The organism is Burkholderia pulmonis (assembly GCF_984667975.1).
On sequence record NZ_OZ480188.1, the window covers coordinates 742,136 to 1,199,830 of the forward strand.

Here is a 457,695-nt window from a genome sequence, read left to right on the forward strand (position 1 = left end):
TCCAGTCGAGCACACCGTCGGCATTGCGAAACGCGTCGAGCAGGGTGTTGCCGACCGGCCAGAACACGAACGTTGCAATCAGCGCGACGACGATCCCGATCGCGCCCGTCACGAACAGGTCGCCCCGGCACGCGCCGGCCAGCGCCGCGCCGCTGGTCGCGATCACGAGAAACGCAAGCGCCGCGAGACAGGCGCCGGCGCCGAGCCCGGTCGGCAACGCGACGCCCCAGGCGAGCCAGCCGATCGCCAGCAGGCCGACAACGCCCGATCCGATCCACGCCGCGCCGAGCACGCGGCGCCGGCGAATCGCCGCCAGCGCGATGCCGGCGGCAGCCAGGCACGCGACCAGCACCCACACCGCGGCCATCCCGCCGTGCCACGCCTGCCAGAACGCGGGGGCGGCGGCTGGCGAGCCGAGCAGCGCGCCGCCGATCCAGCGGAATGCGAACACGCCCGAATCCTGTTGATACCAGGGCAGCGCGACGAGCGCAAACGCCCCCGCCGCCAACCAACTCGACAAGATCTTGTTCATCTTCGCGTCAGTTGCCATGGTTGTAGATTTCGGTCGTCCAGCGCTGCAGCAGGTGCTTGCGAACCTGAGGCGAACCGTACTTCGCAAAGTCGTAATTGACGAGCTTGATCGATGCGACGTTCGGCGCCTGCGGCGGGACCTTCGCATCGCGGTTGGCCGGAATCTGATACGCCTTCGCATCGACGGCGGCGGTCTCGGTATCCGCGCGCAGGGCGAAGTCGTAGAAGCGCTTCGCTTCGGCCAGATGCTTCGCGCCCGCGACGATGCTCATGCCGCCGATCTCGAAGCCGGTGCCTTCGCACGCCGGCACGACGGCAATCGGAAACCCCGCGACTTTCTGCTTGATCAGGTCGTGCATGAACTCGATCGCGACGGTCGATTCGCCGCGCGACGCGGCTTCTCCCGGCGCCACGCCGGTGTCGGTGTACTGGCTGATGTTGGCGTTCAGCGCACGCAGGTACTTGAATGCATCGTCCTCGCCGAACAACTGGACCAGCGTCGCGAGCGCAACGTACGACGTACCCGACGAATTCGGATTCGCGATCTGGATCTCGCCCTTGTAAGCGGGATTCAGCAGATCTTTCCAGCACTTCGGCGCCGGCAGCTTGCGCGACTTGATTTCCGTCTCGTTGTAGCCGATGCCGAGCACGCCCTGATAGATGCCGACCGACCGAGCGTCGGCCACTTTCGCGAACGTCTGCGCCCACGGCTGCAGTTGCGCCGCGAGCGGCGACTGATAAGGTTGCGTCAGCTTTTCGAACGCCGCCTGAAGGTGCGCATCACCGGATCCCGCCCACCAGACGTCGACCTGCGGATTCTTCGCCTGCGCCTGGATCTGCGCGAAGCTTTCCCCCGCGCTCTTGCGGATCATCGACACGTCGATGCCGGTTTCCTTTTCGAACCGCGTCTTCATCAGCTGGCACCACTCGAGATCCGCGGAACACAGCACGTTCAGGTTGCCGGCCGCATGCGCGGTGGTCGTCAGGCACGCTGCCGCCAGCATCGTGGCGACGGCGCTTCGCAACGGGAATTTCATCGGTTGTCTCCATGTTTTGATTGCCCGCGCCGCCCTCGCATCGTCAGTGGCCGGCACTTCGTCCGGGGTGTCGCCCCGAATTTTGCACACGAGTGCAATGTAGCACCAACGAAATCCCGATTCAACCTGGGAAAATCTGGAAATGGAGTTCCAGCGTCGGGACTTACCCGGAGACCGGACCGACGGAATCGCGCTCGACGAGAGAAACCCCCACCACCCGAATGCGGGTCGGCAACGTGAAATCGGTCATCCGCTCGACCAGTACATCGACCGTTTCCCGCGCCAGCGCGTCCACGTTCTGCGCGATCGTCGTCAGGCGATAGCTACCCATGCGCGCGTGCGGGATGTCGTCGAACCCGATCACCAGAAGGTCCTCCGGCACGCGCTTGCCGAATCGCTGTCGTGCGGCATCGATGAAACCGAGCGCAATCATGTCGGTGGCGCAAAATATCGCGTCCGGCACGCCGCGCGAACGGTCCAGCAACACTTTCGCGGCTTGCTGGCCGCTCTCGTAGCTGTCGGTCGACGTGTTGCACAACTCGACTTCGCCCCGTCGCCCCGGCAGCGTCCGCAACGTCTGCACGAACGATTCGCAACGTGCCTTGCCGTTGAAGTTCGACAGATGCGGGCCGATGAACGCAAACCGCTTTCCGCCAGCCTGCACGAGACGCTGCGCGGCCAGCCGGCCGCCGGTCTCGTTGTCGCTGTTGACGACGTCGACGCCGTCTAGCTCGGCCGCACGGTTGAGCATGGCGACCGGCACGCGGCGAGCAACGTACTCGCGGGCAAGCGCGAGCGGCGGCGTGCCCGACGTCATGATCACGCCCGCGATCCGGTAGCTCAGCAGGATCTGCAACGAGTGGGCGATCTGGTCGGCGTCGTCGGCATCCATCAGGATCGGCAGGAAGCCCTGCTCGCCCAGATAGTGGGCGAGCGGCGACAGCAGCTTCACACGAAACGGATTCTCCAGTCCCGACGTAATCACGCCGACAAAGCTGCTGCGGCCCTGAATCATGTTGCGCGCGTTGTAGTCGACCTGATAGCCGAGTTGCTCGGCCGCACGCATGATCCGCTCACGCGTCTTGTCGGACACGCTCGCACCCGGCGTGAATGCTCGCGATACCGCCGAGCGCGAGACGCCGGCCAGTCGCGCGACATCGCTCGCCGTCGCCCAGCTCTTTTCTTTCTCTTTGTCCGTCATGGATATCTCGTGCGTCGCCCATCTGCATCTGTTGTGGAGACTGCTAGCTTATCAAAACAGACGAAAACGCCACGGAATTCGCCGTCCGGGCCGGGCGTCAAGTGAACGAGCCCGTCGGACATGCCCTTGCCCACATGACATCCGACGGTGCAGCAGCCCTCCTGCCGTGCAACAACGCGCGGTCGGGACGCCGGCGGCGGTGTGCTTCGCCCTACGGCAAGCTAGGGTAAGTCCCGCCCCTTCGAACGTCATTTCCATGCGGCTCGCACGTTGTGCAATCGAGACTGCAGTGATAAATTGCACACGAGTGCAAATTCGTGCCGATCATCCGGTGACGCGACCCGGATGGCAGCCGGAAAGCGGCATTCGAACGTTGCAACACCAGTCGGCGTCGCCAGTTTGCCGGCCCGGTCACGCATCGTTCGACGGGCATCCGTCATGGAATGCCCGGGATCGGCGACTCGCCTGGCGCATATCGCGCCCGGTGTCTGATTTAACTACCGTATCGACTACCGTAGGAAAAGGAGCAGCCCATGTCGTCACCCCCACCCGTGAATCCGTTTCGTCGGCAGTTTCTTCAGGTCACCGCGAGCGCAAGCTTGTGCGGAACGCTGGGCATACCTGCTCTGTCATCGGAGGCGGCAACCACCCCACGCGGCAATACGGCCCACGAGCCACGTCCAGGGTCGATTCCGCTGGACGAGTGCCTGAGCCTTTCTCCGCAGCAAATGGCACAGCGATCCCCGATTGCGCAGCGGTCGTTCGCCTATATCAACGAATGCATGTCGCAAATCCAGGATGGCGCGCTGAAACGCACGACGCGATCGATGGTCGACCATCCCGCACCGACGCTGATGGCCTACTATCTTGGACAACCGGACCGACAGGACGCGTTGTTCAGGAACCTCAAAGACAAGAACCTGCTTGCAGCAGACGTCACCCGCGAACAGCTGTTTCCGCCGTGCAGTTCGGCCGACGTTCCCGCGCAATCGATGTTGAGCGCGCCAGGCAGCGACTACAACAGCCACCACTCCTATCCGGGCGGCCTATGTGCGCACACGGCGACGAACCTGCGCCATGCGATCGACTACAAGCACACTTACGAGCAACTCTTTCGCTACTCGCTGTCGCTCGATGTGCTGTTCGCCTCGCAGACCTTGCATGACCTGCAGAAGACCTGGGTATTCCAGTGGCGAGACGACGGTTCGTGCCTGAAAGAACTCACGATCGGCGACACCGGGGCGCACCATATATTCGGCCTTGCGCAATGCATGGTCCATGACCTGCCTGCCGACGTGATCCTCGCGCAGGCGTGCGCGCACACGAATCCCGGCGTGCTCGACGGCGAAAAGAAAATTGTCGGGTGGCTGACGGCGGCGGCAATGATCGCGCGGGTCGATCCCGTCGCCAAGGGCTATGTGACGGACCAGCAAGCGCTGCCGAAGCCGCACAAGCAGGAGTGGTTCGTATCGCATATCTGCGATTACGATTTTGTCTTCGCGAATCCCGCTGCGAAAGACGCGATCTCCGTGCTCAAGGACATCGCGAAACAGGACTACGGCATGACCGAACAACAACTCGACGGACGCGACTTCAACCGTTTCCGCAACTATCTCGGGTCGCAGATCTCCTGGCTTCGCACCAACTTCGAAAACTCGAACGACGTGCACGCGCTCAGGCAGTTGATCCATGCGACCGTCGTGAAAACCTGACCGCCCCCGAAGGCGCCGGCGAGCGATGCCGGCTGGTCATCCGACGCCTGTCGCGTGGCGGGCATTTTCGCGCAAACCGGTGTTCAAGCCCGCTGGAACACGCCGCTGGATGCGCATTTCGGAAAGGCTCACGCCGCGACGAGGTAGCCACGATCGAGCTTCCGGCAAGCCGCCCGGTCCGGACACGGTGCGATTCATCAATGAAATGCCGACTTTTTTGTGATTCGGCGCATCGGGTGGCAACTGCCTGATCAACCCGCCGCCCCCGGCCATTCGATTTTTGAAAGCATGATTTTTTTGTTTTTCAATCCATAAACTCAGGAGTCCGATAAAAATCATCAAGCTACATGAAATTTGGATCCCATCAATATTGAATCATTCCAACAGGATTATGAATCGATGAAAAATAGCGTCGCAATTGCCATGACCGCTGCCGGCCTGGCCGCCGCAGCGGCGGCCCACGCCCAGAGCAGCGTGACCCTGTACGGTATCGTCGACAACGGTATCGCCTGGCAGAACAACTCGTCAGGCACGGGCGCGACCTCGGGCGGTCACTCGAAAGTGCAGATGTCCACCGGCGTGTGGGCAGGCAGCCGCTTCGGCCTGAAGGGCAGCGAAGATCTCGGCGGCGGCACAAAGGCGATTTTCCAGCTGGAAGCCGGCGTCAGCACGGCTAACGGCTCGTCGCAGTGGACCAACGGCATCTTCACGCGTCAGGCATGGGTCGGAATGACCAACGCCACGTACGGTACGCTGACGGCCGGCCGCCAGTACACCGCGTACTACACGCTGCTGTCGCCGTACAGCCCGACGACCTGGCTGACCGGCTATTACGGCGCGCACCCGGGCGATATCGATTCGCTGGATACCAGCTACCGCGCGAACAACTCGCTCGTCTACATGTCGCCGAAGTTCTACGGCTTCACGGTCGGCGGTTCGTACTCGTTCGGCGGCGTGGCAGGCGCGACGAACCGCGGCTCGACGTGGAGCGCGGCGATCCAGTACCTGAACGGCCCGGCAGGCATCGCGGTCGGCTACCAGAAGGTCAACAACTCGACGCTCGGCGGCGGCGTGTGGGGCGCGAACTCGACGGTCCAGAACGGCCTGAACGCGGCGGGTACCAACGGCGTCGAGCCGGCGGTGTCGTCGATCAACAATGGTTACCAGTACGCGCAGTCGCAACAGCGTATCGCCGTGACGGCGGGCTACCAGTTCACGCCATCGTGGGACATTTCGGCGTCGTACTCGAACGTTCAGTACATTCCGGGCACGGGTTCGGGCTTCACGAACACGGCGATCTTCAACACGGCAGGCGCCGTGCTGCACTGGAAAGCCTCGGCTCAGTGGGACTTTGCTGCGGGTTACTCGTTCACGGCGGCAACGCAGTCGAACGGCATCTCGAGTTCGGCCAAGTACCACCAGGTCACGGTGTCGCAGTACTACAGCCTGTCGAAGCGCACGGGCCTGTACGCAGTTGAGGCTTACCAGCACGCCAGCGGCAATACGCTGACCCCGACGGGCGGCATCGTCGCCGCAACGACGTCGATCGGCGACGGCGTGGGCGCAGGTTCGAAGCAGAACCAGATCGGCCTCGGCATCGGCCTGATCCACCGCTTCTGAGGTTCAGTGGCGTGCACGCACCGCATTCGGCCGCCACGGAAGCCCGTCTTCGGGACTGAAGAGCCGTTGAATCCCGGAACGGTGTAACGGGTATGGCCATGCGGTGCGTCAAAGGTAGCAAGCTCGCGGACTTTGCCCGTCGAGAGCGATCCGCGGAAACCAGAACCATCGTCACCACGTTGAAGCCGGGCGACTTCGAGAACCTGGAGCGTCCCCCGAGTGCAACGCGCCTGAAGGATATGGAAGCGGGTCGAAGTCAGCCAGTCGCAACCGGGTAACCGTCGTCGGTTTCAAGCGCGATCACCGGGATCATCATCAGAAACAGAAAATATCAGCGGCATTGTCGATGCGGAAACGGCACGCAATAATCGACACAATCAAAATAATTATTTAATACGGCAAATTCCAATCGCCCGTTTAACCCGGCGCCACGCCGCCGCCCTCCCTTCGCTCGCATCGCCCCTTGCCGTGAGGCTCCGCAGCCGCATGCCATCGATGCGACGTTACCCATCCCGCCAATCCAGCCGACGAGATCATTTCATGTTTCTCACCAAATCACGACTTGATTAACGTCGATGACATGAAAAATTAATATCTCAGAAAATATCTTGTAATTATAAAAATGGCCTCCTAGCATGCCTCTGCTGTACGCGACATGCCTTATATCAAAGTCATAACTTGATGCATTCCTCGAACAAACCCACTCATAACCTGGGGAATTACATGAAGAAATTGTCTCGTCTGCTGCCCATCACCGCGATTACCGTTGCGAGTCTCAGCGCTTTTGCACAGGCCGGCGACCAGCCGGCCGCGGTCGACAAAGCCCTGCAACTGATCCAGCAGAACCCGTCCGCCTTCAGCCTCGCCACCGGCGGTACGACGCGTGCGTTGAAGTTCTCGGGCCCGCAAGCCAGCGCGCCGACGGACGGCGATCAGTTCCAGGTACGCGATGTGATCGTCGATCCCGACGGCACCGAGCACGTGCGCTTCGACCGCTTCTATGCGGGCCTGCCCGTGATCGGTGGTGACGTCGTCGTCCATTCGAGCAAGGGGCAGTTGAAACAGGCGAGCCTGACCCAGCTCGCGCCGATCACGCTCTCCGGCACGATCGGCAAGGTCGGAAACCGCTCGGTGGTACGCAACGCACCCGACGTCGGCGCGACCCGGGCCAGGAACGTCGCGGCCGCGCGCTTCAACTCGGACGTGCGCCGCGTCGATGACGCGGAACTCGTCGTGTTCGCACGCGACGTCACGCCGACGCTGGCCTACGCGGTGCGCGTCTACGGCAAGTCGACCGATGCGCATGGCGACGCCGTGCTGTACTACGTCGACGCGCGCACGGGCAACGTGCTCGACGCACAGGACCTGATCAAGACCGCCGCCGCGACCGGCACCGGCCGCTCGCTGTACTACGGCAACCTGACGCTCACGACGGACCAGACCGGCACGAACGCATACCGGATGCTCGATCCGAGCCGTGGCGGCGGCTCGGTCTACGATGGCCGCGGCCTGAGCTCGGACGACGTCGAGCAGGCGACCGACCTGCCGATCTTCACGAGCAGCACGAACGTGTGGGGCAACAACGCGACGACCGACCGGCAGACCGTTGCCGCCGACATCGACTATGGTCTCGCATTGACTTGGGACTACTACAAGACCACGCACAACCGCAACGGCATCTTCAACGACGGCCGCGGCGTGAAGAGCTATGCGCACGTGGTGTTCAACACCGGTAGCGGCATGAGCGGCGCGAACGCGGCATGGCTGTCGTCGCGCGTGATGGCGTACGGCGACGGCGATCCCGGCACCCGCCTGCCGAAACCCGTCGTGTCGGTCGATGTCGCCGGGCACGAAATGAGCCACGGCGTGACCGAGGCCACCGCCAACCTGAACTACTCGGGCGACGCGGGCGGCCTGAACGAATCGACGTCCGACATTTTCGGCACGCTCGTGAAGTTCTACGCGAACAACCCGAACGATCCCGGCAACTACGTGATCGGCGCACGCATCGTGAGCGGCGGCCTGCGCAAGATGTACAAGCAGGATCTCGACGGCCGGTCGTTTGCCTGCTACCCGTCCGGCGGCTTCTCGTGGTCGAATCCGCGCCACGATCCGCATTTCACGTCCGGCGTCGGCAACCGCTTCTTCTACCTGCTGTCGGAAGGCCCGGCGGTGCCGTCGACCGACACCAGCCTGTCGAGGACGCAGCTGGTCTGCAACGGCGACACGACCTTCAGCGGCCTGGGCCGCGACAAGGCCGGCAAGATCTGGTACCGGACGCTGACCGTGTACCTGAACGCCAACTCGAGCTATCCGAACGCACGGCGCGCGTCGATCCAGGCGGCAAACGACCTGTATGGCGCGAACTCGGCCGAAAGCGCCACGGTCGCTCGTGCGTGGAGTGCGGTCGGGGTGAACTGACGGCCCGTCTGCGCGTGCGTTGAATGCCCGCATAGTGCGTGGCCGTGCTCCGCTTCGGCGAATGCGATGCTCACGCGAATGACGGGCAGATGCCGATCGACCGCTTGCGATGGCAGGCGGTCGATCGGCGGATACCCGCACGAACAGTCCCGGCCGACACCGGGCGCATCATCGAACGCGGCCCATCCCGATGCGCATCCGGTTCCGCGCCGGTGCGCGACCGGCGTCGTTCATCGAAGTGCTTGCGCCGCCCGCTTCACCGCATCGTAGCGATCCATCCTCATCTGCCCCAGTTGCGCGGTCACCGCCTCCAGGAGATCGGGCGCCGCGCGCTCCGGCCGTCCGCAGTCGAACGGCGGCGCGGGCGCATATTCGATGGACAGCTGTACCGACTGCGCATGCCCGGCCCCCGCAATTTCCGCCATCACCGTCAGCGCCATGTCGATGCCTGCCGTGATGCCGCCACCGGTGATCAGGTTCCCGTCACGCACCACGCGTGCGCGATCGACGGTTGCACCGAACGCCGGCACCAGGTCGAGCCACGACCAGTGACACGTCGCCCGTTTGCCGCGCAGCAACCCTGCCGCCCCCAGCAACAGCGAGCCGGTGCACACCGACGTGACATGACCCGCCCCGTCGGCCAGCCGGCGCAGCTCGCGCACGTATTCCGCGTCGCCCATCGCCTCGATCACGCCGAGGCCGCCCGGCACGCACACGAGGTCCGCATGCGGAATATCGGCCAGGCGCCGGACGTTCGCGATCGTGAGGCCGCCGTCGGCCTCGATCGTCCCGCCTGCGGATGAAGCCATCACGCATTGCGCACCGGGCAGGCGCAGGAAAACTTCGTAAGGCCCGGCGAAATCGAGTTGCGTCACGTTCTCGAACAACGCGAAGACGACGACGTACGGTGCAGCGGTCATTGTGCGAATCTCCTTGCAGTGAATTGACACCTCGCATGGTCGCGCTCTATCGTGATGGCCGCAATGTCGCCATCCCCACTTTTACTGCCATGCCCCATCGCGTCGCCGTGCTCGTCTACCCGGACTTCCAGCTGCTCGATGCGGCCGGCCCCATCGCCGCCTTCGAAATCGCCGGCCGCTATCGCAACGGTCACTACTCGCTGCGGACGATCGCCGCGGAAGCCGGCCTCGTGCGCAGCTCGTCCGGCGTCAGGTGGGCCGCCGAAGCGCTTCCGGCGGCCAGTACGATCGACACGCTGCTCGTCGCCGGCAGCGACGACATGGATTCCCCGATGTCCGATCCGCGCGTGCTGCGCTTCCTGCAGCGCTGCGCGCGACGCGGCGTGCGCGTGACGAGCGTGTGTTCGGGCAGCCTGCTGCTGGCCGCGGCGGGGTTGCTCGACAATCGGCGCGCGACCACGCACTGGTCCTGCAGCGAACGATTCGTCCGCCAGTTTCCGCAGGTGCGCCTGGAACCCGATCTCATCTACGTGGAGGACGGCCCGTTCTGGACCAGCGCCGGCATCAGCGCCGGCATCGATCTCGCGCTCGCGCTGGTCGGCAACGACCTGGGCGAGCACGTCGCGCGCCTCGTGGCGCGCCAGCTGGTCGTCTACTACCGGCGGCCCGGCGGACAATCGCAGTTTTCCGCGCTGATTGAGATGAACTGCGCGCGCGGCCGCTTCAAGCCGCTGCTCGATCACGTGCGCGGCAACCTCGCCATGCGTCACCGCGTCGGCGATCTGGCCGAACGCGCATGCATGAGCCCGCGGCACTTCGCGCGCGCGTTTCAGGCTGAAACGGGGCTCACTCCCGCGAAAGCGGTCGAGAAGCTGCGTGTGGAAGCCGCGCGTGCCGCGCTCGAAAGTGGAGCGGCGTCGTTGCAGCGCGTGGCGCTGGAATGCGGCTTCGGCGATACCGAGAACCTGCGCCGCAGCTTTCAGCGCCTGCTGGGCGTACCGCCATCGACCCTGCGGGTGCGCTGAAGCATTCGGGATCGCGCGGCTACGGTGCCAGCTGCCCCTCCGACTCCCGACCGAACACGCGCTGCGCGATTCGCTGGCTTGCACGCTGGCGATTTTTCCGACGATCGGGCAATGACGCCGACACGACAGGTTGGCGGCCCGTGTGCGCATCGTCGCCCCCTCTGCTCCCACCCGCCTATTCCACCTCGCCGCCGTCGCCTGGCGGCGTGTCCGGCGTCCACGCCCGAACGATCGAACATGGCGGCCGGCGTCGGCGTCACCGCTTGAGCCCCTTCTCCTCCCACCAGTCCCAGGACTTCAGTGCCTGCCGCGCGACCCTGCCGCCGAGATACGAGAGCGTGTCGCTCGTCATCGACAGCGACTTCCGGTTCACGATCCAGAAATCCGTCAGCTCGGATGGGTTCCCCGCAAGCAAATCGGCGATGGTGCGGCCATTGAGGTGGGTCAACGCGACACCATGGCCGAAGCATCCGCCCGAATAGATGATGCGTTCATCGTCGATGAAGCTGATCTCGGGGGCCATGTCGATGGTGACCGAGACAGGGCCGCCCCACCGATAGTCGATGCGCGTGTTCTTCAGTTGCGGGTAGATCCACTTGAGATGATCCTCGCAATGCTGCCACGCCGCCGGTGCGGAAACCTCGTCCATGGCCCCCGTGCGGTACGTGATCACGTCGCCGCCGCCCATGATGATCCGGCCGTCGGCCGTCGGCCTGAAATAGTGCAGCATCTGCCGGTTGTCCCCGAACGACTGCCGCTCGCGCCAGCCGATGCTTTCCCATTGCGCGGCGGTCAGCGGCTCGGTGACGACCTGATAGGTCCAGAGGGGATACTGGCGGGAACGCAGCCGCTCCGGGCCCGGGACATCACGGGAGTATGCGTTCGTCGCGACGACCAGCTTGTCCGCCGTGATCTTTCCATTCGGTGTGCTGACAGTAATCGCGGACGACGTCCGTTCGATATTCGTCACCTGGGTCGTCTCGTAGACGGTAACACCGGCGGATTCCGCCAGGGTCTTGAGCGAGCGCACCTGCTTGCAGGGATCGAGGTAACCGGTTTCCGATTCGTAGATGCCGCCGGCAAAGCGCTCCGAATGGAAGTCCTGCTGAAACTGCTCGGCGCTCCGCCACACCATGTCCTCGTCGATGCCCAACTGCTGGAACAACTCGTAGGTCTTCTGCATGCGGCCCAGTTGCTGCTTCGTGTAAGTGGCACGAACCAGCCCGCAGTGCCGATAGTCCGACTGAAAATTGTTTTCCTCGATCAGGCGCCTGGTATGCGCGACCGCGAGCTGCAAATAGCGATGGGCGTCGACCATCTTCTGCTTGCCCCAGCGCAGCAGGACCATTTCCGGTTCGAGACCGAACATCTTCGTGCTGAAGCCTGCGTTGCGACCGCTCGAGCCGAAACCGACTATCGCGGCCTCCAGCACGACGACGCGGGCGTTGGGGTTGTCCTTCTTGAACTGCCACGCCGTATTCAGCCCCGTGAAGCCGCCGCCGACAATCGCAACGTCGACCTTGAGATCTTCCGTCAAGGATGGATTGGGCGAGTACGCGCCATAGGCGTGCTGCCAGAACGATCTGCTTTGAAGCAGGGAGGCTTGATCAAGTGACATGGTGGTGTTTTCGCGTAACGGGATCGGATGCCGAGGCAGCAAGGTATGGCTGCGTCGGCAGCAGAGCGACCTGGTTGCCGGAGGAACCGGCCGGCGCACGCGCAATGCCTTCACGCTCGCGTGCCTTCGGCAGGCCCGCGGGCGCCGGAGCCGTTGCCGTGTCGTCACGGCCATGCCCCAATCACCTGTCCCGCAGCCAGGTCGCTTTGAAGCTATTCACTTTTCATCCATATTTCTGGGCCACGAATTTTCCGTCGTACTTCTGGATGAAGGAATCGATCTTCCGGGCCAGGACGGCATCCTGGCCGTCGAGCGAAAGCCGCATCATCTCGATCTGGAAATCCTCCTGGTCGACCATGTAATCCAGGAAGATGCGTGAATCCGACGGCCCGATGTTTCTCAGCTTGCGCAACTCGTCGCAATAGACGACGGTCTTGGCGTGCACGAACTTCAGGAACGGCCTCAAAAGAAATTTCGGAACCGATCCGATCACCCACGCCTTGATCCGCGTTCCCGCTTCGGGTGTCGCGCCGATCCCCCATCGAGCCGCCGCCTGACGATAAACGGGCGCGTTGAACTCTTCCAGCTTCAGATAGGCCGCCCAGAGCGGCTGGCGCGGATCGCCGTCGAGACGATTGGCCAGGCGCCCGATGGCGCGCAGCGCAAAGGCCCGATTCTGGACCTCGCCCTTGAATCCTTTGGCAAATTTAATGGAAGGCATCAAGATAATTACCTCGCGTAACGCATGTCCGGCCAACGCTCACCGCGTCGGGTGACACTGGAGCGCTGCCCGATCCGGATCCGGCAATTGGCAAACGGGGCAGGCACGCCATCGGCCACAGCCGCGATGGCGGAAGGCCGACCCGCGATGAATGAGAAACGTGTGCCGCGACGCGACGTCGCGACACGTTCGACTTACGTTGCGTCGGGCAGCCTGGCCTCGAATGCCTTGATGGCGGCCGCGATGGCGCCGTCGAGATAGCCTTGCATCTGCTCCGACACCAACGGGCGACCCACCAGCGGATTGGCAACGCCGTCAGGACGGGTCGTCACGGCCACCGCGCGACGATGCGTGAACGTATCGAATCCCGTCTTGCCGTGATAGGCGCCCGAACCGGAATGGCCGATTCCACCGAACGGCGCCCCGGGGAGCAGTGCATGCAGCAACCCGTCATTGCGCGTGACCCCGCCGCTCGTCGTGCGATCGAGGAAGCGCAGGAACGCGTCCCCGTCGTCGCCGTACCAGTACGCGGCAAGCGGTGCGGGGCGCGCCGTGATGTATTCGATGGCCTCCTGGACGTCGTCGTATCCGTACACGACCAGCACCGGCCCGAATACCTCCTCGTCGGCGATCTCCGCCGACGCAGGCACATCGACCAGGATGGTCGGCGCAATCCTGCGCGATGCACGATCGGGGAGCCGCCCGGCCTCGCCTGCCGGCGCCGCCACGTACTTTTTCGCGCCCTTCTCGACCGCGTCATCCACGAGGCCGACGATCCGGTCGAAATTGCGCACGTTGACGATGGAAACGACGGCCGGATTGTCGAGATAGGTATCGAATATGGAGTTGTACTGAGCAATCAGCTTGTCGACGAACGCCGTCACGATGCCCCTGGGTACCCAGACATAATCCGGGCACAGACAAACCTGCCCGCCGTTCACGACACGCGTGGCCGCAATTCGGCTGACGGCCAGATCCAGATCGGCATCGGGCGCGACGACGACCGGGTTCTTTCCGCCGAGCTCGGTCGTCACGGGCACGAGATTCTTCGCGGCCTCCTGCGCGACGATCGCCCCGATCTTCGGCGAGCCGGTGAAAAACAGGTGATCGAACAGCAACCCCGAGAAGCACTGCGACGTCGACAGATCGCCGTGAATGAAGGCCACTTCCGCCTCGTCGAACGTGTCCGCAATGATTTTCGCCAGCACGCGCCCGGTTTCGACTTGATACTCCGGGAAATTCATCATGACGCGATTGCCCGCCGCGAGCGCGCTCAGGGCCGGCTCGAACGTGAGCGTCACCGGAAAATTCCAGGCCCCCATGACACCCACGACCCCCTTGGGCTTGTGCTGGATGAAGCCACCCGGGATCGCTTCCGGCTCCATCCACTTATCGAGGTTGTCGAGCATGTGGAGGATGTCTTCGGACCACGGCAGCGCTTCGAGCGCCTTGGTCAGTTCGGGCGGGCGGTTGCCGTAGTCGGCGCTCAGCGCCGCCGCAATCGCGTCGAAGTTCGAAAGAAGCGCAATCGCGAGCCGCGCCACCCGCGACTTTCGTACCGCCGCAGAAGCGCCGCCCTCGGCGAGGAATGCCGCACGCTGAACATCGAGAATGCGTTCCAGCGCGGCCTTTTCATACGTCATGGTAGTTCCCTTTCAAATTGAGGCGCCGGATGCGCACCCCATGGACATCCACTGCCCGACTTCGGGCCGAGGCCATGCGCGAACCCGATGGCGGACACGTTCCGCCCGTTGCCCAATCAGTGCTCCATCTGGCCTCGCCGACACAAATTATGTCATTCGACCTAATTTGCGTTATACAACACAATCCTGGACAGTGCAACGCCAAACCATGCTGCGGCGCATGAAACCGGATCGAAGTTCAAGACGGCGACGACCGGCACGTCATCGCCAGAGACGCGTAACGACGGTATATTCCACATAAATCTAGACACAATCCAATCATCAGATGATACGGAGACCGGATTCAGCGCCTCGATATACTGGCCGGAGCCGCTGCGTCAGGAACCGGCCGTATGCCACTTCCGCCGGTCGCCCACCTGTTGCAACGTGATCATCAGACTTGCATAATTTGGTCGTACGACCTATAACGGTGCATCCTGCATCTCAAATCCCCGCCGGGGGCATTGCGCCACGCGCACCGTCGCATCGACAACGAGATGAGGGAGTTTTTTGAAGCCGGCTGCGTCAGGCGACACGGGTGCGTCGTGACGAATCGCGGCAGAAACGTGACCAGGAGAGGAAAACCATGGCAGCGATCGATCATTCGGCCAGCCACGAATCAGATGTACTAATCATTGGCGCGGGCCTCTCGGGGATGAAAGCCGCACTCGAACTCAGGAATGCCGGAAAGCGGGTCGTGATTCTCGAAGCGCGCGACAGGGTCGGCGGACGGTCGATGCCGGGGGAAGTGGGCGGTCAAACGGTCGACTTCGGGGGCCAATGGGTCGGCGCGTCGCAAAAGCTGCTGCGCGAACAGGCGACGGAGCTCGGCGTGCCGATGTACAGCCAATATACGAAGGGCAACAGCCTCATCAATATCGACGGGAAAGTGCATGCGTATTCCAGCACGCCGAAGCTCCCGTTCCTGTCGACCCTGGAGCTGGGTCTGACCTTGCATCGGTGGAAGCGCGACATGCAGACCCTCCCCGTCGGAGCGCCGTGGCTAGCGGAGAACGCACTCCAGTGGGATGCGATGTCGATCGAGGTATGGATCGACCGGCACGTGGACACCGCCGCTGCCCGCGACTTTGCCCGCCTTGTCGTCGGCGCGATCGCCTGCACCGAGACCCTGCACATCTCCTATCTGTTCTTCCTGGAATGCCTGCGGCAGGGGGGCGGCCTGGAAACGATGATGGGCGTCGAGGGCGGTGCTCAGCAGGACAAGTTCCTCGGGGGCGCCTGGCAGATTCCGAAACGCATGGCGGACAGGCTGGATGGGTGCATCGTGCTCGACGCGCCCGTGAGCACGATCGAACAGGATGCCGACGGCGTTCGAGCGATATGCGCGCAAGGCACGTATTCGGCGAAGTATGCAATCGTCACCGCCCCGCCCGCGCTCGCATCCCGCATTCGTTTCTCGCCTCCGCTCCCCGTCAAGCGCGCGGGACTGCTGCAGAGAATGCAGATGGGTGCCGTCATCAAGATGCACGTGGCCTATCCCGCCCCGTTCTGGCGCCGCCGCGGACTCAATGGCTCGGTGGCCAGCGTCGGCCGTCATCTGGGTTTCGTGTTCGATCAGTCGCCGGCTGACGAAAGCGTCGGCGTGCTGGTCGGGCTGATCGAAGGGAATCACGCGCTCGAGCTGAGCGAGCTGAGCCGGGAAGCGCGCCGCGAGCATGTCATCGCCGATCTCGTGCATTACTTCGGCGACGAAGCGGCGGCCCCGCTCGACTATGCAGACTACGACTGGACGACGGACGAATGGGCGCTCGGCGGGTACGCATCCCATATGCCGCCCGGCGTGCTGACCTCGTATGGCGCGAGCATTCGCGAGCCGTCCGGCCGCATTCATTGGGCCGGCACCGAGACGGCGACGGAATGCACCGGCTATTTCGAGGGGGCATTGGAGTCCGGGATCCGGGCAGCCGGCGAGGTACTCGGCCGACTGCGCTGATCCGTTGCCGGTTGGCCTTCGCTTCCGGAGGCCGGTCTACCCGCAAAGGTTCCGGCCGGGCGCCGCACGCGATACGGACGATCCGGCTGGAGACCGCCTCATCGCGTCGACGCCGCCGCCGGGGAGCCGGCTTCCGGAGCGCGTCGACACCGCGTGATATTCTCGTCCGAAGCAGGACGACGCGCCCGCATTCGCGGCAGTCTCCCCGCCCTCGCCGCACTCCCCGGCGCGCATCCTCACCCAGCGAGAACGACAACAATGGACCACGCGCAGTACTTCAGCCAGAGCTCGATCCAGGCCGCGAATCTTCGTCTGCACTACCTGTCGCAGCTGCTGCGCGAGCAAACGGGCTCGATCGTCCAGTACGGCATCCTGCGCGGGTTTCCGATCGGCTTCAGTCACTGGGCGGAAGTCGCGGTCGGCGGCTACCTGCTCGGCACGTACGAGATCGCCGTTTGCGCGATCCTCGAAGCGCTCGGCGCCCCCGACAAGGTGCTGGTCGACCTCGGGGCCGCCGACGGGATCTTCGGCATCGGCCTCGTCAGGAACAACGTCTTTGCCCGCAGCCTGTGCTTCGAGATGGACGATCAGCGCCGCCAGGCGATCGAGCACCGCGCCGCGGAGATGGGGCTGGCCGACCGCGTCGCCGTCCACGGCAAGGCCGATCGCAACCTGCCTGCGATCCTGTCCGAGCACGGTGGGGATCCGGCCGGCCGGGTCATCCTGTGCGATATCGAAGGCGCAGAGTTCGACCTGTTCGACGACGCGCTGCTGGAACAGCTGTCGGGCAGCCACGTCATCATCGAAATTCACGACTTTCTGCTTTCCGACCCGGAGCAGGCCGCGCGCGCGTTCGACGAACTGAGCCGGCGCGCCGGCCAGCATTTCCACGTGTACGAGATTCGTGACGGGTTGCGGGACATACGCAATATCCCGTTGCTGCGCCACTGGTCTGACTGGGACGCATGGCTGATGTGCGTCGAGGCGCGTTACCGGATGATGCGATGGCTCTGGCTCGAGCCGAAGAGCCAGCCGCGGCGGGCCGACCACGACATCGATCGGCTGATTCTCGACTATCAACGCCGGATCTTCGCGGCCTGACGAATCCGCGCGGTGCATCCGGCGAATGCGACGAGTCCGGCGCGCGCTGCGACAACGGGGAGTCCGGGTTTCACTTCAATCCGGCGACATGATTTGCGGGTACAATCAATTACCAGGAAGCAATCGAGCCCACCTCACCGAATTTCGATAGCATGTCGAATTAATTTATCGGCCTCCGCACGCATGCACCTGCTCGTTGCGAAGGTGACACTCGATTGCAACTCAACGCCTTGCCCGTCAATCGGCTCCACGCAGGACACCGCGCTGCGATTCCAGCGCGTCGCGCACAGCTTCGGTGACGGTTCGCCAGTTGCCGGGTGTCGCCTGACGAAAGACGCGAACTTGCGGATACCAGGGTCCCGTGTCGCCGCGCGCGCCCCAGCGCCACTCCGGCGCGCCGAGCATGACCCACGCCGGCAACCCTAGCGCGCCGGCCAGGTGCACGGGCGCCGAGCAGATCGAGATGGTGAGGTCCAGCGATGCCGCAAATACAGCCGTATCGTAAAGATCGTTCCATTCATCAGATCGATTCAGGATCGACAGTCCGCTGCGAGCCGCGAAATCCGGCTCGAGCGGATGCTTCTGAAGCACGAACCAGTCGACGTTTTCAATCCCGGCCAACGGCTGGAGATCTTCCGGTGCAAGACTGCGAGCGCGCCCCGCAAAATAGTTCGGCGACGTGTCCCAGCACAAACCGATTCGCAGCCGATCGGATGCGCTTCGGCGGTCGGCCCGTGCCTTGGCCACATCCGGATCCTTCAGCTTGATATAGCCATCCCGATAAGTCGGCACCTCGCCTTCGATCGCGCCCAGTCTCGCGGGCAGCAAGTTCTCGAATATCCAGAAATCGTAGTTGCCCCAGGTCTCGACGGGCCAGGCGCTCAACAGCTCGTCGACACCGTCGAGATCGTGCAGGAGCTGCATCAGTTCCGGCTTGACGCAGAGTGTGACATGCGCGCCCGCTGCCTTCAGGGTGCGAGCGTAGCGTGCGTACATCAGGCAATCGCCGAGGCCGAGATGGCTGATCACCAGCAGGCGCTTGCCCTCGAGAGGCTGCCCGCGCCACAAACGATCGTGATAGGTGGTCAATACGTCAGGGCCGCTGCCGAGCGGCGCAAGATCCGCGAGCATTTCGTAGCGCCGCCAGCCCGCTTTCGCGTCACCCAGCAACAAGAGCAGATTCGCCAGCGGAAAAAGGACATCGCCCCGGTAGGGATCCTGTTCGGCGGCCCGATACAGATAGCCCAGGCTTTCCTCCTGGCGGCCCAACAGGTAGAGCGAGATACCGCATTGCGCCAGCGTGCCGAGATCGGTCGGGTACTGCGCGAGGATGGCACGGGCGATCTGGACGGCACCTTCGTGATCCTCGAGGAATCGATGCCGCGCCCTCAAAACGATCCCCGGATCGCCGAATTCGGCCGCCTTCGCGCCATGCCGGCGCGCGGCATCGAAGTCGAGCACCTGAAAACTCGCGTCGGCCAGCATCAGATGCAACTCGGCATTCGATGGAAACGCGTCAACTCCCGCTTTCAAACTGGCGATGGCGGCGGCGCGGTCGTTCAGGTGATTGAACAGATCAGCGCCCTTTCTCGCCATGGGATGGTCGACGCAGGCGTCGCAGCGATGGCGCGATCGCAGGCTTCGAGCGCTTTTCCGGTGTGCCCCAAGCGCAGCAGCGCATCCACGTAGGGTCGAAAAACGGTATCGCTATCGGGATATTTTTCGAAGAGAACCCGGAAAAGATCAGCGACCCGGTCGAGCTGTCCGACAGCCTCTGCTTCGCTCGCCTGCGAGGCGACGTTATTGAATTCTTCTTCAAACGACATTCGCGCTCCGGTCGCAAATCATGTAATTAGACAGTCCCAATCTGTCGATCATTTTTCTTGGGCTACGAAGGGTTGGCAACGTCGACGACCCGACGCACAGCGTGGCCGGATACTACACCGTCTACCAGATCGAATCGTTGCCATTTCCGATACCTGTCTGCTCCAGTGCCTCGTCGACATGGCCGAAACCGTTGAGCGACTGTGCCCGATAGCCCAACAGGTAGGCTCGAACAAACGGATCCACTGCGGTGGAGAGTACGGCATCATAAAATGCGACGGCCTCGGCCAGACGACGCTGCTGAAACAGCTGCAGACCCTGCATGAAATGCCGATCCAGTTCTTCCTGAGGTACCGCGGATACGTGCAATGCATCCCGTTAGGCGCGAAAGTGCTCGAGCGCCCTCGCCACACGCTCGACCACGTCACTCCACCGCCCCGGCTCCGACTGCCGGAACAGCCGTGCCTGCGGATACCACGGCGAATCGTCGCGATCCGCCAGCCAGCGCCAGCAACCATCGAAGCGCGACAGGATCCAGACCGGCTTGCCCAATGCGCCCGCCACGTGCGCCACCGACGTATCGACGGTAATCACGAGATCCAGATGGGCGATGATCGCCGCCGTATCCGCGAAGTCGCGCACGTGCTCCATCGGATCGACCGGACGAAGCGACGACGGAATCGTGTCGATCTGCCGACGAGTCGTTTCGCCCTTCTGCAAGCTCACGAAGCTCACCCCCGGGATCGCCAGGAGCGGCAGATACGCGCTTGCCGGAAGCGAACGCCGGCGGTCCGTTGCATGTGCCTGCGCCTGATCGGGGCGCGGATCGCCGGCCCAGACCAGCCCGACCTTCAAGCCGCCTGCCGGGACGCAGCACCGCCAGTGCTCGACGAGCGGCGCGGGCAGGTGCAGATAGGGCATCGCCGCGGGTATCGTGTCGAGCGTCGTTCCGCACCGCAGCGGAAGACTCATGATCGGGACGGCATAGTCGTGCGCCGGCAGTGCCGATACCTCGTCAAGCCCGATACAACGATCCACGCCGTCGACCGTGGCGATCAGGCGCATCAACGCTGGTGGACACACCACGGTCAGCCATGACACGCCTCGCTGCTTCAGCAGCGGTGCATAGCGCGCGAATTGCACGACATCGCCGAGCCCCTGCTCCGGCCAGACGACGAGCGATTTCCCGTCGAGCGACTCGCCCTGCCAGAGCGGCGCGGGCAGATCCGGCAGAACGTGATCCGACGCGTTGTCGCTCCAATCCGGAGACGGCTGGTAGCGTGCCTCGTAGCGCCGCCACCCCTCTTCGTATTGCCCCATCGCCAGCAGCACCAGGCTCAGGTTGAACGCGGTCACCACGCGAGCGGGATCGAGCGTCAGCGCATGCCTCAGCGCATCGGTGGCCTCGTTCAGGCGACCGGCGTCGTGCAGCAGGCGCCCGAGGTTGTTCCACCCCTGAGCAAACGACGGATCGTACGCGAGCATTTCGCGGTAACACGCTTCGGCTTCGCCATATCGCTGCTGGGCAAACAGCAGGTTACCGAGATTGCCCCGCGCATCGCGGTGGTCGGGTTTCAGCGAGAGCGCTCGCCGAAAGCCGGTTTCGGCCTCCGATGATTGTCCGAGCTTGTGAAGCAACAGGCCGAAATTGTTCAGCACCGCCGCGTCGTCTGGCTCGATTCCGAGCGATTCCAGGTAATGGCGCTCCGCCTCTTCGTGTCGCCCGCTCTCCTGAAGCAGTGCCGCCAGATTGGCATGGACCGCCGCATCACCCGGACGGATGGCAATGGCCTCGCGAAATACGCGTTCGGCTTCGGTACGCCGGCCGGTGAACTGCAGCAGCAACCCAAGCCTGCGGAGCACCGTGCCATGGCCGGGATGGGATGCCAGCACATGGCGATAGCACGCTTCGGCTTCATCGAGGCGGTTGTCGTCGTGAAGCAGCAGACCGAGATTGCAGCGGGCATCGCCATAGTCGTCGCGGATCTCGATAGCCCGTCGGTAGCAGTGCTCGGCCTCGCGAGTGTTGCCTTCGGCTTCGAGCAGGATTCCCAGATTGCTCAACGCCTCCGCGTGCTCAGGGTGCAGTGCAATCGCAGCCCGGTAATGTCGTGCGGCATCGCCCGCCTGCCCGGCGTGATGCGCGGCGACCCCCGCGGAAAATTCCACGTGGGCCGCATTGACGCTGTGTGGATCGCTGCTCGTCACGTTGAGTTCGTTCATGCTCGGCTTGATGGATGACGCTTGCAGGCGCCGCCGGATCATTCGACCTGGCGACCTGCTTCGAAAATTCGGTGATACGGGCAACCCGACTACCACCCCTTTGTACGCGGATACGGTGTTGCGGCTGTCTCCCGGTCGGGCGCACCGCCTCAGGCCACCACCTCGACGACAAGATGTGCGATTTTTACCCGCTACGATATCCCTGTGTGACGTAAACAGGCGGTGCGATTAAGGACATTTGTTAAATAACTCAAATTCCCGCAGTTTTTCCATCGGAAGTTCGACCTGGACACCGATTTCATCCGAACGCCGGGATCGGTCGCGTTCCGGTCTCCGGGGATCCGTTCGCCAGCGGTTCGTTGCTCCGCCCGTGCGCCGTGCTCGTTGCGCGTGTCATGTGCGATGCCGCTGGCCCGCCGGATCTCATCCCGGCGCCGTGTGGAAGCAAAATCGCCCGCCTTCCGGACGCGGGAAGCCCCCTCGTTCACGCAGCCTCACCGCGCCGCGACATTGGCCTGCCCATCCTGCACGCCGATCCTCGCGAGCCCATCCTCAACCTGCGTCAAAACCGGATATGCCACACCACAGTCGTGACGATTTCATATCAGCCATCACCTTAAATAGCAGAACAACATAAAACCAACCCAAATAACATTTGTTGAATTTTTTTCAAAACAGACTCACATTAAATCAATCACGATTCCAAAAAATATTTACACCATACAGCCGCAACGCAACCCATAACCACCACCAAGCATTAAAGAAATATTCTACGAATTCACCTCCTGACAGGCCATCTCCGGCAATCCAGATGGATCCCGAGTACGCGCCCTGGCGGCACCTCATCGTCCTCCCGCACAATTTCCCGGCAAATTTCAGCGATTACTTCGTTTACATAAAACACATTTCTGTTTAGTTTTCCGCACCGGGGAAACCCGGGTATTTGTTAAGGTTTTCTATACGCGGCGCGAAGAAAAACTCGTTAGCGACTCGCTTTTTTTCTTCTTACCCTTCGTCCGTGTGCCGAACTCACCGGCACATGTCATTCATTCTTTTTAGCCGGTCATAGCCAGACTTTACTCAACATAAATTAGCAATCAACGAGGCGGGAGGTCATTTTGAAACGAACATTGATAATGTCTGCACTGGTCGCTTTGAGCACGACGGCCGTTGCTCAATACCAGGGCGCGTACTACCAGTGGCGTGACGGAAGCGACGTGAAGTGTGCGGCCAACGCGCCGAACGCCGCGTGGAAATTGATCAGTGGTCCATATTTTGACGGCGAGTGCAGCCAACTGCTGCCGAAGCGCTCCGATCTGCCCGCCCCGCCGGCTTCACCTGCGAGTGGAGGGACGTCAAATTGAAGCGCACCCGACTCGCTACCCTGCTTGGGACGATCGTGCTGGGGCTGGCCGGTTGCGGCGGCGATACCCGCTCCGACACGGCCGCGTCGCCCCCCGTGGCCGGCCAGACGGCGTCCCCGTCCACGCCGGCGACCGGGCCCGCCGATCCGTCGCCCTCGCTGATCCCGCCGAACGGCGCCACCAACCCGCCGCCTGCCGTCCAGTACGCCGGCTGCATGAACACCGGCGTCACCCCCTCGTATGAAGAACAGCGGCTCGTGAACGTGCTGCCCGGCGTCACCACGCCGTTCGCCGACCAGTTGCTCGCCGCGTCCGGCTTCGACCAGTTCGGGCCGAACTTCGTCAGCCAGCTCTGCACCGACGGTGCGATCAAATCGTTTGCCGACGCGGTACGCACGGTCAAGATTGCCGGGCAGGCGCTGTGGCAGGCAACGGTCGACCGCGTCCAGGGCAGGCAGGTGGTCGGCTCATTGCCGCAAGGCGACGACCGCATGCTCTACTGGGCGCGCCTGAAAATGACGCTGGCGCTGCGTCAATGGGTGCCGCAGGCAGCGTTGACGACCGAGCAGCGGGCTCAGCTTCAATGGGTGCTGGAACGGGCATCGCGCGGCCAGTATGCGATGAGCTTCCCGTCGGGCTCCGGCATCAAGCGGATCATCATCAGCGGGTTCGATCCGTTCACGCTGGGCACGCCGGGAGCGAACCATCCGTCCACCAACATCCGGACGGGCAATCCGTCAGGCGCTGTTGCGCTCGCGCTCAACAACCGGCAGATCAAGCTGGCCGACGGCTCGACCGCCGTGATTCAGACCTACCTGCTGCCGGTCGACTACGACCCGTTCCGCAAGGGCATGCAGGAACATACGCTCGCCCCCCTCTTCACCGGCGCCGGGCGGGTGAATGCGTCGATCACGATGAGCCAGGGCGGAGAGGGGGAATTCTGGATCGAGAACTGGCACGGCCGTTATCATGCGGCCGCCTATCCCGACAACCTCGGTACGACGATCGGCACCCCGTGGGCGGCCCCGCTGTTGCCCGGCATGCAGGACGCGGACATCTATCCGCCGGACGACGTCCTCGGCTTCGACCCGCAACCGTGGCAGGCCTATCTGCCCAAGCAGTTCACGACGACCACGCTGCCGTTCGATGCGATGATCGCGGCGAATTCCGGGGCGGCCGTCACCCTGCCGGGCGCGTCGAAACCCGGCGGGTATACGGTGATCTGGCATACGGACCATTCCGAATTCGCCGACTGCGGCGATGCGGCGAGCGTGGCGAGCTTCACCGGCTCGGACACGTATCCGCCGCCCGCCGCACCGACCGCGCCCGCGGCGCTTTCGTGCGCGCAGAACGGCGGCGGCGGAAACTACCTGTCGAACGAGAGCGGCTATCGGAATACGTTGCTGCGCGACACGCTCGCCCCCGACGGGAAGATCTTCGCGGGCCACCTGCATACCCCCGTGATGACGCACTTCTCGAACGGCGACGACGCGAAGCTGACCGATCCGATGTTCGAGTCGTATCGGGACACCATCGTCCAGCAGTCGAGCAATCTCGTCATGGCCATGGCGAAGGCCATCCCGTAGACGCCGCGACGCCCGCTTGCCGGCGCGTGCCGGGCGCCATCCGCCACGCGGCCGGCCGGGCCGTTTGTCAAATTACTTGAAGGAGCGACAACCGGCCGGCACTTTGCCGTACCATCCGCCCGTCAACCCGAGCCACGACCGTCCCGCACGGTTGTGACACCTATTTTCAGGGGCCCGAACCGGGCGCCGGCTTCATTCGAACGCGACGACCCGATCATGTTCCAGACCCCCGGAGATTCCTTCGTCAACGGCTCGCTGCTCGGCCTGTGCGTCGAGGTGCCGCTTGCCGCCCTGGTTTCTCTGGCCATGCACGGCGTCGACTGGAACGGCCCGCGCATCGCGATGCTCGTCGCCACGCCCGTGCTGATCGCGTGCATTGCACTGCTGACCCGCCCAGTCGCATTCAGCACGGTGTGGAAGCACAAGCGTTCGCCGTTCGTACTCGACGACAACGTTCGCGCGTCGATTTACGGCCGACTCAGCGGCATCGCGCTCGGCGTGGTCTTCGGCATCATGGTCGCGACGACGTTCGCCTGACCCGCGCGTGCCGGATTTCCCGGCAAAGCCCGCATCCAATCCCGTAGACGGGCACTTCGCCCCTCATCGCATCACCCCGCCGCTACCAGCGCATTGAACGACGTATCCCACAATGGCGCGACCCGGGCCGGCCCGTCGAGCACGCCGATGCGGGCAAATACGTCCGCGACCTGCTGGTGCTGCGCGACCACGTCGGGCGTCACCGGCAGCAGCGCGTAGTCTTCGCTGCGCTGGTCGAACATCGCGACGAGATCGGCAGCCGGCACGCGCGTCTCGCGGTTCTGCGCAAGCGCATAGTCGCGGAAATGCCCGTTCGCCCACGCATACGCATGCCGGAACCGCAGCAGCAGATCGCCCGTCGCCGCGCGGCGGCGCGCATCGTCGAGCGTGCGGGGATTCGCGTACACCGGAAAATTGCCCGACAGGTAGCCCTTCCCCGTCTTCAGCACCCGGGCGCCATAGCGATTGCGCGCGAGCTGGCCGTTGTAGCCGTAGATCGCCCACGCGTCGATGTCGCCGCGGTCGTATGCGGAGAGCCCGTCGGTCGGCGACAGGTTAACCGGCTGGATGTCGTCGAAGGTCAGGCCGGCTTCGGCAAGCTGGCGATACAGGAAATAGTGCGACGTCGTCGCTCGCACATAGCCGACGCGCTTGCCCTTCAGGTCCGCGATGCCGCGAATCGGCGTGTCCTTGCGCGCGAGCGTGACCTGGTTGTTCAGGTCTTCGCGCACCCGCGAGATGAACCGGACGTTGGCCTTCTGGCGGGCGGCGAACACGGCCGGAATTTCGCTGCCCGAACCGATATCGAGCGCATCCGCGTTGAGCGCCTCGATATGCAGCACGCCGTTGTTCAGCTCGCGCCAGTCGATCCGGTAAGGCGTGTCGCCGAGCCCGGCCGCCTGCAGCAGCGCGCGCCAGCCGCCCTTGTAGGTCGCGACGCGCAACGTCGTCCCGGCGAGATCGGCGGAAGCGGCCTGCGCGGCGAACGCGGCAACCGGGTTCGCCGCGACCGCGACGCCGGCCAGCAGCAGGCGGCGGCGGGCCGCCGAAATTGACGCCATCGGATGCTCCTGTCGATCAGATAGGGAATGGAACGCGAAACGGCGCGTCAATGCAGCACCGGAAACCCGTGGCGCTCGGCCAGCAGTTCGAGGATGCGGCGCGCATCGGTGACGAAACGCACGTCGCCGAGCGCCTGTGCGTCGTCCGGCGCGGGCTGGTCGCGCCCGAGCACGAGAACCGGCAGGCCCTGGTGCGCGTCGTCGAGCGCGTCGATTACCGCGGGCCGTGGCCGCTCGAAGCCAACGCGCTTCACGTCGAGGCGGCCGGCGCGGTCAGGCGCGCTCGCCAGCAGCCCTTCGATCGACAGCCCATGCGGGCAGACGAAGCGCCGGCCCGGATGCTTCGGGTCGGCAAAGCCCGGCTCCAGCAGAAACAGTACGTCGCGACTCATGTCGAATGGCTCCCGTGTGGATGGTTCGGCCGGGACGAGCGCGCGTGCGCCGGGTCCCGGCACACGCCGGCCCGCGACCGGATGCCCGACTCTACCGTTACGCATGGCACGGCCCTACCAACGTTTTACGGAATCGATATGCTCACGCGCATAGCGTATCGGCCGGCCGTCGCCTAGCGCGCCGTTGCGTAAATGCATCGCAACACGAACGGCAACTATTGCGGACATCGAACTATTTCATCGATCGATATGACGGTGCGCGTGCGTTTCCCGCGCTCGACGTTCGCGGTCCGCGCGATGCGGTCGCCGCAGCATGCGTGCCGGACGCGATCGCGGCGCAGCTGCCGGGCGGACGGCAATGCACATTACAAATCGACGGCGCAGCGAATTACAAACCACGGATCGGCCGTTCGCCGGCGTACCCGTCGTCAATAGCATCGTGATCCTCACAGACGTACCCATAAAAACAGAGGATAGTCATGATCAAAAAATCGGTAGTCCTGGGTTTGGTTTCGATCGGTTCGGTCAGTGCGTACGCGCAGAGTTCGGTCACGCTGTACGGTGTCGTCGACGCCGGCATCGCATATACGAACAATCAGGGCGGCGCGAGCAACATCCAGCAGACGAGCGGCAAGCTGAGCGGCAGCCGCTGGGGCCTGAAAGGTGCGGAGGATCTCGGCGGCGGCCTGCAGGCGGTCTTTACGCTGGAAAGCGGGTTCCGGCCGAGCGACGGCGGGCTCGGCCAGGGCGGCCGCCTGTTCGGCCGGTCCGCCTACGTGGGCCTCGCCAAGCAGGGCCTCGGCACGCTGACGTTCGGCCGTCAGTACGAGCCGATCACCGATCTCGTCGCGCAGTATTCCGGCGCGGGTTTCTGGTCGCCGGCCACGCACGTGGGCGACAACGACAACATGAACCAGAGCTTCCGGCTGAACAACGCGGTGAAGTTCCGCAGCGACACGATCGCCGGCTTCACGGCCGACCTGCTCTATGCGTTCAGCAACCAGGCCAACGGCGGCGCGGGCACGGGATTCTCGAACAACAATGCGTGGGGTGCATCGGCGAACTACGTGAACGGCCCGCTGTCGGTCGGCGGCGGCTATGTGCGGTTCAATCATCCGAATGCGACGTCGAACACGAGCGGCGCGGTGGGCGGTGCGACCTCGACCACCGGCAACGACTACAGCGGCGCGTTCTTCTACGGGCTGAACGGCGGCGTGCTCAAGCAGCAGATCGGCGCACTGGGCGCGAACTACGCGCTCGGCCGCACGACGCTCGGCGTCGCATGGAGCCACACGCAGCTCGACTATCTCGACGGCTCGTCGCGCAAGTTCAACAACTACGACGTCAACGCGCGCTACCAGATCACGCCGGCGGCCACGCTGATCGGCGTCTACACGTTCACCGACGGGCGCGCGAGCGGCCTGCCGGGCACCAGCGGCCAGACGCTGAAGCCGCGCTGGCACCAGTTCACGCTCGGGTTCGACTATGCGTTGTCGAAGCGCACCGATATCTACGTGTCAGGCATCTACCAGCTCGCGGCCGGCGATGCGAGCACGGCGACGCCGGGCGGCTACCGCAAGATCGCGGCGATCTCGAACATCGGCAGCGCGTCGTCGACGAACCGCCAGCTCGCATTCGTCAGCGGGCTGCGCGTGAAGTTCTGACGGCACGCACGTCGGGCGCGGCGCGATAAGCAAAGCGGGAATCGTTGTTTGCCGCGCGGCGCCCGGCTGTCGAGAATGGGCGTTTCCCTGCGCGCGAGCGAATGGGCGAACGGGCGGCCTTTGCAGATATCGAACAACCGCGCGGGCATCCCGACCGTCGTCATCGCCCGGCGCGCGTACCCCGCAAGGACCCCGTCATGAGCGATGCCTTCGTCGCCGCCCCGATCGCGCCGTCCCCGTTCGTCGATGTCCGCGCGCCGGCGGATTTCCCCGACAGCCCCGTCTCGCGCACCTTCGCGCAGCCGCTGATGCTCGGGCTGTTCCTGCCGATCCAGGCCGGCGGATGGAGCGCGTCGACGCTGCCGCGCTCGACCGACTGGACGTTCGACTACAACGCCGACCTGGTCGCACGCGCCGAAGCGCTCGGCTTCGATCTCGTGTTCGCGCTGTCGCAGTGGCTGCCGAAAGGCGGCTACGGCGGCGTGTTCGACGGCCAGGCGCTCGACTCGTTCATGACGCTGGCCGCGCTGACCGCACGCACCGAACGGATCATCCTCGTCGCGACGAGCCACGTGCTCTACGGGCCGTGGCATCCGCTGCATTTCGCGAAATTCACCGCGACGCTCGATCACATCTCGCGCGGGCGCTGGGGCATCAACGTCGTGACCGGCCATCGTGCGATCGAGCACGAGATGTTCGGCTGGAACAGGATCGAGCACGACCGGCGCTACGAGATGGCCGCCGAATTCCTCGACGCGGTCCAGCAGTTGTGGGCGCAACCGGACAATTTCAGCTACACGCCCGACCTGTCGAGCTGGCGGCTGGGCGGCGCATTCGTGACGCCGAAGCCGCGCTACGGGCGCCCGCTGCTGATCAACGCGACCGGTTCGGAAGCCGGCATCGCATTCGCCGCGCGCTATTCGGACATCGTGTTCGTCACGAGCCCGGCCGGCCCCGATGCCGAACGCGCGATCGACGCGCTGCCCGCACATACGGCACGCGTGAAGGCCGCCGCCGCCGCGCACGGCCGCACGATCCGCACGCTGCTCAATCCGCTCGTCATCTGCCGCGAAACGGCGGCCGAAGCGCGTGCGTACCGCGACGCGATCGTCGCGCATGCCGACGAAGGCAGCTTCCACCGCTTCGACAGCGACGCGCATGCGTGGCGCGGCGGCTTGGAGCAGCGCTCGCAGGCCGCCGCGCGCGCGATCGGCGGCAATATCTCGATCACCGGCTCGCCCGACGAAGTCGCCGAGACCATCGTGCGGCTGCACCGCGCGGGCATCGACGGCATCCAGTTGAGCTTCTACGACTTCAGGCCCGACCTCGACTTCTTCGGCGAGCGCGTGCTGCCGCTGCTGCGCGAAGCCGGCTTGCGGCGCTGACGCCGGCGCGGAAGCCTGGCGCCCCGCCGCATCGCGGCGCACGGGTATCCGCAAGCGCCGGCAACCGCCGTCAGAACACGCGCCCTTCGGTCAGGTGCGTCGTCACGCCGTTCAGTTCGTAATCGCCGATCACGCGCGCCTTGTGCAGCAGCGGGTTGTGGCTGAAGATCGTGCGCAGGTTGCGCCAGTGGCGATCGAAGTTGTGTTCGCGCGCGGTGGCCGACGCGCCGCCCACTTCGAACAGCCGCTCGGCCGCATGCAGCGCGAGCTTGCTGACGATCAGCTGCGTGCGCGCGGTCGCGAGCGCGCTGTCGAGCACGAGCGCATGCGCATCGGCGTCGCCCGCTTCGATCGCGTCGGCGGAGCGGTCGAGCGCCCGCGCGTTCTCGCGCACCAGCGCGTCGATCGCGTGACTGTGCGCGGACAGCTCGCCGACGATCTGCTGGATGAAATGATCGTCGCGCGCGGTCGGCGCCGGGCTGTGCAGCGCCGGGCGGCCGTGTGCGAGCACGTAGCGGCGCGCGTCGGCCACCACGTTGCGCACGATGCCCGCGCCCGTCGCGACCAGATGCAGCTGCCGCAAGGCGCCGCAATGACGACCGACGAGCGTCGAACCGTCGCGCGCGGCCACTTCGTCCGCGAAGACCTGCACGTCGTTCAGCAGCAGGCTGCCGCTCGCGGTCATGCGCTGGCCCATGCCGTCCCAGTCGTCGAGTACCTGCAGGCCGTCGCGCGCAACGGGCACGATCACGGCGAGTGCATCGCCCTGCTCGTCCTCCACGTTGATGCGCGCGAAATCGGCAAACGCGGTGCCCGTCGAATAGTATTTCCGGCCCGTCACGCGGTGGTGATCGCCGTCCCGGCGCAGCACGGTCGTGTTCTCGCCCGGTCGCGAGGTTCCGCGCTCGGTCGACGCGCCGCCGAAGATCGCGCCCGCCAGCACGCGCTCGAGCTGCACGTCGTTGAACGATGAGCGCGGCGACAGCCGCAGCGTCTCGGTCTGGTCGTAGTGGATGCGCAGCGCGTGCGCGAGATTCGAATCGGCGGCAGCCAGCGTCGCGATCGTGTCGAACAGGTCGACCAGCGTACCGCCCAGGCCGCCGCGCGCCGCCGGAATCCGCAGCGCGCCCAGCGCCGAGCGCCGGAAGATCGCGAAGCCTTCGAACGGCAGCTCGCGACGCGCTTCGCGCCGGGCGGCATCCTGCCCGATCGCATCCGCAAGATCGGGGAGCGCGGCAAGCGCGTCGCGCAATGCGTCGCGCGGATCGACGGCATCACGGGCAGTCATTCGGCAAGTCCTCGTTCGGAAAGGTCGGGCGCGTCGCGGCAGCGCGCGATCACGGTATCCGCAAAGTATAGGGACGCGCCCGGCGCGCGTGAAAAGCCGATTTCAGCTTACGTTATGCATGCGTCGGGATTGATCGCGCACGGCCGCTTCAGTGCTGGATGCCCCAGCGCCGCACGGTCGCGCGCTCGAGCGTGTCGAACACGAGGTTCTCGACGAGCAGACCGATCACGATGACGGCCGCCAGGCCGGCGAACACGCGATCCGTATACAGCTCGTTGCGGTTCTGGAAGATGTACCAGCCGAGCCCGCCCTGCCCCGCGCTCGCGCCAAACACGAGTTCGGCCGCGATCAGCGTGCGCCACGCAAAGGCCCAGCCGACGCGCAGCCCCGACAGGATCGACGGCAGCGCGGCCGGCACGAGGATCAGCGCGATCTGGCGCAGGCCCGTGAGGCCGTAGTTGCGCCCGGCCATCTTCAGCGTGGCCGGCACGCCCGCGAAGCCCGTGTACATGTTGAGCGCGAGCGGCCACAGCACCGCATGCACGAGCACGAACAGCAGGCTGCCCGTGCCGAGCCCGAACCACAGCAGCGCGATCGGCAGCAACGCGATCGACGGCAGCGGGTTGAACATCGACGTGAGCATCGTCAGCAGATCCCGGCCGATACGCGTCGATACCGCGAGCGACGTCAGCGCGAACGCAAGGAACACGCCGAGCGCATAGCCGCGCAACAGCACCGACATCGAGATGCCGGTCTTCACGAGCAGCTCGCCCGACTCGATGCCCTGCACGAACGCGGCCAGCGTCGCGCCGAAGGTCGGGACGAGCAGATCGTTCGCGACGACGCGCGCGACGATCTCCCATGCGGCGATCAACACGAGCGCGATGATGCTGCGGCGGAACCACCCGGCGCCGACGATGCGGCGCAGCAGCGACGCCGGCGCCGCGCGTTCGGCATCGGGCAGCGCGTCGAGCGTACGCTCGTATTCGGCGCGAACGGGCGGCAGCGGCTGCAGTGCCGGATCGAGGGTGCTCATGATGCGGCGTCCTCCGTCGTCGGTACGTTCGTTGCATCGGTATCGAACAGCAGGCGATGAATCCGCGCGACGTTGTCGCGGAAGTCGCCCGTGTCGACGTCGTCGAGCGAATGCTCGTGACTGTTCAGCTCCGCACGCACGCGGCCCGGATGCGGCGACAGCAGCAGGATCCGGTTGCCGACGACGAGCGCCTCCTCGATCGAATGCGTGACGAACAGCAGCGTGAAGCGGAATTCGTCCCACAGCCGCAGCAGTTCTTCCTGCATCTTGCGGCGCGTGAGCGCATCGAGCGCGGCGAACGGTTCGTCCATCAGCAGCACGCGCGGCTGCATCGCCAGTGCGCGTGCAATCGCGACGCGCTGTTTCATCCCGCCCGACAGCGTATGCGGATAGGCGTCGGCGAATGCGCCGAGGCCAACCTTGTCGAGATAGTGCAGCGCCCGCTCGCGCGCTTCGGCACGCGACAGCTTCGCGGCGGCACGCAACGGAAACGCGACGTTCTCGACCACCGTCTTCCACGGCGGCAACTGGTCGAATTCCTGGAACACCACGACGCGGTCGGGCCCCGGCCCGCGCACGGGCCGGCCGTCGAGCGCGATCGAACCCGAGACCGGCTCGATGAAGCCGGCGATCGCCTTCAGCAGCGTCGACTTCCCGCACCCCGACGGGCCGAGCAGCACGAAGCGGTCGCTGCCGTACACGTCGAAGCTCACCTGGTGCGTCGCGCGAACGATCCGTGCGCCGCTGCGGTATTCGAGGCTGACGCGGTCGATCGCGAGCAGGCGCTCGCTGTGTGCGCCGGCCTGCGCGGCATTCGCGGCGGGCCGGCCGGCAGCACGCGTGTCGGGCGCGGCCGGCGATGCGCCGCCGCGCGCCGCATACGGCGGCAACCAGGTTCGGAGGGAAGTGGCGTTCACGATCGAATCTCTTGCGGGGAAAGCATCAACATACGGCCCGGCATCGTACGGACCAACCATCGATTGCACATATCGAAACCGCGCCGGCGCATAAGCGTCGATCGCGGCGTCGCAACGCCGGCGCCGCTCAACTGCCGCCGGCCGTCGCCGGATCGTCGAAGAAGTAGTCGCGCCACGACTTCGGTTCGGTGCGGATCGCCCCGGTGCGATACATGAACTGCGCGAGCGGCAGCGTGTTCTGCGGCGCGGTCTTGAACTGCACCTGCGGATTGCGCAGGATCTTCAGCAGCAGCGCGCGATCGATCTTCGACGCGTTCACGCGGATATACGTGTCGGCCGCGCGCTCGGGATCGGCCGTGATCTGCCGCGCGGCATCGGCCAGCGCCGCGACGAATGCGCGGTAGGTCTTCGGATTGTCGTTGCGGAATTTCTCGGTCGCGTACAGCACCGTCGCGGAGCTCGGGCCGCCGAGCACGTCATAGGAATTCAGCACGATGTGCGCGTTCGGGTTGCCGGCAAGCTCCTGCTCCTGGAACGGCGGATTGCCGAAGTGCCCGGTGATCACGTTGCTGTTCGCGAGCATCGCGGCCGTCGCGTCCGGATGCGGGATCGCCTGCGTGAACGCGTCGAGCTTGTCGAACTGCTTGTCGCCCCACTGTTTCGCGGCCGCGTACTGCAGCACGCGCGACTGCACCGATACGCCGACCGCCGGCACCGCGATGCGATCCTTCGCGCTCAGGTCGGCAATCGTCTTCACGTTCGGGTTGCTGCTGACGAGGTAGTACGGGAAATTGCCGAGCGACGCGACGCCCTTCACGTTCTGCCGGCCCCGCGTGCGGTCCCACACGGTCAGCAGCGGCCCGACACCCGCGCCGGCGACATCGACCGCGCCGGACAGCAGCGCGTCGTTCACGGCCGCGCCGCCCGACAGCCGTACCCAGTCGACCTTGATGTCGAGGCCGGCCTTGCGTCCTTCCTTTTCGATCAGTTGCTGGTCGCGCGCGACGTTCAGCATCAGGTAGACGACGCCGAACTGCTCGGCGATGCGGATGCGGCCCTCCGCGTGCGCGGCTTGCGGGACGACTGCGCCGGCAAGCGCGAGCGCGGCGGTGAGCGTGGCCGCCAGCGCGCGGCGCGCCGGCAAGAACGAAAACGACATCGGAACTCCGGGGACGAAGAGGAGGAAAAGGCGGAGGAATGACGCGGCGCGCGGCTCAGAAAGGCGCGTCGCCTTCGATCGTCGTGCGGTACAGCTTGCGGCGCAGGTGGTCGGGCGTGCCGGCGGCGAGATGCATCAGCGAGCGGTTGTCCCAGAACACGAGATCGTGGGCACGCCACTCGTGCCGGTACTGATGTTCGGCGCGGACGCTGTGCGCGAACAGTTCGTCGAGCAGCGCGCGGCTTTCGTCGTCGGGCAGACCGACGATGCGCGTCGTGAAATGCTCGCTGACGAACAGCGCGTCGCGGCCGGTTTCCGGGTGCTTGCGCACGACCGGGTGGACGACCGCGGCCACCTGCGCGATCTGTTCGGGCGACAGGTTCGGCCGCCACGGGCTGCGCGCCTGCAGCTCCGCATAGCGCGCGAGATACGTGTGCTCGGCACGCCGCCCTGCGATCGCCCGGCGCAGGTGAGCCGGCAGCGTGTCCCATGCAAGATGCATGTTCGCGAACAGCGTGTCGCCGCCTTCCGCCGGCAGCTCCTGCGCGTGCAGCAGCGAGCCGAGGCTCGGCTTTTCCTTGTACGACAGGTCGGAGTGCCAGAAATGGCCGGCGTCGCCGAGCCCGACCGGCTTGCCGTTCTCGACGATGTTCGACACGATCAGCACCTCCGGGTGGCCGGCCAGTGCGAACTGGTGCAACACGTGAATCTGCAGCGGGCCGAAGCGGCGGCTGAACGCGATGTGCTCGTCCGGCGTGATGCGCTGGTCGCGAAACACCACCACGTGATGATCGAGATGCGCGCGATGGATGCGCGCGAAACCGTCGGCGTCGAACGGCTGCGACAGGTCGAGGCCGATCACTTCGGCGCCGAGCGGCCCGTCGAACGGCACGATGTCGAAGCGTTGCGCCGCATGGCCCGGCCGCAATGCGGGCGAAAGCCCGGCGGAACGCGATGCGGCATCGCGGATGGCGGTAATCGTCACGGCACGGCCCCTGATTCGGTCAAAACGCGAATCTACGAGTGCGTGCCGGACGGCGTCAACGAAGCGATTCCGATACGTTTATCTGCTGCAGCGATAAAGATCACTGCTCGCGCATACGGCCCGGCGGTGTGCGGTTCGCCGCGCGCGAGACGCTTCGCCCGAGACCGTCAGGATTCCGTCGGCGAATCCGGCACCCGTGCAATGCCGTCCGGATAGCAGAGCGCGATCGCCCCGTGCCGGTCGCGGATGCCCATTGGCGGTGCGGCCTCCACACTCGCGCGATCAACGCCTTCGCATACGGCCAGGTTCATGCTGGTGCGGTAGTAGACACGCCGGTCGTCGACCGCGAACGACCAGTTCAGGAAGCGCAGGCTGGCGGCATCGATCCCCGGCAACGGCTTGCGGTAGTTCTTCCCCCACAGCACGTGACCGTCCGCATCGATCAGCACGTCGTGAAAGACGCCACGCGCGGTTTCGACATCGACGCGCCCCGGCTTGGTCACGAGCTTGCCTTCGTAAAGAATCTGCGCGCCGAGCCGCGCATACCGGTAGCCGAGGCCGACCACGCCGGCCGGATCGTCGATGCCGCGCTTGCGCACGCCCGCGCAGAACAGGTGTTTCGCATCCCGCGCATACGCGCCGCCGATATGCGTGAGGCTGGCCACATCGGCCTTGACCACGATCAGATGGCTCTGCCCGTGATCGGGATAGTGAATGTCGCGCTCGACGTAGTAAGCCTGGCGTGCATCGCGATACCAGTCGCCGCCGAGCGATTCCAGCGTGGCGGCATCGCCGTCGGCGACGAGCCCTTCGCGTGCGTCGTCGTAGCGGGACAACGCACCGGCCGCGTAATGGCGCAGCCCCGACGCGTCGACCGCGAAGTTGTCGATCAGATGCCGGAAACTGCCGAGATCGAAATGGTTCAGCGCGTGATAGCGATGCCCGCTGCCGACGCGCGCCCACACGCGTTCGCCATCGGTATGGAACGGCCCGCCAAGCGGCTCAAGCGGCCCGGTTCGCGTATCACGCTGCTGCTGCGCTTCATATTCCTGCCGGCGTTGCGCCTCCTCGGCGTCGTAGATCGCCTGCTGCTCCGGCGTGACCGCGGACGCGTCCAGATACTTCTGCATGTGCAGGGTATGCAACGACTGTACGGTCGCGAGGCAGTACACCGAGTTCGGGACCGCGCGCAGATACAGCGCCCAGTCCTCGGCATCGTTCCGGTAGAACCAGTGCACCGACTCGCCGTCCCATCCGGCCGGGTCCGTGCGGGGCAGCAACGCGGCCTTGACGTCCCGGACCTTGCCGGGCACGACGAACGACAGGCTGTAGTCGCTCTTGCCGAAATCGTCGAGGCTCTCATCCTCGAACAGGCTTCGCATCAGGTTTTCGAGTTCTTGTAGTGTCATCGGGTCGTGTCGATCGGGTGACGTGCAGCAGGAAGGACAGATGTACCGCCGGCATTCTAACCATGTCGGCGTGGGTGGTCGCCCGCCGCACGGCGGCGTTGACGTGAACACGATCGTGTTGCACGACGCGCTCAAGCACCTCGGTGCCCCGGAAGCGCGTATCCACGACGAGGTGTTCGGCCGGACCTGTTTGCCGAATGACGTGGCGCGTCAGCCATATTCGTATCCGTATGGGTACGAGCCACTCGTCGGTCCTGATTTCACCTGCCCCCGTTCCCGATCGGGATCGAAATGATTGCTCTGTCGGCCCATTTGGCATTTTCGTTTCCATACGGATACGAATGAATGCCTCCTCCGCAAAGTTATGCAATACTGTTCCCGCTCAGATACGAAGCACGGAGAACGTCATGCCGGAGACCCTGTCCGTCAACACGATCGGCGCACTCGCCAACCTGATTCGCGCGGCGCGGCTCCAGCAGGGGTTCACGCGCGACGCGCTCGCGAACGCCACGGGACTCTCGCCGAAGTTCATCAGCCAGGTGGAAGCCGGGAAACCGACCGCACAGATCGGCAAGGTGCTGCTGCTGCTCGGCGAGCTGGGCGTCAGCCTGCTCGCGCAATCGTCGATCGAGATTTCGGCCGAAAACGTGCTCAAGGCCGCGCAACGCCGCAGGAGCCGACATGGCGACTAGAACGCTGATCGCCTCCGCGAACGGGCTGCGCATGGGCAGGCTGACCGACGACCGCGGCGTCTGGTCGTTTACCTACGATGCGCAGTGGCTCGCATCGCCCCTGGCGTACCCGCTGTCGCCCGCATTCGCATTACGCGCAGACACCTTCACCGACGACTCGACCGATCGCCCGGTCCAGTGGTTCTTCGACAACCTGCTGCCGGAAGAAGGCATGCGTACCTCGCTTGCGCGCGAGGCGAAAGTCGACGCCGCCGATGCATGGGGCCTGCTCGCCTACTTCGGGCGCGAATCGGCCGGTGCGCTTACGCTGCTGGCCGACGGCGAACAGGAAGCAGCAGGCAACACGCAGCCGCTTCCGCTCGACGAACTCGAGCGCCGCATCCAGGCGATGCCCGAACGCGCGCTGACGGCCACGGCCCCCAAGCGCATGTCGGCGGCCGGCGCGCAACAAAAGCTGCTGCTGATCCTGCGCGGCGATGCGCCGGACTACACGCTGCTCGAACCGGTCGGCAGCGAGCCGTCAATGCATCTGCTGAAGCCGGACATGCGCGCCGCCGGCTACCCGCATTCGGCGATCAACGAATTTTTCTGCATGAAGCTCGCGAAGCGGATGGGCCTCGACGTTCCGGACGTCCATTTCCTGCGCGCGCCGTCCGCGTGCTACGTGATCGACCGCTTCGACCGCGATACCGCGTCGGAGCCGGCCGGACGCCTGCACACGATCGATGCGATGCAGTTGCTGAACTACGATCGCGGCTTCAAGTACCAGCGCGCGAACGCGCACGAGCTCGGCCGTGCAATCGGGCGAACCAGCACGCGCGCACTCGCGCGCCTGTCGGTATTCCGCTGGACGATCTTCAATGTGGTGGTCGGCAACGGCGACGCACACCTGAAGAACCTGTCGTTCTTCGTCGATGCGCGCGGCTACCGGCTCGCGCCGTTCTACGACATCGTCAGCACGGTCGTCTATCACACGCCCACGCACCGCCCCGACCATCGCGGCGATCACTGGCCCCACTGCGAGCTGACGATGCCGCTCGGCGCCGCGACACGGTTCGCCGACATCGACACGAACGCGCTGGTTGCGTTCGGCGGCGCGCTCGGGTTCAGGGCAAAGGCGGCCGAAAGCGAGCTGCAGCGCTTTCTCGAACCGCTCGAGCGCAGCGTCGCGCAAACGCTCGATGAAGTGCGCAAGATCGCCCGCCCCGACGCCGGGGAAATCCGGCTGCTGAACTCGATCGTCGCGATGCCGATCGCGGAGATGGGCGCCGCGCTTCGAAAGGCAGCTACGCGCGAGTAGCGCGTCGCCTCCGATATCCGCACCTTCCCCGGTGCTCGCCCCGGCCTCAGCGCCGCGCCGCGAAGGCGTCGAGCCCCGTCAACGCCGCGGACCACGCCCACAGACGCGCCGCCGCCTCCGGATCGATCGCATGCGGCCGCACGCCCGATTCCTCGCTGCCGCGCGTCACCGTCGCGATGTCGCAATCCTCGCAGTAGACGCCGCCGAGATCGGCGAGGCGCGGCGACGTGGCCGCCCAGACCTGGGTGGCCGCGCCCTGCGCCGGCGTCTTGAAGGTCGGATCGACGGGCACGCCGTGCTCGTCCACCCAGCCCTGCGCCATCATTTCCTCGCGCGTCAGATGGCGCTGCAGCGGCGTCGCGATCTTGCCCGGATGCAGCGAATACGCACGGACGCCGAAGGGGGCGCCAAGCGCATCGAGCTGCACCGCGAACAGCGCGTTGGCGGTCTTCGACTGCGCGTACGCCAGCCATTTGTCGTAACCGTGCGCGAACTGAACGTCGTCCCATCGGATCGGCGACAGCCGGTGCCCGAGCGACGACACGGCGACCACGCGGGCGCCGTCGCCGTGCGCGAGCGCGGGCCACAGCAGGTTGACGAGCGCGTAGTGGCCGACGTGATTGACGGCCATCTGCGCTTCCCAGCCGGCGCCGACGCGCGTCTCGGGGCACGCCATGATGCCCGCGCTGTTGATGACGACATGCACGTTGCGTCGCGCATCGACGAACCGCGCCGCGAATGCGGCGACGCTCGCGGCGTCGGCGAGTTCGAGCGCCGCGATCTCCACGCCGGCGATGCCGCGCGTCGCGTCGCGCGCGGCATCGGCGCTCCGTGCGCCGACGACGACGTGCGCGCCGGCCTGCGCCAGCGCACGCGTCGTTTCGAGGCCAAGCCCCGAATGGCCGCCCGTGACGATGGCGGTCTTGCCGCGCAGGTCGAGGCCGGCCAGTACGTCGCTCGCCGTCGATGCGGCGTCGAATCCGGAATGAAGGGGGTGTTGCCTGCTCGTCATTGAAGGCTCCAGGAACGATGCGTGCAGTACGCGGCCGCCCATCGGTCGCGTCACGGCACGCAGTCATTCTCCGGCGGCGCACCCGGACCGTGAATGCAATAGAATCCGGTTTTTCGTCGAGATCGTCCGGAGATTGCCCGTGGACCCGCTATCGGAAGTGCTGTCGCTGCTGGAAACGCGCGACTCGTTTTTCACGGGCCTGCGGGCAGGCGGCGAGTGGGCGGTCGACATTCCGCCACCCGACGGGATCAAGTTCAACGCGGTGGTCGAAGGCAGCTGCTGGCTGACCGTCGACGGTGCGGGACCGCCCGTCCGGCTGCGCACGGGAGACTGTTTCCTGCTCGCCGCGCCGCGGGCGTTTTCGCTGGCGAGCGATCCATCCGTCACGCCCGTCCCTGCCGCCGACGTGTATCGGAATATCGAACGCGGTATCGCGCACTATGGCGAGCCGGCCGACTGCTTTCTGATCGGCGGCCGCTTCGCGTATGAAGAGGGCATGCCGCTGCTGCTCGGCAGCCTGCCGCCCGTCGTCATCGTGAGCGGCGACTCCGTACAGGCGGCGGTCCTGCGCTGGTCGCTGCAGCAGCTCGCGCAGGAATTCGGCGCGTCGTCGCCGGGCGGGTCGCTGATGGTGCGGCATCTCGGGCACATGATGCTGGTGCAGATCCTGCGGCGCTACGTGGACGACGGCGCGAACGGCGATGTCGGCTGGCTTGCCGGGTTTGCCGACTCGCGGGTCAGCGCGGCGCTGGCCGCCATTCACGCGGCGCCCGCGCAGCGCTGGACCGTCGACGCACTGGCGGCCTGCTGCCATGTATCGCGCTCGACGTTCGCACTGCACTTCAAGCGGCGGCTGGGATTCGGGCCGCTCGAATACGTGTTGCGGTGGCGGATACAGCTCGCGATGCGGGCGTTACGACGTTCGAACGCGTCGATATCGGCCGTCGCGCAAATGCTCGGCTACGACTCGGATAGCGCGTTCGGCCATGCGTTCAAGCGCATCGTGGGCTGCTCGCCGCGTGCGTATCGCCATGACGTGACGAACGCGCCCGGCAGCTAGCGCCGCGCCGCGCTTCTTCGCACGCACCATGCGGCAAACCGATCGACGCCATTCGTTCGCATCAATGGTATCGGGATAAGTATTCTTATCACAACACCACTATTTATGATCAAAACTCGCATTTACGAAAACGCCCCGCAACCCGCGGGGCGTGTCCCGCTCACCGCCCGATCGGCAACCCCGTCGGCTCGATCCAGCCGAGCTTGTACGCGATCAGCAACGACAGGAACAGCGTCACCGACAGCCCGACGCGCGCCGCGAGCGACCACGCCATCCGCTTGGATTTGCCGCGGTCGTGATTCATGAAATACAGCGCGAAGATCAAGCTCGCGATGATCATCGCGAATGCCACAGAAACCAGCAGGGTTTTCATTGCTGTTGCCTTTGAAGATCCGAATCGGCCTGAATCAGTTCGGCCAGTTTTTGCCGCTCGTCGGCGACACCGCCGACGCCCGACGCCGGCCAGTCCAGCGCGACGCCATTGCCCAGCGAATCGCGCACGAGTGCCTGGTAGCGCCGGTCGTTGATGCGGCCGTGGTCCATCGTTGCCGAGATCTCGCGCCGGAACGGCAGCGGGAAACTCGCATACGCGCGCGACAGCGCCGCATATTGTCTCGCATCGATCTCCTTCGACGATGGTATGACAGTCCAGATCACCACGGCCACGATGGCCGTGAACGGAATCGCAGTGTAGCGAAGGATGAACTTGATCGGGGTCATGAAGCGGTGGGCAGAAGGGATCGCAAGCGAGCGCCGCGCGGCAACCAGACAGCGAGCCGGCAGCACCGGACACCATTGTACTGAAAGGCCAATTCGGCCAACAGATTATGATAATGGCATTATCATCTTCATCACATGATTCGACAGACCCGGTATCCGGCGCAAGCGGCGTGCCCGCTCGCCGTCCGGCACCGGTTTTCCGTCCGTGCCCGCGATCCCGGGCGATTGACCGAAGCTCCCATGCCAGCGCAGTACTTTCGAGACCTGACAGGAAAACACCGCAGCGCGACCGCGAACCGCCAGCTCGGGTTTTCGCTCGCGTTCGTGGCCGGCGGCGCCAATGCCGGCGGCTTTCTCGCAGTCAGGCAATACACGTCGCACATGAGCGGGATCGTGTCGGCGATCGCCGACCAGACGGCGCTCGGCGACGTGCGGCTCGCGCTCGCCGGGATCAGCTCGCTGGGGTCGTTCCTAATCGGCGCCGGCTGCTCGGCGATCCTCGTCAACTGGGGGCGCCGCCGCGGCCTGCAGAGCCAGTTCATGCTGCCGCTGCTGGTCGAAGCCGCGCTGCTGCTCCTGTTCGGGCTGCTCGGCAGCCACCTCGCGCTGTGGGAAACGTTCTTCGTGCCCGTGACCGTGACGCTGCTGTGCTTCATCATGGGGCTGCAGAACGCAACGATCACGAAGCTGTCGGGCACGGAAATCCGCACGACGCACGTGACGGGCATCGTGACCGACCTCGGGATCGAGCTCGGCAAGCTGTTCTACTGGAACCGGTCGGCCATCGACGTCGACGCGCACGCGGTGATTGCCAACCGCTCGAAACTGAGGATTCACGCGACGATGCTCGCATCGTTCTTCGTCGGCGGCCTGGCCGGTGCGATCGGCTTCAAGCATGTCGGCTACGTGTCGACCGTGCCGCTCGCCGCGGTGCTCGTCGTGCTCGCCGTCGTGCCGGTGATCGACGATCTGCTCGCGCTGCTGCGCAGCAAACGCTGATCGCGCGCCTGGGCGGCGCTTTCGCGCGGCAACGCCGAAAGCGGATCGATTATAATTTGATTAACATACCGACCACCCCGCCCCGTCATGGAAACGAAAACCGCCCGCCTGACCGTCCTGATCGATCCCGCGAAGAAGGAAGCCTTCGAGATGCTCTGCTCGGAACAGGATCTTACGCCGTCGCAGGTCGTGCGGCAGTTGATCCGCGAATATCTCGACCGGCACGGCGTCACCTACAAGACCAAGAGCGCGCTCGGCAAGCGCGTGAAGTAAGCGCGGCGGCCCAGGCCGCAGCCGCTGCTCCGGTTACCCCCTCTCACGCAACGACTACGCAAGGATTACGCGCCGATCCCCCATCGTCCGTGCGACTGCGCGCGCCAGACCAGCCGCCGCGGATCGATGCCCTCCCCGTGCTTCATGCGCCTCGCGGTGGCCGCCAGTTTCAGCTCGCCGGCCTGCGTGCAGGCAAGCGCACGCTCCAGCAGGATGCGCAGCGACGGCAGCCGGCTGGCATCCTTCCAGGCGAATGCAACGAAGTTGTTGTCGTCGCCGCACGGCACCAGCGCGTACGACGAACCGAATACCGATCGCACCTGCTCGAGGTGCTGCGGCAACGCCGGATCGTCGTCCATGAAGTTGATCGCGAGCACGCCGGATGCGCTCAGGCGCTCGCGACATGCACCGAGGAATGCGGCGCCCGTACAGCGACCCCGCATGCCGTCGGCGACAAACGCATCGTGCAGGATCACGTCCGTCGTGACATCCGCCCGCGCCAGATGATCCGCGCCGTCGGCGCATACCACCCTGAATCGTGCGTCATCGGCAGGAATCCTGAACACGTCTCGTAGCGCGATCACGTCCGGATTGATCTCGACCGCGTCGATCGCCGCACCGGACAGGTGCCGGTAGCAGTACTTTGCGAGCGAGCCGCCGCCGAGCCCGAGCATGCAGATGTGCGCGGGCGCGGCCTGCAGCAGCAGAAAACCCATCATCACGCGCGTGTAGCCGAGCTCGAGCCGCAGCGGATCGCGGAGCGACATGAAGCTCTGCGTGCCGAAATGATCGAAATGCAGCGATACCGCGTGCTGCGTCTCCAGCACGAACGGCCGGCCGTCGTTCAGCGGCGTCGCCAGGAACCTGACGAACGCGTCGTAGGAAATTCGATCCTCGGCCATCTGCGGGCAACCGGGCGGGATCCGTCGCGCGTGGCGTGCGCTCAGACCTTCTTCAGGTAGCACGCCTTCAGCATGAAGCCGCCCATGTCGGTCTTGCAGTCGACTTCGTGATCGCCGCCGACGAGCCGGATGCTCTTGACCTTGGTGCCCATCTTCAGCGTGATCGACGAGCCCTTCACGCGCAAGTCCTTGATCAGCACGACGGAATCGCCGTCCGACAGCACGTTGCCGTTCGCGTCCTTGACGACGTCGCCCGCCGGTTCGTCGCCGGCTTCGGCGCCAGCGTCGGCCGACCACTCATGGCCGCAGTCGGCGCAGACGGTCAGTGCGCCGTCCGGGTAGGTGTTTTCCATCGCGCATTGCGGGCAGGCGGGGGCGTTCATTGCGGCTTCCATTCGGGGGAGTTCGGGTCGATCGAAACGATGCCGGACGCGCAGGTTGCGTGCCCGGATGCGCCGGCATTCGCCCGCCGGCAGCGCCGCGGGCCGGCATCGGCGCACACAACATTATAATGCCATTCACATGATTTGACCGATGCATTATAATCACCGCTTCGCGACAATCCGCGAACTTGAACGCGCCTTCGCCGCGGATGCCGGCATGTTCGCGCCGAATCGCATGTTCAATGCACCCGACCGGCGCGCCGCGACCCTGCGGGAAACCGCGAAACGCCGGTCGCCCGGTGTCCGCCACGCGTGCGCCGATCCTGCATTTCGCGCATTCCCGGTGCGCCGCCGGCCCGGCGCCACGCACCGATCGCAACCCCACCTGTCCGGAGGCTTTCCAGCATCGTGGCAACCGTTGTGTACGTTCAAATCGGCCCCGCCTGGAACCGCAATCGCGGCCGCACCGCGCGCGACGCGACCGTCGACGCGGCACGCCGTTTCGACAGCGACATCCAGCTGATCGCGAACGGGCACAGCAGCAACGCAAAAGACAGCGGCGCGATCGCGTCGCTGCAGGTACACGGCGGCACGTCGGCCCAGGTGCTCGCCACCGGCCCCGACGAGGAAGCGGCGCTTCAGGCGCTGCTGCCGTTGTTGCAAGCAGGTTGACGCCTGCGCCGCCGATCCCGCGGCCTCGCGCCGTCCATCCCGAAACGCCATTTCCGAGGAAGCGATGAACGACAATCTGACGTCCAACACCCCCAACCTGTCGGCCTCCGCCATCTGGGCGCTCGAACGCCTCGCCGACGTTCGCTACGGCCGCGATGCGCCGGCGCTCGGCTGGTCGATCGCGCGCGAACTCGTCAGCGCAGGGTTCGTCAGCCATCCCGCGCACGGCCGCTCCGGTGCGTCGATCACGGCCGAGGGGCGCACCTTCCTGAAAAGCCGGAAGTAACACACAGGCGGCCCGCCGGGCTCAGAACCGGTGCCGGATGCCGACGATCGCGAGCAGTTGCGAATTCGTACCGGCATCGACGTTGTACGACCCGATCACGGCCTGGGCCGCCCCGTTCCCGTTGAAGCCGTCGGCATGCTGATAGCCGACGGTCGTATAGAGATCGGTGCGCTTGCTCAGCAGATAGTCGACGCCGACGTTGACCTGGTGATAGCGCGCGGACGAATCGCCGTCCGACCATGTGAAGTTGTAGCCGACGATGGCCAGCAACGAAGGCAGCGCCTGCCATTGCGCGAATGCGGAACCGTTCCGGTAGCGCTCCGACCGCACGAACGTCGACGACGCATCGGGAAGATACTGGCTGAGGCTGAACGCCGCGCCGATCGTCACGTCGCCGATCGCATATTGCGCACCGGCGCGCGCGATCCGGATCGAACGGGCCGACGCATACGCGCGACTGGCGGCGCTTTTGAAGAACCCATCGGCCGACGACACGCCGCGTGTCGAGCGAATCGCATTGCCGTTGTCGACGTGCAGATAGCCGGCCGCGGCGCTCAGCGGACCGTCGGCATAACCGACCGCACCGGCATACACGAGGCCCGACCCCGACGCGCCGGCCACGCCGCCCGGCGAGACCATCGCCGCGACCGTCACGCCGCGCCACGTCGCACTCGTCCACTTGACCGCGTTGCTGAACGTCACGCTGCTGTCGTAGTTGTCGACGTCGCCGGGCGGCGCGAAGAGCCCGCTGAACGAGTCGGCCGTGATCGGCTGCACGAGATCCGTCACGGGATCGTTCTGCCGGCCGAGCGTCAGCTTGCCCCACCGGTCGGATGCGATACCGACGAACGCTTTCGCACCGAACAGCCGCCCTTCGTCGAGCTGGCCGGTCGCGACGTCGAAATTGTTCTCGAGCGTGAAGATCGCGTTCATCCCGCCGCCGAGATCCTCGCTGCCGGTCAATCCCCATTCGTTCGACGACAGCGCGCCCGACGACATCGACACGCGCGACTTCCCCCCTTCCGCGTGGTTCAGGTAAGCCATCCCCGTATCGATCGTGCCGTACAGCGTGACCGAACTTTCCGCGCGCGCGGCGACGGAAAGCGTGGCCGCGACGGCAGCGCCTGCAATCAGCATGCAATTTTTCATCGTGATCATGATTAAGTACTACGAATCTATTTGACCGGATGCGGGCGCGACATCGGCCGTACGCTGCGCCGGATCGCGGCATCGCGACGCTCGCGGCGCACACGCCTGGGCACGTGGCGTGTGCGCGCGAGCATCGGTCACACAGGTGCGCCCGTTACGACGGGCGCGGCTCGATCAGGATGCGTCGCAGCTGAACCGGTAACTGTCGTCGAGCTTCTTCGCCAGCACGAGCGTGCGCATGTTGAGCGCGCGCGCCGCATCGCACAGTGCGCGCTGCCCGCTTTGCGTGCGGTATTTGCCTGCGTACTCGGCGTTCAGCACCGGCTTGTTCTTCGACGTGAACACCTGGTAGCCCGGGCACTCCTTCTGCTCGTTGCATTCCTCGTTCACCGCGAAATCGAACGACGGCTCGAGCGCCGCGAGCTGATCGACATCGTTCTTCAGCCCGACCGCCAGGTTGCGCTTGTGCGCCTCGTTCGCGATGAACACGTTGAACGCATACTGATCGGTGTCCTGCAGCGGGAAGCCGGTGTCGTTGGCGTAACCGTCGACGTTGTCGGGCTCGACACCGTCGCACCCTTTCGCCACCGCACGATCGAGGCGCGCCGTCATGATGTCGCGCACGTTGCCCGAGCGGATGTCGAGCCAGCGCTCGCCTTCCCAGTCGTCGAGCTTGTTGCCCTGGTCGGATTCCTTGAACTTCGAGAAATCGGGCCGCCAGTTCTCCGAACTCCCCGCCGAGAAATAGCAGACGACCTTGCGCCCCGCCTGCTTGAGCGCCGCGATCGTCGCCGGATCGGTATCGAACAGGTCGATGTCGTAGATCGCGACGTTGTACGACGTATTGAGCTTGCCCTTGAGCTGCCATTGCCACGTATCGGACGCGGCGGGTGTCCAGTGCGACGCCGCGCGCGCGGGCGCCGCGGCCGGCAACGGTGCGGCAAAGGCCTGGGCCGACAGCGGGTCGGACGACCCGTCGCCGCAGGCCTGCAGGATCGATGCACACAGCGCGAGCGCCGCGACACAGGAAAGGTTGCGTACGGTCTTTTTCATCGAAGCATCTCCAGTGGAGGGATCGGATTGACGAAGGAACTGCGCGTTGCGGAACTGCCGGTGGCCCGGCGATGCAGGCTGCCGGGCGGTGATACGCGGTGATGCCGGGTGACACTCACGCGTCGAGCGGCTCGGCGCGCAGCAGCGCCGCATGCTCGAAGCGCAACGGGATCGCGTCGCGCCCGGGCGCGATGCGGCCGACCTCGCGATGGCCGTTCGCGTAATCGACGATCCGGTACGACCGGCCGGGCTGCAGGCCGCGCAGCGCGACCGGGCCGCTCCAGCGGTCGGCATAGAACGCGTAATGCAGCACGCCGTCCTTTTCCACGACGTGCGCCTCGGGCTTGTCGAACGCGATGTCGTACAGCTCGCCGCGGTAGCGGCCCTCGGCGAGCCGGTGCGCGTCGTAGACCTCGACCCAGTGCCGCCATGCCTGCTCGTGCTCGGGCGTCAGCAGGAACGAATCCTTCGGCTTCGGATCGACGGGCCACGTGAACTTCGTCGAGATCACGGCGCCGACGCCCACCGCCGACGCGAAATCGCGGCCGCCGTCGCTCAGTTCGACGTGGTCGCCCGCATACGCGGACGACGCGCCCATCAACGCCTTCAGCGTCTTGCCCTTGTGGCGCACCTGCCAGCTCGACAGCGGATCGGACGCGGGCGCCTGGTCGATGTAGCGCATGTTGTGGAACGCGTACGCGGTGCCGCACGGGCACACTTCGACCACCGCGTCCGGCTTGACCGCGTGCGCGGCGTCGTAGAAGGTGCGGTAGAAATCCGCGAGATGCTCGACCGACTCGTCGGGCCGCGCATGGCGGTGCGCGGGGTTGTAGCACGGCGCGACACCGTTCAGGTGCTGGCCGTCGATCTTCATCCCGTCGAAGCCCCACTCGCCGATCACCTTCTTCACGAGCGCGGCGACATGCGCCTGCGTCTTCTCGTAGGCCGGGCACAGGTAGAAGCTGTTCCACCACGTGATCGCCTGCGGCGCGCCGTCCGCGTCGAGCAGCAGCATGTCGGTGTGGTCGTGCAGCTCGTCGCTGCCCGGCGCGACCGCGAGCGGCGCGATCCAGAGCCGCGCCTTCTGCCCGCTCGCATGGATGTCGTCGACGAGCGCCTTCATGTCCGCGTCGCCGGCCGGGAATTTCGCGCGATCGGGCACCCAGTCGCCGGTCCGCCGTTGCCAGCCGTCGTCGAGCACGGCCCACTTGAAGCCGAGTTCACGCACTTTCGGCAACGTGGCGCGCACGTAGTCGACGCTGAACTGGCGCTCGTAGCCCCACGCGCACCAGATCGGCTCGTATGCGCTTGCCGGCGGCTGCGGCGAATGGAAGCCCTGCGTACCCATCATCTGCCGGTACGTGTCGAGCGCGACGAAATAGTCGCCGTCGTGCAGCATCACGAACGCGGTCGGCGTGTCGAGCGTCGCGCCCGGCGCGAGCGTGACCGTCTTCTCGCCGCGCAGGCCGAGCGCGACCTCGTTGCGCACCGCCTTCACCGGCAGCGACACCAGCCGCGGCACGGTGTCGAGATGACCGAGCGCGATGCCCTGGTCGCGCCGCCACACGTCGACGACCGGCGTGCCGCCGCCGTAGTCCGATGCGTTCATGCCCATGAAATTGCGCTGGTCGAAGCCGGCCTTCACCGGCTGCACCCAGTCGCGCCGGTCCGCATGGCTCGCGCCCGAATAGGTCCAGTAGCCGCCCGCGCCGGCGGCGGCCGGCAGCAGCCGGTGCGCGCCGACATTCCATGCGCGGATGTCGGCCGCCTGCGGGCCGACGTTGCGGAACTGCGTGTCGATCAGCGCGACGCCCGGCCGCGCTTCGAGCAGCGTGACGCGCACCGTCTTCTCGAAACCGTTCGCCGAACGCCCGACCAGCCGCAGCTGTCGCCCTGCGCCGAACACGGTCGAGACGTCGGCATGCGCGGCGTCGACGAGCGCGAAGCGATCGATCGCGCGCACCGGCCGCGTATCGGGCGCGGGGCCGTCCGAGGTCGGCGCCGGCGCGGGACCGATCAGTTGCTCGAGCGTTTCGCTCGCATCGAACCGGGTCAGCGCACGCGTGCCGCCATCGCGGCGCACGGCCAGCCGGCTGCGCATCGCCGGGTCGAACTCGATCAAGAGCCGGTCGTCACGCAGTGCGACGCGCTGCGGCTCGCCGCCGTGGGCGTCGCGCACGCCGACGCCGACCAGGATCGGGCTCGCCGCGCCGGCCGCCAGCCACTGCACGAATGCGCGCCGGGTGGTCATTGGCGCACCTCGCGACGAAGCGGCACACGCCGCGCCGGCCTGCCGGCAAGCCGGACAGGCCCGGAAAATCGAAAGGAAAAGCAAGCGTTCATACGGAATTCCTCGTGAAGAAGGGCCCTGCGCCGACGCATCCGCCTCGCGCAGATCGGCAATCTAGTTCATCTTTCGATTTCTTTCGTTTGTGGTTTACACTAATAACGAAAGAAATCGAAAGTTCGTAGATTGGCGGCTCACGACGCGTGATTCTGATATTTTTCCGTGACACGTCGTCGGAACGGCCCGCCGAACGCCTCCGGTTTTGGCTCATACGGCACAAAACGAAAGCATTCGACGGATTTGAACCCACTTCGAAAGACTGGACCGATGCAAAACAACTGGCTCGTTCACGCGCTCGTCACGACCCTGCTGTGGGGTGTGTGGGGCGCATTCACCGGCTTGCCCGCCGAGCAGGGCTTCCCCGATACGCTGATCTACGTGGTCTGGGCGTTCACGATGATTCCGCCCGCGCTGGTCGCACTCGGACGCGCCGGGTGGCGCGTGCGGCACGACCGCCGGTCGCTCGCGCTCGGGCTCGCCATCGGGCTGCTCGGCGCGGGCGGGCAGATGCTGCTGTTCCGCGCGGTCGAATCGGGGCCGCCGTATCTCGTGTTCCCGATCGTGTCGCTGTCGCCGGCGCTGACGATCGCGCTGTCGTTCCTGCTGTTGCGCGAACGCACGGGCAAGCTTGGCGTGGCCGGCATCCTGCTCGCGCTGTGCTCGCTGCCGCTGTTCGATTTCCAGTCGGGCCAGGGGCCCGCCCGGTTTGGGCTGTGGTTCGCGCTCGCGCTGCTGGTGCTCGTCGCATGGGGGCTGCAGGCGTATTTCATCAAGATCGCGAACGCGACGATGGACGCGGAATCGATCTTCTTCTACATGGCGCTGACGGGCCTGCTCTGCGTGCCGTTCGCGCTGTGGATGACCGACTTCGGCCACACGATCAACTACGGGCTCAACGGCCCGGGCCTCGCGGCCGTGATCCAGGTGCTGAATGCGATCGGCGCGCTGACGCTCGTGTATGCGTTCCGGTTCGGCAAGGCGATCGTCGTGTCGCCGCTCGTCAACGCGGGCGCGCCGCTGCTGACGTCGGTGATCTCGCTGGCCGTCACCGGCACGACGCCCACCGGCAGCAAGCTGACGGGCATCGCGCTGGCGCTGCTGGCCGCGCTGCTGCTCGCGCTGCAGCCGGAAGGCGCGGCTGCGACCCAGGCGGCGGGGGAATCGGCATGAACTATCTGCTCGATCTCGTCCGTCGTCACAAGCAGGCACCGCGTCATGCGCCGCACGGCGTACCCGCGATCGGCATCCCGTCCGTGTGCTCCGCGCATCCGGTCGCGATCGCCGCGGCGCTGCGCGAATGCGCGGCGCGCGAGCGCCCTGCGCTGATCGAAGCGACCTGCAACCAGGTCAACCAGGACGGCGGCTACACGGGCATGACGCCGCACGACTTCCGCCGCTACGTCCTCGACATCGCCGCACGCGAGGGCGTCAGCCCCGATGCGATCCTGCTCGGCGGCGACCATCTCGGCCCGAACGCATGGCGCCGGCTGCCGGCCGCGCTCGCGATGGACAAGGCCGAGACGATGGTCGCGCAATACGTGGCGGCAGGCTTCCGCAAGCTGCATCTCGATTGCTCGATGTCGTGCGCGGACGATCCGTCGCCGTTGCCCGAAACCGAGATCGCCGCGCGCGCCGTGCGCCTGTGCCGCGCCGCCGAGGCCGCGTGGGCGGCCGGTTCGGCGCGCGGCGAGGCGCCCGTCTACGTGATCGGCACCGAGGTGCCGGTACCGGGCGGTGCGCACGAGACGCTCGACACACTGGCGGTGACCGCGCCCGACGCGGCCGGCTCGACGCTCGCGCTGCATCGCGACGCGTTCGCGCGCGCCGGCCTCGACGAAGCCTGGTCGCGCGTGATCGCGATGGTCGTGCAGCCCGGCGTCGAGTTCGACCATCACAAGGTCATCGACTACGACGCCGGCAGCGCGCGTGCGCTGAGCGCGTTCATCGAGCGCGAACCCGCGCTCGTGTTCGAAGCGCATTCGACCGATTACCAGACGCCCGACAACCTCGCGCAACTCGCGCGCGATCACTTCGCGATCCTGAAGGTGGGCCCCGGCGTGACCTTCGCGATGCGCGAAACGCTGTGGGCGCTCGCCGCGATCGAGCGCGAATGGCTCGGCGGCGACGACGGCTTCATCGCGACCGTGCTCGGCGTGATGCGCAGCGAACCCGCGCACTGGCGCGACTACTACGCGGCCGGCGCGCAGCTCGAACTCGACCTCGCATACAGCCTGAGCGACCGGATCCGCTACTACTGGACCCACCCGGTCGTACAGCGCGCGTGCGCCGACCTGCTCGCGCGCCTCGATGCGTCGCCGCCGCCGCTCACGCTGGTCAGCCAGCACCTGCCGCGCCAGTACGAGGCCGTCCGCGAAGGCCGGCTCGACCTGCGCGCGAGCGCCCTGTTGCAAGACGGCACGGCCGCGGCCGTCCGTCCGTATCTTCACGCGTGTGCCGCGTGACCGACTCTCCTCAGATCTGCTCATGGAATTCTTCGACCTCGATCCCGCCGACCTCACCCGCCGCCATGCCGCCCACACGGCCCGCGAAATCGCCCAGCAACCCGACGTCTGGCCCGACGTGCATGCCGTCGTCGACGCGCAGCGCGCGGCGCTCGACGCGTTTCTCGCGCCGCTGCTCGCCGATCCCCGCCTGCGCATCGTCCTGACGGGCGCCGGCAGCTCGGCGTTCATCGGGCAATGCCTCGTGCCCGCGCTGCGGCACCGCTTCGGCGGCCGCGTCGAAGCGGTGGCCACCACCGACATCGTCGCGAACCCCGGCGACACGCTGCAGCCCGGCGTGCCGACGCTGCTGGTCTCGTTCGCGCGCTCCGGCAACAGCCCCGAAAGCGTCGCGGCCGTCGATCTCGCGGACCGCTTCGTCGACGACTGCCGCCACCTCGTGTTCACGTGCGCGGCCGACGGCTTGCTGAATCGCCGCCTCGGCGCGCATCCGCGCGCGCATGTGGTGCTGCTGCCGGAAGCGACGCACGACCAGGCGTTCGCGATGACGTCCAGTTTCAGCGGCATGCTGCTCGGCGCGGCCTGGACGTTCGGCGTAGCCGGCATGCCGGTCGGGCCGCTGGCCGACGCCGCGCGCACGTTGCTGCGCGAACAGGCGTCGCGCATCGCCGCGCACGTGCGGCAGTTGCCCGAGCGCGTCGTGTATCTCGGTAGCGGCGCGCTGCTCGGGCTCGCACGCGAAGCCGCGCTGAAGCTGCTGGAGCTGACCGACGGGCTGATCGTCGCGATGGCCGAATCGCCGCTCGGCTTCCGGCACGGCCCGAAGACGTTCCTCGACGAACGCACGCTCGTCATCGTGCTGCTGTCCGGCGATCCGCATACACGCCGCTACGATCTCGACCTGCTGCGCGAACTGCGGCGCGAAAACCGTGCGGCCGGCATACTGTCGGTCGGCGTCGCGCCGGCCGCCGGCGCGGGCATCGACGGGACGCTGCCGCCGTCCGGCGACGACCTGACCGTGCCGCTGCCGCCCGGCCTGCCCGATCTCGCCCTCGCGCCCGTCGCGCTGATCCTCGCGCAGTGCTTCGCGCTGCTCGCGTCGCTGCGGCTCGGGCTCACGCCCGACAATCCGAGCGCGTCCGGCACGGTCAATCGCGTCGTGGCCGGCGTCACCATTCATCCGTATGCGGGGCAGCCCACATGACTCCACTCTTTCTCGGCATCGACGGCGGCGGCACGAAAACCGCGTTCATGGTGATCGACCTGCAAGGCCGCGTGCGTGCGCGCCATGAAACGACCACCAGCTACTACCTCGAGATCGGCATGGACGCGCTGCGCACGCTGCTCGCCGACGGCGTGCACGCGGTGCTGGCCGCGGCGGACGTCGCGCACGACGAGATCGCGTATGCATTCGCCGGCTTGCCGGCGTACGGCGAGGACAGCCGCCTGCTGCCCGAGCTCGACGGCCTGCTCGCGCCGCTGTTCGGCCACGCGCGCTACCGGATCGGCAACGACATGGTGTGCAGCTGGGCCGGCACACTGGCCGGCGGCGACGGCATCAGCATCGTCGCCGGCACCGGGTCGATCGCGTACGGGCAGCTCGAAGGCCGTGCCGCGCGCTGCGGCGGCTGGGGCGAGATCTTCGGCGACGAGGGCTCGGCGTACTGGCTCGCCCGCGAAGGGCTTGCCGCGTTCTCGCGGATGGCCGACGGCCGCGCCGCGCGCGGGCCGCTATTCGACATCGTGCGCGCGCACTTCTCGCTCGATCACGATCTCGACCTGTGCGCGGCCGTGAATTCGGGCGCGGTGCGCAGCCGCTTCGCGCAGCTGTCGCGGCTCGTGATCGACGCGGCGCGCGCGGGCGACGCCGACGCGCACGCGCTGATCGAGCGCGCGGCGGACGAACTCGCGCAACTCGCGGCCGGTGTCGCGCACGCGCTCGACTGGCCGGCCGGCCAGCCGCTGCCCGTGTCGTATTCGGGCGGCGTGTTCAACGCGGGCGCGCTCGTGCTCGATCCGCTGCGCGATGCGCTCGCCCGCCGCGTGCCGCATGCGGTGCTCACCGCGCCGCGGCTCGGCCCGCATGTCGGCGCGGCCGTCCACGCGGCCCGGCTGGCGGGCCGGCCGCTCGATCCGTCGGCGTTGCGTGCGCTCCAGCCCGGGCAGGGGTTTTGATATCATTTCGGCTCCCTGTCTTGCCGAAATGGACATGCCCGCTCACAGAGTGCCTCCGCCGCCTGCCGTCGATCACGCGCCGTTGCTCGTCGAGGAACGCCGCCGCCTGATCTGCGAGCTGGTGCGCGAACGGGAGAAAGTCACCGTCGAGGAGCTGGCCGAGCGGTTCGGCATTTCGCTCGTCACGGTGCGCAGCGACCTGAACGCGCTCGCAGCGGCCGGCGCGGTACTGCGCACGCACGGCGGCGCGCTCGTGCTGCGCGAAAGCGACGAAGTGCCGATCGCGGTCAAGCAGAAGCTCCGTCACGCGGAGAAGGTGCGGATCGCGACGGCCGCCGCGGCGCTGATCGGCGACGGCGAAACGATCCTGCTCGACTCGGGCAGCACGACCGAGGAAATCGCGAAGCAGATCGTCACGATGAAGCTGCAGTCGCTGAACGTGATCACGAATGCGCTGAATGTGGCCGTGCTGCTCGCGGCCGCGCCGCACATCAACCTGATCATGCCCGGCGGCCAGCTCCGGCCGAACTCCTATTCGCTGTCGGGGCCGCAGGCCGTCGTCGCGCTGCAGGGGCTGTACGCGGACCGGCTGTTCCTCGGCGTCGACAGCCTCGATCCCGAGATCGGCCTGATGACGCCGCACCTGCTCGAAGCGCAACTCAATGCACAGATGCTGAAGATCTCGCGCCAGGTGATCGCGGTGGCCGATTCGTCGAAGCTGATGAAGCGCAACCTGTCGGTGATCGCGAGCGTCGAGCAGCTCGACATGCTGATCACCGACACGGGCGCCGACGCGGCCGTGGTCGACGACCTGCGCCAGCGCGGCATCGACGTGCTGACGGTCTAGCCGCCCGACGTTCACCCTCCTTTTCCGGACACCCCGATGCCGCCCGTCTCGTCCCCGCCCGTACTCGACACGCCGCGCCTCGTGCTCGAAGGCCATCCGCTCGGCGACTTCGACGCACTCGCGGCGATGTGGGCCGAGCCGGACGTCGTCGCGCACATCTTCAACGGCCAGCCGTCCGCGCCGCGCGATTCGTGGATGCGCATGCTCGCGTATCGCGGGCTGTGGCCGCTGCTCGGCTACGGTTACTGGGCAATCCGCGAAAAGGCGACGGGCCGCTACGTCGGCGATCTCGGTTTCGCGGATTTCCACCGCAACCTCGCGCCGCCGATTCGCGGCGTGCCGGAAGCCGGCTGGGCGCTCTCGACGTGGGCACACGGCAAGGGCTATGCGACCGAGGCGCTGGCAGCCGCGCTGGCGTGGCTCGATGCGCAGCAGCGATTCGAGCGCAGCGTGTGCCTGATCGCACCGACCAACGTCGCGTCGATCCGCGTCGCGGAGAAGGCCGGTTATGGCGAACCGCAGCCCATCCGCTTCAACGACGCCGATTCGTTGCTGTTCTCGCGCCCGTGCCGCTAGGCGCCGGCATGCGGCCGCGTTACTCCACGGCCGGTTCGTAGAAACGCTCGAAGAGGGCGTGGTCCATCGACCAGCAGTGTCCGCATGCGTCGAGCAGGATCCAGTCGCCCGGCTTCACCGCGCGCCAGCCCTCCGGCGTCGCGACCGCCCACGCGCCCTGATGGCGCTCCACCCGGTCATGGTCGCCCTCGACGAACCACCGTGTGGCATCGACATAGCTGGTGCGTTTTCTAAATTTCATCCCGCCACCCAAAAAAGCAAATTTCAGTGCCGTGTTGCCGGACGGGACGCGAACCGGATGCCCGTGCGGGACGGACATCGCACCGCGGCCCCATCCGCGCCGGGCGACCGCTGCGCCGCCTTCGACGGGCTCGTCGCCTGCCGCGTTTCATGCAACGCCGTCAGGCCCTCGGCGACGAGCGCCTGAAGGGTTTCGCGCGCGACGGTGGAAATCCGGACATCGAGCGCCTGCATGCGCCTGAGCGCCGACATGACCTCGTCCGGTTGATCGGCGCCAAGCGCCACCACGAACCTCGACCGTCTCTCGGCAGCGCGGACGGCCTCGCTCCAGTCGGCCTGCGCCACCGCAACTTCGATCGCGCGCGTGAGCGCATCGAGACTCCGGACGACTTGCAACGGCGTCATTTCGCCTCCCCGTCGGTCATGTTGTACGGTCCCGCCGGCCAGCCCGTCTGGAGCCGGCGCGACGCCTATCCAACCTGCACGCACGCGACGCCGTACACGCGCGACATGGCCCGACGCCGCGTCGAAGCCGGCAGCCGATGCAATCGGGAAACGGACGAAGTCACGGCGCGTCGTGCGCGCGTGTCAGGTGCGGAGGATTGTAGGGAGCAGTACGCGGCGATGATGGTAATATTTTGTAATGATATGTCGAGTAACCTTGTGTGGCCTGAGATCCGCCCGGGCGAGCGACATTCGCGACAACCCATTTCCGCAAACGTTTTCGCCTGAACGACACCCGCGCGCGCACCGTCGCCGGCACCGCGCCGGATCTCGCGTTGAACCGTTTCGACCACGGGCGCGGCCCCCTGCCGCCTGCGATGCGCTTTCCGTCCGGCGGCGGCGGTTTCCCCGTAGATCAGCTCACCGAACGATTCATATTTCATCACATTCCGTCGGAATGTTGCGCAGTATCATCCACGTCGCTTCAGCCATGACGCGTCCGGACTGGGCCTGACCGCTCGCCACTTTCCCGTTTTGCCCCCTCGTTCAGCGATGCCCATCCGAATCCTGCTCGTCGAAGACGACGCCCCTTTGTCCGCGCTGATCGCCGACTATCTGCGCAAGCATCACTACCAGGTGGACACGCTGTTCGACGGCGCCGGTGCCGTCTCCACGATCATCACGAGCCGCCCCGACCTGGTGCTGCTCGACATCAACCTGCCGGGCAAGGACGGCTTCGAGATTTGCCGCGAGGTGCGCGTGCAGTACGACGGCGTCGTCATCATGGTGACGGGCCGCGACGAGCCGTTCGACGAGCTGCTCGGCCTGGAACTGGGCGCGGACGACTTTCTGCGCAAGCCGGTCGAGCCGCGCATCCTGCTCGCACGGATCAAGGCGCAGCTGCGGCGAATCCGCCCGCCGTCGGGCGAACGCGTGCCGGATTCGCCGCAGCGATTCGTATTCGGCAAGTTCTCGATCGACCGGGCCGATCGTCGCGTGCACCTGCCCGACGGCAGCATGCCGCGCCTGACGTCGACCGAATTCGACCTGCTGTGGGCCCTCGTCTGCCGCGCCGGCGAAGTGGTCAGCCGGGAAGACCTGACGCTGCTGCTGCGCGGCATCGCGTTCGACGGGCTCGATCGTTCGATCGACGGCCGCATCTCGAAGCTGCGCCGCAAGCTGCGCGACGACGCGACCGAACCGAAGCGGATCAAGACCATCCGCTCCAGGGGCTATCAGTTCAGCAAGCACGCGTGGGAATGACGCAGCGCGCCGGCAATGGCGCCCGGCTTCGCCGCCGGGCGCGGCGCATCACGCGCCGGCAGTCTTCTCGCCTGCCGAGGTAACGGGCGACTGCGGATCGCGCGCAAGGCCTTGCGCGAACACCTTCAGGCCCTCGAGCAACGGCGTCAGCGCATCCCACAGCGCTTCGTCGTGCAGCAGCCGGTATGCGCCGCGTACGCCGGGCGCAACGTGTTCGTGCTGCGCCGGCTGCCACGCGCCGACGTGATGCAGTGCGTCGGCCGCCGCGAACACCGCCTTGCCGAACTGCTCGGGCGGAATGCGCGACAGCGCCATCAGCAGCACCGCAAGATTCTGCATGCCGCTTTGCATTCCGGGCTTGTCGAGCGCCTCGACGAACGTGTCGGCCAGCCGTGCGTTCGCGCTGACGACTTCGTTCGCAAAATGCAGAAAGCCATGCTGGTGCAGGCTGCCGAGCAGGTGTTCGAGCGCGTCGTGCGCGCTGGGCCCCGCGTGCGGAGACGTCATCTCGGGGGAAGTGCGTTCGGTCATCGGTTTTCTCCGGATGGGACGCTGCGCGGCTGTCAGGGTGGCAGCCACGCGCGCCGGATGCATGTCGTTCGTCCGTCGCCTCGGCGCCGGCAACGGCTGCCCCGGGCGCCCGGATCGCGCAGCAATCCGCGTGCCGCATCCGGACACCCGTCATCGTTGCGACGCGACACGGGCGGCGTCGACGCGTACCGCCCGCGTACCCGGCTTCGTCGGTACACGACCCGATCAGCGTACTCTCATCCGGCTTGACTTCGTCGACGCGCCGGCCGTAAATACCGTCGATGACTGGCGCCGGAAATCGGTACCCGCGGCCTGCCCGGCCCGTCGCCCCGCTTCCGCCCGCGGGCGGACAGCGCCGCATCCGCCAAGACGCCAACGACAACCGCCACCGTCCCGTGACGAGACCACCGATGCAACACCAACTCCTCCGATCCCGCGTCGGCCGGCTGGTCATGCCGATGCTGCCGCTTGCGCTGTTTCCGTCGGTGAGCCACGCCGAAGCCGGTGAACTGGGCGGCATCGCAATGGCCGCGTTCGCTTTCTCGTCGACGGTGTGGGTCGTGCTGACCCTGGTGGTGGGCGGGTGGTTCCTGCGCCGGCTGTCGCTGCTGAAGCGGCTTGCGTGCACCGTGCTGTTTTTCTGCTTGCCCGCGCTGTTCGTCGGCGGCATGGCCGCCATCTATTCCGTGCGTGACGAGTACGCCAACCGGCCCGAGATCACAACCCAACCGCTGGTGGTGCTCGGTGTCACCTTCCCGCCCGGGAGTCAGGCCGACTACGACGGATCGGGCGGCTTCCTGGGCTGGGGCCCGAAAGGCACGCTGCAGTCGATTCACAGCCCGCACCCCGTCCTGCTCGGCAAGGTACCGATCGACGGCCTGATCTTCATCCCCGAGAACTGTTGCGACCGGGCCCGGGCGGAAGTCAGCGCCGGCACGATCGTCGACGGCCTGCCTTGCGGCGATGCGGTTTTCGACCTCACGCCCGCCGGGCCCGTACTGAAGTCATGCTTCGTGGCCGCGCCGGTCTTCTGGCGCGGCAACCAGCTGGCCGCCGGATCCTTCGTCGACCTGACGGCCCCGCCGAGCATGCAGGGATTGCAGGACACGAAATAGCTGCGTGCCGCGAAACCGGATGCACACGGCCTGCCCCACCGTGCGCCTCCGGTCGCCCGCCGTTACCTGCACGAATAGTTCGCCGCGTCCCGGATCGATCCCGAACCGTTGTACGTCGCCTTCGCCGGATACATGCAGACGGGCTGGCTCGCGCTGCCGTCCGCCGACGTCAGCTCGATGCGGGTCGGCGCATTCCCGTTCTCGACCCAGTTGACCAGCTGCGCATACAGGTCCTGGCGGTCGGCATGCGGCAACGGCACCGTACCGGCCGCTTGCGCAGGGCCCGCCGTCCCGTTCACGCCGCCATAGCCGCTGCAGTGGCCCATCCCCGGCACCAGGAACAACCGGTCGAACTGCTGTACGGCCGGAATGCCGCCCATCCGGCTCGCCACGCGCTCGTAGTAGTTGATGCTGCCCGACGGCGTGATCAACGGGTCGGCCAGGCCGTGATAGTGCAGCACCTTCGCACCGGACTTCACCAGCCCGGACAGGTCCGGGTTGTCGGTATTGATGTTGCCGAACGACGGCTGCAGTGCGATACCCTGGTCGTACGCATTCGCGAGGCCCGCGTAGCCCAGGCTCATCCACTTGTTCGCGCCGTTTCCGGTCGCGTTCGTGAAATCGGTACCCGCGACGGCCGGATTCTGCAGTTCCAGCGCGACCAGGTCGGTCGAGATGCTGAACGGCGACGCGCCGGCCAGCGCACCGGTCGCGGTGCCGCGCATCAGCCCGAACCACAGCTGGTTGCTCGCGAGCGACGTGCCCGTGCCGATGTCTGTGGCCGGAGCCGGCACCGAGCCGTCGCGCGTCATCCCGTACCAGGTCTTGTTCATCGCCGTCGCCTGCGCGGCCGTCACGCACGCGGCCGTCGCGTTCGTGCCGGTCACCGCGCCGATCTTCACGCCCGCGCACAGCACGTTCGCATCCTGCGTTGGATCGTAGCGGCACTGCGCCGGGTCCGTCAGGTAGCCGAGATGCTGGCCGCCAACCGAATCGCATGCGCTGACGGCCGCGCCCGACAGCAGCGACTGCTGCGCGTCGGTCAGCGTGACGCCGCCGAGATCGCTTTGCGCGACGACCTGCGGATAAAGCTCGCCCGTAATGAACTTCGACCAGTTGAAAGCCGGCGCGCCGTTCAGATAGCCGTCGTAATCGGACGGGTTGTTCTGCACCTCGTTGTAGCCCTGCCGGCCGCCCGTCGAACAGCCGTCCCAGTACGCATACTTCTGCGGCGCCGCGTAGTACGCGGCGACCAGCGCCTTCGTCTTCAGCGCCAGCTCGTGCAGGCTGCGCTGCGCGAAATCGCCCCACAGCGTCGTGTTGATCGTGCCGTCGGGATTCATCGCGAACGACCCGTTCGGGACGGCATGCCCGGTATCCGTCGTGCCGACCGCCGCGCCCTCGGTGGCCGCGATCGTCGCGGCGCCCGGCACGCCGCCTGCGCTCGCGATCTGCGTCGGGTCGTCGTACGCGCCGCCCTGCCAGCCGCCGCCGCCGAGGTTGTGGATCCGGTGATTCCAGTTCGCCGGCGCAGGCAGCCAGATTTCCATGCCGATGCCGGCCGACGTCGACGGAGCGCCCGCCGGCCCCGCGTTGCCCGGGCCAACGTTCAGCTTGACGAGACACAGGTCGCTGCCCGCGACGGGTGTCGCCGGCGTGGCGGCCGATGCCGTCAGGACGAGCGGATCGCCGGCCTTGAACGCCTTCACCGCGATCACGGTGGTGTTCGCGTCCGGCGCGAACCGCGTTTTCATCGTGTCATTGCATTCCAGCGCGGTGGACGCCGTGCTGCCTGCCGCTGCATCCACGTCGTGGTCGTTACAGCCGGATAACGCCAGGATGCCCGTCGCGGATGCCACCGTCGCCGCCACCACCCCCAGACGCCATGCACGGCGCTCGCCGTTGCCGCCGATAGTCGATTTCATGCTGCCCCTCCGTCTTCTCTCGCGTTATGTTCGTTCTTGAAGGCGAACCGGCGCACGCCGGTTCGCCCGATACAGGTTCGAAGCGATTCGCTCAGAACATGTGGCGGATGCCTGCCATCACGCCGACCTGGTTCTGCCCCGGCGCGGGCGTCGTGCCGCCACCGCCGGCGCTGACCGTGAAGGCCGCATGCGCGCTGTTGGCGAGGTAGGCGCCTTGCAGATAGACAGCCGTCTGCTTCGACAGGAAGTAGGTGCCGCGCAGCGCGCCGAGCGTCGCACGCGCATCCTGGCCCGACACGTCGACGTGATAGATGCCGCCGTCGATCAGGAACGCGGGCGTCACGTAGTAGTTCGCGGTGAGATAGAACAGGTTCGAGTGGACGTTCGGGCCGCCCGACGAATCGGTGTCGACCCAGCGGCCGATCCAGCCACCGCCGATCTTCACGCCGAACGCGTTGACGTAGCCGTTGAGCTGCGCGCGATCGTCCTTGTCGCCGTTCGACGTCAGCGGCATCGGCTTGACGCCGTCGAAGAAGTTCGCGGCGGCCGTCGCACCGCCGCCGCGCTGCTCCTCATACGACGCGGCCGCGCCGAACGACGTCGAATCGTATTTGAGCATCGCGGACCACAGCCGGCACACGGTCGTTTCGCCGGGCGTCGGGCCTGCGCACGTGCCTTGCCCCGGCGAATTGCCGGTGCCGGCCGAATCGCGGCCGAACGAATACATCGCGCCCGCCGTCAGCCCGCCAAACTTGCCGCGCCACGCAACCGCATTGTCGGCACGGCCGTTCGGGATGTATGCGTCGAGCGACGGCAAGCCGTAGATGTTCGGGCCGAGCAGGTCGGCATCGAGCACCGCGTAATACGTCATCGTGTACTGGCGGCCGAACGACAGCGTGCCGTACGGGCTTTCGATGCCGACCCAGCTTTGCCGGCCGAACAGCCGCCCGCCCTGCCCCATCGTGCCGCTGCCGACGTTGAACCCGCTCTCGAGCGCGAACACGGCCTTGTAGCCGCCGCCGAGATCCTCCGATCCGCGCAGCCCCCAGCGCGACGGCAACTCGCCGGTGATCGAGGGCATGCGCACGATGCCCTTGCCGTCGGCATTGGCGTGCGACACGTATTCGACGCCGGTGTCGATGACGCCGTACAGCGTCACGCTGCTTTGCGCCGAAGCGGCCGTCGCGAATCCGAGCAAGGCTCCGCCTGCGAGATGCTGAAATCTCATTCCGTCTCCAAACATTGATATGGGGTATGTCTTGTTGATTCGATGTACTGATCAGTCATCCGGAATTTCCGGATCGAACGACCGGGCAGATCGATACGTCACGCGAATCGAACGCCGGTCAAAAGGGAAGGTGATCGGGGGCGTCTCCTTGTTGCATGGTTCCGTTCGGGCTTGCAACCTGTTTGCGGCGATAGTAGCGACCGCAAAATGACGAGTCCAACACCGAATGGGTATCAGTTCATATCTGCGAGGTATGCACCGGCTCGCCGCCCTCCTTTGGTGCGCGACATTTTCGATGCATCACAAATCGCTCTGCAAGCCGAACTAATTTTTACGAAAAACCGGTCACGCTCGCGTCTCAGCTGCCATAGAATGGCGATACCCTTTCACGCCTTACACCCTTTCTCCCCATTCGACGCCAACGAACATGGAGCTACGCCATCTGCGCTATTTCGTTGCGGTCGCCGAGGAGCGCAGCTTCACGCGCGCCGCGCAAAGGCTGCATATCGCCCAGCCGCCGTTGAGCCGGCAGATCCAGCAGCTCGAACAGCTGCTCGGCGCGCTGCTGTTCGAGCGCGAATCGCGCCCGCTGAAACTCACCGAGACCGGCCGCTTCTTTCATCAGCATGCCGTGCAGTTGCTCGCGCAAACGGCCGAGCTCGAATCGATGACGCGCCGCGTCGGCAAGATCGAGCGCAGCCTGTCGGTGGGTTTCGTCGGCTCGACGCTGTACGGGATGCTGCCGAAGGTGATTCGCCGTTATCGTCAGCTGCATGCGGAGGTCGAGCTGAGCCTGCACGAGATGTCGACGATGGACCAGATCAAGGCGCTCAAGGAAGGCCGCATCGACGTGGGCTTCGGGCGCATCCGGCTCAACGACCCGAGCGTGCGCCGCGTCGTGCTGCGCGAGGAGCCGCTGATCGCGGCACTGCCGCTCGGCCACCGGCTGTGCGCCGCGCATGCCGCGCTGTCGCTGCACGACCTGCTCGACGAAACGCTGATCGTGTTTCCGAACGCGCCGCGACCGAGCTACGCGGACCAGGTGCTCGCCGCGTTCCACGATCGTGCGCTCAAGCCGGCGCGCGTGCTGGAGACGCGCGAGCTGCAGATCGCGCTCGGGCTCGTCGCGGCGGGCGAAGGCGTGTCGATCGTGCCGACGAGCGTGTACGGGCTCAAGCGCGACGACGTGTCCTATCACGAACTGGACGATGCGAGGCTCGTGTCGCCGATCATCATGAGCATGCGCATGCTCGACGAATCCGACGACATCGAACGCATGCTGCGGCTCATCTACGACCTGTACGACGAACACGGGATGACATACCTGCCGCCCGCGGACCGCGACGATCCGGCCTCGCGCGCCTGAGCGGGCGCCAGGCCGCGAGGCAGCGCCGCGCTCAGTCCGCCAGCACGGCCACCGCCTTGACCTCGACGATATAGCCGGGCGAACCGCCCAGCATGTGCGCGCCGACGGCCGTCCAGGCCGGCCTCGGATGCGCGCTGAAATAGCGGTCGCGCACCTGCATGAACAGCGGCAGGTCGCGCATGTCGGTATGGAACGTCGTCAGGTCGACCACGTCATCGAACGATGCGCCGGCCGCCTCCAGCACACGCTTCAGGTTCTCGAACGCCTGCACGATCTGCGCTTCGCGCCCCTCGACGAGCTGCATCGCCGCATCGCGGCCGATCTGGCCGGATACGTACAGCGTATCGCCGATCTTCAGGCCCGGCGCATAGCCGATTTTCTCGTACACTGCTTCCATTCCCGCCGGAACGATGGCTTTGCGTTCACGCATGGATGTCTCCGTGGCCGGCCGATTCGCGCCGGCCGTCTGGTTGTCGATGAAGGGGGTCGATGAGCAACGGCATGCCGTTCAGCCCGTATCGCCGCCCGCGACCGGCAGCACCGTGCCGGTGATGTAGCTCGCTTCGTCGGACGCGAGGAACAGGATCGGCGCGATCTGCTCGTCGAGGCTGCCGTAGCGCTTGAAGTACGTCGATGCCGTCACCTGCCGCACCGCCTCGCCCATCCACGCCTGTTCCTGTTCGGTGTCGCCGGCCGCATTGCGCGGCACGCGGCGCGGCGGCGCGCTGGTGCCGCCCGGCGCGGTGGCCACGACGCGGATGTTGTGTTCCGCATACTCCATCGCGAGCGCCGAGGTCAGCGCGTTGACGCCGCCTTTCGCCGCCGAATACGGCACGCGGCGGATACCGCGCGTCGCATTCGACGAGACGTTGACGATCGTGCCGCCGCCGCGCGCGATCAGGTGCGGCAGCACCGCGTGGCACGTATAGAGCGTCGGCATCAGCGAGCGGCGGATTTCCGCGTCGATCTGGGCCGGCTCGAACTCGGCGAACGGACGCATGCGGATCGCGCCGCCGACGCCGTTGATCAGGATGTCGATGCCGCCGAACCTCTGCACCGCGCAGGCAATCGCCGCGTGCGCGCCTTCGTACGTTTCGAGATCGGCGACGAAGCCCGCCGTCTCCGCCTGAGGCGCTTCGGCCGCCACGTCGGCGACAAAATCCGCGCGATCGACGAACAGCACCCTGCCGCCCTCGGCCGCCGCGCGCAGCGCGACGCCGCGACCGATGCCCTGTGCCGCGCCCGTGACGACGACGACCTTGCCGGAGAATCGTTGCATGGTCATGCCGCCTTTGCCGTGACGTTGGGGGTGAACTTCTCGTAGTGGAAGCTGTTCGGCTTCACGCCTTCGTCGTCGAAGTACTTGCGCACCGCGTCGACCATCGGCGGCGGCCCGCACAGATACACGTCGACGTCGCCGTCGTTCAGCGCATCGGCCGGAATGTGCTGCGTGACCCAGCCCTTGCGCGGATGATTCGATCCGGTATCCGCAATGACCGTCGCGAAGCTGAAATTCGGCAGCTTCGCCGCGTAGGCCTCGATCGCATCGACCAGCACGAGATCGAGGTCGCGCGTCACGCCGTAGATCAGGTGCACCTTCTGCTGCGACCCGCTGCGCGCCAGCGCCTCCAGCATCGACAGGAACGGCGCGAGGCCCGTGCCGCCGGCGAGGAACAGCAGCGGCCGCTGCACGTCGCGCAGGTAGAAGCTGCCGAGCGGGCCGTGCAGCTCCAGCGTGTCGCCCGGCTGCGCCGATTCGAGCCACGTGCTCATCACGCCGCCGGGAATCTTCTTGATCAGGAAGCTGACCTTCGCGTCGGCCGGCGCCGACGAGAACGAATAGGAGCGGTGCTGGCCGCTCGCCGGCACGTCGATGTTCACGTACTGGCCCGGCAGGAACACGGGCGCGGCCGCGCCGACGTCGAGTTCGAGCACGACGGCCGCATCGTTGTGCTGCTCGACCTTCGTGACCGTCGCGGCGAAGCCGCTCTGCCCCGTCTTGCACGCGACCGACGACGTCGGCACCGCGATCACGCAATCGCTTTGCGGCACCATCTGGCACGTCAGCACGAGGCCGCCGTCCTTTTCGTCCTCGGTGAGCGCGTCGTCGATGTAGTCGTCGCCGAGGTCGTAGCGGCCGCTTTCGGCGCGGCACTTGCAGGTGCCGCACACGCCGTCGGAGCAATCCATCGGCAGGTTGATCTTCGCGCGGAAGGCCGCGTCGAGAACCTTCTCGCCGGCCTTGCAATCGATGAAGCGGGTTACCCCGTCCTCGAAATTCAGTGCAATCTTGTAGCTGGACATGGCGTCACCTCCACTTCCTTTCATGACAAAGCAACGGGCGTCAGACGTGATAGACGTCGAGCACCTGCCGGATGTAGTCGTTCTTCAGCACGATCTTCTTGTGCGAAATCAGCAGCGCATCGCCCGCCCGGCGCAACGTGACGAACATCGTGCCGAAGAAGTGATCGGTCACGCGGTAGCGGTGGTTCAGCGTGTGAAAGTTGTAGCGCACGTCGACTTCGTCGTCGCGCTCGGCCAGCACCTCGACGTTCGTCACGTTGTGGCTGGTGCGCGGCTCGGGCGTCGACGCGCCGCTGCGCTCGGTCTTGATCCGGAACACGCGATCTTCGAGGCCGCCGCGGTCCGGGTAGTACATCAGCGAGATCTGGCGCTGGTGATCGTCGGTCGGCCGGTCGTCGTCGTCCCACGCAGGCATCCAGTACGTGACGTCCTCCGTGTAGCAGGTCAGCCATTCGTCCCACTCGCGATCGTCGAGCAGGCGCGCTTCGCGATACAGCGCCGCGCAAAGGGTCCGGTAATCGAAGCTCATGCCGCCACCTCCCCGCGTTCCTTCTTCAGCGCATCGCGCATCACGTGCACCCAGTGCTCGTGCTGGCACACGAACAGTCCTTCGTCCTCGCTGCGCTCGCCGGAAATGCGCGGGTTCAGCCCCATCTTCGTCGCGTTCTCGTCCGGCCCGTCGACCCACAGCGGCGCGCCGCGCGACAGGTCGTTCCACATCGCCGTGATGCCCGCATAGCCGGCCTGGCACGCGCGGAACTCCTCGAGGTCGTCGGCGGTGCCCATGCCCGTCACGTTGAAGAAATCCTCGTACTGGCGGATGCGGACCGTGCGGTCGGCTTCGCTCTCGCCCTTCGGCGCGAAGCAGAAGATCGTGACTTCGGTCTTGTCGACGCCGAGCGGCCGCACCACGCGGATCTGCGTGCTGAACTGGTCCATCAGGAACACGTTCGGGTACACGCACAGGTTGCGCGTCTGGTTCACGATGAAATCGGCCTGCACGTCGCCGACGCGCGCGCGGATCTCGTCGCGGTGCTGATACACGGGCCGCACTTCGGGGTTCATCGTCTGCGTCCACAGCAGGATGTGGCCGTTGTCGAAGCCGTACACGCCCGCGACCGACTTGCTCCAGCTGTTCGCGTCGACGGCCTTGGTGCCTTCTTCCTTGCGGCGGCCCATCGTCGCCGCGTAGTTCCAGTGCACGGTGCTGACGTGGTAGCCGTCGCAGCCGTTCTCCATCTGCATCTTCCAGTTGCCTTCGTAGATGTAGGACGAGTTGCCGCGCAACACCTCGAGCCCGTCCGGCGCCTGGTCGACGATCTGGTCGATGATCACGCGCGCTTCGCCGAGGTAGTCCTCGAGCGGCTGCACGTCGGCGCTGAGGCTGCCGAACAGGAAGCCGCGATAGTTCGCGAAGCGCGCGACCTTCTTCAGGTCGTGCGAGCCGTGCGTGTTGAACTGCACGGGGTACTCGGTCGTCTTCTCGTCCTTCACCTTCAGCAGCTTGCCGGTGTTCGAGAAGGTCCAGCCGTGGAACGGGCACGTGAAGCTGCCCTTGTTGCCGTGCTTGCGACGGCACAGCATCGCGCCCTTGTGGGCGCACGCATTGATGACCGCGTGCAGTTCGCCCGTCTTGTCGCGCGTGATCACGATCGGCTGGCGGCCGATCCATGTCGTGTAGTAGTCGTTGTTGGCCGGAATCTGGCTTTCGTGCGCCAGGTACACCCAGTTGCCCTCGAAGATGTGCTTCATCTCGAGCTCGTACAGTTCCTCGTTCGTGAAGATGTCGCGGCGGCAGCGGAAGACGCCGGCTTCCCTGTCGTCCTGCACCGCGGTGGCGAGCAGGTGATCCAGTTCGTTGGGGTGGTCGATCGTGGCGGACATGATGGCTCCTTCCATGCGCGTGCCGCGTCCTGCAAGCACGCTCGCATCGGTATCGGTTGAATCTCGCGGGAACCCTTCCGGCGGCGGCGCCTGCGCGCCGCGCCGGCGGGCGGTTATGCGTTCGCGGCGGCGCGCAGGCGGTGGACGACCTGGTTGTCCTTGCCCTGCACCCGCGGCGTCAGCACGAAGTTGAACTCGATGTCCTGGTAAGCATCGGCCTTCATGCCGAGCGCCGTGCCGCCGGTCTTGTCGACCACGGGCGGAATCAGCTCCTCGCGCGTCGCATACGCGAAGTCATCCCAGATCAGCGGATCGCCGTCGATGTTGAACTGCGTCGTCAGCTTGCGGTGATCGTCGCTGGCGACGAAGAAGTGCACGTGCGCGGGACGGTTGCCGTGGCGGCCGAGGCCGTCCAGCAGCAGCTGCGTCGCGCCTTGCGGCGGGCAGCCGTAGCCGACCGGCATCAGCGTGTGGAATGCGTACTTGCCGTCGGCGCCCGTCTTCACCGCGCCGCGCAGGTTGAAGTCGGTCTGCGCGCCGGTCGGGTCGAAGTGCGAGTAGAAGCCCTTCGAATTCGCGTGCCAGCATTCGACCACCGCGCCCGCAACCGGCTTGCCGTCGAGGCCCGTGACCGTGCCGTGGATCACGAGCGGGCCCGCGCCTTCGTCCGCGTCGAGGTCGATCTTCGACACGCCGTCGCGCACCGGTGCGCCGGCCACATACAGCGGCCCTTCGATCGTGCGCGGCGTGCCGCCGTCGAGGCCGACGGCCTTGTCCTCGGCGTCCATCCGGATGTCGAGAAACTTCTCGAGGCCGAGGCCGGCCGCGAGCAGCGCCGCTTCGCCATCCTGACCGAGCTTGTTCAGGTAGTTGACGCCGGCCCACACTTCGTCGGGCGTGATGTCGAGATCGTCGATCGCCTTGAACAGGTCGCCGAGCAGGCGCAGCACGACCTGCTGCGTGCGCGCGTTGCCGCCCTTCGTGCCGCTCTCGCCTGCGTTCGACGCGGCCTTCAGCAGATCCTGCACTTCCCGGGTTTCGAAAACTTTGACGCTCATGATGGTGTCTCCACGTGTATTGGGGGGAATGACGGCCTTGCCTGACTCGGGCTACCGCGTGGCTCTCGTGAGCCCATCGCGGGTGAATCGCCTGACTTTGTCTTCGTCGAGTTCAATGCCGAGACCGGGGCCGTCCGGCACGGTCAGTGCGAAGTCGCTGTAATCCAGCGGCTGCGTCAGGATTTCTTCGGTGATCAGCAGCGGCCCGAACAGTTCGGTGCCCCACTGCAGGTTCGCGAAACTCGCGAACAGGTGCGCGGACGCCACCGTGCTGAACGCGCCTTCGAGCATCGTGCCGCCGTACAGCTCGATGCCGGCGGCATCGGCGATCGCGGCCACGCGCTGCGCGGCGAAGAGGCCGCCGCTCTGCTCGATCTTGATCGCGAACACGTCCGCGCCGTGATGCTTCGCGATGTCGAATGCGCTGTCGGGGCCCTGCAGGATTTCGTCGGCCATCAGCGCGACCGGGAAGCGGCGCATCAGGCGCGCCAGCGCCGCGGCCGACGCAACCGGCTGTTCGACCAGTTCGCAGCCCGCATCGGCCAGCGCGGGAATCGCACGTGCGGCCTGCGTTTCGCTCCACGCCATGTTCACGTCGACGCGTACCGACGCGCGATCGCCGACGGCCTGCTTGATCTCGGCCACGTGCCGGATATCCGCCTCCGGCGATTTCGCGCCGATCTTCAGCTTGAATACGTTGTGGCGGCGCAGCTCGAGCATCCGCTCGGCTTCGGCGATGTCGGTGGACGTGTCGCCCGACGCGAGCGTCCATGCCACGGGCAGGCGATCGCGCCGGCGGCCGCCGAGCAGCTCGCTGACCGGCACGCCGAGCCGCTTGCCATGCGCGTCGAGCAGCGCGGTTTCGAGCGCGCTCTTCGCGAAGTGGTTGACCTTCGCGAGCTTGCCGAGGAAGGCCATCAGCGTCTGGATGCGTGTTGCGTCGCGGCCGACGATCGCCGGGGCAAGGTACGCGTCGATCGCGAGTTTCATCGCTTCGGGGCTTTCCGGGCCGTAGGCCATGCCGGCAATCGTCGTGCCTTCGCCGAGACCCGCCACGCCGTCGCTGCAGAACACCTTCACGAGCATCAGCGTCTGGCCGTGCATCGTCGCCACCGACAGCTTGTGCGGGCGGATCGTCGGCAGATCGACGAGGCGGGTTTCGATGCGTTCGATGGTGACGGTGGACATGGGGCACGCTGCGTGGGGGCTGTTCATGGAACGGATTTATACGCGGCGGAGAAATGGAGCGTCCAATACTTTTGGGCTGAACTTTTGATACCTGGTCGGTATTGAAATCGCGCTCAGCACGCGGAATACTGCGGTGCACCATACCTGTTTTGGCTAGGTATGCGGGCTGAGAGGCTTGATGGAGCGCGGTTGGGCGGATTCGAGGTGTCGCTTGGGCGGGGGCGCGCGGCGGCGGCTTGTGGCAGCGGGAAAACCGGCCGAAACCGGCGGCCCGCCGAGTCGATCAGGGTTTTCCTGAGGGGGAAAATGGTGGGGCTGGCCGTCCGGCTTTCGGCTTTCGGCTTCGGCTTCGGTTTCTGCGAACAACCGGAAGGAATCGGGGAGGCGGATGTCGACGTTCGGTGTCGATGCCTGTCGTTCGTCAGCAACTGACGGGCGATATCGGCCAATAGCGGACACTCTGCAGGCGCTTCCCCATTACGTCCGCTCCGACATGTATCGCGCGGGTGGAGAGCCCAATTTTTTACGGAACATCGAGACGAAGCTGCTTGCGCTCTCGTAGCCGAGGTCATCGGAGACTTGCTGCACCGATGCGCCGGCACCCAGCCACTGTACGGCCAACATGAGGTGAAGCTGCTGTCGCCATCGACCGAAACTCATGCCCGTTTGACTGCTGAGTGCACGCGCCATCGTGCGTTCACTCATGCCGACTCGTCGCGCCCACGTCGCCATCGTACTCCGGTCGGCGGGATTGGCCGTGATCATATCGACCATTCCACGCAGTCGCCTGTCCGTCGGCATCGGCAGATGAAGGTTGCCGAGCGGCGCGATGGCGATTTCATCCAGAAGCAGCGTGACAAGATGGGTTTCAATGCCGCCGCTCTCATACATCGTTGGCAGGCTGGCAGAGCGGATAAGCAGTTCACGCAATAGCGGTGTTGCGGTAAGGGCGCAACACGTCGACGGCAGGTCCGATGCGACACTCGGGTCGATGAAGGCGACATAGCACTCGAGCGTGCCGGCGGCGACGAACTTATGCACGACGCCACCCGGCACCCAGATCGCGCTGTGTGGCGGCACGATCCACAAACCGCCATCCACTTCACACGTTAGCACTCCTTGCATCGCAAGCAACAGTTCGCCCTTGCGATGGTGATGAAAGCCCATTTCCTTCCGTTCGGGATATAAGGCGACTGCCTTTTCATCGAGCGCTTTCATGTCGAAACCGGTCGCACCCACTGTCACCACTGGACGAGGCACATCGTCGGGGTCCAACCATTCGGCCGGATCTGACAACTGGCTAAGGACTGGCATGGAATTGAGCCGTATTTTTGATTGGCAAGAATTCCACATATTTTGGCCATATTTCCTGATGCCGCCAAGGGCAAGGCTCTTTAGCATCGCCCTTGGACAGTGACGGACTGCTTGAACGGGAATAGCCCCGTCATCGTCCGTCAAAAATCTCCGAACCTTTTCCACCCATGCCAAGCCATGAACTCACTCAACACCGAACGCGTCGCTCAGACCTTGCAGCACATGTTTGTACAAGCCAAACAAGCCGATCGTGAGCTGGCCGCACAGTTCAGCGAGGCCGACCAGCCGGAGCAAATGTTGGCCGACGCCATCGCAAAACATTTCACCGAAGAACGTCGGGACGTGCGTGGCTTCTACCACGGCTATGTCGACAACTTCCTGAACGTAACACCGGAATATGGGCACTTTCTTTACCAGTGCGCACGCGCGAGCAAGGCAACGCGGATTGTCGAGTTTGGGACATCGATGGGCGTATCCACCGTGTATCTGGCAGCAGCATTGCGTGACAACGGCGGTGGTCATTTGATCGGGAGTGAACTGGAGCCCAGCAAAGCGGAACGCGCGCGTGCCCACCTCGCAGCGGCAGGCCTCGTCGAGATGGTCGACATCCGCGTGGGTGATGCTCGTCAAACGCTCGCCGATGTGCATGGCGAGGTCGATCTGTTGTTGCTGGACGGGGCGTTTAGCCTCTATCTGCCGGTGTTGAAGTTGATCGAACCACATTTGAAAAACGGTGCGCTGATTCTGGCGGAGAACGCGCTCGATCACGAGAACCCTTACCTCGAATACGTCCGCGATCCCGCGAACGGCTATCTGTCGCAACCCATCCCGATCAACCCAGGTCGGGGCAACGAATTCACCGTCGTCACACGATGAGTCGGCACGTATTCGACTTCAGCGCGCGACATCACGATTACCGGCACGGGCCGAATGACAGGTCCGTCGCGCGCTGAACGTCCGTTTTGAAGAAATGCAAAGGGCTGCTCAGCGTCGGTCACTGCACCTCGCGGACGTCGGCAAGCGGCCAGGAAGGGACAGTCGACGCACATGGCCAGATCGTCGACAATCCTCACGGCTAGACGCTAGGTAGCGCTTTACAGCGCTCGCGCCCATTCATTCCCCGGGTGGAGTACATCGAGGCAATCTTTCAGCCAGGCGCGTTCGATAACCGGCAGTTTGTGCAACGCTCTCTGGAAATCTTGCTGGTCTTTTGGGCGCCGATCCCTAGCCTTGAAAAGAAGTACGGCGGAAGGGTTCAGATAAGGGATGTCGTCAGCGGTTCTCATCACCATTTCGGCGCGAGGTCGCTTGAACGATGGATCTCTCTTGTAGGCCCAGAATTCGTTGGTTCCCGGCTCGATCATCATATCGATTCGCCAACATTCCAAAGCGCGGTCAAAACCCCAGAATTGCATAACCTCTGCTGGCGGATGCTGGTCTGCCGGCAGACTTGCGACCACGCCAGCGTGGGCAGTGTAGAACTCCAAATCACTGAACGCCCGACGAAAGCTGCTGAAATTCTCTCGCAATATTGTGAATTCCAGATCGCCATGTTCGCGAGTCTGCGCGCCGTGCCAAAGATCGAGGGCCCATCCACCTGCGATGCACCAAGGCAAACCTATACCGCTCAACCGTTGAGCCAGTTCAGCCGGTTGCCACGCATTCCATGCTTCCTGGTCCGGTATGTCCGCTTGAGTGTTCATCGTTTCGGAGCGCCCTTTTGCTTCGGAGCTTCGGATTTTCTCACAAGGCAATCGGCGCGCATGGTTCACAAATGCAGGCGGCTTATGCCTGTCGCATGAGACCGTGAGCGGCCAATATGCGACGTTCGACAGCCAGTCGTAGATTGGCGACAATTGGCAGACGCTCGTACCGAACAGACGCATAAACATGACCCGCCCGCCCCGTTCGCCTGACCTGATCGTAAACTTTGCCCTGACAGCGCTCAGAACAGATGGCTCGCCGAAGTACGTGATTTCTGGTTACAGACCAATCTACAAGGTAAAGCCCGATTTCTGGTCGTCTGCCCACCACGAATTCATAGATGCTTCCCGCGTTGAGACAGGACAGCAGGCTCACGCGGAGGTGTGGCTTCTCTCACCACAAGCTTACCCCCACACCTTTTGGATTGGTCGACGCATCGAAGTAGCGGAGGGTGCAAGGCTTATCGGAACAACTGATGTTCTACAAGTCCTCAATCCCTTGCTTGAATCGAGCAGCCCTTCCACCATGGATCGTGAGATAGAGATCCCTGGTGGAATTACGAATGAAGAGCGTTGGCGCAAGAATTGTCGAATGATTCACGCTAGCGCGTCAGATTTTCTCGAAGGTCGTCTGGGTGTCATTGAAACAGCGAGGGCCATGCTGCCATTAGCAAGATGGACCAAGGTCGAAGAAGAACCAGTATTTCAATTATTCAATGCGATCGCGTCGGAGACCGACGACCTGCCTGTTGGCGAAGTTAGAGCCTACTGGGCGCCTGAAGCTTTAGCGCGAGAGGATGTCCGTATCCGGGCGGCTGAAGCGCAGTGGAACGATAGAGTGCGATCCGTAGCCGAGCAACTGGTCGAGCGATACCATTGGACCATCGTCCCGGCGGACTCTTCTCGGTGTGAAGAATGAAAGACGCGGTGTAGTGCAATAGAGCCACATCAGGCGGGTTCCGGCCACTTACGGTCGTTCAATAACCCGGAAATATAGCGACAATATCTGCATAAAAGTCCGAGAGAGACGACTGTTCATGGCATGCCCCTTCGGTGCGCACCGACGCGTCGATTTCACTTGCACCTGACGCTACGTCAGCTTCTATGGTTGACACCGACGACTGAGAAAGCAATGCGACTAAAAATCGGCGAACTGGCGAAGAAGGCGGGGGTGAGCGTCCGGGCTTTGCATCACTACGACGCAATCGGGCTACTGTCGCCCTCGCAGCGCACCGACGGTGGCGCGCGCCTGTATGGGCGGGACGATCTCACGCGGCTGCATCGTATCGAGGCGCTGAAACGGTTCGGGTATTCGCTTCCGGACATCAAAGCCAGCCTCGATGGTCAACTGGCCGGCGTACCGCTAGAGCTTTTGCAGCGCCAGATCAAGGAGCTCAACGCGCAGGCATTGCGTGCGCAGCGCCTCAGTCGTCACTTGCAACACATCGTGGACATGATCGCCGCCGGCAGCGAGACCACGGCGGTCGACTGGCTGAACGCTCTGGAGCTGATGAACATGTACCAAAAGCACCTAGATGACGACGAACTCGACGCGCTGATGGCATCCGGGCCGAATACGGTGCCGCCAATGGATCCATCATGGACCGGGCTCATCGACGAGGTCCGCGTTGCCGTGCAGCAGGCCCTACCGACGGAAAGCGATGCTGCCCAGGCATTAGCCTGGCGCTGGATCCGGCTGGTGATCCGAATGACCCGCAATGACCCGGCGCTTGCGACCAAGTTGATGATGATGCAACTGGGCGAGCCGCGCGCCCGGGATATCGTCGGAATTACGGTGGAGATGCTGGAATGGATCGACGAAGCGTTCACGCACGCGCGCTGTTCGCTGTTCGCGAGGTACCTCGATCCGGGGCAGATCGACGAGGTGCGGACTCGGCAGTTCGCGACGACGAAAAGTCGGGCCTGGCCGGCGCTGGTGGTCGAATTGCGGGCACAAATGGAGGCAGGCGTCAGCGCCAACGCCGCACCGGTGCAGGCGATCGTCACGCGCTGGCAGCAGCTGTTTCGCGACAGCTTCTGCGGGGATGACGCAGTCCTGGAAGCGCGCGTGCGCGATGTTTTGATGCGTGAACCGGATCTGCAACTCGGAGTCGGCCTCGATGATGCTCTGTTGGCCTATCTGCACAAGGCGCATATCGTTGGCCAAGACATGACACCGCTCAACGCCGGACCGAAGCCGAGCGCGTTGATGGTGGCGTCGCAGCGGGCCGCGCATCAGCTGCTTGAGCGGCCGTTGGTGCTTGACGATCCCGTTGCACTGACCATCCTCGGCACCTCCGAAGCGCAGGCTTTGCGTGACAACATCGACAAGTTCCGCCATCCGACGGCGGTGGGACTGCGCAGTTCGGTGGTTGTACGCAGCCGGCTTGCCGACGACGCATGGGCCGACGCAATCGAACGCGGGATTCGCCAGTATGTGGTCCTCGGCGCGGGACTCGATACCAGCGCGTACCGGCATCCCGATGCACCGGGTCGTATCTTCGAGGTCGACCTGCCGACGACGCAGGTGTGGAAGCGATCGCGCCTGCGGGAAGTTGGCATTGCAGTGCCACCGTCGCTGCATTTCGTGCCAGTCGACTTCGAGCACGTCGGTCTTGCAGAGGGTCTCGCGCGGGCCGGTTTCGATGCGGGAGCGCCGGCCATGTTCAGTTGGCTCGGCGTGGCGATGTATCTCGACGAGTCCGCCGTCAATGAGACCTTGCGCTTTATTGCCCGCTGTGCCAAAGGAAGCGCGGTCCTGTTCGAATATGCGATGCCGCTGTCCAGTTTGCCGCCAATCATGCGTATCGCGATGGAGCAGTTGACGGCGCAGTTCGCCGAACGCGGCGAGCCGTGGAAGAGCTTCTTTGAACCGGCCGCCCTGGTCGAGATGTTGATTGCGTTGGGCTTCAGCCATAGCAACACCTGGACTCCGGACGAGTTGAACCAGCGCTATCTCGCGAACCGCACCGACGGACTGCATATCGGCGTGGCACCCACGCGTCTGGTTCTGGCAACCGTTTGAAAGTGCTCCCAGGTCGCACAACTCATTCCTCGATCCAGATAAGCCCGCCTTTTGCCTCGACCACGTGCCGGTCTCCAACGTCTGCTTCGGGGAACATTGAAGGACCGCTGTGGGTCGAGTTCTGCCGGACGCGGACCGATCAAGGGCGGCCTACTCCGCAAGGTTGACGTCGGACCGGGATCGGCCAGGAACCGTCGTTCATTCGCACCGTCGGTCAGACACTCAGGCGTCGGTTTCTCTCCGGACCAGGTCATTCAATGCGCAATCGCGAAGTGCTGCTCGCTGGCCTTCGCGAACATTGAGGGAACTGAGTCAATGAGGCAACTACAGGGCGTTTTCCAGGCATTCGCACTACCGCGGCGGCAAAAGGCAGGGATCACCGCCAGAGGATCCGTATTTTCAACCCGTAGCTGCAAGCCGGGTCAGCAAACTGTCCGGTTGCCCGCGGGTGACATAACGCGCGATTGCCTCAACTCCGCGCAGCCTTTGCCGCTTCACTCAAGCAGGCGCGAAACAGCGCGGTGGCCGGCGTGTCGTCGGCATCGGCACGCCATGTGGTGCTGACCGGGCCGAGCGCGGCACCGAGGCGCAATGGCAGGATCTTCAGCGCACCGGCCTCCTCGTGATGCCGCGCCAGCGAGCGCGGCAGCAGACCCAGCACCGGATACGTCTGCAGCATGCCCACGTTGGCGTCGATCACCACCGACTCGATGGTGTTGAGCGGCGTTCCCACGCCATGCATCTCCAGCACCGACAGCAGGTGCCGATGCATCGGCGCGCCGGCGCTCGGCAGGATCCACGCCAGCCCGGCCAGGTCGGCCCACTTGATGCGTTTGCGGCCCGCCAGCGGGTGCGTGCGCGCCACCACGATAACCGTCGGGTCGTCGAACAGCGGCTCGCTGGTGAATTCCGGCGCGGCGAGTCCACGCGCCAGGCGACCCACGATCATGTCGATCTGACCCGCACGCAGCGCCGGCACGAGTTGATCGAGCGTGCCTTCGTGCAAGCACACCGTAGCGGTCGGTGAGCGCTGCTTGAACAGCGCCACGGCCGTCGGCAGCAGGATCGGCGCAGCCACCGACAGCACACCCACCTCAACGCGACCGCCGATGCCGCTGGTCATCGCGTGCAGTTCCTCGCTGGCACGCTGCGCGTGCAGCAACAGTTCGCGCGCGTGGCGGATCAGACACTCGCCGTAGGCCGTGGGCCGGATGCGGCGGCCATCACGCTCGAACAGCGGCACGCCGATACCCTTTTCCATTTCGTTGAGCATCTTCGAGACGGCCGGCTGCGTCACGTGCAGCGCGTCGGCGACCTTGCCGACCGTCTGGCGATCGGCCAGTGCCACGAGCAACTGCAGGTGCCGCAGCTTCAACTGGCGGGAAAAATAGCTCTCGATCGCGCTGCGTTCGAGCGACGCGCCGGACGATGCGGAGTCCATCGATTCATAACCTTTATTTCATGATTTGAAGGCAATATCTCATTGGACGGTAACGATGTAAATCCACACAATCATCATCGCTTGCCCCTGGACAGCCCTGAGCGCCCAGACGGCAACGACAACAACTCAGACACGAGACATAGCAGGCGCCCACCCAGGAGTCCGGCCGCCGACAGGAGGATTCCACCATGCCAGCCAGCCACGCCCTGCCCCGCGCCAACCGCCGAGCGATCGTCGCCGCCACCATCGGCAACGCATTCGAGTGGTACGACTTCATCGTCTTCGGCTTCCTGTCGGTGATCATCGCGCGGCAGTTCTTTCCATCGTCGAACCCGACGGTATCGATGCTGCTGTCCACCGCGACGTTCGGCAGTGCGTTCCTGATGCGACCGATCGGCGGCATCCTGCTGGGCATCTACGCCGACCGTGCCGGGCGCAAGGCCGCGCTGTCGCTGGTGATCCTGCTGATGACACTGTCCTCGGCGATGATGGCGCTCACACCTGGTTACGCGACGCTCGGCATCGCCGCGCCCATCATCGTGGTGCTGGCGCGACTGCTGCAGGGCCTGTCGGCCGGCGGCGAGTTCGGCAGTGCCACAGCGATGCTGATCGAATACGCGCCACCTCATCGGCGCGGCTTCTACGGAAGCTGGCAGAACTTCGGCCAGTTCGTCGCCGCGGTGACAGCCGCGCTGATGGGTGCCCTGGTCACGCGCGGGCTGAGCGCCAGCGCACTCGATGCGTGGGGTTGGCGCGTGCCGTTCCTGTTCGGCATGCTAATCGGTCCGGTCGGTTTCTATATCCGCACCCGGCTGCACGAGCCGCCGGCCTGTCAGGACGCCAACGACGACGTGCGCGCCGCCGTGCCTGGCAAGCCTAGCTCGACGCTCGCCACGGTCTGGCGCGAACATCAGGCGGCGCTATGGATCGCGTTCGGGCTGGTCATCGCCAGTTCGGTCGCCCAATATGTGCTCAACGTGTACCTGCCGATGTATGCGGTGAGCCAGCTGAAGCTGCCGGTGTCCGTACCGTTCATCGTGCTGATGGTCACCGGCACGCTGCGCATGATCCTGATTCCGCTGTTCGGGCTGCTGTCTGATCGCATCGGGCGCAAACCAGTGATGGGCGCCTCGATGGCACTGTACGTGCTGACCATCTACCCGCTGTTCCTTTGGCTCGTCGCCGCGCCGAGCCTGCCGAGATTGCTCGCGGCCGAGGTAGTGTTCGCAGTGCTGATGGCTGCAGCGCTGGGCCCTGCGTCGACTGCGCTGGCCGAACTGTTCCCCGCGCAGGTGCGCGCCACGGGCCTGTCAATTTCCTACAACGTGGCCACCACGCTGTTCGGCGGCTTCTCGCCGTTTCTCGTCACCTGGCTGATCAGCTCAACCGGCGACAAAATGATGCCGGCCTACTTCGTGACGGTGGCGATGCTTATCGGTCTCATCGCATTGTGGCCGATGCCCGACCTGACGCGTCGCGCGACCGGCATACGGTTCGGCGCCAGCAATGGCCCGTCGTCGGGCTGAATGTCGCCGCCTCATTTCAATTCGGATACCTACGATGTCATCGATCCGCAACGTGCTTTTCGTAATGTGTGACCAGCTGCGGGCGGACCACCTGTCGTGCTATGGGCATCCCTACCTGGCCACCCCCAATATCGACGGTCTGGCCCGGCGTGGCGTGAAATTCGAGCGCGCGTTCGTCCAGTCCGGTGTGTGCGGTCCGTCGCGAATGTCGTTCTACACAGGACGCTATGTTGCCAGCCATGGCGCGACGTGGAACCGCGTGCCACTGTCGATCGACGAAATCACACTGGGCGAATACCTTGCCGCGCGCGACATGAAGCTGGCGCTGGTTGGCAAGACGCACATGATGCCGGACAACCACGGCCTGAAGCGCTTGCACCTGGACGGCGGCAATGCGCTTGGCGCGCTGCTGCGCGAGGGCCATTTCACGCTGGTCGACCGCTACGACGGCCACCACGCCGAACCTGCCGGCGGCTACGCTGAATATCTTCGCCAACACGGCTACGCAAGCGACGATCCGTGGACAGACTTTGTGATCTCGGCCGAAGACGAACAGGGCCGCATCGTCAGCGGCTGGCACATGCGCAATGCGCACCTGCCCGCACGCGTGCGCGAAGCCGACTCCGAAACAGCCTATACCACCGACCAGGCGATTCGTTTCATCGAACGCCAGGGCGATACGCCGTGGGCGATGCACCTGTCGTATGTCAAGCCTCACTGGCCGTACATGGCACCAGCGCCGTACCACAACAAGTACACACTCGAACAATGCCTGCCGGTGCGGCGCGCTGTGCGTGAGCGCGAAGCGCCACACCCGGTGACGGGAGCCTACTTCCAGCAGGAGGAATGCGCCAATTTCATGCGCGACGAGGTCATCGCCAAGGTGCGGCCGGCTTACCAGGGCCTGATAAGCCAGCTCGACGATCATCTTGGGCGACTGTGGGAAACGCTCGACAGGCTTGGACGCTGGAAGGACACGCTCATCGTCTTCACCGCCGACCACGGCGACTTCCTCGGCGATCACTGGCTTGGCGAGAAGGAATTGTTCTACGACACCGTGCAGCGCGTGCCGTATATCGTCTACGATCCGTCACCCGAGGCCGACGCCACGCGCGGCCGCAGCGACGCACGCTTCGTCGAGGCCATCGACACCGTGCCGACGCTCCTGGACGCGCTGGGTATACCCATTCCCGATCATCGCATTGAAGGTCGCTCGCTGCTTGCGCTTACGCGCAACGCCGGAACGCAAGCGCCTTGGCGAGATGCGGTCTACTCCGAGCTTGATTACGCCTATCGGCAGGCTCGCCAGATCCTCGGCCGCCGCCCCGACGCATGCCGCGGTTGGATGGTTCGCACCGACGCGTGGAAATACATTCACTGGGACGGCTTCGCGCCGCAACTCTTTGACCTGTGCAACGACCCCGACGAATTCGTCGACCTCGGCACCGACCCGACGTTTGACAACGTGCGACAAGCCATGCGCGAGCGCCTGCTGGCTTGGTCCATCGGACTGCGCAATCGCACCACCGTCATGCATGATGACGTCGAGCGCGGCACACATCAGTACAAGAACGCTGGGGTGTTCTATGGGGTGTGGTAGACGGCCGAGGCGAAGTCCGGTTCGCGCGGCGAAGCAGACAATCCGGCGGAGATAGGCGAGCGGCAACTTCGACCGAGTGGACTCCTTGCCCCAAGACGCCGGCGTGAGTGGCCGGACCACATCGTTAGCTGCCCTTGCACGCCCAACCGCGCGACCGGCGGCAGTGGGTCGGTCACTACCGCTCCGACAAAGCGTGAGCGCAGGATTGCGCGCCGAGCCGTCAGATACGACACACGTCGCACAACACCAGCCATAACCTGCCGTGTCACCAAACAGCGTGCGGCAACAACCCGCACACCCCGCACGCCGACTGTTCAGTTTCCGCACACAACCTCGCAGACACCCCCCACCCCACGCGCCCTCCACGGCTGGGAAGAAACCCGGATAGCCCCGCTTCGCCGCGCCCGCCTAACCTCGCGCGCATGCCGGTCGACGCCCAGGCAAGCACCCCGATCCGGCTGATCCGAATTCCTCAGGAGCGTACATGGATAGCAGCAGCAACACCGCACTCTTCGACACCGACATCTGGCGCGGCAAGACCTTCAACGGACGCTGGCACGCAAGCGCGCACGCGGCCGACGTGATCGAACCCGCGACCGGCACCACGCTCGGCCGCATCGGCGTCGCCGACAGCGCGGCCATCGCCGAAGCCGCCGCGGCCGCACATCACGCACAGCCCGCGTGGTTCGCGCTGCCCTACGACGAGCGCGCGGCGGTGCTGCGTCGCGCGGCAGCCGCCGCCGAAGTGCATTTCGACGCGATCGTCGACTGGCTCGTGCGCGAAAGCGGCTCGACGCGCGCGAAAGCGTCGTTCGAAACGTCGATCACGATCAAGGCGCTGCACGAAGCCGCCGGGTTGCCGTCGCGCGCGGCCGGCGAAGTGCTGCCGTCGGCAGCCGGCCGGCTGTCGCTCGCGCGGCGCCGCCCGCGCGGCGTGGTCGGCGTGATCTCGCCGTTCAACTTCCCGCTGTATCTCGCGATACGCGCGGTCGCGCCGGCGCTCGCGCTCGGCAACGCAGTCGTGCTGAAGCCCGATCCGCGCACCGCCGTGTGCGGCGGCGTCGCGATCGCGCGCATGTTCGAACTTGCCGGCTTGCCGGAAGGCGTGCTGCACGTGCTGCCCGGCGACGGCGCGGCCGGCGCGGCGCTGGTCGCCGATCCGCACATCGCGATGATCCAGTTCACCGGCTCCACCGCGGCCGGGCGCAAGGTCGGCGAAGCGGCGGGCCGCCATCTGAAAAAGGTGTCGCTCGAGCTCGGCGGCAAGAATTCGATGATCGTGCTCGACGACGCCGACCTCGATCGCGCCGTTGCCAACACCGCATGGGGCGCGTATCTGCATCAAGGCCAGATCTGCATGGCGACCGGCCGCGTGCTCGTGCAACGCGCCATTCACGACCGCTTCGTCGCGAAGCTCGTCGAGAAGGCACGAAGCCTGCGCGTCGGCGACCCGGCCACCGGCGATGTCGGCCTCGGCCCGCTGATCGACGCCGCGCAACGCGACCATGCGGCGAGCGTGGTCGACGCGGCCCGACGCGCGGGCGCCCGCGTCGAGACGGGCGGCGACCATCACGGCCTGTTTTTCGAGCCGACCGTGCTGAGCGGCGTCGCGCCGGGCAATCCGGCGTTCGAAGAGGAAATCTTCGGGCCGGTCGCGATCGTCGTGCCGTTCGATACCGACGAAGACGCGATCGCACTCGCGAACCGGACCGAATACGGGCTGTCGATGGCGATCCTGTCCGCCGACGTCGGCCGCGCGCTGAGGATCGGCGAGCGCTTGAACACGGGGCTGCTGCACATCAATGACCAGACGGTCAACGACGAAGTGATCAACCCGTTCGGCGGCGTCGGCGCCTCGGGCAATGGCTCGAGCATCGGCGGGGCGGCAAACTGGGAGGAATTCACCCAGTGGCAGTGGCTGACGATCAAGGGCGAAGCGCCGCTGTACCCGATCTGACGAGGAGACCGACCATGTACACCGAAAACGATACACGCGCCGTCACCGCGGCCGTCGCGCGCGCCGCCGGCGCGCCCTTCTCGATCGAACCGGCGCGGATCCGCGCGCCGCGCGGCGACGAAGTGCTGGTGCGCGTCGTCGCGACCGGCTTGTGCCATACCGACCTGATCGTGCGCGACCAGTACTACCCGGTACCGCTACCGGCCGTGCTCGGTCACGAAGGCGCCGGCGTGGTGGAGGCGGTCGGCCCGAATGTGAAAACGCTCGCCGCCGGCGATCACGTCGTGCTGACCTACGGCGCGTGCGGCCACTGCGCATCGTGCGCCGGCGGTCACGGCGCGTATTGCCGGCAGTTCTTCGCGCTGAACTTCGGCGGCGCCGATGGCGACGGGCAGACGGCCATCCGCGACGCGGCCGGACAACCGCTGCACGATCATTTCTTCGCGCAGTCGTCGTTCGCGAGCTACGCGCTCGCACGCGAGAACAACGCCATCAAGGTGCCGAAGGAAGCGCCGCTCGAACTGCTCGGCCCGCTCGGCTGCGGAATCCAGACCGGCGCGGGCGCCGTCATCCATTCGCTCGCGGTGCGCACCGGCAGCAGCTTCGCGAGCTTCGGCGCGGGCGCGGTCGGCATGAGCGCCGTGATGGCCGCGCGCATCGCCGGCGCCACCACCATCATCGCCGTCGACATCGTGCCGTCGCGGCTCGCGCTCGCGCTGGAGTTGGGCGCAACGCACGCGATCAACAGCCGGGAAGTCGACGTCGTCGGCACGATCCGCGAGATCACCGGCGGCGGCGTCGACTACGCGCTCGAATCGACCGGGCTGCCGGCCGTGCTGTCGCAAGGGATCGACGCGCTCGGCTCGCGCGGCGCGATGGGCGTGGTCGGCGCGCCGAAGCTCGGCACGAAGGCCGAATTCGACGTGAACAGCCTGCTGCTCGGGGGCCATACGATCCGCGGCATCGTCGAAGGCGACAGCGTGCCGCAGACGTTCATTCCGCAACTCGTGCAGTTGCACCTGCAAGGCCGGTTTCCGTTCGACCGGCTGGTGAAGTTCTATCCGCTCGAGCAGATCAACCAGGCCGCCGAGGACAGCAACAAAGGCATCACGCTCAAGCCGATCCTGCGGTTGCCGCACTAGACGCGGGCGCGGGCGCCGCCGGCCGCCCGCCGATGCCAGGCGGCGCCACGCGATGGGCACGACAATACCCGGCTTCGGGCACCGGGCTATATTACGCATTCGCGCGACACGCCGGGCCGGCACGCCCGGCCCGACCATTCGACCTCACCTGGAGCGCAGCGTGAATACGGCCCCTGAATCCCCTGCACGACCGGTCGATCTCGACCGGCTCCGCGCCCGCTTTGCCGCGGGCGAGCCGCTGCCGGAAACAGCGTTGCCGGCCACCGTCGCGCGCTCGTGGCTGCGCTCGCGCGACGCCGGGCTCGGACCATGGCAAACCGCTCGCTATGAAATGCAGCGCGAGCGCGACGAATCGCGCGCGGACCGGCTGCTCATCCGCTGCGTCGCGCAGGAGATCGAGCCGCTGTGGGCCGCATTCGGCGGTACCGACTGGACGATCATGTGCGTCAATCCGCACGGCACGATCGTCCATGCGCGGCGCAGCCCGCAATGCGACGACGCGCTGCTGACGCCGATCGTCGCCGGACGCCGGATTGTCGAGCCGAACATCGGCACGACCGCGCCGAGCTGCGTGATTCACGATGGCGCCGAGACCATCGTCACGGGCGCGCAGCATTATCTCCACGAGCTGTCCCGGGTGTTCTGTCTCGCGGTGCCGCTGGTGGGTTTCGACGGAGAAGTGATCGGCGCGCTCGACATCACCGGAGTCGGCAGGCGCAACGTCGTGCAGTTGCGCGAACAGTTTCGTCACGCGGCGCTGTCCGCCGAGCAGCGCCTGTATGCGCTGCTGCGCGACTGCCATCTGCTGCAGGTCCAGCATGACGCGCGCTGGCTCGGCACCCCACTCGCCGGCGTCATTGCGCTCGACGAAGCGGGCCGCGTACGTGCGGTGAGCCGGCTGGCGCGCCGGATGCTCGACCTCCCGGCCGCCGGGCCGGTGGCCCCGTACGATCTCCGGCGACTGTTTCCCGGCGCGACGCCCGTGCAGCAGCGCCGTTTGCTGATACCGGCACGCACGCCGCAGCGGATCGCGCGCGACGATGGCAGCCATGTGTGGGTGCGCACCCTGCGTGCGCCGCTCGACCGGGCGACGATCGCGCGCCATGCCGATGTGCTGGAAGACGCAGCCGACGTGTGCCGCACGGCACCGGCCGCCGCCGCTCAGGCGAGCCTGCACGAACAGTCGCTCGACGCGATCCGGCGCGCGCTCGACGAGCACGACGGCAATGTGTCGGCGGCCGCGCGGCGGCTCGGCATTTCACGCACGACGCTGTATGCGAAACTTCGCCAGCTCGATGCGGCAGGGATCAGGCACGACGGACCGCATTGACGATTCCCGATGAAGCGCGAGCCGTGTGGCGATGGCGCCCGGACCTGTTCACGCCAATGAGGGGCTTGCGCTGATCCTGAGCCGCTGCCCGCCGCTCATGAAGCCGCCACGCGATTGACACCCTTGACCGTTACGACGCGCCGCCGGCACCCGGGAAGCCGGCCAGCCGGCCTTCCACCCCGTACCCGTCGTCCGGCGCCGGCAGCCGCCCGAGCACCCGTTCGACCTCCAGCGCGACCGCGATGAGTTCTCGATCGGTGCCGGCCGCGCCATCCAGCGCCAGGCCGACCGGCAGACCGGCCGCCGTCAGGCCGGCCGGCACGGTCATGCCCGGTACGCCCGCATTGCTGCCGGGCTCGGTATTCCTGATGTAGGTCTGGAACACCGACACGGTCCCGCCGTTGAGGATCATCGCGTCGCCCGACGGGATCGGGCACGCGGTCGCGATCGTGGTCGGAAACGCCAGCGCGTCGGCGCCGCTGTCGGCGAGGCACTGCCGGTACGCGGCGCGCGACCGCGTCCGCCGGTCGAGCGCGGTGCGGTAAGCGGTTTCGGCAATGCCGTCGGGGCCGGTGACATGGCGGGCGATCCGCGCGACGTCCGGGCTCCCCACGTTCGCGACGATGTCGTCGACCGACAGGTCGTAGCCGTTCTCGACCAGATACGCGTGCATCGACGCCCGGAACTCGTACATCGCGATGACGGCCGGCTCGTCGTCGAAGAAGCCCGGGTAGTCGTTCAGGTCGATATCGACGCACTCGAATCCCGCCTGCTCCAGCTTCGCCACCGCGGCCTGCGCGACCGCATCGACATCCGGCGCGAGGCCGCGCCAGAACGTCGTGCGCGGAAGCGCGAGACGCACGGGACGCGCCGCGCTGCGCGCCGGGGTCGACAGCGCCGCCGCGTCGCCGGCCAGGATCGCGTCGAGCAGCGCGATGTCCTCGACCGACCGGGCCATCGGGCCGACGGTGTCGCGCGTGCGGGAAATCGGCGCGACGCCGCCCTGCGGGTAACGCCCCACCGTCGGCCGAAGGCCGACCGCACCGCACAGCGCGGCCGGAATCCGGACCGACCCGCCGGTGTCCGTGCCGAGCGCGGCTGGGACCACGCCTGCGCCGACCAGCGCGCCCGAGCCGCTGCTGCTGCCGCCCGGAATCCGGTCGAAATCGTACGGGTTGCGCACCGCGCCCGTCACACGGTTGTTGCCCGACACGCCGAACGCGAGCTCGTGCAGGTTCGCCTTGCCCGCGATCAGCGCGCCCTGCGCCAGCAGCCGCGCGACGACCGGAGCATGCTGCGGCGGCACGCGATTGTGCAGCGCCAGCGTGCCGTTGCCGGTCGGCAGGCAGGCGGTGTCGATGTTGTCCTTGATCGCGATCGGCAGGCCGAGCAGCATGCGCGGCGCGGCCGACCTCGCGAGATCGCGGTCGCAGCGGGCGGCTTCGGCGAGCAGCCGCGCGTCGTCGACGCACGTGAAGCCGTTCAGGTAACGCCAGCGCGCGTGCCGCTCGATCAGTGCATACGCGTATTCGACACAGGAAAACGCCCGGCGCAGGATCGCGTGCCGGGCTTCGGTGAGCGTCAGGGAACCCAGGGTGGTCATGGTCGGCCTACCTCGTAACAGGAGATCGTCACAAGGTAGGCCGCGCCGATTTTGACGGCCATCATCACAATGGATGACCCCGGGCCGCCCGCGGCACGACGCTCACGCCATCGCGGCCGCCAGGCTCGCGCGGTTGGCGACGCCTTTCTTCGCCATCACGCGCCGCAGGTGCGTGCGGACCGTCGACAGCCCGATCCCCAGCGTGCGCGCGACGTCCTTGTCGGTGTAGCCGGCCGCGACGAGCCGCGCGACGTCGCTCTCGCGTCCGGTCAGCCCCGCGCACGCATGCCGCCGCCTCAGCAGCGCACGCCGGAAAAACGGCTCGATGCCGTTCAGCAGCAGCTTGTCGCGCTCGGCGAAGTCGGGCCGCCCCTGCGCGCGCCAGATGCGCAGGTCGCCGACGTGCGTCGCGCCGTCGAACGCATAGACGTTGATCCCGTGGTGCATGCCGCCACGGCTCAGGAAATCGCTGTAGAACGCGGTGCGCTCCAGGTCGCGCCGGCTCATCACCTCGTCGACGCAGGTCGCCACACGGCGTGCGCACAGTGGCGGCGTGACCGGGTCGATGTGCTGGAACCACGCTTCGTACCGTACGATCTGCGACGGATCGAGGTTGTACGAGCAACCGTTGCGCCAGAGCCCGGTCTGCTCGTCGCACTCGAACGACGCCGCGAAATCCGCGCGGATCAGTTGCGTGATCTCGGGCAGTACGACGGTCCTCACGTCGACAATCGGCGCCAGCGCTTCCAGGCGGGCCACGATGTCGCCGAACAGCCGGAGTTCGGCCGGCGTGATATCGGCCGCGGAAAGGTTCATGACGCCGCCGCGACCGATGCCTGCCATTGCGCGGCCACGCCCGCATGATCCTTGATCCTGAAGGCGGAACCGTCCTGCACGTGGACCCAGCCGAGCGTGCGCTCGGCCGGCGGCCTGCCGTCGTCGTCCGTCGCGATCTTGACGATCGCCTGCGCACGGATATGCACGAGCCCGTCCGGATAGTCGGACGACGGGTTCGCGAGCGTCACCGTCACGAACGGCCCGAGATCGCGCAGGAGCCGGGCCACCGGCGGGGCGTCGGCCACCAGCAGCGAGCCGCCCTTCACGCGGTCGTCCACACGGATGGCCGTGCTGTCCGGCCGCCGCTGCGCGGCGGTCGGCTGCGACATCCACAGCACGTGCACCGGGTTGAGATAGACCACATCGGGGTCGCCCATTGCGTCGCGGGTTTCGATCCGGGGTATCGGCATGCAGGGTCTCCAGTCGGACATCAGGCATCGCTCGCGGGTGCGGCGGCACCGTGATGATGCCGCAATATGCCGGCATTCGGCCCGTCATTCCGACGAATGACGCGACCGCCCGTGGCCAGGCAGCCGCGCCACGCGCCCGTTACTGCTTGACGGGTGCCGCGATGCCGTCGATATCGGGCGCCCAGCCCGTCGGATTGGAGAACATCAGCGTGTTGGCGCTGCCCTGCCTGAACGCACCCGTCACGGTCAGCGTCGACACGTTCCCCCACCCGCCCGTCGACGGGAACGACACGGAAACCGGCGCCGCCCCGTCGAAACTGAGCTGCGCGCTGCGCGGCGCCGAATCGCCGTTCACGTAAGCGATCGGGACGCTGTACGTCCCGTCGGCCGCGACCGAGATGCCGTTGATCGTCAGCGTGCCGTTGCTGGTCCCGTCGCCGTTGCCGATGTAGCCGACGTCCTGCCCGCCCGAGCACGCGCCGCACGACGACACGCGCGCCGCCCCGCCGAGCGTGTTGACGGCCGCCTCGGCCTCGTACGCCAGCGGCGGCGGCGGCGGGACTTTCACCGGCCCGGCCACCACGGCGATCGACGTGACCTCCGGCGCCGGCGTCGTGCCGTCGACGCTCGACAGCGTCAGCGTGTTCTGCCCGGCCGTGAGGTTGACGAACGCCGTAACCGTGCCGACCGCGTTGCCCGTGGGCGGAAACGCGAGCGTCGTGCCGTTGCCGCCGTTCGCGCCCAGTTGCGCCTTGACGGTTTCCGTACCGGCATTGAGGTACGCGATCTGGATGTAGCCACCGGCCGTTTGCGACGTCACGTTGTCGAACGTCACCGTACCCAGCCCCGTCACCTTCTTTCCGCTTGCACACGCCGCGCAGTCCGCCACAGTCGCGCCGCCCGACAGCGTGCCCGGCAGGAACGTCGTCGACGCGAGGTCGGTGCCGCTCAACACGAGCATCGCGGTACCGCCCGCCGGCACGGCCGCGACCGTGTACGAACCGGTGGCCGCGCCGAGATCCTTGTGCGCCCAGACATCGCGAACGGTGGCCGACGTGCCCGCGGCGAAACCCAGTTGCTGCCACGTGACCGTCATGTCGCTTGCCGCGGTACCGTTGTTGAACAGCAGCACCGCGCGTTTGCCTGCGCCGGCCAGCAATTTCGCCCACACCTGCTGCCCGTTGGCGTCCGCGACCTTCAAGCCTTGCAGGCCCAGCGTGTCCTGGTCGATCGCGATCAGCTCGGGATTGGTCAGCAGGCTCACCGTATCGCCCGACAGCGACTTCGACAGGTCGTTGCCGAGGATCATCGGCGCGCCGGCAATGGCCCACAGATTCACGTGCGCAAGATCGTTCGCGGCCGTCATGCCCATGCCGGCCACCATCATGTCCGGATCGTTGTAGTAGCCGGTGTGCTGCCCTTCAGGGTGATAGTTGCCGTTGAAATTGCCGAGCACGGAACTGAATTTGGGCACGCCGCTTCCCGGCCCGTAGATGTCGCCCGTGGTCCGCCACGACGTCGCGATGCCCGCGCCCCAGTCCCACGGCCCCAGGTTGTTGTCGGGGTATCCGCTCTTGCCGAGCGTGCCCCAGTCGCACATGTTCAGCACCAGCAGTTTTCCGGTGGCCGCGTAGGCTTTCTGGATCGCCTGCGAGATCGCCGTATACGCCTGCTGCGGATCGTATCCGGCCGCACTGCCGCCGCACCAGTCGACCTTGACGAAGTCGTAGCCCCATTGCGCGAACTGCAGGAAATCGTGGTCGTAGTGCGCGTAGTCGCTGCCGACGAAATGCGTGCCGTTCGTGTTGCCGCAGCCCTGCGGCCCGGAATCGATATAGATGCCGGCCTTCAGCCCCTTGCCGTGAATGTAGTCGGCCATCGCCTTCATCCCGCCCGGCCACTGGTTGGTCGGATTGCCGTTCATGTCGACGTTGAGAATGAAATTGCCGTTCGCATCGCGCTTCCTGGACGTCCACCAGCCTTCGTCGATATTCACGTACTGGTACTTGTTGCCCGTCGCGAGGTTCGCATTCAGCGCGGCCAGCCCGTCGGCCTGCGCCTTGATTGTGTCGAAGCTGACGTTTTCCTCGAGGCTGTTCCACGACGACCAGCCCATCGGCGGCGGATTCACCGCGATCTGCTGCAATGCCGTCGGCGACGTGGCCGGGGTGCCGGTGCCGCCGGGCGTCGACGTCGTGCCGCTGGGCGACGTCGCGCCAGTCGCCGACGTGGCCGGCGACGAACCGACGTCGTCGCCGCCGCATGCCGACAGCCCGATTGCTGCCGCAACGAAGCACATCATCAATAATCCTAAATGATTTCTGCCCTTCATCTCCGTCTCCCGATTGTTGTGAATGACGCACGTCAGTCCGCTTCGTACGCGTACGCAGATTAATGACGTTCGTTTCCCTGTTTCAATCTTTGCAGCATGCGATCAAATATTGGGAGACAACGCTTTTCCGCCCGGGAATCCCGCGATTTTTTAATGATTTAAATAATTGGCGGCGAAAACCCACTCTTTGGCAATCAGGCCGACGATACGGAAACAATCCGGACGGTTATTGCAGGTTTACCGTGAAACCGGTGGTGGACGCCGCTTCGCGGCGAGACTTACTGCGCCGCGGCCGCCACGTCCCGTTTCGCGTGAAGCCGCAACGCGATCCACGCGACCCCGACCGCGAACGCGCCGACCACGCCGCCGAACGTGCCGATCCACGGCAGCCCGTAGCCGCTCGCGATATGGTTGCCGAGCAGCGCACCGGCGCCGATGCCGACGTTGTACAGCCCGGAATAGATCGACACGGCCAGGTCGGTCGCCTCCGGCGCCAGCTTCAGCACCCATGCCTGCATCGCCAGCCCGAAGCAGACGATCGCGCCGCCCCACACCAGCGTATGCACGGACAGCGTGACGATGTTCAGCGCGCACGGGAACAGGATCAGCAGGCAGCCCGACAGCGCGACGATCGACGCCAGCAGGAAATCGTCCGGCCGGTGCGGATAGATGCGATTGAAGCAGATCGCGGCCGGCAGGCCGGCCACGCCGAACAGGATCAGCACGTACGTGATCCGGCTGCTGCTCGCGTGATTGACGCTCTGGACGAACGGTTCGATGTACGTGTACGACGTGAAGTGCGCGGACACGACGAGCACGGTGATCGCATACAGCGCGACCAGCGCCGGCTTGCGCAGGAACATGCCGATGCTGCTCAGCGATCCGGCGCCCTGGCTCGGCAGGACCGGCAACGTGGCGCGCAGCACCAGCGCCGCACCGCCTGCGGCGCCCGCGATGATCAGGAACGTGATGCGCCAGCCGAACGCCTCGCCGATCACGCGCCCGAGCGGTATGCCGGCGACCATCGCGACCGCCGAGCCCATCGCGATCAGGCTGAGCGCACGGCTCTTGCGGTCGCTTGGCGCGAGCCGCACGGCGAGCGGAACGGAAATCGACCAGAACACCGCATGCGCGCATGCGATGCCGAGCCGTCCGATCATCAGCACCGTGAAATTCCACGCGACGCCGGTCACGATGTGGCTGCCGATGAACACCAGCAGCGCGCCGACCAGCAGCTTGCGGCGCTCGACGTGACGCGTGACGAACGTCAGCGGCAGCGACACGACGGCGACGGCCCATGCGTAGATCGTCAGCATCAGGCCGACGGCGGTCGGCTCCATGTGCAGGCTGTCGCCGATCGCGCTGAGCAGCGCGACGGGCACGAATTCGGTGGTGTTGAAGATGAAGGCCGTGAGGGCGAGGGCCAGTACGCCCCACCACGAGTGCCTGGAACTGACGGCGTCCGGTGTTGCCATGCGTGGAATCGACGAGACGAGGGTTGGGGGCGCGTGCGACGCGGACACGGCTCGACCAGCCCGGCCCCGCGCATCGGCGCGATTGTACCAGCGGCACATGACACGTCGCCGCGCGGCGCGGCGTCGGGACATGGCGATGACACGGCGGTGCGCCGATAATGTGTCGTCCAGGGTTTTCGCGGACTTTTCGCGGGCGATACACCCGACCGTCGTCGGGCCAGGAGGATTCACATGCGCATTGAAACGTCATTTCTGTTCGATCTCGACGGCACGCTCGTCGACAGCGTCTATCAGCACGTGCTCGCGTGGAAGGAAGCACTCGATGCCGAAGGCATCGAACTGTCGGTGTGGCGCATCCACCGCAAGATCGGGATGAGCGGCGGCCTGTTCCTGAACCAGTTGCTGCGCGAGACGGCGGGCGACATCGACGCCGAGCGCGTCGAGCGGCTCGCGCGGCTGCATGCGGCCACCTACCAGCGGCTGCGCGCGCAGGTCCGGCCGCTGCCGGGCGCGCGCGAGCTGCTGGCCGCGCTGTCGAACGCCGGCATCCGCTGGGCGATCGCCACCAGCGGGCGGATGGAAACGGCCGCCATCAATCTCGAGGCGCTCGGCGTCGATCCGGCCAAAAACGTCGTCGTCACGCGCGACCAGGTGAAGTATGCGAAGCCGGACCCCGACCTGTTCCTGACCGCCGCCGCGCAGCTGAACGTGCCGATCGAACACACGGTGGTGGTCGGCGACAGCATCTGGGACATGCTCGCCGCGGCCCGTTGCCGCGCGCTCGGCGTCGGGCTGCTGGCGGGCGGGTACGGCAGCGACGAGCTGGAGCGCGCCGGTGCGCTGCGCGTGTACGACGATCCGGCCGACCTGCTGTGGCATCTCGACGAGATCGCGGCGCGGCCCTGAATCGTTCGGGTTGCCGCAAGCGCCGTGGCCGGATCCGCGTCGACGTCGTCGCACCGGGCGCCCACGCAACGCGTCACCGGCACGCCGGCGTGACGCCGGTCAGTCGTCGTCCACGCGCTTGTCGATCAGGTAGCGCCCGCGCTCGACGCCCGCGAGCAGGGCCTCGTTCTCGGTGAGCCAGTCGGGGCCGTCGGCGGCCGGCGCGGCCAGCTCGATGCGTGCGCCGTCCACGTACACCTGCACCTCGTCACGCCAGGTCCCGCCGTCGTTGCGCCATGCCCACACGCGAATCTCGTGGCCGCGATACGGGTCTCGGACCTGTGCATCCTGTCGATGCTGCACGGTGGCCTCCTGTCCTTATCTGCGATGACGATGCAAAAAATGCGCGCCGCATGATCGCCGCGCACCCCGTCGGCCCTGCACGCACGTGCCGTGCCCGATACCGGCCGGCCGGCACACGGCTTGCGCCCCGCGATCGCGTCGAACCGCTGCCGGCTCCCGCCGCCTGCCCGTGAAGCACCGTGTCGTCCGGCAATTCGTACACCGATGCGCCGCCCGGACCGCACCCGCGAACCGGCTGGCCGACCTGCCGACCCTTCGTCAAGGAGCGCGTGTGAATCAAAGGACCGACCTGCTCTCATACCTCGTGACGACCCAGCTGGCCGCGCGCATGCGGTCGGGCGCATGGCTCACGACCGGTCAACTCGTCGCCGCGCAGCGCGCGTGGCTCGCGTGCCATTCCACCGAATGCGGCTGGTTGGCCCGGATCAGGATCGCGAACGCCGCCGCCACGATCGCGCAAGGAATCTATGACGTCGCGGTCGCGAACCGCGGCGCCGGCAGCAGCAAGCACGCGCGGCTCGATGCCGACTCGCCGGAACTGCACGCCCTGCGCGCACGTTGCGATGCGCTGCTGCAGCGCATCGACGGGAACGGGACCGGCGGCGGGGAATGAGCACACGACCCTCGACCGTGTAAAAACGACAGGCCGTATCGACCGGCTTTCCGTTCGCCCCTTGCCCCGCGGGGCGCCCCATGGCAGGCACGCGCGTTGCGGCGCATCGACATCACCGATCGCCGCCACCCGCGCCACGCCATGGACTCCACGCCGACCTTCGCTCCACACATTCATTTCTGCGACGCCCGCCTCGTCGGGCCGCTCGACGCGTGGCCGCAGACGTTCGCGCATATCGCGGGCATGGGTTTCGATCACGTGCTCGTCGGCGCGTTCTGGGCCGCGAGCGTCGCCGGCTTTCCGCGCCACGTCGCCGATTTCCGGCGGCCGGCCCAATCGTTCGCGACGCGCGCAAGCGCACTCGAAACCTTGTCGCGGCTCGCACAGCTCGCGCACGGCCACGGGCTGCGCCTGCTGCTCGAAGTCGTGCCCGATCGCATCGCGCGCGAGAACCCGCTGCTTACCGAGCATCCGGACTGGTATGTCGAACGCACGCACGACGACGCGCTGATCGACCCGCGCGGTACCGCGCATGCGCTGGACATCGCCCACGCGAACATTGGCAACGACGCGGCGCTCGACGCGCTGTCGGCATGGTGGTGCACGCACCTCGCGACCTTCGCCGACGCAGGCGCAGCCGGTTTCCTGATCGACGCGCCGCATCATCTGCCGGCCGACTGGTGGCCGGGCTGGCGCGCGACGTTGCGCCGCGCACGCCCGGACGTCGCGGTGCTCGCGGCCGTGCCCGGGCATGCGCGCGACGCGCTCGCGCAGCTCGACACCGCCGGGTTCGACGCGGTGTTTTCATCGGTGCGCTGGTGGGACCTGCGCGCACCGTGGTTCGCCGACGAACACCGGCTGCTGCGGCGTATCGGCTCGCCGATTGCGTTTCCCGATGCGCCCGACGGCCCGCGTCTCGCGGACGACTGGCCCGATGCACCGGACGAGCTCGTCGCCCGCGCCTATCGCCGCGCACTGTGGACGGCTGCGGCCGTCGGCACCGGCTGGCTCGTGCCGATGGGTTTCGAGCGCGGCGTCGCGGTGCCGTTGATGGCGCGCGACGCGGATGCCGCACGCTACCGTGCGGCGTTCGACGCTGCGCGTTTCGACCTGTCCGGCGCGATCGCCGACGCGAATGCGTGGCGCCGCGCGACGCCCGTCGCGGCGGCACGCGGCGAAATCGCGCAACTGAGCGCGCCGGGCGCCGCCGCGGCCACACTGCTGCGCGGCACGGGGCCATCGCTCGAACACGACGAGGCGGCACTGCTGATCGCACTGAATCCCGACCTCGACGCGCCGGCGACGGTCGATCCCGCGACGATCCTGCCCGGCGTGCCGGGCGGCTTCACGCGCGTCGTCACGCAGGACGGCGCGCAAACGCATCCGCCGGCCGCGCTCGAAGCCTTCACGCTCGAACCCGGCGCCTACGCGCTGCTGCACGCGTGGCAGGCGCCGCCCGTCACGACGCGCCCCGACGCCGCACGCGAGCGCGGCGCGCTGTCCGCCGCGCTTGCTGCCGACCGGATCGCGATCGAGCGCGTCGAACCGTCGGTCGACGGCGGCCGCTTTGCCGTCAAGCGCGTGATCGGCGAGCCGCTCGCCGTGCAGGCGTCGATCTTCACGGACGGGCACGCGCATCTCGCGGCCGCGCTCCAGTGGCGTGCCGACGGCGACGACACGTGGCGCGAGGTGCCGTTCAAAGCCGGGCCGAACGATCGCTGGCACGCCCACGTGATGCTCGACCAGCTCGGCCGGCACGCGTTTCGCGTGATCGCGTGGCGCGACGACTGGGCGTCGCTCGTCGACGACGTCGCGAAAAAGCACGCGGCCGGCCAGGACGTGACACTCGAACTGCGCGAGGCGCAGCTGCTGCTCGCGACCGCGCTCAAGCTCGCCGATCCGGCCGATCCGCGCGCGGTCACGCAAATGAAACGCCTCGTCGCCGAATTCAAGGAAGCGCCGGCCGACGCGCGACGCGCGCTGCTCGCCGCGCCGCCGCTCGCCGACGCGTTCGCGGCCCTGCGCTACCGTCCGTTCGTCACGCACGACGAAACGACCTACCCGGTCGACGTCGAGCGCCGCGCGGCACGCTTTTCAAGCTGGTACGAAATGTTTCCGCGCTCGGCGAGCGACGATTTGCACCGGCACGGCACGTTCGACGACGTGATCGCGCACCTGCCGCGTATTCGCGACATGGGGTTCGACGTGCTGTATTTCCCGCCGATCCACCCGATCGGCACGGCCGCGCGCAAGGGACGCAACAACAGCCTCATCGCCGGCCCCGACGATGTCGGCAGCCCGTACGCGATCGGCTCGCCCGACGGTGGCCACACGGCCGTGCATCCGCAGCTCGGCACGCTCGAATCGTTTCGCGCGCTGGTCGTGGCCGCGCGGGGCCAGGGGCTCGAGATCGCGCTCGATTTCGCGATCCAGTGTTCGCCCGATCACCCGTGGCTCGCCGCGCATCCGGGCTGGTTCGCGTGGCGGCCCGACGGCTCGCTGCGCTTCGCGGAAAATCCGCCCAAGCGCTACCAGGACATCGTGAACCCCGATTTCTACGCGCCGGATGCGCTACCCGACCTGTGGGTCGCGCTGCGCGACGCGGTGCTGTTCTGGGTCGACGCGGGCGTGCGGATCTTCCGCGTCGACAACCCGCACACGAAGCCGCTGCCGTTCTGGGCATGGATGATCGCGGACGTGCGCGGCCGGCATCCGGACGTCGTGTTCCTGTCCGAAGCGTTTACGCGGCCGGGCATGATGTACCGGCTTGCCAAGGTCGGCTTCTCGCAGTCGTACACGTACTTCACGTGGCGCGAGTCGAAGCGCGAATTCATCGACTACCTGACCGAGCTGACGGCCGGCCCCGCACGCGAATTCTTCCGGCCGAACTTCTTCGTCAACACGCCCGACATCAACCCGCACCACCTGCAGAACGCGCCGCGCTCGCAGTTCGTGATCCGCGCGGCGCTCGCGGCGACGCTGGCCGGTTCGTGGGGCCTGTACTCGGGTTTCGAGCTCGGCGAATCGGCGCCGCTGCCGGACAGCGAGGAATACGCGAATGCGGAGAAATACGAACTGCGCGCGCGCGACTGGAGCAAGGCCTCGCATATCGGCACCGACGTCGCGCGGCTGAACCGCGCACGGCGCGATCACCGGGCGCTGCAGACGCATCTCGGCCTCGCGTTCGTCGACGCGGACAACGACAGCGTGCTCGTGTTCGTGAAGGCGACGCCCGCGTTCGACAGCGTGGTGGTCGTCGCGATCAGCCTCGATCCGTGGCATCCGCAGGCCGCGAATTTCACGCTCGACGCGGCGCTGTGGCACGGCTTCGGGCTGGCCGACGGCGAACCGCTCGATGCGCTGGAACAGGACGCCGCGCACGCGGAAACCTGGCGCGGCCATCGCCAGTACGTCTCGCTCGATCCGCACGTGCGGCCGTACGCAATCTGGCGGCTCGCGCCGTCGCCGGGCGCCACGCGGGCGGCAGCGCCCGCACCGGACGACGCCCGCCCCTCTTCGGGAGCCCACGGATGATGAAACGCGAAGATTCCCTCGACGACGTGCGCCGCGCGCAATTCCCGTCGCTCGCGCCGGCCGGCACGCCGCGCCGGCGCCGCGCGCGCCGCCGTGCCCCCGCACTCTGCGCGGACGATCCGCTGTGGTACAAGGACGCGATCATCTACCAGGTGCACGTGAAGTCGTTCTACGACTCGAACAACGACGGCATCGGCGATTTCCCCGGCCTGATCGCGAAGCTCGACTACATCGCCGAACTCGGCGTCGACACGATCTGGCTGCTGCCGTTCTACCCGTCGCCGCGCCGCGACGACGGGTACGACATCGCCGACTACCGCGACGTGCACCCCGACTACGGCACGCTGGCCGACGTGCGGCGCTTCATCCGCGAAGCGCATGCGCGCGGCATCCGCGTGATCGCGGAACTCGTGATCAACCACACGTCCGACCAGCACCCGTGGTTCCAGCGCGCGCGCCGCGCGAAACCGGGCTCCGCGCATCGCGACTATTACATGTGGTCGGACACCGACACGAAATACGCGGGCACGCGGATCATCTTCCTCGACACCGAGACGTCGAACTGGACCCACGACCCGGTGGCCGGTCAGTACTACTGGCACCGCTTCTACTCGCACCAGCCCGACCTGAACTTCGACAATCCGGCGGTCGTGCGCGAAGTGATCCAGGTAATGCGCTTCTGGCTCGACCTCGGCATCGACGGGCTGCGGCTCGATGCGGTGCCGTACCTGGTCGCGCGCGAAGGCACGAACAACGAGAACCTGCCCGAGACGCACGCGATCCTGAAACGGATCCGCGCGACGATCGACGCCGAGTACCCGAACCGGATGCTGCTCGCGGAAGCGAACCAGTGGCCGGAAGACGTGCAGGAGTACTTCGGCGACGAGGACGAATGCCACATGGCGTTTCACTTCCCGCTGATGCCGCGCATCTACATGTCGATCGCGAGCGAGGATCGCTTCCCGATCGTCGACATCATGCGGCAGACGCCGGCGCTCGCGCCGAGCAACCAGTGGGCCGTGTTCCTGCGCAACCACGACGAGCTGACGCTCGAGATGGTGACCGATTCGGAACGCGACCTGCTGTGGCAAACCTATGCGAGCGACCGGCGCGCGCGGCTGAACCTCGGCATCCGGCGCCGGCTCGCGCCGCTGATGGAGCGCGACCGGCGCCGCATCGAGCTGATCAACTCGCTGCTGCTGTCGATGCCCGGCACGCCGGTGATCTACTACGGCGACGAGCTCGGAATGGGCGACAACATCCACCTCGGCGATCGCGACGGCGTGCGCACGCCGATGCAGTGGTCGTCGGACCGCAACGGCGGCTTCTCGCGCGCCGACCCGGAACTGCTCGTGCTGCCGCCGGTGATGGGCTCGCTGTACGGCTATGACGCGATCAACGTCGAGGCGCAGACGCGCGATCCGCATTCGCTGCTGAACTGGACGCGGCGCATCCTCGCGACCCGCCGCGCGTCGCAGGCGTTCGGGCGCGGCACGATCCGCTTCCTGCGCCCGGAGAACCGCAAGGTGCTCGCGTACCTGCGCGAACTGGACGGCCAGGACCCCGTGCTGTGCGTCGCGAACCTGTCGCGCGCATCGCAGGCGGTCGAGCTCGACCTGTCCGGATTCGCGGGCCGCGTGCCGATCGAGATGACCTCCGATTCGCCGTTTCCGCCGATCGGCCAGCTCCCGTATCTCCTCACCTTTCCGCCTTACGGGTTCCTGTGGTTCGTGCTCGCCGAGCACGGGCGCGAGCCGTCGTGGCGGCAGCCGCATGCGGAGCCGCTGCCCGAATACGTGACGCTCGTGATGCGGCGCGGCGATGCGCGGCCCGACATCGCGCAGCTGCATGCGCTCGCGCACGACGCGCTCGCGTCGTGGCTCGCGCGGCGGCGCTGGTTCGCGTCGAAGGATCGCGCAATCGGCGACGCGTGGCTGAACGTCGTCACACCGATGCCCGACGAGCCGTTCCAGTATGCGGAGGCGTGGGTGTCGGCAAGCGACGGCGGCGTCGAGCGCTACGTCGTGCCGCTGGCGGTCGCCTGGGGCGGCGAGACCTCCCATCCGCTGTTCGCGCAGCTCGCGCTCGCGCGTGTGCGGCGCGGCCATACGGTCGGCTACCTGACCGATGCGTTCGCGCTGCCGGCGTTCGCGCGCGGGATGCTGCGCAAGCTGCGCGGCGGCGCAACGGTGCCCACGTCCGACGGCGGCCGGCTCACCTTCCTGCCGGAAGACGCGCTCGCCGCGCTCGATCCGGGCGACGATGCGGACGTGCGCTGGCTCGCGGCCGAGCAAAGCAACAGCTCGCTCGTGATCGGCGACGCGATCGTGCTGAAGCTGGTGCGCAAGGTCGCGCACGGCATCCACCCGGAAGCGGAAATGAGCCGGCACCTGACGCGCATCGGCTATGCGAACACCGCGACGCTCGCCGGCGAAGTCGTACACGTCGATCCGGACGGCACGCCGCACACGGTCGCGATCCTGCAGCGCTATGTCGACAACCAGGGCGACGCATGGACGCGCTCGTTCGATTTCCTGCGGCGCGCGATCGACGAGCTCGCGCTGCCCGCCGCGGACGACGACGATCCGGCCGAAGCGGACGACGAGCCCGATGCGCTGCTCGGCTATGCGGCGTTCGCGGGCATCGTCGGCACGCGGCTCGGCCAGTTGCACGTCGCGCTCGCGCAGCCGTCCGACGATCCCGCGTTCGCGCCGGAGCACGCGACGCCCGACCACGTCGACGGCTGGTGCATGGATGCGATCGCGTCGTTCGAGCGCGCGCTCGACGTATTGCGCACGCGGCTCGACGGCCTCGATCCGGCCACACGCGCGTCGGCCGACGCATTGCTCGCGTCGCGCGACGCGGCCGTGCAGGCGCTCGGCGAGCTCGTGCCGCGCACGCTCGACGCGCACTGCACGCGGATTCACGGCGATTTCCATCTCGGCCAGGTGCTCGACGTGCAGGGCGACGCGCTGCTGATCGACTTCGAAGGCGAACCGGCCCGCCCGCTCGCCCGGCGGCGCGCGAAATCGCATCCGCTGCGCGACGTGGCCGGCCTGCTGCGCTCGCTGTCGTACGTCAGCGCGACCGCGCAGTTCGCGATCGAAAAGGCGCCGCCGCAGGCGGCCGGCCGCAAGCGCGCGCTGTTCGACCGCTTCGGGCAGGCCGCCGCCGACCGCTTCGTCGAATGCTATCGCGCGGCGGCCGACCTCGCGCCCGTGCGCTTCGTCGATCCGCGCTATGCCGATCGCCTGCTCGCGCTGTTCCTGATCGACAAGGCGTCGTACGAGCTGTGCTACGAAGCGGCGAACCGGCCCGACTGGCTGAGCGTGCCGGTCGGCGGCCTCGCGGCGCTGGTCGACCGCCTGCTCGGCGACGGCGTGCTGCCCGACGACGGAGGAACCCCATGACCGACACGCTGTTCGAACGCGCCGATATCGACGCACTGCTCGCCGGCCGCCATCCCGACCCGTTCGCGTGCCTCGGCCCGCACGAGCAGGCCGACCGGCTCGTCGTGCGGGCGCTGCTGCCCGGCGCCGAACGCGTGCGCGCGCTGTCGCCGGACGGCAACGAACTCGGCGCGCTCGCGTGTATCGATCGCGCCGGCTGCTTCGCGGGCACGATCGCGCACGACGGCGGCGCGCCCCACTACCTGCTCGCGATCGACTGGCCGGACGCGCGGCAGGTGGCCGACGATGCGTACGCGTTCGGCACGCTGCTCGACGACGCGGCGCTCGCGCGTTTCTCGGCCGGCGACCCGGCCGCCGTGCTCGACTGCCTCGGCGCAACGCCCGCGCACATCGACGACACCGACGGCGTGCGGTTCGCGGTCTGGGCGCCGAACGCGCAGCGCGTGTCGGTGGTCGGCGATTTCAACGCATGGGACGGCCGCCGCCACCCGATGCGGCTGCGGCGCCCGTCCGGCGTGTGGGAGCTGTTCGTGCCGGGTATCGGCGCGGGCGAGTCCTACAAGTACGAGCTGCGCGCAGCCGACGGGCGCGTGCTGCCGCACAAGGCCGATCCGTGCGCGCGCGCAACGGAAGCGCCGCCGCGCACCGCGTCGGTGGTCGCCGACGTCGCGACGCTCGACGCGTTCGCGTGGCACGACGACGGCTGGATGCACGCGCGGCCGCACGCCGACCGCTACCGCGTGCCGTGGTCGATTTACGAGGTGCATGCGGAGTCGTGGCAGCGCATGCCGGAGGAGATGAACCGCAGCGCGACCTGGGACGAACTGGCCGAGCGGCTGATTCCGTACGTGCAGGGCATGGGCTTCACGCACGTCGAATTCATGCCGATCGCCGAATACCCGTTCGGCGGCTCGTGGGGCTACCAGCCGCTCGCGCAGTTCGCGCCGTCCGCCCGCTTCGGGCCGGTCGACGGCTTCGCGCGGTTCGTAGACCGCGCGCATGCGGCCGGCATCGGCGTGATCGTCGACTGGGTGCCTGCGCATTTCCCGGACGATCCGCACGGCCTCGCGCAATTCGACGGCAGCGCGCTGTACGAGCACGCCGATCCGCGCGAAGGCATGCATCCCGACTGGCACACGTGCGTGTTCAATCTCGGGCGCACCGAAGTCGGTGCGTTCCTCGTCGCGTCGGCGCTCGCGTGGGCGCGCCGCTATCACGTCGACGGCATCCGCGTCGACGCGGTCGCGTCGATGCTGTACCGCGACTATTCGCGCAAGGAAGGCGAATGGGTGCCGAACGTGCACGGCGGGCGCGAGAACCTCGAATCGGTCGCGTTCCTGCGCGTGCTGAACGACACGCTGCACGGTGCGGCCGCGCCCGCCGGCGTCGTCACCGTAGCGGAGGAATCGACCGCGTGGCCGGGCGTTACCGCGCCGACCGGCGACGGCGGGCTCGGCTTCGACTTCAAGTGGAACATGGGGTGGATGCACGACACGCTCGCGTACCTGCACGAAGACCCGATCCACCGCCGCTATCACCACGACCGGATGACGTTCGGGCTCGTGTACGCGTTCTCGGAGCGCTTCGTGCTGCCGCTGTCGCACGACGAGGTCGTGCACGGCAAGGGCTCGCTCGTCGCGAAGATGCCGGGCGATGCGTGGCAGCGGCTCGCGACGCTGCGGGCGTACTTCGGCTTCATGTGGGCGCACCCGGGCAAGAAGCTGCTGTTCATGGGCAGCGAATTCGCGCAATGGGCCGAGTTCGCGCACGATGCGACGCCGCACTGGGACCTGCTCGACGCGCCCGCGCATCGCGGCGTGCAGCGGCTCGTGCGCGACCTGAACCGCGCGTACGCGGCCGAGCCCGCGCTGCATGCGCTCGACTGCCACGCGGCCGGCTTTTCCTGGCTGATCGGCGACGATCGCGACAACAGCGTGTTCGCGTTCGCGCGCCGCGACGACACCGGGCGCCTCGTCGTCGCCGTCTGCAACTTCACGCCCGTGCCGCGCGCCGGCTACCGCCTCGGGCTGCCCGCGCCCGGCCAGTGGCGCGAACTGATGAACACCGACGCCGCGCCGTACGGCGGCACCAACGCCGGCAACGACGGCGCCGTGTGGGCGGAGCCCCTGCCCGCGCACGGCGAAGCGTGGTCGGCCCTGCTGCGCCTGCCGCCGCTTGCGACGCTGTGGCTGACGCCCGCCTGATTTCCTGTGCCCTCGACACGGAGATTCGCCCCATGCCGACCGCCCTGCCCGCCCGTCTCGAATCCGGCCGATGCTATCCGCTCGGCGCGACCTGGGACGGCCTCGGGACCAATTTCGCGGTGTTTTCCGCGCATGCGCAGCGCATCCAGCTGTGCGTGTTCGATCCGACCGGCCGCAAGGAACTCGCGCGCCTCGACCTGCCCGAGTGCACCGACGAGGTGTGGCACGGCTACCTGCCCAACGCGCATCCGGGCACCGTGTACGGGTTTCGCGCGGACGGCCCGTACCAGCCGCAGAACGGTCACCGCTTCAATCCGACCAAGCTGCTGCTCGACCCGTACGCGCGCAAGCTGGTCGGCCAGTTCCGCTGGTCCGACGCGCTGTTCGGCTATCGCCTCCATTCGAATCGTGCGGACCTGTCGATGGACCGCCGCGACTCGGCGCCCGCGATGCCGAAGTGCGTGGTGGTGGACGAGGCGTTCGACTGGAGCACCGACCGGCGCCCGCGCGTCGCATGGCGCAACACGGTGATCTACGAGACGCACGTGCGCGGCGCGTCGATGCGGCGCGCCGGATTGCGCGTGCCCGAGCGCGGCACGTTCGCGGCGTTCGCGCATCCAGCGTTCATCGATCACCTGCTGTCGATCGGCGTGACGACGGTCGAATTGCTGCCGATCCACGCGTTCCTGCAGCAGCGCGCGCTCGTGAACCGCGGGCTGCGCAACTACTGGGGCTACGACACGGCCGCGTTCTTCGCGCCGGAGCCCGCGTATCTCGCGACGCGGCGGCTCGACGAAATGCGCATCGCGATCCGCCAGCTGCATGCGGCCGGCATCGAGGTCGTGCTCGACGTCGTCTACAACCACACGTGCGAAGGCAACCAGCTCGGCCCCACGCTGTCGTGGCGCGGCCTCGACAACGCGAGCTACTACCGGCTCGTGCCGGGCGACCACCGCTTTCATGTCGACGAGACGGGCTGCGGCAACACGCTGAACCTGTCACACCCGCGCGTCGTGCAGATGGTGATGGATTCGCTGCGCTACTGGGCCACCGCGTTCAACGTCGACGGGTTCCGCTTCGATCTCGGCGTCACGCTCGGCCGCGAGGAGCACGGTTTCGATCCCGGCGCGGGTTTTTTCGACGCGTTGCGGCAGGACCCGGTGCTCTCGCAGCGCAAGCTGATCACCGAGCCGTGGGATCTCGGCCCCGGCGGTTACCAGCTGGGCCGCCATCCACCCGGCTTCGCCGAATGGAACGACCGGTTTCGCGACACCGTCCGCTGCTTCTGGCGCGGCGACGCGGGCCAGCGGCCGGAGCTCGCCGCGCGGCTCGCGGGCTCGGCCGACCTGTTCAACCATCACCGGCGGCATACGTGGGCGTCGGTCAATTTCGTTACCGCGCACGACGGCTTCACGCTCGCCGATCTCGTGTCGTACTCGGCCAAGCACAACGAAGCGAACGGCGAGGACAACCGCGACGGCCGCGACGACAACTGCAGTGCGAACTGGGGCGTCGAAGGGCCGACCGGCGAGGCATCGATCCGCGACGTGCGCGCACGCGTCGCCCGCTCGATGCTCGCGACGCTGTTCACCGCGCTCGGCACGCCGATGCTCGTGGCCGGCGACGAATTCGGCCGCACGCAGCACGGCAACAACAACGCGTACTGCCAGGATAACGAACTGTCGTGGCTCGACTGGGACCTGGCGCGCGGCGACGAAGCCGTGACGCTGATGCGCTTCGTGTCGCGGCTGGCCGCGCTGCGGCGCATGTATCCGGTGATGTCGTCGCCGCGCTATCCGTCGGGCGACCGTGACGGCGCGCCGGGCATGGCCGAGATCGACTGGTTCGACGAACGCGGCGACGCGCTGACCGTGCCCGCGTGGCAGGACCGCGAGCGCCGTGCGCTGACGATGCGCCGCGTCGGCACGGGCCGCACCGGGCGCACCGAGGCGCTGCTCGTGATGCTGAACGCGTCGTCCGAGACGGTCGTGTTCGTGCCGCCCGCGCCCGTGCTCGAGTATCGCGTGCTGGTCGATACGGCCACGCCGGACGCCGGCCCGCGCACCTGGCCGGCCGACGGCCTCGATGTCGCCGCGCACGCGGCCGCGATCGCGGTCGCGGCCGTGCCGGCCGACCCATCCTGACGAGGACCGCGATGACATCCCGTTCCGACCACCCACCCCGCACGCATGCGTTCGAATCGTCGTTCGGCGCGACCTGCATCGACATCGACCGTACCCGCTTCCGGCTATGGGCGCCCGCCAGCCGCACGGCCGCCGTCGAACTGCACGACGAAAGCGAACACGCGATCCCGATGACAGCGGTCGGCGACGGCTGGTTCGAAACCGTCGCCGCATGCGGCCCCGGAGCGCTGTACCGCTACCGGCTCGACGACGGCCTCGTCGTGCCCGACCCGGCGTCGCGCTTTCAGCCCGGCGGCGTGGACGGGCCGAGCCAGGTCGTCGACCCGCATGCGTATCGCTGGCGCCACGACGCATGGCGCGGCCGCCCGTGGCACGAGACAGTGCTGTACGAGTTGCACGTCGGTGCGTGCGGCGGCTACGCGAGCGTCGAGCGGCGGCTGCCGGCGATCGCCGCGCTCGGCGTGACCGCGCTCGAGCTGATGCCCGTCAACGCGTTTCCCGGCACGCGCAACTGGGGCTACGACGGCGTGCTGCCGTTCGCGCCCGACACGTCGTACGGACGGCCCGAAGAGTTGAAGGTGCTCGTCGACACCGCGCACGGGCTCGGGCTGCAGGTGTTCCTCGACGTCGTCTACAACCACTTCGGCCCCGAAGGCAACCTGTTGCCGCGCTACGCGCCCACGTTCTTCCGAGCGGACCGGCAGACCGCCTGGGGGCCGGCGATCGACTTCTCGCGGCCGCAGACGAGCGCGTTCTTCATCGACAATGCGCTGTACTGGCTCGACGAATTCCGCTTCGACGGGCTGCGCATCGACGCCGCGCACGCGATCGACGACGACGCGTGGCTGCGCGAACTCGCGCGCCGCGTGCGCACGTACGCGGGCGACACACGCTATATCCACCTCGTGCTCGAGAACGAGCGCAATGCGGCGAGCCTGCTCGGCCCCGGCGGCTTCGACGCGCAGTGGAACGACGATTTCCACAACAGTGCACACGTGCTGCTGACCGGCGAACGGGACGGCTACTACCGCGCGTACGCCGACGCGCCGCTGCGTCATTTCGCGCGCACGCTCGGCGAGGGATTCGCGTATCAGGGCGAACCATCGCCGCTGCACGACGGCGCCGCGCGCGGCGAGCCGAGCGCCCACCTGCCGCCGACCGCGTTCGTCACGTTCCTGCAGAACCACGACCAGATCGGCAACCGCGCGTTCGGCGAACGGCTGCGTGCGCTTGCGAACGACGACGCGGTGCGCGCGGCCACCGCGCTGATGCTGCTCGCGCCGTCGATCCCGCTGCTGTTCATGGGCGAGGAAGGCGGCAGCACGCAGCCGTTCCAGTTCTTCACCGACTATCGCGGCGCGCTCGCCGATGCCGTGCGCGACGGCCGGCGCCGCGAGTTCGCGGCGTTTCCCGCATTTGCCGACGCGGCGCATCGCGACATGATTCCCGACCCCAACGATATCTCGACGTTCATCCGCTCGTCGTCGAACCATCCGCCCGACAACACCTGGCCCGACGACACCTGGCCCGACGCCACCGCATGGCAGCGCTTCTACCGCGGCGCGCTGGCCGTGCGCGCGGCGCTCGTGACGCCGCATCTGCCGGGCGTGCACGCGCTCGGCGTTGACCTGCTCGCGGGCGACGCCGACCCGCAGGCGCTCGTCGCGCGCTGGCGCCTCGGCGACGGCAGCACGCTGACGATCGCGCTGAACCTCGGTTCGCACGACGCGGCGCTGCCGGCGCTGCCGGTCGGCAAGATCGTGTTCGAGACGCCGCCGCGCGCACGCGACCGGCTGCCCGACCTGCAGCTGCCCCCGCGCGCGTGCGTCGCGTGGCGTGACGGTGCGGTCAACCACGATGCGCGGTATCACCGCGTGAACGGGCAGAGCCGATCATGACGACCGACGTCCCGATCGCAACCCTCGCGCACGCGGCCGGACTGGAAACCGACTGGACCGATGCGGGCGGCGTCGCGCGGCGGGTGAGCGACGACGCACTCGTCGCGCTCGTCGATGCGCTCGGCTGGCCGTGTGGCACGGCGATCCAGCGGGTCGACAGCGCGGCGGCGCTCGCCGACGCGACCGCATCGCCGCCGCGCATGGTGACGGGCGACGCCGGCCTGCCGCTCACGCTGCCCGCGACGATCGCACCGCCGGGCGCGCGCTTCCGGATCTCGCTCGAAACCGGCGGCCACGTGGACGGCCGCGTCGTCGGCGCGGGCGAACACGGCACGCTTCCACCGCTTTCGATGCCCGGCTATCACGCGCTCGACATCGGCGGGCAGCACATCGGGCTCGCGATCGCGCCGCCGCGTGCGCGCCCGTTCGACGCGGCCGCGCACGCACGCGACGCGGGCAACCGCTGGGGCATCGCGGCCCAGCTCTACAGCCTGCGCCGCGCCGGCGACGACGGCGCAGGCGACTACACGGCGCTCGCGCGGCTGGCCGCACAGGCCGCGCGGCACGGCGCGCAGGCCGTTGCGATCAGCCCGACGCACGCCGGCTATCCAGCCCTGCCCGCGCATGACAGCCCGTATTCGCCGTCGTCGCGGTGCTGGCACAACGTCGCCTATCTCGACTGCGACGCCGTGCCGGGCGCCGGCGCCGCGCGCGACGCACCGGCCGCGATGGCTGCGATGGCCGACGCGTCGCTGGTCGACTGGCCGCGCGTGTTGCCGATGAAGCTGCGCCGTCTGCGCGCCTGCTTCGATGCGTGGCGCGCCGGCGACGACCCGTCGCGCGATACGTACCAGCGTTTTCGCGCGGCAGGCGGCACCGCGCTCGACGCGCATGCGCGCTTTGATGCGCTGCAGGCATTCTGCATCGAGCACGGGATCGGGGCGGACTGGCGGCAGTGGCCGGCGCCGTGGCGCGTGCCGGGATCGGCGGAAGTCGATGCGTTCGCGCACGCGCATGCCGACACGATCGCGTTCCACACGTTCCTGCAATGGTGCGCGTCGCGCTCGCTCGGCGATGCGCAGCACGCGGCACGCGGCGCGGGCATGGCAACCGGGCTGATCGCCGATCTCGCGGTCGGCTCCGATCGCACGGGCAGCGACGCGTGGGCACACGGCGACACGCTGTTGCGCGGCGTGTCGCTCGGCGCGCCGCCCGACCTGTTCAACGCGGCCGGCCAGGCGTGGGGCGTGACGACCTGGACGCCCGCCGCGCTGCGCACGGACGGCTTCGTGCCGTTCGTCGAACTGCTGCGCGCCGCGTTCGCGCACGCGGGCGGCATCCGCATCGATCACGTGCTCGGCTTCGCGCGGATGTGGATCGTGCCGGACGGCGGCTCGCCGCGCGACGGCGCGTACCTGCGTTACCCGCTCGACGACCTCGTGCGGCTCGTCTCGCTCGAGGCGGCCCGCCATCGCGCGATCGCGATCGGCGAGGACCTCGGCACCGTGCCGGCCGGGTTGCGTGAACGGCTGGGCGTACAGGGGGTCGCCGGCATGCGCGTGCTGTGGTTCGAGCGCGACGCAGACGGCGGTTTCAGAGCGCCATCGGCATGGGATCGCGATGCGATCGCGATGACGTCGACGCATGACTTGCCGACCGTGTCCGGCTGGTGGCGCGGCGTCGACCTGAAGTGGCGACAGGTTGCGGCCGACGCCGCGAAGCAGCACGACGCAACCGATCCGCACGATGTGGCCGCCCCGGCGCCGGACGACGCGGGCGCGCACGATTCCGACGAAATCGTGTCAAGCGCGGGGGTCGGACACGACACCGTGCGGCGCGCGGACGCAGGCGACGCCACGCAGCCGCCCGCCCTGCCTCCCGACCTCGCCGCCGCTTACGCGGCACGCGCGACCGAACGCTCGGCGCTGTGGCGGGCGCTGCAACAGGCAGGCTGCGCCCGGGCCGGCTCGGCCATGCCGCCGGCCGATGCGCCACCGGTGAGCGCGATGCTAGCCTACGTCGCACACAGCCCGTCGCCGCTCGCGATCCTGCCGCTCGAGGATCTGCTCGCGCTCGACGCGCAGCCGAACCTGCCGGGGCCGCCATGCGGCCATCCGAACTGGCGGCAGCGGCTGCCACGCGCGATCGACACGCTGTTCGACGCGGACGTCCGCGCACGCATCGCGGCCGTCGTGCACGCGCGCCGCGCGCCGGGACGCGGGACATGACACCGCGTGCGACGCTGCGACTCCAGCTTCATGCAGGCTTCACGTTCGACGACGCGGCCGCGCACGCCGACTACTTCGCGCGGCTCGGCGTGAGCCACCTGTACCTGTCGCCGGTCGCGACGGCCGAACCCGGCTCGCTGCACGGCTACGACACCGTCGACTACGGCGTGCTCGGCGCAGAACTCGGCGGCGAAGCCGGGTTCATCCGGCTCGTCGATGCGCTGCGCGCCCGCGGCCTCGGCGTGATCGTCGACATCGTGCCGAACCACATGGGCGTCGGCGGATCGTCGAACGCCTGGTGGAACGACGTGCTCGAATGGGGGCCGGCGAGCCCGTACGCGCGCTACTTCGACATCGACTGGCATCCGCCGGATCCGGCCCTCGACGGCAAGGTGCTGCTGCCGTGCCTCGGCACGCCATACGGCGATGCGCTCGCGAGCGGCGACATCGCGCTCGGCGTCGATCCGGCCGCCGGCCGCTTCTTCGTCACGTGCCCCGGGCGGCAGTTGCCGGTCGCGCCCGCCACCTACGCCGAAATCCTGCGCATCGCGAACCGTACGGACCTGAACGCGCTTGCCGAGCGCTTCGAAGCCGCGCCGGCACGCGACAGCGCACGGCTGGCCGCCGCGCATGCGGCGCTGCGCGACCATGCGGCCGCGCACGGCCCGCATGCGCTCGACGCGGTGCTGCGTGGCGCCGATCCGCGCCACGCGCGCTCGCGCGCGCGCCTGCACCGGCTGCTCGACCGCCAGCATTACCGGCTCGCGTGGTGGCGCACGGCCGCCGACGAACTGAACTGGCGGCGCTTCTTCGACATCGCGACGCTCGCGGCCGTCCGCATCGACGACGACGCCGTGTTCGACGCCGTTCACGCGCTGCCGCTGCGCCTGCATGCGACCGGGCTCGTCGACGGCGTACGCGTCGATCACGTCGACGGCCTCGCCGATCCGCGCGCGTACTGCCGGCGGCTGGATGACCGGCTGGCCGTGCAGCGCGACACGCGACCGTACGTCGTCGTCGAGAAGATCCTCGCGCCCGGCGAAACGCTGCGCGACGACTGGGCCGTCGCCGGCACGACCGGCTACGACTTCATGAACGACGTCGGCGCGCTGCTGCACGATCCGGCCGGCGCCGAACCGCTCGCCGCGCACTGGGCGGCCGTGTCGGGCTCGTCGCGCACGTTCGCGCAGGAAGCGCTCGACGGCAAGCGGCGCGTGCTGATGCGCCAGCTCGCCGTCGAACATGCGCGCGTTGCGCGGCGGCTGCACGCGATTGCGCGTGCGTCGCCCGCGACGCGCGACGTCAGCCGGATCGCGATTCAGCGCGTACTCGGTGAACTCGCGGTGCGGCTGCCCGTGTACCGGATGTACCCGTCACCGAACGACGAACCGGCCGACGCCGACCGCCGCGTGCTCGCGCAGGCGTACGAAGGCGCACGCGCGGCCGTCGATCCGGCCGACCGGTTCGCGCTCGAGCGCGTGACCGCGTGGCTCGGCTTGCCGGTCGCGCGCGTGCCGCACGCGGATCCCGCCGCGCTGTATGCGGCGCGTGTCGCGTTCGCACAGCTCACCGCGCCGCTGGCCGCGAAGGGCGTCGAGGATACGGCCCACTATCGCTACGGCCGGCTGCTGTCGCGCAACGAGGTCGGCGCCGACGCCGGCGACTTCAGCCTGTCGCGCGGCGCATTCCATGCGCGCAACCGGCGCCGCGCGCGCACCGTGCCGCACGGGCTCGTCGCGACGGCCACGCACGATCACAAGCGCGGCGAGGACGCACGTGCGCGGCTCGCGGTGCTCAGCGAGCTGCCCGACGCGTGGCGCGCGGCGTCGCTCGACTGGTCCGCGCTGAACCTGCCCCATCGCGGCGGTGCACATCGCGACCTTGCATGGGCGCCGGGGCCGGCCGCTGAGGCGATGCTGTACCAGACGCTCGTCGGTTGCTGGCCGCCGGCGCTCGCGCCCGACGATGCGGCCGGGCTCGCCGCGCTCGCCACCCGCGTGGCGCAGTGGCAGGCGAAGGCGTTGCGCGAAGCAAAACAGCACACCGACTGGCTGGCGCCCGAGCCGGACTACGAGCACGACTGCGAAGCATTCGTCCGCGCGATCCTGACACCGCACGGCGCCGGCGATTTCGCACACCGGCTGCACGCGTTCGTCGCGCGGATCGCGCCGGCCGGCGTCGTCAACAGCCTGACGCAGACGGCGCTGCGGATCGCGTCGCCCGGCGTGCCGGATCTGTATCAGGGGACCGAATCATGGGATCACTCGCTCGTCGATCCGGACAACCGGCGTGACGTGTCGTTCGCGGCGCTGGCCGCAGAACGGGTCGACGAGCCGGTCGCGTCGTACCTGTCGACGTGGCCCGATGCGCGCGTGAAGCGGGCGCTGGTCGAGCGGATGCTCGCACTGCGTGCACGGTGGCCGGCGACGTTCGCGGATGGCGCGTACGTTCCGCTGCGCGTGAGCGGTCGGCTCGCGCGTCATGTGGTGGCGTTCGCGCGATGCGACGATACAGTGACTGTGGTGGTCGTGGCGACGCGGCTCGCGTGCCGGTTGCTGGGTGACGCGCCCGGGTTGCCGCGCGTGGAAGCTGCGCAGTGGGGCGAAACGGCGGTCGTGCTGCCGGGCGGGATCAAGGGGCGGTGGACGGACGAGTTGAATCCCGGGGAGGCGATCGATGCGCCGGAGGGTGTGCTGGCGCTTGATCGCTGTCTGGCCGAGTTGCCGGTTGCCGTGCTCGTGGCGGCGCGTGCCGGCAGTTGAATGCGACGGTGGCATTGCCGTGCCATCATCCTCCCATGGCGGCTTGCGCTTTTCGTCGCGATCGTGCGATAAGCGCCGCCCGTGTCGCCACGCGTCACGCATCACGCGTCGGTTACGTCGTTCAGGTCGATCGCATCGGATTCGGCAGCGTCATGACGCTGCACGCACTGCAAGACCGACAGTCCGTCGGCGGTCAATGCCGGCCGGTGCGCGCCCGACACGTCGTCATGCTGCATCACGATCAGGTGTTGTTCAACGAGTGCGACGACGTCGTCGCGGTCGATCTGGATCTGTTCCGGTGCATGATGCACCAGGAACAGTGCGGCAAATTCATGGGCGGTCAGCATGCTCGTTCCCCCGTTGGCGGCTGCGTGCGACGCGAATCGTGCACCGGCAACATGACAGACATGCAGGGACCATGCCAGCCGGCGTAACGCGATCGGCTTCCGCGCGCTCGGCGCCTCGCGCGATGTGGCACCGCGCGACACTGGCGAAGCGCTGCAAAGTTTTCAACGGGATGTAATGCCGGATTGCCAAGTGCGCCGATGAATCGCGACCGGATCAGGGCCGCTTCGACCGGAGCAACCCGGCCGGCGCACGGAAATAACCGCTATGCAGCACCACATCGCCGCCATTGCCGTTGGCCAGCACGTCCGCGCATGCGGCCTCGATGCGTGCGCGTCCGCGTTCGAACGCATCGCGCAGGTCGGCTTCCAGCGCAGACGGTGCGCCGAAATGATCTTCCAGCGCCTCGACCGTGATCGCGCAGGTTTGCGGCGTGCCGTCGACATCGACGATGAAGCGCAACTGCAGCGCCGCGCCGTCGAATACCGGCGGCGCATTGGCCAACGTCACGCGACGCATGGATTCGGCCGGCACCGGCGTCATGCCCCGTGCGATGCGAGGCGATCGACCAGCGCGCCGGTGAACGCGGGCAGATCGGCCGGCTTGCGGCTCGTGATCAGGTTGCCGTCGCGCACGACCTCTTCGTCCACCCACTTGCCGCCCGCGTGACGGATGTCGTCCTGCAGGCTCGGCCAGCTCGTCATCGTGCGCCCTTCGACGAGCCCCGCCGACACGAGCAGCCAGCCGCCGTGGCAGATCGCCGCGATCGGCTTGCCGGCGCCGACGGCCGCCGTCACGAATTCGCGCGCGGCCGGCAGCATCCGGATCGCATCGCCGTTCACGACGCCGCCGGGCAATACGACCGCGTCGTAGTCGCCTTCGCGCGCATCGTCGAACGTGCGGTCGACCTTCACGCGCCCGCCCTTGTCGACATGCCTGAAACCCTGGATCTCGCCGCGCTTCTGCGAAATCACGTCGACCTGCGCGCCTTCGGCCGCGAGCGCGCGTTGCGGCTCGACGAGTTCGGCCTCCTCGAAGCCGTCGACCGCGAGGATCGCTACCTTGCAATGCTCCAGCCTGCCGCTCATGAATGCCTCCGTGGGAATGGCGACACGTGTCGTGCCGTGCCGGTCGCGCAGCAATCCGCGTGCCGGGCCAATCGGCGCGATCACTGCAGACGACACGCCGCGTCGAGCATCGAGTCGGTCAGCTCGATCGTCAGCGTCGCGTTCTCGTCGGTGTCGGGAAGGCGGTCGAGCATCGCCTGCACTGTATCGTGCAGGATCGCATGCACACGCGTCCGCGTACGCTCGTCGAGATCCGCGTAGCGCTCCATGGTGTCGCAATCGAGCGCGAGCACGACCGCATGCCGCGCGATCTCCGGCGGCGGATCGGCCGCCTGCGCCCACGCCGCATGAAACATGATCCTGCCCGTCTCGACGTCGACCTGAACCGTCGTATCAAGATCGTCCGTATCGATCGACTCGCCGTCGACCTCGTCGTTCTCCAGCCAGATCCGGGAATTCGATTGCATGATGTCCTCCTCCGTGGTGGCGGAATCGCATGTCCTGCCCGCTTCCTTCAGCAAGGCCCATGCCGTCGTCGCCACCGGTTCACCCCGCATGCGATGCATGCGCCGCGGCACGCAGTTTGCGCCGCCGTTGCCCGTACTACGTCCCGATGACCCCACACGGAGCCCGCACGATGTCTACCGCTTCCGCATCCCCTCCGCACGGCAAGCGTCTCACGCGACGCGCCGGCCGCGCCCGCAGCGTCGATCCTCGACACCGCACACGCTGGTCCGGCGACGTCACGCAAACAAGCAACGCGCTCGACATCGAACCCGACATCTTCAAATCCGACGATCCTGTTGCAATCGCCGCGTCACTGAAGCATTCGGCCGAACACGGTCGCCGCCGCAAGGCGTCACCGTTCCAGTCGGCGATGTCCATGCTCAACTTCTACATGAACCGCGCTGGCCGCAATCTGCCGAAAACGCGTCGCACGACGCTCGAGCGCGCAAAACAGAAACTGCGCGAGGCATTCGGGCGCAAGCCGTGACGGCACGCGTACCCGCCGTATCGCCCCGTTTCGACCACGCACATGCATGAAACGCTTTGGTACCTGATCGTCGGCGCGGTGCTGATGACCATGGGCATCGCGACGTCCGCGCTGCGGCACCTGCCGTGCAGTGCCGCGATGATCTATCTGGCGCTCGGCGCCGCGCTCGGCCCGTCCGGTGCGGGCCTGCTGCAGCTCGACCTCGCCCGCGACGCGCGGCTGCTGCGCGAGATCGTCGAAATCGCACTGCTGGTGTCGCTGTTCGCGATCGGGTTGCGGCTGCGCGTGCCGCTGTCCGACCGGTTGTGGCTCGTGCCCTGCCGGCTCGGGCTGCTCGCGATGTGCATCACCGTCCCGCTGCTTGCCGCATGCGCGATGCTCGCGCTGGGACTCGGCTGGGCGCCCGCGTTGCTGCTTGCAGCGATCCTCGCGCCGACCGATCCCGTACTCGCGCACGACGTGCAGGTACACGATCCCGGCGATCGCGATCTCGTACGCTTCGCACTGTCGGGCGAAGGCGGGATGAACGACGGGATCGCGCTGCCGTTCGCGCTGGCCGGCCTCGCACTGTGCGGCGCGCACGACGCGACACACGAGCCGTCGCCGCTGTCCGGCGCGTTCGCGCTCGTCGCGCTGTGGGGCATCGCAGGCGCGGCCGCGATCGGCGGCGGCCTCGGTTGGGCGACGGCGAAGACGATCGGCTGGCTGCGCACGCGCCATGCAACGGCGCTCGGGCTCGAAGGCTTCTTCGCGCTTGCGCTGATCGTGCTGTCGTTCGGCGCCGCGCAGCTCGCGCACACATTCGGGTTCATTGCGGCGTTCGCGGCCGGTGTCGCGATGCGCCGCGTCGAACATCGCGCGAGCGGCGACCGTCATCCGCGCGAGGTCATCGGCCAGATCGATTCGGCGGACGTCGTCGCGACCGAGAAGCATCCCGAAAAGGCACACGCGTACATGGCCGAATCGGTACTCGGCTTCACGATCGAGCTCGAACGGATCGCGGAAGCCGTCGTGATGACGATGATCGGTAGCGTGCTCGCCACGCTGCCGGGCCCGCTGCTCACCTGGGGCATCGCCGCGCTGGCCGCCGTGCTGTTCGTCGTCGTGCGCCCGCTTGCCGTGCTGCTCGCACTTGCCGGCTCGGCCGCGTCGCCTGCGCAGCGACGGCTGATGGCGTGGTTCGGCATCCGCGGAATCGGCTCGTTCTACTACCTGCTGTTCGCGCTCGAGTACGGGCCTTCCGGCACGGTACGCTCGCTCGCGGCGCCCGTGCTGGCCGTCGTGTCGGCCTCGGTGATCGCCCACGGGATTTCCGCGACACCGTTGATGAACTGGTATCACCGGCTGCAGCAGCATCGACGGTAACGCGTTCACGATTTGCCAGGCAGCGCAGTCAGGGCGTGCGCAGCGCAGCGTCGAAGTCGGCACGCGTCACATCGAGCGCGACGGTGCATTCGATCGCCGCCTCCTCGACGCGCGGCTTGTGCTCGTCCACCGCGCGCCGCGCGCGGTCGCACAGCTGCGTGCGCACGCGCAGCCGGTCGGCCGCGTCGAGCGATGCGTAGCGCGTGATCACGTCCGGATCGAACCGCAGGTCGACCGTGCAACGCCAGTCGCGCGCGCTGGCTTCGGCCGGCACGCGCACCCACGACACCTGGATCGTCAGCCGGCCGGAGGCATCGTCCGCATGCACGACGACGGTCGACTGCGACGGAAAGCCGATCGCGAGCGCGTGTTCGAGTTCCGCGACGCGCTGCGACCGGTCGGGCGCGCCGCTCATCGTCGCACGACGCCCAGCAGCAGCGTGACCAGGAAGATCACGACGAAGATGTAGAACAGGATCTTCGCGATCTCGGCCGCGCCGGCCGCGATGCCGCCGAAGCCGAACACGGCGGCAACGATCGCGATGATGAAGAAGATGATGGCGTATCGAAGCATGGAACCCTCCTGGAGGACAGCGGTCGTCATCAAACGTCGTCGTCGGTCACGCATCGTGCTGGTGCTTCGGTTTGTCGTGCACGGGCGTGGAAGCCATTTTCTCGAGTTCTTTCTCGCTCATCGATTCGGCCATCGACTTCGCCGGCGGCTTGAGGTCCTTCATTTTCGTCCCGCCGCGCCTGGCCGACAGCGCGGCCCCCGCGGCACGCTGCTGGGCCTGGGATTTTGCTGGCATGGTGAGGCTCCTGTCGTTGGCGCGTGGGTCGACACGAGCGGCGGCACGCGCGCGGTTGAATCACTCGGGCCGTCACGCGGCGTCGCGGCGCCGCAGGTCGGCCGGCGGAATCTTCATCCCCTGGCGATACTTCGTCACCGTACGACGCGCAAGCAGGATGCCGCGGCCCGCGAGGTTTTCGGCGAGCGCGACGTCGGACAGCGGAGCGGTATGCCGCTCGGCCGCGATCATGTCGCGGATCAGCACCTTCGCGGCCGAGGCCGAGCACACCCCCTTGCCGGCCGCCTCGAGCTTGCGCGGGAAGAAGTGCTTGAACTCGAACGTGCCGTGCGGCGTCGACATGTACTTGTTGCCCGTCGCGCGCGACACGGTCGATTCGTGCAGGTCGAGTTCTTCCGCGATGTCGCGCAGCACGAGCGGCTTCATCGCGATCTCGCCGTAGCGGAAGAAATCGCGCTGCCGCGCGACGATGCATTCACCCACGCGCTGGATCGTGTCGAAGCGCTTCTGCACGTTGCGGATCAGCCAGCGCGCCTCCTGCAACTGCTGGCCGAGCGGCGAATCGCGCTCGCCGCTCGATTGCGCGAACAGCGTCGCATAGCGTTCGTGCAGGCGTGCACGCGGCAGCACGGCCGGGTTGATCGTCACGATCCACTCGTCGCGCACCTGGCGCACGATCACGTCGGGTATCACGTAATCGCCGCGCGTGCTGCCGTAGTGGTTGCCGGGGCGCGGGTCGAGCCCGCGCACCACCGCGCAGGCCGCCTGCATCGTCTGCTGGTTGCAGCCGACGCGCCGCTGGATCTCGGCCGTCTCGCGGCGCGCGAGCCGTTCGAGATGCTCGCGCGCGATCGCTTTCGCCTCCGCCAGCGCCGGCGTGCCGGCCGGAATCGCGTCGAGCTGCAGCATCAGGCATTCGGACAGCGAACGGGCGGCGATCCCCGGCCGGTCGAGCATCTGCACGAGCCGCAGCGCGACCAGGAGATCCTGCTCCGACAGCAGCAGCGCCGGGTCGGCCGCGACCAGCAGCTCGACCAGTTCCTGGCGCAGATAGCCGTCGTCGTCGAGCGCGTCAATCACGATGCGCGCGGCTTCGCGGTCGCGCCGGTTCAGCGGATAGAGCCTGAGCGCATCGTGCAGTTGCTGATGGAGCGACGGCTCGGCGGCGATCCATTCGCCGGGCGACAGGCCGCCTGCGTCGTCGCCCTGGCGGCTCGTGCCGCGCGGTGCGGGCGCGGCCGTAAAGGGCACTTCGCCGTCCGGCGGGCGGATTTCTTCGGGTGCGGGCGCCGCTTCGGGCGCGGCCGCTTCAGCCGGTTGCTCCGCCGCGTCGGCAGCGGGCTCGTCGTCGCCCTGGCCGTCTTCGAGAAACGGATTCATGTCGAGCGCCTGCCGCAACTCCTGTTGAAATTCGAGCGAGGACAACTGCAGCAGCCGCAGCGACTGCTGAAGCCTCGGCGTAAGTGCGAGATGCTGTCGCATCTGCAGCGCAAGCGAGACGGGCATCGAAAGCCTCCTGACGGTTCGGTTCGCGGTAGGTCGTATACAGGACTTACGCAGCTTTCATGCCAGTCCGGCGCAGCGCGCAGCGCCGCGGCCCTCGCGGGTTCGTACCCCGTGCCGCCGCGGCCCGGGGGCGCTTTTTTACAAGCCGGCGGCAAGTTTGGGGCACGCAATTCGCTCGCGGGAACGCGCGCCGTCGCTCGACGACTACCGGTTCGCATCGATGCAATCGGCGGCCGAGCGATGGAGAAACGCCGTGGTCAGGTCCGGCAGGTGACACAGCAGCCATGCGGCCTTGTCGCGCTCCTGCTGCAGGAGCCGCTCGCAGCAGGCGACGATCTCGGCCTCGCCGGCCGCCTGCGCGGTCGAGACGAGCGCCGTATACGCGGCGATCTCGACCTGGACGAACGCATAGCCCGCCAGCGCGCCCTTCATCACCTCGTCGACCGCCATCATGTTGCTCGCCACCTGCCCATAGCCGGCGATCTGCGCGGTCACATCCCTGAGCGCCGACGGCGCCGCGCCGAGCCGCTGGAGACACGCCTTGACGAGTGTCTGCTGGTCGCGCGTGTCGTCGAGATGCAGGCGCAGGCGATCCTGCAGGTTCGGATAGTGATCGACCCGTTTCAGTTGCGCGTGGAGCAGCGTTTCAGCCTGCCGCTCCATCGCATATGCATCGCGCAGCCAGTCTTCCAGGTGTTCGCGCGGGCTCGCCATGGCGTTCCTCCCGCCGCATCACGGTGCGGCATGCCGTACACCGCGGGGCGCGGCGCGCATGCCACCTCGCAACGCGCGTGCCGTGCGCCGGCTGCGCCGCGCTCAGTACTGCATCAGCGGCGGCGTACCCGGCAGCGGCTTGTCGTCCTGCACACCGTTCGGGCCTGGCGGCGGCACGTCGACCGGTTCGCCGCCGGCCGCGCCCTGCGGCATCATGTTGCCCGGCGACCGGCGCGTGTCGTCACGCGTATTCGCGTCCGGCATCGTCGTGGTCGACTGTGCACCGCGGCCGTCAGGCGGCGCCGGCGGGGCCGCGCGCGCACCATAGCTACCGTTCGTCGGTTGCGTGCATGCGCCCAGTGCGCATGCGGCGGCAAGCGCACACGCGCCCGCGCGTATCGTCTGGATCGTGTTCATCGACATCCTCCCTCGGATCGACGGCTCAGAGCCGGTTGAAATGAAAATCGCCCGCATACGCGGGCGGTGTGCGACGCGCCGTCATCAGGTCGACTCGCGCCGCGACGCGCACGAACGTGCCGCGCTGCCGCTCGATGTCGACGTGTTCGAACGCCGTGGATCAATGCGCATGCCGTCCGTTCGCGCTGCCCGCATGCAGGCATCGACGCAAACACGTGCGGCCTCTCGAGTTGCGCCGTGCCTTCGCTACACCGCTCGCTGCAAATCTTGCAAGCGCGCGGCTATGCGTCGTATGCGGCCATCACGAGCCACAGCTCGCGGCCGTCGTCCCTCACGCATGCGGCGAGCGCATACGGGTCCGACGGCTCGCAGGCGCGCTGCAGCGCGAAGCGCGCCGGCTCAGTCGAGCCGAACGTCTCGTCGCCGAGCGGCCGCACGTCGGCCTTGCCCTCGAACATCCGGCGCTCGGGCCGATAGATCAGCGGTTCGTGCTTCCACGTATCGAAATGGCTCTTCACCGAATCGAATCCACCGCCGCATACGTTGACCTCGTAGCGCACGCCGGGTCGCCGTTTCGGAATCGTCATCGTGCCTCCGCTGGAAGTGCGCATGCCAGGCACCGGTCGGGCCGCGCGTCATCGTCGTCGCCGTCGATATGGCAAATCGCGTGCCGCGTGCGCGCGCCGGGCACGGCCGTTGCGACACAGGCCGCTCATCGCCACCGAAACGGAGCCTCGCCATGAAGGATTCGACCCGGTCCGGCCACGACACGCCGCCGCGCGAGCGACGCACCGATCCGTCGCCGCCGCTGAAGCATCAGGACCGCACGCACACGCACCATTCGGAACGCCACATCGACCAGCAGCTCGAGGACACGTTTCCGGCGAGCGACCCGCCCGCGACCGGCGGCGTCACGCGCATCGAGCCGGATACGCCGCCCGGCACGCACGACGACGGGCCGTGGCAGGACAAGCGCGAACGCGACGACACGTAGCCGGCCGTGCGCCGGACGGCATGCGCGTTGCTGCCTTCGTCCGGCGCGTGCCGAGCCATCCGCTCCACCCAACCCGCAAGGAGAACGTCATGCATCGCGTCAACGAAATCATGTCGCAGGACGTCGTGCGTATCGCACCGACCGACTCGATCCGTCATGCCGCACAACTGATGGAGCGCTACGACATCGGCGCGCTGCCCGTATGCGACAACAACCGGCTGATCGGGATGGTGACGGACCGCGACCTCGCGGTGCGCGCGATCTCGGCCGGCAAGCCGCCGGAGACGCGGATCCACGAAGTCGCGTCGGGCCCGATCGAATGGTGCTTCGACGACGATTCGCTGGACGAGATCCAGCACTACATGGCCGACGCGCAGTTGCGCCGCCTGCCGGTCGTCGATCACGACAAGCGGCTGGTCGGCATGCTGTCGCTCGCGGACATCGCGACGCGCACGGCCGGCCCGGAGCGCGACGACGTCGCGAACACGCTCGAAGGCGTGTCGCAACCGAAGCAGACGTGACGGCGCGATCCTCGCCCGTCCCGACCACCCGCGCGACCCGCAGGGCCCGCCCCGGGCACGGTCGCGCCCCACGCAGCCTGGAGGACACCATGCAGACTTCCGATCAAGGTCAGACCCGCATCATCGGCAAGGGCGCCGCAACGGCGGCCGGCCCCGGCCCCGACGTGATGGCGGCCGATACGCTGGAAGGCGACAAGGTCTATACGACCGACGGCGACGATGTCGGCAAGATCAAGGACATCATGCTCGACGTGCGCTCCGGCCGCGTCGCCTATGCGGTGCTGTCGAGCGGCGGCATCCTCGGCATCGGCGACAAGCTGCACGCGATTCCGTGGAGCGCGCTCACGCTCGACACCGAGCGCAAGTGCTTCCTGCTGTCGGTATCGTCCGAGCGGATCCGCAACGCACCGGGGTTCGACAAGGACCACTGGCCGGCGATGGCCGATCCGCAATGGGCCGAGCCGCTGCACGATTTTTACGGCAGCGCGCCGTACTGGCGCGCCGGAGACGAGCTGGGGCTGACCGACCCGACCGAGGAACTGAACGATCCGCGCACGCGCGGCCGTCACTGATCGCCCGGTGACGCGGCGCCGGTTCGCCGGTGCCTCCGTATCGAACGCCCCGCCCGCGCGGGGCGTTTTTCGTCGTGTGGCGGTGCGTCACGCGCTTTTACAAGGTCGTGTCGATCCGATCAAGGCGTTGTCCTGGAACGCGGTGCTCGACGGCGTAGCGGCAGTGCGGATGCTCGTGATGCTGCTGTCGCAACGGCGCGACGCTGCCGGGCCGCCGGGCCGCCGGGCTGCCGGCCCGCCGCCGTCACATCATCTTGCCGCGCGAGCGCTCGGCGCGCGCCGCCTCGGCCGCCGATTCGACCTTCTTCACTTCCTCCGGCGGCGGCAGCACCGCCTTGAAACCCATCGACTCGATCCACATCTCGCGCGCCCAGCCACGCGTGTGGTACAGGTGATGATCCTCGTCGGCCTCGACCTCGTCGTGCGCGTCCTTCAGCGCCTTTGCAGCATCGCCGGCCGGCAACTGGTCGGCCGCGTAGCCGATCAGTTCCCAGTTCAGGTGGTCCTTGGTCTCGGCGAGCACCACGCATTCGGCCGCGACGATCTGCGCGACCGCCGGATCGGCCTGCTTCTGCGCCTGCTCGATCAGGTGGACCAGCGACTTCGCCGTCGCCGCGACCGCGCTGCGTCCGGGCGACTGTGCATCGGGGTCCATGCCGATCGCCTCGAACACCTTGCGCAGCACCGCCTGGTGATGCAGCGTCTCGCGATGGTATTTTTCCCATTCCCTGTGCAGGTCCTCGTCGGTCGCGCACTGCAGCGCGGCCTCGTAGATCTTCGCGCCGCCAAGCTCGGTTTCGTATGCCTGGCAGAGCAATTCGCGGATGCCTTCGTGCTTCGGTTGCCGATGGGCCATGACTGACTCTCCAAAAAAAACGGGCCGCGCACGCGGCCCGGGGTTGAACGGGCACGCGTTACCGCGCGCCCACCTTGCGTTCGAGCGCCTGCGCCATGCTCAGGTGATGCCGGAGCGTCGGCAGTGTGGCGTTCGCGAACGCGCGCAACTGCGGATCCTTGCCATCGCGCGCCTCGCCTTCGAACAGCGCGATCGCCTTGCGGTGCGCGTCGGGACCGACCGCCGCGACGTACGCGGCGTCGAAGTCGTGACCGCTCTTGCCGCGCAGCGCCTCGACGTCGGGGTCCGAGATCTGTTCGACCTGCGGCTTCATGCCCTTGCGCGCGGCAATCTCGTCGAGCTGCCTGTTCGCCTTGCCGTGATCGGTCACCATCCGCTTCGCGAAGGCGCGCACGTCCGGCGACTGCGCCTGCTTCAGCGCGAGCTGGCTCGCCTGCACTTCGGCCTTGCCGGCCATCGCGGCCTTGTCGATGAACTCCGCGTCGCCGCCCTACGGCGCCTTCGCAATCCGCGCGTCGCCCGCGCCCGGCATCGGATTGATCACGCCGTCCGGCACATGTGAATTCGATGCCGGCGGCTCGCTCGGCATCTGCGCGCGGGCGAGCCCCGACACGGCCAGCACGCCTGCGGCGAGCGCCGCGATCGTCCAGTTGGGTTGTTTCATCGGGTTCCTCCTTGCATTTGCGTGGAAGCGGCCGTTCGCGATCGTCAACCGCCAGGATCGGGCCGCCGTTCGGATGCAGCGTCCGGCCGTTCAGTTCGCCGGCCCGCCCGGCGTGGCTTCGTCAGGCCGCCGCACCGGATCGAAGTCGCGCCATTCGCCGTCCTGCCAGTCGCCTTCGACGCGCTCGATCGATGTCGCACCGGTCGCACGCAGCACGTCTTCCGCAGTCGTCACGGTATCGGGCGTGACGCGCGTCGCAAGGATCACGCCAGTCTCGGTCTGCGCGAGCGTGCCCCTGCCTTCGGCCGGCTCGCCGCGCATCCGGCCGAGCGCGCCGCCGAATGCGCCGAGATACGCGCCGGCCAGCGCACCGGCGACCGGCACGAACCAGTAGCGCAGCCCGAGCGCATAGACGATCAGCCCGACGACAATGCCGATCAGCAGCCCGCGGATCACACCGAGCACCGCGCCGCGGCCGCCTGGCTTCGCCGCGGTATCGGCATAGACGTCGCCGCCGATCGGAAAGCGCGCATGCTGGCCGCCCGGATTCAGGAAGAAGATCGACACGTCGTCCGGGCCGAACGCACGCTCGTAAAGGTGGCGCGCCCCACCTTCCGCTTCATCGAACGTCGTGAAGCGGCCTGCGACGATCATCGTCATGCTCGTCCTCCTCGTGACGGGTCGGGCGCCGCACGCAGCGACGCGCGGCGCAACGGGACGGCACTTGCATCAGCCGCCCGGGTTCCTTCGAAACCGATGCCGCCGGGCCGTACTGCGATCGGGGATCTTGCGGAGCGTGTCGAGCACGTCGCGGGCCGCGTGCGAGCATTCCGCGCACTGGCCCCCTCCGACTTGCTCGCCGGGTGGTCCATGCCCTTCGGTGCCTTCCGCTCGCCGACCGGCTCGAGCACGCCGTTCATCACCGGGCTCCTTGAGCAAAGCCCTCGATTACTCGGCCCGGATGGTCAGCTGGTCGCGCACGCCCTGCACGCCAGCGACCTGCTTCACGACGCCGACGGCCTGCGTGCGCTGCTGCTCGTCGGGCACGCTGCCGGTGAGCGTCACGGTGCCGTGCCGCGTCCTCACGTGCACGTCGCCGGACGACAGCCCGTTCGCACCGACGAGTTCGGCCTTCGCCTTCGCCGTGATCGTCGCATCGCGGATCTTCATGCCGGTAGTCGAGGTCGTCGAATGCGCGGGCGACGCCGTCGACGCAGCAGCGCTGTCGTCGCCGGCGGCGAGCACGTTCGGCGCGACGACCGCGCACGCGGTGGCGGCGGCGATCGCGACCGCCATGCCGGTGCGCGTCGCGCGATCGCGGCGGATTCGCAGGGAGCGGGCTTGCAGCTGGAACACCTTCATCGTGACCTCCTCTCGTGTGGCCGGCACGGCCGGCAAGTACACATCGACGGCGCAAGCGGCGTGCCGCGGCATCGATGCCACGGCCACGCGCCTGGCGGCGACCGGAGGCTCTTTCATCCAACGCGTTGTAATTTTGTCGATGGTCGCTTGCGCACGCGCACACGCGCGCCACCAGGCATACCGATTGCCCGGCCGGTCGAGGCGAAAAGGGACAACGGGGTGAATGCCGCGTTGCCGCCGGCAGCGGCAGGGCTGTTGCGTCAGGTGTTGCGCTTCGTCACGTGCGCGATCTTGTCCGCCAGTTCGCGCACGTCGACCGGCTTGCACAGATAGCCGTCGAACCCGGCCTCCAGCGCGCGGCGTTCATCGGCAAGGCCAGCGTGGGCGGTGACGGCCAGCACGCGCACGTCGGGCGGGCCGCTGTCGCCGTTCATCGATCCGTGCCGCAGCGCGTCCAGCAGCCAGAAGCCGTCGCCGTCGGGCATCGCGAGATCGGACAGCACGACGGTTGGCCGCATGTCGGCGGCCACCGCGAGTGCTTCGCGGCCCGACGACGCGATCGCGACGGCGGCGCCGAACGTGGTCAGCGCCGCCGTCAGGCTCGCGCGCGTGGTCGCATCGTCGTCGACGATCAGGATCCGCTGCGTATCGAGCGCGAGCCGTTCGTGATGGCCGCCCGCCTGCGCGATCCCCCATGCCATCGCGCCGGCCGGCTGCCAGCCGGCCGGCAGCGTCACCGTGAACGTCGCGCCTCGATTGCGACCCGCGCTCTCGACGGCCACGCGGCCGCCGTGCAGTTCCGCGATATGCCGCACGATCGACAGGCCGAGGCCGAGCCCGCGCCGCGACGATGCGGGCGAATCGTCCGCGCGGCGGAACATGTCGAACACGTACGGCACGAACGCCGGCGCGATCCCCTGCCCGGTGTCGGACACGGTCAGCACCACGCGCACGTCGTCGCGCGCGAGCCCGACCGTCACGCTGCCGCCGCCCGGCGTGAACTTCAGCGCGTTCGACACGAGATTCGACAGCATCTGCCGCAGCCGCTCGGCATCGCCCGACACGACACAGGTGGCCACCGTGCAATCGAATTCGAGCACGATGCCGGTCGACGACGCTGCCGTCTGGAACGCGCCGACCGAATCGGAGAACAGCCGCACGAGATCCACCGGCATCGCGTCGAGCCGAAGCTTGCCGGTGGCGAGCGAAGATGCGTCGAGGATGTCGCCGACCATTCTCGTCAGCGAACGCGCACTGCGGTCGATCGCGTCGATCGCCTGCTGCTGCAGCGCGTTGTCGCCCGAGTTGCGCAGCACCTCCACCCAGCCGTAGATCACGTTCAGCGGCGTGCGCAGTTCGTGCGATACCGTCGCAAGCAGCTCGTCCTTCAGTCGGTTCGACGTATCGGCCTGGTCGCGCGCATCGCGCGCGCCCTGCAGCGAACGCTGCGCGCGCAGATCGCGACGGCGCTGCGCGCCGGCTTCGCGCAGCGTCAGCGACAATGCAACGTACGCACGCGCCTCGCCGCGCACCGGGCACGCCGACACGGTCGCGCGAAAACGCCGGCCGTCGCGCCGCACGCACAGCAGATCGACCGGACCGACCGCATCGCGCATGTCGTCGAACGCTTCGGCAAACGGCTTGCGTTTCAGCCAGCGCATCGCGATCAGCGATTCGAACGCGCGCCCGCGCGCATCGCTTTCGGCGTAGCCGAACATGCGTTGCGCGGCCGGATTCCAGCTGACGACGCGGCCGTCGGCGTCGATGCCGACGATCGCGTCAGGCGACGCGTCGACGACGGCGCGTTGCAAGCGCGACGCATCGGCCCGCGAGCGATCGACGCCGGCATCGCGCAACAGCAGGACGGCGCCGTCGATGTTGCCGTCCGCATCGCCGAGCGGGGACGCCACCTCGACCACCGGCACCGGCTCGCCGCCGCCCGTCTGCAACCAGTGACGATCCGACACGACGCCTGCGCCGCCGAGCGCCAGGTCGAGCGGGGTCGCGGCAACGCGCCGGCCGTCGCGATCGACGATCCGCAGCACGTCGCGCGCGGCACGGCCGGTCGCCTCGTCCGGCCGGCAGCCGACGAGCGTGGCCGCCGCCTCGTTGAGGTAGGTCAGCCGTCCGTTCGTATCGGTCGCAATGACGCCGTGCGGCAGCGCCTGCAGCACGGCTTCGAGCCGCCGGCGCGCGGCCGCCTCGCGCCGGCGCGCATCGTCGTTGGTGAGCCGCGCGGCACGCAGCATCGATGCAACCGCACACACGAGCGCGCACACCAGCACGAAGGTGCCGAGCCGCACGAGCCGCCCGGGCAGCGGCTCCGGATAAGCCGCCGGATCGGACAGGAACAGCGTCCAGACGAGCATGCCGCTGACCACGGTCGAGGCCATGCCGAACAGGAACGACGTCGCCCACGCAGCGCCCGCGAGCAGCGGGTAGTACAGGACGAGCGGCAGGTTCACGCCGCCGAAACGGATCGCGAGCGCCTGCAGCACGGTCGCGATCGCGACCAGCATCACGGCCGTCGCGTAATTGCCGGCTCGCGCCCGCCAAATATCGCTCATCGATCGTGCTCCTGCCGGCCGGTTCGATCGCGGCGGCATCAGGAATCCGGCTTGTCCGCTTCGTCTTCCAGTTGCGCGAGACGGTTGTAGATCGTCTTCAGGCTGACGTCGAGCACCTCGGCCGCCTGCGCCTTCACGCCGCCGCATTGCGCGATCGTGCCGAGGATCAGCTTGCGATCGACCTCCTCGAGCGGCGTGCCGAACGGCACGGTGACGCGCTCCTCGTGCGAATCGACCATGTTCGACAGTTCGTCCATGATCGGCGGCGGCAGCGTGTCGATCACGTCGGCGTCGCTGAAGATGCTCGCGCGCTGCACGAAGTTGCGCAGCTCGCGCACGTTGCCGGGCCACCCATAGGTCTTCAGCGCATCACGCGCGGCCGGCGCGAAGCGCAGGCTCCGGCCGCTTTCTTCGTTGAACTGCTGCAGGAACGCATCGGCGAGCATCGGGATGTCGTCGTCGCGCTCACGCAGCGACGGCAGCGGAATCGGGAACACGTTGATCCGGTGAAACAGGTCGGGCCGCAGCTTGCCTTCCGCCATCGCGGCTTCCGGGTCGCGGTTCGTCGCGGCGACGATGCGCACGTCGACGTCGATCTCGCGCGTCGAGCCGAGCCGCGTCAGGCGCCCCGTTTCCAGCACGCGCAGCAGTTTGACCTGCGACTCGAGCGGCATCTCGGTGATCTCGTCGAGAAACAGCGTGCCGCCGTCCGCGCGTTCGAAGAAGCCCTTGTGCTGACGCTCCGCGCCGGTGAAGCTGCCGCGGTCGTGGCCGAACATCTCGCTCTCGACGAGGTTCGCGGCGATCGCGCCGCAGTTCACCGCGAGGAACGGGCCGCGGCGGCGCAGGCTCAGGTCGTGCACGGTCTGCGCGGCGAGCTCCTTGCCCGTGCCCGATTCGCCGGTCAGCAGCACCGACGCCTCGGTACGTGCGACGCGGCCAATCGCATCGTAGACGGCCTGCATCGCGGGCGAGCTGCCGAGCATGCGGCCGAAACGGCCAAGGCGCTTCAGTTCCGAGCGCAGCTCGGCGATTTCCTCATGCAGCGCGGTCGTGCGCGGCACGCGTGCAAAGATGCTGTTCAGCCGCTGCATGTTGAGCGGTTTCACGAGATAGTCGGTCGCGCCGCGCCGCAATGCGTCGATCGCGGTTTCGAGGCTCGCATGGCCGGTGGTCAACACCATTTCGCAATGCGAACGCTTCGGCAATGCATCGAACAGATCCATCCCGTTGCCGTCCGGCAGCACGAGATCGCACAGCACGAGATCGGGCGTGTTCGTCGTGACGAGCGTGCGCGCCTCTTCCAGCGTCGCCGCCGTATCGCAGGCAAGCTGCTGCGTGTGCGCGAGCGCCGCGAGCATCGAACGCGTATCCGCATCGTCTTCGACGATCAGGACATAGGGCATCGTGGCTCCTGGTGACGCGGCCCGGCGCGTGTGCCTGCCCGGGCCGCTGCGGAGAGCGGCGTAGTTCGGCCGCCGTTCGCACGGCGACACTTCACGACCGATGCGCTGGTTCGGACTGGCGCTCTCCGTTGAAAAGCGATCCTCATCAGTATAGAAGAGCCATGTCGCGCATTCGCTTCTCATCGAATAAATCTATCCATGCAGGCAGCCTGCATTGCCAGATTCAATGCGTGACAATCGGTAAGAACGTTATCCTCTTTCCACGGATCATGCGGTGCACTGCGGTCGTTTTTGCACCCTGCCCCGACGTATCCGGTCAAACTTCCCTGCTCGTCTTCTCGCATGTCGAAATCCAACGGCGACGGCACGCGGCTGTTCGGTCGCTCGCGATCGATCCAGACCCTGTTGCAGAAGGTCTCGCGCGTGGCGGTCACGCGCGCGAGCGTCCTGATCGTCGGTGAAAGCGGCGCGGGCAAGGATCTCGTCGCACGGCTGCTGCACGACATGAGCCCGCGACGGCGCGCGCCGTTCGTCCCCGTCAACTGCGGCGCCATTCCGCGCGACATCGCGGAGTCGCATCTGTTCGGTCACGAGAAGGGCAGCTTCACCGGTGCGATTGCCCAGCATGTGGGCATGTTCGAAGCCGCGCGCGGCGGCACGCTGTTTCTCGACGAGATCGCCGAAATGCCGGCCGAGCTGCAGGTCAAGTTGCTGCGCACGCTCGAATCGAACACGATCGTACGGGTCGGCGGCCACGAATCGATTCCGCTCGACGTCCGGATCGTCGCGGCGACCCACCATGATCCCGTCGAGGCCGTGCGCAGCGGCCGCCTGCGCGAAGACCTGTTCTACCGGATCGCGACGGTCGCGCTGCACGTGCCCGCGCTCAGGCAGCGCGAGGACGATGTCGGCGACATCGCGCTGCAGATCGTCGAGCGGCTGAATGCACGGCACCGTACGAGAAAGCGGCTGTCGACCCAGGCGATGAAGGCGCTGCGCTCCCATACGTGGCCCGGCAACGTCCGTGAACTGCGCAATGCGCTCGAGCGCGCGTTCATCCTCGCGGACGAGCAGATCGAACTGCAGTTGCCGCGCCGGCAGCCGCCGCGCGACGAAGTCCGCGACGACACGATGACGCTGCCGGTCGGCACGACGCTCGCGCACACGCAGCAACGCTTCATCGTCGCGTCGCTGCGGCATTTCAAGGGGGACAAGCCGCGCACCGCGAAAGCGCTCGGCATCAGCCTGAAGACGCTGTACAACCGCCTCGCGCTGCTGCCCGAGCACGAGCGCAATACCGCAAGCGACACCGGCAAGACGATCCCGCCCGGTCCGAAGGATTACTGAATGTACCGGACGCGGCTCGGCACGCGGCTCGGCACGCGTGGTCGGTAACGGGATGGGAGGCCCGCGTCGGTCGGGTCAGTGCAAATCACCTGCCACCGTTGCCGACTCGCGTGGCGTCTGCGTCCGCCGCCGGCCGGCCCCTATCTGCAACTTCATTGCAGTTTTTTCGCGTACGACTCCCACAGGCTGTACCGCGCTATGCGTCGGTGCCCCCCCGAGCCGCCGGGGTCCTCCGATTCGTCCGCGCGGTCCGGCCCGCTCAGCCGCTCGGTACGGTCCGGTTCGATATCGGCGCTTTCGTGGAGCGTCGAATCGCCGTCCGCCGATGCGCGCTCACCGGTGCCCGTCCGGTCCGTATCGCTGTCGAGCGGCGAGTCGATGTCGAACGGATGACGCCCCGCGCCGGCCGTATCGCTGCCGCTGTCGGACGAGTCGCCCGGCCCCAGCGCGCAGCCATCGCGCCCGCGCCGTGCGTTGTCCTCGTCCGGGCCAACCGGTTCGTTGTCGGGGTTCAGCGTGCTGTTCATGTCGGCCTCCTTGCCTGGAATGCCGCGCCGCGGGCGGCCGGCGGTCACGGCGCGGCGGACGGCCTGCCGGATGGCCCGCGCAATCGGCATGCCGCATCGCGGCCGTCCGCCGGTACGCGGGCCGGCAATCGCCCTTATCCGGTCACGCGGCACGGCCGATGCGCACCCGTTGATCAGCCGGATCGAGTTCCCTTATGCTTCCGGGGTGCCAATCCGATTTGTGTTGCTGCGGCGGGACAGGGTTCGCCCGCCCGCCTTCGACCAGCCGCTCCGATGACGAAAGACGACGCCGATCCTCGCTCGCAACCGCCGCCACACGGGTCCCCCGAGGCGCGCGACCTGCTGCACCGCTTCGCCGAGTTCCGTTTCCAGACCGTGGTCGAATCGATCACCGACTACGCGGTGTTCATGCTCGATCCGTACGGTAACGTCGCGACCTGGAATGCGGGCGCGCAGCGCATCAAGGGCTATCGCGCGACCGAGATCGTCGGCCATCACTTCTCGCGCTTCTATCCGCCCGAAGCGATCGCGGCAGGCCGGCCGTCGCACGGGCTTCGCGAGGCCGCCACGCACGGCCATTTCGAGGACGAAGGCTGGCGCGTACGCCAGGACGGCTCGCAGTTCTGGGCGAGCGTGACGATCACGGCGGTACACGATCACGCGGACCAGCTGTGCGGCTTCATCAAGATCACGCGCGACATGACCGAGCGCAAGCGGCTCGAGGAGCTCGAAGCGTCGACGCACCGGCTCAGCGTGTTCATCGCGATGCTCGCGCACGAGCTGCGCAACCACCTCGCACCGCTGCGCCATTCGGTCAGTGTCCTGCAGAGCCTGCCCGATCCGGCGCCCGCACTCGTACAGTGCCGCGATGCCGTGGATCGTCAGATCGGTCAACTGACGCGGCTCGTCGACGACCTGCTCGACGTCGGGCGCATCACGGCCGGCAAGGTCGAACTCGACGACCGCCCCGTCACCGTGCGCGACATCGTGTGTCGCGGCGTCGAAAGCATCCAGCCGAAGCTCGCCGCGCGCGGGCAGCACATCCGCGTCGATCTGCCGGCCGATTCCGTGGTGCTGCACGGCGACGATGCGCGGCTCGTCCAGGTGTTGCACAACCTGCTCGACAATGCGTCGAAATTCTCGCCGCCCGGTGGACGAATCGACATCGGCGCACGCACGGAAGGGCCGCTCGTCGCGATCCAGGTCGCCGATCACGGTGTCGGCATCGCATCCGACGCGCTGGAAACGATCTTCGACCTGTTCGAACAGGAACGCGTGCCGGGCCGGCGGCCGTCCGACGGCTTCGGGCTCGGACTCGCGATCTGTCGATCGTTCGTCGAACTGCATGGCGGGCGGATTGCCGCGGAAAGCCGCGGGCCGGGCCACGGTGCGACGTTCACGGTGCGGCTGCCGGTCGCGCACGCGGCCCGCCAGGAGCCTGCCGCCGTGCCCAGGCCAGCCGCAACAGCAGTCGCCGCGCCGCCGGACGCCATACCGCTGCGCATCGTCATCGTCGACGACAACCGGGATTCGGCCGACACGCTTGCCGTGCTGCTGCAGGTGAAGGGGCACGCGCCGCGTGTCGCGTACCACGCCGGCGACGCACTGGCGCTCGCACGCGACTACGTCCCGCACCTGATGATCCTCGACCTGTCGATGCCCGACGTCGACGGTTTCACGCTGCTGCATGAACTGCGTGCGATCGATACGCTGGGCGCGACGACCTGCGTCGCGCTATCCGGTCATGCCAGCGCGGCCGACCTCGCGCGCACCGGACGCGAGGGCTTCGACGATCACCTCGTGAAGCCGGTGGAGATGACCGTGCTCGATGCCCTGCTGCAGCGTGTCGCACGCAAGGCCCGCCTCGATCCGTGACCGCCCGCCCGCATGCCGTCGCACGACATGCGGGCGGGTGGACGCGCGCGCGACAATTCTGTAAGCTTCGGCCCGTCGCCGGCCGCTGCGCTGCGCGACGTTTCCCCGCGTTTCCCCCGAATTCCCCGAGATCCCTATGTAGCGCCTCGCGAACCGCCCATCGTCATCCAGCCTGACCGACAGGGGGTTCGCGTACCCGCTGTGCGGGCCCGCGCGTTCGCGCGCCGGCCGTACATCGCCTTTTCGTTTTCGAAGCCGCCGCTATTGCAACCGTTGCCGCCGCGCCCGCCGTCGGGCCGCGCGCGGCCGTGCAGTGCGCCGCCTTCGCATCGAACCGCGTCCCCGGCGGCCGACTGTTCCGTCATCTGCTTCCTAGCGCCATCGCCATGCAAACCCGCTCCTTACGCAACGAATGGTTTTCCAATATCCGCGCCGATCTTCTCGCCGGCACGGTCGTTGCGCTCGCACTCATCCCCGAAGCGCTCGCGTTCTCGATCATCGCGGGCGTCGATCCGAAGGTCGGCCTCTACGCCGCGTTCAGCATCGCCGTCGTATCCGCGATCGCGGGCGGCCGCCCTGGCATGATCTCGGCCGCCACCGGCGCCGTCGCGCTCGTCATCGCGTCGCTCGTCAAAAACCACGGCGTCGAATACGTGCTCGCCACCGGCATACTCGCGGGGCTGCTGCAGATCGCCGCCGGCCTGCTGAGGCTCGGCACGCTGATGCGCTTCGTGTCGCGCTCGGTGATCACCGGCTTCGTCAATGCGCTCGCGATCCTGATCTTCCTCGCGCAACTGCCGCAACTGCACGACGTGCCTTCCTATGTGTACGCCATGGTCGCAGGCGGGCTCGCGATCATCTACCTGCTGCCGCGCGTGACGCGCGCGGTGCCGTCGCCGCTCGTGTGCATCGTAGTACTGACGGCCATCTCGATGGCGCTGCACCTGAAGCTGCCGACCGTCGGCGACATGGGGGCGTTCCCCGACCAGTTGCCGTCGTTTGCGCTGCCGCACGTACCGTTCACGCTCGACACGTTGCGCATCATCTTCCCGTATGCGGCGGGCGTCGCCGTGGTCGGCCTGCTCGAATCGCTGATGACGGCCGCGATCGTCGACGACTTCACCGACACGCCGAGCGACAAGAACCGCGAATGCCGCGGCCAGGGCGTCGCGAACATCGCGGCGGGGTTTCTCGGCGGGATGCCCGGCTGCGCGATGATCGGGCAGACCGTCATCAACATCAGATCGGGCGGGCGCGGCCGGCTGTCGACCTTCGTCGCGGGCGCGTTCCTGCTCGTGCTGGTGGTATTCCTCGGCCCGTGGGTGCGGCAGATTCCGATGGCCGCGCTCGTCGCGGTGATGATCATGGTGTCGATCAGCACGTTCAGCTGGCGCTCGCTCGCGAACCTGCGCACGCATCCGAAGAGCTCGTCGTTCGTGATGGTGGCGACCGTCGCCGCCGTGGTCGCGACCGGCAACCTCGCGATCGGCGTCGGCATCGGCGTGCTGTTGAGCGCGCTGTTCTTCGCGTCGAAAGTACAGCGCGTGCTGCGCGTCGAATCGACGCTTGATGCCGCGCGCAGCGAGCGCCGTTACGGGGTGCGCGGGCAGGTGTTCTTCGCGTCGTCGGAAGCGTTCGTGTCGGCGTTCGACTTCAAGGAGCCGGTGAAGCGGGTGCAGCTCGACCTGTCGCATGCGCACTTCTGGGACATCACCGCGATCGATGCGCTCGACCGGATCGTCCACAAGTTCCGGCGCAACGGGATCGACGTCGAGGTCGGCGGGCTGAATCGCGCGAGCGCGACGATGATCGACCGGTATGCGACGCACGACAAGGCCGGCGCGCCGGCGGACGCCGCCGCGCACTGAACCCGCAATCTCGGCCGGCGCGGGGCGAGGCGTCAGTCCGTCGCTGCCCCGATGCCGCTGCCGCCGTCGCGCGCGTTCGAAATCGCTTCGACGAGCTTCAGTTCGTCGTCGATCGACAGCGTCGTGTCGATCACGTCGCCGCCGAACGGCGCGAGCGCCGCGCTCAGCGCGTAGATGTCGAGCTGCGTCGCGGCGAGCCCGAGCGACACGGTGCCAGGGCGAGCCTTGCGCGCGACGCGATCGGTCAGCGCATCGTCCACCGGCCGCTCGCGCCATGCATCGAGCGACGATTCGATGTGCGCGACCACGCTGTCGAGCAGCGATCCGGACGACACGCGCCCGGGATCGACCGAATGCGTGCGCAACTGTCCGTCGCTCGTACACTCGACGATCACGACCCCGGCCAGCGCGACGACGTGCCGGTCGCGCAACGTTCCGAGCGCCGCCAGCGCGCGATGCACGGCCAGCAGATCGGGATAGGACAACGCAATCAGCGTATTCATCGGCGACTCCATGCAATCAAATGGCCCGGGCCCGCACGCCGCACTCAATGCGGCAGCCCGAACGCGGCCTTCAGGCTCGCGACGATCATCTGCATCGCGATCGCCGCGAGAATCATCCCCATCAGCCGCTGCGTGACCGCCGTCACGCGCGGCGACAGGTAATGGCCGATCAGCGGCGCGGACAGCAGCGAGACGGCCAGCAGCACCAGAAACGCGGCCAGCCCGAGCGCGAATGCCAGCTCCTGCCCGGTCGAGAACGCGCTGTGCCCGAGCACGATCATCGTCGCGATCGTGCCGGGGCCGACCAGCAACGGGATCGTCAGCGGATAGATCGCGACGCTGTCGGCCGTCGCCGGATCGGCGCCTTCGTCGTCGCCCGGCGCATGCTGGCGGCTCGGCGAGCCGTGCAGCATCGACAGCGCGATCAGCAGCACCAGCAGCCCGCCCGCAAGGCGGAAATCGTCGATCGTCAGGCCGAACACGTGCAGGATCGCGCCGCCCGCGACAGCCGACACGATGCAGCCGACCGTCACGCCGATCGCGGCCGTCAGCGCAACCTTGCGGCGCACGCCGTCCGCCGCACCTTCGGTCAGCGACAGGAACACCGGGATGTTCGCGATCGGGTTCATGATCGCGAACAGCGCCGCGAACACCTTGATGGAGAAAGTCAGGTCGAAGGCCACAGGGTTGCTCCCGTTTCGCGCGGCAATGCGCAGGCAGAGTCCGGCTGGTTTCCGGTGCACGGCGCGGGCCATGCTGATACGATCGACGCACCGCGTTCACGCACGATGGAGGGCCCCGACCGATGCAAGCCACCGACACCTTCATGGATCACGAGATTCGCGTCGAGGCGACGCGCAACGCGAACGGCGCATGGCTCGCGCACGTGCGGATCTTCCGCGACGGTGCGCCGGTCGACCTGCCCGCGCCCGAACTCGTCACGCCCGAATGGCTCACGTGCGACGAAGCGCTGCGCGGCGGGATCGACCAGGGGCGCGTGATCATCAGGACGCGCGACCGGTAACGGCGCACGGCGAATCGGCGGCCGGCATCGCGCAACGCGCGTCATGCTTCACGCGTCGAAATCGAGGTCGCCGATCAGGATCTCGCGGTCGCGCTGGGTCCGCGAGCTGAAATCGACCGGTAGTTCCATCTGCCATCGTTCGATCGTGACCGGCAGCGCAGCGAGATAGCGGTCGAAGCGGCTGCGGTCGGGCTCCGCCAGCAGGCCGGCGATCGCGTCGTCGCGCCACGCGAGCCGCGCATTCAGCCGGTTCGGCAGGCCCGCCGTCGACGTGAGGCCGACGACCTCGACGCAGGTCGGGCTGCCCTGCCCGTCGTGCGGCACGACGTCGACCTTCACTTCGCCGGGCCGGTACAGGCCGAGCAGGCGCGTCGCGACGCGCGACGCGAACTCGGTTTCGAAACGTGCACGGACATCGGGATTCATCTCGCCTCCACTCCAGGTTCGGATCGTGTCGTCACGCCGCTGTCACGCGGCTGCAATCTGCCGCTCGAGTGCCGCTTCCGCCTTCAGGCTGTCGAGATCGCGGCCGATCGTGACGACCGCGAGCCGCGTGTTGCCACGCCAGTACGCGATCGAGCAGTCGTGCGCGCCGAGATCGCCGTCGATCTCGACGCGATCCCATTGCTCCGCGTGCCCGACGTAGTTGATCGTCAGGTCGTAGTGCTGGCTCCAGAAAAACGGTACCGCATCGAACGGACGCTGCTGACCGAGCATGTTGCGCGCCGCGACGATGCCCTGCCGCTCGGCGACCACCCAGTGCTCGACGCGAATCCGCTCGCCCGTGAGCGGATCGGGCCAGCGCGCGATGTCGCCGGCCGCGTAGATGCCGGGCGCACTCGTCTGAAGGAAGCGGTCGACCGTCACGCCGCGCTCGACGGCCAGCCCCGCGTCCTGCGCGAGCCCGACGTTCGGATGCACACCGATGCCGACCACCACCACGTCGGCCGGCAGCACGTCGCCGGTCGACAGCGTCACGCTGTCGGGCCCGATCTGCGCGGGGGTCGCCCCGAGATGGAACACAACGCCGTGCGCTTCGTGCAGCGCCTCGACGGTGTCGCCCAGCGCGTCGCCGAGCACGCGCGCCATCGGGTGCGCATCGGGCGCGACGACCTGCACGTCGAGCCCGCGCGTGCGCAACGCAGCGGCCGCTTCGAGCCCGATGAAACTCGCGCCGACCACCACGCAGCGGCGCGCCGTTTTCAGCTTGCCGATCAGTGCATCGCAATCGGCGCTCGAGCGCAGCACCCACACGTGCGGCAGGTCGGCGCCGGGCACGCTCAGCCGGTTCGGTTCGGCGCCCGTTGCGAGCAGCAGCGCACCGTAGCCGACACGGCTGCCGTCGGCCAGCTCGACCGCCTGCTGCGCGGGATCGATCCGCACGACGCGTGCGCCGCACCGCACGTCGATCCGCTGGTCGGTATAGAACGACGGCGCACGCAATGGCAGCCAGTCGGCGTCGGCCGTGCCGGCGAGGTAATCCTTCGACAGGTTCGGCCGGTCGTAAGGCGGATGGGCATCGGCGCTCAGCAGCGTGACCGGATGCGGATAGCCTTCCTGCCGCAGCGTCACGGCCGCCGCAATCGCGGCAGCGCCGCCGCCGACGATCACGACCGACGCCGGCAGCCCCGCCGCGTTCAGTACCGGCGGCACGGCGGCCGGCCGCGCATCGACCACGACGGCGCGGCCGTCGCGGCGCTCGACGCGCCAGCACGGCAGCCCGTCGAGCGCCGGCGCGCGCTGCATCTCGCCCGTGCGCAGGCAGAACGCCGCGTGATGCCACGGACAACGAAGCGTGTCGCCGACCAGCAGGCCGTCGGCCAGCGGCGCGCCGTAGTGCGGGCAATGCGCGCCCACGGCGAACAGTTCGTCGGCGCGGCGCACGAGCAGCACCGCCGCATCGCCGACATGGCCCTCGATCATCGCGCCGTCGGCGATAGCGTCGAGCGCGATGCCTGCCGCGAGATCGGGGCGTGAAGATGAAGCATCGCTTCCAGTCATGACGTGGCTCCCGGAAAGTCAGGTAACGATCCCATTATCGACATCCCTCCTGAAAAGAACAGGTACAGACGCCCCGCAGCGCACGCAAACACGGACTGTAGCTTGTACACGATCCATGACGGGCGTAGAACGTCATCAACGTTGCGGCGCAACACGCCGGCCGCCTGCGGGGTACGTCGCGCCTCCTGCGCAATCCGCGTGCCGCCTTTCCCCTGTCGCGAGGAGTGCTGTTCGATGGCCACCGTCCTGTGCGTGCTCTACCCCGATCCCGTCGACGGCTATCCGCCGCGCTACGTGCGCGACACGATTCCGGTCATCACGCATTACGCGGACGGCCAGACCGCGCCGACGCCATCCGGCCCGCCCGGCTTCCGGCCCGGCGAACTCGTCGGCTCGGTGTCCGGCGCGCTCGGGTTGCGCGGCTATCTGGAAGCGCACGGCCACACGCTGATCGTCACGAGCGACAAGGACGGCCCCGACTCCGAATTCGAGCGCCGGTTGCCCGACGCGGACGTGGTGATCTCGCAGCCGTTCTGGCCCGCGTACCTGACGGTCGACCGGATCGCCCGCGCGCCGAAGCTGAAGCTCGCGCTGACGGCCGGGATCGGCTCCGATCACGTCGATCTGGACGCCGCCGCGCGGGCGCACGTCACTGTCGCCGAAGTCACCGGCTCGAACAGCATCAGCGTGGCCGAGCACGTGGTGATGACGACGCTCGCGCTGTTGCGCAACTACCTGCCGTCGCATGCGATCGCGCAGCAAGGCGGCTGGAACATCGCCGACTGCGTGTCGCGCAGCTACGACGTCGAAGGGATGCATTTCGGCACGGTCGGCGCGGGGCGCATCGGGCTCGCCGTGCTGCGCCGGCTGAAGCCGTTCGGCCTGTCTCTGCACTACACGCAGCGTCACCGGCTCGATGCATCGGTCGAGCAGGAACTCGGGCTCACCTATCATGCCGACGCCGCGTCGCTCGCGGGCGCCGTCGACATCGTCAACCTGCAGATCCCGCTGTATCCGTCGACCGAGCACCTGTTCAACGCGGCGATGATCGCGCGGATGAAGCGCGGCGCGTACCTGATCAACACCGCGCGTGCGAAGCTGGTCGACCGCGACGCGGTCGTGAATGCCGTCACGTCCGGGCATCTCGCCGGCTACGGCGGCGACGTGTGGTATCCGCAGCCGGCGCCGGCCGATCACCCGTGGCGCACGATGCCGTTCAACGGGATGACGCCGCACATCTCCGGCACGTCGCTGTCCGCGCAGGCGCGCTATGCGGCCGGCACGCTGGAGATCCTGCAATGCTGGTTCGACGGCACGCCGATCCGCAACGAATACCTGATCGTCGACGGCGGCACGCTCGCGGGAACGGGCGCGCAGTCGTACCGGCTGACGTGACGCTACGCACAACACGCGATGCGCGGCGGTACGTTCAGTCGACGCAGCAACCGGCGACTGCACGAGACCCCGGTCATGCGCGGGGCCCGCGTGCACTCACGCGTCGTCGACGTTGTCCGCGTAGTGGTCGATGGCAACCTTGCATTCGTCGAACACCACCGTCAGCAACGCAATGTCGTTCGATTCGACCCACTTGCGGATCTGCAGGAATTGCCCAGTGCCGAGATCGGCGATACGGGCCGGATCGTCGGTCGTCACGTCGACGATCGCGATCGCGCGGTGGCCGTTGCCGGGCAGCGGCGACAGCGTCGCCGCGATGTCGAAGCGCCGGTACGATTGATCGATGCGCATGCGGTTCTCCCGATTCGGTTGGAACGATGACGCGCTCAGCCGAGCGCCTGGCGGAACACCTTGCCGCCGAATCCCGTCACGACGTTGTCAACCGAGAACGGCGTGTCCTCCTTCGCTTCGAGGATGATCGCGACGCTGCCGGGCCCGAGCCGTGCCGCAACCGTCTCGACGAACGTGCCGTCGAGCAGCGCGTTGCCGGCCGCTTCCGCGAGAATGCCGGCGCCCGCGCCGGCCGCCATGCCGGTGACCACGCCGAGCGGCCCGGCGAGCAGGCCCAGCAGCCCGCCCGCGATCGCGCCGATCACGCCGCCCTTGAACGGCCGCGATTCGGCGTCGAGCACCGCGAGCTTGCCGTTCGCGTCCTTCTCGACGACGACGCCGTTCTCGATGTGGAATCCTTCGTTCTTCTGCGACAGCGCCTCGAAATCGTTCGCGGCCTGACGGGCCGTGTCGACGCTGGCGAACACGGCGACGATCAGTTGCTTGGTCATTCGACACCTCGCTCGGTTGGATGGCCCATTGCAGCCGGCGCACCGCATGCGGCGCGCCGGGGTTCGATTCAGATGCCGGTGGCCTCGACACGTGCGCGAGCCGCCTCGGCATACGCGTGCGCAGCCGCCTGCTGCAGCGCAGCGACGGACGGCGCGCGAGTCGGATCCGCATCATGCGCGTCGCGCGCCAGCCGGTAGGCATCCGACGCCGCATGCTGCAGTTCGATCGCCCGTTTCGTTTCGACGGAATGCATACTCATCCGGCACCCTCCTTGCAAAAACATTGCGGGCGCAACCGGTACGCCGCCCGCGCTTCACCTGCGCGCATGCGCATCGTCCTCGACATCGTCGACGTCCGCCGGAAAGCGATGCTGGCCGAAACTCAGGATCAGCACGCCGACCGCGAGCAGCACGATTCCGAAGGTCGTCATCAGCATCCGTTCGGGGCTGTCGGTCGCGCCGCGCAGGATCAGGTCGCGCGCGAGCGACGTCATCGCAATGAACAGCGGAAACCGCACGGGCAGCCGGCCGAGCCGCAGGTAGCGCACGTTCATCGCGAGCACTTCCAGATACAGGAACATCAGCAGCAGGTCGGTCAGCGACACCTCGCCCGCGAGCACGACCTTCCACGCTTCCTGCGCCATCGCGAACGCGGTCGCCAGGCCGATCACGATCAGCCCGGCCAGCTCGGCCGCGTGAAGGAAATGACCGAACCGGCGACGGACGCGCTCGGCCGGCGAGCAGGAAACGGCAGACGTATTCAAGGTGACAACCGGTGTGAAGATGCGTGGGCGGCGCCGGGCGGCGGGAAATCAGCGCAATGCGCGGGGCGATACGCGGAGCCACGCGCGGCATCGCATGCTTCCGGCCCGGGCATGCGCGCCGCGCCGGTCGCCGTGCTCGACCACCGCGACAAAAGCACGCATCGCTTCCAGCAGGTTCATCGTGACGCTCCTCGTCGGCGGCGCAGCGGAACCTAATCTACTGCACGCGGCACGCACGCTCAAGAGCACAGCGCCGCAGGCGTCAGGAGTACAGCCGGGCGGGCGCCGCGCAAAATCCGGCCCTGTTTGACGCAATCGAATGACAGATTGACGATACGTGTTCCAAAGACCCGCCGAAGCTGCTAGATTGCATGCTCGGCGACGTTACGCGGTGCGGGCAGGTCACGCGCCGGGCGGCCGGCCGCCGCTGCTGCGGCCCGTTGCGCGATGCCCGCGCAACGTCCTTCATCCGCATGTCACAAAGAGAACAGTCGCATGACACAGTTCAACCGTTCGCCTTCGCGCGCCGCGGCAACCGCGGCCCGTCCGTCCCGACATGACTGACCGGCAGGCCGCGATGCAGACAACCCCTCCCCCGCTCTCCCAGGCCGTTCACAGCACGATCACGCGCAGCGCGATCTTCCTCGTGGCGACGGTCAACCCCGGCGCCGATCACGCCGACACGATCCGGTCCTGGTGCGGCGACATCGCCGCGCTCGTGCGCTCGGTCGGCAAGCGCGTGCCGGGCGGCAACCTCACGTGCGTGTGCGGCTTCGGCGCCGATGCATGGGATGCGCTGTTCGGCGCTCCGCGCCCCGCGTCGCTGCACCCGTTCCGCGAATTCGGCGCCGGCCAGCGCGTCGCGGTCGCGACGCCCGGCGACATCCTGCTGCACATCCGCGCCGGCGCGATGGACCTGTGCTTCGAACTCGCGACGCAACTGCTCGGCGCGCTCGGCGATGCGGTGACCGTCGTCGACGAGGTGCACGGCTTCCGCAATTTCGACCAGCGCGCGATGATCGGCTTCGTCGACGGCACCGAGAACCCGGAAGGCCGCGAGGCGGTCGACTTCACGGTGATCGGCGACGAAGATGCCGAATTCACGGGCGGCAGCTACGTGATCGTGCAGAAGTACCTGCACGACATGGCCGGCTGGAACGCGCTCGCGGTCGAGACGCAGGAGCGCATCATCGGCCGCACCAAATTGTCCGACATCGAGCTCGCGCCGGACGTGAAGCCGTCGTGCTCGCACAGCTCGCTGACCACGCTCGACGAGAACGGCCAGGAAGTGAAGATCCTGCGCGACAACATGCCGTTCGGGCGCCCGGGCGCCGGCGAATTCGGCACCTATTTCATCGGCTATGCGCGCTCGCCGGCGCCGATCGAGCAGATGCTCGAGAACATGTTCGTCGGCCGCCCGCCCGGCAACTACGACCGCCTGCTCGACTACAGCCGCGCGGTCACCGGCTCGCTGTTCTTCGTGCCGTCGGCCGACCTGCTCGAAGCGCTCGCCGACCGCGCGGCGCCGGCCGCCGACGCCGCCCAACCGGAATCCACGCCGTCCGCGCCGCAGCGTGACGGCTCGCTGAACATCGGCTCGCTGAAAGGAACCCCGACTTATGAATAACCTGCACCGCGAACTCGCCCCGATCGCATCGTCCGCCTGGGAACAAATCGAGGAGGAAGTGGCGCGCACCTTCAAGCGCTCGGTGGCCGGCCGCCGCGTCGTCGACGTCGACGGCCCGGAAGGCCCCGAGCTGTCGGCCGTCGGCACCGGACACCTGCTGGAAGTCGCCGCGCCGCGCGAGCACGTGAACGCGCGGCTGCGCGAAGTGCGTACGATCGTCGAGCTCACCGTGCCGTTCGAACTGAGCCGCGCCGCGATCGACAGCGTCGAGCGCGGTGCGCGCGACGCCGACTGGCAACCGGCGAAGGAAGCCGCGCAGCGGCTCGCGTTCGCCGAAGACAACGCGATTTTCGACGGCTACCAGGCGGCCGGCATCGTCGGCATCCGCGAAGGCACGTCGAACCGCAAGCTCACGCTGCCGACCGACGTCAGCGCGTATCCGGACGCGATCAGCGATGCGCTCGAGGCACTGCGCCTCGCCGGCGTCGACGGCCCGTACTCGGTCGTGCTCGGTTCGGACGCCTACACCGCGCTCAGCGAAGCGCGCGACCAGGGCTATCCGGTCCTCGGCCATATCAAACGCATCGTCAGCGGCGAGATCATCTGGGCGCCGGCGATCAGCGGCGGCTGCGTGCTGTCCATGCGCGGCGGCGATTACGAGCTGCACCTCGGGGAAGACGTGTCGATCGGCTACACGAGCCACACCGACAAGGCTGTCCGCCTGTACCTGCGCGAAACCTTCACGTTCCTGATGCTGACGAGCGAAGCATCGGTGGCCGTGGCGCCGCAGGGCAACACGGCAGCCTGACCGCGGTTGCCTGCGCGCGCTGCCCGCCCGGGCGTCGCGCGCGACCGCCGCACTGCCGGCCGCAGGTTCGTCGCCGACCCAGCCCATCCTGCATGGAGTGTGTCATGAGCGAATCGAATGAGGCATTGCAGGCGCTGCAAGCGTCCGCCGCCACCCTGAAGCAGACGGTCGACGCGAACGCGGGCAGCCAGGCCGGCGATACCGCCGTGCTGTTTACCGTCATGTCGCTGATGCTGGCCGAGTTGCCGCCCGACACGCGCAACCTGATCGAGGATTCGTTCTCCGTCTGGGCCAATGGTCTGCCGAATGCGGCACTGTTGACCGACATGAAACAGATTGCGCGGCAGCGGCTCGCGATGACACTCGCCGGCTGATCGCGGCTCGCCGCGGTTGCGCCATGTCCGGCCCGGCCCGTGCAACCCGCCCTCGCCTTCGGCCCCCACGCACGCATCGGCTGCGGCGTGCGCGTGGCCGGTCGTGACCGGTTCGCGCCCGTTCGCCTCGCCGCTCACACGCCGCACGCCACCTTCCGCCTCGCCGGCTGCTTGCCGGCCACCGGCGCCCTGCGCGCCGATGTCGCAGCACGCGCCGCACGTGCGGCACGCCTCCCTGCCGCCAGCCATCGCGCACCGCACCCGCCGCGCACGCCCGTGCCGCCGCGCGGGCGCCCGTCTGTACTCCTTGCCACCGATTTGCATCGCCATGTGAGGGTGCAATTCACGGCCGGTCCGGCATGGAACTGTGTCTTGGATGGCCGCCTCCGATTCGCTATTTTGAACGCAGTCGAAGCGATGCCGTGGGCTCCTCGCAGCACTCGCGCTTCCTGCCCCGGCCATGCGTCACGCCGGCGCGCGCTGCGCGACCGCGCGGGCGCGGCACGCGCGCCGCCGTGCCGCACGTCGTGTGGACGCGGTCGGGACGCGCGAGCGCCGCACCGCATCGGGATTTCACCCTTCGACCCACCTTCACCGACAGGAGCCAGACCACCATGCCCGCACTTTGCGATATCTGCCACGCCCGGCCGGCCGTCGCGCGCGCAACCGTGATGCAGGACGGCGAGCGCAAGACGATCTCGATCTGCGATTACCACTTCCGTCAACTGATGCGGCATCAGAGCATGCTGAACCCGTTCGATTCGCTGCTGGGCGGCGGCGGCTCGTCGTCGCTGTTCGGCGGCGCATCCGGCGACGAATCGCCGCTCGCCGCGGAGATTCCGCGCGAATCGGTCGACCCGACCGACGCGTTCAGCGAACAGACGCTCGAACTGCTGCAGCGCGCGGCCGAGAAGGCACACGAGCTGCGCCGCAGCGAGCTCGATTCCGAACACCTGCTGTACGCGCTCGCGGACACCGACGTGTGCGCCGCGCTGCTGAAGGAACTGAAGCTGTCGCCGCAGGACATCAAGTCGTACATCGACGCGCATGCGCATACCGGCACGGCGTCCCCCGACGCACCGCTCGACAAGCTGTCGATCTCGCCGCGCGTGAAGAAGGCCGTGCAGTACGCGTTCCAGGCGTCGCGCGATCTCGGCCACTCGTACATCGGCCCCGAGCACCTGCTGATCGGGCTCGCGTCGGTGCCGGACAGCATCGCCGGCACGCTGCTGAAGAAATACGGCGTGACACCCGAGGCGCTGCGCCAGAAAGTCGTGAAAGTGGTCGGCAAGGGCGCCGAGGACGGCCGCGTCGATGCGCCGACCGGCACGCCGAACCTCGACAAGTTCGGCCGCGACCTCACCGCGATCGCACGCCAGGGCAAGCTCGACCCGGTGCTCGGCCGCGCGCAGGAGATCGAGAGCACGATCGAGGTGCTCGCGCGCCGCAAGAAGAACAACCCGGTGCTGATCGGCGAGCCGGGCGTCGGCAAGACGGCGATCGTCGAAGGGCTCGCGCAACGGATCGTCAACGGCGACGTGCCCGAAGTGCTGCGCGACAAGCGGCTCGTCGAAGTCAACATCAACTCGATGGTGGCCGGCGCGAAGTATCGCGGCGAATTCGAGGAGCGCGCGAAGCAGCTGATCGACGAAGTGACTGCCAAGCAGGACGAACTGATCCTGTTCATCGACGAGCTGCACACGATCGTCGGTGCCGGCCAGGGTGGCGGCGAAGGCGGCCTCGACATCGCGAACGTGCTGAAGCCCGCGCTCGCGCGCGGCGAGCTGAGCCTGATCGGCGCGACGACGCTCAACGAATACCAGAAGTACATCGAGAAGGATGCGGCGCTCGAACGGCGCTTCCAGCCCGTGTTCGTGCCGGAGCCGAGCGTCGAGCAGACGATCGTGATCCTGCGCGGGCTGCGCGACAGCCTCGAGGCGCACCACCAGGTGACGTTCGCCGACGACGCATTCGTCGCGGCCGCCGAATTCGCCGACCGCTACATCACGTCGCGCTTCCTGCCCGACAAGGCGATCGACCTGATCGACCAGGCCGCCGCGCGCGTGCGGATCGGTGCGACGTCGCGCCCGGTCGCCATTCAGGAAGGCGAAGCGCAGATCGCGCAACTGAAGCGCGAGCAGGACTACGCGACATCGCGCAAGCGCTTCGACGAAGCGAAGCAGTTCGAAGAGCAGATCAACGCGAAGCAGAAAGACGTCGACGAGATGATGGAGGCGTGGCAGCGCAAGACCGGCTCCGAAACGCTCGAAGTCACCGTCGAATCCGTGGCCGAGGTCGTGTCAAGACTGACCGGCATCCCGGTCTCCGAACTCACGCAGGAAGAACGCCAGAAGCTGCTGCAGATGGAAGAGCAGCTGCGCGAGCGCGTGGTCGGCCAGAGCGATGCGGTGGTCGCGGTCAGCGATGCCGTGCGGCTGTCGCGTGCAGGGCTCGGCCAGACGCACCGGCCGATCGCGACGTTCCTGTTCCTCGGGCCGACGGGCGTCGGCAAGACCGAGCTCGCGAAGGCGCTGGCGGAGACCGTGTTCGGCGACGAGCAGGCGATCATCCGCATCGACATGTCCGAGTACATGGAGCGGCACGCGGTCGCGCGGCTGATCGGCGCGCCGCCCGGCTACGTCGGCTACGACGAAGGCGGCCAGCTCACCGAGCGCGTGCGGCGCCGCCCGTACAGCGTGATCCTGCTCGACGAGATCGAGAAAGCGCATCCGGACGTCTACAACGTGCTGCTGCAGGTGTTCGACGACGGCCGGCTGACCGACGGCAAGGGCCGCGTGGTCGACTTCAGCAACACGATCATCATCGCGACGAGCAACCTCGGCGCGGCGATCATCATGGACAACCTCACGCAGCCGGAAGCCGCGCGCAAGACCGACAAGGCGATCCGCGGGGAGCTGATGCAGGTGCTGAAGGGGCATTTCCGTCCCGAGTTCCTGAACCGGATCGACGAGGTGATCGTCTTCCACGCGCTGTCGAAGGACAACATCCGCTCGATCGTGAAGATCCAGCTCGACCGCGTGGTGCGCACGGCGGCCGCGCAGGACATCACGCTCGTGATGGGCGACGCGCTCGTCGATCACCTGACCGAAGCCGGCTACCAGCCGGAGTTCGGCGCGCGCGAGCTGAAGCGCCAGATCCGCCAGACCATCGAGACACGCCTCGCGAAGGAGATCCTGGCCGACCGGCTGAAATCGGGCGACACGTGCGAGGTCGACTTCGACAAGGACAGCGACGAAGTGACGTTCAACACGCTCGCCGCGCCTGACACGAAGGGCGCGAAAGACGCGAAGAAGGACGCCGACGGCAAGGCCAAGCCGAACGGCAAGGCTGCCAAGGCATCCGGCGACGCCAAGGTGGGCGACACACCCGCCGACGCACCGCCGCCGGCCAAGGCCGGCAAGAAGTCGTCCGGCGCGAAGAAGGACGCGTCCTGAAACAACGCGTGCCTTGCAACCCCGGGCACGCATGACCGGCTCCGTCCGCGGGACGGAGCCGCCCCACGCCGCGACACGGCGCAACCGAGCCGCCCGCACCGGGTCCGGCAATTGGAGATTCACATGACAAATCGACGCGAAGTGCCAGGCATCAGGAAGTACGACGGGCCCGCCGGCGGTTGGGGCGCGCTTCGCGCGACAGCCGACGCGGTGCGCACGCAGATGGAAACCATCGAGGCGCCGATCGTGCTGATGCAAACCAACCAGCCCGACGGCTTCGACTGCCCCGGTTGCGCATGGCCCGACAAGGAACACAAGTCGACGTTCCAGTTCTGCGAGAACGGCGCGAAGGCCGTCACGTGGGAAGCAACGACCAAGCGCGTGACGCCCGGGTTCTTCGCGGCGAATACCGTGTCGTCGCTGCTGCGCCTGTCGGACTACGAACTGGAGAACATGGGCCGGCTCACGCACCCGCTCGTCTACGACCGCGCGAGCGACACGTTCCGCGCGATCGAATGGGACGACGCATTCGCGCGCATCGGCGAAGTGCTGCGCGCGTTGCCGCCCGAGCAGGTCGAGTTCTACACGTCGGGCCGTGCGTCGAACGAAGCCGCGTACCTGTACCAGCTGTTCGCACGCGAGCTCGGCACCAACAACTTCCCCGACTGCTCGAACATGTGCCACGAGCCGACCAGCGTCGGCCTGCCGCAGTCGATCGGCATCGGCAAGGGCACGGTGTCGCTGGAGGATTTCGACCACTGCGAGCTGATCATCTCGATCGGCCACAACCCCGGCACGAACCACCCGCGGATGATGGGCACGCTGCACGAGTGCTCGCGCCGCAACGTGCCGATCATCGTGTTCAACCCGCTGCGCGAGCGCGCGCTCGAGCGCTTCGCCGATCCGCAGGACATGATCGAGATGGCGTCGTTCGGCTCCACGCGCATTGCATCGACGTACTACCAGGTCGACGCGGGGGGCGACGCGGCCGCGCTGAAGGGCATCATGAAGGCGCTGCTGCAGCTCGAAGCCGAGCGCGGCGACGTGCTCGACCGCGACTTCATCGCGCAGCACACCAACGGCTTCGACGCGTTCTCGGCCGATCTCGAAGCCACGTCGTGGGACGACATCGAACGCGCGAGCGGGCTCAGCCAGGCACAGCTCGAACAGGTCGCGCTCGCGTACGCGAAGTCGAACGCGACCATCGTCACGTACGGGATGGGCGTCACGCAGCACAACAAGGGCACCGCCACCGTGCGCCTGATCGCCGACCTGCTGCTGATGCGCGGCAACATCGGCAAGCCGGGCGCCGGCGTATGCCCGCTACGCGGCCATTCAAACGTGCAGGGCAACCGCACGGTCGGCATCACCGAGAAGCCGTCGGCCGAATTCCTGAAGAAGATCGAGGATGTGTGCGGCTTCACGCCGCCCGCGCATCACGGGCACGACGCCGTGCAGGCAATGCAGGCGATGATCGACGGCACCGCGAAGGCGCTGCTGTGCCTCGGCGGCAATTTCGCGGTGGCGCTGCCCGATCCCGAACTGTCGTTCCCGGCGATGGCGAAGCTCGACCTGAGCGTGCATCTCGGCACGAAGCTGAACCGTTCGCACCTGCTGGTCGGCAAGGAAACCTTCATCCTGCCGGTGCTCGGCCGCACCGAGCTCGACATGCAGGCCACCGGCCGGCAGTCGATCACCGTCGAGGATTCGATGTCGATGGTCCACGCGTCGGCCGGCAAGCTCAAGCCGGCGTCCGACCAGTTGCGCTCGGAGCCCGCGATCGTCGCGGGGATCGCGCACGCGACGCTGCCGGACAGCAAGGTCGCGTGGCTCGACCTGGTTGCCGACTACGACCGCATCCGCGACCTGATCGACCGCACGGTGTCCGGCTTCGAGGCGTTCAACGCACGCATCCGCACGCCGGGCGGCTTCCGCCTGCCGCTGCCGCCTACCGAGCGCGTGTGGCCGACGCCGACGGGCAAGGCGATGTTCTCGGTCTACAAGGGGGTGAAGGAAGACGCGGACGTGCTCGGCGCCGAGCAGGTGCTGCGCCTGATCACGCTGCGCAGCCACGACCAGTACAACACGACGATCTACGGGCTCGACGACCGCTATCGCGGCGTGTTCGGGCGGCGTGACGTGCTGTTCATGAACACGGCCGATCTCGCGAAGTACGGGCTCGAACACGGCGACCTCGTCGACATCGAGACCATCACCGCGTCGGGCCGCACGCTGCGCCTCGAGAAGATCACCGCGATCGAGTACGACATCGCGCCGGGGTCGGTCGGTGCTTACTATCCGGAAGCGAATGTGCTCGTGCCGCTCGACTACATCGACAAGGAAAGCGGCACGCCGTCGTACAAGTCGGTGCCGGTGCGCGTCGCGCGCTCGGCGCTCGTCTGATGCCATGGCAGTCTCGCGCCGGGTAGTCGACCGCGAGCCTGCTCCCTTCCTTCCATCGGTCGCCGCCACGTCGACATCGACGCGGCGGCCCGCCCTTCTTACTGCACCGCCGTCGGCGGCAGATGCGCGCCGCCCTGCCGGCGCCGATACGCGCTGTCGCGCGTCGCGAGCCAGTAGTACAGCGGCGACGTCAGCAGCAAACCCACGACCCACGACAGGTCCGCGCCGCCCAGATGCGCGGGAATCGGGCCCGCGTACATCGGCGTGTTCATGAACGGAATCTGCACGAGGATGCCGATCGCGTACGCGAGCAGCGCCTGCGGATTGAAGCGGCCGTAGATCCCGCCGTCCGCCATGAAGATCGACTGGATGTCGTACTTGCCCTTGTGGATCACGTAGAAGTCGATCAGGTTGATCGCCGTCCACGGCACCAGCACGACGAGCAGCGCGAGCACGAGATCCACGAGATTGCCGATGAAGTTCGTCGACGCGCCGATCGCCGCGTAGCAGCACCCGACGAAGATCACGACCGACACCACCGCACGCGCCTTCGCGGTCGGAATCCACTTGTACGCGAACGTCTGCACCGACGTGATCACCGCGAGCACCGCGCCGTACAGGTTCAGCGCGTTGTGGCTGATCACGCTCAGCAGGAACAGCACGAGCATCAGCGGGCCGAGCGGTCCCGTCGCCTGCTTGACCGCGTCCATCGTGTCCGCGCCGGCCGGCACCGCGAGCACCGCGACCGCGCCGAAGATGAACGCGAGCGTCGAGCCGATCGTGCAGCCGAGATAGGTCGCCCAGAACGTCGACGCGACGCCGACGTTTTCCGGCAGGTAGCGCGAATAGTCCGACACGTACGGCGCGAACGCGATCTGCCACAGCGCCGACAGCGACACGGTCGCGAGCCAGCCGGCGAAATCGAAGCCGCCGCGCGTCAGGAAATCGTCGGTCGTCACGTGCGTGAGGATCATCCAGAAGCCGACGACGATGCCGATGCCGAGCACCCACGTGCCGATGCGGTTCAGGATGTGGATGAACCGGTAGCCGACGATGCCGATCAGCCCGGAACCCACCGCGCCGATCACGATGCCGACGGGCACCGGCACCGACGACGCGATGCCGTGCACCGACTTGCCGGCGAGCACGATGTTCGACGCGAAAAAGCCGACGTACATCACCGCCGCGATCACCGTGACGAGCAGCGCGCCCCACGAGCCGAACTGCGCGCGGCTCTGGATCATCTGCGGGATGCCCATCTGCGGCCCCTGCGCCGAATGCAGCGCCATCAGCACGCCGCCGACCGCCTGGCCGACGATGATCGCGACGATGCCCCACATCAGGTTCAGGTGGAAAATCTGCACGCCGAGCGCGCCGGTCACGATCGGCAGCGGCGCGATGTTGCCGCCGAACCAGAGCGTGAACAGGTCGCGCACCTTGCCGTGGCGTTCCGCGGGCGGCACGTAGCCGATCGTGTGCTTCTCTATCATCGGGGACGCATTGCGTTCCGCGTTCGTCATGGTGATGTCTCCTGTCCTGCGCGGCGATGCGCGCTTGCCGTTTCCGCCGGCGCGCGTCGGGGTGCGCACCGGCAATCGGGTCCGGATACGCGAGCGACGACGCGCCGCGTGCACGCGCGGCGGTGTCGAACGAAGCGGCGCATGCGCGGCATCCGGGGACGGATGAAATGTCCCGCCGGCGCATGCGCGGCCTCGCCGCGATCCAGGTTGGAGACGATGGTGCGCCACGTGCACGGGGGCCGGAAAATACTAAAAATATTTCCGGGACATACGAAAAAGCTCTGCAGCGGAAATGCCGGCGCCGAGCGACTTCAGGTAAGGTTCCAGGGTCTGTTTCCATATGAAAACAGACCCTGACCATGGACGGATTGCGCGCCGCGGCGGCCCGCCGGCGCGCGTATCAGAGGTGCTTGTGGCTCACTACACTTTGCGGCAACTGAAATACTTCATCACGACGGTCGAATCCGGCAGCGTCGCCGAGGCATCGCGCCAGCTCTTCATCGCTCAGCCGTCGATCTCCAGCGCGATCAAGGGGCTGGAGGAAAGCTTCGGCGTGAAGCTGTTCATCCGCCATCACGCGCAGGGCGTGTCGCTGACGCCGAGCGGCACGCGCTTCTACCGGAAGGCGCAGGAGCTGCTGCGCATCGCGCACGAATTCGAACAGAACGCACTCGCCGACAACGACGTGATCACCGGGCAGATCGACATCGGCTGCTTCGAGACGGTCGCGCCGCTCTACCTGCCGCAACTGATCGCCGGCTTTCGCGAGCGCTACCCGGGCGTGAACATCCGGCTGCGCGACGGCGACCAGCAGGAACTCGTGCAGGGCCTGACGTCCGGCACCTTCGATCTCGCGCTCATGTACGACCACGATCTCGACGGCACGATCGAAACCGAACCGCTGATGCCGCCGCAACAGCCGTACGTGCTGTTGCCGGAAAACCACCGCTTCGCAGGCCAGACACACGTGTCGCTGCGCGACCTGTGCGTCGAGCCGATGATCCTGCTCGACGTGCAGCCGAGCCGCACGTACTTCGTCAGCCTGTTCCATGAGCTCGGGCTCACACCGAACATCGTGTTCGGCTCGCCGTCGATCGAGATGGTGCGCGGGATGGTCGGACAGGGGTTCGGCTTCTCGCTGCTCGTCACGCGCCCGCACTCGGAATACACGTACGACGGCCAGCGCGTCGTGACGATCGGCCTCAGCGAAACCGTGAGCCCGTCGGGGCTCGTGAGCGCACGGCTGAAGCGCGGCCAGCTCACGAAGCAGGCGCAGTCGTTCGTCGATTTCTGCCGCGAGCGGCTCGCGCAGATCGTCGCGGAATCGGCACGTTAAGAAAAGGAAAACGCACGCGCCGCGGGAGCCGGTGCGTGCGTATTGGCCGCCCGTTCAGGCGGCTGAAGACAGATAGGCAACCAGACGAGACAGCATCGCGTCGCAACCATGCAGCTGTTCGAGCGTGACGAATTCGTCGGGCTTGTGCCCCTGGTCCATGCTGCCGGGCCCGCACACCACGGTCGGAATGCCGGCCTGACCGAACAGCCCGCCCTCGGTGCCGAATGCCACCGTGCCGAACGCATCCGAGCCGCTCAGCATCGCGAGCAGGCGCGCAGCCTCGCTGTCCGGCGCGGTCGCCAGCCCCGGATAGGCGCCCAGTGGCTCCAGCTGAATGTCGGTATCGGGCTGCACCGCGCGCATCCTCGGCAACAGTTCGGATTCCGCATAGTCCTGCAGCTTCCTCGGCACGTCGTGCGCATCGAAATCCGGCAGCGCGCGCACCTCGAAATCGAACTCGCATTCGGCCGGCACGATGTTCAGCGCGCGGCCACCCTTGATCAGCCCCGTCTGCACGGTCGAGAACGGCGGGTCGAAACGGCTGTCGTGCCGTTCGGGCCGCGCGAGCGCCGCGCCGATCTCGCCGAGCCGGCCGATCAGCTTCGCCGCGTAGTCGATTGCGTTGACGCCCGACGGCGCGTACGCCGAGTGGCACGCCGCGCCCTTCACGTGGCAGCGCATCGCGAGCTTGCCCTTGTGGCCAAGCACCGGTTTCAGTTCGGTCGGCTCGCCGATCACGCACAGCCGCGGACGGTGCTCGCGCGCGGCCAGTTGTTCGAGCATCGGCCGCACGCCGAGGCAACCGACTTCCTCGTCGTACGAGAACGCCAGGTGCACCGGCAGGCCCAGCGGCCGCGAGACGAACGCCGGAACGGCCGCGAGCACCGACGCGATGAAGCCCTTCATGTCGGCCGTGCCGCGCCCGTACAGGCGGCCGTCGCGCTCGGTCAGCCGGAACGGCTCGATCGTCCACGCCTGCCCGTCGACCGGCACCACGTCGGTATGGCCCGACAACGCGATGCCGCCGCGATCGCGCGGGCCGATCGTCGCGTAAAGGCTCGCCTTCGTGCGTTCCGCGTTGTAGAACAGTTCGCTCGCCACGCCGAAGCCTTCGAGATAGTCGCGGATGAAGCCGATCATCTCGAGGTTCGAATCGCGGCTGACCGTCGCGAAACCGATCAGCCGTTCGAGCAGCACACGGCTCGACGTATCACTCATCGCCCGGCACTCCGTAGCTCGGCGCGGCGGTCGGGTTCAGCGCGCGCGTCTGGTAATCCTGCATCTGCGGCCGATACGCGCGCCAGAGCGCATCGAGCTGCCCGACCGGATCCGTATCGGCCCAGTCGACGCGCAGGTCGACGATCGGCCAGGTCACGTCGCCGGCCACCTTCAGCGCGGCCGAATGCACCGGCCCGGCCTCGCCGCCGGCCGCCATCGCCGCGTGCATCGCGGCCAGCAGGCGATCGGCGAGCAGGCCCGGCGCCTGTTCGAAGGCCCGCACCATCGCGTCGATCACGGCCGGCGCGGCGAGCAGGTTGCCGGCTGCCACGCATTGTTCGCCCTGCACCGCGTGGTGCGTGCCGAGCGCTTCCTTGCCGGTGAAGCACGCCGTGTGTCCCTGCCCGTCGATCACCGTGACCTGCCGGTACTGGCTCCAGCCGTTCGCGTTCAACGCCCGGTCGAGCGCCGCGGCCGGTGCAAGCTGGTCGTGCTCGATCAGGTCGAGGATCTGCGGGCCGAGCGCCGGCAGCGTGATGTTCTGCGTCGCGACCGCGCCGACGCCCGCGCGCACCCAGGGGCAGCGCGCGCCGACCGCGATGCTCGACGAGCTGATCGCGATCCCGAGCTGGCCCGTCTCCGGGCAGCGCCCGACGATGGAGAAAGTCATGTCGCCTCCTATACGCGGTTCGGTTGCCAGTTGTCCGGGATCACCGCGATCACGTCGATCTCCATCAGCCACTGCGGCTGACCGAGCGCGGACACGACGAGCCCCGTCGAGATCGGAAACACGCCCTTCAGCCACTTGCCGACCTCCTGGTACACGGGCTCGCGATAGCGCGGGTCGGTCAGGTAGGTCGTCGTCTTCACGATATGCGTGATGTCGCTGCCGGCTTCCGCGAGCAGTTGCGTGACGTTCTTCATTGCCTGCTCGGCCTGCGCGCGCGGATCGCCGAGGCCGATCAGGTTGCCGTCGAAATCGGTGCCGACCTGGCCGCGTACGTAGACGGTGTTGCCGGCCCGCACGGCCTGGCACAGGTCGTTGTCGAGCGTCTGGTTCGGGTAGGTATCCTTCGTGTTGAACATGCGGATACGCGTATGGGTAGGCTGGCTCATCGAAATCCTTCGAGTGTCGGTGGGTTCGCCCGCTGCGCCGGAAGCCGTCGCGGCGCAGCGGGTCGTGTCTGTTCGTCAGCGGGTCAGTTCGTCGCTTCCGCGAGCGGGCGTGTATCGGCCGATACCTGCGGTGCGGCCGCGCGGTGCTGCGACGCATCGTGGTACGCGAGGTACTTGCGCTGCGTGACGATGTGATCGGCGATGTGCTTCGCGTCGTGCCACACGCCCCAGATGAAGCTGGAGCCGCGCCGCGACAGCCACGGCAGCCCGAGGAAATAGATGCCGGGCTCCTTCGACACGCCGCGCTGGTGTTGCGGCTTGCCGTTCGGCGCGAACGCGTCGACGTTCAGCCAGCCGTAGTCGACTGCATAGCCCGTCGCCCACACGATCGACGTGACGCCTGCGCCGGCGAGATCGAGCGCGAGGATCAGATGCGCGACGCACTCGGGGTTCGGCAGGATGCGCCGTGCTTCCGGTTCTTCCGGCAGGTCGAGGCCGTTGCGTGTCGCATAGGCGTCGGCCGCGTCGAGCAGCGACAGGTAGTTCTCGTCGCCACGGGCGAGATTGACCGCGAGATCGCGCTCGAACACGGCCACGCCGCCGTCGAACGACTTCGTCAGCCCGACGAGCGTCACGCCCTGGTTCGCGAGCGCACGGAAATCGACCGTGTGGCCGCCGCGCGCGCCGCTCACCGCGATCGTCACGTGTTCGCGGCCGGGCGTCGCGACTTCCTTGTCCCATTCGCCAAGCACGCCGAGCCACCAGCAGAAGTCGCGGCCGCGATACGCACGCGGCGGCCGATCGTGCGGCCCGACCGACAGGTAGACCTGCCGGCCCGCGCGCTGCAGCTCGTCGGCGATCTGCACGCCCGACGAGCCGGCGCCGACCACCAGCACCGCGCCTTCGGGAAGCTGGGCCGGATTGCGATAGTCGGCGGAGTGGAGCTGCACGAGGCGCGCGTCGTCCGGCGCGATCGGCGGAATCACCGGGCGCTGGAACGGCCCCGTCGCGACGACCACGCGGTTCGCCTCGATCGTGCCGTCGGAGGTTTCCACGACGAAGCCCGGCTTGCCCGCGTTGCGCACGACGTTCTTCACGTCGACGCCCGTGCGGATCGGCGCGTCGAACTTGCGCGCATACGCTTCGAAGTAGTCCGCCACCTGGTCTTTCGATGCGAACGCATCGGGATCGAGACCGTCGAATTCGAGCCCCGGGAAACGGTCGTGCCACGCCGGGCCGTTCGCGACCAGCGAATCCCAGCGCCCCGTGCGCCAGCGTTCGGCGATGCGGCTGCGCTCCAGCACGAGATGGGGCACGCCCAGCTTGCCCAGGTGCTCGCTCATGGCCACGCCGGCCTGCCCGGCGCCGACGACGAGCGTATCGATTGAGGTTGTTTCGACTGCCACGGCTGTCTCCTTCTGAAGTGCGGCTCGGCGCGACGCTCGTGCTGTCGCGTGAGTGGGAATGGAGACATTCTGCTGACAGGCCGCCGGGGGCGAAATGATGATTTTTGTTGGTGTTGATGAACAAAAAGCTGGGGCGGGCGGAGTGACTGGCGGCGCCGGCCGGCTACCCGGGCGGGCGCTCGCCCTCCCCGCTGCCCGGAGTGGCAAGCCCCGCCCGCTGGCGCCGCGCGAACGATCCGCGCCGTGCGTCGCGCCTACGCCGCCGGATTCACGTTACGGAAGCGCGGGCCGTAAAACACCGGCTTCGACAGGTCCGTATAGCTTCGCAGGTACGCGAACTCGTCCGGATACAGCGTATCCAGCCGCGCGAGCGCGGCCGGCGGCACCGGGTGGCGCAGGATGTTGAAGCACGACAGCACCCGCAGATCCACCATCCCGTGCACCGCCGCGCCGAGCGACTTCCACGAGCCGCCTGGAGGGCCGTTCCACACGACGTCGAGCGTCGCGAGAATCGTCGAGAACCCGGTATCGAATGCCTGGAGGTCGGTGCTCACCGCGGCCTGGTTCGGATCGAGCGCGAGCAGTGCCGCGTAGCCGTCGCGCGGCACCGCGAGCGTGTTGACGACCACCGGCGCGGCGATCGCGGTGCCGGAAAAGAATTGCGGCTCGGTCTGCCGGTCGAATGGCACCGGCGGCACCGGCACCTGATAGCACGCGCCGTAATACAGCTCGGCGAAGCGCGCGTAGTGCGACTTTTCTCCTTCGAACGCGCCGGGCGTCAGCACGTCGCCCTTGCCCGCCCCTTCGCCCTGCGCGAGGATCTCGTCGATGCCCGCATGGAACGCGTCGACGGGATCGGTATCGGGCGAGCACGTCACCGTCGTGAAGCCGATATCGTCGCCGACCTGGTTCGACGTGCCGCCCGCCTTCACGGCAGCCCGCACCGCGTCGGCGTTGCGGGTGATCGCCGCACGGATGCCCGCGTAGAACGCCGCGATCGTCGGATAGGTTTCGGCCCGCCCAAGCAGCTTCAGCAGGAATGCCGGCATCTCGATCCGCATGAAATTCTTCAGCTGCGGCTTCGAATACTGCGCGAGTCCGACCTTCAGGTCGGGCTCCGTGCCGCCCGGCAGGCCATGCACCGGATAGTCGATACGGATGCCGCGAAACTGCGGCGTACCGCCCAGCGCGGCGAGCAGGTTGGACACGATGGCCATGTGCACCATCTCTTCCATCACGACGCTGCGGATCGCGTTGTACGCCGAATAGTTCTGCACTTCGAGCGAGAACATCGCGGACAGATAGAGCGGCAAGGTCGCGTATTCGAGCTCGATGGCGCTCTGCAGCGCGGTCTTGATCCAGGCCAGATCGCGATCCGCCGGCGATACGGTGCTCGGGTTCATGGCGTTTCTCCTGTCGGTCGGCGTCAATGGAACAGCACGTAGGAGGTGTCGCCGAGTCGGTACGGCACGACCCGGGCCGCGCCCGACGGTGTCGTGGTCGAGCCCGCCGGCGTCCAGCCGAGGCAGTCGGCGTGGATCCGGTAGACGGCCGTCGTGCCGTCCTGCGCGATGTACGTGATCAGGTACGGCTCGCCATGCGCCCACGGCACGCAGGCCGCGCTGCTGATGCGCAGCGCGTCGGGCAGCTGGTTCTGCAGATAGCTGCCGACCTCGACGGTGCCGAGGGCGGGATTGTCCTGGATGTGGTCGATGTTGACGTTGAGCTTCGCCGTATTGATCTTGAAGAAAAAATTGGCGCCGCCGAGCTGGAAGAACGAGAACTGCGTCCAGCCTTTCGCCCACTGGTGATACCAGACGTTGAGCGCGAGCAGCGGCGGCACGCCGCCCGTCGACGCCGGCGTCACGGTCACACTGAAGTTGGCGACCTGCCCGGTGTTCACGTCGTAGCCGAGCAGGTACTGCTGGCCGAGCGACGTGTACGGCACGACGTCGGTGAAGTTGTGCGTGGGCGTGTTGCGCGGCAGTGCGAACGTATACGGCGGCGAGGTCGCGAGCCCGTCCCTGACCGTGAAGAAACCGAACGTGCCGGTATCCGCACGGTACGTGAGCAGGTAGTGAACGTTACCCAGCACGAAGGTATCGACACTGTCCCACGGCCCACCCGACAGGTCGAGCTTCGCGTCGACCGCGCTCACCCACGGCGCCTGCCCGGTCAACGCGTAGGCGTCCGTCTTCTGCGTGGCCTTGTCGTACGCGACCAGATGGGTCCGCTCGCCGGTCCGCAGCACCGTGAAGCTGCTGTAGCCGGCGGGCAGCTGCGCACCGCTCCATACCTGTTCCAGCGCCACCTGGTCCGATCCGTTGACCGGACTGATCGAATAGATGCTGCTCATATGCATGCGCTCCTCTGGCAATGAACGATCGAACGAGCGGCGCCGTGCCGGCTCAGGTGATCGATTCGACGTAAATCGGAATCGGCGCGGGATTCGCGCCGTCGACCTGGAAATAACCGAGCCGGGCCGGCTGCCCGGCCCCCCTCAGTTCGAGCAGCTGGAAGCCGCGGTTGTACCAGCCGTCCGTCAGGCCGAGCGTCAGGTCCGGCCGCTGCAGCGGAACCGGGAATTTCTGCGCGTAAGGCGCTTCGCTTTCCTGAACGGGGATCGCGCTGTGTCCCGCGCAGCGCCCCTTGGGCAGCGGCTTGAAGATCTGCGCGGCATCGCCGTCGCCCGTCGGCCAGTCGGCCGGCCGGTAGCCGTCCGCGAAAATGCCGAGATTGTGCTCGTGGCCCCAGATCCACGCGGCCACCCGGTCGCCGAACGTCGCGCCGAACTGCCGCCAGAGCGCGGTGTCCACCCACGCGCGGTTGAAGTCGGCCGGATCCGGCGCATCCGATCCCGCCAGCGGCCGCTGCGCGATACCGCAGACGTCGAGCGCCGAATACAGCTGGTGATGCGACAGCAGGATCGAGCGGCCGGGAAACTGCGCGAGCTTGTCGAGATGCCACGCGAGTTCGTCGGGGCGCACGAACACCTGGTCGACCGGCGCGGTCGGGTCGCGGCGCGGCAGGTCGGCGAGCGACGCGTGACGGAAATACGGGTTGACGTCGGCGGGCCAGTGCGCGCTCGCCGCCGCGCCGGCGGTGTCGACCGGGCCGATGTGCAGCCGCTCGAGCGTCGCCTGCTGCGCCGACGCCGCGACATTCATGTAGTGCCCGTGATAACCGGTGTCGAGCCCGAGAAACTGCCAGCCGTCGTCGGCGCTGCGCAGACAGAAATAGCTGGCGGCCTGCCGCTGCGACGGCTGGTCGATCAGCGCGCCGGAATCGAGCGCCTGCAGGTATGCGACTGCGCCGGTGAAATACTCGTGGTTGCCCGGCACCGTGAAGAACGGCACGCGCTGCTTTTCGCTGCGCATCACCGCGCGCACCAGGCCAACCAGCCGGTGCTCGGTCTCGAAGTGCGTGCCGGAGAAATAGACATCGCCGAGATGCAGGATCGCGTCGGGCTCGAACTTCAGTGCGGCGACCAGCACCGCGGCGGCCACGTCCGTCCCGGTGCCGATGTCGCCGACGATCGCGATCCGCGCGCGCGCCGGCAGCCGCCACTCGATCACGCCGTAGCCGAGGTCGCCGTTGCCGGGGCCGGGCGCCTGCCATGACCGGTACTGCGGCTCGCCCCCTTTGTGGAACGGGTACTGCCAGTAGTACTTGTAGTACTGCACATACATCTGCTGCCACAGCGGATTGCCGAATTTGTACGCCTGCGTCTGCCGTTCCAGGTCGCGCTCGATGTCGGCCGCGCCGGCAATGTGCGCATGCGCGCGCCGGTGGTGCAGGTACGACAGATAGGCTTGCACCGCTGCCTCGTCGTCGCTGTCCGCCGCCGGCGGGTCGAGCGGCAGGTTGTCGTGCATCGCGCGGCAATAGCGGTCGGTGGCGTCGACGAGCGGATGCCCGCAATCGATCGCGGCGGCGGGATCGTGCTCCGCGCCGAGCGCGTGCGCGAGCACCTCGGCCACGCACGACTTCCACAACGCGAGATGCGGTGCCTCGAAATGCTCGATCGGCTTCATCACGCCTCCGGCTCGCGCGGCGCGGCGCGCGATGCGCGGGGCCGCGCAAACTGCAGGTTGAGGCTGCTGTCCTGCGTCAGATCGAGGCCCGGCCAGTCGTCCCACAGCCCCGCCGGCAGCGCGAGCGGTCGCGGAGCCGCCTGCAGCACCGGCGTCGTCAGCGCGGCGAGCCCGTCGAGCGCGGCATCGAGCGGCACGTCCGCATCCGTGCCGTGCACCCATGCAACCGCGTAATCGTTGCCGCAGCACACCAGCGCGCCGTCGATGCCTGCCGGCGGTCGCGCGTGCAGCGCCGCCGCCCACGCATGCGCCGCCGCGAGGAAATCCGCGGCGTTCAGATCCGCGCGGCGCGCCCCCACCAGATGCCGGACGCTCCCGAGCATCCAGTCTGCCGGCCGGTCGAGCAGGAAGTACGGCTGCTCGGCCTGCAATGCACCGCTCGCGGCGCTCAACGCGACCGGCACCTCGGGCAGCTTGCTGCGCGCCATGTCGTACACGTCGCCGTGCAGGTTCTGGTAGATCCGCACCGCGATCGCCTTGGTCGCGCGATCGTGCGATTGCGGCGTGGCCCAGAACATCAGCGCGGTCTGGTCGGGCACGGCGGGCGGTTTGCCGGCTTGCGGCACCATCGTCGGCAGGTACGCGCGCAGGCCGACCGGCGGTTGCAGCAGCGCGCATGCGGGCACGAACACGCTCCCGAGAAATTGCGCGAACTGCGCGTAGCCGAGCGTGGGCGACCGGAACCCCCGCCACACATACACCGCGTCCGGCGCGACCGGAAAGGATTCCTCGGGCGAGTTCATCCGCGCGCCTCCCGCTCGAACTGAAGGTTGAAACTGCTGCCGGCGCGCACGTCCATGCCCGCCCATTCGTCCCACAACCCGATCGGCAGGAAGGTCGGCGCCGGTGCGAACGTCTCGTTCCAGCCGGTCAGCAACGGCTGCAGCAGCGGGATGCCGGAGGCCCCCTGCGCGGCCCCCACCGCCACCGGCCCCAGCTCCCAATACACGAGATAGTCGGTGCCGATGCACGCGATCGCCCCGTCGAGCGGCACGCGCTTGCCGATCTCGGCCAGCACGTTCGCGACCGACGCACGGAACGACGCGGGATCGACCGCAGCCGGGCGCGCCGCCACCACGTGCCGGACCGCGCCATGCATCCAGTCGGCCGGCTGGTCGAACAGAAAGACCGGCTGGTCGACCGTGAGCGTGCCGGCGAACCGCACCGGGAAATCGGCGCGGCTCTGGTTGTCCTGCGTCAGGTACACCCCGCCGTGCGTGAGCGTGTAGGTCCGCACCGCGAGCCGGGTGAAGCCGTTCCAGTAGGTCGACTGCGATTCCCAGAACAGGATCGCGGTCTCGTCGGGCGCCGTATCGGGCTTGCCCGGCAGCCCGGCCGGCACGGTCGGCGTGTACGAATACAGGCCCGCGTCGATCTGCATCTTCACGGTAGCCGGCACGAACACCGTGCCGAGCTTGTTCATGAACTGGTCGAGTGCCAGCGACGGCAGCCGGAAGCCGCGCCAGACCCGCACCGCGTCGGGTGGGACGAGCCGGCGGGCGGCAAGATCCTGTTCGCTCATTGCGGTTCTCCCGATGCGGAAACAGTGGCGGGCCCGTCCGGGCGCAGCGCGGCGACGGCGAATGGCACCGCCGGCTTGCCGGTCCTGACGACCGAGTCGGCGACCTTCGCGAGCCAGCCGGCCGGCGGCGGCGTCTCGCTCGTCTTGCCGTAGCGGCATTCGTTCGGGAACTGCCAGTGCCGGTTGACGCAGAACTGACACGAGCCTTGCGTGCGGCCGAGATAGCCGCCGGTCGCGGTGTCCTGCCACGCTAGCTGGCCGTGCGCGTACATATCCTCCAGCACCGAAGCCATCAACGCATGCGGTTCGACGTAGTACGGCTCGAGCGTGCGACTGGCCTCCGGATACTGATGTGCGAGCCAGGCCCGCGCCGCGGCCGCCGCATCGGCGTTGGACGGCAACTGGATCGCAGTGTAGTCGCCGGGGTAACGCGAATCGGGCGGAACGACCGTGAAGCCGTTGGCCGGCACCAGCGCCGCGACGCAGGCCGGCTGCGCCTGCGCGAACGACGCCCAGGCGTCCGGGCTCAGCCGGTACTGCGCGAGGAAATTGCTGTTGTACGAGAAATGCGGTGTGATGACGAGGCGCGTGCGGCTCTGGTAACGCTGGCCATCGATCGTCACGTCGAGATCGATATAGGCCGGATGCGCAGGATCAGTCGTTTCACGCAGCAGCGTGTAATCCTTGTCGGCCGGATGCGTCGAGATCGGCGGATCGCGCTTCACATGCGCGCCGAACGCCGAGTAGAACATGTTCCAGCTCGACTGGCTGACCACATAGAGCACCGCAGGCCGCGTCTGCACCATCTGCTTGATCGCCCACGCATTGCGGCTCACGCAGTTGTCGACGATGGTCGCGATGCTCGCCGCGCTGCCGCCGAGAAAGCCGGCGTTCCAGTGTGGCGACGCGCACGCGACCATGTCCAGCTGGCACACGTCCTCGCCCACGCGCAGCGACGCGGTCGGATGCCCCTTCCGCAGCACGCCCTCGAACTGATCGAGCACCGGGACGAACTGCATGTAATAGCCCTGGGGCTGCTGCAGCACTTCGACCTGGATGCCTTCGGGCACCGACACCTGCGCGACGAGCACATCACCTTTCTCGAAGCGGTTGCGCGGCGGATACGGATCGAACAGCAGCACGTACGGAAACTCGCCCTGCTTGCCCGGCACGGCGACCACCGTATCGGTCGCGTCGCCGTCGTAGCGCACCGTGATGGTCCAGGCCGCGCTCGAATTGGCGCGGGTCGCCGCCGTCACCACCCCGCCGCGCGGCGCGACGACCTGCCCTTCCGGCAACATGAAGCGCCGCACGAAATCGAGATCCAGCTTTTCCTGGTAGACGCTTCGGTAGCGGTAGTACCACGCATACTTCGCCCACGCATTGGTGTCGTCGTCGGACGAGAAATCCGGATAGCACCATGCCGCCCCCGTCTGGCCCGGCAGGAACGCGGTCAGGTTCGGATTGATGCCGATCGTCATGATCGGCGCCTTGCGGCATCCGTCGATCACCTCGCCGTTCGGAAACGCGGGCGGCCGCGTGCGCCCCAGCACCCACGGCGACGCACCGTTGTAGCCGGCGCTCGCCGCGTACGGCACGTTGACGTCGAAGTCGAACGCCGTATACGGGCCGTAGGTGCGTTGCTTCAGATCCTCGGGCCAGAAGAACGAGCAGGTGCCGCACGCCCGCACCTGGAACGCCAGCTGGACTTCGAGCGGATCCTGCGCATCGTGCGGGACATGGCCGCGGCTCGGGTTGTAGACCGCCGAGCCTTCGCCCGCGATCGTCGCCCACGTGGCCAGCGCCCCGTTGTAACTGGTCAGCATGCCGAACGTGGTATAGATCAGCCCAGACCAGTCGGCGCGGGTCGCATCGGCGATCGTCTTGCCCTGCCGGGTGTGTTTCGGCACGACCGGATCCGAGATGTTGCGGACGCATGCAAAGCGCACGCCGAGCCGGTTCGCTTCCTGCGCGATGATGGCGTCGTCCATTTCCAGGCACGAGTACGCGTCCGCGCGCCGGCCCTCCGCGATGTAGTAGAAGTCCGTCGTAAGCAGCGGCGTGTCCTTGAGCGGCAGGACCGCCGGCTTATTCAGGCACGCCGGTCGCAACGCGTCGTTGAGCAGATCGTCGAGCGTCAGTTCGCTCAGGCCCGGATCGTTCGGATGCTGTGCCTTCAACTGGTCGAACAGGCTCTGCAGCGACTGCTCCGTCACGACCTGGTCCATCCGGAACAGCAATTCGCGCTCCACGTCGCCGAGCAGTGCCGTCGACGGGTACCAGGTCGGGCAGCGCGCCATGTTGCCGCCGTCGGGGCTCGCCGTGTTCTGCGGCCGTTGCAACTCGAGCAGCGTCGCGTTGGCGACGACCGTATCGCCGAGCCGCTGATCGGTGCGCGCGCCGCCGGCCGTGCCGATCGTGTAGATCCGGTCCGGCTGCGCATCCTCGACGATGCAGCGGATCATCGCCGCGAGGCCATCCAGCCACGGCGCATGCGCCAGATGCGCATTCGACTTGAACAGCAGCACGTTCCAGGGACGCCCCGACCGGTCGACAATCCGCACCATCTGGAACTGCCCCCACAGCGTGCCCGACTGCGTGTCGGCGGAATAGCCGGACGCCCCGCGACTGTACGGCAGCCAGCCATCGCGCCAGCCGTATTGCGACGGATCGCCGACGGTGTCGCTGTTTACGAACACGTGATCGAGCGCGAACCATTCGGCGCTCGTCCACGTCAGGATCACGATGTCGGCGCGCGGCAGCGGATCGTACGGTGTGCGAGCGCCCGATGCGATGCGCACCGGCGCCGACTGGCCGATCTTCTGCCAGTCGACGGGCGGCAGCTTCGGACTCGCGCGCGACACGAATTCCGGCGCGATGTCGGTGAGGCGGGTCAGGGTCGAAGCGAGTGTGTCCGGCAAGATATTCGCATTCATGGCGAGACTCCGGGAAGAAAGGGGACAGCAGGTTTTTTTAAGTTGAACCATCAGCGGTGATGGTGCGCACGGGCGTCACGACGCCGGCGCGGTGTGCGTCGCCTGGATCATCGCGAGCGCCTGTGCGCTGGTCTTGCCGGGCGGCGGAATGATCAGGTCCGTCTGCGACAGCGCTTTCCACAGCACCGGATCCTGGAGCGCGATCGTGCCGCCGCCGCGCTTCTCCTGCGACACCATCCGGTTGATGTCGCCGACGCACACCCAGTTGTCGGTCGTCGTGATGCCCCACTTCGCGTGGTCCTGGGTTTCCGGCCAGGCCCACGGCGCGCCGAGCTTGCGCAGGTCGATGTACTTGATGTCGAAGGTCTTGTGTACGCCGTCGCTGTCGAGGATCGGCGGGATCTTGCCGCGGATCCAGGTCTCGACGTCCATGTCGGCGCCGAGCGTGGGGCCGACGAGATCGTTCCAGAAATCCTTGCCCCACTTGCGGTTCTTCGCGATCACCTTGAACGGCGCACCGCCGCGCGTGCTCAGCGGCACCACGCTGGAATCGCCGGGCGTCGTCACGCTGAGCGGCTTGGTCAGCAGGACCAGCGGATGATTGGCCGGCAGGTTCGCGGTGCGCGGCAGGTACACCTGCGGCTGCTGGTTCAGCGCCATCTGCGCGGCCAGCTTGCCGGCCGTGTCGAGATCGAGGCTCAGGCACATGAACGTCTGCCCGTACAACGGCGTCGGCACGCCGGGTTCGGCCGGGCTCGCATACTTCGGCCACGAATGCAGCAGCCAGAAGGCGGAATCAGAAGCCGTGTCGAACGCGATGATGCCCTTCGTATGGCCGAGCGTATCGTTGTTGCTGCGATCGGCGTCAGCCGGCATCTCGTCGTTGTAGAGCACCCAGCCGAACGTCCCGGCCGGATTGCCGAACACCGCATCGAGCGTGTTGAACAGTGCGCCCTGCTTGTCGTTCATCAGGTTCGGTGATTGGGTGAACTTGCCCACCGTGCGGTCGTAATACGCGTATTCGTAGCCGGTGGCGCCCGAGCTGTTCGGGCCGCCGACGAGTTTCGGTACCTTGTACGCAAACCATGCATCGACCGGTTGATTCTGTTCGTCGCGCGCTGAAATGCTCATGGTGTTCCCCGTTGCTTCAAGATGCCGTCCGTGCGGCAATCGGCGTCCGGTACGACGGCGCGCCGTTCCTTTCAAGTCCACGCTCGTTGCCCCGAGCCGGCGCGAACGCCCTGCCGTGCGTCGCGCAACGCCCGATGCGGCCATCCGCGGGCAAGCAGTTGCCCCGCGCACGCCGGCCCATGCCGTTGCGCTCCATTCGCTCGTCGCCGGATGCGGGGTCCTTCTTGCTGAAGTTGACTCACGCCACGATCATGTTTCGTCGAATACGGCCTCCGGTTTATTTTTTGTCATCCTAAGTAATATGGCTGTTCCTGTTGTGTAAGCAGTCTTTCAACGACACCTCTCCGAGTACGGCGCGATCGCTCAGTGCGTAGAGCGCCAGCATGCTGACCAGCATCGCAACCGCCACGCCGCTCGCGTCCCAGCACAGCCCGATACCGAACGCCAATGCCTTGATCGCGGTCATACCGAGTGCCATGACGAGCAACATCGCCGTACATTCAAGCGCGACCCGAACCGGAGCCGGAACCAGCATGCGTACCGTGCCGCGTCGATGCCCGCCCTTGCGGTCGGTATCGCGCCGGATCAACAGCGCCGGCATGGTCAGCATCGACATCGGAAAACATTGAAGACGGAACACGAGCGTATTTCACATGGCACCGGCATCGAGCGCTCCTTCGCAGATGTCGGGGATCGCCTCGGGCCGGGCGCGCAGCGCATCGAGCGTCGATCCCGCGCAGATCGCGGCCGTGCACCAGCGCATCGACCGCTGCGCACACCTGCCGGGTGACCCGCTTCCCGTCGCGTCGCCGGCGATGCCGCAGGCCGCCGCGCCGATGCCGTTCCATATCCCGCTGGAAGGGGCGCCGGGCAGCCTGATCGGCAAGTCGCAGGTCAGGAAACCGAGGAACGCGAACGCCAGCCCGCCGCGCACGCGTTCGGACCTCGAAGGCATGGCGATGCGCAGGCCCGATCCCGGCACCTGCGCGGATCGCGTCCGTCACCGTTGCCGGACGCCTGGCCGGGTCGGCCGGCGATGCAGTCGGAGCTGTCATGGCCGTTCAGGCAGGATCTCGCATGGCCGCATACCACGAGCACACCACCCCGGCCGGCGAGACGCCGCTGTCGCCGCGGAACGGTTCGCCGTGCAAGCCGCCGATCTTGAAGAACGAGTTCGGATCGTCGGGCGGCAATTCCTTGATGCCTTTCCACGCGCGCATCACGTCTTCCAGCGGCTTTTTGTTGCCTTTGCGATATTCGGCTTGCAGCGATTCGATCGACGGACGAACTCTGACTCCAGGTCCGTTATTCATGATGTGCCCGGTCTCCTTCGTGGGTGGCGTTACGATTTGGCCGCCAGGTCTTGAACGTAAGCAGGTAATTAATAAAGAAATCCAAGCTCGCTTTCAATTGAATTGGATTGATTAAAATATCGCGCGGCATTTTGAAAGTATTAATCGGCGGGCCATGGGCAGGCCCGCGTGGTCACCTGATCGCCTCCATGGGTGGCGTGGACACGCGCAACAGGCACAACGCGCCTGCTGAAAGGGGGCTGCGCCTTCAGATCGTAGGGATGCCGTGGTGAATCGATGCCGATTCGGCAGGCACGAATGCCTGGCAAAGTAGCCGAGATACCCCGATAGCGTTTTATCCTGATTTGGTATGAGTAAATAAAGCAGATGGAATTGTTTTTATCAAGAACAAGGCGAGCGGAATTATCAAAAAAAATCCGCGCAATGAAGTGGATTCCGGCCCGTTTAATTTTGAGAAATAATCTCGATCATCTACGACGAGATCGTAAAGAACCGACACCGGATAATCACTGGTACGTAACGACGTTTATTGATGCAATCGGCCGACGGGATCCTTACGATCGTCCGCTGTCGCTCGGCTGTTGCAATCGATTCCGGCCGGGAAAGCGTCGTGAGTCGAACTGCGTGACGGTGCGGGTGCCGTGAACGTGCGTCTCCGGCGAGCTCGGTTCGCGTCGCGGGAGCGGATGAAAACGCGCGGGCGACACGGAAGGCGGGATCGCGACATGGGGTCGACGGGATCCCGGGCAAGCAGCATCCCGGCCATTCGACTGCGGCCTGACGCCCCATCCCCGACCATTCCTGCCCGTGCCGTTCGAACCGGCGCCCGCGCGCGCAGCGGGCACCGGTTTCAACGGATCATGCCGACTTCACGTTGGTCCATGCGTCGGTGCCCTTCTGATACTGCATCACGCCCCCGTGAATTCGCACCCGCAGGTTGCCATCCGGCACCTGCACCCAGTCCATCATGTCGAGGCTCATCATCAGCCCGGCGAAGAAATCCTGCAGCTCTTGCGACTGGCTGCCCTGCCAGAGGTCGATGCGCCCGAGGCATGCTCGCATGTCACCGCTCTGCTGCATGATCGTCTCGACCTGTCCGGCGACATTCGCCGTCGAATCGTAGACCTTCGTACCGTCGGCGCTGACGATCGACAGATGGATCGCTCGCACCATCGTCGGCTGGCCCGGCGTCTGCTCGACGAGCGCGATGCAGCTCGTCATCGGGCCGAAATCGATTTCCGTCGCATCGCCCCAGGTGCGCTCGCCAACCACCAGCGGCGCGGGACCTTGTACGTCGTGAATGATGTAGGACATGGGTTTCTCACTTGATTGGACAGGACTGCCGGTAGCGGGCCGCGACGTGTTCGAGAGAATGAACGTGCGCCGGTCCCGCCGCTCACATCCCGCATCGGGCCTGACGGCCCGGCGGGTCGTGTCGATTGATGCTTTGTCGCTGTACGCCCGGAAGGCCATCGCACGGCGTTCACGCGGCATGATTGCCCGCGACGTTCGTCCTCGCTGCAATCCTCCCGTCGCGAGGACGATGGCGCGCGCATCGATTCAATGCGGATCGCTTCGCGTCGCGCCGCCGGCGCCGCGCTACGCGCCCTTCTTGTCCAGCAGCGCCTGATACTTCTGCAGGCTGTCGTCGATCCTGTCGAGTGCGACACTCGCGGCCTCCCCTTCGATCGCTTCCGCGGCACCCGCGACGATCGCCGCGGTCGCGACGAACAGGTCCGTCAACAGCAGGCCCACCGCATCCATCGCCATGCCGGTCACGTTCTCGTCGACGGTCTTCTGCGCCAGATCCTTCATCAGCACGCTCTTCCCCGCGATCGCCAGCGACGTCGTCGCCTCGAAGTAGTTGGCCGCCGCCTGCGCGACCATGCCGCCCGCCTGCGTGATCATCATGTTCGGGCCGACGGCGATCTGCGTCGTCGCGTACGAGGCCGCCTCCGCGTTGATCGCCTGCACGGTCTGCAGCGCCGGGTCCCCGGGCCCGGTCGCGATCTGGTTCGGCGCCTTCAGCGCATCGGTGAACCTGCGCAGCCGGTTGATCGGCCACGCGCGCGCGCCGCGCGGCGACGCCATGCTGTGCGGCACGACATCTTCCGGCGTCGCTGCTTCGTCTGCGGCGCCTGCGACATCGTCCGGCGCCTGCGTCGTGCCGTCACCGCGTCCGCCCAAAAGTCCTTTCATGTTCATGATTCAGGTATCCCGAGAGTCATCGCGTCCTAATGCGTGGAACCCGTTTGCGGCCCGGCCGCTGGAACATGCGGCGTGCCGCCCGACGCGCCGCCCGATGCCCCCTTCGGCGAGGCCTCGACGGACAGGATCATCGCCACCGCCTTCGACACGACGGCGTTCGAAATCTGGTTCAGCGCTGCCTGCTGCTGCGTCATGTTCTGCGCCGAGATGCCCACGGCCTGGCTGAACATCTGGTAAAGCGTGCCCAGCGCCTGGGCCGGCGATCCCGCGACGACGCTGACGTTGGTCTGCGTCAGCGCGTCGGTAATCTGCTCATTGACTTTGTCTGCCACGAGGCCTCCTCGGATCTCGGCTCCGGCATGCGATTGAAGAAACGGGCGGGCCGGCAGGCCATCGACGCCGCGCATGCCGTTAGGAACGCTGCATGCGTACGTTCGTGAACGCGCTCACGCGAGTTCCTCGCGCAACTTCTTGCGCAGCAGTTCGACGCGCTTTCGGGCAAGCGGCTCGTTGATCCCGAGCGTCGCCGCGATGTGCAGATAGGGCCGGTCCTCCTCGAACTTCAGCGTGAACAGCATCTGCTGCTGGGCGGGGAGCGTGGACAGCGCCTGCTCGAGACGCAGCAACTGCTGCCGGAGCAGCAGCTGCTGCTCCACCGACGGCGCATGGCCGGCCAGCTCGACGGTGTGATCGTCGTCCCAGCCCGGGTCGAATTCGAGCATGCCGCTTTCGCGGATACGGCGGCGCGCGCCATCGAGGAACGCGTGATTCAGCGCCAGAAAGAGAAAGCCGGACAGGTTCCGGACGCGCTCGGGCGAGCGCAGCAGGTATATGTGGACCTTGAGCGCGGTATCGGAGAGCAGTTCGTCGGCACGGTGGATATCGCCCTTGCACAACAGGCGCGCGCGGCGCCGCAACTTCCCCTGCATTTCCCGCCACGTGCGATCGAGCTGCTGCGCCGGAGACTCGGGCGTCGGGGCAGCGTGCTGGTTCGAGGTTGTCATCCCGTGCCTTCCTTTTTTATGGAAAACACAGAATCGATTCGATGCCGAGAACGACGCTGTTACCCGCGTAACACCGTTATAACGATAATCGGTTTCGGTAAATTTTCTTGATTATTATGAACGGAAATTTAAATCTCCCGGCATAGCCCGACCCATCGTTTCACGCGCGTTGCCGGGCCTGAATAACGGCATTGCGATGAAAAACAACGACTGCCGCCACGACGCATCCGTGCGCCGGCATGCTGCTGTCCGTGTCGATCGGCCAGGCACGCGCGCTACCAGAATGCCGCCCTGTCCGGACAGCGCGCCGATTATCCCGATATTTTCATTATTCAATTTTCACGCCATGCCAAAGGCAGCGTTTTTCGCTAGGTGGCTGCATCGTCAAACAACCTCGCGCGGAAAACATGCCTGCCCTTGCTAACGCTCCAACGCTGCGCAATATACCGATACTGACCGATCTCCCGGAAAGCCTGCTCGCGCACATCGAGCGCCATGTCACACCCTGGCCCGAACACGGTAATCGCCTGCTGTTCTTCAAGGGGGATCCGGGCGATTTCGTTGCGTTCGTGCACCGTGGCAGCGTCTACAAGACGCTGCACGAACCCGGCGGGCGCGAGATCATTCTCGGCCACTCGATGCCGGGCGAACTCATCGGCGAAAACACGCTGATTCGCGCACACCGACGCAATTTCACCGCGCAGTTAAGCCCCGATTGCCGCATTTCGCTGCTGTATCGCCAGTACTTCGCCCCGTTGCTGGCCAATGCGGAATTCATGGGGCGCATCCACGAGCAGCTGTGCCGGCACCTCCAGCAGCTGAGCGACTTCGTCGAATCGGCGTGCCTGTACCGGCTCGACGCCAGGCTCGCGCGCCATCTGCTGAACCGCATGCAAGGAAACGATCTCGAGGTGCCGCTGCCGGAGAACCAGAGCATCCTTGCCGCGATGCTCAATGTCAGCCGGCCGCGACTGAACAGCAGCCTGCAGAAGATGCAGCGCGACGGCCTGATCCGGCTGCACGAGCACGGTGTGACGATCAAGAAGCCGGAGCAGCTCCGCTACATCGTCGACGCCAATTGACGCGCCGGCAAACACGGCGTCGTGCCGCGGCGCGGGGAGATTGCGCGCGCCGGGTGGCGGCGCGCGTCGACGGTCAGCCGCGCCAGTGGCCGATGGCGTTCATCAACTGTGCGACGGCGGCCAGCTGGGCCGTAAAGCTGTCGTTCGACGCCCGCGCCGCGCTGGCCTGCGCCACCGGCGAACCGGCATAGAGCTGCATGATGCCGACGGTCGTGGCGGCGAGGTTGGACGCCGCCTGGTTCGCCTGCATCTGCACCGCGTTGTGAAGCAGGATCGCGGACGCGTGGCTGTTCGACTGCATGAGCGTGCCCAAGGCCACGGCGGGCGCTTCGCCCACCACCTTGACGTTGGCTTGCGTGACTGCATCGGTGATCGCGGGGGAGACCTGTTCCGGCATGTCTTTGCTCCTGGTTGGCTCGCCGCCGCGGCGCAGTCACGGCGAAAGCATGAGTGAGTGGATCGGTCGACGAGGCGGGCTGCACGGCGTCGTCGATGTACCGCGAGGCGCCCGCCGTCGCGCGCGTCGACACGACGTCAAGCGCCGGGCGGCGGCCACCGCGATCGGGGCCGCCGCCCGGCGTCGACGCCGCGTTACGCGTCAGGCAGCGAGCGCCTTGCTGAGCGCGAGCACATCGGCCAGCACGGACAGCACGCCGTTCGAGCCGATTTCCGTGGCGGCCGCGCCGGCGCTCGCCGGTCCGAGCGTGTACAGCTGCATCGTGCCGACGTTCGTCGAGGTCGGCAGCTGCACCGCCGACTGCGACTGCTGCTGCACGGCGTTCTCGAACAGCACGCTGAGCGAATGGCTCTGGGCCTGGTACAGCGAGCCCGTTGCCATCGCGGGCGCTTCGCCGACCACCTTGACGTTGGTCTGCGTGACCGCGTCGGTGATCGCGGCGTTGACCGCGCAGGTCTTGCAATTGCAGGGATCTTTCGGGTCTGCCGGATCTTTCGGGTCAGTCGGATCTTTCGTGTCGCCAGCCATCGTATTTCTCCTGGTTCACGAACGGGCGCCGCATCGAATCGGCCCTGCCCGTTCTGTCGGTTGCTCCGGAACACCGCGCGGCACCACTGTTCAGGCACCGGCGGTCATGCTGCGGATCCGCGGCACGGCGGCGGCATTGGCGGCGCGTGCCGCTTGCGCCGCCGCTCAACCACGGCGTTGCGATCCCGCGTTACGGCCGCACTGCCTTCCCGATCGCGATCACGTCGGCCAGAATGGAAATGATCCCGTTCGCGCCGATTTCCGTGGCGGCCGCGCCCGCGCTTTCCGGCCCGATCGTGTAGAGCTGCATCGTCCCCACGTTCGTCGACGTTTGCGACTGGATCGCGGCCTGCGACTGCTGCTGCACCGCGTTCTCGAACAGGATGCTGAGCGAATGGCTCTGGGCCTGGTACAGCGAGCCCATCGCCATTGCCGGCGCTTCCGCGACCACCTTGACGTTGACCTGTGTGACCGCATCGGTAATCGCGGGATTGACCTGGCACACTTGACACGTATCAGCCATTTGTTGCTCCTTGGTTCACGTAGTTGAGAGGTCGCACATCGGGGCCGGCCGGTTTCGCGTTCGGCCGCATGACCCGCGTGCTACTCCATGGACGCTGCACCGGGCGTATCGTGAACGGCGGCGGTGGCGGCCGCGGTCGATTCGGCCGATTCGGCCGGACCGGCGCCGAGGCCATGCAACCGTTCCTCCATCGCGTCGAGCCTGATCGCGAGCCGTTCGGCGAGCGAATCGACGTATTGCCGGAAGCATGCTTCGATTTCCTGACGGATGAGGCCCGTCAGCTGTTCGCCGATCATCGCCAGCGCCTCGCGGGTGCTGTCCTGGATCTCGGGCGCGCCGGATGCCTGCGCATCGCCCTGCGGCTCGTGTGCGTCGAGTACGCCCGACACTTTCCGCTGTTCCGACGCCAGCATGCCGAGGGTCGTCTCGTTCTGCGTGTCGATCGTCTGCAGGATGCCGCGCATCTTCTCGTACGCCTTCTGCTGGTTGAGCTGCATGAAATGCTTGACCTGCTCGCGTGCCTCCCGCCGGGTTTTCAGCTGCGGCAACGGCGCATTCGCGGCGCTCGCCTGCGGGGCCGGGCCGGCGGCAGCGGCCGGCTGGTTCCCCTGCCGGCTCGGCAGCCGCTCCAGAAGTGCCTGTTCCTCGCCCGGCGCGAGGGGCCGGCCCAGCCGCTTCTCCGCGAACTGCCGCAGCAGCGGGTCGAGTGCTTCTTGGCTCATGGCTCAGCCCTCCTCGATATCGGCTCGCGGCGCCAGTGTGTGCGGTTCGGGTTCGGACGGACGCAGGACCACGGCGCCCTGGTCGACGTGCGGCAATGGATATCGCATGGTGTTCTCCGGGAATGGGATGCGTGACGGCCGTGCCGGAAATTTCGGCAGGACCGCTGCAAGGACGCACCGTGCGACGTGGCCGTGAAGTCAGTCGTCGTCGCGCGCAGGCGGCGTGGGTCGTGGGTCCGATTTCGCCGACGCTCGGGCCGCGCGTGAAAACGCTCGTCGGCCGGACTACGCGCTGTTCGGGGGGAAGAGCAGCGTGCCTGCGGCCACGACCATTCCCGACAATTCTTGACTGTGTCCAGGCCACCGAACTGATAGGATGCCGGTCGCCTCGACACGAACGCCCGGCACCGGACATTCAACCGTCCCCTTTTTCAAGGCCTCGCGACTGCTAAACTTTCGTCCGCGCCCGGACAACCCCGCGCACCGAATCACCCCGCAGCCCCCGTCAAGCCCGTCACACCTCGGCGTCGCCAAGACCGACCCGTTGCAGCAACCGTTGGAGTGGCGCACCCCGCGCCTGCAAGCATGAAGAAACCTGAGCAGCCTATCCCCCACTCGCGCGACAAAGACCGAACGCCTTTGGTCCGCGCCGGCGCGTTGCTGCTGATGGCCGGCCTGCTTTACCTGCTGTGGCCGTCCGCCGAAACCGCCTACCTCGCGATGGAGTCGGTGATCCGCTGACGCACACGGCCGGCCGCGCACTTGCGCTATACTGGCGCGATGGAAATCCAACCTGCCTCGCCGATCGTGCATTGCTGGTGGCGCGCCTGACCCAGGCGGCCCGTTTCCTTTTGCATGTCCCAAACGTGATGCCGCCAGCCATGGCGGCATTTGCGTTTCTGCACTGACCTCATGGCTGGCGGCTTCGATAACCCGGAACCCATGTCCACCATGACCCACCCGACCCGCCCGATCATCCTCACCGGCGACCGCACGACCGGCCCGCTGCATCTCGGCCACTACATCGGCTCGCTGCGCGCACGCGTGCAGATGCAGCACGAAGCGAAGCAATTCCTGCTGCTCGCCGATACGCAGGCGCTGACCGACAACATGGGTCGCCGTCAGCGCGTCACCGAAAACGTGATCGAGGTCGCGCTCGACTATCTCGCGGTCGGCATCGACCCGGCGATCTCGACCATCGTCGTGCAGTCGCAGGTGCCCGAGCTTGCCGAGCTGTCGCAATACCTGCTCAACCTCGTCACGGTCGCGCGCCTCGAACGCAATCCGACCATCAAGGAAGAGATCCGCCTGCGCGGGTTCGAACGCGACATCCCCGCCGGCTTCCTGACCTACCCGGTGAGCCAGGCAGCCGACATCACCGCGTTCAAGGCGACGCACGTGCCCGTCGGCGACGATCAGCTCCCGATGATCGAACAGACCAACGAACTCGTGCGCCGCTTCAACGCGACCGTCGATCGAAGCGTGCTGGTGGAATGCGAGGCCGTGCTGTCGTCGGTCACGCGGCTGCCGGGGATCGACGGCAAGGCGAAGATGAGCAAGTCGCTCGGCAATGCGATCACGCTCGGCTCGACGCCGGACGAGATCACGCAGGCCGTGAAGGACATGTACACCGATCCGAACCACCTGCGCGTGAGCGACCCCGGACAGGTCGAGGGCAATGTCGTGTTCACGTTCCTCGATGCATTCGAGCCGGACGTGGCGAAGGTCGACGAGTTGAAGGCGCACTATCGCCGCGGCGGGCTCGGCGACAGCGTCGTCAAGCGCGTGCTGAACGAGCGGCTGCAGGCGCTGATCGAGCCGATCCGCACGCGCCGTCGCGAGTTCGAAGCCGACAAGGCCGAGGTGATGGCGATCCTGAAGCGCGGCACGCTGCACGCGCGGGAAGTGGCCGGTGCGACGATCGCCGAGGTGAAGGGTGCGATGGGGCTCACGTATTTCGATTGAGCGGCACCGTCATGGCCGCTCGCGCTCCGGCGGAGCGGCATGACACACGGCGTCGATCCGGTTGCCGGCCGGGTCGATCAAAGCAACGATCGTCACGCGCCTTCGCGCTCGTCATAGGCTTGCCGCGCCTGTTCGATCTCGTCCAGATGGTTGATCGACCAATCGTAGACGGCACCGAATGGCACCTGCAGCGTGCGCCCCAATCCGGTAATCGAATATTCGACCGCAACCGGCGAAGCGTTGATCACTTCGCGCGCAATCAGGCCATTACGTTCGAGACGCCGCAACGCCTGCGTGAGCGCCTTGTGCGTGACACCCTCCAGACGCCGCTTGATCTCGTTGAAGCGCGTGGGCTTCTCCGACAGCAGCGTGAGAATCATCACCGACCACTTATTGGCCACCTGATCGAAAAACGATCGCGCGGCGCAGTCCGCAAAGAATACTGCGTCAACTTCACAGGCCATCCCGGTATCCTCCAGTATATCTACGCACTTCGTGGTGCGTAATTGACCGCAGATATCCGACGTATACCATAGGTGTCACCTCAATAGCGCCGAGCCCTGGATCGCAAATGCGCTGCCGGCATGCACGCCGGATTGCCTGGCTCGACACCTCGGAGAATGCGGAATGGAAGCAAACCTGGACAATCCGTTGGCAGTCGATGGAGCCGGTTTCGCCGGCACGGCGATTGAATCCGCGGCACGTCTTTATTCAACGGATATCGGCAGCGGCAGGAACGTGATGCTCCTGCACGGCTGGACCTGCGACGCCGACGACTGGCGCGGGCAAGTACCCTGCTTCGCGCAAAAGTATCACACCGTGACCGTCGAACTGCGCGGACATGGAAGGTCCGAGGTGATGCCCTCCGGCGCGTATTCACCGGAGGATTATGTCGCCGACATCGAGTCGCTGATCACGACGCGCTACTCGGGCGAACCCTTCATTCTGGTCGCGCATTCGATGGGCGGCCAGATTGCGGCCCGCCTCGCGGCGCGCCGGCCCGAGCTGGTCCGCGCCATCGTCTCCATTGACGGCGCACTCGGATTCTCGAACGAAGCCGCCGAAGTTTTTGCAACCATCGCAAACGACATGAACGGGGAAGATGCTCGCGGCGTGGTCGCGGCGTTTTTCGAACACGCCTACGGCCCCCGCACCGATCCGGCGCACAAGCGCCTGCACGCCAACCGGCTTCAGTCGGTGCCGTTGCACGTCATTCGCGAATCCTTTGCGCCTTTGTTCTTCGGCGCAGGTCAGGTCGGGATTGGCGAAGCAAGCGCAACGTTATGCACGGGCCTGACGGTACCCGTCTACCACCTGTGCATCGATCCCGCGCAGGCCGACCGCATGCGGCCATGGTTCTCTCACCCGAAGTCGAAGGTGCAGGTGTGGTCCGACGCGGGTCACTGGATCATGCAGGATCGCCAGGACGACGTGAACGCCGCCGTGACTTCGTGGATCGATTCGCTGTAGACCACGCCCCCATCCAAGCTCGGGAATGCCCATGTCGAATCTTGACGTCCTGTTCAGCCCCTGTCGTCTGCACACGCTTGATCTGCCGAATCGCGTGGTAATGGCACCGATGACGCGATCGATGTCGCCCGGCGGCGTGCCCACCGCCGACATGGCTGCTTACTATCGTCGCCGCGCCGAACACGGCGTGGGTCTCATCATCACGGAAGCCACCGGAATCGACCGCCCGGCTGCGTTGAACGAGCCGGACATGCCTCGCTTTCATGGCGAAACGGCGCTCGCCGGCTGGAAAACGATCGTGGACGAAGTCCACGCAGCAGGCGGGCGGATCGCACCGCAACTCATGCATGTAGGCCAGAAGCGCTCGAATGCGGCGTCCGGCTGGATACCGCCCGCGCCCTGCGAGAGTCCTTCGGGTCTTGCCTTGACGGGACAGCCGGCCGGTCGGCCGATGACCGATGCGGACATCGCGCACACCATCGACGCCTTCGCACGGGCGGCGGCCGACGCCGAACGAATCGGATTCGACGGAATCGAGTTGCACGGTGCGCACAACTACCTCATCAACCAGTTCTTCTCCGAGGATTTGAATCTGCGCAGCGCCCCGTATGGCGGCCCGACACTTCTCGCGCGCTCGCGCTTTGCGATTGAAGTGCTGAAGTCGATCCGCGCCGTCGTGAGCCGCGACTTCCCGGTCATTCTCCGCCTGTCGCAATGGAAGCCGAAGGATTTCAACGCACGTCTCGCGGCAACGCCGCAGGTACTGGAGCAGTGGCTGGGCGCGCTCGTCGACGCAGGCGCTGACGCCTTCCATCTCTCTCAGCAGCAGTTCTGGCAGGCGGCTTTCCCCGAAGTTCATCCGGAGCTGAATCTGGCGGCCTGGGCGAAGAAGCTCACGGGCGTGACCGCCATTACGGTGGGCTCGGTTGGATTGACGAGCGACGTCTATGCATCGTTCGCCGGCAAGCACGCGCAAACGGCATCGCTCGACGGCCTGCTGGAACGGCTGGCGCGTGAGGAGTTCGATCTCGTCGCGGTCGGACGCCCGTTGCTTCAGGACGCAGCCTGGCTCGACAAGGTTCGCGAGAACCGTCTCGAGGCCATTGCCGACTTCACGCCCGCGGCCTTCGCCACGCTGAGCTAGCTATTGCACGAACGCGCCGGCAGCGTCCTGTCGATGTCGCACCGGCTTCCTAGTCCACTCCGCCGATGTCGCCCCCCCCCCGCGCACCCGCTATCGTTCTCCCGTCCTCCACACAGTCACGACACCATGACGCCACAGGAAACGATCGACCGGCTGGAAATCCAGGATCTGCTCACGCGCTACTGCCACGCGGTCGACCGCCGCGACTGGCCGGAATTCGAGCGCCTCTTTGCGAGCAACGCGCGGCTCGACTACGCGGCATTCGGCGGCCCCGTCGGCAGCCGCACGGAAATCGCGGCCTATCTGGAACGGATGACCTCGGCGATGCGCGGCACGCAGCACACGATCTCGACGTCGCTGCCGATCGTCGACGGCGACGCCGCCACCGCGCGAACGGCCGGCCAGGTGATGATGGTGTCGGCCGACGAAGCCGGCGCCGATCGCGTGTGCTTCGTCGGGCTGTGGTATCGCGACTTGCTGGTGCGAACCGAATGCGGGTGGCGCATCCGGAGCCGCATGCAGGAGCGCAGCTGGATGCACAACGCGCCGCCGGAGGCGGCGCGCTGAACAGGGCCGCGCGGCGCGTTACTTCATCTGCATCAGCTGAATCAGGTTTCCGCACGTGTCGTCGATGATCGCGACGCGCACGGGCCCCGCGTCCATCGGCGCCAGCGTGAACCGTACGCCGTGCGCCGTGAGCCGCGCGAACTCGCCGTCGAGATCGTCGACCTGGAACGATGCGGCCGGAATGCCGTCCTCGTACAACGCCTGCTTGTAGGGCCCCACCGCACGATGGTTGCTCGGCTCGAGCAGCAGCTCGGTGCCGTCCGGCTGATCCGCCGACACCACGGTCAGCCAGCGGAACTCGCCCACCGGCACGTTGTTCTTCAGCCTGAACCCGAGCTTGTCGGTATAGAACGTCAACGCCTTGTCCTGGTCGTCGACAAAGATACTCGTCACGTAGATTCGCATGTCATGCTCTCCTGAAGCGGCGGCCGGCGCCTGCCGCTATTCTTCGTCGAAATCGATGACAAACGCATAACCGTCGTCGATCAGCTTGCGCAGGTAGCCGTCGAAATCGTCGGCGATCACCGCATAGCTGTCGGGGTCATGCAGGAAACGCACGACCTGCCCGACCTTGCCGCCGGGCGCCGGCTCGAAATCGACATAAAGCTGCGACGTGCCGCCGTTGTTCATGCAATGCGAGAAGCACAGCCGCCGGCTCATCGGCAATGCGATGTCGATGCGCGGATCGACGAGTTCGCCGTCGTCGTTCGCGTCGTCGCCGTAGATCTCCGCGATGCTGTCGCGGTACTTCGCACCTTCCTCGAGCATCTGTGCGGCCGACAGCAGGTAGTAAGGATATTCGTGGACGTCCGAGCCCAGCGCGTACACGTTGATCGTCGTGCCGCCGTAGTCGCGCCAGTAGGTGCCGTCGAGCTTGCCGAGCAGTTCGAGCAGGCTGGCCGGGCACTGCGGATACGCCGTGCGCAGCGCGTCGAGCTGCGCGGGCGGCGCGCCCGTGGCGACGGCAAGCGCCGTGTTGTCGGCATCGGGCAGCGCGGCGCGCAGGCCGGCGAGATAGGTATCGACGAGGGTCATCGCGAAGTATCCGGGAAACGGGCAAGCGCCATTCTAGCGCCCGCCGCCGCCCTGCATGACCGCTTTGCGTCGCCGGCCTACGTGATCTGGTACGTCGACACCGGCACGAATTCCTCCGGCACCGGCCGGTCGCCAAGTTCGAGCACCGACCGCTCGATCGTGCGCGTCATCGCATCGAGCGCGAGCGCATTCGGCGCAAGACCGAACGGCTCGGCCACTTCGTTCGCGATCGCTTCGAGCGCGATCAGCGTGTACGAGATGAACACGCAGATCAGCGGCGTGAAGAACTCCGTCGAATCGACGAGCCCGAACGGCAGCAGCACGCAATACGCATAGACGGTGCGATGCAGCAGCACGCTGTACGAGAACGGGATCGGCGTCGACAGGATGCGCTCGCAACCGCCGACCGACTTGCCGAGCTCGTCAAGCTGCGTCTCGAACATCCAGCAGGTCGCGTCGCTGCCGGGTACGCGGCCCAGCGCGCGGACGATGCCGCCGCGCAGTTCGTCGAGAATCGCGACCGGCTTGAAGCATTTGCCGCCCAGCGCGGCCGTGCGCTCCGCGCCGAGAATGCGCCGCAGGTCGTCGGTCGGATCGGTATGGCGCAGCTGATGCTTCAGCGCATACGTGAACGCGATCAGCAGATCGGCGAGCCGGTTGCGCTCGGCGCCGCCGACGCTGTCGGGCAGGTAGCGGTTCAGTTGCGACGTCACGGTGCGCGCGGCGATCAGCAGGTTGCCCCACAGATGCCGCGCCTCCTTGAAGCGCTCGAAGCTCGCATTGTTGCGAAACGCGAGGAAGATCGCGAGCGCGAGCCCGAACAGCGTGAACGGCGCGGTGTTGAGCGGAATCTTCTCGCCGAAGATGCGCCCGTTCGTGAACACCGCCAGCGTGCTGACGATCGCCATGAACACGAGCTGCGGAATGATCGATTGCAGCACGGAGCCATTCCATACGAACAGCATCCTGAGCCAGTTTTGTCGTGGTCTGACGATCATGGTGTTTTCTCGACTGCCGAAGGAATACGCGACAAGGCGCGCCCGATGCGCAGCGGCCCGCGCGTGGCGGGCCGCATTCGGACGAGTACCGTGCCGGGCGCCGCGCTGCGCGTGATGATACGCCCGCGCACGCCGCGCCCCGTCACATCGCTTGCCGCTCAGTGATAGCCGATGTCGCCCTCGCGCACCTTGCCGCGGAACACGCGGTACTGCATCGCGTTGTACACGAGGATGATCGGCAACACGACCACGGTGCCGACGAGCGCGAACAGCTGGCTCGAATGGCTCGACGACGCATCCCAGATCGTCAGCGACGGCGGCACGATGTTCGGCCAGATGCTGATCACGAGCCCGGTGTAGCCGAGGAACACGAGCGCGAGCGTCAGCAGGAACGGCGTGGCCTCGTGCTCACGCTTCACCGTGTGGAAGATGCCCCCCACGCATGCGACGACGAGGATCGGCACCGGCAGGAACCAGCCGAGGTTGCCGCTGCCGAACCAGCGGTGCGCGACGGCCGGCAGCCCGATCACGGTCCACAGGCTCACGACGCCCATCACCGCGAGCAGCACGCCCGCGAGCGGCTTCATCAGCAGCCGCATCTTGCGCTGCAGCTCGCCGTCGACCTTCAGGATCAGCCAGCCGCAGCCGAGCGTCGCGTACGTGACGAGCACGCCGATCCCGCAGAGCAGGCTGAACGGCGACAGCCAGTCGAACGGCCCGCCCGCGAACTGGTGGTTCTCGATTTTGATCCCCTGCAGCAGCGAACCGAGCACGATTCCCTGGCAGAACGCGGCGAGCGCCGAGCCGCCGATGAACGCGAGATCCCACATGTGTTGCGTGCGGGTGGCCTTCGCGCGCAGCTCGAACGCCGCGCCCCGGAAGATCAGGCCGACCAGCATCAGCACCAGCGGCAGGTAGTTCGCGGGCAGCAGCGTCGAGTACACGACCGGGAACGCGCCATAGAGGCCCGCGCCGCCGAGCACGAGGAATGTCTCGTTGCCGTCCCATACCGGCGCGACGGTGTCGAGCATCACCTGGCGCTCGGCCTTCGCATCGAAGAACGGAAACAGCAGGCCGATGCCGAGATCGAAGCCGTCCAGCATCACGTAGATGAACACGCCGAGGCCGATGATCGCGGCCCATACGACAGGAAGATCGATGTGCATGGCTTACTCCGCTTCGGTGACGTTCAGCGGCGTGGACAGCGCGCTCTTGCGCAGCCCCGGATGCCGGTGCAGCTCGATGTAGCCGGCCTGCGCAGCCGGCCCGCGCTTCATCAGTTTCATCATGTAGTAAATACCCGTCCCGAATACCAGGAAGTAGACGACCACGAAGATCAGCAGCGACACGCCGACCTGCTGCGCGCTCAGCGGCGAGACCGAATCGATGGTGCGCAGCACGCCGTACACGGTCCACGGCTGCCGCCCGACCTCGGTCGTGATCCAGCCGGCCAGCAGCGCGACGATGCCCGACGGCCCCATCGCCACCACGAACCACTGGAACCAGCGCGTCTCGTACAGGCGTCCGCCCTTTCTCAGCAGCAGCCCGAGCAGCGCGGTCAGCAGCATCAGCATCCCGAGGCCGGCCATGATCCGGAACGTCCAGAAGATGATCGGCGAATACGGGCGATCCTGCGGCGGGAATTCCTTCAGCCCGCGAATCTCGCCGTCCCAGCTGTGCGTGAGGATCAGGCTGCCGAGGTGCGGCACCTGGATCGCATAGCGGGTGGTTTCGGCCTGCATGTCGGGCAGCCCGACGAGGTTCAGCGCGGTGCCGCCCTTCTCGGTTTCCCACAGCCCTTCGATCGCCGCGATCTTCGCCGGCTGGTATTCGCGCGTGTTCAGGCCGTGCGCATCGCCGACGACGATCTGCACCGGCGCGAGCACCAGCAGCATCCACAGCGCCATCGAGAAGCTGCGCTTCACCGGCTCGTCGCGACGGCCCTTCAGCAGGTGCCATGCGCCGCACGCGGCGACGATGAAGCCCGCGACGATGAACGCCGCGATCGTCATGTGCGCGAGACGGTACGGGAACGACGGATTGAAGACGATCTTGAACCAGTCGACCGGCACGACGAGGCCGTTCTCGATCTTGTAGCCCTGCGGGGTCTGCATGAAGCTGTTCGACGCGAGGATCCAGAACGTCGAGATCAGCGTGCCGACCGCGACCATCAGCGTCGCGAAGAAATGCGCGCGCGGGCTGACGCGTTGCCAGCCGAACAGCATCACGCCGAGGAAGCCGGCTTCCAGGAAGAACGCCGTCAATACTTCATACGTCAGCAGCGGCCCGGTGATGTTGCCCGCGACGCGCGAGAAGCCGGCCCAGTTGGTGCCGAACTCGTACGCCATCACGACGCCGGAGACCACCCCCATCCCGAAGCCGATCGCGAAGATCTTCGACCAGAACTGGAACATGGATTTGTAGGCGGCATCGCCGGTGACGAGATAGCGCCATTCCAGCACCGCCAGGAAGCTCGCCATGCCGATGCTGATCGCGGGGAACACGATGTGGAACGACACCGTGAAGGCGAATTGCAGGCGTGCGAGATGGAACGCATCGAAGATTTCCATGACCGTAATTTGCTCGTGGTTGTGAGGACGACCGCCCGAAGCAGGAAATCGCGCGACGGCTTGGCGACAACACATGCGAACACAACCGGTCACTCGCATGGCATCGAAGCGTGAATGACGATATCGCGTTTGCCACGATACTCGCAATCGCTCGAACGTGCGCCGAAACTGTGCTGCTGCCGCTGCCGAAGATGTGTGCACGGAAAACACATTTCGTGCCTGCGGGATGGTCAGCTGTACTGCTTTCCACGTTGCGGCGCTGTGCCTCCGGCGCGCTGTTCACCTCCCTTAACATGTTATGCAACGCCTGCCCGCAGCGGTAGGGCGCCCTCGGGCGCCCGCCCGGCAGCATCGAATCCCGTCGTTCGGCGCATGCGCCGGACCCGGCCGGCCCGCCGGCCGCCCCGCCTGGAGAACACCGCATGGAGCCCTGCACCCGCCGCGACGATCCGACCGGCAGCACCGCGTGTCATGTGACACGCCATCGTGCCGGCGACGCGCGCGACACCGTCGACCGCGTCGTCGACGAAACCCCGGTTGCACTCGTATTCAACGGCATCTCGCACACGGTCATGATGGCCACGCCGATCGACCTCGATGCGTTCGGCCTCGGCTTCGCGCTGAGCGAAGGCATCGTCGAGCGCGCGTCCGACGTGTTCGACATCGAAAGCGAATGCCGGCCCAGCAGCGCCGAAGTGCGGCTCACCGTGTCGCAGCAGGCGTTCATGGCGCTGAAGGCGCACCGCCGCGCGCTGGCCGGCCGCACGGGCTGCGGCGTATGCGGCATCGAAAGCATCGCGCAGCTCGACCTGCACCCGCCGCGCATCGCGGCCGCCGGCGCGGCGGCCGGCATCGGCGCCGACGCGATTGCACACGCCGCGCGCACGCTGCCGGCCCACCAGACACTGATGCGCGAGACGGGCGGCATCCACGCGGCCGCCTGGTGCGACCACGACGGCGCCGTGCTCGACGTGTTCGAGGACGTCGGCCGCCACAACGCGCTCGACAAGCTGATCGGCCGGCTCGCACGACGCCGTACCGACCTGCACGCGGGCTTCGTGTTCCTGTCGAGCCGCGCGAGCTACGAGCTGGTGCGCAAGGCCGCGCGGGTCGGCATCCCGATGATCGCGACGATCTCGGCACCGACATCGCTCGCGATCGACGTCGCCCGCGAAGCCGGCGTGCGGCTCGTCGGCTTCTGCCGCAACGACGGTTTCGTCGAATACGTGTCGCCCGCCGCCGCCCACCCTGACCAACCGGCGCCTGCACCCGCGCAACCGGCCTTCTCGTCATGAAACACCTGTTCGATTTCGATACCGCGCAGCAGCAATTCGCCGGTGCGTTCGCGCGATCCGGCGCCACCGCCACCCTGCCGATCGAGGAAGCAGCCGGCCACGTGCTGGCCGCACCGCTGACGGCCGTGCTCGACCAGCCGCCGGTCGATCAGAGCGCGATGGACGGCTACGCAGTGCGTCACGCGGATCTTGCACACGGCGAGCCGCTGCACGTCGCGCAGCGCTGCTATGCGGGCGACACGCCGGCGCCGCTGGCCGCGCGCACGGCCGCGCGCATCTTCACCGGCAGCCTGATCCCGCCCGGCGCCGACACCGTCGTGATGCAGGAGCACGCACGCGAACAGGACGGCTGGGTTGCGTTCGATGCGCCGCAGCGCAACGGGTCGCATATCCGCCGCCGCGGCGAGGAAGTGCGGGCGGGCGATCTGCTGATGCCGGCCGGCGTGCGGATGGGCGCGATGCACATCGGCGTCGCCGCGGCGCAGGGGTTCGCGCGCATCGACGTGCGCCCGGCGCTGCGTGTCGGCATCCTGACGACCGGCGACGAGCTCGTCGCGTGCGGCCAGCCGCGCGCGCCGCAGCAGATCTACAACAGCAACGGGCCGATGCTCGCCGCACTGGTTGAAGGCACCGGCGCCGCCGTCGCGATGCGCCTGCACGCGGCCGATACGGCGCCGGCCGTCGATCGTGCGCTGCGCGATCTGCACGCGCACTGCGACCTGGTGATCTGCGTGGGCGGCGCATCGGTCGGCGACAAGGATCTGCTGCGCCCCGCGCTGACCGCGCTCGGCGCGTCGTTCATCGTCGCCGGCGTGCGGATGAAGCCCGGCAAGCCGGTCGCGCTCGCACGGCTCGATGCGCGGCCCGTGGCGCTGCTGCCCGGCAATCCGGGCGCCGCGATGACGGCGTTCGCGCTGTTCGTCGCGCCGCTGATCCGCTGCCTGCAGGGGCGCGGCGCGTGCCTGCCGGTCGTGCCGTCGTTGCCGATCGACAGCCAGTTCGAACCCGATGCGCAGCGCGAACGCTTCGTGCGCGTGCGGTGCACGATCGGTGTAGATGGCGCGCCCGTGCTCGACACGCTGCGCCAGCAAGGCGCCGGCACGCTGCAGTCGCTCGTGCAGGCGAGCGGGCTCGCGCGGCTGCCGGCCGGGCGGCACATCGCGCGCGGCGACGCGGTTCCGTATTACGAATTCGCGCACTGGCTCGCATGAGCACGCCGCCGGATACCCGCCCGATGCCGCGCACTCGCTCCCTTCACCGCAGATGTCGCGCGCTCCGTCCGGCGAACTGTATTCCTGCCATTCGGGCGCGATTGTGTCTCTGCCGGACAAACCCGGCGGACTATGCTCACGATGAGGCTCGTCACGACCTGTGCGCCGATACGTCGGCACACGCACGGCCGGCCGGCGACGCCCCTCCGCTTACTTCATGCAGGCCGACGACCCGATCGTGAATGCCATCGTTTCCGCCGCGCCGGCCGCCGCCGTTTCATCCGGCGGCGCAGCGCCCGGCGCCTTTACCCGCACGTCCGACACGCTCGGCCGCCCGTTGCGCGACCTGCGCCTGTCCGTCATCGACCAGTGCAATTTCCGCTGCGGCTACTGCATGCCGCGCGAAAGTTTCGGCGCCGATTACGCATTCATGCCGTCGTCCGAACGCTTGTCGTTCGCACAACTGGAAAAGATCGCGCGCGCCTTCACGTCGCTCGGCGTCGAGAAGATCCGCATCACCGGCGGCGAGCCGCTGCTGCGCCGCAACCTCGAAGCGCTGATCGAACGGCTTGCCGCACTGACGACCGTCAACGGCAAACCGGTCGAGATCGCATTGACGACCAACGGTTCGCTGCTCGCCGCGAAAGCGCGCACGTTGCGCGATGCCGGGCTGTCGCGCGTGACCGTGAGCCTCGATGCGCTCGACGACGCGGTATTCCGCCGGATGAGCGACGCCGACGTGCCCGTGTCGCGCGTGCTGGCCGGCATCGAGGCCGCGCACGCGGCCGGGCTCGCGCCGGTCAAGGTCAACGCGGTGATCGAGCGCGGCGTGAACGACGACCAGATCCTGCCGCTCGTGCGCCACTTCCGGCGGTCGGGCGTGGCCGTGCGCTTCATCGAATACATGGATGTCGGCGGCGCGAGCTTCTGGTCCGGCGACAAGGTCGTGCCGGCCGCGCGGATGCGCGAGCTGATCGACGCGCACTATCCGCTCGTGCTCGTCGGCGAACCGGGGCACGACGCCACCGCGATCCGTTGCGCGCACATCGACGGCGCGGGCGAAGTCGGCTTCATCGCGAGCGTGTCGCATCCGTTCTGCGGCACCTGTTCCCGCGCACGCGTGTCGGCCGACGGCCGGCTTTATACGTGCCTGTTCGCGATGCAAGGCACCGACCTGCGGCCGTGGCTCGGCGACGCGGCGTCGACCGGCGACCTTGCCGCCGCCGTGCGCGAGCGCTGGGCGCAGCGCGACGACCGTTATTCCGAGCGCCGGGCCGCACGGCCGGCCCGCGCATCGGGCAAGACCTATCCGACCGTGCGCATGTCGCTGGTCGGCGGCTGACGGCCCGCCGCGCGACACAGGATGCGCCGCCTACTGGAGAACCTGTCATGACGACTTTCACCGAATCCCGCGCCGGGCTGCCGGACGATCCGCTGCGTGCCGGCAGCCATCTTCCTCCTGTCGACGCATCCGATCATCACCCCGTACCGGCCCCGTCGATTTCGGCCGGCTTCGAAGTGCGCGTGCAGTACGCGCCGATCGACGCAGGCGCGGAGCTCGCGCCGATCGTTCGCAATCCGAATGTCGGAGCGGTCGTGAACTTCCTCGGCGTCGTGCGCAAGGAAGGCGACGTCGACGACGTCGTCGCGCTGGAAGTCGAGCACTACCCGACGATGACCGAACAGGCGCTCTGGAGCATCGTCGAGGAAGCCAGCGCGCGCTGGCGGCTCGAAGCGGTCAAGATCGTGCATCGCGTCGGCCGCATCCCGCTCGGCCAGGCCGTCGTGCTGGTCGCGGTCGCCGCCGCGCATCGCGCGTGCGCGTTCGATGCGTGCGAATTCCTGATGGATTTCCTGAAAACCCACGCGCCGTTCTGGAAGAAGGAGATCCGTCACGACGGCGAATCCGGCTGGGTCGAGGCGAAGGCACACGACGACCAGGCGATGCGGCGCTGGGGCTGACCGCATCCGCTTCGCATTCTCCGATTCCACCGATCCTGCTCAAGACTTCGCCATGAAACTGACGATCAAATACTTCGCGAGCATTCGCGAACAGCTCGATCTCGACGAGGAAACCGTCGAGTTCGATGCACGCGAGCTCACCGTCGACGCACTGCGCAGCACGCTGGCCGCGCGCGACGCGCGCAGCGCGGATGCGCTGCGGTTGGACCGCCCCGTGCGGGCCGCCGTCAACCTCGAGATGGTGACCGGGGCATTCGTCGTGCGGGAGGATAGCGAAGTCGCGTTCTTTCCGCCGGTGACGGGCGGCTGACGCCACGGACATCGGGCGCTGTTGCGTACCGACTTCGACGCGCCGGTCCGCCCCGACGGGTTCGTGCTGCGCCGCTCGGACGAGCCGTCGCGCGACTGACGGCGGTCGATGCGCCAGCCGTCGACCGCCCAAAAGACGAAGCCGGCACCAGGCCGGCTTCGTCGTTCGAGCCTGTTCGCGCGCCCGGTCAGCGTGCGCCGCCCGACACGTCGAACACCACCTTGCTCGTCGTCTGCCCCGCTTCCAGCGCGCGCTCGGCATCGGCCACGCGCGCCAACGGCCAGGTATCGACGTCGATCAGCGGCTCATTGGCCAGCCATTCGTCGATGAACCCTTCGGCAGCCTTGAGTTCCGGCGTTCCCCACCACGCAAGGGTCGAAAACGGCAGGATCGAGATGCCGTCGTACGTGATCGACGCCGTGTCGACGATGGGCATCTGGTCACTGCCCTGGTAGCCGAAGAGCACCCAGCGCCCGCGCTTGCGGATCACCCGCATGTCGGCCTCGATGGTCGCACCCGCGACGCCATTGAACGAAACGTCGACCCCGCCGCCCTGCTGCCCCATCACCGCGAACCCGGTCGCTTTCGGCCCGCAGATGCGGTTGATCTCTTTGACATAGTCATGCGTCTTTCGGTTGATGACATGGTCGCATCCATTCGCGTGCAGCAGTTCGGCCTTCTCCTCCGAACTGCAGATGCCGATGACCCGCACGTTCCGGAAGCGCCGCTTGAGGATCTGGAGCACGAGCAGGCCGACGCCGCCGGCCGCGCTGTGCAGCAGGACCGTTTCGTTCTCCTGCACCTTGGCCCAGACGTACACCATCAGGTAGGCCGCACGCATGTTCACCGGGTACGCGAGGGCCCGGTCGAGCGGAACGGCGTCCGGGATCGGCTGTACCGCCGCGGCATCCGCCAGCACGTACTCGGCAAAGCCCCCCTCCGACACCATGCTGAACACCTTTTGACCCGCGCGGATACCCTCGACGCCGTCGCCGACCTGGTCGATTTCGCCCGTTACCTCCTGCCCCGCGATGAACGGCGGTTGGCGATGCCGGGACGGACGCCCGTTGCGCTGCATGATGTCACCCCACCGCAGGCCGGCATAGGCAACCTTGATTCGCACCTGCCCGGGCCCGGCGGTCGGTGCAGGGACATCGACGAGTTCGAAGTTGTCGACCGATCCGTAGTCGTTCAAATGAATGGCTCGCACTGCTTGTTCTCCTTAAAAGTCATCGCGCGCATCAACTTGCGCACACTCGGGCGTCAAGACGCCCTCCCGAATACCGATTCATTGCAAGGCTTTGCTGAACGCCACGAACACCCGGGTCATCGACAGGGTGTTCCGCGAATAAACCGGAAAATTCACCTTCAATTTCACGCTCGCCTTCCATTCGGGAATGTCGAACGCGACGATCGGGCCGACAGCCGCCGCGACCAGACGCTTTCCCGTTCCGGTGGCGGGCAAGCCGTTCTGCATGTCATCCGCCCATTGGCGTGCGTAGTACCCGGCCACCCCGTATTGCCACCGCCCCGTCCGCTCGGTGATCGCACCGTCGAAATCGAAAACCGGACCCGTTTGATAGTTGGTGGCATGGTTGTATGAGCAAAAATCGAAGAACACATGCCCACTGAACTCGAGGCCATCGCCGAGAAAATTCGGCCCGGTCAGATAGGTCGCAGCCGCATTGGGGATGTAGAAAAAGACGTTGTGCCCCGGCGTTGCGAGCTGCGTCGTGTTGTATTTTCCTGTCGGGAACATCATCGAATACGACAGTTTCACCGTCAGCCCATAAGGCAGCTTCGGCAACGGCCGATCGACTGCCGCCGATTCGCCGAACGTCCCCAGATATTTGCTCCATGAAAACAGTTCCACATACGTATCCGAAATGCCCCGGAAATATTCGTGGCGGTGGTTGAGTGACATATACGAGTCATTCGCCGCCATTTGCACGCCTGACGCCACCGTTCCACCGAGCAGCTTGAACGGATAGACGTAAAGCAGGCCGATACCGCCGAGCGCCGCGGTAGCGTGAGCCTGCACGGGACTGGCATTGGCGTTGTTGTCGTTGAGCTGCGACGCCGAGCCGACACCCGCCACCACACCGAAATAAAACCCGGGAACCGGCGGCAAATAGGCATTTCTGATATCCGTTCCACCAACGGGCCCTCCGAAAAACTGCCCTTCCGCGCCAAACGTCGGATTGGACAATGCCGCTGCGCACAATGCGCCTATGCTAAAAATCCTCCTCATCACATCTGTCTCCAATTTTATTTAATATGACAAAACTCACCGTTGCGAAATATCCCGGCTCAAAACGACCGGGTAATAGCGCCACGTCTTTCTCACACTTCAAAAATCAGAAAAGCATCCGATCCATTTCATCGGATTACTAGTCGCCAATTACCGATTCGATAGATTGACGGACCAGGCAGTCAATGAAGATCCTGGTCTCGCCACCGACTTTGAATTAGTCATCCAGAATATCTGGCTGCGAAGCCCTCAAAGACTTGCCGTCTTGCACACTCCGGAATCGCTACCTGTGCCCTCAGACCTGAAGCATGCCGCCGTCGTACAGGATCGACTGCCCCGTCATCCCGCGGGATCCTGGCGATGCGAGCCACGCGACCATGCTGCCGATCTCGTCCGGCGAGATCATCCTGCCGATCGGAATCCGGGATTCCACGTCACGCGACATCGCGTCGCGGGTCACGCCCTTCATGCGGGCATGGTCGTCGAACAGATGTTCCGCCATCTCGGTATCCACGAGGCCCGGGCAGACCGCATTGACCCGGACGCCGCCCCGCGCCACTTCGAGCGCCACACAACGGGTCAGGCCGACCAACGCGTGCTTGCTGACGTTGTAGGCGCTCTGGTTGACGGACCCCCACTTCCCCGCCGTCGATGCGATGTTGACGATGCACCCCGTTTGCCGTGCCAGCATCCCGGGCAGCGCAGCCTGCATGAGATTGACGCAACCGGTCACGTTGGTGCGGAACAGGGCTTCGAAATCGAGCGCCTCGTACTCGAGGAACGGCGCTGCCTTGTAGATGCCCGCGCTGTTCACCAGGACATCCAGATGCCCCCACCGGGCGCACAGATCATCGACGAGTACCTGACATCCTTCGCGGTCCGTGACATCCAGCCGTTGCACATGAACGTCTCCGGCCGCCGCCCGCAATTCCGATTGCGCGTGATGAAGGCGGTCGACGTTGCGGCCCGCGATGCACACGATGGCGCCCTCGCCGACGAGTGCGCGGGCGGCGGCAAGCCCGATTCCGCTCGCCCCGCCTGAGATCAGCGCTGTCGTTCCCTGAAGCGAACCCATGTCAGATCCTCCTGCCGCTGGCTTGCCAGTAGCGCGTCCGGATGTCCCTTTTCAGCACCTTTCCGTTCGGACTGCGCGGCAGTTCCGGCCAGACCTCGACCGTCTTGGGCGCCTTGACGCTGCCGAGACGCGCACGACACACGGCGAGAATGGCTTCGGGATCGAGGACACTGCCGGGCTTGGGTTGCACGACGCACTTGACGGCTTCCCCCCATTTCTCGTCCGGCACACCGATGACCGCGCAATCCTGGACACCGTCGAGCGCCCACACGACCTGCTCGACCTCCGACGGATAGATGTTGAAGCCGCCTGAAATGATCATGTCCTTCAGGCGGTCGACGATATAGACGTATCCGTCGGCGTCCATGTAGCCCACGTCACCGGTTCGAAGCCATCCATCGCACCATGCCTGGCGCGTAGCCTCGTCGTTCTTGTAGTAGGCGTCCATCAGCAACGGCCCGCGAACCTGGATCTCTCCCGTCTGATGCGGGCCCAGATCCTGCCCGTCGTCCGACGCGATCCGGATGTCCGCCAGCAGCGCTGGCCGGCCGCAACTGCGCATGCGGTTGCGCAGGCCCGGATCGGCAGGCACGTGATCGTCGGGTGCAAGAAACGTGCAGGCGGTCGGCGCCTCGGTCTGTCCGTATGCCTGCGTCATCACCGGACCGAAGACATCGATGGCCTCTTCGATCTTCTCGACCGAGGCCGGCGCCGCGCCGTACAGGAAGTACGCCAGCGAGCTGTAGTCGTACTGGCGCACGTCAGGGTGCGCCAGCATCATGTAGAGCGCCGTCGGCGGCAGGAACAGATGGGTGACCCGATGGTGCTCGATGCTGCGCATCACGGTTTGCGCGTCGAATCCGTCGAGAATCACATGGGTCGCCCCTTGCGCCGTGAGGATGATGGACAGTGCGCCGGCCGAGTGCGTGAGCGGCGCGACGACGAGGTGAACGACGGGCTTGCGGGCCGGAAGCGCGGCGGTGACATTGGCGATCTGGGTGATCCAGCTGAGGTTGCTGTGCATCACGCCCTTCGGTTTTCCCGTCGTTCCGCCCGTCGGAAAAATGGACACCAGCTGCCGCGCGTCGTATCGCTCCGCCTGATCGCATGCCGGCACCTCATCCATCGGCTCGCCCGGCGAATCGATTCCTTCGTCGCCCATCGCGATGAAATGCTTCACGCGCGTTGCGCGTCGCCGGTACTCGTCGGCGACGTCTTTCAGGCGATCGTGATACAGGACCACATCCACATCGAAGTGCTCGAGGATGTACATGTTCTCCTCGACACCGTTGCGCGGATTCAGCGGAACCCAGACCGCACCGACACGGTTGATCGCATACATGCACACGAGCGCCACTGCGCAATTTGGCGCATAGAAGGACACCTTCGTCCCGGCCCGCACGCCCATTTTCATCAGCGTCGAGCCCATCGCCAGGCTTCTGTCGCGCGCCTGGGCATACGTGACGACCCCGGCGCCATCGATACAGAAGGCCCGCTGCGGATGAATCCGCGCACCTCGATCAAGAAAATCAACGATTCTCATTTCTCTTGCCTATAAGTACAACTAAGAGTCGATTCGTTCAAAAATCGATACCACGGCAACCCCCTCCTCGATTCCCAGCCAGCCGCCGCCGTTTTCCTGAAGGGCGATGCGTGCACCCGCCACCTGCCGCTCGCCGGCCGCGCCCCTCAACTGCCGGGTCAGCTCGAAGATCTGGGCGAGCCCGGTTGCACCGATCGGGTGACCGCGGCTCTCGAGCCCGCCCGACGGGTTCACGGGAATACGCCCGCCCAGCCGCGTCGCCCCCGATTCGGCGAGGATGCCCCCTTCGCCGAACCGGCAGAGCCCGAGTTGCTCGGTCACGGCAAGCTCGCCGAACGCGGTGGCGTCGTGGACTTCCGCAACGTCGATGTCCTCCGGGCCGATACCCGCCGACTCGTATGCCTGCCTCGACGCGCGGCGTACCGCACTGTTCTCGAAGTCGTGCCAGTCACGCTCGATCCCGGACACCAGCTCGGACGCACGGACTTTGACACGCGGCCCGCGCAGACCCAATCGGGCCGCTCCCCGCTCGGTACACAGCACCGCCGCGGCGGCGCCGTCCGACAGCGGCGAGCACATGGGCACCGTCAGCGGATAGCTCAGTGCGCGGCCGTTCAGCACCTCGTCGACGGTGAACGGCTTGCGGAATTGCGAACGCGCGTTGTGCACCGAATGTTCGTGATTCTTCGCCGCGATCACCGCCATTTGCCGCTGCGTCGATCCGAACGTCTTCATGTGCGCGCGGCACATCATCGAATACAGATCCATGAACGCCGTCCGCCGCCCGAGCACCTCGCCTGGAGGCGGGGGCGTTCCCAGGGCCTCGAGACGAGCGACCGTGGCCTCGATGTCGTGGATGTCCATCCCGCCCCTGAACGCCCCCATCACGCGCTCGTTGAGTGCATCGTCGTCGTAGATCATTTTCTCGACACCCACCGCGAGCACGATGTCCGCGGCACCGGAGCGAAGAAAGTTCACGGCCAGCCAGAACGCGGTCGATGCCGAAGCGCACGCATTCTCGACGTTGACAATCGGGATACCCTCCAGGCCGGCTGCCCGCAGCGCAATCTGCCCGGGGATATTGGCCTGCCCTTCGACCACGTCCTGAACCGCATTCGAGAAAAACGCCGCGCGAACATGTTCCGCACCCGCGCCGGCATCCGACATCGCTTCGCGAACCGCCTCCGTGGTCAACTGCTTCACGGTGCTGGACGGACGACGCGAGAAAGGCGTCATGCCGACACCGGCAATCAATATGGATTCCATACCGTTAATCCTGTTCGTCGAGAAATGCGACCACGCGGGCGGGCGCCGCGCTCGTCCCAACCAGCTTGATCGGGAAGAATCCGACCATGAAACCCGCAGAAGGCAGCGCGCCCAGGTTGTGCATCTGCTGCACGATGAAGGCCTCCTTTTCCTGGATCGCGAAGTGCCCGTCCCAGATTGCGGAGCCGTCACCCGTTGCCTGAAACAGCTTTTTCATCGCTGGAAACGGACGGTCCCAGCCCGGCGCATCGGTCCCTAGCACTTTGGCACCGGCGTTCGCGAGGAACAGCGTGCCCTCGCGGGACATGCCCGGGTATGACCACCAGTCGGGATCGGCAGGGGAATACGCCTCCTGCCCGGTGCGGAGGATCACCGCATCGCCGGCCTGAATGGGCCGCCCGACGGCATCGATCGCGCGCTGCAGTTCATCGACCGTGTAGGCGTCGTTTCTTCGCGGGTAGGGGCGCATGTCGAGCACGATCCCGGGGCAGAACAGCTCGTCCAGATCGATCTCGTGGATCTTCCGGGCCGGCCGTCCTTCCACGATGTTTCCGCTGTGATACGGCGCATCGACGTGCGTGCCGCAATGCGAGTTCATGTCGGTCATGAACTCTTCGCCCCAGCCCTCGCCGGACGGCAGGTCGTGCTGCGCGCAGCAGAAGATGGACATCATCCGCTCGCGGCCTTTTCCCTCTGGCCGGTTGAACTGGATCTCCGGGGCAATGACGTTGGCCATTGCGCGCAGCTCCGGAGGAATCAGCTCCCTCAATTGCGGATCGATAGGACGGGTCAGACAAACCAAGCGTGGCATGACTTCACTCCCAGGCGTGACAGGTGCGGAGATTCGCGACATCGTTCGACGCGTGCCGCGCAAACACAAAGCGCCCGGATTCCCGGAAGCACCCCGCAGGCGGCTATCCCCAACGATGTTTGGTACCATTAATGACTGAACGGTACCATTACAGCACACGCATGGTACCAAGTAAACACATTTGGTACCGACAGGCGCCAGGATATTCCCCGATGAAGAAAGTGACCCAAGACGACGCATTTCTCCGTGAGCTGTTGAATCTCTTCCTGGACGAGGGGTACAGCCAGCTCACCGTCGGGGAAATCGCCGCACGGCTTCGTTGTTCGCGGCGAAGGCTGTATGACGTGGCAGATACCAAGGAAGCACTCTTCTGCGTGGTGATGCAGCAGTTCTTCTCCAGCAAGCTCGAAGAGGGACAGACGGCAGGCGCCGGCGAGACCGACCTGACCAGGGTCCTCGTCGACTATGTGAACGTGGGGGTTCGGGCGGCCGGCCGGATGGGCGCCGCGTGTCAGCGCGATCTCGAGGCGCTGGAACAGGGAAGAGCCTTGTTCGACCAGTATCGGGAAGCACGCTCGGTTCGCATGCGCCAGTTGATCGAGGATGGCGTGGCGCAACGCATCTTCGTGCCCTGCCATGCGGAAGTCGTGACCCAGGCGCTCAGCGGCGCCGCGGCGTATGTCCGCCAACCCGAATTCCTGGCCAAAGCCGGGCTGAGCGTCGACGAGGCACTCGAGGAATGCTGTCGCGTTCTGCTGGGCGGGCTGCTCAACACCCGGGGCGCCGGGCTGCCGGGCCCTGCGTCCGCGAACTGAATATCGCGGACGACGAACCGGGATGCCGCTGCATCCCGGCGGCTATCGCCGCTTGAACCGACGCGCGCCGCCGAGCATCCCGTCGGCGATGAATGCCGCGAGCATTCTGGTTTTTCTGGTGACGTCGATGTTTCGAAACTTCCCGCCGGAAAGACGTTCGACGCGCCGGTCGAACACGCTCATGACGAGCGCCCCGACAGCGAAGTGATAGCTCCAGTGCAGGTACTCGTCCGGCACGCCGGGCAGCGCCTGCTTCACCGCCGCGATGAACGCCCGCGCGACCGGGTCGTAGTATTCCTCGATGATGCCGCGCGCTTCTTCCTGGGGATCGGACACCTCTCGCACCACCAGCAACGCATAGTTGCGGCCTTCGGGCGTTGCGTAACTCTTCACGACCGGCGACACGAAAGCCGTGGCAATTTTCAGCAGCGCATCGGGATCGTCGAAATCGACGACCTTGTCGAGCAGTCGTCGCCGTTCGTCGAACAGCGTCCGCCGGTATTCGAATATCGACTGGTACAGGCCCAGTTTGGTCTCGAAGTGATACACGATCAGCGGGAGGCCGACATCGGCCTCCTTCGCGATGTCCCGCATCGACACGCCGTGATAGCCGTCAGCCGCAAACAGCCGCTCCGCGGTCAACAGAATCCGTTCGCGCTTTTCGATCTCCGGCTTCGCCGCCGCCTTCCTGCCCGGACGCTTTCCGTCACTCGGTGCCACCTTGCTCATGAGCCTCTTCCTCGTTCTGCATGAGCGCGATTCTATCCCAGGCCGGATAGCCTGACTGTTCGTACGATCAGTCATTCATCACCGATCACGTCGTAACGAATTCCGGAATCCGTCACGCACCGCTGACAGGACGGCGACATCCGTTCCTCGTTTACCACGGTAAAAATTGACTGTACGATCGTACAGTCAGTGTGTAGCATTGGTTGCCCGGAACGCGTCTCGACAGCATCCCTTCGATACCGCGCCGCGTCGATCCCGGTTCCCGATCGCCTGATGGAACGCCCCGTCGCAAGCCCATGTGCCGTGTCGACTGCGTCGCATCCGGCTGATTCACCTATCGATCGCAGCCATCGCGACCGCTTCCGATACAACCGAACGAGCCGACTCGCCCCACCGGCGCCACTGACCACCAAGAGGTATCCGAACATGACCCGACGCTTCGTCGATCTCTCGATCTATCTGGAAAACGACGTCATTTCCGACCCGCCCGGGTATGGCCCGAAGATTCAGTACCTGGCCCACCAGGAAACGGCCAGGGACGTGACGGCGTTCTTTCCCGGGATGCAGACCGCCGACCTGCCCGACAGCGAAGGATGGGCGATCGAACACGTTCAGCTCAGCACGCACAACGGCACCCATCTCGACGCGCCCTACCACTTCCACAGCACGATGAACCGGTCGACAGGCCAGCATGAGCCGTCGATCACGATCGACGAAGTGCCGCTGGAATGGTGTTTCCAGCCTGGCGTGAAGCTCGACTTCACCGGCTTCGACGATGGCTACGTCGTCACGGCCGACGATGTCGAAGCGGAACTTCGTCGCATCGATCACGCGCTCGAGCCGCTGGAGATCGTTGTCATCAACACGCGCGCAGGCAAGCGCTACGGTCAGCCGGACTACGTTTCCTCCGGGTGCGGGATGGGCCTCGACGCAACGATGTACCTCCTCGAGCGCGGCGTGCGCCTCACGGGGACGGACGGCTGGAGCTGGGACGCTCCGTTCGTGCATACGGCCAGGAAATATGCCGACACGCGCGACCCTTCGCTGATCTGGGAGGGCCACAAGGCCGGCCGCAACATCGGCTACTGCCACCTGGAGAAACTGCACAACCTGGAAGTCCTCCCGCCGCACGGCTTCTTCATCTCCTGCTTCCCGCACAAGATCCGCGGCGCGTCCGCAGGGTGGACGCGGGCAGTGGCCATTTTTGACGACTCACTCTCGGCCGCAGGCTGATCCGTCCACCCATCCCCTTTCCTGAAGGTGTCCATGGAACTGAATCACACACACGACGCGTCTCGCCGGAGCTGGCTCGCGCAGGCCAATACGGCCGATACCGACTTCCCGTTGCAGAACCTGCCGCTCTGCGTCTTCCGACGGGCCGGCAGCGACCACGCGTGGCGCGGCGGCGTGGGAATCGGCGATCAGATCGTCGATCTCGTCGCCGTGGGGCAACTGATCGGGCTCGAAGGTCTGGCGGCGGAGGCGATACACGCAGCGTCCGGGCCGACACTCAATGCGCTGCTGGACATGGGCCCCGACGCCTGGCAAGCACTGCGCCATACGCTGTTCCGGCTGCTCGAGGCGGGCAGCAGCGTCGAGACGCTCATGCGCGAAACCCTCGTCCCGCAAATCGACGCTGAATATGCGGTGCCCGTGCGAATCGGCGACTACACCGATTTCTACACGTCGCTCGATCACGCACTGAATGTCAGCCGCCCGCTCGGCATGACCGTCGGCGAAAATTTCGACTGGCTGCCCATTGCCTACCACGGCCGGGTCTCGTCGATCGGCGTGAGCGGCCAGCACGTCTACCGGCCGACCGGGCAGTATCGCGACGGGCAATCCGCTTCGCCGGTCTATGGCCCCTGTCGCAAGCTGGACTATGAACTCGAGATCGGCGCGGTGATCGGCACCGGCAACGCTCGGGGCCGGTCCATCCCGCTGACACACGCCCAGCAGCACATCTTCGGGCTGTGCCTGCTCAACGACTGGTCGGCACGCGATATCCAGTCATGGGAGATGCAACCGCTCGGGCCGTTCCTCGCCAAGAATTTCGCCACCACGATTTCACCGTGGCTGGTGACCCTGGAAGCGCTGCTGCCGTATCGTACGACCTGGTCGCGTGCGCCCGACCGGCCTCAGCCGATGGAATACCTGAGTGCGAAAGGCAATGCCGACAGCGGCGCATTCGACATCCAGCTCGAGGCGTCAATCCTCAGCGCGAGCCAGCTCGCGAATGGCGCCCGGCCCCGGACGCTGACGCGAACCAGCTTCCGGCACCAGCACTGGACGCTCGGGCAAATGATCGCCCACCACACGGTCGGCGGATGCAATCTGCAAAGCGGCGACCTGCTGGGAAGCGGCACCATTTCAGGGCCGTCGGCAAGCGAAGCCGGCGCGTTGCTCGAGTTGACGGTCGCGGGAACGAAGCGCGTCGACATCGGCAACGGCGAACATCGCTTCTATCTCGAGGACGGCGATACGGTCGTATTCCGCGGCTGGTGCGAGCGGGAGGGCTATGCCCGCATCGGGCTCGGCGTGAACTACGGCACCGTCCTGCCGATGCCCGGCACCGAATAGACACGCACCGCGCGGGAGAGCCGGTAGCGGCCCGGTCGATACCGGACCCGATGCCAGAAGCGGCGTGTCGACGCCGCTTCTGGCACGTGCTGCGCGATGCAGGCCGGCCACCTGCGGGGCCGGTCGGCCACGGCCGTGCGACCCGTGCGTCAATGCAGCCACTTCATCACGATCGTCGCCAGCACGACCATCGCCGCGCCGCCGATGCGCGTCGAGATCTGCGCGAACGGCATCAGCCCCATCCGGTTCGACGACGACAGGATCGCGACGTCACCCGTGCCGCCCAGCCCGCTGTGGCACGCGGTGATGATCGCGGATTCCACCGGATACATCTTCAGCGCGGCGCCGACGAAGAACCCGGACACCACCATCGCGATCACGATCGACGCGCAGATCACGAAATAGCCCGGCGAGAACGCGCCGACGAGCTTGTCCCACGACACGAACAGCGTGCCGAGCCCGACGAGGATCGCGAACGTCAGGTTCGTCGACATGAACTTGTACATCTGGTACGCGCCGGTTTCCATCGACTCGGGAATCGCGCGGCACACCTTCAGCACGGCCGCCGCGACGATCATCAGCACGGGGCCCGGGATGCCGGTGAGCGGCGCCAGCAACCCGCCGAGGATGAACAGCGTGCACGCGAGCAGCAGGCCGAACCCCATCAGCCGCAGGTCGAGATCGGCCTCGGCCTTTTGCGCGGCAAGCAGTTCACGGTCTTCGCCGGTCTTCACCAGCAGGCCGTCGCCGCTGTAGCCGCGGTGCTTTTCGCCGAAACGCTTCAGTACGCCGCTCGCGAGGATCGCGACGACGTTGCCGATCAGCGCGGCCGGCACCATCATCGCGATCAGGTGCCCCTGTGCGGCACCGGTGATCTCCGAATAACCGATCGACAGCGGCAGGATGCCTTCGCCGATGCCGCCGCCGAGGATCGGCATCACGATGTAGAAGAACGTGTGCTGCGGGTCGTAGCCGAACGCGAGACCGACGGCGATCCCCGCCGCGATCGCGGCCACGGTGCCGACGAGGAGCGGCACGAACATCTTGAGGAAGCCCTGGATCAGGATCTTCCGGTTCATCCCGAGCATGCTCCCGGCCACCAGGCACGCGATGTACAGATACTGAAGGTTCGCCGTCTTCATCGTGACCGTGATCGCCTTGAGGGTCGCGTCGTCCATCAGCTTGTAACCGAGCAGCGCCGACGGTACGAACAGGCACAGGATCGCGGGGCCGCCGATATGCCGGAACACCGGAATCCGGCGGCCGATCTCGCCGAGCAGCAGCCCGGACAGCATCAGCACCGCGAAGCCGCCGATCATGTCGTTCGGCAGCCGTTTCGTGACGGCTGCCAGGATCGTGACGAGCGCGATCGCGACGAACATCGGCAGCGGCATCCCGCCGATCTTCAGGTTCAGCAGCGACGATAGTCGCGTCGCTTGCGGCAGGTTCGCCGGTACGGGGGAAGCGTCCATTTCATGTCTCCAATTTTGTGTTTGTCGGGTGCCACTTCATCGGGGGCCGCCGGCGTTGCAGCGCGCGCAGCCGGCCCCGTGTTGCGAGCGTCAACGCATCACTTTCAAACTTCGCGCTGCTGCTTCGGCAAATCGATCTTCATCCACGGGTGGGCTGCGTGATGGCGTGCCTCGAACGCATCGATCGCGGCGCCGTCGGCGAGCGTCATGCCGATCATGTCGAGTCCTTCGACGAACATGCGCTTTTGCCGCTCGGGCAGATCGAACGGGTACTCGACCCCGTCTGCAGTCCTGACGACCTGGCGCAGCACGTCGATCGTCAGCGTGCTCGTGGCCGGCTCGCCGGCCTGGTCGACGAGCTTGGCCACCACGGCCGGATCGAGCATCACCAGCAACAGCCGGTTGTTCAGCGCGTTGAAGTAGAAGATTTCGCCGAAGCTCGGGGCGATCACCGCGTCGAAGCCCGCCTGCTGCAGGCCCCACACCGCATGTTCGCGGCTGGACCCGCACCCGAAGTTGGTGCCGGCCACGAGGATGCGCGCCCCCCGATACGCGGGGCGGTTCAGCACGAAGTCCGGCCGCGGCGTGCCCGAACCGTCGTGACGCAGGTCGTACAGCACGCCGCGTGCGAGCCCCGACTTGTCGATGCCGAACAGGAACTGCTTCGGCATGATCTGGTCGGTGTCGAGATTGTTCAGCGGCAGCGGTGCCGCGATGCCGGTCACGAAAGCATGCTCACGCATGGTCGAACTCCTTGCGTACGTCGACGATGCGGCCGGCCAGCGCGGCGGCGGCGGCCATCGCCGGACTCATCAGGTGGGTGCGGGCGCCGCGACCCTGGCGGCCCTCGAAATTGCGGTTCGTCGTCGATGCGCAGCGCTGGCCGGGCGCGAGGATGTCGTCGTTCATCGCGAGGCACATCGAGCAGCCGGGCTGGCGCCATTCGAAGCCGGCGTCGATCAGCGTGCGCGCGATCCCTTCGCGCTCGGCCTGCTCGCGCACCGCGACCGAACCCGGCACGACCATCGCCCGCACCGTCCGTGCCACCGTGCGGCCGCGCACGACGTCCGCGACGGCACGCAAGTCTTCGATCCGCGCATTCGTGCACGAGCCGATGAATACGTGGTCGACGGCCAGGCCGTCGATCGGCTGCCCGGCGTCGAGCCCCATGTAGTCGAGCGCCTTGCGTGCGTTGTCGCGTTCGAGCGGGTCGGCCGACAGCGCCGGAATGCGCGCGGTGATCGCGATCGCCTGGTCGGGGCTCGTGCCCCAGGTCACGAACGGCGCGACATCCGCGGCATCGAAGCGATGCGTGACGTCGAATGGTGCATCGGCGTCGGATTTCAGCTGCATCCACTGTGTCGCGGCTGCGTCGATCTGCGCCGCCGACAGGTCGCGAATCCGCTCCCGGACGTAGGCGACCGTCGTATCGTCGGGCGCGATCAGCGCGCCGCGCGCGCCGGCTTCCACCGTCATGTTGCACAGGGTCATCCGCGCTTCGGCGCTCAGCGCGTCGATCGCGGGCCCGTCGTATTCGACGACGAAACCGCGGGCGCCCTGCGCGCCGATCTTCGAGATGATGTAGAGAACGAGATCCTTCGACGTGGTGCCGGCGGGCAGCGTGCCGTCCACGTGAATGCGCATGTCGCGCGCGACGCGGTACACGAGCGTCTGCGTCGCGAGCACATGCTCGACCTCCGACGTGCCGATGCCGAAACCGAGCGCGCCCAGCGCGCCGTACGTCGTCGTGTGGCTGTCGCCGCACAGCACGACCATGCCCGGCCGGATCAGGCCGATCTCGGGCGCGACCACGTGCTCGATGCCCTGTTCGGCGTCCTGCACGTCGAACAGGTGAATGCCGTGCCGGCGGCAGTTGCGCGTGAAGTTGGCGGCCTGGCCGGCCGCCGCGTCGATGACGATCGTACGCTTGTCCAGCGGAACGGGATGCGTCGGGATCACGTGATCGACGATGCCCATCTGCTTTTCCGGGCAGCGCACCGGCAGGTTCTTTTCCGCGAGCCCCGCGAACGCCTGCGGGCTCGTGTACTCGTTCATGATGTGCAGGTCGGCGTACAGCACGACATGCTGTGCATCGACGCGGAACACCGTGTGGCTCGCCACGATCTTCCGGTAAAGCGTCTGTCCCATCGTTCCTCCGTCTTGCTTGCGAAAACGCCCTGGTCCGGACGTTTCCGAAAGTGTAATTTGGAGGGTGACGCCTTAAAATGAGGCGCAGCTTAACCCATTATTAAATGAAACTTTAAGATGGACCCGATCGCAGACCTCGAATTCTTCGCGCGACTCGTCACGCACGGCAGCCTGTCGGCGCTCGCGCGCGACCTCGGCGTGACGCCGCCGGCCGTCAGCGCGCGGCTCAACCAGATCGAGCGGCGCCTCGGCGTGAAGCTGCTGAACCGCACCACGCGGCGGCTGGCGATGACCAACGAAGGCGAGGTGTACCTCGCGACGGGCTCGAAGCTGCTGGAACAGGTGCACGAACTCGAGCGCACGGTGTCGAGCAGCCGCAACCAGCCGCAGGGCCTGTTGAAGGTCAATGCGACGTTCGGCTTCGGGCGCCGCCACATCGTGCCCGCGCTGTCGGCATTCCGCGCTCGCCACCCGGACGTCGAGATCCAGCTCGAACTCACCGACCGCCCGATGAACCTCGGCGAGTTCGCGTACGACGTGGGCATCCGGTTCGGCGAACTGCCCGATCAGCGCGTGGTGGGGCGCCGGCTCGCGGCAAACCGGCGTTTCGTCTGCGCATCGCCCGGCTACCTGAAGGCGAACGGCGTGCCGATGGTGCCCGGCGACCTGCGCGGCCACCGCTGCATCGTGCTGCGCGAGAACGACACTGCGTATGGCACGTGGCACTTCACGAAGGGCAAGCGCCATGAGCTCGTCAAGGTGCATGGCGCGATGAGCAGCAACGACGGCGAAGCGACGCTGCGCTGGGCGATCGACGAGCACGGCGTGCTCGTGCGGTCCGAGTGGGATGCGCAGCCGTTCATCGACTCGGGCGCACTGACGCGCGTGCTCGCGGACTGGTCGTTGCCGCCGTCGGATATCTACGCGGTGTATCCGGAGCGGCTCAACCTGTCGGCGAAGGTGCGTGTGTTCATCGATTTCCTCATCGAGTATCTCGGGCGACAAGCGTGACGGAGGCCGTGCCGGCCGTCCCGCAAAAAAACCAAGCCGGCACCAGGCCGGCTTCGTCGTCGACGCACCGCGTACCGCGTCGTTCCGCTCACCGCATGCATGAAGCGGCCAGCTTGCCGACCGTGATCACGGCCTGCTCGATCGCCGGCGACCACGGGCTGCTGTAGTTCAGGCGGATGAAATTCCGGTAGTTGTCGGTGATCGAGAACATGTAGCCGGGCCCGATCGTGATCCCTTCCTCCAGCGCGAGCTGGTACAGCCGCATCGCGTCGACCTGCGCGGGCAACTCGACCCACAGCACGTAGCCGCCCGCCGGGCTCGAAATGCGCGTGCCCTCCGGGAAGAAGCGCGACACCATCGCGCGCATCAGGTTCGCCTGCTGCGCATACGCCTTGCGCAGGCGCCGCAGGTGATGCTCGTAGCCGTCGCGCTCGAGGAACTCCGCGATCGCGAGCTGCGGCAGCGACGGCGTCGCGAGCGTGTTCAGGAACTTCAGTTTCTCGACCTGATCGCGATAACGGCCCGGCAGCGCCCAGCCGATCCGGTACGCGGCCGTCAGGCTCTTCGAGAACGACGAGCAATGCAGCACGATTCCGGTCCGGTCGTAGGACTTCAGCGAGCTCGGATGCGAATCGCCGAAATACAGTTCGTTATACACACCGTTCTCGATCAGCGGCATGCCGGCCTTCGTCGCGAATTCGACCAGTTCGCGCTTGCGCTCGTCGGGCATCTGGAAGCCGAGCGGATTCTGGAAGTTCGGCATCACCATGCACGCGGCGATCGGCTGCGACTTCGCGATCGCGGCCAGCGCCGCGATGTCGATCCCGTATTCCGGATGCGTCGCGACCTCGATCGCCTTCATTCCCATCCGCTCGATCGCGTGCAGCATCGCGTAGAACGTCGGCGATTCCACCGCGATCGTGTCGCCCGGCTTCGCCACCGCCTGCAGGCACAGGTTGATCGCCTCCGTCGCGCCGACCGTCACGATGATCTCGTTCGGGTCCACCGGCATCCCGTTTTCCAGGTAGCGGCGTGCGATCTGCCGGATCAGCCGCGGATGGCCGGGTGGCAGCCCGTCCGTCACGCCCCACAGCGATTTGTCGCGGCCGGCCGCATACGCGTAGCGGTTCAGCTTCTCGAACGGGAACAGGCTCGGGTCCGGGTACGGCGAGCCGAGCGGCACCGCGTCGTCCGTGCCGATCGAGCGCAGCGTGGACAGCACGAGCCGGCTCACGTCGACCGACGACGAGATCGCGATCGGCTTCGACGGCCGCAGCTCGCGCACCGGCGCGTGGCTGTCGTCGCGGCGCAGGTTCACGAAATAGCCCGATTGCGGCCGGCTTTCGAGCAGCCCGCGGCTTTCCAGCAGCAGGTACGCATGCAGCACGGTCGTGATGCTGATCCGGTGCTGCTGGCTCGCCTGCCGCACCGACGGAATCCGGTCGCCGTGCCGGTACACGCCCTGGCGGATCAGGCGCTCGATGTCGTCCGCGAGTTTTTCATACAGTTTCATCGTGCGTCTCCCGCCGGCATGCGCAACCGCGCCGCCATGCCTCGCGCGTCCGATACGCACGTGTTCCGCCCGCCGACCGGGCCGTCGTGATTCCTGATCTTTCCCTCCGGTTTTGCCTTTTCCATCGCACTGGCTCTCTCTTGAAAATGCGCCGACAGGGTTCCGGTACAGCTGGATCTGCGGCACTGTGCACTTGATGATTAAATCTTAAGAGCAGAACAGTTGGCGGCGAGTACACACATCGATCTTGCGAACAAGAGTACAGTTCGGCGCGATTCGCGCATGGCGGGAAAACTGTACGTCTTATGAAATGGCCGGACGGCGGGAAACCTTGCGCAACGCGGCCGAACCGGCCTGAAATGCCCGCCGCGCGGGCATTCGTCCGACTGTCCCGATCGGGGTGCAATACTGTGCGACCGCACGGTTTTCATTGCCGGAGTCCAACCATGCCGCACACGATCGAACGAACAGCCGGCCTCGGCGGCCCGATCCGCGCCGCCCGACAAGTACAGATCAAATGGCGCCAGAACGAATCCGCCGGTCACGCCGACGTCCGCGCCTCGCACGCGCACGCCGTCGGCAAGGAACCCCTACATGACTGATCGCGATCTCCCCGCGCGGCTCGTCGCGCGCCTGACCGGCACGACCGACCATCCGCGCTTCACCGGCGCACCGATCGACCTGTCGGCGCTCGACCCGCACACGCTCGGTGCGGCGTGGCCGGCACTGCGTCGCGCCGAGCACGAGATCATGCTGCGCGACCACGCATACGACGACCCGCGCGCCGAATTCGCGCGCTGGCTGCGCGGGCAGATCGACGCGCTCGGCCTCGTGCCGCTCGTCGACGCCGATGCGGCGCTCGAGCTGTTCCGCGACATTCCGCCCGGCGGATGGAAACGCGCGCTGGAGGACCTGCCCTGCCTCAACACGCTGCCGTCGCCTGCGCTGCAGGCCGAACTCGCCCGCATCGCGGGCGAACCGGAAGACGGCGAGATCCGCACGAAATCCGCGTATGGCGCGTATGCGCTCGACTGGTTCGCCGGCCGCCGCGACTTCTCGGCCCGGCACGACACGTATGCACAGGCGCTGGCGGATTCACCGTTTCGCGTGAGTGAACTGAACGTACTGCCCGAACTCGGCCCGGCGTCGCTGCTCGCACTCGCCGTGACGGACAACGGCTATTTCGCACCGAAGCGGCTGTGGCTCGACGCCAGCGATCCGGCCGTCACGCTCGCGGAAGACGCCGCGTATGTCGCCTTCGCGCACGACACGCTGGCCGAGGCAGCCAGACAGATCGCGGCCCTTCATGCCGGTGCCGTGCCGTACGAAGCCGACGGCGCGTTCACGATCGACGACGCGCAGGTCGTCGCGCGCGCCGTGCGCGTGGCCGCCTATCGCGACGAAGCGTGGTTGCGCCCGCTGATCGGGCCGTTGCTGGCGGGCGTCTGCGTCGCGCCGACGGCCGCGAAGACAGCGCCGTCGCAATCGCTCGCGATCGCGCTCGGCCATGCGATCGAGACGATCCCGACACCCGAGAGCGTGCGTGCGCTGCGCGACGCGCTGGCCGCGGTGCGTCATGCGGGCGTGCAGAAAAAGCTGGCGCGCAACCTGAAACCGGCCGAGCGCGCACTGGGCGAGCGGCCGCATACCGCGCTGCGGATGACGCTCGACGCGAAGCCCGACAAGAAGCAGCTCGCGATGCTCGCCACCTGCATGGAGGCCGGCTTCTGGCAGCCGATGACGCTCGGTCACGCCGAATGGCGCGAGCGGCTCGTCGATGCGCCGGCCGGCGCCGCATTCTCCGCGCGGATGATCTGGCAAGCGCTCGGCCGCGATGGCGCGGTGCAGTCGTTCATGCCCGACATCGCGAAAGGCAAGGTCGTGCTCCGCGATGCGGCCGGGCACGCATGCGAGATCGCCGAAGACAGCGACATCCGGCTATGGCATCCGCTGCTGGCCGACGCGGACGAACGGCTCGCGTGGCAGCGCGCGATCGTCGGCCGGTCGCTGCGGCAACCGGTCAGACAGGCATTCCGCGAGTACTACGTACCGGCCGATGACGACGCGTCGGCCAGCGATTCCGCGATGTTCGAAGGTCATGTGCTGTCGAGCCGGCCGCTGCTCGGCGTCGCGCGCCGCGAAGGCTGGTCGATCCGCGCGTACGACGACGGGCTCGTCCGCGAATTCGGCGACGTACGCGCGACCTTCCTCGTCGATGCGCGGCTCTATCCCGGTTCGGAAAGCCACGGCACGTCGCGGCGATTGCATGTCGAGCGCCGGCGCGAGCGACGCTGGGTGCCGCTGCCGATCGGCGAAATCGACCCCGTCGTGTTCTCGGAAGTGGCGCGCGCGGTCGACCTGCTCGTCAGCGTGGCCGCGTTCGCGCTCGACGACGACGCGACGCGCGCGGCCACCGCCGCGCTCACGACGGACCCGGTCCGCCAGCGCGACCTCGAAACCGAACGCCGGCACCACCTGAACCGGTTGTCGGATCTGCCGCTGGGCGTGATGGCGCGGCATCGCAAACACGTGCTGTCGCTCGTGTTCGCGGAACCGGTTGCGCAGGGGAAGATTACGATCGACGATCGCCACGTGCGCGTCGGCGCGTGGTCGGTGCATTGCGCGACCGGCCGCGTGACGCGCGACGGCGAGCCCGTCGACGCGACGATCGCGCCGCCGCCGTCGCCGCTGCGGGCAGTGCCGTGGCTGCCCTACGACGAGGCGCTGCTGCAGCGGATCGTTGACGTCGTCGCGGATCTGCTCGACTGAGCGGCGATTCGACAGCAGACGGCAGCCTACCGCGCCGCCTGCTGCCGCTGCACCTCCTGCGCTTTCATCTGCAGATAGGCACCGCGCTCGACTTCGTGCAGTTGCTGCGGATACTGCTCGGTCGCATCGAACCAGCGCGCGAGGCGCTGGTCGAGCGGTTTGTCGAGCGTCGCGAGATACGTGTCGATCGCAAGGTAGTAGCGCATCGTGTTGCGCTCCAGCAGCCCGCGCACGCCGCCGATGTACTGCGGCTGCGCGGCCGATGCGCCGATGTTCGTGAACCCGACCTTGTCGCTGCCGACCGTCGCGAGGTAGGTCTTCATCGCCATCCGGCCGACCGTACCGAAGCCATACGAATACGTGAAGTGCAGGAACGTGCGCGACCCGCCCACCGGCACGGCCTCCAGCGCAATCCGGTAATCCTTCGTGCCCATCGGGCCGCTGTCGGCGGTCAGGTCGACCTGGAAATAGTCGGGCGTCGCGGCCGCCACGCGATAGCGGAACTGCACGCGATAGGTGTCCGACAGCTTCTGCTGGATCTTGCGGCCGAGGTTCACGTCGAGCACCGGGCCGTTGCTGCCGCTCGACGCATGACAGTACTTCGTGTTCAGGTGCAGGATCAGCACCGCGCACCAGTTCGCCGGGCCCTGCGCGGGATCGTCGAGCTGGCCGCTCACCACCGCGAACGGATAATCGACCACCGCGTAGATGTCGCCCTTCAGCGAAGACGACGCCTCGGCCGATTCGATGTAAAGCGGCCGGTGAAACGCGTTGTCCTTCAGTTGCGCGCCGAGGCTGTGATAACGATCGAGCAGCGCGGCCGCGCCGTTCGCGCCATCGGCGCCGAACGACAGCGCGCTCCAGCCGATACACAGGGCCGCGACGAGCGCGTGCCACGCGCGGCGGGCACGCCACGTGCCGCGCTGATGCTCGGATGTCTCCATTCTTGTGCTCCCTGGCGCGCGATGGCCGCGCGCATGTGTCACAGAATACGCCTGCGTGTCGCGCATCGCCGCTATCGGTTGCGCTTGACCGGCAGCGGCAGTTGCGCGGCGGTGATCCGGATCAGCGCCGACAGCCATTCGCGGTCGTCCCAGCGATCGCCGGTGATGACAAGGTGCGGCTTCGCGGCCGGATACGGCGGAGCCTCGTCGCAAGCGCCGAGATACGCGCGCCCTTCGGGCGTCGGCTTGACGAACAGCCGATCGTCGCAGACAAGCGCCACCATCCTGCCGTCGCAATAGATGCCGTATTCGCCGAACATCTTGCGGGCCGAGACCGTGCCGGCCGCCGCGATCTGCTCGACGATGAAATCGACCGTGCCCTGGCTCGATGCCATCCGCTGCTCCTTGTAAAAAAATTTATGACCGCCGGGTGCGCCGACCGTTCCGCTTCCTCGGCGGATACACTACGTCAACCCCCGCACGTGACGCATTCATCGGCGGAAAACGCATGCCGGCGCGAATGCACGGCCCCTCCCTGCCAACAATTTCCTGACACACCTGACAGTTACATCGCGGCGCGATGAATCGTCCAATAACGCTTCACAAAAATTCGGCTTCGATCACGCGCCAGGAGAGCGGCGCCGGCCGCCAGGCCGGGCATGGGTGTACCCCGAAGCATCACCACGAGGAATTCGATGAGCGTATCCGCCCGCAGTCCCGCATGGCTCAGGCAAGCCTATGAACCATGCCGGCGTCTCGTTCCCGGCGCGATGCTGAGCGAGTCGATCCCGATCGACGAAGCGGCGTTGCGCGTCACGGCGGAGGACATCCTCGCCCCGGACGACGTTCCGTCCGTTCCGCTGGCCGCCTGCGACGGCTACGCGCTGCGTGCGGCCGATACGGCAACCGCCTCTCGCCGCGAACCCGTCGAGCTCGCTTGCGACCTCAGGCTGGGCCCGCTGGCGTCGCGCACGGCAAGCCCGGCCGCCCGCGCGCTCGGCGAACGGCAAGCGGTCAACATTCCGGCATACGTCGCGATGCCGGATCACGCCGACACGGTTGCGCCGAATGCCGAGCATCGGTGGCTCGACTCGAACACGGGCGCACGCCTGCGGTTTCACGCGCCGCTGGCGGAAGGACAGCACGTGATCGCCATCGGCAGTGAATTCCGGAAAGGACAGGTGCTGCTCGCGAAAGGGATGCGGATCACGCCCGCACGGCAGGCCGCGCTGATAGCGGCAGGTGTACGCGACGTTGCCGTCACGAGGCGGCCGCGTGTCGGCGTCGTGATCGCCGGTTACGATGTAGCGCCGCCGGGCCACGCGCGCGAACCGTGGCAGCGATTCGACTCGATGGGCCCCTATCTGCGCGCGGTGCTGCGGCAATGGGGTTACGACGTCCCGACCGTCGACTATCTGCCGTTGCCTTCGGCAGATTCGTCGTCGCCCGAGAGTCAGCACGACGAACGGGCCTTCAAGCAGCAGCTGGTCGCGCTTTCCAGCCGCTACGACCTGATCGTCGGCGCCGGGTTGCCGGCCGGTGCGCCATTCGGGATTCGCGGCCTGAATGCGCAGATGATGTACCCGAACGACCGGGCGACGGTCCAGGTCAAGCAGTCTCCCGGCGAACGCTTCAATGTCGGACGCAGCGAAAACCGCTCGCCCCCGACGAAGTGGACCGTCGAATCCACGAGGCCGGACGGCTTCGTCTACCGGACCGAGTTGCGCACCAGCTACGACCAGGCCGTGCTGGTCAACCTGCCGGGCCACACGAGCGGCGTCGCCGTGCTGCTGCATGCGATCGTCCCGCACGTGCTCGACTTGCTGGAGCACGTGGCGACGCCGGGGCCGCATTGGGAAACCGCGCTGACCACGCATGACATCGAGCCCGATGCCGAATCCAACGGGATGCGATGGGGCAACCTGTCCGGCACCGAACGCGGCGAATCGCGGGTCGGCCTGCTGCCGTTCCAGGGTGACGGCCCCGTTCGCGGCGTGGCCGAAGCCGATGTGCTCGTCGCGATCCCGGCGGGCGTCGATGTGCTGCCGGCCGGTACGTCGGTGCTGTTCCTGCGGCTGGACGGCACGGGGGCACGCACATCACGCATCGACGTGACGGCGAACGATACCGCGCAGGTCCCTCCGCAGTCGCCGCAGCCCGAACCCGCACCCTGCGAATCCGTTGCCGACGCAACCATGGCCGACGTTCGCGAAGCATGGAAACGTATCGAACACGCGATCGCCATCCATCCCGCCAGCTTGCCGGGCGGCCTGAACGGGCCGGCCGGCGATCCTGCGATTGCCGAACTGCAAACCGCTCTGCGTGCGACGCTGCCGGACGACCTGATCGCCAGCCTCCGGTTGCACGACGGACAGGCGGATCCCGACGCCGTGTTCGCCGAGAGCGATGCGTTGCTGAGCGCGCAGCAGATCGTCGCGCAATGGTCGATCTGGCAGAAACTGGTTTCCGCCGGCGACTTCGACGACATGACGTCGGAACCCGACGCCGGCATCCGCGACGACTGGTACAACCTCAAGTGGATTCCGTTCACGCACGACGGCAGCGGCAACCATCTGTGCGTCGACCTCGATCCCGCGGCAGGCGGCGTGGCCGGCCAGGTGATCCGCGTGTGGCACGACGACGAGCTGCGCGAACGCGTCGCGTCCAGCTATGCGGAATGGCTCGCGGGCGTGGCCGCGGAGCGCGGCGGCCGGTCAGGCGCCTGAACGGCCGGAGAAAATGGGCCCGGGCGTCTTACCGAAGCCAGCGCTCGCCGCTCGACCGCTCCGCGCACATGCGTTTGTCGAAGCGCTCGGCCCGGATGATGGACATCCCGCGCTTTCGCCTTCGATGAGCGTCGGCGCCATTCGGCGCATCGGCTCTCGAAGGTGTTTTCTCCCGCGCCGCATGACCGGGTTCGAACGTCATGCCGGCGTGCCTCTCACGGTACGGCCTGACGAGTCGGCGGCGCCGTCAGCGATGCGGCCCGGCCATGCCCGAACGACCAGTCTTCGGCACCGGTCGTGCCGATGACCACCATCACGTCCGCGGGCCGGATACCGGGGCTGTCCGCGAGCCGCTCGACGAGTCTCGCGTAGAACGCCGCTTTAACCGCAGGACTGCGCACTCGCCCCGCCGTGATGTGGAACATGACGAAATCATCGGTACGCGGCCCGCCACCGTAGTCCCGGTCATAGACCAGTTCACCCGGCCGGCACTGCTGAAAGATCTGGAAGCAATCCCCGGCCGGCACCTCGAACGTTTGCTCGAGCGCCTCCTGCAAGCTCCTCGAAATCGCCGCCAACCAGTCGGCGGGCTTACCGTCCAGCAACGCAATGCGTGCGTAAGGCATCGGACACCTCTCCGTTATTCGGGCAGCGCGGCGAGCGCATTGATCGCGGATGCCGCGGCGGGCCATCCGGCGTAGAACGCGAGGTGGGTAATCAGTTCTCCCAGCTCGTCTTTCGTGACGCCGTTGGCGATGGCTCTCTGCAGGTGTCCGGGCAGTTGCTCGGGACGATAGAGGGCCGTGAGCGCGGCAACGGTGGCAATGCTGCGCTCCCGTGGCGAAAGCTCGGGGCGCTGCCAGACATCGCCAAAGAGCACGTCTTCGCTCAGCTGAGCGAGCTTTGGAGCGAATCGAGTGATTTTTTCCAGATCGGAGGCGGGTTTGGCCATCAGTGCACCTGTGGTGGGGATTGATGGTGTTCAGTCTAGCCAGCCACGCGCATGCTGAATATTTGAAATATCTGAATCGACGATCCGGTTTTTTCGAACGATCGACATTCGCCCGATATCGGTGGATCTCGACGTGCGCCGTCGTTTCGCAACCGGTGTCGAACCCGGAGCGTGCAACCGAAAAAGCACGATGAACAGGCTGGTCAGGACGTTCGAAAGCGCCCACGGTACGCGCCCGGGCTCAGCCCGACCCGCTCCTTGAACAACCTGCAGAACGAACTCACGTCGCGATAGCCGACCTTCACTGCGACCTCCTCGATACTCAGGTCGCTCGCCTCGAACAGCCCACGCGCCGCCTCGATTCTCAGGCTCTGCAAATAACGCAGCGGTGTCTGGTCCAGCGCGGCCTGGAAGCGCCGGATGAGGGTCCGCTCGCTCACGTCGAGTTCGCTCGCGAGCGCGGACATCCGGATCTCCTTCGCCATGCTCTTCTGCAACCGGTGCTGCGCGCGATGAACCAGCGAATCGCCATGAACCTTGTCGGCAAGCAACGGGAGATACGGCGTTTGCCGCGTCTGGCTGACGTCGATGAGCATGGTTTTCGCGCAGAGCGACGCAATCGTCGGCCCCGACAGACGCTCGATGATGTGAATGGTCTGCAGCAGATAGGATGCCGATGCACCGGCGCAAATCAGGCGATCGACTTCGGTCAGCACGGGTTCGACCTGAAGCTTCACGCGGGGAAACCTCGCGCGAAACTGGTCGGCGAGCCACCACGTCGTCGTCGCCGATCGTCCGTCCAGGAGGCCGGTCTTCGCCAGGATGAAGGTGCCGGTGCAGTTTGCCGCGACGCAGGCGCCGGCGTTCCATTGCGTGATCAGCCAGTCGCACGCCATCGATTGACTCGCCAGCAGCCTGTCGAACGCCTTGTGCCCCGCATAGTGCGCACTCGGGACGAAGACCAGGTCGAAGCGCTGCCGCGGGCGGATCGGTTGCGTATTGATCTCCAGACCATTGCTGGTCCTGACCGGACCGCCATGTTGCGACACGAAATGCCACTCGTAGCGCGCGCCTGCTTCCCCGTGCTGCCGCCTCAGGTGCGAGTTCGCCACCTGAAGGATGTCGGCGAAGCCCCCCAGGCTGAAGGCATAGCAATTTTCGTAGGCGAGGATGGCTGCGCGGTGCATGTCGGATTTCGCAAAGTATTTGTCACTTCCGCCAATTTACAGCAGCGCGCGGCGCGACGAAACTTTCGATACGAAGTCGCGCTTTACGCCCGACACCGTTGTTCCAGCCGGTATCCATTACCCTCTCGCCACGAGGCCCGCTTCCATGAAAGTCCTGATCGTCCACGCGCATCCCGAACCGCAGTCATTCTGCACGGCACTCAAAACCACGGCAGTCGATGTGCTCAAGGATGCCGGGCACGAAGTAGACGTGTCGGATCTCTACGCGATGGGCTTCAATCCCGTCGCATCGGCGGACGACTTCGGCACGCGCGCCAATCCCGACTACTGCGTCTATGCACTCGAGCAGCGGCATGGCGTGTCCAGCGGCACTATCGCTTCGGACATCAAGGACGAGCTCGAGAAGCTCATGCGATGCGACTTGCTCATCCTGAACTTCCCGCTGTTCTGGTTCTCGACCCCGGCGATACTGAAGGGATGGATCGATCGGGTGCTCGTCTCCGGTCCCGTTTATGGCGGCATGCGCTTCTACAATCGCGGCGGCCTGCGCGGCAAGCGTGCCGTCGTGAGTGTCACGCTGGGCGGACAGGCCCACATGTTCGCCGACGATGGCGTGCACGGGCCACTCGAGGACATGCTGCGACCGTTGCTGCAGGGCACCCTCGGCTATACCGGGCTCGATGTGCTCGCGCCGTTCGTGGCCTGGCACGTGCCGTATGTCACGCACGACGTGCGACTCGACTACCTGGCCGCCTGGCGAAGCCGCCTGTCGTCGCTCGCGACGGAAGCGCCGCTTGCATTCCCGAGTCTCGACGACTTCGACGAACGTCTGCATCCGGTCGACGGCACAACCCCGGCGATCGAAACACGCTAGATAACGCGCGCACATGGCAGAAAGTGCGGGAGAAATGACCTTGCGACGGCGCGTGCGCGGCGCGATGCTACAGGCCGCTCATGCCTTCGAGGGATCGTGATGGCCACCCCGCCGTTCATCGTCGTATTCGCCTTGTTCGATCACGTCACGCAGCTCGATTTCACTGGGCCGGATGAAGTGTTCTGGCGCCTTCCGGGTGCACGGATTCACCGCGCTTCCGTTCGCGGCGGATCGATCCGCGCGGACAGCGGCCTCGCCATTGCGGAGGTCGGGCGGCTGGCCGACATCGCGCACGCGGACCTCGTCTGCGTGCCAGGCGGGCTCGGCGTGATCGATGCGATCGCCGACGATGCGTTCGTTCGCGAGGTGCGCCGGCTCGCACAGGGTGCCCGCTATGTGACGTCCGTGTGCAGCGGGTCGCTGGTGCTCGGCGCGGCCGGGTTGCTGCAAGGCCGACGCGCTGCGTGCCACTGGGCGTGGCGCAACCTGCTGCCGCCGTTCGGTGCGATCGTCGACGAAGGGCGCGTGGTGCGCGACGGCCGGATCGTCACGGGTGGCGGCGTGACTGCCGGCATCGACATGGCGCTCGCGGTGATGGCCGACGTTGCCGGCGCGGAATATGCGCAGGCGGTGCAGCTCGGCATCGAATATGCACCGGAGCCGCCGTTCGACTGCGGGCGCCCCGAACTCGCCGCGCCGGACGTGCTCGCGTCGGTCTCCGCGCTGTTCGAGCGCGTGCGGCCCGATCGTCATGCGGTCGTCGCGCATGCGGCGCGGCAACTCGCGCAACGGGACGACAGCGCACGCTAGGGCAGCCGCTGCCCGCCACACGCAACGCCGCTACTTGTCCGCTGCAAACGCACTCGACATCTGCCGTGCGCGCTTCACGTCGTCGCCGTGCAGGTAAATCGACGTCGTCGAGATCGACGCATGCCGCAGGTTGTCGCGCACGGTCGTCAACTCGGCCCCGCGCGCCAGCGCATGCGTCGCATGCGTATGCCGCATCCAGTGCGGGCTCGCCTGTCGCAGCTTCTGCGCGAGCGCCGGGTTGTCGGCATCGACGGCATCGGCCGTCTGTGCGAAAAACCGCTGCATCACCTTCCACAGCCGCACGCTCGTGATCGCAGCACCATCATCCTCCGCGAGGCTCGCAATCAGCGGCGTATCCGGCCGCCAGCGCGCGGGCGTGACCGGCAACCGCCTGGCGACCAGGTAGCGATCGAGCGCGGTGCGCGCAAGCGGCGGCAGCGCGACACGTGCGGCCTTGCCGCCCTTGCCGATCACCTTCAGCCACGCGTCGCCGTGTGCGTCCGTCTCGATGCCGCCAAGCGTCGCGCCGACCAGCTCGCTCGCGCGCAGCCCGGTCGCATAGCCGAAATCGAGAATGAAGCGCAGCCGTTGCGCGGCGGCCGGCGTCCAGCCCGACTGCGGCGCGCCGGTAGCCGTGCGCTTGTGGAATTCGAGCCCGTCGGCGATCGTGCGGACCAGCAGCCACTCGCCTTCGGTGAACGCATGCGACGTGTCGAGTGCGCTCGCGCCGCGCGTATCGCGCACCTTCACGCCCGCGAACGGATTCGCGAGCAGGTAGCGCTGCTCGATCAGCCAGCGGAACAGCGCACCGAGCACCGACAGCGTGTACGCCGCCGACCGCGCGGACAGCGCGCCCGAGAACGGCCGCCAGTCGGGCGCGCCGCGCGGCCGCACGGGCCCGACCCAGCGTTCGTGCGGCGTCGGGCGCCGGATGAATGCGCGATACGCGACCGCATCCTCGGTCGTCAGCGACGACAGCGCGCGCCCGCGCTCGACGATCGCCCACAGGATCAGCCGCTCGGCCTCCTTGCGGTACGCACGCCGCGTCGCGGCCGATTCATGCAGCGACAGCCACGCGTGCACGGCCGCGTAGTCGTTGTCCGCATCGAGCGTGCTGGTCGCGCGCGGTGCGCGGAACGTGCCGGCCGAGCCGTCGACCTCGTGCGGCAGCTTCAGGTGCTCCCACGGCACGATGCTGCCGCGCGGCGTCGCGGCGATCAGCGCGCGCGCCCGCTCCGTCAGCTCCGGATGCGCGGCAAAGAACGCCTCGATGCGCCGCGCGCCGGCCACGCCGAGGCCCGCGATCGCGCTCCACCATTGACGCCGGCGCGGAATCCGCACCGTCAGATCGGCGAGTGTCGCGATCCCGTGCGCACGCAATGCGACGACCGCACGCGCCGGCAGCCACAGACCGACGTCGTCGCTGATCTGCGGAAGCGGCGCGCGCGCATGACGCAGCAGGCCGATTGCATCGGTTGCCGCTTTCGCGTCCCGTAAACGCTCACCGTCGGCATGATCGAGCCGTTCCGCGAGATCGGGCCGGCCGGCCTGCCGCGCGACGCGCACGAGGCGGCGCCGAAGCGCGCCGATCACGCCGCGCGCCGACCGCCCGTCGCCGAGCCGGTCGGGCAGGTAGCGCTCGACGGCCTGGCGTACGGTCATGCCCGCGTACCACGCACGCAGCGCGGCCAGTTCGTCGGCATCGGGAAAGCCTGCCGGCGCAGGCGCGGAATCAGGGGAAGGCGGTGAGGCGAGGCGCGGTTTCATGGGCGCCAGTGTGACAGAAGCGTGCGCGGCCGGATACGCCGGGCGCGCCCTGCCGACCGGGACGACGTGCCGGCGCGATACCGATTCCTCCCGGCATCGCGCCAGCGCATCGATCGACGCCCGTCAGCCCGTGACCGGCGTGCGCCGCACTTCCGACAGATAGATGAGGATCAGCGACACCCACACGATCCCGTACAGGAACATGAAGCAGGTCGTGCGCACGCGCAGCAGGTCGAGCAGCACGCCGAACAGGATCGGCAGCAGGAAGCCGCCGAGCCCGCCCGCGAGCCCGACGATGCCCGTGACGACGCCCATGTTGTCCGCGAAATCGTCGGCCACGTACTTGAAGGTCGACGCCATCCCGAGCGCGAACACCGCGCCGAGCACGAAGGTGATCGCGACGAAGCCGGCCACCGGCATCGACACGTTCAGCGTCGCGGTGCCGTCGATCGTGTGGATCACGAAGTCGGTCGCCGGATACGACAGCAGGAACAGCGCGATCCACGCGACCCACAGCCCCCACCACGTGACCGCATGCGCGCCGAAGCGGTCGGACAGCGCGCCGCCGAGCGCGCGCAGCACCGAGCCCGGCAGCGAGAAGCCGGCCGCGAACGCGGACGCCATCACGAGCGACATCCCGTACTCGCTTTTCAGGTACTGCGGAATCCACAGCGACAGCGCGGTGAAGCCGCCGAACGTGATCGAGTAGTACTGGCAGAGCCGCCACACGCGCGGGTCGCGCAGCACCTTGAACGCGTCGAGCATCGACCCGCCGCGCTTGCCCGCGCCCGGATCGGGCGCCGACGCGAACCAGAAGATCAGCGCCGTGACGAGCAGCGCGACCGCGTAGATGCGCGGCACGACGCGCCAGCCGTACGCATCGAGCAGCAGCGGCGTGACGAACAGGTTGACGGCCGCGCCGACCGTGCCCGCGCCGAACACGCCCATCGCGAGCCCGCGCCGCTGCGGCGGGAAGAAGCGCGCGACGTACGGCGTGCCGACCGCGAACGACGCGCCGACGCAGCCGAGGAACAGGCCGATCAGCAGGAACTGCCACAGCTGGGTCGCGTAGCTGACGATATAGACGGGCACCGCGCACACGACGAGCAGCACCGTCATCACGATGCGGCCGCCGAAGCGGTCGGTCCACGTGCCGAGCGGCAAGCGCATCAGCGCGCCGGTCAGCACCGGCGTCGACGTGAGCAGCCCGAACTCCGTGCTGTTCAGCCCGAGGTCGGTGCGCAGCTGCACGCCGAGCACGCCGAACATCATCCACACGACGAAACACACCATGAACGCGAGCGTGCTCGCCGCCAGCACCGACCACGCACGCAGCGGGATGGCCGGCACGTCCGCGACCGCCGCGGCATTACCTTGTTGAGTTGCCATACGCAAGACTCCGTTACTGGACCAGCGGCCCGTTCGCGCCGTCGAATGCGACGCCTTCGACACGCGCGTCGCCCGCGAGAATCGCCACGTACTGCCGCATCGCCCGCTGCCGCACCCGTTCCGACAGGTACGCCGCGATCTGGCCGGCGGCTTCGTCGAACGGCACCGCGTCGCCCTCCACGCGGCGCTCGATGCGCACGATGTGGAAGCCGAAGCGCGTGTTGACGAGTTTCGGCAGCACGCCGATCCCGTCGGTATCGAACAGCGCCGCCTCGAATTCCGGCACCGTGTCGCCGCGCAGCAGCTGCCCGAGGCTGCCGCCGACCTCCGCCGACGGGCAGTTCGACGACGCCCGTGCGACCGCTTCGAACGTATCGGGCGCGGCCACGACTTCGGCGAGCGCCCGTTCCGCGCGCTGCCGCAGCGGCGCGAGCGGCACGCGGTCGGTCATCGCGAACAGCACGTGGCTCGCATAGACGATGTCGTTGCGGCGAAAGCGCGCCGGGTGCTGCGCGTAATAGCGCTCGCAATCCGCGCGATCGGGTTCGGGCACGTGCGTGAGCTCGCGTTCGAGCAACGCGTCGACGGCCGCGTCGTCGAGCGGCGCACCTTCGTCGAGCAGCGCGAGCGATACCGCGCGCTGCCGCAGCAGCTCGCGCACCGCGAGCGAACGCCGCGCCGCGTCGAGCGGATCGGAGGCCTCGCCGTGGTGGGCGGCCTCGGCCGCGATCGCATCGTCGCCGATCGCGACACCGTTGATGCGCAGGGCGACCGGCGCATCGGAGAGAACGTCGTTCATGCGGCCTCCTCAGCGCTTGCGCACGAGCTGGTACGGACGGATCAGGTACGCGACCGACGCGATCCCGCTCCAGATATGCACCATCCGCGTGAACGGCGACACGAGGAAGATCGTGAAGCCGAGCAGGATGTGCAGCCGGTACGTCAGCGGCACGCCGACGAGCAGGCTCGCGATGTCCGGCCGGAACGTGACGACGCCCTTCACGTAATCGGTGAGCTGCTCGAACATCGCGCCGTCCATGTGGCGCGTCGACAGCACGACGGTGCCGAGCCCGAGCGCGAGCTGCACCCACAGCATCAGCACGATCAGGATGTCCGACTTGCGGCTGTTGCGGCGGATGCGCGGGTCGCCCAGGCGCCGCCAGATCAGGATCGTGAGCCCGATGATCGCCGCGACGCCGGCCGCGCCACCCGCCACCATCGCGACGAGCTGGTGCCCGGACGCCGACAGGAACGGCGACACGAGCCAGTGCGGCGCGAGGAAGCCGCCGAAATGCCCGAGCACGACGACCAGCACGCCCCAGTGGAACAGGTTGCTGCCGAGCCGCAGCATGCCGTGGCGCAGCAGCTGCGACGAATCGCTTTTCCACGTGTACTGCTCGCGGTCGAAGCGGATCAGGCTGCCGACCAGCAACACGGCCAGGCAGATGTACGGGTAGATCCCGAACAGGAACTGATGCAAGTAAGCGTTCATGTCTTTCCCCAGTTGGGCCCGCGCTTACGCGCCGCGGGCCGGCCGCTTGTCGTGGAACCGCACCGTCTGCTCCGCCGGCGTCGCCGCGCCGACGAAGCGCACGGCCTCGTCCGCATACGACGCGTCGAGCGCGCGGTAGTCGTCGGCGCTCGGCCGCTCGGCGGCCACGTCGTCGGCGGCCGCATCCGGCGCGTCGGCCGGCGAGAGGCCGGCCATCGGCAGCAGCGCACCGACGACGAAGCTGTAATGGCTGCCGCGCTGCGAAAGCTGCCCGGCCAGCGCGCGCAGGATCTCGCCGGTTTCGGCGAGCAGCTTGCGGGCGTCGGGCGCCGGCAGCCGCGACAGGTATTCGAGGAACACCGGCAGGTAGTCGGGCAGTTCGCCCTGGTTCAGGAACAGCCCGTGCCGCTCGTACATCTGCAGCAGGTCGACCATCGCCTGCCCGCGGTCGCGCGATTCGCCGTGCACGTGCTCGAACAGGTACAGCGACGTCGCGCGGCCACGATCGAACAGGCCGACGTAGTTCTCCTGCAGCGTCAGCAGGTCGCGCTCGCGCACATACGCAAAGAACCGATCGAGACCCGCGCGCACCGGCTTCGGCACGCGCGCGCGGTCGCGCAGGTGCGCGTCGATCGAGTCGAGCGAGGCGACGAGCGAGGCGTCGGGATAGTCGAGCAGCGCCGCGAGCGCCGCATAGGTCGGATCGGATGCGGTGCTCGTCATCGGGAAGCCTCGTGGATCGGGATCGTCTTGTTGCCCTTCTTCGGGCTGAACAGGCTCGCTTCGGAGCGGCCGTCCGAGCAGCCGTTGCCGAACGAGAAGCCGCACGACGCGCGCAGGTCGTAGGCGTTCTCCGCGTACTCGCGATGCGTGGTCGGGATCACGAAGCGATCCTCGTAGTTCGCGATCGCGAGATAGCGGTACATCTCCTCGACCTGTGCGAGCGACAGCCCGACCTGGTCGAGCACGCCGCGCGCGTCGATGCCGTCCACGTGGCGCGCCCGCATGAACGCGCGCATCGCGAGCAGCCGTTCGAGCGCGAGCTTCACGGGCGCCTCGTCGCCGGCCGTCAGCAGGTTCGCGAGATAGCGCAGCGGAATGCGCAGCGATTCGACGTCCGGCAGATAGCCGTTCATCCCGAGCGCACCGCTGTTCGCGGCCGAGTTGATCGGCGACAGCGGCGGCACGTACCACACCATCGGCAGCGTCCGGTACTCCGGATGCAGCGGGAACGCGATCTTCCAGTCGATCGCCATCTTGTAGGTCGGCGAACGCCGCGCGGCATCGATCCACGCAGCCGGCACGCCGTCGCGCTCGGCCTGCGCGATCACGGCCGGATCGTCCGGGTCGAGGAACAGCGACAGTTGCGCCTCGTACAGGTCCTGCTCGTTCTCCACGCTGGCCGCCTCGCTGATCCGGTCGGCGTCGTACAGCAGCACGCCGAGATAGCGGATGCGGCCCACGCAGGTTTCCGAGCACACGGTGGGCTGGCCGGCCTCGATGCGCGGATAGCAGAAGATGCACTTCTCGGCCTTGCCGCTCTGCCAGTTGTAGTAGATCTTCTTGTACGGGCAGCCCGACACGCACATGCGCCAGCCGCGGCACTTGTCCTGGTCGATCAGCACGATGCCGTCTTCCTCGCGCTTGTAGATCGAGCCCGACGGGCACGCCGCGACGCACGCCGGGTTCAGGCAGTGCTCGCACAGGCGCGGCAGGTACATCATGAAGGTGTTCTCGAACTGCCCGTAGATGTCCTTCTGCACGTTCTCGAAGTTGTAGTCCTTCGCGCGCTTCTCGAATTCGCCGCCGAGGATTTCCTCCCAGTTCGGCCCCCACTCGATCTTCTCGAGCCGCTGGCCGCTGATCACCGAACGCGGCCGCGCAACCGGCATCGCGCGCGTGTTGCCGGCTTCCTGCAGGTGCGCGTAGTCGAACGTGAACGGCTCGTAGTAATCGTCGATCTCGGGCAGATGCGGGTTCGCGAAGATCTGCGCGAGCAGTCGCCACTTGCCGCCGAGGCGCGGTTCGATCTTGCCGTCCGCGCGCCGCTGCCAGCCGCCGCGCCAGCGGTCCTGGTTCTCCCAGTCCTTCGGATAGCCGATGCCCGGTTTCGTCTCGACGTTGTTGAACCACGCGTATTCCATCCCTTCGCGGCTCGTCCACACGTTCTTGCAGGTCACCGAGCAGGTATGACACCCGATGCACTTGTCGAGGTTCAGCACCATCGCGATCTGTGCGCGTACCTTCATGACGTTTCTCCTTCGCGGGCACCCTGTGTCACCGTTGCGGCGTCTTCACCGTCGAGCCAGTCGATCTTGTTCATCTTGCGCACGATCAGGAATTCGTCGCGATTCGAGCCCACCGTGCCGTAGTAGTTGAAGCCGTACGCGAGCTGCGCGTAGCCGCCGATCATGTGCGTCGGCTTCAGCGCGATGCGCGTGACCGAGTTGTGGATGCCGCCGCGCGTGCCGGTGATCTCGGAGCCCGGCGTGTTCACGATCTTCTCCTGCGCGTGGTACATCATCACCATCCCGGACGGGATCCGCTGGCTGACGACGGCCCGCGCGCACAACGCGCCGTTCGAGTTGTAGCACTCGATCCAGTCGTTATCGACCGCGCCGATCGCCTTCGCGTCGTCCTCCGACATCCACACGATCGGACCGCCGCGCGACAGCGTCAGCATCAGCAGGTTGTCCGTGTACGTGCTGTGGATCCCCCACTTCTGGTGCGGCGTCAGGAAGTTCAGCACGCGCTCGGGGTTGCCGTTCGAACGCGTACCGAGCATGTGCGCGTAACTGCCCGTATCGACCGGCGGCTTGTACGCGCACAGCGATTCGCCGAAGGCGCGCATCCACGCATGATCCTGGTAGAGCTGCTGGCGGCCCGTCATCGTGCGCCACGGCACCAGTTCGTGCACGTTCACATAGCCGGCGTTGTACGACACGTGCTCGGATTCGATCCCGCTCCACGTCGGCGACGAGATGATCTTGCGCGGCTGCGCCTGGATGTCGCGGAAGCGGATCTTCTCGTCGGCACGCGCGGCGGCGAGGTGCGTGTGATCGATGCCCGTGATGCCGGACAGCGCGCGCCACGCCTTCACCGCCACTTCGCCATTGGTCTCGGGCGCAAGCGCGAGGATCACCTCGGCCGCGTCGAGCGCCGTATCGATGCGCGGGCGCCCTTGCGCGGCGCCGTCGGCCACCTTGTAGTTCAGCTCGCCGAGCAGCTTCACTTCGTCCTTCGTATCCCAGCCGATGCCCTTGCCGCCGTTGCCAAGCGTGTCCATCAGCGGCCCGAGCGACGTGAAGCGCGCATACGTACTCGGATAGTCGCGCTCGACGACGGTCACGGTCGGCATCGTGCGGCCCGGCACCGGCTCGCATTCGCCAAGCTTCCAGTCCTGCACGTCGAACGGCTGCGCAAGCTCGCCCGGCGTGTCGTGCGCGATCGGCGCGAGCACGACGTCGCGTTCGATGCCGAGATGCCCGTCGCACAATTCGGAGAAGCGCTTCGCGATCCCCTTGAAGATCTCCCAGTCGCTCTTCGATTCCCATGCGGGATCGACGGCCGCCGACAGCGGGTGGATGAACGGGTGCATGTCGGACGTGTTCATGTCGTCCTTCTCGTACCACGTCGCAGTCGGCAGCACGACGTCCGAATACATGCAGGTCGTCGACATCCGGAAATCGAGCGTCACGAGCAGGTCGAGCTTGCCGCGCGGCGCTTCGTCGTGCCACGTCACTTCCTCGGGCCGCGTGCCGCCGGTCGCGCCGAGATCCTCGCCCTGCACACCGTTGGTCGTGCCGAGCAGGTGCTTCAGAAAATACTCGTGGCCCTTGCCCGACGAGCCGAGCAGGTTCGAGCGCCACACGAACAGGTTGCGCGGGAAGTTGCCGGGCGCATCGGGATCCTCGCTCGCCAGCTTCAGCGTGCCGGCCTTCAGCTGCTGCGCGATGTCGGCGCCCGCGTGCGCGGGATCGGCGAGCGCCGCACCGACCTTCAGCGGGTTCACCGCGAGCTGCGGCGCGGACGGCAGCCAGCCCATCCGTTCGGCACGCACGTTGTAGTCGATCGGCGCGCCGTGGAACTTCGACTTGTCCGCGAGCGGCGACAGCAGCGTGGCCGGGTCCATCGGGTCGTAGCGCCACTGGTCGGTGTGCGCATAGAAGAACGACGTCGCGTTCATCTGGCGCGGCGGGCGGCTCCAGTCGAGCGCGCCCGACAGCGCCGTCCAGCCCGTCTGCGGCCGCAGCTTCTCCTGGCCCACGTAGTGCGACCAGCCGCCGCCCGGCTTGCCGATGCAGCCGCACATGATCAGCATGTTCATGATCGCGCGGTACGACATGTCCATGTGGAACCAGTGATTGATCCCGGCGCCGATGATCACCATCGACTTGCCCTGCGTCTTGTGCGCGTTCTCCGCGAACTGCCGCGCGACCGAGATCACGTCCGCGCGCTTCACGCCGGTGATCGTTTCCTGCCAGGCCGGCGTGTACGGCAGGTCGTCGTCGTAGCTCGCGGCCACGTCGCGGCCGCCGAGCCCCTGGTCGAGCCCGTAGTTCGCGACGAACAGGTCGTAGACGGTCGCGACCAGCATGTCGCCGTTGCGCGTCGCGATGCGCCGCACGCCGATCCGGCGCGACAGCTCGGACGCGTGCTGCGTCGAGTTGAAGTGCGCGTGCGGCTGGTTGCCGAAGTACGGGAACAGCACGTCGACCACGTCGTCGTGCTCGGCCGTGCACGACAGCCGCGGCGACAGCGCCGCGCCCTTCGACGTCTCGCCGCGCAGGTTCCACTTGCCCTTGTCGGCGTCGTCCTGCTGCCCCCAGCGGAACCCGATCGAGCCGACCGGCACGACGAACTCGCCGTTCGCGTCGTCGATCATCACGGTCTTCCAGTCGGGATGCGCGGCTTCGTCGAGCGCGTCGTCGAAGTCCGACGCGCGCACGAGGCGCTCGGGCACGTAGCCGTCGCCGTGCGGCACGAGGCGCACGAGGCACGGCATGTCGGTGTAGCGCTTGCAGTAGTCGACGAAGTAGCCGCTCTGTCCGGCCAGATGGAATTCCTTCAGGATCACGTGGCCCATCGCGAGCGCGAGCGCCGCGTCGGTGCCCTGCTTCGGGTGCAGCCACAGATCGCCGAACTTCGCGCCTTCCGAGTAATCGGGAAACACCGACACGACCTTGGTGCCGCGATAACGCGCCTCGACGAGGAAGTGCGCATCCGGCGTGCGCGTCTGCGGGACATTGGAGCCCCACATCATGATGAACGTCGAGTTGTACCAGTCGGCCGATTCCGGCACGTCGGTCTGCTCGCCCCAGGTCTGCGGCGACGCGGGCGGCAGGTCGCAATACCAGTCGTAGAAGCTCAGGCACACGCCGCCGATCAGCGACAGGTAGCGGGAGCCCGCCGCGTACGACACCATCGACATCGCGGGAATCGGCGAGAAGCCGACCACGCGATCGGGGCCGTGCCGCTCGACCGTGTGCACGTTGGCCGCCGCGACGATCTCGTTGACCTCGTCCCAGCTCGCGCGCACGAAGCCGCCGAGCCCGCGCCGGCTCTGGTACGAACGGCGCGCTTCATCGTCGTCGACGATCGAGCGCCATGCCTCGACGGGGCCGAGCGTGCGGCGACGTTCGCGCCACAGCTTCACGAGCGCGCTGCGCACGAGCGGATGCTTGAGGCGGTTCGCGCTGTACAGGTACCAGGAATAGGACGCGCCGCGCGAACAGCCGCGCGGTTCGTGGTTCGGCATGTCGGGACGCGTGCGCGGATAGTCGGTCTGCTGGGTTTCCCACGTGACGATCCCGCCTTTCACGTAGACCTTCCACGAGCACGAACCCGTGCAGTTCACGCCGTGGGTCGAGCGGACGATCTTGTCGTGCTGCCAGCGCATCCGGTAACCGTCTTCCCATTTGCGGTCTTCGTCGGTGACGGCGCCGTGTCCGTCGGAAAAGCGTGGCCTCGTGGTGGAGAAATAACGCAATCTATCCAGGAAATGGCTCATGGGGATCTCGTTTTTCCGGTCTTTTGGCAGACCCTGATTATTTAAGGAGGTGAAATACCGGTTGTAAAGGACGATCGAATTTCGATCATTCCGTCCTTCTCACCGTGGTCGAACCCATTGTCGGATCGATCGGCATATCACCTCTTGATACAAATCACGGTATCGTTCATCAATCCGCAACAATCAAACCAAATGGGGATCGATCGCCCCGCGCGGCCTGTTATGCTGCGCACTGCATTCCCGCGTCGCCCTCCCGTGTCCGTCATGCATCCCGTGACGACGGGCGGGCGCCGCATCGAATTGCACTGGACGATCCGATCCGCCGCATCGGGATTCGCCAACCGCAGCCGGCCGTTTATCAAAGACTGCGCGGTTCGTTCAGTGCATTTCCGGCCGTCGGACCATCGCACCATCACATACAAGAACCGCAATTTCATGACATCCCGCCTTCTCGCCGCGCTCGTTGCCGCGGCCTTGAGTTGCATCGCCCTGCCCGCCGCCCACGCGCGCACCTACCTCGCGCCGACGGTGTCGCTCGGCAAGGGGGCTTACGTTCACCAGTTCGTGCTGCGCGACCCCGTCACGCAACAGCCGCTGCCGAACGCGCGCTACCGGCTGTTCCTGCCCGGCCAGGTCATCGCGGGGCTGCCCGTCAAGCCGGACGAGCACGACAGCGTGATCTTCGGCACCACCGACGCGGCCGGCCGCACGGTCAGGATCCGGCTGCCGAAACTGCATCCGCAGAAGCAGTGGGTGTTCAATCCGATCGTCGGCAACGGCGACCTGGGCGAATCGTTCCGGCTGGTCGACCCGGGCGGCAAGGCATCGCTCGGCCGCTTCCCGTACGTGCTGGACGTGGAGAACGAATATCTGGCGTGCGGCCATTCGGATGCGAACGGCTACACCTACTACGCGCAGTCGCGCACGCCGCGGAACGTCAATCTTTACGTCGGCATGCTGGAAGGGTCGGCCGACACCGACTGGTGCGCGGGCCCGGGGCTGGCCATCGCGAACAGCGCGAACGAGCCCGGCATGCCGGACCTGTACACGCAGTATCTCGGCACGCTGGTCGCCAACGGCGACCGGATCAGCAGCGAATTGCGGCAGCAGATCGCCGCCAAGCTGCTGTCGCTCGCGATCGCCGAACGCGACGCGGGCCGCGTGGCCGCCGTGCTCGATCTCGACAGGATTCCGGACGATCGCCTGAACGACATCGGCTATCGGCTCGTCGACGCGGGCGTCGAGGTCGATCGCGGGCTCGCGATGATCGACGCGCATCTCGCGAAGTCGCCGGGCGATGCGTATGCGCTCGACAGCAAGGGCTGGGCGCTGTATCGCCTCGGTCGCAACGACGAGGCGCTCACGTGGTTCGACCGCTCGATCGCGATCTTCGCGAAGGACAGTGACGACGACGTGCGCGAAGCCCATGCAACCGGGCTGACGCACAAGGGTGAGGTGCTGTGGAAGCTGGGGCGCCAGGATGAAGCGCGCGACGCATTCGCGCAGGCGCGGAAGATTCAGCCGAAGAACGCGGAGCTGGCGGAAACGGTGAAGCGGCTGAACGTCCCGAGCGGACAGGACGACGCGAAGGCGCCGGGTACGGCAAGCGACTAGGTGAAATCAACGCCCGGCAACGGCTGTTGCCGGTCTTTCGCGAAACGGTGGCCGGACACGGCCGACGTCGCCGGCGGTGCGCGTCCGTGTCACGACTCGCCTTTCGCGCCCGGATTGAGCATCACGACGAAGCCGGCCACCCCGACGATCAGCGCGATCGCGCCGCCGCGCAGCGCCATCGCTTCGTCGAACAGGAGCCCCGTCACGACGGCCATCATTCCGGCGAGCGATACGAACACGGCGATCGCCGCGACGACGATGCGGTACTGGCGGCGTATCATCACGCGCCCGCCGCGTCAGGCTGCCGCGGCCGGCTCGTCGGCGTCGTCGCCGCGAATCAGCAGCACCGGGCACCTCGAGCCGCGCACGAAGCGCTCGGCGACGCTGCCGAGCAGCACGCGCCGGATGCCGCGCCGCCCGTGCGTGCCGACCACCGCGAGATCGATCCCGCGCTCCTTCACGTAGCGCTGCAGGCGCTCCGAGATGTCCTCGCCGATGCTCTCGGTCTCGACGAGCTCGGCTTCGCCGTTCGCGCCGGCCAGCGCGATGACCTGCTCGGCTTCGCGCAGCACCTTGCGCCCGTCGTCGCGGATCTCCTCGACGAGCGCATGCGGATCGAAACGCCCCGCGTACGTGAACAGCACCGACTTGTCGACCACATACACGGCGCTGACGTGCGTGTCGCCCGCCAGCGCCACCTTCACGGCCTCGGCAAGCGCCTGTTTCGACGACGCGCTGCCGTCGACGGCCACCATGATCTTCTTGTACATGCGAACCTCGCTGGGGTGAGCTGCCGCGCGCTCCAGCGCGCGCGGCCATGTCACCATCATCGGCCGACGGCCGGTCCGGATGTTGACGACGATCAAGGCGGCGGACGTCCGGCCTGCGACCGGACGACGCGGGCGCCGCGCATCGACGCCCGCGCCCGGGCCGTCATCGCACGTGCGGCGCGCGGTATTTGTGCTGGTCGAACCCGCTGTCGCGCAACCACGCGCCGGCGACCGCGTCCACGTCCTGCCCGGCGAACGGCAAGACCGTGTCGGGCTCGGCGCCGTGATGATAGTTCGGCCCGGTGAACTCCGGATCCGCCGCATAACCGAAGTACGCGTTGCCGCTCCACACGATGTTCGCGTAGCTGCCTTGCGCGTTCTTCGTCCGGTAGATCGCGCCGCTGTCCGATGCGTTGTAGAAGCGGTTGTCCGTCACCTGGAATGCGTTCGCATAACTGAGGTTCTCGACGATCGGCGTCACCAGCCCCGGCGTGCGCGTGATCACGACGTTGTCGCGCACGACGGAATCGGCCGACCCCGCAGCGGAGACGATCCGCCGCTTGTCGTTCAGGCTCAGGTTGTGCTCGACGATCGCACCCGTCTCCTGCGCGACGTGGCCGAGCCCGTCGGAACCGCATCCGCAGAACAGCATCAGTCCGCCGTCGTTGTCGTGGCTGAAGTTCGCGGCCACGCGCGTATTGCGCGTACCGAGATCGGCGTCGAACGCCATCCCGTCGCCGGCCTCGATGTTGTTCTGCAGCCGCACGCCGTTGACTTCGTTGTACCGGAACAGCGCATCGTCGGTGTTGATCGCCCATGCGCCGGCGCTGTTGCCCGGTGCGCGCATCCAGACGTCGTACAGGTGGTTCGCCTCGACCTTCGGCGCGGTCGCGGTACGCACGATGATGCCGTCGCCGCCGATGTTGTGGATCAGGTTGTTGCGGAACACCACGCGCGTCATCGGGAAATACTCCGATGCGGCCTGCGTGGCCGGGTTCGTCAGGTAGGCCGGATTGCCCTTGTACGGCGGATAGTCGCCGCACGGCGCGCCGCCCTCGCGGCACATCCATGCGGAACGGGTCGACAGCGCGACCGCGTCGACGTTGTAGATTTCGCTGTTCTCGACCGCGATGTCGTCGAAACCGGTCGGCTTCTCCTTCGTGCCGACGACCTCGTTGTCGCGCGTCACCTCGAACAGCATCCCGCCGGTCGTCTTGTACGAGCCGACCGTATTGCTCGCGACGTCCTTCAGATAACCGCGCACGTGATGCACGTAGACGTCGTCGACGTGATAGTGGCTGCCCGTGCCGTAATCCTCGAGCCGCACATACAGCCCGAGACGGCCGCCGACGGTCGTCGCATCGTTGGTCAGCTCGAGCGACCGGATATCCCAGTACTGCGTGTTGTACAGATAGATCGCCGCGCGATTCACGGTCGGGTTGTCCGACTTGCACAGCGAGTAATAGCCGCTGAATCCGCTCGGGGTCTTGTGCTGCTCGGTGATCGACTGGTCGGGGTCGGCCGTCGCATCCGCGCAGCCGGCCGCGATGACGGGGCGCTGCGCCTTCGGGTCGCCGTACGCGTCGACGACGATGGGCGCGCCGGCCGCGCCGGTGCTGCCCGCCGCGGGCGTGAAGCTGCCGTTGCAGGTCGTGCCGCGCTTGAACAGCACGTGCGTGCCGGGCGCGAGCACGATCCGGTTCAGCGTCGCGAGATCGTGGATCGGATTCGCCGGGGTGCCGAGCGTCGCGGGCGATCCCGTTCCGGCCGCGCCGAGCGAACAGTCGACGTGCAGCGTGCCAGGCGTCGCGCCGGCCGCCTGCCCGTCAACCGATGCAGCGGCAAGCTGCTGCCCCGCCACGCCGTCCGGCGATTCTCCGCCGCCGCATGCTGCAAGCGCGCCGATCAGCGGCGCCGCGACAATCTTCCAGTGTTTCAACGTCAGTCTCCCGAAATATTGCATTCATTGGCCGGCACCGGATCGACCGCGGGTCGATTCATGCGCCGTCCGCCCATTCCGGCAGCCGGCTCGTCGAGACGAACCGGCGCCCCCTCGCTTGCCGCGGGCAGCAACCCCGCCCGCTCGGCCAGCACCCACAGGCCGGCTGCCGCCGCGCCGTCGATCGTGTCGACGGGCGGCCAGCCGAACAGCGATGCCGCATGCCGGTAACGCGCGCACAGCGCACCATCGCCGATCAGCATCGGTCGCGGGGCGCCTGCGCTTGCCTCGGCGGCCGGCCCGTCGCCTTCCGCGGCCAGCCCTGCCAGTTCATGCCCGATCAGCACGCCGGACAGGTAGTCGGCCTGCTCGTCGGGCGCCAGTTCGCCGGCCAGCAGCCGCGCACGACTGCCGAAGATCGTCGCAAGCAGCCCCGTCGCATGGCCGGCCTGCGCGGCACGCACGCCGCGCTCGAATGCGTCGCGCGCGAACGCGGCCGACGGCCACATCGTGCGGCCGAGCAGGCTGTGCGCGCACAGCAGCGCATACAGCTCGCCCGTCATGAACGTGCGGAAGCACTCGATGCGCGAGCCGCGCACGGCCACCCACTTCGAATGCGTGCCCGGCAGCCCGATCCACCGCGCAGGCGCCGCCGCGTGCGCCGTGCCGCCCGCGTGCAGCGCGCCGACGATCTGCGTTTCCTCACCGCGCATCACGTTCGCGAGTTCGCCGCGCTGGATCAGCCCCGGCACGATGTGCACGGCCGTGCCGCGCCGCGCGCGCACCGCCTGCAGCGACGCGCCGAGCCGCGCCGCATCGATCGGCACGTCCGCATACGGCGCCTCGCGCCAGCCCTGCGCGCTGCCGACCATGCCGGCCGCGACGACCGGCAACACCGGCCACGCATCCAGCCACGCGCCGCACACGTCCTCGAATGCGCCGTCGCACGCGTCGGCCATCGCGACACCCGCGCCGCCGATCTGCATCACGCCCTTCGGCGCCGCGCGTTCGTCGAGCACCGTGCGCGCATCCGCCATCAGGTACGCGCGCAGCGACGTGGTGCCCCAGTCGAGCGCGATCAGGCGCGGCAGCGGTGCCGGCCCGCCGGAACGTGGTATTGCCTCTTGCATAGGATTCCTCTGTTTGACGATTGCGGCTCGTGGCTTCGATCGGCTTCGATCAGAAGAGCGTCTCGATCCCCGCGTAGACGCCCGTCTGTCCGTGCCCCGGCATCGGCGATGCGCCCAGCCCGCTGCCGTTGCCGAGCCCCGGCGACTGCGGATTCACGCCCAGGTTCGCGTTCGCGCTGTTGAACACGTGCGCGGCCGTCGCATACAGGAACGTGCGCTTGGACAGGTCGTACATCGTGCCGAGGCCGAGGATCGTCGAGCGCCCTTCGCCGCTGTGATCGGCGGTCCATTGGCCCGCGTCGATCTTCATCGAATAGACGGCGCCCTGCAGATGCAGGAACGGCGTCGCGTCGTACGTCACGCCGCCCCAGTAGTAGTTCGCGGTGCGCGACAGGCCGGCCGGCGTGTCGGGCGCGCTGTAGCGCGTATAGCCGAGCTGCACCAGCGCGGGACCGAAGCGCTGGCGCACGCCGATGAACGCTTCCTGCGATGCGGTGAACAGGTTGTCCTCGCGGCCGTACTGGTTGCGGATCTCGTTCCAGATGGCGCGCACCTCGAAGTCGCCCTGCGTATAGGCCACCGTCGCGCCGTCGGACAGGCCCGTCGCGCCCACGTTGTTCGGCGAGCCGCGCAGCCAGCCGTTCGAGCTGTTGCCGAGGTTCGCCTGCAGCCCGAACGAGAAGCCGCCGAACTTCGGCGATTCGTAGCGGATCCCGTTCGACAGCTTCGGACCATTGCGATACGACGTCAGCGACTCGACCGAATAGTTTTCCTCGAGCAGCGGGTCGTACGACCAGATGTAGCTGTTGATGAACGAACCCTGCCCGAGCCGCAGGAAACCGTAGCGCTCGTTCTTCAGCCCGATCCACGCGCCGCGCTGGAACAGCACGCCGCCGCCGTAGTTGCCGTTCGCCGCGTTGATCGACGACTCGAGCCAGAACACCGCCTGGTTGCCGCCGCCGAGATCCTCCTTGCCGGTGATGCCGAGGATGCTCGTCCCCCAGTCGTTGCCCTCCGAGAAGCGCGAACCCGTCGAATGCGGGCCGTTCTGCACGCCGCTCAGGTACTGCACGTCGCCGCCGACCCGCCCCCACACGGTGACGCTCGATTGAGCCTGCGCCACGGCCGGCACCGCCAGGGCCAGCGCCGCGATCCACCCATACTGTCGCATCAAGATCTCCTCCTGCTTTTCGTCTGATTTGGGAAAACGATTTCCCTCGACAGCAAAAAAATTTCGCGGCGGTTGTCGTGCGTGGTTTTCCGCTACGTTTCGAACGGAAGGCGCGCGTGCTATGCTCGCGAAAAGGGAAAGCGTTTTCATTGTCGGCGCACGATTGCGCTTTTTCAAGAAAATTCTGGCCCTCCAAGGGATACTACCGAGTCCGGCCGTCCGGCACGCCACCCACGCTGCCGCATGGCCGCCGCCGCCGGTGCGCATGCTATGCTCGCCGGCAAATTGCACTGACATTCACTTTCATCGTGGCCAAGATCAACGAAGTCGCCGCCGCTGCCGGCGTCTCCATCGGAACCGTCTCGAAGTTCATCAACAAGACGAAGCGCTTCTCGCCGGACGTCGAGCGGCGCATCGCCGAGGCGATCGAGCAGCTCGGCTACGAGTCGAATCCGCTCGCGCGCTCGATGGCCACCGGCCAGACCGGCGCGGTCGGCGTCGTGATCCAGGACATCCTCAACCCGTACTTCACCGCGATGGTCAAGGGCGTGAACCGCATCGCCCAGCGCAACGATTTCGTCGTCCTGATCGTCGATGCCGACGAGAACCGCAAGGGCGAACGGCCGGCGCTGACGAAGCTGAGCCGGCGCGTCGACGGGCTGATCCTGAACACCAGCATGCCCGACGACGACCTGCGCTGGACCGCGAGCCTCGGCAAGCCGGTCGTCGCGGTCGGCTCCGCACCGCGCGACGGCCTGCTCACGCTGTACTCCGATGCGCTCCGCGCGGGCGAGATGCTCGCGCAGCACCTGCTGATGGAGAAATACCAGCGCTTCGCGTACATCAGCCTGCCGAACGCACGCGGCGACGACGAGCGCCGCGCCGGCGCCGAGCAGGTGCTCGCGCGTGCCGGCCTGCCATTGCGCACGTTCAGCGTGCCGCGTGCAACGGTGGCCGACGGCGAGCGCGTGTGCGCGTCGGTGATGCTGTCGTCCGAGCCGCCCGACGCGGTGATCTGCTACAACGACATGATCGCGGCCGGTTTCATCAAGGAAGCCGAACGGCTCGGCATCGCGATCCCGCACGACGTCGCCGTGTGCGGCTTCGACAACCTCGAACTCGGCAAGCTCACGTCGCCCACGCTGACGTCGATCGACACCGAAACCGAGCGCGCCGGCGAAATCGCGATGACGACACTGCTCGACGCGCTCGCGGGCAAGTCGCCCGATCCGCACACGATGCTCGAGGCGCGGCTCGTCGTGCGCGAATCGACGGTGCGGCCGCGCGACGCGCGCCGCCGCTGACCGGCGGTTTCGCCCGCGCCCCCTTCCGGTCAACGCGGCGTAACCACCGCCGCTTCCCCGAGCCAGGCACGCGCGACGCAGTGCTGTTCGAGCCCGGCGACACCCGGGCGCGTCTCGAACAGGCTGCCCGCGAGCGGCCCGCGCAGCAGCCCGTCCGCGCTCACGTTGACCGACGCCGACGTGACGAACAGCGTCGCGCGATCGGCCCCGCCGAACGCGACGCTCGTCGGCCGCTGCACCGGTATCTCGACGACCCGGTCGAGCGCGCCGTCCGGCGCGTAGCGATGCAGCCGCCAGCCGTCCCAGATCGCCGACCACACGCCGCCTTCCGCATCGACCGCGAGCCCGTCCGGCACCCCGCGCGCGTCGCCGAACGTCGCAAACGGCCGCGCGCTCGACAACTGCCCGGCGGCGACGTCGAAGTCGTACGCGAAGATCGTGCGGCGGCCGGAATCGGTCACGTACATCGTCGCACCGTCCGGGCTCCAGCCCATTCCGTTCGCACAGGCGAAGCCGGCAACCGCGACGCGCGACGCGCGTGCGTGCTCGAAACAATGCAGATCGCCGGGGCCGTCGCCGTCGTCAGCCATCGTGCCGACCCAGAAGCGGCCGCGTGCGTCGACCGCGCCGTCGTTGTAGCGGAGCGACGGCCGCGCGTGCGCGGCGTCGGCCAGCCGCTCGAGCGTGCCGTGCTCGGGGTCGAACAGGTGCAGGCCGCTCTTCAGCGCGACGAGCAGCCGCCCGTCGTCGACGCCGGCGACGCAGCCGGCCAGCTCCGGGAGCAGCCAGAAGCCCGTCTGCCCGTGGCCGGGCGTGTAGCGGTAGAGCGCGGTGCGCTTGATGTCGATCCAGTAGAGCGACGCCGAGCGTTCGCACCAGAGCGGGCCCTCACCCAGGATCGCATTCGCGCCCTGTACCAGTTTTACTGTCGTCATCGAAATTCTGTTTTATGCATGCGTTCGGCCGCCCGCCGGTGCGGCGGGCGGAACCTGCAGGGAGCCGGTCTTACAGCGCGCGGCCCGCGTCGTCGAAGAAGTGCGCGTGCCGCATGTCGACGCGCACGCCGACCGGCTGCCCCGACGCGACCGTGTAGGCATCGCGGTTCTGCCGCACCGACAGCAGCCGGTCGTGGCCCGCGAGTTCGACATAGACGATGGTCGCGTCGCCCAGGTGCTCGGCGTGCGTGACGCGGCCGTCGAGCCCCGTGCCGGGCGCACCGACCGTGAGGTTCTCCGGCCGGATGCCGAGCTGCAGCGAGCCCGCCGGCCACGTGCGCGACGCGTCCGGCGTCGCCGCGAGCGAGCCGCCCGGTACGTCGAAGCGCGGCGCGTCGGCGCCGCCTTGTGCGCGGCACGGCAGGAAGTTCATCGACGGCGAGCCGAGGAACGACGCGACGAAATGGTTCGCCGGCTGCTCGTACAGCGACAGCGGCGAGCCGACCTGCTCGATGCGTCCGCCGTTGAACACCGCGATCCGGTCGCCGAGCGTCATCGCCTCGACCTGGTCGTGCGTGACGTAGATCATCGTGCTGCCGAGCTCGCGATGCAGCCGCGCGAGTTCGAGCCGCATCCCGCCGCGCAGCGCCGCATCGAGGTTCGACAGCGGTTCGTCGAACAGGAACACGCCCGGCTTGCGCACGATCGCGCGGCCGATCGCGACGCGCTGCCGCTGGCCGCCCGACAGCGCCTTCGGCTTGCGGTCGAGCAGCGCGGACAGCCGCAACGCTTCGGCCGCCTGCCCGACGCGCGTGCGCGTCTCGGCCGCGTCGACGCCCGCGAGCTTCAGCCCGAACGCCATGTTCTCGAACACCGTCATGTGCGGATACAGCGCGTAGTTCTGGAACACCATCGCGAGCCCGCGCTTCGCGGCCGGCACGTCGTTGACGCGGCGGCCGTCGATCAGCAGGTCGCCCGACGTGATCTCCTCGAGCCCCGCGAGCATCCGCAACATCGTCGACTTGCCGCAGCCCGACGGGCCGACGAACACCATGAATTCGCCGTCCTCGATGTCGAGGCTGACGTCCTTGATCACATCCGCGCCGTCGTCGTAACGCTTGCGGATCTGTTTGAGCGACACACTTGCCATGATTGCGTTTCTCCTCGTCCGTTCGTTGCGCTCACCATTCGGCGACCGAACCATCCTCGCGGCGCCACACCGGGTTGCGCCAGCGGTGCCCGATCGCGGCGGCTTCCCTCACCTTCTCCTCATCGATCTCGACGCCGAGCCCCGGCGCATCCGGACGCGCGACGTAGCCCGCGTCGAACGCGAACGGGATGCCGCGCGTGTACGCATACATCGCGTTGTCGTCGTGATAGGCCACATTGGTCGACTGCTCCTGGATGAACGCGTTCGGCGTGCAGAAATCGATCTGCAGCGACGCCGCGAGCGTCAGCGGGCCGAGCGGGCAATGCGGCGCAACCGCGACGTCGTACGCCTCCGCCATCGCCGCGATCTTGCGCAGCTCCCAGATGCCGCCGGTATGGCTCACGTCGGGCTGCACGATGTCGACGACACCTTCCTGCAGCAGCTCCTTGAACTGCCAGCGCGTGAATAGCCGTTCGCCCGTCGCGAGCGGCACCGCACAGTCGCGCGCGACTTCGCGCAGCGCGTCGTTGTGCTCGGGCAGCAGCAATTCCTCGTAGAACATCGGGTCGAACGGCGCGAGCGCTTTCGCCAATGCCTTCGCGACCGGGCGGCGCACGCGGCCGTGGAAATCGATGCCGAGCCCCACTTCCTTGCCGATCGCGTCGCGCACCGTGCCGAAACGCGCGACCGCGCGATCGATCGCCGCCGGCGATTCGATCCAGTCGGTCGCGTTGACGACGCCCATCTTCAGCGCGGTGTAGCCGGCCTCGACGAGCTGCCGCGCGTTCGCGGCCATCTCTTCGGGCGTGTCGCCCTTCACGTGTGCATAGACCCGTGCCTTGTCGCGCACCGGGCCACCGAGCAGGTCGTAGACGGGCACGCCGAGCGCACGCGCCTTGATGTCCCACAGTGCCTGCTCGATGCCCGAGATCGCGCTCGTCAGGATCGGGCCGCCGCGATAGAAGCCGCCGCGATACATGACCTGGAACAAATCTTCGATGTGGCGCGGATCGCGGCCGATCAGATAGTCTGCGAGTTCGTGCACGGCGGCCGCGGTCGTGGCCGCGCGCCCTTCGACGATCGGCTCGCCCCAGCCGGCCAGCCCTTCGTCGGTGCTGACCTTCACGAACTGCCAGCGCGGCGCGACCGCGAATGTTTCGATTTCGGTGATCTTCATGAGGAGGAACGGGTACGGTTGAACAGCAATGCCGACATGCCGTTGTCGGCAACGAGATCCGCGCCGGCGATGCCGGTCGCCGCGTCCGACAGCAGGAACGCGGCGATCCGGCCGATATCCGTCGGCTCGTTGATGCGCTGCGCGGGATGCAGCGCGCGATAGGCGTCGAGCAGCGCGGGATCGCGCTCGAGCGCCGCGCCGATCGGCGCATTCAGCGTGAAGCCGGGGCTCAGCGTGTTGACGCGGATGCGCTGCGGCGCGAGGCTCGTCGCCATCGCACGCGACATCGCGACGATGCCGCCCTTGGTCGCCGCGTACATCTCGAAGCCCGGCACGCTCGCGCCCGCATGGTTCGACGCGATGTTGACGATCGCGCCGCCGCCGGCCCGCGCGATGCGCGGCGCCGCGAGCTGCGCGCACTGGAACATCGAGCGCAGGTTGGTGCGGTACAGGCGGTCGCAGTCGTCGAGCGAGAACGCATCGAACGGGCCGTGCAGCGTGACGCCCGCGTTGTTCACGAGCCCGTCGAGGCGGCCGTGATGCGCATCGACGCGCTCGAACAGCGCGACGACGCTCGCCGGGTCCGCGACGTCGGTCTCGACGAACAGCGCGTCGCGGCCGCCGAGCCGTTCGCGCACCGCATCGGCGCGCGCGGCATTCTTCTCCGCGACGACCACCTGCGCGCCGCATTGCGCAAGCACTTCGACGATGCCGAGGCCGATGCCGTCGCCGCCGCCGGTGACGACGACCACGCGGCCGTCGAGCGATTCGAATGGATTCATGGTGTCACCCCTTGACCGCGCCAGCCGTGATGCCCGCGACGATCCTGCGCTGGAGAATGAAGAACAGCACGAGCAGCGGCAGCGTGCCCATCACGGCCGCCGGGAACAGCTTGGTCGGGTCGATGTCGTTGGTGCCGATGAAACGGAACACCGCGACCGTGATCGTGAACTTCGACGAGTCGGTCAGGAACAGCAGCGGATAGACGAGGTCGTTCCACACCGACAGCGTGACGAACATCGCGAGCGTGCCCGTGATCGGCCGCAGCAGCGGCAGCACGATGTACCAGTACACCTGCAGCGGGCTGCAGCCGTCCATCACCGCCGCTTCCTCCAGTTCGAGCGGAATCCGCTTCAGGAAGCTCGTGTAGAAGAACACGCCGAGCGGAAGGCTCTGCACGGTGTACGCGAGCACGACGCCGAGGTACGTGTTGAGCAGGTGCAGGTCGCGGAACAGCACGTAGAGCGGCGTCAGGCTGACGAACATCGGGATCGTCAGGCCGAGCGTCAGCACGATGTAGACGGCGGTCGACAGCCGTCCCTTCACGCGGGCCAGCGGATAGGCGGCGAGCGACGACAGCAGCGCGACGAGGAACGTGACCGCGAGCGTGATGCCGATCGTGTTCGCGACGCTGCGCCAGTAGTTCATCTGCGTGAACACGGCCGCGTAGTTGCCGAAGAACACGTGGTCGGGCAGCCCGAGCGGGCGCGCAATGATGTCGTCGCCGGTGCGCAGCGACATCAGCACCATGTAGATCGTCGGCAGCAGCACGATCGCGACGATCGCGATCGCGGCGACGAGCCGCGCGAAGCCCGGCACGCGGCGCAGCAGCGCGCCCGCGCGCAGCCCGCCGCCCGACGTGCCGGCGGGGGGATGGTCCGCATGAAAGCGTTGACGGATGACGTTCACAGGTTGTCCTCCCGGCGGCGCAGGATCGTGTTCTGGGTGGTTGCGACCACCACGACGATCGCGAGCATGATCATCGACAGCGCGCTCGCGAAGCCGAACTTGTAGTCGTTGAACAGGCTGTGGAAGATCTGCAGCCCGAGCGTCGTCGTCGCGCCGTCCGGCCCGCCGTTGGTCAGCACCAGCGGCAGCTCGAAGGTCTTCAGCGTGCCGATCGTGCTCAGCGTGATGTTCACGGTGAACGCCGGCGCGAGCAGCGGCAGGTCGATGCGCGTGAAGCGCACCCACGCGTTCGCGCCGTCGAGCTTCGCCGCGTCGTGCAGTTCCGACGGAATGTTCAGGTAGCCGGCCAGGAAGATCGCCGTCGAATAGCCGACGTACATCCACACGTGCACGGCCGTGACGGCCGGCAGCGTGACCGACGGATCGCCGAGCCATACCTGCTGCAGCGCGTCCAGATGCACGAGATGCAGCAGCTCGTTGATGCCGCCGCCGAGCGGCGAGTACAGGTATTCCCACACGAACCCGGCGATCACCGCCGAGAACATGCTCGGCACGAGCAGCCCGACCCGCAGCGCGCCGCGCAGCCGCGGCAGCGAGAACAGCAGCGCCGCGAACAGCAGCCCGAGCCCGTTCTGCACGATCACGACGATCGCCGCATACGCGAACGTGACGACGAGCGTATGCAGGCTCGCGGGATCGCGAAACGCGGCCGCGTAGTTCGCGAGCCCGATCCAGTGCGCGTCACCCACGCCGGAGAAATCCGTCAGGCTCATTCGCGCCGCCTTGAACAGCGGATACAGGCTCAGCAGCGCGTACAGCGCGAGCGCCGGCGCGGCGCACCACAGCAAGGTCCGGTTGCGCTTCATCGCGCACCTCCTTCGTCGAACCGCACCGCGCACCAGCGCGCGGCACGGCAAATGTCAGCGGACGGACGGTTCATCGCGCGGCCGCATCCCAGCGGGCAAGCAGCTTCGCCGGGTCCTGCCCGATGTCGAGGAAATACGCGGACATCGAATTCCAGATCGCCGTGAACAGCGCGCCGGTCCACACGCCCTTCGGATACAGCACGACGTGCCCGTTCTTCTGCGCGGCCGCGTACGGCTGCGCCTGCTGCGGCATCGCGTCGGTGCCACCCTCGAACGGGCTGAACCCGGCTTCCGCGTCGAGGAACTGGCGGTCGTTGTCGGGGCGCGCCCAGAACGCGAGCCACTTCTTCGCGGCGTCGGCCTGATGCGATGCCGCGTTGATCGCCCATGCGGTGCCGAGCATGTCGAGCGCGACGGGCCCGTTGCCGGACACGAGCGCCGGCAGCGGCGCGAACTGGAACGACAGCCCCTTCGTCGCGCTGAACTTCGCGATGTTCCAGGCACCCTGCGGCATCATCGCGACGCGGCCGGCCTGGAACTCGGTCAACCCCGTGCTCCACGCGCTCACGCCGTTGTTCAGGCGCGGCACGAAGCACTTCGCGTCCGCGAGCACTTTCAGCGCGGCCATCGACTGCCTGAACGCCGGATCGGCCGCGAAACGCGCGCTGCCCGCGCCGACGAACGATTCGGCGCGCGCATCCGCGTCGCCGCCGCCGGCCGCGAGCCCGGACGCGATCACGAGCGCCGCGGGCGCCCAGCCTTCCTTCGCGGGCAGCAACATCGGCGTGACGCCGGCCGCCGCCAGCTTCCCGCACGCGGCCTTCAGCTGGTCGACGTCGGTCGGCACCGTCGCGATGCCCGCACGCTTGAGGAGATCGAGGTTCGCGAACAGGCCGATGCCGACCAGCTCCATCGGCAGCATGTAGGTCTTGCCGCCGATCTGCGTATGGGTGCGCACGCCGCGCCAGATCGACGGCACCCATTTCTCGCCGCTCAGGTCCAGCAACTGGTGCGCGCCCTGCCACTGCCGCATCAGCTCACGGTCGACCATCAGCACGTCGGGCCCGTTGCCGCCCTGCAGCCGCGACGACACGACCGTCGTCGTGTCGTTGCGCGACATGTACTCGAACTTGACCTTGATGTCGGGGTTTTCCTTCTCGAACTTTGCGATCAGCGCCGCCATGTTGGCGGGCTCGGCGCCGCCGCCCTTCCAGCCCGTCACGTCGAGCGTGACCGGCGCGGCGCACACCTGCGCCGCCAGCACTGAAAGGACTGCGAAAGTTGCCGCTCGAAGCCTGTTGAACATCTGCTGTCTCCACGTTGTTGTCGAACCGTTGCGTACGGCCAGTGGCGTGCGGCAATCGGATGTGCGGCATGCAGCCGCGATCCGTCGCACGGAACGCCCGCGTTTCCCGTCGTCCGATTCATTTGGGAAAGCGCTTTCCCTATTGTGTCGTACAACCCGCCCGGCTTGCAAGCGCTGGCGTGAAGCGATCGTCTAGGGGATATCCCGAGGGCAGGCTGGATCAGGGCAGCGGCTCGTCCGCTGCCGACGCAGACACCCGTACGGGATGCGATTCCGGCTGCCGGATTCGTGCGTCTGTCGCGTTCGGCGGCAGCGGAACGTGTCGGTTATCGATAACGATATGTTATATCATTTCAATTTGATGAAACCCGATGCGACATTCCGCTGCCACGGCAGCAACGTCGACGAATGAACGGGCGTGACGAGACCAACGAGCCGACGATGAACATAAGATTCCTGGAGACCTTCCTGCTCTGCGCACAACTGAGAAAGGTCTCGCTGGTCGCGATGACCTTGAACGCCACCGAGCCCGCCATCATCGCGCGCATCGCGGCGATGGAGAGCCTGCTTTCCATGCGCCTGCTCACCAAGCGGCGTGGCGGCCTGCTCGAACTGACCACCGAAGGGCAGGCACTCCTGCAGCACGCCCAGCACGTCGTCGACGCGTATGAAATCTTCCGCAAGTCGGCGGAGTGCGTGCTGCAGCAGAAGACGCCCGTCCGGCTCGGCGTCGGCGCGATCATTTCAGGCCTGTATCTCGAGCGGATCCTGAGCGCTCTCCGGGTTCGATCTCCGGACCTGGATCTCTCTGTCGTCTTCGCGCAGACCGAAGATATCGGGCCCAGGTACCTGAATGGCGATGTCGAGATCGGCATCCAGATGATGGAAATGGGCGGCGACGGGTACGTCAACCAGCCTTTGTGCAGCGTTCGCTACCGGTGGGTCATGAGCCCCCGTTACCGGCTGAAAGCGACCTTCGACGGAACGATGAAGACGATCAGCGACGAGCACCTGCTGCTGCCGCCCGTCCGGTCTCCGCTCTTTCACGAAATCCACGAGCATTTCCGCAAGCATGGGCAAACGCCCGCGACCTTTTCCAACATACCGCTCGAGGTCATCATTCAGAACGCCTGTGCGGGCATGGGTATCGCGTTGCTGCCCGCGGAATTCGTCGGGAACGAGATCCGGGCGGGCAAGCTGACGATCCTGGAATCCGACGCACCCGATCTCGCGATCCCGTATTACGTGACCTACAGGACCGGCGACCATACGGCGTTCCTTCAATCGCTGGCCCGGCTCGTCAGGCACGCTGTCGGGCATGAGGTTCGTCTCCCGGCAGCCGGATCGACACACGCCGAAACCTTGTGTGAAGACGAGATCTGACAGGGCCATCACGGCCGTGCCGCGCCTGCGGATCAGGCCCGAACGCGAACACGTCACGTTTCACCGGAATAAAAATTTCCGTTACTCAGGTTAACGAAAGATTTTCTTCAAGTCTCCATCGACCCGTTTTCGTAGAATCGGTGTCCCCGATCCCGATCATGAAACGTAGTTCGTTTTCCTGATCGAATGAATAATGGAGATTGATGAAATTGAAGCGATTCACGCCAGCCATCCTTTCCATCGTCATGCCGCTGATGCTTTCCGCATGCGGCGGAGACAATCAGCAGCAGAACGACGCAAGCGATCGCCTGGGACTCGACGGCTCGGCCGTGGTTTTCGTGAACTACGGCCAGAAAGCGGCTTTCTTCACGACGTCGATCGGCCAGTTTGATCTGCTCGCCAAATCCAATCCGCTGTTCGACATCACGAAGGGGCTTCCGGCGGATGCCGATTCGCCCAGCGTGCGCGTGCGCATCAAGTCGGGCGACGTGCAGTTCAACTTCCGGCAGGACGGAGACGCGTCCGGCACGCAGTATCTCAGCCCGCTGTTCAAGGCCGCCGCAGGGCACCGATACGACGTGATCGCCTATCCGTCTGACACTGGTGTCGAGTACAAGATCGTCGACGATCCGTACGACAGAAGCCTGGCCGACAAGCACCCGTACCTGCGAATCGTCAACGGCCCGCGGGCCGGCTATCGCGTCTGCCTGACGCAGGGCAGCGAGGCAGACCCCTGCAGCGTGAACCAGGTCATCCTGTCGCCCAGGCAGGCATGGCCCGAAAGCGGCAGCAACGGCTTTGCGCTGAAGTCCGGTACGTACCGCGTCGTCGTGGCCGATCCGGACAACGGAAACGTGCTGCTCGACACCAGGACGGATTTGTCCGCGGCCGACAGCGACGACATCGTGCTGATGATCGGTGCCAATGCGAACGGCCTGCCCTCGCTGGTCAGCCTGAACGCCAGGAACGAGGTGAAGCGCTTCGCCGGGACCGTGACGCCATCGGCAACGCCGGCAGCAGCCCCGACCGCTTCCTGATCCGACGCCACCGCTGTCGGGCCCACGCGGGAAGGACGCGCGGCGCTTTCGGCGCAACGCGCCTTCCCGCGCACTTGTACCGGGCGCGCGCCCCCTTCCCGATTTCGCTGCGCGATCACGCGATCCGGCGAAATCCGAACCCAGCGTTCACCGTCATGACCATTTCGAGCCGCCTCTACCTCGCCTTCACCCTGTTCGCGCTTGCGCTCTGCGCCAGCGGCATCGCAGCCATCGCGCTGCTGTCGCATTCCCAGTCGCGATTCGAGTACATCCACGAGAACACGCTGCCGAGCGTCCGGGATCTCGACAAGTCCATCGCCGCGGCCACGGCCGTACGCCGCGCGCTGTACCAGCTCGTGCTCTCGTCGAATTCGAGCCGAAGCGCCGAAGCCGGCCCCGACCTGCCGACGCTGATCGAACGCGTCCGCAAGTCGATCGACTACTACGAAGCGCATGACATCTCCGACGACGCCGATCGCCGGATGACCGAGCTGAGCCGGACCGATCTCGCCGCGTTCCAGACGCAGTTGCCGATCCTGCTGACGGCATCCGGACAACACGACATCGCCCATGCGATAGCGATACTCGCCGACGAAACGGCCGGCCCCAGCGCGGCCCTGTCGAAGCTCATCGACGATCTCACCATCCAGATCGACTACAACGTGAAGCTCGGCGAAAACCTCCGGATCGAGAACCACCGGGCGTTCACGCTGGCAACGTGGAGCATGTCGATCGGCGTCCTGGGTGTCCTGATCGTCGTCGGCGGATCGGTCGGGCAGGTCGTGCATGGCATCGGCCGCAGCCTGGCCAGCCTGCAGGACACGATGAAACGCATGCGTGGCACGCTGGACCTCACGTACGTCGCGCGCATCGAGCGGATGGACGAGATCGGACACATCACGACGGAGTTCAACACGCTGATCGAACGCGTCAGGCACGCCATGTGCGCCGTCGCGGACGCGGCCGATCACGTCCGGGCGACGGCCCGGGAAATCTCCAACGCGAGCGCCTATCTGTCCACGCGTACCGAGCAGCAGGCCGCGTCGCTCGAAGAAACCGCGTCGAGCATGGGCGAACTGACCGCCCGGGTACGACAGAACGCCGACAGCGCACGACAGGCCAGCGGGCTCGCCACCCGCGCGGCCCGGACAGCCGGCAGCGGCAACGATGCGGTATGCGCGATGGTGGAAACGATGAAGCGGATCAACGAGGGATCCGCACGCATCGTGAAGATCACCAGCGTCATCGAGCACATCGCCTTTCAGACCAACCTACTCGCGCTGAACGCCGCGGTGGAAGCCGCGCGCGCAGGCAAGCACGGCCTCGGCTTCGCGGTGGTCACCAGCGAGGTGCGCGGGCTGGCAAAGAGCACGTCGCTCGCCGCGCGCGAGATCAAGACACTGATCGACTCGTCCGTGCGAATGGCGCAGGACGGTCTGCGCCAGGCCACGGATGCCGGCCTGACAATCAACGAGGTCAAGGCGTCGATCGGCCGGGTGTCCGATTTCATCGGCGAAATTACCGCCGCATCGGATGAGCAGAGCCGCGGCATCGAGCAGATCGGTCAGGCCGTCAATCAGATGGATGCGACGACCCAACAGAACGCGGCCCTGGTCGAGGAAGCCGCAGCAGCCGCGCAATCGCTCTACCATCACGCGCGCCTTCTCGAAGACGCGATTTCGGCCTTCAGGATCGACACCGCCGTCGTCGGCAAGGCGCGCGGCGGGCCGCATGCCGCGCACCGTCTCGCGGCCCTAGCTTCCACCGCGTCGTAATGCAGGCAGGCCGGCGGGCAGACGGACAAGTCGGCCGGGAGACGCGCTCCACCTTCCTCGATCGCGCGGCGCGATGGTTTGGCCCGTCGTGCGGTACGCCTTCGGCGCCGACGCCCGACACGCCCGGAAAGCCGGCATGCGCGTGGCGTGCAGTCGCACCGCCGGCCTGCATTTCACCGGCACTCCGGGCCGGTTGCCGTGTTCCTCCCTGAGCGCGATGGAACAGCCGTCGCGCCGAAGGCGCTATCATCGGATGTGCGACTTTCGTCCGGCCCCTTTTTGCCGGCCCCACTTTCAACTCGCTCAACCGACATGACAACGACCACCGAACGCGTGGACGGCGCCGCCCAGCATCTCGTCGCCGCCCGCCATGCCGGCTCGCCCGGCCCGCTGTTGCCCGATGCGCTGCGCCCCGACGATATCGACACCGCGCTCGCGATCCAGCAGCGCGTGGCCGACCTGCTCGGCGAACCCGTTGGCGGCTGGAAATGCGCGCTGCCGCCTCCCGACCGCGTGATCCTCGCGCCGATCTTCGCATCGACGATCCGCGAAGCCGATGCGCCGTACCGCGTCGTCGGCGGCCCGATCGTGCGGATCGAACCGGAAATCGCGTTCGTGCTCGATCGCGACCTGCCCGCGCGCGCGCAGCCGTACGAGGAAAGCGACGTGCGCGCGGCGATCCGCGAAGTGCGCGTCGTGCTCGAAGTGCTCGGCTGCCGCTATGCGGAGCCGGCGCGCGCGTCGAAGTTCGAGCTGCTGGCCGACGGGCAGTTCAACCAGGGGCTGTGCGTCGGCCCGGTCGTGCCCGACGGGCTGAACGTGCCGCTCGCGACGCTGGCGCTGTCGTTCGAAGGCGCGCTGAACCGCACGATCGACGGCCGCCATCCGGACGGCGATCCGCTGAAGCCGCTCGTGTGGCTCGTCAACTTCCTCGCGTCGCGCGGCGAAGCCGTGCGCGCCGGCCAGATCGTGACGACCGGTTCGTACGCGGGTGCGATCGACGTGCCGCTCGGCGATGCGCTGACGGTCCGCTTCGGCGAGCTCGGCAGCCTGTCGGTCACGCTGACGGCGTGACGGATCAGGTGCGGGGCTGCCCGGCCTTGCGCGGCGGCAGCGTCATGGCCGCCACGCCCGCGACCACGCATCCGAGTCCCAGCCAGGCCGACATCGACAGCGATTCGCCGAGCATCACGATGCTGATGCCGACGCCGATCGGCACGCGCAGATAGGCCTGTGCAGTCGTGCCGACCGATCCGAGCGTCTGCACGAGCCGGAAGTAGATGACGAACGCCAGCGCCGTCGAGAAGATCGCGAGCGCGGCAAGCGCCAGCAGCGATTGCGACGACGGATGCAGCGTCCACGGCCGGTCGACGACGATGCTCGCCGGCACCAGCACGAGCGCGCCGACGACGAGCGAGCCCGCGGCCGGCGCGGCGGGCGACAGCCCCTTGAACGAGCGTCCGTAGATCGCGGCGCCCGCGTAGCAGACGGTCGCCGCGACAATCGCCAGTTGCGGCACGAGTTGCCGCCCCAGTCCGTCGAGCGCGCTGACGCCGACCACCAGTGCAATGCCGACGAGCCCCGCGACGACGCCGAACATTTTTCGCGGCGTCAACGCTTCATGGCGGGTGATCAGCCAGGTGCCGACGAACGCAAGCACGGGGGAAGCAGAATTGAGGATCGTCGCAAGGCCGGCTTCGACCGAACGCTCAGCCCATGCGATCAGCGTGAACGGCACGACGCTGTTCAGCAACGCTTGCACGAAGAAGCGCCGCCATACCGCCGGCTCGCGCGGCATCGGAATGCGCCGGACACCCATCCACAGCAGCAGTACGAAGCCCGCGATCAAGGTCCGCGCGGCAATCAGCGTCAGCGGCGGAATCGTCTCGACGCCGATCCGGATGAACGTGTAGGACGCGCCCCATAACGTCGAAAGCGTGACGAGCAGGAGCAGGTCCGTGACGGCGGGCGGGCTGCGGGGCGTGGCTGGCTGCATGTCGGATCGCTCGCGTTCGCGGTCTGGGACGGGTCGGTGTCGCCCCGTTCGCGCCAGGCCGCACATGCGGATTATCGCGGCGGCCAAATGCGGATGCTTCAGCCTCGCGCGAAATGTGGATTGCCAGTTGCATGGCCTCGCCGGCGGGCATTCGATTATCCTTGGACGACATGGCGTTCCGGACGAACCACGACTACGGCAACGGAGTGACTTCAATGGGTGAAACGACCGGCCCGCTCAAGGCCGCCGCCCGCTACCGGGCAGCAAGCGACCAGGACATCGACGCGCTCGTTCGACTGGTCAATTCGGCCTACCGCCCGACGACGGCCGCGGCCGGCTGGACGCACGAAGCCGCGCTCGTCGACGGCCCGCGGATCACGGCGTCGCAGCTCGCCGAAACGTTGCGGGCACCGCACGTCGTGTTACTGGTAGCGGAAATGGATGGCGAGATTGCCGGCTGCATCGAGGTGAGGAACGAAGAAGACGTCGCCTATATCGGCACGCTGGCCGTCTCGCCGTCGATACAGAACGGCGGGCTCGGCAAGGCGTTGCTGAACGAAGCCGAGCAATTCGCGAGCCGGCGCTGGCAGATCGGAACCGCCGTCATGGTCGTCCTGTCGGCCCGCCAGGAACTGATCGCGTTCTACCTGCGCCGCGGCTACACACGAACGGGCGAGCGGATGCGCTACCCGCTGGACGCCGGCGTGGGCATGCCGCGCGACGCCGACCTGACGATCGAGACACTGACCAAAGACCTCCGACACGGCTGACATCGTGTGCGATCGCATCGCGTGCCGCCGCCGTAGCCCTGTGATCGATCCGTTGAGCCCCGCCGTGATAACGTTGCACATCATCGCGCGCTCCGGCCCGAATGCCGTACACGCGAACCGCCTTCACGCCCAAGCCCGCCATGTCGCTGACACCGCTGCCCGCCCTGCTCGACGAAACCCTGCGCACCGTCGCGCGCCGTTACCGGCTGCCGCCGCTCGACGGCGCGTCGTCGCTGACCGATGCGACGAACCCGGCCACCGCGCTGGCGATCGTGATCGAGGCGGCGCGCAGCATGCGGGCAGACGGCCGCGCGCCCGGCGCGGAATTGCGGCAACGCTTCATCGGCGCACTCGCGCAGATGATCCGCGACGCAATGGACCCGCACGCCGGCGATCCGTCGTTCCAGGCGTCGGTGCTGCGTCACGATGCACCGAGCGTGCGCGAATACGCGTCGCTGGCCGCACACGCCGAACAGGACCGGCGCGCGCTTCACTCGGCCGTCAATGCGATCGCGCATCCGGCCAAGCTCGAGCGCAGCGCCCACGCATGGCAACGCGACGGCCTGGCAACGCTGCATGCGGCCGCGACCGCCGCATCGTGGGCCGATCTGCATGCCGCGCTGACGCAACTGCTCGCATTGCCCGACATGGCGGGAGACGCCACGTTCGAACAGGACATCGTCAAGCTCAAGGACAGCCCCGCGCTCGAACGCATGCTGCGCCTCGATGCACTGGCAGCGGACGCGGACGTGCATCGATACCGCGCGCTATGGGTTCGCCAGGGGCCGCTCGAAGGCAGCACGATCGCCGTTGCGCAGGGCGCCGCTTCCCAGCAGCGCGGCGCGGCCGTCGAAGCATTGGCCGCCCAGGCGCTCGATGCATTGGCGCACAGGCTCGACGCGGTGGACGAGCAGCGTACCTACCGGGTGGTCACGTCGATGCGCGTACCGTCGTCGATCCCGGGCCGGCACGACCGCGCGAAAACCGAATGGGACGCGATCCTGCTCGAACGCGCGCGCGGCAGCGACCCGGCATCCGCGTGGAACGTGCGTTTTCTCGTCGAGGCGAAGGCGTCCGCCGATGCCGCGACGACCGATCTGCCGCGGCTGCTGCGCGGCCTGAACCTGCTCGCGCAGGCCGATCCCGACACGGTCTATGCGTTCGAGACGCACCAGGGCACGGTGCGCGTGCAGGGCGCATCGCTGCGCGCCTTGGCGAACGACGACACGACGCTGCAACAGGAAGTGCTCTATTGCTGCGATGCGTCCGCGGACGCGACGCCGCGCCTGCTGGGTGCCGCCAGCCGGATGCAGCTGCTGTCGGCGCAGGCGAGCCTCGAATACGCGAGCGCGCTCGCGCAGCAGCCGGATGCCGATCCGGACGGCCTCGGCGTCGTGTGGCACGCGCTGCTGACCCTGCCGCAATGGCATGCGGTGCTGCATCAATACCCGTCGTTGCGGCAGGTCCGCGAACTGATGGTGGCCATCGACGACCTGCGGGCCGCGATCGACGACACGGACGAAGACGGCGTCGCCAGCAGCGTGTGCGCGTGACGGACGAGCGGCACGCCCCGCTCGGCGGGTAAGCATGCCGGACGGCAGCGTCCATGGCCGGATGTCGGTCGCTGCCGGCTGCCTCCTGATTCAGGCAGCCGGGATTCAACGCGGCGTTACGTCTGCACCGAGCGAGCGTCCATTCGCCGGGCCGACGCATGCCGGCGGCCGTCACGGCCCGTGAGGTACGATACGCGCCGGGGCAAAGCGCCCCCTGAGAGATCCGGCCATCGCGGCCCCCTACCCAGCACAAGAAAAATGCGAAGAAACCCCTTGCTGCACCGAAACCTGTTCGCCGCGCTGGCGGCCAGCCTGCTCTGGACGCCGGCCGCCCACGCCAGCGGGGACGACGGCTGCTACGTGCCGAACACGCTCCGGCAGACGTCCTATTCGTGCGGCAACGTGCCGATCCTGACGCCCGCCAACGACACACGCGTCAACGCGATGCTGATGATGGTCGACAGCGGCAAGGTCGCGCAGGTGTTTCCGGACCCGAAGACCATCCCGGCGAAAGACCGGATCAACCAGATCGTCGTGCCGTTCCCGATGGATTTCTCCGGATGGATCTTCATCGGCCAGAAGGAACCCGACAAGACCGGCAGCGCGGCGGACGCCGATGCATCGTCGAACCGGTACGCCGACGGCGAAGGCAGCATCTGCCGCAGCATGGGCTCGGGCACGGACGCGTTCAACGACGCGCTGGGCGGCGCCGGCGGCCTTCCCGCCGACGAGGCCGCACGCCTGCGCGCGGCACGCGCCGACATCGCGCAGAAGACCTGTGCCGCGGGCGGCGCGAGCGCCGCGTGGACGAAGCCGCCGGTCAAGTCGTCGCTCGGCCAGCAGTTCGCCGCGTATCTCGACGGCACGAACGCGTTCTACCGTGCCGATTTCCTCACCGCGACCCGCGCGTTCGCGAACGCATCGCACAGCACGGACCCGTGGCTGAAGGAAACCGGCCTCTACATGACCGGACGCGCGCAGTTGAACGCCGCGCAGGCCAACGCGTTCGACAACGACAGCCCGACGCCGTCGCGCGCACGCGTGACGAAGGTGTCGCTCGACGCCGCGAACACGGTGTTCAGCACTTATCTGAAGGTGTATCCGCAGGGGCGCTATGCGACCTCTGCGACGGGGCTGCTGCGGCGTGTCGCGTGGCTCGGCGGCAACGTCACGCAGCAGGCCGACCTGTACGGCCACGCGCTCGCGCGCTGGTCGCCGGCGACGTCGAACGTGCCGTTGATGCAGCTGGCGAACGAACTCGACAGCAAGCTGCTGTTCGGACCGGACTTCGACGCGCGCCAGATCCAGTCGCCGACCGTGCTCGCCACCGTCGACCTGCTGCGCATGCGCGTGTCGGACAGCACCGATTCGACCCGCAAGCCGATCACGCTGGACGAGCTGCAGGCGCAGAAGCCGCGCTTCGCGAACGCGCCCGCGCTGTACGACTACCTGCTTGCGACCTGGTATGTCCAGATCGGGCACAAGCCGGATGCCGCGCTCGACCTGCTGCCGCAGACGCCCGCCGCGCCGCTCGACTACTTCGGGCTGAGCCAGCAGGCGCTGCGCGCGTTCGCACTGGAAGACAGCGGCCAGAACGACAAGGCCCGCCAGCTGTGGCGCGACCTGATCCCGCTCGCGAAATTCCGCTTCCAGCGCGAAATGCTGGAACTCGCGCTCGCGATCAACCTGGAACAGGCCGGGCTCGTCAACGACGCGTTCGCCGACGATTCGCTCGTGCAGAACGCGGCGATCCGCGCGGTGCTGCTGCAACGCACGGCCAATGCGGACCTGCTGCGCGCGCAGGCACAGAACCAGGCGACCGGCAGCGCGCTGCGCGACACCGCGCTGTACACGCTGCTGTACAAGGAGCTCACGCGCTCGCACTACGCGGACTTCATCGCCGACGCCGCACTGGTGCCCGGCGCGCCCGCCGATCCGTTGAAGCCGTTCATCGCTGCCGGCGCGAAGAACGAAGACGGCTACGCGTGCCTGTCCGCGCACGACATCGCCGCGACGCTGCAGCAGAATCCGGCCGATCCGAAAGGCCTGAACTGCCTCGCCGATTTCGTGCGGCTGCATCCGCCCGCATCGGGCCTCGAAAGCGATCCGGTGCCGCCGTGGATCCGCAATGCGTCGAACGCGGCTGCGTCGCGCGTGCCGCCGACGCTCGGCGCGGCGCCGTCGCAGTTCGCGGGCAAGCCGTTCGAGCGGATGTCGAGCTACGTGACGGTGATGGCCGATGCGCAGGCGAACCCGAACGACCGCGCGTACGCGTTCTATCGCGCGATCAAGTGCTATGCGCCGGGCGGCTCCAACGAATGCGGCGGCAAGGACGTGCCGAAGAATACGCGCAAGCGCTGGTTCGATACGCTGAAGACCGCCTATCCGGGCAGCCCGTGGGCACAGAAACTGCGCTACTACTGGTAAGCGCCGCATGAAGCGCTTCGCGTGCATCGCGCTGCTGCTGGCCGCACGCGTCGCGCTGGCCGGCACCGTCGACGCCGCGCAGTACGACGCGTTCTGGCTGTGGGCGGGCGTGAAGCCGCAGGCGGTCGTGCGTAGCGCACGCGCCGTCTACGTGCTGCAAGGGCAGATCGAGGCGTCGCCGCGCGACGAGTCGCAGGTGCGCGTGATCGCGCAGGGCGTCGCGCTGCCGCCCGCGCCCGATGCGCGCGTGTGGCTCGTCTATCGCGCGCATACGCTGCGCTGGACGCCGCGCGTCACGCAGATCATGCTCGCGCAGCTCGAGCGCTGGCGGGCGTCCGGCCGCACGATCGCCGGCATCCAGATCGATTTCGACGCGGGTACGCGCCACCTGCAGGATTACCTCGCCTTCCTGCGCACGCTGCGCGAGACCTTGCCCGCCGATTGCCGGCTGAGCATCACGGGGCTGCTCGACTGGAGCAGCCGCATCGATACCGACCAGGTCAACCAGCTCAGGGGCATCGTCGACGAAGTGGTCGTGCAGACCTACCAGGGCCGCAGCACGATCCCCGACTACGCGGCCTACCTGCCGCGCGTCGCGAAGCTGCAGTTGCCGTTTCGCATCGGCGTGATCCAGGGCGGCGAGTGGGACGCGCCGCCCTACCTCGCGTCGAATCCGTGGTTCCGCGGCTACGTCGTGTTCCTGCGCAACGGCTGACGGGCAGCATCGCGGTGGCGTCGATCCCGGCCACGGCTACCCGAGAAGCCGCGATGCCGTCCGGACGATCTCGGCCGCGAACGCATTGATCGTCGGGTGATTGCGCTCGCCGCGGCGATATGCGACATAAATCCTGCGGTGCACCTCCGGCTTCAGCCTGATCCACACCACGCCGGCCGGCGCGCGCAGCACCCTGAGCCCGGGGGCGATCGACACCGAACAGCCGGCGGCCACCATTGCTTCGACCATCTCGGATCCGTGGCATCGGGCATTGATCCGGGGCTCGTATCCGGCACGGCGGCACAAGTCGGTCACAAAGCCGCCGAACGTGCTCCAGGTCGATTCCATCGCCCAGGTTTCATGCTTGAGATCGGCGATCGTCAGCGATGCCCGTTTGCTCAATCGATGGTCGGTCGCGACCGCCACGTACAGCACATCCTCGGCCAAAGACACGATCTCGACGCTTTCCCGGCTGTCGCCCGCCGCGATCGACAGATCGTCGATCAGGGCGACGTCCACGCGCCACGATCGCAGCGCCGCGATCGCATCGATCGGCTCCAGCTCCTCGAGCGCGACCTCGAGACGCGGAAACGCCAGCCGCAACGCCTTGACCGTATCGGGAAGCACCAGCGAAGCGATCGACGGGAACGCGGCAACGCGAACCTCGCCCGCTATCTCGCGACGCAGCCCCGCCAGTTCCGAACGGGCCTCGTCCAGCACAACCATCACCCGCTCGGCATGCCCCACCAGCGCAAGACCGGCCGGCGTCAGCCTGACCCCGCGCCCGATCCGCTCCGTCAGCTTGACCCCGGCCTCGTCCTCCAGTTGCGCGATCTGCTGCGACACCGCCGATGGCGTCAGGAACAGTACGTCGGCAGCAGCGGCCATCGTGCCGCATCTCGCCAGCGCCAGGAGCGCGCGCAATCGTCCGACCTCCATCCTCGCCTCCATCTTGGCCAATTGAACAGAATGGCTAATGTATTACCGAATAAACAATAAATATACGTAAGCATATCTGTTGTCTAGATTCGTGATTGACAGCCCCGGAGCCCCAGCCCCGGAAGCGGATGCCTCAACACCGCGTCCGGCCGATTGCGCCACTTGCAAGCAACTTCCATGGGTTCGTTATGTTCACACTTCTTTTCAGGCGGATTACCCGCTGGCTCGAGCTCACCGAACAACGCCGAAATGCCGACTATCTCGCCGGAGCACACGACCTTGCCGATCTGGAGCGCCGAATGCGCTCGCTGGAACGATGACGCCGGTGGACGAAAACACCTGGGGGCGGCATTGACACCGATCGCCCACGGCGGACCGGCTAGCCTCGTCTGCCATGCGTTTCGCGCGCCGATGCCGTCTGCCCGCGCCGCTGCAGCGGCGCGCGTCAGCATGACCTGCCACCGCCGGTAATTGCCGCCGCATGGCAATGGTTTGCACGCGCCTCCCACATATTGCAATTCCACGCGCGCATCATTACACTCCGAACATCGGATCAAGAATATTGGATCCAATATTCATCAAAGCCACACAGCGAGCGCATCCACATCGGTCGAATATCGAACACCCGGCCGGTCAATGCCGCGCACTGTCTTTCCGTTGTGCCCTGACGTTCCATTCCATCACCAAAAATCATCGACCTGAGAGGATCGCATGCTGAACCAGAGCCGCCGCAACGAGCTTCGTGCCGAAATCGACAATCGACTCGACGGGTATATCGAACGGATCTACGCGGAAATTCCTTATGCGACACACCAGCGCGACGCGGCAAAAATCGACCTCGAGTACTACAAGCGCCACAGCATCGAGACGCCAATCCGGATCAAGCTGAAGCGCACGATCGACTCGCTGGTCATTCACTATTTCACCAAGACGAATCCGCGCGCTGCCAAGGAATGGGCGAAGTACACCGATGATGAAATGCTGCACGGGCACATGTTCGCGAAGGACATCGAACGCCTGTGGGGGCTGTCGTTCGAGGAAGTGATGGCCCATCAGCCGCTGCTCGCGACCCAGCTTCTCAACGGCTACTTCTATTTTCATCTGGAGTATGAAGGCCCGATGGCGGCCATCGCGTCGGCCTACTTCCTCGAATATGTGACGGCCAAGACACAACCGGTGTGGCTCGACAACCTGGAGCGGGCCCTCGGCAAGGAAGCCGTCACGGGCGCGAGGGCGCACGTCGCCGTCGATCTCAACGAGGATCACGACGGCTTCGTGTGGGACACGCTCATGCATACCGTCCGGACGGAAGACGATGTCGCCCGTCTGAAGCAACATATCGAGAACATCTACGGCCTGTTCTGCGCCTACCTCGAAGAGGTCTATCAGACCACCGCCGGGCGCAACGACGGCCAGGCCGCCGCATCGGTATCACGGGCCGCGATCCGGCATGCACAGGGCGCCGCCGCATGAGCGTCATATCCGACTACACGACGCCCCCGCTGGAGGCGGCGTCGCTCCTGCGTCGGCATGCCGAGATCCTGCGCCAGCCCGGCCTGCCCGCGACACTGCCGATGGTGTCCGGCCGTGCCGCGGCCGTCCGGGCGAAGCTGCTCGAGCATGCGCTCCAGTGGGTCGCCAGATGCATCGTCCAGGGGAGCGACGATCGCAGCGCAGTCCAGTTCAGGGCGGTGCGCCAGCGTAACGATTGGGATGCCATCCGCGCCTTGCGCCGCGACGTCTATGCCGCCACGATTCCCTATATGCTGACCGTCCTGGACGAGACGGGGGCGGACGAGTACGACCACCGTTCGATCGTATTCGGCGTATGGCTGCGCGGTCGTGCAATCGCGACCGTCCGGTACACGCAATGGCCGTTCGAAGTCACGCGCTACGTGTCGACAGCCACGCTCGCATGCTCCGTGCCGCTGGAAGCATGCGATCAAACACTCGAATTTTCCCGGTTGCTCGTGGCGCCTGATGCGGGCGTCAATCGCCTGATGCCCGCGCTCATTACCTACTCGGGCCTGACGATCCTGTTCAATACGTCGTTCCGGCGTTACACCGGCTACGCCAAGCTGGCCGTCGTGCGCAAGCTGAACCGCTTCCATTGCTCGACGGGGCCCCAGACGTTCCGGATTCCTGAGCGCGGGGATCACGAATACGCGCTCGTGATCGGCGATTTCCTGACCGACGCCCGTCATTTCGTCAAGCGCACGTTCAAGTTCGCGCCCGTCGTCAATTTGCTGTCACGCCTGCTGCCGAGGTCCTGACCATGGATACCACCCAGCACCGGCCGTTCATGGACGGCAAGTTCAAGGGCCTGTGGGACTCGATCAGGAATTCGCCCTATCCGCTCCATTACACGTTGCGCTGGCCGCTCTATTTCTACAGCCCGTCCGCACGCAACCGTTCGGGCCTCAAGCCGCTACCCGCGCGGTTCGAGCATCCGGATGCGGCGCGCATCCCGCCCGACGAGACCGTGAAACTCCTGTTCGGCGGCGACATCATGGTGCTCAACGGCGATCGGCCGCCGTCGCTCTGTCCGGCGCTGCGCAACCTGATCGGCGCAAGCGACCTGTTCGTCGCGAGCCTCGAAGCGCCGATCGGGGCGCACGATCCCAGGCCCGACATTCGCTACACGTTCAAGTTTCACATGCCGCTGTCATTCCTCGAGGCCATCCGGCAGCAAACCGACCTGCCGTTCGACAAATGGGTGCTGACGACCGCCAACAATCACGCCGGCGATGTCGGTGCCGACGGATTCGAGCAGTCGATCCGCACGCTGGAGGATGCCGGGGTCCGGCATGTCGGCCTGACCGGCGACGACGACCCCTATCGCACACTATCGGCCAAGGGCATGAACCTGGGATTTGCCGCATGGACCCACTGGCTCAACCGCGACCTCGGTGCGGCCAACGGCGCGCTGACGACCCAGCACGGCATTGCCGAACGCTTTGCACAGGCGGACAAGGCCCGGGCCGGAATCGATTTCCTGATCGGCCTGCCGCACTGGGAATACGAGTTCCAGCACTTCCCGCAGCGCTCGACGCGACGTCTGGCGCAGCAACTGCTCGCTCAGGGCGCCGACCTGATCGTGGGATCGCACCCCCACGTCCTGCAGCCGTACGAGAAGACGGGAAACGGCTACTGCTTCTATTCGCTCGGCAACTTCTGCGGACTCGGCATCGCCTGGCCGGCCAAGATCATTTCCCTGCTGGAAGTGCACGTGGCGCGAACCGGCGCGAACCAGGCCGCAAGCATCGTCCGCTTCCAGTTACACCACTTCTATCAGGTGCACCGGGATGACGAGATCGAGATCGTCGCGTTCGACGACATCCCCGAGCCGCTACGCGCCCGCGCCCTCAAGCGCGTCGCTCGCGTCGTCGATCACGCGGCCGTCGCTCGGCCGACCGGGGGCGATTGACGATGCGCCCGACCATCGCCACCATCCATCTCGACGCGCTCAGGCATAACCTCGACGTCGCGCGACGCCTGGCCGGCCAGGCGCGCGTGATGGCCATGCTCAAGGCCAACGCATACGGCCACGGCCTGCTCGCATGCGCGTCCGCATTCGCGCAAGCCGACGAGTTCGGCGTGATCGAGCTCGACGCCGCGCTGGCGCTGCGCCACTCGGGCTGCCGCAAGCCGATCCTGTTGCTCGACGGATACTACGAGCCGCGCGAAATCCGGACCTTCTTCGACTACAACTTGTCGCCGGTGCTGCACTGCCAGGAACAGATCGAGATGCTCTCGGCATTCGACGCCCCCGGCCGGCTCGACGTGTTCCTGAAGATCAACAGCGGGATGAACCGCCTCGGCTTCGACGTGGCCGTCATACCGGCCGTGCTCAAGCGGGTTCGATCGCTACGCTGCGTCGCGCGGATCGTGTTCATGACGCACTTCGCCTGCGCGGACGGCAAACGCGGTGTCGAATACCAGATGGACCAACTGGCCCGGATAGCCGTCACGCCCGATGCGTGGTCGATGGCCAATTCGGCTGCGCTGATGGCTCATCCGCGCGCCGGCGACGACATCGTGCGCCCGGGCATCATGCTCTATGGCTCGACGCCGCTGGAAGGCTACCGCGCCGCCGCGCTCGACCTTGCGCCCGCCATGACGCTGGAATCGCAGATCATCGGCGTGCAGACGCTGTCGCGCGGCGAAACCGTCGGCTACGGCGCGACCTACCAGTGCGCATCGGCGATGCGGCTCGGGATCGTCGCGTGCGGCTACGGCGACGGCTACCCACGCCACGCCGGCACCGGCGCACCCGTGGGCGTCGACGGCCGGATCACGACGACGGTTGGCCGGATCTCGATGGACAAGCTGGCCATCGACATCACGAACCTGCCGGACGCACGGGTCGGCACCCGGGTCGAACTCTGGGGCAAACACGTGTCCGTGGATAGCGTCGCCGAACATGCGGGGACAAGCGGATACGAGCTGCTGAGCGCCGTCACGGCACGCGTGCCTCGCGTCACCTCGGACGCGGGGCCGCGCGACACGCACCGCCCCGCCATTGCCACCTACTGTCACTGACCGATTCTTATGATCCGCTTCGACGAATATCGTCGCCACGACGCGGTCGGGCTCGCCCGGCTCGTCGCATCGGGGGAGCTGCAGGCCTCGGAGTTGCTCGACGCCGCCATCGGCCGGGCCGACGAGGTCAACGAAAAGCTGAATGCGATTGTCACGCCCATGCACACGCTGGCGCGTGAACGCGCACGCGGCCCGCGGCATGGCCCGCTTGCGGGCGTGCCGTTTCTGCTCAAGGACCTGCGGCAGGACTATGAGGGCGTGGTGACGACCAACGGTTGCAAGGCGTTGAAAGCGGCCGCGCGCAAGGCCCCGGCGCATTCGTCCATTACCGCGCGGTGGCTCGACGCGGGTCTCGTCGTGCTAGGCAAAACCAATACGTCCGAATTTGGCTCGAAGGGAACGACGGAACCCGATGCATGGGGGCCGACCCGCAACCCGTGGGATCTGTCGCTCTCCGCGGGCGGATCATCCGGCGGCGCCTGCGCGGCGGTCTCGGCGGGCATCGTGCCGGTCGCCGGCGCGAGCGATGCGGGCGGCTCGATTCGCATCCCCGCGTCCTATTGCGGCTTGTTCGGCCTCAAGCCCGGCCGCGGACGCACGCCGATGGGGCCCGCCGTGTCCGAGATCATGCACGGCGCCGCCGCGCAACACGTCGTGTCGCGTTCCGTGCGGGACAGCGCTGCGTGCCTCGATGCGACGAACGGCCACGAGCCGAACGCGCTGTTCCGGATCGCGGCGCCGGAGCGCCCCTATCGCGACGAGGTCGACCGCGACTGCGAACCGTTGCGGATCGGATTGAGCCACCGGTCGCCCGTCGCCGCGTCGGTCGACGAAGAGGCCGTGCGCGCCGTCGAGCAGGCCGGCAACCTGCTCCAGGCGCTCGGCCACCACGTCGAATGGGCCGAGCCACAAATCGACGGCGCGCAGATGGGCCGCGACTTCACGAACATCTGGTTCGCCTATTGTGCATCGATGGTGCGCCAGATCCAGCGCGAATTCGCCGTGAACGATTCGGGCTTCGAACCCGACACGCTCATCATGGCGGCCTTCGGTCGTGCGATGCCCGCGACCGACTATGTCGAGAGCTACATGCGGCTGAACGACTATGCGCGTGCGCTCGGCGAATTCCATCGGCGTTACGACGTGCTGGTCACGCCGACTGTCGCGATGCGCACACCGCGCGTCGGCGAACTCGCGACGCCACGATCGCAGCAACGGATTCTCAACGCAATCGACGCGCTGGGCTTGACGCGGGCCGTGCTGCATTCGGCAATCGTGCGGCGGGTCGTGCTGAAGAATCTCGCGCGCGTGCCATACACGCAACTCGCGAATCTGACGGGCGTTCCGTCGATGTCGGTTCCGCTGCACTGGACCGACGACCATCTGCCGTGGGGTGTGCAGTTCGTCGCGCCGCACGGCTCGGAGGGCATGCTGTTCAGGCTTGCCGCACAACTGGAGCGCGCGAAACCCTGGTTCGACCGGGTACCCGCCATCTGATCACCGTCGCGACGGAGCACACCATGAAGACGAACGAATCGCGCGGGCTCGCGCTCGGCACCCTCGGCATGCTCATTTTCAGCCTGACGCTGCCCATGACCCATATCGTGGTTGCGGAAATGAACCCGTTCCTCAACGGCCTCGGGCGGGCGGAGGTGGCAGCCGTACTGGCCGCGGTGGTGCTCCGGTTCCGGCGCGCCCCGCTCCCGACCCGCCGCCAGTTCGGCACGCTCGTCGTGGCCGCGCTGGGCGTGGTGGCCGGTTTCCCGGTTCTCTCGGCACTCGCCATGCATTTCGTCCCGCCGGCGCACGGGGCAATGATCAACGGCCTGATGCCGTTCGCCGTCGCGGCCTACGCCTACCTGTTCGGCGGCGAACGGCCGTCTGCCGGCTTCTGGGCCTGCGCGGCCACCGGCAGCGCGATCGTCCTGTTCTACGCGATGGTCGACGGCGGCGGCGCGCTGGCGGCCGGCGATCTGCTAATGGTCGGCGCCGTCGTCGTGGGCGGCCTCGGCTATGCCGCCGGCGGCAAACTCGCGCGCGAATTGGGCGGCTGGCAGGTGATCTGCTGGTCGCTCGTCATCGCTGCCCCGGTGTTGGCACTCCCGACCGGGTGGCTGGTGATGCATGACTGGCATCCGCTCAGCACGGGAGCATGGCTTGCGTTTGCGTACGTCGCCGTCGGCTCCCAGTTTCTCGGCTTCTTCGCATGGTATGCGGGGCTCGGGATCGGCGGCGTGGCGCGCGTCGGACAGGTGCAGCTGCTGCAGGCCTTCGTGACCATCGGCCTGTCCGCCCTGCTGTTCGGCGAACGGATTCCGCCGATCGCGTGGCCGTGCGCACTCGCCGTCGCAGTGACCGTGCTGCTCGGCAAGCGCATGGTGATCCACATCCGCCCGGCGCAACGGACGAGCTAGGACCGCCCGGGCCGCGCTTGCGCCAGCCCGGCACAGCGTGTATCGTCCAGATCGTCAATTTTCAGGATGTTGGATCCAGGCATCATGCAAGCCCGTTCCAAAGAGGATGACCAGCGCCTCGTCGTCAATCCGCGTGGCTATGTCACCGCAACCGAATTCGCCGCGCAAACCATCCGGCAGCACATTCTCGATGGCACGCTGTCCGACGGCACGCCGCTGCGCCAGGACGAATTGGCCGAACAGATGCAGCTGAGCCGCATGCCGATCCGCGAAGCATTGCGATTGCTCGAGGTGGAGGGCCTGGTCGATTTCCAGCCGCGCAAGGGCGCCATCGTCGCGTCGCTGTCTCCGGACGACATCATGGAAATCTACGAGCTTCGTGCGCAGCTCGAATCGTATGCGCTGCGCGCGTCGCTTCCGCACCTGTCCGCGGACGCGCTGGCCCACGCCGAAAAACTGCAGCGGGACATCGAAACGCATCCCGACCCCGTGCAGACGGGCGCGCTCAATCTCGAGTTTCATCTCACGCTGTATTCGGGCGTCGAGCGCAAGCGGACCATCGCCTTCCTCGCCTCGCTGAGCCGGAGCGTCGATCGCTACCTGCGCCTTCTGATGAGCCAGCTGGGATACGCAGGCAAATCGAACAAGGAGCACCGCACGCTGCTTCGACTGTGCCGCAAGGGCGACGTGGACGCCGCATGCGACCTGCTGCGCGAGCACCTGCTCGAAGGCGGCACCGCGCTTGCGGATTTCGTCCGGAAACGCCAGGCCGGAGAGTCGCAACAGGCGTAGCGCGACGCGCGCCGCCTCGCGGGCCCGCTCACGCCCGGCGGTACGCGTCGCCCAGCGCGTCCACGATGTCGCGCTCCAGATCCGCCACATCCTCCATGCCGACGTAAAGGCGCAAATACAGCGCATCGCGCGGCGCGACGGGAAAGACGCGCTCCCGGTTCGGGGCCACCGCATTCACCAGGCTCGTGTCTCCTCCCCAGCCGTAGCCGTGGCGAAACACCCGGAAACGCGACAACAGGTCGCGCACGTGGCCAGCGTCATCCACGGGGCAACGCACGGTCAGCAGGCTGTTCGCCCCGCGAAAATCCCGCTCCCAAAGAGCCCGCTGGCCGGACTCGCGATGCGCCGGATGGAACACGCACGCTGCGCCGACCATGCCGGCGATCCGGTGCAGCAAGCGCTCGGCACTCGCCGACTGATGCGCGAGACGCAGGCGGAGATTCGGTAGCCCCGCCGCGATTCGCGCCGCCGCATCGGGCGCAATCGTCGCGCCGACAAGCGCACCGAAATTCGTGCAGTCGGCGTGCAGCGCGGCATCGTTCGTCAGCACGGCACCACCCGACACCCCCATCGGCGCACCGTGATACTTCGACAGCGAAAGCACGACGCAATCCACCAGACCGGTGCGAAACCCGTTGAAAAGCGTCGATGCCGACCACGTGTTGTCGAGCACCGTCACGATGCCGCGCGCGCGACACAGGCGCGCCATCGCGGCAACATCCTGGATTTCGAACAGCATCGATCCCGGCGATTCGAAGAAGACGGCCTTCGTCTCCGGCGACAGCCGCGCCTCGAAGGCCGCCACATCCGTTGCCGGAAAGTAGCGAACCGATACGCCTGCCCGCGCGCACACCTGATCAAACAACCAGCGCGTCGTATACGTGACGCTGTCGGTCACGAGCACCTCGTCGCCGGGGCGGGCAAGCACCGACATCACCGCATGAATCGCGGCCTGTCCCGACGGAAACAGCGCGCAATGGCCGGCGTCCTCCAGCATGCAAAGGTTGTCGGCCAGCGCGAATGTCGTCGGGGTCCCGACCGAGCCGTAGTAAAACGCGTCGGCCCGTCCCGCAGACCGCCGCGTGAGCGACGCCTTGTCGATCGGCAGCATTCGCTCGGGCGTATCGAACAGCACGGTCGTGGCCTGGATGGATTGCGGCACCGGCAGCGCCACGCCGTCATACAACCGGACGCAATTGCGATCGACGAGATGCGTTGCGGGTAGCAGGCGTTCGCTCATTGCAGCACCACCGGCGCGCTGCTGACGGTTGCGTGCGATCGTGCGCGAGCGGGATCGCGCACGAAGTGCTGCATCATGTCGACGACTTCGCGAACTTCGTCCACCGTCGGCGCCCCCACACCCGTCATCGGATAGCGCCCTGACGCTTCGCCGAAATGGCGAAACAGATCGAGCAGCTCGCCCTCCGGGGTCGGCCAGTCGAGATAGTCGTAGTTCGCTCCCCCGTCGTAGCCCTGCAACGGATGCTGAACCGCCCAGTTGAAACTGACGGGATGCGGCGCGCCATAGTTGGCGCGCAGCGTGACCAGCGCGTCGAGCAACATGCGCCGATTCTCGCGCGACTCGCCCAGCCCGAAGAGAATCGCGCCCCCGCAACGGATGTCGGCGTCGCGAAGAAAGGACAACGCCTCCACGATGCGCTCCAGCCACGCCCGCTGCCCGCGCGTGTCCTTGCTCATTCCGCCGATTTCCGCGGGAATCAGGGTTTCGATGCCGACGAACAGGTAGCGCAGCCCCAGACGCCGAAGACGCAGCAGCACCTCCTTGCGCGCGAGGATGAGATCGATCGTCAGTTGCGCGCCGAAATGAAGATCGAGCGGCGCCTGCTCGATACGGGTCGCCAAACGCTCGAGCAGCTTCGTACTGCCGCCGAGCAGGACGGAATCCTCCACGAAGGCGCTGGCCCGGAACAGCGCATGATCTTCCTGAACCACCGCGACGGTGTCGGCCAGTTGCCGATAGAGGCGATCCGCGCTGTTGCGCAGGTCGCGCGGCTGCCCCGTCACGACGCTCGATTCGCTGCAGAACGCGCAGCCGTAAATGCAACCGCGCCCCGTGTCGCTGCTGACGTGCGCGGTCAACCGGCCGTCGAATACATCGAACCCGCTCGACAGACCGAATGCGTGCACCGGCGAAGGCAATTCACCATAGTCGAACGGCAATCGGGCGCTGACGCCGACATGAATCGAACCCTCGTGCAGATAGCCTGCGATCCAGTCGCCCGGTGTCGCGCGTTGCTCGAGCATTCGCACGAACTCCCCGGCCCGGCCCGGCAGGTCGTCGCGCGCCTGCGCCACGCATTCGCCCAGTTCGGCGATCACGTATTCTCCGTCACCTGACACGACCAGATCGAACACCGGCGGGATCTTGCCTTCCGCCATCAATCGCAACGGCGACGCGGAATGATGACGAACCTGACTGCGGTGGCGCAACGGCGTATCCCCGACATACATCGTCTCGCACGCGTGGCGCCCGCCCAGCACGACAAGCGCATCGTCGCCCAGCACACGCTTCGCCATGCGGGCGCACTCGATCGCCCCGCGCATGCAGATCGTCATTGCGCCGATCAGGACGAGATTCGGCCGCTCCCTGCGCAGCAGCGCCTCGAACCGGGGCAGTTCGTCGGCCGACTCCATCAGCACGCAGCGGGCTCGCCGCGATGCGCGCGGGCCGCGCCAGTTGCTGTCGGCCCAGGCCGACCCTGCCTGCTCCGTGCGCGCCGCGGCGAGCCTGCACGCGTTGTACAGGCTCGCCGGATCCCGGCTGTTCAATGTCGACGCGCCCTTCTCGCCGCTCGGCGACTCCGGCGCCGCTACGGCGACAACTCTCAGGCTCCGCACGGTATCTGAATCCTCGTACTCGTGACTGGCCGGCTCGGCGCCCTGCGCGGCGCCGGCCGATCCTTTTTGTCGTGAGAATCAGGCGCGACCTGCGGCAGCGCCGATTCTTCGGCTTGCGTTACATCTTGACTTCGTCGAGGAACACCTTCTTGCCGTTCCGATAGCCGTACAGCGAGATCACGCCGTGCTTCAGGTCGCCCTTCGCGTCGAAGGTCGTCGTGCCGATCACGCCCGCGTAATTCGTCGTCGGCATCGCGGCGAGGATCTTCGCGGGCGCCGTCGAATTCGCGCGTTTCATCGCATCGACGATGATGTAGACGGCGTCGTAGGCAAACGGTGCGTCGAACTTGATCACCTGGCCGAAGCGCTTCTGATACCTCGTCAGGAACGCCGCGCCGCCCGGCATCTTCTCGAGCGACGCACCCGCCTGCGAACACACGACGTTGGCCGCCGCGTCGCCCGCGAGTTCGGACAGCTGCTCGGTACACACGCCATCACCCGCCACGATCTTCGCGCGCAGGCCGAGCTGCCGCGCCTGCTTGGCGAACGGGCCGCCCGTCGCATCCATCCCGCCATACATGATGACGTCGGGATTCTCGCCCTTGATCTTGGTCAGGATCGCGCGAAAATCGACCGCCTTGTCGTTCGTCGCATCGTGCGACACGACCTTCATGCCCAGCGCACCCGCCTTCTTCTCGAATTCGTTCGCGAGACTCTGGCCGTACGCGGTCGAATCGTCGACCACGGCGACGCGCTTGAAGCCGCTCGACTGCGCATAGTTGGCGAGCGCGGGCCCCTGCTGCGCGTCGGTCGCGACGACCCGGTAAGTCGTCTTGAAGCCCTGCAGCGTGTAGGCCGGGTTGGTCGCCGACGGCGTGATCTGCACGATGCCCGCGTCGCTGTAGATTCTCGACGCCGGAATCGACGTGCCCGAGTTCAGGTGCCCGACGACCGCAACGACCTTGTCGTCGACGAGCTTCTGCGCGATCTGCGTGGCCTGGCGCGGGTCGGCCGCGTCGTCCTGCGCGTCGAGTTGCAGCGTGATCTTCTGACCGCCGATCGTGAGGCCCTTGGCATTGATTTCCTCCACCGCGAGACGCGCGCCGTTTTCATTGTCCTTGCCCAGGTGCGCAATACCGCCCGTCAGCGGTTCGACGCTGCCGATCTTCACGACCTGATCCGCCAGCGCGTCCGACGCGGCGACCGCCGTCAGGATCGCCGCCACGCCAAGCATCGTCATCCGACGCGTTTCGATTCGTTGCTGTTGCTTCATCTGAAAGATTCCAACCATGAGAAAAATAAATGTCCTGACGATGGCGCCGGGTTCGGCACGGCCGTCATGCTGTCAGCGATTGCTCGCGAGCCGCTTCGAACAGCGGCGCAAACGTGTCGACGATGATCGACAGCGCCGCGTCGCTGCGGCCCGAATCGAGCGGCGCGTTGAACTCGGCCACCTCGAACCCGGCGAGCTGCTCGGCCGGAATCGCGGCGAAGATCTCGCGCAGCTGCGCCGGCAGCAGGCCGTCGGGGACGTCATAGTCGGCCGGGACGTAACCCGGCTCCAGCACGTCCCAGTCGACGTGAATCCAGATCGGCGCGCCGTCGACGGCTGCCAGGACCGCCTGCGGCGTCGCCTCGGCCGGCGGGATGATCCGGACGCCAGCGCGCCGCAGCAATTCGCGCTCGGCGTCATCGATATCGCGTGCGCCGACCAGCACGACCTGCTCGGGGCGCAGGCCGGCGCCGTGACCGCTTTCCCAGAGCCCGCACGCGGCCGCGAGCACCATACCGCCGAGATAGCCCGTTCCGGTCGTCTCCGGCGTATTGAAGTCACCGTGCGCATCGATCCACAGAACAACCGCGTCCGGATGATGGCGTGCCGCGACCGGCAGCGACGCGAGGCTGGCGGAGCAGGTGTTCGAAACCAGCACCGGACGATTGCCGCGCCGGATACTCGCATCGATCGCATGCGACAGTCCGGTGAGCGTTTCCTTCGCCTGCGGCAGGCTGACGCGCCAGTCATCGACCGCGGGCGGCGACGGCTGCCCGACGGACTGACTCGCGATACCGTAACGGCGCTCGAATGCCTGCGCGGTGCGTGCGGCCCCCACGATCGTCCGTGCGGTCTTGTCGGCCACACGGCCCTGGGAAACGATGAGATCGACTTTCATGGCTCATGCCCTCGAAAAGATGATTGAACAGCGAATGGATCGAAATCAGGACTTCAGCAACGCGTCCAGCACCCGGGCGAACCGCGCGGCCCCGTGTTCGGCGAACGGCAGTGAAAGCGATGGCTCGCAAATGTCCAGCTCCAGCAGCATCGGTTTGCCGTCGTCGTCGCGGATCAGGTCGACACGCGCATAGAGCAGCGGTCGATCGAGCCCCAGGCAGGCGACCGTCGCGTCGAGAATCTCCAGCGCGACGGCCTGCTCGTCGTCATCCGCCACGCGGGCGGAGCGGAACTCGGGGGTCGGCCCGTTGACGGTGCCGTCCTGCATGAGCAATGCGCCCTTGCGGATCGCATGGCTGTATTCGTGGTTGTAGAAAACCATGTCGGTTTCGCCGCGACGATCGACCGACGCCAGATAAGGTTGCAGGATCACGCTGCTCCCTTCGCCGTGCAGCCGCTCGATATGGCCGACCGCCTCCGGCATCAGGGCCTTGGCATAGCGCTTGACGTTCTTCGAGTACGAACCGATCGTCGGCTTGACGACGAACTCGTCCATTGCCGGATACGCGCGCACAAACGCGTGCAACGCCTCCGTGGCCGACTCGCCCGGTTCGACGAAGCGACTCGGCACGACCGAAACGCCGCGTGCGGCGAGATCGGCCAGATAGTGCTTGTCGGTCGCCCAGCGCGCCACCGACAGCGGGTTCACGAGGTTCGTGACCGCCGCGACGCGCTCGCACCATGCCAGGAACGCATCGCGGCGTTCCGTGTAATCCCACGTCGATCGCAATACGACATAGGCATAGCGCGACCAGTCAACCGACAGGTCGTCCCACGCGCACACCGTGGTGTCGAGATCGCGTGCGTGGCAGGCGGCCAGCAGCAGCGGCATGTCGTCGTCGTTCGGAAGATCGGTGATCGACGTAGCCAGGGCAAGCTTCTTCATGAATCGATTCCAGTGTTGATACGACGGGCGCGAACCGTTGCGCCCTAGTTGTCGAGACAGCCTTCGAAAACGAATGCGGCGGGCCCGGTCATCGCGACCGGCTCGGCCGCGCTCGGCCATGCGACACGCAAGTCACCGCCGGGCATGGCGACGCACACCTGTCGATCGATGCGCCCCATGCGCATCAGCAGCGCGGCGGCGGCGCATGCGCCGCTGCCGCATGCGAGTGTTTCTCCCGCCCCGAACTCGTACACGCGCAGGCGCACGAGCTCGCGCGACACGATCTCCACGAACCCCACGTTCACGGAGATCGGAAATCTGTCCGAGCCCTGCATCAGTCGACCGATCCGGTCGACGGGCGCGACCTCGATGTCGTCGACTTCGATCAGCGCATGCGGGTTGCCCATCGATGCCGCGGCAAAGCGGACGCGCGTGCCGTCGTCGAACGCCATGTCGTACCACGATTGCTCGGCCCCGAAATCCAGCATCGGGATCGCCGCCGGCTCGAATCGCGGCACGCCGAGCGTGACCCGGAACGTCTGCTCGTCCAGCACGTCGATCTCGTGCGTGCCGCTCGGACTGTCGAGTTCGAAGCGCGGCCCTCGCGCCAGGCCCGCCCGTATCGCCCACGCGGCCACGCAGCGCGCGCCGTTTCCGCACAGCGTCGACTGCAGGCCTTCTCCGGTCCAGATACGGAACGAGGCGGCCGCCGTCGCGCTGCGAGGCGCCTCGACGCCGAGAATCAGGTCGCAACCGACGCCGCGATGGCGGTCGGCCAGCCTGCGGCACAGTTCTGGCGAAGGCGCGGCGGCATCGCGCAGGTCGAGCACGACGAAATCATTGCCGGCGCCATGCATCTTGCTGAAACGTAATGTGTGTGGAAGCAACGACTTTTCCTTGGCAGGGGGATCGTGACGAATCGATCGGGATTCGCACCGGCGCGACACGCGCGCGCCGGTGCGACACGCGAACGCGTTCCGCGGCGCGGTCGTGCGCGACAGCTACCAGGGCACCGGCTCGCCCATATGAACGTACCGTCCGCTCGGCCCGTCCGCGTCGAGCAGCGCCATCGCAACGCTGGTGCTTGCGCCGGCCTCGACGTCGATCGCACCGTCGCCATCGTTCATGTCGGTGCGGGTGTAGCCGGGATGCACGGCATTGACCTTGATCGGCGTATCGCGCAGCTCGAATGCCAGGTGCACCGTCCAGGAATTGATCGCGCTCTTCGACGCGCTATAGGCCGGAAGCGACTTGAATTTTTCGCTGTATGCGTACGATTCCGGATCGCTGTGCATGCCCAGCGACGCGAGAAGACTCGACACGTTGACGATGCGCCCCGCAGCGGACTTTCGGATCAGCGGCAAAAACGCCTGCGTCACCGAAACGACGCCAAACAGATTGGTCTCGAACGTTTCCCGCCACTGATGCAGCGGCTGCTCCGACGGTTGCTTGCCATACTCTTCTATCCGGATCCCGGCGTTGTTGACCAGGATGTCAAGACAGCCATACTCGCGCGCGACGGCTGCCGCGGCACTCGCAATGCTGGCCGCATCGGTTACGTCGAGCTGGTACCCGACGACATCGTGCCCCGCGTCGCGCAGCCGGCGCGCCGCCTCTTCGGCCCGGCCGCGGTCGCGTCCGGCGAGCAGCACGCGGACGCCGCTTGCGCCAAGCTGGCGAACGGTCTCGAGTCCGATACCGCGCGTGGCACCGGTGACAAGGGCTATCCTGGATGACGGGTTTGACATATCACGCACTCACTATTAATGACCGGTAACGAGGTGTATGGAGCGGCCGACGATCGAATCTCGATCGCCTATGCGGCCGCGCCGACGCGTACGCGACGCTCCGAGCGCAGCTCCAGCGAAGCAAGGAACTCCCCCACCACCGGGCCGAAGCGGCCGATGTCGACCAAAAACGCATCGTGCCCCTGCGGCGAATCGAGCGGAACGAACGTCGCGTCGATCCCGCCGGCGCGCAGCCCCTCGAAAATCTGCCGCTGTTGCTGCAACGGAAACAGGATGTCGGTCTGTACGCCGATCACCAGCGCCTTGTGGAGTTGAAGTTGCGACAGCGCTTCCTCGACGCTGCAGCCGCAGGAATCGCCAAGATCGAACCAGTCCATGCTGCGGCTGAGATACAGGTAGCAGTTCGGGTCGTAGTCGCGGACGAAGCGCTGCGCATGCCGTTCAAGGTATCGCTCCACCTCGAACTCGACACCGAAAGGATCGGGATCCTGATCGGCGTCGCGCCCGTCATCGAAGCGCATACGTCCGAACCGGCATTCCCACTCAAGTGCCGAACGGTAGCTGATGACCCCGAGCTTGCGCGCGATCGCCATCCCGCTCTCGGGATAGCTGTCGTCGTCGTACGCCCCCTGATTCCAGTGCGGGTCGAGCCGGATCGCCTCGCGCTGCAGCGACCGCACGGAGATCGAGAACGGCAATGCGCGTGCCGCGCCGGAGATGTTGATGTGGCTGTGCGCCAGATCCGGATGGCGGGCCAGAAGCGACAGCGCACTCATGCCGCCCATCGAGTTTCCGATCACGCAGGCCAGGCGCTCGATCCCGAGCGCGCGCACCGCGTAGGCCGCCGCATCCGCGATGTCCTCCACGCAAAGATCGGGGAACTCCAGACGATACGTATCACCCGTGCGAGGATCGATCGATGCCGGGCCCGTCGAGCCTTTGCAGCTGCCGAGCGAGTTCACGCAGATGACGTACCATCGATCGGTATCGATTGCCTTGCCCGGCCCCAGCATGCCTTCCCACCAGCCCGCCGATCGGTCGAACGCATTCGCCGCAACGTGTGCGCTCGGCGACAAACCGGGGAGTATCAGGATGACGTTGCTTCTCGCCTGATTCGGTTTGCCCCAGCATTCGTACGCGATGCGTCCGCCCAGGATCGAGCCACCGCGATTCATGCGGAATTGAGCCGGCAGACCGACGAAGCGGGTCGCAGGTGAAATGAATTCGCTCATGCGTGTTGCCCAGTATGCGGAGGTTTGCCGGCGGATATCCCGACTTCGACGATCAGCGATCCAGCGACGCCAGCCATTCGTCATCCGAACCTTCGTTCACCCCTTCCAGCAGGAAGGTCGACAGGTATCGTTCGCCGGTATCCGGCAGCATCGCGAGCAGTACCGAACCTTCCGGCGCGCTTTGCGCGACCCGAAGCGCGGTGGCGACCGTGGCTCCCGCGGAAAGCCCCACGAAGATGCCTTCCTCGGCCGCCAGGCGGCGGGCGGTATCGCGCCCCTCCACCTCGTCAGCAAGCACCAGCTCGTCGATCACGCTGCGGTCGAGCACGCTCGGAACGAAATTCGGCGCCCAGCCGGAGATCTGGTGCAGGTTCCACGCCTGCCCGGACAGAACGGCTGCGTTGGCAGGCTCCGCTGCAATGACACGCACTTCCGGGCGCGCACGCTTCAGCATCTGCCCCACCCCCGTCAGCGTTCCCGTCGTGCCAAATCCGGTCACGAAGTAATCGAGTTTCTTCCCGGCAAAATCGCCGAGAATCTCCGACGCGGTGGTCTCACGGTGATAGGCGGGATTAGCGGGATTGTCGAACTGCCGCGCCCGAAACCATCCGTGCTTCTCCGCCAGCGCGTCAGCGATGCGGTTTCCGCCGCTTGACCCTTCGGCAGCGGGGAACAGGATCACCTTGCCGCCATATGCCCGCATCAGCTTGCGCCGCTCGACCGAGTACGAATCCGCCATCACCGCGACGAACTTGTAGCCGCGCGCCGCGGCCACCATCGCCAGCGCGATGCCGACATTGCCGGACGTGCATTCGACGATGGTGTCGCCCGGCTTGAGCAGGCCCTTCGCTTCGGCATCGAGCACGACGGCGAGCGCAAGACGATCTTTGACGGAACCGCCCGGATTGAACGATTCGACCTTGACATAAAGCTTGACGTGTTTTGGCGGAAGGCGGTGCAGCTTGACGATGGGGGTACGGCCGATCGTGTCGAGAATGTTGTCGTAAAGTGGCATAAGCGGTTTCTTAAAGGCCCTGTTGGAGAGGCTGAAACTTCGGATTCTGCTGGGCACCTCGCTCCGCCGGCCCATCGCGGATCCGGTAGACACGAAACGCTGAAACGACAACGCGCCATCACGCCTGAATCAGGCAATCCCGACACGCGCCGCGACAAAAAGACACCACCGGATCTCCGCTGGATCCCGCATACCGGCCGCGCATCGCATCCGGCGGGCCGCTGCTTTCAAATGATTCACGATGATACCAATCGGTATCTTTTATATTAGTAGGGTATTCCCGTATCGGGCGCATCACCTACATTTGCTCGATACAGGCGCCCTACGCACCGGTTCCAGACAATAAAAGCCACCCCGGGCGCGGCGTGCACACGGCCCCACATTGAACACGTTTTCGGATTTTTACGCAGTTTTGAACGCATTTTTATTAACAATGGATCCGATTCCATGGCGACACGGAGCAGCATCCCGTCCGGCCTCATACTCCCTTTCGTATCTCTAAAATTGAATTGACAAGCCCATTTCCATGATTCATGATCCACCAAAATGATACTTACCAGTATCTTTACAAAAAGCGGTCTCCGAACGCATCCCATAGAGAAACCGGTTCGACGCGCCTGCTTCCTACAGGAAGCAGGCGCGTGGACGATGCCGGACGGTTGCCGAAAAAGTCACGCCACCCGGGATACCACTTGACTGTCATGCACGCGTCGATGCGAAGCACGCCAGCAGGTCGCCGTCAGCCAGATGTGCAAATCAATGCGAGCAATGTGAAATGAGTCTTGAAATCTCGTTCCTGTCGTATGTGCAGTACATCGAACCGATCCTGGCGGCACTCGGCCCGGTGGTCATGCTCCAATCCATGCTGATCGACCAGGCAATGTCTGCGCCGCGGCTCCAGCTCACACGCGTCGAACGCAGCGCGGCAAGACGCCGGGCCGTCTCGCCCTAAGGTCGGTCACCGGCCAGGCCCGGTCGAACTCCCTTCCAGACGTATTCCGGCACCGTCGGTGCGGTGCAGGCATTGCCGCCGAATTTCCACTCATCTCGCTAGAACGAGAGCATCCGTATGACTCGACCACTTGTCGCCAATATCGATTGGCATGCATTGCGCTCGAATATCAATCTGGCAAAACAGAAGGTCGACCAGGGCAGCGTCATGGCCGTCGTCAAGGCGAACGCCTATGGTCATGGCGTCAAGGACGTCATCGATGCATTCAACGACATCGATGCGTTTGCGGTGTCTTCGATCGACGAGGCGGTCTCGCTGCGCGAGACAACGGCGAAACCGATCGTCCTGCTCGAGGGCCCCTTCTCGCCGGCCGAAGTCGACGTCATCGTCGGCAATCGATTCTCTCCCGTCCTGCACGCTCGCGAGCAGGTCGAGTGGATGCTGCGCGGCGCGGCAGGAAAGGCCCGGGTGTGGATCAAGCTCGACACCGGCATGAACCGCCTGGGCTTCGCGGGAGGTGACGCCGAGCACACGATCGCCCGGCTGGAGGCTGCCGGAATCGAGGTTATCGGCGTGATGAGCCACCTGTCCAACGCCGACACGCCCGCCGACCCGTTCACGGCCGAACAATACGATCGCTTCCGAAAACTGGCCATCGCGGGAAAGCACGTTTCGATCTCGAATTCGGCAGGAATCCTCAGAGGCATGAGCCTGTTCCGTGAATACATCCGCCCCGGAATCATGCTCTACGGCGTCAGCCCGTTCGCCACCACCAGCGCCCCGGAAATCGGCCTGAAGCCGGTGATGAACCTGACCAGCGAGTTGATCGCCGTTCGGGAGTGCGTCGCGGGGCAACGCATCGGGTACGGAAACGAAACCGTCTGCAGGTCGAACATGAAGATCGGTGTGATCGCATGCGGTTACGCGGACGGATACCCGAGGCAGGCGCAACCGGGAACGCCCGTCCTCGTCGGCGGCCGGCGCGCCGCGCTGATAGGCCGCGTATGCATGGACATGCTGCTCGTGGACATCACCGACATCCCCGATGCCGGCGTAGGCAGCCACGTGGTCCTGTGGGGCAAGGATCTTCCCGTCGAACGCGTTGCTGCCTGTGCGTCGACGATAGCAAATGATTTGTTGAGCGGTATCACGGCACGCGTTCCCCGGAACGTATTGAAACACTAACCCAGAGATTAGATATGCTGATTTGCGGTCTTAAGCTTACGCACGATGGTGCGGTCGCGCTCCTTGACGATGATCGTCTCGTCTTCAGCGTCGAGATCGAGAAGCTGGACAACAGCCCACGATACAGCTCCATCAAGAGCCTCGATTCGGTTGTCAGGATACTTGGCGATTTCGGCTACCAGGTCGACGATGTCGACGAATGGGTCATCGACGGCTGGGACGGCGTGGAAATCGGCACCGCGACCGTTTCCGACGGCAGCTTCGAGCAGGTTCTCACGCTTGCGCCTTATCACGAAGGCGACGGCTCGCTGTTCCGGCACGCGTACTCAGGCGAATTCACGATCGCCGGCAAACGCAAGCCGTTCACGAGCTATCTGCATGTTGCAGGCCATCTGGTCGGCACCTACATGACCAGTGCGTTCGCGAAGCGCGCCGAGCCGGCCTTCGGCGTCGTCTGGGACGGCGGCATGTTTCCACGGCTCTATCACTTCGATCCGGCCAGCAACGCAATCGAGGCAGGCGGGCCGGTATTTCCGCTGATCGGCCACTTCTACGCGACCGCCGCGCATCATTTCGGCCCGTACAAGAAATCGGAGCAGGCCGGCACCGCGAGCGACCTCTCGGTCGCCGGGAAGCTGATGGCCTATATCGCACTGGGCAAGAGCAATCCGGCCGTCGTGCGACTGCTCGCCGAGTTGTACGCGGTCAATTTCTCCGCGAATACGGAAGAGGTCCGACAGTATCTGCGGACGGTCGGCGGATGGGGCACGTCGGTCGAACCGTCGATGAAACATGTCCACAAGTTCTTCCTGGATGTTGCAAAGGCCCTTGACGGCCTGCAGGTGCCGGACGAGGACGTACTCGCCTCCGTGCACGAATTCCTCGAGGAACTGCTCGTCAATCAGGTGACGAGCCGGATCGTGGAATGGAAGGGCAACGGCAAATGGAATCTGTGCTTTGCCGGCGGCTGCGCACTGAACATCAAGTGGAACAGCGCATTGCGCGCACACCCGCTTTTCAACGATGTCTGGGTTCCGCCGTTTCCGAACGATTCGGGTTCCGCGCTCGGCACGGCCGCGACGCACCTCATGCAGACGCGGAAAATTTCGGCGCTGAACTGGCACCCGCGCCTTGGTCCCGCACTGGTGCCGACAACGGCGATCCCGGACGGATGGCAGGCGACGCCCTGTACGCCGAAGGCCCTCGCCGCCATCCTGCATGCCGAAGGCAAGCCGGTCGTGATGCTCAACGGTCGCGCCGAACTCGGCCCGCGCGCACTCGGCGGCCGCAGCATCATCGCCGCGGCGACCGACCCGGCAATGAAGGATCTCCTGAACGAAGTCAAGGATCGCGAACGTTTCCGCCCGGTCGCGCCGCTCTGCCTCACCGAGGAAGCGCCGCACATCTTCGATCCGGGCACGCCCGATCCGCACATGCTGTTCGACCACTATGTCCGCGAAGACTGGGTCGCAAAAATTCCGGCGGTGCTGCACCTCGACGGAACGGCGCGCCTGCAGACCGTCAACACGGAAGATGACCCCGTACTCGAGGAGATCCTCCGCGAATACTTCTCGCTCAGCGGCGTTCCCGTGCTCTGCAATACGAGCGCGAACTACAACGGTCGCGGCTTCTTCCCGGATGTCGCGTCGGCCATGCAATGGGGACGCATCGATCTGATCTGGAGTGACGGCCTGCTGTATCGCAAGACGCACCCGTAATCACTCGCGCAGCCCCACTCCTCAACCATCGCATCGACCGAGGCTATCGTGTCCAAGACTCTTCCCGTCGCGCAACCCGCTGTCGCACCGGCCGAAACATCCGCCGGAAGCGGGATCTGGCTGGGCATCGCAGGCATGCTGTGCTTCAGCCTGACCCTGCCGGCGACGAAACTGGCGGTCACCTCGGTCGACGCGCTGACCGTGGGGCTCGGTCGATCGCTCGTCGCGCTCCCGTTCGCGCTCGTCGCGCTCGTGCTGTCGCGCGGCGGGTGGCCGCCGAGGTCGGCCATCGCACGGTTGTCGCTCGTCGTCGCCGGCAACATCTTCGGCTTTCCGGTCTTCTCCGCGTTGGCCGTATCCCATTCCTCCGCGGCGCACGCCGCGGTGATCTTCGGCACCATGCCGTTCGCCACGGCGCTCGCAGGCGCGCTGCGTGCGCGCGAACGCATGCCGTCCAGGTTCTGGCTCTTTTCCGCGGCCGGAGCGGCCATCACCGCACTGTTCAGTTTCGACAGCCAGCGAAGCGGGGCGATCGGCCTGGGCGATCTGTATGCGTGCATCGCGGTGGCGCTCGGGAGCCTCGGCTACGCAGAAGGGGCGATTCTCGCCCGCCGGTTTGGCCCGATGCGCGTGCAGGCGTGGGCACTGATGCTCGGCGCGCCACCGGTCGCGGTACTCGTGACCTGGCTGGTCGCGACCCGCGGGCTGCACCTCGATCCGCGGGCATGCGCCGGGCTGTTGTACATCGGCGCATTCAGTTCGTTTCTCGGCTTCATCCCGTGGAATGCGGGCCTCGCCCGGGGGGGTGTCGCGCGCGTGGGCCAGATCCTGCTGTTACAGCCGATCTGCACGATCGCGTGGTCGTTCCTCCTGCTTCACGAAAACGTCGACGGCAAGACGCTGCTGTCCGCGGTTGCCGTGTGCCTGTGCGCCACGCTTGCCATCAGAGCCCGGTACAAGGCGTCGGGCTCGCATTGATCCCGGCAACGACTGCCGCGCGGCGTGCCGAAACCGGCGCCCGCATTCGCCCGGGGCGTGACCGCGCCGGGCACGCCATCAACGACACGCTTTCATTCTGGACCCTTCGATGACGACCACCGCATGGAATCCACCACGAACGCAACCGTGGGTGATCAGGGAGACCGTCTGCTTCAACGGCCTGACCCATTCATTCGAACGCTGCGATCTGGAGATCGCCGGACGCTGGATCATCGGCATCGTTCCACCGGGCACGTCCAGGCAGCGGATCGGTTTCGACGGATCGACGCTGGTGTGCGCGCCCGGCGTGATCGACGTCGACTCCGGCCGCATGGAAGCCGACGACTCGCGATCCCCCGGCCTCGCCCGCTGCATCACGACTGCCGGACTTCCGAGCGTCTCCCCGTGCGCCACGGATCGATGGCCCGATCGCGTCGACGCCGAAGCGACCGCGCGACACGATGAACTCGGGATCGCAATCTGCAAGCTGACCCAGCCGATGGCAGCCCCCCGTTCCGTCGTCCCCGTGGTTTCCTGTCAGGATCTGCTGTCCGCGTCGTCGCTGCTCGAATTCGTCTCCCTGTCGCACGTGGCCGGAACACGCCTCGGGATCCGGCTTGCGTCGTCGCCGGACGGCGCCGGCGAATTTCGCGAGCGATTCTGCCGTTCGGAAATCAACCTTCTCGCGTATCTGCAGTTGTTGCGCGAGCAGGTGACATTGTTTGCGTTGCCCCGGCTCGCGCGCGGCGACCGTGCGACGCTCGCGGCCGCCACGTGCCCGATCGCGGTCGCACTGACGTCCGGCTCCCGCATTGGCGCGCTGTGGCGCGAGCACGGCGCGCAGTTGCAGCACGGAAAACTGGCGTTGTCGGGGCTGAGCGGCACCGCTGCCGTCGCAAGCGCGGGCCGCCACACGCCGACGCTGTCGTTGCCGGCCGATTTCGCCGACCACCCCGCCCATGTCCTGAACCGGATCGTCGACGCCATCACGGTATCCGCTGCGGCCGCGCTGGGTGTCTACGACACGGGCATGCTGCGGCCCGGCATGAAGGCCGATATTGGCCTGTTCCCGGACGAGTCGGGATCGATCGGCCGGGACGGTAGCATAGGACTCCTGACAATGATGACATCGCTCGAGCCCGATTCGGTGCTGATCGAAGGCGCGTTCGCTCGGCACGTCGACCGGCGCCCGGCCAGCAACAGCGACATATACAGCCTGCCGAAGGCTGGCTGACGGCCGCGCCACCGGCCGCATCCGGGTCCGGCCGGCCCGACATGCGACCACCGCGCGCCTGTCCGATGTTCCTCGTATTGCAGCACTGCGTTTGATTCACCCGATCGTCACGACACAAGAACCACCAACCAATCATCGTGAAAGGACAAACTGCATGAGCCGCTCTTCTCTCGCAACGGAAGAATTCATCCCGACGATGTCCGGCGAATGCCGGAATCCCGGCAAGCTCGTCTCGCAGAACCGAATCATCGAAACCGGGCACGACTGGCATCGGTCCGTGCTTGCCGATATCGAAGCCCGTCTGGACGAATCCGGCGATTTCCCCTGCGTGTTCTCCAGAAACGCGTTCCAGAAGGGGCTGCTGCGCTTCATCTTCGTCGACTCGCTCGACCCGGCCGGTATCGCCGGCCTCGCCGAAGGCCTGACGGAATACGTGGACATTTCCAACGCATGGGACGGCAGTCTGGCCACCGCGTATCCGCTGATCGTCGCGTTCTCGCTGGACCTCATCCGGTCGCGCTCGCTGGGGGAATATCACGCGTTTGGCTGGCGCGTGCTCCAGAAGCTCCACGAGGTCGACCCGGCGCCCTGGCCGGAAGGTGTCGGCAAGGATCCCGACTCCCCGTCGTGGTCGATGTGCTTCAACGGCATGCCGATCTTCTGCAACATGAGTCACCCGGCGCATCACGTGCGCCGCAGCCGCAATCTCGGCGAACACTTCATCTTCGTCATCAACCCGCGCGAACGCTTCGACAGCGTCGCAGGCGACACGCCGCCCGGTCGTCGCGTCCGCGCCAATATCCGCAATCGCATCCTCCGCTACGACGGCACGCCGCATTCCCCGCAGCTCGCTTCGTATGGTGCCGGTGGCATCGAGTGGTGGCAGTACGAGATCGCGGAGGAAAACGTCGATCGTACGGACAAGTGTCCATTCGCATTCAGGAAGACCTGACCCGCACCGGCGCCGCCGGACAAGGCCGCCCCGACTGCGGGGCAAGGGCCGTTCAGGCGCGGCCGGTGCGCCCCATTCATTCGAAGGAATCCTTGTTCATGTCGCAAACCACTGTCAAAAGCGCGTCCAGCACATCGAGACGCATCCCGATCGGGATCGTCGGCACGGCGTTCTGCCTGTTCCTCATCTCGGGAGCGGTCAACCTGCAAGCGCCGCTCTACGGCCTTTACGCGTCCGCCGGCAGCTACGGTGCAGGTTTCGCCGCAGCGGCCTTCGCCTGCTACGTCGGCGGCCTCGTTCCGATGCTCATCATGCTGGGCGGGCTGTCGGACAGGATCGGCCGCAAGCTGCCGCTTTGCGCCGCGCTGGCGCTGGCCATGAGCGCCACCGTGGTGCTGATCGTCGAGCCCACGCTCGGCGCCGTGGCAGTCTCCCGGCTCCTGCTCGGGATGGCGGTCGGGCTGATGTCCGGTGCGGGCACGGCATTCGTGACCGAACAGCTGCCACCGGACGCGTCGGCGACATTCGGTGCGTCCGTGGTCGCGGCCAGCACGTCGCTCGGATTCGGGCTCGGCCCGTTGCTGACGTCGATGTGGCCGCCCCGAATCGTCACTGACGTGCCGGTCACCTATCTCGCCTACCTGCCCGTCGCGTTCGCCGGCATCGTCCTGCTTGCGCTGATGCGCGAAACCGGAACGGCACGTGCATCGGCACGCTGGCTCCGGTTGCCGACGTTTCCCGCCGGCGGTGTCGTGTACGGCGTCGCCATTGCGACGGCATGGGCCGCCAGCGGCGCAATCATCGCGGTCGTTCCGCTTCAGCTCGCGAAGATCGGTCTTGAACGCTGGTCGGGCATGGTCGACTTCCTGATCATCTGCCCCGGCCTGATCGGCGTCTGGATCGGCAGGCGCCTGTCGCCGCGGGCAGCCGTCTCGATCGGCCTTGTCCTCGCGCCGCTCGGCTACGTGATGACGGTCGCGGGCGTGATTCGGGTCGATGCGGCGCTGACGCTGGCCGGATCAGCGATCGCCGGCGTCGCATGCTATGGCCTGACCTACCTCGGCGGCCTGTCGGCGACGCTGAGCCTTGCGCCGCCCGAAGACAAGGCGCGCGCCAGCGCAGGGTTCTTCCTGTTCGCCTATTTCGGCTTCAGCGTTCCGGTCGTCGTGCTCGGCTTCCTCGGCGACCACATCGGCGCATCGCGCGCGTTGATCCTGTCCGCGGCCGTCATCGTCGGCGCCGCGCTGGCCACGCTGGCATGCATCGCGCGGCAGCGGGCACCCCGGTAAGTCCGTACCGGGCCAGCCCGGCAACACCGCCGATCCGGCCGCACGGCCGGATCGGTGGATCCTCGAACGATCAACCCTGGATATCGTTTCAGCAATGAGGCATACCTACTGGCTTCCGCTCGTCGTCCTGTCGGCGATCTCGAGCCTGTCCTTTCTGTTTACGCGATCGGTTTCACATACGCTGTCCCCAATCTTCACGGCGGACATCCGCGCCCTGCTGGGCGGCGCATGCGTCATCGCTTACTCGATCGCCACGCGTGTCCGGCTCGACTGGCGCGCGAACTTCATCCCGTACCTCGTCATCGGCTGCCTCAACTTCGCGCTGCCGTTCTTTCTCTATTCATACGCTGCGCGCTATCTGCCCGTCGCTTATCTTGCGATCCTGAATGCCACCGCCCCGATGTTCGGCGCGATCATCTCCGCGTGGTTCCTGCAGGACAAGTTCGCCTGGACCGGCAGCGTCGGGCTGCTGTTCGGCCTGGCGGGCGTCGCCATCATCTGCGAAACCGGGTTCCGTCACCAGGCCGACACCGATTTCCTGAAAGGATCCCTTGCGTGCATCGCTGGCGCGCTCAGCTATGCACTCGCCGGTACTTACGTGCGCCGTCGCGCCGCCCATCTTTCGGCCGCCGCCATCTCGGGAGGAACGCAGTTCCTCGCGGGGCTGCTGATGGCTCCACTCGCGGCCGCCAGCCTGCCGGTTACCCCGGTGCCGGCTGCCGCGATCGTCAGCCTGGTGATGCTGGCGGTCGTCAACAGCGCGATCGCCTACCTGCTCTACTTCCGTCTCGTGCTGGCCATCGGCGCCACCCGCACGCTGACGATCACATTTCTCGCACCGGCATTTTCCGCAATCTGGGGCTTCATGTTCTTCGGGGAGCGCGTATCCGAGCGGATGATCGCCGGCTCGTTGTTCGTGCTGCTCTCCGTTTATCTGGTGAACCATCAACCGAGGCCTGTCCCGGCACTGGGGAAGAACACATGACCACGACCTGCCGCGACCACGAGCATCTGCGCAACGGCAACACCTATTTCGGCGGCTGCGACTACCTTGGCCTGTCGCAGCACGAACGCGTCAAGCAAGCCGTCATTGCCGCGATCGAAACCTACGGCATCAGCGTCGGCGCCGCGCGGCTGACATCGGGAACATCGGCCGTGCACCTGGAAGTCGAGGCGTCGCTCGCGAGATATACGCGGACCGCGCGTGCCCTGCTTCTACCGAGCGGATACCTGGCCAACGTCGCGGTGGTCCAGGCGCTCGCAGGCATGTGCGACCGGTTCCTGTGCGCGGGTAACGCCCACCCGAGTTTTCTTGACGGCACCGGTACCGCCCCGCTCACGACTTTCGACGACTACGCGTCGTTGTGCGCGGCACTGTCGGAATATGAACGCAGACAGGCTCCTTACTGCATCTACGTCGACGCCGTGGACCCGATAACCGGCGAGCAGGCGCCCGTCCGGGAATTGCTCTCGCTCGTTCGCCACGGCTATCTGCTGCTGGACCAGTCCCACGGCTTCGGGCTCCCCGGCGACGATCCGGACGGCAGCCCCGCACCGAACGTCATCGTCACCAGCAGCCTGAGCAAGGTCGTCGGTTTGCATGGCGGATTCGTCGCGGGCGACGCATCGATCATCGACCGGATCGTCGGACACTCGTCAGCGTTCCGGTGCGCCACGCCGCTGCCGCCGGCCATTTGCTACGGCATCGCCCAGGCGCTGACGCTGTGCGGCAGCGGCACCCTCTGGCACGCGCTGAGCGCGAACATCCACCGCCTGCGCGAACGCGTGCCGGAACTCGCCGCCGGGAACCAGCCGTTACGGCCGATCGTCGCGCTCAAAGCCTTCAGAAGCAAGGACGCGCAAGCCGTGCATCGGCATCTTCTGGATCACGAAATATTCGTGCCGTACATCGAGAACTACAACGGTGCGGATCGCCTGCTGCGGCTGGCCATTCGAGCGAATCATTCCGGCGCGGAAATCGACCGCCTCGCCGCCGCACTGCACGCGCTTTGACGTCGCCCCTTCTTTCAACTGAAACGAACCCATGAGCACCTACGAGATCGACACCTACGGCGACCACTTCTCGACGGAGTACGACCGCGTCTACGCCAGCTTTCCGCCCTATCCCGGCCAGATCGAGTTCCTGCGCCGCAAGGCCCGGTCGCGGCGGGCGCTCGAACTCGGTGCCGGCACCGGCCGCATCGCCATTCCGCTTTGCGAGGCGGGTGTCCCGGTGCTGGGCATCGATTCGTCCCGGAAGATGCTGGACGTGCTCGCGACACGTGGCAACGGACTGCCGATCGACGCACTGCAGGCCGATGCGGCGGATTTCACGTGCGGCACCGAGCGCTTCAATCTCGCTTTCGCCGTCTTCAATTTCCTGTTCCTGCTGCCATCGCGCGCCGCACAGCTGAACTGCTTCAAAAGCGTTGCGAATGCCCTCGAGGACGACGGCGAGTTCGTGATCGAAACCTTCGTCCCCATTCCGGACACGTATTTGCCGGACGGCCCCAATCCCGGCTATTTCCCGGCCAAGTCGGGCGTTTCCGTGCGCTCCGTCGACGATGCGCAAATCTCGCTCTTTACCTCCGTCAACGACGCCCAGAAGAAGATCTGGACGATCCAGGAAGTCATGCTCAGCCCGGAAAACGGCATCCGGTTCCTGCCGTGCGTGATGCACTACATGGCCCCTGATGAGATCGATGCACTCGCCCGTGAAGCAGGATTCGTCCTCGCGCAACGATTCGAGGACTGGTCGGAAACGCCCTTTTCCGCATCAAGCCGCAAACATGTCTCGGTGTACACGCTCAGTCGAGCCGCGCACTGAAGTCGAGCCCGCCGCTGCCACGCGGCCGAGGCTTCACCACCTTGCCGGAGTTGTCATGAATCGTCTTGAAATCACCGAAAAGATCATCGCCGCGAAAGTATCGTCCGGAATCACCTGGGCGGAGGTCGCGACGCAGGTCGGTCTCAGCAAGGAATGCACGACGGCCGCGTGCCTCGGCCAGATGACGCTGAATACACTGCAGGCCGGCATCGTCGCGGAAGTCTTCGGCCTGACCGCGGAAGAAGCGAAGTGGCTGACCGTCACCCCGTCCCGGGGCTCGCTGGATGCCGCGATCCCGAGCGATCCGCTGATCTATCGCTTCTACGAGCTCGTCAACGTGTACGGCACGACGTTCAAGGCGCTCATCCACGAGGAATTCGGCGACGGCATCATGAGCGCAATCGACTTCAGGATGGATCTGCAGCGCGAGCATCACGCGGGTGGCGACCGCGTTCGCATCGTGATGAGCGGGAAATTCCTCCCGTATACACCCTACTGACGCCTACCCGCCCGATACCGATCCAGGAAACCCATCATGCGAATCGCGATTCTCACCTTCGACGGGTTCAACGAACTCGACTCGTTCATTGCGCTGTCGATCCTCAGCCGCGTCCAGCACCCTGACTGGCACGTATCGCTGTCCGGGCCGGCCGCGCGCGCCCGGTCGATGAACGGTGTCGTCGTCGACACGCCGACGTCCCTTCGTGATGCCCGTGGCGCAGACGCAGTCATCGTCGGCAGCGGCGTACTGACGCGCGACATCGTCGCCGATGCCGCGCTGATGGAAGAACTGCGCTTCGATCCGGCGCGACAGTTGCTGGCCGCGCAGTGCTCGGGCACGCTCATTCTGGCCAAGCTCGGGCACCTGTCCGGCGTACCGGCCTGCACCGACCTGATCACCAGCCCGTGGGTCCGGGACGCGGGCGTCGATACGCTGAACCAGCCGTTCTTCGCACGCGGCAACGTGGCGACCGCCGGCGGCTGTCTCGCGTCGCACTATCTCGCCACGTGGATCATCGCGCGCCTCGCAGGCGTCGAAGCCGCAGAGCGCGCGCTTCGCTACGTCGTGCCTGTCGGCGAAATCGACGAATACATCGTGCGAGCCGTCGGTCATGTCACGCCATTCCTGCACGGCACGGCCGTGGGTGATCTGGCCAGCGGCGCGCCGACGGGACGCGCCTGCGTTTGACGAACGGGCCCGGACGTGCGGCGAAACCGTCGCGTCCGCTCGATTCCTCGCATCGGCGCATGCGCCGGACCAAAGTCACAACGCCCGGCCGTGCTTGGCTATAATCCGGGTACGATTAGGTTGAGGAATGCATCGCATGGCCAAGAATTCCAAACGTCAAGCGATCGTCGATACGGCGACACGATTGTTTACGCAGCACGGTTATCACGCGGTGGGAACCGACCGTATCATCGAAGAAGCCGGCGTGGCCAAAATGACCCTGTTCCGGAATTTTCCGACCAAGAACGATCTGATTTCCGAGGTTCTCACTCAGCGGGCACACAGCGCACTCAGTTCGATTGCCAGTTCGGTCGCAACCCGGAACACGCCGATCGAGCGGCTCCAGGCCGTGTTTGCATGGCACGAGCGCTGGTTCAAGGCGCGCGATTTCAGCGGCTGCATGTTCACCAGCGCACTGTCCGAGTTTCATTCCGAGTCTGGCGAAATCATCCGGATCTCGACGACACAAAAAATCCAGCTGCGCCTGTTCATCCAGAACCTCCTGCTCGATCTCGTGCCGCCGGCCATGATCGAGTCGACCGCGCGCCAGATTGTGATGCTGCTCGACGGCGCGACCCTGTCCGCCGTGGTTGGCGACACGGAACACGCGGCCGACGACGCCTGGCAGGCAACGGAACGCCTGCTGCAGACGGCTTCGCAAACGTCCGTTACCCCGACCGCAGGCAAGCGGAAGAAGACCTGATCGCCAGGCGTCGCCCATCACTGCGTCATGCCGACCAGCCGCGCCAGCAGCGCATCGTAATAATCGTTGCAGGTCGCCATTCTGAGCGACGCGCCCAGCAGAATGTCGCCCGCCACCGTCGGCGTCTCGTTGACGATCGGCACGATCACGTTCGACAACCACCCTTCGCCATGAATCACGTCGATCGTCACGTGTTCGTCGTAGTAGTCCAGTTCGGCGTCGCGTCCAAGCCCGACGCGCCGGCATCCTCGCGCCAGTTTCTCGTACTGTGACGGATCGAGCAGTTCGGTCATTGCCATGATGCCCAGCAATTTGAAATAGTGCTGTCGGTTCACGCATGCCAGCATGAAAAGGTTGTATCCCGCGAGCCCCTGCCAGCCGAGTTCGCCCGCATGATTGTCCAGCCCGTTGCCTGCCCCGACGACGTTCAGCAGGTTCCGGAACAGGCTCACGTGACTGCGCGCACCTTCCCCGCGCCCCGATTCGTCCCAGAAGTTCTGCGCCAGCTCACGTCGTACGCCTTCTCGCGATCCGATCATCGAGTAGAGCAGCAAGTCGAAGAAGCGAATGTTCAGTGCGCTGTCGCTCTTGAAGAATGCGACGATCTGATCGAGTGACGCGTCCTTCTCCAGAAAATCGAACAGCGGATGCGATGCCACCGGATGCCGCGCCCACAGGTTCTTCAACGCTTGCGTCAACGCCTCGCCGTCGAGTGCATCGGCGCCGCCGCTGCCCAGATGGCGCTGTTCGTGCTCGATCCACGTCCGCTCGATGCACCTGCGCACGCGCGTCAGCGACGGATTGAACTGATTGACCGCGCGCGGCGATGTACCGTCGACCACATGCAGCTCATACAGCAGGAACAGCGCGCGATGCACGGCCTTCATGACGTCCGGGTCGCGCTCCACGAATGCACGGTCAAGCACGTCACGGACCCGTTTCAGGAAGATCCCCTCCCACTCCGCATGCATCTCGACCTGCTCTTCGAGCATTGCGTTGTCGATCAATTCAGATACCGCTTCGTCTATCTCAAGAGACAGGGAAGCGAGCAGCGGCCCCGGCAATACCGCCATATCAGCAAAAACGTCCCTCTGGAATTGCGCCTCGATCATGGTCATTCCTTTCTTATTTCGTGTCAGATTATAAATTTATGTGATAGGAGGGAGACGAACCGGAGGCACCGGATTACCCGACGCATAGCCGCTGAAATGCTTGATTTACATGGAGAAACGCCAATTCATCGCCAGCCCGCCATTCGAATCCGGGGACGAGGATACAGAAGACGAAATTCAAAACCAAGTGATTCGGGAATATTCCCGGGATACGACATGGCAACTTGTCCGTACGCGCCCCTCCAGAGAGGCCGTGCCATTCGCTTTCCCGACTTGAATACTTATACTAATCAGTATCTATATGAACGGTGCGCCGACGGGCCGGCACCGATGCGCCGCGGCGGGCGCCGCGATGCAACACACCGGAATCCGGTGCGGCGCATCGGGCGCGCGCAGGCGCAGACTGCATTCGCCGGCCCGCTGCGGCCGGCGATTCCGACGCGGCCCGCCGAAGCGGGCCTGCGCCGACACCGTTAAGCCTGCACGAACGCCAGCAAATCGGCGTTCAGCACGTCCGCGTTGACCGTCAGCATCCCGTGCGAATACCCCGGGTAGGTCTTGAGCGTGCCGTTCTTCAGCAGCTTGACCGACTTCAGCGCGGAATCGGCGATCGGTACGATCTGGTCGTCTTCGCCGTGCAGCACGAGGGTCGGGACGGAAATCGACTTCAGGTCGCCCGTCTGGTCGGTTTCCGAAAACGCCTTGATGCCGTCGTAGTGCGCCTTCGCGCTGCCTTCCATCCCCTGCCGCCACCAGTTGCGGATCACGCCCTGATGCACGGTCGCGCCTTCGCGGTTGAAACCGTAGAACGGGCCGCTCGGCACATCGAGGAAAAATTGCGCGCGATTGTCGGCAAGCGCTTTCCGGAAGCCGTCGAACACTTCGAGCGGCAGGCCGTCGGGGTTCGATTCCGTTTTCAGCATCAGCGGCGGCACCGCGCTGACCAGCACGGCCTTCGCGACGCGGCCGGCCGGCTCGCCGTGCTTCGCGACGTAGCGGGCCACTTCGCCGCCGCCCGTCGAGTGGCCGATGTGCACCGCATTGCGCAGGTCGAGCGCTTCGACGACCGCGAACGCATCCGCAGCGTAGTGATCCATGTCGTGGCCGTCCGAGACTTGTGCCGAGCGGCCGTGGCCGCGCCGGTCGTGCGCGATCACGCGATAGCCCTTCTGGACGAAGAACAGCATCTGCGCGTCCCAGTCGTCGCCGGACAGCGGCCAGCCGTGGTGGAACATGATGGGCTGCGCGTCCTTCGGGCCCCAGTCCTTGTAGAAGATCTCGACGTGATCCTTCGTGGTGACGTATGGCATCGCAGTGCTCCTGTGAAGTGGATGAACGTGGCGTACTGGCCTACAGTCATTATCGGACATTATTGTGAAACCACGATGCCATGACAGACCGCGACGGCCGATCATCCACCGGCAGGAAATGAACGACGACGCCCCGCCGCACGTCAGCCGTCCGTCGACACCGTCAACGCCTCCCACGCGCGGATTTCGTCGTCCAGCGCCGCCAGTTTGTTCCGCACGAGCCGCAGCGCATCGCTGCCGAGCAACAGGTGCGCGGGCGGGTGTTCCGATGCGATGACGGCCAGCATCGCCCGCGCGGCCTTCGCAGGGTCGCCCGGCTGCTTGCCGCTCCGTTCCTCGCGCGCCTGGCGGATCGGATCGAACAGCGTGTCGTAGTCGGCGATCGAGCGCGGCGTGCGCGCCATCGAGCGGCCGGCCCAGTCGGTGCGGAACGAGCCCGGCGCGACGGCCGTCACCGCGATGCCGAACGGCTCGAGTTCCTTGCCGAGCGATTCGGAAATGCCCTCCAGCGCGAACTTGCTGCCGCAGTAGTACGCGATGCCCGGCATCGTGATGTGACCGCCCATCGACGTGATGTTCAGGATGTGGCCGCGGCGGCGTTCGCGCATGAACGGCACGACGGCCTTCATCATCGCGACCGCGCCGAACACGTTCACGTCGAACTGCCGCCGCATCTCCGCGAGCGGCGCCTCTTCCATGATCCCTTCGTGCCCGTAGCCGGCGTTGTTCACCAGCACGTCGACGGGCCCGACGTTCGCCTCGATGTCCGCGACGACGCCGTCGATGCGATCGAAGTCGGTCACGTCGAGAACGCGCGCGACCGCCGCCTGCGCGGACAACACTTCGAACGCGCGCTTTGCTTCTTCACTTCGCACCGTACCGACCACCGTGTGGCCAGCCGCCAGCGCTTCCTGGGCCAGCGCGCGGCCGAAGCCGCTGCTGACGCCGGTGATGAGCATGATGTTGCCGGATGTCATGTGAGTCTCTCCCGAATGTCGATTGAAGCGTGCATACTAGTCTGACGAACGACACCGAATAAGCCAGATTCCGCTGATTTTCTTGCACAAAACTATGAGTTCCGCCTCCGCCCCTGCCCGCCCTCCCGCGCCGTCGCCGCGCGACCGCAAGCGCCTCGTCACGCTGCTGCGCGGGCTGGCGCCCGATGAAGGCTACAACCTGACGGCGCTGCCGAGCGTGCGCATCCTGCGCTCGAACCGCACGCTGTCGCGCACGCCGGTGCTGTACGACCCGGGCATCGTGATCGTGTGCCAGGGATGCAAGCGCGGCTACTTCGGCGGCGAGCGCTATCTGTACGACGAACATCATTACCTGGCCGTCTCCGTACCCGTCCCGTTCAGCATGGAAACCGACGCGACGCCCGAGCGCCCGCTGCTCGCGCTGTACCTGCACCTCGATTTCACGCTGGCCGCCGAACTCGCCGCGCAGATCGACCGCGAAGGCATCGCGGAACCCGTGCAGGCGCCGAAGAGCATGATGTCGACACCGATGGACGAAGCGATGCACGCGTCGGTGCTGAGGTTCGTCGATGCGATGCAGCGGCCGCTCGACGCCGCGGTGCTCGGCCCGGCGCTGCTGCGCGAACTGTATTTCCGCGTGCTCACCGGCGCGCAGGGCAATGCGATGCGCAGCGCGCTGGCGATGCGCGGACAATTCGGCCGGATCGGCCGGTCGCTGCGCGTGATCCATGCCGATTACGCGCAGCCGCTCGACGTGTCACAACTGGCCGATGAAGCCGGCATGAGCGTGCCGAGCTTCCACAGTCACTTCAAGGCGATCACGCAGGTGTCGCCGATGCAGTACCTGAAATCGACGCGCCTGCATCAGGCGCGATTGTTGATGGTGCGTCGGGACCTGACGGCGGAAGCGGCCGGTTATGCGGTCGGCTATACGAGCCCGTCGCAGTTCAGCCGGGAATTCAAGCGTCTGTTCGGCCTCACGCCGGCGAAGGAAACGCAGCGCATGCGCGCAAGCTTCGCGATTCCGGAGGCGTTCGAGGATGCGGTGTTCGTGTCGTCGCATTGACGCGCACCGGCATCCGGCCGCGACGCACGCGCTCATCGTTCGGCGTCGAGCACGAGACCGGCCACCGACTTCAGGATGAATGCGGTCACGCCCCAGATGTCCTGCGGCTGGTCCGCCCAGTACCAGCCGCCCGCGCGTTCGCCGTCGGCGTATTGCCGCGGCAGATCCGGGTTCAGCAGCGCGGAAAACGGGAACTCGAAGATCTCCTCGACCTCGGCCGGCGCGGCCTCCCATGCGGCGGCTTCCGCCACGATGCCGATCACCGGAAAGATCGCGTGATGGCGCTTGCGGGTCTTGTGAATCGGCAGGCAGCCGATCACCTGCACCGCACCGGGATCGAGGCCGATTTCCTCGAACGCTTCGCGCAGCGCCGTCGCGCCGATACCGGCGTCGGACTCCGCCGGGCGCCCGCCCGGGAAGCTCACGTGCGACGCATATTCGCTGAGCCCCGACGAACGTTTGGTCAGCAGGATCGTCGGCTCGCGCCGCGTGACGATCGCGACCAGGACAGCGGAGCATTTCCACTGGCCGTCGTCGTCCGCGAGAGATTGCCTGGCCGTCGGCCAGTCCGTTTCGGCGGGCATCCCGATGCCTTGCACACCGCGCACGATCGTATCCAGAGCGGCCTGTGGCGAATCGGCCTGCGCCTCGCCGGCGTTCGGGACGCTTCCGTCGGATTCCATGTCTTCCTCCTGCATGCCTGAACCAGCAGCGCTGAGCGACACTGAACCCGACACGTGTGGCATGGGCACGGCGTCGTTGTCTTGAAACCGGGTGAACGCGTATTCGTCCGCGATCGTCTGCCCGGGCACGAAAATCTTCGCTGTCGTCGAGAACGGTTGAATGCGCGGGCCGGATCCCCGTCGGCGAATCGGAGCCACCTGATGATGCACGAAATACGAGATTCCGGCCGGCCACGAACGCAGGCTCCGTCCGCACCCGACCGGCAGGCGACGGCTTGCCGTGGCGGTGCGAAGCGGTGGCGGACAACCTCGGGGCGATAGTGGCAAAATTCGACGACCGGTCGTCCGACCCTGTCCCCCTGCGATCGAACCGGTCGTCACGCCGCCCGGCACGCAGGGCGCCCCCACACGAGATGCCAATGACCCCGTATGCCTTCCGCCTGCTGAATGTCTTCGCCGAATCGACGTTCGGCGGCAACCCGCTGTGCGTGTTCGAGGACGCTCGCGGCATGGGCGACGCGACCATGCAGGCGCTGGCCGTGCAGTTCAACCTGTCCGAGACGACCTTCGTGCTGCCGTCGGAGCGTGCGCACGCACGCGTACGCATCTTCACGCCCGGCTACGAGATGGCCTTCGCGGGCCACCCGACGCTCGGCACCGCGCACGTCGTGCGCGACCTGCAGGAAGCGGGCGACGCACTCTCGCTCGAATTCAAGGCGGGCGTCGTCGCCGTCAATGCGCACGACGACGTGTGGACGTTCACCGCGCCGTACGCCGGCATGCCGAAAACGGCACCGTGCGAACTGTCCGATGGACAGACGGCGGCACTGCTGGGGCTGGCCGAAGACGATCTGCTCGCGCCGCCGCTCTGGGTCGACACGGGTGCCGACCAGTTGCTGGTCGCGCTCAAGGATCCCGCCGCCGTGCGGCGCGCGCGGCCCGACAGCGCCCGCCTCGACATCTGGCCGCCAAGCAGTCTCGGCCGCAAGACCGTCTACGTGTTCGCGTTCGACGCCGAGCGCCCGGGGACGGTGGTGTCCCGCTACTTCTTCGTGAAGCAGGGCGGCGTGTCGGAAGATCCGGGCACAGGGTCGGCCTGCGCGAATCTGGGCGGCTGGCTGCTGGCCAGCGGATACGATCTGCCTGCCGCGTTTCAGGTCGAACAGGGCGACGCCGTCGGCCGGCCTTGCCGGCTGCGGCTGACGGTCGGTGCAGACGGCGCAATCGGCGTCGGCGGGCACGTGATCGAGATCGGGCGCGGCGTGATCAACGTGTGACGGCAGCCGACGGACATGCCACCGCACGCTCACGAGCCGATCGCCGCCATGAACGCCCTCGCCCCCGACCTTGCCCGCACGCTGCGCGCGTCCTGCGACGCGTGCTTCGGCACGGCCGCCGTCTGGCCGCTCGTCGAGCGCGCGTACGGCGAACCGCAGCGCTTCTACCACACGCTCGCGCATCTGGCCGAGCTGTTCGACCATCTCGCGCCGTATCGTACGGAGCCGCTGTGGCCGGCCATCGAGCTGGCGGTATGGGCGCACGATGTCGTCTACGCGACGACGCTGCCCGACTACGCGGACAACGAGGCACGCAGCGCGCAATGGCTCGTGCAGGTCACGGACGCGCATTGCGACGCGCCGTGGTTGCACGCGCATGCGTCGCATGTGTCCGCCGCCCATGCTTTCGTGCTTGCGACGAAATCGCACCGGCTGCCCGATAACGTCGCGTCCACGCCGGAATTGCAACGCGCGGGGCAGATTTTTCTCGACGCCGATCTCGCGATCCTGGCAGCCGCGCCCGACCGGCTTCGCGAATACGATCGCGCGATCGCCCGCGAGTGGGCGCAGGATCCCGATGCACCGTCGGCAGCCTTTCGCGCCGGGCGCAGGCAGGCGCTCGAACATCTGCGCGGGCAGACCCCGCTGTTTCGATCGGCGGAATTCGCGCCGCTCACGCCGCTGGCGCAACGCAATCTCGATGCGCTGATCGCCGCATACGCATAAGCGGCCCGTCCGGACGCGTCCGCATCGCCTCCATCTCTTGACCGAGCCCGTCCGGCGCGCCCGGTGAACCGGCATGTGCGTTCACGTCGCTCGACTTCCCGGTAGCCGCACCCCGCACTCACGGGGAATCCATGTCGTCACCCCGGACGACATCCAGCCCCAAATCCCGCCGACACCTCGATTCCAGCCCGCCCCGCCAGACGTACTCCATAAGAAGTGACCCCATTAACATCACAGGATTGCATTCTCACATCAAATGTGATTTTATTATCACTCGTTGCGAACCGCCGCCGACCACGCGCGCGGCGCACCCATACCAAGGAAGAGACGCAGATGGAGACAATCGCCGTCATCGGCAGCAACATGGTCGACCTCGTGACCTATGTCGAACGCATGCCCGCCCGGGGCGAAACGCTTGAAGCGCCGAATTTCGAGCTCGGCTGCGGCGGCAAGGGCGCGAACCAGGCCGTCGCGGCCGCCCGCCTCGGCGCGCGCGTCGTGATGGTCACGAAAGTCGGCGACGACGTGTTCGCCGACAACACGATCCGCAACTTCGAGCGCGAAGGGATCGACACCACGCACGTACGCAAGGTCGCCGGCGTGCCGAGCGGCGTCGCGCCGATCTTCGTCGAACCCGATTCGAGCAACAGCATCCTGATCGTCAAGGGCGCGAACCGCCACCTGCAGCCGGCCGACATCGACGCGGCTGCGTCGACGCTCGCCGAATGCGCACTGATCGTGCTGCAGCTCGAGATCGAGCTCGACACCGTCTATCACGCGATCGCGTTCGGCGCGCGGCACGGCATTCCCGTCCTGCTGAACCCGGCGCCCGCGGTCGCCGACCTCGATTTCGAGCGGATCCGCTCCGTCGAATTCTTCGTGCCGAACGAAACCGAGCTCGCAATTGTGTCGGGCATGCCGGTCGATTCGCGCGAGAGCGCAACCCGCGCCGCCGAAGCGCTGGTCGCGCGCGGGCTGAAGCACGTGCTCGTCACGCTCGGCGACCAAGGCTCGCTGCTCGTCTCGCACGACGGCGCGCGGCATGTGCCGGGCGTCCCGGTCGACGCGCGCGACACGACGGGCGCCGGCGATGCGTACATCGGCTGCTTCGCGCGCTGCTATGCCGCGTCGCGCGACGCGGTCGACGCGATGCGCTACGCGTCCGCGTACGCCGCGCATTCGGTCACCGGCCTCGGCACGCAGAAATCGTACGCCGACGCCGCGACGTTCGAACGCTTCCTCCGCGACGCCGGCTTCTGAACGGCGCCGTTCATCGACGAGACACCCTGGGAAGGAGACACCCGTGAGCCGAGCCAGAATCGAACACACACCCGACGGCTATTACCTGAACCGCACGCCGCTCTTCGCCTTCACGCTGCTGTGCTGCCTGTTCGCGCTGTGGGGCACCGCCGCGAACCTGAACGACGTGCTGATCGCGCAGTTCAAGAAATCGTTCTTCCTGTCCGATTTCGAATCGGCGTTCGTGCAGTCCGCGTTCTATCTCGGCTACTTCTTCCTCGCGATTCCGGCCGCAACCGTCGTGAAGAAGTTCAGCTACAAGACGACGATCCTCGTCGGCCTGCTGCTCTACACGACCGGCTGCCTGCTGTTCTTCCCGGCCGCGTCGATGGCCAAGTACGGGATGTTCCTCGTCGCGCTGTTCGTGATCGCCGCCGGCCTGTCGTTCCTCGAAACGGCATCGAACTCGTACTCGACGCTGATGGGCCCGCGCGAAACCAGCACGCGGCGGCTGAACATCTCGCAGACGTTCTATCCGTTCGGCGCGATGGCCGGCGTCTACATGGGCAGCTTCCTGATCTTCAAGGAAGGCGACGCGTCGCACGCGCAGCTCGCGGCGATGTCGGCCGCCGAAGCTCACGTGCACCAGCTCGCGATGATCCAGGCCACGCTCGAACCGTACAAATGGCTGATCGTCGTGCTCGTCGCCGTGTTCATCGTGTTCGCGCTCACGCCCTACCCGGCCTGCAAGGGCAACGGCCCGGGCGCGGTCACGCACCGGATCGACGCGCGCGGCACGCTCGCACGCCTGTTCGGCAACCGGCGCTTCGTCGCGGGCGTGGTCGCGCAGTTTCTCTATGTCGGCGCGCAGGTGGGCGTGTGGAGCTTCACGATCCGGCTCGCGATGCAGATCGGCGGCCTCAACGAGCGCGGCGCATCGCACTACCTGCTCGCGACGTTCTTCGCGTTCTTCGTCGGCAAGCTGGTCGCGACGCTCGTGATGAAGCGCGTCGGCCCGGCCAAGGTGCTGATCGTCTACGGCATCCTGTGCATCGCACTGCTCGCCTACACGATCAGCGTGCACAACATCACGGCCGTCTATGCCGCCGTGTGCGTGAGCGTGTTTCTCGGCCCGTGCTGGCCGACGATCTACGGCCTGACGATCGACGGCCTCGGCAAGGACACCGAATACGGCGGCTCGATCCTCGTGATGAGCATCGTCGGCGGCGCGGTCGTGCCGCTGATCCAGGGGCTGATCTCCGATCACACCGGCGGCAACATGCAGCTCGCGTTCGTCGTGCCGCTCGCCTGCTTCGTCGTGATCGTCTACTACGGCTTCTACTGCCTGCGCCACCTGCCGGCCGCGACGCCCGACGCGGCGGCCGACGGCCACGCGCCCGCACGCTACGCCGCCACGCGCAACACGTCGGGAGCATGACCATGCGAGGCGAGATCGACCTGCGGCGCGACGACTTCCGCGAAACGCCGCGCACGCTGTACCGCACCGACGGCCTCACCGTCACCGCGTTCGCGTATCCGTCCGGCGTCGAGGCGCTGAAGCTCGAGAACCGCCGCGGCCATCTCGTCGTGCTGCCGTATCTCGGCCAGATGATCTGGGCCGCGCAGTTCGACGGTCGCGACCTGACGATGAAGCACATGTTCCGGCAGCCGAAGCGCGCGGCGTCGATCATCGACACCTACGGCTGCTTCATGTTCCACAGCGGGCTGCTGCGCAACGGCTGCCCGGGCCCGGACGACACGCACGCGCTGCACGGCGAGATGCCGTGCGCGCCGATGGACCGCGCGAGCCTCGTCGTCGGCACGGATGCGCGCGGCGCAACGGTCGAAGTGACCGGCGAGTACGAATACGTGCAGGGCTTCGGCAGCCACTACGTCGCGCGTCCGTCGGTACGGCTGGCGGAGCACGACGCGCAGATGACGATCGCGATGGACGTGACGAACCTCGGCGGCGCGCCGATGGACCTGATGTACATGGCTCATCTGAACTATGCGTACGTGCCGGGCGGACGCTTCGTGCAGCCGCTCGCGCGCGGCGGATTGCGGCTGCGCGACAGCGTGCCCGCGCACGTGAAGCCGACCGCCGCGTGGCGCGACTACACGGCCACGCTCGCACAAGAACCCGAGCGGCTCGCGACGCTCGATGCGCCGGCGCTGTACGACCCCGAGATCGTGTTCTTCATGAACGACGTGGAAACGGATGCCGACGGCGTCGCGCATTTCCGGCTCGCGCATCCGGACGGCGGCGCATTCCACACCGCGTACCGCCCGGCGCAGTTCCCGCATGCGACGCGCTGGATCCTGCACAACGCGGACCAGCAGGTCGCCGCGTTCGCCTTGCCGTCGACCTGCGAGCCCGAAGGTTACGAAGCCGAACGCCGCAAGGACCATGTCGCGACGCTCGCGCCGGGTGCGTCGCGCCGCTTCGAAGTGCTCACCGGCTACCTGAGCGCGGCGGAAGCGCACGATGCGTAACGCGAACCACAGCGCGATGAAAAGCGCGATGCACGTCCGCGCGGCATCAGGTCACGAGCGCGATCCCGTGTTCGCGGATCGCCGTTTCGTAGCGGGGGCTCAGCTGCCCGTCGGAGATCACGTAGTTGAAATCGGTCAGCTCGGCGAAATAGGCCGCACGCACTTCGTCGAACTTCGTGTGGTCGACGAGCAGGAAGCGGTTCTGCGCGCGCGCCATCACCTTCTTCTTCGCGTCGACTTCGTGGAAGTTGAAGCACGTGACGCCGCAGCGGTCGCTCACGCCGGCCGCCGAGATGAACGCCTTCGACACGCGCACCGAGTCGAGGATGCCCGTTTCGGCAACCGATTCGAACACCATGTTCTGGCGGTGATACGCGCCGCCGCACAGGATCACGTTGCAGTGCGGCTTCTGCTGCAGCTTCGCGAACACGTTCAGCGAATTGCAGACCGCCGTGAATTCGAGGTCGTCCGGGATGAAATCGACGATGAACGGCGTGGTCGAGCCGCAGTCGACGAAGATCGTGTCGCCGGTCGTCACGAACTGCGCGGCCAGCTTGCCGATGCGGCGCTTTTCCTCGGTCTGCCGGTTGTTCTCGGCGCTGATCAGGTATTCGCCGATATCGCTGCGCTGTGCCGCGAAATGGCGCGTCACGTAGCCGCCGATCAGGCTGAGGCCGTGCGGGTTGTCCGCGAGATCGCGGCGGATCGTCATTTCGGACACGCCGAACAGCTCGGCGACTTCCCTCAGATGAATCGCGTTCTGCCCTTGCAGCACGTTCATCAATGTCTTGATCCGTTCGCCCTTCTTTGTTTCCATGCCTGTATCCTGCGTGCCCGCCGCGTGAGTCGCCCGTCGTGCCGGGCGCGCAGGCCCGGCCGGAATGTCGTATTTGTAACAAACCGATGTGAAAACATCAACTTTCCGTGTGCCCTTTCCGCACACGATCCGTGGAGTCCTGACACATGCCGCTTTCCAACGCCCAGCTCGCCCAAACCATCGATCACACGCTGCTCGCGCCCGACGCGAGCGACGCGCAGATCCGCGAACTCTGCCGCCAGGCGGCCGAGCATCGCTTTTACTCGGTCTGCGTGAATTCGGCGAACGTGCCGCTCGCCGCGCGCGAGCTGGCCGATACCGGTGTGCTCGTATGCTCGGTGGTCGGCTTTCCGCTCGGCGCGGGGCTGTCCGCCGCGAAGGCATTCGAAGCCACCGCCGCGATCGAGGCCGGCGCCGGCGAGATCGACATGGTGATCAACCTCGGCGCGCTGAAGAGCGGCCGCGCCGACGACGTGAAGGCCGACATCGCCGCCGTGCACCGCGCATGCGGCGCGGTGCCGCTCAAGGTGATCCTCGAAACCGGGCTGCTGACCGACGACGAAAAGGTGCGCGTGTGCGAGATGTGCCGCGATCTCGGCGTCGCGTTCGTGAAGACGTCGACCGGGTTCGGCCACGGCGGCGCGACGCTCGCGGATGTCGCGCTGATGCGCCGCACGGTCGGCCCCGTGCTCGGCGTGAAGGCCTCGGGCGGCGTGCGCGACCGCGCGGCCGCGCTCGCGATGCTCGAAGCCGGCGCGACACGGCTCGGCACGAGCTCGGGCGTCGCGATCGTCACCGATCAGGGCAGCAGCGGATCAGGGTACTGATCCGCGGGGCCGGAATCCGGCCCGTCCGACTGACGAAGTCGCCGCGCGTCACCCGGGCGCGGGCGCGGCCTCGGCCTCCATCGGACGCGGGGCGTCAGCCGAACCGGCCACGCCCGCCACCGGCAGCAGCACCGTCACCGTCGTTCCCTGCCACGCGGCGCTGCGCACGCGGATCTCACCGCGATGGCGCTCGACGACCGCCTTCGCGAACGCCATCCCGAGCCCGACGCCCTTCGCGTCGGGCTGCCCCTGCAGGCGAAAGCGCCGGTAGCGCTCGAACAGTCTCGCCTGATCCTCGGTCGCGATGCCGTAACCGTGGTCGCGGATCACGCAGCGCACCGACGCGCGATCCTCGGCCAGCTCGACGCTGCACTCGATGCGGGTATGCGACGCGCTGTACTCGACCGCATTCCCCAGCAACTTGGCGAGCGCGCGCGACAGCAGTACCGGATCGCCGTGCACCAGCGCGTCGTCGCAGTGCGGCACGTCGTCGACGTCGATGTCCTTTTCGCTCGCGTGCGGCCAGATCTCGTCCCGCGCCTGGTTCATCAGGTCCACGAGATTGACGAGTTCGGGCGCGTACTCGCCCGCCTCGGCCCGCGACACCTGCGCAAAGCCGTCCGCCATCGCCAGCGCATGACGCGTCAGCCTGCCGATCTCGTGCAGGCGTTCGCGCAACGTGCAGTCCGGCGGGCATACCGCCGGCGCGCCGACGAGCACGACGACCGACGTCAGCGGCGCGCGCATGTCGTGCGAGAACAGCGTCAGCATGTCGTTGCGCTGCCGCTCGAGCACCTCGCGGCGGACGTACGCGCTGCGCAGCCGGTCCAGCGCGTCGTTCAGTCGGTCGATCTCGGGCCCCCTGCCCGGCACCGCGACGTGCGGTGACAACTCGCCCTGGCTCAGCGCGACGATGCCGCGGCTCAACGCATCGAGCGGCTTCGACAGCGTTCGCTGCGTGCCGCGCACGAGCAGGAACAGAATGACGATGCAGCAGGCCGCTTCGGCGGCGGACAACGCCATCCTGACGCGGGCCGCATCGCGCAGTTCGACCGCGCGCGCCCGCGTGCCGTCGATCACGCGATCGCGCAGCTGTTCCGCCGGCCGGAGGTCGCGCATGATCCGCCGCGCGAAATCCTCGGCATTCATCGCATAGCCGCCCGTGCGCCCCGCGCGGAGCGTGGCCGAGACGAGCGGCAGGAGGCTGCCGTCCATCGCATCGTTCAGCCGTGCGAAATCGTTCGCGAGCGTGGCGTCGGCGAGCTGCGGCGCAATCGCGCCGGCAATCAGCGCACGCAGTTGCACGACGCGCCCGCGCATCTGGAGAATGCGCGCGAGCCGCTCGTCGTCGAGCGGCGCGTTGCGCATCAGCGACGCGACGAACAGCGAGCCGAGACGCCCGCTGTATTCGCGCAGGTCGCCGAGCAGGTGTGCGAGCATCAGCGCGTTCGCCGTATCGGGGTGACGCATCGCGGTGCCCGCCATCACGTCGTGCGCCAAGGCCGCCGCATCGTCGGCGGCCGCGAACATCCGGTCCTGCGCGGACTGCACCTGCCACACCATGCGCGCGTCCGCCGGCTGGGCGGCGAGCGCATCGACTTCTTGCCGCGCGTCGGCCAGCTCGACGCGGATCGCTTCGATCGCGTGCAACGCGATCCCGCGCGCGGGGGCGTCGAGCACGCTCGCCTGTGCAAGGTGCGTGCGAAGCGCGTCGAGCGCCTGGTCCGAGCGCTCCCGCGATGCGCTCACGGCCACCACGTCGGGCGCCGCATCGCGCCGCCGATGCGCGAGCAGCGCGTTGGCCGGCCAGCGTTCGGCCGAGATCCGGTTCAACGCGACCATCGCGTGTTCGACCTGCTCGACGTCACGCAGATCGAGGCTCCCCTGCCGGTACTGCCGGTAGCTTTCCCAGACGTTCGTCCCGCACGCCACGGCCGTCAGCGCCACGACCAGCGCGAAGCCCGCACGCATCCGCTGCCGGATCGGGAAACCGCCTGCGTTCGCGATCCCGGCCCGGTTCTCAACGCACGCGGCCTCGGCCGCGCCGCTAGCCGGCATCGTGTTCTCCCGGTTGCCCGCGCGTCGCGACGGCGCCGCCCTCGCAGCAAGGCGTGAGCCTCGTGCACGCGTCCTGGCGCATCGCGCGTTGCGCGGCAGGGTCGACCCGCGCGGGCGCGACGGCCGCACGCTTGCCGGCGCGTGCCGGCATCCGGCACGCAACGCAGGCCCGATGGCGGCGCAGCATATAGCGATACGTCACGAAGGACGCGCCGCAATGCGTGCACGGCGCGATGTCGAGTACGCCACCATCGATGAAACGCACGAGCATCCAGGCCCGCGTCAGATCGAGCGGCGGGGCGATGCCGGCCGCGCCGCCGTGTTCGGCGTACAGCATGTAGGCCTTGATGAGCGCATCGAGCCGGGAGCAGCCCGCGTCGTTTCGCATGAAACGGTAGATGCCATGGAACAGCGACGCGTGAAGATTCGCGAACCACGTCATGTACCAGTCCGTCGAGAACGGCAGCATGCCCTTCGGGGCCGCGACACCGCGTACCTCCCGGTAAAGGCGCGCAAGACGATCGTGCGGCAGCGCACACTCGATTTCCAGCATCTGGAGCCGCGCGCCGAGCCGGATCAGCACCACCGCCTGCATCGTCCGTTGCGCGTCGTCGGCGAGGCAGTGCCGCCTGACGGGATCGGTCATGATGCGATCTCGTCGGGCAGCGCAAGGCCGGCCAGCGCCAGCGCGGTGTGAAGACGCACGATGTCGACCGGCGGCGTCGGCTGCGTCAATGCCGATATCACGCCATGCCGGCTCGGCCGCAACGCGCAGATGAGCTGCCCCGCCGAGGCGAGATCGTTCATGTGCTTCACCGACAGCGCCTCCAGTGCAACCGCGATGTCGGCGCTCACGCCGAGACGAAACATGCCGATCGCGCGATCCGACTGCAGCAGCCGCTGCGCCAGACACAGATACGACATATTCAATTCCCATATTGCGTCACTGTCGTTGGCAAGTTTCATCGTTCACCTCGATTGATGCGCGACAAGGATCAATGAGTCACCGTCAAAATGCGTGCCGATAAAATATTTATTACGAATCGTTATTACGTTATTTAAGTCCGGAATATCGGAGCCGGACAGTTCAGAACGACTCGCATCGCTTGCGTGTATCGAGCCGCGATCCAGTTCCGGCGTGCCTTCGGGTGTCGCGGGCAACATCACGGCGATGCCCGCAGCGGCCCGCATGGCGCACCCGAATTCGCCTTCATTGCAAACCGTCGTGATTGAGTCTCGGTGATATTCCGTTGAATGTAAACGCGACGTTAGGCGCAAGACAAACGCACGATAAATCAAGGGAAAGTGAGACTTTAGTATTAAGACTTTCGTCTTGTACAATCCGGTTCGCTCATCCCGAACCCGCCCCGGCCGCCCCACACAACTCATCGTTCCAATGAAAATTCTGATCGTCGACGATCACGCGATCCTGCGGGACGGCGTGGAAATGCTGCTCCGTCAGGAAGACGGCAGCACGGTCGTCGTGCAGGCGGGCAATGCGGACGACGCGATGCAGATGCTCGACCAGCACACCGACCTCGACGCGATCGTGCTCGACCTGAAACTCCAGGGCATGGACGGGCTCGAGGCCCTTGCCGTGTTCACGCAGAAGCGCCCGGGGCTGCCCGTCATCGTGCTGTCGTCGTCCGAGGATCTGGGTGCCGTGCGCCATGCATTCGCGCAGGGCGCAATGGGCTACGTCCCGAAGTCCGCCGGCCCGCGCACGCTGCTGTCCGCCATCCGGATCGCGCTCAACGGCGAACGTTACGTGCCGCCGCTCCTGCTCGACGAGCACGTCGCGCCGTCGCCCGACGGCGCCACGCCCCCGCCGCCCGCGCTGCGCGACACGACGCTGACGCAACGCCAGATCGAAGTGCTGCGCCATCTCGCGGAAGGCGTGCCGAACAAGGTCATCGCCGACAAGCTCGGCCTGTCCGAGAAGACCGTCAAGGCGCATATCACCGCGATCTTCAAGGCACTGAACGTGATCAACCGGACCCAGGCGGCCGCCGCCGGCAGGAAGGCCGGGCTCATCTGAGCGCCCGGCGCGGCGTGCCGGTCGAACGGCCCGGCGATGCGGGAGGGTGCATCGCGCGAATTGCCAACCCGGCGCGAATCGCCTAGATTTTTCTCATCGTCACCGCCAGCGGGATCGCAGATGGCCTCCACGCCTCACCCCACGGACGGCCGTGCAGCACCCGACGCACCGGCCGGCCATGACGCCCCGTTCGATCTCGCCGCGGACGTGCTCGAACGGTGGCAACGCCTCGTCGACCTGATGGCCGAGATCGTCGGCGTCCCGTCCGGGCTGATCATGCGTCATGTCGGCAACGACATCCAGGTGGTGGTGGCCAGCCGGAACGAAGCCAATCCGTTCTATCAGGGCGAATCGGCCGAACTGGCCGGCTCGGGGCTCTATTGCGAAGCCGTGATCGCGAGCGACCGCTCGCTGGTCGTGCCCGACGCGCGGCAATCACCGCAATGGCGCAACAACCCGGACCTGCGCGTCAACATGGTCTCGTATCTCGGGCTGCCGATCCACTGGCCCGACCGCACCACGTTCGGCACGATCTGCCTGCTCGACTGCAAGGAGAATGCGTACTCGGAACGGTACCTCCGGCTCGTCGAGGAATTCCGCGACCAGATCGAAATGCAGCTGCAGTTGATCGACGCGCAGCGGATCGCCGAACGCGAGCGTCAGCGCGCCGCGCAGCTCGCCGAAAACTTCCGTCGCCAAAAGGATCTCGCGACCGAGGCCTCGCATGTGAAGTCGGGCTTTCTCGCGGCCGCGAGCCACGACCTCCGCCAGCCCGTCCACGCGCTCAGCCTGTTCGTCGGTGCGTTGCGGCACGTGCAGATGCCCGCCGACGGCGTGCTGCTCGTCGAACGCATCAACGAATCCGTCAATGCGATGGACAAGCTGTTCACCGCGATCCTGGACATCTCGCGGCTCGACGCGGGCGTCGTGCCCGTGCATCGCCGGCCGTTCGCGATCGGCACGGTGCTGGAGCGCGTGTGCAGCGACGTCGCCGTCGATGCGCATGCAAAGGGATTGCAGCTGTCGTACGTGCGCAGCGCCGCGGTCATCGATTCCGATCCGGTGCTGCTCGAGCGCATCATGCGCAACCTGCTGTCGAACGCGGTGCGCTATACCGACGCCGGGCGCATCGTCGTCGGCTGCCGGCGCACGCGGACGCACGTGCGCGTGCAGGTCATCGACACCGGGCGCGGCATTCCGGCCGATCAGCAGAGCCGCGTGTTCGACGACTACTACCAGTTGACCCATCACGGCCGCGGGCACGAACAGGGCATGGGCCTCGGCCTGGCGATCGTGCGGCGCCTGGCCGAACTGCTCGATTACCCGCTGGTGCTGCGCTCCGAGCCCGGACGGGGCTCGTGCTTCGAACTGCAGGTGGCGCGAATGCCCGCGACCGCGCAGCCGCCTGCGGCCGTTGTGGACGAGATCGCCGTCGACACGGCCGCCGCGGCCGCCCACCTCGTGGTCGTGATCGACGACGAATCGGCCATTCGCACCGGGATGTCGATCCTGCTCGCGCAATGGGGCTACCGGGTCGTCGCGACCGCGTCGGCGAGCGAGGCCATCGCACGCCTGGCGTCGGACGACGTGCGCCCGACCCTGCTGATCTGCGATCTGCACCTGCACAGTGACGAGAACGGCATCGGCGCGATCACGCGGCTGCGCGACGAGTACAACGCGGCGATTCCGGCGATGCTGATCACCGGCGACACGATGGCGCGCCGACCCGGCCGGTCGAAGCACGGCGGCTTCATGCTGCTGCACAAGCCGGTGCCGAGCGACAAGCTGCGCTCGGCGATGGCGCGCCTCCTGCGCGCGCCGACGGGCGCACAGGCGCGACGCGCCGGGCCGCGCTAGCCGTGAATCGTCAACAGGTTGTATCGATGGTTCATCCGGACTGAGTCCGGGAGACCGGGAGGTCGCCAAATATGCAACCTCCCAGGAGCCCGGCTTCCGCGTCGAGAAGCGGCTTCTTGACGCTTCACCGGCCATGCGGTCCACGATGGAGATCGGCTTCGCGCCGCAGGCGTTGGTACAAGTCAGCGTGACTAGCCGCGCTGATTTTGCTTACCCGCTCAGTCGCCACACCCGACACGGCGACGCTCCCGGTCGCTACGACCCGTGTCGAAGTCGTTCCCCGCTCTTCGCGTGAAGAGAAAACCGCAACTCATTAATTTCTATAGGTAATTATTTTTTCCTGGAGAAAAATCCGTGCCTGGCTTGAAGAAGCCAACGGAAAGGAGGCACGAAAATCAAAGCCACCCTACCCATCGCGGCGATATTCCGGGGGCTTGCAATAAATGGTCACCCGACCTATAAATGTGCATTCTGCAATCCGTACCTTCGCTCGCGAGCATCGCGCCGCATGGCACCCTCGCGCCCCGGTGCAAGAACGGCGTCACGCCACGCGCACGCTCTGTTTCACTGCCGTGTCAACAGCGAGATGAAGGCTTTTTCAAGTCGCCTACGTCTGACGCCACGGACGCGTCATGACCGAGCGCGGCAAAAACACGACCAGGAGAGGAATACCATGGCAACGATCGATCATCCGGCCAGGCACAAATCAGATGTCCTCATTGTCGGCGCCGGTCTATCGGGGATGCAGGCCGCGCTCGAACTCCGACGTGCCGGGAAGCAGGTCGTGATTCTCGAGGCACGCGATCGAGTCGGTGGCCGATCGATGCCGGGAGAAATCGGCGGTCAAACGATCGACTTCGGCGGTCAATGGGTCGGTGCGTCACAAAGGCTGCTGCGCGAGCTGGCCACGGAACTCGGCGTGCCGATGTATCGCCAATATACGAAGGGCAATAACCTCATCAATATCAACGGGAAAGTTCACGCGTATTCCGGCACGCCGAAGCTCCCGTTTTTATCGATTCTGGAACTGGGCCTGACCATGCATCGGTGGAAGCGCGACATGCAGACGCTCCCCGCCGGGGCGCCGTGGCTGGCGGAGAACGCACTCCAGTGGGATGCCATGACGATCGAAGTATGGATCGAGCGGCACATGTACACTGCCGCTGCCCGCGACTTTGCCCGTCTTGTCGTCGGCGCGACCGCCTGCACCGAGACCCTGCACATATCCTATCTGTTCTTCCTGGAATGCCTGAGACAGGGAGGCGGCCTGGAAACGATGATGGGCGTCGAAGGCGGGGCGCAACAGGACAAGTTCCTTGGCGGCGCGTGGCTGATCCCGAAAAGAATGGCAGAGCAGCTGGACGGATGCATCGTGCTTGACGCACCGGTGAGCACGATCGAACAGAATGCGGACGGCGTTCGCGCGATATGCCCGCAAGGCACGTACGAGGCGAAGTATGCCATCGTCACGGCCCCTCCCGCGCTTGCATCCCGCATTCGCTTCACGCCTCCGTTGCCCGTCAAACGCGCAGGACTGCTGCGCAGAATGCAGATGGGTGCCGTCATCAAGATGCACGTGGCCTACCCCACGCCATTCTGGCGCGGCCGCAAACTCAACGGCTCGGTTGCCAGCGTCGGCCGTCATCTGGGTTTCGTGTTCGACCAGTCTCCTGAAGACGAAAGTGTCGGCGTGCTGGTGGGCTTTATCGAAGGAAACCACGCGCTCGAACTGAGCGGGCTCAGCAAGGAAGCGCGCCGCGAACATGTGATTGCCGACCTCGTGCATTACTTCGGCGACGCAGCGGCAGCCCCGCTCGACTATGCCGACTACGACTGGACGACGGATGAATGGGCGCTCGGCGGGTACGCATCCCACATGCCGCCCGGTGTTCTGACCTCGTACGGGGACAGTATTCGCGAACCGTTCGGCCGCATTCATTGGGCCGGAACCGAAACCGCGACGGAATGCATCGGCTATTTCGAAGGTGCGCTGGAGTCCGGGATCCGGACCGCCCGCGAGGTGATCCGCGTGTTGCGCTGATCCGTTGCCGGTCGACTTTCGCTTCCGGAGACCGATCGGCGCGTGCCCTCCACCGGGTCCGGGCACGCGCTCGCATCCGCGAATGGCTTCCCGCCAGGACTGGAAGCCTTCTCCGCTGATGCGATCGCTGCCGCATCGTGCAAAGACGAAGCGCCGTTCATGCCAGGCAAATGAATTTCGGCGCTTCGCTCCACCCAAAACACCGCAAGCAATACGGGCCACCTCGGCACAAGCTAGATCGCCTCTTCGTCGTCGCGCTCGATCAGGAATTCGCGGCGGTCCTTGCCACGAATCCACTCTGGTTCGCGGCCTCGCCCAGCCCACGTTCGCCCCGTCACGGGATCGAAGTACTTGGGCTTGACTGCGGCCCTCGGCCGCTCGCCGACGACTTTCCAATAACCGATCAGGTCGCTCAATGACACACCGCTGCGTTCGAGCACCTCGACCAGTTCGCGCAGATAGCGCTCCCTTTCCCGCCCCCGTATAAGCTGGATCTCGTGCTTCAGTTTGTCGAACTGGCGCAATAAGTCGGCATATGTATTCATCATGACCGGCTCCTCATCCCGACATCTTTCGTCACACCCACGCACGGTGCAATCGTTGCACACCATGTACCAAACCGTTTCATCCGCATACTCTTGCACACCGGACCGGATCTGACATCGACGGCCCTCAAAAGCAAAACCCTTCGGCTTGACGCACTCGCCCGGACATCACGTCGGCGCCAACATCCTTGCTGACGATCGGCAGGCCGGCAGACTCCGATTCGACTCCGCTCGCCTCCCGCGAACCCGCATGGCAACGAAGCACGCCCTTTCGCATCTTTCATTTACTTTACCAATCACTCAAATACTATGTCATGCGACCCATAAACATTTATACATAGCCTAATTTGGCATAGCAAGCCTCGTTAGCCACTTTTGTTTAGGATTCCATTCAGCAGACATAATTTCAGAGGTGAATCACCGGAATTTCTCATGATTTGCAATCCATACGTTATCAATCATCCAGCGTAATCGCTCCCACACGGCGCCAGCAGATAACGTCTGAATCCGGCATAGCGACCTCATCATCTCGTCGAATAATTTTTCGTAACGGAAACGACATGTAAGTCTTGCAATTTATCGGTCACTCGACCAATATCTCGACGTTCGCAACCGCATCTCTGCCGTTGCCTTTGTGGTTATTTCGGGAGATATGTGAATGTCGTCGAAATCGAAGGATTACGACGCACAAAACAAGATGCAGGCAGGCGATCATGTCCGCGAACGTACGAATGCATTTCGATCGATGCTGCCTATCGACACGCATCGTTCACTGACCGAACGTGGGCGTCAGACGACGGAGCGCATCTTGACGAGCGCAATCGAGATCCTCATCGCGGAGGGATACGGCGAGCTGAGCATGATAAAGATTGCGGCAAAGACCGGATTGGCGCTATCGAATCTGCAGCGCTATTTCCCTTCCCGTGAAGACATCTTTGTGGCAATCATCCACGCCACGCTAGTCGACTATGCGGATTCCTTCGACGAGCTACGGGCCGATACGACCGCCACATCCGAAGCACGTCTGGAGAAATTCGTTCGACTGCTGATTGAAAGCAACATGCAGTCGAAGACCCAGAGTCTTTTCGTCAACCTGTTCGCGTTGGCTCAATCTCAAGAGTTCGCGCGCCGTGCAGTCGAAGACATCTACAAATTTCAGATTCGGATGATTGGCGAGCTCGTCGCCGACATCAATCCGTCGCTGTCGCCGGACGCACTCGAACGCCGATCGGCGTTGATTTCTGCCCAAATCGAAGGACTCATGGTGTTCGTTCCCCAACGTAACCGATTTCCGCCCGACCTCAAAGGGCTGGAGGAAGACACGGTAAAGGCCATTCTGACACTTGCCACGATCCCTGATCTTTGAAGACCCGACGGGGGGAAATGGCGAAAGCAGACAATACGGATTCCATAGTTCCGTGTCGAAGGAATGTCACGGCCCGATGTTCAATCCCGTCAAGAATCGTGACCGCCGAGGAACAGCGACCCGGCAGCGACGAACCCGCCCCGCATCCGGATGCAGGATCGGGTACAGGTCACCCATGAACACCGCGAACGTCAGCAGGATCGGCAGGCAGTCGATCGCGAAGGTCAACGCCATCACCGCCCGGCACCTCGAGTGGCGCAAACTCCAACGCATAGCCGGGGTGATCGGGCATCGGTGCACGAACCGGCGAATCGCCGCGACGAGAATCGTGCGGCCTTTGCGCAGCGACGCGAGCGTCATTGCAATCACCGTCCATACCGTGGCAGACACGCTTTTATCAAACTTGCTCTTCGGAATCCGCAGGCTGCCTGATAATCCGGTCGAGTGATGCACGCAAATGGTCATCTGCAATCAGGACGGCGATGCCGTGTTGCGTCTCGACAGAAACGCCAAACGTCAGCCGCGGCCAGGATGGGCAAGCATCCACCGCCTGTTGCGTTTCAAGCTACTCCGCTTGACCGTAGCGTTCACTTGGCCGCAGGCCAATTGAATTCAACTTGCCTGCGCACTACCAGGCATGAAGGCGGCGCATCGACCAGTGTGATGGTTTCGCGCGGCCGCGACGGATTCGTATAGACGGTCACCGCACGAACGAGCGTCGTCGCGCGATAACCGGCAAGTTCCGTACGAGCCACGTCGTTACAGGTCGTCGGCGCACTCGAAATCCGCTCGACGAGAATCGCACACCCGCCCGTCGCCGCCGGCGCAGTCGTCAGCGACAACAGCGCGGCGTCCCGGCTAAAGTCCATGCCCGACAGTGAAAAGAACGGCGAGCCGTCCGGATTGGTTCTATCCCAATCGAGCATGACGTCGGCACGCGATGCGCCGGTGAACATCCGCCGGGACACCGCGTCGACTGCCGAATGGCAGCGACGAATGCCAGCCGCGGTTGCAGCCCCTGCCAGCACGGTCGGCTCCTGCATCTGCGCAATGGCAGCCGGCGGGGCCATCTGCGCACCTGCCAGATTCGACACGCCTATCAGCAGTACACCGAAAATTTTTTGCCGATAGCGGCCAGCATTCCGCACTTTCATTTCAGTCCTTTCCGTCATCGGCCCACCTCACCGCCTCGTCTTGCGCGATGCCGTTGATCACGCCGTCGCGCCCACCGGCTCATCTCACGGTACAACGAATCGACTTACATGCGTTTTGGTTCGGGCCGAATTGAATCGCTATGGCTACGGGTTCGCGTCAAGCAGGATTTCCACTCTGCGATTCTGAGCTCGCCCGCCCTCCGTTGCGTTCGACATGACCGGATCCGATTTTCCATACCCCCTGACGACGAATTGCCGGGCGTGCAACCCGTGATCGCCGAGGTAAGCCGCGATAGCAGCCGCCCTGCGTTCCGACAAGCGCTGGTTGTACGCGTCGGCACCGACGTCGTCCGTATAGCCGTTCACCGTCACGCGGTCGATCCGGGCACCCTGGACTTCGTCGATCAGCGTGTCGAGACGGGCACGCCCGTCGCTCGTCAGCGCGGCCTGATCGAATTCGAAGGTCGTATCCTCACGCAGGCTGATTTTCCTCGTCGCCGGCGACGGGGCGACAGGCGCCGCCGCTATCGGCGCCGTGCCGCATTGGAATGTCAGCTCACGCGTATTCGGCAGACGAGCGCCATCCGAGCCCAGTGCGGCCACTCCCTGCACCAAGCGGACGGGCTGCTTGTCGCAGATCTCCTCGGCCTTGCGCCGGCAGACCTGCGCGCCTTCGAGCAAACCGTAGCAGTCCACCCGATAGGCTTTATCCCCGTTGGGCAGATCGACCGACCATGCCGAGTAGGTCGGCCCGGACATCGACGAACATCCTGCCAGGAGCGCCAAAGCGATCGGCGCGAGGTTCGTTCCAAACGATTTGATCATGAAAATTGCCTCTTCAATTCTTGAATTCGCGGGTTCCCGTGACGAGACTCGAGCAACTCGGCGCATCATGACCATCGATCCTGATGCGCCGCCACCCGATGATCACCATTGGTAGCCGATACCGGCGCCGTACGTGTAGCCGGTCGTGCCGCCGCTTACGCCACCGCGCAGTTTCAGGTTGTTGGTCAGGCGCGCGGTGAAGCCGAATGCAAATGCGCTGTACCCCTGATACACGCCTGTTCCGACACCGACCATGAGCGTCTTGTTCTGGTCCACGTCCGGAATCATCGTGAGCGCGGTTGCCCCGGCGATCCCTCCATAGGCCTTGCGCGCCACGTCGTTCACCGAGCTGCCCAACGCATTCAGCTGCGACATGTTCACCGCGTCGGTCGAGTTGATACCCGGTGCGACGTTGGTGATGCGACGCTCGCTGCCGGGAGCGCCCACCGACACGGTGTTCGGCTGATCCGCAATCGAGTTCGCGCCGAGTGCCACGGCGTTGGCGGCCGACGCCGTGGCACCGGTGCCCAGCGCCACACCATTGGCCCCCGACACCAGCGACTGCGCACCGATGACCGTCGCGCCTTCCGCTGCCGCGTTGGCGCCGTTGCCGATCGCGACGCCATTCGTGCCGCCAGCCGTTGCATTCGGGCCAAGCGCCATCGCATTCAGCCCCGTCGCACCATCATTCGCGTAGTTCGCGCTCAACGTGCCGCCATCATTGACGCTGTAGTAGTGGGTCCGGGCGTTTGCGAGCGTCGTCGTGAGCGCTTGTATGCCTTGCGTGGTCGATGCGGTCGAAGTCGACAGCGACGCCAGGTTGCTGTCGGTTGACGACAGCGCGGTGGACAACGAGTTGATACCGGTCGAAGTCACGGTCGACAGCGACGTCAGGTTGCTGTTGGTCGAATTGAGCCCCGTCGACAACGAGCTGATGCTGGTCGACGTCGACGTGGACAACGAGTTGATACCGGTCGACAGCGACGAGATGTTCGATGCAGTCGACGTCGACAAACTGTTGACGGCCTGGTTCGTCGCGTAGAGCTGGCTGCCATTGACCGCGTCCGTGCTGGTGGCCGAAATCCGGCCGGCCGCGACGTTCGTGATCTGGCGTTCCGCGCCCGGTGCGCCGACGCTCACGACGCTCGTCGGATTCGCTCCGGCAAACGAGTAAGTCACGCCACCGATCGTCACAGCCGGGGTCGGATTGGGTGCCGCTGTAATCGAGCCAGTGCCCAGCGCGACATCGTTGATGTTGCTCGCAACCGCGTTCGAGCCGAAAGCCAGCGAACCCGCAGCTGCCGCCGTCGATCCATTGCCCAATGCAACCGCCCCATCTCCGCTGGCCGTGTTCGCGTTACCGAGCGCCACTGCGCCATTGCCTGTCGCCGTGTCGTTCGCACCCATCGCCACCGCGCCGGTGCCCGTCGCGATGCTCGGGTCGCCGATCGCCACTGCGCCATCACCGGACGCCGTGTTGCCGGAGCCGATCGACACCGCCATGCCGCCCGTTGCCGATGCGTTCTGGCCAATCGCGACTGCACCTGCCGATTGGGCGTTCGAGCCGTCGCCGACTGCCACGCTGCTGGCGCCCGCCGCCGACGCATTGGTGCCGGCAGCCAGCGAGTTGACACCCGTCGCACCGTCGTTGGCGTAGTTGCCCTGCTGCGTGCCGTTGTCGTTGACGCTGTAGTAGTGCGTCTTGGCCGCGTTGATCGCGGTGGAGGTCGACGTGGACAGCGACGTCACCGAGCTGTTCGTCGAGCTCAGGCCGGTGGACAGCGAACCGATGCCGGTCGACGTCGAGGTCGACAGCGACAGGATCGTGCTGTCCGTGCTGCTCAGGCCGGTCGACAGCGAGCTGATGCCGGTCGAGGTCGACGTCGACAGCGACGTCACCGAGCTATTGGTCGAGCTGAGGCCGGTGGACAACGAGTTGATACCGGTCGAGGTCGACGTGGACAGCGAGGTGATCGAGCTGTTGGCCGACGACAGACCCGTCGACGTGGAAGTCGACAATGACGTCACCGAGCTGTTGGTCGAGCTGAGGCCAGTCGACAGCGAATTGATGCCGGTTGAAGTCGACGTCGACAACGAAGTGATCGAGCTGTTCGCCGATGACAGACCCGTCGACGTGGAAGTCGACAGCGACGTCACCGAGCTGTCAGTCGAGCTCAGGCCAGTCGACAGCGAGTTGATGCCGGTCGAGGTCGACGTCGACAGCGACGTGATCGAGCTATTCGCCGACGACAGACCCGTCGACGTCAAGGTCGACAGCGACGTGACCGAGCTGTCAGTCGAGCTCAGGCCAGTCGACAGCGAGTTGATGCCGGTCGAGGTCGAGGTCGACAGCGATGTGATCGAGCTATTCGCCGATGACAGACCGGTCGACGTGGAGGTCGACAGCGACGTCACCGAGCTGTCAGTCGAGCTCAGGCCAGTCGACAGCGAGTTGATGCCAGTCGAGGTCGACGTCGACAGCGATGTGATCGAGCTATTCGCCGATGACAGACCGGTCGACGTGGAGGTCGACAGCGATGCTACCGAGCTATCGGTCGAGCTCAGGCCAGTCGACAGCGAGTTGATGCCGGTCGAGGTCGAGGTGGACAGGGACGTGATCGAGCTGTTGGCCGACGAGAGGCCGGTCGACGTGGAGGTCGACAATGACGTGACCGAGCTGTCAGTCGAGCTCAGGCCAGTCGACAGCGAGTTGATGCCAGTCGAGGTCGACGTGGACAGCGACGTGATCGAGCTGTTAGCTGACGAGAGGCCCGTCGATGTCGAAGTCGACAGCGACGTGACCGAGCTGTTGGCCGAGCTCAGGCCAGTCGACAACGAGTTGATGCCGGTTGAAGTCGAGGTGGACAGCGACGTGATCGAGCTGTTAGCTGACGAGAGGCCCGTCGATGTCGAAGTCGACAGCGACGTGACCGAGCTGTTGGCCGAGCTCAGGCCAGTCGACAACGAGTTGATGCCGGTTGAAGTCGAGGTGGACAGCGACGTGATCGAGCTGTTAGCCGACGAGAGGCCCGTCGATGTGGAAGTCGACAATGACGTGACCGAGCTGTCAGTCGAGCTCAGGCCAGTCGACAGCGAGTTGATGCCGGTCGAAGTCGAGGTGGACAGCGACGTGATCGAGCTGTTAGCCGACGAGAGGCCCGTCGACGTGGAAGTCGACAATGACGTCACCGAGCTGTCAGTCGAGCTGAGGCCAGTCGACAACGAGTTGATACCGGTCGAGGTCGACGTGGACAACGAGGTGATCGAGCTGTTCGCCGACGACAGGCCGGTCGACGTGGAAGTCGACAATGACGTCACCGAGCTGTCAGTCGAGCTGAGGCCAGTCGACAACGAGTTGATACCAGTCGAAGTCGAAGTCGACAGCGACGTGATCGAGCTGTTCGCCGACGACAGCCCCGTCGACGCGGAGGTCGACAGCGACGTCACGGTGCTGTCAGTCGAGCTCAGGCCCGTCGACAGCGAGTTGATACCAGTCGAGGTCGACGTCGACAGTGATGTAATCGAGCTATTCGCCGAGGACAGACCGGTCGACGTGGAGGTCGACAGCGACGTGACCGAACTGTTGGTGGAGCTCAGGCCGGTCGACAGCGAGTTGATACCAGTCGAGGTCGACGTCGACAGCGATGTAATCGAGCTATTCGCCGAGGACAGACCGGTCGACGTGGAGGTCGACAGCGACGTGACCGAACTGTTGGTGGAGCTCAGGCCGGTCGACAGCGAGTTGATACCAGTCGAGGTCGACGTCGACAGCGATGTAATCGAGCTATTCGCCGAGGACAGGCCCGTCGACGTGGAGGTCGACAGTGACGTCACCGAGCTGTTGGTCGAGCTCAAGCCCGTCGACAGCGAGTTAATGCCAGTCGAGGTCGACGTGGACAGCGACGTGATCGAGCTGTTGGCCGACGACAGGCCCGTCGACGTGGAGGTCGACAGCGACGTCACGGTGCTGTCAGTCGAGCTCAGGCCGGTGGACAACGAGTTGATGCCGGTCGAAGTCGAGGTGGACAGCGACGTGATCGAACTGTTGGCCGACGACAGGCCCGTCGACGTGGAGGTCGACAGCGACGTCACGGTGCTGTCAGTCGAGCTGAGGCCGGTGGACAACGAGTTGATGCCGGTCGAAGTCGAGGTGGACAGCGACGTGATCGAGCTGTTAGCCGACGACAGGCCCGTCGACGTGGAGGTCGACAGCGACGTCACGGTGCTGTCAGTCGAGCTCAGGCCGGTGGACAACGAGTTGATACCAGTCGAGGTCGAAGTCGACAGCGACGTGATCGAGCTATTAGCCGACGACAGGCCCGTCGACGTGGAGGTCGACAGCGACGTCACGGTGCTGTCAGTCGAGCTGAGGCCGGTGGACAACGAGTTGATGCCGGTCGAAGTCGAGGTGGACAGCGACGCGATCGAGCTGTTGGCCGACGACAGGCCGGTCGACGTGGAAGTCGACAGTGACGTGACTGAGCTGTCAGTCGAGCTCAGGCCGGTGGACAACGAGTTGATGCCGGTCGAGGTCGACGTGGACAGCGAAGTGATCGAGCTATTCGCCGAGGACAGACCGGTCGACGCGGAGGTCGACAGCGACGTGACCGAGCTATCGGTCGAGCTGAGGCCGGTGGACAACGAGTTGATGCCAGTTGAGGTCGACGTGGACAGCGACGTAATCGAGCTATTCGCCGACGACAAGCCGGTCGACGTCGAAGTCGACAGTGACGTGACTGAGCTATTGGTCGAGCTGAGGCCAGTCGACAGCGAGTTGATGCCGGTCGAAGTCGAGGTCGACAGCGATGAAATGGCGCTGGTCGCGGTCCCGACCTGCTGGGCGACCGAATAGAGCTGGCTGCCGTTGATCGCATCGGTACTGGTCGACGTCACTTGGCCGGCGGCGACGTTGGTGATTTGCCGTTCGTTGCCAAGGCTGCCGACGCTCACCGTGCCGACCGGTGCAGTGCCGGCGAATCCGCCGAACGTCACGCCGCCGACGGTTGCGCTGCTCGTGCCGACGGCCGAGGTGGTGGCCTGCGAGTTGGCACCAAGCGCGACGGAATTGTTCGTGCTGGCGGTGGAGCCGATGCCAAGCGCGACGGCGTCGTTCCCGCTGGAGACGGCGCCGCTGCCGATGGCGACGGCGTCGGTGCCGGTCGCGGTGCTGTCAGCGCCGGTCGAGTTCGCGTGGAAGTACTTGATGCCCTGGCTGTTGATGTTGTTGATCGCCGAGCCGACGCTGTTGGCAGTCGATGTCGTGCCGTTCGCGTTGTAAGTCGTGTATGCCGGTGCGGATACGGTCCCGGTCGCCGGGTCGTAAGTGGAGCCGCCGCCGAGTGCCGATGCAGTGCTCGTGCCGAGGTTGTTCGTCTTCGTCGTGACCGAGCTGAGGCCGGTCGACAACGAGTTGATGCCGGTCGAAGTCGAGGTGGACAGCGACGTCACCGAGCTGTTGGTCGAGCTCAAGCCCGTCGACAGCGAGTTAATGCCAGTCGAGGTCGACGTGGACAGCGAGGAGATCGAGCTATTCGCCGAGGACAGGCCCGTCGACGTGGAGGTCGACAGCGACGTGATCGAGCTGTTGGTCGAGCTCAAACCCGTCGACAGCGAGTTAATGCCAGTCGAGGTCGACGTGGACAGCGAGGAGATCGAGCTATTCGCCGAGGACAGGCCCGTCGACGTGGAGGTCGACAGTGACGTGACCGAGCTGTTGGTCGAGCTCAAGCCCGTCGACAGCGAGTTGATACCAGTCGAGGTCGACGTCGACAGCGATGTAATCGAGCTATTCGCCGAGGACAGGCCCGTCGAAGTCGAAGTCGACAGCGACGTCACCGAGCTATTGGTCGAGCTCAAGCCCGTCGACAGCGAGTTGATACCAGTCGAGGTCGATGTCGACAGCGAGCTGATCGAGCTATTCGCCGAGGACAGGCCCGTCGAAGTCGAGGTCGACAGCGACGTGACCGAGCTGTTGGTCGAGCTCAAGCCCGTCGACAGCGAGTTAATACCAGTCGAGGTCGACGTCGACAGCGATGTAATCGAGCTATTAGCCGACGACAGGCCCGTCGACGTGGAGGTCGACAGCGACGTCACCGAGCTGTTGGTCGAGCTCAAGCCCGTCGACAGCGAGTTAATGCCAGTCGAGGTCGACGTGGACAGCGAGGAGATCGAGCTATTCGCCGAGGACAGGCCCGTCGACGTGGAGGTCGACAGTGACGTCACCGAGCTGTTGGTCGAGCTCAAGCCCGTCGACAGCGAGTTAATGCCAGTCGAGGTCGACGTGGACAGCGATGTAATCGAGCTATTCGCCGAGGACAGGCCCGTCGACGTGGAAGTCGACAGCGACGTGACCGAGCTATTGGTCGAGCTCAGGCCGGTGGACAGCGAACCGATGGAGCTCGTAGCCGACGAGAGGCCGGTCGACGTGGAGGTCGACAGCGATGTGACTGAACTGTTGGTCGAGCTCAAACCCGTCGACAGCGAGTTGATACCGGTCGACGTCGACGTGGACAGCGAACTGATCGAGCTATTCGCCGACGACAGGCCCGTCGAAGTCGAGGTCGACAGGCTACCAATTGCACTCGCCGTCGTACTCATTCCGGTGCTGAGCTGTGCAACCGTGACAGCGTCCTGCGGGGCCGAGCCATCCGCGACATTGCTAATCCGGCGCAACGCAGTCGTGCTGCCGACCGAAACAGCCGAGTTCGGCGCAGCGGTGCCGGTCAAATAACCCGTCCCTGTCGGTGCGGCGCTCGCCACGCTACCGTTACCGATTGCGACGCTATTGTTATAAGCGGCAGTCGCATTGTTGCCAAGCGCAGTCGCACCGTTCCCGAGAGCTCTCGCCCCCGCGCCAATCGCCGCACTGTTAACGTTGTTCGCCGTACTGGATGCACCAAGCGCCACCGACCCCGAACTACCGCTTGCGGTCGATCCATTCCCCAGCGCCAGTGCATCCGAGCCCGACGCAATCGCCGTTGCCGCGAACGACCCGGAGTTGCCAAGCGCGATTGCCCCTTCGCCAGTGGCGGTTGCCGAGTTCCCGATCGCAACCGATCCGTTCACACCCGTCGCGCTCGCGCCCGAGCCGACGGCCACCGAGCTATTGATCGCGGTACTGGCGCTACCCAACGCAACCGAGCCCGTTCCGCTGGCCGAGTTACCGCTGCCGACCGCCACCGCACCGGTGCCGGTTGCCGTGTTGTTCGCACCTGTCGCCACTGCGCCCGTGCCCGACGCAACGCTCGGATCGCCGATCGCCACCGCTCCGTTGCCGCTTGCGGTGTTGTTGACACCGATCGATACCGCCTGCCCCCCGGTCGCAGTCGCCGATTTCCCGATCGCTACCGCACCCTGGCTATTCGAAATAGCGGAATTCCCGAGCGCCACCGCGTTTTGGGCAGTCGCATTCGCGTCCATCCCAATGGTCACCGCATATGAGCTTGACGCAACTGCCCACGGCCCAAGCGCGACAGAGAAATCTCCAGTCGACTGGGCCAGTCGACCCATCGCCAACGCACTGTTTCCCGACGACGTCGCGTTATAGCCGAGTGCGACGTTGTAATTGTTCGTCGTCGCCTGGGCATTCATGCCGATCGCAATCGAGCCGTCCACGGACGTCGTCGCGCCGCCGCCGATCGCAATCTGGCCGCCCGTCACACCATCGCCACCGGTGATGCTGCCGTTCTGTGCGCTCGTACCGATCGCGATATTCCAGGCGGTACTGGCGGCACCGCCATTATTTGCCGAACTCCCGATCGCGATAGTGCCCGTCCCACCGGCCAAAGCATTGGGGCCGAGCGCAAGCGAATTGAGTCCGGTCGCTCCGTTGTTGGTGTAGTTGCCCTGCTGCGTACCGTTGGTGTTGACGCTGTAATAATGAGCGCCGGCACTCGAGATCGCCTGTGCCACCTGATAAAGCTGGCTTCCGTTGACGGCATCCGTCGACGTCGCCGACACGTTCCCGTCTGCGACACCCAGAATCTGCCGATTGCCGATCGCCACGACACCGTTCGTCGGCGCCTGATTGACCGAGAATGTCTGGCCGCTGACCACGGCGCCCGCCGTGGTCCAGTTCGTCGTCGAGTCGGTCGCGCTTGCGGTCGAACCGGACCCAAGCGCCACGCTGTTCGCCAGCGACGCCGTTGCCGTCTTGCCGATCGCGATGGTGCTGGTGTTGTTCGCTGCAGCCTCACTGCCAAGCGCGATGGAATCCGATCCCGTCGCTTGCGCGCCCATCGTCGTATCGCCGCCGATCGCAATGGCATTGGCGCCACTGGCGAGCGTCGCGCTGGCCGCATTGCCGTTTCCGCCGAAACCCATTGCGACGGCCCCGTTTCCGGTCGCCTGCGATCCAATGCCCATCGCGGTACTGCCCGTGCCCGACGCCGTGTTGTACAGGCCGAGCGCGGTTGCTCCGGCGCCGGAAGCCGTGTTCGCGATACCGAGCGCCGTCGAGCCCGCCAGGCTCGCCAGATTGCTCATCCCAATCGCGGTCGAGCCCATGCCGAGCGCCTTGTTGCCGCACCCGCCAACAAATGAATTGAAACCCCATGCGAGGGTCGCCTGCGATCCCGTGGCGCTCGTGCCGCCGCCGGAAAAATTGCCATTCCCAGCGTATGCAATCGCCGTCCCGTTATCGGTTCCCGACGGGTACAGCGCACCCGGGTCAGTCGCTTGAGACGTTGTCCCCAGCAACCACGCCGTATTTGCGGCATTCAGCGTATTGCGCGTGGCGGTCAGGCTCAGACAGTCATCGTCGCCGGTCAGGGCAACACCCTGTGCCGCCGCGCCGATGTAGCTGTTGGCCACGCCACCGGTCATCGAGCCCGATGTGCCCAAATAGCTGGATCCCGCCGTGTCACCGCCACCGTCAACGATGCCGGCCATTACATTTGTCACACCGGAGAGAGAGAGAAACAATGCGGCGACGGCTGCGGCGAAGGCTGTTGGTCGTTGCGATCCGGCCGATGCCGGGCCGCCCGAAACCGTACACGACCTTGCCCCACTTCGCTTCGACCGCGCCAATTCAGACGTGACTACAAATGCGCCAACAGCCTTGCACCAAATTACCTTGAAAATCTTGTTCACACTGGCTCCTGCAGACACTCCGCCGGGAATGCATCAAAAAATAAATTAATAGTCCTTAATACTTGATCAATACGACAGCGAAAAATGAATCCATTCCTGCCGGCTGCCACGTCAACCACGCAGCAGTCGCCCTCCGAAACGACCTTTCGCGCTCGCCGATTTTCGTTCGGCTGCGGTCGTCCTTTCTGCGGTACCGTTGAACACGTTCGTTGTCGATCGGCGGTGATTCCGAAGATCGATCAGTGCCGCATCATGTGAGCAGGCAGGCGTGCGCCTCACCTTTCTCATGACCAGAAAAGCAGTGGGACGAATCCGATGCGAGATCGGAGCCCCTGGTGCTGGCGTCAAGATCAGTTCGCCAATACGACTTCTCAAGTCGATCGACCTGCCACGACGAGTGGTTGTCGCATCGGCAAAGCTACCGTCGACTACGAGTACATCGTGATGCGCATGTGCCGCCGGCGTTCATGCGCGGCGTCGAATTCGACACTCACCGGCCGCTGGCGGTCGTCGTATCCGTGCATGTCGTCGCAACGCGACTCCATCGATACGCTCGATCTCCACCCCACACAAACTAGTCACAAGACCTAGTCGGCTTTATACATAGCGAGATGGCGAAGAGCAACCCTTGTTAGCGGCTCGCGCTGAAATGAATTGTCAAAACCTCGATTTTTAACAATATCTAAGAGAAATTTATCAAAAATAACAAAATGAAAGCGGCATTTTCGCCAAGTCACGCTCCTGCGCAACCGTAAAACGATCGGATTGAATGCTCCTCAATCACCCTGAAACGTGCTTCATTCTTCACATAATTAGGTATATTGACCTGTTTTTGAATGCCGATGACAAACCGACGAAGTCGTCCTTCCCGGAGTGCCGGGTCGACCCTGGTGACAGGCAGGCGAAAAGCATCGTTGCACTGCAGCCCCGTCTCTATCGTTGCGGCGTGCAAGTACCACTGGCGATGACCTTCGCTACGGCACGCCCGCCGGATGCGATGGCGTCATTCATGTGGCCCGTCCAGCCTGTCGCACTCTCCACACCTGCCCAGTGAATCCGGCGCGAGGTTCGCGCAACGCCGGCCCTGCGCCACGAGCATTCCAGGCGTCGGAATGCCCACGCCCCCTGGCTCCAGGGGTCGGAAATCCAGCCTTTGTCGAGATAGCCGCCAGGCGACGCGGCTGACGGACCGAAAAAGCGTTGAAGCGACCGTACAACCGCCCGCCGCCGCTCGTCGCTGGTGGCCTGCGCTTTTTCTCGGTCAGCGCCTCCGACGAAGAAGCCGACGAGAAATCCGCGCCTATTCCCGCGCGGCGTAGCGTCCGGCCCGAACGATACGGCGTCGCTGATCGCTTCGCCGGGCCATCCCCGTTGTCGTCAGAAAAGCCGCTCATAGGCAACCAGCGCTTTGCTCATGGAGCCCGTCGGCATGCGGGAACGGCGCTGCGTATGCGCTGCCGGTACTCGATGCGTGCGGTGAGTACCGGCGCAATGGCGACAATGAAACGGAATGCCCGCACCTCACCGTGTGCATGTCTGATCGTCACCCTGGATTCGGACCGTTCGGCCGCGTAGAACGCGCGACTTCGACCCGAGCTCACCCTTCATATTCATTACAAATCAATCAGGTAAGCGCGTGCGTGCGCTGCGTCGACACCACGGTAGATGTGGTACTAGTACCAACTGCCTCTTTCACGGTTGGGTGAATTTTGCAAAAAACTCCGGTCACCCGACCGCGAAACGCCCCCGCCCTGCATGAACGCGGTAGTCGCGGGTAGCTTGCACGCGATTGGTTGGACGACCCATAATGGCGTTCCGCAAGCGCAAGGGCGGCGCCCCCTGCCAGCACCCCGGAAGAAATTCAATGCCGTCGAAAACGATGAGCCGTGACCTGAATGACCACGCCGGTGACAATGATCACGCCGATCGGCGGACCGATACATTGGCATCACTGCATTTCGCGGACGGCCCTCGCCCGCTGACCGAGCGTGGACGCCAGACGGTCAGCCGGATCCTGACGAATGCAATCGAGATTTTCGTTACTGACGGGTATGGCGAACTGAGCATGAGAAAGGTCGCGACGAAAACAGGATTGTCGCTATCCAATCTGCAGCACTACTTCCCTTCCCGCGAGAACCTTTTAGCAACGATCATCAACATCACGCTCACCGAGTATTCAAATACTTACAACGATCTTCGAGCCGACACCACACTGACGGCGGAAGCGCGACTCGAGAAGTTGGTGCGACTGTTGATCGAAGACAGCAAGCAATCGAAGACGCAGGGATTGTTCGTCAATCTCTTTGCACTGGCCCAGTCCCAGGAGTTTGCACGCAAAACCATCGAAGAAGCTTATACATCTCAGCGCTTGATGATTGGCGAGTTCGTGGCAGCGATCAACTCTACGCTATCGCCCGCTGCGCTTGCGCGAAGATCGGCGTTGATTACTGCGCAAATCGAGGGGCTCGTCGTATTCATTCCTCAACGAAACCGATTTCCGTCAGATCTCAAGGGGCTGGAAGACGACACTGTCAAGGCAGTCCTGGCGCTGGCAAAAATGCCATGACCATCGTGAACGAATCATTTCAGCCAGCAGGCAACGCGGTGTAGCCTCCTACACCTGCGCTGACCGCCGAGGCCAGTGCCGGGAACATCATGGCCGTAGCGAGCCCGGCAAGCTTCCGCGTGACCGGGCAATGCGATGCGCGGACCACGCGATGCGTCCGATTGTCTGCCTGACTCCTCCTCAAGATCGCCTCCTGAACTATCGGCGACCCTAGGTAGGCCCCATCAACGCAAGTTTAAGCATTTCGATCGCCTTCTTTCGACACTGCGTGCAAATGTTGCATCATTAAGTGCAAACCTTCCGCCACGCTTCCCGCGTCGAGAAACACCCTCTACTTCGCAGCTGGCGCACGTTCATTCCCGGCCAGTGCGCGCCCCCGACTCCGCCATCAGCTCCGCGAGCCGTTCGCGCAGCCGCGGCGCGACGAAATCGAGGAACGCGCGCAGCTTCAGCGGCATCGGCGCCTGTCCCTTGTGCACCAGGCTGACGGGCAGCGGCCGCGATTCGAACGCGTCGAGCACCACGTCGAGCGCGCGAGCGCGCAGGGCCGGCGCCACCTGGTACGACAGCACGCGGATCAGCCCCACGCCGAGCACGGCGGCATCGATGGCCGCCTCGGCCGTATTCACGGCGAAGCGCGACCGGACGGGCACCGCCAGCTCGCCCTTCTCGCCGTCGAATACCCACGCGCGCCGCGAAGCCAGCACCTCGAACGTGATGCACTGATGCTGCGCCAGATCGGCAGGCTCGACGGGCGCACCGTGTGCGGCGAGATAGGCAGGGCTCGCGCAGATCACGCGACGCACGCTGCCGACGCGCGTCGCCATGAAGCTGCTGTCGGGCAGCTCGCCGATCCGCAGCGCGACGTCGATCTGCTCTTCCATCAGATGCGTGACGCGGTCCGTCAGCACCAGCCGCACGTCGATCTCGGGATAGCGGGCGAGGAACGCGGCCACCACCGGCACGACATGCAGGCGCCCGAACACGATCGGCGCGGTGACGATCAGCTCGCCGCGCGGCGCCGCGTATTCGCCGGTGGCGGCACGCTCGGTTTCGGCGATGTCGTCGAGAATGCGCCGGCAACCGGCAACATAGGATTCGCCCGCCTCGGTCAACGACAGTTGCCGGGTCGTGCGGTGCAGCAGCCGCGTGTTCAGATAAGCCTCGAGATCCGAAATCTTGCGGCTGACCGTCGCCAGCGGAATGCCGAGCTGGCGCGCGGCGGCGGACATGCTGCCGGCATCGATCACCGCCACCAAGAGCGACATCGACTCGAGACGGTTCATGTTGCCTCTCGAATTCTGGAAAGATGATTCCAGATTTTGTTGGATTATCTTTTCCAGTGCAAGGCAGTACGCTCCTTTCACGTACCCGCCGGCGGCCTCCGCTGCCCGCGACGACCCGACCATGAAAGGAACCCGCCATGAACGAATTGCCCCTCGCCGCCGGCATGCCGCCCGCTGCCGTGCCGCATGCCGACGCATCGCGCGGCAAGATCGTCGCGATGGCTGCCATCGCCGGCGCGGTGGTCACCAATATCTACTGCACCCAGCCGATCCTTCCGCTGATCGCGCAGGACCTGCATGCGGCGCCGGCGACGGCCGACCTCGTGGCCGGCGCCGCGCTGCTCGGGTTCGCAACCGGGCTCGCGCTGCTGCTGCCGCTCGGCGACCGCTATGATCGGCGCACGCTGGTACTGGGCCAGATCGCGCTGGCCTTCGCGTTCGCGGTAGCGTCCATGCTCGCGCCCGATGTCTGGACGCTGGTCGGCTCGGCATTCGCGCTCGGCGTGGTCAGCTGCGTACCGCAGCAACTGGTGCCGTTCGCGGCCGTGATGTCGGCGCCGCATGAACGCGGACGCAACGTCGGCACGGTGGTCACCGGCATCATGGTCGGCATCCTGCTCGGCCGCGCGGTCAGCGGCGTGATCGCCGCGCACGCCGGCTGGCGCGCGGTGTACGGCGTCGAAGCCGCCGCGATGGTGCCGGTGGGGATCGCGGCCGCATGGCTGCTGCCGCGCGGCGTGCCGGGCACCACGCTGCCCTATGGCCGGCTGCTCGCTTCGCTCTGGACGCTGGCGCGCGCGCATCGGCCGATCCGCGAATCAATGCTCGTGCAGGCGCTGCTGTGGGCCGCCTTCAATGCGTTCTGGGTCAATCTCGCGGCGCTGCTCGCCGACGGGCCCTGGCACCTCGGCAGCGCGTGGGCCGGCGGCTTCGGCCTCATCGGTGCGGCGGGCGCGCTGGCCGCCACGATCGGCGGGCGCGCGTCGGACCGGATCGGCACGCGGCGCGTGATCGCGCTGGCCATCGCGATCGTGACGGTGTCCTACCTGATCCTGGCCGGCGCCGGCAGCTCGCTCGCGCTGCTCGTGATCGGCGTGGTGGTGCTCGACATCGGCGTGCAGGCCGGCCTGGTCGCGAACCAAACGCGCGCATTCGCCGCCGATCCGCAAGCGCAGGGCCGCATCAACAGCCTCTACATGACCGCGACCTTCATCGGCGGCGCGCTCGGTGCGGCGATCAGCGGCGCGTTGATGGCCCGCTTCGGCTGGCATGGCGTGGTCGCGTTCGGCATCGCGGCCGGGCTCGCCGCCGCGCTCGTGCACCGCTGGATGGGGCGGCGGTGATCCGCCGTGCGCGATGAGCGATCTCGACCGCATCCACAAGGCGCTTGCCCATCCGTTTCGACGCGACGTGCTGCGCTGGCTGAAGTCGCCGGACACGTTCGCCGGCGCCGCGCGGCTCCACTCATGCCACGGCGCACCGCTTTCGTCGATCGTGGCGCGCAGCGGGCTGTCGCAATCGACCGTCTCGGCGCACGTCGCACTGCTGCGCGACGCGGGGCTGATCGTCGCGACACCCGTCGGCCAGTGGATCTTTGTCGCCCGCAACGACCAGACCATCGCCGCATTCGTCGCACGGGTCGCCGGCGATCTGTGACCGGCCCCGCCAGATCAGGCCGACGGGCAGCGTCGTGCGTGACGCCGCGGCCCGCTCAACCGGTCCGTCGCATCGGCGCACCTTCATCGCCGCTGCTTTCGTCCTCGAGCCGCCCCGCGTAATCGCGCGCGAACTGCACCGCGATGCGGCCGGAGCGCGCACCGCGTTCGAGCGCCCACTGCAGCGCCGGTTCGCGCGCCGCGCGGATCTGGTCGGCATCGAAACCGGCCGCACCGAGACGGGTCTCGACGACGGCCAGGTACTCGTCCTGCGTGAAGCCGTAGAACGTGACCCAGATCCCGAAGCGCTCGGACAGCGAGATCCGCTCCTCGACCGCGTCGCCCGGGTGCAGCTCGCCGTTCTCCGCACGCGTGACGTTCGCGTTGTCGCTCGCCTGCTCGGGCATCAGGTGGCGACGATTGGACGTCGCGTACACCAGCACGTTCGACAGGTCGCTCGCGACCGAGCCGTCGAGCACCGTCTTGAGCCCCTTGTAGCCCGTCTCGCCGGCCTCGAACGACAGGTCGTCGCAGAACACGAGGTAGCGCTCGGGCCGCGTGCGCACCAGCTCGACGATCGCCGGCAGATCGTTCAGCCCTTCCTTGCTGACCTCGATCAGCCGCAAGCCGTGCGCCGCGAACGCATGCAGGCACGCCTTCACGATCGACGACTTGCCGGTGCCGCGCGCGCCGGTCAGCAACACGTGATTGGCCGCACACCCGCGCACGAACTGCCGCGTGTTCCGTTCGACGATCGCCGCCTGCCGGCCGACGTTGCGCAGCGCGTCGAACGCGACGAGCGCGGGCGTCGCGATCGGCTCGAGCGGCGCCGTTCGATGGCCTCCGCCGAACCCGCGCCAGCGAAACGCGACGGCCGCATCGAAATCGACGGCCGCCTGCCGACCAGTGCCCGCCATCGCTTCGAGCGCGGTCGCGATCCGTTCGAGCTGGCGCGACAGCGACGGGTCCGCAGCCGGCGCACGTCCGTCCGGCAGCGCGGCAATCAGGTCCTGCACGTCGAAACCAGCGCTCATTGGCGGACTCCCTGCGACGCACCTGCCTGGAACGGGAAGCGCTGCGCGATCGCCACGCCGACGAGCGCGACGCCACCGCCGATCAGGTGATACAGCCGCAGCGATTCGCCGAGCAGCACGATCGCGCCGCCTGCTGTCATCACGGGCAACAGGTTCATGAACATCGCGCAGCGGCTCGGGCCGAGCAGCCGCACGCCCTGCATCCACAGATACGGCAGCACCACCGACGCCAGCACGCCGGCGTACAGGATCAGCGGCACGCTCGCGCGGGTCGGCCATGCGGCCTGCGCGGGCAACCGCAGCAGCATCGGCACCATGAACACGAGCGCGGCCAGTGCCTGCACGTAGGTCGACTGCCATGCCGGCAATGCGCCAATGCGCCAGCGCTTGAGCAGCACGCCGTAAAGCGCGTACGCGGCCGACGCGGCCAGCATCAGCAGGTCGCCCGCGTGCACGCCGCGCGCGGCGATGGTCATCGGGTGCCCTTCGGCGATCAGGTAGACGACCCCCGCGAGCGACAGCACCCCGCCGCCGATCATGCCCGCGCCCGGCGGATCGCCGAGCAGCAGCGAGCTGAGCACCATCGTCATCAGCGGCACGAGCGCGGTGATGATCGCCATGTTGGTTGCGCTGGTCGTCTTCGCGGCCTCGTAGGACAGGCACTGGAACAGCGCCATCGCGAGAAAGCCGAGCACCGCGAGCTTCGGCAGGTGCGCGACGAGCACCGCGCGATTGCGCCACGCGGGGGCCAGCGTGAAGACGCTCATTAGCGCAACGGCGAGCAGCAGCCGGTAGAAGGTGATGGCCGACGGATCGATCGTCGATGCAGACAGCTTCGACACCACGACGTTGCCGGCCCACAGCGCGATCGCGCAGAAAGGAAACAGAAAAGGAGACTTGTTCATCGCGTTTGACGGATTAATATCCTGACAGGGGGATCTGGCGTGAATCGGAACGCCATCGTGCCCGTCCGCTCAACTGCCTGTCTCACGCCAAAATGTCAGGACTTGTCGCCAATCGGACATTCGTGTCCACCCAGCCCTTCGCGCACCTGCGCTACGAATCGACGCCGATGCCCGTGTCGGCGATGGCGGCGGCGTATACGCACGGCACATCGATTCCGACGCACAGCCATCGCCGCGCGCAGCTCCTCTATGCGATCGAGGGCGTGATGCACGTGCAGTCCGAAGGCGCGTCGTGGGTCGTGCCGCCCACGCGCGGCGTGTGGCTCGAAGCCGGCCTCGCCCATACCGTGCAGATGAGCGGCGACGTGCAGATGCGCACCGTGTTCGTCGAGCCGGGCGCGGTCGAGCACCTGCCCGCGCGCAGTTGCGTCGTGGAAGTGCATCCGCTGCTGCGCGAGCTGATCCTCGCCGCGGTCGACGTGCCGCTCGACTATGCGCCCGGCTCGCGCCACGATCACCTGATGCACCTGCTGCTCGCCGAAGTGACGGTCGCGCCGTTGCTGCCGCTGTACCTGCCGTGGCCGCACGACGCACGCCTGCGGACGATCTGCGACACGCTCGTCGCGACGCCCGACGACCTGCGCACGGTCGCCGCATGGGCCGACCAGCTCGGCCTGTCGGTCCGCACGCTGCATCGCGCGTTCCGGCGCGAGACGGGGCTCAGCTTCCGCCGCTGGCGCGAACAGGCGCGGCTGCTGCTCGCGCTCAAGCGCCTTGCGCACGGCGAAAAGGTGCTGACCGTCGCGATGGATCACGGCTACAGCAGCCAGAGCGCGTTCTCCGCGATGTTCAAGCGGCATTTCGGGGTGTCGCCGTCGGCGTTCTATGCGTAGCGGCGGCGCTACCGCGCCGCGAGCCCCGCGATGAAGCACGCGCACGCGGCCGCCGATGCCACCGTACGCACGTGATTCCACATCGTCCAGTCGTGCACGTAGCGCGTCCACAGCGCCGCGCCCTGCGTCGTGGCCGGATCGGCCGCGGCGAGCGCATCGTTGAGCGGCACGTTGACGGCCATCGTCACCGCGAACATGCCGAACACGTACAGCACGCCGCCCGCGACCGCGGCCATCGCGCCCGGCCGGTCGCGATTGAACAACGCGATCACGACGAGCGCGAGCGCCATCAGCGTCGTGCCGAGAAACAGCGGCATGAACGGCGAGCGCACGATGTCGACGTTGATCGCGTTCATCGCGGCCGCGCCGGCCTGAGGCGCGATCCGTCCGAGCGACGTCATCACGAACGTCGAGAACGCGAAGTACACGCCGGCCATCAGCCCGCAGCCGATGGCCGAACCCCACAGCAATGCGGAAGTCACGAGCGCGATCATGGTCAGGCGCTCCACACGCCGGTCGCGGCCGTCGCTCGCGCATAGTCGGCGAAATCGCGCGCCGGTCGCCCGAGCGTGTCCTCGATGCCGTGCGCCACCGCGCTGTTGCGGCCGTCGAGCACCACGTCGAACAGGTCGTCGAGCAGCGCGACGACCGGCTCCGGCACGCCGACTTCGCGCAACCCCGCGACGAACGCATCGTGCGGAATCTCGCGATAGGCGACCGGCCGGCCGGCGGCCCGCGCGATTTCGGCGACCGCTTCGGCGAACGTCAGCGCGCGCGGGCCCGTGACCTCGATCACGCGGCCTGCGAATCGCGCGTCGGTAAGCGCGGCTACGGCCACCTCCGCGATGTCGTCCGCATCGACGAACGGCTCCCGCACCGCGCCGGCCGGCAGCGCGACTTCGCCGGCCAGCACGCTGTCGAGCAGATAGCCCTCGGAGAAGTTCTGGTTGAACCAGCTGGCGCGCACGACGCCCCAGCCCACGCCCGACACCTGCAGCGCGGCCTCGGCCGCCTGCGCGCCCGGCTCGCCGCGTCCGGACAGCAGCACCACGCGCTCGACGCCGCTTTCACGTGCCAACCGCGCGAACCCGGCAATCGCCTCCACCGCGCCGTCGACGGCCAGGTCGGGCTGGTAGGTCACATAGGCGGCCGACACGCCGTCGAGCGCGGCGGGCCAGGTTTCCGGCGCCGTCCAGTCGAAGCGGATGGCCGACGTGCGCGACACGGGCCGCGTCGCGAGGCCGCGTGCGCGCAACCGGGCATCGACGCGGGCGCCCGTCTTGCCCGAACCGCCGACGATGAGGATGGGAAGTGCCGACATGTGCGTCTCCTTTGGTTAAAATGCGAGAATGTCTCGCGTTTCAAAAACACGATAGACTCTCGCATTATCAACGTCAAGTTTTTCCGGAGGCGGCATGGGCCGACAAAAATCGGGGCAGAACGACGAGCCCGACGCGGCGGCAGCGGACGCGCCGGCGCGCGCGCGGCTGGTGCCGACACAGCAGCGCAGCCGCGAGCGGTTCGAGCGGATCCTCGCGTGTGCGTCGGAAGTGATGATCGAGAAGGGCTGCGACGCGTTCCGGATGAGCGACATCGTCGAGCGCACGGGCATCTCGTTCGGTTCGCTGTATCAGTACTTTCCGGACAAGGCGGCCGTGATCGGCACGCTCGCGGAGCGCTACAACGCAGTCGGGCACGACTGCGTGCGGCGCGACCTCGCCGCAATGAGGACGATCGACGACCTGCACGCGACGCTCGCCCGCATCACGGACAGCTACTACCGGATGTTCGTCGACGAGCCGCTGATGCGCGACATCTGGCGCGCGACGCAGGCCGACCGCGCGCTGCAGGACCTCGACCGGGCGGACGGCGCGTTCCTGGCCGGTCTGTTCGCGGATGCGCTGGGAGAGGTGGCGCCCGACACGACCCGCGCGCAACGCAGCACATTCGCCGAGCTGATGATGATCCAGATCGCGGCGGCCGTGCGGCATGCGATCACGCTGCCGCCGAAGGCGGCGCGGCAGATTCTGGCGATGTTCAAGCGTGGGCTGCCGCGGGATCTGGCGGTGCTTGACGCGTGATGGCAATCAGCCAGAAACAGCGATCGCAAATCGAAAAAAAATCGATGACAGCCTCCGCCCAATTGGCGTCTCAGGCCGGTCAGACGTTCGGGAGCGTTCACCTTGCCATTCCCCCGGGATTTCAATGTCCGACAATCTCGCGGCAAGGTCGGTCGGAAATCGTCTCCAACGACAGCAAGTACGGCGTTACACGCGATGCGACCGTGTCACCCTACTGCTGAATCTTCGCATTCTTGAGCAGGCCGCCGATGAACTCCGCGCTCGCCTTTTCCAGCGCGAGCGCCTGGAGCTGCTGGCGGATCGTCGCCTGAGCCTGGTTGAACGACGGCACCTGCGTCGGCCGCTTCGCATCGAGTTTCACGATCGCCCGTGCGCCGTCGACCGGGATCGACTCGGCAGTCACCGCGCCGACGGGCAGCTTTTCAAGCGCCTGTGCGATCGCAACCGGCAAGCCGGATGTTTTTCCCTCAGTAGCCGGGCTCTTGTAGCTCACCCACGGCAGCTCGCCGCCGGCGTCGCGACTGGGAGCGATGCTGTACTGGCCTGCAAGTCCGTCGAACGACTTTCCTGCCTTCAGTTCGCTGAGCACGGTGGCGGCCGTCGCCGAATCCCTGACCACGATCAGACGCGGCTTGTATTCATCCTTGCCGAGCGATGCGACGATTTCGTCGTAGCGCGCCTTGACGTCCGCATCCGTGACCGGTGCCGGCTTCACGTTGTCGCGCAGGAACAGCTGCGTCTCCGCATTGGCCTTCGCCGCCTGCATCGCGGCCAGAACCTCGGGCTTGCTCCCGTAGTCGGCCTTCTCGGCTGCCTGCTGGATCAGCACGCGCGCGATCAACTGATTCTTGATCGCCTGCCGGATCGGAGGACTATCCGGTTGCTTCGAAGCCTGCAGCACCGCGCTGACTTCGGCGTCGGTAATCGGCGTCCCGTTGACGGTCGCGACCGTCGTGGTCGCCGGCGCGGCGGTCGTTTGCGCGTGCACCGGCCCCGTCAGTTGCCAGGCGATCGTGGTCGCAATCAGGATTCGATTGAGCGTCTGTTTCATGTTTCGTCTTCCTGCTGAATAAAAGGGGCGGCGGAGCGCTCTCCGCCACCCAAACCGTCCCTCCGAGGACAACACGGGACGGCACGATGATCGTTGCCCTTTAAAACGCCAGGTTCGCAGTGCCGAGCACCAGCGTCGCCTTCGAGCCCAGCGATGCCGGCCGGCATAGCTGGCGCCCGGCCAACAGTTCGCCAGATAGCTGCTTGCCATGCCACTGCCATTGCGCGCGCAGTCCTGCGCCGACGCCGGCCAGCGTCGGGAAACCCGACACTGCGATCAGGTTCGCCTTGCCCGCATCAAGAAACACATACGGCTCGACGCGCGCGTCATGCCAGGCCGGCACGTTCACCCATGCGAGCTCGTTGCGCGCATAGATCCCGCGGTCGCCGGCGATCTCGCCGGACCGGAAGCCGCGCACCGTATCCATCCCGCCCAGATAGAGCTGCTCCGAACCGTAGAGCGCCACATTCGTCCACTGCCCGCCCAGTGCGCCGCGATATGCGACCTGCACTGCGCCGAGCTTCGGCAACGGCAGTGCGTAGGTCGCAGTCGCATCGAGCTTCGTGAACTGGCTATGCGCATCCGTTTCATCGATATCGGGTGCATCGTGGTCCGCCTCGAGCCAGGGCAGTCCCTGCGACACGCCCGCGTCGAGCGTCACGTTGCCGGCCGCGTCGTTCAGCGCGAACTTGTGCAGCCAGTTCACGCCCGCGCGCAGCACCGCAAGACGCTGCGGGTCGAGGTCGATACCGTTCACGACGCGGTCGGTGCGCCGCCAGGACAGCGTCGTATCGAGGTTTACGACGTCCGCGAGCGTGCGGTCAAGCGTATAGTTCCACCCGAAAATGTGCGACAACGTGCGGCCGTAAAGCAGTGCCGTGGTGCCGACCACCTGCTGGTACTCCGAATCCGACACCGTGTAGCTGAACGTGTGGCGGCCGAACGGCACTGCGATCGAGCCGACCAGCGCGTTGCTGTCCTGACTGTCGATGTAGTTCACGCTCAACGATTCCTGCAAGCCGATCAGGTTGTCCGCTTCGATGCCTGCGCGGTAGCGCGTCACCCCCGTCGCCGAGCTCCCGTAGTTGTCGACGCCGAGCGTGGCGTAGAGACGATCGCCCGGCTTGTTGTCGATCTCGACGATCGAGTCGCCGGCGCTCTGGCCAGGCAGGATCTGCACCTGTGCCTGATTGCGCCGCAGGCGGTTGATCTGGGCGACGCCCTGGTCGATGTCGGACAGTCGCAGTGGATCACCGGGTGAGACCGGAAACGCATTCTCGTAGCCGACGTCGGTCAGCCAGCCGCCGCCGGCGGATGATTCCCCCGCCTTCAGCCGATGAACCTGCTTGCCGTTGACCACGAAATCGGCGATCCGGCCAAGCTGGATCGTCACCGTCAGCGTACCCGTCGCCAGGTTTTGAGGGCCGAGCAGCGCGCGCGTCGTCACGAAGCCCGCGCCGACGAAGACATCGGTCAGGCGCTTGAGCAGCACGTTGATCCGGTGCGAACCCAGATCGTGGCCCGTGAACGACGCAATCGTCTCCTCCAGCCTGGCGCGTGGCACCCCGCCCGGCGGTACGAACGGCTGGCCGCCCGGCGTGCGAAGGTCGATGTGTTTGACCGGGAACGTCGGACCGGGCTCGACGATCGCCTCGACCGGCGTACCGGGTGGAATATCGAGGGTCGTTTCCGGGGTCGGCGCGATCGTGATCGATGCAGGAGGCTGTTGGAGTTGCCGCTGGCGAGCCTGCTCGCGCTGCTGGTCGATCAGTTGCTGGGCCGGGTCCTGGATCGGGCGCGCTGCGGAGAGCGGCGCGGTTTGCGCGAACGCCGGTGCCTGCAACATTGCGACGGCGGGAATCGCACCCAGCCAAATCTTGAGCGAGACGCGCATCGTCATTCCTCGCAGGCGCGGGGCATCGAGTGCCCCCTGATGAGCGTTTCAAAGCATGGCGGCGGCGCTGTCACCCGCACGAACACGAGCGCACAACCGAGCGCGAACGCGGTCAGCAACAGGATGCTCAGGATGGACCATTTCATGTCAGCGCCACCAGTAGGTCGTGAGGCCCAGATGCTGGCCAATCTCGACCGGCGTGCGCGACGGCGCGCGAAGGGTGGTCGTCGTCCCTGCGACCGACACGCCCTTGCCACCCGACAGATAGCCGCCATCGATCACCGCGTCGCCGGTCAGGCGAACGAGCCCGTCGGCCGTAAAACCACCGCCGACGTCGAACGCGATCAGCTCCGCCCATGTGCTGCCGAAGAAAGCCTTGAAGCCATGATCCTGGTTGATCGCCGAGTAACCGGTCACGCCGGTCGCATAGGTGATCGGTGCGGCAACGTTCAGGTTGCCCGTCGCGTAGACGGTGCCACCGATGTCGCTCGCCGACTTGCCAGCCTGAATGGCGATGTTGCCGCCCGACTGAATCGTTCCGCCATACGGCGTGACCGTGCTCGATGCGCTCGCATGGCAGAAGATCCAGCAGCTTTGCACGTAGCTCGCCTGGCCCGAGAACACCGCGGCATTCGTAAACGCGTTCTGCGCCGTAATCGTGATGTCGCCGGCGTTGGCTTGAATGATGCCGCCCGTGTTCGACACGTTGCGACCCGAGATCGACACGGGGCCCGCCGTCGCGGCGATATATGCGAGCTGGTCAGGGTGATTCACCGTCCCGTAGTCGACGTTCACGCCGCTCGTCGAGTGCGTGAAAAACAGGAAGCTGCCGCCGGTATCCGAATACGCGGCTGGCTGGCCGCCGTTGACACCGCCGGAATGGTCGATCTGGTTCGACACGTCGCCCTGTGCGCTCAACTTGACGCCCTGGTTCGACAGAATGCGCGCGTTGTCGTTGATGATGTTGCCCTGCGCGCTCAGCGACGCGGTGCCATTCGCGGCAAACACAATGCCGAGGTTCGACGCGCTGGAATCGTTCGTGATGTTTCCCGCAGCCGCGAGCGTTACGTTGCCGCCGATCGTCGGACCGCTTTGCGGCGTCTCGCCGGCCTGGATCACGCTGCCGGTGTTCGAAATGTTCGCCGTGCTCGTCAGGTTCACCGCCCCTGCCTGAGCCGTCACGGTAGATGGGCCCGTCGCGTCATCCGTGAGTGCGATGCCGTTCGCGGCAATCGATACGTCGTTCGCCGCGGTCACCTGAGTACCTTGCAGCGATACCGCTCCGGTCGTCGTCAACTGCACGTCGTGCGCAGCCGTGATCGAGCCGTCCGCCGCCGTGACATCGCCGGAGCTCGACACGACGACGTCGCCCGCGCTCGCATAGAGTTTGCCGAGGCTGTGCACGCCCGCGCCCTGGTCGGTGACGATCAGCTGTACGCGGCCTGCGGTGAGGCCACCGGCCGCCGTAATGTCCACCGCGATACCCTTGTTCGTCGCACCGGATGACGTGGCGCCGATCAGCCAGTCGTGGCCGTTATCCGACGGCGAGAAGCTCGTGTCGTAGGTAGCGGTGCCGCTGCCGACGATCGCGCGGATGCCGCTCGTCGAACTCGTGAAACTGTTGGTGACGGGGCCGTTGACGTTCAGTTGCCTGGCGATCAGATCGAGATTGACGAGATCGCCGGACAGGCCGCCCGGGCCGATCGTGATCGCCCCCTGATTCGTGTTCAACACGACGTTGCGCTGGATCATGCCGGGCGCGAGCGTCAGGTCGTCGAAGCTGACCTGGCCGGTCGACAGTACGACATGGCCCGCATTCACGAAGCTGCCGCCATCGACCGTGATGCCGTTCGGATTGGCCAGGATCACGTTCGCGCGCGGCCCAAGCACGTTAATTGCGCCCTGGATCAGCGACGGATTCGTGCTCGTCACCTCATTGACGATCGTGCGCGCGTTCACGCCGACGTTGTTCAGATCGGCGCCGGCTTTCGAGACGTTGAACGATGAATACGTGTTGTTCGAGACGCCGCCGACTGTCGGCGCGATGTTGACGGTTTGGTGGCCATTCAAGCCGGTCGAAACGGAAGTCGTGGTGCCGCCGTCAACCACAATGCCGGCGGCACGAACAGGGCCCGATAGTGCCGGCAAAGCTAAAAGTAGACAAAGAGATAGTCGTTTTAGGCGCATATAGAGATCAGATCATTCCAGTCGTCACACCAGCTTCAGAAGCGAGCTCCCGTTGCACAACCGCCAGCAGCGGCGCCATTCGTGACGGACGCGCCGCAGCCGAAAATTCCGCAGCCAGACAGCCGTATCGTCGCCACCGTCAACAGCACAACAAGCCGGGAATTCGCGAATCGCATCTTGTGCATGTGGATCCTTCCAATGCGACGAACGTGAATTGCGCGGCAGGTTCGCCCGACACAGATCCACCACGCAACATTCGGCTTCTCAACATCGGTAATTACCGATGCAGTTCGGGCGCGTTCGCAAGCGCCGCCTGTAACTTGCTGATCGCATCGGTTGTCGCGAGCTGTCCTGCCAAGCCATGGTTGTGCTTGAATTCGCTGAACTCGGCATGACCCTTACCGGTCACTTCCTCCTTTGCCACGGTCTGGCCGGTCGAGTCCGTCACAGTGCATGTCAACGTTACTGAAAAGTCCGTCGGTGGCCACGTCAGCAGACTGGGCGACGATGAGCTCGTCTGGATCGTAGGTGTGACGACATAGTCCAAGTGATTGGCCTGAATCGTCGCAGCGTCCGGTACGCTCTTGAGCTTTGTCACGTTACGAAAAACGTGTCCCAAGCCTACATACAACGGCAATGCGAGGTCTCGGTACGGGCGGTAAGCGACTTTGTCCCCACCTCCTCCCGGCGTGACAACCTCACTCCCGGCCTGCTCGTCCGTGATGACCAATCCCACCGTCCGCTCCAATGGCGCGGACGACAAGGCAGGGATTTTGCTCGTGTCGCCAGTCAAGGAGATTTCGTGAGCGCAACCCGACAGCGCGGCCGCAACCCCGACTGCTGCAATCATGCGAATCAATGTCATTTCGTTCTTATCCTCTTGGTCGTGTGGTTCTTGGCATCGCTACCGGATGGCCTGCTGGAACGCAGGGTCGGCATACAGTTCGCCCAACAACTTCTGTACCGCGTGCGGATACTCCTCACGCGCCTTCGGCACTGCTACATAGGCGGCAAACGACGATTCCCACTGAGTTCGCGTCCGCTTGATCTCGTCGTACCGCACGACGCCATCTCGCGTCACCACAAACCTGGCCGACACCCGCGCTTCGCCGTTCGCCACGCCCACGTCGATATCGTTCTCGAGCAACGTTGCTTTCACTTCGATCCCGCTTTGTGGCGACAACCATCCTGCCAACGTCAGTTCCTGTTTCATCGCATCGGCCAGGTACGCACTGAATGAATCCCCTACCGGAGAGCGCAACATGTTCGCGCGCAGCGGCACTGGATACCGATTGGTTGCTCCGGGCTTTGACTCGAAAGTACCCAGTTGGGCGTGCGCGGTTGGCACGTTTTTCAGCGTCTGGATGTTGTCAACGTCCGGCGAGTAAGGCGGCGCTACGATCGCACACGCCGACAAGCACGCGACCGGCACCAACATGCAAACCAGGCGTCCGACTTTCATCATCACCGATTCCGAATTCATATATTTTGACATCCTATATATTTGAATCGATCATCAATTTGATACGTTAAACGACGAATACGTGTCGTTTGAGACGCCACCGACTGCTCGCGCAATACCCATGGTCTGGTGGCCGCTACCCGCCACCGACACCGAGGTCGCCGTACCTCCGTCCGGTATGATCCCGGCTCCCCAAGCGACATCGGCGTCGATGACCCATAGCAACATCAGGTCGACCAACGCACGCCCGATTTGAATGTCCCGCCTTGCTGATCTCACTGTTCTTCCCGTCATCGTCGACACCTCATCGAGTCCTGGACATTGGCTCCAGACACGTAGTCACAACCCGATCGGTGATTGACTACAGTCACGCGACGCACGACACATCGCGTGCGCATCCGTCGGTCACGATTGCGTGATCACCTGGCCGTAAGCGACATAACCGTAGTTGGCGGAATGCAGCACATAGATGATCGATCGCTGGAAACCGTTGCTTCCGCTGATGGGGACAAACAGGATGGCCGCACTGCCGGAAAGCGGCGTACCGGCAGGCAGCTTGCAACCGGTCGAGGGCGATGCCGTCAGTACCATGTCGTACATGTTCTGATTCGAGTTCGGGGTCGCAAGCATCAGGGTTCCGCTCATGTTGCAGCCGCTCAGTGTCCCGCTCACGGTGCCATCGGATCCGATCGTGAACGACGCGGAAGACGTTGCCCACGTCCCTGTCACGCTCGCCTGAGTCACGGCAAGCGCGTTTTCCGCGTTGTAGTTCCAATTCAGAGTCGAGGACGTTCCGTTTCGGTTGATGGATCCGCTGAACGTCTGCTCGGCGGCGTAAGTACCTGAGCCCGAGTTGATCGGCTCCGTCAATCCGGTCGTGTCGTCGAACGTAACCCCGGTGTTCATCGACCACGCGTTTCCGTTCAGCGTCAAACTGGTGAAGTCATCGGACTCCACGAACGAGCCGATCGCATTAAGTGTGCTCAGGTTGTTATGAGGATCGATCAGTGCAACCGTCTGATATCCAAGGCTATTGGTGGCTGACCACACACCGATCGGACCACTGGCGGTCGCAGCCGTGGATCCCGCCTGTGGATTACTCAGAGTGGGGAGCGCCTCACCGACGGTCACGGGTTGCGAGGAGGCGACCGGCGCGCTCGCGGGCTGAGGCACGATGGGCGCCGATGCGATCGCCGGCGCGCTAGCCGAACTCGCGGGAGTGGTCGTTCCACTACCGGGAGTGGCAGCCGTGCCGCTGTTTGCACTCGATGAGCCGTCGCCGCCACCACCGCAACCGGCTACGACAAACGTCGAAATTACCCCTGCCACCAGCAAGCCAAGATATTGTTGCTTCATTGTTAGATCCTTCTATTAGGAATGCTTAGCTATTAATTCACTTTCAATGCGACTTCAACAACAAACAATCGTGCTACAACGGGCATCCCGTCTGGATCTCCCCGTCACTGCACTGCCTGCGCACGGCTCCGGAGTCCCGCATTGCCAACGTCACCCCACCACACCTGATTCATGCAACAACGCCACCTCGCTATTTCAGACGTGACGATCGGATGGTCTGCTCGGTCACGATTGGCAGCCCGGCCAACTCGGCGACACCGTTGGCCGCCTCGATGCCTACGTCCTCCGCCACGACATCGATACCATTCACGGCCGAATGCGCCGCATCCTCGACTTCGAAGTTTGCATTCGTCACATCCACCCGTGCCTTGATGTGATCTCGCCCTGCGAGAGCACCGAGCATGAAACGCGCGAGGTTCGGGCGCGTGCTGTACTCTTGGATAGTGATCCTGACCGGAATCCCCGTCGGCGACACCGGAATACCATTCTTCGCGGCCTGTTTGTCAAACGCCTCGATCATCCCGGCCTTCACGGCAGCACTCACTTCCAGCCCGCTCGAATCGACCGACGGTTCGGCGACTCCCTGCTTTAATGCCGTCTTCAGAGTCGAATCATCAGCATGCGACGCATCGATGTCCGGCTTCGTGGCAGCGCAACCGGCAAGAAGGACAAACAACCCCGCCATAGCGAGATAAACGACTTTTCTGTTTTCCATCCTCAATCCTTTTTCATAAAAAAGAAAATACCAATTCTTTATTTATGACGAACCAATGCTCACACGAGATTAATCAGATGATTAAAAATCGATCCATTGTTTTTCTTCAACCACCAATCAACGCAGGTCTATCCCGCTATTACTTCTCGATCGAATACACATCATCCACGTAAATTCTTCCGCTCGCACCTACCCGATAATTGACACCAACGACCTCACCTATAGAAAAGGTCGCCTTTGTCGAAAAAATAACGTCCCGACCATTAATACGTAAATCCAAAACACGAATAAATCCTTCGAAGCTCGATCTCTTTGGCATCACAAGGGAAACACGCTCGACTGTCGCGTATCCACGTTGAACCACAGCGCCCTTCAACCCCAGTTCCGAGTTTCTATACAGTGCGATGAATCCATAAATTAGTAACGCAACCAGCACCACCCCCAGAATCAAAGGCTTATACCATTCGTCGGCATAAATTCGAATACCAAGCCACCCTCCAGATGTGATCTTCATTTATTTATTTTTTCAGCCTTTCACTGTGCGGCTCACGCCAATTCAAGCACCTAAATTCCAGATATGCCACCGCCATATTTATCCACCACCAACATCGCGTTGCGATATTCCGATTACGCCTAGCAGCCAACACCGCCACCGTTCGTTTCGCCCATAGATTTCCGCGATCGGAAGCCTGTTTGAAAAATTCATGGGCGATATCGTAATTTCGCTCAACCCCTAACCCTTTTGCGTATAAATCCCCAAGCCTGAGCATAGACGGTGCGTAGCCTCGACTCGATCCAATTTCAAACATTTCACGAGCTTTTGTATAATTATTCCGACGCAAATAGAAATAACCAGCCTGCAGCGTCGCTACGGCAGATCCGCTATCGACAGCTCTTCTGTACCATAACTCAGCCTGCGAAAAATTTGGCCCGCCACTGATATCAGATTTATATTCAAACCAGGCTCCGAGATTCACCATACTAAATATGGAACCCTGATCGATAAGCAATTTGTATGCTGCCTCGGCCTCATAAAAATCCTGAATTGACGTAGCTCGTTCCAGAGCGGCCGTGTCCGGCTCCCTGTTCCACTCCAGCCACTCCATGGAAACCAGTCGTTTTCTCGAATTGATCATTTTGGAGGCGGATTTTTCCCAAGAGGTACAGGCACAACAAGAGGCTTAACATTTTCCTTCAGCTCTTCTTGCAACGTATCCGCTGGTAGCGTTTGCCCAAAACTGGGGTCATCAACGATGTTGCTAGGTGCCCATGGTGTAATGAAGCCGATTGCGACGAGCAGATGCTTGAGGTCATTATTTTCGACCTGATTTTCTGCCGCTGTCGCAGCTCCTGTCACATTTTTTCCAAGCGCTCCGGCAACACCAGCGCTGGTCAACATCGCGATTGCCCCAATAGCCGCTTGCTGTGCTGAATCGAGAGGCGCGCCCGTCGGATCAATCTGCTCAATTGCCCACGGCGAGAGCACGGCACTGGTGCCACCGCCCACGGCCCCCCCGGCACACCCCGTGCCTTCTGCCGCACTGGCCGCGCACCCCAATGCCGCGTGCGCAGTCACATATCCCAGTTCGCCGGACATGCCGCTGCCGAAATCACCGGCAACGCTCGCATCCCCGATTGTGTACGCGCCGGCTGCCGCTACGTCGTTGACCGCATCGTTTCGCAACGCGGTCAGGAAGCTGCCCCCACCAATACCCGTTTGCACGCCCGCCTGAATAGCTGCCTCACCCGCTATCGCAAGCGCCTGATCCGGCAACGAGCCAGCGACCGACGCCCCTGCCTGCGGCACCAGGGTGTTGCCGACGTTCTGCACGCCCGCCAGTTGCGCCAAGCTCGGCGCAGTCACGCCTTGTACCGGAGCGTCTAAGTTGAAGCCGAGCGAGTCCGTGCTCGTGTCGAACGTGATCCCGTTTGTCAGTCCCGCCGTCGCCGCGCCGATCAGCCCGTTGCGGAAATCCGCGCCCAAATTGAACTGGCCCGTGCCAACGAACTGACCCAACGCGCTCGAGGCAAAGCTGCTCAATCCAACCGCAATCATGGTGTTCGCCAGACCGCCCATAGCGAGCGAACCGCCCGCGACACTAGCGGCCGCCGTGATCGCCGAACCTTCCGCACCGGCGGCCGCCGCCGCGAATGCCGCATCTGCTGCCGCGTCGGTTGCTCCCGCCAATGACGCGATACCCGCCGAAATCTCCGGCTGCATCATGACGGCTGCGGCCACCGCCACCACCATCGAGAAAACCTGCATGAACCCAAAACCGCTGTCATCGGCGATGAGCGTCGTCTGCAAATTGTTGCTGACGCTCGACTGCACGAAGTTGCTGCCAAGCTGGTTCTTCAGATTCGCCAGCATCGCGGCGGTCGCGGCCGTGTTTTCACTGCCATCGGCATTGATCTGGGTGAGCGCCCCGCCGATCTGGTTCAGGCTCTGCACCTGCAGATCGAAGTTCGCCGCGGTCATGAAACCACCCTGCTGCACCACGGTGCCCGTGGTTTGCAACACACCCTCATCGACCTGGTTGTAAATCGTCCCGACGTTGGTCGAGCGCTGCTCGTCGGTCAGCGTGCCGGTATTCACCGTCAGGTTCTGAGCCGACACTGAACCCGTGTTGAGAATGCTGTTCGCGTAATTGAGCGCGACGTTCGTCCCCGTGATCTCGCCGTCCGCGTTCACCACCGCGTAGTTCTGCGGCAGCAGCACCTCGGGCATCAGTGCCTGCACCGTCGGGCACGCGCCGTTTCCAGTAGCCGTGCATCCCGGCTCCGGCACCGACTGCTCCACGTACCAGAGCATCGGTGCATTGATCTGCGCGAGCTGCGCCTGGCTCAGTTGCGTGCCCAGCGCGATGTTGTGTTGCTCCGCGTATTGCAGCGCCGCACCGTACAGCGCTGCCGTATCCTGATTGTTGATCGACGCCTGACCGGTGCTGTCGGTCGCGCTCGGCGTGCTATAGAAACTGCTCTTGCCGGTCGCCTCGAGCGCCGCCTGCTCAACCTGCTGCGCCTGCGTGTACGGGTCGTAGTAAAACGGCACGCTGCCCGGCTGCAGATTGGCCGGCAACGCGGCAATCAGCGCGGCCGGCGACAGCGAGCCCACCACGTCCGCCGCCGGATTGTTCGTCAGATAGGAGACCTGAACCGTCTCGCCCGAGATCGTCTTGACGGTCGTGCCGTTGGGTGCGCTCGACGTCGGCACCGTCGGCGCGACCGGCTTGCCCACGGTCTGCACACCGATCGGCGTGTTCGACGGCAGGCCCGCCGCGCCCGTTACCGAGGTCGGCTGACCAGCGAGCGTCGTCACCAGGCCCGCGCTGTTGACGGTCGTCTGCGCGGTCGACGGCGCCGCCGGCGGCCCGAGCGAAATCACCTGCCCCGACACGGCCGGCGGCGGCGTATAGACGTTCGGATTCGTCAGCCCGTTCACGAGCGTCGCGCCCGTCAGGTTCACGGTCTGGCCAATCACGTTGCCGGTGTTCGTCAGCGTCGGCGAATTCACCGCGAGCGTGTTGCCCGCCTGAATCGTGCCCGGCACGAAGTCGGGCAGCCCCACCGCATCCGGCAAGCCGGCGGGATCCTGCGGCGCACTGCTGCTGTACGCGCTACCGTACAGTTGCGCACACAACGACGGATTGTTTGCACACCCCCACGTCGCATACGGTGTCCCGTAGCGCGTGAACCCGCTGCTCCAGTACGCGGACAGGTACTGGTTGTTGCTGGCCGCACTGTTGCTGGCGTTGATCGTCACGTTGTTCAGCGCCGTGACGAGGCTCCCGGTGTTGCCAAACGTGCCGGCCGTCAGGTTGACGTTGTGGTTCGCCGTGATCGTCGCGGGGCTCGCCGACTGCACGTCGACATACGCTTCGCAGTTGTACGTGCAGCCCGTGTAGGGCGTCGCGCTGCCGTAGTTCTGGTGGATCTGTACCGGCGCGGCGATCGTGTTGGTCAGCGTCGCGGCATTGATATCGACATCGTTGCCAGCCTCGATCGCGCCCGAGGTGTTCGTCACGCTGCCCGCCTGCGTGAGCGCGGTGGGCGTCGCCGACGTATCGGATGCCGTCGTGCCGGCCCCGCCGATCACGACGTTGCGCCCGGCCACCAGGTTGCCGTAGGTGTTCGAAACCGAGCCTGCGGCGATCACGACGTCGTTACCAGCCGTGACCGTGGCGTTGGCCTGCTGATACGCATACGTCTGCGAATTCGGATTCGTCGTCGACAACGACCCGCAACCCGCGCTGTAACCCGATGCGCAGCCGGCCGTGGTCGTCATCGTGCCGATGTTCGTGCCTTGATTCGTGAAGCTCGATGCGTTGACGTGAACGTCGTTGCCGGCCGCGAGCGTGCCCGCATTGGTCAGGTTGCCGCCGGACAGGTTCAGGTTATGACCGGCGACGATCTGGCCGGTCGCTCCCTGTACCGTCGTCGATGACGTCACCGACTGCACGGTCACGGCGCTCGGCGAGTCGAACGTGAACGACGTGGGCGGCGTCGACGGGCCCACCGCGCAGAACTGCCCGTTGTCGCCGCCGCCGTTCGTGCAGCCGTACGCACCACCCGCATTGCCGCTGCCCCAGACGGATACGCCGCCCGACTTCTGCATCGACAGCAGCCCGTTCATGAACGCCGTCAGCGACGCGGTGTCGACCGTATCGGTGACCGTCGAGCTCGCCGACGAACCGCCGTTCGACAGCGACTGCACATTCAGGTTGACGTCGTGCCCCGCGCTGACGGTGCCACTCTGATTATTGAGACTGTTTGCGGTGAGATTCAGGTCGTGGCCGGCCGCGATCACCGAATTGCCTGCAACCGCACCCGTCGTTGTCGTCGTTTCGGTCACGGTCGGAATCGTCAGCGTCGTGACCGGGTAGACCGTGCCGTCGCCATTGTTGGTCGGCACCGAGCCGCCCTGCACGTACCAGAGATTGCTGGTCTGCGCGACGAACGAATTGCCGTTGTAGCCCACGACGGTCGGCACCTGAACATATTGGACGGTACCCGAGGTCGCGACCGGCGCGGATTGCGGCCCGCTCACGCCGATATAGCCCACCCCGATGTTGGTATTGTTCGCGCCGTCTGACCATCCGCTGGTCAGCGGCGGCACGATACCCGTCACCGACAGCACGCCACCGAGCGTGGCCGGCACGGTGGTCGATACCAGCGTCAGGTAGCCGCCGTCCGGGCCGATGTCGGTGATCCCGTACACCGTTTCCGTGCCGATCACGGTCGACATCAACAGCGGCGTGTTGACGATGGTTTTCGTGGTGGTCGTCGTGCTTGTCGTCGACGAAGCTGCCGAGTTGTTGACGGCCGCCGCGGTGATCGATACATCGTTGGTCGCGCTCAGCGTGCCGCCGCCGTTGTCGAGATTGCCTGACAGGTTGACGTTCAGGTTCCCGCTGCCGGCCGGGCTGTTGCTGTTGCCCGCCTTGGTGGTGCCGTTCGAATTGTCGTAACTCGTGCCCGAGATCGTCAGCGTGTTCGCCGCCTGCACGGTGCCGGCATTGGTACCCGAACCGTTGAGCGTGAGCGCGTCGTTCGCCGCGATCGTGCCGCTCGCCTGATTCGCGAGCGATCCGTTGATCGTCAGGTCGTTGCCGTTGACGGTTCCCGTATTGCCGAGCGCGCCGTTCAGGGTCAGCGAGCCCGCACCCTGGTTGATCGTGCCGGCGTTGTTGATGCCGTTGGCCGCCGAGACCGTGACGGCCGTTCCCGGCAACGTCCACGTTCCGGAGTTGTTCACCGACTGCGCGGACAGGTTGAGCCCGTTGCCGCCGTTGACGGTCCCATAGCTGGCTACCGACGGATCGAGCGTCTGGTTCGGCAGGTTCAGCGTCGCCATGTTCAGCGCGAGAATTTTTCCGTTCGTATTGTCGAACGAGCCATTGCCGCCCGTGACCGTCACGGTCGTGTTGCCGACAGCGCCGGTCGAGTTGCCGACGTCGCCCGAGAACACCATCCCGTTGGCATTGCTCAGGCTGCCCGTCGTCAGGTTCAGCGCATTCGTCGCCAGCAAGCCGCCCGAGTTGGTCGTCGTGCCCGACACGTCGACATTCGCGGTCGGCCCGTAGATCGTTCCCGAGTTGTCGAGGTTCGTTGCCGAGACATTCGCCGTCTGCAGCGACGACAGGCTGCCCGTATTCGTGACCGTAAAGCCTGAAACATTCAGGTTGCCGGCCGCCATCTGCGTGCCGACGTTCGACACCGTGCCGCCGGCGAGCGTCGCGTCGCCCTTGAACGCGGCCGTACCTCCCGTCGTCAGGCTTTGCGTGCCCGTGATGCTCGTGGCGCCGCCGACCACCGCGTTCGCGGTCGTCACGTTCGCGCCGGACAACGTCGCATTGCCGTTCACGGAGAGTGCCGGTGCGGACGCGTTGAACTTCTGATTCAACTGGCCCGCAGACGTATCGAGCGTGTTCGACGCCGTCGCGACCAGGTTGCCGCCAACCGAAACGCCCTGCGTCGTGATGTTCGTCGCCGTCAGGTTCGCGTTCTGCGACGCGATGGTCTGGCCGTTCAGCGTCAGATTCTGCCCGGCGCCCAGATTCGCGTTGCCCGCGCTCGATACCGGACCGGATGCCGTCAGGTTGCCGGCCTTCGCATTGACCGCGAGATCGCCCAGGCTCGTCACCTTGCCCTGCGTGTTCACGTCGGTGCCGGCCGTGATCGTCGTCGCCCCGCCCGAGAGCGCATCGCCCGCGAGCGTCGCACTGCCGTTCGTGGCCGTCAGTGTGCTGGCGCCGACTGTCGTGGTCGCCCCGACTGCCAGATTCTGGCCAGCGGTCGCGCTCAGGTTGTTGCCGGTCTGGATCGCGCCCGAGACGGCAACGTTGTTGCCGGCCTTCAGCGTCGTGTCGTTCGCGACATTGATCGCACCCGTGCCGTTGAGGTTGCGACCCGCCGTGACGCTCGCGTTGCCCGTGCCGTCGACCTCGAGACCGCCGTTCAGGTTCGCATCGCGCGCGGCGGCGATCGTCGTGGTCTGGCCGCTCTGGAGCGTGCCGGCGACGGTTGCGTCCTGTCCAGCGTTGATATTGACGGTGCCCGGCGTCGACACCGCACCCGCCACCGTCACGCTGCCCGCGCTCGATTCGATCGACGCATTGCCGCCGCTGTAGACCGTCCCGCCCAGGCCCACGCCTTGTTGCCCCGTCGCGTTCAATGCCCCAAGCGACACCACGTTGCCGGTCGTCGTCAACGTGCCGCCGTTGGCCGCGAGCGTCATGTTGCCGACCGACGCGGCCGCGCCCTGCACGCTGGTGTTGCCGCCCGAGCTCACGCCCAGATTCCCGCCGCTCGTCACGTTCCCGCCGAGCGTCGTGTCCTGTCCCGCCTGGATCGTCACTGCGCCGGGCGCGGAAACCGTACCGCCGAAACTCGCGTTCGTCCCCGCCGTCGCGTTGATCGTGCTGCCGCTCTGCACCGCGCCGTTCAGCGCGATGGCCTGCCCCGCATTCAGGCTGACCGCGCCCTGCGAGGACGCCATGTTGCCCTGCCCCGTGATCGAACCGCCTTGTGCGGCGATCGTCACCGGCCCCTGCGCCTGCACCGTGCCGCCGATCGTGGCGTTCTGGCCCGCCGTGACGTTGGCCGCGCCGTTCGATTGCAGGTTGCCGTTGACCGCGGCCGAGCCCGTCGTCGCCGTCACGCTCGTGTCGCCGACCGAGGACACCGCCCCGTTGACGGTCGCGTTGCGGGCGCCGGCGAGTGCGACCGTGCTACCACCCTGGACCGCGCCGTTCACCGTCAGGTCTCGTCCGGCGCTCGCCGAAATCGTACCCGGTGCGCTCAACGACGCATTGACGGTCAAATCGCCGGTGCCGGTCTGCAGCGCGAGATTCTGGCCCGACACCGAGCCGATCGTCATCGCTTTGCCCGCGTTGAGCGTCGCATTCCCGTTCGCCGACACCGAGGCGGCATTCAGGTTGCCGCCGGCCGTCATGGAAACGTTCTGCCCCGCCGACACCGCACCCGGCGCGTTGATGTCGCCGTTTGCCGCAACCGTATAGTTCTGGTTCGCGAGGCCCGTGCCGCTGATCGTCGTGTTGCCTGCGCTGGTCAGTGCGACGTTCTGGCTCGCGAACGTTTGCCCGACCGACACGTCGCCGTTCGCGTTGACGACCACGTTGCCCGCCGTCGCGGACAGCGGGCCTTGCATGTTCGCGCCGAGCCCGGCGGCATTCTGGATGATGTAGATCTGGCCGCTCGTCACCGAGCCGTACTGGCTGGCGTCGATCGCCAGGCCGTTCACGGTCGGGATCGCCGCCGCATTGTTCGGCAGTCCGTTCGATGCGGTCGTGTAGGTCATGCCCGCCGTATCCGACGTGGTCGGCGTGACGAGCTGGTTGCCGGTAATCACATTGACGCGCTGATTCGTATACAGCGGCGCGTTGATGTTGACGGTCTGTCCGATCAGGTCGAGATTGCCGACCGTTCCTTCGATGCCCGCGCCCGGCGTGCCGGTATTGCCGGCCGGCCCGTCGATCGTGATGTTGCCCGACGTCACGTTGTAGCCGACGGCGCCCGCGTTCGCAAAGCTCGTCGACGCTCCGCCGATACCCGTCAGGAATTGCGGCGTGCCGGTCGTGAGCGTGAGATTCGTGACGTTTGTCACACTCAGTCCGTTCACGCTGATGCCGTTTGGAGACGCCACGACCACAGCCGCGGGCACCCCGAAAACCTCGAGCGGACCGTATAGCGACGCCGCTGCCCCGCTTGACGTGACCTGGTTGATGATCAGCGATGCGGATCGCCCGTTCAGGTTCGGATTCGCGCCCAGCGTTCCGCCGAGCAAAGGCGAACCCGCAACGGTGCTGTTATTGAGCACCAATCCTTTCGAATCGACGTTGAACGACTGATATTGATTCAAACTCACGCCGTTTGAATTCGGCGTTGCGATGTTGACGGCAGGTATGCCCGAGCTTGTCTGGATGACGGTTGGCTGGAATGCAATCGGCGCACGCGGATCGACGATCGGCGCGGCATGCGCGGTTTGATCCATCAGAAGCACGGCGGGACTGAAATACATCACGACCGTCATGACCCAGGCGGTCGCCTTGACCCAAAGCGCCGGCGTCTCGCTGTTCAGCGAAGTACGGTCGACAAGGTTCCCCGATCTGGCCGCTTCCCGTTGAGCGTGCCGTTTCCCGATTTCGCGCATGACTCGGCGCATGACTGGTCTCTCTCTGTATTTGCCGCAGATGGTTGCACAGGAAAAAAACGGGAGATAGTCAAGAAATGTCACGGCGCGCAATCGAAGAATCACTTCGGATTACATATTGCCTTCACCACAGGGATTTTTATTTTTTATTGGAAAACAGCCAATCCGACAATCCATTTTACAAGTCAAATCACGCCGATTTCGCCTTGCGACAGGCCCTCACCCACCCGCTGAAGAGCACACTCCTTGCCCTCAAAGGCCTCGACATCGGAATCGGCATGATTTATCGTATGACTAAATAATCACGCTCTCTTTCAAAACATTTAACGACGGTCCAGAATTAACAATTTCCTCATGCCGGACAAGTCACTGCGAAGCATCAATCTCGGCATACGTTCGATCATTGAAATCAAAATCAATCTCAAAAAAATCACGATTACATGGTGAAATAAAACGCCTTTCTGTCTCTTTTCGCAAACACCGGGCGCTTGACCGGGTATCGAAAGGCGTCAGGTCCCGTCGACCGCCCCAAATGAAAAACGCGGATGGCGAGCCGCACCGGATGAATCACCTCATCCGGCACGACACACCATCCGCGTCGAGAACTGTTCAGTCCGCCGCTTACTTGCTGTAGTCGTACACCCCGTGCCCCGTCTTGCGCCCGAGCCTGCCTGCCGACACCATCTCGCGCAGCAGCGGGCACGCGCGATACTTGGGATCGCCGAAGTCCTTCACGAACACGTCCATCACAGCGAGACACACGTCGAGGCCGACGAGGTCGGCCAGCGCGAGCGGCCCGATCGGGTGGTTCGCGCCGAGCTTCATCCCCGCGTCAATCTCCTCGGCCGACGCGATGCCTTCGGCCAGCACGAAGAACGCTTCGTTGATCATCGGCACCAGGATCCGGTTCACGACGAAGCCCGGCGAATTGCGCACGCCGATCGGCGACTTGTCGAAGCGCTCGGTCAGGGCGCGCACGGCCGACGCGGTCGCGTCGCTCGTCTGCAGCCCGCGGATGATCTCGACGAGCGGCATCAGCGGCACCGGGTTGAAGAAGTGCATGCCGAGGAAACGCGACGGATCGGCGAGCGGCGCCGCGAGCGCGGTGATCGAGATCGACGACGTGTTGGTCGCGATGATCGCGTCGGCGCGCGCGACGGCCTCGATCTGCTTCAGGATGCGGGCCTTCAGCTCGACGTTCTCGGTCGCGGCTTCGATCACGATGTCGGCCGATGCGAGTTTCGCGTAGTCGGTCGACGTCGTGATGCGCGCCAGCGCCGCATCGCGGGTCGCCGCGTCGAGCTTCTCCTTCGACACGAGCCGCTCGAGGCTGCCCTTCAGCGTCGCGAGCCCCTTGTCGAGTGCGGCGTCGCTGACGTCGATCATCACGACGTTGAGTCCCGCAACGGCCGCGGTCTGCGCAATGCCGTTACCCATGGTTCCGGCGCCTACGACGCCGACGATTTCGATGGCCATGAAATTTCCTGTGTATTCGGATGCCGAGCGGTCGATTATCAGATGTTCTCGAAGATCGCAGCAATCCCCTGGCCGCCGCCGATACACATCGTCACGAGCGCGTAACGCCCGCCGATGCGCTTCAGCTCGTACAGCGCCTTGACCGTGATCAGCGCGCCGGTCGCGCCGATCGGGTGGCCGAGCGAGATGCCCGAGCCGTTCGGGTTGACCTTCGCCGGATCGAGGCCGAGCTCCTGCGTGACCGCGCAGGCCTGTGCGGCGAACGCCTCGTTTGCCTCGATCACGTCGAGATCGCTGATCTTCAGGCCCGCGCGCTCGAGCGCCTTCTGCGTGGCCGGCACCGGGCCGATGCCCATGTACGCCGGATCGACACCCGCGTGTGCATACGCGACGAGACGGGCGAGCGGCTTCACGCCCTGCGCGCGTGCAGCGTCCGCGCTCATCATCAGCACGGCTGCAGCGGCATCGTTGATGCCCGATGCGTTGCCGGCCGTCACGGTGCCGTTTTCCTTCGCGAACACCGGCTTGAGCTTCGTGAAATCGTCCACGCTCGCGTCCTGACGCACGTGCTCGTCGGTGTCGAACGCAACCTCGCCCTTCTTCGTGCGGATCGAGATCGGCAGGATCTGATCCTTGAAGCGCCCTTCCGCGATCGCGCGTGCCGCGCGACGATGCGATTCGAGCGCCAGCGCATCCTGCGCGTCGCGCGAGATGTCGTACTCGCGTGCGACGTTCTCGGCCGTCACGCCCATGTGGATCGACTGGAACGGGTCGTGCAGCGCGCCGAGCATCATGTCGACGAGCTTGCCGTCGCCCATGCGCTGGCCGAAGCGCGCGGCCGGCACCGTGTACGGCGCGCGGCTCATGCTTTCCGAACCACCGCCGATCGCGACGTCGGCATCGCCGAGCATGATCGTCTGCGCCGCCGACACGATCGCCTGCAGGCCCGACCCGCACAGGCGGTTCACCGTCAGCGCCGGCGCGTGCTGCGCGACGCCGCCGTTGATCGCCGCGACGCGCGCGAGATACATGTCCTTCGGCTCGGTGTTCACGACATGGCCGAACACGACATGGCCGACCGCATCGCCGGACACGTTCGCGCGCGACAGCACTTCGGCCACCACCTTCGCACCGAGGTCGGTCGGCGAGAAATCCTTCAGGCTGCCGCCGAAATCACCGATCGCGGTACGGACACCGCTCACCACCACGACTTCCTTCGCTGCATTGCTCATCGTTTCACTCCGGTTCGTTCGCGCCCGCGGGCGCAAGGATGCGTTGCGTTACATGTTCGGGTAATTCGGCCCACCGCCGCCTTCCGGCGTGACCCACACGATGTTCTGCGTCGGGTCCTTGATGTCGCAGGTCTTGCAGTGCACGCAGTTCTGCGCGTTGATCACCAGCCGGTCGCTGCCGTCGTCGTTCTTCACGAACTCGTACACCGCCGCCGGGCAGAAGCGCCCCTCCGGCCCCGCGTACGTGCGCAGGTTCACGTTCACCGGCACGTTCGCATCCTTCAGCGTCAGGTGCGCCGGCTGGTTCTCTTCATGGTTCGTGTTCGAGATGAACACCGACGACAGCCGGTCGAACGTCAGCTTGCCGTCCGGCTTCGGATACTCGATCGGCTGGCATTGCGACGCCGGCTTCAGCATCTCGTGGTCCGCATGCTTGTGGTGCAGCGTCCACGGCACGTTGCCGCCCATCACCTTTTGCTCGAGCCCGACCATCAGCGTGCCCAGGTACAGGCCCTTGGCCATCCACTGCTTGAAGTTGCGCGCGCGGTACAGCTCCGTGTACAACCACGACTGCTTGAACGCGTCCGGGTAGGCATTGAGCTCGTCGCTCTGGCGGCCCGCCTGCACCGCGTCGAACGCGGCGTCGGCCGCCAGCATGCCGGTCTTGATCGCCGCGTGGCTGCCCTTGATCCGCGATGCGTTCAGGAAGCCCGCGTCGTCGCCGATCAGCGCGCCGCCCGGGAACACCGTCTTCGGCAGCGACAGCAGCCCGCCCGCCGTGATCGCACGCGCGCCGTACGACACGCGCTTGCCGCCTTCCAGGAACGCGCGGATCGACGGATGCGTCTTGTAGCGCTGGAATTCCTCGAACGGCGACAGGTACGGGTTCGTGTAGCCGAGGCCCACCACGAAGCCGACCACGACCTGGTTGTTGTCCATGTGATACAGGAACGAGCCGCCGTACGTATCCGACTTCAGCGGCCAGCCGGCCGTGTGGATCACGAGGCCCGGCTTGTGCTTCGTGGGATCGATTTCCCACAGTTCCTTGATGCCGATCCCGTACGCCTGCGGCTCGGCGTTCGCGTCGAGCTTGAACGTCGAGATCAGCTGGCGGCCAAGGTGGCCGCGACAGCCTTCGGCGAACAGCGTGTATTTCGCGTGCAGTTCCATGCCGAGCTGGAAGTTCTCGGTCGGCTCGCCGTCCTTGCCCACGCCCATGTTGCCGGTCGCGACGCCCTTCACCGAGCCGTCGTCGTTGTAGAGGATCTCGGCAGCCGGGAAGCCGGGGAAGATCTCGACGCCCAGCGCCTCGGCCTGCGCCCCAAGCCAGCGCGTGACGTTGCCCAGCGAAATGACGTAGTTGCCGTGGTTCTGGAAGTTGGCGGGCAGCGCCCAGTTGGGCGTCGTGACCGCGCTTTGCTCGGACAGGAACAGGAAGCGGTCTTCCGTCACCTCGACGTCGAGCGGCGCGCCGCGTTCCTTCCAGTCGGGGAACAGTTCGTTGATCGCGCGCGGGTCCATCACCGCGCCCGACAGGATGTGCGCGCCGATCTCGGAACCCTTCTCGAGCACGCACACGCCGATCTCGGTGCCTTTCTCGGCGGCCAGCTGCTTGAGCCGGATCGCCGCCGACAGCCCGGCGGGGCCGCCGCCCACGATCACGACGTCGTATTCCATCGATTCGCGCGGGCCGTATTGCGCGAGCAAGTCCTGTGTGGTCAAAATCCTGTCTCCTCCTGCGTCCCGACCGTCAACCGGTCAGAACTGGTCTTCCGTCAACGCGAGCACGCTCTCGTTGCCCTTCGCGCCGACGATCGACGCTTCGAGCGCGCCCGCCTGCACGAGAATGTGTTCCGCGTAGCATTGCGCGATCGCGATCTTCGCGTCGAAGAACGCCGGATCGCTCGCGCGGTTCGCCTGCGCGGCCACCAGCGCGCGCGCCATCTGCCAGCCGCACAGCACCACGCCCGCCAGCTTCAGGTACGGCACGCTGCCCGCGAACACCGCGTTCGGGTCCTGCTTCACGTTCGCCACCACGTAATCCACCACCGACGACAGCGCACGCGCACCCTTCTCCAGCTGCGCCTTCATCGCTGCGGCCGCCGCGCCGTCCAGCTTGCCCAGCGCCGCCACCGTCTCGCCGATCTCCGCAAGCAGCGCCTTCGCCACCGCGCCGCCGTCGCGCATCGTCTTGCGGCCGACCAGGTCGTTCGCCTGGATCGCCGTCGTCCCTTCGTAGATCGCCAGGATCCGCGCATCGCGGTAGTACTGCGCCGCGCCCGTCTCCTCGATGAAGCCCATCCCGCCGTGCACCTGCACGCCCAGGCTCGCCACGTCGTTCACCATCTCCGTGCTCCAGCCCTTCACCACCGGCACCAGATACTCGTAGATTGCCTGATGACGCGTGCGCGTCGCCTCGTCCGAATGGCGGTGGGCAATGTCGCTATGCGCCGCTGCCACGTATGCCAGCGCCCGCGCGCCTTCGGTCAGCGCACGCATCGTGCCCAGCATCCGGCGCACGTCCGGGTGATGGATGATCGTCACCGACTGCCTGGCCGACCCGTCCACCGGGCGGCTCTGCACGCGTTCCTTCGCGAATTCCGCCGCCTTCTGGTACGCACGGTCGGCCACGCCGATCCCCTGCATCCCGACGCCGAAGCGCGCCGCGTTCATCATGATGAACATGTACTCGAGGCCGCGGTTTTCCTCGCCGATCAGATAGCCGATCGCGCCGCCGTGGTCGCCGTACTGCAGCACCGCCGTCGGGCTCGCCTTGATCCCCAGCTTGTGCTCGATCGACACGCAGTGCACGTCGTTGCGCGCACCGAGCGAGCCGTCTTCGTTGACCATGAACTTCGGCACGATGAACAGCGAGATGCCCTTCACGCCTTCCGGTGCGTTCGGCGTGCGCGCCAGCACCAGGTGGACGATGTTGTCCGCCATGTCGTGCTCGCCCCACGTGATGAAGATCTTCGTGCCGAACACCTTGTACGTGCCGTCGCCCTGCGGCTCGGCGCGCGAGCGCACCAGCGCGAGGTCGGAGCCCGCCTGCGGCTCGGTCAGGTTCATCGTGCCCGTCCATTCGCCCGAGATCAGCTTCGGCACGTAGCGCTGCTTCTGCTCGTCGGTGCCGGCGGTCAGCAGCGCCTCGATCGCGCCGTCGGTCAGCAGCGGACACAGCGCGAACGACAGGTTCGACGCGTTCAGCATCTCGATGCACGGCGTCGCGATCAGCTTGGGCAGCCCCTGGCCGTCGTACTCGGCCGGATGCTGCAGCCCCTGCCAGCCGCCTTCGACGAACTGGCGGAACGCGTCGCCGAAGCCCGGCGTCGCGGTCACGACGCCGTCCTTCCAGCTGCTCGGGTTGCGGTCGCCTTCGACGTTCAGCGGCGCCAGCACCTCGCCGCAGAATTTCGCGGACTCGTCGAGCACGGCCTGCGCCGTGTCGTAACCCGCATCCTCGAAGCCGGGCAACTGCGCAACGGCGTCGATGCCCGCGAGTTCCTTCAGCACGAACAGCATGTCCTTGACGGGGGCGTTATAGCTCATGGTCGATGTTCCAATCAGGCGGTGAATGAGGTGTACCTCGGGTGCGATACGGTAAAGCCGGCCGGACCCTGGGCGACGTGATGGCTCATCGTAATGCTGCGCTCGCCGATTCCCATTGTCATATCCGGCCCACATGGTGACAAAACCGGCCACGGCGCGTGTCGGTGACGACCCTGACTTCCCGCACCGGAAGCCCGTCTGACGGGCCTCAGCGCCCGTTCGACGGCCGTTCCGGCCGGGTCGCGAAATAACGGGCGGGCGAATCGCCTAGCGCCTTGCGGAACATCGCGATGAAATTGCTGGGCGACGCATAGCCCAGCGCATCCGACACCTCGGCCACCGGGCGGCCGCGGGCGAGCAGGTCGAGGCCGTGCGCCAGCTGCGCCTGCTGGCGCCATTGCGCGAAGCTCAACCCGGTTTCGGCCGCCATGAGCCGCCGCAGCGTACGCGGCGACATCGCGCCGAACGCCGCCCACGCGTCGAGCGTGCGCAGGCTGCCGGGATCGTCGAGGAGGGCCCGCGCCACGCGCGCGAGCCGCGGATCGGCGGGCATCGGCACGTGCAGCGCCTCGCGCGGCGTGCGCCGGATTTCATCGTGGATGACCGCGGCCATCCGCGCGTGCTCGGGGGCCAGCGGCGCCTGCTTGTCCCAGTCGAGCGCACGCTGCACGAGCGAGCGCAGCACCTCGCTGATGCCGATCACGCAGGGTTCGTCCGGCAGGCCCGCGCAGAACGACGGCGCGGCCAGCAACACCCAGCCGCCAAGCGCGCCGCTCACCCGGACCTTGTGCGGCATGCCGGGCGGCACCCAGCCCGCGCGATGCGGCGGCAGCAGCCACGCGCCGTGCGGCGTGTGCACGTGGATCAGCCCCGCGTCGACACACAGCACCTGACCGCGAGCATGCGCGTGCCAGTCGTACTCGCGCGTGCCGAGCCGATAGGCGCTCTGCGGATCGTCATTGCCGCGCAGCGCGATCAGCGCGGGACCGTCCAGCCATTCGCTGTAGTCGGGAAGCGTCATGTCGTCGGCGGTAGCGGCAGTGTCGTCCATGTTGGCCAGTTTACGGCATCGAGCGGCCGGATGCCGTTATCCGACTCTCGGCCCTGCACGGAACAATGCAGGTCGAACCGCGCGCCCCGCGCGGGCCAGCGGAGCGCATTCCATGCAAAACATTCACGTCGCCATCGTCGGCGCGGGCCTCGGCGGCCTGTGCGTCGCCCAGGCCCTGAAACAGGCCGGCATCGCGTTCGATGTCTACGAGCGCGATCCGGCCATCGACAGCCGGATGCAGGGCTACCGCATCCGGATCGACGCGACCGGGCAGCGCGCGCTGGCGGCCTGCCTGCCGGCCGGGCTCGACGCAATGTTCCGGGCATCGGCGTCGCAAGGCACCGGCAGCACGCGGCTCCTGACACCCCGGCTTGCGCCGGCTGGCGGACAGGCGCCCGCCGGCTGGCACACCGCACCACACACGTCGGGTGACGACACCCCTGCCGACCTGAGCGTGAACCGGCTGACCCTGCGACAGATCCTGATGGCGGGCATCGAGGATCGCGTGCATTTCGCGCACGCGGTCGAAAGCTATCGGCTGCTGCCCGACGGCCGCGCGCACGTGACGTTCGCGGGCAGTACGTCGCGGTTCGTCACGAGCGACGTGCTGGTTGGTGCAGACGGGATCCATTCGGCCATCCGCGCACAGCTCGTTCCCGCCGCCGCACCGGTCGACACAGGCAGCGTCTGCGTCTACGGCAGGACCCGGCTGGCGGCCGCCAGCCCTGAATTTGTCGAGGCCCGCGCGTTGCGCGACGCCACCACGGTGATCCTGGCCGACGGCTGCGCCGCGATTCTCGAAGACATGCGCTTCCGGACCGACCTGCGGACGCTCGCCGAACGCGCGATGCCGCACAGCCGATTCACGCCGCCGGACGACTATTTCTACTGGGCCGTGATCGGGCCGTCGAGCCGCCTCGGGCTGGACCGCGCCGACACGACGGCCGCGCTGGCGGCCCGCAACCCGACCGCGCTCCGGCATGCCGCGCGAGACTGGCACCCGGTGCTGCAGCGGCTGCTGCTCGACACGCCGCCCGACGCCGTCGCCGCGCTGCCGGTGCGCCGCGGACGCCCCGACCTGCCGCTGCCTGCCGGCCCGGTCACGCTGCTCGGCGACGCGATCCATGCGATGAGTCCCGCCGGCGGCGCGGGCGCCAATACCGCGCTCAGGGATGCCGCAGCGCTCGCGGCGCTGCTGGTCGAGCGCGACGGCGACGTCGAACACGCGCTGATGCGATATGCCGCGCAAATGCGTGCATGGGCGACCGACGCGGTCGCTGCATCGGATCGGGCCGCAGCGTTGCTGTTTGCCCGGGAATGACCCTCCATCGTCAATTGATATGGATTCCGTATCGAATGAAACGATAACGAGCCCGCCCACGAAAACACGACGCGCCTGACGCCCCTTCCGGCCGCAAGGGCAATCAAGATCGCCGCGCTCGATTCGCCCACGGTCGCCGATACGTGATCGGCCCGACACCGTCCCCGATTTGAGACAATGCGTCGCTGCTGCACCGCATGGCGGTTCGGCTGCAGCCCGAACCACACTGACAACAGGCATCGCCCCGCAACCGCCGCACGCATCCAAGCAAGCCGAGACCGTGAAACCTTCCTGCCGACGCCAGCCCGACAACGCACCGACACGTTTGCGCCTGCCGGCCGTCCTGGCCAGCTTCGCCGCCAGCCTGTCGCTGATGCTGTCCCTGCCGGCCACCGCCGCGCCGGACGCCACCCGGCTGATGATGCAGCCCGCGCCCGACACCCAGTACATCAAGGGCCGCTACTTCCTGGTTCCGCAACCGTACGCCACCGTCAAGGCGGCGCTGCAGCAGGGTTTCACGACATCGGCCCTGCGGGGGTTCCAGACGCGCGACGACACGGCCGCGCTGTCCGCGATGGAGTTCTACTGGATCCAGGTGAGCGCCAGCCATCGCCCCGAATTCCGTGCGACCCTGAGTCAGGCCACCCTCAAGCAGACGGCCCCGACACTGGATCAGGCGCTCGCACGCGGCGTCATCACCCAGGCCGAGCGCACGGCTTTCGGCAAAGCGCTCGCGCAACCGCCCGACCGTCTCGACGATACGCTCAAGCAGTTGCCGTTCCTGTCCCGGCCCGTCGAGCGCTGGTCCTTTCATCGCGCCACGGGCAGCTCGCTGATCCAGAGCGACTACGGCACCGTCATGGACATCTCGGCCATGACCGGCGACACGCCGCTGACGCTGGTCTGGTTCAGCGGCTCCGCCACCACCGTCACGCGCCACTTGCGCATGACGAGCTGCATGACCGGCGTGACCTGCTTCCCCGATCCGCACGTCGAGCGCCAGGAAACGGCCGTGGACCACGACGACCCGGCGCTGGCGAACTTCCTCGACAAGCTTGCCGGCACGATGCACGCGCTGCCGCAGGCCGACGCCGCGCGCGTCATGCAGGCCTATTTCGACGCGTACGCCGGCAACTATCCGCAGCCCGCACCGACCGTCGTGCAGTCGGACACGCTCGCGCCGACCACGCTGGCCGGCATCGACCTGCCCGCCGACGAAACCGACGTGCGCCGCTACGACAACGACGACTGGCGGCTGCTCGCGCTGCCTGACGGCAGCCTGCTGGCCTCGGGCACGGTCTCGCACCGCTACCTGCCCGCGGGCGCAGCCGTGCGGCGGCAGGTCGCCACGGGGCTGAACGGTGCGCAGGGGCTCAAAATCGCCGCTGACGGCCTGGTCTGGGCACTGGATACGCGCGCGAGCAATGCGCAGAAAGTGCTGGCGTGGCGCGCGGCCGCGAATCAGGCCACCGCCTATCCCGTCGCGGCCGCGCCCGATTTGTTCGTCGACGACTGGACGCTGCCTGCATCCGGCGGCGTCGCGCTGCGCTACGAGAACCTGGTGCTGTCCATGACGGCAGCGGGGCACTGGAGCCAGCGCAAATGGGACGCGTCGGCACGCAGTAGCGTCAGCGAGGTGCTGGATCCCGTCGCGCCGAGGGCATACAGCCCGGGCATCCACTTTGGCGACGGCCTGTTCTGGGCCGCCGACCACGACCTGTACGGCATCGATCCCGTCACCGCCCGCGTCGCGCGCGGCATTCCCGTCTCGACGGAACACCTCTTTTTCGGCAGCCACGCCGGCAACTGGGCCGTGGCGACGGCAACCGACGCGAAGGGCTTCAGCGACTTGCGCATCGTCGATCTCGACACGGGCCAGGTGCGCGCCGACCTGTCCACGCCGCCGGCCGGCGGCCTGTCCAGCGTGGCCCGCAGCGCGCGCGGCCGGCTGCTGGCGCTCAGCGGCACGGGCTCCGTCACCGTATTCGACATGACGCACGTCACCCCCGTGCTCAACCTGAAAATGCCCGCGCACTACAGCGTCGACGCGACAGCTTTCTCATGGGCGGGCGACAGGCTGTGGATCTACGCACACGACCTGGGCAACGGCGCGCCCAGCAAGCTCATCGCGTGGGACGTGCCCGCGGGATCGATCGATCCCGCACGCGGGCGCGACATCCCGGACCAGCTGCGCTGCGGGAACGGCCTGATACGCTGCCGTTAGCGCATTTGCGCGAAGCAGCGCGCCGACGGTAGCCGGCCATGGGATGGGCCGAAGGTGCCCGGTTATGGTAGCCGTCCGCGCGCGTCGGCAACGGGAACCCGCGGGCAACCGGTCACGAGCGCCCGATGCAGTTGCACCACGTTGCCGCTTCGATCGGGATCGCGCCGACACCAACACCGGCAGCGGCAGCGGCGACGTGCGCCGCCCGCATGTGCATCGGCCCGCCATGCATCGCCGATGCGTGGCGGGCCGACGGTATGCCCGAACGACGCGATTCCGGCACGGGCCCCGGGCCCGCGCCGGTCGCGCGACCGCACTCAGGAGGCTTTCAGCATGCCGAATACCTCGGTGAGCATCGACTTCGCATCGCCGAACAACATGCGGTTGTTGTCCTTGTAGAACAGCGGATTGTCGACGCCCGCATACCCCGAAGCCATGCTGCGCTTCATCACGATCGACGTCTTCGCCTTCCACACTTCCAGCACCGGCATGCCGGCGATCGGGCTCGTCGGATCGTCCTGCGCCGCCGGGTTCACGATGTCGTTCGCGCCGATCACCATCGACACGTCGGCCTCGGGGAAGTCGCCGTTGATCTCGTCCATTTCCAGCACGATGTCGTACGGCACCTTCGCTTCGGCCAGCAGCACGTTCATGTGCCCCGGCATGCGGCCCGCGACCGGGTGAATCGCGAACCGTACGTCGACGCCCTTCTCGCGCAGCAGCTTCGTCAGCTCGAACACCGTGTGCTGGGCCTGGGCCACCGCCATCCCATAGCCGGGTACGATGATCACGCGCTTCGCTTCGCGCAGCAGCTCGGCCGTTTCCGCCGCGCTCACCGCGACCGCTTCGCCGGCCGGTTGCGCCGCGCCGCCGCCGGCTGCCGCCGGTGCGCCCGCACCGCTGCCGAAGCCGCCCGCGATCACGCTGATGAAGTTGCGGTTCATCGCGCGGCACATGATGTACGACAGGATCGCACCGGACGAACCGACCAGCGCGCCGATCACGATCAGCAGGTCGTTGCCGAGCATGAAGCCGGTTGCCGCCGCCGCCCACCCCGAGTAGCTGTTGAGCATCGACACGACGACCGGCATGTCCGCCCCGCCGATCGCCATCACCATGTGCACGCCGAACAGCAGCGAGATCACGGTCATCACGACGAGCGGCAGCATGCCGTCCTGGATGCTTTCCGCATGCAGGAACGCGCGGCCGTAGTAGATCACGATCAGCAGCGCGGCCAGGTTCATCCAGTGCCGCGCCGGCAGCAGCAGCGGCTTGCCGCCGATCTTGCCCGACAGCTTGCCGAACGCGATGATCGAGCCCGCGAAGGTCACGGCGCCGATCAGGATGCCGACGTAGATCTCCACTTCGTGGATCGCCTTCTCGGCGCCGGTGAACTGCAGCGACGTGTCGATGTAGCTCGCGAAGCCGACCAGGCAGGCCGCGAGGCCGACCAGGCTGTGCATCAGCGCGACCAGTTCCGGCATCTGCGTCATCTGCACTTTCTTCGCGGCGTACAGGCCGACCGCGCCGCCGACGACGAGTGCGCCGACCACGTACGGAATGCCGGCGGCCGACACGCGCGGGCCAAGCACGGTGGCCAGCACCGCGATCAGCATGCCGATCATCCCGAGCAGGTTGCCGCGACGCGCGGTTTCAGGGTTCGCGAGGCCGCCGAGGCTGAGGATGAACAGGATCGCGGCGCCGATATAGGAGACGGTAGTCAGGTTTGAAGTCATTGTTGTCGTCCCCTTATTTGCGGAACATCGCCAGCATGCGCCGCGTGACCGCGAAGCCGCCGAACATGTTGACGGCCGTGAGCGTCAGCGCGCCCACCGCGAGCCCGAGGATCAGCCCGGACGGACGGTCGCCGGCGCTGGCCAGCTCGTCCAGCGGCGGCGCGACCTGCACGAGCGCGCCGATCGCGATGATCGACGAGATCGCGTTGGTCACGCTCATCAGCGGCGTGTGCAGCGACGGCGTGACGTTCCAGATCACCATGTAGCCGACGAAGCACGCGAGCACGAACACCGTGAAGTGCGACAGGAAGCTGGCCGGCGCGAACTGGCCGACGAACAGGAACGCCAGCGCGCCGACCGCGAACACGATCGCGAGCGCCTTGGCCGACATCGGCTCGCCGGCGTGGCCGTGGCCCTTGGACTTCGCGGGCGCGGCCGCTGCGGGCGCCGCCGGCGGCTTGGGCGCGACGACCGCCTGCTTGATCGGCGGCGGCGGCCACGTCACGTTGCCTTCCTTGATGACGGTGAGGCCGCGGATCGCGTCGTCGTCGAAGTCGACGTTGATCGTGCCGTCCTTGGCCTTGCACAGCTCCTCGACCACGCGCAGCAGGTTGGTCGCATACAGCGTGGACGACTGCCGCGACAGGCGCGACGCGAGATCCGTAAAGCCGACGATGGTCACGCCGTGGCGCACGACGGCCTCGCCGGGCACCGTGAGTTCGCAGTTGCCGCCCTGTTCGGCGGCCATGTCGACGATCACGCTGCCGGGCTTCATCGACTGCACCATCTCGGCGGTGATCAGCTTCGGCGCGGGCTTGCCGGGGATCAGCGCGGTGGTGATGATGATGTCGGCATCCTTCGCCTGCTGCGCGTACATCGCGCGCTGCGCCTGCTGGAAGCCTTCGCTCATCACCTTCGCGTAGCCGCCGCCGCCCGAGCCTTCCTCTTCGTAGTCGACCTTGACGAACTCGCCGCCCAGCGACTTGACCTGGTCGGCCACCTCGGCGCGCGTGTCGTTCGCACGCACGATCGCGCCAAGGCTCGCGGCCGTGCCGATCGCGGCCAGACCGGCCACGCCGGCGCCGGCGATGAAGATCTTGGCGGGCGGAATCTTGCCGGCCGCGGTGACCTGCCCGTTCAGGAAGCGGCCGAATGCGTGCGCGGCCTCGATCACCGCACGGTAGCCGCTGATGCTGGCCATCGACGTGAGCGCGTCCATCTTCTGGGCGCGCGACAGCGTGCGCGGCAGCGAATCGATCGCCAGCACGGTGGCCCGCTTCGCGGCCAGCTGCTGCATCAGTTCGGGGTTCTGCGCCGGCCAGACGAAGCCGATCAGCGTGCCGCCCTCGCGCATCAGCGCGACTTCGTCGCTGCCCGGCGGGCGCACCTTGAACACGATGTCGCTGCCGGACCAGAGCTCGGCCGCCGTCGCGACGATGCTGGCGCCGGCCGCGCGGTACGCGTCGTCGTCAAAGTTCGCACCGGCCCCGGCGCCGCTTTGGACGGCGACCGAAAACCCCAGCTTGATCAGTTTCTCGGCCACTTCGGGCACGGTCGCTACGCGCCGTTCGCCGGTGGCTGCCTCCAGAGGAATCCCAATCTGTAATGTCATATTATGAAAGATGGGTGATGGCCATCGCGAAGCGCTCGGGCCGGTGCGTCAAGTTACCAGAATCACGTGCCTGTTTCGAAATCCGCGTGCGGCCCGCGACGGCATCGCCGACGGGAGCCGGACCGGGCGGCCGGCCGCGAACGCCGGCCTCCCGGTGCACTACATCTGCCGCCGGTAAGTCCCCGGCGTACTCCCTGTCCAGTGCCGGAACGCGCGATGGAACGCACTCGGGTCGTCGAAGCCGATATCGGCGCCGATCGCCGCGATCGTGTCGGGCGTGTCGGTCAGCCGCTGGATCGCGATATCGCGCCGCAGTTCGTCCTTCAGCACCTGGAACGTCGTTCCTTCGGCGGCCAGGTGCCGGCTCAGCGTGCGCACCGAACAATGCAGGTGCTCGGCCGCGTGGTCGATCACGGGCAGGTCGGGCAGCGCCGCCGACAGGTACTGCCGCACGCGATGGCACACGAGCTGTTCGCTGAACGATTCGAAGATCCAGTCGCCGGGCGCCCGCGCAAGAAACTTGCGCAGGTTGCGCTTGCTCTGCCGGATCGGCGCGGCGAGGTAGTCCGCGCTGAAGCGCATCAGCGTGCGCTCGCAGTCGAACTTCACGGAGCCGGTGAAGAAATAGAGGTGATCGACCGCATGGCGCGGCCGCGGGCACGCGAACTCGATCTGCAGCAGCGGGATCTTCTGCCCGATCAGCCAGGAGCACACGCCGTGCACGAGCTTGAGCATCAGTTCCTGGCCGAGCGCGCCGATCGGGCCGACGGCATCGTTCGGCCGCAGCAGCACCTGCGCGACGAGGTCGTCGCGCTTCGACTCGACGAAGAAGTCGTCGAGCAGGATGTGGAAGAATTGTCCGAAACGATGCAGTGTCGTTTCGAGGTTGCGCGCATCGAGCAGGCTCAGGCACAGGTACTTCAGCGTGCCGCCGCGCAGCGGGCGCGAGAAGATGCCGGGCATCTCGTCGTCGAGATCGATCGCGAGCGTGCGGTACAGCGTCGAGAACTGTTCCTCGGTCACGCGCGCATGCGGCTCGCCGAGCAGCTCGATCGGAATGCCCGCGCCGCGCAGGTAGCGCTCGACCACGTCGCGCTGCGCGCCCGCGCTCGCGAGAAAGCCGTTGACGAGCGAGATCGGCACCGTCGCGCTCGGCGACGGCAACGCACGCCCGGGCAGGGCGGGAAGTGAATCTGAGCCGGTCATCGCGTCCCCGTCGGTCGAACCGCTCGCATTGTACTTGAGCGGCCCGCGCGTCATCCCCGGTGCCTTCGGCGCGCGAGGCCGCGCCGCCATCGCCGCGCGGCGCGTCGGCGCCATCAGTCGGTGCGGCTGAGTTCACGGCGCAGGATCTTGCCGACCGTGGACTTCGGCAGCCGGTCGACGAAGCGGACGATCTTCGGCACCTTGTAGGCCGCGAGGCTCGCGCGGCAATGCTCGACGAGCTGCGCCTCCGTCACGCCGGCATCCGGCGCGAGCACCACGAACAGCTTGACGGCCTCGCCCGTGCGCGGGTCCGGCACGCCGATGCACGCGCATTCGGCCACACCCGGCAGCGCGGTCGCGACGGCTTCCACTTCGTTCGGGTACACGTTGAAACCCGACACGATGATCATGTCCTTCTTGCGGTCGACGATCCGCAGGAAGCCGGCCTCGTCGAACACGCCGACGTCGCCGGTACGGAAATACCCGTCCGCGGTAAACGCGGCCGCGTTTGCTTCCGGCTTCTGCCAGTAGCCGCCCATCACCTGCGGCCCCTGCACGCAGATCTCGCCCGCTTCGCCGATCGCCACCTCGCGATCCTGGTCGTCGAGCAGCTTCACGTCGGTCGACGGCAGCGGCAGGCCCGTGGTGCCCGTGAACGAATCGATCGACTGCGGGTTGAACGACACGACCGGCGACGTTTCCGACAGCCCGTAGCCCTCGCGGATGAAATTGCCCGTCACGGCCTTCCAGCGCGACGAGATCACGTCGATCACCGCCGCGCCGCCGCCCGCCGACAGCTTCAGCCGCGACCAGTCGACTTCATTCAGGCGCGGATGGCCGGCAAGGCCCGCATACAGCGTGTTCACGCCGACGAACACCGTCGGCCGCGCGGCCTTCAGCACGTCGATGAACCCGTCCATGTCGCGCGGGTTCGCAACGAGCCAGTTCTGCGCGCCGATCGCGAAGTAGGACAGGAAATTCACCGTCAGCGCGAAGATGTGATAGAGCGGGATCGCCGTGACGACGACCTCCTCGCCCGGCTCGCGCGCGGCCGGCACGATCGCCGCGAACTGTTCGATGTTCGCGACGAGGTTGCGGTGCGACAGCGCCGCACCCTTCGACAGGCCGGTCGTGCCGCCCGTGTATTGCAGCAGCAACAGGTCCGCGCCACCCAGCGCAACCGGCTCGAATGCGAGCGATTCGCCGGCGGCTATCGCATCCGCGAGCGCGATCGACCCGGGCGGCAGTGCGTCGCACGTGCCGGCCGGCGCATCGACGACGCCGAGATCACCGCGCCCCACGCTCAGCACGGTGCGCACGCGCGTACCGCCGACCACGTCGGCGAACGTGCCCATCGATCCGCCGCAGACGACGGCCACCTCGACACCCGCGTCGTTGAGCTGATGCTCGAGCTCGCGCGCGGTGTAGTGCGGATTCACGTTGACCTGGATCGCGCCGATCTTCGCGACGGCGACGAACGCGACCGGAAACGCAAGCACGTTGGGCAGCATCACGGCCACGCGGTCGCCCTTGCGGACGCCGACGACCTGCTGCAGATACGCGGCCAGCGCGGTCGACAGCCGGTCGACGTCGGCATAGGTGAGCGTGCGGCCGAGCGCATGGAACGCCGGACGGTCGGCGAAGCGGCGCATCGCGTCGTCCAGCAGCGCGCTTACGGAAGGATGGCGATCGGCGTCGATCTCGGCGGGGATCGAGCCGTACGACCCGGTCCAGTGTCTCTTCGTCATGTCTCACTCCTGGGGGACGGCGCACCCGTAGCACACCGTTCTCGCGGCGGCCTGCACGCCGGAAGGACGCGGGCCGTCGCCTGACCGGCGACTATCGCCCGCGCGACGCGCTTTGCAAATGATCCCGACGGCCGAAAAGATGATCGAAACGGACACGCGGGGGGCGCACTTGTCTAGGCAACCTCGCTTGCCGCCGCGCGCCGCGGCATATTCCGCAGCGCGGATTGCAAAGCATCAAGCGGCATGGCATGGCCCGCCGCCCGTCTGCATAATCGACGCTCTCCCTTCATTCGTCGAGAAGATGCAGCCGCTTTCCCTCGCCCCCGCCGACACCTTCGCGTCCGTTCGATTCCTGCTGACCGACATGGACGAGACCCTCACCCATCAGGGCCGCCTGGCCGCGCAGACCTATGCCGCACTCGAGCGGCTGCAGGCGCACGGTATCCGCGTGATACCCGTGACTGCCGCGCCGGCAGGCTGGTGCGACCAGATGGCGCGCATGTGGCCGGTCGACGGCGTGATTGCGGAGAACGGCGGACTCTTCATGCGGCGCAGCCCGGACGGACACGGCGTTGAACGCCGCTACTGGCATGCGGACGACGCGCTCGCCGATGCGCGCGACGCACGCCGGCGTATCGCGCAGCATGTCGAGGCGATCGTACCCGCTGCACGCGTCGCCGACGACCAGGACTTCAGGTTGACGTCGCTCGCCTACGCACGCACCGGCACCGACCGGGATCACCGGATACTCGACGCGCTGGTCGCGGCCGGCGCTGACGTGACCATCAACAACCTGTGGGTGCTCGGCTGGGTCGGCGGGTACGACAAGCTGTCGATGTCGCTGCGCGTGCTGTCGGACACGTACGGCGTCGACGCCGACGCAGCGCCGGCGTGCGTCGCCTATTCCGGCGATTCCACCAACGATGCGCCGATGTTCGGCTATTTCACGCACACGGCCGGCATGAGCACCGTGGTCGAGTATCTGCGGCAACTGCCCGCCCTGCCGCGCTGGATCACGCAGGGCTCCGGCGGCAGCGGATTCGTCGAGTTCGCCGACGCGATCCTGCGTGCCCGCCCGGGCAATCAGCGCTGACCGGCCCGGCGGTCCGACTATCGCGTTACTAGCATGAACAACATACGGGATCGGGCGATTCCTGTCGCCGGCCGCGCCTGATACGATCGCTTCGCTTCCGGTTCGCGCCGGCCGACCGCGCCGCAGCCGCCACCGATGAAGCCGACGCCTCCGCACGACGGATCGCGTCCGTATCGTCGCCCCATCGCGCCGGCCGATCAATTCCCGTCATGATAAGGATTCCTCTGAAACTGCCGCAGATACCGGCAGGACATGGAATCGAGAACAGAAACAGAACCGATCATCCCGTCAATCAACCAATCGATCAAAGGTCATTCGTCATGGCAGAACGCATCTCGTTTGGACAACTCCCCGCCCGGCTGCTCGACGTCGTGCTCAATGTCGAGGAATACGCGAACCACACCGGTCACGATTTCAAGCTCGTCGAACTGGTGCGGGCACGCGTGTCGCAGCTGAACGGCTGCGCGTATTGCCTCGACCGCCACATCAAGGAGGGCATCCACGCCGGCGAGGATCCGCTGCGCTACAACCTGCTGCCCGTGTGGCACGAGACCCCGGACCTCTACAACCCGAAGGAACAGGCGGCGCTGCGCTGGGCCGAAGCGCTCACGCTGATCAGCGAGCACACGATCGACGACGCGCTCGTCGCCGCGACGCGCGAGCACTTCGATCGCGATGAACTGGCGACGCTCACGCTGATCGTCGCGCAGATCAATACGTGGAACCGGCTCGCGAAGCCGTTCGCGTGGCCGGCCGGCGTGTTCCAGGCCGGTTGACGCGGATCGAAGCCGGGCGCGCCGGGTAACACCGGCGCGCGCATCAGGGTGAACCCTATGGCGCATGGCATCATTCCCGAGCAGAATTGCGTGCCGTAAACGATATCGATTCGGACGCAGGATCCCGCCATGCCGCGCAGTGCGCTCTTGAACCCGACGGCCGCCCGCGCAGCCCGCCTGCCGGACGCCGCACCCGCCCACGCGCTGCGCGAGCAGCGCTTCACGCCGGCCAAGCTGGCCGTGCTGCTCGACGTGGCGGCCCAGGCCGGCCTCGATCCGGCCGCCGTGCTCGACGGCACCGGCCTCGCGCCGGCCGACGTCGCGGATCCGTTCACGCTCACGTCGCCGCTGCAGTTCCTGACGGCCGCACGCAATGCGATCGGCCGGTACGACGGCACCGATCTCGGCGTGCGCGTCGGCCGCCTGCTGCATGCGTCGAGCTACGGGATGTACGGCTACGCGATGCTGTGCTCGGAATCGCTCGAGCGCGCATTCGATTCCGCCGTCAAATATCACCGGCTCGCGAACGGCATGCTCTCGATCCGCTGGGTCGAACAGGGCGATACCGCATCGTGGCTGTTTCCGGACCGGCACGAAGTCGGGCTGCCCGATCTCGACGAGCCGCTGTACCGCTTCCTGATCGACATGCAGTTCGCGCTGCACGTGACGATCATCAAGGACGTGATGGGGGCGTGGTGCGTGCCGGCGCGCGCGCAGTTCGCACAGCCGGAGCCGCCGCACGCGGCGGCGCTCGCCGATGCGCTCGAATGCCCGATCGCCTTCGACCAGCCGCATCACGTGCTCAGCTATCCGGCGGCCTGGCTCACGCGCGCGCCGCAGCTCGCGAACCCGATCACCGCCGCGCAGGTGTCGTCGCACTGCGCGAGCCTGCTCGAGGAATTGCGCAGCCAGGCCGGCGTCACGCGGCGCGTGTACCAGGAACTCACGCGCACGCCCGGACAGTTTCCGGACATCGACGCGATCGCGGACAGCCTGTGCATGACCTCGCGCACGCTGCGCCGCAAGCTCGAAGCCGAAGGCACGTCGTACAGCGAGTTGCTGACGAGCGTGCGCAAGGCGCTCGCGATCGACTACCTCAGCACGACCACGCTCAGCACCGAGGACATCGCGCTGACGCTCGGCTTCAGCGATGCGGTCGGCTTCCGGCACGCATTCAAGCGCTGGACCGGCACGACGCCGAGCGACGTGCGGCGCAAGCGCGGCGGGTAAGCGCGGCGCATGCCGCCGCCTCTGGCGGTCAGCGCGGGTCGCCGGGTGCCGGCGACGCCACCGTCAGCGCAAACTCGAACACCGCGCCGCGCCCGGCCCGGTCGACGAGCCGAATGCCGCTGCCGTTGAGCGCCAGCATCCGGTGCACGATCAGCAGGCCGAGCCCGCCGCTCGTCGCCGCCGCGCCGCTGATCGGCCGCTGCGGCCGCTGGAACAGCCCTTCGCGGCGCGCCGCCGGGATCCCTTCGCCGGTATCCGACACGGTCACGACCACGCGATCGCCCTGCGGCTCCAGCGCAACCTCGACCTCGCCGTGCGAAGGCGTGTGCCGCAGCGCGTTGTCGAGCAGGTTGGTCAGCACGCGCTCGATCATCCCGAGGTCGGCCGACACGACCGGCACGCGCGGCGGGATCCGCGCATGCAGCGCGACGCCGCGCGCCTGTGCGGCCAGTTCGAACTTCTGGAACACGTCCTGCACGAGATCGACGAGCGAGAACGGCTCGCGCTCGGCCTGCACGCTGCCCGATTCGAGCCGCGCGAGTTCGAACAGCGCCTGCGCGAGCCGGCCGACCTTCGCGCTCTGCGCGAGCGCGATCGACAGGTAGCGCCGCCGCTCGGGCTCGGCGAGCGTATCGGCCTTCAGCGACAGCGTCTCGAGGTAGCCGTGCAGCGACGTGAGCGGCGTGCGCAGGTCGTGCGAGATGTTCGTGATCAGTTCGCGCCGCTGCTGGTCCTGGCGCGTCAGCGCGCGCCACTGGTCGCCGATCCGGTCAGCCATCTGCGCGAACGCGGATTCGAGCACCGCGATGTCGTCGCCGCGCCGGCCCGGCGGCGAACGCGGCACCGGCGGCTGGGTGTCGGGCCTGCCGTTCGCGTCGAAGCCGCGCATCGCGTCCGTCAGCCGGCGCAGCGGGCGCGTGATGAAGCTGAACGCGGTAAGGCCCGCGAGCAGGCCGAGCAGCGCGACAAGCGCCATCGACCACAGCGTAGTACGCAGCACGTTGCCGGCGTCGACGCGTGCGGCAAGCCGGTCGTGCGCTTCACCGAGCAGCACCACGTAGATGTAGCCCGACGGCGGCTGCCCGGCGCGCTGCAGCGGCGCGGCGCTGAATACCTTGCGCGCATCGGGGCTGCGCGGATCGTCGCCGAGGATCGGCAGCGGCTGGCCCGCGATGAAGCGCTGCACGGGCGCGAGATCGACGCGGTCGCGCTTCACGTGGCCGGGCGGCGCATCGTCGCCCTCGATGCGCCCCGCGTTGTCGAGCAGGTACACCTCGACGCTCGGGTTCACGCCCATCAACTGGCCGAACAGCGTGCGCACGGCGTCAGGGCGCAGCCCGTTCGCATCCATCAGCGGCGCGCTGTTGGCGATGTTGGCGGCCAGGTCGCGCGACAGCCCCTGCACGACCTCCTTCTCGCGCATGTCGTTCGCACGGATCTGCAGCCACGCCGACGCGCCCGAGCACGCGAGCAGCAGGATCGAGAACACGAGCGACAGCCGCTGGGTGAGCGTGAGCTTCATCATGCGTCCCGCTGGCCCGGCGCGGCGAGCTTGTAGCCGCGTCCCCACACGGTGAGGATCCGCACGGGCTCGGCCGGGTCGGTCTCGATCTTCGCGCGCAGCCGGTTGATGTGGGTGTTGACCGTGTGCTCGTAGCCTTCGTGCTGGTAGCCCCATACGGCATTGAGCAGGTCCATCCGCGAGAACACCTTGCCCGGATGCCGCGCGAAGAAATACAGCAGGTCGAATTCGCGCGGCGTCAGGTCGATGCGCGCGCCGTCGACGCTCGCCTCGCGCGCGATCGGATCGATCGCGAGCCCCGCGACGTCGAGCGTGCCGGCATCGATCCGCGAATCGCGGGCGAGCGCGTCGACGCGCCGCAGCAGCGCCTTCACGCGCGCGACGAGTTCGAGCACCGAGAACGGCTTCGCCAGGTAGTCGTCGGCGCCGAGCTCGAGGCCGAGGATCCGGTGCACCTCGCTCGATCGTGCGCTCGTGATGATGATCGGCGTGTAGCGCGTCATCGCGCGGGCGCGCCGGCAGATTTCGAGGCCGTCGACGCCCGGCAGCATCAGGTCGAGGATCAGCGCATCCCAACCGCCCTGCTCCAGCAGGCGCAGCCCTTCGGCGCCGTCGGCGCTGTGCACGACTTCGTAACGCTCGTCGCGCAGGTGCAGGCTCAGCACGTCGGCGATGTCGGCGTCGTCCTCGACGATCAGGATGCGTTTCGGTTGGTCCATGGCGGTGGGCGTCGGCGCGTCGGAACGGGGCTCGGTAACGGTTGTCGGCGGGCGTTCGGCGGCCCGGGGCGAATCGCGGCGGAAGGCCGCGGTGCCGTCATTGTGCAAAATTTTGCGACGGCGAGTGATCACATTTAGTTTAACTTTCCGTGGCGCATGAGTGACGAACCCGGGCCGGCAAGGCTTTCCCATCCGGCCCTTGAACGGGATGGCTGATCGTTCGTCACGCTTGCCAGCGTGAATACGGGAATCCGCCGCCGGCCCACATGCGCGCGGCGTGCCTGTCCGATGACGGCCGGACCGGGCCGCGCGACGTCTCCTGCCCTGCCCCTGCGCCAAACGCTCAAGCGTGACGGATCTCGCTGTTCTGCGTCATCGCTTCGACGAAGTGATCCGCCGGCATCGGACGCCCGAGCAGGAAGCCCTGCAGCGAGTTGCAGCCCAGTTTGGTCAGGAACTGCTGCTGCGCCGTCGTTTCGACGCCCTCCGCGACGATCTTCAGGCCGAGTGCCCGGCCGAGCGCGACGATCGCGGAAATGATCGCCGCATCTTCGGTATCGTGTTCGAGATCCCGGATGAATCCGCGGTCGATCTTGAGCTCGCTGGCCGGCAGGCGCTTGAGATAGAGCAGGCTCGAATACCCCGTTCCGAAGTCATCGATGGAAATGCGCACGCCCATGTCGTGAAGCTGCTGCAGGATTCTCAGGCTGGCATCCGCATCGCGCATCGCGGTCGATTCGGTCACCTCCAGCGTCAGGCAGTGCGGCTCCAGCGCGTGCCGCTGCAAGGCGGCCTGCACGACCCGGATCAGGCTCGCGTGACCGAACTGCAACGGCGACAGGTTGACGGCCATCGTCCAGTCGGTCCGGCCTGCGTCGCGCCACACGCGCATCTGCCGGCACGCCTCGTCCAGCACCCATTCGCCGATCGGCACGATCAAGCCGGTCTTTTCCGCGATGCCGATGAACTGGTCGGGCGAGATGAGGCCGCGGGTCGGGTGCATCCACCGCAAGAGCGCCTCGACGCCGATGATCGGCCCGTGAACCTCGAACTTCGGCTGGTAATGCAGGATCAGTTCGCGCCGCTCCAGCGCCAGGCGGAGTTCCTGCACGATTTTCAGGTGCTCGCGCACATTCGCGTTCATCGACGCTTCGAAGAAACAATACGCGTTGCGGCCGAGCGCCTTGGCGTGATACATCGCGGCATCGGCGTTGGTCATCAGGTCGCGGAAATCGCCGCCGTTGCCCGGATACAGCGCAATGCCGATGCTGGCCGACACGCGCAAATCGTGTTCGGACACATGGAACGGTTCGCGGATCACCGCCAATACCTTGTCCGCCACGTCGGCCGCGTCCGCGGGTTCGTCCACCGACACGACCAGCACGAATTCGTCGCCCCCCAGACGCGCCATCGTGTCCTGCGCGCGCAGGTTCGCACCAATGCGCCGCGCCACGTCGACCAGCAGCAGATCGCCGACATGATGACCATAGGCGTCGTTGACCGCCTTGAATCCATCGAGATCCATGAACATCAGCGCGAAACACCCGTTCTCGCGGTCCGTGCTCTGGATCGCCTGATCGATCCGGTCTTCGAGCAGCACGCGATTGGGGAGCTTGGTGAGGTTGTCGTGCAGCGCCAGGTACGTCAGCTCCTGGTTGGCTTCGGCCAGCGACGTCGCCAGGACCGACGTGCGGGATTCCAGACGCAGGTCGAGGATGGAAACGACCAGCGCGATCGCGAGGATGGCCAGCGTGGCCACGACGATGACGAGCGCGAGCCAGCCGGCATCCAGGCGGGAGCTGGCTGCGCCGCAGATACTGCCCAGCGGGAACCGGGCGGCGGCCATCCCGGTGTAGTGCATGCCGGCGATGGCGGCTCCCATCAAGACCGCGGACGCCAGGTTGAGCAGCCGCACGCGGGTCGAGTGGGTGCGCCGGATGAAGACGATCCACAGCACGGCGCCCGATGCGACCACGGCAATCGCGACCGACAGGCACACGAGCAACGGGTCGTACTGGATGCCCGGCGACATGCGCATCGAAGCCATGCCCGTGTAATGCATGCCCGCGACGCCGGCCCCCATCAACATCGCGCCGCCACCCAGCCGGTGCCACTTCAGCGTGTCCCGGCAGACGAGCCGGAGTGCAAGCGTGGAGCACGCGATGGCGATCAGCAGCGACAGCAACGTGATGGCCGGATCGTATCCAATCGGAATCGGCAGCGCGAAGGAAAGCATGCCGACGAAATGCATCGACCAGATGCCCGTGCCCATCACGCTGCCCCCGCCGACCAGCCACCAGCGCGCGGCCTGCCCCTGGGCAGTCTTGATTCGCCCGGCCATGTCCAGCACGGTGTAGGACGCCAGGATGGCGATCAGGAGCGAAAGGAGAACGAGCAACAGGTTGTAACTGGTCGGAAGCATTGTTATTGACAGATCGTTTTCAATTTGGCGACGACGAGACCGCCAACGAGAAAGGTTCTTCACGGATTCGCGCGAAGGTCGGCCACGAATGAAAGACCGTGCCCGCAGGAATGAACGGGGCGGGCGCCTGATCCGGCGATTGCAGCGACGACCGCCTTCAGCGCCCGGTCACGAACCTGACGCCCGGGCCGGCGAGGGCCGCCGCCGGCGATTGTACGGGTATCCGGTTACGTGCTATCGGGCGACCGTGCGCCGCGTGGGGGCTTCGGCACACGCCTGAAGCGGGGCACAGGCGAACCCGTATGCACGGATTCGTGCAGGCGCAGTCCAATTTTGCATGCCATTTGTGAACCGAAATACGGCTGAATACTTTCGTGGCTGACCGTGCCCGTCGCGATCGTCCGCGCGTCGTCGCCGGGCGGAGGGCGCGGACAGACCCTGATCGCCACGCGATCAGGTTGAACGCGATCACGCAAGCGCACAAGGACACAGTCATGGCATCGATTCCCGACCCGTCGCCGACCGGCGAAACCGACAAACGCAGCTGGCTCGAATCCCACGAGGCCGGCTATCACAAGACCCTCGGCAATCGGCAGGTTCAGATGATCGCCATTGGCGGGGCCATCGGCACCGGCCTCTTCCTCGGGGCCGGCGCGCGACTGCAGGCCGCGGGGCCGGCGCTCGCGATCGTCTACCTGGTGTGCGGCGTGTTCTCGTTCCTGATCCTGCGCGCGCTCGGCGAACTCGTGATGCATCGCCCGAGCAGCGGCAGCTTCGTATCGTACGCGCGCGAGTTTCTCGGCGAGAAAGCGTCGTTCGTTGCCGGCTGGATGTATTTCCTGAACTGGGCGATGACGGGCATCGTCGACATCACCGCCGTCGCGCTCTACATGCATTACTGGACGCCGTTCGCGGGCGTGCCGCAGTGGATCTTCGCGCTCGTCGCGCTGTGCATCGTCGCGACGATGAACCTGATCGGCGTGAAGTGGTTCGCCGAGATGGAATTCTGGTTCGCGTTGATCAAGGTCGCCGCGATCGTCCTGTTCCTCGGCATCGGCGCCGCGATTCTCGGCACCGGCGGGCACGTCGCCGGCCACGATACCGGCCTGCACCTGATCACCGACAACGGCGGCCTGTTTCCGCACGGCCTGATGCCCGCGCTCGTGCTCGTGCAAGGCGTGGTGTTCGCGTTCGCGGGGGTCGAACTGGTCGGCACGGCCGCCGGCGAATGCAAGGATGCGCGCAAGGTACTGCCGCGCGCGATCAACAGCGTGATCTGGCGTATCGCGCTCTTCTACGTGGCGTCGGTCGTGATGCTCGTATGCCTGCTGCCGTGGAGTGCATACCGGGCCGGGCAGAGCCCGTTCGTCACGTTCTTCGGCGCGCTCGGCGTGCCCGGGATCGGCTCGGTGATGAACCTGGTCGTGCTGACTGCCGCGCTGTCGAGCCTCAACTCGGGGCTGTACTCGACCGGGCGCGTGCTGCGCTCGCTGTCGATGGGCGGCTCCGCCCCCGCGTTCCTCGGACGAATGAGCGCGGCGTCGGTGCCGTACGCGGGCATCCTCGTGACGGTCTCCATCTATGTGGTCGGCGTGCTGCTCAACTACCTCGTGCCGTCGAGCGTGTTCGAGATCGTGCTGAACGTCGCCTCGCTCGGCATCATCAGCACGTGGGGCTTCATCATCGTCTGCCAGATGAAGTTCCGCGCCGCGGTCAGGCGCGGCGAGGCGGACGACGTATCGTTCCGGATGCCCGGCGCACCCGTGACCTCGTGGCTCACGCTGCTGTTCCTGCTCGGCGTGCTGGTATTGATGGCGTTCGACTATCCGAACGGGACGTGGACGATCGCATCGATCCCGCTGGTCGCGCTGCTGCTCGTGGCCGGCTGGCGATGGTTGAGCGGACGCACGCGGCGCACGTCGCTCACGCCGACGATTCCGTCGGTAGCGCTCACGCAGAACGTGCTCGAGCAACGCGACCGCTGAACGTCCGCGCGGCGACTCGCGGGCACGGACGGCGTCGCGCGGGCCTGACGGCGGCCATCCGCGCACCGTCGTCCGCGTCACCCTCGCGCTGCGCGTTGCCGCGCCCTCGCCGCGCCGCAAACACTTTCCGCGCGATCCCGCGGCCCGTCCTCATCCCGTCCTCATCCCCGCCCCTCGCCACGACGACGACACGTATGCCGTCGTCCTGCGCGTCGCTCACGCAATCGGTGTCGGCAACCGGCACGTCGCTGCCGGTCCAGCGTTCGACGATCTCCCACCCGCTTGCCTGCGTGTGCGCAAACCTTCGCGAATACGTGTCGCAGGTTCGCGATTTCCTGAATCCTTGCCTTCCCGGCCGGACCGCAACTCAGCGGGTCGGTGACGATTGTCGTCGGCGCGCCGGGGCGACGAGCCTGTACGCGCTTGACGGCCCATTTCGGCATGCAGGGGGGCTTGCCCGGATTGAAACGAATCGAATTCAGGCTGCATTGCGAATCATTTCAATTACATTTGTATGAATAAATAACATCTTCGAAATTACGTCTCCGCCGACGCGATCAAACCTGTGCGCGACACATGATTCAGCACCGCATTACGTGGATTGCAAAATTTCTTCATGTAATAAATGCGAATCACGACGTGTCATCGGAGTGCGTGATACCTTTTCGGCGAATAACCAGAAAAATAATCCGAACGGATCAGGAGAGAGGAGTCAATGACCCAGGGCCGCAACACGATTGGACGAGGTACGCCGTGACGCATCGGGCAAACGATGTCATCGAATTGCCGCGTGCACGCGATGCCAATCACTTTCTTTCTTCACTGGACGAAGCCAGCTACCGGACACTGGCGCCGCACATGCGGCTCGTTCGCATCGAGACCGGTCGTGTGCTGTATGACGTCGACGTGAATCTCGAATCCGTTTATTTTCCCGTGACGACGGCCGTTTCCATCCAGTCCCTGCTGACAAGCAAAACGACGCTCGGCGTGGCGGAGATCGGTCGCGAAGGGGTGATCTGCGCCGACGTCATTGGCGGCGACAGTGCGATGCCCCGTCGGGTCGTCGTCTATCGCGGCGGATTCGCCTATCGGATCGACACGGATCGCTTTGCACACGTCTGCGACGCAACGGCGGCCATGCGCTGGCTGGTATTCCTGGGTGTCCAGATCGTGCTCGCCCAAATCAAACAGACCCTGTTCTGCAGCCGCCACCACTGCATACAACATCAACTCTGTCGATGGCTGCTGATTGCGCACGAGCGCACGCGGAGCATCGAAATCCCGGTGACGCACGGAATGCTGGGGCAGATCCTCGGCGCGCGGCGCGAAACCGTCTCCTCGGCCGCCCTGGCGCTTCAGCAAGTCGGCCTCATCCGGCAGCATCGCGGCCTGATCGTCCTGGTCAATCTGGCGAATCTCGAACAGGCCGCCTGCAACTGTCATCGGCTCGTCCGGGATGAAGTGCGCCGTTGCCTGGGCACGGGCGCCCCCCTGCCGGCGGTATCGGCAAGCCAGTCGCGGGAAATCTAGCCGATTTCATTCTGGATACCTGGCCATGTGGATCAGGACGACCGGGGCACCATGCGATCCCGGGCATCCCCGGCAATCCCCAGGACGGTGACGTCGAGAATAATCATAAACGGGCAGTGCCTGGTGTATGGAAAACATCTCTAGATTCAGGATCCGGAATCAGCGCAGCTTATTCCGCGCATGGCCATGGAGCCCGGCATTGGGGATTTTCCCGATCATTGCCGTGGTCGTCGTGCTGGCGGGATTTGTCGTTGTGAGCCTGATCATCGTCATGTCTCTACGCGTCTATGTCGGTGGAGAAAGCAACTGGTCAAAAGCCCAGAAGGACGAAATCATTCTTTTAATGCGCTACGGTGAAACCGGAGACGAAAAGCTATTTAATGAATACGCGACGATCGACGACAGGCTCCGGCACCTGAGCGTTGCCCGCGAGGCCATGATCGCCTCGCCGCCCGACCGAGCGCTCGCCCAGCAGGCGATGATCAATGCCGGCATCAATCGGGCCGATGCGGCCGTCGCCGTGTGGTTCTATCCGGTTCTGAGCAGCTTCGCACACATGGATGTCGCTCTGCGGTACTGGGAAGACGCCGATCGCGAACTGATCCGGCTGCATGACGTCGCCGGCGAGTGGCAGGCGGCCGTGCTGGCCGGCAATGTCCGGAACCGCAGCAGCTTCGGCCAGCGGATCTGGGACATCAACGCACGCATCGCGCCCCTGCCGAAGCGGTTCTCCGACGAGCTGAACGCGGAATTCCGTTCGGCGGTCATCCAACTGTTTCTGTCATACATCGCGGCGTCGCTGCTCATCGTGGTCCTGTCGATCCGCTGGGCCGGTCGGGCGCAACATCAGCAGATGTCGATGCAGACCGAACTCGACCGAAGCCAGGCACTGGCGGAAGCCGCGCTCCGTTCGGTTGCCGATGCGATCATCACGATCGGCTTGACGAGCGGCATCGAGACGGTCAACCCGGCGGCCGAGCACTTGCTGGGCGCAACCTCGAAGCGTTGCGTCGGCCAACCCGTCGACGACGTACTGGACCTGATCGATACATCGACCGGCATGTCGATCAAGCTGTTGCCTTCGCTGAGCAACAGCGGCGACAGCACGTTCACGCGCGACCTCGAGCTGATTCGCCGAAGCGGTACCCGTGTGGCGGTCAGGGCGTCGCTGTCCAGGATGAACAGTACAACCGGCCGCTGCGTCGGCTACGTGCTGATCATGCGCGACATGACACGCGAGCATCAGCTGATCGAAACGCTCACGTGGCAAGCGTCGCATGACGCGTTGACCGGGTTGATCAATCGTACTGAATTCGAACGGCACCTCGGCGAAGTGCTGGTGCGGCGCCAGCCGGCCACACTGCTGGTGCTCGATCTGGACGGCTTCAAGGAAGTCAACGACGTCTGCGGCCATGCGGCCGGCGACGCGCTGCTGCGGGATGTGACGGCGGTGTTCCAGCGCTGCCTCGGCAGCGACGACACATTCGGCCGGCTCGGCGGCGACGAGTTCGGCATTCTGCTCGCCGCAACCCGGGATGGCAGATCGGAGCACGGCAAGGCCGAGCAGTTGCGTGCCAGCCTGGAGAATTTTACGTTCAGTCGGGACGGCGAGCATTTCAAGCTGAGCGTCAGCATCGGCATGCTGGATCTCGCATGCTCGCCCGAAAGCGTCGAACGGACCATGCAGCTCGCGGACGCGGCCTGCTATGTCGCGAAGGATCGCGGCCGCAACCGCGTGCACGTGGCGGACCAGCATGACATGCATTCGGGACGCCAGGCGTACCACATGCAATGGAGCCGCCGCGTCAATGCCGCGCTCGAATCGAACGCGTTCCAGCTTTACGCGCAGGGCATCGTGCCGATCCAGCCGACGCAAGCGAACCGGCAGCGTGTCGAGATCCTGCTGCGTATTCCCGACGTCGACGGAAAACTGATTTCACCGGTGTTCCTGCCCGCGGCCGAACGGTACGGTCAGATGACGACGATCGACCGGTGGGTGGTACGAACCGTCATCCGGAGGCTGGCCCGAGCCGCGCGACCCGGCGATGTCGAGTGCAACGTGAATCTGTCGGCCATGTCGATCAGCGACGATCGATTCGTCGAATTCGTGACGGCCGAGCTGTCTTCTTCGGGGCTCGACCCGTCGCTGCTGTGCTTCGAGATCACGGAAACGAGCGCGGTTCACAACCTGGAAGTGGCGTCGCGCTTCATGCACGAACTGCGCGACCTCGGGTGCTGCTTCGCGCTCGACGACTTCGGCGCCGGCATGTCGTCGTTTGCGTACCTGAGAAAACTGCCGATCGACTACCTGAAGATCGATGGCGGCCTTGTATCCGGCATGAAGACCGACCGCGTCAAGCACGGCATCGTGTGTGCCATCAACGATATCGCCCATCTGATGCAGTACCGGACCGTCGCCGAGCACGTCGAGGATGCGGAGACGGCGGAGATGCTGCGCCTGCTGGGCATCGACTACTGCCAGGGGTACCACTTCAGCCTGCCGGCACCGTGGCAGGAAGAGACAATTCAACCTCATGGAGACAAGGAATGACGGTTCCGTTCGAGTTGACGGGCGATCTGATGGATTTGGGCAACTACCCGGCCTGGGTGCGCGAGATGGTGGGTGCGACGGACGAACTACGCGAGCGCGTACGAGCGCATCCGGTATTCGCCGAAATGAGCAAGGGCCGGCTGAAACCGTCGCAATTGCAGACGTTCTTCGTGACCGGCTGGGCGGTGGTCAGCCAGTTTCCGGAATACATGGCGATGAACCTGCTCAAGACGGCGGCGTTCCGTTCGCGCGGTGAAGAGAAGGCGCGGCGCTACCTGATCCGCAATATCCGCGTGGAGCAGAATCACGTCGATCACTGGATCAACTGGGCAGCCGAATCAGGCGTGTCCGCCGAGACGCTCCTGCACGGCACGGCGCCGCTCGCCGGCTTCTCGCTGAGCCACTGGTGCTGGAAGAGCAGCAACACGGATCCGCTCGCCGCCAGCATGGCGGCCACCAACTATGCGATCGAAGGCATCACGGGCGAATGGAGCGCCGCGCTGTGTGCCACGCAGTACGAAACGCAGTTCGATCCGGCGGTGCGCCGCCGTGCCATGCGCTGGCTCGCGTTGCACGCGAGCTATGACGACCGTCACCCGTGGGAAGCGCTCGACATCGTGACGACGCTGCTCGGGCAATCGCCGTCGGCCGCGCAGGTCAGGGAGGTCGGGCAGTCAGTCCGCAAGAGCCTCGATTATTTCCTGACAAGTCTCGACTGTTGCCTGCATGCGTAACCGCTGTCTACCGTCAGCCCGTCCGGCCGACGTGATCCGGGGGCCCGGCCATCTGGGCCGCCATTGCGTCAGCCCGGTTCGCCATGATCGACCAGATACTCGTCGTTGAGCCCGACTCGGGCATGCGCGACAGGCTGCGCGCGTGCCTGCACGGCTATCGGTTCGACACGTCGACACTGCACGACGCTTCGATGCTGCTGACGCACGTCGACAGGCGCCCGCCGTCGCTGATCGTGCTGCGGGTCGGCGATCCGGTCGCCCGCGCGTACGCCGCGCTCCAGGCGTTGCGCGAAGCCGGCCACGACATGCCGGTGATCGTGCTGAGCGACTCGGCGTCGATCGCCGACAAGGTCGTCGCGCTCGAGACTGGCGCCGACGACTACCTGGTCGATCCGTTCGACCTGATGGAGTTCGTGGCACGCGTGCGCCGCGCGGCGCATCGCTATCGCTCGTCCCCTTCCGGCTCGCACGGGCAGCCCGCAAGACGCACACCGTACCGGTTCGGCGAGATCGAGGTGGATTTCGTGAACCGGCGGGCAACGCGAGCGGGAATCGATCTCGGACTGCGCGCGAGCGAGTTCGCGCTGCTCGACGTGTTCGTTTCTCATCCGATGCGCGTGCTGTCCCGCACGGAGATCCAGTCGTTACTGGGACAACGCGCGGAGAGTCGATCCGTGCACGCGCTGGCCGTGCTGGTGTTCCGGTTACGCGGCGTCGTCGAGCAGGCGACCGGCGATTACCACTACATCCGGACTGTCCGCGGGAAAGGATACGTTTTCACGCCCGCCGGCGAGCAAAACGGCGACAGCCCGGACGACGCCACCTGACCCGCGCCGAAATCGGCCCGGGAAACCCGGGGGATCCAGCCCCGGACGCGCGAACAAGCCGTGTGCGCTGACTGATGCGCCGCCCGTGAACCGGCACGCCGCTATTTGCCCGGTGCGCTGTCCCTCCGGGGCCGATCGGTGCGTAAGCGGAATTCCCGGTGACGGCGGCGCTTGCCTCCTCACCAAAACCGGATGCGTCGGGCGTGCAGGCCACGGGAATCCGTATCTCGACACCCTCGTCCGAGGGTCGATCCGCGCGGCCCGCCGCTCACTCGAACCGGCACGCCGCGCGCGGCAGCGCCGCAAGCGTATCGCTCGACCATTTCAGAATGCCGTCGAAATTGGCCTGGTTGTCCGCCGGACAGAAATCGGCGAGCGTCATGCCGTCCGGGCGCGTGTACTCGACGTTGAACACGGCCTTGTTCAGCGTGACGAAACTCGCGTAGCCGTCGCACTCGTGGAACCTGTTGCACTGTTCGTTGAGCGCCCAGTCGGCGACCTTCGCCATCGCGGTGGCGATCCCCGAGCCGTTCTTGAGCCCCATCGACATCCCCCGATCGTGCGCGGCGGCGATCAGCGCCGTGTTGTAACGCAACTGGTCATCGCGCGTCAGCGGAAAACCCGTTTCCTGCCGATAGCTGTCGTCCAGATCCGGTTCGATGCCGTCGCAGCCCTTCTTCTTCGCCCGATCGAGACGCGCCAGCATCAGGGGCATCAGGATCGTCGTCTGGCGGATGTCCAGCCAGCGCTCATGATCCTCGTATCCTTCGACCGGGTTGCCGAGCACGCTGTCGGGAAACCGGCCCGCATCGCTGCGGCCGTCTTCGCGGCCGCCGGTTTCCATGTAGCAGACGACGTAGATGCCCTTTGCCTTCAGGCGCTGGATCGTCGCCGCATCGGTCTGCTCCATGTCGACGTCGAACATCTTGCGGGGATTGTTCACGCCGTCGAGCACGGTCTCGTTGATCGTGTTGCCGTCGATCTGCCATTGCCAGCTCGTGCCGGGTACGAGCGGCTTCCATGCCGTGGCCGGCGACGCGCGCGTGGCGGCCGCCGCGATGGCGGTGCCCGGTGCGGACGCGTCCCCGTCGCCGCCGCATGCGGCAAGCAACAGCATCAGCGCGATTGAAGCGAGCGATCTTGCAGACATGGCGAATCCTTGGCTTTATTGGCGGCGTGTCGGGATGCGAGGCGGCGAGGCAAAGACGGGCAGCGGGATGCAGGCAGGGCATCGGCCGATGCCGGGGTGGTACGGGAATCCGGGAGGTGCGTCCGAATGGTAGGCAGGAACCTCGAGTCGATCTGTTCCGATTTGTCGACTTTTGTGGATGCAGCGGCGCCAAACGGCCCCGCATCACGAACACGGAGAGCGCACCAAAGAAGAAGTGGCGGCTCGCGAAATACGCCGGAGGACAAGAGCAATCCGCTCCGTCCCGTTGATCCTTCAGCGGACGCGCCCCGATGACCGCCCGCCTTCGCGCTCGACGATGCCGCGCGCCGCGTCGCGCGTCACGCTTGGTACGGCCCGTCTCCCGCCACCCGGTAGCGGAAATACTGCTTGTCGACCCACTCGACGCCGCGTCGCCCGTCGCCGAGCATCTCGCTCATCTCGTTCTGCACCCGCACCGAGCCGAACGGCTCGAACCCGAGCCGCTGGTAGAGCCGGTGCGCGGCAAGCGCATTGCCGTTGCTGCGCACGATGATGTCGCGGTAGCCGGGCGCAGCCTCGCCGACGCAGCACCGCACCAGCGCCTCGCCGAGCCCGCGCGAACGCCAGTCCGGAGCAACCGCCAGCTCGGCGATCGACATCACGGGCCCGCTGCCGAGCGTCGCGCGCAGCGACACCGGCAATTTGCGGTCGTAGCCCGCATCGGCCGACAGCAGGAAACCGGCCAGCGCGTCGCCGGCCACCCACAGATGGCAACGCGCGGCATGCTCGGTGAACAGTCCATAGATCCAGCCGCGCTCCGCCGCCTCGTCCAGGTAGTGCCCGGCATACGGCCCCGTCGTAAACGCGTCCATGTACAGCGCGAGCACCTGCCGCTCCCACGCGTGGAACAGGCCGATTCCGCCGGAACGAATCTCGCTCGTCGTCATCCCGCCCTCCTACCAGTCGAGCTGATAGGCCGTGCTCACCAGCAGCGACGAGCACAGCGTGGCCAGCTTCACGAGCGGCAGCCCGGCCGGATCGAAGCCGTAGTTCGGATAGAAATACTGGCCGAGCCCCTGCACCTGCCGCTCGATCACGATCACGCGACGATCGCGCGGCGCCGTCTCGATGATCCGTTCGACGATCTCCACCTTGTTCTCGATATGAATCGACAGGATGACGATGTCGCACGCACCGTAGTCGTACGCCGCGCCGTCCGCGTGAACCATCTCGATCGCCGCGCGGCGATAGCGCGCGGGGTGCGCTGCGCACAGGTGATCGACGAACCGCTCGCCGGTCCTGAGCGACTCCTCGCTGAGATCCAGCCCGACGATGCGGGCGCCGCTGAACGACTGCATGAACAGGAGCGACAGCGGCATCCCGCCGGAGCCGACCATCGCCACCGTCGAATCGGCGGACATGTCCGACAGGAAGATCTCGGTTCGCGCGAGCAGCCGGTAGATCTCCGCGTAGTACTCCTTGATGATCAGGAGCAGCCCTTCGCTCGACGGCCCGGCGCGCAGCACGTCGCTCATCTGCCGCTCGAAGCGGACCTCGTTGTCGAGCGACAGCGCCTGAAAGCGTTTCATGTACTCGCGCACCGTCGCGTCGCGCAGGAAGCGCTCGGTCTCGTTCGCATCGAGCACCGGGGACAGCAGGTAGTTGCGGATCAGCAGCGTCTTCGCGAAACACGCGCGCAGGTCGTGCCGGTCGGGCGAGACGAACATCTCGTCGATCCAGCGATGGATCTGCGTCTTCACGAAGTCGATGCGGTGCTGGGTATCGTTGGCCGCGCAATGCGGCGCAAGCGGCAGGTTGGTCAGCATGTCGGTGTCGATCCAATCTCGGGTTGAGGGGCGCCGGCGAGCCGGCGTCAGATCCAGGCCTTCGGCAGCGCGGCGAGGCGTTCGCGCGCGACCGGCCGGGTCTGGCCGAACGGCGGGTGCGCCCGCTTCTGCAACGCGTGCGCGAGCATCGTCGGCATCCGTGCGAACAGGAACACCGGCGTGGCCAGCACGGCGGGCACGCCCAGTTCGAGCAGGATCGCCGCGGCGGCCGAATCGATGTTCGGCGGCAGACCGCGCAAGTCCTGCATCGCACCGCATACGGCCCGGTACGCATCGAACGCCGCGCCGTCGACACCCAGCCGCACCGCGTGGCGCTCGAGCGCGGCCGGCCGCGGATCGCACTCGAGCAGCGGATGGCCGAAGCCGGGAATCCGGTCGCCCGCCTGCACGCGCTGCGCGACGCGATCGCGAATCTCCGCGGACGGTCGGCCGACGAGGCTCGCGAAAAACCGCGTCGCGTCGCTGCACGCTCCCACGTGCGCGGAACCGCTGCCCGTCAGGCCCGCGATCAGGTTCAGGTCGATGCTCGCGTAGGTGCTCGCCGAGAAGCGCGGCAGCGCGATGGTCGGCGCGACGAGACCGAAGCCGCCATGCAGCGCCACCAGCAGCACGTCGAACAGGCGGGCCTGTGCATCGCGCGATTCGCCGCCGCACAGGCAGTCCAGCACCGATGCGCTGAAACCGCGCGCGGCGTCCGTCGGCCGCAGCCGGGCCGGCGCCTCGTCGTCCACCGCGCGCCACACCGCCAGCAGGCGCGGCAATGCGGCGACGATGCCCAGGCCCGTCGCCACGTCGTCGTCCTGCCCGATGCCCGACAACGCGTCGGGCCACGCAACCGGCCGCGCCTGCGGCCCGGCGGCCAGCCCGGCCGCGATCGCCGCGACGAGGAACACCTCGGGCCGGCGCTGACGGCGGGCCAGTTGCGTGGCGAGCAGGCCGTCGTCGGACGGCCCGTCGTCGGCCAGCCGCGCCGCCAGTGCGCGGTCGAGGGCGCGCACGTCACCCGAGTCCGGCATCCGGCCCGCGAGCACGTGCAGGATCGCGGCAGTGAAATCGACGGACTCGATCAGCTGCAGCAGATCGACGCCGCGTACCGACAGCCGGTCGGGCGAGATCGACACCGCATCGATCTCGCCTTCGTCGCGTGCAGCGCGCGGACGGGCGGCGTCCGGCGCCGGAAGGTCGTGATCGGTTCGCATCGGCAATGCTCCGCTTACTGCCGTGCCGGTTTCGCGATCAGCACCTCGAAGCCGATCGCGAGCATCCCCGACCCCTTCGATACGCTGGCGTGCTCGCCGATACCGGCTTCATGCAGGTGTCCGACCGATTCCGCGACCGTGAACTTGCCGTCGAGATGGACCGGATGAACGCCCGCGGCCGCGCGCCGCTCGTTGAAGAACGCGAGCGCCTCCGGCGCCGGATCGCTGCAGGGTTCGTGAATCAGCGCGAAACCGCCGGGCGCCAGCGTGCGGAAGATCTCCCGGTACGCGCCGACCGGGTCGGCCCAGTGATGCACGACCGAACGGCCGATCACCGCGACGAACGTGCCGTCGTCGAACGGCAGCGCGTGGACGTCGCCCGCGCGGATCGCGATCCGTCCTTCCAGCCCTTCAACGCGCACGTTCTGCTCGGCGCGCTGCACCATGTCGTCGTAGTAGTCGACCCCGACGAAGCCCAGCGGCGCGAGCGACGGGACGCGGGCCAGCTCGATCAGCGTACGCGCGGTACCGGTGCCGACATCGAGCAAGCTGCCCGATGCGATGCGCCGCTGCGCGAGCTCGTGCTCGACGCGCTGCACCAGATTGCGGTTCCATTCGAGCGTGAACGTGTCGACATAGTGATCGTAGGTGTCGGCGTTGACTTCGGCGGGGGTGTTGGTACGCATGCAGGTCTCCAGTCGTGAGGTCTAGGGGTACAACGGTCGTGGAATCATCCGGCTGCGGGGCGTGCGCCGGCCGGAGGTGCGGCAGGCGCGGCGCCGAGCCTGCGCATGAGCCGCAGGAAAATCGTCAGATACACGGCCTGGCGCACGACGCTCACGCCCGCGAGCAGCGCGAACAGCTGGGTGAGCGCGAGATGGTGCGTGACGCCGAGGTAGATCGCACCCGGGGTGACGATCCATGAAAAGAACAGTCCGAGCGCCATCGCGCGCGCCGGGCGTTCGAGAATCTGGAAGCAGCCCGTCACGAGGTTCGTCAGCAGATAGCTGAAGACGAACAGCGGCACGTAGTCGAGCAGCGCGGTCGCGACCGCGATCACGCCGGCGTCGGACGCGAGAAAACGCAGCGCGAACGAGCGCAGCAGGAAGAACGCGATGCTGATCGCCGCGGTGAACAGCACGCCCAGCAGCATCACCGACTGCAGGGCCGCGCGGGACGGCGCACGGCTGCGCACGAGATGGCCGATCCGGATCATGAACACCATGCTCAGGCCCTTGATGAGGATGAATCCGATCGTCATCAGCTCGAAGCCGATGCCGTAACCGCCGATCGCGCGCACGCCGTAGCGGGCGATCAGCGAATAGACGGCCGTATTCGCGAGAAAGGTCAGCGCCTCGAGTGCGGCCGAGGGCAGGAAGATGCGCAGCAGCCGGCGCTGCGTCGGCCATTGCACGCCGGGGCGCGGCAGCACGACCTGCTCGCGGCGCAGCCGCGGGCGGATGCAGCGGACGCACCAGCCGAGATACAGGCTCTTGGTGATCCACGAGGTCAGCGCGAGGCCGAACAGCTGCAGCGACGGATGCTGGCCGAACAGCCCGAACACGAGCAGCGGATCGAGGACGTTGTTGACCACGCCGCATGCGATGCTGATGCGGGCGGGCGACTTGGTGTCGCCGTACGTGCGCATCGCCGCGGAAAGCGCGGTGCTGAGCAGCGTGAGCGGAAAGCTGCCGATCACGAGCGCGTAGTAGCCGAACATGCGTTCGCCGTGAAAATGGCCGCCGGAAATGAACGTCATCAGCGGCGCCCGCGTGCCGATCAGCACCAGCACGACCAGCACGCCGATCGCGCCCGCGAACACCAGGCTCTGCACGAACAGCCGGCCCTGGTCCTCGCGCGGCGCCTTGGCGAACACCGCGACGAACGACTCCTCGAAGCTCTTGCCGAGCAGGAACAGGAACGTCGCCACGCTGCCGTTGACGAGCGCGAGCAGCGCCATGTCCTCCGCCGGCAGGTCGCGAATCCAGCGATAGTCGAACAGCGTCATGCAGTAGCCGAAAATCGACGACAGCACCATCGGATAGAGCATCAGCCAGGTCGCGCGCACCTCGGCCGCGAACTGCCGCATGCGGTCGGCCCGCGACGCGCGCGTCGAAGCCAACGCAGCGGACGCAGCGGACGCGGCAGGCGCGGCGGTAGCGCGATCGTCAGACATGGACATGCCTCTCGTCGATCAGGCGCGGCAGCTTCTGGCGCGCGGAGAAGCGCAATGCGTCCCGACCGAGCACGTCGAGGCGGCCTTCGCCCTTGTCGATGCATTCGCGCACGTCCTCGATCTCGAGCAGCACGCCCGCGAGCCGTGACGCGAGCGGCACGAGCTCGTCGTCGCCCAGGTCCAGCGCGACCGTCAGGCAATCGCGCCCGTGCGCGTCGGCGGCCAGGCGAAACTGGCAATCGAGCGGCCGGCCGACGCACGCCGCCAGCCGCTGCGCCAGCAGCTCGGTGCTGACCAGGTTGCCCGCGAACTTGAAGCGCTGATCGGTCCGGCCCTCCAGCACGACGACCGAGCCGCCCTCGCCGCACGTGCAGCGCACCGACGGCCCGACGCGCACGCGATCGCCGATCCGGTAGCGCAGCATCGCGAGGCCCGGGTTCGCGCGGCTCGTCACCAGGAGTTGCCCGTCCTCCTCCTCGAGGAAGAACCAGTCGTCGAGCACGTGGTAATGCCCTTCCGCGCAGCGCGGCGTGTGATAGCCGAGAAAGCCCGTTTCGGTCGCGCCGTACAGCCCGAAGAATGCGACATCGCGCCAGCGCCGCCGCACGATCTCGCGCTTGCGCCCGGTGAACGCCTCGCCGGTATAGAGAATCTTCGTCACGTCGAGATCGACACCGTGTGCATCGAGCAGCCGCAGGCATTGCAGCACGCTCGTCGGCGTGCCGACCAAAACGTTGGGGCGGGCGCGGCCGATCAGGTTCAGCATCGCGGGCAAATCGGCGCCGTATGCATCCAGCCGCCCGATCGGGAGTACGTTCGCGCCGATCGCTTCCAGCAGCCGGTTCACGCCGTCGTACAGCGTGGAAAAGCCGCCGGCGGTAAACAGGTTCGCCACCCGGTCGGTCGGCGCGATCGCCGTGCCCGCCAGCGCGTTCGCGAGCGCCCGGCCGTAGGTCGTGTCGGGGCGCCTGCGCGCCGGCGCGTTGAGCAGCAGCTTGACCTCGCCGCTCGTGCCCGACGTGGTGTAGAACGTGGCGCCGGCGAGACCGTCGTGATCGAGGCGGTCCAGCACGCGCCGCTTCAGGTCGTCGGCCGTCTCGATCGCGACCTGCGTGCGGAAGGCCGCGTAGCTGGCCACGCCCGTCGGCAGCAAACGCGCATAGCGGGCATCGTACGAAAGCGCTTCGCTCACGGCGGAGGAATCGAAGCGGGTCGTGCGCTCGGACATCGTGGGCTCCAGGTTCAGGCCGCGGTCACGCGCTTTCGCGCAGGAGACGCAATGAGATCTTGCCGGTGCTCGTGACCGGAAGGTCGTCGACGAACAGCACGTCGGCGATGCGCGGATACAGCGGGAACGCGGCCCGGTAGCGGCTCAGGATGCGCGCCTTGAAATCCACGTCCGCACCGGCCGGCGTCAGGCCGGGCACGACGAACACCGTCAGCGCGCCGGTCTGCGGATCGGCGAGAAAATAGCTCTTCGCGATGTCGTCGAACGCATCGAAATGCTGGTGCAGCAGGCTGACGTTGATGAGCCGGCCGTTGCACTTGACCGTCTCGTCCCGGCGGCCGACCCAGAACACCACACCGTCGTCGCGGCGGAACACCAGGTCGCCGGATTCCAGCGTCGTGAACCGCCGCAGGCTGCCGTCGGGCAGCAGATAGCCGTGCATCGCATACGGCGTCCGGTAAAGCAGATGGCCGGGCTCGCCGGGGGCGCACGGCCGGCCCTGCGCGTCGACGATCGATAGCTCGATGCGCGGGTCGATCGGGCGGCCCGGCGCGAGGACACCTTCGAAGCAGTACGAATCGACGTGCGGCAGGTCGTCCGGCGTGAGCGGCAGCGCGAAGATCCGCGGCCCCGATTCGGTCTGGCCGAAGTTGTTCCACACGCAGGCGCCGAGCGCGAGCAGGCGGCGCACCTGCGCCGCGTAGATGCGGTCGGATGCATTGAGCACGACGACGCCGTCGAACCGCATGCCCGGCGTCGCCTCGGCCAGGTCGCACACGCGCTCGGCGATGCTGCGGATCAGCGGCACGAAGCGGATCCGGCCGCTACCCAGGTAGCCGAGCACCTCGTGCGCGGTCAGCGACGCCCGTTCGAGCCAGACGGTCGCGCCGGCCAGCAGGCCGTTCATCATCGTCGAGAAGCCGTACATGTAGTGCGTGGGGAACATGCACAGCACGCCGTCGCCGGGCTGCACGCCCAGATAGCGGCCGACCGCCAGCGCATTCTCGACGAGCTGCGCTTCGTCGTAGACGACCAGCTTCGGCGCGCTCGTCGTGCCCGACGTCATGAAGACGATCTGCGCGCGCGGCGCGCCGGGCTCGGCCCACGCGAACGCGTCGGGCCCGGACGCTTCGGCATCGGCCATGGCCGGATCGAGCACGACGACCGGCAGCCCGTCGCACGCGATCGACCGCGTCGCGACGACCGCGAGCGCATCGAGCCGGTACTGGCACAGCGCGGCGGACAGCATCTTCGGGTCGCACAGGACGATCCGGCAGCCGAGCGTCGACGCGAGCAGCGTGAACAGAAAATAGTCGAACCCCGAGAAGCCGACCGCGATCAGGCAACCGCGCCCGCGCAGGTGCGGCTCCAGCGTGCCGAGCGCGCGCCGGGCAGCCCTCAGCCGTGCGCGCAGGTCTTCCGCCGTCAGGCGCGCCCCGTGCAGCACGATCTGCCAGTTCGCCTCCCGGGCAAGCAGCGACGCGAACTTCATGCGGCGGCTCCTTCCAGCACGAGGGAGGCCGCGAGGCCGCCCATGCCGAACGAATTCTTGAGCACGCGCCGCGCATCGCTCGGCGTCGGGGCGCGCACCACGTTGACGGGGCATTCCTGCGCCTGCTCGTCGAGGTTGATGGTCGCCGGAATGAAGCGCTCCCGCAGCCCGATCGCCGTGTTCAGCACTTCCATCGCGCCCGCCGTCGCGATCAGGTGGCCGTGCTGCGACTTGTTGGCGGTGACGGGCATCCCGGGCCGCGTCGGGAAGATCGCGCGGATCGCCTCGGATTCATGCTTGTCGTTGAGCACCGTCGACGTCCCGTGCGCGTTGACGTAGTCGATATCGGCCGGCGCACATCCCGCATCGTCGAGCGCCCGCTGCATCGCGAGCCGCATCTCGAGCGACTGCAGGTGCGGGATGACGATGTGCTCGGCGGCCAGGCTTGCCCCGTAGCCGGCCACGCGCGCGAGCGGCGTATCGCCCCGGGCGCGCACGGCCGATTCGCGCTCGATCAGGAACAGCACCGCGCCTTCCGCGAGCACGAAGCCCGAGCGACGCACGTCGAACGGCCGCGACCGGTGCCGGGGATCGAGATTCAGGTCGGTCGAGATCACGTCGAGCGATTCGAGCCGCGCGAGATTGAGCGGATTGACCTTGCCCGACACGCCGCCGACGATGGCCGCGTCCACCCGCCCCTGGCGCAGCGCGAGCATGCCCATGCCGATCGCCTGCAGCGACGCGGAGCACAGGCCCACGTGCGCGAGCGCGCAGCCGCTGAACGGAATGTGGCGATGAATCGCGCCGAACACGGAGGTTGCGTCGCCGCTCACGAACTCGCTCATGCGCATGTGCGACACGAGCACGCGGATCAGCGCGTCGCGCGATTTGTCGCCGTTGACCTTGTCGACGAGCTCGAGCGCGCTCTGCACGTCGGTGGCCGGTACGTCGACGCCGACCAGGCAGCCGATGCGCTCCGGCGCGTAGTCGCGCACGACGAACGGCGCCTGCGCGAGCAGCCGCGCGGCGGCGAGATCGCCGTACAGCTGTTCGGTCGCGATCCGTCGCGACGAAGGCCAGCGCACGCGCTCATTGCCTTCGTCGGGAACGCCCGCGTGCTGGGTCGTATAGGTCGAGCAATCGAACTTCTCGATCTTCCGGATGCCGGAGCGGCCTTCGCGCAGCGCGGCATGCAGTTCGTCGTAGCTGCCGCCGAGCGGCGTGACGGCGCCGAATGCACTGATGACGATTGCGTCCGATCGCGATTTCATCGCCCCACCCCGCTCAGCTTGCGCACCAGGATCGCACCGAGACCCGACGACACGCCGATGCCGTTGACCAGCACCGGCGCGCCGACCGGGATGGCCGGGTCCGCGATCGCGAGGACCAGGTCGATCAGGTTGTTCGCCCGGCCGGTATAGCCGACATGCGGCTTGTACGCGTGCACGACGGCGTTCGGCCACGCATGCTGCACGGCATTGCGCTCCGCCTTGCCGAGCGACGGTTCGCCGTTCTGGTACAGCACGACGTGCGGCACGCCGAGCGCGGCCTCGCCGGGAAAGCGGGCGAACAGCTTCGACCAGTCGGTGCTCGACACGGACGTGTCGGGCTTGTACAGCGAATGCACGTCGAGCACCTGCGCGCAGGGTGTACACCCGTCGCGCGGCGTGCGTTCGACGACGGCGCCGACGGCCCCGAACGCGGGCACGATGCCGACCGGGTGCGACGTCGTGCGCAGCAGGCCCATCTTCTCGAACGCCGCGACGTTGTCGGCCGACGTCATGTCGCCGACGGCCGCGATGACCGCCCGGTCGATCGCGCCGCCCTCGATCTGCCGGTGCGCTTCCTCGAGCGCGCACAGGCTGGTCAGCGACATCCGTTGCAGCGGATAGCCTTCGCCGCGCAGCGCGAACAGCTTCGATATCTGGTACAGCGCGTTGGTGGTCAGCAGGCGCAGCATGTCGAGCGGATTCAGGTCCGCCTTTACCTCGCCGAAGTAGCCGCAGCCGTCGAGGCCGTGACGCGCGTGCAGCGGCGTGAGCACGGCCATCGTCGCGTCCTCGCCCTCGACCCCCGTGAATACCGCGAACCGCTCGCGCTCTTCGTCCGTGTAGGGCCGGCCGGCCGATGCCGCGTCGAACGCCTCGGCCGCCACCTGCAGCGCGAGACGCGAGCCCGGATTCAGCAGCGAACGATCCTCGCGCGCCATGCGCTGCACGAGCGGAAACGGCAGGTTGGCGCGCACGTAGTCGCCGGGCTTCTCGGCCGGCGCGAGCGGCGCGCGCGCGGCGAAGTCGACGTCCAGCAGCGACGCGATGTCGGGAAAAGCGGCCGTCGCGATGCCGAGGCCGGTGATGTACGACATGGCAAGTCCCCATTCACGTGAGTCGAAAACCGGGCGGGCGCGCGATGCCGCGCCGCGCGGTGCGGCGTTCCCGCGGCGCGGTCGGAATGCCCGGGTCAGCTGAACTGCGCGATGCGGCGCTCGATGTAGTTCACCGAGAAGTGCTCGTAGAGATCCTGCAGGCTGCATTTCTCGTGACCGTTCCAGCTCATCACGTCGCACACCTGGCGCCAGCCGGCCTCGGTCCACTCGGTGCCGGTGTGGCATTGCGGATCGAGCAGCATCCGGTTGAACGGCCACAGGTTTTCGAGGCTGATGCGGTTGTCCACCTTGTCCTTGAGCTCGTAGCACAGGTCGACGTAGTCGATCGAGCTCATGTTCAGCTCGCGGAACAGCGACGCGGAGTCGGCCACCTGTTCGGGACCGCTCAGATAGAGGATTTGCGCGACGATGTTCTTGATGTCTTCCTTCATGGTCCACTCTCCTTGATTCACTGGGTCAGCCACTGATGTTTTCGCCATTGCCGAGATCGACGACGCTTCCCGTCGTTGCGAGCGAGCCGTTCGCGAGCAGCAGGACCGTGCGCGCGACCTGGTCGGGCTCGAGGATCTTGCGCATCGGAATCTGGTGGTAGAACGCCGCGGCGTCCTGCGACGCGAGAAAACGCTCGAACAGGTCGGAGCGCACGAACCCCGGCGCAACCGCGTTGACGCGCACGCCGAAGCGCGCCATCTCGAGCGCGAGCGTTTTCGTGAAGCGCTCGATCGCCGCCTTCGACGCGCCGTATGCGCCGTTGCCGGTCTTCGGCTTGCGCGCGGCGATCGACGACACGTTGACGATCGCGCCGCGCCGGCGCGACTGCATCCCGTCGCCGAACGCATGGCAAAACGCCATCGTCGCGCCGAGGTTGATCCGCAGCGTTTCCCAGTAGCGGGCGAACGGGCTGCCGATCAGCAGCGCATCGTCGTTGACGCCCGCGTTGTTCACGAGCACGTCGACGGCCGCTTCCGCGTTCACGTGGTCGGCGAACGCCTGCACGGCGTCCCAGTCGCCGCCGTCGACCCGAAAGCCGCGCGCCGCGCCGTCGTACGCGCGCTCCAGTGCATCGGCCAGTTCCGGATTCGATCGGTAGGTGAAGTAGACGGTGTGGCCGTCGGCGATCAGCGCGTCGACGATCGCGCGCCCGATCCCGCGGGTGCCGCCCGTGACGATGGCTAGCTTCGTCATGCGGCGTGCTCCCAGCTGAGGATGCCGTCCATCACGCCCTGCCCTTTGGCATTGCGCAGCTCGACGTGCGCGGTGGTGCGCGCCCCGTCCTGCTGCAGGCGCCGCAGGCGCGCGGTCAGGCGCTCGCCCGGCCGTACCGGGCAGATGAAGCTGATCTTGCGGAGCGTGAGCGCCGGAGTCGGCCGGTTCGCCGCGAGGCCGAGCGCGTCGAACAGCATCGTGATCGCCAGGCTGAGGCTGAACGAACCGGGCAGCACGGGAAACTGCTCGAAGTGCTCGTCGAAGAGCGGCGCGGCGCTCGCCACGTCGATCACGCCGAACTGATCGCCGGTGATCGTGGCCGCCGGCGTTGCGACGGCGGGCATCATGGCCGGTCTCCCGGCGCGGCCGACACGGGCAGGCGGGCCGGCATCAGCGCGACGAACACGGTCCCCGATGCGACGGCCGGATACATGCCGGCATCGGCGTCGCGCGCCGACACCTCGACGCGATATCCGTCGCCGTGTTTCGCGACGGTGCCGGCCAGCGCCAGCCGCGGATAGCCGTCGACGCGGTGCAGCGTCAGCTCGCGCAGCTGCGCCGGCACCATCAGCGCCGGCTCGCCGTGCATCGTGCGCGCCGCCTTGACCGCGAACTGGTGCAGCGCCTCGATGACGAGCAGCGCCGGCTGTGCGCTCGACCAGTCGTCATACCGCCGCGGATCCGCGTCGCCCGCGAAACGCGCGGGATCGGACGGATCGCGGATCACGCGACAAAGGGCAAGAAAGCCAGGCCGCGCCGTCTCGCTCCCCCTCTCAAACCTGGTATGGCTCATTTTTATGCCTTGTTATGTCTGTGTTTTGGCTTCTCGCACCCCGGTGACCGCTCTCACGTCGGCCGATGTCGTGCGGATCAAGTGCTGATCGGCTGCGAGTGTATCGATTCGTCGCCGAAAGAAACGATCATGCGACCAATTGCAGAAACGGGCGACGAACCGCGCGTGGGGCCGATGGAATGCAACGCGGTCGCGCGGCCGCCGACGGGCCGCGACCGGCTCGCCGCACCGCTGCGCGGCAGCGCTCGCCGACGGCCGCCGTTCGTCGCGAAGGAATGCCGTTCGTCCGCGCGTTCCGCCGTTCGTCGCACTGCGCAATACGGGGCCGCGGTTCCCGCTAAGGTGGCGACATCGATCGAATACCCTGGGAGGTGTCCGTGTTGGCGGCCAGCTTGAGTCATGTCACGAAAACCTATGGAACCGGCCCGCTCGCGGTCGCGGCGGCCGACGATGCGTCGCTCGATATTCTCGCGAACCGCTTCACGGTGCTGTCGGGCCCGTCCGGCAGCGGCAAGACGACGTTGCTCAACCTGCTCGGCGGCATCGATCGCCCGACGCGCGGCGCCATCACCGTCGCGGGCGAGCGAATCGACGCGATGCGCGAGAACGCGCTGGCCGATTTCCGCGCGCGCCACGTCGGGTTCGTGTTCCAGTCGTTCAACCTGCTGCCCGTGTTCAGCGCGTTCGAGAACGTCGAATATCCGCTGACCCTGCTGGGCGTCGCCCGCGCGCGGCGACGCGAACGGGTGCTCGCGCTGCTCGACGCCGTCGGCATGGGCGACAAGGCGAATCGCCGGCCCGGCCAGTTGTCGGGCGGCCAGCAGCAGCGCGTCGCGATCGCGCGCGCGCTCGTCACCGAGCCGGCGCTCGTGCTGGCCGACGAGCCCACCGCCAACCTGGACAGCGCGACGGGCGCGACCATCATCGCGCTGATGCGCACGATGCAGCGCGAGCGCGCGACATCGTTCGTGTTCTCGTCGCACGACCCGCAAGTCGTCGCCGCCGCGGACGACGTCGCGATGATCCGCGACGGCCGCGTCGTCGAAACCCGCTCCGCCGCCCCGCACGAGGAGGCCTGCCAATGAGCCTCTGGGTTCTCGCCTTCCGCAACCTGCTGCGCAACCGCCGCCGCTCGTCGACGACGCTGCTCGCGATGGTCGTCGGCCTGACCGCCATCCTGCTGTTCGGCGGCTATGCGCGCGACATCAATTACGGACTCCAGACCAGCTACGTGCGCCAGGGCGGCCATCTGCAGATCCAGCACCGCGACTACTTCCTGTACGGCAGCGGCGACCCCGTCTCGTACGGGATCGCCGACTACCGGAAGATCATCGACACCGTGCTCGGCGATCCGGAGCTCGCGCGCGAGGTGACGGTCGTGACGCCGGTGCTGACGATCAACGGCATCGCCGGCAACTTCGCGGCGGGCGTATCGCGCACCGTCTCGGGCAGCGGGATCGTCGTGGCCGACCAGAACCGGATGCGGCAGTGGAACGACTACGGCTTCGCCGACCGGGCGACGCCTCTCGCGCTGACCGGCAGCGCCGCGAATGCCGCCGTGATCGGCACGGGCGTCGCGCGCGTGCTGCGCCTGTGCGACGCGCTGCGGGTGCCCGATTGCCGCGATCCGGTGACGGCCGCCCCGGCCGGCGCGTCGGACCTGCCCGACGACATCGCGTCGCTGTCGCAGGCCGAGGCCGCCGCGAAACCCGTGCACCGCAGCGGGCTCGCCCGTCTCGAACTGCTGACGTCGAATGCGTACGGCGCACCGAACGTCGCCGAACTGTCGGTGATCGCGGCGCAGAAGCAAGGCGTCAAGCAGATCGACGACATGTTCGTGCAGGTGCACCTGCCGCAGGCGCAGCAGCTCGTCTACGGCAGCGGCCCGAATGCGAAGGTGACTTCCATCGTCGTGCAACTGAAGCACACGGCCGATCTGCCGGCCGCACGCGCACGCATCCGGACGCTGCTGCGCACCCGGCTCGCGGGCGAGCCGCTCGAGGTGCTCGGCTTCGCGACGCTGAATCCGCAATACGGCCAGGTCACCGGCATGTTCGGCGCGATCTTCGGCTTCATCGCGGTGCTGATCGCCACGATCGTGCTGTTCACGGTCGGCAACACCATGAACATGGCCGTGATGGAGCGCACGCACGAGATCGGCACGCTGCGCGCACTCGGCCTGCGCGGTGCCGGCATTCGGCGCCTGTTCGTCTGCGAAGGGTGCCTGCTCGGCCTGTGCGGCGCGGTTGCGGGCACCGTCCTCGCGCTCGCGGCGGGTGTCGCGATCAACCGCGCCGGCCTGCACTGGACGCCGCCCGGACAGACCGATCCGGTCGCGCTGTCGGTACGCGTGTGGGGCGAGTTCGGGATGATCGCGCGCTACGCGCTCGGCGTGACGGTGGTCGCGACGCTCTCGGCCTGGCTGCCCGCGCACCGTGCTGCCCGCCTGCCGATCGTCGACGCGCTGCGTTTCGCCTGACCAGGAGCCGCCACCATGAGATTTCCGATCCGGATCGTGCGCGCCGCCGCGATGCTGCTCGCGATCGCCGCCACCGCGGCCGCGGCCGCGGACCCGTCGGCGCAACAGCTGCTCGCGCAAAGCGACGCGGTGCGCAACCCCGACAAGCCGTTCGGCCTGACGACGACGCTGCTCGAATTTCGCAACGGACAGCAGACGGACGCCGAGGTGCTGAAGATCTACTCGAAAGCGGACCCGGCAACCCGCCAGTTCCGCACGCTGGTGCAGTTCGTCGCGCCGGCTCGCGACGCGAACAAGCTGATGCTGAAGAACGGCAACGACCTGTGGTTCTACGATCCGTCGAGCCAGGCCAGCGTACGGATCTCGCCGCAACAGCGCCTGCTCGGCCAGGCCGCGAACGGCGACGTCGTGACCGTCAACTGGGCAAGCGACTACGACGCGTCGCTCGCGGGCGAGGAGAACGTGGCGGACGGCGAGCACCAGACCCGGCACTGCTACCGGCTGCGCCTGACGGCGCGCGCGCCGGACGTCACGTACCACGCGATCGACCTGTGGATCGCGAGCGACACGAAGCGGCCGGTCAAGGCGCGCTTCTTCGCGGCAAGCGGCAGCGTGCTGAAGATTGCGTACTACCGGCACTACCAGGATCAGCTGGGCGCGGCGCGGCCGACGGAAACCGTCATCATCGACGGGCTCGATCCCGGCTGGGTCACGGTGATGCGCTACTCCGACTACGCGTGGCGCGACATTCCGGACGCGTGGCTGCAGCGCGCGTACCTGTCGCGCTTCAAGGCCGACTAGACGATGGCGCGATCCCGGATCGCCGTGCTGGTCTGCGCGGCGGGCCTCGCGACCGCGCAGGCCGCGCTCGCGGCCGACGACGCGGACGGCGACGCGCTGCGGCTCGCCGACACGGCGACGGCGGCGCCCGTGACGCCGAGCAACTGGCGCGGCACGTTCGAGGCGGCCGTCGCGAACTACACGGCAGCGAGCCAGACCGGGCCCGTGACGCTCAACGACAACGCGCGCGTGTCGAACACCCTGTCGTACGACGGCACGTTCGGCAACTGGCGGGCAATCGTTTCGAATCGCTTCGATGCGGGATGGCGCGCGGGCACGTCGCAGTACAACGCGGTCGACACGCTGAAGCAGGCCTACGTGAGCTGGCAGGCGAGCCCGAACGCGATCGTCGACGTCGGTCGCGTGAACCTGCGCGAAGGCGTCGCGTCGGGCTTCAATCCCACGGACTTCTTCAAGGCCGGCGCGCTGCGCTCGGTCGTGTCGATCGATCCCGAGAGCCTGCGCGAGAACCGGCTCGGCAGCGTGATGGCGCGCGGGCAGCTGCTGTGGAGCGGCGGCTCGATGACCGCCCTGGTGTCGCCGCGGCTCGACACGCATCCGAACGATGCGACCTTCAACCCCGATCTCGGCGCGACCAACGCGCGCACCCGCTACATGCTGAGCGGGTCGCAGCGGCTGTTCGGCAACTTCTCGCCGCAGTGGCTGCTGTACGGCGGCGAAGGCATCGCGCCGCAGCTGGGCGTGAACGCCACCACGCTGATCGACGATGCGACGGTCGGGTTCCTCGAATACGCGATCGGCCGCGGCAGCGCGGTCGCCGATTTCTCGCGGGCCGCATCGTCCTGGGCCTCGAAGCTCGCGACGGGCGTCACTCACACCTTCGCGAACAAGCTGTCGCTGACGCTCGAGTACGACTACGACGGCGCCAGCGCGAGCGCCGCCGCGTGGCGGGCGCTCCAAAATGACCCGTCGCGATACTGGCGCTATCGCGACACGGCGAGCATCGCGCAGGAGCTGATGACGCGGCGCTCGCTGTTCGTCTACGCATCGATGCCCGACGTCTTCGTCCAGCATCTGGGGCTGACCGCGATGGCGCGCTACAACCTCGACGACCACAGCTACTTCACGTGGCTCGAAGCGCGCTATCACTGGCCGCGCAGCGACTTCGCCGTGCAATGGCAGAGCAACCACGGCTCGGCGCGCAGCGTCTACGGCGCGCAGGCGCAAAGCGAGATCGTGCAGGCGATCGCGACGTTCTTCTTTTGAACCGGGAAACGAGGGAAGCGCGGCCGCCGGCACGCATCATGCAAAACGCGCCCGGCGCGATGCGTCGGGCGCGGAAGGTAGCGCGGAAGGCGGCGCGCGGGCCGCTGTCACGCGGGAACGGGCGGCGCGACCACTCGGCCCGCCGGGATCGCGGCGAGACGCGACATCCGCCCTCGCCGGCGACCCGGCCGCGCTCAGCGCGACTCGAGCGCGGACCCGCCGCCTTCGTCCGGCGCGCCGTTCGCGTGGCGGATGCAGCGCGTCACCACGTTGATCGCACGCCCGAGCGGCATGCCGACGAGCCCGCCCCACACCGCGAACGACAGGGCCGCGAACGCGCCGGTGGCCGCCCACGGCCGCGCGGTCGCGATCGCGTAATGAATGAACGTCTCGGCAACGAACGTCAGGAGCAGCGTGACCAGGAGGCTCGCGTCGCCCGGCAGGCGCACGAACATCCCTTCCGGCCCGGTCCTGAACTGCAGGCGCCAGCGGCGCGCGTGGAACCAGCCGCCCGCCGTGCCGACCACGAGCATCGCGAGGCCCGCCGCGTAGGCATCGGCGCCCGCCCGGGGAAACAGGTGGCCGAGGCTCGACAGGCCGAGACCGACAAACACGACCGGAAACAGGAGCGGACGCACGGGCCGGACTTCGCGCACGAAGCAGCGTTTCACGCCGATATAGACGAGCACGCAGAACAAGACGTAAACGTAGGTAGGGAAATGTGGCATGGTGGGTACCTGTTCGGGAGCGCCGCAACCAGCGGACATGTCGGCAACTATAGCGGCCGGCCCGACCACGCGCCGCGCTTTGCGATGAACGGTGGAAATCGACCGACGAACGGCCCTCCGGTCCGGCGAACGTCGGTGCGGACTGCCGCACACGGGTCGCAGCCGATCGCCGTTGGCAATGCCGTCGCAAATTACGCTACCATCTCCGCAATCCGCCCCTGCTCGCTGCCATGCCAAGCAAGCCGTTCGCCTTCCTGTCGTCCGAACCGCACGTCGGCCCCGCGCATCGAGGCCGCTCGCTGCTGGGTCTTTTCTGTTTCAACTCGGCGGTCGGGCTGATCTTCTGGGCGACGCGCCGCAACGAGGCGCTGCTGCCGTACCTGGTCGTCGCGAACGGCATCGGTTTCAGCGCGACGCTGCTCGGCGTCGCCATCGACAGGCTCGTGCGCGGCAAGCTCGCGCTGGTGCCGAAGATCCTGATCGTCGCGCCGGCCAGCGTATTCATCGGTTTCGAGATCGCGGCCTCCACGATCGGGCACGTCCCGCACCTGATCGGGCAAGCCGGCGTCAAGGTCTGGCTGGCCTACGGCTCGTCGTTCATCGTCGCCGGCGCAGCCTGCGCATTCGTCTCCGTGTTCGTGCAGGCCGCGCGCATGCGCACGTCGCTCGAGACGCAGCGGCGCGAGGCCGCCGAGGCGCGCCAGGCCGAAACGGCCGCGCGGCTCGCGCTGCTGCAGGCCCAGATCGAGCCGCATTTCCTGTTCAACACGCTGGCGAACGTGCAGAGCCTGATCGAACGCGATCCGGCCCGCGCCACGACGATGCTCGACAGCCTGAACCGCTACCTGCGCGCGAGCCTCGGGCGCACGCGCAAGGCCACCTCCACGCTGGGGGAAGAGCTGGAACTGGTCGAGGCGCTGCTGAAGATCGCGACGATCCGGCTCGGCGAGGAACGCCTGCGCTATGCGATCGACGTGCCGGACGCGCTGCGGGCCCTGCCGCTGTCGCCGCTCCTGCTGCAGCCGCTCGTCGAGAACGCGTTGCTGCACGGTATCGAGCCGTCGGTCGACGGCGGCGAAGTGCGCATTCGCGGCACGCGCGACGGCGGCCTGCTCGTCCTGAGCGTGAGCGACACCGGCGTGGGGCTCGGCAACGGCGGCACGAAGCTGCACGGCGGCGTGGGACTCGCGAACATTCGCGCCCGGATGATCAGTCTCTATGGCGAGCGCGGCCGCGTGTCGGTCGGCACGAATGCCGGCGCCATGCGGGGCGTGACCGCAACCTTGCAGATCCCCATTACCTGATATGCCGACAGCCCTGATCGCCGACGACGAACCCAACCTGTCCGCCGAGCTCGCCGCGCGCCTCGGTACGCTGTGGCCCGAGCTGGAGATCGTCGGGATGCCGCGCAACGGCGTCGACGCACTCGCCGAGCTGAATGCGAAGCGCCCGGATTTCGCGTTCCTCGACATCCGGATGCCCGGGATCGACGGGCTGAAGATCGCGAGCCTCGTGCCGCACGTGCACGTCGTATTCGTGACGTCCTACGACGAGTACGCGGTTCAGGCGTTCGACCAGTCGGCGATCGACTATCTGCTGAAACCCGTGACCGACGACCGCCTGCTCCGCTGCATCGTCAAGCTGCAGCGCGGCGGCCCCGCACCGACCGACACCGCGCTGCTGGCCAGCGCACAGGAGCAGCGGGATGCCGCGCCCATCCGGTGGCTGACCGTGGGCCTCCGGGACACGACCCGGCTCGTCTCGGTCGACGAGGTGCTGTATTTCCAGGCCGCGGACAAATACACGGAGGTCGTGACCGCGAGCGAGCGGCACGTGATCCGCACGCCGCTCAAGGAGATGCTGCAGCGGCTCGACACCGAGCGTTTCGCGCAGGTGCATCGCGGCGTGATCGTCGCCTATGCGGCGATCGATCACATCGAACGCGACCTGCTCGGCCGCCTGCGCATCCATTTGCACGGAAGCAGCGACGTCCTGCCCGTCAGCCGCGCGAGCGCCGGCCTCTTCAAGCAGATGTAGCGGCGCGCCCCCGGCACAGCCCGGACTCGAACCGCCGGCAGGTCACAACCAGGAACGCCCCTCCCTCCTCGGCAATCCCGGAGGCCCGCTCGAGACAGGGCGTTCCGGATCTTGATCGCCCGGCTGCCCCTCAACCATCGCACCGACGACCGTGACGCCACTCGCCGTGTTCGCGAGCGCCTGACGGAACGACGCGGTCAGCCCGCGATCGGCGTATCGATTCGACGTACCGTTGCCAAACTCGATGCCGCGAGTTCGCAATACCGGTTCGTCGCTTCGACCTTCTCATGCAGTTCGGCGTCGGACAGTAGTCGGACGATACTCGCCGGCACGCCCATGACCAGGGTTTGTGCCGGCACCTGCATTCCCGACTTGACGAATGCGCTTGCCGCCACGATGGCCGATTCGCCGATTATCGCGTCATCCATCACGACGGCGTTCATCCCGATCAGGACGTTGCGCACCAGATGGGCGCCATGTACCACGGCGCCATGGCCGACATGGGATCGTACGCCGAGCCAACAGGTCATCCCGTGCCCGACGTGCAGCGTACAGTTGTCCTGTACATTGCTGTCCTCGTCGACGCGAATGGCGCCGAAATCCCCGCGCAGCGACGCGCCCGGTCCGATATAGCAACCGCCGCCGACGATCACGTCGCCGATGATGCTCGCGCTCGGGTGGATGTACGCCGACGCATGAATGCGCGGAGCCACGCCTCGATATTCGTACAGCGCCATGGTTCGTTCAACTCCGTATCGGGATGCCGCCTGGTCAGCTGGCGTAGAGATCGGTGCCGCGCGTCTCGCGGACGCACAACAGCCCGACGATCAGCGAAGCAATCGCGATGACGATCGGATACCAGAGGCCGGAATAGATGTTGCCGTTTGCGGCGACGATCGCGAACGCCGAAGCCGGAAGAAAGCCGCCGAACCATCCGTTCCCGATGTGATACGGCAACGACATCGACGTGTAGCGGATGCGTGTCGGAAAATACTCGACGAGCATGGCGGCGATCGGCCCGTAGACCATCGTCCCGTAGATCATCAGGATCGCCAGCAGGAGAATCGCCATCGGCCAGTTGATTTTTCCGGGATCGGCCTTCATCGGATAGCCGTTGTCCTGCAGCGCACGCTGCAACGCCCGATCGAAATCGCGCGCTTGCGTGGCTGCGTCGGCAGACTTTGCGTCGTAAGACGCAATGACGCTATCACCGACGACGATCGCCGCCTTCTCGCCCGGCGCCACGGGCTCGTTCCGGTAGCTCAGGCCGGCCTTCGAAAGCGCGCTCTTGGCGATATCGCATGAACTGGTAAAGGTTGCCGTACCGACCGGATTGAACTGGAACGCGCATTCGCGAGGAAACGCCCTCACCACGATCGGCGCATTCCGTTGAGCGGTCTCCAGTGCGGGATTGATAAAGTGCGTCAGCCCCTTGAACAACGGAAAGTACGTGGCAGCCGCCAGCGTGAAACCGATCAGGATGATCGGCTTGCGTCCGATGCGATCGGACAGCGAACCGAACACGACGTAGAAAGGCGCCGAAATCACGAGTGCGATGGCGAGAACCATGTTCGACGTCGATCCGTCGAGTTTGAGCGTCTGCGTCAAAAAGAACAGCGTGTAGAACTGTCCCGTATACCAGACGACCGCCTGCCCCGCCGTCAGTCCGAACAGCACGACCAGCACCAGCCTGAGATTCTTCCATTGCCCGAATGCCTCGGCGACGGGCGCCTTCGAGCGACTGCCCTCCGCCTTCATGCGCTCGAATGCCGGCGATTCGTGCAACTGAAGACGAATCCATACCGATATCCCGAGCAACACGATCGACAGCAGGAACGGCACGCGCCATCCCCATGCCGCAAACGGCGCTTCGCCCGTCGTGGTTCGAACACTCAGGATGACGATCAGCGACAGGAACAGCCCGAGTGTCGCGGTCATCTGGATCCAGGCGGTCCACGCTCCGCGCCGGTCGTTCGGTGCATGCTCCGCGACATACGTGGCCGCACCACCGTACTCGCCGCCCAGTGCAAGGCCCTGGATCATCCGCATCGCGACAAACAGGATCGGCGATGCGATCCCGATGGTGGCGAAGCCCGGCAGCAGCCCGATCAGAAAAGTCGAGCCGCCCATCAGCACGATCGTCACGAGAAACGTATATTTGCGGCCGACCAGGTCACCCAGACGACCGAATACGATCGCCCCGAGCGGACGCACGGCGAACCCGGCGGCAAAGCTCAGCAGCGTAAAAATGAATCCCGCAGCCGGATTGACGCCCGAGAAAATGTGCTTGCTGATGAAAGTCGCCAGCGAACCCGCGAGAAAGAAGTCGTACCATTCGAATACCGTACCCAACGACGACGCGAAAACGACCCGCTTTTCTTCCCGGGACATCCGCGACGCAGGCACTGCCACATTGACTGTTGACATGTCTATCTCCTCCAAACCAATGGATCCATCGTTGTTATTTAACTTGCATGACTGGACTTTGTTGCGCGAGACACCTCCATTGACGAAACCATGACGAACCGGCACCGAAGCGTCGACGCGCGCCGGTGCCGTCCCGGGCGTCAGGCGATTCCGCCCACGCACAGATATTTCAGCTCGAGGTAGTCGTCGATGCCGTACTTCGAACCCTCGCGCCCCAGCCCGCTCTCCTTGACGCCGCCGAACGGCGCGACTTCGGTCGAGATCAAGCCCTCGTTGATGCCGACGATGCCGTATTCCAGCGCCTCGGCCACCTTCAGCACGCGACCGATATCCCGACTGTAGAAATAGGACGCGAGACCAAACTCGGTGTCGTTTGCGAGCGCGATTGCCTCGTCGTCGGTACTGAACCGGAAAACGGGGGCGACGGGACCGAACGTCTCCTCGCGAAAGATCCGCATCGCCGGGGAAACATCCGCGAGAATCGTCGGCTCGTAGTAGTTGCCGCCCTTCGGATGCGGTGTTCCACCGATCACGACACGCGCACCCTTCGATATGGCGTCGTCGACGTGCTCCCTCACCTTCGCAACGGCATGCGCGTCGATCAACGGGCCGACCGTGACGCCTTCCTCGAATCCGTCGCCGACCCGCATCGACCGCACGGCCACCGAAAGCTTTTCGATGAACGCGTCATACACGCCGTCCTGAACCAGCAGCCGGTTCGCGCATACGCAGGTCTGTCCGGCATTGCGATACTTCGATGCGATCGCACCTTTCACCGCCGCGTCGAGATCGGCATCGTCGAATACGATGAACGGTGCGTTGCCGCCCAGCTCCATCGACGCCTTCTTGACGGTGGACGCGCACTGCGCCAGCAGAACCTTGCCGATTTCCGTCGATCCGGTAAACGAGACCTTGCGGACGATCGGGCTGGTCGTCAACGCTTCGCCGATTTCCGCCGCAGCGCCGGTCACGCACGAGATCACGCCTTTCGGCACGCCTGCACGCTCCGCCAGCACGCAGAGCGCAAGGGCGGAAAACGGCGTCTGGCTCGCCGGTTTCAGGACCATCGTGCAACCGGCGGCGAGCGCCGGTCCGATCTTGCGCGTCAGCATCGCCGCCGGAAAATTCCACGGCGTGATCGCTGCGCACACGCCGATCGGTTGCTTCAGCACGACGATGCGCTTGTCGCGTGCGTGCCCCGGAATCGTATCGCCGTAGACGCGCTTGGCTTCCTCGGCAAACCATTCCAGAAACGACGCGGCATAGCCGATTTCCCCGCGGCTTTCGGCAAGCGGTTTGCCTTGCTCCGCTGTCATGATGGCCGCCAGATCCTCCTGATTCTCGATCATCAGCTCATACCAGCGGCGCAGAACCGCCGCACGCTCCTTGCCGGTGCGGGAACGCCACCCGGCCAGCGCGGCATTCGCCCCGTCGATCGCGCGCAGCGTTTCATCTCGCCCCATGCGCGGCACCGTCCCGAGCGATTGCCTCGTCGACGGATTGCGCACGTCGATCATGCCCCCTCGATCGGCGTGAATCCACTCACCCGCAATCAGGCACGCATGCCTTATCAAATCAGGATTCCGAATCGTTACATGCCCGGTTGATGAAAATGTCGACATCGATACTTCTCCCTTCAAAGGATAGGCGGGACGCGTTACGCGTCACCGTGCTCGGCCGGTTGTACGGCTTCGCGCAATTTGAACCGCATGACCTTCCCCGATCCGGTCCGCGGAATCTCCGTCGTCACATGAATCACGGACGGCACCTTGTACGCCGACAGGTGAAGACTGCAATGCGCGAGCAGCGCGGCGACGTCGACAGCACCCTCGGTGCGCTCGACGACGAACACCACCGGCACCTCGCCGAGATGGGCATGCGGCATGCCGACCACCGCGCAATCGCGAACGCCGTCGTACTCGCAGATCACCTCCTCGATCTCGGCCGGCGAGATGTTCTGCCCGCCACGAATGATCACCTCCTTGAGGCGCCCCGTGATGGTGATATAGCCATTCTCGTCGAAGCGTGCGAGGTCGCCGGTGCGATACCAGCCATTGCGCAAGGCCGCGTCGGTTTCGGCCGGCTTGTTCAGGTATCCCTTCATCACGTTGGGGCCCCGGACCAGCAATTCGCCTTCTTCGCCGATACCGACATCGCACAACGCAGCCGGTTCGACGATGCGCGCCGCCACGCCCGGCAGCGGCAGGCCGCACGAACCGAAGACTCGCGCCCCGGTCGGCCAGTTCATCGTGACCATCGTCGATGTTTCGGTAATGCCGTAGCCGTCGAGCAGCTTGAGGCCGAACAGGTTCTCGAATTCGCGATTCGTCGTGCCCGGCAGTATCGCGCCGGCCGACACGCACAACCGCAGCCCGGGCAGCGAGCCGCCCCCGCTCGCCCGCGCGGATTCAAGCAGGTAGTGGAACATCGTCGGCACGCCCGGCATGACGGTGAAGCGCCCGTCCGACAGCAGCCGCGGGATTTCGCTCGATGAATACTTCTCCATCAGGTACGCACTCGCGCCGACGGCAAGCACGGTCAGCACCGAGAAGTTCAGCGCATAGGAGTGGTACAGCGGAAGCGCGCTCAGCACGCGATCGCTGCCCGTCAGGCCGGCAATCGGCGCCCAGCATGCGGCGGCGACCCACAGCATGCCGCGCGTCGACAGCAGCACGCCCTTGGGCTTGCCGGTCGTGCCCGACGTGTAGATCACGAATGCCGGATCGTCGATCGCGTCCGGATCCGACGGCGCACTCGGCGCGCCGCGCGCCGTCGCGCGCACAAACGGCGTCCCGGCGACGGGCTGCGCCGACCACGAAACGGTCACATATTCCCTGACCGTGCCGACCGAAGCACCGATCGCGCGCAATTCCCGCTCGCGCGCATCGCTCGTCACGAGTGCCGTGCAGCCTGCATCGTCCAGCCGATACTCGATCTCCGGCGAGGTGGCGTCGTGGCTGATCGGCACGGCGATCGCGCCCGCGCGAACGCAGGCGAGACAGCTCACCACCCATTCGACCGAATTCGGCAGCACGACGGCGACGCGATCGCCGGCTTGTACGCCCGCCCGCTGGAAATGCGTCGCGAGGCGCGCGGTCATCGCCTCCAGTTCCGCATAGGTCATGGACGTCCGTGCGTCCTCGAATGCCGTCTTGTCCGGATTGCGCTCTTGATGGCGCTTCAGCAAGACATGGACAGGCACAATAAGCTCGGTGTGAATCACGTTTGTCTCCTCGAGCGTCGCCGTCGGATTCGTCAGGCGGCGCCGATGTGTCAGGTGTCGGAATGAAGGCGGGGGATTGCGCCGTCAGACCATGCTGAATCCACCGCTGATGCTGATGACCTGACCGGTAATCCAGCTTCCCTTTTCCGATGCAAGCAGGATCGCCATGGGTGCGACGTCGTGCGGCTGACCGAGACGTCGAAGCGGATACAGCTTCACCAGTCGTTCGAGATTCGCCTCGAGAAATGCCGGATCGTGTGCCGTCTCGATCAGCCCCAGCGCCAGCGCATTCGCAGTCGTGCCCGAGCGCGTTTCGCGTGCGATCGACTTCATCAGCGCGATGTTTGCCGCGCGCGCGGCCGCGCCGATCGCCAGACCGGATTCACCGACCCTCGATGAATCGCCCGTGATCGTGATGATTCGACCGCTGCCTTTGTGCCGCTCCAGATGAGGCAGCGCCGCATGCGTGCAGTTCAGTGTCCCGAACAGGCACACGTCGATCTGCTTGCGCCATTCGTCCGGGTGAGAATCGAGAAAACGCTTGCGGATGACGAGCCCCGCGTTGTTGACGAGAATGTTCAGGCCACCGAACACCTCGACGGTCTCGTCGATCATCTGGTCCACGGCCCGACGGTCCGAGATGTCGCAGCCGATCGCGAGGCCGCGACCGCCTTGCGCGCGGATCTCGTCCACGACCGATTCTGCCGCCGCCTTCGAGCCGTGATAGTTGACGACGACACTCGCGCCCTCGGCGGCCAGTCCCAGGGCAATTTCCCGGCCCACGTCCCGGGCGCCGCCGGTCACGAGCGCGACTTTTCCGTCAAGTCTGAATTCCATCTTGTTGCTCCTTGGTTGATTCAATGGGGGGATGAATGAGGCGATACAGGCGCTCGGGCGTCACCGGCAGCTCCGATATGTCGACGTTCAGCGGCGCCAGCGCATCGGTGATCGCATTCGCGATGGCTGCGGGCGAGCCGATCGTCCCGCCCTCGCCCATGCCGCGAAAGCCGCCCAGCGTATTGGGTGCCAGTTTCTCGAGGTGCACGAGATCGAACGTCGGGACTTCCGGCGCCGACGGCAGCAGGTAATCGACCAGGCTCGCGGTCAGCAACTGGCCGTCGGCGTCGTACACGACTTCTTCGAGAAGTGCCGCGCCGATGCCCTGCGCCACCGCGCCACGTGTCTGCCCCGCGACGATCAACGGATTGATCACCCGTCCGCAGTCCTCCGCGATCACGTATCGCTGAACGTGAACGCCATACGTCTCGGGATCGATTTCCACCTGAACGAGGTGCGTGGACGAACTGGTCGTGCCCACCACCGGGTCGTACACCCGACTGACGCAAAGATCCTCGCGACACGCCTGCGGCACGCGTCCCATCTGCGAATAGAGCGCCTTCGCCAGATCGGCGAACGACAGGCGCGCGTCGCGCCAGCGCACGCGAATGACGCTCTCGGCCACGTCGAGATCGTCCGGCGGCACGTCGAGCAGGTGGCCGGCAACACGCAACATCCGTGCGCGCAACTCGCGCGCTGCCAGCATTCCCGCCCCGCTGCTGATGACGGCCGTCCGGCTGGCATAACTGCCGGTACCGTGCGGCACGGCGTCGCTATTCCCGGTGATCACGCGCAAATCTTCGATGCGCGCGCCGAGTTCGTCGGCCAGCACCTGAGCGAGCGTCGTCTCGTGCCCCTGGCCATGCGATGCGCAACCGAACGATGCCGTGACCGCTCCGGTGGAATCGAGCCGGATCACGCACGTATCGGTACCGGTATTGATCGGCATGCCCGGCGACGCGGAAATGCGCGAGCCGATGCCGGACAGTTCCGCATAACAGGCGACACCGATACCGACCCAGCGGCCTGCGGCACGCGCCTGTGCCTGTGCCTGCCTCGCAGCGGAGTAGCCGAACCGTTCCTTGGCCGCCTCGAGTCCTTCGATGAACGCGGATTGATCCCATACGATGCCGACTGGCGTCCGATACGGAAACTCCTCGGGACGCACGAGATTGCGCAGCCGCAACGCCGTCGGATCCAGTCCGAGGCGCTTTGCCGCCAGATCCATCAGGCGTTCCATCGCGAATGTCGAGGTCGGGCGGCCGACGCCGCGATAAGGTCCGGTCGGCGCCTTGGGTGTCGTTACCCCGCGAACGTGTCCGTGATACGCAGGAACCCGGTACGGCCCGGGCAGAAAGCTGATGACCTGGACCGGCTCGATGCCGGCAGTCCACGGGTAGATCGAATACGCGCCCACATCGCCGATCACTTCCGCGCGCAGCCCCAGAATCCGGCCATCGCGATCCACCGCGAGTTCGGCGTCGACCCGTTCGTCGAAGGCCTGACTCGTCGACAGCATGTCCTCGAGCCGATCGGCGCACCAGCGCACCGCGCGCCCGGCCTTGCGCGCGAGGACGCATACGAGCATTTCCTCCTGATAGACCGAGGTCTTGCCGCCGAACCCCCCGCCGACATCGGGCGCGATCACCGTCAGCCGGTTGCCCGGCATGTCGAGCAGATCCGCCATCGCGTCGCGCACGATTCCCGGTATCTGGCTCGACGTGTAGAGCGTCAGGGCATCCCGGCCGGGGTCCACTTCCGCGATATAGGTGCGCGGCTCCATCGCGGTCGGCATCTTCCGGTGAAACCGGAAGCGTCCGCCCACGGTGACGGGCGCATTCGCGAATGCGTCGTCGATCTCGCCGCGCACGAACCGGCGTTCGACCAGCACGTTGCTCGTCAGGCCTTCGTGCAGCAGCGGCGCCCCGGGCTGCGCGGCCGCCTCGGCATCGGTCTCGACCGGCAGCGGTTCGTATTCGATCTCGATGGCGTCCCGCGCATCCTCGGCCAGATAGCGGCTGTCGGCGAGCACCGCGATGACGGGTTCGCCGACGAAGTGCACGACGCCGTCCGCCAGCGCATGAATCGGCGTGGGCTGATAATCAGCCATGCGCGATACCGCGACGGCCGGTTTGACGAGCCCGGCCAGATCGGCCCACGAATAGATGCCGAATACGCCGGCCATGGTCCGTGCGGCGTCGGCACGAATCGCGCGGATGCGTGCATGCGCCTGGTCGCTGCGCAAGATCGCGAGATGAAGCGCATTTCCGGCCGGCCGATCGTCGACGTAGCGGCCGAGCCCGGTAAGCAGCCGCGCGTCCTCGAATCGACGTACCGGCTGCCCGACAAATCCGCCGCGCGGCCGTTCGTGGATGCCGACATCGGCGTCCGGCGGCGCGCCCGGATCATGACGCGGCTTACTCATACGCGTGAACCCCCTTGCGAAGCGTCTCCCACTGTTGCGGATCGTGGCCGAAGATCACGCGGGCGCCCTCCCGTTCCATCCGCCGGACTTCGTTGACGGATGACAACGCGGCATCGGGGTCCCACGTATTGCGCGGCATCAGTTCATGCGTCAGGTGCGCGCGCAGGGCAACGGCATCGGCCGCCAGCAGGAAGGCCCCGTCGCGCGGCAGCGTCGCGAGCAGGCCCAGGCTCCCTGGCGTATGCCCCGGCAACGGCACCAGCAGCATCCTTCCATCGCCGAAGACGTCGCGCTCCCCGTCGACGAGTTCGGTCGGCATCGGATGCTGCCAGTCGGCGGGAATGTAGCCGCGCTGCAGCGCCTCCTCGCCCTGCGCGGCCGCCAGCTCCTTCGCATGACAGAAGAACGTCGCCCGCTTGAAGAATGCATTGCAGCCGCAGTGATCGGAGTGCAGGTGGGAGTTGACGACCACGTCGATATCGTCCGCGCCGAGCCCGAGCATCTTCAACGCCGAGATGACGTTGTCTTCCGGTCCGGCGATCGGCGTCATGGCCTTTGCCATCGCCCCCCAGCGGGCGGCGGCATCGTCGACGACCTGCGGATGGCATCCGGTATCGAACAGTACGTTTCCCTGACCATGCCGAAACAGCATGCATGCCACCGGGAGGTCGATCGTTTCGCTTCGCTCGGCGTCCGGCAGATAGACACTCTTACGCATGCGGAGCCGGCCACCATTCAGAACGTGCATTTTCATCGTTGGTCATCCTCGGCTGGCTCGGACCCGGCGGCTTGCCGCAACGCGTCGCGCGCCGTTACACAAACACGGACCGCTTCCACGATGCCCTGGTAGCCGGTACAGCGGCAAAGATTGCCGGACAGGACATCGCGAATCTCGTCGTCGGTGTCGAGCGGGTACTTCTGCAAGGCGTCGGCACAGGTTGCCAGCATGCCGGGCGTACAGAATCCGCACTGAAGGCCGTGATGTTCACGGAATGCCTCCTGCAGCGGGCTCAGCGAATCGGGCGTTCCCATGCTTTCCACGGTACGCACGTCGCAGCCGTCGGCCGAGATCGCCAGAATCAGGCAGGACCGCACGCTGTCGCCGTCGACGATCACCGTGCAGGCACCGCATACGCCATGCTCGCAACCGACGTGCGTGCCGGTCAGCGACAGGTGCTGCCGCAAGAAATCGGACAGAAGCAGGCGAGGTTCGACGCTGCGCTCGACGACCGTGCCGTTGACGATCATCCAGACCTGCTTGCCGGCCATGTCATGTTCGGTCATTGCGCGACTCCCGAAGCACGGCGCCATGCGCTGCGGATCGCGCGCCGCGCCAGCACGCCCGCGAGATGGCAGCGGTATGCCGGCGACGCATGCAGATCCAGAGCGGGGGAAAGGCCGTCGCACGCGGCTTCCGCCGCCGCCTCCACGAGCGCGTCGGACAATGGTTTGCCGCGCAGAACCGCTTCCGAATCACTGCGCCGCAACGGCGTGTCTCCCACCCCCATCATCGCGACGCGTGCTTCGTGAATCACGCCGCCGCGGACATCCAGCAGCACGCCCACGGCGGCCAGTGCGAAGTCGCCCGCGCGACGCGAGAATTCCTCGAAACACCAGCCGGTCCCGGGCTTCACACCCGGAAAATCGACGCGAATGACCATCTCGTCATCGTCGAGCATCGTCGTGAGCGGCGCGATGAAGAAATCGGCCGCCGCGATCCTGCGCTCGCCGCGCATCGAACGCACGACGAGCGTCGCATCCAGCAGTCGCGCCAGCATCGGCAGCTCGGCGGCCGGATCGGCATGCGACAGGCTTCCGCCGATCGTGCCGCGATTGCGGATCGCCAGGTGGGCGACATGACGCATCGTGTCCGGAATGATCGGAAAGCATCGCGCAACCTGGCGCGACGTCTCGAGCACGCGATGACGCGTCAGCGCACCCACGCTGAGCCCGCCGTCCTCCCGCTCCCGCACATAGTCGAGTTCGACCAGTTTGCGGATATCGACGATCAGCGCGGGGCGGACCACGCGAAAATTCAGCATCGGCATCAGGCTTTGGCCGCCGGCCATCAATTTCGCATCGCCGCGGCAGGCCGCCAGCGCGGCGATCGCCTCGGCGACGGAGTCCGGGCAACAATAATCAAACGGTGCCGGTTTCATCGGATCCTCCGTCAACGCCCCTGGAATTTCGCCGTGCGCTTCTCGGCGAATGCGGCCCGGCCTTCCCGGTAATCGTCGCTGCTCGCCGCTGCCGCGATCATCGCTTCGGCCCGATCGAGATTCAGTGCACCGGTTCCCGTCGCCATCCCGTTCAGCAGGTATTTCGCACCTGCCAGGCTCAACGGTGCGTTGACTGCCATCGATCTGGCGAACGCCCGCGCATCGGCCATCGGGTCAAGCAGCCTTGCCCGCGGCTGGCGGCCGGTCGCGCGCTGCCACCACGAAACCGGGGCAACCTGCGCGTCGTCTCCCGCGAGACGGTCGACGAAGCCGATGTCCCGTGCCGCGCGCGCGTCGAATCGCTCGGCGCCGTAGAGAATCTTCTTTGCTTGCGACACCCCTACCAGCGACAACAACTTGCGCGTTCCCCGCACACCGTAGACGATGGACAGGCGCGCCGCCGGGATGCCGAATACGGCGTCATGTGCCGCGAAGCGGAAATCGCACGACATCGCGACGTGCGCACCGCCGCCCAGGCAGTAGCCTCGCAATACGGCGATGGTCGGCTTCGAGATATTGGCGATCGCATCACAGCAGGCATCCACTGCAATCTCGTACGCATTCGCCTGGCCCGCGTCGGCACGCACTCTATCGAACTCCGAAATATCGGCGCCGGCGCAGAAGTCGTCGCCCGCGCCTGTCAGCAACACCGCACGCACGTCGGGATTGCGTTCGAGTGCGGCCATGACCGACGGCATCGCGAGCCACATCCCGTATGTCATCGCATTGCGGCTGCGCGGCCGGTTCAACGTGACGACCGCGATCTGATCGGCGATCCACACCTTGATCTTCTCGGTCATCAATGCATCCACCACCTCCGCCTGGAGATCGGCCAACGCGGTCGCAGGTCCGCTGTCCGCCCCGGAGGGGGGAGCCTGCGGCGCAGCGACGTCGGCGGTTTCCGTGCGTTGCCGGGGTGACGCGGGTTCGACGGCGACGGCCGATTCCGCATGAGCCGGCGCAACGGCCGGACGCTCGATCGACACGGCCGCCATCAGTGCATCGACGCCCGTCGTCGTCGAAGGCGCCACCTGTTCGCCGCTGGCCACTTTCGTGTCGACCTGCCTGGCGAACAGGTCGAAGAAGTCGTCCGCCGACTTGCGCGCCGCCGCATCGATCATCCGCGAACCCAGCTGCGCCAGCTTGCCGCCGACGTTTGCCTTGACGCCGTATCGAAGCAGCGTGACATCCTGCTCCAGCGCCTCGAGCGCCACGTCGATATCGGCACGTGCGAAACCTGCCGCGCCGCCGGAACCTTCACCCGTCAGCGTGTAGCTGACGGGGGCTGCGATATTGGATAGCGTCACCTTGCCGGCGAACCGCGCCTTGATCGGCCCGACTTTCGACACGACCGTCGCGGTAAATTCGTTGTCGGCGCTCTTCTCGAGCACTTCGCATCCCGGGATGCTGGCCTGCAGCACCGCCGGATCATTGAGTGCGTCCCACACGGCTTCACGGGACGCCTGCAACCGTGCCTCTCCTGCCATTTCCATTTGCGCTCTCCTCCAGGACACCTGTCGCGATCGGCGCGTCAGGCCATCAACGACTGCAAGACTTTCCGGACATCGTGCGGAACCGGCACGGGGCCACTCGTTGCTCGATCGACATAGACGTGTACGAACTCGCCGACAGCAGAAGCCGTGTCGGCATCGTTGCGAAACAACGCGATCTCGTAGCGCACGCTGCTGTTGCCCAGATGCACGACCTTCATGCCCGCATGAACGACGTCGGGAAATCCGATCGACGAGAAGTAGGTGCAACGGGTCTCGACCACGAGACCGATAGCAGGACTGGTCGCGATGTCCAGCACACCGGATTCGATCAGCTGCCGATTGACCGCGGTATCGAAGTACGCGTAATAGACGACGTTGTTGACATGCCCATAGGCGTCGTTGTCGGCCCAGCGGGTCTGGATGGCGGTGAAATGCGGATACTGGGCGCGACGCGACGGCATTTTCCTTTCGCTCACAGAACCTCCTCGTATAGCGACGCCGCGTCTTGCAGGGACATCTCCCGCGGGTTGTTCACGAGCAGGCGGGTTTGGCGCATGGCGTCCTCGGCCAGCGTCGGGATGTCACCGCGGTCAATGCCGACGTCCGACAGCCGGGTCGGCAAGCCGAGCAACTTCGGCAACGCAGTCAAATGCTCGACCAGTGCGTTCGCACGCGTACTTGCGTTTCCCGTGACGTCGGGCATCAGGACGGCGGCAAGCTCCGCATACCGGTCGGCGGCCGCATCGAGGTTGAAGCGCATGACTGCCGGAAGGACGAGCGAGTTCGACAGCCCGTGCGGAACGTGAAAGCGTGCGCCTACCGGATAGGCCAGCGCATGAACACCTGCTACGGGGGCATTGGCGAACGCGAGGCCGGCCAGCATCGCGCCGAGCAGCATTGCCTGGCGCGCATCACGATTGGCGCCATTGGCACAGGCCTCGCCAATGTTGGCGCCGAGCAGACGCAGCGCCTCCTTCGCGAGACAATCGGAGACAGGATTCTTCAGGCGCTTGCTGGTGTACGCCTCGATCGCGTGCACCATTGCGTCGATGCCGGTTGCCGCGGTGACGGCGGGCGGCAGGCTCATCGTCAGATCCGCGTCGAGCACCGCGATGTCCGGCAGCAGAACCGGCGAGACCACCCCCTTCTTTTCTCCGGCGCCGGTCGTCACGATCGAAATCGGCGTGACCTCGGATCCCGTTCCCGCAGTCGTAGGCAGCAACACCAGCGGCAACCGCGGCCCCTTCGCCACGCCGACGCCGTAGACGTCGTCGAGCTTTTCGGTCCGGTGCGCGAGCAGCGCCACCAGTTTCGCGACGTCGAGCGAACTGCCGCCGCCGATGCCGACCACGCATTCGGCCCCGGCAGCCATCGCCGCATCGGCCGCGCCGTTCACCACGTGGGCCGGCGGATCGGCCTCGACGTCCGCGTACACCGATACGTCCATGCCGGCTGCCTCGAGACTGTCAAGAACCGGCTTCACCAGCCCGTTGTCGACGATGCCGCGGTCCGTCACGAGAAAGACCGAGCGACAACCCAGCCTGCCGACGATTTCCCCGAGTCGCGACGAGGCACCGGCCTCGACGATCGTCGACCTGTTCGACTGAAACTCAAATGCGTTCAATTTTTCTCCTCCACCCGATCACGGAATCGCGGAATCGACGACGATGTCGCGACGCTCACTTAACTTGCATAAGTGGACTATAGTGAGCCGAATTCTGATTTGCAAGCCCCTTGTTCGACAACTTGTGACGTATGAAGAAACGGGATAATTCAATCGGTATTTCCCAATTTATTCACACCTTCCGAGCGAATTCGTTGGTCACGCCCGCGTCGGGGCGCGGTCGCTCAAATGCAGCTTCGTCAACGCAGACGTCGCTTGCATTTTCTATACCCTTTTGATCAAGTGCCGCGTATGCCGACACGGCTGACGTCTGCTGCGAGGCTGAATCGGGACGCGAACGCAAGCGGCATTGCGCGGCAATCCGTGTGCGCGACCGGATGCGCCCGGCGACACGTGCAGTCGACCGGAAGCGTTGAACGATGAGGAAGAGAAAGAAGAGGATGACGATGCAAATCGTCACGCACGCGCGGCCCGCCGGCGCGACGCGAGCGGGACGCACAGTCGGCTTTCGGTTCGGCTATACGGGAAGATGGCCGCCGCCATGCCGCGAATCGAGCTGCCGCCGCCCACCCACCGCGGCGCGACACCGCATCGGGCAGCGCGAGTCAGACGACGTCGAGTTCGACCGGCAACGCGTACCGCATGACGTATGACATCTCCCGTGGATCGAGTTCGGCGCCGCATCTGTCGCATGCGACGATCGCATGGAAATCGTGGTCGCACTCCCGATGCCGGAGTGTCAACGGCGCTTTCCCGCCAGAAAGCCACTTGTCGCCCCAAGCCATCATGACCAGCATCGACCCATACAGGTCGCGACCCATTTCGGTCAACCGGTACTCATAGCGCTTCGGCTTCTCCTGGTACAGCCGCTTTTCCGCGATCCCCTGCTCCACGAGCCGCTGCAGCCGATCCGACAGGATGTTGGTGGCGATCCCCAGTCGCGACTGAAACTCGTCGAAGCGTCGAACACCGTAGAAGAATTCCCGAATCACGAGGAAGCTCCAGCGGTCGCCGATGATCTGCAGCGTCCGGGCGACCGAGCATGGCCGAACGCGTTCGAGGACGCTCACATCCGAATTCCGGCGCGAACGCTTGTGCTCGACGCTACGCTCCTCACTGCCGGCCCCCGGCCCGTCACGATAGTGAACGGACCTCGCGTCGATGCCGGCGTGGCAGTGCGAGCACACGACGCGTGGCACGCAATCGCATCGGCAGGTCTTGTGAATCAGTTTCAACGGCGGCGGCGCGTCGCCCGCCAGCCAGCGGTCGCCGAAGGCCAGCAGCGCAATCATCGTCGCGTACAGGTCGCGGCCCTGTTCCGTGAAACGGTACTCGTGCCGGGCACCGCCTGTCGACGGAAGCTGTTTCTTCAGTATGCCCAGGGTCGTGAATTTCTTGAGCCGCTCCACCAGCGTGGTACGCGGAACCTGCAGGATGCTCTGGAACTGCTCGAATCGCCTGACGCCGAAAAAGCATTCTCGCAGCACCAGGAAGCCCCACGCATCCGACAGTATCTCGACGGTTCTCGCAACCGATGAATAGCGCTCGATCGATGCAAAGCGCGCATCCGAAGCACTGTGGCTCGACGATTCGAGCATGGTGGGTTTAGCCATAAGTTCATCGAAAAAATGTCTGCTGCCATGCGCGCAACACAGGTGCGCGCACGCCTATTCGACCCGTTGCGGCACCGATGGCGCTTCGCGAAGCGCGTGCGACTGCACGACCGGCACGCCGTAACGGTGCGACGTCATCTCCGCCATGATGGCCACCGCGATCTCCGGCGGCGTCCTGGCGCCGATGTGAAGCCCGATCGGACCATGAAGCGCTGCAACCTGCGTGTCGGTCAGGTCGAACAGCTTGAGCCGTTCCCGACGCTTCGCGTTATTCGCACGCGAGCCGACCGCTCCCACGTAGAACGCCGGCGATTTGAGCGCCTCGATCAACGCCAGGTCGTCGATCTTCGGATCATGCGTCAGCGCCACCACCGCCGTGTTCGGATCCAGGCCGATTCGCTCGATCAGGTCGTCGGGCATTTCGCGGAATACTTCAGTATGGGGCACGGACCATTCCCGGAGGTACTCTTCACGCGGGTCGCAAACGATGACGCGATAGCCCAGCGCCACCGCCATCCGCGCAACATATTCGGACAGTTGCCCGGCGCCGATGATCAGCAGGCGATGACTCGGTCCGTAACATGCGCGCAACGACACGCCGTCGAATGAAGTCTGGTCCGTCACATCGACAGGCCACACGTCAGCCTCACCGGTCTCGGCATTCACGGTCCGGATCGCCACCCGGCCACGCCTGACCCACTCCAACGCATCATCCAGGCGCGACAACGCTCGAACCGGCTCCACAAGAATCATCAGTGTGCCACCGCATGGAAGACCGAAGCGATGCGCGTCGTCCGCCGAGAGGCCGTAGGTTACAACAGTCGGCACCGAGCCCGAGAATCCGACGCGCCACACGCGCTCGATCAGATCGTCCTCGAGACATCCGCCCGATATCGAGCCCTTCACCGCGCCGTCGTCTCGCAGCGCGACCATCGCGCCAATCGGGCGAGGCGCCGAGCCCCACGTCTTCAAAACCGTGCCGAGCATCACTGCGCGCCCCTCGCGGCGCCACGTGACGACAGTTTCCAGTACCTCTCGATCCATGCTGTCCAACGCGGTTTCCCTCCACGACACTGCTACAGTACGTCAATCAGTTCATTTATGCAAGTAACTTGGATTTGAGCCCCGCCGCAAATCGTAATAAGGTCGCGTCCACTATTCTTCGACTTCCTCGACATGAAGACTGCTGGAAGCCGGCTCAGCCGGAATCGCGACATGCTCCGCGCCGATGCGCCGTCCGAATCGGCAAGCGATCAACCTCTCGATATGTCCTGCCTGCACAGCACGATCGGCTATGCGATCCGGTGTGCACGGAGGGTCGCCTTTCAGGACCGCTACGAGTCCGGTGGGCAATATGAAGTCGGTCCGACCGGCTTTTTGTGCCTGCTCTGGTCGCGGATCGTCGCGGTGCGTTGCAATCGCGAATCGCAAAAGCGCGGCGCGCCACGCGCCCTCACATCGTCCCGGCCATCGATCAGCTCGAGTGGCGCAGTCTTGCCAGGCGCATGCGCTCCGACCGCGACTGCCGTGCGAGATGAATCCATCTGACACGGGAAGCGTGATGTCGCTCGCCGTCCTGAAAAGGAGGTTCGCCAAGCATCGGCAGGATTGAAGCGAGCGATCTTGCCGACATGGCGAAACCTTTGCGTTCCTGGCGGTTTGTCAGGCGGCGAGGCAAAGACGGGCAGCAGGACGTGGGCGGCACATCTGCCGATGCCGCGGTGGTACGGGAATGCGCGGGGCGCATCCGGACGGCAGTCGGGAACACCGCGCCGATCTGTTCCGACCTGTCGATTTTTGCCGGCGCGGCGGCGGCCGCGATCCTGCAGATCAGGACGTATTTGAACGGCAGTTGCCGGCCAAATACGTCCCCGACCATTCCTCAGGTTGCCGGTCGTGGAAATGGGAAACCACGGGAACCCTCCCCGCAATGATCCGGACGGGCCTCGTGGTTTCCTCCCGGGTCACGCTTCGTTCATTGTCCCGGCGCCAGGTCGCTGGCAAACCGGTTCGTATAACCAAGCGTACCGACACCGCCGATGGAGTTGCACGTCGACGATGCGGCGCCGGGCGGGCAATCGACGTCACGGTCGAACGACCAGAAGTGGACACCCACGAGCCCATTCTGTTTCACGAACTGCGCAACGGTGTCTGCATCCGCCGGCGTAAAGGTTTCGCCGGCCACATCGTTGCCGCCGATCATCGGCGTCAGCTCGATCTGGCTGTACGGCACACCCCAGTGATCGTGCAGGTTCATCGCCGCCTGGATCGCCGACTGCCCCATCTGGCAGGTGCCGTTCGCGACCACGCAGTTCCCCGCCCCGGCCGACCCGTAGTCCATCGTCATCAGGTCGATGGTGTAGTTCTTCAGGCCGGCTGCCTGGATGGCCTGCATGACCCAGTCGCCATACACGTTGAAGCTGTCGGGTGCGCTGGCGCCCCAGGAACTGGCCGTGGTCGCGCCCTGCTGGGAAGGTGCCAGCGTCGCCAGCGTGAAGCTGAAGCGCAGGCCGGGATAATTCTGCTGGGCGACTGCCACGCGCTGAACCAGATCGTTGATCACCTGTTGCGTCTGCCCGCCCTCGATATCGAAATCGATCCCGATGAGGTTGCTCGATGCATAACGATTGATGAAGTTCGTCATGCCCGCATCCGTCCCGCACGTGAACATGCCGGCTGCGCCGCCGGTGGAAATCACGTAATTCACGTTGGCTGCGGTGAACAGCGGCACATTGGCGGCCGCCATCGCACCGCCGTCGACGCCCGCCCAGTTCTCGCTGCCGCATTCTCCGGTCGCAAACGCGAGCGTCATCGTACGTACCCCCGCCGGCAGCACCGACAACACCGGGCTCAACTGACCCGTCACGTTCGTCGAGATGACGTTCGTGTTCCAGTTCATCGAAATCGTCGCGTCCTTGTACGGGCTATAAACGAATGCCGGCGCCGTGCCGGTAGCCGCCCCGGCCGCCGTGGCAACGCCCGTGCCGAAAGACGACCATGCCAGCAGAAGCGCCAGCGCACCCTTCAAGGTCGATCGCTGCATGAATCCGGATTGGTTGCTCTTCATTTTCATGTCCTCATCGTGTTTGACGCATTACCGGCACCGGTCCTTCACGTAAGCCATGCCGGGAAATATTTCGGGAAGGTGCGCTTCGTCCACGCGTGCGTAGCCGAAACCCGCCACGCGACATGGACTGCAAGCGCCCGAATAATTAATATGTAATACTTAATAAAAACCGTAATCAAATCCCCCCGGGACGTCCCTACCCGGTGACCAGGTCATACCTTCACAGCCGTGTAACTGCCTGCGGCGCCGCTCGCAATATCGTCAAAACTGGCTGCACGGGATGTGCATCGCTACGCCAGGCATGGAAAGCAACGCAAATGAAAGCGAAGCCGCATGTGACATACGGTCAGTTTCATTTCTCGAACCCTGCCTTTCCGTCATTAGTCCATGGTTCCCCCCTTTCGATGGACAAAGCTCCGCCCATGTCGAATTCAAAAAAATTCGACCTTACAAATTGTCACCTGAAGACAAATTCCGATATTGATTCTGTTTTTATATCAACGACGTGAAACGCGACGACTTCGGTCAATACCGATGAAGCAGGTCATACCTCACGTCCGCGCAAGACCAGAGGCCCTCAACAACGCAATGCCGCGGTATCGCGACGATCCCATCCGGCACCCGCACTTCAACTGGTCTGCTACTGGTTATACTACATAATCATCCGGCATCAACCCCGGAATCGATTACCTTCGACAATATCGGAATCCGAAACATTCAATCGATTGCATTTCCAGATTGAAATTTTCGCCATTCGGCAATTCAAACAGATATCTCGCAGCCATGCGGCTCATTGTTCAAATCAGCGAAATTCAGGCGATGCGATCGTGCGTCATCGTATTGAAAGCCGCCCCGCCATGAGGTCATGGTTACCGTTCCGGTAACGGGTGGCCCGGGTGCACGCCAGGCTCATGCTGGTTGCCTGCTCGCCGGTGGTCAGCAACACCTGTAGGGGTGCCTGTCGATGGATGGAGGGGGGTGCACTGCGGTTCTTCGGCGTGAACGTCATCGCGCTGGCCGCGCGCCGCATCCGTTCGCCGGTGATGACGATCGACGGTATTGCGGTAACGTCGTTCGTACTGCCCTCGCTTGCATTCAATCCATGACGGCCCGGGCTCCGCCGGGCGCGTCATGTCGCAGCAGTATCAGAATGGGCTGCGTGTCGTATCGCCATTGGTGAACGTTGCGTCGACGACCTGATAGAACGCCATCGCCGTATCCGCCACTTCCCAGACCGCGAGGATCACGTGGTAACCGCTACGCATCGGCAGCCGGCATTGATGAATCGTCGGCTGCTGCGGCACCAGGTTCGCGTTCGGATCCCAGTATGGCTGGCCGGGATTCTGGATCGTGCAGAACGGCGTGGGCTCGAACTGCGCGCGCGTCAGCTTTTCCGACGGATTCCAGTCGGCGCGCGTAATGAAGTAGTTCCAGCGACGCGTCTTGTGCACGGCGCTGAATTCCCATTTGAAATTCTGCAACGCGCCCGGACGTAACGGGATCTTCTGCCAGCGGCCCGGCGACTGCTCGTTCAGCACGGGCAGCGGGCCGTTCGTGCTGGCGCCGGCGATTTCGCCGTCCAGCGGCGGCGCGGCATTCTTCGCGTCGGCCGGCGCGAACGGATCCGACAGGCCGCTTTGCGTCGCGGGGAAGAACTTGCCGTTCTCCATCGCGTTCGCGTGCCATGCGTCGATCTGGCAGTTCGGGTTCTGGCCTTGCGTGCACAGCACGATGCGCGAAGGCGGCTCGGTCAAGCGGCCATGCGCGTGAGCGCCGGCTGCTGCGGCCAGTAGCGCCACGCCAGCCAACGCGCGCGGCATCACGGAAGCAACGTATCTGCGGATGATCTGATTCATGAGCCCTCATGGCATTGATGTCGGAATGGATGTGCGCATATCGAGCCCGCCGCAAGATCCTGGATCGGGATTCCTGTCGACGCGTCGCCTCGCGCGCTGATCGGTAAAAGCAGAGGTCGAATTCAATCGCGGCAGGCGATGATCAATCGCCGCCATTTCTGACAAATTACTTTCACCGACCTGAACCTTATCTTCAAAAATCGGAAAAATAAACTTCCCGCATTGATAGTTTTTTAATTCACATCAAACATCCGAATCGTTTTTTATTTCAACCGGCTTTGGTTCGACTTCAATTTCCGTATTGAATAAAACGTCAAACTATCCGGCAGATCGTTACGGATGGTTCGGCAGGCGGATTTGCGTGCGGTCGGCAACAAGGCGATGATCGTGCCGCTCAGCGCTGCGCCGGCACCGGCGGCTCGCCCGCCGTCGTCGCGTTGCGCGCCCAGTCGGCGAACTCGGTGTCGTAGCGATTGCCGATGTACGCGAGATAGTTTGCGTAGCCGTCGTAATCGCCCACCCGGAAGCGCGACACGATCGTGTCGACGTCCGCGCGATGGCGCTCGAACATGAAGCGCGTCGCCATGTAGCCCCACCGGTACGCGCGCGTGACGTAGTCACTCGACGAGTAACGCGTGCCGAGCACGTCCGAGAACCGGTACGCGCCCGTGCGCACCGCGTCGATCGACTCCTGGTTGTCGTTCTTTCTCGACAGATACTCGGCGACGCCTTCGATCCACCACACGGTCGGCTTTGCGGTGCTCACCGAGAAGTCGCCCGCCATGTCGTAGCGGCCGTCGAGATAGTGCGTGAACTCGTGCTCGAGGTTCCACACCTTGAACTCGGGCCGCAGCCACGATGCCTCGTGCGCGATGAAGCGCGCCTGGTTGCCGGGCGCGGACGGATCGCCCTCGAGATACATGCCGCCGTTGTCGGTGCTGATGCCGTAGATCACCGACGCGTATTTTCGGTAGTTCGCGTAGTCATCGAAAATGACGAGCTCGATCGTGTCGTTGCGATCGCCCGCGACCGGCTTGCGCCCGGTCTTCATCATCCGGTGGAAGTAGTCGTCCTGCCGTGCGACCGCCGTGCAGACCGACTGCAGCTGCGGCATCGTCATGTCCTGCGCGAGAATGCGCACGCCCGCGTTGCAAGCGTAGCGATTCGAGAGCACCGCGTCGGCCAGCCGCTTCTTGTAGTCGCAGGTTCCGTAATCCGCGCAGTTGCCCGAATCGCCGTAGTCGACCGCTTCCGCCGCCGCGAGCCAGAGATCGCTGTCCGCGCCCGTCATGCTCGTCGACGCGAGCATGTCCTGGATCATTTTCTTCACGCGCGGCTTCTGCGTCGGATAGCGAAGGAAGCGAAACGTCTCGCGCGCCGCGTCGGCCAGCTGATAGGCGGCGCGCGTGTTCGACAGGCTCGCACGGTTCGCGGTGACGAAGCGGTTGAGCGTCTCCGGGAGCGTCGCGTCGCTGTCGAGCATCGGCTGCGCGCCGCTGCGCTGGTGCGCGTAGAAGAACACCGTGAGCAAACCGGTGAAGGCACCCGCCGCACTGTTCTGCAGCAGCGGCGCCGCCGCCTGCGGATTCGCCGCGCTCACGGTGTAGGACGCGATACGGTTCTTCAGCGTCGGCAGGTAGTACGCTTCGTCCCGCATGTTCGTGATGAGCTTCATCAGCTCGTTCGCGGTGCTCGGCGCACGCGAATTGTCGCGATAGAGCGCATCGCCCTCCAGGCTTTGCCTGATATACGGGCGCAGCGACACCGCGAGATCCGGAATCGGGTTGGCAATGCCCGATACATCATATTGGTAATAAGCGGAGCGCAGATAGATCAGCAGGTTGACCAGGATAAAATTGCTCGCGTCGTATTTATAGATTTCCTGCACGAAACGACTCGCGACGGCGTGCACGTTTTCGGCATTGAAAATCTGCGCGGCCTGCGCTTTGTCGACCGAGAACAGGCCGTAGTGGCATTCGTAATCGGGAAGATTCGCGATGTAATCGGCGAGCGCCGCGCCGCGATACCGGGTCATCACCGACATGTCGCGGCAATCGGCGCCCGACGGGCTGCGCTTGTTGCGCGTGGCAGGCTGCTTCAACTGCGACGGCTTGGTCAGCGCCGCGCGATCCTGCTGGCTGAGCGGCAGGTTGTACTGGGCCTGTTCGGGCGACACCGGCAGATTCTGCGGTACGCGAGGCATGCGCGCCTGTTTTTGTTGCGTCGTCTGAGACGGCTCGGTATTGGCCGACGCGGCGCCGGCCAGCCCCACGAATACCGAAAACGCGACGATGGCCGACCAACGGCGGTTATTTTGACGCACCTCGTTAATGGTCACTTCATTTTCTCTTGGTTGTTTTTGATAAACCAAGATATAACATTACATATTGTAATGTCAATTTAATCGACATGCATCAGATAACCGTTAATTAGCTTTACTATTCGTCAATTAAAATCTATTTCCGAAACAATTCAGTCGAGCGACAACGCGCATGCATCGCTGCCGGCGGACTGTATTCGGCAAGCCGCTTGCGCACGCTGTCGTCGGCCTTCTGCCGATCGGGTCGCTGCGGATCGCGGTGCCCGAGATCACGATCGTCGACCGTCACGTCGATCTCGCGCTCGAGCACTTCGCGGCCTGAATGTAGCGGCGCTTGCCCTCACCCGACCGAATTGTTGCGGGTCGCCCCGCTATGCATACGCCGCGTGCCGCTCGGCGCCGATTTCGGCAACCGGCGTCGTACCCAGCTTGCGCACAATCAGCATCGCGATCTCCAGCGACTGCTCGTAGTTCAACCTCGGATCGACGGTCGACTTGTAAGCGCGGGCCAGATCGGTCTCCGTCAGATTGCGCGCGCCGCCCAGGCATTCGGTCACGTCTTCCCCGGTCAGCTCCAGATGCACGCCGCCCAGATGCGTGCCGCAGGCGGCATGAATGTCGAAGGCAGCCTCGAGCTCGGCGTGGATGTTCTCGAAGCGCCGTGTCTTCACGCCGCCCGGGGTCGTTTCGCCGTTGCCGTGCATCGGATCGCAGCACCACAAGACACGCCGGCCCTCGGTCTTGACGGCATGCAGATGCTTCGGCAACTCCGCCTCGATCTTCGCCGCGCCCATGCGCGTGATGAGCGTCAAGCGGCCGGCCTCGTTCGTGGGGTTCAGCGCGTCGATCGTGCGCAGCAACTGGTCGGTGCTCAACCCGGGCCCGATTTTCAGGCCGATCGGATTGCGGATACCGGAGCAATATTCGACATGCGCGCCGTCCAGCTGCGCGGTGCGCATGCCGATCCACGGAAAATGCGTCGACAGGTTGAACCAGCCCCAATGCCGATGCACTTGCCGCGCCATCGCCTCTTCGTAGTTCAACAGCAGGACCTCGTGCGACGTGTAGAAATCGACTCTCGCATCGCTGCCGGACGGCTCGCCCGCGAGCGCCTCCATGAAGCGCAGCGATTCGCCGATCGAGTGCGTCATCTTGCGATACTCGCCATAAAGCGGCGAATGCGAGGCCCAGGCCAGATCCCAATGTTCGGGGTGGTGCAGATCGGCAAAACCGGCATCGCTCAGCGCGCGCACGAAATTCATCGTCAGCGCCGATCTGGAATGTGCCTCGAGCAGGCGCTGCGGGTCGGGCTCGCGCGCGTCTTTCGTAAAGGCGCTGGCGTTGACGATGTCGCCTCGGTAGCAAGGCAGCGTCACGCCGTCGCGCGTTTCGGTATCCGCCGAGCGCGGCTTGGCGTACTGGCCGGCAAAGCGGCCGACCCGCACCACCGGCAGCATCAAGCCATGCACGAGCACCAGGCTCATCTGCATCAGCACCTTGAGCCGATTGGCGATGATCGGCGCCGTGCAATCGGCGAAGCTTTCCGCGCAGTCGCCGCCCTGCAGCAAGAAGCATCGTCCCGCCGCAGCGTCTGCGAGCTTGCGTTTGAGCGTCAGCACTTCCCATGCGGCGACGAGCGGCGGCAGTGCTTGCAGCTGTGTCAGGGCGCGATCGAGCGCCGCCGCATCGCGATAAGCCGGTTGTTGCAACGCCGGCTTCGTCTTCCAGGAAGCCGGCGTCCAATTCTCGGCCACACGCGCCGAAGAGAGATTGCATTCCACAGTTCCACTCCCATGATGAAATGCTGACGATCGAACGGGTGTCGTCGCCCGGCATGCAAGCGACGCCCACGCTCCGTACCGCTACAGCTTGACGAGCACCGTGCCCAGATAACGTCCGCTGGACGTGTCGCACAACGCGCTCGGCGCGTTATCGAGGCCGTCGATCACCGTATGCGGGAACACGATCTCGCCGGCGCGCAGCCACTGCGCGAAGCGCTCGAACCATTCGCCCTTCGCCTCCGGATTGTCGTCGGCGCTGTAGCCCCGCATCGTGATCCGCTTGAGGAGAAATTGAACGGTATCGATTTCGGCGGGCGCGGTCCGACCCGTTCCCGTCGCGGCAAGCTGGCCCGACAGCGCGCCGAGGATCAGGAAGCGCGCCCCTTCGCGGGCGGCCGTGACGGCCGCCTGCAATTGTTCGCCGCCGACCGAATCGATCAGGACGTCGATGCCGCCCTGCGCCGCTTCGAGCAACTGCTCTGCGAACGGCGTGCTGTCGCCACGCATGACGGCGGCGTCATATCCAAGCTCGGAAACCAGGCGTCGTGCCTTGTCGCGCGAACTCGTGCTGCCGATCACGCGCCCCGCTCCCAGCCGACGCGCGATCTGTCCGGCCATCGCGCCGATCGCGCCGGCCGCGCTCGTGACGAACACCGTGTCGCCCGGACGGATCGGCACGCCGCGCGTCAGCGCCGCGTAGGCGGTCCAGCCGTGCCCCAGGTAGCCGAGATAGCCGGCGGGCTCCGGCAGCGCCTCGCCGACGCGCTGACAGCCCCACGTGGGCACCACCGCGTAGTCCCGCCACCCGTGGAAGTGCGTGACGATGTCGCCGGACGAAAACCCGCTGCCGGCGGGCGCGTTCACCACCTCGCCGAGCGCTTCGCCCATCAGCGCGTCACCCGCCGACAAACACGGGAACGGCACACCGGGCACATCTTCCGCGCCTTCGCTGATCATCGCGCGCAACGAAGCCGAGACCAGGAAATAGCGATTGCGCACCAGCACGTCGCCCGGGCCGGCCGCCGGCGCGACGGCGGTGACGATTTCGAAATCGTCCGGTGTCGGCAGGCCCTTGAGCTTCGCCTTCAGGCGCACGTCGCGCCGCATGGGAATCGACGGATTCATGATTCGCTCCCGCCGGGCGCCGCGCGCGTCGATGAGGCGAACCAGCCGGCCGGGATGCGCGCGACGCTGCGGCCGTAGGCTATCGCCGGGTCGTCCGAGGCATGCACGGTCGCTGTCCAGCCGTATCGGCCGAGCCAGTCGCGCACATCGTCGCGGGACGAGAGCCAACGAGCGCCCTGCGATTCGACGCGCGCACGGGCTTCCTTGCCCTCGTCGCTCATCATGCGCGCAGCGAGATGCTCGAGCATGAGCGCGCTGCCCGGTGCCGACAGGTCGGCCACCTGACGGATCAGCGCATCGCAGTCCGTGTCGCTCAGATACATCAGCAGCCCTTCGATGAGCCAGATCGTGGGCTTGGCGGGATCGAAGCCGGCCGCGCGCAACGGGCTCGCCCAATCCGAGGTCAGATCGGCGACGAGCGGCCGCCAATCGCACTGCAGCGGCAACCCGGACTGCTTCATGAGCTCGCGCTTGAAGGCGATGATGTCGTCGAGATCGAGCTCGAACCAGCGCGTGCCGGACGGACACGCCAGGCGCGCCACGCGGCCGTCCATGCCGGCGGCCAGCGTGACGACCTGCTGTATTCCGCGGCTCAGGTTCGCGACAATGGCATCGTCGAAGTAGCGTGTTCGGACGACGAAATATTGCGGAAAGTTCGCGCGCCGCGCGACTTCGCTGACGTGCTCATGCGTCGGCGTGCCGGCCAGGTGCTCGATCAGCGCCGCGGCGAACGGATCGTGAAACAACGCATCCGGGCGCTGGCTTTCGGCATGACGTTGCCAGGCAATGAACAGTGCGGTTTGGCCGACGCCAACCGGAATATCGAAAGTAGACACAGACAGGTTCCTTATCCGCAAGAGAATCAAGGTTGGAGTTGCGTGGTTTTCCAATCGTCGCCATCGCGTTCGTACCTGAGGCGCCGGTGAAGCCGGTCGGAGCTGGCGGCCCAGAATTCCATCTCGTGAGGCTCGAGCCGATAGCCGACGAAGCGCGGCGGCCGCGGCAACGCGACGCCGAGCGCGAGCAGCTCGGTGGCGTGCGCGAGCAGCGCTTCGCGGTCGACGAGCTCGTCGCTCTGGTGCGAGGCGCTCGACATCGCATGCATCGGCACCGAGCGTCCGAACCAGAGCTTGTCGTTCTCGCTTTCCTCGAGCGGAACCGCCTGGCCGGAAATCATGATCTGCTGCCCGGTTTCGCGCCAGTACAGCAAGCCCGAGGCCCAGCCCGTCTCCGTGAGTTCGCGGCCTTTTCGGCTCGTCGAATGCGTGCAGAAGATCACGCCGCGGTCGTCGATCGAGGAGAACGCGATGATGCGCGAAGACATGCGTCCATCGGACGTGGCGGTCGCGAGCGCGAGTGCCTTGGGCTCGCGGACGTGCGCGTCATCGGCCGCCGCGAGCCAGCGCTTGAGCAGCGCGATCGGCTCGGACGGCGGGTCGTCATATTCGGGGAACAGGACGTCGACGCGTCCCGTGAGGCTTTCGAATCGACTGGTGTTCATGGCAATGTTTTCGTGATGGCAAAAAGACGGGCGCGACGCTAGACGCCCAGGCGACCGCGCGCGACGACGACCCCGTGACCGCTGACCTGGACCGCCTCGATGCCGTGCTCCGAGCCGTGCACCAGCGCATGCATGTGCGAGGGGCGCTTAATCTCGACGCCTTGGAGAAGGTGCAGCGGCTCGCCCCACGAAATCAGTCCGTGGCGGGCCAGGTGAATGGCGATGGGACCGGCGGCGGAGCCCGTCGCCGCATCCTCCACGACGCCGTAGGCCGGCGAGAACATCCGGCAGCGCCAGTGGTCGCCCGCCGGGGCCAGGCACATGGCCGACATATCCTCGAACTCGGCCAACGCGCGATGGTCCGGATGCACGTCGGAAAGCGCGGAGGCGTCGGGCAACGTGACGAACACGTGGCGCGGGCCGTTTCGATAGGCTTCCACGGGCAACACGGACGCCTCGACGCCGAGCGCTTCGAGCAGACGCTCGGCCCGATCAAAGCGCGTCCACGTCGGGATCGGCTGCTGCATGGTGACGTAAGCCTCGCCGGGCGCATCGGATCGCACATCGAACGGCACGAGCCCCATGCCCGTCTCGAACACGAAGCGGTCCTGCGCCTTGACGTGCCTGAGTGCCACGGCCGTGCCCAGCAACGGATGGCCCGCGAACGGCAGCTCGTTGACCGGCGTAAAGATGCGCACGTGCACGTCGCCGCCCTGCTTCGGCGGCATCACGAACACCACTTCCGACAGATTCATTTCGCGGGCGATCCGCTGCATGCGCTCCGCCGGCAGCGGAACGTCGACCAGGAAGACGGCAACCGGGTTGCCTTCGAGCGGCGTGCGCGTGAAGGCGTCGACGACGATGTAGTCGATCGGATGCGACGCATGGATCGGCGCCGCCGCGTGTGTATTCGCGTGCGATGCTGCCGGTTCGAGCGCGTGCATGCGCGCCGCGATCTCACCGCTCGCGGCGCTGGCCTCCACCGAGAAGCGCAGCCGCTCGGCAACCGGCAAGCCGATCAGCGCCTGCGCGTCGTTCGGCGGCAGCAGATGCGCGGGCGGACGCTCGCCGTCCCAGAGCATGATCGCGCCCCAGCGATTCTTGTCTGCGTCGGCGATCCAATGCTTCTCGCGCAAGCCCGGCACGTTCGACCAGCGCGCGAGGGTGCTGTCGTCCACGCGCGCCTTCAGCGATTCGATACTCTGCCCGGAACCGTCGAGGTTCCACCAAACGATGTCGACAATCATGAAACGCGTGTCCTGTAGGGTTCTATAAAAGGCGTGAAGAGTCGTCAGGCCGTCAACGCTGTCATGCGTTTTTCACGGCGTATCGCGTGTGTGATGGCTTCGCCGAGAATGCGCGGCCCGTCGACGGTCAAGACCGATTCGGCGTGGAATTGCATCGAGCTGAACGTTGGACCGCGCAAGGCATGCACTTCGCCCGTGCGCGGATCGCGGCTGATGGCCAGCGCACCGACGCCGTCGATGTCCATTTCGTCCCGGACGGTCCGTGCGACATACGTGTTGTAAAAGCCCACGCGTTCACGCTGGCCGAACAGATCGATCTCGACCTGGATGCCCTGATTGGGCACCTCGCGCCGCACGAGCGGAATGCCGAGGATGGCGTTCAGGATCTGATGGCTCAGGCAGACGGCCATGAACGGCTTGCCCTCGTCGATGAGATGCCGCAGCCACGCGTAGAGGCGGGCGATGCGCGGATCGCCGGCGTCGCTCGGGTCCCCCGGGCCCGGCCCCATGACGACGATGTCGTAACGCGCAAGGTCCACCGCGTCGTGAACGCCGCACACTTCGGTGGCGAGGCCGAGCGACGACAGTTGCTGGGCGATCATCGCCGTGAAGTGATCTTCGGCGTCGATGATGAGCGCGCGGCAGCCGCTCAACTCGGCCAACTCATCGGCCATCTCGCCTTGTCGCCCGCCATACGGCCGAAACCAGAAGTCCGCGATGCCTTCGTTGCGCTCGCGCAGCGCCGCCTGCACCGATGGATGCTGTCCGAGCGCCGGGCCGGCTTCCGGCGGATCGAATGCGTTCGATAGCGCGGCCACCTTCGCATGCGTTTCCATGACTTCCGATACCGCGTCCGAATGCCGGACGAGCGTCGAGCCGACGCCGATGCGAACGTGGCCGGCACGGTCGATCTCCGCGGTGCGGATCAGGATGGCGGAGTCGAGCGTGCGCCCGCCGCGCGCATCGCGGCCGATCAGCGCTGCAATGCCGCTGTAGTAGCCGCGGCCGGCCCGCTCGTGCCGCGCGATCACGCGGGTCGCGCTTTCGATCGGGCTGCCGGTGACCGTCGGCGCAAACATCGTTTCGCGCAGCAAGTCGCGGACATCGGCCTCCGTGTGCCCGACGATGAAATATTCGGTGTGGGCGAGCCGCGCCATCTCGCGCAAGTGCGGCCCCGTGACCTGCCCGCCGGCCGGGCAGATGCGCGCCATCATCTTGAGCTCTTCGTCGAGCACCATGTACAACTCGTCGGATTCCTTGCGATCGCCGAGAAAGGCGTTGATCCCGTCGATCGTCGGCCCGCTTTGCGGATATCGATAAGTCCCGCTGATCGGGTTCATCGTCGCGCAGCCTTCATGCAGCGTCAGGTGGCGCTCCGGCGTGGCGCCGACAAACGTGCGCTCCCCGGTGTGAATCACGAAGATCCAGTACGCGCCGACTTCCCGGCGCATCAGACGCTTGAAGACCGCCAGCGCCTTGGCGGGCGAATAGTCGTCGAGATCGCCCTCGAGCGTGCGCTTGATGACGAAGTTCGAGCCCGCGCCGGTGCCGATCTCGTCGGTGATGACGCGCTCGACGATCTCGGCGTAGGCCTCGTCGTCGATATCGAAGTGACGCTCGCCGAGCGCGGTATCGGCATCGGGAATGGCCGCGAGCGCAAGCTGCGCGGACACCGTTTCGTGCTCGTCGCAGGTGATGGCGACGAGCGGAGCGCCGTCGTCGTGTGTTGTGAAGCCGCGCTCGTGCAGCTGCCGGTATGGCACGAGCACCAGCAGCTCCTGACGGTCCGCGCCTGCCGCCGCCGGCGCGGCCAACGGAAGCTCGGCCAGGGAGGATGGATAGGAAACCGCGCCGGCGAAGACGTCGATCGTCGCGCGCTCCCCGGCGCTACCCGTCGAACGCGCGATCAACGCGAAGCTCGGCGCTTGTCCAGCGAGGACGCGATCGAAAAGGTTGCGGTTCGGAGCGGCATTCATGCCAGCGCCTCCTCGGTGCTCACCACCTTGCCGCAGCGCTGGGCCACGTATTCCAGGGCCTGGTGATGATGGTCTTCGGAAAAGTCCGCCACGCCATCGGCGACGAAGAACGGTTGAATGTCGTTCGTAAACGCATCGACGGCCGACATCATGACGCCGATGTGCGCGTAGACGCCGCACAGCATCAGCTGATCGCGACCACTCTCCCGCATGCGCTCGCGCAGGTCGGTGCGGAAAAATGCGCTATAGCGCCACTTCGTGAGCATCCAGTCGTCCGGGGACGGGCCGACGGCCTCGGCGACGTCCCGATCGGCCGGCGTCGTCTCCATGCCCGGCCCCCAAAAATCGCGCATCAAACCGCGTTCCGTCTCGGTCATGCGCCCGGGATGGGCCGTATACGCGACGGGAATACCGGCCTGCTTGCACCGTTTGCGCAGCGACGCGACATTGGTCGTCAACGTCTCGCGCAGCGTCGGCGGCAACGGCGAAAGGAAATAGTTCTGCATGTCATGAATGAGCAGCAACGCGCGCGACGGGTCGACACGCCATGACACGACATTCTCGGGCAGGCTGCTCGAATCGGGCAGCGCGTACGGTTGAATCGACGGGATACCAGCCATTCGTCTCCTCCATTGGGTATGCGTTAGCTCGGCAGGCCATCCCGGCGCACTTCGGGAACCTCGATACCCAACGAGCGGAATTGCTCGCAAGGGTTCATGAATTCGCGCTGCTCCTTGATCAGTCCGTTTTCGAAGCGGAACGAGTGAAGGAAGTGATTGCGGTAATGGCCTTGGGGGTAGCCGGGGAAAATAATCGCGCCTTCGCCGCGGCACTCGACCCAGAACCAGTTCGGGTCTTGCGTCTCGAAGATCTGGATGTCGGTCCAGACCCAGTCGGGGAAGCATTGCAGCGACCACACGGCGTGCTCGCCGAGCTTCTCGCGGCCACGAATCGCGATCGGCTGGCCGCTGTCGGTCGTCCACAGACCGCCGACGCCATCTTCCGTGAACAGCAGGTGGCGCTTGAGCCTCGCTTCGCCACGCGTGTGCATGTACTGCTCGACGATCTTGCGGTTGTGCTGCCGGGCCGCGACGTGCGCGTGATTTTCCGACTGGTTTTCGAGGGATTCGACGTCTGACATGCAAGCTCCTGAAGTCAAAGAGGGCCGCCTCGCAGGGAACCGGGAGGCCGCTTGGGATTACACGAGGTAGCTGATTTCGCGCGGATCGAGGCCGACGAGCGCGCGGCCGTAGACGAGTTGCGGAATGCCCATCCCGAAACCCGCGTGCCGGCTCGCCACGTTCAGATCGCGCCAGATCAACTGCAGCGGATTGGATTCCATGAAGGCGGCGCTGCCGTAGGCCGTCATGAGGCGATCGATGGCCTCGCGGCACAGGCGCGTGACGCGCGTCGATTCCATCCGAAAGCGCGAACGCGTCACTTCGTCGGGCAGGACGCCGGCCAGTGCATGGTGTTCGACCGTTTCGACGATGCGGCGGGCGTGCAGCTGCGCGCCGTCGATCATCATCGAAGCTTCGGCGAGATCGGTCTGGAACGCCGGCGAAACAGCCTGGCTCTTGAACGTGGACGACGCGACACGGCGCTCGTGGGCCTGATCGCGCACGAGTTCCAGCGCGGTGACGATCGCCCCGAGCTGCGGTCCGAGCAGACCGATCGACAGCAAGCCCGAGAACGCGCCGCTATATAAACGGTGCCGTTCCGACGGCAGGCGCGACCGGCCCTGCACGATCGGCGCGTAAGGCGTCACGCGATGGCGCGGAATGAACAGCCGGTTCGCCACGACCGTGTTGCTGCCGGTGCCGCGCATGCCCGTGATATGCCAGGAGTCGCGGACTTCGAGCTCGCTCATCGGCATGAGGACCAGGTTGATCGTCTCGTCGTCGGCATCGACGCCTTTCGGGATCAGCGCGCCGATCCATTCGGCATGCAGGCTGCCCGATGCATAAGCCCACTCTCCCGTCACCACGACACCGCCGTCGACGCGTTCGACCTGGGCACGCGAAGGCGCAATGATGAGCGCGGTGCGCGTGTCGCGGTTGCCGCCCCACACGTCGTCCTGCGTACTCTCGGGGAAGTGGGCGATCATGTAGTTGCCCATGTTGAGCACGCTCGTGACCCACGACGCCGAGCAGCAACCGCGCCCCAGCTCGTAGCAGACGTCGAACAGCGTGGCGGGACCCGCTTCGTAGCCGCCGAGCCGGCGCGGCGTGAAGAGCCGCATCAGCCCCGCCTCGGTCAGCGCGGCGACGGCACGCTCGGTCAGGCGGCGCCCGGTATCGGCAGCGCGCGATTCTTCCGCGAGCACGCTGGCGACTTCTGCCGCCTTCGCGATCAATTGCTCATGCTCGACCACCGATTCATCGAGCGCAATGGCGTCATGTCCGGCCGAATTCCCTTCCTGCAAGGTGCGTTCATCTGTCATTTCACGAGTCATGCACTGCGAGGTCTGTATCGTGCTCACGGCATCTCCAGAATAAACTTACAATCTTTATTGTTGAAAAATTTAAAACAATAATGGTTTAGATAAACTCAACGCTCAATTAACCAGGAAATCGAAGCAAACAAGAGCCACCATCTTTAGTGGGAACGCCCGGAATTCGGAAAATATCGCGCGACAGAAGCCATTAGATCTGCACCCAGCTTTTCCTTACCATTCAAAAAAGGCATTTTTATTTCAATGCTCTTAAGTAATGCTTACAATTTTATTTAAATCGGCCGAAAATGTCAGTCCTTCGCGAGCGACGCTGCCTCGTTGAATTCCAGTTCAAAGCCTTACTGATCGGGCCTCTCGGCGCCTCTGTACACAACGGAGCACCGCGCAAGCCTTTCAGCTTCGTCGGCACTTCAAACTCTCGATGCTATTTAGCGGGCGCCGAGCAATATCCAGCAAATCGAGCCGGGCCTTCGGCGTAAACCGGGGTCGTCAGGTTGACCGCCCCATTTAATGGCATAAATGTAAATCCCGCCCCATTATGTTGCGCATTCCGACGGCACCCATAAAGGACGGTTAAGCGTAGGATAAACTCAAGAAAGTATCACCTGTCAAACTTGACGGGGATACCCCGTCACCCCGAATGAGACTGCAATTGAAATATATTGGGAGATTATTTTAAAAATCCAGTCGACATGCCCGAAGCTGATCCATCAGTCGAGCCCGCTACCGTGCTCCGTCCGGCGCTTCGCGTCGTGCTGTCGCTGACCGACTTCGGCACCGGCCGATGGCGTCAGGCTGCCCAGGGAGGCGGTCGGGAAGCCGATCAGGGGTGCGTTTGATCTCCATGCGTTTTTCCGGATAGACACCCTTAGGCCTGGCAAGGGTTTGCCTTGCGCCTCCCAATAATTATTCCGGCGAAACAATGGGTTGGTGTCTACCCTTCGTCAACGAGGCAGAGGGCGTCTTCGCACGTGGCGGAATAGACGATGAGCACTCCGTCTAACGGCCGTTTGTTGATATGCATATCGAATTAACCAGGCGGGTTAGGACTCGGTGAAAATCAACACGGCGGTCTCGGAAAAGTTCGCTGTGTGGTCGAGCGCACGCATGCCTGGCTGCATCACTTCCTGCGCCTCCGTATCCGTTTCGAGCGACATGCCGACATCCACGAAGCCTTCCTCAAACGTGGTTGCTGCCTGATCCGCTGGAACACCTTGCAGCGGAATCAAAAGTCGCTATGAAACGGTCTCCAGGCCGGACGCCCACGCCAGTGTCCGGTGTACGCGATCCGCGGCCACCGCCCCACCCTATCAGGGTGGTTCGCCGTGCCCGCCCCCGCGCCTCAGCCGACCAGGATATACAGCGTGTTCTTCGGTTGTGCCCCGCCGGGGCCATTGCAGCACCGCAACTGCGGTCCGCTCGGCTGGCCAGGTTGGCCGGCCAGGGGATGCAAGATGCCCGGCCGGAATTCGGTAATAGCCTTATGCTCCAGTAGGTCGAAGGCGTTCTGGACCAGGTTGCCGGCCTCCTCGTAAATCGGGCACATCAGTCTGAACTGGGGCTTGAACCGCTGGTGCTGGCTCAACCGGACGTCCAGCGCGTTGGTGATGCCGATATAGAACATGCTGTATTCCGGCTTCGCGGCAAAGACGTTCAGGACCTGCCGCAAGTGCCCGAGGACGGCCTCGTGATTCACGACGCCTACCTTCAGCAAATATTTGTCGCGTGGCGCGATCAGCTGCAAACCCATGGTTGACTCCACTTGTTGCGAAGCTTCGTTCGAGGGTGGTTATCCGCGGCTCACGCCCGGGTCGAAGCGACCGGCAGTCGCCCATGCTCAAGCCGCATCCCTGACACTATACGTCGGAGGATTGCCGCCGGCCAGCCGTCATCGTGATTCTGGTCGCGGCGAACGCCAGGCCTGCCTGAAGCACCCTTTGGGTGTCCATCCGGACTCCCCGTTCGTAGACCATGCATGGACGCCCCCGGTTTGCCAAGCTTTCATTTGCGACGGTTTGAAGGTTAGGATTGCCGCCATGCATCCGGACTTTTATTCCGGCACAAGCCGGCTGTCCCTGATGGGATATGCTGGTCAAGGTCTCAGCAAAATAGCGTACTCAACGGCACGTTGGTCTACACAGATTTCCTTGACCACGGTCTCACCTGTCTCGCCATCACTTTCTGATCGCCTGAGCAATCGGTGGTTTGATGCTCCTCTAACGTTGTTGCGTTGCTTGCGTGCTGTCCCGACTACACAGCCGTATCAGCGACCGTATAGTCGGGACGGAACTCACGATCATGCGTTAGAAGTGCCCAGATAATGCGCGCGTTCTTGTTTGCCAGCGCGACGGCAGCGACATTGGCGTTGCGTCGCCTCATCAGATTGCCGAGCCAGCTGTCAACCGAGCTTTTCTTGCGCTGGGCCGCGCAGATAACCGAGCGCGCTCCGTGAATCAACAGCGTGCGTAGATAGACGTCACCTCGTTTACTGATACCCAGCAGCACATTCTTTCCCCCGCTCGAATGTTGTCGAGGCACGATTCCGAGCCAAGCGGCCATTTGCCGACCGTTATTGAAATTCTTCGCATCGCCAACACTGGCTACCATTGCACTGGCGGTGATCGGACCAATGCCGGGCACCTTCGCCAGCCTGAGACTGTCCTCGTTGCTGCGATGCCAGGCTACGATCTGTGCCTCGATCTCGTCGACCTGGCGATCAAGACCCTTAAGGTGTTCCAGTAATCGCTGCACAAGCAGCCGGAATGAGCCCGGAAGCTCATTGCTGGCATCCTCAATCAGCTCCGGTACCCGGTTCGCAATATTGGCGATCCCTTGGGGGACAATGATCCCGAACTCGGCAAGCAGTCCGCGGAGTTGATTGGCTTGCGCAGTGCGTGCCTTAACAAACCCTTGTCGGACCCGATGCAGCGCCAAAACCGCCTGTTGCTCGACGTTCTTGACCGCAACGAAACGCATGTTAGGTCTTGCGACCGCTTCGCAAATTGCCTCAGCGTCGGCCGCGTCATTCTTGTTGGTTTTCACGTAAGGCTTAACAAATTGCGGGGCTATTAACCGAACACTGTGCCCAAAGCCTTGCAGCTTGCGCGCCCAATAGTGCGCGCTACCACACGCTTCCATGCCAATAAGACAAGGCGGAAGATTGGCAAAAAATTCGCTGACATGATCGCGCCTTAGTTGCTTTTTCAGAACGGCTTTGCCGTGATCATTCACGCCGTGTACTTGCAACACGTTTTTGGCTAGGTCCAGTCCGACTGTAGTAACGTTCATGATGATGCCTCCTCCGATCACGTGGTGTTACGACACCAACTACTTTGGCACATCGATGCCGTCTCGGGTGGGGGCGTCCATCCCATTAAAATAAAGTGGTCACCGTTCGCGAAGCGAAGAGGTCACGTCTCTGGCCGACGCGCGACAGAAGAATGGAAATCCACGAAGCGTCTTGGGGTTGGTGCTCCGCACTAAAGCGGTCACCGTGCGCAGCGCTGCGAAGACCCGTGTCAGTTCCCCCAGTCACGGTCACGCGTTAAGCGAAATCCGTGTTTGAGCGGACGCTCGCGCTGTAGTGACAAGGTTCCATCCGAGCATGCAGGCGTTGCGGAAACACAATACCTCGAGAAGTGTCCGAGACCACCGCCGTGCCTTATTGGATGCGGCCGGAGGGCACTATTACATTAGCGTAATCGATGGGCACGATTAGCAGTTTTGAAGCACTTCGACACTAGCACCAAGAAAGAACGTCAATATGGGGCGCGTGGTTCCTGGGCATCGTTTCGGCTTTGCCAGGTTGGCAGCGCCAGTCTGCGCATTACCGGCGCCCCATGGGCCGCCGCGTTCCCGGCAGCACGATATCGGTCGGTACCACGACATCGGGTGTGACCCCGGCCTTGCCCGATGCAAGCAGCCGGTAGCCCTGCTCGATCAGGCCGTGCACATTCTGCCGCGCCATGATGACCGGGAAGTGAAGCAGCTCGATATAGGGGTCCCAGTCGAAGCAACCGATCGTCGTATCCTGTATCGCTTTCGACGGCAGCGTCCTCAGATAGCGCACGACGCCCTCGAACGCGATGGTCGAGTTGACGAACAGACCATGCGGCAAGTGTCCCAGGTCGGCGGCAATTCGCCCGATTTCCGCTTCGGCGATGGCCGCATCGTAGCCGCTCGGACGAATCAGGTCGGGCACGATCGGGAGGTTCCGCTCGCGCAATCCCTCGCAGAAGCCGTCGATACGCCGCTGCGTGTTGTGATCGGTCGGCACGCCGCCGATGAAACAGAACACGGGCGCCTCGGCCGTGCCCCGAGCGAGCGCGCGGTCGATCATCATGCGCGTCACGTCGAGCGCGCCGCCGAAGTTGTCGCTGACGACCGACGGTGCGCGCGTGCCCGGCAAGTCGATGTTGACGTGCGGCACGCCGGCCTGCGTGCAAAGTTCGGACAACGCATCGGGATCCGTCGCACCGGCGAGCAGCAACGCCTCCAGGTTATGGGAAATCAGCGTGCGAACGGTCTGCTGCTCGCGCTCGATGTCGCGCAGCGTGCTCACGACGATCGGGCACAGGCCCTGCGCACGCGCCTTCTCTTCGAACGCCTGCGCGAGCGAGCTGAAGAAACGGTTGTCCAGCATCGGGACGATCATACCGATCATGCCGGACCGGGAATGCCTGAGGCCGCGCGCCTGCAGGTTGATCGCATAACCGCGCTGCTCGGCGATCGCCTGGATCCGCCGAGCAGTGTCCTCGCCGATACGCCTGCGCTGCCAGGTTCCGTTCAACACTGCCGCGACCGTCGACGGCGAGATGCCCGCTTCGGACGCGATATCGTAGATCGTGGTTTTCTTGGTTGCCATGAAGCTCGAACGGGAAAGCGGAAGCCGCACATGGCACGATGATGCCACGAAGCCCGATCGCCGCGCCAACGCGTCTAGCGCTCCGTCATCATGGCCCGGTATGCGCGCTGGTCGTCATACAGGCGTTCGGACACGCAGAATTTCCGGTCGTGATAAGCCCCTGCACGCGCACCGGCCGGCTCGACGACGCGCCTGATGCGGGACATCGCGGACATCGCCGCATGCAAATCCGCATACATGCCTGCGCCCACCGACGCCAGCATCGCCGCGCCCAGCAACACCGATTCGCTTGCATCACCCAGCATCACCGGCAATCCCGTCGCGTCCGCCAGTTCAGTCAGCATGAGCGGATTCTTCGTCCCGCCGCCACACGCGAGCAGCGTATCGATCGCATAGCCGTCGCGATTGAACGCGTCGACGATGTGACGCGTACCGTACGCGATGGCCTGGATGGCGGCGAGATACAGCAGCGCCACGTCGCGCGGCTCGTTCGACAGCGGCAAACCGCTGATCATTCCGCGGATGTCCGGGTCCGCAAGCGGCGAACGGTTACCATGAAAATCCGGGCAGACATGCAGGCCGGCGGTCAGCTCGCGGATCTCGCAGCCGGCGTCGGCCGCCATCGCGAACAGCATCTCGTTCAGGAGCTCGTACACGGATTTTCCGCAGCCGCGCGCTTCCCGGTACAGGTTCACGCCGACGCTCGATGCGTCGAGCAAATGATCGATCAGCGCGCCCGCAGCCGATTGACCGCCTTCGTTGAGCCAGTACCCCGGCACCATCGCGGAAAAGTAAGGCCCCCAGACACCCCCGACGAAATGCGGATCGCGGCTTACCGCCATATGACAGTTCGAGGTCCCGGCAATGAGCGCCATCCGCTTCGCGAAATCGACCGGTGCCTGCTCGCCGCCTTCGGCGGTTGCGCCGAGGATGCCCAGTCCGCCCGCATGCGCGTCGATGATCGACGCAGCAACCGGTAATCCTTGCGGCAATCCGAGCTCTGCTGCGGCGTCGGCCGTCAGGCGGCCGACGGTTTCGCCGAGGTTCGCGACGCGCCCGCCGATGCGCGCCGCATCGTCCTCGAGCAGGACGTCCAACCCCGCATCGCGAAGAAAGGCGCGATCCCATCCGCCATCGTGCGCAAGATAGGTCCACTTGCAGGTGACCGAGCATACCGAGCGCGTCGCGCTTCCCGAGGCGCGCCAGGTCAGGAAATCCGGCAGATCGAAGAAGTAGTCGGCTGCCCGCCAGCTATCCGGCAGGTGATGCTTCAACCACATCAGCTTCGGCAACTGCATCTCCTCCGAGATCCGGCCACCGACGAAGGACAGTACCCGTGAATCGATCGCGTTGATGCGTTCGGTTTCCTCCCGTGCGCGATGATCCATCCACAGCATGACGTTGCGTCCTCGATTGCCGCTGCGGCTCACCGTCACGGGTTCGCCGGTCCGCGTGACCGCTACGAGCGAACAGGTTGCGGTAAATCCGATGCCGACCGGGCGCACGCCCGACCCGCTTGCATCGATCGCCCGGCGGACCGCGTTGCACACTGCACGCCAGATGTCGTCGGACGATTGCTCGAAGTAGTCCTGGTCGTACTGCCATTGCTCGATCGGGTGACTCTCGTGCGCATGCATCGTGCCGTGCGCATCAAACACGCCGGCCCGGGCACTGCCCGTCCCGACATCCACGGCGATCAGTACCGGTGTTGTCATTGAAGTCCTCTTGTCGAATCGCGGATAGCGTTCAGCGTTTCTCGGGGTCGAGCGCCCGCCCGAGCGCCATCGTGGCAAGCAGCACGATTCCCCAAACGGCTTCCGCGAGGAAGTTGCTGGCGCCCATCAGGTTAAGCCCCGTGGACAGGCATTGCAGTGCGAATACCGCGAGTACGACACCGGTAATCCGCCCGACACCGCCGAACGGACTCACGCCCCCCAGCACGCAGACCAGGATCGACTGCAGCAGGTAGGCGCCGCCATAGTCCGCTTTCGCGGAATTCGCGCCGGCGGCGATGACGAGGCCGGCCAGTGCCGCGCAGACCGCGCTCGTCGCGTAGGTCTTGTACAGCACGTTGCATGTGTCGATGCCGGCAAAGCGCGCCGCCAGCGGATTGGTGCCGAACAGATAGACCCTCGCGCCGAAGGCAGTCTTCGTCAGGGCCAGCCCGATCACGACGGCAACCACCACGAACAGCCAGGCGGATACAGGAACACCCATCGGCCTGCCACTGCCGATCCAGTCGAACGCCGCGGGCAGTCCCACGACCGCCGCGCCGTCGGTGATCACGAGCGCGATGCCGAGAAACACGAGGCCCGAACCCAGCGTCGCCAGTATCGGCGGCATGCCGACCCGGCCGATGAAGAAGCCGTTGATCAGCCCGCCGACTGCCGCCAGTGCCAACGCACCGGTGCAGACTGCCAGCACGACAGCGATGCTGTGTAGTGTCATCACGTCGTTCACGGCAAACAGCTTGCGCAGCGTCAACGCCGCGACAATCGACACGAGGTTCGACAACGAGATGATCGACAAGTCGATGCCGCCGGTGATCATCGGCAACGTCATCGCCAGCGCAAACAGTCCGTAAGCGGGAAGTTGCACCGCCATCGACTGCAGATTGGTACTCGTCAGGAACAGATGCGGCATGGCAACGCTCATGCCGGCGAACAGCAGCAGGTCGAGCAGGATGAGGCGCGCCACACTGGAGCGGCCCAGGCGGCCGAGATGCGTCTTGGTCGCCGTGGCGGCAGACATTGGCGCCTGGTTCGGAACGGAATCGATCATGATCGGAAGGGTTCAGGTCGAAAGGCCGGCCATTCGGCCACGCAGCGCAGAGATACCCACGCAGAACAGAATCAGCACGCCGAGCACGATGTTTTGCCACGTGGACGGCACGCCCCACAGAATCAGGTTGTTGCTCATCAGCGCAACGAACGACACGCCGATCAGCGTGCCCGCCACGGAGCCGCGTCCGCCCGTGATGCGCACGCCGCCCAGCACCACGGCCGCGATCACGAACAGCTCCTGCCCCACCAGGTCGAACGGATTCGCGGTCCGCGTCGTGGCCGCCTGCACGACGCCCGCGATGCCGGACAGCCCGCCGACGAGGCAATACACGAGGTATTGCATCGCCGCGACGGAAATGCCGATCCGCTCCGCCGAAACCTGCGACCCGCCCAGTGCATAAATGCAGCGCCCGACAACCAGCCGGTTCAACAAGAACGCGACGGCGACAGCGACCACGACCAGGACGATGAATGCCGTCGACAGCTGGTAGAGCGTGCCGTCCGATGCGCTGATACTCACCAGGTTGCCGGTGCCGAACCGCGCAAGCGCATTCGGCAAGCTCGTGATCTCGGCGGTGCCGAGCACCGTGAGCAGTACCCCGTGAAAGAGGCTGAGCGTGCCGAGCGTCACGATGAGCGTGGGCAGGCGCAGCGTGCCGATGAAAAATGCGTTGATGCCGCCCAGTGCCGCGCCGATGAGCGCGCCGAATACGAACACCCACGCGAGATGGTCGCCCAACCCGAATGCAACGACGATTCGCACCGCGCCATACATCGCGAACGCCGCGATCGCAGTAAACGATACGTCGATGCCGCCCGACACCATCACGAGCAACACGCCGAGTGCCATGATGCCCGGCACGATCGCCGAACGTGCGAGATCGAAAAGCGTGCCCACCGACAGGAACTCGGGATTGACGATGGCCGTCAGCACGCAAAATGCGGCAAGCAGAACCGTCGCCGGCAGGCTTTCTTGGTCAAGTAGCGCTTTCATGTTTGTTCTACTCCGCGAGCAGCGCGGACAGCGCCGCCTCGCTCAGGTCGGCCGACGCAACTTCCGCGGTCAGCGCGCCTCGCTTCATCACGAGCACGCGGTCACAGCAGGTCACAAGTTCGGACAGGTCGTCGGAGATCAGCAGTGTCGCGAGGCCGGATGCGGCAAAACTCCGGATCGCGTCGTGAATGTCGGCCTTCGATCCGACGTCGACGCCGACGCTCGGGCCGTTCAGGATCAGAATCGAAGGCGCCTGCGCGAGCCAGCGGGCCAGCACCACCCGCTGCTGGTTACCGCCCGACAACGTGCCGATGCCCTGCTCCGGCACGGCCTTGACGCGCAGCCGGCGCAGCCACTCATTCACCGCCGCCGACATTGCGCGCTTGCGGACATAGCCGAAATGGCTCGCGAAGCGGCCCAGCAGGCCGGCTTCCACGTTGGCCGCCACCGACCGGCCGAAGAACAAACCTTCGGACAACCGGTCTTCCGGCACGTACGCAACGCCCTGACGGATCGCCGTCTGCGGAGAATCGATCTTCACCTCCGTACCGCGAATGCGGACCGTGCCACGCGAGAGCGGCCCGAGCCCGAACAGCGCCTCCGCCAGTTCGGTGCGGCCGCCTCCCAGCCTGCCAGCGACCCCGACCACCTCGCCCTCGCGCACGCACAGCGTGACGTCGTCGAAGTCGGTGCCGCGCCCGGCCGAGACGACGTCGAGCGCAACCTTGCCGAGCCGGTCCGCCGTACCGGCCGGCCGACTCTCCGGAACGCTGCGGCCCGTCATGTGCCGCGTCAGCGACTCGGCCGTGTATTCGCTCGTCGTGCCTTCGGACACTTTTTCACCGTTGCGCAGCACGACGACGCGATCGCAGACGGAAAAAAGCTCCTGGAGCTTGTGACTCACGAACAGCACCGCCACGCCGCTGGCCTTGAGGCGCGCGACGATGTCGAGCAGGATCCGTACTTCGTGATCCGTCAGCGCGGTACTGGGCTCGTCCATGACGATCAGGCGCGCGTCGCTCGCGAGTGCTCGTGCGATAGCCGTCAACTGCTTGCCGACCACCGGGAGATCCTCGACACGCGCCTTCGACGACAGGTCGACCTGCAGCCGGTCGAGTACCTGGCGAGCGATCTCGGCAACCGCACGCGGCCGGAAGCGCCGCTCACCGCCGGCGAGCGTGCGCCCGAAAGCGATGTTCTCCTCGACGCTCAGATTGGGAAACAGCGAGAAGTCCTGGAAGATGACCTGGACGCCGGCCCGCACCGCATCGATCGGGCGCAACACCGATCGTTCCGCGCCGTCGATGACGATCCGCCCGGATGTCGGCGCATGCACGCCGGACAGGATCTTGATCAGCGTCGACTTGCCGCTGCCGTTCTCGCCGGCCAGCGCGACCGCCTCGCCCGCGTGAAAACCAAGCGTGACGTCGATCAGCGATTTCACGCCGCCGAACGACTTGCTGACCTGGTCGAGCTGAATGAAGGGTGTGTTCATGATGGACCGTGATCGGGCTCGCGCCCTGTCGGAATGAATTCGCGAGCCGGAATCAGAATGGATATTTGGCGGCGTTGTCCTTCGTGACATCGACCCACGCCTGCCCGTAGATCACACGGCCGACCACCTTCACATGCTCGTAGCCGGGCACGCCGAGGTTGTCACCGTCCTTCACCTTGCCGCCGGCGAGCACCGTCTGCGCGACCTTGTTCATCACGTAACCCGCATCGGCCGGATCCCAGAAGGAAATCAGCTTGACCGCACCGCTATTCAGGTACTGCGCGTTCTGCGACGGCAGCCCGGTCCCAACCACGCACACGCGGCTCTGCATCCCGCGCTCCTCGACCGCGCGCCCGATACCCGGCACATCCATCGACGAACTGCCCTGGAAACCCTTGATCTTCGGGTACGCGCGCAGCAGCTCGAGCGCCTTGTCGTGCGACTTCTGGCTATCGTCGTAACTTTCGTTGCGCGTACCGACCATCTGCATCTTCGGGTACTTGTCCTTCTGCCGTGCAACGGCCGCGTCGATCCATTCGTTGTGCGACTTGGATGTCAGCGTTCCGACGAAGACCGCATACTGCCCCTCCTCGTGCATGCATCGGGCGAGCTGGTCCATCAGATGTGCACCGTAGGCGGCGTTCTGGAATGCCTCGATATCGTACGTCGCGTTCTGGATGTCCGATGCCTCATGCGTGACGACCGTGATGCCGGCCGCCTGGGCCTTCTTCAGCACCGGCTCGACCGCCTCCGGCGACAGCGGCACGACCGCCAGCGCATTCGGCTTCTTGGCGATCATGTCGTTGATCATCTGAACCTGCAGCTGTGCGTCGCCTTGCGCGGGCCCGACCTGCGAGGTCTTGGCGCCGGTATCGGCGCCGTACTTCCTGACGCCCTGCTCCATCCGGTTGAACCACGGTATGCCGGAAAGCTTGACCACCGTGATGATGGTGGGCGTGCCTGCCCCGAATGCAAGCGCGGATGCCGCAAGCGCGGCAAGGGCCGTGGACTTGAGTACGACTGAACGTTTGGACATCTCGTCTCCTTCAGCGTGCGTTGGAATAGTTGGTGCAGCGGGTTCGGTCCAGCGCTTCAACTCCGCTGCACCATCGATTGTGCATGGAGTGTAGGCAACATCTGATCGGGTCGGGCATTAGGAGTTTCCCGATGGCGAAGATGTTGTTGGAAGAGGCCGTTAAAAAAGGCAGGGAAGTTCATTGCCAGGGGCCAACAACCGCGCTGCAGTCCAACTCATGGAAACTGGCGCCGTGCGGGTTCGTGAAATTCCTGGCTCAACAGCACCGCGCGTCATTGCGCTGACCTGAGGCGGAATGGTGTGACCAATCAGGAAGTGCGTCTCGCGTCGATATTATCGGTAGCTGGCCAGGCTCGACGAACGGTGGCGCGGCTGATAGCGATGTGCGCCATCGGGTCGGCGCTCGTCGTAGAACTGGCGCCAGCCAGGCCGACATCCACCGGTAGCCGAAGCGCTGCACTTCCTGAGCGACCGAAATCAGTCGCTCGCCCAAGCTCCGATTCTTCTTCGGTTGCCTGAACGTGTAGATTGCCATCCGGCGACTGAGCCTCAGTTAACAACATGCCTTGCGTGGTGAGAGCCCCGCAGGGATCTGCGCAGGGAAAATACTAACTACAACGAACTTCCCGACATCAATACAATTCGATGCACAATCGATTGTGCACCTCTATTTCCAGAGTGCGGCACATGACCATTGATGACCTTACTAAAGGTCGAATTTACTAGCGACGCATACAGCCGAGGGCATCTGGTGACAGCAGCGCGCGATGCGATCCGGGAGGCCATGGACGTCGAATTAGCCCGGGTTATCTCGACGATACGGTGACGTGTGTTGACGCGTACGAACAGCTGTTGCGCGCGTCGTTCGTGCGACGGGAGAACACAAGGACGCCGAAGAATGAACGAGACCGATCCTGAGAAAGTGGCGGACTGCAGCCGATGCGCCGAAGCCTTGCTCGGCAGGAAGCTGGGGCCACTCGCCTCACAGCATCGGCTGACGTGGTGCGGCACATTCTGGTACGACGATGCGGGGAACGAGATCGGAAATGCCGCGTGTCGTGCTGAAACCGGTCGACGGCGGCACGAGGACGACATCGCATCATGAGAAAGCAGACAAAGCCCCGAGCCGGACCTGGAAACGAACGCCTCGCTCCGTCGAGACTGAATTACTTGCCATTGCCGGCGAGATACGTGAATCACGCGTCTCTGGTCAATCACCTGGCGCTCGAAGCGTGCTGCGTTGAAGAAGGTAACAAGGACGCGTTGAACCGCATGAGCAGCGTGCTGTATCTCTGCTATCTGATCAATGAGTCGGAAAGCAGCCCGGCCCCTGTCGACGTGTTCATCGATGCGGAATCCGTGCTCGATGCGGCGGTACGGCGAGCCTGCAGGTCGGGTATCTGGCGGATCGAGCGGATCGACCTGGCCCCGCTCGCAAGGCTGTTGCTGCTACATGACGGTCAACTTGCATCGATACCGACGCGCGTGTATCTGAGTGCCGCAGAGCGACTGAATCGATTGCTGCTCGGAAAGGATCCCGTATCGCCGCTGGCACGGGGAACGGTCGTACAAAGCTCATCCGGACAGTCCATCGAATGTACGAGGCAGCAGGAGGAAGAAAATGCAAAGCAGATCTCCCGCATGCCGTAGACCATGCATGGACGCCCCCGGTTTGCCAAGCTTTCATTTGCGACGGTTCGAAGGTTGGGATTGCCGCCGTGCATCCGGACTTTAATTCCGGCACAAGCCGGCTGTCCCTGATGGGATATGCTGGTCAAGGTCTCAGCAAAATAGCGTGCTCAACGGCACGTTGGTCTACACAGATTTCCTTGACCACGGTCTCACCTGTCTCGCCATCACTTTCTGATCGCCTGAGCAATCGGTGGTTTGATGCTCCTCTAACGTTGTCGCGTTACTTGCGTGCTGTCCCGACTACACCGCCGTATCAGCATGTAGTGGTCTAATGAAGTGCGGCCAGCCGGGTGACATCCAGAACGGCAATACCGACGAAGGTCCTGATGTCGGAGAAGTACGGCTGAGCGAGACTGGCGCGTACTGTGCCCCATGCATGACAGACGGCGCGTGTGCGCCCGCGCCTCCTCGACCGTAGACTCCCGCAATGTGCTCCGCTGTGGGTCCACCGGACCGTTCAGCTCCGGTATACGAATGGCGTAGAGCGGCGCGCCCCGCGAGATTTCGTCATACCATACTTGCGTTAGCCACACCCATCAGGTGTGGCGATTCGGTCTAGCCAAAGGCATCACTTGTTTGATGCCGATCGCGTCCGACAAGTTGGCTTAGCGGGCGCCAGCAGTCTCTCGGAGGTGCTAACGATGAACTTCACCTTGCAGGTCGGCCCGAACTGGGCATCCCAGATCAGTGCCATTCGCAACAAAGTCACGGAAGACACGAATCTGATCCGGTTTGACAATACCTTTTATCGCGTCTGTCGTGACAGCGACGAGCAGTTCGCGATCACGTTATTTCCGCAGGATACGCAACAACAGAGCCTCTTGCTCCACTTGAGCATGCGCAATCTATACGTCAACCTGATCGGAGGACACGGCATGGGTCGCTACACCAGCACGCTGGAGAGTCAGCAGCTCACACTCGACGGTGCTCTCGGGCGCCTGCTCGGCAACTCAACTAAGCCGACTGACGCGACCAAGGCGGCCAACGGCGACGAGGCTCGAAGCGTCATCGTTTGGTGTGTCGCCGAATCGCTGCGCTTCAGCCATCTCGCGACAGCGGTCGGTCAAGCGATCTTCAGGAGCAGACAGTTCGCACACGGCATGTCTCCCGAGCTTCCGATTGCAACGTTCGATCGATTGGTCAAAAATTGGGCGAATACCAGCGACGCGATTTTTAATGCCCTGTCCGACGAAGCAAAGTCGATCGCGCTTCAACCACGCGCGTCTCTGTCGCCTGAGCAGCGGCAGTTCTCCGAGTCGGTGCGCCCCTCGACCGTCCATCCAGACTACCAAAGCTTTGCTCAAGCGGTGACGGTGCTCAATCGCCCGACGAGGAAGTAGGCCTGTTCTCGCGCCGCGCCGCTTCAGTCGTCACGGTCCCGATCGGCGTTGGCGCGCTGCAGTCCTTTCGTACCGATCCGGACGTGGATGATGACGAGGACGAAGCGCCGGAACCGGGCAAACACCGCCCGCGGCGTCCGGTTGAGGCTAGCCCAATTTCCGTCCCGGTCTTAGTTGGAAAATTCCGGCTCTTCGGGGCGGGCCGAATCGGCCCGATCGGTGCACTGGCGGGCGAATTCCGCCGGTGTCATCCACTGCAGCGCAGAGTGAGGGCACGCCTCGTTATAGTACTCGCGCCAGACTTCGATTTTGCGTCTGGCGTCCTCAAGCGACAAGAACCAAATTGCGTTGAGGTATTCCTCCCGGAAACGTCCGTTGAGGGATTCGCTCTTCGCGTTGTCGGGCGGCTTGCCAGGGCGCGAGAGGTCAATCTCCACGCCGTTCTCGTACGCCCATTTGCCGAGCGCCTTCGAAATGAACTCGCTGCCATTGTCTGCCTTGATATAGCGTGGAAGCGGACGATGATGCGCAAGCCCAGTCAGCGCGGCGACAACGTGCTCGCCACGCAGCGAGCCGTCGACTTCAATCGCCAAGCATTCCCGCGTGTAGTTGTCCACGATCGTGAGCGTGCGCAAGCGTCGACCATCAAACAGCGCGTCAGCGACGAAATCCATACTCCAGATTTCGTTGATTGCGCTTACCGACTGCTTCGGCTGGCGGCGCCGGGCAGACTTGTTTCGACGAGGTCGCCTGTGGCGCAACGAAAGGCGTAGTTCGCGATACACGCGTTCTACTCTCTTGTGGTTGCCTCAGCGCTCGAGAAAAGGCCTGAGCTTGTCTGCACGGCTGGGATGCATCAGCTTGCGCATCGCCTTGCTCTCAATCTGACGGATCCGCTCGCGAGTCACGTCGAACTGCTTGCCGACCTCTTCAAGCGTGTGATCGGAGCTTGTGTCGAGCCCGAATCGCATCCGCAGAACCTTGGCCTCGCGCGGCGACAACCCGGCGAGTGCCTCGTCGATCGCCGCGCGCATGTTCGCGTGAATCGCCGCCTCAGCCGGTGAACTCGCCGAGACATCCTCGATCATGTCGCCGAGCGTTGCATCGGCATCGTCACCCACCGGAGTTTCGAGCGAGACGGGTTGCCTGGCGATCTTGAGGATACCGAGCACTTTCTCCTCGGACATCTCCATACGCTTTGCCAGCACTGCGGGATGCGCTTCCTGCCCCGTCTGTTGCAAGATTTCGCGCGATATCCGGTTCAGCTTGTTGATCGTCTCGATCATGTGGACCGGCACGCGAATGGTCCGCGCCTGATCGGCGAGCGCACGCGTGACAGCCTGCCGGACCCACCAGGTCGCGTAGGTCGAGAACTTCCAGCCGCGCCGGTATTCGAATTTGTCCACGGCCTTCATCAGGCCGATATTGCCCTCCTGGATCAAATCCAGGAACTGCATGCCGCGGTTCACGTATTTCTTGGCGATTGAAATGACAAGACGAAGGTTCGCCTCGATCATTTCGCGCTTGGCCTGCCGCATTTTCAGTTCCGCGGCACTCATCTGGCGGTTGATCTGCTTGAGCTGCTGGAGCGGCAACGTGACCCGGGACTCGATGTCGACGAGTTTCTGCTGCGCCGCCTGAATCGCCGGCTGATGCCGCTCGAGCGCCGCACCAAACTGCTGCGAGGTCGTCGCCGCGCGGATAGTCCATTCGAGGTCGGTCTCGTGGCCCGGGAACGACTCGACAAACGCATCGCGCGGCATGCCGCAGCGGTCGACAGCAATCGCGAGGATGCTGCGCTCGATCGCGCGAACCTCAGTCACTTGCCCATGCACAATGGCGCACAGGCGGTCGATGGTCTTGGCAGTAAAGCGGATCGGCGCGAGTTCACGCTGGATCGCCGTGCGCACTTGCGCAGCGGCTGCGGAACGGGCATCGCCAGTGACGGGTACATCCGGCAACTGCTCGAACAGTGCACGCACGCGTGCGAACACCACAAGACTGTCGTTTGTGAGTTCTTCGAGGCGGGCCGCGTTCGCCTTCTCCGAATCCCCGGAGTCCGTTTCGACGTCGTCTTCGTCCGAATCATCGTCGGCGGCGAGTACTCCCACCTCCTCTTCTTCGGACTCCGGCGTCATTTCGCTTTCGTCGGCGTCAACACTGATGCCATCGACCAGTTCGTCGATGCGGAGTTCGCCTGCAACAATGCGGTCGACATCGGCAAGAATCGTAGACACGATCGACGGACACGCGGCAATCGCTTGAATCATGTCCTGTAGACCATCTTCGATCCGTTTCGCGACCTCGATCTCACCGGCGCGGGTCAGCAGTTCGCTGGCTCCCATCTCGCGCATGTACATCCGAACCGGATCCGTGGTGCGGCCGAATTCGGAATCGACGGTCGATAACGCGGCTTCCGCCTCCTCGTCCGCCTGATCGTCGGATGCCACGGCCGGCGCAGCGTCGGCTAACAGGAGCGCTTCGGCATCCGGCGCTTGTTCGTATACGGCCACGCCCATGTCGCTGAACGTGCTGACGATGGTGTCCATCGCCGCCGTTTGCGTAAAGTTGTCGGGCAGGTGATCGTTGATGTCCGCGTGGGTGAGATAGCCGCGCTCGCGACCGAGCGCGATCAACGCGCGCATCTGGTGCTGGCGCTCCTCATTCTGGCGCGCCAGTGACGCGATGTCCGTCGGTGTCAGGGCCTGGGCCTTTCCCTTTGACACACGGCGGTGGGCTTTTGCCGTGGTTGTGATTTCAGGGGGTGTGGAATCGTTCCGATCAGGAATTGCCAATACATGCTCCTCGACAGATGAGCCGACGATCGTCGCGAGCATAACGCCAGATGGGTTGCCTGCCGGAATGCGAACGGAATCGTGATACGCACAGATAGTCGAGGCGGGGGCGCCTCGCGCGAAATCAGTATGCGCAGCTTGTGGGGGGCGCGAATGATACCGGAATGTATTGTGCGACACAACACGTGGCCCCTTCGATTTCCATACAGTTTACCGCTGTAGCACGCTCTGGCTGCAACAAAGGAAATACGTACACTGTCCTCCGCGATATCAGCCTCATGCTTGCCTCGCAAAGCGGACTGGACATTCTCAGGCGACAAAAGATCGCCGGGCCGCACTTCAGTGGCCTTCCCGAGCAGAGACGCCTTATTGCGCGACAACTTCAGCAATTTCGCGATGTAGCCCCGCGTAGGCAACTTGCCGCACTACTCGACGAACACCAACCCTCTCCGCGCGAACGGGAGCTCGACAAACATCGGCCGCTCCCCCGCCCAAAGGCCCTTGCCGGTTGACGCCCGGACGAATTCCAGCGCCTCCCGACAAAACACCCCAACCTTCACGATTCGTTTAACTTTCCGTGAGGACTTCGACACCGGCCGCTGTCTACGATAGGCGCATGTTTTCAGGACCTGCTTCCAGGAGCCCGCCATGCCCACCCGCAGACATCTGTTGTTCGCCGGCGCCACCGGCCTCGCCGCGCTCGCGGCCCTGTCGTCCGTCGGCCGCCGCGCGCTGGTCGGCCGCGCGTTCGCCGCGCCGCCGGCCGGCGCACCGGCCGCATCTTTCGAACTCACGCTCAGCGACGCCGAATGGCATCGCCGGCTCACGCCCGCCCAATACACGATCCTGCGCGAAGCCGGCACCGAGCGGCCCTACAGCAGCCCGCTGAACGACGAGCACCGCACCGGCACGTTCGCATGCGCCGGCTGCGCCCTCCCGCTGTTCTCGTCGGCCACCAAGTTCGACAGCCATACGGGCTGGCCGAGCTTCTGGAAGCCGCTCGACCACGCGGTCGGCACCGACACCGACACCACGTTCGGCATGGTCCGCACCGAAGTGCACTGCCGCCGCTGCGGCGGCCATCTCGGCCACGTGTTCGACGACGGCCCGCAGCCGACCGGCCTGCGCTACTGCATGAACGGCCTCGCGCTCACCTTCCACCCGGCCGCCGCCTGATCCGGCCCCACTCCCGACCGACTGGAGAACGCACCATGCTGCTCATCGTCCTTGCCTATCTCGGCGGCGTGCTCACGATCCTGAGCCCGTGCATCCTGCCCGTGCTGCCGTTCGTGTTCGCGCGCGCCGACCAGCCGTTCGTGCGCACCGGCCTGCCGCTGCTCGCCGGCATGGCGCTCACGTTCGCCGTCGTCGCGACGCTTGCCGCCGTCGGCGGCGGCTGGGTCGCGCAGGCCAACCAGGCCGGCCGCTGGATCGCCATCGTGCTGCTCGCGGTGTTCGGGCTGACACTGCTGATGCCGCGCCTCGCGGAGCACCTGACGCGTCCGCTCGTCGCCGCCGGCAACCGGCTCACCGGGCTCGCGCAACGCGACGGCCGCCCGGCCGGCCCCTTGTCGTCGCTGCTGCTCGGCGTCGCGACCGGCCTGCTGTGGGCGCCGTGCGCGGGCCCGATCCTCGGGCTCGTGCTGACCGGCGCCGCGCTGCGCGGCGCGAGCGTCGGCACGACGCTGCTGCTCGTCGCGTATGCGGCCGGCGCGGCGACGTCGCTCGGCGTCGCGCTCGTGATCGGCGGCAAGGTGTTCGCCGCGATGAAACGCTCGCTCGGCGCCGGCGAATGGATCCGGCGCGGGATCGGCGCGGCGCTGCTCGCCGGTGTCGGCGCGATCGCGCTAGGCCTCGATACGGGTGCGCTCGCGCAGCTGTCGACCGTCACGACGGGCGGGCTCGAGACGAAGCTCGTCGACCGTCTCGGCGGCCGCTCGAATGGCGCGCCGGCGGCGATGGCCGCGACCGGCACTGCCACGGACAACACGGCGGGCGGCGCGATGATGGCCGCCGCAGATAGCGCACCGGCCGGCGGCGGTGCGATGGCCGGCAGCGCGATGATGCGCGCGGCAGGCGCGGCGCCGTCCGCACTGCCCGTCGAAGGCACGCTGCCGTCGCTCGACGGCGCCGTGCAGTGGCTGAACTCGCCGCCGCTGACGGCGGCCGGCCTGCGCGGCAAGGTCGTGCTGGTCGACTTCTGGACCTATTCGTGCATCAACTGCCTGCGCACGCTGCCGTACACGACCGCGTGGGCGCGCAAGTACGCGCCGTACGGGCTCGTCGTGATCGGCGTGCACGCGCCGGAGTTCGCGTTCGAGCGCGACATCGGCAACGTGAAGAAGGCCGTGCACGACCTCGGCATCGACTATCCGGTCGCGATCGACAACGGCTATTCGATCTGGCGCGCGTTCGGCAACGAGTACTGGCCCGCCCACTACTTCATCGACGCGCAAGGGCGCATCCGCCATCACCACTTCGGCGAAGGCGAATACGCGCAGTCGGAACGCGCGATCCAGTCGCTGCTCGCCGAAGCCGGCCATCCGGAAGCGCTGAACGTGCCGCTCGGGCTCACCGGCGCACCCGCGAAGGGCGCGCTCGCGGCAGCCGACAGCGCCGACGTCCGCTCTCCCGAAACCTATGTCGGCTATACGCGCGCCGAGAGCTTCGCGTCGCCGGGCGGCGCCGTGCGCGATGCGGCACACCGCTACGACGCGCCGGCCCGGCCGGATCTCAATGACTGGGGCCTCGCCGGCACCTGGAAGGTCGGCGCCGAACGTGCATCGCTCGCCGCGCCGGACGGCCGGATCGTCTACCGCTTCCATGCGCGCGACCTGCACCTGGTGCTCGGCCCGGGCGCGAACGGCCGTCCCGTGCGCTTTCGCGTGACGCTCGACGGCGCGGCGCCCGGTGCCGCGCACGGCGCCGACGTCGACGCGCAGGGCTACGGCACCGTCACCGGCCAGCGCCTGTACCAGCTCGTCCGGCAGCCGGGCGCGATCGCCGACCGCACGTTCTCGATCGAGTTTCTCGATCCCGGTGTCGATGCGTACGCATTCACTTTCGGTTGATCGCGTGCGCTGCAGCAACGTGGCCGCCGTGTTCCCCGCCCCCTTCCGAAGGAGCAAGAGATGATCCCGATCCCCACCCGCGATACCGCAGCGCGCCGACGCACGGCCATGTTGCGCCGCATCGGCGCCGTCGCCATCGCGGCCGCTGCCGTGTTCGGCTACCAGCGCATCGTCAATTCCGCGGAGCCGATGCGCACCGTGCCCGCGCCGACGCTCGACGAAACGCCCGGCACGGTGCACGAAGAAACGGCCGTGCTCGCCGGCGGCTGCTTCTGGGGCGTGCAGGGCGTGTTCGAGCACGTGAAGGGCGTGAAGCAGGTCACGGCCGGCTATGCGGGCGGCGCGTCCGAAACCGCGCACTATGCACTCGTCGGCTCGGGGCTGACGGGGCACGCGGAATCGGTTCGTATCGTCTACGATCCGACGCAGATCACGTACGGCCGCCTGCTGCAGGTGTTCTTCTCGGTCGCGCACGATCCGACCGAGCTGAACCGGCAGGGCCCCGACGAAGGATCGCAGTACCGGTCCGCGATCTTCCCGACCACCGCGCAGCAACGCGCGGTCGCGACCGCGTACATCGCACAGCTCGGCACCGCGCACGTGTATCCGGCGCCCGTCGTCACGCGCGTCGAGGCCTACAAGGGGTTCTATCCGGCCGAGGCCTATCACCAGAACTACCTCGAACTGCATCCCGACGCGCCGTACATCGCGTTCAACGATTTGCCGAAGGTCGCCGGGCTGAAGCAGCGCTTCCCGGCGCTGTACCGGTCCGACGCGGTGCTGTGGCACGAAGCCCGTTCCTGAGCGGGCGCCGTACGCGTGACGGGATACCCCCGCCGCGCGGGCATGCACGACCGGCGCGCGCCGCCCGCGGCCCGGTTTGCGCTGCATCAACGAGACCCCGGCCACCGCGCCGGGGCAAACCCGCATCGGGTCCGCGGCAGCGGACAACTTCGCGTAGACTCTCCTGATTCCCGCCGCTTCCCGCGGCGCTCGGCATTCCAGTCCAGCCAGGAGGCGTCACGCATGCTCGCAGTACCTTTGCCTGACAGCAACACCGTTGGAGAACCGTCCTCCGGCACGGCCGTGCGCGACCTGCGCCGCGTGCCCATTCATCCCGATCACTGGTACCCGCTCGCGTGGTCGCGCGAGCTCAAGCGCGGCAAGACGCTCGGCGTGCATTTCGCCGGCGAGCCGATCGTGCTCGTGCGCACCGAATCGGACGCCGTGTACGCGCTCGAAGATCGTTGCGCGCACCGCCAGGTGCCGTTGCACGCGGGCGTCGTGACCGGCGAAACGCTGCGCTGCTGCTATCACGGCTGGACCTACGCGTGCGACAGCGGCCGCTGCGTCGACGTGCCCTACCTCGGCCGCGAGCGTTTGCCCAACGGCGTGCGTGCGTATCCGTGCCGCGAGGCGCACGGGCTGATCTTCGTGTTCCCGGGCGACGCAACGCTCGCCGACGAACGCCCGTTTCCCGCGCTCGAATCGGCGGACGATCGCGCGTTCAAGACGCGCCGCTTCGGTCGCGAGGTCAAGTGCCACTACTCGTTCATGCACGAGAACCTGATGGACATGAACCATCAGTTCCTGCATCGCAAGCAGATGGGGCAGATGCGCGCGCGCTCGGTCGGCCGACGCCGCGGCGACGACTGGGTCGAGGTGGATTACACGTTCGCGCGGATGGAAGGCAAGCAGCCGGTCGGCGAAGCGCTCGTGTTCGGCGCGAGCAAGAAGCCGGCCGACCAGGCCGACAAGAGCGTGATGACGGTACGCACCGGCTACCCGTACCAGACGCTGCAGATCCGGTCGAGCGAAGGCACGCTCGTGATGGACCTGTGGATCGTCTACGTGCCGCTCGACGCCGAGCAGCGCACCAACCGCACGTTCGGACTGCTGTCGATCCACAAGCCCGGCATTCCGTTCGTGCTCGATCTCGCGTGGCCGCTGCTCGTGTGGTTCACCGAGCGCATCTTCCGCGAGGATCGCTGGATCGTCGAGCGCGAACAGGAAGCGCACGATCGCCAGGGCGCCGACTGGAACCACGAGGTGTTTCCGGTCATCAACGAACTGCGCGACCTGCTGCGCCAGTGCGGCGCACGCACCGTGATCCCGATCCGCGAAACGCGCGAAGGCGCGTGATACGCGCGCCGCGCCGCGGCGTGCGCCGCTACAGGCTGAACGCGCCCGGCAGCAACGCACGGGCCGTCGTGACTTCGACGGCCCCTTTCAGGTTGGCCAGGATCACTTCGATGTCGGGCGAACCGATCTCGATGATCACCTGACGGCACGCGCCGCACGGCGCGATCGGGCCGTCCGTGTCGCCGACGACCGCGAGCCGCGCGAAGTCGCCCGGACGGTAGCCGGCGGCGATCGCCGAGAACATCGCCGTGCGTTCCGCACAATTGCACAGTCCGTAGGATGCGTTCTCGACGTTGCAGCCGTGGAAAACCGTTCCGTCGCGCGCCTGCAGCGCCGCGCCGACCTTGAAGCGCGAATACGGCGCATACGCGCGGTCGCGCGCCGCCTTCGCCTGTTCGATCAGTTCGTCTCGTTCCATTGCGGTGGTCACTCCGGTAGTGTGCCGGGCTGCGTCGCCGCAGCCGCATTCGGTCAGCCGATCTGCTGGTAAAGGGTCGGCGGCACGTCGCCCGTCTCGCCGAGCACGTAGCTGCGCCGGACCGCGTCCACCGCATGCGCTGCCGACGCGTCGTCGCGCGCGTGCACGTAGCCGAGCGGCTCGCCGGCCTCGACGCGCTGCCCGATCTCCGCCAGCGCCGTCAGCCCGACGCTGACGTCGATCGCATCCTCCGCGCGCGTGCGGCCGCCGCCGAGCGCGACGACCGCCAGCCCAAGCGCACGGCAATCGACCCGCTGCACCATGCCGGTTGCAGGCGCCGGAACCGGCACGATCACCGCCGCCCGCGCCAGATGCCGCGCGGGTGCGTCGATCAGGTCCGCGGGGCCGCCGAGCGCCGCGACCATTCTCGCGAAGCGTTCGGCCGCCGCGCCCGAATCGAGCGCCTGCTGCAGCTTCGCGCGCGCGTGGGCGACATCGCGCGCCAGCCCGCCGGTGACGAGCAATTCTGCCGACAGCGCCATCGTCACGTCGTGCAGGCGCGCCGGACGCGACTTGCCGGTCAGGTAGTCGATCGCGCATGCGACTTCGAGTGCATTGCCCGCGCACGGCGCGAGCGACTGGTTCATGTCGGTGAGGATCGCGGTCGTCTTCATGCCGGCGCCGTTGCCGACGTCGACAATGCTGCGCGCCAGTTCCGCCGATTTCTCCGCCGTCGGCATGAACGCACCGGAGCCGACCTTGACGTCCATCACGAGCCCGTCGAGCCCCGCCGCCAGCTTCTTCGACAGGATCGACGCGGTGATCATCGCGACCGACTCGACGGTCGCCGTCACGTCGCGGATCGCATAGATGCGCTTGTCGGCCGGCGCGAGCCGCGCGGTCTGCCCGATGATCGCGACGCCGACCTCGCGCACCGTGCGGCGAAACGCGTCCGTCGCGGGCATCACGTCGTAGCCGGGAATCGCGCTGAGCTTGTCGAGCGTGCCGCCGGTGTGGCCGAGCCCGCGCCCCGAGATCATCGGCACATAGCCGCCGCAGGCGGCCACCATCGGCCCGAGCATCAGCGACACGACGTCGCCGACGCCGCCGGTCGAATGCTTGTCGATCACCGGCCCGCCGAGATCGAGCGCACGCCAGTCGAGCACGTCGCCCGAGTCGCGCTGCGCGAGCGTCAGCGCGACGCGCTCGTCGGTACTCAGGTCGTTGAAATACACGGCCATCGCGAACGCCGCCACCTGGCCCTCGGTCACGCTGCCGTCGGTCACGCCGCGCACGAACGCGGCAATCCCGTCGCGATCGAGCGGTTGCCCGTCGCGCTTCCTGCGAATGAATTCCTGCGGTAGAAACATCGTTGCCTCTCTTCGAACGGTCGGAGTCTACTGCACGCGTCAATGCAGCGAAAAGAACAGGCCGGCGATCGCCGCGCTCATCAGGTTCGACAGCGTGGCCGCCGTCAGCGCGCGCAAGCCGAGCCGCGCGACGTCCGAGCGCCGCTCGGGCGCCACCGCGCTGAAGCCGCCCGCGAGAATCGCGATCGACGAGAAGTTCGCGAAGCCGCACAGCGCGAACGATACGATCGCGAGCGTCTTCGGGTCGAGCACCTGCAGGCCGGCCGCCGCGACGTGCTCGCCGCCCTTCAGGTACGGCGACAGGTCGCCGTACGCGACGAATTCGTTGAAGATCAGTTTCTCGCCGATGAAGTTGCCGGCGAGCGTCGCATCGTGCCACGGCACGCCGATGATCCAGGCCAGCGGCGCGAACAGGTGGCCGATGATCCCCACCAGCGTGATCTGCGGAAAGCCCGCTAACGCGGCCACGCCGCCGACGATCAGGTTCATCAGCGCGATGAGCCCGACGAACGCGATCAGCATCGCGCCGACGTTGATCGCGATCCGCAGGCCGACCGACGCGCCGGACGCGGCCGCCTCGATCACGTTGGCGGCCCGCTTGTCGTCGAAATCGAGGCCGTCGACCACCACGCGGCTCGGCTCGACGGTCGGGAACAGCAGCTTGCCGAACAGCAGACCGCCCGGCACCGCCATGAACGATGCGGCGAGCAGGTATTCCATCTTCACGCCGAGGCCGGCGTAGCCGACCAGCACCGAGCCCGCGACCGACGCCATGCCGCTCGCCATCACCGTGAAGATCTCGGCGCTCGTCATGTTCCGCACGAACGGCTTCACGAGCGCGGGCATCTCGCTCTGCCCGAGGAAGATCGTCGCGACGGCCGAACATGCCTCGATGCGGCTCACGCCGAGCACTTTCGCGAGCCCCGCGCCGAGGATCGCGACGATCCACTTCATCACGCCAATGTAGTACAGCACCGAGATCAGCGCGGTGACGAAGATGATCATCGGCAGCACGCGCAGGCCGAACACGAACCCGCCGTCGCCGAACAGCTGGAACATGCGCGCGTCGACCAGCCCACCGAACACGAACGCGATACCGTGATTGCCCATGTCGAGCACGCGATTGACGCCGTTCGCCGCCGCGGCCAGCACCGCGCGGCCCGACGGCACGAACAGCACCAGCGCGCCGATCGCGAACTGCGTGAGCAGCGCGGCGATCATGGTCCGGCCGCTGACCGCGCGGCGGTTGTTCGACAGCAGATAGGCAACCAGCAACAGAAACAGCATACCGAGGAGACTGCGCAGAATATCCACCTTGTGCTCCTTTCTCACTATTTGAACTGTCCGGCGGGCGGCCCTGGGCCCGCGGCCCCTGCATGGGGTTGGTGGATGTTACTCGCTCGATATGCACGCCTGCAACGCCGAAAAAATCGTGGTCGCCAGTACCGGCGATCATTGCCTGTTTCGCGCCTCTCCAATTTGATCAGTTGTTCTATTTATTACGCAAAAACGCGCGGGGCGTGCCGTTCGCCGCTCGAACGGACACGCCCCGCATGACGCCCGCGGCTCAGCCCGCGCGTTCGACCGGATGCGGCTCGCGCAGCCGGTTCGCGATGCGGGCGGCCTCGTAGTAGCCGGCCGCAGGCGGGCGCTTCAGGTAGCGGCCCGCGCCGCG

Annotated in this window: 402 protein-coding genes and 5 pseudogenes (2 of these 407 only partly in view); 155 read left to right on the forward strand and 252 right to left on the reverse strand. The window is 66.2% G+C overall.

Features of this window, described 5'->3' with window-relative positions; all coding sequences use genetic code 11:
- The 3 genes from AC5LXK_RS34840 to AC5LXK_RS34850 form a co-directional block, all read right to left on the reverse strand.
- On the reverse strand, positions 1 to 532 hold the start of the coding sequence (locus AC5LXK_RS34840; protein WP_493394181.1) for an ABC transporter permease. 1,643 nt of this gene lie to the left of the window's left edge; 532 of the gene's 2,175 nt are visible here — the first part of the coding sequence; it begins with the start codon at positions 530 to 532; the stop codon falls past the left edge of the window.
- 7 nt (positions 533 to 539) lie between these two features.
- Positions 540 to 1,568, reverse strand: coding sequence for an ABC transporter substrate-binding protein (locus AC5LXK_RS34845; RefSeq protein WP_493394182.1), 1,029 nt, complete (start codon positions 1,566 to 1,568; stop codon positions 540 to 542).
- A 163-nt stretch (positions 1,569 to 1,731) separates the two neighbouring features.
- Positions 1,732 to 2,769, reverse strand: coding sequence for a LacI family DNA-binding transcriptional regulator (locus tag AC5LXK_RS34850; protein WP_493394183.1), 1,038 nt, complete (start codon positions 2,767 to 2,769; stop codon positions 1,732 to 1,734).
- Between the two features lie 533 nt (positions 2,770 to 3,302).
- Between AC5LXK_RS34850 and AC5LXK_RS34855 the strand changes: the two genes are divergently transcribed.
- Positions 3,303 to 4,481 carry a hypothetical protein gene (locus tag AC5LXK_RS34855; protein WP_493394184.1) on the forward strand — a complete coding sequence of 393 codons (1,179 nt, stop codon included), beginning with the start codon at positions 3,303 to 3,305 and terminating at the stop codon, positions 4,479 to 4,481.
- Positions 4,482 to 4,517: 36 nt separating this feature from the next.
- Here the strand turns inward: AC5LXK_RS34855 and AC5LXK_RS34860 are convergent, their stop codons facing one another.
- Positions 4,518 to 4,820: a hypothetical protein gene (locus AC5LXK_RS34860; protein WP_493394185.1), complete on the reverse strand. Its 303-nt coding sequence runs from the start codon at positions 4,818 to 4,820 to the stop codon at positions 4,518 to 4,520.
- 60 nt (positions 4,821 to 4,880) lie between these two features.
- On the opposite strand from AC5LXK_RS34860, the gene AC5LXK_RS34865 reads away from it, so the two are divergent.
- Both AC5LXK_RS34865 and AC5LXK_RS34870 read left to right on the forward strand, forming a co-directional pair.
- Entirely contained in the window at positions 4,881 to 6,101 is a 1,221-nt protein-coding gene (locus AC5LXK_RS34865) for a porin (protein ID WP_493394186.1), read from the forward strand.
- 723 nt (positions 6,102 to 6,824) lie between these two features.
- The gene (locus AC5LXK_RS34870; RefSeq protein WP_493394187.1) at positions 6,825 to 8,522 is read left to right on the forward strand and encodes a M4 family metallopeptidase; all 1,698 of its coding nucleotides are present in this window, start codon (positions 6,825 to 6,827) and stop codon (positions 8,520 to 8,522) included.
- Between the two features lie 230 nt (positions 8,523 to 8,752).
- Here AC5LXK_RS34870 and AC5LXK_RS34875 read toward each other — a convergent pair whose 3' ends face one another.
- Complete coding sequence (locus AC5LXK_RS34875; RefSeq protein ID WP_493394188.1) at positions 8,753 to 9,442, reverse strand: DJ-1/PfpI family protein; 690 nt, start codon at positions 9,440 to 9,442, stop codon at positions 8,753 to 8,755.
- An 89-nt stretch (positions 9,443 to 9,531) separates the two neighbouring features.
- On the opposite strand from AC5LXK_RS34875, the gene AC5LXK_RS34880 reads away from it, so the two are divergent.
- Positions 9,532 to 10,467 (forward strand): GlxA family transcriptional regulator, encoded by a 936-nt coding sequence (locus AC5LXK_RS34880; RefSeq protein ID WP_493394189.1) that lies wholly within the window; start codon positions 9,532 to 9,534, stop codon positions 10,465 to 10,467.
- A gap of 256 nt (positions 10,468 to 10,723) precedes the next feature.
- On the opposite strand, the gene AC5LXK_RS34885 is transcribed toward AC5LXK_RS34880, so the two are convergent.
- From AC5LXK_RS34885 to AC5LXK_RS34895, 3 genes are all read right to left on the reverse strand, one after another.
- The gene (locus tag AC5LXK_RS34885) at positions 10,724 to 12,085 is read right to left on the reverse strand and encodes an NAD(P)/FAD-dependent oxidoreductase (RefSeq protein WP_493394190.1); all 1,362 of its coding nucleotides are present in this window, start codon (positions 12,083 to 12,085) and stop codon (positions 10,724 to 10,726) included.
- A gap of 223 nt (positions 12,086 to 12,308) precedes the next feature.
- Complete coding sequence (locus tag AC5LXK_RS34890; protein WP_493394191.1) at positions 12,309 to 12,809, reverse strand: hypothetical protein; 501 nt, start codon at positions 12,807 to 12,809, stop codon at positions 12,309 to 12,311.
- Positions 12,810 to 13,000: 191 nt separating this feature from the next.
- The gene (locus AC5LXK_RS34895) at positions 13,001 to 14,449 is read right to left on the reverse strand and encodes an aldehyde dehydrogenase family protein (RefSeq protein ID WP_493394192.1); all 1,449 of its coding nucleotides are present in this window, start codon (positions 14,447 to 14,449) and stop codon (positions 13,001 to 13,003) included.
- 625 nt (positions 14,450 to 15,074) lie between these two features.
- Here AC5LXK_RS34895 and AC5LXK_RS34900 point away from each other — a divergent pair.
- A complete protein-coding gene (locus AC5LXK_RS34900) occupies positions 15,075 to 16,442 on the forward strand; it encodes a flavin monoamine oxidase family protein (protein WP_493394193.1) in 1,368 nt (455 codons plus the stop codon).
- Positions 16,443 to 16,700: 258 nt separating this feature from the next.
- Positions 16,701 to 17,543 carry a hypothetical protein gene (locus AC5LXK_RS34905; protein WP_493394194.1) on the forward strand — a complete coding sequence of 281 codons (843 nt, stop codon included), beginning with the start codon at positions 16,701 to 16,703 and terminating at the stop codon, positions 17,541 to 17,543.
- Positions 17,544 to 17,780: 237 nt separating this feature from the next.
- Here the strand turns inward: AC5LXK_RS34905 and AC5LXK_RS34910 are convergent, their stop codons facing one another.
- The 4 genes from AC5LXK_RS34910 to AC5LXK_RS34925 all read right to left on the reverse strand — a co-directional run bounded on the left by AC5LXK_RS34910 (position 17,781) and on the right by AC5LXK_RS34925 (position 21,590).
- On the reverse strand, positions 17,781 to 19,139 hold the full coding sequence (locus AC5LXK_RS34910) for a tetratricopeptide repeat protein (RefSeq protein ID WP_493394195.1): 1,359 nt from the start codon (positions 19,137 to 19,139) through the stop codon (positions 17,781 to 17,783).
- Positions 19,103 to 19,369 (reverse strand): tetratricopeptide repeat protein, encoded by a 267-nt coding sequence (locus AC5LXK_RS34915; RefSeq protein ID WP_493394196.1) that lies wholly within the window; start codon positions 19,367 to 19,369, stop codon positions 19,103 to 19,105. Before AC5LXK_RS34915 ends, AC5LXK_RS34910 begins: the two co-directional genes overlap by 37 nt.
- Positions 19,370 to 19,490: 121 nt before the next feature.
- On the reverse strand, positions 19,491 to 19,691 hold the full coding sequence (locus tag AC5LXK_RS34920) for a hypothetical protein (RefSeq protein WP_493394197.1): 201 nt from the start codon (positions 19,689 to 19,691) through the stop codon (positions 19,491 to 19,493).
- Positions 19,692 to 19,745: 54 nt separating this feature from the next.
- The gene (locus AC5LXK_RS34925) at positions 19,746 to 21,590 is read right to left on the reverse strand and encodes a tetratricopeptide repeat protein (protein ID WP_493394198.1); all 1,845 of its coding nucleotides are present in this window, start codon (positions 21,588 to 21,590) and stop codon (positions 19,746 to 19,748) included.
- A gap of 1,360 nt (positions 21,591 to 22,950) precedes the next feature.
- Here AC5LXK_RS34925 and AC5LXK_RS34930 point away from each other — a divergent pair.
- Together AC5LXK_RS34930 and AC5LXK_RS34935 are read left to right on the forward strand one after the other, a co-directional pair.
- The gene (locus AC5LXK_RS34930) at positions 22,951 to 24,540 is read left to right on the forward strand and encodes a PA0049 C-terminal domain-containing protein (RefSeq protein WP_493394199.1); all 1,590 of its coding nucleotides are present in this window, start codon (positions 22,951 to 22,953) and stop codon (positions 24,538 to 24,540) included.
- Between the two features lie 216 nt (positions 24,541 to 24,756).
- On the forward strand, positions 24,757 to 25,077 hold the full coding sequence (locus AC5LXK_RS34935) for a hypothetical protein (protein ID WP_493394200.1): 321 nt from the start codon (positions 24,757 to 24,759) through the stop codon (positions 25,075 to 25,077).
- 71 nt (positions 25,078 to 25,148) lie between these two features.
- Here AC5LXK_RS34935 and AC5LXK_RS34940 read toward each other — a convergent pair whose 3' ends face one another.
- On the reverse strand, positions 25,149 to 26,138 hold the full coding sequence (locus AC5LXK_RS34940) for an ABC transporter substrate-binding protein (RefSeq protein WP_493394201.1): 990 nt from the start codon (positions 26,136 to 26,138) through the stop codon (positions 25,149 to 25,151).
- A gap of 47 nt (positions 26,139 to 26,185) precedes the next feature.
- A complete protein-coding gene (locus tag AC5LXK_RS34945) occupies positions 26,186 to 26,530 on the reverse strand; it encodes a DUF3088 domain-containing protein (protein WP_493394202.1) in 345 nt (114 codons plus the stop codon).
- Positions 26,531 to 27,009: 479 nt separating this feature from the next.
- On the opposite strand from AC5LXK_RS34945, the gene AC5LXK_RS34950 reads away from it, so the two are divergent.
- Both AC5LXK_RS34950 and AC5LXK_RS34955 read left to right on the forward strand, forming a co-directional pair.
- Positions 27,010 to 28,194 (forward strand): porin, encoded by a 1,185-nt coding sequence (locus AC5LXK_RS34950; RefSeq protein ID WP_493394203.1) that lies wholly within the window; start codon positions 27,010 to 27,012, stop codon positions 28,192 to 28,194.
- Positions 28,195 to 28,391: 197 nt separating this feature from the next.
- Positions 28,392 to 29,579: an LLM class flavin-dependent oxidoreductase gene (locus AC5LXK_RS34955; protein WP_493394204.1), complete on the forward strand. Its 1,188-nt coding sequence runs from the start codon at positions 28,392 to 28,394 to the stop codon at positions 29,577 to 29,579.
- Positions 29,580 to 29,649: 70 nt separating this feature from the next.
- Here the strand turns inward: AC5LXK_RS34955 and AC5LXK_RS34960 are convergent, their stop codons facing one another.
- The 6 genes from AC5LXK_RS34960 to AC5LXK_RS34985 all read right to left on the reverse strand — a co-directional run bounded on the left by AC5LXK_RS34960 (position 29,650) and on the right by AC5LXK_RS34985 (position 36,373).
- Entirely contained in the window at positions 29,650 to 30,867 is a 1,218-nt protein-coding gene (locus AC5LXK_RS34960) for an acyl-CoA dehydrogenase family protein (protein ID WP_493394205.1), read from the reverse strand.
- A gap of 148 nt (positions 30,868 to 31,015) precedes the next feature.
- Positions 31,016 to 31,903, reverse strand: a complete 888-nt coding sequence (locus tag AC5LXK_RS34965) for an ABC transporter permease (RefSeq protein ID WP_493394206.1) — start codon at positions 31,901 to 31,903, stop codon at positions 31,016 to 31,018.
- The gene (locus tag AC5LXK_RS34970; protein ID WP_493394207.1) at positions 31,900 to 32,880 is read right to left on the reverse strand and encodes an ABC transporter ATP-binding protein; all 981 of its coding nucleotides are present in this window, start codon (positions 32,878 to 32,880) and stop codon (positions 31,900 to 31,902) included. Before AC5LXK_RS34970 ends, AC5LXK_RS34965 begins: the two co-directional genes overlap by 4 nt.
- Before the next feature lie 67 nt (positions 32,881 to 32,947).
- The gene (locus AC5LXK_RS34975) at positions 32,948 to 33,979 is read right to left on the reverse strand and encodes an ABC transporter substrate-binding protein (protein WP_493394208.1); all 1,032 of its coding nucleotides are present in this window, start codon (positions 33,977 to 33,979) and stop codon (positions 32,948 to 32,950) included.
- A gap of 55 nt (positions 33,980 to 34,034) precedes the next feature.
- Entirely contained in the window at positions 34,035 to 34,964 is a 930-nt protein-coding gene (locus AC5LXK_RS34980) for a TauD/TfdA dioxygenase family protein (RefSeq protein ID WP_493394209.1), read from the reverse strand.
- A 167-nt stretch (positions 34,965 to 35,131) separates the two neighbouring features.
- The gene (locus AC5LXK_RS34985) at positions 35,132 to 36,373 is read right to left on the reverse strand and encodes a hypothetical protein (protein ID WP_493394210.1); all 1,242 of its coding nucleotides are present in this window, start codon (positions 36,371 to 36,373) and stop codon (positions 35,132 to 35,134) included.
- A gap of 407 nt (positions 36,374 to 36,780) precedes the next feature.
- Here AC5LXK_RS34985 and AC5LXK_RS34990 point away from each other — a divergent pair, with 407 nt between their 5' ends.
- Both AC5LXK_RS34990 and AC5LXK_RS34995 read left to right on the forward strand, forming a co-directional pair.
- Entirely contained in the window at positions 36,781 to 37,065 is a 285-nt protein-coding gene (locus AC5LXK_RS34990; RefSeq protein WP_493394211.1) for a helix-turn-helix domain-containing protein, read from the forward strand.
- On the forward strand, positions 37,055 to 38,365 hold the full coding sequence (locus tag AC5LXK_RS34995; RefSeq protein WP_493394212.1) for a HipA domain-containing protein: 1,311 nt from the start codon (positions 37,055 to 37,057) through the stop codon (positions 38,363 to 38,365). The genes AC5LXK_RS34990 and AC5LXK_RS34995 overlap by 11 nt, the downstream gene beginning before the upstream one ends.
- Positions 38,366 to 38,411: 46 nt before the next feature.
- Here AC5LXK_RS34995 and AC5LXK_RS35000 read toward each other — a convergent pair whose 3' ends face one another.
- Positions 38,412 to 39,377: an SDR family NAD(P)-dependent oxidoreductase gene (locus tag AC5LXK_RS35000; protein WP_493394213.1), complete on the reverse strand. Its 966-nt coding sequence runs from the start codon at positions 39,375 to 39,377 to the stop codon at positions 38,412 to 38,414.
- Between the two features lie 139 nt (positions 39,378 to 39,516).
- On the opposite strand from AC5LXK_RS35000, the gene AC5LXK_RS35005 reads away from it, so the two are divergent.
- On the forward strand, positions 39,517 to 40,437 hold the full coding sequence (locus tag AC5LXK_RS35005; RefSeq protein ID WP_493394214.1) for an AraC family transcriptional regulator: 921 nt from the start codon (positions 39,517 to 39,519) through the stop codon (positions 40,435 to 40,437).
- Between the two features lie 160 nt (positions 40,438 to 40,597).
- Here the strand turns inward: AC5LXK_RS35005 and AC5LXK_RS35010 are convergent, their stop codons facing one another.
- Positions 40,598 to 40,810 carry a twin transmembrane helix small protein gene (locus AC5LXK_RS35010; protein WP_006489184.1) on the reverse strand — a complete coding sequence of 71 codons (213 nt, stop codon included), beginning with the start codon at positions 40,808 to 40,810 and terminating at the stop codon, positions 40,598 to 40,600.
- Positions 40,807 to 41,157 carry a hypothetical protein gene (locus AC5LXK_RS35015; RefSeq protein ID WP_493395097.1) on the reverse strand — a complete coding sequence of 117 codons (351 nt, stop codon included), beginning with the start codon at positions 41,155 to 41,157 and terminating at the stop codon, positions 40,807 to 40,809. The genes AC5LXK_RS35010 and AC5LXK_RS35015 overlap by 4 nt, the downstream gene beginning before the upstream one ends.
- A gap of 240 nt (positions 41,158 to 41,397) precedes the next feature.
- Between AC5LXK_RS35015 and AC5LXK_RS35020 the strand changes: the two genes are divergently transcribed.
- Together AC5LXK_RS35020 and AC5LXK_RS35025 are read left to right on the forward strand one after the other, a co-directional pair.
- Positions 41,398 to 42,156 (forward strand): YoaK family protein, encoded by a 759-nt coding sequence (locus AC5LXK_RS35020; protein ID WP_493394215.1) that lies wholly within the window; start codon positions 41,398 to 41,400, stop codon positions 42,154 to 42,156.
- Between the two features lie 87 nt (positions 42,157 to 42,243).
- Positions 42,244 to 42,429 (forward strand): CopG family transcriptional regulator, encoded by a 186-nt coding sequence (locus AC5LXK_RS35025; RefSeq protein WP_174940540.1) that lies wholly within the window; start codon positions 42,244 to 42,246, stop codon positions 42,427 to 42,429.
- Positions 42,430 to 42,494: 65 nt separating this feature from the next.
- On the opposite strand, the gene AC5LXK_RS35030 is transcribed toward AC5LXK_RS35025, so the two are convergent.
- Positions 42,495 to 43,331: a class I SAM-dependent methyltransferase gene (locus AC5LXK_RS35030; RefSeq protein WP_493394216.1), complete on the reverse strand. Its 837-nt coding sequence runs from the start codon at positions 43,329 to 43,331 to the stop codon at positions 42,495 to 42,497.
- A 41-nt stretch (positions 43,332 to 43,372) separates the two neighbouring features.
- Complete coding sequence (locus AC5LXK_RS35035; protein WP_006498247.1) at positions 43,373 to 43,726, reverse strand: zinc ribbon domain-containing protein YjdM; 354 nt, start codon at positions 43,724 to 43,726, stop codon at positions 43,373 to 43,375.
- Positions 43,727 to 44,134: 408 nt separating this feature from the next.
- On the opposite strand from AC5LXK_RS35035, the gene AC5LXK_RS35040 reads away from it, so the two are divergent.
- Together AC5LXK_RS35040 and AC5LXK_RS35045 are read left to right on the forward strand one after the other, a co-directional pair.
- Positions 44,135 to 44,386 (forward strand): HPr family phosphocarrier protein, encoded by a 252-nt coding sequence (locus AC5LXK_RS35040; protein WP_493394217.1) that lies wholly within the window; start codon positions 44,135 to 44,137, stop codon positions 44,384 to 44,386.
- A 64-nt stretch (positions 44,387 to 44,450) separates the two neighbouring features.
- Positions 44,451 to 44,672 carry a hypothetical protein gene (locus AC5LXK_RS35045; RefSeq protein WP_493394218.1) on the forward strand — a complete coding sequence of 74 codons (222 nt, stop codon included), beginning with the start codon at positions 44,451 to 44,453 and terminating at the stop codon, positions 44,670 to 44,672.
- 21 nt (positions 44,673 to 44,693) lie between these two features.
- Here the strand turns inward: AC5LXK_RS35045 and AC5LXK_RS35050 are convergent, their stop codons facing one another.
- The 3 genes from AC5LXK_RS35050 to AC5LXK_RS35060 form a co-directional block, all read right to left on the reverse strand.
- On the reverse strand, positions 44,694 to 45,821 hold the full coding sequence (locus AC5LXK_RS35050; RefSeq protein WP_493395098.1) for a porin: 1,128 nt from the start codon (positions 45,819 to 45,821) through the stop codon (positions 44,694 to 44,696).
- Between the two features lie 174 nt (positions 45,822 to 45,995).
- The gene (locus AC5LXK_RS35055) at positions 45,996 to 46,874 is read right to left on the reverse strand and encodes an endo alpha-1,4 polygalactosaminidase (RefSeq protein ID WP_493394219.1); all 879 of its coding nucleotides are present in this window, start codon (positions 46,872 to 46,874) and stop codon (positions 45,996 to 45,998) included.
- A 115-nt stretch (positions 46,875 to 46,989) separates the two neighbouring features.
- Complete coding sequence (locus AC5LXK_RS35060; RefSeq protein ID WP_493394220.1) at positions 46,990 to 49,125, reverse strand: glycoside hydrolase family 36 protein; 2,136 nt, start codon at positions 49,123 to 49,125, stop codon at positions 46,990 to 46,992.
- A gap of 363 nt (positions 49,126 to 49,488) precedes the next feature.
- On the opposite strand from AC5LXK_RS35060, the gene AC5LXK_RS35065 reads away from it, so the two are divergent.
- The 6 genes from AC5LXK_RS35065 to AC5LXK_RS35090 are packed head-to-tail and all read left to right on the forward strand — an operon-like array spanning position 49,489 to position 55,281.
- Positions 49,489 to 50,391 carry an EamA family transporter gene (locus AC5LXK_RS35065; RefSeq protein WP_493394221.1) on the forward strand — a complete coding sequence of 301 codons (903 nt, stop codon included), beginning with the start codon at positions 49,489 to 49,491 and terminating at the stop codon, positions 50,389 to 50,391.
- On the forward strand, positions 50,388 to 51,683 hold the full coding sequence (locus AC5LXK_RS35070; protein ID WP_493394222.1) for a D-tagatose-bisphosphate aldolase, class II, non-catalytic subunit: 1,296 nt from the start codon (positions 50,388 to 50,390) through the stop codon (positions 51,681 to 51,683). The genes AC5LXK_RS35065 and AC5LXK_RS35070 overlap by 4 nt, the downstream gene beginning before the upstream one ends.
- A 22-nt stretch (positions 51,684 to 51,705) precedes the next feature.
- A complete protein-coding gene (locus AC5LXK_RS35075; protein WP_493394223.1) occupies positions 51,706 to 52,887 on the forward strand; it encodes an SIS domain-containing protein in 1,182 nt (393 codons plus the stop codon).
- Entirely contained in the window at positions 52,884 to 53,858 is a 975-nt protein-coding gene (locus AC5LXK_RS35080; RefSeq protein WP_493394224.1) for an N-acetylglucosamine kinase, read from the forward strand. Before AC5LXK_RS35075 ends, AC5LXK_RS35080 begins: the two co-directional genes overlap by 4 nt.
- Positions 53,859 to 53,892: 34 nt before the next feature.
- Complete coding sequence (locus AC5LXK_RS35085) at positions 53,893 to 54,705, forward strand: DeoR/GlpR family DNA-binding transcription regulator (protein ID WP_063805315.1); 813 nt, start codon at positions 53,893 to 53,895, stop codon at positions 54,703 to 54,705.
- Positions 54,706 to 54,741: 36 nt separating this feature from the next.
- Positions 54,742 to 55,281: a GNAT family N-acetyltransferase gene (locus AC5LXK_RS35090; protein ID WP_493394225.1), complete on the forward strand. Its 540-nt coding sequence runs from the start codon at positions 54,742 to 54,744 to the stop codon at positions 55,279 to 55,281.
- Positions 55,282 to 55,300: 19 nt separating this feature from the next.
- On the opposite strand, the gene AC5LXK_RS35095 is transcribed toward AC5LXK_RS35090, so the two are convergent.
- The gene (locus AC5LXK_RS35095) at positions 55,301 to 55,522 is read right to left on the reverse strand and encodes a hypothetical protein (RefSeq protein WP_493394226.1); all 222 of its coding nucleotides are present in this window, start codon (positions 55,520 to 55,522) and stop codon (positions 55,301 to 55,303) included.
- A 23-nt stretch (positions 55,523 to 55,545) separates the two neighbouring features.
- Complete coding sequence (locus AC5LXK_RS35100) at positions 55,546 to 55,926, reverse strand: hypothetical protein (RefSeq protein ID WP_493394227.1); 381 nt, start codon at positions 55,924 to 55,926, stop codon at positions 55,546 to 55,548.
- Positions 55,927 to 56,517: 591 nt separating this feature from the next.
- On the opposite strand from AC5LXK_RS35100, the gene AC5LXK_RS35105 reads away from it, so the two are divergent.
- Entirely contained in the window at positions 56,518 to 57,228 is a 711-nt protein-coding gene (locus AC5LXK_RS35105) for a response regulator (RefSeq protein WP_493394228.1), read from the forward strand.
- A gap of 48 nt (positions 57,229 to 57,276) precedes the next feature.
- On the opposite strand, the gene AC5LXK_RS35110 is transcribed toward AC5LXK_RS35105, so the two are convergent.
- Entirely contained in the window at positions 57,277 to 57,759 is a 483-nt protein-coding gene (locus AC5LXK_RS35110; RefSeq protein ID WP_493394229.1) for a DUF1641 domain-containing protein, read from the reverse strand.
- 410 nt (positions 57,760 to 58,169) lie between these two features.
- On the opposite strand from AC5LXK_RS35110, the gene AC5LXK_RS35115 reads away from it, so the two are divergent.
- Positions 58,170 to 58,874, forward strand: a complete 705-nt coding sequence (locus AC5LXK_RS35115; RefSeq protein WP_493394230.1) for a hypothetical protein — start codon at positions 58,170 to 58,172, stop codon at positions 58,872 to 58,874.
- A gap of 62 nt (positions 58,875 to 58,936) precedes the next feature.
- On the opposite strand, the gene AC5LXK_RS35120 is transcribed toward AC5LXK_RS35115, so the two are convergent.
- On the reverse strand, positions 58,937 to 60,799 hold the full coding sequence (locus AC5LXK_RS35120; RefSeq protein ID WP_493394231.1) for a tannase/feruloyl esterase family alpha/beta hydrolase: 1,863 nt from the start codon (positions 60,797 to 60,799) through the stop codon (positions 58,937 to 58,939).
- A 91-nt stretch (positions 60,800 to 60,890) separates the two neighbouring features.
- Positions 60,891 to 62,027, reverse strand: a complete 1,137-nt coding sequence (locus AC5LXK_RS35125; RefSeq protein ID WP_493394232.1) for a porin — start codon at positions 62,025 to 62,027, stop codon at positions 60,891 to 60,893.
- 427 nt (positions 62,028 to 62,454) lie between these two features.
- Between AC5LXK_RS35125 and AC5LXK_RS35130 the strand changes: the two genes are divergently transcribed.
- Positions 62,455 to 63,393 (forward strand): LysR family transcriptional regulator, encoded by a 939-nt coding sequence (locus AC5LXK_RS35130; RefSeq protein ID WP_493394233.1) that lies wholly within the window; start codon positions 62,455 to 62,457, stop codon positions 63,391 to 63,393.
- A 31-nt stretch (positions 63,394 to 63,424) separates the two neighbouring features.
- On the opposite strand, the gene AC5LXK_RS35135 is transcribed toward AC5LXK_RS35130, so the two are convergent.
- The 8 genes from AC5LXK_RS35135 to AC5LXK_RS35170 all read right to left on the reverse strand — a co-directional run bounded on the left by AC5LXK_RS35135 (position 63,425) and on the right by AC5LXK_RS35170 (position 71,045).
- Positions 63,425 to 63,823: a RidA family protein gene (locus tag AC5LXK_RS35135; protein ID WP_493394234.1), complete on the reverse strand. Its 399-nt coding sequence runs from the start codon at positions 63,821 to 63,823 to the stop codon at positions 63,425 to 63,427.
- Between the two features lie 78 nt (positions 63,824 to 63,901).
- Complete coding sequence (gene benD, locus AC5LXK_RS35140; RefSeq protein WP_493394235.1) at positions 63,902 to 64,678, reverse strand: benzoate diol dehydrogenase BenD; 777 nt, start codon at positions 64,676 to 64,678, stop codon at positions 63,902 to 63,904.
- Complete coding sequence (gene benC / locus AC5LXK_RS35145; RefSeq protein ID WP_493394236.1) at positions 64,675 to 65,697, reverse strand: benzoate 1,2-dioxygenase electron transfer component BenC; 1,023 nt, start codon at positions 65,695 to 65,697, stop codon at positions 64,675 to 64,677. The genes benD and benC overlap by 4 nt, the downstream gene beginning before the upstream one ends.
- Positions 65,698 to 65,737: 40 nt before the next feature.
- Positions 65,738 to 66,226 (reverse strand): benzoate 1,2-dioxygenase small subunit, encoded by a 489-nt coding sequence (gene benB, locus AC5LXK_RS35150; protein WP_493394237.1) that lies wholly within the window; start codon positions 66,224 to 66,226, stop codon positions 65,738 to 65,740.
- Positions 66,223 to 67,581 carry a Rieske 2Fe-2S domain-containing protein gene (locus AC5LXK_RS35155; RefSeq protein ID WP_493394238.1) on the reverse strand — a complete coding sequence of 453 codons (1,359 nt, stop codon included), beginning with the start codon at positions 67,579 to 67,581 and terminating at the stop codon, positions 66,223 to 66,225. The genes benB and AC5LXK_RS35155 overlap by 4 nt, the downstream gene beginning before the upstream one ends.
- A gap of 113 nt (positions 67,582 to 67,694) precedes the next feature.
- Positions 67,695 to 68,639, reverse strand: coding sequence for a catechol 1,2-dioxygenase (gene catA, locus AC5LXK_RS35160; protein ID WP_493394239.1), 945 nt, complete (start codon positions 68,637 to 68,639; stop codon positions 67,695 to 67,697).
- Between the two features lie 51 nt (positions 68,640 to 68,690).
- Positions 68,691 to 69,827: a muconate/chloromuconate family cycloisomerase gene (locus tag AC5LXK_RS35165; RefSeq protein ID WP_493394240.1), complete on the reverse strand. Its 1,137-nt coding sequence runs from the start codon at positions 69,825 to 69,827 to the stop codon at positions 68,691 to 68,693.
- 477 nt (positions 69,828 to 70,304) lie between these two features.
- Positions 70,305 to 71,045: an AraC family transcriptional regulator gene (locus AC5LXK_RS35170; protein WP_493394241.1), complete on the reverse strand. Its 741-nt coding sequence runs from the start codon at positions 71,043 to 71,045 to the stop codon at positions 70,305 to 70,307.
- Between the two features lie 273 nt (positions 71,046 to 71,318).
- On the opposite strand from AC5LXK_RS35170, the gene AC5LXK_RS35175 reads away from it, so the two are divergent.
- On the forward strand, positions 71,319 to 72,017 hold the full coding sequence (locus AC5LXK_RS35175; protein ID WP_493394242.1) for an O-methyltransferase: 699 nt from the start codon (positions 71,319 to 71,321) through the stop codon (positions 72,015 to 72,017).
- 218 nt (positions 72,018 to 72,235) lie between these two features.
- Here AC5LXK_RS35175 and AC5LXK_RS35180 read toward each other — a convergent pair whose 3' ends face one another.
- On the reverse strand, positions 72,236 to 73,033 hold the full coding sequence (locus tag AC5LXK_RS35180) for a nucleotidyltransferase domain-containing protein (RefSeq protein WP_493394243.1): 798 nt from the start codon (positions 73,031 to 73,033) through the stop codon (positions 72,236 to 72,238).
- Between AC5LXK_RS35180 and AC5LXK_RS35185 the strand changes: the two genes are divergently transcribed.
- Both AC5LXK_RS35185 and AC5LXK_RS35190 read left to right on the forward strand, forming a co-directional pair.
- A complete protein-coding gene (locus AC5LXK_RS35185) occupies positions 73,032 to 73,763 on the forward strand; it encodes a hypothetical protein (protein WP_493394244.1) in 732 nt (243 codons plus the stop codon). The genes AC5LXK_RS35180 and AC5LXK_RS35185 overlap by 2 nt on opposite strands.
- A 213-nt stretch (positions 73,764 to 73,976) precedes the next feature.
- Positions 73,977 to 75,869 carry an SAM-dependent methyltransferase gene (locus AC5LXK_RS35190; RefSeq protein ID WP_493394245.1) on the forward strand — a complete coding sequence of 631 codons (1,893 nt, stop codon included), beginning with the start codon at positions 73,977 to 73,979 and terminating at the stop codon, positions 75,867 to 75,869.
- A 469-nt stretch (positions 75,870 to 76,338) separates the two neighbouring features.
- Here AC5LXK_RS35190 and AC5LXK_RS35195 read toward each other — a convergent pair whose 3' ends face one another.
- The gene (locus AC5LXK_RS35195; RefSeq protein ID WP_493394246.1) at positions 76,339 to 77,310 is read right to left on the reverse strand and encodes a LysR substrate-binding domain-containing protein; all 972 of its coding nucleotides are present in this window, start codon (positions 77,308 to 77,310) and stop codon (positions 76,339 to 76,341) included.
- Between the two features lie 188 nt (positions 77,311 to 77,498).
- Here AC5LXK_RS35195 and AC5LXK_RS35200 point away from each other — a divergent pair, with 188 nt between their 5' ends.
- The 5 genes from AC5LXK_RS35200 (at position 77,499) to AC5LXK_RS35220 (ending at position 84,865) form a co-directional block, all read left to right on the forward strand.
- Positions 77,499 to 78,836, forward strand: coding sequence for an MFS transporter (locus tag AC5LXK_RS35200; RefSeq protein WP_493394247.1), 1,338 nt, complete (start codon positions 77,499 to 77,501; stop codon positions 78,834 to 78,836).
- A 34-nt stretch (positions 78,837 to 78,870) separates the two neighbouring features.
- A complete protein-coding gene (locus AC5LXK_RS35205) occupies positions 78,871 to 80,436 on the forward strand; it encodes a sulfatase-like hydrolase/transferase (RefSeq protein WP_493394248.1) in 1,566 nt (521 codons plus the stop codon).
- A 484-nt stretch (positions 80,437 to 80,920) separates the two neighbouring features.
- Positions 80,921 to 82,393 carry a benzaldehyde dehydrogenase gene (locus AC5LXK_RS35210; protein WP_493394249.1) on the forward strand — a complete coding sequence of 491 codons (1,473 nt, stop codon included), beginning with the start codon at positions 80,921 to 80,923 and terminating at the stop codon, positions 82,391 to 82,393.
- Between the two features lie 14 nt (positions 82,394 to 82,407).
- The gene (locus AC5LXK_RS35215) at positions 82,408 to 83,535 is read left to right on the forward strand and encodes an NAD(P)-dependent alcohol dehydrogenase (RefSeq protein WP_493394250.1); all 1,128 of its coding nucleotides are present in this window, start codon (positions 82,408 to 82,410) and stop codon (positions 83,533 to 83,535) included.
- A 52-nt stretch (positions 83,536 to 83,587) separates the two neighbouring features.
- Positions 83,588 to 84,865, forward strand: a complete 1,278-nt coding sequence (locus tag AC5LXK_RS35220; RefSeq protein WP_493394251.1) for a helix-turn-helix domain-containing protein — start codon at positions 83,588 to 83,590, stop codon at positions 84,863 to 84,865.
- Between the two features lie 130 nt (positions 84,866 to 84,995).
- Here the strand turns inward: AC5LXK_RS35220 and iaaH are convergent, their stop codons facing one another.
- The 5 genes from iaaH to AC5LXK_RS35245 form a co-directional block, all read right to left on the reverse strand.
- Positions 84,996 to 86,468 (reverse strand): indoleacetamide hydrolase, encoded by a 1,473-nt coding sequence (iaaH, locus tag AC5LXK_RS35225; RefSeq protein WP_493394252.1) that lies wholly within the window; start codon positions 86,466 to 86,468, stop codon positions 84,996 to 84,998.
- Between the two features lie 102 nt (positions 86,469 to 86,570).
- Positions 86,571 to 87,284, reverse strand: a complete 714-nt coding sequence (locus AC5LXK_RS35230; RefSeq protein ID WP_493394253.1) for a helix-turn-helix transcriptional regulator — start codon at positions 87,282 to 87,284, stop codon at positions 86,571 to 86,573.
- Positions 87,281 to 87,715: a hypothetical protein gene (locus tag AC5LXK_RS35235; RefSeq protein ID WP_493394254.1), complete on the reverse strand. Its 435-nt coding sequence runs from the start codon at positions 87,713 to 87,715 to the stop codon at positions 87,281 to 87,283. The genes AC5LXK_RS35230 and AC5LXK_RS35235 overlap by 4 nt, the downstream gene beginning before the upstream one ends.
- Before the next feature lie 139 nt (positions 87,716 to 87,854).
- Positions 87,855 to 90,017, reverse strand: a complete 2,163-nt coding sequence (locus AC5LXK_RS35240) for an alpha-galactosidase D (RefSeq protein WP_493394255.1) — start codon at positions 90,015 to 90,017, stop codon at positions 87,855 to 87,857.
- A 308-nt stretch (positions 90,018 to 90,325) separates the two neighbouring features.
- Entirely contained in the window at positions 90,326 to 91,522 is a 1,197-nt protein-coding gene (locus AC5LXK_RS35245) for a sugar transporter (protein ID WP_493394256.1), read from the reverse strand.
- 231 nt (positions 91,523 to 91,753) lie between these two features.
- Between AC5LXK_RS35245 and AC5LXK_RS35250 the strand changes: the two genes are divergently transcribed.
- Positions 91,754 to 92,428, forward strand: a complete 675-nt coding sequence (locus AC5LXK_RS35250) for an HAD family hydrolase (protein WP_493394257.1) — start codon at positions 91,754 to 91,756, stop codon at positions 92,426 to 92,428.
- Between the two features lie 99 nt (positions 92,429 to 92,527).
- Here the strand turns inward: AC5LXK_RS35250 and AC5LXK_RS35255 are convergent, their stop codons facing one another.
- Positions 92,528 to 92,770, reverse strand: coding sequence for a DUF6566 family protein (locus AC5LXK_RS35255; protein ID WP_493394258.1), 243 nt, complete (start codon positions 92,768 to 92,770; stop codon positions 92,528 to 92,530).
- A gap of 328 nt (positions 92,771 to 93,098) precedes the next feature.
- Here AC5LXK_RS35255 and AC5LXK_RS35260 point away from each other — a divergent pair, with 328 nt between their 5' ends.
- From AC5LXK_RS35260 to treY, 8 genes are all read left to right on the forward strand, one after another.
- Complete coding sequence (locus tag AC5LXK_RS35260; RefSeq protein ID WP_493395099.1) at positions 93,099 to 93,383, forward strand: hypothetical protein; 285 nt, start codon at positions 93,099 to 93,101, stop codon at positions 93,381 to 93,383.
- Between the two features lie 141 nt (positions 93,384 to 93,524).
- Positions 93,525 to 96,917 (forward strand): maltotransferase domain-containing protein, encoded by a 3,393-nt coding sequence (locus tag AC5LXK_RS35265; protein ID WP_493394259.1) that lies wholly within the window; start codon positions 93,525 to 93,527, stop codon positions 96,915 to 96,917.
- Positions 96,917 to 100,327 carry a maltose alpha-D-glucosyltransferase gene (gene treS, locus AC5LXK_RS35270; protein ID WP_493395100.1) on the forward strand — a complete coding sequence of 1,137 codons (3,411 nt, stop codon included), beginning with the start codon at positions 96,917 to 96,919 and terminating at the stop codon, positions 100,325 to 100,327. The genes AC5LXK_RS35265 and treS overlap by 1 nt, the downstream gene beginning before the upstream one ends.
- Positions 100,324 to 102,531, forward strand: coding sequence for a 1,4-alpha-glucan branching protein GlgB (glgB, locus tag AC5LXK_RS35275; protein WP_493394260.1), 2,208 nt, complete (start codon positions 100,324 to 100,326; stop codon positions 102,529 to 102,531). The genes treS and glgB overlap by 4 nt, the downstream gene beginning before the upstream one ends.
- 32 nt (positions 102,532 to 102,563) lie before the next feature.
- Positions 102,564 to 104,675: a glycogen debranching protein GlgX gene (gene glgX, locus AC5LXK_RS35280; RefSeq protein WP_493394261.1), complete on the forward strand. Its 2,112-nt coding sequence runs from the start codon at positions 102,564 to 102,566 to the stop codon at positions 104,673 to 104,675.
- Between the two features lie 11 nt (positions 104,676 to 104,686).
- The gene (gene treZ, locus AC5LXK_RS35285) at positions 104,687 to 106,573 is read left to right on the forward strand and encodes a malto-oligosyltrehalose trehalohydrolase (protein ID WP_493394262.1); all 1,887 of its coding nucleotides are present in this window, start codon (positions 104,687 to 104,689) and stop codon (positions 106,571 to 106,573) included.
- The gene (gene malQ / locus AC5LXK_RS35290; RefSeq protein ID WP_493394263.1) at positions 106,570 to 108,801 is read left to right on the forward strand and encodes a 4-alpha-glucanotransferase; all 2,232 of its coding nucleotides are present in this window, start codon (positions 106,570 to 106,572) and stop codon (positions 108,799 to 108,801) included. Before treZ ends, malQ begins: the two co-directional genes overlap by 4 nt.
- Positions 108,798 to 111,563, forward strand: a complete 2,766-nt coding sequence (gene treY / locus AC5LXK_RS35295) for a malto-oligosyltrehalose synthase (RefSeq protein WP_493394264.1) — start codon at positions 108,798 to 108,800, stop codon at positions 111,561 to 111,563. Before malQ ends, treY begins: the two co-directional genes overlap by 4 nt.
- 101 nt (positions 111,564 to 111,664) lie before the next feature.
- Here the strand turns inward: treY and AC5LXK_RS35300 are convergent, their stop codons facing one another.
- The 4 genes from AC5LXK_RS35300 to AC5LXK_RS35315 form a co-directional block, all read right to left on the reverse strand.
- The gene (locus tag AC5LXK_RS35300) at positions 111,665 to 111,910 is read right to left on the reverse strand and encodes a hypothetical protein (RefSeq protein WP_493394265.1); all 246 of its coding nucleotides are present in this window, start codon (positions 111,908 to 111,910) and stop codon (positions 111,665 to 111,667) included.
- A gap of 214 nt (positions 111,911 to 112,124) precedes the next feature.
- Entirely contained in the window at positions 112,125 to 112,427 is a 303-nt protein-coding gene (locus AC5LXK_RS35305) for a DUF1488 family protein (RefSeq protein WP_493395101.1), read from the reverse strand.
- 20 nt (positions 112,428 to 112,447) lie between these two features.
- Entirely contained in the window at positions 112,448 to 112,996 is a 549-nt protein-coding gene (locus tag AC5LXK_RS35310) for a type 1 glutamine amidotransferase domain-containing protein (RefSeq protein WP_493394266.1), read from the reverse strand.
- A gap of 80 nt (positions 112,997 to 113,076) precedes the next feature.
- The gene (locus AC5LXK_RS35315; RefSeq protein ID WP_493394267.1) at positions 113,077 to 113,442 is read right to left on the reverse strand and encodes a DUF3022 domain-containing protein; all 366 of its coding nucleotides are present in this window, start codon (positions 113,440 to 113,442) and stop codon (positions 113,077 to 113,079) included.
- Between the two features lie 170 nt (positions 113,443 to 113,612).
- On the opposite strand from AC5LXK_RS35315, the gene AC5LXK_RS35320 reads away from it, so the two are divergent.
- Together AC5LXK_RS35320 and AC5LXK_RS35325 are read left to right on the forward strand one after the other, a co-directional pair.
- Positions 113,613 to 113,969 (forward strand): DUF3175 domain-containing protein, encoded by a 357-nt coding sequence (locus AC5LXK_RS35320; protein ID WP_493394268.1) that lies wholly within the window; start codon positions 113,613 to 113,615, stop codon positions 113,967 to 113,969.
- Positions 113,970 to 114,011: 42 nt separating this feature from the next.
- Positions 114,012 to 115,334 carry a cation:proton antiporter domain-containing protein gene (locus AC5LXK_RS35325; protein ID WP_493394269.1) on the forward strand — a complete coding sequence of 441 codons (1,323 nt, stop codon included), beginning with the start codon at positions 114,012 to 114,014 and terminating at the stop codon, positions 115,332 to 115,334.
- Between the two features lie 28 nt (positions 115,335 to 115,362).
- On the opposite strand, the gene AC5LXK_RS35330 is transcribed toward AC5LXK_RS35325, so the two are convergent.
- From AC5LXK_RS35330 to AC5LXK_RS35360, 7 genes are all read right to left on the reverse strand, one after another.
- Positions 115,363 to 115,749 carry a DUF3022 domain-containing protein gene (locus AC5LXK_RS35330; RefSeq protein WP_493394270.1) on the reverse strand — a complete coding sequence of 129 codons (387 nt, stop codon included), beginning with the start codon at positions 115,747 to 115,749 and terminating at the stop codon, positions 115,363 to 115,365.
- On the reverse strand, positions 115,746 to 115,907 hold the full coding sequence (locus AC5LXK_RS35335) for a DUF1328 family protein (protein WP_027792525.1): 162 nt from the start codon (positions 115,905 to 115,907) through the stop codon (positions 115,746 to 115,748). The genes AC5LXK_RS35330 and AC5LXK_RS35335 overlap by 4 nt, the downstream gene beginning before the upstream one ends.
- 46 nt (positions 115,908 to 115,953) lie before the next feature.
- Complete coding sequence (locus AC5LXK_RS35340; RefSeq protein WP_493394271.1) at positions 115,954 to 116,142, reverse strand: DUF3008 family protein; 189 nt, start codon at positions 116,140 to 116,142, stop codon at positions 115,954 to 115,956.
- Between the two features lie 72 nt (positions 116,143 to 116,214).
- Positions 116,215 to 117,648: an RNA polymerase factor sigma-54 gene (gene rpoN, locus AC5LXK_RS35345; RefSeq protein WP_493394272.1), complete on the reverse strand. Its 1,434-nt coding sequence runs from the start codon at positions 117,646 to 117,648 to the stop codon at positions 116,215 to 116,217.
- Between the two features lie 204 nt (positions 117,649 to 117,852).
- Positions 117,853 to 118,362, reverse strand: coding sequence for a ferritin-like domain-containing protein (locus AC5LXK_RS35350; RefSeq protein ID WP_493394273.1), 510 nt, complete (start codon positions 118,360 to 118,362; stop codon positions 117,853 to 117,855).
- A 102-nt stretch (positions 118,363 to 118,464) separates the two neighbouring features.
- On the reverse strand, positions 118,465 to 118,779 hold the full coding sequence (locus tag AC5LXK_RS35355) for a hypothetical protein (RefSeq protein WP_493394274.1): 315 nt from the start codon (positions 118,777 to 118,779) through the stop codon (positions 118,465 to 118,467).
- A 281-nt stretch (positions 118,780 to 119,060) separates the two neighbouring features.
- Positions 119,061 to 119,366 carry a hypothetical protein gene (locus AC5LXK_RS35360; RefSeq protein WP_493394275.1) on the reverse strand — a complete coding sequence of 102 codons (306 nt, stop codon included), beginning with the start codon at positions 119,364 to 119,366 and terminating at the stop codon, positions 119,061 to 119,063.
- A gap of 152 nt (positions 119,367 to 119,518) precedes the next feature.
- On the opposite strand from AC5LXK_RS35360, the gene AC5LXK_RS35365 reads away from it, so the two are divergent.
- From AC5LXK_RS35365 to AC5LXK_RS35375, 3 genes are all read left to right on the forward strand, one after another.
- On the forward strand, positions 119,519 to 119,773 hold the full coding sequence (locus AC5LXK_RS35365; RefSeq protein WP_493394276.1) for a hypothetical protein: 255 nt from the start codon (positions 119,519 to 119,521) through the stop codon (positions 119,771 to 119,773).
- A gap of 89 nt (positions 119,774 to 119,862) precedes the next feature.
- Positions 119,863 to 120,294 (forward strand): CBS domain-containing protein, encoded by a 432-nt coding sequence (locus tag AC5LXK_RS35370; protein ID WP_493394277.1) that lies wholly within the window; start codon positions 119,863 to 119,865, stop codon positions 120,292 to 120,294.
- Between the two features lie 89 nt (positions 120,295 to 120,383).
- Complete coding sequence (locus AC5LXK_RS35375; protein ID WP_493394278.1) at positions 120,384 to 120,866, forward strand: PRC-barrel domain-containing protein; 483 nt, start codon at positions 120,384 to 120,386, stop codon at positions 120,864 to 120,866.
- Positions 120,867 to 121,110: 244 nt separating this feature from the next.
- On the opposite strand, the gene AC5LXK_RS35380 is transcribed toward AC5LXK_RS35375, so the two are convergent.
- The 6 genes and pseudogenes from AC5LXK_RS35380 to AC5LXK_RS35405 form a co-directional block, all read right to left on the reverse strand.
- Entirely contained in the window at positions 121,111 to 121,722 is a 612-nt protein-coding gene (locus AC5LXK_RS35380) for a hypothetical protein (protein ID WP_493394279.1), read from the reverse strand.
- Positions 121,723 to 121,780: 58 nt separating this feature from the next.
- A pseudogene (locus AC5LXK_RS35385) lies at positions 121,781 to 122,386 on the reverse strand (DUF4142 domain-containing protein).
- A 90-nt stretch (positions 122,387 to 122,476) separates the two neighbouring features.
- Complete coding sequence (locus AC5LXK_RS35390) at positions 122,477 to 123,046, reverse strand: hypothetical protein (RefSeq protein ID WP_493394280.1); 570 nt, start codon at positions 123,044 to 123,046, stop codon at positions 122,477 to 122,479.
- A 288-nt stretch (positions 123,047 to 123,334) separates the two neighbouring features.
- Positions 123,335 to 123,748 carry a BON domain-containing protein gene (locus tag AC5LXK_RS35395; protein ID WP_493394281.1) on the reverse strand — a complete coding sequence of 138 codons (414 nt, stop codon included), beginning with the start codon at positions 123,746 to 123,748 and terminating at the stop codon, positions 123,335 to 123,337.
- 260 nt (positions 123,749 to 124,008) lie between these two features.
- Complete coding sequence (locus AC5LXK_RS35400) at positions 124,009 to 126,315, reverse strand: hybrid sensor histidine kinase/response regulator (RefSeq protein WP_493394282.1); 2,307 nt, start codon at positions 126,313 to 126,315, stop codon at positions 124,009 to 124,011.
- 38 nt (positions 126,316 to 126,353) lie between these two features.
- On the reverse strand, positions 126,354 to 127,721 hold the full coding sequence (locus tag AC5LXK_RS35405) for a sigma-54-dependent transcriptional regulator (protein WP_493394283.1): 1,368 nt from the start codon (positions 127,719 to 127,721) through the stop codon (positions 126,354 to 126,356).
- 342 nt (positions 127,722 to 128,063) lie between these two features.
- On the opposite strand from AC5LXK_RS35405, the gene AC5LXK_RS35410 reads away from it, so the two are divergent.
- Positions 128,064 to 129,068: a sigma-54 interaction domain-containing protein gene (locus AC5LXK_RS35410; RefSeq protein ID WP_493394284.1), complete on the forward strand. Its 1,005-nt coding sequence runs from the start codon at positions 128,064 to 128,066 to the stop codon at positions 129,066 to 129,068.
- Between the two features lie 152 nt (positions 129,069 to 129,220).
- Here AC5LXK_RS35410 and AC5LXK_RS35415 read toward each other — a convergent pair whose 3' ends face one another.
- Positions 129,221 to 129,595, reverse strand: a complete 375-nt coding sequence (locus AC5LXK_RS35415; RefSeq protein ID WP_493394285.1) for a chemotaxis protein — start codon at positions 129,593 to 129,595, stop codon at positions 129,221 to 129,223.
- Between the two features lie 273 nt (positions 129,596 to 129,868).
- On the opposite strand from AC5LXK_RS35415, the gene AC5LXK_RS35420 reads away from it, so the two are divergent.
- Together AC5LXK_RS35420 and AC5LXK_RS35425 are read left to right on the forward strand one after the other, a co-directional pair.
- Positions 129,869 to 131,470 (forward strand): PAS domain-containing hybrid sensor histidine kinase/response regulator, encoded by a 1,602-nt coding sequence (locus AC5LXK_RS35420; protein ID WP_493394286.1) that lies wholly within the window; start codon positions 129,869 to 129,871, stop codon positions 131,468 to 131,470.
- Between the two features lie 386 nt (positions 131,471 to 131,856).
- Positions 131,857 to 133,338 carry a SulP family inorganic anion transporter gene (locus AC5LXK_RS35425; protein WP_493394287.1) on the forward strand — a complete coding sequence of 494 codons (1,482 nt, stop codon included), beginning with the start codon at positions 131,857 to 131,859 and terminating at the stop codon, positions 133,336 to 133,338.
- Positions 133,339 to 133,370: 32 nt separating this feature from the next.
- On the opposite strand, the gene AC5LXK_RS35430 is transcribed toward AC5LXK_RS35425, so the two are convergent.
- Both AC5LXK_RS35430 and AC5LXK_RS35435 read right to left on the reverse strand, forming a co-directional pair.
- A complete protein-coding gene (locus AC5LXK_RS35430; protein WP_493394288.1) occupies positions 133,371 to 133,841 on the reverse strand; it encodes a hypothetical protein in 471 nt (156 codons plus the stop codon).
- 44 nt (positions 133,842 to 133,885) lie between these two features.
- Positions 133,886 to 134,524, reverse strand: a complete 639-nt coding sequence (locus AC5LXK_RS35435; protein WP_493394289.1) for a MarC family protein — start codon at positions 134,522 to 134,524, stop codon at positions 133,886 to 133,888.
- Between the two features lie 122 nt (positions 134,525 to 134,646).
- Here AC5LXK_RS35435 and AC5LXK_RS35440 point away from each other — a divergent pair, with 122 nt between their 5' ends.
- Positions 134,647 to 134,865, forward strand: coding sequence for a DUF6566 family protein (locus tag AC5LXK_RS35440; protein WP_493394290.1), 219 nt, complete (start codon positions 134,647 to 134,649; stop codon positions 134,863 to 134,865).
- A 48-nt stretch (positions 134,866 to 134,913) separates the two neighbouring features.
- Here AC5LXK_RS35440 and AC5LXK_RS35445 read toward each other — a convergent pair whose 3' ends face one another.
- Together AC5LXK_RS35445 and AC5LXK_RS35450 are read right to left on the reverse strand one after the other, a co-directional pair.
- Entirely contained in the window at positions 134,914 to 135,291 is a 378-nt protein-coding gene (locus AC5LXK_RS35445) for a DUF5594 family protein (RefSeq protein WP_493394291.1), read from the reverse strand.
- Positions 135,292 to 135,333: 42 nt separating this feature from the next.
- A complete protein-coding gene (locus tag AC5LXK_RS35450; protein WP_493394292.1) occupies positions 135,334 to 136,866 on the reverse strand; it encodes an FAD-dependent oxidoreductase in 1,533 nt (510 codons plus the stop codon).
- A gap of 234 nt (positions 136,867 to 137,100) precedes the next feature.
- Here AC5LXK_RS35450 and AC5LXK_RS35455 point away from each other — a divergent pair, with 234 nt between their 5' ends.
- Positions 137,101 to 138,261 (forward strand): NAD-dependent formate dehydrogenase, encoded by a 1,161-nt coding sequence (locus tag AC5LXK_RS35455; RefSeq protein WP_493394293.1) that lies wholly within the window; start codon positions 137,101 to 137,103, stop codon positions 138,259 to 138,261.
- 96 nt (positions 138,262 to 138,357) lie between these two features.
- On the opposite strand, the gene AC5LXK_RS35460 is transcribed toward AC5LXK_RS35455, so the two are convergent.
- From AC5LXK_RS35460 to AC5LXK_RS35480, 5 genes are all read right to left on the reverse strand, one after another.
- On the reverse strand, positions 138,358 to 138,612 hold the full coding sequence (locus AC5LXK_RS35460) for a hypothetical protein (RefSeq protein WP_493394294.1): 255 nt from the start codon (positions 138,610 to 138,612) through the stop codon (positions 138,358 to 138,360).
- 35 nt (positions 138,613 to 138,647) lie between these two features.
- The gene (locus AC5LXK_RS35465; protein WP_493394295.1) at positions 138,648 to 139,103 is read right to left on the reverse strand and encodes a DUF1269 domain-containing protein; all 456 of its coding nucleotides are present in this window, start codon (positions 139,101 to 139,103) and stop codon (positions 138,648 to 138,650) included.
- Between the two features lie 68 nt (positions 139,104 to 139,171).
- Positions 139,172 to 139,363 carry a hypothetical protein gene (locus AC5LXK_RS35470; protein ID WP_493394296.1) on the reverse strand — a complete coding sequence of 64 codons (192 nt, stop codon included), beginning with the start codon at positions 139,361 to 139,363 and terminating at the stop codon, positions 139,172 to 139,174.
- Positions 139,364 to 139,417: 54 nt separating this feature from the next.
- On the reverse strand, positions 139,418 to 139,867 hold the full coding sequence (locus AC5LXK_RS35475; protein WP_493394297.1) for a phosphate-starvation-inducible protein PsiE: 450 nt from the start codon (positions 139,865 to 139,867) through the stop codon (positions 139,418 to 139,420).
- A 48-nt stretch (positions 139,868 to 139,915) separates the two neighbouring features.
- Positions 139,916 to 140,047, reverse strand: a complete 132-nt coding sequence (locus AC5LXK_RS35480) for a hypothetical protein (RefSeq protein ID WP_493394298.1) — start codon at positions 140,045 to 140,047, stop codon at positions 139,916 to 139,918.
- A gap of 376 nt (positions 140,048 to 140,423) precedes the next feature.
- Here AC5LXK_RS35480 and AC5LXK_RS35485 point away from each other — a divergent pair, with 376 nt between their 5' ends.
- The 5 genes from AC5LXK_RS35485 (at position 140,424) to AC5LXK_RS35505 (ending at position 148,534) form a co-directional block, all read left to right on the forward strand.
- Positions 140,424 to 141,494, forward strand: coding sequence for a Dyp-type peroxidase (locus AC5LXK_RS35485; protein WP_493394299.1), 1,071 nt, complete (start codon positions 140,424 to 140,426; stop codon positions 141,492 to 141,494).
- A complete protein-coding gene (locus AC5LXK_RS35490; protein ID WP_493394300.1) occupies positions 141,487 to 142,302 on the forward strand; it encodes a family 1 encapsulin nanocompartment shell protein in 816 nt (271 codons plus the stop codon). Before AC5LXK_RS35485 ends, AC5LXK_RS35490 begins: the two co-directional genes overlap by 8 nt.
- Positions 142,303 to 142,406: 104 nt before the next feature.
- The gene (locus tag AC5LXK_RS35495) at positions 142,407 to 142,676 is read left to right on the forward strand and encodes a hypothetical protein (protein WP_493394301.1); all 270 of its coding nucleotides are present in this window, start codon (positions 142,407 to 142,409) and stop codon (positions 142,674 to 142,676) included.
- 614 nt (positions 142,677 to 143,290) lie between these two features.
- Positions 143,291 to 146,131 carry an ATP-dependent Clp protease ATP-binding subunit gene (locus AC5LXK_RS35500; RefSeq protein ID WP_493394302.1) on the forward strand — a complete coding sequence of 947 codons (2,841 nt, stop codon included), beginning with the start codon at positions 143,291 to 143,293 and terminating at the stop codon, positions 146,129 to 146,131.
- A 123-nt stretch (positions 146,132 to 146,254) separates the two neighbouring features.
- Positions 146,255 to 148,534 carry an FdhF/YdeP family oxidoreductase gene (locus AC5LXK_RS35505; RefSeq protein WP_493394303.1) on the forward strand — a complete coding sequence of 760 codons (2,280 nt, stop codon included), beginning with the start codon at positions 146,255 to 146,257 and terminating at the stop codon, positions 148,532 to 148,534.
- 98 nt (positions 148,535 to 148,632) lie between these two features.
- Here AC5LXK_RS35505 and AC5LXK_RS35510 read toward each other — a convergent pair whose 3' ends face one another.
- Positions 148,633 to 150,054: a purine-cytosine permease family protein gene (locus AC5LXK_RS35510; protein WP_493394304.1), complete on the reverse strand. Its 1,422-nt coding sequence runs from the start codon at positions 150,052 to 150,054 to the stop codon at positions 148,633 to 148,635.
- Between the two features lie 412 nt (positions 150,055 to 150,466).
- On the opposite strand from AC5LXK_RS35510, the gene AC5LXK_RS35515 reads away from it, so the two are divergent.
- Positions 150,467 to 151,390 (forward strand): LysR substrate-binding domain-containing protein, encoded by a 924-nt coding sequence (locus AC5LXK_RS35515; RefSeq protein WP_493394305.1) that lies wholly within the window; start codon positions 150,467 to 150,469, stop codon positions 151,388 to 151,390.
- A 54-nt stretch (positions 151,391 to 151,444) separates the two neighbouring features.
- Here the strand turns inward: AC5LXK_RS35515 and argE are convergent, their stop codons facing one another.
- The 18 genes from argE to AC5LXK_RS35605 form a co-directional block, all read right to left on the reverse strand.
- Complete coding sequence (argE, locus tag AC5LXK_RS35520) at positions 151,445 to 152,608, reverse strand: acetylornithine deacetylase (RefSeq protein WP_493394306.1); 1,164 nt, start codon at positions 152,606 to 152,608, stop codon at positions 151,445 to 151,447.
- Entirely contained in the window at positions 152,601 to 153,278 is a 678-nt protein-coding gene (locus AC5LXK_RS35525) for a DUF1028 domain-containing protein (RefSeq protein ID WP_493394307.1), read from the reverse strand. The genes argE and AC5LXK_RS35525 overlap by 8 nt, the downstream gene beginning before the upstream one ends.
- Positions 153,279 to 153,286: 8 nt before the next feature.
- On the reverse strand, positions 153,287 to 153,724 hold the full coding sequence (locus AC5LXK_RS35530) for a RidA family protein (RefSeq protein WP_493394308.1): 438 nt from the start codon (positions 153,722 to 153,724) through the stop codon (positions 153,287 to 153,289).
- A gap of 83 nt (positions 153,725 to 153,807) precedes the next feature.
- Positions 153,808 to 155,130 carry a flavin-containing monooxygenase gene (locus AC5LXK_RS35535; RefSeq protein WP_493394309.1) on the reverse strand — a complete coding sequence of 441 codons (1,323 nt, stop codon included), beginning with the start codon at positions 155,128 to 155,130 and terminating at the stop codon, positions 153,808 to 153,810.
- 254 nt (positions 155,131 to 155,384) lie between these two features.
- Positions 155,385 to 156,533, reverse strand: a complete 1,149-nt coding sequence (locus AC5LXK_RS35540) for a ferritin-like domain-containing protein (RefSeq protein WP_493394310.1) — start codon at positions 156,531 to 156,533, stop codon at positions 155,385 to 155,387.
- A gap of 23 nt (positions 156,534 to 156,556) precedes the next feature.
- Entirely contained in the window at positions 156,557 to 157,486 is a 930-nt protein-coding gene (locus AC5LXK_RS35545) for a hypothetical protein (RefSeq protein ID WP_493394311.1), read from the reverse strand.
- Between the two features lie 52 nt (positions 157,487 to 157,538).
- A complete protein-coding gene (locus tag AC5LXK_RS35550) occupies positions 157,539 to 159,164 on the reverse strand; it encodes a metallophosphoesterase (RefSeq protein WP_493394312.1) in 1,626 nt (541 codons plus the stop codon).
- Complete coding sequence (locus tag AC5LXK_RS35555) at positions 159,164 to 159,967, reverse strand: hypothetical protein (protein ID WP_493394313.1); 804 nt, start codon at positions 159,965 to 159,967, stop codon at positions 159,164 to 159,166. Before AC5LXK_RS35555 ends, AC5LXK_RS35550 begins: the two co-directional genes overlap by 1 nt.
- Positions 159,964 to 160,746 (reverse strand): hypothetical protein, encoded by a 783-nt coding sequence (locus AC5LXK_RS35560; RefSeq protein ID WP_493394314.1) that lies wholly within the window; start codon positions 160,744 to 160,746, stop codon positions 159,964 to 159,966. The genes AC5LXK_RS35555 and AC5LXK_RS35560 overlap by 4 nt, the downstream gene beginning before the upstream one ends.
- Complete coding sequence (locus AC5LXK_RS35565) at positions 160,743 to 163,682, reverse strand: phosphorylase family protein (protein ID WP_493394315.1); 2,940 nt, start codon at positions 163,680 to 163,682, stop codon at positions 160,743 to 160,745. The genes AC5LXK_RS35560 and AC5LXK_RS35565 overlap by 4 nt, the downstream gene beginning before the upstream one ends.
- Before the next feature lie 75 nt (positions 163,683 to 163,757).
- The gene (locus tag AC5LXK_RS35570) at positions 163,758 to 164,813 is read right to left on the reverse strand and encodes a deoxyribonuclease II family protein (protein WP_493394316.1); all 1,056 of its coding nucleotides are present in this window, start codon (positions 164,811 to 164,813) and stop codon (positions 163,758 to 163,760) included.
- A 292-nt stretch (positions 164,814 to 165,105) separates the two neighbouring features.
- Entirely contained in the window at positions 165,106 to 165,429 is a 324-nt protein-coding gene (locus tag AC5LXK_RS35575) for a hypothetical protein (protein WP_493394317.1), read from the reverse strand.
- 33 nt (positions 165,430 to 165,462) lie between these two features.
- Complete coding sequence (locus tag AC5LXK_RS35580; protein ID WP_493394318.1) at positions 165,463 to 165,747, reverse strand: hypothetical protein; 285 nt, start codon at positions 165,745 to 165,747, stop codon at positions 165,463 to 165,465.
- A 127-nt stretch (positions 165,748 to 165,874) separates the two neighbouring features.
- Positions 165,875 to 166,126 (reverse strand): hypothetical protein, encoded by a 252-nt coding sequence (locus AC5LXK_RS35585; RefSeq protein ID WP_493394319.1) that lies wholly within the window; start codon positions 166,124 to 166,126, stop codon positions 165,875 to 165,877.
- 858 nt (positions 166,127 to 166,984) lie between these two features.
- Complete coding sequence (locus AC5LXK_RS35590) at positions 166,985 to 167,440, reverse strand: hypothetical protein (protein WP_493394320.1); 456 nt, start codon at positions 167,438 to 167,440, stop codon at positions 166,985 to 166,987.
- Positions 167,441 to 167,725: 285 nt separating this feature from the next.
- Positions 167,726 to 168,325 carry a hypothetical protein gene (locus AC5LXK_RS35595; protein ID WP_493394321.1) on the reverse strand — a complete coding sequence of 200 codons (600 nt, stop codon included), beginning with the start codon at positions 168,323 to 168,325 and terminating at the stop codon, positions 167,726 to 167,728.
- Between the two features lie 35 nt (positions 168,326 to 168,360).
- Positions 168,361 to 168,666 carry a RebB family R body protein gene (locus tag AC5LXK_RS35600; RefSeq protein ID WP_493394322.1) on the reverse strand — a complete coding sequence of 102 codons (306 nt, stop codon included), beginning with the start codon at positions 168,664 to 168,666 and terminating at the stop codon, positions 168,361 to 168,363.
- A gap of 114 nt (positions 168,667 to 168,780) precedes the next feature.
- Positions 168,781 to 169,338, reverse strand: coding sequence for an RNA polymerase sigma factor (locus AC5LXK_RS35605; protein ID WP_493394323.1), 558 nt, complete (start codon positions 169,336 to 169,338; stop codon positions 168,781 to 168,783).
- A 239-nt stretch (positions 169,339 to 169,577) separates the two neighbouring features.
- Between AC5LXK_RS35605 and AC5LXK_RS35610 the strand changes: the two genes are divergently transcribed.
- Positions 169,578 to 170,420, forward strand: a complete 843-nt coding sequence (locus AC5LXK_RS35610) for a Crp/Fnr family transcriptional regulator (protein ID WP_493394324.1) — start codon at positions 169,578 to 169,580, stop codon at positions 170,418 to 170,420.
- A gap of 73 nt (positions 170,421 to 170,493) precedes the next feature.
- Here AC5LXK_RS35610 and AC5LXK_RS35615 read toward each other — a convergent pair whose 3' ends face one another.
- From AC5LXK_RS35615 to AC5LXK_RS35630, 4 genes are all read right to left on the reverse strand, one after another.
- Positions 170,494 to 170,817 (reverse strand): RebB family R body protein, encoded by a 324-nt coding sequence (locus AC5LXK_RS35615; RefSeq protein WP_493394325.1) that lies wholly within the window; start codon positions 170,815 to 170,817, stop codon positions 170,494 to 170,496.
- 201 nt (positions 170,818 to 171,018) lie between these two features.
- On the reverse strand, positions 171,019 to 171,405 hold the full coding sequence (locus AC5LXK_RS35620; RefSeq protein WP_493394326.1) for a RebB family R body protein: 387 nt from the start codon (positions 171,403 to 171,405) through the stop codon (positions 171,019 to 171,021).
- Positions 171,406 to 171,595: 190 nt separating this feature from the next.
- The gene (locus AC5LXK_RS35625) at positions 171,596 to 171,928 is read right to left on the reverse strand and encodes a RebB family R body protein (RefSeq protein ID WP_059242024.1); all 333 of its coding nucleotides are present in this window, start codon (positions 171,926 to 171,928) and stop codon (positions 171,596 to 171,598) included.
- Positions 171,929 to 172,008: 80 nt separating this feature from the next.
- Positions 172,009 to 172,650, reverse strand: a complete 642-nt coding sequence (locus AC5LXK_RS35630) for a hypothetical protein (protein ID WP_493394327.1) — start codon at positions 172,648 to 172,650, stop codon at positions 172,009 to 172,011.
- 585 nt (positions 172,651 to 173,235) lie between these two features.
- Here AC5LXK_RS35630 and AC5LXK_RS35635 point away from each other — a divergent pair.
- Together AC5LXK_RS35635 and trpS are read left to right on the forward strand one after the other, a co-directional pair.
- Entirely contained in the window at positions 173,236 to 173,391 is a 156-nt protein-coding gene (locus tag AC5LXK_RS35635) for a hypothetical protein (RefSeq protein ID WP_493394328.1), read from the forward strand.
- A 210-nt stretch (positions 173,392 to 173,601) separates the two neighbouring features.
- Complete coding sequence (gene trpS, locus AC5LXK_RS35640) at positions 173,602 to 174,615, forward strand: tryptophan--tRNA ligase (protein WP_493394329.1); 1,014 nt, start codon at positions 173,602 to 173,604, stop codon at positions 174,613 to 174,615.
- Positions 174,616 to 174,707: 92 nt separating this feature from the next.
- On the opposite strand, the gene AC5LXK_RS35645 is transcribed toward trpS, so the two are convergent.
- Positions 174,708 to 175,079 (reverse strand): winged helix-turn-helix transcriptional regulator, encoded by a 372-nt coding sequence (locus AC5LXK_RS35645; RefSeq protein WP_493394330.1) that lies wholly within the window; start codon positions 175,077 to 175,079, stop codon positions 174,708 to 174,710.
- Positions 175,080 to 175,242: 163 nt separating this feature from the next.
- Between AC5LXK_RS35645 and AC5LXK_RS35650 the strand changes: the two genes are divergently transcribed.
- The 3 genes from AC5LXK_RS35650 (at position 175,243) to AC5LXK_RS35660 (ending at position 177,796) form a co-directional block, all read left to right on the forward strand.
- Positions 175,243 to 176,085 (forward strand): alpha/beta fold hydrolase, encoded by an 843-nt coding sequence (locus tag AC5LXK_RS35650; protein WP_493394331.1) that lies wholly within the window; start codon positions 175,243 to 175,245, stop codon positions 176,083 to 176,085.
- Positions 176,086 to 176,116: 31 nt separating this feature from the next.
- Positions 176,117 to 177,229 carry an NADH:flavin oxidoreductase gene (locus tag AC5LXK_RS35655; RefSeq protein WP_493394332.1) on the forward strand — a complete coding sequence of 371 codons (1,113 nt, stop codon included), beginning with the start codon at positions 176,117 to 176,119 and terminating at the stop codon, positions 177,227 to 177,229.
- A 126-nt stretch (positions 177,230 to 177,355) separates the two neighbouring features.
- The gene (locus AC5LXK_RS35660) at positions 177,356 to 177,796 is read left to right on the forward strand and encodes a nuclear transport factor 2 family protein (RefSeq protein WP_493394333.1); all 441 of its coding nucleotides are present in this window, start codon (positions 177,356 to 177,358) and stop codon (positions 177,794 to 177,796) included.
- A gap of 18 nt (positions 177,797 to 177,814) precedes the next feature.
- Here AC5LXK_RS35660 and AC5LXK_RS35665 read toward each other — a convergent pair whose 3' ends face one another.
- The 5 genes from AC5LXK_RS35665 to AC5LXK_RS35685 form a co-directional block, all read right to left on the reverse strand.
- Entirely contained in the window at positions 177,815 to 178,201 is a 387-nt protein-coding gene (locus tag AC5LXK_RS35665) for a VOC family protein (RefSeq protein WP_493394334.1), read from the reverse strand.
- A gap of 36 nt (positions 178,202 to 178,237) precedes the next feature.
- A complete protein-coding gene (locus AC5LXK_RS35670) occupies positions 178,238 to 178,831 on the reverse strand; it encodes an SMI1/KNR4 family protein (protein WP_493394335.1) in 594 nt (197 codons plus the stop codon).
- Between the two features lie 77 nt (positions 178,832 to 178,908).
- Complete coding sequence (locus tag AC5LXK_RS35675; protein WP_493394336.1) at positions 178,909 to 179,829, reverse strand: bestrophin family protein; 921 nt, start codon at positions 179,827 to 179,829, stop codon at positions 178,909 to 178,911.
- Between the two features lie 158 nt (positions 179,830 to 179,987).
- Positions 179,988 to 180,995: a cytochrome d ubiquinol oxidase subunit II gene (gene cydB, locus AC5LXK_RS35680; RefSeq protein ID WP_493394337.1), complete on the reverse strand. Its 1,008-nt coding sequence runs from the start codon at positions 180,993 to 180,995 to the stop codon at positions 179,988 to 179,990.
- A 3-nt stretch (positions 180,996 to 180,998) separates the two neighbouring features.
- On the reverse strand, positions 180,999 to 182,399 hold the full coding sequence (locus AC5LXK_RS35685; RefSeq protein WP_493394338.1) for a cytochrome ubiquinol oxidase subunit I: 1,401 nt from the start codon (positions 182,397 to 182,399) through the stop codon (positions 180,999 to 181,001).
- Between the two features lie 422 nt (positions 182,400 to 182,821).
- On the opposite strand from AC5LXK_RS35685, the gene fdhD reads away from it, so the two are divergent.
- From fdhD to moaD, 5 genes are all read left to right on the forward strand, one after another.
- A complete protein-coding gene (fdhD, locus tag AC5LXK_RS35690) occupies positions 182,822 to 183,694 on the forward strand; it encodes a formate dehydrogenase accessory sulfurtransferase FdhD (protein WP_493394339.1) in 873 nt (290 codons plus the stop codon).
- Positions 183,691 to 184,905, forward strand: coding sequence for a molybdopterin molybdotransferase MoeA (locus tag AC5LXK_RS35695; protein WP_493394340.1), 1,215 nt, complete (start codon positions 183,691 to 183,693; stop codon positions 184,903 to 184,905). The genes fdhD and AC5LXK_RS35695 overlap by 4 nt, the downstream gene beginning before the upstream one ends.
- 217 nt (positions 184,906 to 185,122) lie before the next feature.
- Positions 185,123 to 186,247: a GTP 3',8-cyclase MoaA gene (moaA, locus tag AC5LXK_RS35700; RefSeq protein WP_493394341.1), complete on the forward strand. Its 1,125-nt coding sequence runs from the start codon at positions 185,123 to 185,125 to the stop codon at positions 186,245 to 186,247.
- 47 nt (positions 186,248 to 186,294) lie between these two features.
- Positions 186,295 to 186,867, forward strand: coding sequence for a molybdenum cofactor biosynthesis protein MoaE (locus tag AC5LXK_RS35705; RefSeq protein ID WP_493394342.1), 573 nt, complete (start codon positions 186,295 to 186,297; stop codon positions 186,865 to 186,867).
- Positions 186,868 to 186,919: 52 nt separating this feature from the next.
- Positions 186,920 to 187,177 (forward strand): molybdopterin converting factor subunit 1, encoded by a 258-nt coding sequence (moaD, locus tag AC5LXK_RS35710; RefSeq protein WP_493394343.1) that lies wholly within the window; start codon positions 186,920 to 186,922, stop codon positions 187,175 to 187,177.
- A 187-nt stretch (positions 187,178 to 187,364) separates the two neighbouring features.
- On the opposite strand, the gene AC5LXK_RS35715 is transcribed toward moaD, so the two are convergent.
- From AC5LXK_RS35715 to AC5LXK_RS35740, 6 genes are all read right to left on the reverse strand, one after another.
- Complete coding sequence (locus AC5LXK_RS35715; protein ID WP_493394344.1) at positions 187,365 to 188,372, reverse strand: quinone oxidoreductase family protein; 1,008 nt, start codon at positions 188,370 to 188,372, stop codon at positions 187,365 to 187,367.
- Positions 188,373 to 188,465: 93 nt separating this feature from the next.
- Complete coding sequence (locus tag AC5LXK_RS35720; protein ID WP_493394345.1) at positions 188,466 to 189,386, reverse strand: SphA family protein; 921 nt, start codon at positions 189,384 to 189,386, stop codon at positions 188,466 to 188,468.
- A 337-nt stretch (positions 189,387 to 189,723) separates the two neighbouring features.
- Positions 189,724 to 190,503, reverse strand: a complete 780-nt coding sequence (locus AC5LXK_RS35725; RefSeq protein WP_493394346.1) for an SDR family NAD(P)-dependent oxidoreductase — start codon at positions 190,501 to 190,503, stop codon at positions 189,724 to 189,726.
- Position 190,504: 1 nt separating this feature from the next.
- Positions 190,505 to 192,046: a class I adenylate-forming enzyme family protein gene (locus tag AC5LXK_RS35730; protein WP_493394347.1), complete on the reverse strand. Its 1,542-nt coding sequence runs from the start codon at positions 192,044 to 192,046 to the stop codon at positions 190,505 to 190,507.
- Positions 192,047 to 192,067: 21 nt separating this feature from the next.
- Entirely contained in the window at positions 192,068 to 193,312 is a 1,245-nt protein-coding gene (locus AC5LXK_RS35735; protein ID WP_493394348.1) for a thiolase family protein, read from the reverse strand.
- Between the two features lie 4 nt (positions 193,313 to 193,316).
- The gene (locus tag AC5LXK_RS35740) at positions 193,317 to 194,048 is read right to left on the reverse strand and encodes a cyclase family protein (protein WP_493394349.1); all 732 of its coding nucleotides are present in this window, start codon (positions 194,046 to 194,048) and stop codon (positions 193,317 to 193,319) included.
- A 287-nt stretch (positions 194,049 to 194,335) separates the two neighbouring features.
- On the opposite strand from AC5LXK_RS35740, the gene AC5LXK_RS35745 reads away from it, so the two are divergent.
- On the forward strand, positions 194,336 to 194,938 hold the full coding sequence (locus AC5LXK_RS35745) for a TetR/AcrR family transcriptional regulator (protein ID WP_493394350.1): 603 nt from the start codon (positions 194,336 to 194,338) through the stop codon (positions 194,936 to 194,938).
- Between the two features lie 42 nt (positions 194,939 to 194,980).
- Here AC5LXK_RS35745 and AC5LXK_RS35750 read toward each other — a convergent pair whose 3' ends face one another.
- Complete coding sequence (locus AC5LXK_RS35750) at positions 194,981 to 195,742, reverse strand: TetR/AcrR family transcriptional regulator (protein WP_493394351.1); 762 nt, start codon at positions 195,740 to 195,742, stop codon at positions 194,981 to 194,983.
- 351 nt (positions 195,743 to 196,093) lie between these two features.
- On the opposite strand from AC5LXK_RS35750, the gene AC5LXK_RS35755 reads away from it, so the two are divergent.
- A complete protein-coding gene (locus AC5LXK_RS35755) occupies positions 196,094 to 196,900 on the forward strand; it encodes a cyclase family protein (RefSeq protein WP_493394352.1) in 807 nt (268 codons plus the stop codon).
- Between the two features lie 33 nt (positions 196,901 to 196,933).
- Positions 196,934 to 198,247, forward strand: coding sequence for a fumarylacetoacetase (fahA, locus tag AC5LXK_RS35760; protein WP_493394353.1), 1,314 nt, complete (start codon positions 196,934 to 196,936; stop codon positions 198,245 to 198,247).
- 149 nt (positions 198,248 to 198,396) lie between these two features.
- On the opposite strand, the gene AC5LXK_RS35765 is transcribed toward fahA, so the two are convergent.
- From AC5LXK_RS35765 to leuC, 3 genes are all read right to left on the reverse strand, one after another.
- Entirely contained in the window at positions 198,397 to 199,719 is a 1,323-nt protein-coding gene (locus tag AC5LXK_RS35765) for a 2-hydroxycarboxylate transporter family protein (RefSeq protein ID WP_493394354.1), read from the reverse strand.
- Positions 199,720 to 199,823: 104 nt separating this feature from the next.
- Positions 199,824 to 200,462: a 3-isopropylmalate dehydratase small subunit gene (leuD, locus tag AC5LXK_RS35770; protein ID WP_493394355.1), complete on the reverse strand. Its 639-nt coding sequence runs from the start codon at positions 200,460 to 200,462 to the stop codon at positions 199,824 to 199,826.
- A complete protein-coding gene (gene leuC / locus AC5LXK_RS35775) occupies positions 200,455 to 201,867 on the reverse strand; it encodes a 3-isopropylmalate dehydratase large subunit (protein WP_493394356.1) in 1,413 nt (470 codons plus the stop codon). The genes leuD and leuC overlap by 8 nt, the downstream gene beginning before the upstream one ends.
- A gap of 117 nt (positions 201,868 to 201,984) precedes the next feature.
- On the opposite strand from leuC, the gene AC5LXK_RS35780 reads away from it, so the two are divergent.
- On the forward strand, positions 201,985 to 202,878 hold the full coding sequence (locus AC5LXK_RS35780) for a LysR family transcriptional regulator (RefSeq protein ID WP_493394357.1): 894 nt from the start codon (positions 201,985 to 201,987) through the stop codon (positions 202,876 to 202,878).
- Between the two features lie 88 nt (positions 202,879 to 202,966).
- Here the strand turns inward: AC5LXK_RS35780 and AC5LXK_RS35785 are convergent, their stop codons facing one another.
- Positions 202,967 to 204,391, reverse strand: coding sequence for an aminotransferase-like domain-containing protein (locus tag AC5LXK_RS35785; RefSeq protein ID WP_493394358.1), 1,425 nt, complete (start codon positions 204,389 to 204,391; stop codon positions 202,967 to 202,969).
- A 446-nt stretch (positions 204,392 to 204,837) separates the two neighbouring features.
- Between AC5LXK_RS35785 and AC5LXK_RS35790 the strand changes: the two genes are divergently transcribed.
- Both AC5LXK_RS35790 and AC5LXK_RS35795 read left to right on the forward strand, forming a co-directional pair.
- Positions 204,838 to 204,993 (forward strand): hypothetical protein, encoded by a 156-nt coding sequence (locus AC5LXK_RS35790; protein WP_493394359.1) that lies wholly within the window; start codon positions 204,838 to 204,840, stop codon positions 204,991 to 204,993.
- Complete coding sequence (locus AC5LXK_RS35795) at positions 204,986 to 207,160, forward strand: DUF4132 domain-containing protein (protein WP_493394360.1); 2,175 nt, start codon at positions 204,986 to 204,988, stop codon at positions 207,158 to 207,160. The genes AC5LXK_RS35790 and AC5LXK_RS35795 overlap by 8 nt, the downstream gene beginning before the upstream one ends.
- Before the next feature lie 26 nt (positions 207,161 to 207,186).
- Here AC5LXK_RS35795 and AC5LXK_RS35800 read toward each other — a convergent pair whose 3' ends face one another.
- Positions 207,187 to 208,104, reverse strand: coding sequence for a hypothetical protein (locus tag AC5LXK_RS35800; RefSeq protein ID WP_493394361.1), 918 nt, complete (start codon positions 208,102 to 208,104; stop codon positions 207,187 to 207,189).
- Between the two features lie 71 nt (positions 208,105 to 208,175).
- Positions 208,176 to 208,499 carry a TfoX/Sxy family protein gene (locus AC5LXK_RS35805; protein WP_493394362.1) on the reverse strand — a complete coding sequence of 108 codons (324 nt, stop codon included), beginning with the start codon at positions 208,497 to 208,499 and terminating at the stop codon, positions 208,176 to 208,178.
- Positions 208,500 to 208,799: 300 nt separating this feature from the next.
- Here AC5LXK_RS35805 and AC5LXK_RS35810 point away from each other — a divergent pair, with 300 nt between their 5' ends.
- Positions 208,800 to 210,830 (forward strand): SMI1/KNR4 family protein, encoded by a 2,031-nt coding sequence (locus AC5LXK_RS35810; RefSeq protein ID WP_493394363.1) that lies wholly within the window; start codon positions 208,800 to 208,802, stop codon positions 210,828 to 210,830.
- Positions 210,831 to 211,045: 215 nt separating this feature from the next.
- Here the strand turns inward: AC5LXK_RS35810 and AC5LXK_RS35815 are convergent, their stop codons facing one another.
- The 3 genes from AC5LXK_RS35815 to AC5LXK_RS35825 form a co-directional block, all read right to left on the reverse strand.
- Positions 211,046 to 211,456 carry a tautomerase family protein gene (locus AC5LXK_RS35815; RefSeq protein ID WP_493394364.1) on the reverse strand — a complete coding sequence of 137 codons (411 nt, stop codon included), beginning with the start codon at positions 211,454 to 211,456 and terminating at the stop codon, positions 211,046 to 211,048.
- Between the two features lie 14 nt (positions 211,457 to 211,470).
- Positions 211,471 to 211,782 (reverse strand): carboxymuconolactone decarboxylase family protein, encoded by a 312-nt coding sequence (locus AC5LXK_RS35820; protein ID WP_175844772.1) that lies wholly within the window; start codon positions 211,780 to 211,782, stop codon positions 211,471 to 211,473.
- Positions 211,783 to 211,985: 203 nt separating this feature from the next.
- Complete coding sequence (locus AC5LXK_RS35825) at positions 211,986 to 212,969, reverse strand: GlxA family transcriptional regulator (RefSeq protein WP_493394365.1); 984 nt, start codon at positions 212,967 to 212,969, stop codon at positions 211,986 to 211,988.
- 145 nt (positions 212,970 to 213,114) lie between these two features.
- Between AC5LXK_RS35825 and AC5LXK_RS35830 the strand changes: the two genes are divergently transcribed.
- Together AC5LXK_RS35830 and AC5LXK_RS35835 are read left to right on the forward strand one after the other, a co-directional pair.
- Positions 213,115 to 213,843, forward strand: coding sequence for an NAD(P)H-dependent oxidoreductase (locus AC5LXK_RS35830; RefSeq protein ID WP_493394366.1), 729 nt, complete (start codon positions 213,115 to 213,117; stop codon positions 213,841 to 213,843).
- 99 nt (positions 213,844 to 213,942) lie between these two features.
- Complete coding sequence (locus tag AC5LXK_RS35835; protein WP_493394367.1) at positions 213,943 to 214,653, forward strand: DJ-1/PfpI family protein; 711 nt, start codon at positions 213,943 to 213,945, stop codon at positions 214,651 to 214,653.
- A gap of 30 nt (positions 214,654 to 214,683) precedes the next feature.
- Here AC5LXK_RS35835 and AC5LXK_RS35840 read toward each other — a convergent pair whose 3' ends face one another.
- The 7 genes from AC5LXK_RS35840 to AC5LXK_RS35870 all read right to left on the reverse strand — a co-directional run bounded on the left by AC5LXK_RS35840 (position 214,684) and on the right by AC5LXK_RS35870 (position 225,311).
- Entirely contained in the window at positions 214,684 to 216,420 is a 1,737-nt protein-coding gene (locus AC5LXK_RS35840) for a site-specific integrase (RefSeq protein ID WP_493394368.1), read from the reverse strand.
- Between the two features lie 123 nt (positions 216,421 to 216,543).
- Positions 216,544 to 217,809, reverse strand: a complete 1,266-nt coding sequence (locus AC5LXK_RS35845) for an MFS transporter (RefSeq protein WP_493394369.1) — start codon at positions 217,807 to 217,809, stop codon at positions 216,544 to 216,546.
- A 13-nt stretch (positions 217,810 to 217,822) separates the two neighbouring features.
- On the reverse strand, positions 217,823 to 218,608 hold the full coding sequence (locus tag AC5LXK_RS35850; RefSeq protein ID WP_493394370.1) for a peptidylprolyl isomerase: 786 nt from the start codon (positions 218,606 to 218,608) through the stop codon (positions 217,823 to 217,825).
- Between the two features lie 9 nt (positions 218,609 to 218,617).
- On the reverse strand, positions 218,618 to 219,301 hold the full coding sequence (narI, locus tag AC5LXK_RS35855) for a respiratory nitrate reductase subunit gamma (RefSeq protein WP_059708560.1): 684 nt from the start codon (positions 219,299 to 219,301) through the stop codon (positions 218,618 to 218,620).
- A 24-nt stretch (positions 219,302 to 219,325) separates the two neighbouring features.
- Positions 219,326 to 220,024, reverse strand: coding sequence for a nitrate reductase molybdenum cofactor assembly chaperone (gene narJ / locus AC5LXK_RS35860; protein ID WP_493394371.1), 699 nt, complete (start codon positions 220,022 to 220,024; stop codon positions 219,326 to 219,328).
- Entirely contained in the window at positions 220,021 to 221,550 is a 1,530-nt protein-coding gene (gene narH / locus AC5LXK_RS35865; RefSeq protein WP_493394372.1) for a nitrate reductase subunit beta, read from the reverse strand. The genes narJ and narH overlap by 4 nt, the downstream gene beginning before the upstream one ends.
- On the reverse strand, positions 221,547 to 225,311 hold the full coding sequence (locus AC5LXK_RS35870) for a nitrate reductase subunit alpha (protein WP_493394373.1): 3,765 nt from the start codon (positions 225,309 to 225,311) through the stop codon (positions 221,547 to 221,549). Before AC5LXK_RS35870 ends, narH begins: the two co-directional genes overlap by 4 nt.
- Before the next feature lie 435 nt (positions 225,312 to 225,746).
- On the opposite strand from AC5LXK_RS35870, the gene AC5LXK_RS35875 reads away from it, so the two are divergent.
- A complete protein-coding gene (locus AC5LXK_RS35875; protein ID WP_493394374.1) occupies positions 225,747 to 226,925 on the forward strand; it encodes a tetratricopeptide repeat protein in 1,179 nt (392 codons plus the stop codon).
- 89 nt (positions 226,926 to 227,014) lie between these two features.
- On the opposite strand, the gene AC5LXK_RS35880 is transcribed toward AC5LXK_RS35875, so the two are convergent.
- From AC5LXK_RS35880 to AC5LXK_RS35900, 5 genes are all read right to left on the reverse strand, one after another.
- Positions 227,015 to 227,206, reverse strand: a complete 192-nt coding sequence (locus AC5LXK_RS35880) for a DUF2964 family protein (protein ID WP_493395102.1) — start codon at positions 227,204 to 227,206, stop codon at positions 227,015 to 227,017.
- A gap of 15 nt (positions 227,207 to 227,221) precedes the next feature.
- Positions 227,222 to 227,695, reverse strand: a complete 474-nt coding sequence (locus AC5LXK_RS35885) for a universal stress protein (RefSeq protein ID WP_493394375.1) — start codon at positions 227,693 to 227,695, stop codon at positions 227,222 to 227,224.
- 163 nt (positions 227,696 to 227,858) lie between these two features.
- Positions 227,859 to 229,634, reverse strand: coding sequence for a right-handed parallel beta-helix repeat-containing protein (locus AC5LXK_RS35890; protein WP_493394376.1), 1,776 nt, complete (start codon positions 229,632 to 229,634; stop codon positions 227,859 to 227,861).
- A 2-nt stretch (positions 229,635 to 229,636) separates the two neighbouring features.
- On the reverse strand, positions 229,637 to 230,764 hold the full coding sequence (locus AC5LXK_RS35895) for a 2-dehydro-3-deoxygalactonokinase (RefSeq protein ID WP_493394377.1): 1,128 nt from the start codon (positions 230,762 to 230,764) through the stop codon (positions 229,637 to 229,639).
- 49 nt (positions 230,765 to 230,813) lie between these two features.
- Positions 230,814 to 231,935 carry a porin gene (locus tag AC5LXK_RS35900; RefSeq protein ID WP_493394378.1) on the reverse strand — a complete coding sequence of 374 codons (1,122 nt, stop codon included), beginning with the start codon at positions 231,933 to 231,935 and terminating at the stop codon, positions 230,814 to 230,816.
- Between the two features lie 308 nt (positions 231,936 to 232,243).
- Between AC5LXK_RS35900 and AC5LXK_RS35905 the strand changes: the two genes are divergently transcribed.
- Positions 232,244 to 233,239, forward strand: a complete 996-nt coding sequence (locus tag AC5LXK_RS35905) for a LacI family DNA-binding transcriptional regulator (RefSeq protein WP_493394379.1) — start codon at positions 232,244 to 232,246, stop codon at positions 233,237 to 233,239.
- Between the two features lie 29 nt (positions 233,240 to 233,268).
- On the opposite strand, the gene AC5LXK_RS35910 is transcribed toward AC5LXK_RS35905, so the two are convergent.
- The 7 genes from AC5LXK_RS35910 to AC5LXK_RS35940 form a co-directional block, all read right to left on the reverse strand.
- A complete protein-coding gene (locus AC5LXK_RS35910; protein ID WP_493394380.1) occupies positions 233,269 to 234,174 on the reverse strand; it encodes an SMP-30/gluconolactonase/LRE family protein in 906 nt (301 codons plus the stop codon).
- A gap of 70 nt (positions 234,175 to 234,244) precedes the next feature.
- A complete protein-coding gene (locus tag AC5LXK_RS35915; RefSeq protein ID WP_493394381.1) occupies positions 234,245 to 235,324 on the reverse strand; it encodes an ABC transporter ATP-binding protein in 1,080 nt (359 codons plus the stop codon).
- Between the two features lie 31 nt (positions 235,325 to 235,355).
- On the reverse strand, positions 235,356 to 236,501 hold the full coding sequence (gene dgoD / locus AC5LXK_RS35920) for a galactonate dehydratase (protein ID WP_493394382.1): 1,146 nt from the start codon (positions 236,499 to 236,501) through the stop codon (positions 235,356 to 235,358).
- Positions 236,498 to 237,283 carry an SDR family NAD(P)-dependent oxidoreductase gene (locus tag AC5LXK_RS35925; protein WP_493394383.1) on the reverse strand — a complete coding sequence of 262 codons (786 nt, stop codon included), beginning with the start codon at positions 237,281 to 237,283 and terminating at the stop codon, positions 236,498 to 236,500. Before AC5LXK_RS35925 ends, dgoD begins: the two co-directional genes overlap by 4 nt.
- Before the next feature lie 4 nt (positions 237,284 to 237,287).
- Positions 237,288 to 238,190, reverse strand: a complete 903-nt coding sequence (locus AC5LXK_RS35930; RefSeq protein WP_493394384.1) for a carbohydrate ABC transporter permease — start codon at positions 238,188 to 238,190, stop codon at positions 237,288 to 237,290.
- A complete protein-coding gene (locus AC5LXK_RS35935) occupies positions 238,187 to 239,056 on the reverse strand; it encodes a carbohydrate ABC transporter permease (RefSeq protein ID WP_493394385.1) in 870 nt (289 codons plus the stop codon). Before AC5LXK_RS35935 ends, AC5LXK_RS35930 begins: the two co-directional genes overlap by 4 nt.
- 70 nt (positions 239,057 to 239,126) lie before the next feature.
- A complete protein-coding gene (locus tag AC5LXK_RS35940; RefSeq protein WP_493394386.1) occupies positions 239,127 to 240,362 on the reverse strand; it encodes an ABC transporter substrate-binding protein in 1,236 nt (411 codons plus the stop codon).
- A gap of 408 nt (positions 240,363 to 240,770) precedes the next feature.
- Here AC5LXK_RS35940 and AC5LXK_RS35945 point away from each other — a divergent pair, with 408 nt between their 5' ends.
- From AC5LXK_RS35945 to AC5LXK_RS35960, 4 genes are all read left to right on the forward strand, one after another.
- Positions 240,771 to 241,745, forward strand: a complete 975-nt coding sequence (locus tag AC5LXK_RS35945; protein WP_493394387.1) for a LysR family transcriptional regulator — start codon at positions 240,771 to 240,773, stop codon at positions 241,743 to 241,745.
- Positions 241,746 to 241,948: 203 nt separating this feature from the next.
- A complete protein-coding gene (locus AC5LXK_RS35950; RefSeq protein ID WP_493394388.1) occupies positions 241,949 to 242,782 on the forward strand; it encodes a hypothetical protein in 834 nt (277 codons plus the stop codon).
- Between the two features lie 155 nt (positions 242,783 to 242,937).
- Positions 242,938 to 244,557 (forward strand): methyl-accepting chemotaxis protein, encoded by a 1,620-nt coding sequence (locus AC5LXK_RS35955; RefSeq protein WP_493394389.1) that lies wholly within the window; start codon positions 242,938 to 242,940, stop codon positions 244,555 to 244,557.
- A 312-nt stretch (positions 244,558 to 244,869) separates the two neighbouring features.
- The gene (locus AC5LXK_RS35960) at positions 244,870 to 245,631 is read left to right on the forward strand and encodes a 2-keto-4-pentenoate hydratase (protein WP_493394390.1); all 762 of its coding nucleotides are present in this window, start codon (positions 244,870 to 244,872) and stop codon (positions 245,629 to 245,631) included.
- A gap of 4 nt (positions 245,632 to 245,635) precedes the next feature.
- Here AC5LXK_RS35960 and AC5LXK_RS35965 read toward each other — a convergent pair whose 3' ends face one another.
- Entirely contained in the window at positions 245,636 to 246,553 is a 918-nt protein-coding gene (locus tag AC5LXK_RS35965; RefSeq protein WP_493394391.1) for a DMT family transporter, read from the reverse strand.
- 170 nt (positions 246,554 to 246,723) lie between these two features.
- Here AC5LXK_RS35965 and AC5LXK_RS35970 point away from each other — a divergent pair, with 170 nt between their 5' ends.
- From AC5LXK_RS35970 to AC5LXK_RS35985, 4 genes are all read left to right on the forward strand, one after another.
- Positions 246,724 to 247,323, forward strand: a complete 600-nt coding sequence (locus AC5LXK_RS35970; RefSeq protein ID WP_493395103.1) for a GNAT family N-acetyltransferase — start codon at positions 246,724 to 246,726, stop codon at positions 247,321 to 247,323.
- Positions 247,324 to 247,463: 140 nt separating this feature from the next.
- A complete protein-coding gene (locus AC5LXK_RS35975; RefSeq protein WP_493394392.1) occupies positions 247,464 to 248,876 on the forward strand; it encodes a 3-deoxy-D-arabino-heptulosonate 7-phosphate synthase in 1,413 nt (470 codons plus the stop codon).
- 258 nt (positions 248,877 to 249,134) lie between these two features.
- On the forward strand, positions 249,135 to 251,303 hold the full coding sequence (locus tag AC5LXK_RS35980; protein WP_493394393.1) for a PA5441 family protein: 2,169 nt from the start codon (positions 249,135 to 249,137) through the stop codon (positions 251,301 to 251,303).
- 7 nt (positions 251,304 to 251,310) lie between these two features.
- The gene (locus AC5LXK_RS35985) at positions 251,311 to 252,018 is read left to right on the forward strand and encodes a DUF3142 domain-containing protein (RefSeq protein WP_493394394.1); all 708 of its coding nucleotides are present in this window, start codon (positions 251,311 to 251,313) and stop codon (positions 252,016 to 252,018) included.
- 36 nt (positions 252,019 to 252,054) lie between these two features.
- Here the strand turns inward: AC5LXK_RS35985 and AC5LXK_RS35990 are convergent, their stop codons facing one another.
- Positions 252,055 to 252,957: a LysR substrate-binding domain-containing protein gene (locus tag AC5LXK_RS35990; protein ID WP_493394395.1), complete on the reverse strand. Its 903-nt coding sequence runs from the start codon at positions 252,955 to 252,957 to the stop codon at positions 252,055 to 252,057.
- Positions 252,958 to 253,145: 188 nt separating this feature from the next.
- Between AC5LXK_RS35990 and AC5LXK_RS35995 the strand changes: the two genes are divergently transcribed.
- The 8 genes from AC5LXK_RS35995 (at position 253,146) to AC5LXK_RS36030 (ending at position 260,705) form a co-directional block, all read left to right on the forward strand.
- Positions 253,146 to 253,277, forward strand: a complete 132-nt coding sequence (locus AC5LXK_RS35995) for a DUF3563 family protein (protein ID WP_493394396.1) — start codon at positions 253,146 to 253,148, stop codon at positions 253,275 to 253,277.
- A 391-nt stretch (positions 253,278 to 253,668) separates the two neighbouring features.
- Entirely contained in the window at positions 253,669 to 254,430 is a 762-nt protein-coding gene (locus AC5LXK_RS36000) for a hypothetical protein (RefSeq protein WP_493394397.1), read from the forward strand.
- Positions 254,427 to 255,230, forward strand: a complete 804-nt coding sequence (locus AC5LXK_RS36005) for a hypothetical protein (RefSeq protein ID WP_493394398.1) — start codon at positions 254,427 to 254,429, stop codon at positions 255,228 to 255,230. The genes AC5LXK_RS36000 and AC5LXK_RS36005 overlap by 4 nt, the downstream gene beginning before the upstream one ends.
- 2 nt (positions 255,231 to 255,232) lie before the next feature.
- Complete coding sequence (locus AC5LXK_RS36010) at positions 255,233 to 256,384, forward strand: CapA family protein (RefSeq protein ID WP_493394399.1); 1,152 nt, start codon at positions 255,233 to 255,235, stop codon at positions 256,382 to 256,384.
- 2 nt (positions 256,385 to 256,386) lie between these two features.
- Positions 256,387 to 257,499, forward strand: coding sequence for an alanine racemase (gene alr, locus AC5LXK_RS36015; RefSeq protein ID WP_493394400.1), 1,113 nt, complete (start codon positions 256,387 to 256,389; stop codon positions 257,497 to 257,499).
- A gap of 9 nt (positions 257,500 to 257,508) precedes the next feature.
- Complete coding sequence (locus AC5LXK_RS36020) at positions 257,509 to 258,996, forward strand: amidase (RefSeq protein WP_493394401.1); 1,488 nt, start codon at positions 257,509 to 257,511, stop codon at positions 258,994 to 258,996.
- A 23-nt stretch (positions 258,997 to 259,019) separates the two neighbouring features.
- Positions 259,020 to 259,913 (forward strand): DMT family transporter, encoded by an 894-nt coding sequence (locus tag AC5LXK_RS36025; RefSeq protein ID WP_493394402.1) that lies wholly within the window; start codon positions 259,020 to 259,022, stop codon positions 259,911 to 259,913.
- Positions 259,914 to 259,982: 69 nt separating this feature from the next.
- Positions 259,983 to 260,705 carry a GntR family transcriptional regulator gene (locus AC5LXK_RS36030; RefSeq protein ID WP_493394403.1) on the forward strand — a complete coding sequence of 241 codons (723 nt, stop codon included), beginning with the start codon at positions 259,983 to 259,985 and terminating at the stop codon, positions 260,703 to 260,705.
- Between the two features lie 28 nt (positions 260,706 to 260,733).
- On the opposite strand, the gene AC5LXK_RS36035 is transcribed toward AC5LXK_RS36030, so the two are convergent.
- From AC5LXK_RS36035 to cysK, 9 genes are all read right to left on the reverse strand, one after another.
- Complete coding sequence (locus AC5LXK_RS36035; protein WP_493394404.1) at positions 260,734 to 261,945, reverse strand: trans-sulfuration enzyme family protein; 1,212 nt, start codon at positions 261,943 to 261,945, stop codon at positions 260,734 to 260,736.
- Positions 261,942 to 263,564 (reverse strand): B12-binding domain/radical SAM domain-containing protein, encoded by a 1,623-nt coding sequence (locus tag AC5LXK_RS36040; RefSeq protein ID WP_493394405.1) that lies wholly within the window; start codon positions 263,562 to 263,564, stop codon positions 261,942 to 261,944. The genes AC5LXK_RS36035 and AC5LXK_RS36040 overlap by 4 nt, the downstream gene beginning before the upstream one ends.
- Before the next feature lie 118 nt (positions 263,565 to 263,682).
- Positions 263,683 to 264,804, reverse strand: a complete 1,122-nt coding sequence (locus tag AC5LXK_RS36045; RefSeq protein WP_493395104.1) for a branched-chain amino acid ABC transporter substrate-binding protein — start codon at positions 264,802 to 264,804, stop codon at positions 263,683 to 263,685.
- Between the two features lie 97 nt (positions 264,805 to 264,901).
- Positions 264,902 to 265,735: an arginase family protein gene (locus AC5LXK_RS36050; protein WP_493394406.1), complete on the reverse strand. Its 834-nt coding sequence runs from the start codon at positions 265,733 to 265,735 to the stop codon at positions 264,902 to 264,904.
- Between the two features lie 45 nt (positions 265,736 to 265,780).
- A complete protein-coding gene (gene dcsG, locus AC5LXK_RS36055) occupies positions 265,781 to 266,800 on the reverse strand; it encodes a D-cycloserine synthetase (RefSeq protein ID WP_493394407.1) in 1,020 nt (339 codons plus the stop codon).
- Complete coding sequence (dapF, locus tag AC5LXK_RS36060; RefSeq protein ID WP_493394408.1) at positions 266,725 to 267,567, reverse strand: diaminopimelate epimerase; 843 nt, start codon at positions 267,565 to 267,567, stop codon at positions 266,725 to 266,727. The genes dcsG and dapF overlap by 76 nt, the downstream gene beginning before the upstream one ends.
- A gap of 114 nt (positions 267,568 to 267,681) precedes the next feature.
- Positions 267,682 to 268,428 (reverse strand): SDR family oxidoreductase, encoded by a 747-nt coding sequence (locus AC5LXK_RS36065; protein WP_493394409.1) that lies wholly within the window; start codon positions 268,426 to 268,428, stop codon positions 267,682 to 267,684.
- Positions 268,429 to 268,496: 68 nt separating this feature from the next.
- Entirely contained in the window at positions 268,497 to 269,660 is a 1,164-nt protein-coding gene (metX, locus tag AC5LXK_RS36070) for a homoserine O-acetyltransferase MetX (protein ID WP_493394410.1), read from the reverse strand.
- 52 nt (positions 269,661 to 269,712) lie between these two features.
- Entirely contained in the window at positions 269,713 to 270,675 is a 963-nt protein-coding gene (gene cysK / locus AC5LXK_RS36075) for a cysteine synthase A (RefSeq protein ID WP_493394411.1), read from the reverse strand.
- Positions 270,676 to 271,450: 775 nt separating this feature from the next.
- Between cysK and AC5LXK_RS36080 the strand changes: the two genes are divergently transcribed.
- The 13 genes from AC5LXK_RS36080 to AC5LXK_RS36140 all read left to right on the forward strand — a co-directional run bounded on the left by AC5LXK_RS36080 (position 271,451) and on the right by AC5LXK_RS36140 (position 283,741).
- Positions 271,451 to 271,627, forward strand: coding sequence for a hypothetical protein (locus tag AC5LXK_RS36080; RefSeq protein WP_493394412.1), 177 nt, complete (start codon positions 271,451 to 271,453; stop codon positions 271,625 to 271,627).
- 117 nt (positions 271,628 to 271,744) lie between these two features.
- Complete coding sequence (gene alr / locus AC5LXK_RS36085) at positions 271,745 to 272,812, forward strand: alanine racemase (RefSeq protein ID WP_493394413.1); 1,068 nt, start codon at positions 271,745 to 271,747, stop codon at positions 272,810 to 272,812.
- A gap of 14 nt (positions 272,813 to 272,826) precedes the next feature.
- Positions 272,827 to 274,530 carry a carbamoyltransferase N-terminal domain-containing protein gene (locus AC5LXK_RS36090; protein ID WP_493394414.1) on the forward strand — a complete coding sequence of 568 codons (1,704 nt, stop codon included), beginning with the start codon at positions 272,827 to 272,829 and terminating at the stop codon, positions 274,528 to 274,530.
- 48 nt (positions 274,531 to 274,578) lie between these two features.
- Complete coding sequence (locus AC5LXK_RS36095) at positions 274,579 to 275,508, forward strand: DMT family transporter (protein ID WP_493394415.1); 930 nt, start codon at positions 274,579 to 274,581, stop codon at positions 275,506 to 275,508.
- Between the two features lie 109 nt (positions 275,509 to 275,617).
- Complete coding sequence (locus AC5LXK_RS36100) at positions 275,618 to 276,742, forward strand: hypothetical protein (protein WP_493394416.1); 1,125 nt, start codon at positions 275,618 to 275,620, stop codon at positions 276,740 to 276,742.
- 91 nt (positions 276,743 to 276,833) lie between these two features.
- Positions 276,834 to 277,694 (forward strand): YqcI/YcgG family protein, encoded by an 861-nt coding sequence (locus tag AC5LXK_RS36105; protein ID WP_493394417.1) that lies wholly within the window; start codon positions 276,834 to 276,836, stop codon positions 277,692 to 277,694.
- Between the two features lie 98 nt (positions 277,695 to 277,792).
- A complete protein-coding gene (locus AC5LXK_RS36110) occupies positions 277,793 to 278,983 on the forward strand; it encodes an MFS transporter (RefSeq protein ID WP_493394418.1) in 1,191 nt (396 codons plus the stop codon).
- A 94-nt stretch (positions 278,984 to 279,077) separates the two neighbouring features.
- Complete coding sequence (locus AC5LXK_RS36115; RefSeq protein WP_493394419.1) at positions 279,078 to 279,968, forward strand: DMT family transporter; 891 nt, start codon at positions 279,078 to 279,080, stop codon at positions 279,966 to 279,968.
- Positions 279,965 to 280,996, forward strand: a complete 1,032-nt coding sequence (locus AC5LXK_RS36120; RefSeq protein WP_493394420.1) for an aminotransferase class I/II-fold pyridoxal phosphate-dependent enzyme — start codon at positions 279,965 to 279,967, stop codon at positions 280,994 to 280,996. The genes AC5LXK_RS36115 and AC5LXK_RS36120 overlap by 4 nt, the downstream gene beginning before the upstream one ends.
- A 31-nt stretch (positions 280,997 to 281,027) precedes the next feature.
- Positions 281,028 to 281,810, forward strand: coding sequence for a class I SAM-dependent methyltransferase (locus AC5LXK_RS36125; RefSeq protein ID WP_493394421.1), 783 nt, complete (start codon positions 281,028 to 281,030; stop codon positions 281,808 to 281,810).
- A 55-nt stretch (positions 281,811 to 281,865) separates the two neighbouring features.
- Positions 281,866 to 282,309 (forward strand): cyanase, encoded by a 444-nt coding sequence (cynS, locus tag AC5LXK_RS36130; RefSeq protein WP_493394422.1) that lies wholly within the window; start codon positions 281,866 to 281,868, stop codon positions 282,307 to 282,309.
- Between the two features lie 36 nt (positions 282,310 to 282,345).
- Positions 282,346 to 282,999, forward strand: coding sequence for a DJ-1/PfpI family protein (locus AC5LXK_RS36135; protein WP_493394423.1), 654 nt, complete (start codon positions 282,346 to 282,348; stop codon positions 282,997 to 282,999).
- 136 nt (positions 283,000 to 283,135) lie between these two features.
- Entirely contained in the window at positions 283,136 to 283,741 is a 606-nt protein-coding gene (locus AC5LXK_RS36140; RefSeq protein WP_493394424.1) for a TetR/AcrR family transcriptional regulator, read from the forward strand.
- Positions 283,742 to 283,758: 17 nt separating this feature from the next.
- Here the strand turns inward: AC5LXK_RS36140 and AC5LXK_RS36145 are convergent, their stop codons facing one another.
- From AC5LXK_RS36145 to AC5LXK_RS36155, 3 genes are all read right to left on the reverse strand, one after another.
- Positions 283,759 to 284,859 (reverse strand): iron-containing redox enzyme family protein, encoded by a 1,101-nt coding sequence (locus AC5LXK_RS36145; protein ID WP_493394425.1) that lies wholly within the window; start codon positions 284,857 to 284,859, stop codon positions 283,759 to 283,761.
- A 467-nt stretch (positions 284,860 to 285,326) separates the two neighbouring features.
- Complete coding sequence (locus tag AC5LXK_RS36150; RefSeq protein ID WP_493394426.1) at positions 285,327 to 286,163, reverse strand: alpha/beta fold hydrolase; 837 nt, start codon at positions 286,161 to 286,163, stop codon at positions 285,327 to 285,329.
- A gap of 143 nt (positions 286,164 to 286,306) precedes the next feature.
- Positions 286,307 to 287,140: an oxidoreductase gene (locus AC5LXK_RS36155; RefSeq protein ID WP_493394427.1), complete on the reverse strand. Its 834-nt coding sequence runs from the start codon at positions 287,138 to 287,140 to the stop codon at positions 286,307 to 286,309.
- A 94-nt stretch (positions 287,141 to 287,234) separates the two neighbouring features.
- On the opposite strand from AC5LXK_RS36155, the gene AC5LXK_RS36160 reads away from it, so the two are divergent.
- Positions 287,235 to 288,206: an AraC family transcriptional regulator gene (locus AC5LXK_RS36160; RefSeq protein ID WP_493394428.1), complete on the forward strand. Its 972-nt coding sequence runs from the start codon at positions 287,235 to 287,237 to the stop codon at positions 288,204 to 288,206.
- A gap of 32 nt (positions 288,207 to 288,238) precedes the next feature.
- Here AC5LXK_RS36160 and AC5LXK_RS36165 read toward each other — a convergent pair whose 3' ends face one another.
- Positions 288,239 to 289,270 carry an NUDIX hydrolase gene (locus AC5LXK_RS36165; RefSeq protein ID WP_493394429.1) on the reverse strand — a complete coding sequence of 344 codons (1,032 nt, stop codon included), beginning with the start codon at positions 289,268 to 289,270 and terminating at the stop codon, positions 288,239 to 288,241.
- 38 nt (positions 289,271 to 289,308) lie between these two features.
- On the opposite strand from AC5LXK_RS36165, the gene AC5LXK_RS36170 reads away from it, so the two are divergent.
- The 5 genes from AC5LXK_RS36170 to AC5LXK_RS36190 all read left to right on the forward strand — a co-directional run bounded on the left by AC5LXK_RS36170 (position 289,309) and on the right by AC5LXK_RS36190 (position 294,624).
- On the forward strand, positions 289,309 to 290,166 hold the full coding sequence (locus AC5LXK_RS36170) for a PhzF family phenazine biosynthesis protein (RefSeq protein ID WP_493394430.1): 858 nt from the start codon (positions 289,309 to 289,311) through the stop codon (positions 290,164 to 290,166).
- A gap of 48 nt (positions 290,167 to 290,214) precedes the next feature.
- Positions 290,215 to 290,892 (forward strand): hypothetical protein, encoded by a 678-nt coding sequence (locus AC5LXK_RS36175; RefSeq protein ID WP_493394431.1) that lies wholly within the window; start codon positions 290,215 to 290,217, stop codon positions 290,890 to 290,892.
- 333 nt (positions 290,893 to 291,225) lie between these two features.
- Complete coding sequence (rbsK, locus tag AC5LXK_RS36180) at positions 291,226 to 292,152, forward strand: ribokinase (protein ID WP_493394432.1); 927 nt, start codon at positions 291,226 to 291,228, stop codon at positions 292,150 to 292,152.
- A gap of 43 nt (positions 292,153 to 292,195) precedes the next feature.
- The gene (gene fucP, locus AC5LXK_RS36185; protein WP_493394433.1) at positions 292,196 to 293,569 is read left to right on the forward strand and encodes an L-fucose:H+ symporter permease; all 1,374 of its coding nucleotides are present in this window, start codon (positions 292,196 to 292,198) and stop codon (positions 293,567 to 293,569) included.
- A 2-nt stretch (positions 293,570 to 293,571) separates the two neighbouring features.
- The gene (locus AC5LXK_RS36190) at positions 293,572 to 294,624 is read left to right on the forward strand and encodes an aldose 1-epimerase family protein (RefSeq protein ID WP_493394434.1); all 1,053 of its coding nucleotides are present in this window, start codon (positions 293,572 to 293,574) and stop codon (positions 294,622 to 294,624) included.
- Positions 294,625 to 294,670: 46 nt separating this feature from the next.
- Here the strand turns inward: AC5LXK_RS36190 and deoR are convergent, their stop codons facing one another.
- Positions 294,671 to 295,441, reverse strand: coding sequence for a DNA-binding transcriptional repressor DeoR (deoR, locus tag AC5LXK_RS36195; protein WP_493394435.1), 771 nt, complete (start codon positions 295,439 to 295,441; stop codon positions 294,671 to 294,673).
- A 146-nt stretch (positions 295,442 to 295,587) separates the two neighbouring features.
- Here deoR and deoC point away from each other — a divergent pair, with 146 nt between their 5' ends.
- A complete protein-coding gene (gene deoC, locus AC5LXK_RS36200) occupies positions 295,588 to 296,268 on the forward strand; it encodes a deoxyribose-phosphate aldolase (protein WP_493394436.1) in 681 nt (226 codons plus the stop codon).
- A 48-nt stretch (positions 296,269 to 296,316) separates the two neighbouring features.
- Here deoC and AC5LXK_RS36205 read toward each other — a convergent pair whose 3' ends face one another.
- From AC5LXK_RS36205 to AC5LXK_RS36220, 4 genes are read right to left on the reverse strand one after another with little or no spacing between them, the layout of a single operon-like run.
- Positions 296,317 to 298,326 (reverse strand): sensor histidine kinase, encoded by a 2,010-nt coding sequence (locus AC5LXK_RS36205; RefSeq protein WP_493394437.1) that lies wholly within the window; start codon positions 298,324 to 298,326, stop codon positions 296,317 to 296,319.
- On the reverse strand, positions 298,316 to 298,972 hold the full coding sequence (locus AC5LXK_RS36210; protein WP_493394438.1) for a FlhC family transcriptional regulator: 657 nt from the start codon (positions 298,970 to 298,972) through the stop codon (positions 298,316 to 298,318). Before AC5LXK_RS36210 ends, AC5LXK_RS36205 begins: the two co-directional genes overlap by 11 nt.
- Positions 298,969 to 299,292, reverse strand: coding sequence for a flagellar transcriptional regulator FlhD (locus AC5LXK_RS36215; protein ID WP_493394439.1), 324 nt, complete (start codon positions 299,290 to 299,292; stop codon positions 298,969 to 298,971). The genes AC5LXK_RS36210 and AC5LXK_RS36215 overlap by 4 nt, the downstream gene beginning before the upstream one ends.
- 3 nt (positions 299,293 to 299,295) lie before the next feature.
- The gene (locus AC5LXK_RS36220; RefSeq protein WP_493394440.1) at positions 299,296 to 299,667 is read right to left on the reverse strand and encodes a hypothetical protein; all 372 of its coding nucleotides are present in this window, start codon (positions 299,665 to 299,667) and stop codon (positions 299,296 to 299,298) included.
- A gap of 55 nt (positions 299,668 to 299,722) precedes the next feature.
- Between AC5LXK_RS36220 and AC5LXK_RS36225 the strand changes: the two genes are divergently transcribed.
- From AC5LXK_RS36225 to AC5LXK_RS36235, 3 genes are all read left to right on the forward strand, one after another.
- On the forward strand, positions 299,723 to 300,364 hold the full coding sequence (locus AC5LXK_RS36225) for a response regulator (protein ID WP_493394441.1): 642 nt from the start codon (positions 299,723 to 299,725) through the stop codon (positions 300,362 to 300,364).
- A 60-nt stretch (positions 300,365 to 300,424) separates the two neighbouring features.
- Positions 300,425 to 302,221, forward strand: coding sequence for an ATP-binding protein (locus AC5LXK_RS36230; RefSeq protein WP_493394442.1), 1,797 nt, complete (start codon positions 300,425 to 300,427; stop codon positions 302,219 to 302,221).
- Between the two features lie 673 nt (positions 302,222 to 302,894).
- The gene (locus tag AC5LXK_RS36235) at positions 302,895 to 304,262 is read left to right on the forward strand and encodes a flavin monoamine oxidase family protein (RefSeq protein ID WP_493394443.1); all 1,368 of its coding nucleotides are present in this window, start codon (positions 302,895 to 302,897) and stop codon (positions 304,260 to 304,262) included.
- 233 nt (positions 304,263 to 304,495) lie between these two features.
- On the opposite strand, the gene AC5LXK_RS36240 is transcribed toward AC5LXK_RS36235, so the two are convergent.
- Positions 304,496 to 304,810: an H-NS histone family protein gene (locus tag AC5LXK_RS36240; RefSeq protein WP_493394444.1), complete on the reverse strand. Its 315-nt coding sequence runs from the start codon at positions 304,808 to 304,810 to the stop codon at positions 304,496 to 304,498.
- Between the two features lie 655 nt (positions 304,811 to 305,465).
- Here AC5LXK_RS36240 and AC5LXK_RS36245 point away from each other — a divergent pair.
- Positions 305,466 to 306,173: a TetR/AcrR family transcriptional regulator gene (locus tag AC5LXK_RS36245; protein WP_493394445.1), complete on the forward strand. Its 708-nt coding sequence runs from the start codon at positions 305,466 to 305,468 to the stop codon at positions 306,171 to 306,173.
- Between the two features lie 66 nt (positions 306,174 to 306,239).
- Here AC5LXK_RS36245 and AC5LXK_RS36250 read toward each other — a convergent pair whose 3' ends face one another.
- From AC5LXK_RS36250 to AC5LXK_RS36265, 4 genes are all read right to left on the reverse strand, one after another.
- Positions 306,240 to 306,638 carry a hypothetical protein gene (locus AC5LXK_RS36250; protein ID WP_493394446.1) on the reverse strand — a complete coding sequence of 133 codons (399 nt, stop codon included), beginning with the start codon at positions 306,636 to 306,638 and terminating at the stop codon, positions 306,240 to 306,242.
- Positions 306,639 to 306,760: 122 nt separating this feature from the next.
- Positions 306,761 to 307,345, reverse strand: a complete 585-nt coding sequence (locus tag AC5LXK_RS36255) for a hypothetical protein (RefSeq protein WP_493394447.1) — start codon at positions 307,343 to 307,345, stop codon at positions 306,761 to 306,763.
- A 126-nt stretch (positions 307,346 to 307,471) separates the two neighbouring features.
- Positions 307,472 to 308,152, reverse strand: coding sequence for an OmpA family protein (locus tag AC5LXK_RS36260; RefSeq protein WP_493394448.1), 681 nt, complete (start codon positions 308,150 to 308,152; stop codon positions 307,472 to 307,474).
- A 102-nt stretch (positions 308,153 to 308,254) separates the two neighbouring features.
- The gene (locus tag AC5LXK_RS36265) at positions 308,255 to 315,742 is read right to left on the reverse strand and encodes a YadA-like family protein (protein ID WP_493395105.1); all 7,488 of its coding nucleotides are present in this window, start codon (positions 315,740 to 315,742) and stop codon (positions 308,255 to 308,257) included.
- Here AC5LXK_RS36265 and AC5LXK_RS36270 point away from each other — a divergent pair.
- Positions 315,717 to 315,992 carry a hypothetical protein gene (locus AC5LXK_RS36270; protein ID WP_493394449.1) on the forward strand — a complete coding sequence of 92 codons (276 nt, stop codon included), beginning with the start codon at positions 315,717 to 315,719 and terminating at the stop codon, positions 315,990 to 315,992. The genes AC5LXK_RS36265 and AC5LXK_RS36270 overlap by 26 nt on opposite strands.
- Here AC5LXK_RS36270 and AC5LXK_RS36275 read toward each other — a convergent pair.
- Both AC5LXK_RS36275 and AC5LXK_RS36280 read right to left on the reverse strand, forming a co-directional pair.
- Positions 315,932 to 317,260: pseudogene (locus AC5LXK_RS36275) on the reverse strand (ESPR-type extended signal peptide-containing protein); the annotation flags it as partial. The gene AC5LXK_RS36270 and the pseudogene AC5LXK_RS36275 sit on opposite strands and share 61 nt — an antisense overlap.
- 915 nt (positions 317,261 to 318,175) lie before the next feature.
- On the reverse strand, positions 318,176 to 318,592 hold the full coding sequence (locus AC5LXK_RS36280; protein WP_493395106.1) for an FAD-dependent oxidoreductase: 417 nt from the start codon (positions 318,590 to 318,592) through the stop codon (positions 318,176 to 318,178).
- 457 nt (positions 318,593 to 319,049) lie between these two features.
- Here AC5LXK_RS36280 and AC5LXK_RS36285 point away from each other — a divergent pair, with 457 nt between their 5' ends.
- Positions 319,050 to 319,808, forward strand: coding sequence for a TetR/AcrR family transcriptional regulator (locus tag AC5LXK_RS36285; RefSeq protein WP_493394450.1), 759 nt, complete (start codon positions 319,050 to 319,052; stop codon positions 319,806 to 319,808).
- A gap of 353 nt (positions 319,809 to 320,161) precedes the next feature.
- Here AC5LXK_RS36285 and AC5LXK_RS36290 read toward each other — a convergent pair whose 3' ends face one another.
- Positions 320,162 to 321,094, reverse strand: coding sequence for a LysR family transcriptional regulator (locus tag AC5LXK_RS36290; protein WP_493394451.1), 933 nt, complete (start codon positions 321,092 to 321,094; stop codon positions 320,162 to 320,164).
- Between the two features lie 137 nt (positions 321,095 to 321,231).
- Between AC5LXK_RS36290 and AC5LXK_RS36295 the strand changes: the two genes are divergently transcribed.
- Entirely contained in the window at positions 321,232 to 322,437 is a 1,206-nt protein-coding gene (locus AC5LXK_RS36295) for an MFS transporter (RefSeq protein ID WP_493394452.1), read from the forward strand.
- Positions 322,438 to 322,450: 13 nt separating this feature from the next.
- Positions 322,451 to 322,750 (forward strand): ArsR/SmtB family transcription factor, encoded by a 300-nt coding sequence (locus AC5LXK_RS36300; protein ID WP_493394453.1) that lies wholly within the window; start codon positions 322,451 to 322,453, stop codon positions 322,748 to 322,750.
- Between the two features lie 55 nt (positions 322,751 to 322,805).
- Here AC5LXK_RS36300 and AC5LXK_RS36305 read toward each other — a convergent pair whose 3' ends face one another.
- Both AC5LXK_RS36305 and AC5LXK_RS36310 read right to left on the reverse strand, forming a co-directional pair.
- Entirely contained in the window at positions 322,806 to 323,783 is a 978-nt protein-coding gene (locus AC5LXK_RS36305; RefSeq protein WP_493394454.1) for an ATP-binding protein, read from the reverse strand.
- Complete coding sequence (locus AC5LXK_RS36310) at positions 323,780 to 324,688, reverse strand: DMT family transporter (RefSeq protein ID WP_493394455.1); 909 nt, start codon at positions 324,686 to 324,688, stop codon at positions 323,780 to 323,782. The genes AC5LXK_RS36305 and AC5LXK_RS36310 overlap by 4 nt, the downstream gene beginning before the upstream one ends.
- Positions 324,689 to 324,780: 92 nt before the next feature.
- On the opposite strand from AC5LXK_RS36310, the gene AC5LXK_RS36315 reads away from it, so the two are divergent.
- Positions 324,781 to 325,581: an AraC family transcriptional regulator gene (locus tag AC5LXK_RS36315; RefSeq protein ID WP_493394456.1), complete on the forward strand. Its 801-nt coding sequence runs from the start codon at positions 324,781 to 324,783 to the stop codon at positions 325,579 to 325,581.
- A gap of 8 nt (positions 325,582 to 325,589) precedes the next feature.
- Here AC5LXK_RS36315 and AC5LXK_RS36320 read toward each other — a convergent pair whose 3' ends face one another.
- Both AC5LXK_RS36320 and AC5LXK_RS36325 read right to left on the reverse strand, forming a co-directional pair.
- Positions 325,590 to 326,075 (reverse strand): anthrone oxygenase family protein, encoded by a 486-nt coding sequence (locus tag AC5LXK_RS36320; protein ID WP_493394457.1) that lies wholly within the window; start codon positions 326,073 to 326,075, stop codon positions 325,590 to 325,592.
- 2 nt (positions 326,076 to 326,077) lie between these two features.
- Positions 326,078 to 326,902 (reverse strand): NmrA family NAD(P)-binding protein, encoded by an 825-nt coding sequence (locus AC5LXK_RS36325; protein ID WP_493394458.1) that lies wholly within the window; start codon positions 326,900 to 326,902, stop codon positions 326,078 to 326,080.
- Positions 326,903 to 326,996: 94 nt separating this feature from the next.
- Here AC5LXK_RS36325 and AC5LXK_RS36330 point away from each other — a divergent pair, with 94 nt between their 5' ends.
- Positions 326,997 to 327,662, forward strand: coding sequence for a TetR/AcrR family transcriptional regulator (locus tag AC5LXK_RS36330; protein WP_493394459.1), 666 nt, complete (start codon positions 326,997 to 326,999; stop codon positions 327,660 to 327,662).
- 211 nt (positions 327,663 to 327,873) lie between these two features.
- On the opposite strand, the gene AC5LXK_RS36335 is transcribed toward AC5LXK_RS36330, so the two are convergent.
- The 11 genes from AC5LXK_RS36335 to AC5LXK_RS36385 form a co-directional block, all read right to left on the reverse strand.
- Positions 327,874 to 328,713: a peptidylprolyl isomerase gene (locus AC5LXK_RS36335; protein WP_493394460.1), complete on the reverse strand. Its 840-nt coding sequence runs from the start codon at positions 328,711 to 328,713 to the stop codon at positions 327,874 to 327,876.
- 100 nt (positions 328,714 to 328,813) lie between these two features.
- Positions 328,814 to 330,613 carry a ShlB/FhaC/HecB family hemolysin secretion/activation protein gene (locus AC5LXK_RS36340; RefSeq protein WP_493394461.1) on the reverse strand — a complete coding sequence of 600 codons (1,800 nt, stop codon included), beginning with the start codon at positions 330,611 to 330,613 and terminating at the stop codon, positions 328,814 to 328,816.
- Complete coding sequence (locus AC5LXK_RS36345; protein WP_493394462.1) at positions 330,610 to 330,753, reverse strand: hypothetical protein; 144 nt, start codon at positions 330,751 to 330,753, stop codon at positions 330,610 to 330,612. The genes AC5LXK_RS36340 and AC5LXK_RS36345 overlap by 4 nt, the downstream gene beginning before the upstream one ends.
- Position 330,754: 1 nt before the next feature.
- Positions 330,755 to 332,794 carry a two-partner secretion domain-containing protein gene (locus AC5LXK_RS36350; protein ID WP_493394463.1) on the reverse strand — a complete coding sequence of 680 codons (2,040 nt, stop codon included), beginning with the start codon at positions 332,792 to 332,794 and terminating at the stop codon, positions 330,755 to 330,757.
- Between the two features lie 277 nt (positions 332,795 to 333,071).
- Positions 333,072 to 333,659 (reverse strand): hypothetical protein, encoded by a 588-nt coding sequence (locus tag AC5LXK_RS36355; protein WP_493394464.1) that lies wholly within the window; start codon positions 333,657 to 333,659, stop codon positions 333,072 to 333,074.
- A gap of 39 nt (positions 333,660 to 333,698) precedes the next feature.
- Positions 333,699 to 334,277 carry a hypothetical protein gene (locus tag AC5LXK_RS36360; protein ID WP_493394465.1) on the reverse strand — a complete coding sequence of 193 codons (579 nt, stop codon included), beginning with the start codon at positions 334,275 to 334,277 and terminating at the stop codon, positions 333,699 to 333,701.
- Between the two features lie 384 nt (positions 334,278 to 334,661).
- The gene (locus AC5LXK_RS36365; protein ID WP_493394466.1) at positions 334,662 to 335,612 is read right to left on the reverse strand and encodes a hypothetical protein; all 951 of its coding nucleotides are present in this window, start codon (positions 335,610 to 335,612) and stop codon (positions 334,662 to 334,664) included.
- A gap of 190 nt (positions 335,613 to 335,802) precedes the next feature.
- A complete protein-coding gene (locus AC5LXK_RS36370) occupies positions 335,803 to 336,327 on the reverse strand; it encodes a DUF4410 domain-containing protein (protein ID WP_493394467.1) in 525 nt (174 codons plus the stop codon).
- A gap of 139 nt (positions 336,328 to 336,466) precedes the next feature.
- Positions 336,467 to 336,841 (reverse strand): hypothetical protein, encoded by a 375-nt coding sequence (locus AC5LXK_RS36375; RefSeq protein WP_493394468.1) that lies wholly within the window; start codon positions 336,839 to 336,841, stop codon positions 336,467 to 336,469.
- Between the two features lie 4 nt (positions 336,842 to 336,845).
- Positions 336,846 to 337,433: a tetratricopeptide repeat protein gene (locus AC5LXK_RS36380; protein ID WP_493394469.1), complete on the reverse strand. Its 588-nt coding sequence runs from the start codon at positions 337,431 to 337,433 to the stop codon at positions 336,846 to 336,848.
- 26 nt (positions 337,434 to 337,459) lie between these two features.
- Positions 337,460 to 345,367 carry a two-partner secretion domain-containing protein gene (locus tag AC5LXK_RS36385; RefSeq protein WP_493395107.1) on the reverse strand — a complete coding sequence of 2,636 codons (7,908 nt, stop codon included), beginning with the start codon at positions 345,365 to 345,367 and terminating at the stop codon, positions 337,460 to 337,462.
- On the opposite strand from AC5LXK_RS36385, the gene AC5LXK_RS36390 reads away from it, so the two are divergent.
- The gene (locus tag AC5LXK_RS36390) at positions 345,323 to 345,733 is read left to right on the forward strand and encodes a hypothetical protein (RefSeq protein WP_493395116.1); all 411 of its coding nucleotides are present in this window, start codon (positions 345,323 to 345,325) and stop codon (positions 345,731 to 345,733) included. The genes AC5LXK_RS36385 and AC5LXK_RS36390 overlap by 45 nt on opposite strands.
- Positions 345,734 to 346,120: 387 nt before the next feature.
- On the opposite strand, the gene AC5LXK_RS36395 is transcribed toward AC5LXK_RS36390, so the two are convergent.
- The 5 genes from AC5LXK_RS36395 to AC5LXK_RS36415 form a co-directional block, all read right to left on the reverse strand.
- Positions 346,121 to 346,975, reverse strand: a complete 855-nt coding sequence (locus tag AC5LXK_RS36395) for a 3-hydroxybutyryl-CoA dehydrogenase (RefSeq protein WP_493394470.1) — start codon at positions 346,973 to 346,975, stop codon at positions 346,121 to 346,123.
- A 38-nt stretch (positions 346,976 to 347,013) separates the two neighbouring features.
- Positions 347,014 to 348,207: a beta-ketothiolase BktB gene (bktB, locus tag AC5LXK_RS36400; protein WP_493394471.1), complete on the reverse strand. Its 1,194-nt coding sequence runs from the start codon at positions 348,205 to 348,207 to the stop codon at positions 347,014 to 347,016.
- 48 nt (positions 348,208 to 348,255) lie between these two features.
- Positions 348,256 to 349,884: an electron transfer flavoprotein-ubiquinone oxidoreductase gene (locus AC5LXK_RS36405; protein ID WP_493395108.1), complete on the reverse strand. Its 1,629-nt coding sequence runs from the start codon at positions 349,882 to 349,884 to the stop codon at positions 348,256 to 348,258.
- Between the two features lie 81 nt (positions 349,885 to 349,965).
- Entirely contained in the window at positions 349,966 to 351,756 is a 1,791-nt protein-coding gene (locus tag AC5LXK_RS36410; RefSeq protein WP_493394472.1) for an acyl-CoA dehydrogenase, read from the reverse strand.
- A 208-nt stretch (positions 351,757 to 351,964) separates the two neighbouring features.
- Complete coding sequence (locus tag AC5LXK_RS36415) at positions 351,965 to 352,807, reverse strand: AraC family transcriptional regulator (RefSeq protein WP_493394473.1); 843 nt, start codon at positions 352,805 to 352,807, stop codon at positions 351,965 to 351,967.
- Positions 352,808 to 352,919: 112 nt separating this feature from the next.
- On the opposite strand from AC5LXK_RS36415, the gene AC5LXK_RS36420 reads away from it, so the two are divergent.
- Positions 352,920 to 354,128 carry an FAD-dependent oxidoreductase gene (locus tag AC5LXK_RS36420; protein ID WP_493394474.1) on the forward strand — a complete coding sequence of 403 codons (1,209 nt, stop codon included), beginning with the start codon at positions 352,920 to 352,922 and terminating at the stop codon, positions 354,126 to 354,128.
- Between the two features lie 325 nt (positions 354,129 to 354,453).
- Positions 354,454 to 356,352, forward strand: a complete 1,899-nt coding sequence (locus tag AC5LXK_RS36425) for a YncE family protein (RefSeq protein ID WP_493394475.1) — start codon at positions 354,454 to 354,456, stop codon at positions 356,350 to 356,352.
- Between the two features lie 317 nt (positions 356,353 to 356,669).
- Here the strand turns inward: AC5LXK_RS36425 and pntB are convergent, their stop codons facing one another.
- The 4 genes from pntB to AC5LXK_RS36445 all read right to left on the reverse strand — a co-directional run bounded on the left by pntB (position 356,670) and on the right by AC5LXK_RS36445 (position 362,654).
- On the reverse strand, positions 356,670 to 358,088 hold the full coding sequence (gene pntB / locus AC5LXK_RS36430; RefSeq protein WP_493394476.1) for a Re/Si-specific NAD(P)(+) transhydrogenase subunit beta: 1,419 nt from the start codon (positions 358,086 to 358,088) through the stop codon (positions 356,670 to 356,672).
- A gap of 13 nt (positions 358,089 to 358,101) precedes the next feature.
- The gene (locus AC5LXK_RS36435; protein ID WP_493394477.1) at positions 358,102 to 359,700 is read right to left on the reverse strand and encodes a Re/Si-specific NAD(P)(+) transhydrogenase subunit alpha; all 1,599 of its coding nucleotides are present in this window, start codon (positions 359,698 to 359,700) and stop codon (positions 358,102 to 358,104) included.
- A gap of 159 nt (positions 359,701 to 359,859) precedes the next feature.
- The gene (locus AC5LXK_RS36440; RefSeq protein WP_493394478.1) at positions 359,860 to 361,020 is read right to left on the reverse strand and encodes an AraC family transcriptional regulator; all 1,161 of its coding nucleotides are present in this window, start codon (positions 361,018 to 361,020) and stop codon (positions 359,860 to 359,862) included.
- The gene (locus tag AC5LXK_RS36445; RefSeq protein WP_493394479.1) at positions 361,020 to 362,654 is read right to left on the reverse strand and encodes an AMP-binding protein; all 1,635 of its coding nucleotides are present in this window, start codon (positions 362,652 to 362,654) and stop codon (positions 361,020 to 361,022) included. Before AC5LXK_RS36445 ends, AC5LXK_RS36440 begins: the two co-directional genes overlap by 1 nt.
- 301 nt (positions 362,655 to 362,955) lie before the next feature.
- On the opposite strand from AC5LXK_RS36445, the gene AC5LXK_RS36450 reads away from it, so the two are divergent.
- The 3 genes from AC5LXK_RS36450 (at position 362,956) to AC5LXK_RS36460 (ending at position 365,753) form a co-directional block, all read left to right on the forward strand.
- Positions 362,956 to 363,747 carry an HAD-IIB family hydrolase gene (locus AC5LXK_RS36450; protein WP_493394480.1) on the forward strand — a complete coding sequence of 264 codons (792 nt, stop codon included), beginning with the start codon at positions 362,956 to 362,958 and terminating at the stop codon, positions 363,745 to 363,747.
- A gap of 320 nt (positions 363,748 to 364,067) precedes the next feature.
- On the forward strand, positions 364,068 to 364,523 hold the full coding sequence (locus AC5LXK_RS36455; RefSeq protein ID WP_493394481.1) for a carboxymuconolactone decarboxylase family protein: 456 nt from the start codon (positions 364,068 to 364,070) through the stop codon (positions 364,521 to 364,523).
- Between the two features lie 129 nt (positions 364,524 to 364,652).
- The gene (locus AC5LXK_RS36460; protein ID WP_493394482.1) at positions 364,653 to 365,753 is read left to right on the forward strand and encodes an AraC family transcriptional regulator; all 1,101 of its coding nucleotides are present in this window, start codon (positions 364,653 to 364,655) and stop codon (positions 365,751 to 365,753) included.
- A 28-nt stretch (positions 365,754 to 365,781) separates the two neighbouring features.
- Here AC5LXK_RS36460 and AC5LXK_RS36465 read toward each other — a convergent pair whose 3' ends face one another.
- The 3 genes from AC5LXK_RS36465 to AC5LXK_RS36475 all read right to left on the reverse strand — a co-directional run bounded on the left by AC5LXK_RS36465 (position 365,782) and on the right by AC5LXK_RS36475 (position 370,416).
- A complete protein-coding gene (locus AC5LXK_RS36465; RefSeq protein ID WP_493394483.1) occupies positions 365,782 to 367,275 on the reverse strand; it encodes a sensor histidine kinase in 1,494 nt (497 codons plus the stop codon).
- Positions 367,275 to 367,994 (reverse strand): response regulator transcription factor, encoded by a 720-nt coding sequence (locus tag AC5LXK_RS36470; protein WP_287728299.1) that lies wholly within the window; start codon positions 367,992 to 367,994, stop codon positions 367,275 to 367,277. Before AC5LXK_RS36470 ends, AC5LXK_RS36465 begins: the two co-directional genes overlap by 1 nt.
- Before the next feature lie 343 nt (positions 367,995 to 368,337).
- Positions 368,338 to 370,416, reverse strand: a complete 2,079-nt coding sequence (locus tag AC5LXK_RS36475) for a putative bifunctional diguanylate cyclase/phosphodiesterase (RefSeq protein WP_493395109.1) — start codon at positions 370,414 to 370,416, stop codon at positions 368,338 to 368,340.
- 494 nt (positions 370,417 to 370,910) lie between these two features.
- Between AC5LXK_RS36475 and ansP the strand changes: the two genes are divergently transcribed.
- From ansP to AC5LXK_RS36500, 5 genes are all read left to right on the forward strand, one after another.
- A complete protein-coding gene (gene ansP, locus AC5LXK_RS36480) occupies positions 370,911 to 372,401 on the forward strand; it encodes an L-asparagine permease (RefSeq protein ID WP_493394484.1) in 1,491 nt (496 codons plus the stop codon).
- A gap of 753 nt (positions 372,402 to 373,154) precedes the next feature.
- Entirely contained in the window at positions 373,155 to 373,931 is a 777-nt protein-coding gene (locus AC5LXK_RS36485) for a Crp/Fnr family transcriptional regulator (RefSeq protein WP_493394485.1), read from the forward strand.
- 127 nt (positions 373,932 to 374,058) lie between these two features.
- Entirely contained in the window at positions 374,059 to 376,482 is a 2,424-nt protein-coding gene (locus AC5LXK_RS36490) for a putative bifunctional diguanylate cyclase/phosphodiesterase (protein ID WP_493394486.1), read from the forward strand.
- Entirely contained in the window at positions 376,479 to 377,216 is a 738-nt protein-coding gene (locus AC5LXK_RS36495; protein ID WP_493394487.1) for an iron-containing redox enzyme family protein, read from the forward strand. Before AC5LXK_RS36490 ends, AC5LXK_RS36495 begins: the two co-directional genes overlap by 4 nt.
- A gap of 83 nt (positions 377,217 to 377,299) precedes the next feature.
- On the forward strand, positions 377,300 to 378,043 hold the full coding sequence (locus tag AC5LXK_RS36500; protein WP_493394488.1) for a response regulator transcription factor: 744 nt from the start codon (positions 377,300 to 377,302) through the stop codon (positions 378,041 to 378,043).
- 268 nt (positions 378,044 to 378,311) lie between these two features.
- On the opposite strand, the gene AC5LXK_RS36505 is transcribed toward AC5LXK_RS36500, so the two are convergent.
- The 14 genes from AC5LXK_RS36505 to AC5LXK_RS36570 form a co-directional block, all read right to left on the reverse strand.
- A complete protein-coding gene (locus AC5LXK_RS36505) occupies positions 378,312 to 379,193 on the reverse strand; it encodes an endo alpha-1,4 polygalactosaminidase (protein ID WP_493394489.1) in 882 nt (293 codons plus the stop codon).
- 359 nt (positions 379,194 to 379,552) lie between these two features.
- Complete coding sequence (locus AC5LXK_RS36510) at positions 379,553 to 380,140, reverse strand: GNAT family N-acetyltransferase (RefSeq protein ID WP_493394490.1); 588 nt, start codon at positions 380,138 to 380,140, stop codon at positions 379,553 to 379,555.
- Positions 380,141 to 380,149: 9 nt separating this feature from the next.
- A complete protein-coding gene (locus tag AC5LXK_RS36515) occupies positions 380,150 to 381,019 on the reverse strand; it encodes a class I SAM-dependent methyltransferase (RefSeq protein WP_493394491.1) in 870 nt (289 codons plus the stop codon).
- Between the two features lie 47 nt (positions 381,020 to 381,066).
- A complete protein-coding gene (locus tag AC5LXK_RS36520) occupies positions 381,067 to 382,239 on the reverse strand; it encodes a citrate/2-methylcitrate synthase (protein WP_493394492.1) in 1,173 nt (390 codons plus the stop codon).
- A gap of 14 nt (positions 382,240 to 382,253) precedes the next feature.
- Positions 382,254 to 382,925, reverse strand: coding sequence for a class I SAM-dependent methyltransferase (locus AC5LXK_RS36525; protein ID WP_493394493.1), 672 nt, complete (start codon positions 382,923 to 382,925; stop codon positions 382,254 to 382,256).
- Between the two features lie 44 nt (positions 382,926 to 382,969).
- Positions 382,970 to 384,415, reverse strand: a complete 1,446-nt coding sequence (locus AC5LXK_RS36530; RefSeq protein ID WP_493394494.1) for an MATE family efflux transporter — start codon at positions 384,413 to 384,415, stop codon at positions 382,970 to 382,972.
- Positions 384,408 to 385,643: a phenylacetate--CoA ligase family protein gene (locus AC5LXK_RS36535; protein WP_493394495.1), complete on the reverse strand. Its 1,236-nt coding sequence runs from the start codon at positions 385,641 to 385,643 to the stop codon at positions 384,408 to 384,410. The genes AC5LXK_RS36530 and AC5LXK_RS36535 overlap by 8 nt, the downstream gene beginning before the upstream one ends.
- A 25-nt stretch (positions 385,644 to 385,668) precedes the next feature.
- Positions 385,669 to 387,135: a class I adenylate-forming enzyme family protein gene (locus tag AC5LXK_RS36540; RefSeq protein ID WP_493394496.1), complete on the reverse strand. Its 1,467-nt coding sequence runs from the start codon at positions 387,133 to 387,135 to the stop codon at positions 385,669 to 385,671.
- Positions 387,132 to 388,406 (reverse strand): beta-ketoacyl-[acyl-carrier-protein] synthase family protein, encoded by a 1,275-nt coding sequence (locus tag AC5LXK_RS36545; protein WP_493394497.1) that lies wholly within the window; start codon positions 388,404 to 388,406, stop codon positions 387,132 to 387,134. The genes AC5LXK_RS36540 and AC5LXK_RS36545 overlap by 4 nt, the downstream gene beginning before the upstream one ends.
- Positions 388,403 to 389,500 carry a beta-ketoacyl synthase N-terminal-like domain-containing protein gene (locus AC5LXK_RS36550; protein ID WP_493394498.1) on the reverse strand — a complete coding sequence of 366 codons (1,098 nt, stop codon included), beginning with the start codon at positions 389,498 to 389,500 and terminating at the stop codon, positions 388,403 to 388,405. The genes AC5LXK_RS36545 and AC5LXK_RS36550 overlap by 4 nt, the downstream gene beginning before the upstream one ends.
- A 95-nt stretch (positions 389,501 to 389,595) precedes the next feature.
- Positions 389,596 to 389,952, reverse strand: a complete 357-nt coding sequence (locus AC5LXK_RS36555) for an acyl carrier protein (protein WP_493394499.1) — start codon at positions 389,950 to 389,952, stop codon at positions 389,596 to 389,598.
- 25 nt (positions 389,953 to 389,977) lie between these two features.
- Positions 389,978 to 390,706, reverse strand: a complete 729-nt coding sequence (locus AC5LXK_RS36560) for an SDR family NAD(P)-dependent oxidoreductase (RefSeq protein WP_493394500.1) — start codon at positions 390,704 to 390,706, stop codon at positions 389,978 to 389,980.
- Positions 390,703 to 391,074 (reverse strand): hotdog fold domain-containing protein, encoded by a 372-nt coding sequence (locus AC5LXK_RS36565; RefSeq protein WP_493394501.1) that lies wholly within the window; start codon positions 391,072 to 391,074, stop codon positions 390,703 to 390,705. The genes AC5LXK_RS36560 and AC5LXK_RS36565 overlap by 4 nt, the downstream gene beginning before the upstream one ends.
- On the reverse strand, positions 391,071 to 391,520 hold the full coding sequence (locus AC5LXK_RS36570) for a hypothetical protein (protein ID WP_493394502.1): 450 nt from the start codon (positions 391,518 to 391,520) through the stop codon (positions 391,071 to 391,073). Before AC5LXK_RS36570 ends, AC5LXK_RS36565 begins: the two co-directional genes overlap by 4 nt.
- Positions 391,521 to 391,897: 377 nt before the next feature.
- Here AC5LXK_RS36570 and AC5LXK_RS36575 point away from each other — a divergent pair, with 377 nt between their 5' ends.
- From AC5LXK_RS36575 to AC5LXK_RS36590, 4 genes are read left to right on the forward strand one after another with little or no spacing between them, the layout of a single operon-like run.
- Entirely contained in the window at positions 391,898 to 392,605 is a 708-nt protein-coding gene (locus AC5LXK_RS36575; RefSeq protein WP_493394503.1) for an ABC transporter ATP-binding protein, read from the forward strand.
- Positions 392,602 to 393,999 (forward strand): ABC transporter permease, encoded by a 1,398-nt coding sequence (locus tag AC5LXK_RS36580; RefSeq protein WP_493394504.1) that lies wholly within the window; start codon positions 392,602 to 392,604, stop codon positions 393,997 to 393,999. Before AC5LXK_RS36575 ends, AC5LXK_RS36580 begins: the two co-directional genes overlap by 4 nt.
- 15 nt (positions 394,000 to 394,014) lie before the next feature.
- Entirely contained in the window at positions 394,015 to 394,800 is a 786-nt protein-coding gene (locus AC5LXK_RS36585; protein WP_493394505.1) for an outer membrane lipoprotein-sorting protein, read from the forward strand.
- A 3-nt stretch (positions 394,801 to 394,803) separates the two neighbouring features.
- Complete coding sequence (locus AC5LXK_RS36590) at positions 394,804 to 396,066, forward strand: hypothetical protein (protein ID WP_493394506.1); 1,263 nt, start codon at positions 394,804 to 394,806, stop codon at positions 396,064 to 396,066.
- Between the two features lie 194 nt (positions 396,067 to 396,260).
- Here the strand turns inward: AC5LXK_RS36590 and AC5LXK_RS36595 are convergent, their stop codons facing one another.
- On the reverse strand, positions 396,261 to 396,794 hold the full coding sequence (locus AC5LXK_RS36595) for a hypothetical protein (protein WP_493394507.1): 534 nt from the start codon (positions 396,792 to 396,794) through the stop codon (positions 396,261 to 396,263).
- Between the two features lie 230 nt (positions 396,795 to 397,024).
- Between AC5LXK_RS36595 and AC5LXK_RS36600 the strand changes: the two genes are divergently transcribed.
- Together AC5LXK_RS36600 and AC5LXK_RS36605 are read left to right on the forward strand one after the other, a co-directional pair.
- Positions 397,025 to 398,098: a sensor histidine kinase gene (locus AC5LXK_RS36600; RefSeq protein ID WP_493394508.1), complete on the forward strand. Its 1,074-nt coding sequence runs from the start codon at positions 397,025 to 397,027 to the stop codon at positions 398,096 to 398,098.
- Between the two features lies 1 nt (position 398,099).
- Positions 398,100 to 398,831: a LytR/AlgR family response regulator transcription factor gene (locus AC5LXK_RS36605; RefSeq protein WP_493394509.1), complete on the forward strand. Its 732-nt coding sequence runs from the start codon at positions 398,100 to 398,102 to the stop codon at positions 398,829 to 398,831.
- A 197-nt stretch (positions 398,832 to 399,028) separates the two neighbouring features.
- Here the strand turns inward: AC5LXK_RS36605 and AC5LXK_RS36610 are convergent, their stop codons facing one another.
- The 16 genes from AC5LXK_RS36610 to AC5LXK_RS36685 form a co-directional block, all read right to left on the reverse strand.
- A complete protein-coding gene (locus AC5LXK_RS36610) occupies positions 399,029 to 399,568 on the reverse strand; it encodes a gamma carbonic anhydrase family protein (RefSeq protein ID WP_493394510.1) in 540 nt (179 codons plus the stop codon).
- A gap of 34 nt (positions 399,569 to 399,602) precedes the next feature.
- Positions 399,603 to 401,258: an MFS transporter gene (locus tag AC5LXK_RS36615; protein ID WP_493395110.1), complete on the reverse strand. Its 1,656-nt coding sequence runs from the start codon at positions 401,256 to 401,258 to the stop codon at positions 399,603 to 399,605.
- A 140-nt stretch (positions 401,259 to 401,398) separates the two neighbouring features.
- Positions 401,399 to 402,880 (reverse strand): NADP-dependent succinate-semialdehyde dehydrogenase, encoded by a 1,482-nt coding sequence (gabD, locus tag AC5LXK_RS36620; RefSeq protein ID WP_493394511.1) that lies wholly within the window; start codon positions 402,878 to 402,880, stop codon positions 401,399 to 401,401.
- A gap of 35 nt (positions 402,881 to 402,915) precedes the next feature.
- Positions 402,916 to 404,481, reverse strand: coding sequence for a class I adenylate-forming enzyme family protein (locus AC5LXK_RS36625; RefSeq protein ID WP_493394512.1), 1,566 nt, complete (start codon positions 404,479 to 404,481; stop codon positions 402,916 to 402,918).
- 84 nt (positions 404,482 to 404,565) lie between these two features.
- Positions 404,566 to 405,285 (reverse strand): SDR family NAD(P)-dependent oxidoreductase, encoded by a 720-nt coding sequence (locus AC5LXK_RS36630; RefSeq protein WP_493394513.1) that lies wholly within the window; start codon positions 405,283 to 405,285, stop codon positions 404,566 to 404,568.
- A 16-nt stretch (positions 405,286 to 405,301) separates the two neighbouring features.
- A complete protein-coding gene (locus tag AC5LXK_RS36635) occupies positions 405,302 to 407,692 on the reverse strand; it encodes a xanthine dehydrogenase family protein molybdopterin-binding subunit (protein WP_493395111.1) in 2,391 nt (796 codons plus the stop codon).
- Positions 407,693 to 407,735: 43 nt separating this feature from the next.
- Positions 407,736 to 408,497 carry an N-acyl homoserine lactonase family protein gene (locus AC5LXK_RS36640; protein WP_493394514.1) on the reverse strand — a complete coding sequence of 254 codons (762 nt, stop codon included), beginning with the start codon at positions 408,495 to 408,497 and terminating at the stop codon, positions 407,736 to 407,738.
- Positions 408,494 to 409,027 carry a (2Fe-2S)-binding protein gene (locus tag AC5LXK_RS36645; protein WP_493394515.1) on the reverse strand — a complete coding sequence of 178 codons (534 nt, stop codon included), beginning with the start codon at positions 409,025 to 409,027 and terminating at the stop codon, positions 408,494 to 408,496. The genes AC5LXK_RS36640 and AC5LXK_RS36645 overlap by 4 nt, the downstream gene beginning before the upstream one ends.
- The gene (locus tag AC5LXK_RS36650) at positions 409,024 to 409,902 is read right to left on the reverse strand and encodes an FAD binding domain-containing protein (protein ID WP_493394516.1); all 879 of its coding nucleotides are present in this window, start codon (positions 409,900 to 409,902) and stop codon (positions 409,024 to 409,026) included. The genes AC5LXK_RS36645 and AC5LXK_RS36650 overlap by 4 nt, the downstream gene beginning before the upstream one ends.
- An 11-nt stretch (positions 409,903 to 409,913) precedes the next feature.
- The gene (locus AC5LXK_RS36655) at positions 409,914 to 411,455 is read right to left on the reverse strand and encodes an enoyl-CoA hydratase-related protein (RefSeq protein ID WP_493394517.1); all 1,542 of its coding nucleotides are present in this window, start codon (positions 411,453 to 411,455) and stop codon (positions 409,914 to 409,916) included.
- 38 nt (positions 411,456 to 411,493) lie between these two features.
- Positions 411,494 to 411,916, reverse strand: coding sequence for an acyl-CoA thioesterase (locus AC5LXK_RS36660; protein ID WP_493395112.1), 423 nt, complete (start codon positions 411,914 to 411,916; stop codon positions 411,494 to 411,496).
- Positions 411,917 to 411,927: 11 nt separating this feature from the next.
- Positions 411,928 to 413,079 carry an iron-containing alcohol dehydrogenase gene (locus tag AC5LXK_RS36665; protein ID WP_493394518.1) on the reverse strand — a complete coding sequence of 384 codons (1,152 nt, stop codon included), beginning with the start codon at positions 413,077 to 413,079 and terminating at the stop codon, positions 411,928 to 411,930.
- Between the two features lie 605 nt (positions 413,080 to 413,684).
- Entirely contained in the window at positions 413,685 to 414,692 is a 1,008-nt protein-coding gene (locus AC5LXK_RS36670; RefSeq protein WP_493394519.1) for a winged helix-turn-helix transcriptional regulator, read from the reverse strand.
- Between the two features lie 54 nt (positions 414,693 to 414,746).
- Positions 414,747 to 415,736 carry an XdhC family protein gene (locus AC5LXK_RS36675; RefSeq protein ID WP_493395113.1) on the reverse strand — a complete coding sequence of 330 codons (990 nt, stop codon included), beginning with the start codon at positions 415,734 to 415,736 and terminating at the stop codon, positions 414,747 to 414,749.
- A 430-nt stretch (positions 415,737 to 416,166) separates the two neighbouring features.
- Entirely contained in the window at positions 416,167 to 416,571 is a 405-nt protein-coding gene (locus AC5LXK_RS36680) for a hypothetical protein (protein ID WP_493394520.1), read from the reverse strand.
- A gap of 96 nt (positions 416,572 to 416,667) precedes the next feature.
- On the reverse strand, positions 416,668 to 417,759 hold the full coding sequence (locus AC5LXK_RS36685) for a glycoside hydrolase family 18 protein (RefSeq protein WP_493394521.1): 1,092 nt from the start codon (positions 417,757 to 417,759) through the stop codon (positions 416,668 to 416,670).
- Positions 417,760 to 418,670: 911 nt separating this feature from the next.
- On the opposite strand from AC5LXK_RS36685, the gene AC5LXK_RS36690 reads away from it, so the two are divergent.
- Positions 418,671 to 418,865, forward strand: a complete 195-nt coding sequence (locus tag AC5LXK_RS36690; RefSeq protein WP_493394522.1) for a hypothetical protein — start codon at positions 418,671 to 418,673, stop codon at positions 418,863 to 418,865.
- A gap of 39 nt (positions 418,866 to 418,904) precedes the next feature.
- Here AC5LXK_RS36690 and AC5LXK_RS36695 read toward each other — a convergent pair whose 3' ends face one another.
- Complete coding sequence (locus tag AC5LXK_RS36695; protein ID WP_493395114.1) at positions 418,905 to 419,579, reverse strand: lytic polysaccharide monooxygenase; 675 nt, start codon at positions 419,577 to 419,579, stop codon at positions 418,905 to 418,907.
- Positions 419,580 to 420,009: 430 nt separating this feature from the next.
- Positions 420,010 to 421,938, reverse strand: coding sequence for a collagenase (locus AC5LXK_RS36700; RefSeq protein ID WP_493395115.1), 1,929 nt, complete (start codon positions 421,936 to 421,938; stop codon positions 420,010 to 420,012).
- 169 nt (positions 421,939 to 422,107) lie between these two features.
- On the opposite strand from AC5LXK_RS36700, the gene AC5LXK_RS36705 reads away from it, so the two are divergent.
- Complete coding sequence (locus tag AC5LXK_RS36705; protein ID WP_493394523.1) at positions 422,108 to 422,257, forward strand: hypothetical protein; 150 nt, start codon at positions 422,108 to 422,110, stop codon at positions 422,255 to 422,257.
- Between the two features lie 49 nt (positions 422,258 to 422,306).
- On the opposite strand, the gene AC5LXK_RS36710 is transcribed toward AC5LXK_RS36705, so the two are convergent.
- The 9 genes from AC5LXK_RS36710 to AC5LXK_RS36750 form a co-directional block, all read right to left on the reverse strand.
- Positions 422,307 to 423,716 (reverse strand): class II 3-deoxy-7-phosphoheptulonate synthase, encoded by a 1,410-nt coding sequence (locus AC5LXK_RS36710; protein ID WP_493394524.1) that lies wholly within the window; start codon positions 423,714 to 423,716, stop codon positions 422,307 to 422,309.
- 81 nt (positions 423,717 to 423,797) lie between these two features.
- Positions 423,798 to 424,841 carry an MDR family NADP-dependent oxidoreductase gene (locus AC5LXK_RS36715; protein WP_493394525.1) on the reverse strand — a complete coding sequence of 348 codons (1,044 nt, stop codon included), beginning with the start codon at positions 424,839 to 424,841 and terminating at the stop codon, positions 423,798 to 423,800.
- Complete coding sequence (locus AC5LXK_RS36720; RefSeq protein WP_493394526.1) at positions 424,838 to 425,731, reverse strand: SAM-dependent methyltransferase; 894 nt, start codon at positions 425,729 to 425,731, stop codon at positions 424,838 to 424,840. The genes AC5LXK_RS36715 and AC5LXK_RS36720 overlap by 4 nt, the downstream gene beginning before the upstream one ends.
- Positions 425,704 to 426,342 (reverse strand): phenazine biosynthesis FMN-dependent oxidase PhzG, encoded by a 639-nt coding sequence (phzG, locus tag AC5LXK_RS36725; RefSeq protein WP_493394527.1) that lies wholly within the window; start codon positions 426,340 to 426,342, stop codon positions 425,704 to 425,706. Before phzG ends, AC5LXK_RS36720 begins: the two co-directional genes overlap by 28 nt.
- 38 nt (positions 426,343 to 426,380) lie before the next feature.
- Entirely contained in the window at positions 426,381 to 427,589 is a 1,209-nt protein-coding gene (locus tag AC5LXK_RS36730) for a PhzF family phenazine biosynthesis protein (RefSeq protein ID WP_493394528.1), read from the reverse strand.
- A gap of 44 nt (positions 427,590 to 427,633) precedes the next feature.
- A complete protein-coding gene (locus AC5LXK_RS36735) occupies positions 427,634 to 429,565 on the reverse strand; it encodes an anthranilate synthase family protein (RefSeq protein ID WP_493394529.1) in 1,932 nt (643 codons plus the stop codon).
- Positions 429,562 to 430,185 (reverse strand): isochorismatase family protein, encoded by a 624-nt coding sequence (locus AC5LXK_RS36740; protein WP_493394530.1) that lies wholly within the window; start codon positions 430,183 to 430,185, stop codon positions 429,562 to 429,564. Before AC5LXK_RS36740 ends, AC5LXK_RS36735 begins: the two co-directional genes overlap by 4 nt.
- A 23-nt stretch (positions 430,186 to 430,208) precedes the next feature.
- On the reverse strand, positions 430,209 to 430,706 hold the full coding sequence (locus AC5LXK_RS36745; RefSeq protein ID WP_493394531.1) for a PhzA/PhzB family protein: 498 nt from the start codon (positions 430,704 to 430,706) through the stop codon (positions 430,209 to 430,211).
- Positions 430,707 to 430,763: 57 nt separating this feature from the next.
- Entirely contained in the window at positions 430,764 to 432,008 is a 1,245-nt protein-coding gene (locus AC5LXK_RS36750) for an acyl-CoA dehydrogenase family protein (RefSeq protein ID WP_493394532.1), read from the reverse strand.
- A gap of 1,073 nt (positions 432,009 to 433,081) precedes the next feature.
- Between AC5LXK_RS36750 and AC5LXK_RS36755 the strand changes: the two are divergent.
- Positions 433,082 to 433,261, forward strand: a pseudogene (locus AC5LXK_RS36755) (IS5/IS1182 family transposase); the annotation flags it as partial.
- A gap of 101 nt (positions 433,262 to 433,362) precedes the next feature.
- Here AC5LXK_RS36755 and AC5LXK_RS36760 read toward each other — a convergent pair.
- The 8 genes from AC5LXK_RS36760 to AC5LXK_RS36795 all read right to left on the reverse strand — a co-directional run bounded on the left by AC5LXK_RS36760 (position 433,363) and on the right by AC5LXK_RS36795 (position 443,192).
- Complete coding sequence (locus AC5LXK_RS36760; protein ID WP_493387540.1) at positions 433,363 to 433,770, reverse strand: GIY-YIG nuclease family protein; 408 nt, start codon at positions 433,768 to 433,770, stop codon at positions 433,363 to 433,365.
- A 500-nt stretch (positions 433,771 to 434,270) separates the two neighbouring features.
- Positions 434,271 to 435,308 carry an IS110 family RNA-guided transposase gene (locus AC5LXK_RS36765; protein ID WP_493394533.1) on the reverse strand — a complete coding sequence of 346 codons (1,038 nt, stop codon included), beginning with the start codon at positions 435,306 to 435,308 and terminating at the stop codon, positions 434,271 to 434,273.
- A 538-nt stretch (positions 435,309 to 435,846) separates the two neighbouring features.
- Entirely contained in the window at positions 435,847 to 436,884 is a 1,038-nt protein-coding gene (locus tag AC5LXK_RS36770) for a substrate-binding domain-containing protein (protein WP_493394534.1), read from the reverse strand.
- A 74-nt stretch (positions 436,885 to 436,958) separates the two neighbouring features.
- The gene (locus AC5LXK_RS36775) at positions 436,959 to 438,599 is read right to left on the reverse strand and encodes an FGGY-family carbohydrate kinase (RefSeq protein ID WP_493394535.1); all 1,641 of its coding nucleotides are present in this window, start codon (positions 438,597 to 438,599) and stop codon (positions 436,959 to 436,961) included.
- A gap of 31 nt (positions 438,600 to 438,630) precedes the next feature.
- Complete coding sequence (locus AC5LXK_RS36780; RefSeq protein ID WP_493394536.1) at positions 438,631 to 439,665, reverse strand: ABC transporter permease; 1,035 nt, start codon at positions 439,663 to 439,665, stop codon at positions 438,631 to 438,633.
- 12 nt (positions 439,666 to 439,677) lie between these two features.
- Positions 439,678 to 440,661, reverse strand: a complete 984-nt coding sequence (locus tag AC5LXK_RS36785) for an ABC transporter permease (protein ID WP_493394537.1) — start codon at positions 440,659 to 440,661, stop codon at positions 439,678 to 439,680.
- A gap of 7 nt (positions 440,662 to 440,668) precedes the next feature.
- Positions 440,669 to 442,156 carry a sugar ABC transporter ATP-binding protein gene (locus AC5LXK_RS36790; protein WP_493394538.1) on the reverse strand — a complete coding sequence of 496 codons (1,488 nt, stop codon included), beginning with the start codon at positions 442,154 to 442,156 and terminating at the stop codon, positions 440,669 to 440,671.
- Positions 442,157 to 442,208: 52 nt separating this feature from the next.
- Positions 442,209 to 443,192 (reverse strand): autoinducer 2 ABC transporter substrate-binding protein, encoded by a 984-nt coding sequence (locus AC5LXK_RS36795; protein ID WP_493394539.1) that lies wholly within the window; start codon positions 443,190 to 443,192, stop codon positions 442,209 to 442,211.
- A 131-nt stretch (positions 443,193 to 443,323) separates the two neighbouring features.
- Here AC5LXK_RS36795 and AC5LXK_RS36800 point away from each other — a divergent pair, with 131 nt between their 5' ends.
- On the forward strand, positions 443,324 to 443,476 hold the full coding sequence (locus AC5LXK_RS36800; protein WP_493394540.1) for a hypothetical protein: 153 nt from the start codon (positions 443,324 to 443,326) through the stop codon (positions 443,474 to 443,476).
- A gap of 101 nt (positions 443,477 to 443,577) precedes the next feature.
- On the opposite strand, the pseudogene AC5LXK_RS36805 reads toward AC5LXK_RS36800, so the two are convergent.
- Positions 443,578 to 443,775: pseudogene (locus AC5LXK_RS36805) on the reverse strand (IS3-like element ISBcen23 family transposase); the annotation flags it as partial.
- Between the two features lie 315 nt (positions 443,776 to 444,090).
- Between AC5LXK_RS36805 and AC5LXK_RS36810 the strand changes: the two are divergent.
- From AC5LXK_RS36810 to AC5LXK_RS36820, 3 genes are all read left to right on the forward strand, one after another.
- Positions 444,091 to 444,297, forward strand: a complete 207-nt coding sequence (locus AC5LXK_RS36810; protein ID WP_493394541.1) for a hypothetical protein — start codon at positions 444,091 to 444,093, stop codon at positions 444,295 to 444,297.
- Between the two features lie 86 nt (positions 444,298 to 444,383).
- Complete coding sequence (locus tag AC5LXK_RS36815; RefSeq protein WP_493394542.1) at positions 444,384 to 444,842, forward strand: hypothetical protein; 459 nt, start codon at positions 444,384 to 444,386, stop codon at positions 444,840 to 444,842.
- Positions 444,843 to 445,525: 683 nt separating this feature from the next.
- Positions 445,526 to 446,224 carry a ribosome-inactivating family protein gene (locus AC5LXK_RS36820; protein ID WP_493394543.1) on the forward strand — a complete coding sequence of 233 codons (699 nt, stop codon included), beginning with the start codon at positions 445,526 to 445,528 and terminating at the stop codon, positions 446,222 to 446,224.
- Between the two features lie 170 nt (positions 446,225 to 446,394).
- On the opposite strand, the pseudogene AC5LXK_RS36825 reads toward AC5LXK_RS36820, so the two are convergent.
- Positions 446,395 to 447,030: pseudogene (locus AC5LXK_RS36825) on the reverse strand (IS3 family transposase); the annotation flags it as partial.
- Positions 447,031 to 447,033: 3 nt separating this feature from the next.
- Complete coding sequence (rpoD, locus tag AC5LXK_RS36830) at positions 447,034 to 449,061, reverse strand: RNA polymerase sigma factor RpoD (RefSeq protein WP_493394544.1); 2,028 nt, start codon at positions 449,059 to 449,061, stop codon at positions 447,034 to 447,036.
- A gap of 606 nt (positions 449,062 to 449,667) precedes the next feature.
- On the opposite strand from rpoD, the gene msrB reads away from it, so the two are divergent.
- From msrB to AC5LXK_RS36850, 4 genes are all read left to right on the forward strand, one after another.
- Positions 449,668 to 450,195, forward strand: a complete 528-nt coding sequence (gene msrB, locus AC5LXK_RS36835; protein ID WP_493394545.1) for a peptide-methionine (R)-S-oxide reductase MsrB — start codon at positions 449,668 to 449,670, stop codon at positions 450,193 to 450,195.
- A 35-nt stretch (positions 450,196 to 450,230) separates the two neighbouring features.
- Positions 450,231 to 452,090 (forward strand): cytochrome c biogenesis protein DipZ, encoded by a 1,860-nt coding sequence (locus AC5LXK_RS36840; RefSeq protein ID WP_493394546.1) that lies wholly within the window; start codon positions 450,231 to 450,233, stop codon positions 452,088 to 452,090.
- Between the two features lie 60 nt (positions 452,091 to 452,150).
- Positions 452,151 to 452,894, forward strand: coding sequence for a peptide-methionine (S)-S-oxide reductase MsrA (msrA, locus tag AC5LXK_RS36845; protein ID WP_493394547.1), 744 nt, complete (start codon positions 452,151 to 452,153; stop codon positions 452,892 to 452,894).
- A 222-nt stretch (positions 452,895 to 453,116) separates the two neighbouring features.
- On the forward strand, positions 453,117 to 454,232 hold the full coding sequence (locus tag AC5LXK_RS36850; RefSeq protein ID WP_493394548.1) for a Rieske 2Fe-2S domain-containing protein: 1,116 nt from the start codon (positions 453,117 to 453,119) through the stop codon (positions 454,230 to 454,232).
- Between the two features lie 28 nt (positions 454,233 to 454,260).
- Here AC5LXK_RS36850 and AC5LXK_RS36855 read toward each other — a convergent pair whose 3' ends face one another.
- The 4 genes from AC5LXK_RS36855 to hydA all read right to left on the reverse strand — a co-directional run.
- The gene (locus AC5LXK_RS36855; RefSeq protein ID WP_493394549.1) at positions 454,261 to 454,650 is read right to left on the reverse strand and encodes a cytidine deaminase; all 390 of its coding nucleotides are present in this window, start codon (positions 454,648 to 454,650) and stop codon (positions 454,261 to 454,263) included.
- A 53-nt stretch (positions 454,651 to 454,703) separates the two neighbouring features.
- A complete protein-coding gene (gene deoA, locus AC5LXK_RS36860) occupies positions 454,704 to 456,020 on the reverse strand; it encodes a thymidine phosphorylase (RefSeq protein ID WP_493394550.1) in 1,317 nt (438 codons plus the stop codon).
- Between the two features lie 39 nt (positions 456,021 to 456,059).
- Positions 456,060 to 457,334 (reverse strand): NupC/NupG family nucleoside CNT transporter, encoded by a 1,275-nt coding sequence (locus AC5LXK_RS36865; RefSeq protein WP_493394551.1) that lies wholly within the window; start codon positions 457,332 to 457,334, stop codon positions 456,060 to 456,062.
- A 253-nt stretch (positions 457,335 to 457,587) separates the two neighbouring features.
- On the reverse strand, positions 457,588 to 457,695 hold the 3' end of the coding sequence (gene hydA, locus AC5LXK_RS36870; protein ID WP_493394552.1) for a dihydropyrimidinase. Its footprint extends 1,350 nt past the window's final position; the window shows 108 of its 1,458 coding nt (coding positions 1,351–1,458); its start codon lies off the right edge, out of view — the gene reads right to left on this strand; the stop codon is at positions 457,588 to 457,590.

Bases quoted from the DNA above. Each gene is read 5' to 3' on its own strand.
- alr (WP_493394400.1), top strand. From the start codon at position 256,387: ATGCGCCCGACCATCGCCACCATCCATCTCGACGCGCTCAGGCATAAC.
- AC5LXK_RS36255 (WP_493394447.1), bottom strand. From the start codon at position 307,345: ATGACGGAAAGGACTGAAATGAAAGTGCGGAATGCTGGCCGCTATCGG.
- AC5LXK_RS36610 (WP_493394510.1), bottom strand. From the start codon at position 399,568: ATGGCGCTGTACGAATATCGAGGCGTGGCTCCGCGCATTCATGCGTCG.
- AC5LXK_RS35650 (WP_493394331.1), top strand. From the start codon at position 175,243: ATGGAAGCAAACCTGGACAATCCGTTGGCAGTCGATGGAGCCGGTTTC.
- AC5LXK_RS35355 (WP_493394274.1), bottom strand. From the start codon at position 118,779: ATGAACACGATCCAGACGATACGCGCGGGCGCGTGTGCGCTTGCCGCC.
- AC5LXK_RS35820 (WP_175844772.1), bottom strand. From the start codon at position 211,782: ATGGCCAAACCCGCCTCCGATCTGGAAAAAATCACTCGATTCGCTCCA.
- AC5LXK_RS35670 (WP_493394335.1), bottom strand. From the start codon at position 178,831: ATGACCCTCGTCGATACCTATCTCGCCGGCCTGCGCGCCGCGCTGCCC.
- AC5LXK_RS34970 (WP_493394207.1), bottom strand. From the start codon at position 32,880: ATGGTTGGTCCGTACGATGCCGGGCCGTATGTTGATGCTTTCCCCGCA.
- AC5LXK_RS34855 (WP_493394184.1), top strand. From the start codon at position 3,303: ATGTCGTCACCCCCACCCGTGAATCCGTTTCGTCGGCAGTTTCTTCAG.
- cysK (WP_493394411.1), bottom strand. From the start codon at position 270,675: ATGCCACTTTACGACAACATTCTCGACACGATCGGCCGTACCCCCATC.
- AC5LXK_RS35570 (WP_493394316.1), bottom strand. From the start codon at position 164,813: ATGAGCATTTCAGCGCGCGACGAACAGAATCAACCGGTCGATGCATGG.
- rpoD (WP_493394544.1), bottom strand. From the start codon at position 449,061: ATGCTCGCGACGATCGTCGGCTCATCTGTCGAGGAGCATGTATTGGCA.
- AC5LXK_RS35925 (WP_493394383.1), bottom strand. From the start codon at position 237,283: ATGAATCCATTCGAATCGCTCGACGGCCGCGTGGTCGTCGTCACCGGC.
- AC5LXK_RS36290 (WP_493394451.1), bottom strand. From the start codon at position 321,094: ATGAACCGTCTCGAGTCGATGTCGCTCTTGGTGGCGGTGATCGATGCC.
- AC5LXK_RS36680 (WP_493394520.1), bottom strand. From the start codon at position 416,571: ATGGTCGGGGACGTATTTGGCCGGCAACTGCCGTTCAAATACGTCCTG.
- AC5LXK_RS35675 (WP_493394336.1), bottom strand. From the start codon at position 179,829: ATGATCGTCAGACCACGACAAAACTGGCTCAGGATGCTGTTCGTATGG.
- AC5LXK_RS35815 (WP_493394364.1), bottom strand. From the start codon at position 211,456: ATGCCTTACGCACGCATTGCGTTGCTGGACGGTAAGCCCGCCGACTGG.
- AC5LXK_RS35805 (WP_493394362.1), bottom strand. From the start codon at position 208,499: ATGGCATCGAGCCAGGGCACGGTCGATTTCATCGTCGAGCAGATCGCG.
- AC5LXK_RS35195 (WP_493394246.1), bottom strand. From the start codon at position 77,310: ATGGACTCCGCATCGTCCGGCGCGTCGCTCGAACGCAGCGCGATCGAG.
- AC5LXK_RS35785 (WP_493394358.1), bottom strand. From the start codon at position 204,391: ATGAAACTGTATGAAAAACTCGCGGACGACATCGAGCGCCTGATCCGC.
- AC5LXK_RS36170 (WP_493394430.1), top strand. From the start codon at position 289,309: ATGACCCCGTATGCCTTCCGCCTGCTGAATGTCTTCGCCGAATCGACG.
- AC5LXK_RS35410 (WP_493394284.1), top strand. From the start codon at position 128,064: ATGTCGAAATCCAACGGCGACGGCACGCGGCTGTTCGGTCGCTCGCGA.
- AC5LXK_RS35490 (WP_493394300.1), top strand. From the start codon at position 141,487: ATGAATAACCTGCACCGCGAACTCGCCCCGATCGCATCGTCCGCCTGG.
- glgB (WP_493394260.1), top strand. From the start codon at position 100,324: ATGACCGACACGCTGTTCGAACGCGCCGATATCGACGCACTGCTCGCC.
- AC5LXK_RS35740 (WP_493394349.1), bottom strand. From the start codon at position 194,048: ATGGCCAACGTCATTGCCCCGGAGATCCAGTTCAACCGGCCAGAGGGA.
- AC5LXK_RS34940 (WP_493394201.1), bottom strand. From the start codon at position 26,138: ATGGCGTCAATTTCGGCGGCCCGCCGCCGCCTGCTGCTGGCCGGCGTC.
- AC5LXK_RS36450 (WP_493394480.1), top strand. From the start codon at position 362,956: ATGCAGCCGCTTTCCCTCGCCCCCGCCGACACCTTCGCGTCCGTTCGA.
- AC5LXK_RS36560 (WP_493394500.1), bottom strand. From the start codon at position 390,706: ATGACGAAGCTAGCCATCGTCACGGGCGGCACCCGCGGGATCGGGCGC.
- AC5LXK_RS36005 (WP_493394398.1), top strand. From the start codon at position 254,427: ATGAGCGTCATATCCGACTACACGACGCCCCCGCTGGAGGCGGCGTCG.
- AC5LXK_RS35035 (WP_006498247.1), bottom strand. From the start codon at position 43,726: ATGGAAGCCGCAATGAACGCCCCCGCCTGCCCGCAATGCGCGATGGAA.
- AC5LXK_RS35350 (WP_493394273.1), bottom strand. From the start codon at position 118,362: ATGGCGAGCCCGCGCGAACACCTGGAAGACTGGCTGCGCGATGCATAT.
- AC5LXK_RS36735 (WP_493394529.1), bottom strand. From the start codon at position 429,565: ATGAATGCCGCTCCGAACCGCAACCTTTTCGATCGCGTCCTCGCTGGA.
- AC5LXK_RS36175 (WP_493394431.1), top strand. From the start codon at position 290,215: ATGAACGCCCTCGCCCCCGACCTTGCCCGCACGCTGCGCGCGTCCTGC.
- AC5LXK_RS35705 (WP_493394342.1), top strand. From the start codon at position 186,295: ATGACGACTTTCACCGAATCCCGCGCCGGGCTGCCGGACGATCCGCTG.
- AC5LXK_RS35020 (WP_493394215.1), top strand. From the start codon at position 41,398: ATGCCAGCGCAGTACTTTCGAGACCTGACAGGAAAACACCGCAGCGCG.
- leuD (WP_493394355.1), bottom strand. From the start codon at position 200,462: ATGCGTGAGCATGCTTTCGTGACCGGCATCGCGGCACCGCTGCCGCTG.
- AC5LXK_RS36310 (WP_493394455.1), bottom strand. From the start codon at position 324,688: ATGAACAAGTCTCCTTTTCTGTTTCCTTTCTGCGCGATCGCGCTGTGG.
- AC5LXK_RS35910 (WP_493394380.1), bottom strand. From the start codon at position 234,174: ATGACGACAGTAAAACTGGTACAGGGCGCGAATGCGATCCTGGGTGAG.
- AC5LXK_RS35205 (WP_493394248.1), top strand. From the start codon at position 78,871: ATGTCATCGATCCGCAACGTGCTTTTCGTAATGTGTGACCAGCTGCGG.
- rpoN (WP_493394272.1), bottom strand. From the start codon at position 117,648: ATGCCCGTCTCGCTTGCGCTGCAGATGCGACAGCATCTCGCACTTACG.
- AC5LXK_RS36205 (WP_493394437.1), bottom strand. From the start codon at position 298,326: ATGCCGGCTAGCGGCGCGGCCGAGGCCGCGTGCGTTGAGAACCGGGCC.
- AC5LXK_RS36715 (WP_493394525.1), bottom strand. From the start codon at position 424,841: ATGAATCCGTCGATTCCCATGCGGCGCGACGTGCGCCTGAAGGCGAAG.
- AC5LXK_RS34880 (WP_493394189.1), top strand. From the start codon at position 9,532: ATGCCCCATCGCGTCGCCGTGCTCGTCTACCCGGACTTCCAGCTGCTC.
- AC5LXK_RS36415 (WP_493394473.1), bottom strand. From the start codon at position 352,807: ATGGACGACACTGCCGCTACCGCCGACGACATGACGCTTCCCGACTAC.
- AC5LXK_RS35110 (WP_493394229.1), bottom strand. From the start codon at position 57,759: ATGACCGAACGCACTTCCCCCGAGATGACGTCTCCGCACGCGGGGCCC.
- AC5LXK_RS35025 (WP_174940540.1), top strand. From the start codon at position 42,244: ATGGAAACGAAAACCGCCCGCCTGACCGTCCTGATCGATCCCGCGAAG.
- AC5LXK_RS36535 (WP_493394495.1), bottom strand. From the start codon at position 385,643: ATGTCCGAGCGCACGACCCGCTTCGATTCCTCCGCCGTGAGCGAAGCG.
- AC5LXK_RS35500 (WP_493394302.1), top strand. From the start codon at position 143,291: ATGCCCGCACTTTGCGATATCTGCCACGCCCGGCCGGCCGTCGCGCGC.
- AC5LXK_RS35320 (WP_493394268.1), top strand. From the start codon at position 113,613: ATGTCTACCGCTTCCGCATCCCCTCCGCACGGCAAGCGTCTCACGCGA.
- AC5LXK_RS35595 (WP_493394321.1), bottom strand. From the start codon at position 168,325: ATGAAAGGACTTTTGGGCGGACGCGGTGACGGCACGACGCAGGCGCCG.
- AC5LXK_RS36585 (WP_493394505.1), top strand. From the start codon at position 394,015: ATGAGATTTCCGATCCGGATCGTGCGCGCCGCCGCGATGCTGCTCGCG.
- AC5LXK_RS35625 (WP_059242024.1), bottom strand. From the start codon at position 171,928: ATGGCTGATACGTGTCAAGTGTGCCAGGTCAATCCCGCGATTACCGAT.
- AC5LXK_RS35335 (WP_027792525.1), bottom strand. From the start codon at position 115,907: ATGCTTCGATACGCCATCATCTTCTTCATCATCGCGATCGTTGCCGCC.
- AC5LXK_RS34950 (WP_493394203.1), top strand. From the start codon at position 27,010: ATGATCAAAAAATCGGTAGTCCTGGGTTTGGTTTCGATCGGTTCGGTC.
- catA (WP_493394239.1), bottom strand. From the start codon at position 68,639: ATGAGCGTCAAAGTTTTCGAAACCCGGGAAGTGCAGGATCTGCTGAAG.
- AC5LXK_RS35185 (WP_493394244.1), top strand. From the start codon at position 73,032: ATGACCCGCCCGCCCCGTTCGCCTGACCTGATCGTAAACTTTGCCCTG.
- benD (WP_493394235.1), bottom strand. From the start codon at position 64,678: ATGACCATGCAACGATTCTCCGGCAAGGTCGTCGTCGTCACGGGCGCG.
- AC5LXK_RS36350 (WP_493394463.1), bottom strand. From the start codon at position 332,794: ATGCGCCTAAAACGACTATCTCTTTGTCTACTTTTAGCTTTGCCGGCA.
- trpS (WP_493394329.1), top strand. From the start codon at position 173,602: ATGACCCACCCGACCCGCCCGATCATCCTCACCGGCGACCGCACGACC.
- AC5LXK_RS36235 (WP_493394443.1), top strand. From the start codon at position 302,895: ATGGCAACGATCGATCATCCGGCCAGGCACAAATCAGATGTCCTCATT.
- AC5LXK_RS35635 (WP_493394328.1), top strand. From the start codon at position 173,236: ATGAAGAAACCTGAGCAGCCTATCCCCCACTCGCGCGACAAAGACCGA.
- AC5LXK_RS35180 (WP_493394243.1), bottom strand. From the start codon at position 73,033: ATGTTTATGCGTCTGTTCGGTACGAGCGTCTGCCAATTGTCGCCAATC.
- AC5LXK_RS35105 (WP_493394228.1), top strand. From the start codon at position 56,518: ATGCCCATCCGAATCCTGCTCGTCGAAGACGACGCCCCTTTGTCCGCG.
- AC5LXK_RS35445 (WP_493394291.1), bottom strand. From the start codon at position 135,291: ATGAATCCCGATGTCCGTGCACGTTTCGAAACCGAGTTCGCGTCGCGC.
- AC5LXK_RS36785 (WP_493394537.1), bottom strand. From the start codon at position 440,661: ATGAAAGCGCTACTTGACCAAGAAAGCCTGCCGGCGACGGTTCTGCTT.
- msrB (WP_493394545.1), top strand. From the start codon at position 449,668: ATGCCCACCCGCAGACATCTGTTGTTCGCCGGCGCCACCGGCCTCGCC.
- ansP (WP_493394484.1), top strand. From the start codon at position 370,911: ATGGCATCGATTCCCGACCCGTCGCCGACCGGCGAAACCGACAAACGC.
- phzG (WP_493394527.1), bottom strand. From the start codon at position 426,342: ATGAACACCAGTCGATTCGAAAGCCTCACGGGACGCGTCGACGTCCTG.
- benC (WP_493394236.1), bottom strand. From the start codon at position 65,697: ATGTCCAGCTACAAGATTGCACTGAATTTCGAGGACGGGGTAACCCGC.
- AC5LXK_RS36110 (WP_493394418.1), top strand. From the start codon at position 277,793: ATGTCGCAAACCACTGTCAAAAGCGCGTCCAGCACATCGAGACGCATC.
- AC5LXK_RS35460 (WP_493394294.1), bottom strand. From the start codon at position 138,612: ATGCGCATCGATCAATCGTACCGGCGCTTCGACATCGCGGCGACGCTG.
- AC5LXK_RS35375 (WP_493394278.1), top strand. From the start codon at position 120,384: ATGCAGACTTCCGATCAAGGTCAGACCCGCATCATCGGCAAGGGCGCC.
- AC5LXK_RS34915 (WP_493394196.1), bottom strand. From the start codon at position 19,369: ATGTCGTTTGAAGAAGAATTCAATAACGTCGCCTCGCAGGCGAGCGAA.
- AC5LXK_RS34955 (WP_493394204.1), top strand. From the start codon at position 28,392: ATGAGCGATGCCTTCGTCGCCGCCCCGATCGCGCCGTCCCCGTTCGTC.
- AC5LXK_RS35245 (WP_493394256.1), bottom strand. From the start codon at position 91,522: ATGGCAACACCGGACGCCGTCAGTTCCAGGCACTCGTGGTGGGGCGTA.
- AC5LXK_RS36135 (WP_493394423.1), top strand. From the start codon at position 282,346: ATGCGAATCGCGATTCTCACCTTCGACGGGTTCAACGAACTCGACTCG.
- AC5LXK_RS34935 (WP_493394200.1), top strand. From the start codon at position 24,757: ATGTTCCAGACCCCCGGAGATTCCTTCGTCAACGGCTCGCTGCTCGGC.
- AC5LXK_RS36385 (WP_493395107.1), bottom strand. From the start codon at position 345,367: ATGTATTTCAGTCCCGCCGTGCTTCTGATGGATCAAACCGCGCATGCC.
- AC5LXK_RS36810 (WP_493394541.1), top strand. From the start codon at position 444,091: ATGAACGAGACCGATCCTGAGAAAGTGGCGGACTGCAGCCGATGCGCC.
- AC5LXK_RS35935 (WP_493394385.1), bottom strand. From the start codon at position 239,056: ATGAAGCGCAACCGGACCTTGCTGTGGTGCGCCGCGCCGGCGCTCGCG.
- AC5LXK_RS35390 (WP_493394280.1), bottom strand. From the start codon at position 123,046: ATGACGATGATCGTCGCAGGCCGCTTCACGACGTTCGATGAAGCGGAA.
- AC5LXK_RS35795 (WP_493394360.1), top strand. From the start codon at position 204,986: ATGACTGATCGCGATCTCCCCGCGCGGCTCGTCGCGCGCCTGACCGGC.
- AC5LXK_RS35660 (WP_493394333.1), top strand. From the start codon at position 177,356: ATGACGCCACAGGAAACGATCGACCGGCTGGAAATCCAGGATCTGCTC.
- AC5LXK_RS35790 (WP_493394359.1), top strand. From the start codon at position 204,838: ATGCCGCACACGATCGAACGAACAGCCGGCCTCGGCGGCCCGATCCGC.
- msrA (WP_493394547.1), top strand. From the start codon at position 452,151: ATGATCCCGATCCCCACCCGCGATACCGCAGCGCGCCGACGCACGGCC.
- AC5LXK_RS36245 (WP_493394445.1), top strand. From the start codon at position 305,466: ATGTCGTCGAAATCGAAGGATTACGACGCACAAAACAAGATGCAGGCA.
- AC5LXK_RS35100 (WP_493394227.1), bottom strand. From the start codon at position 55,926: ATGACGCCGTTGCAAGTCGTCCGGAGTCTCGATGCGCTCACGCGCGCG.
- AC5LXK_RS36565 (WP_493394501.1), bottom strand. From the start codon at position 391,074: ATGATGCCCGCCGTCGCAACGCCGGCGGCCACGATCACCGGCGATCAG.
- AC5LXK_RS35615 (WP_493394325.1), bottom strand. From the start codon at position 170,817: ATGCCGGAACAGGTCTCCCCCGCGATCACCGATGCAGTCACGCAAGCC.
- AC5LXK_RS36525 (WP_493394493.1), bottom strand. From the start codon at position 382,925: ATGCGTACCAACACCCCCGCCGAAGTCAACGCCGACACCTACGATCAC.
- AC5LXK_RS36300 (WP_493394453.1), top strand. From the start codon at position 322,451: ATGAGCGATCTCGACCGCATCCACAAGGCGCTTGCCCATCCGTTTCGA.
- bktB (WP_493394471.1), bottom strand. From the start codon at position 348,207: ATGAGCAATGCAGCGAAGGAAGTCGTGGTGGTGAGCGGTGTCCGTACC.
- AC5LXK_RS35750 (WP_493394351.1), bottom strand. From the start codon at position 195,742: ATGACTGATCGTACGAACAGTCAGGCTATCCGGCCTGGGATAGAATCG.
- AC5LXK_RS35965 (WP_493394391.1), bottom strand. From the start codon at position 246,553: ATGCAGCCAGCCACGCCCCGCAGCCCGCCCGCCGTCACGGACCTGCTC.
- AC5LXK_RS36675 (WP_493395113.1), bottom strand. From the start codon at position 415,736: ATGGATCGAGAGGTACTGGAAACTGTCGTCACGTGGCGCCGCGAGGGG.
- AC5LXK_RS35955 (WP_493394389.1), top strand. From the start codon at position 242,938: ATGACCATTTCGAGCCGCCTCTACCTCGCCTTCACCCTGTTCGCGCTT.
- AC5LXK_RS36295 (WP_493394452.1), top strand. From the start codon at position 321,232: ATGAACGAATTGCCCCTCGCCGCCGGCATGCCGCCCGCTGCCGTGCCG.
- AC5LXK_RS35175 (WP_493394242.1), top strand. From the start codon at position 71,319: ATGAACTCACTCAACACCGAACGCGTCGCTCAGACCTTGCAGCACATG.
- AC5LXK_RS34865 (WP_493394186.1), top strand. From the start codon at position 4,881: ATGAAAAATAGCGTCGCAATTGCCATGACCGCTGCCGGCCTGGCCGCC.
- AC5LXK_RS36010 (WP_493394399.1), top strand. From the start codon at position 255,233: ATGGATACCACCCAGCACCGGCCGTTCATGGACGGCAAGTTCAAGGGC.
- AC5LXK_RS36355 (WP_493394464.1), bottom strand. From the start codon at position 333,659: ATGACATTGATTCGCATGATTGCAGCAGTCGGGGTTGCGGCCGCGCTG.
- treY (WP_493394264.1), top strand. From the start codon at position 108,798: ATGACACCGCGTGCGACGCTGCGACTCCAGCTTCATGCAGGCTTCACG.
- AC5LXK_RS36550 (WP_493394498.1), bottom strand. From the start codon at position 389,500: ATGTCGTACATCACCGGCCTCGGCATCGCGACGGCCGCTTTTCCCGAC.
- AC5LXK_RS35845 (WP_493394369.1), bottom strand. From the start codon at position 217,809: ATGGCAACTCAACAAGGTAATGCCGCGGCGGTCGCGGACGTGCCGGCC.
- AC5LXK_RS35630 (WP_493394327.1), bottom strand. From the start codon at position 172,650: ATGAGCCAAGAAGCACTCGACCCGCTGCTGCGGCAGTTCGCGGAGAAG.
- argE (WP_493394306.1), bottom strand. From the start codon at position 152,608: ATGAGTGATACGTCGAGCCGTGTGCTGCTCGAACGGCTGATCGGTTTC.
- AC5LXK_RS36615 (WP_493395110.1), bottom strand. From the start codon at position 401,258: ATGTCAACAGTCAATGTGGCAGTGCCTGCGTCGCGGATGTCCCGGGAA.
- AC5LXK_RS36745 (WP_493394531.1), bottom strand. From the start codon at position 430,706: ATGTCAGACGTCGAATCCCTCGAAAACCAGTCGGAAAATCACGCGCAC.
- AC5LXK_RS35545 (WP_493394311.1), bottom strand. From the start codon at position 157,486: ATGAGCAGCATCTATTCGATCAGTCCGGTCAACGGATCGGACCAGGTG.
- AC5LXK_RS35510 (WP_493394304.1), bottom strand. From the start codon at position 150,054: ATGACGAACGCGGAACGCAATGCGTCCCCGATGATAGAGAAGCACACG.
- AC5LXK_RS35000 (WP_493394213.1), bottom strand. From the start codon at position 39,377: ATGACGAGCAGGCAACACCCCCTTCATTCCGGATTCGACGCCGCATCG.
- fdhD (WP_493394339.1), top strand. From the start codon at position 182,822: ATGGAGCCCTGCACCCGCCGCGACGATCCGACCGGCAGCACCGCGTGT.
- AC5LXK_RS34925 (WP_493394198.1), bottom strand. From the start codon at position 21,590: ATGAACGAACTCAACGTGACGAGCAGCGATCCACACAGCGTCAATGCG.
- AC5LXK_RS35970 (WP_493395103.1), top strand. From the start codon at position 246,724: ATGGCGTTCCGGACGAACCACGACTACGGCAACGGAGTGACTTCAATG.
- AC5LXK_RS36335 (WP_493394460.1), bottom strand. From the start codon at position 328,713: ATGAAACAGACGCTCAATCGAATCCTGATTGCGACCACGATCGCCTGG.
- dcsG (WP_493394407.1), bottom strand. From the start codon at position 266,800: ATGGCCGAGCGCGGCCGAGCCGGTCGCGATGACCGGGCCCGCCGCATT.
- AC5LXK_RS35155 (WP_493394238.1), bottom strand. From the start codon at position 67,581: ATGTCCGCCACGATCGACCACCCCAACGAACTGGATCACCTGCTCGCC.
- AC5LXK_RS36100 (WP_493394416.1), top strand. From the start codon at position 275,618: ATGACGACCACCGCATGGAATCCACCACGAACGCAACCGTGGGTGATC.
- AC5LXK_RS36345 (WP_493394462.1), bottom strand. From the start codon at position 330,753: ATGAAATGGTCCATCCTGAGCATCCTGTTGCTGACCGCGTTCGCGCTC.
- AC5LXK_RS35440 (WP_493394290.1), top strand. From the start codon at position 134,647: ATGCAAGCCACCGACACCTTCATGGATCACGAGATTCGCGTCGAGGCG.
- cynS (WP_493394422.1), top strand. From the start codon at position 281,866: ATGAATCGTCTTGAAATCACCGAAAAGATCATCGCCGCGAAAGTATCG.
- AC5LXK_RS35250 (WP_493394257.1), top strand. From the start codon at position 91,754: ATGCGCATTGAAACGTCATTTCTGTTCGATCTCGACGGCACGCTCGTC.
- glgX (WP_493394261.1), top strand. From the start codon at position 102,564: ATGCCGACCGCCCTGCCCGCCCGTCTCGAATCCGGCCGATGCTATCCG.
- AC5LXK_RS34945 (WP_493394202.1), bottom strand. From the start codon at position 26,530: ATGAGTCGCGACGTACTGTTTCTGCTGGAGCCGGGCTTTGCCGACCCG.
- AC5LXK_RS35400 (WP_493394282.1), bottom strand. From the start codon at position 126,315: ATGAGCGATATTTGGCGGGCGCGAGCCGGCAATTACGCGACGGCCGTG.
- AC5LXK_RS36510 (WP_493394490.1), bottom strand. From the start codon at position 380,140: ATGACGACGAGCGAGATTCGTTCCGGCGGAATCGGCCTGTTCCACGCG.
- AC5LXK_RS35115 (WP_493394230.1), top strand. From the start codon at position 58,170: ATGCAACACCAACTCCTCCGATCCCGCGTCGGCCGGCTGGTCATGCCG.
- AC5LXK_RS35540 (WP_493394310.1), bottom strand. From the start codon at position 156,533: ATGAACCCGAGCACCGTATCGCCGGCGGATCGCGATCTGGCCTGGATC.
- AC5LXK_RS35055 (WP_493394219.1), bottom strand. From the start codon at position 46,874: ATGAAAAAGACCGTACGCAACCTTTCCTGTGTCGCGGCGCTCGCGCTG.
- AC5LXK_RS36730 (WP_493394528.1), bottom strand. From the start codon at position 427,589: ATGATTGTCGACATCGTTTGGTGGAACCTCGACGGTTCCGGGCAGAGT.
- AC5LXK_RS35090 (WP_493394225.1), top strand. From the start codon at position 54,742: ATGCCGCCCGTCTCGTCCCCGCCCGTACTCGACACGCCGCGCCTCGTG.
- AC5LXK_RS36490 (WP_493394486.1), top strand. From the start codon at position 374,059: ATGGAAAACATCTCTAGATTCAGGATCCGGAATCAGCGCAGCTTATTC.
- AC5LXK_RS36405 (WP_493395108.1), bottom strand. From the start codon at position 349,884: ATGGAATACGACGTCGTGATCGTGGGCGGCGGCCCCGCCGGGCTGTCG.
- AC5LXK_RS35080 (WP_493394224.1), top strand. From the start codon at position 52,884: ATGACTCCACTCTTTCTCGGCATCGACGGCGGCGGCACGAAAACCGCG.
- fahA (WP_493394353.1), top strand. From the start codon at position 196,934: ATGGAACTGAATCACACACACGACGCGTCTCGCCGGAGCTGGCTCGCG.
- leuC (WP_493394356.1), bottom strand. From the start codon at position 201,867: ATGGGACAGACGCTTTACCGGAAGATCGTGGCGAGCCACACGGTGTTC.
- AC5LXK_RS35530 (WP_493394308.1), bottom strand. From the start codon at position 153,724: ATGAGCCAGCCTACCCATACGCGTATCCGCATGTTCAACACGAAGGAT.
- AC5LXK_RS35550 (WP_493394312.1), bottom strand. From the start codon at position 159,164: ATGAAGCCGATCGAGCATTTCGAGGCACCGCATCTCGCGTTGTGGAAG.
- AC5LXK_RS35755 (WP_493394352.1), top strand. From the start codon at position 196,094: ATGACCCGACGCTTCGTCGATCTCTCGATCTATCTGGAAAACGACGTC.
- dgoD (WP_493394382.1), bottom strand. From the start codon at position 236,501: ATGAAGATCACCGAAATCGAAACATTCGCGGTCGCGCCGCGCTGGCAG.
- cydB (WP_493394337.1), bottom strand. From the start codon at position 180,995: ATGCACATCGATCTTCCTGTCGTATGGGCCGCGATCATCGGCCTCGGC.
- AC5LXK_RS35980 (WP_493394393.1), top strand. From the start codon at position 249,135: ATGCGAAGAAACCCCTTGCTGCACCGAAACCTGTTCGCCGCGCTGGCG.
- AC5LXK_RS35420 (WP_493394286.1), top strand. From the start codon at position 129,869: ATGACGAAAGACGACGCCGATCCTCGCTCGCAACCGCCGCCACACGGG.
- narJ (WP_493394371.1), bottom strand. From the start codon at position 220,024: ATGACGAGCACCGCATCCGATCCGACCTATGCGGCGCTCGCGGCGCTG.
- AC5LXK_RS35685 (WP_493394338.1), bottom strand. From the start codon at position 182,399: ATGGAAATCTTCGATGCGTTCCATCTCGCACGCCTGCAATTCGCCTTC.
- AC5LXK_RS36790 (WP_493394538.1), bottom strand. From the start codon at position 442,156: ATGAACACACCCTTCATTCAGCTCGACCAGGTCAGCAAGTCGTTCGGC.
- treS (WP_493395100.1), top strand. From the start codon at position 96,917: ATGAAACGCGAAGATTCCCTCGACGACGTGCGCCGCGCGCAATTCCCG.
- AC5LXK_RS36020 (WP_493394401.1), top strand. From the start codon at position 257,509: ATGATCCGCTTCGACGAATATCGTCGCCACGACGCGGTCGGGCTCGCC.
- AC5LXK_RS35765 (WP_493394354.1), bottom strand. From the start codon at position 199,719: ATGGACGCTTCCCCCGTACCGGCGAACCTGCCGCAAGCGACGCGACTA.
- AC5LXK_RS34845 (WP_493394182.1), bottom strand. From the start codon at position 1,568: ATGAAATTCCCGTTGCGAAGCGCCGTCGCCACGATGCTGGCGGCAGCG.
- AC5LXK_RS36545 (WP_493394497.1), bottom strand. From the start codon at position 388,406: ATGAAATCGCGATCGGACGCAATCGTCATCAGTGCATTCGGCGCCGTC.
- AC5LXK_RS36140 (WP_493394424.1), top strand. From the start codon at position 283,136: ATGGCCAAGAATTCCAAACGTCAAGCGATCGTCGATACGGCGACACGA.
- AC5LXK_RS35265 (WP_493394259.1), top strand. From the start codon at position 93,525: ATGGACTCCACGCCGACCTTCGCTCCACACATTCATTTCTGCGACGCC.
- malQ (WP_493394263.1), top strand. From the start codon at position 106,570: ATGACGACCGACGTCCCGATCGCAACCCTCGCGCACGCGGCCGGACTG.
- AC5LXK_RS34985 (WP_493394210.1), bottom strand. From the start codon at position 36,373: ATGACACTACAAGAACTCGAAAACCTGATGCGAAGCCTGTTCGAGGAT.
- AC5LXK_RS36160 (WP_493394428.1), top strand. From the start codon at position 287,235: ATGAGTTCCGCCTCCGCCCCTGCCCGCCCTCCCGCGCCGTCGCCGCGC.
- AC5LXK_RS35310 (WP_493394266.1), bottom strand. From the start codon at position 112,996: ATGAGCGGCAGGCTGGAGCATTGCAAGGTAGCGATCCTCGCGGTCGAC.
- AC5LXK_RS35325 (WP_493394269.1), top strand. From the start codon at position 114,012: ATGCATGAAACGCTTTGGTACCTGATCGTCGGCGCGGTGCTGATGACC.
- AC5LXK_RS35380 (WP_493394279.1), bottom strand. From the start codon at position 121,722: ATGGCCCATCGGCAACCGAAGCACGAAGGCATCCGCGAATTGCTCTGC.
- AC5LXK_RS36420 (WP_493394474.1), top strand. From the start codon at position 352,920: ATGCAAAACATTCACGTCGCCATCGTCGGCGCGGGCCTCGGCGGCCTG.
- AC5LXK_RS35565 (WP_493394315.1), bottom strand. From the start codon at position 163,682: ATGAATGCGAATATCTTGCCGGACACACTCGCTTCGACCCTGACCCGC.
- AC5LXK_RS36370 (WP_493394467.1), bottom strand. From the start codon at position 336,327: ATGGAAAACAGAAAAGTCGTTTATCTCGCTATGGCGGGGTTGTTTGTC.
- AC5LXK_RS35060 (WP_493394220.1), bottom strand. From the start codon at position 49,125: ATGACCACCCGGCGCGCATTCGTGCAGTGGCTGGCGGCCGGCGCGGCG.
- AC5LXK_RS36155 (WP_493394427.1), bottom strand. From the start codon at position 287,140: ATGACATCCGGCAACATCATGCTCATCACCGGCGTCAGCAGCGGCTTC.
- AC5LXK_RS36145 (WP_493394425.1), bottom strand. From the start codon at position 284,859: ATGACCATGATCGAGGCGCAATTCCAGAGGGACGTTTTTGCTGATATG.
- AC5LXK_RS35165 (WP_493394240.1), bottom strand. From the start codon at position 69,827: ATGTCCACCGTCACCATCGAACGCATCGAAACCCGCCTCGTCGATCTG.
- rbsK (WP_493394432.1), top strand. From the start codon at position 291,226: ATGGAGACAATCGCCGTCATCGGCAGCAACATGGTCGACCTCGTGACC.
- AC5LXK_RS36375 (WP_493394468.1), bottom strand. From the start codon at position 336,841: ATGAAGATCACATCTGGAGGGTGGCTTGGTATTCGAATTTATGCCGAC.
- AC5LXK_RS35850 (WP_493394370.1), bottom strand. From the start codon at position 218,608: ATGAACGACGTTCTCTCCGATGCGCCGGTCGCCCTGCGCATCAACGGT.
- AC5LXK_RS36660 (WP_493395112.1), bottom strand. From the start codon at position 411,916: ATGCCGTCGCGTCGCGCCCAGTATCCGCATTTCACCGCCATCCAGACC.
- AC5LXK_RS36540 (WP_493394496.1), bottom strand. From the start codon at position 387,135: ATGAAGTTCGCGTCGCTGCTTGCCCGGGAGGCGAACTGGCAGATCGTG.
- AC5LXK_RS35870 (WP_493394373.1), bottom strand. From the start codon at position 225,311: ATGAGCCATTTCCTGGATAGATTGCGTTATTTCTCCACCACGAGGCCA.
- AC5LXK_RS35505 (WP_493394303.1), top strand. From the start codon at position 146,255: ATGACAAATCGACGCGAAGTGCCAGGCATCAGGAAGTACGACGGGCCC.
- AC5LXK_RS36670 (WP_493394519.1), bottom strand. From the start codon at position 414,692: ATGGCTAAACCCACCATGCTCGAATCGTCGAGCCACAGTGCTTCGGAT.
- AC5LXK_RS35120 (WP_493394231.1), bottom strand. From the start codon at position 60,799: ATGAAATCGACTATCGGCGGCAACGGCGAGCGCCGTGCATGGCGTCTG.
- AC5LXK_RS35065 (WP_493394221.1), top strand. From the start codon at position 49,489: ATGCAAAACAACTGGCTCGTTCACGCGCTCGTCACGACCCTGCTGTGG.
- AC5LXK_RS35605 (WP_493394323.1), bottom strand. From the start codon at position 169,338: ATGACAACCTCGAACCAGCACGCTGCCCCGACGCCCGAGTCTCCGGCG.
- AC5LXK_RS35210 (WP_493394249.1), top strand. From the start codon at position 80,921: ATGGATAGCAGCAGCAACACCGCACTCTTCGACACCGACATCTGGCGC.
- AC5LXK_RS36215 (WP_493394439.1), bottom strand. From the start codon at position 299,292: ATGAAACTTGCCAACGACAGTGACGCAATATGGGAATTGAATATGTCG.
- AC5LXK_RS35985 (WP_493394394.1), top strand. From the start codon at position 251,311: ATGAAGCGCTTCGCGTGCATCGCGCTGCTGCTGGCCGCACGCGTCGCG.
- AC5LXK_RS36285 (WP_493394450.1), top strand. From the start codon at position 319,050: ATGGCGTTCCGCAAGCGCAAGGGCGGCGCCCCCTGCCAGCACCCCGGA.
- AC5LXK_RS36045 (WP_493395104.1), bottom strand. From the start codon at position 264,804: ATGACGATGCTTGGCGTGGCGGCGATCCTGACGGCGGTCGCCGCGTCG.
- AC5LXK_RS36395 (WP_493394470.1), bottom strand. From the start codon at position 346,975: ATGGCCATCGAAATCGTCGGCGTCGTAGGCGCCGGAACCATGGGTAAC.
- AC5LXK_RS34905 (WP_493394194.1), top strand. From the start codon at position 16,701: ATGGACCACGCGCAGTACTTCAGCCAGAGCTCGATCCAGGCCGCGAAT.
- AC5LXK_RS36765 (WP_493394533.1), bottom strand. From the start codon at position 435,308: ATGAACGTTACTACAGTCGGACTGGACCTAGCCAAAAACGTGTTGCAA.
- AC5LXK_RS35960 (WP_493394390.1), top strand. From the start codon at position 244,870: ATGACAACGACCACCGAACGCGTGGACGGCGCCGCCCAGCATCTCGTC.
- AC5LXK_RS36795 (WP_493394539.1), bottom strand. From the start codon at position 443,192: ATGTCCAAACGTTCAGTCGTACTCAAGTCCACGGCCCTTGCCGCGCTT.
- AC5LXK_RS36750 (WP_493394532.1), bottom strand. From the start codon at position 432,008: ATGACAGATGAACGCACCTTGCAGGAAGGGAATTCGGCCGGACATGAC.
- AC5LXK_RS36640 (WP_493394514.1), bottom strand. From the start codon at position 408,497: ATGAAAATGCACGTTCTGAATGGTGGCCGGCTCCGCATGCGTAAGAGT.
- AC5LXK_RS36760 (WP_493387540.1), bottom strand. From the start codon at position 433,770: ATGGGTTTGCAGCTGATCGCGCCACGCGACAAATATTTGCTGAAGGTA.
- AC5LXK_RS35480 (WP_493394298.1), bottom strand. From the start codon at position 140,047: ATGAACCTGCTGGAAGCGATGCGTGCTTTTGTCGCGGTGGTCGAGCAC.
- moaD (WP_493394343.1), top strand. From the start codon at position 186,920: ATGAAACTGACGATCAAATACTTCGCGAGCATTCGCGAACAGCTCGAT.
- AC5LXK_RS36390 (WP_493395116.1), top strand. From the start codon at position 345,323: ATGCGCGGTTTGATCCATCAGAAGCACGGCGGGACTGAAATACATCAC.
- AC5LXK_RS36850 (WP_493394548.1), top strand. From the start codon at position 453,117: ATGCTCGCAGTACCTTTGCCTGACAGCAACACCGTTGGAGAACCGTCC.
- AC5LXK_RS36265 (WP_493395105.1), bottom strand. From the start codon at position 315,742: ATGAATGCCCAGGCGACGACGAACAATTACAACGTCGCACTCGGCTAT.
- AC5LXK_RS34870 (WP_493394187.1), top strand. From the start codon at position 6,825: ATGAAGAAATTGTCTCGTCTGCTGCCCATCACCGCGATTACCGTTGCG.
- AC5LXK_RS36435 (WP_493394477.1), bottom strand. From the start codon at position 359,700: ATGACATTACAGATTGGGATTCCTCTGGAGGCAGCCACCGGCGAACGG.
- AC5LXK_RS36780 (WP_493394536.1), bottom strand. From the start codon at position 439,665: ATGATCGATTCCGTTCCGAACCAGGCGCCAATGTCTGCCGCCACGGCG.
- AC5LXK_RS36470 (WP_287728299.1), bottom strand. From the start codon at position 367,994: ATGGACCAACCGAAACGCATCCTGATCGTCGAGGACGACGCCGACATC.
- AC5LXK_RS35585 (WP_493394319.1), bottom strand. From the start codon at position 166,126: ATGAATAACGGACCTGGAGTCAGAGTTCGTCCGTCGATCGAATCGCTG.
- AC5LXK_RS36320 (WP_493394457.1), bottom strand. From the start codon at position 326,075: ATGATCGCGCTCGTGACTTCCGCATTGCTGTGGGGTTCGGCCATCGGC.
- AC5LXK_RS35220 (WP_493394251.1), top strand. From the start codon at position 83,588: ATGGGCACGACAATACCCGGCTTCGGGCACCGGGCTATATTACGCATT.
- AC5LXK_RS35365 (WP_493394276.1), top strand. From the start codon at position 119,519: ATGAAGGATTCGACCCGGTCCGGCCACGACACGCCGCCGCGCGAGCGA.
- AC5LXK_RS35330 (WP_493394270.1), bottom strand. From the start codon at position 115,749: ATGAGCGGCGCGCCCGACCGGTCGCAGCGCGTCGCGGAACTCGAACAC.
- AC5LXK_RS35840 (WP_493394368.1), bottom strand. From the start codon at position 216,420: ATGAAACCGCGCCTCGCCTCACCGCCTTCCCCTGATTCCGCGCCTGCG.
- AC5LXK_RS36150 (WP_493394426.1), bottom strand. From the start codon at position 286,163: ATGCCATACGTCACCACGAAGGATCACGTCGAGATCTTCTACAAGGAC.
- AC5LXK_RS36495 (WP_493394487.1), top strand. From the start codon at position 376,479: ATGACGGTTCCGTTCGAGTTGACGGGCGATCTGATGGATTTGGGCAAC.
- alr (WP_493394413.1), top strand. From the start codon at position 271,745: ATGACTCGACCACTTGTCGCCAATATCGATTGGCATGCATTGCGCTCG.
- AC5LXK_RS36650 (WP_493394516.1), bottom strand. From the start codon at position 409,902: ATGAAACCGGCACCGTTTGATTATTGTTGCCCGGACTCCGTCGCCGAG.
- AC5LXK_RS36605 (WP_493394509.1), top strand. From the start codon at position 398,100: ATGCCGACAGCCCTGATCGCCGACGACGAACCCAACCTGTCCGCCGAG.
- AC5LXK_RS36460 (WP_493394482.1), top strand. From the start codon at position 364,653: ATGCCGCGCAGTGCGCTCTTGAACCCGACGGCCGCCCGCGCAGCCCGC.
- AC5LXK_RS35940 (WP_493394386.1), bottom strand. From the start codon at position 240,362: ATGTTCAACAGGCTTCGAGCGGCAACTTTCGCAGTCCTTTCAGTGCTG.
- AC5LXK_RS36685 (WP_493394521.1), bottom strand. From the start codon at position 417,759: ATGAAGAGCAACCAATCCGGATTCATGCAGCGATCGACCTTGAAGGGT.
- AC5LXK_RS35875 (WP_493394374.1), top strand. From the start codon at position 225,747: ATGACATCCCGCCTTCTCGCCGCGCTCGTTGCCGCGGCCTTGAGTTGC.
- AC5LXK_RS36520 (WP_493394492.1), bottom strand. From the start codon at position 382,239: ATGCGAACCGATCACGACCTTCCGGCGCCGGACGCCGCCCGTCCGCGC.
- AC5LXK_RS35800 (WP_493394361.1), bottom strand. From the start codon at position 208,104: ATGGAGACATCCGAGCATCAGCGCGGCACGTGGCGTGCCCGCCGCGCG.
- AC5LXK_RS35525 (WP_493394307.1), bottom strand. From the start codon at position 153,278: ATGACTTTCTCCATCGTCGGGCGCTGCCCGGAGACGGGCCAGCTCGGG.
- AC5LXK_RS36570 (WP_493394502.1), bottom strand. From the start codon at position 391,520: ATGAGCCATACCAGGTTTGAGAGGGGGAGCGAGACGGCGCGGCCTGGC.
- AC5LXK_RS35450 (WP_493394292.1), bottom strand. From the start codon at position 136,866: ATGACTGGAAGCGATGCTTCATCTTCACGCCCCGATCTCGCGGCAGGC.
- AC5LXK_RS34895 (WP_493394192.1), bottom strand. From the start codon at position 14,449: ATGACGTATGAAAAGGCCGCGCTGGAACGCATTCTCGATGTTCAGCGT.
- AC5LXK_RS35240 (WP_493394255.1), bottom strand. From the start codon at position 90,017: ATGATGTGCTTCGTTGCGGCAGCAATCGGGCTGTCGGCATGCGGCGGC.
- AC5LXK_RS35260 (WP_493395099.1), top strand. From the start codon at position 93,099: ATGCGGTCGGGCGCATGGCTCACGACCGGTCAACTCGTCGCCGCGCAG.
- AC5LXK_RS35915 (WP_493394381.1), bottom strand. From the start codon at position 235,324: ATGGCAAGTGTGTCGCTCAAACAGATCCGCAAGCGTTACGACGACGGC.
- AC5LXK_RS36080 (WP_493394412.1), top strand. From the start codon at position 271,451: ATGAGTCTTGAAATCTCGTTCCTGTCGTATGTGCAGTACATCGAACCG.
- AC5LXK_RS35725 (WP_493394346.1), bottom strand. From the start codon at position 190,503: ATGGGTTCGCTTCAGGGAACGACAGCGCTGATCTCAGGCGGGGCGAGC.
- AC5LXK_RS36305 (WP_493394454.1), bottom strand. From the start codon at position 323,783: ATGAGCGCTGGTTTCGACGTGCAGGACCTGATTGCCGCGCTGCCGGAC.
- AC5LXK_RS35885 (WP_493394375.1), bottom strand. From the start codon at position 227,695: ATGTACAAGAAGATCATGGTGGCCGTCGACGGCAGCGCGTCGTCGAAA.
- AC5LXK_RS36025 (WP_493394402.1), top strand. From the start codon at position 259,020: ATGAAGACGAACGAATCGCGCGGGCTCGCGCTCGGCACCCTCGGCATG.
- AC5LXK_RS35645 (WP_493394330.1), bottom strand. From the start codon at position 175,079: ATGGCCTGTGAAGTTGACGCAGTATTCTTTGCGGACTGCGCCGCGCGA.
- AC5LXK_RS36440 (WP_493394478.1), bottom strand. From the start codon at position 361,020: ATGGCGCCGACGCGCCGCGCGGCGATGGCGGCGCGGCCTCGCGCGCCG.
- AC5LXK_RS35975 (WP_493394392.1), top strand. From the start codon at position 247,464: ATGTCGCTGACACCGCTGCCCGCCCTGCTCGACGAAACCCTGCGCACC.
- AC5LXK_RS35095 (WP_493394226.1), bottom strand. From the start codon at position 55,522: ATGAAATTTAGAAAACGCACCAGCTATGTCGATGCCACACGGTGGTTC.
- AC5LXK_RS34965 (WP_493394206.1), bottom strand. From the start codon at position 31,903: ATGAGCACCCTCGATCCGGCACTGCAGCCGCTGCCGCCCGTTCGCGCC.
- AC5LXK_RS36775 (WP_493394535.1), bottom strand. From the start codon at position 438,599: ATGACAACACCGGTACTGATCGCCGTGGATGTCGGGACGGGCAGTGCC.
- AC5LXK_RS35300 (WP_493394265.1), bottom strand. From the start codon at position 111,910: ATGCTGACCGCCCATGAATTTGCCGCACTGTTCCTGGTGCATCATGCA.
- AC5LXK_RS35825 (WP_493394365.1), bottom strand. From the start codon at position 212,969: ATGCACCGCGCAGCCATCCTCGCCTACGAAAATTGCTATGCCTTCAGC.
- AC5LXK_RS36125 (WP_493394421.1), top strand. From the start codon at position 281,028: ATGAGCACCTACGAGATCGACACCTACGGCGACCACTTCTCGACGGAG.
- AC5LXK_RS35835 (WP_493394367.1), top strand. From the start codon at position 213,943: ATGGCCACCCCGCCGTTCATCGTCGTATTCGCCTTGTTCGATCACGTC.
- AC5LXK_RS34850 (WP_493394183.1), bottom strand. From the start codon at position 2,769: ATGACGGACAAAGAGAAAGAAAAGAGCTGGGCGACGGCGAGCGATGTC.
- AC5LXK_RS35235 (WP_493394254.1), bottom strand. From the start codon at position 87,715: ATGCCGATACCCCGGATCGAAACCCGCGACGCAATGGGCGACCCCGAT.
- AC5LXK_RS35015 (WP_493395097.1), bottom strand. From the start codon at position 41,157: ATGACCCCGATCAAGTTCATCCTTCGCTACACTGCGATTCCGTTCACG.
- AC5LXK_RS36445 (WP_493394479.1), bottom strand. From the start codon at position 362,654: ATGACGAAGAGACACTGGACCGGGTCGTACGGCTCGATCCCCGCCGAG.
- AC5LXK_RS35340 (WP_493394271.1), bottom strand. From the start codon at position 116,142: ATGCCAGCAAAATCCCAGGCCCAGCAGCGTGCCGCGGGGGCCGCGCTG.
- AC5LXK_RS35430 (WP_493394288.1), bottom strand. From the start codon at position 133,841: ATGAATACGCTGATTGCGTTGTCCTATCCCGATCTGCTGGCCGTGCAT.
- AC5LXK_RS36705 (WP_493394523.1), top strand. From the start codon at position 422,108: ATGCATCGCTGCCGGCGGACTGTATTCGGCAAGCCGCTTGCGCACGCT.
- AC5LXK_RS35395 (WP_493394281.1), bottom strand. From the start codon at position 123,748: ATGAAGGTGTTCCAGCTGCAAGCCCGCTCCCTGCGAATCCGCCGCGAT.
- AC5LXK_RS36115 (WP_493394419.1), top strand. From the start codon at position 279,078: ATGAGGCATACCTACTGGCTTCCGCTCGTCGTCCTGTCGGCGATCTCG.
- deoR (WP_493394435.1), bottom strand. From the start codon at position 295,441: ATGGAAACAAAGAAGGGCGAACGGATCAAGACATTGATGAACGTGCTG.
- AC5LXK_RS35465 (WP_493394295.1), bottom strand. From the start codon at position 139,103: ATGACCAAGCAACTGATCGTCGCCGTGTTCGCCAGCGTCGACACGGCC.
- AC5LXK_RS36065 (WP_493394409.1), bottom strand. From the start codon at position 268,428: ATGTCAAACCCGTCATCCAGGATAGCCCTTGTCACCGGTGCCACGCGC.
- AC5LXK_RS35730 (WP_493394347.1), bottom strand. From the start codon at position 192,046: ATGAGAATCGTTGATTTTCTTGATCGAGGTGCGCGGATTCATCCGCAG.
- AC5LXK_RS34860 (WP_493394185.1), bottom strand. From the start codon at position 4,820: ATGATTTTTATCGGACTCCTGAGTTTATGGATTGAAAAACAAAAAAAT.
- AC5LXK_RS34960 (WP_493394205.1), bottom strand. From the start codon at position 30,867: ATGACTGCCCGTGATGCCGTCGATCCGCGCGACGCATTGCGCGACGCG.
- iaaH (WP_493394252.1), bottom strand. From the start codon at position 86,468: ATGACCACCCTGGGTTCCCTGACGCTCACCGAAGCCCGGCACGCGATC.
- AC5LXK_RS36120 (WP_493394420.1), top strand. From the start codon at position 279,965: ATGACCACGACCTGCCGCGACCACGAGCATCTGCGCAACGGCAACACC.
- AC5LXK_RS36740 (WP_493394530.1), bottom strand. From the start codon at position 430,185: ATGGCTGGTATCCCGTCGATTCAACCGTACGCGCTGCCCGATTCGAGC.
- AC5LXK_RS35555 (WP_493394313.1), bottom strand. From the start codon at position 159,967: ATGAACTCGCCCGAGGAATCCTTTCCGGTCGCGCCGGACGCGGTGTAT.
- AC5LXK_RS35370 (WP_493394277.1), top strand. From the start codon at position 119,863: ATGCATCGCGTCAACGAAATCATGTCGCAGGACGTCGTGCGTATCGCA.
- benB (WP_493394237.1), bottom strand. From the start codon at position 66,226: ATGAGCTTCGATTACCGGACCCTTTGCGCGGCGCTGTATCGCGAAGCG.
- AC5LXK_RS35455 (WP_493394293.1), top strand. From the start codon at position 137,101: ATGGCCACCGTCCTGTGCGTGCTCTACCCCGATCCCGTCGACGGCTAT.
- AC5LXK_RS36600 (WP_493394508.1), top strand. From the start codon at position 397,025: ATGCCAAGCAAGCCGTTCGCCTTCCTGTCGTCCGAACCGCACGTCGGC.
- AC5LXK_RS34885 (WP_493394190.1), bottom strand. From the start codon at position 12,085: ATGTCACTTGATCAAGCCTCCCTGCTTCAAAGCAGATCGTTCTGGCAG.
- AC5LXK_RS36500 (WP_493394488.1), top strand. From the start codon at position 377,300: ATGATCGACCAGATACTCGTCGTTGAGCCCGACTCGGGCATGCGCGAC.
- AC5LXK_RS36820 (WP_493394543.1), top strand. From the start codon at position 445,526: ATGAACTTCACCTTGCAGGTCGGCCCGAACTGGGCATCCCAGATCAGT.
- AC5LXK_RS36505 (WP_493394489.1), bottom strand. From the start codon at position 379,193: ATGTCTGCAAGATCGCTCGCTTCAATCGCGCTGATGCTGTTGCTTGCC.
- AC5LXK_RS35575 (WP_493394317.1), bottom strand. From the start codon at position 165,429: ATGTCGATGCTGACCATGCCGGCGCTGTTGATCCGGCGCGATACCGAC.
- pntB (WP_493394476.1), bottom strand. From the start codon at position 358,088: ATGACTTCAAACCTGACTACCGTCTCCTATATCGGCGCCGCGATCCTG.
- AC5LXK_RS36455 (WP_493394481.1), top strand. From the start codon at position 364,068: ATGGCAGAACGCATCTCGTTTGGACAACTCCCCGCCCGGCTGCTCGAC.
- AC5LXK_RS36000 (WP_493394397.1), top strand. From the start codon at position 253,669: ATGCTGAACCAGAGCCGCCGCAACGAGCTTCGTGCCGAAATCGACAAT.
- AC5LXK_RS34995 (WP_493394212.1), top strand. From the start codon at position 37,055: ATGGCGACTAGAACGCTGATCGCCTCCGCGAACGGGCTGCGCATGGGC.
- AC5LXK_RS35170 (WP_493394241.1), bottom strand. From the start codon at position 71,045: ATGAAAGCGCTCGATGAAAAGGCAGTCGCCTTATATCCCGAACGGAAG.
- AC5LXK_RS36360 (WP_493394465.1), bottom strand. From the start codon at position 334,277: ATGAATTCGGAATCGGTGATGATGAAAGTCGGACGCCTGGTTTGCATG.
- AC5LXK_RS35125 (WP_493394232.1), bottom strand. From the start codon at position 62,027: ATGAGATTTCAGCATCTCGCAGGCGGAGCCTTGCTCGGATTCGCGACG.
- AC5LXK_RS35735 (WP_493394348.1), bottom strand. From the start codon at position 193,312: ATGGAATCCATATTGATTGCCGGTGTCGGCATGACGCCTTTCTCGCGT.
- AC5LXK_RS36595 (WP_493394507.1), bottom strand. From the start codon at position 396,794: ATGCCACATTTCCCTACCTACGTTTACGTCTTGTTCTGCGTGCTCGTC.
- AC5LXK_RS35695 (WP_493394340.1), top strand. From the start codon at position 183,691: ATGAAACACCTGTTCGATTTCGATACCGCGCAGCAGCAATTCGCCGGT.
- AC5LXK_RS34900 (WP_493394193.1), top strand. From the start codon at position 15,075: ATGGCAGCGATCGATCATTCGGCCAGCCACGAATCAGATGTACTAATC.
- AC5LXK_RS35830 (WP_493394366.1), top strand. From the start codon at position 213,115: ATGAAAGTCCTGATCGTCCACGCGCATCCCGAACCGCAGTCATTCTGC.
- AC5LXK_RS36695 (WP_493395114.1), bottom strand. From the start codon at position 419,579: ATGCCGCGCGCGTTGGCTGGCGTGGCGCTACTGGCCGCAGCAGCCGGC.
- AC5LXK_RS36260 (WP_493394448.1), bottom strand. From the start codon at position 308,152: ATGATCAAATCGTTTGGAACGAACCTCGCGCCGATCGCTTTGGCGCTC.
- AC5LXK_RS36090 (WP_493394414.1), top strand. From the start codon at position 272,827: ATGCTGATTTGCGGTCTTAAGCTTACGCACGATGGTGCGGTCGCGCTC.
- AC5LXK_RS35360 (WP_493394275.1), bottom strand. From the start codon at position 119,366: ATGACGATTCCGAAACGGCGACCCGGCGTGCGCTACGAGGTCAACGTA.
- AC5LXK_RS35405 (WP_493394283.1), bottom strand. From the start codon at position 127,721: ATGCCCTATGTCCTGATCGTCGAAGACGATGCGGATACGCGTTCGATG.
- AC5LXK_RS35495 (WP_493394301.1), top strand. From the start codon at position 142,407: ATGAGCGAATCGAATGAGGCATTGCAGGCGCTGCAAGCGTCCGCCGCC.
- AC5LXK_RS35655 (WP_493394332.1), top strand. From the start codon at position 176,117: ATGTCGAATCTTGACGTCCTGTTCAGCCCCTGTCGTCTGCACACGCTT.
- AC5LXK_RS34975 (WP_493394208.1), bottom strand. From the start codon at position 33,979: ATGTCGTTTTCGTTCTTGCCGGCGCGCCGCGCGCTGGCGGCCACGCTC.
- AC5LXK_RS36190 (WP_493394434.1), top strand. From the start codon at position 293,572: ATGCGAGGCGAGATCGACCTGCGGCGCGACGACTTCCGCGAAACGCCG.
- AC5LXK_RS36035 (WP_493394404.1), bottom strand. From the start codon at position 261,945: ATGAGCGAACGCCTGCTACCCGCAACGCATCTCGTCGATCGCAATTGC.
- AC5LXK_RS35200 (WP_493394247.1), top strand. From the start codon at position 77,499: ATGCCAGCCAGCCACGCCCTGCCCCGCGCCAACCGCCGAGCGATCGTC.
- AC5LXK_RS36330 (WP_493394459.1), top strand. From the start codon at position 326,997: ATGGGCCGACAAAAATCGGGGCAGAACGACGAGCCCGACGCGGCGGCA.
- AC5LXK_RS36840 (WP_493394546.1), top strand. From the start codon at position 450,231: ATGCTGCTCATCGTCCTTGCCTATCTCGGCGGCGTGCTCACGATCCTG.
- AC5LXK_RS35665 (WP_493394334.1), bottom strand. From the start codon at position 178,201: ATGCGAATCTACGTGACGAGTATCTTTGTCGACGACCAGGACAAGGCG.
- AC5LXK_RS36475 (WP_493395109.1), bottom strand. From the start codon at position 370,416: ATGCTTCCGACCAGTTACAACCTGTTGCTCGTTCTCCTTTCGCTCCTG.
- AC5LXK_RS34875 (WP_493394188.1), bottom strand. From the start codon at position 9,442: ATGACCGCTGCACCGTACGTCGTCGTCTTCGCGTTGTTCGAGAACGTG.
- AC5LXK_RS35030 (WP_493394216.1), bottom strand. From the start codon at position 43,331: ATGGCCGAGGATCGAATTTCCTACGACGCGTTCGTCAGGTTCCTGGCG.
- AC5LXK_RS35895 (WP_493394377.1), bottom strand. From the start codon at position 230,764: ATGCAAGAGGCAATACCACGTTCCGGCGGGCCGGCACCGCTGCCGCGC.
- AC5LXK_RS35070 (WP_493394222.1), top strand. From the start codon at position 50,388: ATGAACTATCTGCTCGATCTCGTCCGTCGTCACAAGCAGGCACCGCGT.
- AC5LXK_RS35560 (WP_493394314.1), bottom strand. From the start codon at position 160,746: ATGAGCGAACAGGATCTTGCCGCCCGCCGGCTCGTCCCACCCGACGCG.
- AC5LXK_RS35415 (WP_493394285.1), bottom strand. From the start codon at position 129,595: ATGAACAGCACGCTGAACCCCGACAACGAACCGGTTGGCCCGGACGAG.
- AC5LXK_RS34990 (WP_493394211.1), top strand. From the start codon at position 36,781: ATGCCGGAGACCCTGTCCGTCAACACGATCGGCGCACTCGCCAACCTG.
- AC5LXK_RS35620 (WP_493394326.1), bottom strand. From the start codon at position 171,405: ATGGCTGGCGACACGAAAGATCCGACTGACCCGAAAGATCCGGCAGAC.
- narH (WP_493394372.1), bottom strand. From the start codon at position 221,550: ATGAAGGTACGCGCACAGATCGCGATGGTGCTGAACCTCGACAAGTGC.
- AC5LXK_RS34910 (WP_493394195.1), bottom strand. From the start codon at position 19,139: ATGGCGAGAAAGGGCGCTGATCTGTTCAATCACCTGAACGACCGCGCC.
- AC5LXK_RS35810 (WP_493394363.1), top strand. From the start codon at position 208,800: ATGAGCGTATCCGCCCGCAGTCCCGCATGGCTCAGGCAAGCCTATGAA.
- AC5LXK_RS35880 (WP_493395102.1), bottom strand. From the start codon at position 227,206: ATGATACGCCGCCAGTACCGCATCGTCGTCGCGGCGATCGCCGTGTTC.
- AC5LXK_RS35425 (WP_493394287.1), top strand. From the start codon at position 131,857: ATGCAAACCCGCTCCTTACGCAACGAATGGTTTTCCAATATCCGCGCC.
- AC5LXK_RS36410 (WP_493394472.1), bottom strand. From the start codon at position 351,756: ATGAGCTATAACGCCCCCGTCAAGGACATGCTGTTCGTGCTGAAGGAA.
- AC5LXK_RS35945 (WP_493394387.1), top strand. From the start codon at position 240,771: ATGAACGGGCGTGACGAGACCAACGAGCCGACGATGAACATAAGATTC.
- AC5LXK_RS36465 (WP_493394483.1), bottom strand. From the start codon at position 367,275: ATGAAGCTCACGCTCACCCAGCGGCTGTCGCTCGTGTTCTCGATCCTG.
- deoC (WP_493394436.1), top strand. From the start codon at position 295,588: ATGCCGCTTTCCAACGCCCAGCTCGCCCAAACCATCGATCACACGCTG.
- AC5LXK_RS36555 (WP_493394499.1), bottom strand. From the start codon at position 389,952: ATGAAGGAAGACATCAAGAACATCGTCGCGCAAATCCTCTATCTGAGC.
- deoA (WP_493394550.1), bottom strand. From the start codon at position 456,020: ATGTTTCTACCGCAGGAATTCATTCGCAGGAAGCGCGACGGGCAACCG.
- AC5LXK_RS34920 (WP_493394197.1), bottom strand. From the start codon at position 19,691: ATGCAGGGTCTGCAGCTGTTTCAGCAGCGTCGTCTGGCCGAGGCCGTC.
- narI (WP_059708560.1), bottom strand. From the start codon at position 219,301: ATGAACGCTTACTTGCATCAGTTCCTGTTCGGGATCTACCCGTACATC.
- AC5LXK_RS35075 (WP_493394223.1), top strand. From the start codon at position 51,706: ATGGAATTCTTCGACCTCGATCCCGCCGACCTCACCCGCCGCCATGCC.
- AC5LXK_RS36315 (WP_493394456.1), top strand. From the start codon at position 324,781: ATGTCAGGACTTGTCGCCAATCGGACATTCGTGTCCACCCAGCCCTTC.
- AC5LXK_RS36515 (WP_493394491.1), bottom strand. From the start codon at position 381,019: ATGCTGACCAACCTGCCGCTTGCGCCGCATTGCGCGGCCAACGATACC.
- AC5LXK_RS35995 (WP_493394396.1), top strand. From the start codon at position 253,146: ATGTTCACACTTCTTTTCAGGCGGATTACCCGCTGGCTCGAGCTCACC.
- AC5LXK_RS36590 (WP_493394506.1), top strand. From the start codon at position 394,804: ATGGCGCGATCCCGGATCGCCGTGCTGGTCTGCGCGGCGGGCCTCGCG.
- AC5LXK_RS35780 (WP_493394357.1), top strand. From the start codon at position 201,985: ATGGACCCGATCGCAGACCTCGAATTCTTCGCGCGACTCGTCACGCAC.
- AC5LXK_RS35990 (WP_493394395.1), bottom strand. From the start codon at position 252,957: ATGGAGGTCGGACGATTGCGCGCGCTCCTGGCGCTGGCGAGATGCGGC.
- AC5LXK_RS35230 (WP_493394253.1), bottom strand. From the start codon at position 87,284: ATGAACCTTTCCGCGGCCGATATCACGCCGGCCGAACTCCGGCTGTTC.
- AC5LXK_RS36210 (WP_493394438.1), bottom strand. From the start codon at position 298,972: ATGACCGATCCCGTCAGGCGGCACTGCCTCGCCGACGACGCGCAACGG.
- AC5LXK_RS35590 (WP_493394320.1), bottom strand. From the start codon at position 167,440: ATGTCCTACATCATTCACGACGTACAAGGTCCCGCGCCGCTGGTGGTT.
- AC5LXK_RS36250 (WP_493394446.1), bottom strand. From the start codon at position 306,638: ATGACCATTTGCGTGCATCACTCGACCGGATTATCAGGCAGCCTGCGG.
- AC5LXK_RS36380 (WP_493394469.1), bottom strand. From the start codon at position 337,433: ATGGAGTGGCTGGAGTGGAACAGGGAGCCGGACACGGCCGCTCTGGAA.
- AC5LXK_RS36645 (WP_493394515.1), bottom strand. From the start codon at position 409,027: ATGACCGAACATGACATGGCCGGCAAGCAGGTCTGGATGATCGTCAAC.
- AC5LXK_RS35050 (WP_493395098.1), bottom strand. From the start codon at position 45,821: ATGAAAAATTGCATGCTGATTGCAGGCGCTGCCGTCGCGGCCACGCTT.
- AC5LXK_RS35900 (WP_493394378.1), bottom strand. From the start codon at position 231,935: ATGCGACAGTATGGGTGGATCGCGGCGCTGGCCCTGGCGGTGCCGGCC.
- AC5LXK_RS36240 (WP_493394444.1), bottom strand. From the start codon at position 304,810: ATGATGAATACATATGCCGACTTATTGCGCCAGTTCGACAAACTGAAG.
- AC5LXK_RS35485 (WP_493394299.1), top strand. From the start codon at position 140,424: ATGACTGACCGGCAGGCCGCGATGCAGACAACCCCTCCCCCGCTCTCC.
- AC5LXK_RS35190 (WP_493394245.1), top strand. From the start codon at position 73,977: ATGCGACTAAAAATCGGCGAACTGGCGAAGAAGGCGGGGGTGAGCGTC.
- metX (WP_493394410.1), bottom strand. From the start codon at position 269,660: ATGAGCGAATTCATTTCACCTGCGACCCGCTTCGTCGGTCTGCCGGCT.
- AC5LXK_RS35135 (WP_493394234.1), bottom strand. From the start codon at position 63,823: ATGCGTGAACGCAAAGCCATCGTTCCGGCGGGAATGGAAGCAGTGTAC.
- AC5LXK_RS36770 (WP_493394534.1), bottom strand. From the start codon at position 436,884: ATGGCAACCAAGAAAACCACGATCTACGATATCGCGTCCGAAGCGGGC.
- AC5LXK_RS35315 (WP_493394267.1), bottom strand. From the start codon at position 113,442: ATGCAATCGAATTCCCGGATCTGGCTGGAGAACGACGAGGTCGACGGC.
- AC5LXK_RS35130 (WP_493394233.1), top strand. From the start codon at position 62,455: ATGGAGCTACGCCATCTGCGCTATTTCGTTGCGGTCGCCGAGGAGCGC.
- AC5LXK_RS36340 (WP_493394461.1), bottom strand. From the start codon at position 330,613: ATGACGATGCGCGTCTCGCTCAAGATTTGGCTGGGTGCGATTCCCGCC.
- treZ (WP_493394262.1), top strand. From the start codon at position 104,687: ATGACATCCCGTTCCGACCACCCACCCCGCACGCATGCGTTCGAATCG.
- AC5LXK_RS36050 (WP_493394406.1), bottom strand. From the start codon at position 265,735: ATGAAAGTCGATCTCATCGTTTCCCAGGGCCGTGTGGCCGACAAGACC.
- AC5LXK_RS36580 (WP_493394504.1), top strand. From the start codon at position 392,602: ATGAGCCTCTGGGTTCTCGCCTTCCGCAACCTGCTGCGCAACCGCCGC.
- AC5LXK_RS35470 (WP_493394296.1), bottom strand. From the start codon at position 139,363: ATGAGTATGCATTCCGTCGAAACGAAACGGGCGATCGAACTGCAGCAT.
- AC5LXK_RS36690 (WP_493394522.1), top strand. From the start codon at position 418,671: ATGCTGGTTGCCTGCTCGCCGGTGGTCAGCAACACCTGTAGGGGTGCC.
- AC5LXK_RS35215 (WP_493394250.1), top strand. From the start codon at position 82,408: ATGTACACCGAAAACGATACACGCGCCGTCACCGCGGCCGTCGCGCGC.
- moaA (WP_493394341.1), top strand. From the start codon at position 185,123: ATGCAGGCCGACGACCCGATCGTGAATGCCATCGTTTCCGCCGCGCCG.
- AC5LXK_RS35010 (WP_006489184.1), bottom strand. From the start codon at position 40,810: ATGAAAACCCTGCTGGTTTCTGTGGCATTCGCGATGATCATCGCGAGC.
- AC5LXK_RS36655 (WP_493394517.1), bottom strand. From the start codon at position 411,455: ATGGAAATGGCAGGAGAGGCACGGTTGCAGGCGTCCCGTGAAGCCGTG.
- gabD (WP_493394511.1), bottom strand. From the start codon at position 402,880: ATGTCGACATTTTCATCAACCGGGCATGTAACGATTCGGAATCCTGAT.
- AC5LXK_RS35305 (WP_493395101.1), bottom strand. From the start codon at position 112,427: ATGCGTCGCGTGACGTTGGCCAATGCGCCGCCGGTATTCGACGGCGCG.
- AC5LXK_RS36800 (WP_493394540.1), top strand. From the start codon at position 443,324: ATGGCGAAGATGTTGTTGGAAGAGGCCGTTAAAAAAGGCAGGGAAGTT.
- AC5LXK_RS35045 (WP_493394218.1), top strand. From the start codon at position 44,451: ATGAACGACAATCTGACGTCCAACACCCCCAACCTGTCGGCCTCCGCC.
- AC5LXK_RS35950 (WP_493394388.1), top strand. From the start codon at position 241,949: ATGAAATTGAAGCGATTCACGCCAGCCATCCTTTCCATCGTCATGCCG.
- AC5LXK_RS36325 (WP_493394458.1), bottom strand. From the start codon at position 326,902: ATGTCGGCACTTCCCATCCTCATCGTCGGCGGTTCGGGCAAGACGGGC.
- AC5LXK_RS35745 (WP_493394350.1), top strand. From the start codon at position 194,336: ATGAAGAAAGTGACCCAAGACGACGCATTTCTCCGTGAGCTGTTGAAT.
- AC5LXK_RS36365 (WP_493394466.1), bottom strand. From the start codon at position 335,612: ATGAAGCAACAATATCTTGGCTTGCTGGTGGCAGGGGTAATTTCGACG.
- AC5LXK_RS36530 (WP_493394494.1), bottom strand. From the start codon at position 384,415: ATGTCTGACGATCGCGCTACCGCCGCGCCTGCCGCGTCCGCTGCGTCC.
- AC5LXK_RS36225 (WP_493394441.1), top strand. From the start codon at position 299,723: ATGAAAATTCTGATCGTCGACGATCACGCGATCCTGCGGGACGGCGTG.
- AC5LXK_RS35085 (WP_063805315.1), top strand. From the start codon at position 53,893: ATGCCCGCTCACAGAGTGCCTCCGCCGCCTGCCGTCGATCACGCGCCG.
- AC5LXK_RS36855 (WP_493394549.1), bottom strand. From the start codon at position 454,650: ATGGAACGAGACGAACTGATCGAACAGGCGAAGGCGGCGCGCGACCGC.
- AC5LXK_RS35610 (WP_493394324.1), top strand. From the start codon at position 169,578: ATGCTGCTGTCCGTGTCGATCGGCCAGGCACGCGCGCTACCAGAATGC.